The organism is Kitasatospora sp. cg17-2, assembly GCF_054031055.1.
On sequence record NZ_CM132923.1, the window covers coordinates 4001323 to 4453942 of the forward strand.

A 452620-nucleotide genomic window follows, 5' to 3' on the forward strand; every position below is an offset into this window, starting at 1 on the left:
GGCCAGCTGTCGGCCCTGGTCCGGGCCGGCACCCTGCGCGGGACGCGGGGCGGCGAACGGCCGAGGCTCGGTCCGGTGCACGACCGTTCGCCCGCGCCGGGCGCCGTCGAGGCCTGTGTCCGGGTCGACCTCGGCGGCCGGCACCACATGGTGGCGTTCCGGCTGGAGCCGCGAGGGCCGTCCGGCCAGTGGCAGTGCACCGCCGTGGAGGCCCGGTGAGCCGCCCCGGACCGTGCGCGCACCCGTCCCCGCCCGCCCGGTGGGCGGACCCCGCCGCAGCACCCCCGGCGCCCCCAGCACCTCCCGCACCGGCGGCACTCCCGGCACCGCGGGCGACCCCGGGAACGACGCCGGGCGCCGCCCCCGTGAGGGAGCGGCGCCCGGCGCGGCGGCCGACCGGTCAGGTCGGCCCCGTCTCAGCTCTTACGACGGCGGCCCTTGGCCGACTTGGCGGCCTTGCGGCGCTCGGCGCGGGTCAGACCGTCGCCCTCGTCCTCGACACCGAGGTCGTCGAACTCGCCCTCGACCACACCGCCGCCGACCTCCTCCGAGGGGGCCGTGTAGTGCAGCCGCTGCGGCTTCGGGGCCTCCAGGCCCTTGGCCTTGATCTCCGGACGGGGGGCGTCCTTCTCCAGCTTGTCGAGCAGCACCTGGGCGTCCTCGACCGGGACCTCCTCGACCTGCTGCTCGACCTGGACCTCCAGGTTGAACAGGTAGCCGACGGACTCCTCCTTGATGCCCTCCATCATCGCGGTGAACATGTCGAAGCCCTCGCGCTGGTACTCGACCAGCGGGTCGCGCTGCGCCATGGCCCGCAGACCGATGCCCTCCTGGAGGTAGTCCATCTCGTAGAGGTGCTCGCGCCAGCGGCGGTCCAGCACCGAGAGCACGACCCGGCGCTCCAGCTCGCGCATGATCTCCTCGCCGAGCTGGTCCTCACGGGCGCCGTACTGGCCCTGGACGTCCTCCTGGATGGCCTTGGTGAGGAACTCCGGGGTGAGGCCCGCGGCGCCGCCGGCCTCCTCCTCCAGCTCGGCCAGGTCCAGGGTGACCGGGTAGAGCTGCTTGAGCGCGGTCCAGAGCTTCTCCAGGTCCCAGTCGTCCTCGAAGCCCTCGCCGGTGGCGGCGTTGACGTACGCCTCGACGGTGTCGTCCATGAAGTGGCCGACCTGCTCCTGCAGGTCCTCGCCCTCCAGGACCCGGCGGCGCTCGCCGTAGATGACCTCGCGCTGGCGGTTCAGCACCTCGTCGTACTTGAGGACGTTCTTGCGGATCTCGAAGTTCTGCTGCTCGACCTGGGTCTGCGCAGAGGCGATGGCCCGGGTGACCATCTTCGACTCGATCGGCACGTCCTCGGGCACGTTGGCCATCGAGAGCACGCGCTCGACCATGCCGGCCTTGAACAGGCGCATCAGGTCGTCGCCGAGCGACAGGTAGAAGCGGGACTCGCCCGGGTCGCCCTGACGGCCGGAGCGGCCGCGCAGCTGGTTGTCGATCCGGCGGGACTCGTGCCGCTCGGTGCCGAGGACGTAGAGGCCGCCGGCCTCCTTGACCTCGTCCTGCTCCGCCTTCACGGCCGCCTTGGCCTTCTCCAGCGCGGCCGGGAACCCGGCCTCGTACTCCTCCGGGCTGTCCTCCGGGGTGATCCCGCGCTGCGCCAGCTCGGCCGCCGCGAGGTGGTCGGCGTTGCCGCCGAGCATGATGTCGGTGCCTCGGCCGGCCATGTTGGTGGCGACGGTGACGGCGCCCTTGCGGCCCGCCTGGGCGACGATCTGCGCCTCGCGCTCGTGGTGCTTGGCGTTCAGCACCTCGTGCGGGATGCCGCGCTTGCGCAGCTCCTGCGACAGGTACTCGGACTTCTCGACCGACACGGTGCCGACCAGCACCGGCTGGCCCTTCTCGTGCTTCTCGGCGATGTCCTCGACCACGGCCGCGAACTTGGCCGGCTCCGACTTGTAGATGAGGTCGGGCTGGTCGATGCGCAGCGGGTTCTTGTTGGTGGGGATCGGCACCACACCGAGCTTGTAGATCTGGTGGAACTCGGCCGCCTCGGTGGTACCGGTACCGGTCATACCGGCCAGCTTGTCGTACAGGCGGAAGAAGTTCTGGAGGGTGATGGTGGCCAGGGTCTGGTTCTCGTTCTGGACCTCCACCCCTTCCTTGGCCTCGATCGCCTGGTGCATGCCCTCGTTGTAGCGGCGGCCGGCCAGGATACGGCCGGTGTGCTCGTCAACGATCATGACTTCGCCGTTCATGACGACGTAGTCCTTGTCGTTCTTGTACAGCTCCTTGGCCTTGATGGCGTTGTTCAGGAAGCCGACGAGCGGGGTGTTCACCGACTCGTAGAGGTTGTCGATGCCGAGGTAGTCCTCGACCCGGGTGACACCCTCCTCGAGGATGCCCACGGTGCGCTTCTTCTCGTCGACCTCGTAGTCGCGGTCGATCTTGAGGCGCAGCACCAGCTTGGCGAAGTCGGCGTACCACTTGGTCGCCTGGTCGGCCGGGCCGGAGATGATCAGCGGGGTCCGGGCCTCGTCGATGAGGATCGAGTCGACCTCGTCGACCACCGCGAAGTTGTGGCCGCGCTGGACGAGCTCGTCCTTCGACCAGGCCATGTTGTCGCGCAGGTAGTCGAAGCCGAACTCGTTGTTGGTGCCGTACGTGATGTCCATCCCGTACTGGCGCTTGCGCTCGGCGGGCGTCATGTTGCCGAGGATCACGCCGACCTCGAGACCGAGGAAGCGGTGCACCCGGCCCATCCACTCCGAGTCGCGCTCGGCGAGGTAGTCGTTGACCGTGATGAGGTGCACGCCCTTGCCGGAGAGCGCGTTCAGGTACGCGGGCAGGGTGCCGACGAGGGTCTTGCCCTCACCGGTGCGCATCTCGGCGACGTAGCCGTGGTGCAGCGCGGCGCCGCCCATGATCTGGACGTCGTAGTGCCGCTGGCCGAGGACGCGCTTGGCGGCCTCGCGGACGGTGGCGAAGGCCTCGGGGAGGATGTCGTCCAGGGACTCGCCGTCGACGAGTCGCTGCCTGTACTCGTCCGTCAGGGCGCGAAGCTCGGCGTCGGTGAGGTTGACGAAGTCCTCTTCGATGGAGTTGACCTGGGCGGCAATCCGCTGCAGCTTGCGAAGGATCTTGCCTTCGCCGGCGCGCAGGATCTTGTCGAAGACGGACACGTGAGCGGGCTCCTTGCCTGTATTGGCACTGGACGACTGCACGGCGGATCCACCCCACCGCACGGGCCATCGTATGCGAGGAGCCCAATGCCTCGGGAGGTGCGTCAGCACGGTATTCCCGTGTCACCCCTGCGAGCACATGCCCCGATAGCATTCCCCACCGGGGCAAACCGGGCAGCCGTCCGGAGAGTTGGGCGCCCGGGACCGTTAATCGGATGCTCGGATTCATCTCTGGACGAAATAATCCGCCCATGGAAGAAAGCCCCGAACCCCGCGCCGGGGAGCAGTCCGGCCCGCCCGCCGCCGACCCCGCCCGCGAGCCCGTCGTCCTCACCACCGAGCGCCTCGTGCTGCGCGCTCCGCGCGAGTCGGACATCGACGCGATCAACGCCGCCTGCCAGGACCCGGAGATCCAGCGCTGGACGGTCGTCCCGAGTCCGTACCGGCGCAGCGACGCCGAGTACTTCGTGTCCGATCTGGCCCTCAACGGCTGGCGGACCGGCGAGAACCCGGTCTGGTGCGTGTTCGAGCGGGAGTCCGGCGCACTGGTCGGCACCCAGGGGCTGGCGCTCCGCGCCGGGGGGACCGTCGCCGAGATCGGCTGGTGGGCGACCAAGGAGTTCCGCGGCCGCGGCTACACCGTGGAGGCGGCCACCGCGGTGGCCCGTTACGGACTGGCCGAACTCGGCCTGCGCCGACTGGAGTGGCTCGCCTACGTGGGCAACGACGGCTCCCGCGCGGTCGCCGCCAAGGTCGGCTTCCGCTTCGAGGGCACCCTGCGCGCGTACGCCGAGCAGCGCGGGCAGTTCCACGACTCGTGGATCGCCTCCCTGCTGCCCGGCGACCTCGCGGACTGACCCGGCCCCGGCCGAACCGCCGCGCCCGCCCGCCCGGACGTCCGGAGCCCCAGGACCCCAGAACTCCAGGACTCCGGACGGCCGGGCGAATTGTCGGTGCCCACCTCTAGGCTCGCCGGCATGACCGCCTCGACCCCCGGCCCGGTCTCGGGCCCGTCCTCCCTCCCCGCCCCGGTGACCGCGCTCGGTGCCGACGACGCTCGCCGGATCGCCCTGCGCGCCCAGGGCCTGCTCGGCGCGCCCGACCGCCGCGGCGGGGTGCGCGGGATGCTGCGCCGGCTCGGCTCCGTCCAGCTCGACACCATCTCGGTGCTGGCCCGCTCCCACGAACTCGTGCCGTACGCCCGGCTCGGCGCGGTCGGCCGCCCCACGGTCGAGACGGCGTACTGGGGTTCCGGCACGAGCTTCGAGTACTGGTCGCACGCGGCGTGCATCCTGCCGATGGAGGAGTGGCCGCTGTTCGCCTTCCGGCGCCGCCGCTACCGCGCGAAGACGCACGTCTGGGGCAAGCAGGGCGAGGCGGAGACCTACCGCTCGGTGCTGGACAAGCTGCGCGCCGAGGGGCCGCTCACCTCGACCGAGCTGGGCGGCGCCAAGAAGACCGCCGACTGGTGGGACTGGTCGGACACCAAGATCGCGGTGGAGCGCGCACTGGCCTTCGGCGACGTGGTCTGCACCGAGCGCCGGAGCTGGAAGCGCGTCTACGCCCTGGCCGAACAGGCCGTCCCCGCCGAGCTGTTCGCCGCCGAGCCGGACGACGCCGAGTGCCTGCGCACCCTGGTCGCCCAGTCCGGCGCGGCCCTCGGCGTGGCCACCCGGGCCGACATCGTCGACTACTACCGGCTGCGCGCCGAGCAGGTGGACGCGGTGCTGCCCGACTCCGGCCTGGTCCCGGTCGAGGTGGCCGGCTGGGGCCCGAACGGCAGCCCCGGCGCGGCCTGGGCCGACCCCGAGGCACTCGCCACGACGCCGCGCGGCCGCCACCGCACCACGCTGCTGTCGCCCTTCGACTCGCTGGTCTGGGACCGCCCGCGCACCGAGCGGATCTTCGGCATGCTCCACCGGTTGGAGGCCTACACCCCCAAGCACAAGCGGGTGCACGGCTACTTCGCGATGCCGGTCCTGACCGGCGGCCGGCTCGTCGGCCGGGTCGACCCGGCCCGCGAGGGGAAGACCCTGGTGGCGCGTCAGGTCTCGCTGGACTCCCCCCGGCACCTGGAGGCACTGGCCGACGCGCTGCGCGAGGCGGCCGGCTGGGTGGGCTGCGACGCCGTCCGGGTCGAGGCGCTGCACGACGAGTCGCTGCGCCCGGCGCTGGAGCGGCTGCTGGCCTGACCGGGCACCCGCACGGGATGCCCCGACCGCCCCGGCGGTCGGGGCCCGCCGGGCCCACCGGGCCCCGCGGTCACCCTATTTCGAGGATCTTCTCCCGCATCGCGTACACCACGGCCTCCATCCGGGAGTGCAGCTGCAGCTTCTCCAGGATGTTGCGCACATGGTTCTTCACGGTGTTCTCGCTGATGAACAACTCCTTGGCGATCTCCCGGTTGTTCATCCCGGTGGCCACCAGCTTCAGCACCTCCAGCTCCCGGTCCGTCAGTCGCGGCGCGGGCACCAAGTCCCGTTCGTCGGAGCGGCGCTGGATCATCGACTTGAACTCGGTGAGCAGCTTGGACGCCATCGACGGGCTGATCTGGGACTGCCCGTCGGCGACCGCGCGGATCGCGGTGGCGACCTCGTCGGTGGAGATCTCCTTGAGCAGGTAGCCGGTGGCCCCCGCCTTGATCGCCTCGTAGAGGTCGGCCTCCTCGTCGCTTATCGTCAGCATGATGATCTTGGTGCTGGGTGCGACGTCCTTGATCGCGGTGCAGGCCTCGATCCCGCTGCGACGCGGCATCCTGACGTCCATGAGGATGATGTCGGGCAGCAGGTCGGCCGCCTTGAGCACCGCCTCCGCGCCGTCCCCGGCCTCGCCGACGACGGTGATGTCCTCCTCCTCGGCCAGCACGATCTCCAGGCCGCGGCGGAACAACGCGTGGTCGTCCACCACCAGGACGCGGATCGGCTCCCCCCGGCGCGGTGCGTAGTCGGACTCGGCCCCCAGGCCGGGCGACACCCCCACGACCGGCACTGTCGCGGGCCCCAGCCCGAAGTGATCCCCCATCCGCTCCTCCCCCGTCGCCGGTCGTCGTCGGCCAATCATTCCACGGACGGGGGCCCTCGCGGTCACCCTCCGGTGCCGATTGCCCCGCAACGGGTGACCTGTCCGGTGACCGGTGTCCGCATACCGGCCCCGGATCCCGGCCCACCGGCCCCCTGAGCACGACGTACCGTGCCCCGGCCCCCGAACACGACGTACCGCGCCCCGGAACGCCGGTGACCCCGGCGGCAGCGCCACCGGGGTCACCCCTCTCCTGCTGTCCGGACGGTCAGTCCTCGTCGTCGCCCGCGCCGATCGCACCACCGGCGCCACCACCCTCGACGGACGAACCGTCGGCCTTCAGGTGGATCACGCCGTAGTGGTAACCGTGCCGGCGGTACACGACACTCGGCAGGCCACTGTCCTTCTCCACGAACAGGTAGAAGTCGTGGCCGACCAGCTCCATCTCGTAGAGCGCCTGGTCGAGCGCCATCGGGGCGGCCGGGTGGGTCTTCTCCCGGACCACCAGCGGGCCTTCGCCCTCCACTTCCAGGGATCCCATCATGGTCTTGCGGACGGCCCCGTTGGTGCTGCTCTCCGACGGCTTCGACTCGGGCAGCGCGGCGAGGGCCGCGGTCGCCTCGGCGACGCTGATCGGGGTGCGGCTGCCGCTGCCGCCCTTGTGGACCCGACGCCGGTCCGCGGACTTGCGCAGTTGGGCGTCGAGCTTCGCCGAGGCCAGATCGAGCGCCGCGTAGGGGTCAGCGGCGGCGGCCTCGGCCCGGATCACCGGGCCACGGGTACGGAGGGTGATCTCCACGCGGTCGGACCGGTCGGCCTGCCGCGGGTTGTGTTCCTTGGACACCTCGACATCGAGGCTGATCGCCTTGGTGTCGAACTTCTGGACCTTCTCCAGCTTCTCGGCCACGTGATCCCGGAACCTCTTCGGCACCTCGGTCTTGCGGCCCTTGACGACGATGTCCACGCAGAACTCCGATCCCTCGTTCTGTCGCCGGCCCGGGTGCTACCGGACCGGACTGAGACCAGCCGGACCAGCCGATACTTCCGCCGGCCCTCCGCTCCACCGGCAACGGTGGGAACGACTGGCCCTCACTGCACTTCCTCCCCACCAGGGACGGTTGAAACCCCCTGGAGCCTTATCGAACACCTCACACGGGGTTTTCGCCTCTCCGGCGGAGAGTTCGGGTATGACGGAGTGACGGGCCGGCGGTCAAGCTGGTGCACCCCTGTCTACCCTCTCGCGAGTGAAACACAGGTAAATACCTGGACAACACCCCCCGTACGGCGCATTCTTTGCTCACTCTCCGTGTCCCACCCGCGAGGAGCAGCCGTGCAGCGGACCTCCGCACCACCCCACCGGCAGTCCGGCCGGGGGCCCTTCGCCCACGTCCTGACCGGCGTCCTCGACGCGCTGCTCCCGGCCCCCTGCGCGGGCTGCGGCGCGGACCTCGGCCACCTGTGCCCGGGGTGCCGCCGTCTCCTCGCCACCACCCCGCCGACGCCCGCCGCGGCCCTCCCCCGGGCGCACGCCGCCGCGCCGTACGAGGGTCCGGTCCGGCGACTGCTGCTCGCCCACAAGGAGCGCGGCGCGCTGGGGCTGGCCGGCCCGCTCGGCGAGGCGCTGGCCCGGGCGGTGCGCTCCGCACTCGGCCCGGGCCCGGGGCGGGCACCGCTGCTGCTGGTCCCGGTCCCCTCGGCCCGGGCGGCGGTCCGCGCCCGGGGGCACGACCCCACGCTGCGGCTGGCCCGCGCCGCCGCCGGGGCCCTGCGCCGGGAGGGCCTGGACGCCCGCGCGCTGCCGCTGCTGCGCCACGCCCGGCCGGTCGCCGACCAGGCCGGACTCTCCGCGGCCGAGCGCCACCACAATCTGCGGGGCGCGCTCACCGTGCGGCCGCCCGGCCGCCTCCGGCGACCCTCCCCGACAGAGCGTCCCGGCCCCGCCGGGTACCGGCCGGTCCTGGTCGACGACCTGGTGACCACCGGCGCCAGCCTCGTCGAGGCGACCCGGGCACTGTCCGCCGTCGGCCTGCCGCCCGCCGCGGCCGCCACGGTCGCGGCCGCCGTCCCGCACCACCACCGGCGCCGCCCGGACACCCCCGACCCGGACAACCCCCGCTGGTGACGGGCGCCGGGCGTCAGCCCGGGTAGACGAACGCGGAGGCGTTGTAGGGCAGCACCAGCTCCCGCCACTGGTTGTTGACCAGCCGGTACGGCTTGCCCGTTGCCCTCTCCAGCGCCAGCACCGGCGGCACCGGCAGCGCGTTCGTCCCCCGCGACTCCGACGCGGCGACGGCGACCATCTCCCCGCCGCCCAGCAGCCGCGCGTCCCGGTTCTGCGACCCGTCGGTGCTGATGTACTGCAACTGCTGGGCCTTGTCCTTCTCCTTGCCCAGCACCAGCAGTTGGTCGGCCTCCGCCCAGGACACCGCCAGGACTTCCTGGAACGCCGGGTTGGCCAGCCGCAGCCCGGTGATCCTCGCGGTCGGGGCGTCCTTGGTACCGCCGTGGACGAGCAGCCCCAGCCAGAGCCGCTGGTCCTTGCTCTCCTTGCCCTCCTTCAGCAGCAGGGCGACCCGGACACCGTCCGAGGACACCTTGATGCCCTGCACCGAGCGCCCGACCAGGTCGTCCACCGCCACCGGGACGGCCTGCTTGTCCCGCACCATCAGCACCCGCGGCGCCGTCGGGTCGCGGTCCACCACGTACAGGTCGCCGCGCCCGTCCCAGGTCGGCGAGGTCAGCCCGTCGTCACCCTTCGAGCCGGGGCGGCTCGGCGTGGTGAGCACCGGCTGCGGCATGGCCGGCAGCGAGTCCAGGAACGGCACCGTGAAGAGCTGGTGGCCGTCGGCGCTGATCGCCGCGGCGCGCTCGCCGTCACGGGCCACCGCGACCGCGCCCAGCGGCCGCCCGCTCTGCTGCGCCCGTCCCAGCGGTCCATGCACGGGCTCGCCCACGGCGTCCCCGCGCGTCTCGTGCAGCACGCCGTCGTCGGCCCGCTGGTAGAACTGCCGGGTGGACATCTGCCCGGCCAGCGAGCCGGGCCCGGTCGCGGGCTCGTCGGCGCGGCTCGCCTGACAGACCGGACCGCCGTGCTTGGCCTTGAGCTCCAGCCGTTCGACCTGCCCGGTGCCCTGGTCGGCAAGGGTGTAGAGGAGCTGGGTGGCCATCCGCCGGCAGGCGGTGGCACTGCCGAGGTCGACCCCGACGAGCGTCACGTGCCCGGTGCGGTTGTCGTCCAGGGTCACCGAATCGACGGCGTTGGGCCCGAGGCCCGCCGGGAAGGCGGAGCTGGCGACCGGCGCCAGCCAGGTCGACGGCCCCGAGACCAGCGCGCGGACCGCCGAACCCAGCGGGTCTATTCGGCGCCGCAGATAGATCGGGTCGGCGATCAGCACGTCCTGGTTGGTCACCGAGGCCGCCGTCGGCGCGGACGGGTCGGGCGCGGCGTAGAAAAACCGGTCGACCTGGCGGTAGCTGTTGCGGAAGTTGACCTCGTTGAGGATCAGCCCGTCCGGCAGCTTGTCGATCCGCCACTCGCCGGCCTTCTCCCGCACGAAGGAGAAGTTGAACTCGATCATGCGCGGTGAGTCGCCGATGTACGAGTGCCGGTCGTCCACCTGGGAGACCAGCTGCCCGGGGACCGGGATCGACATCTCGGTGTCGTTGTCGGTCACGCTCACCTTGAGGTGCCCCGGGTTGGCGGCGAGCACCTTGATGCCCGCCTCGGGGTTCCAAGTGGTCCGGGCGTCGGGCGTCAGGTACTTGCGCGCCGTCACATAGCTGTCGTCGGCGGTCAGCGCGTCGAGGAAGCCGGCCAGCAGGTCCTGCGGCTTGGCTCCCTTGGCGGGCTCCACCGGGAAGACCCTGACCTGGAGGTTCTTCTCCGCCGAGCTCTTGGACAGCTCGATCTTGGTGACGCCCCCGGAATCCGGCATCGCCGCGCAGCCGCCGGCCAGCAGGGCACCCACCAGCGCGCCCGCCGTCCCGGCCAGCCGCAGCTCAATCCTGGCGCTGGTCCTTCGCACGCTGCGACCCCTCCGTGTCCGTTCCACCCGTGCCGTCCGCCCCTGCGGCCTCGTCCGGTCCCGCGGTCCGCTGTGTCACCGACGGCCGACCGGGCGTCGGGTCCACCACGACCTGGGCCCCGGTCGCACCGTACCCCGCACCGACCGGCAGTACGTCGGACGGATCCGCGCGCGGGCCCTCGACCGGCCGCCGGCCGAGGCCGGGACCGATGCTCAGCACACCGCCGAGCCCGCTGCCGAACCCGCTGCCGGAGGTGTCCGGCGTCTCCGGGACGGCCTGCTCGTCGGTCGCGGTGAGGGCGGTCGCCCCGGCCGGGCGCGCGGCCCGCCGGTACGGCGCCCCGTAGGTACCCAGGCCCCGGTTGTTGCGGGAGTCCTCCGGCTCCAGCCGGAACGGCGCCCGGCTGATCTCGCCGCCGCGGGTGCGCGGCATGGTGAGCCGGAAGTGCGAGCCGCCGCCCGGCTCCCCCCAGGCCTGCAGCCAGCCGCCGTGCAGATGCGCGTCCTCGACCGCGATCGACAGGCCGAGACCGGTGCCGCCGGTGGTCCGCACCCGGGACGGGTCGGCCCGCCAGAACCGGTGGAACACCCGGGACGCCTCGCCCGGCTTGAGGCCGATGCCGTAGTCCCGGACGCCGATGGCGACCGCGCCGTCCCGCGAACCCAGCCGGACCACGACGTCCCGGCCCTCGCCGTGCTCCAGCGCGTTGACCACCAGGTTGCGCAGGATGCGCTCGATCCGCCGGGAGTCGACCTCGGCCAGCACCGGCTCGCCGTCGCCGCGGATCACCACGGCACTGCCCTTGGCCTGCGCCAGCGGATCGGCGGCCTCGACCACCCGGCCGACGATCTCGCGCAGGTCGACCGGCTCGGCGTCCAGGACGGCCGCGCCCGCGTCGAAGCGGCTGATCTCCAGCAGGTCGGCGAGCAGCGACTCGAAGCGGTCCAGCTGCCCCTGGAGCAGTTCGGCGGAGCGGGCCGCCATCGGGTCGAGGTCCTCGCGGCTGTCGTAGATGAGGTCGGCGGCCATCCGGACGGTGGTCAGCGGCGTGCGCAGCTCGTGCGACACGTCCGAGACGAAGCGCCGCTGCACCCGGGAGAGCTCCTCCAGCTGCCGGATCTGCGCCTGCAGCGCGTTGGCCATCCGGTTGAACGACTCGCCCAGCCTGGCGATGTCGTCCGTGCCGGTGACCTTCATCCGCTCTTCCAGGTGCCCGGCGGCCAGCCGCTCGGAGATCCCGGCGGCCATCCGGACCGGTGTCACCACCTGGCGCACCACCAGCCAGGCGATGCCGCCCATCATGATCACCACGAACACCCCGGCGGTCGCCAGCGTGCCGGTGACCAGGCCCAGGGTCTTGGTCTCCTGGCCGAAGGAGAAGACGTAGTACAGCTGGTAGCTGCCGTTGCCGGGCCCGGTGAACTGCTGCCCGAAGACCAGCCCGGGCTCGGTGTCCGCGTGGCTCTCCGGCGAGCGCTGGATCCGGGTGGGCTGGCTGAAGCTCTGGCCGGGCTCCTGCGCGACCCTGGCCTTCAGGCTGTCGGGGATGCTGCTCGGCAGGATGTCCGCGGAGTAGCGCGGGCCGAGGCCGGCCTTCTCCGGCTGGACGGTCTGGCCGGTGCCGGGCAGCATCGCGATCACCGAGTAGACGTTCTGCCCGCTCGCCGCCAGGTCGCCGACCTGCTGGAGCAGCCAGGTGCCCAGCCCCTCGGGGGCCGAATCGGTGGTCGGTGTCCGCAGCCGCAGGTCGTCCGCGTCGTCGATCTTCTTCAGCTCGGTCTGGAACCCCGCGAGCGCCTGGTCCCGGGCCGCCGACCGCTTGGTCTCCAGCAGCCCGGTGCGCACCTGCGCCACCACGACGACGCCCAGCACCATCACCACCACGACCGACAGCAGCAGCGTCGCCGCCACCACCCGCAGCTGGATCGACCGCCGGTACAGCGCCGCCACCCGGTTCAGGGGGCGGCGCAGCTGTCGGTTCACCAGCGCGAGCAGGGCGACCGGCCCCCGCCGGCGGCGGCTGCGCACGGTCGAACTCAGTACGTCCCCGCGCACGGCGCCGCCACCCCCGTCGGTCGCGGTACCCGCCGGGGTCTCGTCGGCCCGGTACATCACGTCAGCTGGGCCCGGCCTTGTAGCCGACGCCGCGGACGGTCACCACGATCTCGGGACGCTCCGGGTCCTTCTCGATCTTGGAGCGCAGACGCTGCACATGGACGTTGACCAGTCGGGTGTCCGCCGCGTGCCGGTAGCCCCAGACCTGCTCCAGCAGCACCTCGCGGGTGAACACCTGCCAGGGCTTGCGGGCCAGCGCCACCAGCAGGTCGAACTCCAGCGGGGTCAGCGGGATGCCCCGGCCGTCCCGCTTCACCGAGTGGCCGGCCACGTCGATCACCAGATCGCCGATGGTGAGCTGCTCCGGAGTCGGCTCCTCGGCCCTGCGGAGCCGGGCCCGCACGCGGGCCACCAGTTCCTTGGGCTTGAACGGCTTGGTCACATAGTCGTCGGCACCCGACTCCAGGCCGACCACGACATCGACCGTGTCGGTCTTGGCGGTCAGCATGACGATCGGAATACCGGACTCGGCCCGGATCTGACGGCAGACGTCGATGCCGTCCCGTCCGGGCAGCATCAGGTCCAGCAGCACCAGATCCGGCTTGGTCTCCCGGAACGCGGCTAGCGCCCTGTCCCCATCCGCGACGAAAAACGGCTCAAAACCCTCACCACGCAGCACAATGCCGAGCATCTCGGCCAGTGCGGAGTCGTCATCAACGACGAGGACGCGTCCCTTCATGCGTCCATCTTCTCATTACCGGATTGTGACCTGCCGCACAGCAGTCCCATTGCTCCAGAACGGCCAACTGGCGATCCGGTCCAATTCAAGCCAAACCGGGCCAATTTCCTGCCCCCTCCCGCCCCCCGGGCCCCCGGCGGAGCCGACGGAACGTCCGCCCCCCGGCCGTTGCCGTTCAGCAACCGGCTCCCCCTGGGGTGCGTCCGGGCACCATGGCACGATGGGCGCTGCGCGCGGGTGAAGATCCACCCGGTGCCGCGCCCCCGAAGCCCTCCGAGGAGCAGTGATGACCGACACTCCGGGCTGGGCCTCGCCCGGCTCGTCCGAGCCGCCCCGCGACGGCGCCCGGCCCACCGCCGACGCGCCCGCCGCCGTGCCCGGCCAGTCGGCACCGCCCAAGGACACCCCGCCCGCCTGGGGGACCGCCCCCGGCGCCCCGCAGCCCCCCTACGCCGGGCAGCAGCCCGCCTGGGGCACGCAGCCCGGCCACGGCGGACCGCCGCCCGGCCACGGCGGACCGCCGCCCGGCTGGGGCCCGCAGCCGCCCGGCGGCGGGTACGGCTGGGGCGTGCCGCAGAGCCCCAAGCCCGGCGTGATCCCGCTGCGCCCGCTCGGCCTCGGCGAGATCCTCGACGGCGCCGTCTCCACCGTCCGCAAGCACTGGCGGGTCACCCTCGGCCTCGCCCTCGGCGTCGCGGTCGTCCAGCAGGGCGCCTCGCTCGGCGCCCAGCTCGCCATCCAGGGGGACACCGGCGACCTCACCCCGGTGCTGACCGCCCTGATCAGCCTGCCGCTCTCGATGCTGCTCGGCGTGGTCGCCTCGGCCCTGCTGACCATGGTGGTCAGCCGCGCCGTCCTCGGGCAGGCCGTGTCGATCGGGGACGCCTGGCGCGACGCCAGGCCGCGGCTGCTCCAGCTCGTCGGCCTCACCCTGCTCACCGGCCTCATCGCCGGCGGCATCCTCCTGCTGGGCTTCGCCCCGCTGATCGGCTACCTGGTCTCCGGGGCCGAGGAACCGGCGATCGTCGGCCTGCTCGTCGTCGTGGGCCTGCTCAGCCTCCCGGTCGCCGTCTGGATCGGCATCCAGCTCAGCCTGGCCGCCCCCGCCCTCATGCTGGAGAAGCAGGGCGTCATCACCGCCCTCTCCCGCTCCCGCCGGCTGGTCCGCCGCTCCTGGTGGCGGATCTGCGGCATCACCGTGCTCAGCCAGATCATCGCCGCGGTCGTCGGCGGTGTGATCAGCACCCCGTTCACGGTCATCGGCATGGCGATCGGCCTCGACGACTTCGTCGCGCAGGTCGACTCCGGGCAGACCGGCAGCATGCCCGCCGCGATGCTGGTCGCCATGGCGATCGGCGGCGTCCTCTCCTCCACCGTCACCCTCCCCTTCACCGCCACCATCGGCGTGCTGCTCTACGTCGACCAGCGGATCCGCCGCGAGGCCCTCGACATCGAGCTCGCCCGCGCCGCCGGCCTGCCCGGGCAGAGCGGCACCGGCTGGGGCGACCAGGCCGGCCCCGCCCCCACAAGGCTCTGAGCCCGATGCCGATCCGGGGGGAGATCGTCGTGCTCGCGGGTGGCGCCCCGGTCACGACACCGCGCGACGCGGCCAAGGACGCGGCCCGCGACGAACTGCTCAACGCCGACTACCACCGCCACGACCCGAGCCTCCAGGAACGGATCCTCAAGTGGATCACGGCCCGGATCGACGAGGCCCTGGGCGCGCTCACCGGCGACGGCACCAGCGGCGCCACCGGCCTGGTCCTGTTCCTGCTGGTCGCCGCGGTGGTCGGCGCCGCCCTCTGGTGGCGCCTCGGCGCCCCCGGGCGGGCCGCCCGCACCGACCCCGGGGTCTTCGGCGACATCGGCCCGCGCAGCGCCGCCGAGCACCGGGCCGACGCCGAACGGCACGCCGCCGCCGGCCGCTGGACCGAGGCCGTCCGCGAGCAGATGCGCGCCCTCGTCCGGGGCCTGGAGGAGCGCACCCTGCTCGACGCCCGCCCCGGCCGCACCGCTGACGAGGCCGCCGCCGAGGCCGGGCGCGCACTGCCCGCCCACGCCGCCGAGCTCGCCTCGGCCGCCCGCGCCTTCGACGACATCGCGTACGGCGAGCGCACCGCCGACCAGGGTGCCTACCAGTCGCTGCGCGACCTCGACCGGGCGCTCGAACGCGCCCGCCCGGTCCTCGCCCCGGCCGCCGGAGGAGCCGCATGACCAGCGCCACCCCCGCTCCCCCGACCGACCCGGCCGCCGCCCCGCGGCCCGCACCGACCGCCACCGGCGCCGTCGCCGTCGCCGTCGCCACCAGCACCGCCCCCACCGGCCGCGGCCTGTGGCGGCGCGCCCGCTGGTACCTGCTCACCGCCGCCCTCCTGCTGCTCGCCGCCGTCCTGCTCGCGGCCGTCAACCAGGAGCGCCGGTACCCGCCGCTCGACCCCCGCTCCTACGAGCCCGCCGGCAGCCACGCCGTGATCGCCCTCCTGGAGCGCGAGGGCCTCCAGGTCGCCCTCACCGCCGACCCGGCCGTCCGGCCCACCGGCACCGACACCCTCGTCCTGCCCGAGCCCGACCTGCTCACCCCCGAACAACTGGCCGCCGTCGCCGCCGCCCGGTACGGCCGGGTGGTCCTGGTCGCCCCCGGCCCCGCCGCCCTCAGCGCCCTCGTGCCCGGCGTCCGCACCTCCGACGAGAACGGCGGCGCCCCCTACGCCGGCGTGCGCACCACCGAACCCGGCTGCTCCCTCCCGGAGGCCGTCCGGGCCGGCAGCGCCCACCTCGGCGGCCTGCTCTACACCGCCGGCAGCCGAGGCGAGGGCTGCTACCCGCGCGGCCACGGCTACCCCGTGGTCGCCGTCACCACCGGCCGGAACACCGATGTCGTGGTCCTCGGCAGCGGCGAGTTCCTCACCAACGAGCTGCTCGGGAAGGACGGCAACGCCGCCCTCGGAGTCGGCCTGCTGGGCTCCCGGCCGCACCTCACCTGGCACCTGCCCGACTACACCGCCCCGGTCGCCGAGGGCGGGCGCAAGAGCTTCCAGGACTACATCCCCGAGGGCTGGACCTGGGCCGGCTACCAGCTCGGCATCGCCGTCCTGCTCGCCGCGCTCTGGCGGGCCCGGCGGCTCGGCCCGGTGGTCGACGAGAAGCTGCCGGTCGTGGTCCGCGCCTCCGAGACCACCGAGGGCCGCGCCCGCCTCTACCGCCGGGCCAAGGCCCGGGGCCGCGCCGCCGACGCCCTGCGCCGCGCCACCGCGCTGCGCATCGCCCCGGCCCTCGGCGTCCCGCCCGTGGCCGGCGCACCCGACCCCACCGCCCTCTGCGCGGCCGTCGCGGACCGCCTCCCCGAGCGGCCCGCCGGGGAAGCCGCGGCCCTGCTGTACGGCCCTCCCCCGACCGACGACGCCGCACTGCTGCGGCTCGCCGACGACCTCGACACCCTCGAAAGGCAGGTACGGAAGCCGTGACCGAGAAGGCCACCACCCAGCTCCGCATCACCCCCGGCCCGGCGCCCGCCACCACCGGCCCCACCGTCCCCGGCAGCACCGTCCCCGGCCCCGCCGTCGACCCGAGGCTCGGCGACCCCCGACTCGGCGACCCGCGCGAGGCGCTCACCGCCCTGCGCGCCGAGATCGCGAAGGCCGTCGTCGGCCAGGACGCCGCCGTCACCGGCCTCGTCGTCGCCCTGCTCTGCGGCGGCCACGTGCTGCTCGAAGGCGTCCCCGGGGTGGCCAAGACCCTGCTGATCCGCACCCTCTCCACCGCGCTCAGCCTGGGGACCAAGCGCATCCAGTTCACCCCCGACCTGATGCCCGGTGACGTCACCGGCTCCCTGGTCTACGACGCCCGCACCGCCGAGTTCTCCTTCCAGCCCGGCCCGGTCTTCACCAACCTGCTGCTCGCCGACGAGATCAACCGCACCCCGCCGAAGACCCAGGCCGCCCTGCTGGAGGCCATGGAGGAACGGCAGGTCACCGTCGACGGCGAGCCGCGCGCCCTGCCGGTGCCGTTCCTGGTCGCCGCGACCCAGAACCCGGTCGAGTACGAGGGCACCTACCCGCTGCCCGAGGCCCAGCTCGACCGCTTCCTGCTCAAGCTGATCCTCCCGCTGCCCGACCGGGACCAGGAGTTCCAGGTCCTCGCCCGGCACGCGGCCGGCTTCGACCCGCGCGACCTCGCCGCTGCCGGCGTGCGCCCGGTCGCCGGCGCCGAGCACATCGCCGCCGCCCGCGAGCAGATCGCCAAGCTGACCGTCGCCCCCGAGGTGCTCGCCTACATCGTCGACCTCTGCCGGGCCACCCGGCAGTCGCCCTCGCTCTCCATCGGCGTCTCCCCGCGCGGCGCCACCGCGCTGCTCGGTGCCTCCCGCGCCTGGGCCTGGCTGGCCGGCCGCGACTACGTCACCCCCGACGACGTCAAGGCGCTCGCCCTGCCCACCCTGCGGCACCGCGTCGCCCTGCGGGCCGAGGCCGAGATGGAGGGCGTCACCGCGGACTCCGTGATCCAGGCCGTCCTCGCCCAGACCCCGGCCCCGCGCTGATCCCCGCCCCGGGTCCCACCGCCCCACGTTTCGCCGCCTCACCGTCGGCCCCGACGAAGGAACGCACCGCATGGCCATCACCGGGCGAACCGCCCTGCTCGCCGCGCTCGGCGCCCTCGTCACGGGCCTGCTGCTGCCCTCCTGGACGGGCATCGGCGCCGTCACCGGCGCGGTCCTGCTCGCCGTCGCCCTCGACCTGGTGCTCGCCGCCCCCGTCCGCAGCCTGCGGATCGACCGGGGCGGCGACACCACGGTCCGGCTCGGCGAGCCCGCCTCGGTCGAACTGACCGTCACCAACCCGGCCGGACGGCCCCTGCGGGCCCGGATCCGCGACGCCTGGGCCCCGTCGGCCTGGCGGCCCGGCACCGCGTTCGCCGCCTCCCGGCACACCCTGCGCGTCCCCGGCCACGAACGCCGCCGCGTCACCACCGTCCTCACCCCGACCCGGCGCGGGGACCACCACTCCCACAAGGTGACCGTCCGTTCGCTCGGCCCGCTCGGCCTGGCCGGACGCCAGGGCTCGCACCTCGTCCCCTGGACGGTCCGCGCCCTGCCCCCGTTCGCCAGCCGCAAGCACCTGCCCTCCCGGCTCGCCCGACTGCGCGAACTCGACGGCCGGACCTCGGTCCTGACCCGCGGCCAGGGCACCGAATTCGACTCCCTCCGCGAGTACCTGCCCGGCGACGACATCCGCTCCATCGACTGGCGGGCCAGCGCCCGCCGCCACACCGTCGCCGTCCGCACCTGGCGCCCCGAGCGCGACCGGCACATCCTGGTCGTCCTCGACACCGGCCGCACCTCCGCCGGCCGGGTCGGCGACGCTCCCCGGCTCGACGCCTCGCTCGACGCCGCACTGCTGCTCACCGCGCTCGCCACCAAGGCGGGCGACCGGGTCGACCTGCTCGCCCACGACCTGCGCAAGCGGACCGCGGTGGCCGGCCGCTCCCCGGGCGAGATCCTCCCGGCCTTCACCAACGCGATGGCCGTCCTGGAACCCGCCCTCTACGAGACCGACATGCGCTCGCTGGTCGCCACCGCCCTGAAGATGGCGCCGCACCGCTCGCTGATCGTGCTGCTCACCGGCCTGGACGCGGCCTCCGTCGAGGACGGCCTGCTCCCGCTCCTGCCGCTCCTCACCAAGCGCCACGAGGTCGTCCTCGCGTCCGTCTCCGACCCCCACCTCGACGAGCTCGCCGCCGGCCGCGGCACGGTCGAGGCCGTCTACGGCGCCGCCGCAGCCGAACAGACCCGTGCCGACCGCCGCCTCACCGCCGACCGCCTCACCCGCGCCGGCATCACCGTCCTCGACGCCCCGCCCACCTCGATCGCCCCGGCCCTGGCCGACACCTACCTCGCCCTCAAGGCCGCCGGCCGCCTCTGACAAAGGCTCCCGGCCCCACCGGGGGAACACGAAAAAGCCCCGCCACCGATCCGGTGGCGGGGCTTCTCAGTGCCTTTCGACGGGTGGCGGAACTCCCCCACCCGGGCTTCCGTCGAATGCCTCCAAGGGGCTTTCCCGGCGCTTCTCGGGGCCATTGGCGCGGGGCTTTAAGGTACTCCGCCACCCAGTCCAACGGTATTCCCACCCGGACAGCAATCCCCTTCCCGTCCGGGGAAATACCTCCACAGCCGTTCGCGCGGTAATTCACGCAGAACGCAAAGAACCCCCGTCGGTTTCCCGACGGGGGTTCTTCACAATGATTGTTCGGCGGCGTCCTACTCTCCCACAGGGTCCCCCCTGCAGTACCATCGGCGCTGTGAGGCTTAGCTTCCGGGTTCGGAATGTAACCGGGCGTTTCCCTCACGCTATGACCACCGAAACACTATGAAACTGTCAACCGCACCCACGACAGGCCATGTCATGGGGGTCGTTGTTTCAGAACAACACAGTGGACGCGAGCAACTGAGGACAAGCCCTCGGCCTATTAGTACCGGTCAACTCCACCCCTCACAGGGCTTCCATATCCGGCCTATCAACCCAGTCGTCTACTGGGAGCCTTACCCTCTCAAGGAGGTGGGAGTGCTCATCTCGAAGCAGGCTTCCCGCTTAGATGCTTTCAGCGGTTATCCCTCCCGAACGTAGCCAACCAGCCATGCCCTTGGCAGGACAACTGGCACACCAGAGGTTCGTCCGTCCCGGTCCTCTCGTACTAGGGACAGCCCTTCTCAACACTCCTACGCGCACAGCGGATAGGGACCGAACTGTCTCACGACGTTCTAAACCCAGCTCGCGTACCGCTTTAATGGGCGAACAGCCCAACCCTTGGGACCTACTCCAGCCCCAGGATGCGACGAGCCGACATCGAGGTGCCAAACCATCCCGTCGATATGGACTCTTGGGGAAGATCAGCCTGTTATCCCCGGGGTACCTTTTATCCGTTGAGCGACGGCGCTTCCACAAGCCACCGCCGGATCACTAGTCCCGACTTTCGTCCCTGCTCGACCCGTCAGTCTCACAGTCAAGCTCCCTTGTGCACTTACACTCAACACCTGATTGCCAACCAGGCTGAGGGAACCTTTGGGCGCCTCCGTTACTCTTTAGGAGGCAACCGCCCCAGTTAAACTACCCACCAGACACTGTCCCTGATCCGGATCACGGACCCAGGTTAGACATCCAGCACGACCAGAGTGGTATTTCAACGACGACTCCACCATGACTGGCGTCACGGCTTCAAAGTCTCCCACCTATCCTACACAAGCCGAACCGAACACCAATATCAAGCTATAGTAAAGGTCCCGGGGTCTTTCCGTCCTGCTGCGCGAAACGAGCATCTTTACTCGTAATGCAATTTCACCGGGCCTATGGTTGAGACAGTCGAGAAGTCGTTACGCCATTCGTGCAGGTCGGAACTTACCCGACAAGGAATTTCGCTACCTTAGGATGGTTATAGTTACCACCGCCGTTTACTGGCGCTTAAGTTCTCAGCTTCGCCCCGACGAATCAGAGCTAACCGGTCCCCTTAACGTTCCAGCACCGGGCAGGCGTCAGTCCGTATACATCGCCTTACGGCTTCGCACGGACCTGTGTTTTTAGTAAACAGTCGCTTCTCGCTGGTCTCTGCGGCCACCCCCAGCTCTGGCAGCAAGTGCCGTCACCAGGAATGGCCCCCCTTCTCCCGAAGTTACGGGGGCATTTTGCCGAGTTCCTTAACCATAGTTCACCCGAACGCCTCGGTATTCTCTACCTGACCACCTGAGTCGGTTTGGGGTACGGGCCGCCATGAAACTCGCTAGAGGCTTTTCTCGACAGCATAGGATCATCCACTTCACCACAATCGGCTCGGCATCAGGTCTCAGGCTATTGTTGTGCGGATTTGCCTACACAACGCCCTACACCCTTACCCCGGGACAACCACCGCCCGGGCTGGACTACCTTCCTGCGTCACCCCATCGCTCACCTAGTACAGACTTGGATCAGCGGCTCCACCACGTCCCTTTGTCCGAAGACTCCGGGCCGGCTTCACGGCTTTAGCATCACCTGGTTCAGCGTTGGCGCTTCAAAGCGGGTACGGGAATATCAACCCGTTGTCCATCGACTACGCCTGTCGGCCTCGCCTTAGGTCCCGACTTACCCTGGGCAGATCAGCTTGACCCAGGAACCCTTGGTCAATCGGCGCAAGAGTTTCCCACTCTTGTATCGCTACTCATGCCTGCATTCTCACTCGTGTACCGTCCACGACTGGTTTCCACCGCCGCTTCACCCGGCACACGACGCTCCCCTACCCATCACAGCAGGCGTTGGCCCTTCATGCTGCAATGACACGACTTCGGTGATGTGCTTGAGCCCCGCTACATTGTCGGCGCGGAATCACTTGACCAGTGAGCTATTACGCACTCTTTCAAGGGTGGCTGCTTCTAAGCCAACCTCCTGGTTGTCTCTGCGACTCCACATCCTTTCCCACTTAGCACACGCTTAGGGACCTTAGTCGGTGTTCTGGGCTGTTTCCCTCTCGACCATGGAGCTTATCCCCCACAGTCTCACTGCCACGCTCTCACTTACCGGCATTCGGAGTTTGGCTAAGGTCAGTAACCCGGTGAGGCCCATCGCCTATCCAGTGCTCTACCTCCGGCAAGAAACACGTGACGCTGCACCTAAATGCATTTCGGGGAGAACCAGCTATCACGGAGTTTGATTGGCCTTTCACCCCTAACCACAGGTCATCCCCCAGGTTTTCAACCCTGGTGGGTTCGGTCCTCCACGAAGTCTTACCTCCGCTTCAACCTGCCCATGGCTAGATCACTCCGCTTCGGGTCTTGGGCATGCAACTGTATCGCCCTGTTCGGACTCGCTTTCGCTACGGCTACCCCACACGGGTTAACCTCGCTACACACCGCAAACTCGCAGGCTCATTCTTCAAAAGGCACGCAGTCACGAGACACACAGCAAGCTGCATGTCCGACGCTCCCACGGCTTGTAGGCACACGGTTTCAGGTACTATTTCACTCCGCTCCCGCGGTACTTTTCACCATTCCCTCACGGTACTATCCGCTATCGGTCACCAGGGAATATTTAGGCTTAGCGGGTGGTCCCGCCAGATTCACACGGGATTTCTCGGGCCCCGTGCTACTTGGGAGTTCTTCAAACGAGCCGTACAGATTTCGCCTACGGGGGTCTTACCCTCTACGCCGGACCTTTCGCATGTCCTTCGACTACCTGTACGGTTTCTGACTCGCCGACCGGCCGGCAGACCGGTCAAGAAAAATCCCACGACCCCGTATCGGCAACCCCTGCCGGGTCTCACACCAATACGGTTTAGCCTCATCCGGTTTCGCTCGCCACTACTCCCGGAATCACGGTTGTTTTCTCTTCCTGCGGGTACTGAGATGTTTCACTTCCCCGCGTTCCCTCCACATACCCTATGTGTTCAGGTATGGGTGACAGCCCATGACGACTGCCGGGTTTCCCCATTCGGAAACCCCCGGATCAAAGCCTGGTTGACGGCTCCCCGGGGACTATCGTGGCCTCCCACGTCCTTCATCGGTTCCTGGTGCCAAGGCATCCACCGTGCGCCCTTAAAAACTTGGCCACAGATGCTCGCGTCCACTGTGCAGTTCTCAAACAACGACCAGACACCCACACTCAGCAGCCCGAAGACCACCTCGCATGAGACCGGCACTGAAGAAACAGACCATACGGCCGTTCCCTCAGGACCCAACAACGTGCCCGACACCCAGAATCGATCAACCGCGTTCCACGCCGAAGCAGTACTTGCAGTAGTTGATCCTGTGTGCCGAATAGTCAACGTTCCACCCATGAGCAACCGTGCAGGACATTCGCCTGCAAGCGGCATATTGCTCCTTAGAAAGGAGGTGATCCAGCCGCACCTTCCGGTACGGCTACCTTGTTACGACTTCGTCCCAATCGCTGGTCCCACCTTCGACGGCTCCTCCCCTTACGGGTTAGGCCACCGGCTTCGGGTGTTACCGACTTTCGTGACGTGACGGGCGGTGTGTACAAGGCCCGGGAACGTATTCACCGCAGCATGCTGATCTGCGATTACTAGCAACTCCAACTTCATGGGGTCGAGTTGCAGACCCCAATCCGAACTGAGGCCGGCTTTTTGGGATTCGCTCCGCCTCGCGGCATCGCAGCCCTTTGTACCGACCATTGTAGCACGTGTGCAGCCCAAGACATAAGGGGCATGATGATTTGACGTCGTCCCCACCTTCCTCCGAGTTGACCCCGGCAGTCTCCTGTGAGTCCCCATCACCCCGAAAGGCATGCTGGCAACACAGAACAAGGGTTGCGCTCGTTGCGGGACTTAACCCAACATCTCACGACACGAGCTGACGACAACCATGCACCACCTGTATACCGACCACAAGGGGGCGACTATCTCTAGCCGTTTCCGGTATATGTCAAGCCTTGGTAAGGTTCTTCGCGTTGCGTCGAATTAAGCCACATGCTCCGCTGCTTGTGCGGGCCCCCGTCAATTCCTTTGAGTTTTAGCCTTGCGGCCGTACTCCCCAGGCGGGGAACTTAATGCGTTAGCTGCGGCACCGACGACGTGGAATGTCGCCAACACCTAGTTCCCAACGTTTACGGCGTGGACTACCAGGGTATCTAATCCTGTTCGCTCCCCACGCTTTCGCTCCTCAGCGTCAGTAATGGCCCAGAGATCCGCCTTCGCCACCGGTGTTCCTCCTGATATCTGCGCATTTCACCGCTACACCAGGAATTCCGATCTCCCCTACCACACTCTAGCCTGCCCGTATCGAATGCAGACCCGGGGTTGAGCCCCGGGCTTTCACATCCGACGCGACAGGCCGCCTACGAGCTCTTTACGCCCAATAATTCCGGACAACGCTCGCACCCTACGTATTACCGCGGCTGCTGGCACGTAGTTAGCCGGTGCTTCTTCTGCAGGTACCGTCACTTGCGCTTCTTCCCTGCTGAAAGAGGTTTACAACCCGAAGGCCGTCATCCCTCACGCGGCGTCGCTGCATCAGGCTTTCGCCCATTGTGCAATATTCCCCACTGCTGCCTCCCGTAGGAGTCTGGGCCGTGTCTCAGTCCCAGTGTGGCCGGTCGCCCTCTCAGGCCGGCTACCCGTCGTCGCCTTGGTAGGCCATTACCCCACCAACAAGCTGATAGGCCGCGGGCTCATCCTGCACCGCCGGAGCTTTACACCCGGGACCATGCGGTCCCAGGTCATATCCGGTATTAGACCCCGTTTCCAGGGCTTGTCCCAGAGTGCAGGGCAGATTGCCCACGTGTTACTCACCCGTTCGCCACTGATCCACCCCGAAGGGCTTCACCGTTCGACTTGCATGTGTTAAGCACGCCGCCAGCGTTCGTCCTGAGCCAGGATCAAACTCTCCGTGAATGATTACCGGTAATCCGGTGAGCACTCGCGTCGAGCGGCACGGCAACCACCGGAATAGGGCGGCCCCGCGCACTGCGTCCTCGCTAGTGTTTTACTTCAAAAGGAATCTCCAACCCCGGAAGAATCCGAGGCCGGGGATGTCAACATATCTGGCGTTGACTTTTGGCACGCTGTTGAGTTCTCAAGGAACGGACACTTCCTTCAGGCGGCTTTCACACCGGCCCTCCGGGCGCTTCGTTCTTTCGTGTTCCCAGCCTATCAGATCCTCGCGGCCGGTTTGACCGGCTTTCGTTTCTCCGAATTCCCGCTGGGGGGATTTCCTTCACTTCGCTCCGAAGCTTATCAAAGCTTTCAGTGTGCTCAGTTCCGGGATTTACCGTGTCGGAGAGGGCGTGCATTCGAGAAGCACACTCACCTCGACTCGGCGGTGTCGTAGACATTAGCGCCCGAGTCCGACTGTTGTCCAGTCCGTCCCAACCGTTCAAACCTACTAGCCCAGTCCTACCACGTCAATGGTTTTTCTGGGATGCGAGAAGAGTACCAGGTCAGAGGGCCTGGTGATGACATCGGCTCAGGCCGCGACCGGCTGGAGGTCCGCCCGGTCGGCCGCGTCGAGATCTCCGGTCTCGCCGGTCGCGGCAGCCTTTCGACCCAGCACCAGGGCATAGAACAGGAATGCGACCTCGGCGAGCGCGCCGATGGTGATCCGGGCCCAGGTCGGCAGGCCGGACGGCGTCACAAAGGCCTCCAGTACGCCGGACACCGCCAGCACCGTCGCCAGGCCGATTCCCATGCCGACGATCGAGCGGCCCTCCTCGGCCAACGCGGTCGCCCGGCTGCGCGGGCCCGGGTCGACGATCGTCCAGCCCAGCCGCAGTCCCAGGCCGCCGGCGACGAAGACGGCGGTCAGCTCCAGCAGACCGTGCGGGATGAGCAGGCCGAGGAAGATGTCGAGGCGGCCCGCGGAGGCCATCAGCCCGACGCCGAGTCCGAGGTTGAGGACGTTGCTCCACAGCACCCACAGCACCGGGAGGCCGAGCACCACACCGTAGAGCAGGCACTGCACGGCGATCCACGCGTTGTTCGTCCAGACCTGGGCGGCGAAGGAACTCGCCGGACGGTCGGAGTAGTAGGCCTCGTAGGCGCCGCCGGGCCTGGTCATCTCCCGCAGCGCGTCCGGCGCGCCGAGGCTGTTGCGGACCTCGGGGTGGCCCGCCACCCACCAGGCGACCAGCGCGGTGGCGACCAGCGAGAGCACCGCGACCGGGATCCACCAGCGACGTGCCCGGTAGAGCGCGGCCGGGAAGCTGACCGTGTAGTAGCGGGCGACGTCGCGCCAGCCGCTCGTCCGACTGCCGGTGACCGAGTCACGGGCCCGCGAGACCAGGCTGGTGAGCCGGCCTTCGAGGGTCGGGTCGGGCGCGGCGGCCTGGACCTTGGCCAGATGGCCGGTGACCCGCTGGTAGAGGGAGACGAGCTCGTCCGCCTCCTCGCCGCTCGGACGCCGCTTCCGGGTGAGGGCGTCCAGCCGGGCCCACTCCCCCTGGTGGGTGGCGACGAAGACGTCCAGGTCCATGCGGCGGCTCCATGGTCGGCGCGGGACGCGCGATCGGGCGGGTGCGGACAGGTGGGCCCAGCATGCCAGGGGGGAACGGCACCGCGGCGGCCGGGACCTCCCTTCCCGACCGGCTCCGCGGCCCCGTATGTTGACGGGCAGCAGATCACGGGACGTGGGGGCGGTCCGCCGGATTCCCCTCCCACGGACCCCGTACCACCGACGGGAACGGACGGGTGTCTTGAGCGACCTGGTGACGGGCGAGGCGGTCGTCCTCGGCCTGCGCGCGGCGAAGCTTCCGAGCCGGGGCCTGGCCGTCACGCTGGACCTCGCCGTACAGGTCGTCGGCCTCGTGGTGACGACCCTGGTGCTGAGCCTGCTCGCACCGGGACTGGACGGCGCCGCGGTCGCCGCCGTGACGATCGGGCTGACCGTCCTCTTCCTGGTCGCGCTGCCGATCATGATCGAGACCCTCAGCCGGGGGCGTTCCCTGGGCAAGGCCGCGCTGGGGCTCCGGGTGGTGCGCAGCGACGGCGGCCCGGTGCGGTTCCGGCACTCGCTGGTGCGCGGTCTGGTCGGCTTCCTGGAGATCATCGTGCTGTTCGGCGTGCCGGCCGTGATCTGCTCGGTGGTGTCGTCCGAGGGGAAGCGGCTGGGTGACGTCTTCGCGGGGACGCTGGTGGTGCGCGAGCGGGTGCCCGGTGGTGGTGGCGCCGCCGCCGCGCTGCCGCCGGTGAACCCGCAGCTGCTGCAGGCGATCGGCGGCGAGCTGGTCGCGCTGGACCTCTCCGCCGTGCCGGAGCCGCTGTGGCTGGCCGTCCGGCAGTTCCTCGGGCGGATCGGCGAGCTGGACCAGGCGGTCGCCCATCGGATGTCCGCCCGGCTCGCGGACGACCTGGCCGCCCGCACCGGCCACCCGGTCCCGTACGGGGTCCACCCGGCGGCGTACCTGGGCGCGGTCCTGACCGAGCGGCAGCGCCGCGAGTGGACCAGGGCGCAGGGGTACGCGTCGCAGCAGCAGGCCCAGGGTCGGCAGTACGCCCCTCAGCCGCACGCCCCGCAGCAGTACGGTGCCCAGCAGTACGCCCCGCAGCCGCCGCAGCAGCCCGCGCCTCCGGTCGCCCCCGTGAGGCCGCCCGCGCCGCCGAGCCCCCCGGCCACCGGCACCGGCTTCGCGCCGCCGGCCTGAGCCGCACCCGCCCGAGCCTGGCCGGCCCGAACCGCACCCGCCCGGCTCACTCCCCGAGGCCGTCCCCGTACCCGAACCCGGCCGGCCAGGCGTTCGGCGGCGACTCCAGCTCCTCCAGCTCGACGCCCCCGGCGGCCAGCACCACGTCCCCGGCCAGGTGCACCACCTGCTGCTCCCCGGTCTCCAGGTCCGCCACCTGGTAGCGCTCGACGAGCAGCGGCCCCGAATCCGTGTCGTGCGTGTCCACCCCCTCCAGCAACCACCCCTGGTCGAAGGTGCGCGGCGCCAGCACCGGATCGGTGAACGCCACCAGCCGCACCCGCGCGCTCGCCCCCTCCCCCAGCCGGAGCAGCCGCGCGGCGGCGACCAGGAACGCGGGCGAGCGACCGGCGAAGCCGTGCGCCCGGTCGTGCCCCTCCACCGCCTGCTCCCCGGCCGGGTCCGCGGCGTCGGCCCGGACCCAGGCGACCCCGTCGACGGCACCGCCCCTGACCTGCCAGCCGCCGGCCCGGAGTTCCATCCGCAGCGGGCGGGAGCGCGAGTCCAGGGTGAGGTCCACGGTGCCGAGCACCTGACCGTCCGGCGCGTAGGTCTTGGACACGTACCGCCAGCCGGCCGGGCCGGGCGCGCAGCTGAAGCGCTCCTCACCGAGCAGCACGTGGTCGTGGACGTCGTGGAGCGAGTACCGGCCGTTGGGCATGCCCGAAAGCCTACGTCCGGCCCGGCCCGGGGCAGCGAACCGGCTCGAACGGACGTGCAACCTCTGCCGGGTGCCCCGCATTAGGGAGGTGTGCGCCGCGACCGCGGCGCCGCGGAAGGGAGCGTTCATCGATGGCGAAGCAGACCCGCGACGCCGAGTTCACGGAGTTCGTCGCGGCTCGGGCGCCGTGGCTCCGCAAGGTGGCCTACCTGCTCTGCGGTGACTGGCACCGGGCGGACGACCTGGTCCAGGAGTCGGTCACCAAGCTGTACGTCCGCTGGTCGCGGCTGTCCCGGCTGGAGAACCTGGACGGGTACGCCCGGACCGTCCTGGTGAACACCTTCCTCGCCGAGCAGCGCTCCCCCTGGGGGCGCTGGGCCGCCCGCCGCCGGACCGGGGCGGTGCCCGAGCCGGCCGCCGCCGGACCCGACCTGGACCTGTCGGTCGACCTCCGGCGCGCACTCGCGGCCCTGCCGCCGAGGCAGCGGGCCACCGTGGTGCTGCGCCACTACTGCGACCTGACGGTGGAGCAGACCGCGGCGGCGCTGGGGTGCTCCACCGGCAATGTGAAGAGCCAGACCTCCCGGGGGCTCGACGCCCTGCGCCGGTCCCTCGACCAGCAGGACCGCCAGGACCGGCAGGACCGGCAGCACCGTCAGGACCGCACGGACCTTCCCAACCTCCGAGACCTCCGGCCGGCCGTGCCGGTGGAAGGGGCAGCGTCATGAACCACCGCACCGACCTCACCGAGGACCGCCTCGCCGCCGAGCTGGCCGCCGGCCTCGTCGCGCTCGCCGACTCCCCAGCCCCGCTCGGCCGGACGGACACCGCCTGGGCGATCCACCAGGGCCGGTCCCGGCTGCGCCGGCGCCGGCTCGGGGTGCTCGGCGCGGTGACGGCGGTCGCGCTGGGGGCCTCGGTCCTCGGCGCCACCCTGCCGGACCGGGCCGCCAACGGCCCGGTGAAAGCCGCCACCGGCCCGGCAGCGCAGGACCTCGTGCTGCCTGCCCTCGGTCCGGACACCGGCCACGACCCGCTCACCATCGCCGCCGCGTTCGGCTGGCTGCCCGAGGGCTTCGACGGAGCCAGCTACATCATCGGCTTCAGCGGGGCGCCCACTCTGTTCAGCGGCAAGGCCTACGGCCCGCCGCAGACCGGCCCGGACGCGCTGGCGATGAACCGCCAGACGGTCTTCCTCTCGGCCTACGCGGCCGACCAGGCTCCGACGGTCGGGACCGACAATCTCGGCCAGCAGCAGTACCGGGTGGACGCCCGGCCGGTGAACGGCAGGCCGGCGTACTGGGTGGGCCGGGCGCCGGACGATCCGACGGGCCCGAGCGGTGACTACACGCTCCGCTGGCAGGCGGCCGACGGGTCCTGGATCGAACTGCACGGCATCTATCTGCGCGCCGCCGACGGCGTCCTCGACCTGCTGCTCGGCATCGCCGACAAGGTCACCACCGGCCCCCAGGCGGTACGGCTGCCGTTCAAGGTCCGGAACATCCCCGCCGGCTTCACCCAGGGCGGGGTCAACCTCTACCTGGGCACCGGGGCCGCCGACGGCTACCCCTGGTCCGCGGGCATCAACTACCAGTCCGGGGACAAGTACATCAGCCTCGACGTCCGGCCCGCCGTCGAACCGGTCCGCTCGCCGACCGCACCCCTCCCCCGGCCCGGGCTCAGGCTCGTGGCCTCGCCCTCGCCCTCGACCTTGGCCTCGACCACGACCTCGGCCACACCGAACACGGGACCGGAGTCCCCCAGGCAGTGCACCGAGACCCTGGGCGTCCAGGTGTGCGCCACCGCCTCCCCGGACGAGGCCCCCCTCGGCACGGCCGAGGGCCTGGCCGGGTGGCTGGACCGGTTCGTCCCGCTCGGCACCGACCGCTCTGCCTGGACCACCGAGGTCACGCCCTGAGGACGCGCGGAGCCACGACGGCCCGGAACGCCGGTGGCCGGCGCCCCCGCGAGGGGACGCCTACCACCGGCACTCGCCTGTCACCGCATCAGTAGCGGTACTGCTCCGCCTTGTACGGGCCCTCGACCGGAACGCCGATGTAGTCGGCCTGGTCCTGGGAGAGCACGGTGAGCTTCACGCCCAGCGCGTCGAGGTGCAGCCGGGCGACCTTCTCGTCCAGGTGCTTCGGCAGCACGTAGACGCCGATCGGGTACTGCTCGGTCTTCGTGAACAGCTCGATCTGGGCGATCGTCTGGTTGGCGAAGGAGTTGGACATCACGAACGACGGGTGGCCGGTCGCGTTGCCCAGGTTCAGCAGACGGCCCTCGGACAGCACGATGATGGTGCGGCCGTCCTCCTTGCGCCACTCGTGGACCTGCGGCTTGACCTCGGTCTTCACGACGCCCGGGAGCTTCGCGAGGCCGGCCATGTCGATCTCGTTGTCGAAGTGGCCGATGTTGCCGACGATGGCCTGGTGCTTCATCCGGGCCATGTGGGAGGCCATGATGATGTCCTTGTTGCCGGTCGTGGTGATGAAGATGTCGGCGGTCTCCACGACCTCGTCCAGGGTCGCGACCTGGTAGCCGTCCATCGCCGCCTGCAGCGCGCAGATCGGGTCGATCTCGGTGACGATGACGCGGGCGCCCTGGCCGCGCAGCGACTCGGCGCAGCCCTTGCCCACGTCGCCGTAGCCCGCGACGACGGCGACCTTGCCGCCGATCAGGACGTCGGTGGCGCGGTTGATGCCGTCGATCAGCGAGTGGCGGCAGCCGTACTTGTTGTCGAACTTCGACTTGGTGACCGAGTCGTTGACGTTGATCGCCGGGAACAGCAGCTTGCCGTCACGGTGCATCTCGTACAGGCGGTGGACACCGGTGGTGGTCTCCTCGGTGACGCCCTTGATGGTGGCGGCGACCTCGGTCCACTTGTTCGGGGTGTCCTTGAGGGTGCGGTTGAGCAGCTCCAGGATGATCCGGAACTCGTCGTTGTCCGCGGTGGACGGGTCCGGCGCGACACCGGCCTTCTCGAACTCGACACCCTTGTGGATCAGCAGGGTGGCGTCACCGCCGTCGTCCAGGATCATGTTCGGGGTCTGGCCGTTCGGCCAGGTCAGCGCCTTCTCCGTGCACCACCAGTACTCGTCCAGGGTCTCGCCCTTCCAGGCGAAGACCGGAACGCCCTGCGGGTTCTCCGGGGTGCCGTTCGGGCCGACGGCGATGGCCGCGGCGGCGTGGTCCTGGGTCGAGAAGATGTTGCAGGAGCACCAGCGGACCTCGGCACCGAGGGCGGTGAGGGTCTCGATGAGGACGGCGGTCTGCACGGTCATGTGCAGCGAGCCGGTGATCCGGGCGCCGGCCAGCGGCTGCGACGCGGCGTACTCGGCGCGGATCGTCATCAGGCCGGGCATCTCGTGCTCGGCGAGCTGGATCTCCTTGCGGCCGAACGGGGCCAGGGAAAGGTCGGCGACCTTGAAGTCACCGGTGATGTCGGTCGACATGCGTCTGCTCCTCGCTGAGGGGGTGGGGCGGGGCCAAGGTCCTGGGGTGCGTCACAACACGGCGGGCCGCGACGGTGTGCGGCGACGCCAGGGCGTCCGGCCCGCGGCCGGGTCGGCGCGGTACGGCTGTCCTGTTGCTCGGCACAAACCGTCGGAGGACCTCTCTCCCTCGACCGGCGCGCCCCCGTGGGGGGCGGGTCACCGATCGACCGCCATCAGCAGCGACGTTCTGGCTCTGGGGACGAATCTACACCGACGGCCCCGCGGAACGGCCCGGTACGGCCGTTTTTCGGCCTCCGGGCCGGAGCCCGCGCGGGCTCAGTGCGCCCCGCCGGGAACGGGCCCGCCGGGCGTGGCGTACGGGTCGTCACCCGCCGCCTCCTTCTCCGCGCTGTAGATGTCCGGCTCCAGGTAGATGACCCGGGCGATCGGCACCGCCCGCCGGATCCGGACCTCGGCGGCGTCGATCGCCGCGGCGACCTCGGGGGCGGTGGAGTCGGCCGGAACGGCGATCTTGGCGGCGACCAGCAGTTCCTCCGGGCCCAGGTGCAGGGTCCGCATGTGGATCACCCGGTCCACCGAGTCGTGGTCGACCAGCGCGTCCCGGATCTGCGCCACCACCTCGGGGTGGGCCGACTCGCCGAGCAGCAGCGACCTGGTCTCGACGGCCAGCACGAAGGCGATGACGATCAGCAGCACGCCGATGCACAGCGTGCCGACGCCGTCCCAGATCCCGTCCCCGGTGATCGCGGTCAGCCCCACGCCGAACAGCGCCAGGACCAGGCCGATCAGCGCGCCGGTGTCCTCCAGCAGCACGACCGGCAGCTCGGGCGCCTTGGCCCGGCGGATGTACGCGGGCCAGCCGTGCGCCCCCTTGTCCTTGACGGCCTCGCGGAACGCGGTGAGGAAGGACCAGCCCTCCAGCGCGATGGCGAGGACCAGCACACCCACCGGCCAGTACCAGTTGTCCAGCTCGTGCGGGTGGGCGATCTTCTCGTAGCCCTCGTAGACGGCGAACATGCCGCCGAGGCTGAACAGCACGATCGACACCAGGAACGCGTAGATGTACCGCTCGCGCCCGTAGCCGAACGGGTGCTGGGGGGTGGCCTCGCGCTGCGCCCGCTTGCCGCCGATCAGCAGCAGCACCTGGTTGCCGGAGTCGGCCACCGAGTGGACGCCCTCGGCGAGCATCGAGGAGGAGCCGGAGAAGGCGAACGCGACGAACTTGCTCACCGCGATGCCCAGGTTCGCGGCCAGCGCCGCGATCAGCGCCTTGGTACCGCCTTCGGTGCTCATTGCTCGGAAGGTCCCTCCGTCGGGGGCCGTCCGCGCGGCCCGTGACCGGTCGTCCGGTGGCCCGGTCGTCGTCGAGCGCATACGGTACCGGGCCGACCCGCCGCAGGCTCAGGACTGGGCGGCGAGCCCGAGGTAGACGGCGGCGAAGTCGGTGAGCGCGACCAGCTCGACCAGTGCGTGCAGCGGCTCGGCGCGGCGGCCGGCGTACTCGGTCAGCCGGACGTCGTGGGCGGCCGCGAGCCGGTGCGCGCGGGTGACGCCGTAGCTGCGCGGGCGCGCGTCGTCGGCCGGGACCTCGACCGGGCCGCCGTCGTCCTCGCCGGGTGCTCCCCCGAACCCGGGACCGGCGGAACCGGCACCGGCACCGGCACCGGAGGGCGCCTCCTCGACGGTCTGCCGCAGCAGCAGGACCTGGAGGTGCAGCGGGTCCGGCTCGTCGACCCGGTCGCGGAAGAAGTCGTCCGGGTCGGCGCCCGCGCCGAGCTGGCCGGTGAACATGCCCCGGTGCGCGGTCAGCGCCTGCGGCAGCAGGCCCGCCAGGGCCGGGCGGCCGGCCCGTTCGGCGAGCTGGGCGGCGAACCGCCCGGCCGCGGCGCCGGCCACCGGTCCCTCCGCCCAGAGCAGCGGGACGGTCCCGGCCAGCCGGGCGGCCAGGCTCTTCGCCGGGTTGGTGTACGCGGCGGCGTCCGGCCGGCAGCGGACGGCGGTGGCGTCCAGCAGGTCGGCGGTCGCCGCGAGCGCGTCGTAGGGCAGCGGGGTGACGCCCAGCTTCTGGGTGAGCGCGAGCAGCGGGGCGAGGTGGGCCCAGAGCGCGGCCGGGTCCTCGGCGGGCAGGTCGGGCTCGGTGCCCCGGCCGCGTTCGCCGTCGTCGTCGGCGGGCGCGTCGGAGGTGTCGGCGGGGGGCACGAACGGCAGCGGCAGCGCCCGGACCTGCAGCGCGGCCTCGGCGAGCGGGCTGCCCCCGGGGGCGGTGACCACGATCGCGCAGCCGCGCGCGTAGGCCTGCTCGGCGAGGGCGACCAGGCCGCGTTCGCCGCCGGCGGCGGAGCTGATCACCAGCAGGTCGAGCGGGCCCGCCCAGCCGGGGAGCTGCCAGGCCAGGCCGGCCGTGAAGACGGCCGGGGCGCTGGCGCGGTCGGTGCGCGGGACGGGCGCGGCGTCGGTGGGCGGCAGCGGGACGACCAGGCTCGCGGTGCCGGCCAGCGCGGCGAGCATCTCGCCGGCGGTCAGCGCGCTGCCGTGCCCGGCGACCAGGACGGCGCGCGGGCGGCCGTCGGGCCGCAGCCGGTCCAGGCCGGCCGCCTCGGCGAGCCGCAGCGCGGTGCGGACCCGGGCGCCGGAGCCGGCCAGGGCGAGCAGGGCGCGGTCGTGGTCGGCGCGCCGGAGGGCGGCCGGGTCGTCGAGCAGGGTGTCGTCGAGCATGCGGCGGGCCTCCGGCTGCTGGCTGGGCGCTGAGGACGGCGGACGAGCGGGGCGGCCGGCCCCGGTCGGGGACCGGGCGGCGCCCCGCCCCAGGATCAGGCCGGGCGGCGGGCCTCGTCCACCAGCAGGACCGGAATGCCGTCGCGCACCGGGTACGCCAGGCCGCAGGTCTCGCCGGCGCAGAGCAGCTCGGGCTGCTCCTCGGTGCCGCCCTCGGTGAGCGCGGACCGGCACTGCGGGCAGACCAGGATCTCCAGCAGGAAGGATTCGAGCTTCATGGGTTCGGTCTCCGGTCTCGGTACGGGTTCTCGGCCGACGGCACAGCGGTGCCCCGGCCGAGAGGAAACCCTACCGGCCGGGGCACCGGGGCCGTACGTCAGGCGCGGACGATCGCGAGCACGCCGTCGCGCAGTTCGGCCATCCTGGCCGGGTCCTTGGCCTCGACGTTGAGGCGCAGCAGCGGCTCGGTGTTGGAGGCGCGGAGGTTGAACCACCAGTCCGGGCCGGCCACGGTGAGGCCGTCCAGCTCGTCGACCTCGGTGCCCTCGACGGCGTAGGCGGCGCGGACGGCGGCGGTCCGGTCGGCCTGGTCGGCGACGGTGCTGTTGATCTCGCCCGAGGCGGCGTAGCGGTCGTACTCGGCGGTGAGCGCGGAGAGGGTGCCCGGCTGCCCGCCGAGGGCGGCCAGCACGTGCAGCGCGGCGAGCATGCCGGTGTCGGCGCGCCAGAAGTCGCGGAAGTAGTAGTGGGCGGAGTGCTCGCCGCCGAAGACGGCGTCGGTGACGGCCATCTCCTGCTTGATGAAGGAGTGGCCGACCCGGGTGCGGACGGGCTTGCCGCCGAGCTCGCGGACCACCTCGGGGACGGTCCAGGAGGTGATCAGGTTGTGGATGATGGTCGGCTCGTCCTCGCCGGCGGCCCGGGCGCGGGCGATCTCGCGGGCGGCGACCAGCGCGGTGATCGCCGACGGGGAGACCGGCTCGCCGCGCTCGTCGACGACGAAGCAGCGGTCGGCGTCGCCGTCGAAGGCGAGGCCGAGGTCGGCGCCGACCTCGCGGACCTTGGCCTGGAGGTCGACCAGGTTCTTCGGGTCGAGCGGGTTGGCCTCGTGGTTGGGGAAGGTGCCGTCCAGCTCGAAGTACATCGGGACGAGCTCGATCGGCAGGCCGTCGAACACGGTCGGCACGGTGTGGCCGCCCATGCCGTTGCCGGCGTCGACGGCGACCTTGAGCGGGCGGATCGCGGTGAGGTCGACCAGGCCGAGCAGGTGGTCGGCGTAGCCGCGCAGGGTGTCCTGCTCGCTGAGGGCGCCGGGCGCCACGTCGCGGGCGGGGACGGTGACGGTGTCGTCGGCGGCGGTCCAGGACTCGACCAGTTCGCGGATCTCGGAGAGCCCGGTGTCCTGGCCGACCGGGGCGGCACCGGCCCGGCAGAGCTTGATGCCGTTGTACTCGGCCGGGTTGTGGCTGGCGGTGAACATCGCGCCGGGCAGGTCGAGCGAACCGCTGGCGTAGTACAGCTGGTCGGTGGAGCAGAGGCCGATCAGCACCACGTCGGCGCCGTAGCCGGCCGCGCCCTCGGCGAAGGCCTGGCTGAGCGACGGGGAGGAGGGGCGCATGTCGTGGCCGACCACGATCGCGGACGCTCCGGTGACCTGCACGAACGCGGCGCCGAAGGCCCGGGAGAGGTTCTCGTCCCACTGGTCCGGGACGACGCCCCGTACGTCGTACGCCTTCACGAGCTGCTTGAGGTCGCGCACTGCGGCTCCACCCTGGTTCTGTGTCTGATCGGCGAACGCGCCGGCGCCCTGGCCGGCGGACCGGTCGCCCCTGGTCACGGTAGGTCCGGGCGCGGCGGTGGCCGGTACCCGGTAGGGGGGCAGCGTACCCGGGCGGGCGGAACGGTTCGTGCCGGGGCGGGGGCGGTCCGGGGCTCAGTTGTCGGGCGAGCGGAGCACCCGGAGGTGGCCGCGGCGGCCGGCCTCGGTGGACTCGCCCTCGGGGGAGCGGCCCTGACGCGGGGTCTGCGGGCGCGCGGCCTCGCGGACGGCGTTGGCGAGCGCCTCCAGGTCGTCACTGCTGCGGCGCAGCGGACCGGCCTCGGCGGCGAGCCTGACCACGTCCCAGCCGCGCGGGGCGGTGAGGCGCTCGGCGTGCCCGGCGCACAGGTCGTAGCAGTGCGGCTCGGCGTAGGTCGCGAGCGGGCCGAGGACGGCGGTGGAGTCCGCGTAGACGTACGTCAGCGTCGCGACGGCCGGACGGCCGCACGCGGTCCGCGAACAACGACGTACAGAGCTCACGAGGGTGGACGGTACCGCACTCCTTGCCGGGGAGCGAAGACCGCCTGTCCGGAAGGTGTGCCGTGTCGCGGTCCGCGCGCCGCCCGGGCGCTCCGCTCGCCCCGGGCGAACAGGTGCGGGGGTGGTCCACTTCCTGGCATCCAAGGACTACTCTCGGCAGTGATATGGACAGCTCCGCACCGCAGTCATCGACGGGTCCCTCACGCCGCCCCCGGCACCGTGACCGGCACGGCAGGGGTCTCCGCGGCCCGCTGGCGCCGCCGCAGGTACCGATCTCGCTCACCCGCTCCGAGTTGTTCGACGACTATGTGCGCGAGTCGGTGGAGCGTCTTGAGCGGCGCTGGCCGCAATTGATCGAGGTGGAGTTCGCCGTCCAGGAGGTGCCGCTGCACGAGCCGGACGGCGCCGACGCGGACGGCGGGGTGCCGCTGGGGCGGGTGTCGCCGGGTCAGCAGGGGCGCAAGAGCCAGATCGTGGTGTACCGCAGACCGGTGGAGATCCGGGCGAAGTCGCGCGAGGACCGCGCGGCGCTGGTGCACGAGATCCTGATCGAGCAGGTGGCGGAGCTGCTGGGGCTCTCCCCCGACGCGATCGACCCGCGGTACGACGAGGACTGAGCCGCCACGGCGCGGGGGCCGCCGCCCGAACCGGGTGGCGGCCCCCCGCGCCGTGCTGTCGGCGGACCGCTCAGCGCAGGACCACGCCCGGGTCCTGGGAGGCCTGCGGGACCTTGACCGTGGAGCGGTCGTCGCGCAGGGCCTGGACGGTGAACATCGGCACGTCCTTGGTGGGGAGCGCGAGCATCCGCGCGGCGACGACCGGGCCGCCCGAGACGGTCTCCACGGTCAGCGCGAAGGCGCCGTTCAGTCCGGTGGGCTCGGGGGCCGGGAGGGCGACGGTGCCGCCGGCCGGGAGCTGGACCTCCTTGGTGGTGGGCGTGCCGCCGCCGGTGCCGGCCGAGGCGGTGACCCGCACGGTGGCGGCCTCGCCGGTGGAGGTCAGGAAGAGCGTGGACGGCCCGCCGCCCCGGTTGTCGGCCACGGTGGCGCGGGCGCCGACCGGCGCGGTACCGGCCAGCCAGGCGGCGTCGGACTTGCCGTTCGCCCCGGCCCGGTCGACCCGCACACCGGCCACCACGGGGGTGGGGTGCTTGTCGTCCGTGGGCGACACCCGCAGCCCGGCGACCTCGTCCCGGGTCACCTTGCCGAGGTCCACCGAGGCGACCATGCCGGCCTTGACGTGGATGGACTCGTTCCCGGCCGGGACGAACCAGCCGTTCTTGCCGGAGAGCTCGATCTTCAGGTCGGCGTCGTCCTCCGGCGGGGCCCAGACCACCAGGTGGGCGGCCGAGGTGTCGGCGGGCAGGCCGGGCATCACCTGGACCGGCGCGGGGTCGGCGGAGGCGGGCACCCAGTCGGCGCCCTTGCTGCCGTCGGCGGCGTGCAGGGCGGCGCCGACCCGGCCGGAGCGGGCGACCACGTGCACGGCGAGGTCGGCGACCTGACCCTTGCTGATGGTGGGCAGCAGGACCGATTGGGAGCTGCCGGGGGCGACGGTGATGCCGTTGGCGGCGTCGTTCTCGATCAGGCCCTTGTCGCCGTAGAGCTTGATGTCGACCACGGCGGCCGTCGACTCGGCGTTGACCAGGCTGACGTAGTCGGTGCGGCCCTCGGCGGTGGAGGCGCCCGCGAACCAGAAGCCGGTGCCGGACGGCGTGCAGGTGATCCCGGACAGGCCGAGGCCGCGCTGCTCGGTGACGGTGGTGGTCTGGGTGACGGTGAAGCCGGGGGCGAGCGCACCGGTGGCGACGGCCCCGGCGCCGGGCGCCAGGTCGCTGTTGGCGGCGGGCGCGGACACCGGGGTGCCGGGCTTGGCCAGGGTGAGCCGGGCGTCGGCGGGCGCGGCGTTCTTGTCGGCGGCGGCCGCGGCGGCCTGGGTGGGCGCACCGCCGGCGGCCGGGGTCGCGGGCGTGGGCGGCGCCGCGGGGGCCGACGGCGCCGGGCCCGGGGCGGCGGCGGCGGCGCGGCCGCGTCGGAGACCCAGCCGGCGCCGCCGGTGCCGTCGCCGCCCGCGCCGGTTCCCGGCGGGGTGTACGCGGTGAGCGTGGTGGAGCCGGTGAGGCCCTGGAGCGGCTGCGGGCAGACCACGGAGGTCCGCTCGACCTGTGCCGAGGTGGCGGTGGCCCGGTCGGTGGCCGCCGGGGCGGCGGGCTTGCGGAGTTCGGCGATGCCGAACACCGCCGCCAGCACCACGGCGGCGGCCAGCAGCGACCGGGTGGTGCGGGCGGCGCCGGAGCCCCGGGGGGCCGCCGGGGCCGCCGGGGCCGTGCCGCCGGCCGGGGCGCCGTCGAAGGTGCCGGTGTCCCCGGCCCCGCGGGCGGTGTCCGGAGTGGCGGACTTCTTCCTGAAGGCGGGCTTCTTCATCGCGGGTCAGCTCCCCGATCCGTGGTGGTGCGGGTACCGGCCCGGGCCGTGCGGGCTGTTCGGGTCGTTCGGGTCGTTCTGGTGGTTCGGGTCCTGCTGTTCGTAGTAGGGCTCGCCCTGCTGCCCCGGCACCCAGGGCTGCTGCTCCGGCTGCTGGTACGGGTCGTAGCCGTACTGCTGCTGCTCGCCCTGGTAGGGCTGCTGGTAGCCCTGCTGCTGGTAACCCTCCTGGCCGCCGTACCCCTGGCCGCCGTACGGCGTGCCGACCGGCTGCTGCGCGTACGGGTCGTAGCTGTACGGGTCGGCCTGCTGGTACGTCTGGTACGGGTCGGCGTAGGGCTCGGCCTCCTGCGCGGCGGCGGCCGCCAGGACCGCTCCGGCCGCCGGCTCGGCCGCCGGACGGTCCGTGCCCTGGCCGGGACGGCCCTCGTACACCCCGGCGTCCGGGTCGGCCGGCTCCGGGCCCTCGTGCTCGGCGCCCTCGCCCCGCTCGGCCATCCGGCGGGCCCGGCGGCTGCCGGGGACCGGGGCCTGCGCCTGGGCGGCGGCGGCCAGCTCGGCGGCGGCGACCACGTCCTCGGGCAGGTCGTCGTCCTTGTGGTTGCGCCGGCCGGGCAGGGCCAGCACCAGCACGGTCAGGCCGAGCAGCAGCTGGGCCCAGGTCCAGCCGGTGTGCAGCAGGCTGCCCTCACGGGTGAGGACCAGCTTGCCGCCGGCGGCGGGGAGCTTGAAGCCCTGCGCCCAGCCGTCGACGGTGACCCGCTCCAGGGCGGTGCCGTCCAGGGTGGCCGTCCACTCGGGGGCGGCGGACTCGGCGAGCCGCAGCACCCGGCCCTCGGGGCCGGCCGGCAGGGTGGTGTCGATGTCGCGCGGGCCGGACGGGACCACCACCGGGACGGTGCCCGGCGCGGTGATCAGGGCCCGGGTCGCGGGGGTGCCGTCGACCTGCCAGAGCGCGGCGCCGCCGTCCTGGTTGGCCTTGACCAGGCCGGGCGTGGTGTCCAGGACGTCCTTGAAGGCGCCGATCAGCGGCTGGTCGACCAGCACGTAGGCGATGCCGTAGCGGGAGAGCGCGCCCGCCTGGTCGGCGCCGGAGCCGGCCAGCAGGCTGCCGACGGTCCGGTCCAGGCCGGCCGTGGTGCCGGTCTCCGGGTCGACGGTGGACTCGGCCTGGCCGAGCGTCAGACCGGAGCCCCGGGCCACGGTGTACGCGACCGATCCGCCCTTCGGGTCGCCGGTCAGGACCAGGGTGCGGGAGCGGTCGGTGGTACCGGCCTGTTCGGCGATGAACGCCGGCACCTGGGCGCCGCGGCCCCGGTGCAGCGGGCCGTCGGCGCCGGTGACGGCCCACCAGAGGCCGGTGCCCAGCGGGGCGAGCAGCGCGGCGGCCACCACCAGCGCGGCGACCGGCTGGCGCCAGCCGAAGGCGATGCCGGCGACCCGGGCGTTGGCGCCGTCGGCGCCGATGGCGGCGGCGGCCAGCAGGGCGACACCGGCCAGCAGGGTGGCCGGGCCGGACCACGCGGGCACGGCCGGACCGCCGGAGGCGGGGGTCACCGAGGTACCGGCCACCGCGACCGCGAAGACCAGTCCGGCCCCGGCGGCGCCCCAGGCGGCCAGCACCGCGCGGCGGCGGTCGGCGCGCAGCAGGGCGGCCAGCGCGGCCAGCACCACACCGGCGGAGAGCCAGACCGGCGGCACCCCGGCACCGCCGGGGTTGACCATCAGCAGCCCGGCCGAGGTCGGGCCGGAGCCGTGCAGACCGGGCAGGCCGGCCTCCAGCAGCAGCCGCTGCGGGTGCGAGAGCACCTGCAGCGACCAGGGCGCGAGCACCCCGACCGGCACCGCGAGGATCACCAGCACCCGCAGGCCGAGCAGCCGCAGCGCGGTGGCGCCGGAGCCGAAGGCCCCGCCGCGGACGACGGCGGCGACCAGCATGGCCAGGCAGAGCGGCACGGCCAGGGCCCAGACCAGCGGGACGAAGGCGGTGGCCAGGGTGAGCAGCAGGACCGCCATCCAGACCGGCCGCCAGCCGGGGCGGGCGCCCTTGGCGGCGCTCTCGGCGCGGATGCCGAGACCGGCGGCGATCGCCGCGGCGCGGGCCAGCGGCGGGAGCAGCACGGCCAGCACGGCGGTGCCGATCCGGCCCTGGGCCAGCGCGCCGGTGGCGGCGGGAAGCAGCGCGTAGGTGGCGCTGGCCCAGGCGCGGACCAGCTTGGAGTCGATCAGCGGCCGGGAGACCAGGTAGGCGCTCACGGCGGAGAGCGGGACGGCGAGCACGACCAGCAGGGTGACCGCGAGGTCGGCGTGGTCGAACAGCATCCAGGAGAGGATCGACAGCACCGCGAGGTAGGGCGGCGCGGCGGCGGTGGAGCCGGTGCCGACCGGGTGCCAGGCGTCGGCGTACATCGACCAGAGCCCGGCCGCGCCGTCGGTGGCCGGCAGCAGGGCGCCGCCGAACAGGGCCCCGCCGCCGAGCAGGTCGCGGCAGGCGACCAGGGCGAACACCAGCAGGGCGGCGAACAGCACCGGCGCCGGGCGCCGGGCGAGCTTCTTGATCAGCGCGAACTGCTCGACGACCAGGTCCTCGGAGTCCTCGTCGCCCGGCCCGGCCTCGACCGAGCCGTGCCGGCCGCCGGTGTCGTCACCGCCCCCGATGCCGAGCGAGCCGACGACGCCCTCGACGGCGAGCCGGGCGGTGGCACCGGGCGCGGGGAAGAGCGTGCGGTCGTCCAGCGCGTCGGCGGAGCGGGTGCGGCCGCGGCGTTTGCGGGCGGCCAGCAGTCGCGGCAGCCGGACGAGTTCGTGGCCGAGGCCGGCCAGCTCGTCGAAGGCCTGCTTGGGGTCCTTGCCGAGCAGGTTGGCGAACACCCGCAGCAGGGTGCCGAGCACCAGTCGGAGCAGGACGTAGGGGAAGAGCACGCCCTTGGAGTTGGCGAGCAGGGTGAAAACGGCGCCGGCCTTGTCCACCCGGTGCGGGTGGGCGGGGCCGCAGTCGATGGCGCGGCGCTCGCGGCTGGCGGCCTCGGCGTGCCGGAGCACGGCGTCCGGGGCGACCACGACGCGGTGGCCGGCGGCGTTGACCCGCCAGCAGAAGTCGGTGTCGTCGCGCATCAGCGGCAGTGCCCGGTCGAAGCCGCCGAGCTCCTCGAAGACATCGCGGCGCACCAGCATGCCGGCGGTGGAGACGGCGAGCACCGGGCGGACCTGGTCGTGCTGGCCCTGGTCCTGCTCGCGCCGGTCGAGCCCGGTCCAGCGGCGGCCGGAGCGGGCGATGCTGACGCCGACCTCCAGCAGCTGTCGGCGGTCGTACCAGCTGCGCAGCTTGGGGCCGACGACGGCGGCGCTGGGGGTGGAGTCGGCGACCTGGAGCAGTCGGCGCAGCGCGTCGGTCTGCGGCTCGCAGTCGTCGTGCAGCAGCCAGAGCCACTCGACCGGCGTGGTCTCCCGGGGGCCGCCCCGGCCGAGGTCGTCCTCCTCGCCGAGCGGGTCGCCGAAGTCGTCCCAGCCGCCGGTGACCGGGTCGTAGCCGGAGGGGTCGAGCCGGTAGGGCAGGTCCTCGGCCCGCAACGGCGGGCTGTTGAACACCGCCTCGGCGACGGCGGTGCCGAAGCCGGCCCGGCGGCCGAGCACGGTCGGGCCGCTGTCGGGGAGCCAGTCGGCGAGGGTCTCGGCGAGCAGGCGCTGGGAGTCGTCGGTGGATCCGGTGTCGACCGCGAGGACGCGCTGGACCTGGCGGTCCTGGCCGAGCAGGCCGGCGAGGGCCTGCGGCAGCCAGCGGGCGCCGTCGTGGGAGACGATCACGGCGGTGACCAGATGGCGCGGATAGGCGGGCGGCCTGCTGGCGGAGGAGCCGCTCTGGTGGCTGTAGACGGTCATCGAGTGCGCGGGCCCCAGTTCTCGGTGGACACAGCCGGTGAACGGCAACCGGATGGCGCACCACACTAACGGCTCCGGGTGTCGGCTCCGTCCACGGTGTCCGCCCGGGAACGCGAAAGCGCCTCACCACAGGGGGTGAGGCGCTCCGTCGCGGGCTGTTCGCGCGGGCCGACCGGTCGGGGTGCCGAGGCCGGCGGATCCGGGGCAGCCTGGGGATCCGGAGGTTCCGGGGGATGCGGCCACCCCGGTCAGACGGCGCTCTTCTTGAGCCGACGGCGCTCGCGCTCGGAGAGGCCGCCCCAGATGCCGAAGCGCTCGTCGTTGGCCAGGGCGTACTCCAGGCACTCGGAGCGGACCTCGCAGGCGAGGCAGACCTTCTTGGCCTCGCGGGTGGAGCCGCCCTTCTCCGGGAAGAAGGACTCGGGGTCGGTCTGCGCGCAGAGTGCGCGCTCCTGCCAGCCGAGTTCTTCCTCCTCCTCGATGCCGTCACCGATCAACAGCTCAAAGAGCTCGCTCATGTGGCGCGCCTCCTCTGCCCCTATTGGCGTCCCCGTGGTTGCCGTTGCCTCGTGCGGCCGACGACACGAGTGAAATTACAGTTGCGTCACTCTGGCCCAGTCAAGCCGAGCTCTGGTATTGGGGCCGGGATTCACTCCCTGGCACCAAGCCGTTACGAATAGTGTACATAACCGGACACATCAGACTTCTAGCCCGATTGCGCGCGAAGGTCGACGAACCATTCGCGACCGGGGGCCGGATGACAAGCAGTCACCGCCACAGGCCGGTCATCGCCCTGCCTTCCCGGCGATCTTCCCATCGAAACATAGAGGGTGATTTATCACTCCATCGGGTAGTTCATGACCGATCTCACCCGAATGTCCGCTCTCCCCGAGTTGACACCGGCCCTGCGGATGCGTTGTCCTTTTCCCTATGTCAGAGTTCCTCGGCCCCCGGAGCGGTTCCGCGCTCCGCCCTGCCGTGAACTCCTGTTGTCGCCTCTGTTCCTGCCGCTGTATCTAGGCGCCCGCCGTCCCGCCGCGCGCCGCCCAGGAAGCACAGAGGCCGCCCGCGATTCCCGCCCCAGGACATCCCGGACCCGGCTGACTCCCCTGACGAACCAGCCCTCCGAGGACGACTCCCGTGCGAATGATCCGCATCCGCAAGCGGAACCGCGACCGCAGCAAGCTCGCTCTCCACGGCCTCCGCGCCGCCACCACCCGACCTTTGGCACCCGCCCCCGCCGCCCGGCCCGGCGGCCACCCGTGGGCCGACGGCCTCAGCGACGTCTCCATCGCCGGCGACCCGCTGGCCTTCCCGCACCTCGCCCGCACCGACCTGCCCGCCCACCCCACCACCGTCGCCGAGTACGCCCGGCTGGTCCGCGAGATCGCCGCCGACCGGGACCGCTGGGAGCCGCTGGTCCAGTACGACGCCCTCACCCGCTGGTACGCCCGGCTGGAGACCGGCCCCGGCTACGAGGTCTGGCTGCTCAGCTGGCTGCCCGGCCAGAGCAGCGGCTTCCACGACCACGGCACCTCCTCCGGCGTGATGACCGTGGTCCGCGGCGAGCTCGTCGAGCGCTCCCTCACCCACACGGGAGAGGACTCGCGCGACCTGCGCCCCGGCGGGCGGAGGGTCTTCTCCCCCGGCTACCTGCACGAGGTGGTCAACGCCTCGCTGGAGCCCGCCGTCTCGATCCACCTCTACACCCCCGGCCTGACCGAGATGAACCAGTACGGCGGTGCCGTCGTCCCCGAGCAGCACCCGCAGACGTCCGCCGAGGCCCACTGAGGCTCCGGGCGCGGTTGTCGAGGGTCGGGCTGACGACCCGTCGGCGCGTGGCAGGATGGGCGCATGCGCATCGTGGCACTGGCAGGCGGGATCGGCGGAGCGCGTTTCCTGCGCGGACTCCGGGAGGCCATCGGACCCGAGGACGAGATCACCGTCATCGGCAACACCGGTGACGACATCCACCTCTTCGGGCTGAAGGTCTGCCCCGACCTCGACACCGTCATGTACACCCTCGGCGGGGGCATCCACGAGGAGCAGGGCTGGGGCCGGACCGACGAGACCTGGTCCATCAAGGCCGAGATGAAGGAGTACGGCGTCGGCCCCGAGTGGTTCGGGCTCGGCGACCGCGACTTCGCCACCCACCTCGTGCGCAGCCAGATGCTCACCGCCGGCTACACCCTCAGCCAGGTCACCGAGGCGCTCTGCGTGCGCTGGCAGCCCGGGGTCCGGCTGCTGCCGATGAGCGACGACCGGGTCGAGACCCACGTCCGGATCACCGACGAGCAGGGCACCCGGGCCATCCACTTCCAGGAGTACTGGGTCAAGCTGCACGCCGCCGTCGACGCCGAGGCGATCGTGCCGGTCGGCGCCGACACCGCCAAGCCGGCGCCCGGCGTGCTGGAGGCCCTCGCCGAGGCCGACGTCATCCTCTTCCCGCCGTCCAACCCGGTCGTCTCGATCGGCACCATCCTCGCCGTGCCGGGCATCCGGGAGGCCGTCGCGGCCGCCCCCGCCCCGGTCGTCGGGCTCTCGCCGATCATCGGCGGCGCGCCCGTGCGGGGCATGGCCGACAAGGTGCTCGCGGCCGTCGGGGTCGAGGCCACCGCCGAGGCGGTCGCGCTGAACTACGGCTCCGCCCTGGTGGACGGGTGGCTGGTGGACACCGTCGACGAGGCCTCGGTGGCCGCCGTCGAGGCGGGCGGGATCGCCTGCCGGGCGGTGCCGCTGCTGATGACCGACGTCGCCGCCACCGCCGAGATGGCCCGGGCCGCGCTGGCGCTCGCCGAGCAGGTGCGGCGGTGAGCCTGCGGATCCTCCCGGTCCCCGGGCTGCCCGAGATCGACGCGGACAGCGACCTCGCCGGGCTGATCGCCAAGGCCGCCGACTACGAGGACGGCGACATCCTGCTGGTCACCTCCAAGGTGGTCAGCAAGGCCGAGGGCCGGCTGCTGCACGCCGCCGACCGGGAGGCCGCGATCGACGCCGAGACCGTCCGGCTGGTCGCCCGGCGCGGCCCGATCCGGATCGTCGAGAACCGCAACGGCCTGGTCATGGCCGCCGCCGGGGTGGACGCCTCGAACACCGCGCCCGGCACCGTCCTGCTGCTGCCCGAGGACCCGGACGCCTCGGCCCGCGCGCTGCGGGCCCGGCTCCGGCAGCTCACCGGACGCCGGCTCGCCGTCGTCGTCACCGACACCTTCGGCCGGCCCTGGCGCAACGGCCTCACCGATGTCGCCATCGGCGCCGCCGGCCTGGCCGTCCTGGACGACCACCGCGGGCGCTCCGACTCCCACGGCAACGAGCTGTTCCAGACCGTCACCGCCACCGCCGACGAGCTGGCCGGCGCCGCCGACCTGGTCAAGGGCAAGGCCACCGGCACCCCGGTCGCGGTGGTCCGCGGCCTCGGCCACCTGGTCACCACCGAGGACGGCGAGGGCGTCCGGCCGCTGCTGAGGCCCGCCGCCGACGACATGTTCCGGCTCGGCACCTCCGAGGCGATCCGGCAGGCCGTCACCCAGCGGCGCACCATCCGCGCCTTCACCGCCGAACCGGTCGACCCGGGCGCCGTCCGGCGCGCGGTCGCCGCCGCGGCCACCGCGCCCGCGCCGCACCACACCACACCGTGGCGGTTCGTGCTGCTGGAGACCCCCGAGGTGCGGACCCGGCTGCTGGACGCGATGCTCGCCGCCTGGCGCCGCGACCTCGCCGAGCTGGACGGCTGGGACGAGGAGAAGATCGCCCGCCGCACCGCCCGCGGCGACGTCCTGCGCGACGCCCCCTACCTGGTCGTCCCGTGCCTGGTGATGGACGGCGCGCACGACTACCCGGACGCGCGCCGGGCCGCGGCCGAGCGCGAGATGTTCACCGTCGCCGTCGGCGCCGCCGTGCAGAACCTGCTGGTCACCCTCGCCGGCGAGGGCTACGGCTCGGCCTGGGTCTCCTCGACGATGTTCTGCCGCGACACGGTGCGCGAGGTCCTCGACCTCCCGGACCACTGGGACCCGATGGGCGCCGTCGCCGTCGGCCGCCCCGCCGAACCGCCCCGCAGCCGCCCGGACCGCACGGCGGACGCCTTCATCGAGGTGCGGTAGGGGTCAGAGGCGGCGGTGGACGTCCCGCCGGTTGCCCACGTTGACCACCAGCTCCCGCACGGTCGCTTCCATGCGCCCAGCCTGCCGCCTTGCTGCAGCACAGGTCGCCGATGGATGCGCAGTTCACCCGAGCGGGTGGTTTCAGCGGCGGCGGTGGTCGTTGGGGGTGAGGCGGGGGCCGAAGCGGGGGGCGTGGGTGCCGGTGGACAGCAGGATCCGGCACAGGCGGTGGCGGTGCGGGCGGTAGGGCTCCAGGAGGGCCAGCATCTGGGCGTCGTCGCTGCGGACCCGGCCGGCCAGCGCCCAGCCGACCGTGTTGGGCAGGTGGAAGTCCCCGACCGAGACGGCGTCCGCGTCCCCGTTGCTGCGCTGCAGGGTCTCGGCGGCCGTCCAGACGCCGATGCCCGGGACGGCGGTCAGGCGGGCGAAGGACTCCTCGTGCCCCATCGTCGAGGCCTCCTCCAGCCGGGGCGCCAGCCGGACGGCCCGCTGCACCGTCGCGGAGCGCTTCGGGTCGACGCCCGCGCGGTGCCACTCCCAGCTCGGCACCAGGGACCACTCCCGGGCCGAGGGCGCCACCCACATTCCCTCGGCCGGGCCGGGCGCCGGGGTGCCGAACGCGCGCAGCAGGGTGTACCAGGCCCGGTAGGCCTCGCCGGTGGTGACCTTCTGTTCCAGGATCGCCGGCACCAGGGACTCCAGGACCAGGCCGGTCCTGGTCAGCCGCACCCCCGCCGCGCCGCGTTGCGCCTCGCGCAGCGGGCCGGCCGGCAGGACCAGGCCCGCCGGGTCGTCCCGGTCGCCGAGCAGGGCGGGCAGCCCGTCCAGCAGCCACTGTGCGCCGGGCCCCCAGGCGGTCGCCTCGACCACGCCCTCGGACGGACGGGCCAGCACTCGCAGGGTGCCGATGCCGCCCGGGGTGCGGGAGGCCCGCCAGAGGGCGCCGTCGGCGGTCCGGCGGTAGGACGGGTCGGCCGGGCCCCGGCGCAGCGGCAGCAGGGTGCGGGCCACGTCCAGCGGGAAGCCGGGCCGCCAGCGGCGGTCGGCTCCGGCGTCGGCGCTCCCGGGGACGGGCACGGGCACGGGCCCGTCCGAGGGTGCGGTCCGGGGCGCGCGCCCGCCCGTCGACGTCCCGCTCACCGCCGTGCACCTCCTGCGCCGTCCGCCGACCATGGGGATATGAACGATACGCGGGTGCCGGAGCTGTCCGCCGGTGACGAGAGTGCCGTGCGGTCCCTCTACCACCGGGTGCTGGAGGGGTGGAACCTGCGGGACGGCGCGGCCTTCGCCGGGCCGTTCGCGGTGGACGGCGAGCTGATCGGCTTCGACGGGACCCGGCACGGCGGCCGGTCGGCGATGGCCGCCGAACTCGGAGGGATCTTCACCGGCAGCCCGACGCCCGAGTACGTCGCCAAGGTCCGGCGGGTGCGGGCGCTGGGGCCCGGGGTGGCGCAGCTGGACGCGGTCGCCGGCCTGGTGCCGGACGACGCGGAGGACCTCGATCCCGCGCTGAACGCGCTGCACACCGTGATCGCGGTCGACGCGGGCGCCGGCTGGCGGATCGCGCTGATGCAGACCACCCCGGCCCGGTACGACCGGCGGCCGGACCTCGCGCGGGCGCTGACGGCCGAGCTGCGGGCGCTGATCGGGCGCGGACCGGGCCCGGAGTAGGGCGGGCCCGGCCGGACGTCGGCGGGTCGGGAGACCGCGGCGGATCGGAGCGGCGGCAGGTCGGAGCGGACGCGGGTCAGGACGTCAGCGGCCCTGGAGCCGCGCCGCCTCGGCGCGCAGCTCGGGGAGCTTCGGGTACAGGGCGTCGCCCGGGCACTCGGTGTTGAAGGCGTCGCGGTGTCCGGAGACGGCCCGGAGGACCGCGCCGGTGCCCGCCGGGTAGAGGCTGCCGTCGGAGCCGGAGACCAGCCGGGTGCTGCCGGCCGCGTCCTGATCGGTCAGGCCGAGCTTCCAGGCCGCGATCCGGGTGACCCCGGTCAGCAGGTCCGCCGGGGGGACGTCCGTGACGAAGGTGCCGATCGCCGCGACGCCCGCCGTGTCGGTGTTGAAGCCCAGCGTGTGCGCGCCGTGCACCGGCAGGTCGGTGCCGCCGGCCCGGCCCTCGTAGACGGTGCCGCAGCGGTCGACCAGGAAGTTGTAGCCGATGTCCCGCCAGCCGTTGCTCTGCACGTGGTACTGGTAGATCGCCCGGATCAGCCGGGGCGCGTCGGAGCACGCGTACTCGGTGGTGGTCGCGGTGTGGTGGACGAAGACCGCCCGGACCGGGCCGGTGTACTGGAAGTCGGGCTCGCGGATCGACTCGTCCGCGCCCCAGCCGGCCCGGGTGACGATCTCGGGGCGCGGGGCCTGGTGGTGGCCGGTCCGGCGGCCGCTGTCCGCCGGTTCGGCGGCAGACGGCTCGGCGGCAGACGGCTCGGCGGCAGACGGCTCGGCGGGCACGGTCCGCGGACCGGCGGGGCGGACGCCCTCCCCCGGGTCGACCAGCTCCACCCGCAGCCCGGGCGGCGGTCCGGCCGGACCGGGCGTCACCTCGACGGCGACACCGTCGCTCGGGCCGGTCCACAGCGGCGCGGTGGCGCCGCGCGGCGCACGGCCGGCGGCGGCGCCGGTGGCGTCGGCCCCGGCGTCCGCACCGTCCGGACCGTCCTCGCTGTCGGTCTCCAGCTCGTGCCAGCCGCTCCAGACGCCGGTGGCCGCGTCCCGGGTGCGGACCCTGACGGTGCCCCCGGCGAGCGCCCGCGCCGGGCCGTCCCAGCCGACTCCCAGCAGGTCGAACCGCTGGGCGGTGCGCCCGGCCGGGAGCCGCCCCCCGGTCAGCGGGAGCGAGGTGACCGAACCGCCGCCGGTCGGTCCCGGCGCCCCCGGCCGGGTCGCCGGGACCCCACCCCCCGCCCGGGCCCCGGCGGGGATCGACGGGAGCGTCAGGGCGGCCGTGAGGACGGCGAGCAGGACGACGGGCGGGCGGCCGCGGAGGGCACGGGGAGAGATGCGCATAACCCGGATGTTCACGGGATTCCGACCGGGGCGCCACGCCACCCCGCGACCCTTCCGCCACCCCTCCCGGAGGTCCACCCGAAGGCCGTAGGCTGGGGCGCACCATGACTTCGCCTTTCGCTGCCGATGCCCGCACCCCCGTCGAGCTGCTGCACGCTTACCTGCGAGGTGGCACTCCCTCGGTCGACCCCGCGGCCCCCCTGGTCACCTTCTACGACGACGCCACCGGCGAACGCGTGGAGCTGTCCGCGAGGACCTTCGACAACTGGGTGGCCAAGACCGCCAACCTGCTCCAGGACGAACTCAACGCCGGTCCGGGCGACCGTGCCGCGCTGCTCCTCCCGGCCCACTGGCAGAGCGCCGTCTGGCTGCTCGCCTGCTGGTCGGTCGGGGTGGCCGCGGTCCCGGCCGGCGACCCGGCCGACGCCGACCTGGTGGTCAGCGGCCCGGACGGCCTGGAGGCCGCCCAGGCCTGCGAGGGCGAGCGGGTGGCGCTCGCCCTGCGGCCGCTCGGCGGGCGGTTCCCCCAGCGCCCGGACGGCTTCCTGGACTACGCGGCCGAGGTGCCCGGGCAGGGCGACCGGTTCGCCCCCTACTCCCCCGTCACCCCGGACGCCCCGGCGCTGGAGACCGTGGTGGACGGCCTGCCGCTGAAGCTGACCGGGGACCAGACCGTCCAGCTGGCCCGCGAGGGCGCCGCCCGGCTCGGTCTCGGACCGGGCGACCGGGTGCTCTCCACCTTCTCCTTCGACGACTGGTCCGGACTGGAGGCCGGGCTGCTGGCGCCGCTGGCGGCCGGTGCGTCGGTGGTGCTCTGCCGCAACGCGGACGGCCTGGACGCCGAGCAGTGGGAGAAGCGGGTCGAATCCGAACGGGTGACACTGCGCCTCGGGTAACCCCCGGCCCCGGCCGGGCGGGTAGGGATCCCTGCCATGGCCGAGGACGACATCGAGCACCCCCCGACCGAACGCCCCCCGACCGGACAGCCGCGGACCGAACAGCCGCGGACCGCACTCCCCCCGACCGGGCGGACACCGAACGGACAGCCGCCGACGGGACAGCCGCCGGACGGGCCGGACGGCGCCGCCGGGGCGGGGGGACCGGAGGACCCGGGGTCCCCCGGTGCGCCCGGTGCGCCCGGCGGAGGCAGACGCCGACGCCGGCGGTGGCTGATCGTCACCGCCGGCGTCCTCGCCTTCCTGCTCGTCGGCTGCGGCACGCTGCTCTGGGTCGCCTACCGCAAGCTCGACGGCAACATCCAGACCGACTCCACCACCGACCAGCTGCTGGCCCGGCTGGAGGCCGAGCGCCCCAGCCGGACCGCCGGGGCCCGGGGCGCCGAGAACCTGCTGCTGATCGGCAGCGACGACCGGACCGGCGCCAACGCCACCTACGGCGCGGCCGGCGGCCAGCGCTCGGACACCACGATCCTGCTCCACCTGGCGGCCGACCGGCGGCACGCGACCGCCGTCTCCATCCCCCGCGACGTGATGGTGAGCGTCCCGGCCTGCGAGAAGCCGGACGGCACCCGCAGCCGGCCGACGCTGATGCAGTTCAACGCCGCCTTCGAGACCGGCGGTCCGGCCTGCTCGATCCGGACCGTGGAGCAGCTCAGCGGCATCCGGATCGACCACTACGTGATCGTCGACTTCGCGGGCTTCAAGCGGATGGTGGACGCCGTCGACGGGGTCGAGGTGTGCGTCCCGCAGCCGATCCACGACAAGGACGCCAAGCTGGACCTTCCGGCCGGGCGGCAGACCCTGCACGGCGAGCAGGCGCTCGGCTACGTCCGGGCCCGGGAGACCCTCGGGGACGGCAGCGACACCCAGCGGATGGGGCGTCAGCAGCAGTTCCTGGCGGCGCTGATCCGCAAGGTGCAGTCGCAGGACGTCCTGCTCAACCCGACCAAGCTGTGGCCGGTGCTGGACGCCGCGACCTCCTCGGTGCGGGCGGACGGCGGGCTGTCCTCGCTGGGCGAGCTCTACGACCTGACCCAGGACCTGCGCGGGATCCCGTCCTCGGACGTCACCTTCCTGACGGCGCCGCGGCGGCCGTACCGGTTCGACTCGGACCGGGACGAGTTCGTGCAGCCGCAGACCACCCAGCTGTTCGCGGCGCTGCGGGACGACCGGCCGGTGGAGGTGCGGCCGCCGGGGTCGAGTCCGTCCGCCGCGCCGGTGGGGACGCGGCCGACGGTGACGCCCTCGGCCGCGGCGGCCCCGTCCTCCGCGGCGGATTCGGCGTCCGCTCCGACGTCCGCTCCGGCGGCGTCCTCGGCCTCGGCGGCGGCTTCGACGGCGGCCTCGGCGTCCGCTTCGGCGCCTGCGGGACCGTCACCGTCACCGGGGGCGAGCGGCCCGGCCGCCTTCGAGGGACGGACCGCCGACGTGGACGCCTGCGCGGTGCATTGAGCCTGCACACGATCACCGTTCCGTACACGGATCATGATCTTGGAAGGGTTCTCCGGGGGAATTCCCGGCCCCGTATTCGGCCGCGGAATTCCCTCCGGAAACCATGGCGGAGATCACATCCGGAACAATTCCCTCATCCGGCTCGTCTAGGGTGTCCGAGTCGGTCGCGCAATTCGCGGGCCGGGCCGAGGACCGGCCGGAGGGAGGGGAGCACCCGTGCAGCAGGACATCCACGACGGAGGAGCGGGCGCCGACCGGCACCCCGCCGACCCCGCCCCGGGCATCCCCGTCCAGCGCCGGCACACCCCGGGCGAGGCCGCGTCCGAGCCCCCGCACCCCGGCGGCCGGGCCGCGCGGCGCCGGGCCCTGAACGCCCGGCGCACCCGCCGCCGACGGGTGCTGAAGTGGACCGGCGGCCTCGCCGCGTTCGCCCTGGTGGCCGGCTGCGGCGGCGCCTACTACGCGTACCAGCACTTCAACAACAACATCACCGCCGTCAAGGTGCAGCTGGGCAACGAGGCGGAGCGGCCCAAGCCGGTCGCCGACGCCCTGAACATCCTGGTGATCGGCACGGACAGCCGGGAGGGCCTGGGCCGCGAGTACGGCGACGAGGGCAGCGCCGGGCACGCGGACACCACGCTGCTGTTCCACATCGCCAAGGACCGCAGCAACGCCACGGCGCTCAGCATCCCGCGCGACCTGATGGTGCCCGTCCCGGAGTGCCAGGCACCGGACGGGAAGACCATCCCCGGGACGGCGCGCACGATGTTCAACAACAGCCTCGGCCAGGAGGGCCGCGATCCGGGCTGCACCTGGAAGACCGTCGAGAAGGTCACCGGGATCCGGGTCGACCACTTCGTGATGGTCAACTTCGACGCCGTCAAGACGCTCTCCACCGCCGTCGGCGGCGTCGAGGTGTGCGCGGCCAAGGACATCAACGACCCGGACTCGCACCTGCGGATGAGCAAGGGCCGGCACGTCGTCCAGGGCGACGAGGCGCTCGCCTTCGTCCGGACCCGGCACGCCGTCGGGCTGGGCGGCGACCTCACCCGAATACCGCTGCAGCAGCAGTTCATCGGTTCGATGATCCGCTCGATCAAGAGCAGCGACACCCTGACCAACCCGGCCAAGCTGTGGAAGCTCGCGGACTCCGCCACCAAGGCGCTCACCGTGGACTCCGGGATCGGCAGCGTGGACAAGCTGAAGGACCTCGCGCTGGACCTGAGCAAGGTCGACAGCGGGAAGATCACCTTCGCCACCGTGCCGGTGCTGGACGATCCGGCGGACGAGAACCGGCTGGTGCTCAAGCAGCCGGACGCCGCCCAGCTGTTCTCGATGGTCGGCGGCGACCGCTCGCTGACCGAGCCGGCGGCGGGGGCGGCGGCACCGGAGGCCGCGGCGGCCGCGTCCGCTCCGGCCGCCACGTCCGCTCCGGCGGCACCGGCGGCTCCCGGGGGTGCGGCGACGACAGCCGCTGCCGCGGTCGACGCGAAGGACCTGCGGGTGACGGTGCGCAACGGCAGCGGGACGCCCGGGCAGGCGCAGCAGACCGTCGACCGGCTGGTGGCGAAGGGCTACGCCAAGGCCGCCACCGCCGCCAACGTGCCCGCCGTGGCGACCACCTCGATCGCCCACCCGGCCGGGAAGTCCGCCGAGGCGGCGGCGCTGGCCGCCGCGCTGGGCCTGCCCGCCGACGCCGTCAGGGCCGACCCGAAGCTGGGCGCCCGGGACGGGCTGGTGCTGGTGCTGGGCAAGGACGCTCCGGCGGCGGCCGCCGCCGAGGCCGCCGCGACGCCCGCGACGGTGCCGAGCGAGGCGCCGAAGGACCTCCAGCGGGTCCAGGGCGACGACACCGACGCCTGCGCGAAGTAGTCCCGCTCAGCGGCCGGTGTCCGGGGATCCGGTCGGGGGCTGGGGTTCAGCCGGGGGCTGGGGCTCGGCCGGGGGCTCAGGTTCGATCGGGGGCTCGGGCTCGGCCGGGGGCTCGGGCTCGACCGGGGGCTCGGGCTCGACCGGGGCGAGCAGGCCGTCGTGCTCCCGGTACTCCTCGCCGGTGCGCGGGCAGACCCAGCGGTCGGCTCCGGCCGGTCGCAGCGGTTCGCCGGCCCGGCCGACCCACTTGATCCGACGGGCCGGTACCCCCGCCACCAGGGCGAAGTCCGGGACGTCCCGGTGCACCACCGCGCCGGCCGCGACCAGCGCCCAACGCCCCACCGTCACTCCCGCGACCAGGACGGCGCGGCCGCCGATCGAGCAGCCCCGGCGGAGCGTCACCCCTCGGGCGTGCCAGTCCTCGCCGCGTTTGAGCCGGCCGTCGACGTCGACCGAGCGCGGATAGAGGTCGTTGGTGAGCACCGCCGCCGGTCCGACGAAGACGCCGTCCTCCAGGACCGCCGGCTCGTAGACCAGGGCGTGGTTCTGCAACTTGACCCGGTCGCCGATCCGCACCCCCGGGCCCACGTAGGCGCCGCGGCCGATGATGCAGTCCGCGCCGATCACCGCGTCCTCGCGGACCTGGGCGAGGTGCCAGACCGTCGTCCCGGCGCCGAGCACCGCGCGCCCGTCGACATCGGCGGTGGCTTCGACCCGGGCTCCCGAACCCTCGGAACCGGAGCCCCCGGAAACGGCGGCGGACCCGCCCTCGACTGTCCCCATGGCGCCCGACGATAGCGTCGGGCGCGGGCACGGGAGGGCGGGTCCGCCGGATTGGCCGGATGGTGACCCGGCCGCGTTCGGCCGCGCGGGCCGGACCGCGTTCAGCCGCGCTCGGCCACCACGTCCGCGCTGGACGGGGCGCGGCTGCCGATGACCTTGCGGGCCAGCGAGCGGGGCGAGGTGAGGAAGCCGAAGCCCCAGCTGAGGTGCATGGTCGCGAAGGCCACCGCGAGCAGCGCCTTGGCCTTGGGCGACAGGTCGCGCCCCTCCTTGACCGCGCCGCCGGCGATGCCGAGCAGGTAGACGCCGGGCAGGGCCAGGAAGGCCGGGTGCACGGCCAGGCCGAGCAGCAGGCCGAGCGTCACCCCGGCGAAGGCGGTGGGGGGCGCGAGGTAGCGCAGGTTGACCGAGCCGCGGTGGTAGCGGGTGACCACCCGGCGCCAGCGGCCGTAGTCCTTGTACTGCTTGGCCAGGGCCTTGATGGTGGGCCGGGGCCGGTAGGTGACGCGCAGCTGCGGGGTGAACCACACCAGGCCGCCGTCCTGGCGGATCCGGTAGTTGAGCTCCCAGTCCTGGGCGCGGACGAACTCCTCGTTGTAGCCGCCGAGGCGCTCCAGCACCTCGCGCCGGAACACACCGAGGTAGACGGTGTCCGCCGGGCCGGCCAGGCCGCCGGTGTGGAAGGCGGCGTTGCCGACACCGATCTTGGAGGTCATCGCCGCGGCGACCGCGTGCTCCCACTCGGTCTCGCCCTCGGCGTGCATGATGCCGCCGACGTTGGCGGCCTCCATCTCGCGGAGCAGCCGGACCGCCGTGCTGATGTAGCCGGGGGTCAGCAGGCCGTGGCCGTCGACGCGCACCACTATCGGATGGCGGGAACCTCGGATGGCGGCGTTCAGCCCCGCCGGAGTGCGTCCTGTGGGGTTCTCCACCGTCCGGACTCTGGGGTCCTCGGCGACGAGTTCGGCGGCGATCTGCGCGGTGCGGTCGGTGGACGGACCGATGGCGATCACCACCTCCATCGACCCGGCGTAGTCCTGTTCCAGGATGTGCCGGACGGCCGTGCGCAGGTGTCGTTCCTCGTTGAGCACCGGCATGATCACGGAGACCGCCGGCAGCTCCTCAGCAGCCTTGGTGTTCATCGGGGCCAACCGTACCGGTGCGGATGGGGTGTCGTCTTGTCCCGGTCTGGGCGTCTCCGCCCGGGCGGGCAGGGGGTGTGCGAAGGACCGTCGTAGGAGCTGTCCGGGGTCGCCCGTGGGACGCACGGAGGAACGTTTCTCCTGTCGGGGCCCACCGTACTCCCCAGCCACGGCGCGCCCTCACCCGGCCCGACCGAGGGCGCCCCTACCATCCGAGAGATGCCCGTCTCCCCCCGCTCCGCCCAGCCCGAAGACCCGGCCGGCGCCTCCTTCGAACGGTCCGGCGACCCGCTCGAACAGTCCGCCGACCCGCTCGACCGGTGCGGTGAACCGCTCGACCGGTCCGGCGGCCCCTCGGAGCGGCGCCGCTGGCCCCGTCGACTGGCCGCCGGCATCGCGTTCAGCGTCCTCGTCACCTCCTGCGGAGGCTGGGCGGTCCTGCACGGAATCGGGTCGATCGACCGGGTGGACGCCTTCAGCAACGACCGGGCGCGGCCGGCCGACGACGGCTCCACCACTTTTCTGGTGGTCGGCACCGACGAACGGGACGGGATCCCGGAGAAGACGCTGAAAACCGTGCTGCACGCCGGGGGGGAATCCTGCCACTGCACCGACACGATGATGATCGTCCAGCTTTCCGGGGACGGCTCCCGGGCCGGGGTGATCAGCATTCCCCGGGACTCCTACGTCGACATCCCCGCCCACCGGGACCCGGCCACCCGGCGGACGGTCCCGGCGGGCAAGGGCAAGATCAACGCCGCGTTCGGGATGGGCGGCCCGCAGCTGACCGTCGCCACCGTCGAACAGAACACCGGGTTGCGCATCGACCACTACCTCCAGGTCGACTTCGCCGGGTTCGTCTCCGCCGTGGACGCCGTCGGCGGGGTCCGGGTCTGCACCGCCAAACCGCTCAAGGACGAGTACTCGGGTCTCGACCTGCCGGCCGGCACCAGCACCCTGGACGGCGCCGGAGCGCTCAAGTACGTACGGGCCCGGCATGTGGACGGCAGCTCCGACCTGGGGCGGATGCACCGGCAGCAGAAGCTGGTCGCACAGCTGCTGCACCAGGTGACCAGCGGCGGCGTCCTGCTCAACCCGGTCCGGCTGGCCCGGGCGACCGACAGTCTGCTCGCCTCGGTCAAGGCCGACAAGGGCCTCTCGGCGGACGACCTGATCACGCTGGCGACCCGGATGAAGGAGCTGACGGCCGGGCGGGCCGACTTCGTGACCGTGCCGCTGGCCTCGGTGGACCACCCGGTCGCGGGTTGGGGCTCCACGGTGCTCTGGGACAAGGAGCGGGCCCGGGCGCTGTTCGACGCGGTGCGGGAGGGGCGGCCGCTGGCGGCGGAGGACGGCGGGGCTGGCGGGGCTGGCGGGGCGCAGTCGGCGGCCGGGGCGGGCGGGGCGGAGCCTTCGGCGGGTCCGGCGGGCTCGGCGGGGTCGGCGGGTTCGGCGGCGGGGGCGGCGACGGGAACCGGGGCGGGAGCCGGGGCCGGCAGCGTCGCGCCGGAGCTGGTGCACGTCCAGGTGTTCAACGCGGCGGGTGTCGCCGGTCTCGGCGCCCGGGTCGACGCCGAGCTGCGGCGGGCCGGGTTCGCCACCACCGGGGCGCCGTCCAACGCCCCGGCCGGCACACCGGCCGGGCGCACGGTGGTCCGGTACGACCCGCGCTGGGCCGAGTCGGCGCGGACGCTGGCCGGCGCGGTGCCGACCGCCGAACTGACGCCCGTCCCGGGCCTGGGGCCGACCCTCCAGGTGTACGCGGGGACGGACCATCCGGCGGCGGGACCGAGCGCCCCCGCGGCCGGTCCGTCCGCGACGGCGGTCGCGGTGCCCGCCCCGCCGCCGCCCTCGGCGCCGCCGTCGCCCGCCCCCGGCGGAGGCGCCGGTGCGGGTGCGGGTGCGGCACAGTCCGGTCCGGTGGCGGAGGCGCGCGCCGAGGGCGCGGCGGGACCGGCCGGGACGGGTGCGGCCGGGACGGGTGCGGCTACAGCCGGGGCCGAGCGGGCCAGCGACATCATCTGCCCCTGAACCGGCCCGCGGACCCGCCCACCACAACAACAGGGGCAGGGTGCGCGTGGCACCCTGCCCCTTCCCCCCTGTCCCCCCTGTCCCCCGGGACCGGGCCCCACCTTCCCCGGTCCCCCGACGCCGCCCCCGGTCCCCCGATCCGGGGGCGGCGTCCGGTCAGTCCGTCGCGATCGCCGCGAGGACGTTCATCCGCCCGGCCCGGAAGGCCGGCACCAGGGCGGCCAGCAGGCCGATGACCACCGAGGCGGCCAGGGTGAGGAGGATGGTCGTGGTCGGGACGGCCAGCGTCTCCAGGCCCTGGGTCCGCAGCACCTGCTGCCCGGTGATGCCCCAGGCCAGGCCGAGCGCGGTGCCGAGGACGGCGCCGAACAGGGCGATCACCACGGACTCCAGCCGGATCATCCGGCGCAGCTGGCGACGGGAGAGCCCGATCGCCCGCAGCAGGCCGATCTCGCGGGTCCGCTCAACCACCGAGAGCGCCAGGGTGTTGACGACACCGAGCACCGCGACCACGATCGCCAGCCCGAGCAGGCCGTAGATCATGTAGAGCAGGGTGTTGACCTGCTCCTGGACGAGGTCCTTGTAGCCGGCCTGGTCGCGGACCGAGGCCTGCGGGTACTGCTTGAGCGCGTCCTCCAGGCCGGTGAGCGTCCTGGCGACGTCCGTCCCGGCGGCCGCCTTGCCGAACAGGACGTCGTCCACCGGCTGCTCCGCGGCCGGCACCACCTTGGTGACGGTGTCGAGCGAGGCGAAGGTGTTGCCGTCGAAGAGCTGGTTGCCCTTGGTCATGACGACGCCGACCGGCACTGACTGGACCCGCCCGTTGCCGTAGTCGACCTTGAGCGTGTCGCCGGGCTTGAGGCCGTGGTCCTTGGCGTAGTCCTCACCGATGGCCACCGCACCCTGCTTGAGGGAGTCCGGAGCGCCCTCCTTGACCGGCAGCCGGAAGTCCTCGGTGAACCGCTCGGTGACGGCGGATATCCGGGTCTTCTCGGTCTTCCCGTCCGGCGCGGTGAGGTACGCCGCGATGGACTTCTGCTCGGTGACGTGGTCGATGCCCTGGACCTGCCGCACGGCGGCGACGACCGCCGGGGAGACCCCGTTCTGACCGGCCGTGATGATGTAGTCGGCGCCCACCGAGCGGTCGATCTGGTTGTTGGTGGACTCGATGACCGAGGAGGTGAAGACCGAGGCGCCGATCACCAGCGCGAGTCCGATCATCAGTGCGGCAGCCGTGGCACCGGTGCGGCGCGGGTTGCGCATCGCGTTGCGCTGGGCGAGCCTGCCGGACGGGCCGAACAGGGCCGGCAGCAGCGCGCCGAGCACCCGGACCACGGTGGTGGCCAGCAGCGGGCCGAGGACGACGAAGCCGACCAGGGTGAGCAGCACACCGAGCCCGATGAACTGGCCCCCGGTGGCCGCCTTCTCCGCCTTGGCGGCCAGCACCAGCAGACCGCCGCCGCCCGCCGTGAGCACCAGGCCGACGATCGCCCGGACGGTGTTGGAGCGGGCCTCGGCCGGGGTCCCGTGGTCGCGCAGGGCGGCGATCGGTGCGATCCGGCTCGCCCGGCGGGCCGGGATCCAGGCCGCGAGCACGGTGATCACGACACCCACCGCGTACCCGGCGACGAACACGTCCGCGCCGATCTTCAGGTCCGAGGCGTCGAGGTGCATCCCGGCCGCGTTCATCAGCTGGATGAGCCCGACCGCCAGGCCGAGGCCGGCCGCGATGCCGATCGTGGACCCGGCCAGGCCCAGCAGCAGCGCCTCCACCAGCACCGAGCGGTTGACCTGCTTGCGGCTGCCGCCGACGGCCCGCAGCAGGCCGATCTCCCGGGTTCGCTGGGCGACCAGCATCGAGAAGGTGTTGATGATCAGGAAGCCGCCGACCAGCAGCGAGATGCCGGCGAAGCCGAGCATCGCGTACTTCATGAAGTCGAGGAAGGAGCCGACGCTCTTCTGGCCGTCCGCCTTCTGCTCGGCCGCCGTCTTCGCCTCGAAGCCGGCGCCCAGCCCGGCCAGCGCGTCGGACTTGAGCTGCTCGTCGGACCGGCTGCCGTCCCCGTACACCTCGACCGAGGTGTACGCGGGCCCACCGAGCAGGACGCTCTGCGCGGTGGCGGTGTCCAGGAAGGCCAGCGCCGCGCCCGGGTTGGTGGTCTTGAACGCGGCGATGCCGACGATCGTGAAGTCGTGGTTGTCGTTGATGATCACCCGCAGCTTGCCGCCCAGGCCGAGCTTGGCCTTCTTCGCGGTGTCCGCGTCGAGCACGACCTGGTCGGGGCCCTGCGGTGCGTGACCGGAGGTGATCTCGACCGGGCTGCGCGGGGTGTCCACCCAGTTGCCGACGATGGTCGGGGCGCCGGTGGTCGGGCCGACCTTCTTGAGGGTCGCGGGGTCCGCCAGGGTGGCGTTCTCCACCGTGACCTGACCGATCGCCGTCTTCACCCCGGGGACCGCGGCGACCTTCCGCACGCTGTCGACGGCGACCGTCAGGGTCTGCGCACGGGAGTCCTTGCCGCCGAGCTCCGGCTCGGCGGGCCCGACCGAGAGATCGGAGGCGGTCGAGGCGAAGAGCGAGTCGAAGGTGCTGGTCGCGGTGTTGGAGAACACCAGCGTCCCGGACACGAACGCGACCGAGAGGACGACCGCGACCAGGGAGAGCGCCATCCGCCCCTTGTGGGCGAAGAAGCTCCGGAGTGAGGTCTTGAGCAACATGGTCCTGTCAGCTCCCGCCCGCTCAGCTGGTGCGCTTGCCGTCGAAACGGCGCATGCGCTCAAGGACGGAGTCCGCCGTCGGGGCGTGCATCTCGTCGACCATCACGCCGTCCGCGAGGAACAGCACGCGGTCCGCGTAGCCGGCCGCGACCGGGTCGTGGGTGACCATGACGATGGTCTGGCCCAGCTCGTCGACGCTGCGGCGCAGGAAGGAGAGCACCTCGGCGCCGGAGCGCGAGTCGAGGTTCCCCGTGGGCTCGTCACCGAAGATGATCTCGGGCCGGGCCGCCAGCGCCCGGGCCACCGCGACGCGCTGCTGCTGGCCGCCGGAGAGCTGGGTCGGCCGGTGCTTGAGCCGGTCGGACAGCCCGACCGTCTCCACCACCCGGTCCAGCCAGGCCCGGTCGGGCTTGCGGCCGGCGATGTCCATCGGGAGGGTGATGTTCTCCAGCGCGTTCAGCGTCGGGAGGAGGTTGAACGCCTGGAAGATGAAGCCGATCTTGTCCCGGCGCAGCTTGGTGAGCTGCTTGTCCTTCAGACCGGTGATCTCGGTCTCGCCGATCCAGATCCGCCCCTCGGTCACCGTGTCCAGACCGGCCAGGCAGTGCATCAGGGTCGACTTGCCGGAGCCCGACGGGCCCATGATCGCGGTGAACCGACCTCGCTGGATGTCCACGTCCACCGCGTCCAGGGCCGTCACCCTGGTCTCACCCGCACCGTAGGACTTGGTCACCTGGCGGGCCGAAGCGGCGACGGCGGGGGCACCGCCGGGAAGCTGGGCGTCGTACACGGCTGCTGCTGCCGTCGTCACTGTCGTCTCCTAAGAAGTGGTCCACCCGTTGCCCCCAGCCTGCTCCGTGCCACCCGCCCGGCGACATCGCGCAGGGGATAGTTTTCGACCGGGAGTCAGCCCCACCCTCCCGGTGAACCGGGGACCCGGACCCGACCGGAGCGGGTCCGCCTCGGACGGGCGGGGATGTGAACAACGTTAGGAGTCGGGGCCCCTCCCCCTCGTCATCCGACGGGAGGAAGCGGTCCAACCGGAGTTGTACGGGGTGGGCCGCCCCTCCCCCTAGGGGTACGCCGGGCCACCCTCAGGGACCCCCCTTACGGACTCCCGGCGCGACGCCGCGGGAAGCCGCCCGCGGGTGCTCCGCCGAGGGCGGCCGGAACGCCCGCCGGCCCCCTCGCCACCCTTCCCCGGACCGCCCGGGAGGGGCGGCGGGAGGGCGTCCGAGGAGGCCGGCGAAGCAGCTTCCGACGGTACTGCCGAAGAGAGTTGACCGGACATCAGGGCGTGCGGACGTCGAGCCGCGGGGACGTCGGACCGTCAGGCCGTCAGGGCCGGGGCGGCGAGGCGCTCCAGGGTGCCCGCGAAGGCGTCCACCACCGGCCGCAGCAGCACGTCCGTCTCGCGCTCCAGCACGGTCGTGCCGTCCTCCCTGGCGGTGATGTGGCGGTCCAGGACGAACCAGCCCCGGGTGATGTGGTCGGCGCCCATCGAGCTGAGCACCGGCCGGAGCGCGTAGTCCACCGCCAGCACGTGCGCGGTGGAGCCGCCGGTGGCGAGCGGCAGCACGGCCTTGTCGCGCAGCGCGTACTGCGGCAGCACGTCCAGCAGCGCCTTCAGCAGCCCCGAGTAGGCGGCCTTGTAGACGGGGGTGCCGATCACCACGCCGTCCGCCTCGGCGAACAGCTCCAGGGCGGCCGCCAGCTGCGGATGCGACAGGTCGGCGGTCAGCAGCGCGTGCGCGGGCAGGCTGCGCACCTCGAAGGGGACGACGCGGTGGCCGCGCTCCTCCAGCTGCGCGTCGATCAGGCGCAACAGGCGGGTGGTGCGGGAGGTCGGGGACGGCGAGCCGGAAACGGACAGGACGGTGGCCATGGATTCACCTCGGGGAGGAAGCGGGGGACTCCGCTTCGGCGGCGCGAGGCACCGACCCGCAGGAGCGTCGGCCGGCCCGGCGGAGGCCGGGCGGAGACGGTCAGCGGTGGGCGCGCCGCACGGGCAGCGGCGGAACGGTGGAAGAGGAGGAGTGGTGGGGGTTCGACGGGCGAGCGTCAGCCACAACAGAGCGAACAGGACACACGCTGAAGGTCGACGTGCCGCCGACGCGTGAGAGTCCATCGCTGATCCATGGCAGTCATGCAAACACGCAGCGTTCGGGACGGTCAAGGATCGTCCCGACAACCGAACACCAGGTGAGACGGACGGTGAGACGGAGGACCGTGAGGGTGACCGGACGGACGGCGGTCGGGCGGCAGCCGGACAGTGGCCGGGGGGCCGTCGGGGGACGGGCGGGTGGCCGGTCGGACACGGGGCGTGCGCCCGCCCGTCACCATGCGGCGGAACGATCCGGCGCGTGCATCAAAACTGCTACAAGGCCCCTGGCAGGCCCCCCGGGGGGAGTCACCGGAGCCCGCGTCGGGCATCCTCTCCCACATGAACACGTGGCAGGAGGGCCGCCCGGGCGGCGGCGGGAACCCGTACGGCGGCAACGGTGGCGGTGGCGCCGCGTACGGGCACGGTAACGGCGGCCCGGCCGCCGAGCCGCCGCTGCCCGCCGGGCTGAACCCGCGCGGGCCGGGCGCTCCGGCGCCCCGGCAGCCGCAGCCGCAGGGACAGCCCCAGGGGCAACCCCAGGGACAGCCGCAGCAGGGCCGACCGGGCCCGCCGCCGCAGGCGCCCGGGTACGGCCCCGCCCAGGGGTACGGGCAGCCGGGGCAGGGCTACGGCCAGCCCGGACAGCCCGGTGCGCGCCCGTCGGTGCCCGCGCAGGGCGGCCCCGGCCGTCCCGGTGGACCCGGCGGCCCCGGTGGGCCGGGCGGCCCCGGCGGGCCGGGCGCCGCGCCCGGTGGCCCGATAGCCCCCGGCGGGCCGCAGCCGCCCGCCACCGCCCGCTCCGGACGCTGGCCGAGGCGCCGGATCATCAAGTGGTCGGTGTTCGGCGTGCTGATCGCCCTGATGGTCACCAGCGTCTCCACCTGGTTCTGGGCGGACTCCAAGCTCAACCACGAGAACGTGCTCGCCGACTACCCGGGCCGCCCGGCCGCGGGCAAGGGCACCAACTGGCTGATCGTCGGCTCGGACAGCCGCAACGGCCTCTCCGACAGCCAGGAGGAGGACCTGCACACCGGCCACGCCGGCGGCAAGCGCAGCGACTCGATGATGATCCTGCACGTCGGGGACAACGGGAACACCCTGATGAGCATCCCCCGCGACTCCTGGGTGCCGATCCCCGAGCACACCGGCGAGAACGGCAAGCCCGTCAAGGCGACCACCTCGAAGATCAACTCCGCCTTCGCCTCCGGCGGCGGCAAGCTGCTGACGCAGACCGTGGAGACGAACACCGGCATCCGCATCGACCACTACGCCGAGATCGGCTTCGCCGGCTTCGTCGGCATCGTCGACTCGGTCGGCGGCGTGGACATGTGCATCGAGCAGGACGTCAAGGACAAGGACTCCGGCCTCGACCTCAAGGCCGGCTGCCAGACCCTCAACGGCACCCAGGCGCTGGCCTTCGTCCGCCAGCGCCACCAGATGGCCGACCAGGACCTCGGCCGGATGCGCAACCAGCAGCAGTTCCTCGGCGCGCTGGCCAAGCAGGCGGCCTCGCCGGCCACCGTGCTCAACCCGTTCACCTTCTACCCGCTGGTGTCCTCGGGCCTCGGCACGCTGATCGTCGACGACGACGCCGGGCTGACCGACCTCGGCTCGCTCTTCCTCGCCATGAAGGACGTCAACGGCGGCAGCGGGAAGAGCATCACCGTGCCGATCGCCAACCCGGACTTCAAGACCAACACCGGCGAGTCGGCGGTCAAGTGGGACACGGCGAAGGCCAAGCAGGTGTTCGACGCCTTCAAGAACGACACCGCCGTGCCGGACGTGAAGTAGCCGGACGTGAAGCAGCCGGACGCGGGGCGGCCGGTCGTCGGGCAACCGCGGGAGGGGCGGCCGCCCCTCCGGCGCGAATGCCCCGCACACCTCCGTGACTCCTCGTAACACCGCCGACACAATGGGTGGATGTCACTCGTCACCGCGCTGATCTACCGCCGTCGCCACCGCCTCCTGGGCCGCCTGGTCCAGGAGGCGCTCGCCGTCTACGGGATGGAGGTGCCGGCCGCCGCCGAGATCGGGCCGGGGCTCGTCGTGTTCCACCGGGGCTTCGGGACCGTGCTGCACCCGTACACCACCCTCGGTGCCGGGGTGACGCTGTACAACGGCGTGACCGTCGGCCGGGCCGACCCCTGGGTGCCGCAGGAGGCGAGCGCGATGCGGCGGGTGGTGGTCGAGGACGGCGCGGTGCTGTGCGCGGGCGCCAAGGTGGTCTGCAAGGCCGGGGTGCTGACGGTCGGCGCCGGCACCGTGGTCGGCGCGAACGCCGTGCTCACCCGCTCCACCGGGCCGGGCGAGATCTGGGCCGGCGCCCCCGCCCGCAAGGTCGGGACGCGGGCGGACTGGCCGGGCGCCTCGGCCCCGGCGGGTGCGAGCGCGGACGCGGCGGGTGCGAGCGCGGACGCGGCGGGTGCGGGCTCGGGCGTCGCCGCGGCCGAGGTACGCGTCCGCGTCTGAGACGCGGCCGGTCGGCGGACGGTCAGCGGACGGCCACCCCCGGCAGGTGCCCCGTCGCACACTCCGCGTACCGGTGGACGGCCGCGCCCCGCCGCCCGTCGCCCGGCCGCCCGCCCGGGCCCTCCAGCTCGCCCGCCAGACCGTGGTGGATCGTCCGCCCGCCGCGGCCGCCCGACCACCAGGCGTCCGACAGATGGACGACCAGGGTGGCGGGGTGCTGCGGCTCGGGGCGCTCCAGGACGAGTTCGCAGCGGGCCTCCCCCGCCGGGAAGGTCACCACGGCCTCGCTGGTCCGCAGCCGCGCCCGGCGCGGCTCCAGCTCCACCGCCCAGTACGCCGACACCTTCACGTCCAGCCGGCCGTCGAGACCGCCCTCGCCGGGCCGGACGTACTCCTCGTCCGGCACCCAGCGGGCGTGGTTGCGGATGTCGTCCGGCCCGAACCACTCCGCCCAGCTGATCCAGTAGCCCGCGACCCGCTTGATCGTCATGGCCTCCCGGAGGATCCGGACCGGGATGCGGGTCAGACTCGCGGGCTCGCTCATCAGCAGGACGCGACCGTCCTCGTCGACCCGGGCCTCGGGCTCGGGCTCGAAGGAGAGGACGGTCACCTGCTCGCAGGTCACCTCGCCGTCGTCCTTGCGCCGACTCGTCTGCCTCATGGGTGAACCACCTTGCCGGGGTGCGGAGTTCGTCGATTCGCGGCCGCTTCCCGGACGCCGGGCCGACCACGCCCGCGCAGCTTACGGCGCGGGTTCGGCCACGGCGAACGATTCCGGCGAATCCTCCCGGAGCGGGCGATGCACGGCTATTCTGCGCGTGCACACGGTGCCGTCCGCGCCCGCGGGCGCCCGTCCGCGCCGCCCCGGGCGCCCGCGCGCCCGCACGGAAGGAGCCCGCCCCGATGGGCGACACGCACTGGCGGGAACTCCGCCGCGAGCCGATCCACAGCGCCTTCGGGCGCGGCACCGACCGGGTGACCTTCGCCATGCCGGACGGCCGCGAGGAGGTCTACCACCTCGGCAACGAGTACTCCTGCGCGGCCGTCGTCGCGCTGACCCCGGACCGGCGCATCGTGCTCACCCGGCAGTTCCGGCCCGGACCGCAGGCCCTGCTGTACGAGCTGCCGGGCGGCGCCGTCGAACCGGGCGAGTCCCCCGAGGACGCCGCCGCGCGCGAACTCGCCGAGGAGACCGGCTACCGGGGCAAGGTGGAGCACGTCACCGCCGTCTGGCACGACGCCTACTCCAACGGCGTGCGTCACGCCTGCGTCGCCACCGACTGCGTCCCGACCGCCCGGATCGCGCACGACCGCAACGAGTTCATCGAGGTGGTGCTGATGGACCTGGCGGAGTTCCGCGACACCGTGCTGCGCCGCGGCCTGCTCTCCGACGTCGGCCCGGCCTACCTGGGCCTCGACCACCTCGGCCTGCTGTAGCGGGGCCGGTCGGGCTGGCCGGGGCGGCCGGGGCGGCCGGGGCGTCGATCAGGACGGGGGGCCGGTCAGGGCGCGGTCGGGAGGCGGTCCAGGACGAGGCCGAAGTGGGTGCGGTAGGCACCCAGGGCCGCGTCGGCGTCGAGGAGTTCCTCGGTGCGGGTGCCGTCGGGGGCGGTGCGCAGGAGACGGGTGCCGCCGGTGGCGCGGGTACTGGTGAGGGTGATCCGCCCGCCGTCGGGGGTGGGGCGGGAGCACGTGGTCGCGCGGGTGAAGTGCGAGTCGGGGGACGTGGTCTGCCACCAGCAGGTCGGGGCGAAGTCGGCCAGCCGGTACGGGCGGGGGTCGAGGCGGTACTGCGGCGCGCCGTCGAGGGCGACGTCCAGGTCGGCGGGGGCGCCGGTGGACGCGGTGTCGGCGCTCGGGGCGACGGTGAGGACTCCCGCCGGGTCCTGCTGGCGGCCCCGCTCGTCGAGGCGCAGCGGCCGGCGGGCGAACCTCCCGAAACCGACGTCCACCAGCCAGGCGACGCCGTCCGCCTCCACCCGCAGCGCCAGGTGGTCGAACGGCGGCCCGGGCTCGGCCCCGTCGAAGACCCGCGCGGCGAGCAGCTCGACGCGGTAGCCGAGGGCCCGCAGCAACGCGGCGAAGGCACCGTTGAGTTCGTAGCAGAACCCGCCGCGCCGACGCTCCACGACCTTGTCCAGCAGCGCCTCCGGTTCGAGCACGACGGGCTCGCCGAGGTGGATGCTGAGGTTCTCGAACGGGACGGCGTCCAGGTGCGCCTCCTGGAGCAGCGCCAGCTCGGCGGCACCGGCGCGGGCGGGCCGCTCGGCCCCGATCCGGGCGAGGTAGGCCGCCACCTGCTCGTCGGTCGGGATCTCTGCGTTCTGCGTGGGTTCGTCCATGACCGCCATCCAAGCGGAACTGATTCCTCCGGACATCGGGCCTCGGACCTACGTCCTACGGGTGACCCACGACAGCCGGGAGTCGGCATGGGGCGCAGGAAGTCGGAGGGTCCGACTTCCTGCGCGAGCGCGGGCGCGCGTCAGGGCACGAGGACGCTGCGGCCGCCGAGCGCCGCGTAGGTCTCGCCGGGGACGACGAACTTCTCGACCGCGCCCTCGCAGCTCGTCCCGCCCCGGACCTGGACCACCGAGTCCGTGTAGTTGGTGACCACCGGCTGGACGAAGTCGCCGAGCGGGAGGCACCCGCGCGGATCCTGGTGGGCGGCGCCGTCGACGATCAGGATCCCGTGGGCCGCGTACGCGGTGTTCGGGACCGCGACGGCGAGGGCGGCGGCCGCCAGCCAGGCCCCGAGAACCGTTGCCGTGCGTCGCTGCTTCATGCGTCCACATTCCTTTCGGCCGGAGCGGGGCGGCCCTGCGCGACCCCGCCGATGCGACTCAAAGTAACCGGACGGTGACGCTGCATCGGGGACCGATCGGGCGCGGCGGCCGGTGCGGAGCGGGAAGTCGGACCGGCCGACTTCCCGCGTGGAGGATCCCTGCCCCACAGCTGTCACAACAGGGCCGCCGCGATCCGTCAGGGAGGCGGAGCGGCACCACCGGGCCGCCGGACGGAGAGGACAGCACCATGCTCACCAAGATCATGTACGTCACGGTCTACGTCACCGACCAGGACCGCGCGCTGCGGTTCTACACCGAACAGCTGGGGCTGGAGAAGCGCATCGACTACCCGGGTCCGGACGGCCGCTTCCTCACCGTGGGCGCCGAGGGTCACCCGTTCGAGATCATCCTCTGGTCGCACGCCCCGGCCGCCGGGCAGCCGCCGCGGGTGGAGGGGGTGTCCGCGCCCGGGCCGATCATCCTGGAGTCGGACGACCTGGGGAAGGACGTCGGGATCTGGCGCGAGCGCGGGGTGGAGTTCGACGCGGACGAGCCCGAGGAGTACCCGTTCGGCTTCCGCATCGAGGCCCGGGACCTGGACGGCAACCGGGTCTCGCTGCGCCAGCAGCGGCCCGTGGTGACCGACCGGGACTGAACGGGCTCAGCCGGTCCGGCGGCCGGCCGCGCGGAGGCGGGCCTCGGCGGCCTCGACCCCGGGCGGGTCGGCGAGGAAGAGGACGCGGAGGCCGTGGTCGGCGACCGCGTCCAGGATGTCGAGGAGCAGGGCGAGTTGGGCGGGCGGCTCGTCCGCGAGGAGGGCATCGGCGTCCGTGACGAGGACGAGGAGGCGGGTGTCGGCCGCCCCGGCCGCCGCCGCTCCGGGCGGGAGGAGCGCGTCGTTGAGGCACTCCTCGAAGGCGTCCCAGTTGTGGCCGAAGTAGCCGGGGAACGAGAGCGCCCGCGCCCACTCGGCGAACAGGGCCACCCTGGTGCGGCAGTTCGCGCCCCGGACGAGGCGGAGCCGGTCCGGGGCGGCGGCGAAGCCCGCCCAGGCCCGGCCCGGCAGGAGGTCCCACCGGGCCGGGCCGAGCGGGGAGTCGGGCGCTACGGGCACGTCAGCAGCCTTCGGAGATCTCGCGGAAGTTGGCGTAGTGGTCGGCGCTGTACCAGGTCTGCGAGGTGTTCTCGTCGCGGACCAGGCGCTCGGCATCGCGGTGGGTGGTGGGCTTCGGGCGGGGGTTGACGTCGTACTCGTGGTACGCGCCGCCCGCCGGGAGGTCCCCGCTGCGGTTGCCGTACGGGTTGCTGCCCCGAATGTACTCCGGACCGGGAATCCGGAAGTCGACCGGGCGGGGGCTGGTGGGCCACTCGAGATCCTCCCAGATCCGGCAGGCCCGTTCGACCTGCTCCGGGAAGTCCTGGACGGGGAGCGGGGGCTGGACGACCGCCCGGACGACCGGAGCGGCGGCCAGCGCGGGGGCGGCCAGCGCTGGGGCGGCGGGAGCGAGCGGACAGGCCAGGGCGAGGACCAGGGCGGCCTGCGCCAGACGGCGGAGAGTCATGGGGGTACCCGATTCCGTGTGCGGGGGCGTGTGCAGCAAAGGCGTACCGCGCACACGCCCCCCACCCCGCCGACCACGCCGCAACCACCCCCACCCCCACCCGACCGGGTGACCCCCGGAGCCCCGACGAACCGGCCGACCTCCGCAGCCGGTGGGCCCGGTTCGGGGCGGGGTGGCGTGGGAGGATCGGGCGGGTTCGGTTGATTCGTTGAAAGGTGTCTTCAGTCCATGGGCTCGCAGTACTACGCCGTCCTCAAGACCAACCACGGCGACATCACCGTCAAGCTGTTCCAGTTCCACACTCCGAAGACCGTGCGCAACTTCGTGGAGTTGGCGGAGGGGCAGCGGGAGTGGACCGACCCGGTGACGGGTGAGGCTTCGACGGCTCCGCTGTACGACGGGACGACCTTCCACCGGGTCATTCCCAACTTCATGATCCAGGGCGGCGATCCGCTCGGGGACGGCACGGGCGGGCCCGGGTACGCGTTCGCCGACGAGTTCCACCCGGAGCCCTACTTCACCAAGCCGTACCTGCTGGCCATGGCCAACGCCGGGCCGAACACCAACGGTTCGCAGTTCTTCATCACCACCCGGGCCACGCCGCACCTGAACCGCAAGCACACCATCTTCGGCGAGGTCGCCGACGCGGCCGGCCAGAAGGTCGTGGACGCCATCGCGGCCGTCCCGACCGGGCCGGGCGACCGTCCGCTCGACGCCGTCGTCATCGAGTCGGTGACCGTCGAGGTCCGCTGAGCCACCGGCCGGAGTAGGAAGTCGACGCGTGCGACTTCCTACTCCGCCCCGCCGAACACCACCCGCAGCACCTCCCGGGCCAGCTCCTCCACGTCCGCCCCGGCCCGGCTCTCCGGCAGGGCGCCGTTGAGCCAGAGGCTCGCGAAGCCGTGCGCCACCGACCAGGCGGCGATCGTGGTCGCCCGCTCCGCCCCCTCCCCCGGGGCCAGCTTCCGACCGCTGGCCGCGAGCACCGCCCCCGCGCGGTCGCGGGCCGCCGCCATCTCCGGGTCGTCCGCCCGGTAGAGCTCCGGCCGGAACATCACCTCGAAGTACGCCCGGTGGTCCACCGCGAACCGCACGTACGCCACGCCCGACCCGTAGGGATCCCCCGCCGCCCCCTCCAGTGCGTCCGCGAACAGCTCGAAGCCCTCCGCCGCCACCGCCGTCAGCACCCCCGCCTTGTCGCCGAAGTGGTGCGCCGGTGCGGCGTGCGAGACCCCTGCCCGGCGCGCCAGCTCCCGCAGGCTCCAGCCCGACGGCCCGGACTCGGCGATCGCCGCGAGCGCGGCGTCCAGTACGGCCCGGCGCAGGTTCCCGTGGTGGTAGCTCTCGGCCTTGCCCATGGTCCATTCCTCTCGTCGGTGACCGCCCGAGCATATCTAGGCATTGACAAGTTTGCCCGCCCGGGCCAATCTTTCCAGTGACAAGATTACTGGTGGCAAGAACTGGAGTGTCCGCACATGGCCCCGCTCATCGCCCTCCTCGGCGGCTTCGCCGTCCTCCGCCTGCTCGGGCTCCTCGCCGTCGACGGCCTCGACGCCTGGCAGCCCGCTGTCCGCGGCGCCCTCGCCCTGATGTTCGTCACCACCGGCGTGCCGCACTTCCTGCCCGCCTTCCGGCGCGACTTCGTGGCGATGGTCCCGCCGGCGCTCCCCCGCCCCGAACTGCTCATCACGCTCACCGGCGTCCTGGAACTGGCCGGCGCCGCCGGCCTCCTCGTCCCGCCGCTGGCCCCGTACGCGGCCGCCGGACTCGCCCTGCTGATGCTCGCGATGTTCCCCGCCAACGTGCACGCCGCCCGCACCAACGGCACTCTCGCCGGGAAGCCCGTCACCCCGCTGCCCGCGCGCACCGCGCTGCAGGTGCTGTTCGTCGCGGCGGCGGTCGCGGCGGCGCTCTGAGCACCGCGCCGGGGCGGGAAACGGGCGGTGAAAACGCGCGGACGCGGCCCGCTCGAGATGCGGGCCGCGTCCGAATGCGGAGAAGGGTGCGAACCCCTACTCCACGATGCCCGACTTGGCGATGGTGACCTTGGCCTTGGTGCGGCCGCTCTGCGAGCCGAGGCCCTCGATCTTCTGCACCAGGTCCAGGCCGTCGACGACCTCGCCGAAGACGACGTGCTTGCCGTCCAGCCAGTCGGTGACGATGGTGGTGATGAAGAACTGCGAGCCGTTGGTGTTGCGGCCCGCGTTGGCCATCGAGAGCTGGCCCGGCTTGGTGTGCTTGAGCTGGAAGTTCTCGTCCGCGAACTTCTCGCCGTAGATGCTCTTGCCGCCGGTGCCGTCACCGCGGGTGAAGTCACCGCCCTGGAGCATGAAGCCCGGGATGACGCGGTGGAACGACGAGCCCTCGTAGCCGAAGCCGTGCTGGCCGGTGGCGAGCTCGCGGAAGTTCTGCGCGGTCTTCGGGACGACGTCGTCGAAGAGCGTGAAGACGATCCGGCCGGCCGGCTCGTCGTTGATGGTGATGTCGAAGAAAACGTTGGAACCCATGCAGGGATCATGGCATGCCGGGCCCCCTGTCGCGCGGCACACCCCCCGACGGCCGGGCCGGAACCGGGCTCCCGGGCCGCAACCGGGCACCCGGGGCCTCCTCGGGGCACACCCGGGCCTCCCGCGGGCCGCCGCGCCGCCCGTTACGCCGCCCGGTGGGCCAGCAGGTACGCCTGCGGGGCCCGCTCGTCGGATTCCGGCTCGCGACCAGGCGGGTGGCGACCTTCGGGCCCGCCGCCCCGGCCGGCGCCTCGATCCGCTCCGGCCGCCCGCGGCGGAAGTCCAGGATGACGGGACGGCCGAAGGGGCGGTCGAGCCGCAGGACGTCGTCGCCCGCCTGGAAGGCCAGCAGGAGCGGGGCACCGGGGGCCGGGACGCGGCGGAACTCCGCGAACACCCCGGGGAGTTCTCCGGCCGGGGTGCGGGTGATCGTGTACCGGGCGACGGCGCCGGCCAACTCGCCGTCGTCACCAGTTCGGCGAACACGCCCAGCAGGGCGCGGTCCCAGGGCATCGCGGCCAGCGCGTCGCGGTAGCGGTCGGCGTGGTCGGCGGCTACGGCGTCGTAGAACGTCCGCGCGGCGCTGAGGAATTCGGGCCCGGCGGTGGCCACGGCGACCGACCCGCCGGGGGTGCTGCGCCGGCTGCGGCAGGGGTGGGGGCGGTGATCGGCCGAGCCGGACCGGAGGAATCGCGCGGAGGCGATTAGACGGCGGGCGGCGGAATGGTCGACTCGAACGGATCACCGGGGTGACGGCCCGCCGTGCGTGCTAGAACCGTCGGCGACAGTGAACGCTCACCCGCGATCGCCGTCACCCCCGCACCGTGCACCCACCGGCAACTCCTCCCACCGAAGGAGAACCATGTCCGTCGCACGAACCGTCCGCACCGTCCGCAACGCCCTGTTGGCGGTCCTCGCCGCACTGGCGCTGATGCTCTCCGGCGCGGTCACCGCCACCAACGCCTCCGCCACCACCACGGGGCTGGACGGCAGCTGGGCCTGCTCCGTCCCGGCCGGCTACGTCTACGACCAGGTGTCCATGAACCGCAGCTGCAGCGGCGGCGGCACCTGGAACTCGCCGCAGTTCCACCTGCGCACCCCGGTCGACGGGCTGACCGCCTGTATGAGCGCGCCCGGATTCGTCTACGACAACATCACCTGGGGCCTGTCCTGCAGCCAGCAGTCCGGCGTGGTCTCCAACATGTACCACCTGCGCACCCCGTACGACGGCCTCACCGCCTGTATGGGCACCCCCGCCTTCACCTACGACTACGTCACCTACACCTCCGGGTGCAGCCTGAACCAGGGCGTCCAGGCCACGACCTTCCACCTCCGCACCCCGCGCAACGGCCTCTGGGCCTGTGACGTCCCCCGCGGTTGGACCTACAGCACCACCACCTCGAACCTGGACTGCGCCACCATCCGCGGTGTGCCGACCACCAAGTTCCTGCTGGTCGGCTGACCCGGTCCCCGGTGAACGGGCGGGCGACCCGGCGGCGGCCGGGTCGCCCGCCCGCGTCCGTTCAGGACAGGTCCAGCTCCGCGACGGCCTGGTCCCCGCTGAACTCGCCGGTCGGACGGAAGCCGAGGCGCTCGTAGAAGCGCTCCGGACCGCCCTCCCCCGGCACATAGGTGACCGTGACCCGGTCGCCGCCGCGGCGGCGGATCTCCGCGGCGACCTGCTCCACGGCGAAGCGGCCGTAGCCCCTGCCCTGGGTCCCGGCGGCGATGTTGAGGCGCCAGAGACCCGAGCGCGGCAGGTCGCCCGGCCGGTCCGGGTAGAAGGTGATGTCGAAGAAGGCCATCACGAAGCCGACCGGCCGGTCGCCGTCGTAGACCAGCCTCGGCCAGGCGGCCTCGCCGTACGCGTACGCCTCGGCCAGCGACTTGACCACCGGGGAGACCAGGTGCTCCTGGTCCGGGCGGACCTTCAGCTCCAGTGCGGCGTCGATGTTGCCCGGGGTGACCGGTTCGAGCCGCAGGGCGGCCGGGGCCGGGGGCGGCGAGGATTCCGTGGACATGCCGGTCAGGGTAGGTGAGCGCCCGCCCGCCGGTCTCCCGGTTTTCCCGCCATCCCTACACCGCCACCCCTACACCGCCACCCCTGCACCGGCGCCCCCGCACCGGCGCCCCCTCACGGCGCGGGCGTGAACACCAGCGAAGCGTTGTGCCCGCCGAAGCCGAAGGCATTGGTGAGCACCGCCCCGACCCGCGTCCGGCGCGCGGCCCCCGCGACCACGTCCAGCCCGACCGCCGGGTCCTGCCGCTCCAGGTTGCGGGTGGGCGGCACGATCCCGTCGCGCAGCGCGAGGACCGAGGCGAGCGCCCCCAACGCGCCCGCCGCGCCGAAGAGGTGGCCGGTCATCGACTTGGTGGCGGTCACCACCGGGTGGGTGCCGATCGCCGCGGTGACCGACGCCGCCTCGGTCAGGTCGCCCAACTGGGTGGAGGTGGCGTGGGCGTGGACCAGCCCGATGTCCAGCGGCGACAGCCCCGACTCCGAGACCGCCCGGCGGATCGCCCGGACCTGCCCCTCGGAAGCGGCCGCGGTGATGTGGTGGGCGTCCGAGGTGACGGCCGCGCCGGCCAGCACGGCGTGGGCGCGGGCCCGGCGCGCGGCGGCGAAGCCGGCCCGCTCCAGCACCACGACGGCCGCGCCCTCGCCGATCACGAAGCCGTCCCGGTCGACGTCGAACGGCCGGGAGGCCCGGCCGGGCTCGTCGTTGCGCAGCGAGTGGGCCCGGGCCTGGGCGAAGCCGGCCAGGGTCAGCGGGCAGACGCACGCCTCGGCGCCGCCCGCCACCACCACGTCGGCCCGGCCGAGCCGGATGAGGTCCAGGCCGAGGGCGATCGCCTCGGCCCCGGACGCGCAGGCGCTCACCGGGGTGTGCGCGCCGGCCCGGGCTCCGAGTTCGATCGAGACCCAGGCCGCCGGACCGTTGGCCATCAGCATCGGCACGGTGTGCGGGGAGACCTTCCGGACGCCGGAGGCCTCCAGGACGTCGTCCTGGCCGAGCATGGTGAGCGCGCCGCCGGTGCCGGTGCCGATCACCACCGCCAGCCGTTCGCCGTCCACCTCGGGACGGCCCGCGTCGGCCCAGGCCTCGCGGGCGGCGATCAGCGCGACCTGTTCGCAGCGGTCGAGCCGCCGGGCCAGGACCCGGTCGAGGACCTCGGTCGGCTCGACCGCGAGCTGCCCGGCGATCCGGACCGGGAGCCCGGCGGCCCAGTCGGCCCCGATCGGCCGGACGCCGGTGTCGCCGGCCAGCATCGCCGCCCAGGTCGAGGGGACGTCGCCGCCGAGCGGGGTGGTCGCCCCGAGGCCGGTGACCAGCACCGGCTCGGGAGCCGGCACCGGCTCGGGGGCCGAGGCTCGGGACGCGTGGTTGTCGGTACCCATCGGAGGGACTCCCTGGCTCGTGCGGGACTGTGGAGTGACGACAACTCCCCGCACCGGTCGATGCGAGGGACTCTCGCCACATCCGCCACAATGCCACGGCCCTGATGCGCATTCAGGTGTGTCAGCCAACCGATTCGAACACCATGGACTTGGAGGAACTCCACATACACCTCCTGGGCGTCGACGGCCTCGGCGAGGGCCGGGCCGGGCCGGGTCGGGCCGAGCCGAGGCCGGAGTCCGCCCCGGTCATCAGGTTCCGGACGAGTGCGCCCGTCGGCCGTTCGCGTCGGACCGTCCTGCCATACTCGGCGCGATCTTCACCAGGGAGGGACCTCACGTGCGCCTGCGTCACGCCTTCGGGCTGACCCTCGCAGCGGCAACCGCCGTACTCGGACTGCCCGGACCGGCCGTGGCCGGACCGACGGCGGAAGCCGGGACCACCATCCACGTCAACAACTCCGGCGACCGGGCCTGTTCGGACCGGGGACCGGGCACCTTCGCCCAGCCCTACTGCACGATCTCGGCCGCCGCCGTCGTCGTGGAGCCCGGCCAGACCGTGCGGATCTGGCCCGGCCGGAACTACCGCGAATCGGTCCGGATCACCCGCTCCGGCACCCCGGACCGGCCGATCACCTTCCTCGGCGTGCCCGACGGCAACCCCGCCGACCGCGACCACCCCACGATCGAGGCGGCCACCAGCGGCTACACCCCGGTCGCGCTGACGGGCGTGCACGACGTGGTGCTCGACGGCCTCCGCTTCAACGGCACGCTCGCACTCACCGACACGACCCGGGTGAGCGTGGACCGAAGCGTGTTCTCGGCCGTGGGCCCCGGCCCGGCCGTCACGGTCGGGGGCAGCGGCGACACCGTCACCGTGAGCCGGAACCTCTTCGACGGCACGACGGGCGGCATCGACGTCCGGCCGGGCTCGCGCAATGTCCTGGTCACGGCCGACGACTTCCACCATGTCTACGGAACGGGCCTGAAAGCCACGGACACGGGCGACCTGGCCGTCACCAACAACACCTTCGCGTCCACCTGCCCGAACAGTGTCGCCGTCAACGGCAATTCACCGGGCGCCGTCGTGAAGAACAACATCACGACAGCGGCCGGGGGCCTCCTGGGCCCGAACTGCCGGACGCCCGCCTTCTCCGTCTCGGCCGAGGCCGCCGCCACCGCGGTCCTCGACTACAACACCGTTCATCCGGCGCCCGGCGGCAGCTCGTACGCGTGGGCCGGCAGCACGTACGGGACACCGGCGGAGTTCGCGGCCGCGACCGGCCAGGGCGGGCACGACCTCGACCTCGCCCTCCGGTTCGGCGGGAACTACCACGACCGGCTGGACGACACGGACCCGGCCAGCGCGGGGGCCGTCGACTCCGGCGACCCGACGGCCCCCGGGGTCGGCACCGACCTGCGCGGCCAGTCCTACATCGACCACCCCGGGGTCGCCGACACCGACGGAAGCACCCGCGACCGCGGCGCCCACGAACTGACCGGCCTGGACCTCTCCACCGTCGACCTGCTCGGCGTCAGCGGCGGTGACGGCGACGGCACCCCGCTCACCGTGCGCGCCGAGGTCCGGTTCGGCAGCAGCCTGTTCTCCAGCTGGCCGAACACGTACACCGTCGACTTCGGCGACGGCAGCGAGCCGGTCAGCTCCGGCAGCGGCTTCCTGGTCCACACCTACCCGGCGGTCGGCAGCTACGACGTACGGGCCGTGGCGGCGGACCAACGGGGCGGCCGGGCCCCGAGCCGGGCCGTGCGCCTCACCCTCGTCGACCCCGGCACCGCGGGGGCCGACCTCACCGCCACCAACACCGGCTGGCCTTACAACTACAAGCTCAGCGCCACCGTCCCGGCGCCCTGGACGACCGGCCTCTACTCGGTCGACTACGGCGACGGCACGACGGACAAGGGATTCGTCGGCGGCGAGGCCCGACACAGCTACCGCAACCCCGGCACGTACACCGTGAGCTGCACCGTCAAGGACAAGGACGGCCGGATGCTGGTCCTCGGCAAGCGCATCCGGGTGGAGGTCGACCCCGCCCTGGCGGTCCTGCAGCCCGGTGAGCGGGTGCAACTGCTGGCCCGGACGCCCACCGCGCTGCTGAACAGCGGCGCGCACTACGGCTGGGGCGCCTGGGCGCCGTTCAGGCCCGCCGGCCACCCCGCCCTCGCCCGGCCGTTCGCGGAGCAGGACATCACCGCCTCCGCCCTCGCGACCACCGTCGACCAGGAGGCGCACAACCTGGTCGCCGCCAACGGCCGCGTCCACATCACCGACCGGCTGGTGCAACCCGGCCACTGGGAGAAGGTCGCCCAGTGGGTGGCGGACGGCCGCTGGTCGGCCTGGGGCGAGGTCACCTCCCCCGGCGCCGCCGGACCGCTGCCCGGCGCCCCCCGGCAGCTCGCCGCCGTCGCGATGGGCCGCAAGCTGCAGGTCCTCGCCCTCGTCGACGGCCGTGTCCAGCAGGCCACCGCCGACTACGAGCGCGGCACCTGGTCGCCGTGGAGCGACGTCACCGCCGCCTCCGGCCTGCCGCCCGCGACCCGGATCACGGCCGCCGCCGTCGGCAACACCCTGCACATCGTCGCCCTCGGCCCGGACGGCCACGTTCGCGACGCCGCCGGTGACTACGACCGGGGCACCTGGGGCAGCGGCGACCCGACCCCGGTGATCGGCCTGCCCGGCGCGGCCGTCACCGACCTGTCCGCCGCCACCACCGGCAGCACCCTGCACATCGTCGCGGTCGCCGGCGGCCGGCTGCACCAGGCCGACGCCGACTACGCCGCCGGACGCTGGTCCGGCTGGGACGACCTCACCGCCGCCACCGACGGCGACAGCACGGCCGACCGCGTCGCCGCCGTCGCCATCGGCAACAGGCTCCACCTCTACACCCTGGGCGGCGGCGTACTGCGCGACGCCACCGGCGACTACGACCGCGGGAGCTGGTCCCGCTGGGGCGACGTCAGCGCGACGGCGGGCGCACCGGCGCTCACCGAGCTGGCCGTCGCCGCCGCCTGACCTGGCGTCGGGGAAATCCGACCGGGCGTCGGGCGAATCCGACCGGGCGTCCGAGGAAAGGCGAGCCCCACCGGAGGCAATTCGGTGGGGCTCGCCCCCCATTGTCCGAATGTGCACGAACTCGCTTTATGAACGCACGGCGACGCCGTGGTCACGAGGACGGGAAAGTCATCACGTCCGATCGCACACGCAGCCCCCACCTGACATACTCTGGCCGATCTTCTCGCGCATCACATCCCAGAGGGGGGACCCACGTGCGCATGCGTCATGCCTTCGGGCTGACCGCGGCGGCGGCGAGCGTCGTACTCGGCCTGCCCGTACCGGCCGCCACGGCCGCCGGCGCGGCGACCACGCTCCACGTCGACAACACCGCCGCGGACTGCACCGACCAGGGCGGCGGCACCTTCGCCCGGCCGTACTGCACCATCTCCGCGGCGGCCGCGGTCGTCCAGCCGGGGCAGACCGTCCGGGTGTGGGCGGGGGACTACAAGGAGGACGTCCGGGTCACCCGCTCCGGGACCCCGGAGCAGCCGATCACCTTCCTCGGCGGCCGCGTCGACACCGCGCCCTTCCTCAGCCAGCCGACCGTGCGCGGGGCCCAGAACGGGACCGCTTTCGCCCTGAACAATGTGCACGACATCGCGGTCCGAGGTTTCCGGATCGCCGCGCCGCACGGGCTGCAGGTCGTCCACTCGTCCTCCGTGGTCGTCGACCAGAACCAGTTCCACTGGAACCTCAACACGGTCCAGGACTCCCTCCGGGTGGTCGGCGGGAGCAGCCACGTCACGGTCAGCCGGAACTCCTTCAACCACTCGTCGGGCGCGTTCGTCGGCGAGGGCGGCGGCAGCGACCTCCTGGTGACCGGCAACGACTTCGACCGGACCACCACCACCGGCCTCGTCGTCAACGGTGTGTCCGACGCCGCGGTCACCAACAACACCTTCGCGCTGTCCTGCAACGGCAGCGTGGACATCCAGGGCCTCTCGCCCCGGTCCGTGGTGAAGAACAACATCGCGGTCGACGGGAACCAGAACAGCGCGACGGCGAACCCCAAGCGGTGCTGGACCGTCGGCGGGTACGCCGCCCAGATCACCGTCTCGCCGGAGTCCGCGGGCACCGCGAGCGTCGACTACAACGTCGTCCACGCCCGCTCCGGCACCCAGCCGTACCGGTGGGCGAGCAGCACCTACGAGTCGCCCGCCGAGTTCGCCGCCGCCACCGGGCGGGGCACCCACGACCTCGACCTCGACCTCGAGTTCTCGGCCTCCAGCGACCAGCGTCCGTTCAACCTGCTGACCGAGGCCTCGGCCGGCGCGATCGACTCGGCCGACCCGACCGCCCCCGGCGTCGGCACCGACCAGTTCGGCCAGCCCGCCATCGACGACCCGAACGTCACCGGCACCGGCACCCGCGACCGGGGCGCCCACGAGCTCAACGGCCTCGACGGCGGCACCGCTCTCGTCGTCCACGGCGCGGCGGGCGGCTCCACCACGGGCCCGGCGCCGTTCACCGTGAACGCCACGGTCCGCGCCCGGAGCGCCTGGGCCGGGCCGGGCTCCCGGACCGTCGACTTCGGCGACGGGACCGAGCCGGTGACCTCCGACCAGGAGACTGTCCCCCACACCTACACCGCCCCCGGCACCTACACCGTGACCGCGACGGCCACGGACGCCCTGGGCGGCCGGGCCGAGGGCGCCCTCTTCCAGCCGGTCCGGGTCAACGCCCCCTCCGGGCTGACCACCGACTTCACGGCCACCAGTGTGGGCTGGCCGTACGTCTACCGGTTCGACCTCCGTTCCTCCTCCGGCTACCTGATCCCGGCCGGGAGCGTGGACTTCGGCGACGGCAGCAGGGCCTACGCGGCCTCGGGCCCGGTCGAGCACACCTTCGCGGGGCCCGGCACCTACCGGGTGACCTTCACCGTCCGGGACGAGTCCGGCGAGTCCTCGACCACCACCAAGGCGGTCGAGGTCGGCCCCTACGCCCCGGTCGCCGTGCTCCAGCCCGGCGAGCGGGTGCAGGTGCTCGCCCGTACCCCCGCCTCGGTGCTCAACGGCGGCGCGCACTACGGCTACGGCCTCTGGGCCCCGCTCACGCCCGCCGGTCCCGGCGGCCCCGGCGCCCGTCCGTTCAACGAGGGCGACATCAACTCCTCGGCCATCGGCACCACCGCCGACGGCGTGGTGCACAACGTGGTCGCCGCCAAGGGCCGGATCTTCATCGCCGACCGGCGGATGTCGGACGGCGGCTGGTCCGGCTGGGGCGAGCTCACCACCCCGGACGCCGCCGGCCCGCTGGCGACCGCGCCGCAGCAGATCGCCGTCGCCGCCATGGGCGACAAGCTGCACGTCCTCGCCCTGCGCGACGGCCGGGTCTTCCAGGCCACCGGCGACTGGAGCACCGGCTCCTGGTCCCGCTGGGCCGACGTCTCCACCACCGTCGGCGCGGGCACCCTGAACCGGATCTCCGCCGCCGTCACCGGCGACACCCTGCACATCGCGGGCATCTCCCCGGACAACCGGGTGTTCGTCGCGGACGGCGACTACGGCCGCGGCACCTGGGGCTACGGCGAGCCCAGCGCGCTGATCGGCAAGTCCTCCGAGCAGTGGCCGACCGCGTTCACGGCGACCGCGATCGGCAGCACGCTGCACATCCTGGTGGCCCACGGCACCACCGTGCACCAGGCCAGTGGCGACTACGCGGCCGGCGAGTGGTCGGGCTGGGGCGACCTCACCGCCGCCATCGGTCCGATCGGTACCGTCGAGCGGCTCTCCGCCACGAGCACCGGCAACAAGCTGCGCCTCTACGCGCTGGCCGACGGCGGTGTGCTGCGTGACGCCACCGGGGACTACGACCGGGGCGCCTGGTCCGGCTGGGGCAATGTGAGCGCCGCCGTCGGCGCCCCCGCGCTCACCGACCTGGCGGTCACCGCCTCCTGACGGCCCGCCGCCGGACACGGAACCGGAGCCCCTGGTCGAGGAGACTCGGCCGGGGGCTCCGGTCCTCCCCGGCCGAAAACGCACAATCCGGACCCAACGGATCACGACAGTACGACGATCGGTTTTCCGGTCGCGCACGCAGCATCCGCCCTGCCATACTCGGCCCGTTCTTCGGGCCCCACCCGAAACGCCCCACCCGAAACGCCCCGCCCGAAGCGCCCCGCACCGAGTGCCCCGGGGGCCACGGGTGACAGGCCGTCGATGAACCCGACGTCACATTCCAGAGGAAGAAGCACCACGTGCGCCTGCGTCACGCCTTCGGGCTGACCGTCGCAGCGGCCGTCGCCGCGCTCGGACTGCCCGCACCCGCCACGGCGGCACCGACCGCCACCGCGACCACGCTCCATGTCAACAACCAGCTGTCCTTCGCCTGCTCTGACCGGGGCTCCGGCACCGTCGCCCAGCCGTTCTGCACCATCTCCGCCGCGGCCGACGCGGCCCAACCGGGGCAGACCGTCCGGGTCTGGCCGGGCGACTACCCCGAGCAGGTCCGGATCGCCCGCTCCGGCACCCCGGAGAAGCCGATCACCTTCCTCGGCGGGCCCGTCGACACCGCGCCGTTCAGCACGATGCCCGTCGTCCGCGGCCCGGCCGGGCTCGCTGCCTTCGTCCTCGACGGCGTGCACGACGTCACCCTCCGGGGCTTCCGCAGCTTCGCCACGCACGGCGTACAGGTGCTGGGCTCCTCGCGCGTGGTCCTGGACCAGAACCGGTACGACCACTCCGGCTACCACGAGTCCCTCCTGGTCAGCGGCGCGAGCGAGCACATCACGGTCAGCCGGAACTCGTTCAACCAGGTGAACGGCCTGGTCGTCGACGGCGGCGCCCACGACATCCTGGTGACCGGCAACGACTTCAGCCGCACCGAGAGCACCGGCCTCACCGCCACCGGTGCGGCCGACCTGGCCGTCACCAACAACACCTTCGCGCTCAGCTGCTTCGGCGGCATCCTGGTGGACGGCGACTCACCGCGGGCGGTGGTGAAGAACAACATCGCCGTCGACGGGACCCCGGCCGGCCTGTTCTGCGGCCCCGTCCCCGCCCAGGCCCAGATCTCCGTGTCGGCCCAGGCCGCGCCGACCGCGAGCGTGGACTACAACGTGGTGCACGCCAGGCCGGGCACGCGGCCCTACACCTGGGCCGGCACCGGCCACGCCTCCCCGGCCGCGTTCGCCGCCGCCACCGCGCAGGGCGGGCACGACCTGGACCTCGCCATCGACTTCTCCGGGTCGACGCTCGACCGCCCGCTCAACCGGCTGACCCCGGCCGCGGCGGGGGCGATCGACTCCGCCGACCCGACCGCCCCCGGCGTCGGCACCGACCTGTCGGGCCAGCCCGCCGTCGACCACCCCCAGGTCGCCAACACCGGCGGCAGCACCCGCGACCGGGGTGCCCACGAGCTCAGCGGCATGTCCGGCCCGACGCACCTGGACGTCAACGGCGCGGACGTCATCACCCCGACCGGGCCGACGCCGTTCACCGTCGCCGTCCGGCTGGGCTTCCTGAACACCTGGGGCACCGCCCCGGGCAGCTACCTCGTCGACTTCGGCGACGGCAGCGAGCCGGTCCGCACGACCGACGACATCGTGGAGCACACCTACACCCTGGCCAACAGCTGGAGCCAGTACTTCACCGTGACCGCAACGGCCGTCGACGCCACGGGCGGCCGGACGGAGCCGGCCACCGGATCGGTCCGGGTGAACCCGGCCTTCCCCATGTTCGCGAACTTCACCGCCACCAACGTGGCCTGGCCGTACACCTACCGGTTCGACATCACCGGCTCGTCCCCGTGGGCGATGGCCAACGGCACGATCGACTTCGGCGACGGCGACGTCGCCGGGGTCTACTCGGGCGGCGACCAGGTCTCCCACAGCTACGCGACACCCGGTACCTACACCGTGACCTACACGGCCCGGGACCAGGCCGGCCAGCAGATCGTCCGCCGGGACATCCAGGTCACCGTCACCCCCTCGATCGCCGTCCTCAAGCCCGGTGAGCGGGTGCAGGTGCTGGCCGCCGCCCAGTCGTCCCTGCTGAACAGCGGCGCGCACTACGGCTACGGCCTGTGGGCACCGTTCACGCCGGTCGCCGCCACCGGGCGCCCGTTCGCCGAGAGCGCCGTCACCTCGACCGCCGTCGGCACCACCACCGACGGCGTGGTGCACAACGTGGTCGCCGCGGGCGGCCAGGTGTACATCGCCGACCGGCGGATGTCGGACGGCAGCTGGAGCAACTGGGGCGAGGTCACCTCGGCCGGCGCGGCCCGAGCCCTTCCCGGACCTCCGTCGCAGATCGCCGTCGTCGCCATGGGCCGCAGGCTGCACGTCCTCGCCCTCGTCGGGGGCCGGGTCCTCCAGGCCACCGCCGACTGGAACACCGGCGCCTGGTCCACCTGGGGCGACCTCACCGCCGCCACCGGCCTGAGGGCCGCCTCCCGGATCACCGCCGCCGCCAACGGCAACTCCCTGCACGTCGTCGCCCTCGGCACCGACGGCCGGATCTACGACGCCGACGGCAACTACGACCGGGGCACCTGGACCGTCGGCGACCCGACCTCGGTCATCGGCCTGCCCGGCGGACCCGTCACCCAGCTGTCCGCCTCCTCCACCGGCAGCACCCTGCACATCGTCGCCGCGGCCGGCGGCCGGCTCTACCAGGCCAGCGGCGACTTCGCCGCCGGACGCTGGTCCGGCTGGGGCGACCTCACCGCCGCTGTCGGCGACATCGGCACCGTCGAGCGCGTCGCCACCGCGGCCATCGGCAACAAGCTGCACGTCTACGCCCTGGCGCCCCACTTCCTGTACGACGCCACCGGGGACTACGACCGTGGCACCTGGTCCGACTGGGGCAACGTGAGCGCCGCCGTCAGCGGGCCTTCGCTCACCGAGCTCGCGGTCACCGCCTCCTGACGGCCCGCCGCCGGACACGGAACCGGAGCCCCCGGGCGAGGAGACTCGGCCGGGGGCTCCGGTCCTCCCGGGCCGAAAACGCACAATCCGGACCCAACGGATCACGACAGTACGACGATCGGTTTTCCGGTCGCGCACGCAGCATCCGCCCTGCCATACTCGGCCCGTTCTTCGGGCCCCGCCCGAAACGCCCCGCCCGAAACGCCCCGCCCGAAGCGCCCCGCGCCGAGTGCCCCGGGGGCCACGGGTGACAGGCCGTCGGTGAACCCGACGTCACATTCCAGAGGAAGAAGCACCACGTGCGCCTGCGTCACGCCTTCGGGCTGACCGTCGCAGCGGCCGTCGCCGCGCTCGGACTGCCCGCACCCGCCACGGCGGCACCGACCGCCACCGCGACCACGCTCCATGTCAACAAGTACAGCCCGCAGTGCTCGGACACCGGCCCCGGCACCTACGCCAAGCCGCTCTGCACCGTCTCCGCCGCGGCCGCCGTCGTCGAACCGGGGCAGACCGTCCGGGTCTGGCAGTCCGGCGACACCGGGGAGATCCGGATCACCCGCTCCGGCACCCCGGAGAAGCCGATCACCTTCCTCGGTGGCTCCGCCGACACCGCGCCCTTCACCAGGCAGCCCGTCGTCGGCGGCCCGACGGCCATGAACTCCTTCACCCTGGCGAACGTCCACGATGTCACGATCCGTGGCTTCCGGACCCTCGCGCAGCACGGGGTGCAGGTCATCGGTTCGTCCCGGGTCGTCGTCGACCAGAACACCTTCGACCGCGCGGGCACCCGTCAGGTGTCCCTCCGCGTCGCGGGGAGCGACCACGTCACGGTCAGCCGGAACGCCTTCGACCACTCCTCCGGCCTGGTCCTCGACGGCGGCAGCGACATCCTGGTGACCGCCAACGACTTCAACCGGACCACCGACGCCGGCCTCACCGCCACGGGCGTCGCCGACCTGGCCGTCACCAACAACACCTTCGCGCTCGACTGCTTCGGCGGCGTCAACCTCCTGGGCGCCTCGCCCCGGGCCGTGCTGAAGAACAACATCTCGGTCGACGGCAACGAGAAGAGCATCCAGGCCGACCGCCCGTACTGCTGGGAGATCGCCCCGAAGGCGCAGATCTCCGTCTCGGCCGAGGCCGCCCCCACCGCGACCGTCGACTACAACGTCGTCCGTCCCAAGTCCGGCACCGGCGCCTACGCCTGGGGCGGCACCGTCTACCCGTCCCCGACCGCTTTCGCCGCGGCCACCGGGCAGGGCGCGCACGACCTCGACCTCGACCTCGAGTACACGACGAGCGGCTACAGCCACCCGTTCAACAAGCTCACCACCGCCGCCGCGGGCGCGATCGACTCGGGCGACCCGACCGCCCCCGGCATCGGCACCGACCTCTTCGGCCAGCCCGCCCTCGACCACCCGGACGTCGCCAACACCGGCGCCGGCACCCGGGACCGCGGTGCCCACGAGCTCAGCGGCATGGACGGCGCCACCCGCCTGGTCGTCACCGGCGAGACCGCCCCCACCGCGACGGGGCCGGCTCCGCTCACCGTGACGGCCGGCGTCGACTTCCGGAACACCTGGGGCACCGCACCGAGCCCCTCGGTCATCGACTTCGGCGACGGCAGCGAGCCGGTGAGCACGACCGGCACCGTGCGGCACACCTACACCGCCCAGGGCGTCTACACCGTGACCGCCTCCGCCGTCGACGCCCTCGGCGGACGGGCGGAGGGCGCCGCCTCGGAGGTCCGGGTCAACCCGAACTTCCCCGCGAGCGCCGGCCTCGCCGTCAGCAACGCCGGCGGGGCGTACACCTACCGGTTCACCGTCTCCGCCAGCTCCCCGTGGAACCCGCTGAACGGCACCGTCGATTTCGGCGACGGCACCCGGGAGGACGTGCCCTCGCGCAGCGGCTCCCTCGTCCACACCTACGCCGCCGCCGGCAGCTACCGCGCGCAGTTCACGGCCCGGGACGAGTCCGGCCGGGACCAGGTCGTCGTCCGGCCGATCGAGGTGGGCGTCGACCCGCTCACCGTGCTGACGCCCGGCGAGCGGGTGCAGGTCCTGGGCAGGGCCCCCATGTCCGTCGACGACCTGCAGAACGGCGGGGCGCACTACGGCGAGGGCGTCTGGGCGCCGTTCACCGCGGTCGGCGCGACCGGCCGCCAGTTCGCGGCGGGCACGGTCGCCTCGGTCGCCCTCGGCACCACGGCCAACGGGGTCGCCCACAACCTGGCCGCCACCTACGACGGCCGGGTCTTCATCGCCGACCGGCGGATGTCCGACGGCAACTGGTCCGGCTGGGCCGAGGTGACGTCGCCGGGCAGCGCCGGACCGCTGCCCGGCGCGCCGACCCAGATCGCCGCCGCCGTCATCGGGAACAAGCTGCACGTCCTCGCACTGGTCGGCTCGCGCGTCCACCAGGCCACCGGTGACTGGTCGACCGGCACCTGGTCCGGCTGGGGCGACATCACCTCCGCGGCCGGCCTCGCCGATGTCGGCCAGATCTCCGCCGCGGCCACGGGCAACAGCCTGCACGTCGTCGGCCTCAGCACCGACGGCAAGGTCTACGTCGCGGACGGCGACTACGACCGCGGCACCTGGTCGTCCGGCGAGGTCACGGCGCTGCTCGGCCAGGCTCCCGACGGGTACCGGATCGCCCAGGTCACCGCGGCCGCCATCGGCAGCAAGCTGCATGTCGTCGTGGGGGCGAACACCAACCTCTACCAGGCGACGGCCGACTACGCGGCCGGCACCTGGGCGGGCTGGGGAAGTCTCAGCTCCGCCACCGGGCCGACCAGCCACGTCGACAAGCTCGCCAGCGCCGCCACCGGCAACAAGCTGCACGTCTTCGTGCTCGCGCTCGGCGTCGTCCGCACTGCCACCGGCGACTACGACCGCGGCGCCTGGTCCGGCTGGGGTCAGGCGAGCCTCGCCTCGAACGCCCCCGACCTCACCGACCTGGCGGTCGCCACGTCCTGACGCCACCACCGGGTGAACGCCGGAGCCCCCGGCCGAGTCTCCTCGGCCGGGGGCTCCGGCGTTCCGCGTCACGGCAGGTTGCGGGCCATCACGATGCGCTGGATCTGGTTGGTGCCCTCGTAGATCTGCGTGATCTTCGCGTCCCGCATCATCCGCTCCAACGGATAGTCCCGGGTGTACCCGTACCCACCCAGCAACTGCACCGCGTCCGTCGTGATCTCCATCGCCGCGTCCGACGCGAAACACTTCGCCGCCGCACCGAAGAACGTCAGATCCCCGTCCCCCCGCTGCGACTTCGCCGCCGCCGCATAGGTGAGCTGGCGCGCCGCCTCCAGCTTCATCGCCATGTCCGCCAGCATGAACTGCACACCCTGGAAGTCACCGATCGGCTTCCCGAACTGCCTGCGCTCCCGCACATAGCCCTTGGCGTAGTCCAGCGCCCCCTGCGCGATGCCCAGCGCCTGGGCCGCGATCGTCACCCGGGTGTGGTCCAGCGTCCTCATCGCCGTCGCGAAGCCCGTGCCCTCCGCGCCGATCATCCGGTCCGCCGGGATCCGCACGTTGTCGAAGTACACCTCACGCGTCGGCGACCCCTTGATCCCCAACTTCCGCTCCGGCGCACCGAACGACACCCCCGCGTCGCCCTTCTCCACCACGAACGCCGAGATCCCCTTCGACCGCTTCTCCGGGTCCGTCACGGCCATCACCGTGTAGAACTCCGACACACCCGCGTTGGTGATCCAGCGCTTCACCCCGTCCAGCACCCAGAAGTCCCCGTCCCGCACCGCACGCGTCCTCATCCCCGCCGCGTCCGAACCCGCCTCCGGCTCCGACAGGCAGTACGAGAACATCCCCTCCCCACGCGCCAGCGCCCCCAGGTACTTCGCCTTCAACTCCTCCGACCCCGACAACTGCACCGGCAACGACCCCAGCTTGTTCACCGCCGGGATCAACGACGACGAGGCGCACACCCGCGCCACCTCCTCGATCACGATCACCGTCGCCAGCGCGTCCGCCCCCGCACCACCGAACTCCTCCGGCACATGCACCGCATGCAGATCGTTCCCCTGCAACGCGTCCAACGCCTCCTGCGGGAACCGACCCACCTCGTCCACCTCCGCCGCGAACGGAGCGATCTTCGCCTCCGCCAGCGACCGCACCGCCTCACGGAGCATCCCGTGCTCCTCGGAGATCCGGAAGAGATCGAAGTCCGCCGCGCCTGCGCCGCCCGCCATGATGCCTGCCTCTTCGAAGAGTCGTGCCCGCCGTGGAACGGCTTGGTTACCGTCGGGTAGAGATCCTAGGGCGCCGACCTGCGGCTGCCTAGGACATGTCTTCGGGTCAGTCGACGTCCGTACCGAGGGTGTCGCCGGTCCGGTGCTCCTGGAAGTACTGGTCCGTCCGGTCGTTGCGGATCGCCTCCCACAGCTGCGCCGCCGGGTGGTCCGCCAGCAGCACCACGCTCTGCTCGCCCCGGGTGGCGAACCCGCCGAACGGCGCGTTCATGAAGCGGACGTCGTCGGCGCGCAGCGAGCGCAGGCCCCAGGCCAGCTGGAACAGGTCGGTGTTGGACAGCCGGTCGTCCACGCTGACCACCTCGCCGACGGTGCCGAGCAGCCCGCCCAGCCGGGACGGGCTGGTGAGCGTGCCGGAGTCCATCACCTTGAGCATCAGCGCGCGCAGGAAGTTCTGCTGGCGCTTGGTCCGGTCGAGGTCGCCGCCGGGCAACCCGTAGCGCTCGCGGACGTAGAGCAGCGCCGTGGCGCCGTCCATGTGGTGGGTGCCGGCCTCCCAGGCGCGGGCCTCGCCGACGCCCTCGATGGTGCGCGGCACGGTGATGTCCACCCCGCCGACGGCGTCGGTGAGGGCGCGGAAGCCGTTCCAGTCGATCACCGCGAGGTGGTCGATCCGGATGCCGGTGAGGTTCTGCACGGTCTCGGTCATCAGGGCCGGACCGCCCCAGGAGTAGGCGGCGTTCAGCTTGGCCTCGCCGTGCCCCGGGATCGGCACCCAGGTGTCCCGGGGCAGCGAGACGAGGGTCGCCGAGCTCCGGTCGTCGGAGAGGTGCAGCAGCATCATGGTGTCGCTGCGGGCCGCCCCGGCCTGCCAGGCCGGGGCCTTGGCCGCGCTGCCGGTGGTGGGGGTGTCGGAGCGGGCGTCCAGGCCGACCAGCAGCAGGTTGAGGCCGCTGCCCGGGACGGGCTTCGGCTGGGCCGTCTCCGGCACGGTCGGGAAGGCGTCCGGGATCCGTCGTACGGAGGAGGCGTAGTGCTCGGCGGTCCACCAGAGGGCGCCGCAGCCGCCGACGGCGAGGGCGAGCAGGGCGGAGAGGGTCCAGAGCAGCACCCGGCGGGTCCGTCGGCGGCGGGCCGGCGGCTCATGGTCCAGCGGCTCGCGGTCGGGCGGCGGCTCGCGGTCGGGCGGCGGCTCGCGGTCGGGCGGCTCCTCGCCGCCGTCGCCCGGGCCCTCCGCCGAACCGGACGCGCCGGGTATCGACTCCCGCACCCCCGCCGCCGGTTCGAAGAGGCTCAGGCCGGACGGCACCGGCCGCTGCACGGGTTCGCCAGACTGCTCGTCCTCCGGCTCCATGTGCGTATTGTGCCGCCGCCCCCGCCCCGTGCGGGGAGCTTTCGGGACAACGGCCGGAACCGGGACGGTCTGGGCGCATTCCCCCCGGCCGGATAGCATCGGTGGGCGCGGCCCGGTGGGACGCGTCCACCCTCACCCGTCGCCCGCCCGAAGGGGAAACCGTGACCCTCCGCATCTCCGTGATCGGTACCGGCTATCTCGGCGCCACCCACGCCGCCGCCATGGCGGAGTTCGGCTTCGAGGTGCTGGGTCTGGACATCGACCCGGAGAAGATCGCCACCCTCACCGCCGGCCAGGTCCCGATGTACGAGCCGGGCCTGTCCGAGCTGCTGCTCAAGCATGTGGCGGGGCACGAGGGTTCGACCGGCCGGCTGCGCTTCACCACCTCCGCGCAGGAGGCCGCCGAGTTCGGCGACGTGCACTTCGTCTGCGTCAACACCCCGCAGCGCAAGGGCGAGTTCGCGGCCGACATGTCGTACGTGGACGCCGCGATCGACGCGCTCGCCCCGCATCTGACCCGCCCGGTGCTGGTGGTCGGCAAGTCCACGGTGCCGGTCGGCTCGGCGGGCCGGCTGGCCGAGCGGCTGGCCGCGCTGGCCCCCGTCGGCGAGGGCGCCGAACTCGCCTGGAACCCGGAGTTCCTGCGCGAGGGCTTCGCCGTCCAGGACACCCTGCGTCCGGACCGGATCGTGATCGGCGCCCGCAGCGGGCGGGCCGAGGAACTGCTGCGCGAGGTGTACGCCGAGCCGATCGCCGCCGGGGTCCCGTTCCTGGTCACCGACTACGCGACCGCCGAGCTGGTGAAGACCGCCGCCAACTCCTTCCTGGCCACCAAGATCTCCTTCATCAACGCGATGGCCGAGGTCTGCGAGGCGGCCGGGGCCGACGTCACCCAGCTGAGCGCGGCGCTCGCGCTGGACGACCGGATCGGCGGCAAGTTCCTCAACTCCGGTCTGGGCTTCGGTGGCGGCTGCCTGCCCAAGGACATCCGGGCGTTCATGGCCCGGGCCGGCGAACTGGGCGCCGACCAGGCGCTGACCTTCCTCCGCGAGGTCGACTCGATCAATATGCGCCGCCGCTCCCGGATGGTCGAGCTGGCGCGCGAGCAGTGCGCCGGCGGCTTCCTCGGCCGCCGGATCGCCGTCCTCGGCGCCGCGTTCAAGCCCAACTCGGACGACATCCGGGACTCGCCCGCGCTCAACGTGGCCGCGCAGATCCAGCTCCAGGGCGCGCAGGTCACCGTCTACGACCCCAAGGCGATGGACAACGCGCGCAAGATGTTCCCCGGGCTGGCCTACGCCGACTCCGCGTTGGAGGCCGCCGAGGGCGCGCACGTCGTCCTGCACCTCACCGAGTGGCAGGAGTTCCGCGCGCTCGACCCGGCCGAGCTGGGCGCGGTCGTGGCCGAGCGCCGCCTGCTCGACGGCCGCAACGTCCTGGACGCCGACGCCTGGCGCGCCGCCGGCTGGACCTACCGCGCGCTCGGCCGCCCGAGCTGACGGGAATCCCCGGCCGCCGGCCTTCGTTGCCCCGGGCATGACGAACTACGGCGACGAAGCGACGGTCCGTTCCATCCTCACCGACCGGGGTGACACCTGGGCGGTGGTCGGCCTGTCCACCAACACCGCCCGGGCCGCGTACGGCGTGGCCCGGTTCCTCCAGGAGCGCGGCAAGCGGATCGTGCCGGTCCACCCGAAGGCCGAGACGGTCCTCGGTGAGCAGGGGTACGCCTCCCTCGCGGACGTCCCGTTCGAGGTCGACGTGGTGGACGTGTTCGTGAACAGCGCGCTGGCCGGGGAGGTCGCGGACCAGGCGGTGGCCGCGGGGGCGAAGGCGGTCTGGTTCCAACTCGGTGTGGTGGACGAGGACGCGTACGCCCGGACCACCGCCGCCGGGCTGGAGATGGTCATGGACAAGTGCCCCGCGATCGAGTTCCCGCGGCTGGGCTGAGCCCTCGCCGGACTCGCCGGGGCCGGGTGGGACGGGTCGGGGCCGGGTGGGACGGTCGGACCGCCCCACCCGGCCCCGCGGCGTCAGCCGTCCAGGCCGGTGAGGGTGGCGATGGACGGGGTCCGTCCCCCGTCGCGCAGGCGGGCCGCGGCGGTCTCGGCGTCGCGCAGGACGCGGACGGCGTTGTGCCAGGTGAGCTTGGAGAGGTCGGCCTCCGACCAGTTTCGGCGCAGCAGTTCGGCGATCAGGTTGGGGTAGCCGGCGACGTCGTCGAGGCCGTCCGGGAGGAAGGCCGTGCCGTCGAAGTCGCCGCCGATGCCGATGTGGTCGACGCCGGCCACCTCGCGCATGTGGTCGAGGTGGTCGGCGACGGTGGTGACGGTGGCGACCGGGCGCGGGTTCGCCTCCTCGTAGGCGCGCTGGCAGGCCATCCCGGCGGGGGTGGTGTCGAGGTGGTCGAAGCCGTGGGCGCGCATGTTCTCGTCGGCCGCGGCGGTCCACTCGATCGCGGCGGGCAGGATGAACTTGGGCACGAAGGTGGCCATCGCGACGCCGCCGTTGTCGGCGAGGCGGGCGAGCACGTCGTCCGGGACGTTGCGCGGGTGGGCGCAGACCGCGCGGGACGAGGAGTGCGAGAACAGCACCGGGGCCTCGCTGACCCGCAGGGCGTCGCGCATGGTGTCGGCGGAGACGTGCGAGAGGTCGACCAGCATGCCGAGCCGGTTCATCTCCCGGACGACCTCCTCGCCGAAGGCGGTGAGGCCGCCGGCGGCGGGCTTGTCGGTGGCGGAGTCGGCCCACGGCGTGTTGTCGTTGTGGGTGAGCGTCATGTACCGGACGCCGAGCGCGTACAGGGCGCGCAGGGTGGCGAGCGAGCAGTCGATCGAGTGGCCGCCCTCGGCGCCGATCAGGGAGGCGATCCGGCCCTCGGCGCGGGCGGCCTCCAGGTCGTCGGCGGTGAGCGCGAGCCGCAGCCGCTCGGGGAAGCGGTCGACCAGGGCGTGGACGAAGTCGATCTGTTCGAGGGTGGCGCTGACGGCGTGGTCCCCGGCGAGCCGGCTGGGCACGTAGACGGACCAGAACTGCGCGCCGACCCCGCCCGCGGTGAGGCGGACGAGGTCGGTGTGCAGCCGGGCGCTCTGGTCGGCGGCCAGGTCGAGCGCGTCGAGGTCGTAGCCGACCTGCTCGCGCATCGCCCACGGGAGGTCGTTGTGGCCGTCCACCACGGGGGCGGTGCGAAGGACGGCCCGGGCGCGCTCCAGCAGGGCGGCGGGCGTGGAATCCAGCAGCTCAGAGGTCATACGAGCTGTTGTATCCGACCAGGCTGCTTTTATGACTACTTTCCGAAGCCGAACGAGGCGGAACCCGCCACCTTGGCCCGGAGCTTCTTGCCCTTCTCGGTGGCCTGGCTGTTCAGCTCGGCCTGGAACTCGGTCATCCGCTCGGTGAGGTCCTGGTCGAAGGCGGCCAGCATCCGCACCGCGAGCAGGCCCGCGTTGCGCGCGCCCGCCACCGAGACGGTCGCCACCGGGACGCCGGCCGGCATCTGCACGATCGACAGCAGGCTGTCCATGCCGTCCAGGTAGCGCAGCGGCACCGGCACGCCGATCACCGGCAGCGGGGTGACCGAGGCGAGCATGCCCGGCAGGTGGGCGGCGCCGCCGGCGCCCGCGATGATCGCCTTCAGACCGCGCTTGTGGGCGCTCTCGCCGTACGCGACCATCTCGCGCGGCATCCGGTGCGCGGAGACGACGTCGACCTCGTAGGGGATCTCGAACTCGTCGAGCGCCTGGGCGGCCGCCTCCATCACGGGCCAGTCGGAGTCCGAGCCCATGACGATGCCGACGAGCGGGGAGGCGGGGGCGGTGGGGGCGGTCATTCGGTGATCGTTCCTCGCAGGTAGGCGGCCGCGTGGCGGGCGCGCTCACGGACGTCGTCGAGGTCGTCCCCGAAGACGTTGACGTGGCCGACCTTGCGGCCGGGCTTCACGTCCTTGCCGTACATGTGGATGCGCAGGCCCGGGTCGCGGGCCATGCAGTGCAGGAAGGCGTGGTACATGTCCGGGTAGTCGCCGCCGAGGACGTTGACCATCACGGTCCACTTGGCGCGCGGCCGGGGGTCGCCGAGCGGCAGGTCGAGCACGGCCCGCAGGTGGTTCTCGAACTGCGAGGTGACGGCGCCGTCCTGGCTCCAGTGCCCGGAGTTGTGCGGGCGCATGGCCAGCTCGTTGACCAGGATCCGGCCGTCCCGGGTCTGGAACAGCTCGACCGCGAGGTGGCCGGTGATGTCCAGCTCGCCGGCGATCCGCAGGGCCAGCTGCTGGGCCTCGTCGGACAGCGCGGGGTCGAGGTCGGGCGCGGGGGCGGTGACCTCGGCGCAGACGCCGTTCTCCTGGACGCTCTCCACCACCGGGTAGGCGACCGCCTGGCCACTGGGCGAGCGGACCACGTTGGCGGCCAGCTCGCGGACGAAGTCGACCTTCTCCTCGGCGAGCACCGGGACGCCGGCCAGGAACGGCGCCGCGGCCGCCTCCTCGTCGCCGACCACCCAGACGCCCTTGCCGTCGTAGCCGCCGCGGACGGTCTTCAGGACCACCGGGTAGCCGGCGCCCTCGTTCGCGAACGCGGTCACGTCGGCCGGGTCGGCGACGATCCGGTGCCGGGGGCAGGGGACGCCGATGGAGTCGAGCTTGGCCCGCATCACACCCTTGTCCTGCGCGTTGACGAGAGCGTCGGGACCGGGCCGGACGGCGATGCCGTCGGCCTGCAGGGCCCGCAGGTGCTCGGTCGGCACGTGCTCGTGGTCGAAGGTGATCACGTCGCAGCCGGCCGCGAAGCGGCGCAGGGTGTCGAGGTCGCGGTAGTCGCCGAGGACGACGTCGGAGACGACCTGCGCGGCCGAGTCCTGGGGAGTGTCGGCGAGGAGCTTGAACCGGACTCCGAGCGGGATGCCCGCCTGGTGTGCCATGCGGGCAAGCTGCCCGCCGCCGATCATGCCCACCACTGGAAAATTCGCGTTGCCCGGGGAAGTCACCCCGCCAGGATATCCGGGCCGGTCGGAGGGTGTGGAACCGCTCCCGCCGCGACCGCGTCCCTACTGCGGGGCGCCGTCCGGTCGGACCCGGGGGGCTGAGCCGATCGGCGGAACCGGGTAGCCTGGTCGGCCAGGTCCTGATACGCGCGATCCGATCATGTGCGTGCACGCAGGGCTCAAGGGGACCGCGGCGTACCTGCCCCGGCGACCTTTCGTCCGCAGGCACATGGAGGCAGCCCGGTATGGCGACGACCACGGCGTCGAACCCCTCGCTGGCGCAGAAGCTGCGCGGTTTGTCGGGCGAGGCGGTGAAGTTCGGCGTCGTCGGCCTCAGTGGTGTCGTGGTCAACTTCGCCGTCTTCTGGATCTGCATCAACGGCCTGCACCTCGCCTCGCTGCGGTCCAACATCGCCGCGACGCTGATCGCGATCTTCACCAACTACCTGGGCTACCGCTACTGGCTGTACCGGGACCGGGACGCCGCCTCGCGCAAGCGCGAGATCACGCTGTTCCTGCTGTTCAGCGGCGCCGGCATGCTGATCGAGACCGGGGTGCTCGGGTTCTCGGTCTACCTGCTCGGGCTCGACTCGCACTTCGAGCAGCTCGCCGCGAAGGTCGGCGGCCTCGCGCTGGGCACGGTGTTCCGCTTCGTCTCGTACCGGACCTGGGTGTTCACGGCCGTCCCGGAGCCGGTGACCGATACCCCGGCCGTCCAGGACGCCACCGCCGCCCCCGCCGGGGCCGCCGCCGTGGTCGCCCAGGCCGAGCTGCTGCTGGCCGCCGAGCGGGTCCGGCTCGCCAAGGCCGAGTAGAAGCGGCCTCCCCTCGGTTGCCGCCCCCGCCGCGGCAGGAGGAGAGTGGTGACCGAGGGCGAGCGCGGCCGGCGAACGATCGAGGCCCCGGGGGGACCCAGGAGGCTCGCCATGACCTTCGTCCAGATCATCGAATGCCGGACCGACCGGATGGAAGAGCTCAACGGCCTGATGGACCGCTGGGCCGAGAAGACCGAGGGCCGGCGGACCGTCGACCACGCGATGGTCGGCACCGACCGCTCGGACCCCCGGCACGTCGTGGAGATCGTCGAGTTCGCCTCGTACGAGGACGCCATGCGCAACTCGAACCTGCCGGAGACCGACCGGATCTACCGCGAGATGGTGGCGCTCTGCGACGCGCCGCCCACCTTCACCGACCTGGACGTGGTCCGCGACGAGCGGTTCTGACCGCGCCGGACCGTCCGACCACCGGGCCGGGCGCTACCCGTCCCGCCGGCTGCGGCCGAGGAAGAGCGCGAACACCGCCGGCCGCAGCGAGAGCAGCTCCAGCCGCCCGCCGTCCGCCTCCGCGAGGTCGCGGGCGACGGCCAGCCCGATGCCGGTCGAGTTGCGGCCGCTGACCGCGCGCTCGAACACCCGGTTGCCCAGCTCGGGCGGCACTCCGGGGCCCTCGTCCTGCACCTCGACCACCACGGACGTCCCGGACGGCCGGACCCGCAGGGTGACCGTCCCGGCGCCGTGCATCAGCGAGTTCTCGATCAGGGTGGCCAGCACCTGGGCGACCGTGCCGGGGGTGCCGACGGCGGCGGCCCCGCGCAGGCCCTCGACCTGGAGCACCCGCCCGGTGCCGCGCAGCGACGGCCCCCACTCCTCGACCTGCTGCTTGACCACGTCGTCGACGTCGAAGGCCACGGCGGTGGGACTGCGCGGGTCGCGCTGGGTGGTCAGCAGCCGCTGGACGACGTCGGTGAGCCGCTCGACCTGCTGGAGGGCGATGGTGGCCTCCTCCTTGACCGTCTCCGGGTCCTCGGCCAGCGCGGTGATCTCCTCCAGCCGCATGGAGAGCGCGGTGAGCGGGGTGCGCAGCTGGTGCGAGGCGTCGGCGGCGAGCCGGCGCTCGGCGGTGAGCATCCGGGCGATCCGTTCGGCGCTGACGTCGAGCACCTCGGCGACCCGGTCGAGCTCGGGCACGCCGTAGCGGCGGTCGCGCGGGCGCGGGTCGCCGGAGCCGAGCCGCTCGGCGGTCTCGGCGAGGTCGGTGAGCGGCTGGGCGAGCCGTTTGGCCTGCCAGACGGCGAGGGCGACGGCGGCCTGCACGGCGAGCAGCGCGACCACGCCGAGCAGCAGCAGCATGTTGGCGATCTCGTGGTCGACCGCCTCGCGGGACTGCTCGACGGTGACGGTCTCGCCGCTGGCGCCGCGTTCGACCGCCTTGAGCACGTGGTCGCCGTCGGGCCGCTGCCCGCTGGAGACGACCGCCCGGCCGGGGATGTCCACCTCGACGTACTGGCCCTCGGAGACCTGGTTGGCGAACTTGTCGCCGGTGACCGGCTCGTTGGCGGCGAGCCGGTTCTCCACCAGGGCGAGCACCCGGACGGCGGCGGCGTCCACCCGGTCCTGGGCGGAGCTGACGATGGTGCGCTTCTCCACCACCGCCAGGGGGACGCAGAACACCACGACCACCACCAGGACCACGCCCAGCAGCGAGTTGATCATTCGGCGTTTCACGCTGCCGCTCCCGACGGTGGTGGGCGCCCCCGGTCGGGGCGTCCGCTCGGGCTAATTCTTCTCGAAGCGGAAGCCCACCCCGCGCACGGTGGCGATGTAGCGGGGGTTGGCGGCATCGTCGCCGAGCTTCTTGCGCAGCCAGGAGATGTGCATGTCCAGGGTCTTGGTGGAGGTCCACCAGGTGGTGTCCCAGACCTGCCGCATGATCTCCTCGCGGGTGACCACCCGGCCGGCGTCCCGGACCAGCACCCGGAGCAGCTCGAACTCCTTGGCGGAGAGGGTCAGCTCCTCCTCGCCCAGCCAGGCGCGGTGCGACTCGATGTCGATCTTGACGCCGTGCGCGCCGGTGGTGAGCTGGTCGACGTTGCCGCGCCGGAGCAGGGCCCGGACCCGGGCGAGCAGTTCGGCGAGCCGGAACGGCTTGGTGACGTAGTCGTCGGCACCGGCGTCCAGGCCGACCACCGTGTCGACCTCGTCGGCGCGGGCGGTGAGCACCAGGACGGGGCAGCTGCGGCCGTCCGCGCGCAGCCGGCGGCACACCTCGAGACCGTCCATCTCGGGCAGGCCCAGGTCGAGGACGACGAGGTCGACCTCCTCGCCGAGCCCGGCGGCCAGTGCGGACGGGCCGTCCTCACGGACGAGCACCTCGTACCCCTCACGGCGCAGCGCCCGGGCGAGCGGTTCGGAGATCGCGGGGTCGTCCTCGGCGAGCAGCACACAGGTCATGGGCTGATGGTAGTCCGCCGGGGTGCGGCCGTTGCCTCCGTGAGGTAGTTCACAGTGCGTGATCGTTATACGAGGGGTGGTCGAGCCCCAACGGACACGCCCGGGCCGCGTGTTCGGCGAAGATCCTGCGCCTCAAGCTTGAAAGCGAAGGAATATTCGCGGCTCTACCATGGATAACGTGGACTGATCTCTCGCGGACTTTGCCATTTCCATACCTGATGCACGGCTTTTGTCAGCTGATGCCGCCAAATATCGCCACGTAGAGTGGTTTCGTCCACGTCCGCCTCCACCCCCCTTGGCGGACGCTGTCAGGCAAGGAACCACTACACATGGCGTCTACGACCCTGGAGTCCGGCGTTCAGTCGGCCTCTCCCAGCGGCAAGACCTTCCTCGGGCACCCCCGGGGCCTCGCCACGCTCTTCATGACCGAGATGTGGGAGCGCTTCAGCTTCTACGGCATGCGGGCCCTGCTGGTGCTCTACCTGGTCGCCGAGACCAAGAACGGCGGCCTCGGCTACACGGCCGCGCTCGGCGCGGCGATCGTGGGCGTGTACAACGCCATGGTCTACCTCTTCGCCCTGCCCGGCGGCTGGGTCGCGGACCGGTTCTGGGGTCCCCGCAAGACCGTCGCCATCGGCGGCTGCATCATCATGATCGGCCACTTCCTGCTGGCCGTGCCGGCCACCGCGTCGTTCTTCGTCGGCATGGCGTTCATCGCCGTCGGTTCCGGCCTGCTGAAGGCCAACATCTCGACGATGGTCGGCCACCTCTACGACGGGCCGAACGACCCGCGTCGCGACGGTGGCTTCACCGTCTTCTACATGGGCATCAACCTCGGCGCCTTCGCGGCTCCGCTGGTGATCGGCACCGTCGGCCAGAAGGTCGACTGGCACCTCGGCTTCGCCCTCGCCGGCGTCGGCATGGCGCTCGGCCTCCTCCAGTACCTGCTCGGCACCCGCCACCTCAGCCCCAAGAGCAACGTGGTGAGCTCGCCGATCTCGGCGGAGGAGCGGAACAGCGTCCTGCGCAAGGCCGCCCTCTGGGCCGCCGTCGCCGTGGTCTTCTACGCCGTGGTCGCCCTGACCGGCCACTTCACCATCCAGTGGGCGATCTGGCCGCTGTCGATCGCCGGCATCGCGATCCCCACGTACTACTTCGCCCGGATGAAGCGGGACAAGGACCTCAGCGCGGACGAGAAGTCCAAGATGACCGGCTACATCTGGTTCTTCGTGGCCGCCGCGGTCTTCTGGATGATCTACGACCAGTCCAGCTCGACCCTGAGCATCTTCGCCGACGAGAAGACCTCCTCCACGCTGTTCGGCTTCGACTTCCCGACCAGCTGGTTCCAGTCGCTGAACCCGCTCTACATCATGGCGCTGGCCCCGGTCTTCGCCTGGCTGTGGGTGTGGCTCTCCAAGCGCGGCAAGAACCCGAGCACCACCATGAAGTTCGCCTTCGGCCTGGTGATGGTCGGCGCCTCCTTCATGGTCATGATGCTGGCGATGGCCGCCGCCTCCGGCGACACCAAGGTCACCCCGCTCTGGCTGGCCGCGGTCTACCTGGTGCAGACCGTCGGCGAGCTGACCGTCTCCCCCGTCGGCCTCTCCGTCACCACCAAGCTGGCCCCGGCCAAGTACGCCAGCCAGATGATGGGCCTGTGGTTCCTCGCCGTCACCGCGGGCGACTGCGTCGCCTCCGTCTTCCAGCTGGTGCTGGGCGACTCCGTGGTCGGCTCCACCTGGTACTTCGCGGTCCAGGGCGTGATGGCGATCTTCGCCGGCTTCGCCCTGGCGATGTACCGCAAGCGGGTCATCGCCCTGATGGGCGACGTGCACTGACCGGTCCGGGTCGCGCCGCCACCGGCGGACACCGACCCGCACCGTCGCGAACGAAGCCCGGAGGCCGGGCGGTGGTCACCCCACCGCCCGGCCTCCGGGCTTTCCGGGTCAGGCCCCGCGGACCTCGGACGAGTACGAGGCGAGGTAGGACTTGAAGCCGCAGCGCACCGACGAGGTCTGGCCCGGGCCGACCCACGGTCCCCAGTAGGTCGACCGGACCACGGTCTCCCGGCTGCCCATCACCACGTCGCAGGTGATCTTCGCCCGGTGCGCCGCCCCCGACGGCAGTCGACCGGAGCAGGTGGACTCGGCGGTCGGCCGGCCGAGGTTGTCCAGATGCGCCTTGGCACTGCAGCCACCGTCGATCGACGCGGCCGAGGCGCTCGGCGCGGCGACCAGACCCAGCGCCGCGGCAGCGAGGCCGGCCACCGCGAAAGCCTTGAGCTTCATGAATATCTCCATCCCCGAAAAGGGCATGCCGAACAGCCGCGGGAGCCTTCCCGCGAGAATCCGACCGAGCCCGAAAATACTGTGACCCGAGGGGTTCGCCCCCCTCGGCGATTGACACCGTACCGACACGAAGCGTTGTCGACCACCCCGCCGAACAGCGGGTTCACAGCGGACGGAATGCGGTCCAGCACCCCGCCGAACAGCGGGTTCGCACCGCACGGGGCGCCGAGGCATCCATCGACCACCACGCGCCGGAGCCATTTCTGACGACTCGGCAATTCCTCTTCGACGCTTGTTAATTCAAGGACAATCGGCCTCGATGAATATCTCGTCGACGAACCGACACGGATCCGGAACGGCACCCGCGGCGTCCCGTCCGGTTCCCCGTTCCCCGGACATCCCGGCCACCGGCGTGCGATGGTTCCCGCATGCCGCTGCCCCCTTCCACCGACTCGCTCCCCCGCCAGCTCGCCCGCACCGGGCGCCTCACCCTCGGCGCGCCCGCCGCGCCCGCCGTCACCGCCGACGGCCGCACCGTGCTCTTCCTGCGCAGCACCGCCGGTGACGACCCGACCGGGCGGCTCTGGGCCCTCGACACCGACACCGGCGAGGAGCGCCTGATCGCCGACCCGGCCGCCCTCGGAGACACCGACGGCGACCTCCCCGAGGCCGAACGGATCCGCCGCGAACGCGCCCGCGTCCTCGGCCGGGGCATCACCGCGTACGCGACCGACGCCGACGGCCGCACCGCCGCCTTCGCCCTGTCCGGCACCCTGCTGCTCGCCGACACCGCCACCGGCGAGGTCCGCCGGGTCCCCACCGCCACCGAGGTCCACGACCCGCGCCCCGACCCCACCGGCCGCCGGATCGCCTACGTCGGCGGCGGCGCCCTGCGGGTCGTCGGGGCCGACGGCCGGGAGGACCGCGCGCTCGCCGAACCCGAGCACGAGGAGGTCCGCTACGGCCTGCCCGAGCACGTCGCCGCCGAGTCCATGCACCGCCACCGCGCCCACTGGTGGTCCCCCGACGGCACCCGGCTGCTGGTCGCCCGGGTCGACGAGCGCCCGCTGCGCCGCCTCCACCACGCCGACCCCGCCGACCCGGCCCGGCCGCCGCGCACCCACCGCTACCCGCTGGCCGGCACCGACAACGCCGAGGTCACCCTCTGGCTGCTCGACCTCGACGGCGGACGCACCGAGGTCCGCTGGGACCGCGCCGGCTTCGAGTACCTGACCGCCGCCGGCTGGGACGCCCACGGCCCGTACGCCGCCGTGCAGAGCCGCGACCAGCGCACCGTGCTCACCCTGGCGGTCGACCCCGTCGACGGCGCCACCCGTGTCCTGGCCGAACGCCGCGACGAGCACTGGGTCGAACTCCTCCCCGGCCTGCCCGCCCGCACCGCCGCCGGCTCCCTCGTCGACGCCGCCGACCTCGGCGACACCCGCCACCTCACCGTCGACGGCGCCCCCGTCACCCCGCCCGGCCTCCAGCTGCGCGCCGTGCTCGGGACCGACGGCGAGCAGGTGCTGTTCACCGCCTCCGACGAACCGACCGAGACCCACCTCTGGTCGTGGGCCCCGGCCTCGGGCGCCGTCCGGCTCAGCCACGAGCCCGGCACGCACACCGGCGTGCGCCGCGCCGGCACGCTCGTCCGCACCGCCCGCACCCCCGGCGCGCCGACCGGCCGCACCACCGTCCACCGCCCGGACCGGCCCGCCGCGACCCTCGTCTCCCACGCGCAGACGCCCGTCCTCACGGCCCGCCCCGAACTGCTCCGGCTCGGCCCGCGCGAGCTCCGCGCCACGCTCTTCCTCCCTACCGGCCACCGCCCCGGCGACGGCCCCCTGCCCGTCCTGCTCGACCCCTACGGCGGCCCCGCCATGGCCAAGGTCTCCGCCGCCCCGCACTGGTGGGACCTCACCTCCCAGTGGTTCGCCGACCAGGGCTTCGCCGTCCTGGTCGTCGACGGCCGGGGCACCCCCGGGCGCGGCCCGCGCTGGGAGAAGACCGTCTTCGCGGACATCGCGGACCCCGCCCTCGCCGACCAGGTCGACGCCCTGCACGCCGCCGCCGCGCTCCGCCCCGGACTGCTCGACCTCGACCGGGTCGGCATCCGCGGCTGGTCCTTCGGCGGCTTCCTCGCCGCGCTCGCCGTCCTGCGCCGCCCCGACGTGTTCCACGCCGCCGTCGCCGGGGCCGCCCCCACCGACCACCGGCTCTACGACACCCACTGGAAGGAACGCTTCCTCGGCCACCCGGACGAGCACCCCGAGCGCTACGACGCCGCCTCGCTGATCCCCGACGCCCCCGGGCTGCGCCGCCCGCTGCTGCTGGTCCACGGCCTCGCCGACGACAACGTGCTGCCCGCGCACAGCCTGCGGCTCTCCGCCGCCCTGCTCGCCGCCGGCCGCCCGCACGAGTTCCTGCCGATCCCCGGCGCGGGCCACGCACCGGCCGAACCCGGCGTGGCCGAGCACCTGCTGCACCACCAGCTCGACTTCCTGCGGCGGTCGCTGGGACTCGGCTGAGCACGACGGCGGGGCCGGGAGGAACACACCCTCCCGGCCCCGCCCTCCGCCCGAAGGCCCGTCAGACCTCGCGCACACCCGCCCGCCAGACCGCCGCCGTCAGCGGCACCCCCGGCCGGTAGGCCAGGTGCACCGGCGAGGGCGCGTCCAGCAGCTGGAGGTCCGCCCGCGCCCCCACCCGCACCGTGCCGACGTCCGTACGCCGCAGCGCCCGGGCGCCGCCCGCCGTCGCGGCCCAGACCGCCTCGTCCGGCGTCATGCCCATCTCCCGCACCGCCACCGCGATGCAGAACGCCATCGAACTCGTGAAGCTGGAGCCCGGGTTGCAGTCGGTGGACAGCGCCACCACCGCCCCCGCGTCCAGCAGCCGGCGAGCGTCCGGGTAGACCGCCCGGGTGGAGAACTCGGCGCCCGGCAGCAGCGTCGCCACCGTCGACGAGCCCGCCAGCGCGGCCACGTCCTCGTCCGTGAGGTGGGTGCAGTGGTCGGCCGAGGCCGCGCCCAGCTCCACCGCCAGCTGCACACCCGGGCCGTAGGTGAGCTGGTTGGCGTGCACCCGGGGGATCAGCCCCCGCTCGATCCCCGCGGTGAGGATCGCCCGGGCCTGGTCGCCGTCGAAGGCGCCCTTCTCGCAGAACACGTCCACCCAGCGGGCGTACGGCGCGCAGGCGTCCAGCATCGGGCCGGTGACCAGCTCGACGTAGCCCGCCGGGTCGTCCGCGAACTCCGGGGCCACCACGTGCGCGCCCAGGTAGGTGGTCTCCGGCGTGTACGAGGAGGCGATCCGCAGCGCCCGCGACTCGTCCTCCACCGTGAGCCCGTACCCGGACTTGCACTCCACCAGCGTGGTGCCCTGGCGCAGCGCCTCCCGGACCAGCCGGGCCAGGTTGGCGTCCAGCTCGGCGTCGGCGGCGGCCCGGGTGGCGGCCACCGTGGTGCGGATGCCGCCGGCCGAGTAGGACTGCCCGGACATCCGGGCGTTGAACTCGGCGGTGCGGTCGCCGGCGAAGACCAGGTGGGCGTGCGAGTCCACCCAGCCGGGCAGCAGGGCGCGGCCCGCCGCGTCGAACACCTCGTCGGCGGCGGGCGCCCCGGCCGCCGGGCCGACCCAGGCGACGGTGCCGCCGTCGATCACCACGGCCGCGTCGGTGAGCGCGCCGAGCGGCCCGGTCCCGTGCGCGGGGTCGTTGGTGACCAGGGTGCCGATCCCGGTGATCAGGGTGCTCGGCATGGTCGGGCTGCTGCTCGGGGTGCTGTTCGAGCTGCTCACGTCGGAACCTTTCGGGGAGCGGGAACGGGGCGGAGAACGGAAGGGGCGGAAAGCGGGAACGGGGAACGGGAGCGGGGGCGGGCGGTCCGATGCCGCCCGCCCCCGGTCACCCACGGGAAAACGGAGAACTCAGCAGCCGAGCGCGGCGATCGAGGACCGCAGCGCTCCCGGCACGTCCGGCACCAGGGTGTGCGCGCCGTCCTTGACCACGTGCCGGCCGCCGACCACCACGTGCCGGACGTCCGCCGCGGCGGCCGCGAACACCGCGATCTCCGCGCCCAGCCGGGGCGCCGGACCGGCCGTGCGCACCGAGTCCAGCGCGATCACGGTGAAGTCGGCCAGCGAACCGGCCTCGATCCGCCCCGCCTCGGGCCAGCCGAGCGAGGCGTGGCCGTCCTCGGTACCGGCCCGGAGCAGCGCGTTCGCCGTCCAGTGCCCCCGGGTGCGGGTGCGCAGCCGCTCGTCCAGCTCCAGCGCCCTGGCCTCCTCGAACGGGTCGATCACGGCGTGGCTGTCGCTGCCGAGGGTGATCGGGCACCCCCCGGAGGCCAGCTGCCGGGCCGGGCCGATGCCGTCCGCGAGGTCCCGCTCGGTGGTGGGGCACATGCAGACGGTGGTGGAGGAGCCGGTCAGCAGCTCGACGTCCTCCTCGGTGAGGTGGGTCGCGTGCACGACCGAGGTGCGCGGGCCGAGCGCGCCCCGGTCGGCGAGCAACCGGGTCGGGGTGACGCCGTGCGCGGCGAGGCAGGCGTCGTTCTCGGCGGTCTGCTCGGACAGGTGGACGTGCAGCGGGGCCCGGCGCGACGACGCCCAGTCGGCGACGGTGCCGAGCTGCTCGGCGGGCACGGCCCGCACCGAGTGGATGGCGGCGCCGATCCGGGCGTGCTCGCGGGCCTTCAGCAGGTCGGCCCGCTCGGCCCAGGCCTCCGCGTCGCCGTCGCTGAACCGCAGCTGCGGCCTGGTCGGCTCGGTGCCGAAGCCGGAGGACAGGTAGCAGGTGTCGAGCAGGGTGATCCGGATGCCGGCCCGGGCGGCGGCCTCGATCAGCGCCTCGCCCATCGCGTTGGGATCGTCGTACCGGGCCCCGCCGGGCGCGTGGTGCAGGTAGTGGAACTCTCCGACGGCGGTGATCCCGGCGAGCGCCATCTCCGCGTAGGCGGCGGTGGCGAGCGCCAGGTAGCGGTCCGGGTCGAGCGCGCCGGCGAACCGGTACATGGTGTCGCGCCAGGTCCAGAAGGTGCCGGAGCCGACCTGGACGTGGCCGCGCAGCGCCCGGTGGAAGGCGTGCGAGTGCGCGTTCGCCTGGCCCGGCAGCAGCAGGCCCTCCAGCCGGACGGCGCCGGGCGGGCAGGGCCCGCTGTCCGGCTGCACCCGGGCGATCTTGCCGCCGGCCCCGGTGGTGATCAGCACGTCCGGCTCGACCACGGGCCCGTTGGCGTGCGGCAGCCAGGCGTACTGCGCCCAGTAGGTCGTCCGCGCGTCCGCGGCACTGGTCACTGACACGCCAGGTCCTCCAGTACGTCGGCGAGGGCGGCGACGCCGGCCAGGCAGTCGGCCGGCTCGGCGTGCTCCGCCGGGGAGTGCGAGACGCCGCTCGGGTTGCGCACGAACAGCATGGCGGTCGGGACCGCCGAGGCGAGGATCCCGGCGTCGTGTCCCGCGCCGGTGGGCAGCACGGGGACGCCGCCCAGCCGGGCGGCGAGGCGGTCGCGCAGCGGACCGTCGAAGTCCACCACCGGGGTGTAGGACTCGCGGGTCAGCCCGACCTCGACGCCGTCGCGCTCGCCGCGCTCGGCGGCGGCCCGGCCGATCTCCTCGACCAGCGCGGTGAGGGTGGCCTCGTCGGCCGCCCGCGAGTCCAGCCAGCCGCGCACCAGCGAGGCGATCGCGTTGGTGCCGTTGGGCTCCACCGCGACCTTGCCGAAGGTGGCCAGCGCGCCCGCGAGCTTCGCCTTCTTCCGCGCGGCGAGCACGGTGTTGGCGTAGGTCAGCATCGGGTCGCGGCGGTCCTCGATCCGGGTGGTGCCGGCGTGGTTGGCCTCGCCGCGGAAGTCGAACCGCCAGCGGCCGTGCGGCCAGATCGCGCTCGCCACGCCGACCGGGTGCTCCTCGGTCAGGTAGCGGCCCTGCTCGACGTGCAGTTCGACGAAGGCGCCGATCCGGGCCAGCCGGTCACCGTCGGCGCCGATCGCGGTCGGGTCCTGCCCGGCCCGCTCCATCGCGTCGGGCAGCCGGACGCCGTCGGCGTCGCGCAGCTCGTACGCCTGCTCCTTGCCGAGCACCCCGGCGGTGAGCCGGGAGCCGATGCAGGCCACCCCGAACCGGGCGCCCTCCTCGTCGCCGAAGTTGACGATCGCCAGCGGCCGGGTGAGCCCGCTCCCCCGGGCGCGCAGCTCGTCGAGCGCCGCGAAGGAGGAGACCACGCCGAGCGGGCCGTCGAAGGCGCCGCCGTCCGGGACGGAGTCCAGGTGCGAGCCGGTGACCACCGCGTTCTCGCCGGCCGGGTCGCCGAGCCAGGCCCACTGGTTGCCGTTGCGGTCCAGCTCGTAGTGCAGGCCGCGGTCGCGGGCCTGCTGCTCGAACCAGGACCGGCACTCGGCGTCGGCGCTGTTCCAGGCGAAGCGGCGGTAGCCGCCGGACGCGGCGGAGCGGCCCACGGGGAGCAGCTCCGCCCACATCCGTTCGAAGCTCGCGGAGCCCTGGTCGCTCACAGCTCGCCCGTCGAGCCGTGCTCGTTCATCGGGACGCGCACACCGCGCTCGGCGGCGACCTCGTCGGCCCGGTCGTAGCCGGCGTCGACGTGGCGGATGACGCCCATGCCCGGGTCGTTGGTGAGCACCCGGCGGATCTTCTCGCCGGCCAGCGCGGTGCCGTCGGCGACGGTGACCTGGCCGGCGTGGATCGAGCGGCCGATGCCGACGCCGCCGCCGTGGTGGATGGAGACCCAGGACGCGCCGGAGGCGACGTTGACCATGGCGTTGAGCAGCGGCCAGTCGGCGATCGCGTCGGAGCCGTCCAGCATCGCCTCGGTCTCCCGGTAGGGGGAGGCGACGGAGCCGCAGTCCAGGTGGTCGCGGCCGATGACGATCGGGGCGGACAGCTCGCCGGAGGCGACCATGTCGTTGAAGCGCTCGCCGGCCTTGTCCCGCTCGCCGTAGCCGAGCCAGCAGATCCGCGCGGGCAGGCCCTGGAAGTGCACCTTCTCCTGGGCCATCTTGATCCAGCGGTGCAGCGACTCGTTCTCCGGGAAGAGGTCGAGCACGGCCTTGTCGGTCTTGGCGATGTCCTGCGGGTCGCCGGACAGGGCGGCCCAGCGGAACGGGCCCTTGCCCTCGCAGAACAGCGGCCGGATGTACGCGGGGACGAAGCCGGGGAAGGCGAAGGCGCGGTCGTAGCCGGCCAGCTGGGCCTCGCCGCGGATCGAGTTGCCGTAGTCGAAGACCTCGGCGCCGGCGTCCTGGAAGCCGACCATCGCCTCGACGTGCTTGGCCATCGACTCGCGCGAGCGGACGGTGAACTCGGCGGGCTTCTCGGCCGCGTAGGTCGCCATGTCGTCGAAGGAGACGCCGACCGGCAGGTAGCTCAGCGGGTCGTGGGCGCTGGTCTGGTCGGTGACGATGTCGATCGGCGCGTCCATCGCCAGCAGCTGCGGGAACAGCTCGGCGGCGTTGCCCAGCAGGCCGATGGAGAGCGGCTGCCGCTTGTCGCGGGCGGCGGTGGCCAGCTCCAGCGCGTGGGAGAGGTTCTTGGCCTCGACGTCCAGGTAGCGGTGCTCGATCCGGCGGGAGATCCGGGACGGGTCGCAGTCGATACAGATCGCCACGCCGCCGTTCATGGTGACGGCCAGCGGCTGGGCGCCGCCCATGCCGCCGAGGCCGGCGGTGAGGGTGATGGTGCCTTCGAGAGTGCCGTTGAAGCGCTTGTTGGCGACGGCGGCGAAGGTCTCGTAGGTGCCCTGGAGGATGCCCTGGGTGCCGATGTAGATCCAGGACCCGGCGGTCATCTGCCCGTACATGGTGAGCCCGAGGCTCTCCAGGCGGCGGAACTCCTCCCAGTTGGCCCAGTCGCCGACCAGGTTGGAGTTGGCGATCAGCACCCGCGGCGCCCACTCGTGGGTCTGCATGACGCCGACCGGCCGGCCGGACTGGACCAGCATGGTCTCGTCCTGCTTGAGGCCCTCCAGCGTGCGCACCATGGCGTCGAAGGAGCGCCAGTCGCGCGCGGCCTTGCCGGTGCCGCCGTAGACGACCAGCTTCGAGGGGTGCTCGGCCACCTCGGGGTCGAGGTTGTTCATGAGCATCCGCAGGGCGGCCTCCTGCTGCCACCCCTGCGTGGTCAGCCCGGTCCCCCGCGCCGCCCGCACCTCACGCGGCCCACTCGCCTGCTGCACCATGTCACGATCTCCTTGCGGATGAATTCATTCAGGCTCGACTTCACTGAATATATCCAAACATTCAGCCTTCGGCCAGACCTGCGCACATCCGATCAGCGCCCGCGGCAAGCTCGTACCCCCGCTACGCTGAACAGCGGCCAACACCAGCCACTCGGCCCAGCCCCGCCCCACGGAGGCCCGATGAAGGCAGCCCCCGGCAGGCTCCGGGACACCGCCGAGGAGATCGCGCGAACCACCGGTCTGCGCGTGCAGATCATCGGCGGGACCCTGATCGCGGCCCCGCCCCCCTGCGGCAAGCACGCGGGGACCGTCCGCCGGCTGCGGCTCCGGCTCGACCGGCGGCTGCCGGACGGGCTCGCCGGCTACCAGGTCTCGTCCGTGGGCACACCGGAGGACGACGAGGACTACGCGACCCCGGACCTCGTCGTCCTCCCCACCGACTGGGAGCGGAGCGACGAGTGGCTCGCCGACCCCCACGACGTGGCACTCGCGGTGGAGGTGGCCTCCAGGACCGAACGGGCGAGCGGCACCACTCCCGGGGCCGACTGGTACGGCGCCGCGGGGCGTCGCCGCTCTGCTGGCCGTCGACCCCCGCAAGGGCATCTGGACGTACTTCACCCACCCGCGCGACGGGGCCTACCGGGGCGTGCTGAGCGGCAGGCACGGGGAGCCGGTGCCGCTCACCGCGCCGTTCACGGGTGAACTGCCGACCGTGGACCTGCCGTTGTACACGCCCCGGCGTTGACCGGTCGTCAGGCCGCCGCGTCGCCGTCCCAGTCGATGCCGATCTCGGCGAGCCAGCGGCGGTCGGCGTCGTCGGGGACGTCGGCGGACCGGGCGCCGGACGGCGTGGGCGGCACCGGGGTACGGGGTGGGCGGGGGATCTCCTGGACGGGGCCGAGGCCGTACTGCTCGGCGGCCGCGGCGGCTCGGGCGTCGGGTTCGATGACGCCGACGTGGACGACGGATTCGTCGCCCGGGTCGAGGACGGTGAGTTCGGGATCGGGCAGACGGCGCAGGGTGACGCGGCGTCCGCAGGTCGGGCAGGACCACTCGTCGGCTCCGGAGGCGAGCCGGCCGACGAACTTCATCTCGTGGATCACACGCATGGGCGGCACCCCCTGACCGGAATGATGCCCGCCCTGGGCGGATCGCCAACCTGCGGGTACGGTCGCCGGGGCGGCGTTCCGGGCCGCGGGGACGAACGGGGAGGGCCGGCATGGACCGCGAGTGGGGCATCGAGGAGAGCATCGGCGTGGCCGCCACGCCGACGGAGGTCTACCGCGCCGTCAGCACCGTCCGGCGGACCGGCGAGTGGAGCCCCGAGTGCCGGGCGGTGTGGGCCCGGCGGGGACCGCTGCGGACCGGCGACCGGTTCGTCGGCTTCAACCGGCGCGGCCTGTTCGTCTGGTTCACCACCTGCCGGGTGACGACGGCCCGCCCCGGCAGCGAGTTCGCGTTCCGGGTGGACGCCCTCGGGCTGCCGATCGCCGAGTGGGGCTACCGCTTCGCGCCGGACGGCGAGGGCGGCACGAACCTCACCGAGTACTGGCGGGACCTGCGGACCGGCCGGAGCGCGCCGGTCGCCGAGCTGCTCGGCAAGGTCTTCAGCGGCGTCGCCCCCGAGCGGCGGGCCGCGCACAACCGGGCCGGCATGCGGGCGACCCTGCGGCGGATCCGGCAGACCCTGGAAGCCTGACGCGCGACGGATCACCCGGGCGGGCTACTCCAGGAACAGCCCCCGGGCCGCCGCCGACTGCTCGATGGCCTCCAGCCGCGCCTCGGCGCCCGGGAGCTCGTCGCACATGGTCTGCAGCAGCACCCGGCCGAGCATCATCGGCGCGCAGGCGGTGTCGAAGACCAGCCCGGTGCCGACGGCGGCCGGCAGCATCAGGTCGGAGAGCTTGGCGACCGGCGCGAAGACGCTGTCGGCCACGGTGACGACGGTCAGCCCACACTCCCGCGCCACCGCCAGCGCGTCCATCAGCTCGCGCGGGTAGCGCGGCAGGGCGAAGCAGAGCAGCACGCTCGCGCCCGCGGCGGCGGCCTGCTCCAGCCGGTCGGCGAGCATGCTGCCGCCCTCGTCCAGCAGCCGGATGTCGGGGTGCACCTTGGCGGCGAAGTACGCGAAGCCGCGCGCCTGCGCGGAGGCGGCCCGCAGGCCGAGCACCGGCAGCGGGCGGGAGGCGGCGAGCAGCCGGGCGGCGCGGGCGATCGGCTCGGGGTCGGCGAGCAGCTCGGCCAGGTGGCGCAGGTGCTCGATCTCGGCGAGCACGGCCTGCTGGTGCTCGTTGCGGACGGCGTCGGCCGGGGTCTCGGGGGCGGCGGCCTCGCCGGCGCCGAGTTCGCGCAGCTGCTTGCGCAGCGCCGGGTAGCCGTCGTAGCCGAGGGCCACCGCGAAGCGGGTCACCGAGGGCTGGCTGACGCCGGCGAGTTCGGCGACCTCGACGCTGGAGAGGAACGGCGCCTCGGTGGCGTGCCGGACCAGCGAGTGCGCGATCCGCCGCTGGGTGGGGGTGAGCCGGTGCCCCTCGAAGAGCTGGAGCAGCCGGGCGGAGGGACCGACCGTGCCGGCGTCGTCGGTGGCGGTCATGGCGGTACCTCCGGATGCGAGCTGTTCGGACGACTGTGCAGCAGCGGACGGCCGCTGGCAAAGACGTCTCGCCCGACGGGACATCGGGCGAGACCTCCCGGAGCGGTCCCCGGGCGGGCACCGAGGGGGTTCGGACCGTCTCGGGGTGACCCTGATATCCCCCTGAGACCGCCCTGAATCCCCGTCGGACCGATGGACCGGCGACCTCCGGAGGGAGGAAGCTGATGCCCATGGACACACGTCAGGACGATCTGCGGCGCGATCTGGACGCCACGCTGCAGGCCCGCAAGGAGCTCGGCCCGGAGTACGAGTCGGAACTCGTCGACTCCTTCCTCGCCCGGATCGACGCCCGTCTCGACGCCCGGGTGGAGCGCCGGGTGGCCGAGCGGCTGGGCCCGGCCGACGGCTACGGCCCGGCCGAGGGGTACGGCCGTCCGGGGTACGGACCGCGCCGCTTCGGCCGCCGTTCGGGCACCAAGCTCCCGATCGTCTCGCTGGTGCTCGGCATCCCGCTGTCGGCGATCGCCGCCGAGAACGGCGGCTTCTGGGGCCTGCTGGTCTGCTGGGGCGGCATCGTCGGCGTCAACGTCTCGTCCGCGCTCGCCGAGCGGATCCAGGAGCAGCGCGGCACGACGGCCCCGAAGAGCGACTGGGACCGGTGACCGGCGGCCTGTCCGGCCACCGGTCACCCGTCCCACCCGTTGGGTGCGGCGCGGAGGTCAGGCCAGCGGGCCGGTGACCCGCTCGACGGCCCGCACCAGCTCGCCCGAGGCGACCAGCGCGGCGGCGGCCTCCAGGTCCGGCGAGAGGAAGCGGTCGCGACCGGCGCCGCCGACCCCGGCGGCCCGGGCGGCGGCCATCGCCGCGGCCGTGGCCGGCGCCGGCTCGGCGCCCGTTCCGGCCTGCTGGCGGATCTCCAGCGCCCGGGCGGCGGCGGTGAGCTCGACGGCCAGGACGCGGCCGAGGTTCTCCACGGACTGGCGCAGCTTGCGCGCGGCGGACCAGCCCATCGAGACGTGGTCCTCCTGCATGGCCGAGGAGGGGATCGAGTCGACCGAGGCGGGCACCGCGAGCCGCTTGTTCTCGCTGACCAGCGCGGCCTGGGTGTACTGGGCGATCATCAGGCCGGAGTCCACGCCCGGGTCGTCGGCCAGGAAGGCCGGCAGGCCGTGCGAGCGGGCCTTGTCGAGCAGCCGGTCGGTGCGGCGCTCGGAGATCGAGCCGAGGTCGGCGGCGGCGATGGCGAGGAAGTCCAGCACGTAGGCGACCGGGGCGCCGTGGAAGTTGCCGTTGGACTCGACCCGGCCGTCGGGCAGCACCACCGGGTTGTCGACCGAGGCGGCCAGCTCCCGGGAGGCGACCAGCTGGGCGTGGGCGAGGGTGTCGCGGCCGGCGCCGGCGACCTGCGGGGCGCAGCGGATCGAGTAGGCGTCCTGGACCCGCGGCGCGTCGTCCTGGTGGTGGCCGGTGAGGCCGGAGCCCTGGAGCACGGCCAGCATGTTGGCGGCGGCGGCGGCCTGGCCGGGGTGCGGGCGGATCGGGGCGTGCAGCTCGGGGGCGAGCACCTTGTCGCTGCCGAGCAGGGCCTCCAGGCTCATGGCGGCGGTGATGTCGGCGGTGGTGAACAGCCGCTGCAGGTCCGCGATGGCCATGACCAGCATGCCGAGCATGCCGTCGGTGCCGTTGATGAGGGCGAGGCCCTCCTTCTCCAGCAGCTCGACCGGCTCGATGCCGGCGGCGGCGAGCAGCTCGCCGGCGGGCTTCTCGACACCGTCGGGGCCGGTGGCCACGCCCTCGCCCATGAGGACGAGCGCGCAGTGCGACAGCGGCGCGAGGTCGCCGGAGCAGCCGAGCGAGCCGAACTCGCGGACCACCGGGGTGATGCCCGCGTTGAGGAGCGCGGCCATGGTCTGCGCGACCAGCGGGCGGACGCCGGTGCGGCCGCTGGCGAGGGTCTTCATGCGCAGGAACATCAGCGCGCGGACGACCTCGCGCTCGACCACGGGGCCCATCCCGGCGGCGTGCGAGCGCACCAGCGAGCGCTGCAGCTGGGCGCGCAGCTCGGGGCTGATGTGCCGGACGGCGAGGGCGCCGAAGCCGGTCGAGACGCCGTAGACGGGGCGCGGTTCGGCGGCGAGGGCGTCGATCCGGGCGCGCGCGGTCGCCATCTCGGCGATCGCGTCGGGGCCGATCTCGACCCGGGCGTTGCCCCGGGCGACGGCCAGCACGTCCTCGGCGCCGACGTCGGCCTTGCCGACCTGGACGAGCGGCGCGTGGGCGGCCGCAGCACTGTGCATATCCATATGCATCATCTCAGCAGGTGAATGGAGATATGACAACCATCTCGGCCCAGTCGAAACGCCCGGGACCGGACCGGCCGGTCACCAGGATTTTCGAATACCCGGGCCGGTGCCGCACGCTGTGGGGAGGCGGACGGCGCAACGCCGGGCGCGGCGGACACGAAGGCGGGCGGGACGATGACGCGGGCGACGGCACGGCGGCGGGTGCTCCGGCTGCGCGGGGACGGGCGCGACTTCCGGCCCGACGCGCTGGCCGCCGAGGAGCCGCTGGAGATCCGGCTCGGCGGCGAACCGCTCACCGTCACCATGCGCACCCCCGGCCAGGACTTCGACCTGGTGGCGGGCTTCCTGGTCGGCGAGGGCCTGGTCGCCTCCGGCGAGGAGCTGGCGGCGCTGCGCTACTGCGCCGGCACCGACGCGGACGGCGCCAACACCTACAACGTGGTGGACGCGACGCTGCGCGACAGCGGCCGCCCGCTGCCGCTCTCCGCCCACCGCAACCTGCTCACCACCAGCGCCTGCGGACTGTGCGGCCGCGACACCGTGGACGCCGTGCGCACCCACGTCCGGCACCCGGTCGGCGAGGACCCGCTGAGCGTCCCGCCCGCGCTGCTCTACGCGCTGCCGGACCGGCTGCGCGCCGTCCAGCGCACCTTCGAGTCCACCGGGGGCCTGCACGCGGCGGGCCTGTTCGACGGCCGGACCGGCGAACTGCTGTGCGCCCGCGAGGACGTCGGCCGGCACAACGCGGTGGACAAGGTGGTCGGCTGGGCGCTGCGGGAGAGCCTGCTGCCGCTGACCGGCCATGTGCTCCTGGTCAGCGGCCGGGCCTCGTTCGAACTGACCCAGAAGGCGGCGCTGGCCGGGGTGCCGCTGCTGGCCGCGGTCTCGGCGCCGTCCTCGCTGGCCGTGGACCTCGCCGAGGAGCTGGGCCTGACCCTGGTCGGCTTCCTCCGCGGCGAGGGCGCCAACGTCTACACCCGCCCCGACCGGATCGCCTGAGCCGCCCCCGCCCGCCCCGTCCCGGCTCACTTCAGCTCGGCCTCGACCAGGTCCGCCGCCCGGGCCGTGCCGCCCTCGGCCCGGGCCGAGGCGCGCTCCGCCGCGAGCCGCCCGGCCACCGCCGGGTCCCCGGTCAGCTCCAGCAGCGCGGAGCGCAGCGCCCCGGCGGTCGCGTCCTCGGTGTCCAGCCGCCGGGCCACCCCCAGCGCCACCAGTGAGTCCGCGTTGGCGAACTGGTCGACGGCCTGCGGCACCGCGATCATCGGCACGCCGTGGAAGAGGCCCTCGCTCGCGCCGCCGGTGCCGGCGTGGGTGACGAAGGCGTCCGCCTGCGCCAGCACGTCGAACTGCGGCACCCAGCGGTGCACCTCGACATTGGCCGGCACCTCGCCCAGCGCGGCCCGGTCGGTGTGGCGGCCGATCTGCAGCACGACGTGCCAGCCGGGCAGGCCGCCGAAGGCCTCCACGCAGGCCCGGTAGAAGGCCGGCCGGTCGGTGAACGCCGAGCCGAGCGAGACCAGCAGCACCTTGTCCGCCCCCGCGGGCCGCTGCCAGCCGCCCTGCCGCGAGCGGTCGCCGAAGCACTGGCCGACGAAGGTGATCCGGTCGGTGTCGACCCGGTCCGCGCAGGGCTGCAGGGCCCGCGGGATCAGCGCCAGCGCGCGGTCCGGCCGGTTCTTGAAGCGCTCGACGTCCCGCTCGACGTCCTGGACGGCGACGCCGTTGTCGGCCAGCCAGTCGCCGAACCGCCGGTAGTGCTCGGGGCCGCCGGGGCCGGTGCGGAGCGCCTCGAACATGGGCGCCATGTCCTCCTCGAAGCCCTCCCAGCCGACCATCGTGGGCGACAGCTGCACCGCCGGCACGCCGTGCCCCTCGGCCACCGCCCGGGCGGCGAAGGCACCGATGTCGTACAGCACGAGGTCGGGCCGGTCCTCGGCGAAGAGCTTCCGCAGCACCGGGGTCATCGCGAGGGCGTCGTCGAGGAAGACGTCCTGGACCGCGACCGGGTCCTCCGGCCACCCCGCGGGGTCGCCGTCGAGCGGCAGCGCGGTGTCGTACGGGACGTGCGTGGCGCCGGTGGACGCGACCGTGTCGGCGAAGGACGGCGCGTTGACGTAGCTCACCCGGTGGCCGCGGGCGACGAGCTCGGCGATCAGGGCGAGGCTGGGGTTGACGTGGCCGTGGGCCGGGATGGAAACCATGGCGACATGGGCGGAGCGGGTCATCTCGGTGGTCCTCTCGAAAGGCTGCGGCTCGGGACTCTCCGTCGAGACGAGACGGTTCGTCTCGCTGACGTGCCACCAGCATGCACCGGCGGACCCGAACTGTCAAGACGATACGGACCGTCTCGTTGTCTCGGTAGAATGGCGCCCATGACCGGACCGCAGACCGCCCCCGACCCGAGCCGCCGCAACGAGCAGAGCCGCGCGGCCATCCTCACCGCCGCCGCCGAGCTCGTCGCCGAACTCGGCCTCGGCAAGCTCACCATCGAGAAGATCGCCGCCCGCGCCGGCGTCGGCAAGCAGACCATCTACCGCTGGTGGCCCTCCAAGGGCGCCGTCGTCTTCGACGCTTTCCTCGCCGCCAGCGAGAACCCCTCCGGCAGCCTCGCCCTGCCCGACACCGGCGACCTCGGCGAGGACCTGCGGACCGTCCTGCGGCTCACCGCCCTCGAACTCGCCGACCCCGCCTTCGACCGGACCGGCCGCGCCCTCACCGCCGAGGTGCTCACCGACCCCGCCCTGCTGCGCGACTACCGCGAACGCCTCCTCGACCCGCTGCTGGCCGTCACCCGCGAACGGCTGCGGACCGCCCGCGAGGCCGGACAGCTGCGCGCGGACGCGGACCTCGACCTCGCGGTCGAACTCCTCTACGGCCCGCTGTACTACCGCTGGCTGCACGGCCTCGGCCCGCTCGACCCCGGCTACGCCGACCAGGTCGTCGCGGCCGTCCTGGGCGCGCTCGGCCCCGCCCGGGACTGAGCGCGTCCGGGACCGGTCCCGGGCTCAGGACCGGTTGCGGCGGCGCAGCATCAGCACCACGACGACGATCACCACGATCACCACCAGCACCACGGCGATGCCGATCACCAGTCCGATGATCTTGCCGAGGCCCTTCTTCTTCTTTTTCTTCGACTTGTCCTTGGACGCGGCCAGCTGCGCGGTGTCGTGGCGCTCCGCCGCCGCCCCGACCCGCACGGCGCCCTGGCCCGCCGCCGCCGTCCCCGCCCCGGCACCCTCCACCGAGACCGCCGGAGCCACCGGGGCAGCCGGGGCGGCCTGGGCGGCCGAAACCGCCGAAACCGCCGGAGCCGCCGAGGCCGCCGGCGCGGCCGCCAGCGCCGTCCCGCCGAAGGCGAGCACCGCGGAGAGCACCAGGCCCGTCACCCGAGCACGCACAGGAATCAACCCCCGTCATCGATCCGGCGCGACCCCGACGGCCCGCCGACCGCCGACACCATCCCACGGCCGCCCGGCCCCGCCCACCCCCACGACCGGACCGCGACCCGCTCGGAACCAACCGGTCACCGAAGCACCACACTCCCCCGGTCCCCCGGGCCCCGCGCCGGTCCCGGCACCGTCCAGGCACCGGTCCAGGCACCCGTCCCCGGGTCAGCCTCCGGGCGGGGAGGCGGGGCCGGCGAGGGCGACCGCGACCAGGGCGCGGAGGGCGGCGGCGACCTGGCCGAGCGGGAGGGTCGCGTCGTCGGCGAAGAGTTCGAGGAGCCAGCCGCCCGCCGGGTTCTGGCCGCCGGCCGCGACCATGCCCCGGTAGCCGGAGACCACCAGCATGGCCTCCTCCGCCGGGTCGTTGCCCGCCGCCCCGGCGCGCAGCGCGAAGGCGCCGCCGCGCACGGCGGTCCGGGTCAGCGGGTAGTGGCGGAGGTCGAACACGGCGTCCGGGGCCTCGATCTGGGCGCGCTGGGTCTCCGCCCGGGTGCTGCTCGGCCCGCTGGTCATCCGGTAGACGGCGTGCCGCGCGGTGTGCATCAGCTGCGACCCGGGCGGCACGTAGGAGATCCACCAGCCGACCGCGTCCAGCAGCCGGGCCGTGGTCTCGGCGACGACGGCGAGCTTGCCCATGGTGTCGGCCGGGTGGACGGCGCGGGAGGTGCCCTGCCGGTCGAGCGCGGCGAGCACCGCGGTGAGCAGCTGCCCGGGGTCGGCGCTGTGCGCGGCGCCGCGGAACCGCCGGCGGTCGCCGGTACCGGCCCGGCCGCCGGCCCGGGGGCGTCCGTCGGTGCGGTACTGCGGGTCGGCGGCGTCCGCGAGCAGCACCGTCGGGTCGGGGGCGAAGCCGGGCCCGTGGCTGCGGCCGGCGACCACCGGGTGCGCGGCGCGGGCGGCCTTGGCCCGGTACTGGGCGGCGTCGGCGAGCCGGAAGAGCCGGTCGGGGGTGGTGACCGGGCCGATGGAGTCCCCGGTGGAGGCGACCCCGCAGGCGACGCCCTCGCCGTCGGCCAGGGCCAGCGCCCGCGCGCACAGCTCCTCGGCGACGGCGACCACCTCGTCGGCCTTGCGGCCCTCGACGAGCAGGCAGAACTCGTCGCCGCCGAGCCGGGCCGCGAGGCTCCCGGGGAGTTTCGCGGCGGCCAGGGACAGCTGGTGGGCGAAGCGCTCCAGCAGCCGGTCGCCCACCTCGTGCCCGAGCTGGTCGTTGACCCGCTTGAGGCCGTTGACGTCGCAGACCACCAGGGACACCACGGTGTTGTCCCGGTTGTGGGCGGCCAACGCGCTCTCCAGCCGGGCGTCCACCGCGCGCCGGTTGGCGAGGCCGGTGAGCGGGTCGGAGAAGGCGAGCTTGCGCAGGTCGGCGAGGCGCTCGGTCTGGGCGAGACCGGCCGAGATCTGGGCGGCGAGCAGGGTCGCGTAGTCGGCGTCGGCCTCGGTGAACTCCGCCGACCCGGCGGTCCGGGCCAGGTAGAGCTCGCCCCAGGCCTGCCCGTGCAGCACGATCGGCGCGACCACGCAGCAGGCCCGGCCGCGCCGGCGCAGCGCGGCGGCGCGTTCCTGGCAGTACGCGCCGGCGGTCGGGTGGGCGTGTCCGGCGTGCGGCTGGGAGTTGTCGGCGGTCTGCACCCAGGCGCGCGGCAGCCGGCCGGTGGTCCAGCGCTCCTCCAGGTACGTGACGATCTCGGGGAAGTCGGCGACCGGGTAGGACTCGTCCTCGGGCAGCTCCTCCTCCCCGGGGGAGAGCTCGCCGTGGTTGACCAGGACCCGCAGCCGGCCGGACTCGCGGTCCCAGACCGAGACGGCGGCCATCGCGGCACCGAGCGCCCCGGTGGCGCGGGCGGCGGCGGCCCGGACGGCCTCCAGCGGGGTGAGCGCCCCCGCCATGTCCTGGGCGAGCTCCACCACGGCCGCCAACCGCGCGTCGGTGCCCGCACCGCCGACGGGGGCGCGCGGCACCCCGGGGGCGGGGGCCGCCGGCGCGGCCGCCGCCGGCTGCCGCGTCCGGTCGCAGTCGCGGTCCGTCATGATCGCCTCACTGCTCACCGGCTCGCCTCGCTCCCTGTGCCCGGTCCTCCTGGTGGTCGGCGGACGACCGCCGTGCCCGCACCGTCCGTACCGGCGCGGCCACCGAAGGCTCCCGAAGGTCCTACCCGTCCGACATCGGTTACCCGCCCGACGGTTCGCTACTCCGGCCGCCCGACCGGAGCGCCTGCACCAAGACTATGGCGGTTTCGTTCGGTTATGCCCCGTTTGGGAGTCGGGATTCACCGGACCGGGCGGCCTTCAACCGTTCGGCGTGGCGCGACGGCCCGCCGGTCGGACGGCGGCGGGGCGGCACGGAGGGGCGGCGCCCGGCGACGGGCGGCAACGGGGGCGGCACCGGAACCGGTGGCGGGCTGTGACGGGGGCCGGGCCCGAAGGGCGACGGGGCGGCGCCGAGCTGCCGCCGAACGGATGCCGGACGGATGCCGGACGACTGCCGCCGGACGGCCTTCGGGCCCGCCACGGCCTCGCGCCGGTCGCCGCGCGCTACTCGCCGTGCGGCCGCCGGGAGAGCAGCCACGGCTCGACCAGCCCGAGCCCCCGCACCGGGCGGCGCCACATCGGCTGCAGGTTGAACCGGTGCCCCGCCTCCGGCAGCGGCCCGTGCTGCCCGGTGGGCGGCAGCCCCGCCGCCACCGACAGGGCGTCGGCCAGCCCGGACCCGTCCTCCCCGGCCGGCGCGACACTGCCGTACTGCTCCAGCGCGGCCGCGAACTCGCCGTCGATCAGGACCGCGTCCTTGGGCGCGATCGAGGTGAGCCGGCTGGCCAGGTTCACCGTGGTGCCGAACACGTCGCCCATCCGCGAGGTGACCGTGCCGAAGGCCATCCCGACCCGCAGGGCGGGGATGGTGTCGTCCTCGGCCAGCGCCTCGATCAGGCTGAGCGCGATCCCGGCCGCGACCACCGGGTCCTCGGAGACGAAGAGGATCTCGTCGCCGAGCGTCTTGATCACCCGGCCGCCGCGGCCGACGATCAGGTCGGAACAGGTGTTCTCGAAGGTCTCGACCAGCTCGCCGAGCTCCTCCTCCTCCAGCCGCCGGGACAGCCGGGTGAAACCGACCAGGTCGGCGAAGCAGACCGCGAGCCGGCCGCTGGTGATCTCGTTGTCCTCGGCGGCCTGCACCACCCGGCCGGTGACGGCGGCCAGCTGCCGCCGCCAGACGTACACCAGGAACTGCTCCAGCTCCGGCAGCAGCAGCTCGACCAGCGGGTAGGCGACATCGGCCCGGGTGAGACCGGGCTCGACGGACTGGGTGAGGTTCTCCAGGAAGGTGTCCATCTGCCAGCCCGCGAGCCGGGCCGTGGTCTGCCCGGTGGACCGGGCCACCTGGATCGCCATCGACTCGCTCAGCAGGCCCGACTCGACCAGGCCCGCCAGCCGGCGCAGCGCGATCACGTCGCCGTCGGTCAGCGCCCGGGACTGGCCGATGTCCGGGAAGCCCATCGCCCGCCAGAAGCGGGTGGCCAGCTCCATCGGGACGTCGGCGGCCCGCGCGGCCTGGTAGGGGGTGTAGCGGCGTGGCGCGTCCAGGATCAGGCGTTCGAGGTCGAGGGCGACGGTCTGGTCGTCGGAGCCCGTCGGGCCTCCGTTGCCGTCGGCGCCGTTGCCACCGCCGTTGCTGCCGTCCTCTGCCACCGGTCCGTCCCCGTGCGGTCGCCGCACTCGCCTCGTGTCGTGCCAGTGCGGGCCGGCCGCCCCCGTTCGGGCAGTGGCGCGCCTCACACTGCTGCCAGGTGGAATGTTCGCACGGAATCGCGCGATCCGGGGCATCCGCCCGAGTCAAGGGGAGGTAAGGAGAGGCACGGTGACCCGCCCGGCGCACGACGCGCGACCCGCCCGGCGCGGGGTCCGGAACGGGGCTCCGGCCCGCGCCGCCGTCGCCGCCCCGCACCGCGCCGCCCGGGCGGCCCGAGCGGCCCCGCTACCGCCCGTCGCGCGGCTCCGGGCGCACATGGACGACGTCCCCCGCGCCGACCGCCCGCCGCCCGCCGTCCGGGGTACGGACCACCAGCTGCCCGGCCCCGTCCACCGCGACCGCCTCGCCGACCAGCTCCCGGTCGCCGGGCAGCAGCACCTTCACCGGCCGGCCCAGCGTGGTGCAGCGCTGCGCGTACGCGCGCAGCAGGCCGCTGGCGTGCGGGTCCCCGCCGGCGGCCGTCCACTCCCCGTACAGCTCGGCGAACTCGCGCAGCAGCGCGCGCAGCAGGGTGGGCCGGTCGGTGACGGCGGCGCCGGCCAGGGCGAGCGAGGCGGCGGTGGGGACGGGCAGCTCGGCGGCCCGCAGCGACACGTTGAGGCCCAGACCGGCGACCACCGCCCCGCCGCCCAGCTCGGTCAGGATGCCGCCGATCTTGCGCTCCGCGCCGTCGACCTCCACCTGCAGGTCGTTGGGCCACTTCAGACCGACCTCGACCTCGGCGACCCGGCTCAGGGTGCTCGCGGCGGCGACGCCGACCAGGATCGGCAACCAGCCGTACCGTTCGACGGGTACCTCGTCCGGGCGAAGCAGGAGGGAGAGGAAGAGGCCGGAACGGGCGGGCGCGGTCCACTGCCGTTCCAGCCGGCCCCGGCCGGAGTTCTGCGACTCGGCGATCAGCACCGCGCCCTGCGGGGCGCCCGCGCGGGCCCGGGCGGCGAGGTCGGTGTTGGTGGAACCGGTCTCCTCGACGACGTCCAGCGAGGTCCAGAGCCCACCGGGGCGCACCAGGTCCCGGCGGAGCGTGGCGGCGTCCAGCGGCGGGCGGTCCAGGTCGGTCCACGGCGACGGTCCGGCGTGGCCGAGGCCGCGCAGTCCACTGCGGCGGGGGGTGTCGGAGGTCATGCGGCTCACCCTAGGCGGACAGCGGGTCCGCCACCGGCCGGGTGGCCGTACGCCGTCCCATCGTCTCCCGGAACGGGCACCGACGACACTGTGGCGCTGGCCATAACGGCCGGACATTACGCCGGGCCCTCCGCGCTGGCTACGCTACCCAACGGTAGTTCGTTGTGCCGCCCTGCACCCCTCGTCCGCGCCGCCCCCACCCGGCCCGCGCCACCGAAAACAGGTAGCGGCCCAGGATCAGGGAGAGCCACCGGAATGACCGAGGCGTCGCACGACCCGCACACCACCGCCGGCAAGCTCGCCGACCTCCGGCGCAGGATCGACGAGGCGGTGCACTCCGGCTCCGCCAAGGCGGTCGAGAAGCAGCACGCCAAGGGCAAACTGACGGCCCGGGAGCGCGTCGCGGAGCTGCTGGACGAGGACTCCTTCGTCGAGTTCGACGAGTTCGCCCGGCACCGTTCGATCAACTTCGGCCAGGAGAAGAACCGGCCGTACGGCGACGGCGTGGTGACCGGCTACGGCACCGTGGACGGCCGTCAGGTCGCGCTGTTCGCGCAGGACTTCACCGTCTTCGGCGGCTCGCTCGGCGAGGTCTTCGGCGAGAAGATCGTCAAGGTCATGGACTTCGCGCTGAAGACCGGCTGCCCGGTCATCGGCATCAACGACTCCGGTGGCGCCCGGATCCAGGAGGGCGTCGTCTCGCTCGGCCTGTACGGCGAGATCTTCCGCCGCAACGTGCACGCCTCCGGGGTGGTCCCGCAGATCTCGCTGATCATGGGCCCCTGCGCGGGCGGCGCGGTCTACTCCCCCGCGATCACCGACTTCGTGGTGATGGCCGACCGGACCTCGCACATGTTCATCACCGGCCCCGACGTGATCAAGACCGTCACCGGCGAGGACGTCGGCATGGAGGAACTGGGCGGCGCGCGCACCCACAACACCAAGTCCGGCAACGCGCACTACCTGGCGGCGGACGAGAAGGAGGCGGTCGAGTACGTCAAGAGCCTGCTCTCGTACCTGCCCTCCAACAACCTCTCCGACCCGCCGGCCTTCCCGGAGGAGGCGGACCTGTCCGTCACCGACGAGGACCTCGAACTCGACACCCTGGTGCCGGACTCGGCGAACCAGCCGTACGACATGCACCACGTGATCGAGCACGTCCTCGACGACGGCGAGTTCCTGGAGACCCAGCCGCTCTACGCCGGCAACATCATCACCGGCTTCGGCCGGGTCGAGGGCCACCCGGTCGGCATCGTCGGCAACCAGCCGATGGACCTGGCGGGCTGCCTGGACATCGCCGCCAGCGAGAAGGCCGCGCGGTTCATCCGCACCTGCGACTCCTTCAACATCCCCGTCATCACCTTCGTCGACGTGCCCGGCTTCCTGCCCGGCACCGAGCAGGAGTGGGACGGCATCATCCGCCGCGGCGCCAAGCTGATCTACGCCTACGCCGAGGCGACCGTCCCGCTGATCACCGTGATCACCCGCAAGGCCTTCGGCGGCGCGTACGACGTCATGGGCTCCAAGCACCTCGGCGCCGACCTCAACCTGGCCTGGCCGACCGCGCAGATCGCCGTGATGGGCGCCCAGGGCGCGGTCAACATCCTGCACCGGCGGGAGATCGCCGAGGCCGACGCGGCCGGCCTGGCCGAGGAGAAGCGGGCCGAGCTGATCGCCTCCTACGAGGACACCCTGCTCAACCCGTACCTGGCGGCCGAGCGCGGCTACGTGGACGCGGTGATCGCGCCCAGTGAGACCCGCCGGCACATCGTCCGCGGCCTGCGCGCGCTGCGCGGCAAGCGCGAGGTGCTGCCCCCGAAGAAGCACGGCAACATTCCGCTGTAGTGGCTCCTCCCAGGAGGAACGCGAGAGGATTGAGCATGGCCCCGATCCATGTGCTGCACGGGCAGCCGACCCCCGAGGAGCTGGCCACCGTCCTGGCGGTGGTCCAGTCCCGGGCCGCCGCCGCGCAGGCCGCCGCCGAGGCGGCCCGCCGCGCGGGCGACGGCCCGGACTCCGCCTGGAACGACCGCGCGCGCCGACTGCGCGCGACCCCGCGCCCCGGCGTCAACGCCTGGCGCACCTCCGGCTGGGCCGGTTAGCGAGGCTCGTCACGGCCGCCCGGCACCGCCCACCGCGGTGCCGGGCGGCCGTTCGCGCTCCCGCTCCGGGCCCGGATTGCCCCGAAAGCTGAGTACGCGTACTCAGGCGCCCCGCCGACCGGGGGCGCACCCTGGAACGATGCTCTGGTCAGACCCCCGCGACGAGCCCTCCCCGGAAGCCCGGCGCATGCAGCGACGACTGCACCGGGCCGGCCATGTGCTCGCCGTCCTCACCCTGGTGATCGCCGTCCTGCTGATGGTCTGACGACCGCGGAACGACCGCCCGGAGCAGCCCTCTACCCTGGTGGCATGACCGACCGCCGCTCCCTCGTGCTCGCCTCCGCCTCCCCCGCCCGGCTCGGGCTGCTGCGTCAGGCGGGCCTCGACCCGCGCGTGGTGGTCAGCGGCGTCGACGAGGACGCCCTCACCGCCGCCACCCCCGCCGAACTCGCCCTCGTGCTCGCCGAGGCCAAGGCCGAGGCCGTCGCCGTCACCCTCACCGGGGGCGAGCTGGTGATCGGCTGCGACTCGGTGCTGGAGCTGGACGGCCAGGCCCTCGGCAAGCCCGCCGACGCGACCGAGGCGCTGGCCCGCTGGCAGGCCATGCGCGGCCGGGCCGGGGTGCTCCGCACCGGCCACTGCGTGATCGACACCGCCACCGGTCGGCAGGCCTCCGCCACCGCCTCCACCACCGTCCGCTTCGGCACCCCGGACGACGCCGAGGTCGCCGCGTACATCGCGACCGGCGAGCCGCTGCACGTGGCCGGGGCGTTCACCCTGGACGGCCGTTCGGCCCCGTTCGTCGAGGGCATCGACGGCGACCCGGGCAATGTCATCGGGCTCTCCCTGCCGCTGCTGCGCGGACTGCTCGCCGAACTCGGCGTGCGGATCACCGACCTCTGGGTCTGACGGGCCGACCGGCCCGGCACCCGGGCCGCGCCCACCCCCCTTGCCCGCACCGGACCCTGCGCGTACGACGGGCCCGCGTACGCCGCGGGCCCGGTCGTGCCGGGGCGTCTCCCGCCCGCCGGGAGTCGGCCACCGGAGCGCCGCCGGGGCGTCGCCCACGCGCCAAAGAGCGGCACAATTGTCGCCATCTGCCCCGCCGACAATCCGATGTGATGCACGCTAGAGGGGCGCCCGGACGGCGCCGACGCTCCAAACCGACGGGGGAGATGGCGAGCGGATGACCGACAGTCTGCTCAACGTCCTGCTGGGCCTGGTGGCCAGCGCGATCAGTGCTGTCCTCGGCTGGCTCGGCCAGAGCCTGCGCCGAAGACGCCGGCTGGAACGGACCAGGGACTTCCTCGGCCTGCCCGCCGGCAGCGAGTGCCTGATCGTGGTCAACCGCAGCATCGGCACCGGCGCGCACCCCCGGACGGTCACCCGGCGCGACGCCTACGCGCTGATGGAACTGGCCGCCCTGGTGAAGGAGTGCGGCGCGCACACGGACCTGGTCGCGCACGACGCCGCCCCGCGCGGCCTCGGCGCCAAGACCGAGTTCTGCTTCGGCGGCCCCGTCTCCAACGAGCGGATGGCCGCCCACCTGGCCTGGGGCCTGCCGGGGGTCGTGATCTCGAACGACCAGGTGGTGCGGGACAACACCATCACCATCGGCGGCCGGTCGTACGCCGCCGACCTCCGGGCCGGGGAGTACGTCCTGCTCGCCCGGCTGGCCACACCCGGGCACGGCCGCCCGGTCTTCCTGATCTCCGGCCAGACCGGCATCGCCAACCACGCCGGCGTCCGCCACCTGGTCACCCACCACCGCCGGCTGGTCCGCCGGTACGGCACGGACGGCACCTTCGCCCTGCTGCTCAAGGTGGTCAACCCGGGCGCCTACGGCCCGGACGTGGTCGAGCAGATCGCCGACGTCACCGCCCTGGCCCTGGAACGCGCACCGACGCCTCCGGGCGGTCCGGACACCACCGCCGGAACCGCACCCGGAACCACGCCCCCGGTCGCAGCCGCGACGACACCCGCGCCGACCCCCGGCCCGGCCCCCGCCTCCGCCCCCATTCCTTGAACGGCACGCGCGCCGCCGGCAGGTGCCACCCGGCCCGCCGGACCCACCGCGCCGCCACGCCGCCCCGTCACCGAGCGCAGTCGCCGCACCACCCGGGCCGCATGCGCCATCACCTGCACATACTCCCGTCGGGCCGCCCACCACCCGTCCGGGCGCATCACCCTCTGTGTGGGATAGTTCACAACCTGGGGCTACTCGCCGGTACTGCCCAGGAATCCATAAACTCAACGAGGTTCAAGAAGGGAGCCACAGTGCGCAAGGTGCTCATCGCCAACCGCGGGGAAATCGCTGTCCGCGTCGCCCGGGCCTGCTCGGACGCCGGTATCGCCAGCGTCGCCGTCTACGCCGAGCCGGACCGGGATGCGCTGCACGTCCGCGCGGCCGACGAGGCTTATGCGCTGGGCGGCGACACCCCCGGCACCAGCTACCTGGACATCGCCAAGGTCCTCCAGGCCGCCGCCGACTCGGGTGCGGACGCCGTCCACCCCGGCTACGGCTTCCTGTCGGAGAATGCCGAGTTCGCCCAGGCAGTGCTCGACGCGGGCCTCACCTGGATCGGCCCGCCGCCGCAGGCCATCCGCGACCTGGGCGACAAGGTCACCGCCCGGCACGTGGCGCAGCGCGCCGGTGCCCCACTGGTCGCCGGTACGCCGGACCCGGTCTCGGGTGCCGACGAGATCGTCGCCTTCGCCCAGGAGCACGGCCTGCCGGTCGCCATCAAGGCGGCCTTCGGCGGCGGCGGTCGCGGCCTCAAGGTCGCCCGCAACCTGGAGGAGATCCCGGAGCTGTACGACTCGGCGGTCCGGGAGGCGGTCGCCGCCTTCGGTCGCGGCGAGTGCTTCGTCGAGCGCTACCTGGACAACCCGCGGCACGTCGAGACCCAGTGCCTCGCGGACAAGCACGGCAACGTGGTGGTCGTGTCCACCCGTGACTGCTCGCTGCAGCGCCGGCACCAGAAGCTGGTCGAGGAGGCGCCCGCGCCGTTCCTGACCCCCGAGCAGAACGCCGAGCTGTACCGGGCGTCGAAGGCCATCCTCAAGGAGGCCGGTTACGAGGGCGCCGGCACCTGCGAGTTCCTGGTGGCGGTGGACGGCACGATCTCCTTCCTGGAGGTCAACACCCGTCTGCAGGTGGAGCACCCGGTCACCGAGGAGGTCACCGGGATCGACCTGGTCCGGGAGATGTTCCGGATCGCGGACGGCGAGGAGCTCGGTTACGGCGACCCGGAGGTGCGGGGTCACTCCTTCGAGTTCCGCATCAACGGCGAGGACCCGGGCCGCAACTTCCTGCCCGCGCCGGGCACGGTGACGCTGTTCGCGCCGCCATCGGGCCCGGGCGTCCGGCTGGACTCGGGCGTGGAGAGCGGTTCGGTCATCGGCCCCGCCTGGGACTCGCTGCTGGCCAAGCTGATCGTCTCCGGCCGGGACCGCAAGCAGGCGCTGGAGCGGGCGCGGCGCGCGCTGGCCGAGTTCAAGGTCGAGGGCATGGCGACGGCCATCCCGTTCCACCAGGCGGTCGTGACCGACCCGGCGTTCGCGCCGGAGGTGCACGGCAGCGAGGGCCCGTTCACGGTCTACACCCGGTGGATCGAGACGGACTTCGACAACACCATCCCCGCGTTCGTCGGTACGGCCGGCGAGGGCGAGGAGGCCGAGGGCCGGGAGACCGTGGTCGTCGAGGTCGGCGGCAAGCGGATCGAGGTCTCGCTGCCGTCCTCGCTGGGCGTCGCCGCCGCTCCGGCGGCCGGTGCCGGGGCCGCGAAGGCCAAGCGCCGGGTCGGTGCCAAGAAGGCCGGTTCGGCGGTCAGCGGTGACACGCTGGCCTCGCCGATGCAGGGCACCATCGTGAAGGTCGCGGTGGAGGAGGGTCAGGTCGTCGCCGAGGGCGAGCTGATCGTCGTCCTGGAGGCGATGAAGATGGAGCAGCCGCTGAACGCGCACAAGGCGGGCACGATCGTCGGCCTCAAGGCCGAGGTGGGTGCGAGCGTCTCCAGTGGCGCGGCGCTCTGCGAGATCAAGGACTGATGCGGGGCCCGATCGGGCGCTGACAGGTCCGCCGCCGGTCCGTACACCTTCGGGTGTGCGGACCGGTCACGTTTTCGGCGGCCGTGCGGTGGTGCATGGTGCGATGCGCTGCGCTGCGGCGCGCTGCGATGCGGTGCGGCGAGCCGGAGCAGCGGCCCCGCCCCGCGGGCCTCAGCGCCCGCGCGGCAGGCCCAGTTCGGCGAGTCTGACCGGCATCGGGCCACCGGGCCCGCCCGGCCCGCCGGGACCGCCGTGGGTGCCGGGCCGCCGCTGGCCGGGCAGCGGGGCCCCGCCGGGCGGCGGCGCGCTGCGGCGGACCAGCGGGCCGGGCTGGGTCTGGTGGACGGGACCGCTGCCGGTGCCGTGGACCGGGGCGTCCCCGGTCGGCGGGGTTCCGAGCGGGGCGAGGTCGATCTGCACCCCGCAGTCGGCGAGCGCGTCCAGTTCGCGGGCGGTGGCGTCGTCCGCGGTGGCGTGCTCGTCGGTGACCAGCCGGGTGATGGTCTCGGTGGGGACGGTCTGGAACATGGTGTCCGCGCCGAGCTTGGTGTGGTCGGCGAGGATGATCACCTCGGCGGCCGACTGCACCAGTGCCCGGTCCACGCTCGCGGAGAGCATGTTCGTGGTCGAGAGCCCGCGTTCGGCGGTGAGCCCGCTGCCCGAGACGAAGGCCTTGGTGACCCGCAGCCCGTGCAGCGACTGTTCGGCCCCGCTGCCGACCAGGGCGTAGTTGGAACCGCGCAGGGTGCCCCCGGTCATCACCACCTCGACCCGGTTGGCGTGCGCCAGGGCCTGGGCGACGAGGAGCGAGTTGGTGACCACCGTCAGCCCGGGCACCCGGGCGAGTCGGCGGGCGAGTTCCTGGGTGGTGGTGCCTGCGCCGACCACCACGGCGTCGCCTTCCTCCACCAGTCCGGCGGCGAGATCGGCGATGGCGCTCTTCTCGGCGGCGGAGAGGTGGGTCTTCTGCGGATAGCCGGGTTCGCGGCTGAAGCCGCCGGGGAGCACCGCGCCGCCGTGCCGGCGGTCGAGGAGCCCTTCTGCCTCCAGGGCCCGTACGTCGCGGCGCACGGTCACTTCGGAGGTCTGGACGACGCGGGCCAACTCCCGGAGCGAGACGGCTCCGTTGGCGCGCACCATTTCGAGGATCAACTGGCGACGTTCTGCTGCAAACACAGAACCGACGGTAACCTGCGTGACCGTCTGCTTTCAGGCGTTTGCTGCTAGTAGCGGGAATTGCTCACGCCCGAGCGGCGCGTGACCGTACAATTCGCGCCGCCGGTACGCCGGGGCTGCGCCCGCCGTCCGGGTGACACCCCCGGACGCGCGAAGGGCGGCCGCCGAACGGCGACCGCCCTCAACTGGGCACCGGAGGCTCAGGATTCGCCGGCGTCGCGCTTGCGGATGTGGAGCTGGCGGGCGGCCTCGGCGGTGGAGCCGGAGACCGACGGATAGACGGTGAAGGCGCTGGCCACCTGTTCGACCGTCAGATTGGCGTCCACCGCGAGCGCGATCGGGTGGATCAGTTCGCTGGCCCGCGGGGCGACGACCACGCCGCCGACCACGATGCCGGTGCCGGGGCGGCAGAAGAGCTTCACGAAGCCGTCCCGGATGCCCTGCATCTTGGCGCGCGGGTTGCCGCGCAGCGGGAGCTTGACCTCGACCGCGTCCATCTTGCCGCACTTCACATCGGCCGCGGTGTAGCCGACGGTGGCGATCTCGGGGTCGGTGAAGACGTTGGAGGCCACGGTCTTGAGGTTCAGCGGCTGCACCGCGTCGCCCAGCGCGTGGTACATCGCGATCCGACCCTGCATGGCGGCGACCGAGGCGAGCATGAAGACGCCGGTGCAGTCGCCGGCCGCGTACACGCCGGGGGCGGAGGTGCGGGACACCCGGTCGACCTGGATCTGGCCCCAGTCGTTGAGCTTGACCCCGGCCTCCTCCAGGCCCATCTCCGCGGTGTTCGGGATCGAGCCGACCGCCATCAGGCAGTGGGTGCCCTCGATCACCGTGCCGTCGGAGAGGGTGACCTCGACCGTGTCGCCGATGCGCTTGACCGTTTCGGCGCGGGAGCGGCTCATCACGTTCATGCCGCGGCGGCGGAAGACCTCCTCCAGCACCTCGGCGGCGTCCGGGTCCTCGCCCGGCAGCACCCGGTCGCGCGAGGAGACCAGGGTGACCCGGGAGCCCAGCGCCTGGTAGGCGCCGGCGAACTCGGCGCCGGTGACGCCGGAGCCGACCACGATCAGCTCGCGCGGCAGCTCCTCCAGGTCGTACACCTGGGTCCAGGTCAGGATCCGCTCGCCGTCCGGCTGGGCGTCCGGGAGCTCGCGCGGGTGGGCGCCGGTGGCGATCAGCACCGCGTCGGCGCGCACGGCCTGCACGCTGCCGTCGGGGGCGTCGACCAGCACCTCGCGGGAGCCGTCCGCGGCCTGCCCGCCGGTGCCCAGTCGGCCCCGGCCGCGCAGCACGGTGACGCCGGCCCGGGTGACGGACTGGGTGATGTCGTGGGACTGCGCGATCGCCAGCCGCTTCACCCGGCGGTTGACCTTGCCGAGGTCGACCCCGACCACCCTGGCCGGGCTGTCGATGTGCGGGGTGTCGTCGGCGACGATGATGCCGAGTTCCTCGTACGAGCTGTCGAAGGTCGTCATCACCTCCGCCGTCGCGATCAGCGTCTTCGACGGCACGCAGTCCGTGAGCACCGCCGATCCGCCCAGGCCGTCGCGGTCGACGACGGTCACCTCCGCGCCGAGCTGGGCCGCGACGAGCGCCGCCTCGTAGCCGCCTGGTCCGCCACCGATGATCACGATCCGAGTCACGTCACCCATTGTCCCGCACGCCGGGAGCACTGCCACGCCGGGGTCGGGGCTTCTGTCGGATCGGCCGGTGAACGTAGGCTTCGCCCCATGCCCCTTTACGCCGCGTATGCCACCAACCTCGATGCCCGGCAGATGACCCGCCGCGCCCCGCACTCGCCACTGCGCGGCACGGGCTGGCTGTCCGGCTGGCGGCTGACCTTCGGCGGCGAGCACCTCGGCTGGGAGGGTTCGCTGGCCACCGTGGTGGAGGACGAGAAGGACCAGGTCTTCGTCTCGCTGTACGACGTGTCGCCGATGGACGAGGAGGGGCTGGACCGCTGGGAGGGCGTCCAGCTCGGGATCTACCGCAAGACCCGGCTCCGGGCGCAGACCCTGGACGGCGACGTGCCGGTCTGGACGTACGTGCTGAACGACTACGAGGGCGGCCTGCCGGCGGCCCGCTACCTGGGCCTGATCGCGGACGCGGCGGAGAGCGCCGGCGCCCCCGACGACTACGTGCTGGACCTGCGCCGCCGCCCCTGCTGAGACCTCTTTGGAGATTGCTCCGGGTCGCGGCGCGTTTCCGCCGCCCCGGAGCTGTACGTTCACGCCATCCGGGTAACGATCCGGCACGTCGTACCAGGATTTTCTACGCGCGTAGCCATTTCCCGTCTATCCTCGGACGTGTGAACGCATCTCCTCAGTCGGTCGTCTCCGCCGACCCCTACGCCGCCGCCCAGGCCGCCGCCGAGCGCCTGCGCGAGCTGACCGGTGCCGAGCGCCACGACGTCGCCCTGGTGATGGGCTCCGGCTGGGTGCCGGCCGCCGACGCCCTCGGCGAGACCGTGGCGGAGTTCCCGGTCACCGACCTCCCGGGCTTCCCCGCCGCCGCCGTGGCCGGTCACGCCGGCACGATCCGCTCGGTGCGGATCGGCGAGAAGCGGGCCCTGATCTTCCTGGGCCGCAACCACTACTACGAGGGCCACGGGGTCGCCACCGTCGTCCACGGCGTGCGCACCGCCGCCGCGGCCGGCTGCGGGACCATCGTGCTGACCAACGGCTGCGGCGGTCTGCGCCCGACCTGGGTCCCCGGCCAGCCGGTCCTGATCAGCGACCACATCAACCTGACGGCGGACTCCCCGATCGTCGGCGCGAACTTCGTCGACCTCACCGACCTCTACTCCAAGCGGCTGCGCGAGCTCTGCCGCGAGGTGGACCCGACCCTCGACGAGGCCGTCTACGTCCAGTTCCGCGGCCCGCACTACGAGACCCCGGCCGAGGTCAACATGGCCCGGGTGATCGGCGGCGAGCTGGTCGGCATGTCGACCACGCTGGAGGCCATCGCGGCCCGCGAGGCCGGCGCCGAGGTGCTCGGCATCTCCCTGGTCACCAACCTGGCGGCCGGCATGACCGGCGAGCCGCTCAACCACGCCGAGGTGCTGGAGGCCGGCAAGGCCTCCGCCGAGCGGATGGGCGCGCTGCTGGCCAAGGTCCTCGAGCGGATCTGACGCCGGGCGACAGCGGCATGAGCGACGGGGCCCGCGGACGGGCGTGATCCGGTGATCACAGCCGCCCGCGGGCCCCTTCCGCGTGCCCGGGCCCGACACGCCGCCGCCCGGGGGCACCGGACACCGCCTCCCGCCGCCGGCACGCCGTACGTTTCGTCCCGCACCTCCCGTCCGGCACCGCCCGCACCTCCCTGCCCCGCCCCGTGCCTCCCGCACCCTCCGCACGACCGGCACCGCCCCGTACGACCGGAACCGCCCGACCCGCCGGGCCCGGTCCGGCCCGGTCCGGGGCCACCTCCCGGCCGACCACCGACGCACTTCCCGATGGAGCTGCAGCCATGACGCAGGCAACCACCACCGACCTCCTCGCCCGGGCCCGTACCTGGCTCGCCGAGGACCCGGACCCGCAGACCCGCGAGGAGCTCGCCGCGCTGCTCGCCGACGCCGAGACCCCGGACGCCGACGCCAACGCCAAGCTCGCCTGGTCCGAGCTGGCCGACCGCTTCGCCGACCGCCTCCAGTTCGGCACCGCCGGCCTGCGCGGCGAACTCGGCGCCGGCCCGATGCGGATGAACCGCGCCGTGGTGATCCGGGCCGCCGCCGGCCTGGTCGCCTACGTCAAGCGGCAGGGCCTCGGCGACCTGGTCGTGATCGGCTACGACGCCCGCCACAAGTCCTACGACTTCGCCCGCGACACCGCCGCCGTGGTGGTCGGCGCCGGCCTGCGCGCGCTGCTGTTCCCGCGCCCGCTGCCCACCCCGGTGCTCGCCTTCGCGGTCCGCCACCTCGGCGCCGCCGCCGGTGTGACCGTCACCGCCAGCCACAACCCGCCGCAGGACAACGGCTACAAGGTCTACCTGGGCGACGGCTCGCAGATCGTGCCCCCGGCCGACGCGGGCATCGCCGCCGAGATCGACGCGATCGGCTCGCTGACCGAGGTCCCGCTCGCCGCGGACGGCTGGGAGACGGTGGACGAGTCCGTCGTCGAGGCCTACCTCGACCGCGCCGCGTCGATCGTCGACCCGCACAGCGCGCGGGAGCTCGACATCGTCTACACCCCGATGCACGGCGTCGGGCGCGACACCTTCCTCGCCGCCATGGACCGGGCCGGCTTCCCGGCCCCCACCGTGGTCGCCGAGCAGGCCGAGCCGGACCCGGACTTCCCGACCGTCGCCTTCCCCAACCCGGAGGAGCCGGGGGCGATGGACCTCGCCTTCCGCACCGCCGCCGCGGCCGGCCCGGACATCGTCATCGCCAACGACCCGGACGCCGACCGCTGCGCGGTGGCCGTCCCGGCCGACGGCGGGGACGGCTGGCGGATGCTGCGCGGCGACGAGGTCGGCGCGCTGCTGGGCGCCGCGCTGGTCTCCAAGCGGGCCGCCGGCACCTTCGCCACCACCATCGTCTCCTCCACCCTGCTCGGCCGGATCGCCGAGGCCGCCGGGCTCGGCTACGCCGAGACCCTCACCGGCTTCAAGTGGATCTCCCGCGCCGGGGGCCTGCGCTACGGCTACGAGGAGGCGCTCGGCTACTGCGTCGACCCGGAGGGCGTGCGCGACAAGGACGGCATCACCGCCGCCCTGCTGGTCGCCGAGCTCGCCGCCACCCTCAAGCGCTCCGGCCGCACCCTGACCGACCTGCTGGACGACCTGGCGCTGGAGCACGGCCTGCACGCCACCGACCAGCTCTCCGTCCGGGTCGAGGACCTCTCGGTCATCGCCGACGCCATGCGCACCCTGCGCGAGCGGCCGCCGACGACCCTGGCCGGGCTCACCGTGGCCCGCGCCGACGACCTCGCCGCCGGCTCCGCCGAGCTGCCGCCGACCGACGGCCTGCGCTACTACCTGGCGGGCGACGCCGTCCGCTCGGCGCGGATCGTGGTCCGCCCCTCGGGCACCGAGCCCAAGCTGAAGTGCTACCTGGAGGTCGTCCTCCCGGTCGCCTCGGCCGCCGACCTCGCGGACACCCGCGCCCGGGCCGCCGAGCTGCTCGCCACCGTCAAGCGGGACCTCGCGGCCGCCGCCGGCATCGACGGCTGACACCCCGGAGAACGACGGAGGGCCCACCGGCGGTGCCGGTGGGCCCTCCTCGTGCGTCAGGGGTCGGTCAGACCGCGATCACGGTGATCAGGGCGATCAGACCGGCCACGGTGGGGGCGATGATCCACCAGCACCAGCGGACCTCGATCGGCCCGGCCGCGTCGGGCCGGGAGGCGTTGCGCTCGGCCATGTCCTGGAGGACGCCGACCACCTGGTCGGACCAGGCCCGGTTCGGGTCCGTGGAGCCCTGGACCCCGGCCCCGGACGGCGTGCCGCCCGCGCCGAAGACCATGCCGAGGCGGGAGCTGTGCGCCTGCCCGCCGCGCTCGCGGGCCCGGGCGGCGCGCTTGCGCTGGCGCAGCGACACCGGCACCGCCCACACCTGGTACTTCTTGCCCTCGGCGAGGAGTTCGACCGAGTACCCGGCGCGCAGCGCGTCCACGGCGGCCCAGGGCGCGGTGATCGTGCGCAGCGGGTTGCGGACGACCAGGCGGCGCTCGTCGGCCCGGACGGCCGGGCGCAGGGTGTAGGCGATCACCGGGAAGGCGAACACCGGGACGGCGGCCAGCGCCACCCAGGGCGTCTTTCCGCTGCCGTTGAGGGCCGCGTCCCCGATCAGCCAGGCCGCGACGGCCAGCAGCAGCACCCCGGAGATCACGCCGGGAACGGAGCGGTACACGCGTTCGGCGTACACGGGCTCCCCATCGGAACCGGCCGGGCCCGGTCGGGGCCCGCCGTGGGATTCGGTCATGTCGACGATTCTGCCCCATGGCCCGGGCGATCCACAGGGGTGACGGTTGGGGTTCCCGGGGCGCGGAGATCTCGGTCCGGCATCGATGCGCAGTGCCTCTGGCGATTGACTACGCGCGTAGATATGCTGGTGTGGTGACTATGTCCACTCTTGCAGCCAATGCCCCCGGCGTCGCGGGCAGCGGTCTCGAGGACGTCGCGGCGTCCGAGGCCTCGCTCCGTCGCTTCCTGCACGGCCTGCCCGGTGTCGACCAGGTCGGCCTGGAGGCGCGTGCCGCCACGCTCGGTACTCGCTCGATCAAGACCACGGCCAAGGCGTACGCCATCGACCTGGCCATCTCGATGATCGACCTGACCACGCTGGAAGGCGCGGACACGGTCGGCAAGGTGCGCGCGCTGTGCACCAAGGGCAGGACCCCCGATCCCACCGACCCGACCACCCCCCGCGTCGCGGCGATCTGTGTCTACCCGGACATGGTCGCCACCGCGAAGGCGGCGCTCCGGGGCACCGACATCCAGGTCGCCTCCGTCGCCACCGCCTTCCCCGCCGGGCGCGCCGCGCTCCCGGTCAAGCTCGCCGACACCGCCGACGCGGTCGCCGCCGGCGCCGACGAGATCGACATGGTGATCGACCGGGGCGCCTTCCTCTCCGGCCGCTACCTGGACGTGTACAACGAGATCGTCGCCGTCAAGGAGGCCTGCCGCCGCCCCGACGGCAGCTACGCCCACCTCAAGGTGATCTTCGAGACCGGCGAGCTGCAGACGTACGACAACGTGCGCCGCGTCTCCTGGCTGGCGATGCTGGCCGGCGCCGACTTCATCAAGACCTCGACCGGCAAGGTCGCCGTCAACGCGACCCCGCCGGTCACCCTGCTGATGCTGGAAGCGGTCCGCGACTTCCGCGCGGCCACCGGCGTCCAGGTCGGCGTGAAGCCCGCCGGCGGGATCAAGACCACCAAGGACGCGATGAAGTACCTGGTGATGGTCAACGAGACCCTCGGCGACGACTGGCTGAGCCCGCACTGGTTCCGCTTCGGCGCCTCCAGCCTGCTCAACGACCTGCTGATGCAGCGCCAGAAGCTGACCACCGGACGGTACTCCGGTCCCGACTACGTGACGGTGGACTGAGAATCATGGCCAAGAACACCAAGAAGACCGAAGCGCCCGCGGCCGCGCCGCAGGCCCCGGCCGAGCCGGCCGGCAAGCCGGCGGGCGGCCTCTTCGGCTACGCCCCGGCCCCCGAGTCGCCCGCCGCGGCCGGCGACATCGCCAGCTCCTACGGCCACTTCATCGGCGGCCAGTTCGTCGACTCCTCCGGCAGCGAGGCGCTGAAGACGGTCAACCCGGCCACCGAGCAGGTGCTCGCCGAGTTCGCCCGGGGCACCGCCGAGGACGTCGACCGCGCGGTCGCCGCCGCCCGGGCCGCCTTCACCGACTGGTCGGCGCTGCCGGGCAGCGAGCGCGCCAAGTACCTGTTCCGGATCGCCCGGATCATCCAGGAGCGCAGCCGCGAGCTGGCCGTGCTGGAGTCGATCGACAACGGCAAGCCGATCCGCGAGACCCGCGACGTCGACCTGCCGCTGGTCGCCGCCCACTTCTTCTACTACGCGGGCTGGGCCGACAAGCTGGACTTCGCCGGCTACGGTCCGAACCCGAAGCCGCTGGGCGTGGCCGGCCAGGTCATCCCGTGGAACTTCCCGCTGCTGATGCTGGCGTGGAAGATCGCCCCGGCGCTGGCCACCGGCAACACGGTCGTGCTGAAGCCGGCCGAGACCACCCCGCTGACCGCGCTGCGCTTCGCCGAGATCTGCCGCCAGGCGGGCCTGCCGAAGGGCGTCGTCAACATCGTCACCGGCGACGGCAGCACGGGTGCGGCGCTCACCGCGCACCCGGACGTCAACAAGGTCGCGTTCACCGGGTCCACCCCGGTCGGCCGGGCGATCGCCAAGCAGGTGGCCGGCACCCGCAAGAAGCTCTCGCTGGAGCTGGGCGGCAAGGCCGCCAACATCGTCTTCGACGACGCGCCGATCGACCAGGCCGTCGAGGGCATCGTCAACGGCATCTTCTTCAACCAGGGCCACGTCTGCTGCGCGGGTTCGCGCCTGCTGGTCCAGGAGTCGGTCCAGGACGAGCTGCTGGACGCGCTGAAGCGCCGGATGGGCACCCTGCGGGTCGGCGACCCGCTGGACAAGAACACCGACATCGGCGCGATCAACTCCGCCGAGCAGCTGGCCCGGATCACCGCGCTGACCGACGCCGGCGAGGCCGAGGGCGCCGAGCGCTGGTCGCCCGCGTGCGAGCTGCCGGGCACCGGCTTCTGGTTCCGGCCGACGCTGTTCACCGGCGTCAGCCAGGCCCACCGGATCGCCCAGGAGGAGATCTTCGGCCCGGTGCTGTCGGTGCTGACCTTCCGCACCCCCGACGAGGCGGTCGCGAAGGCCAACAACACCCCGTACGGCCTCTCCGCCGGCATCTGGACGGAGAAGGGCTCGCGCATCCTCTGGACGGCCAGCAGGCTCCGGGCCGGCGTCGTCTGGGCCAACACCTTCAACAAGTTCGACCCGACCTCGCCGTTCGGCGGCTACAAGGAGTCGGGCTACGGCCGCGAGGGTGGCCGGCACGGTCTGGAGGCCTACCTCGATGTCTGATGTCGTGAGCCGTCTTGATGTCCTCAAGACCTACAAGCTGTACGTCGGCGGGAAGTTCCCGCGCTCCGAGAGCGGGCGGGTGTACGAGGTGACGGACGCCAAGGGCGAGTGGCTGGCCAACGCGCCGCTCGGCACCCGCAAGGACGCCCGCGACGCGGTCGTGGCCGCCCGCGCGGCGGTCAAGGGATGGTCGGGCACCACCGCGTACAACCGCGGCCAGGTGCTGTACCGGGTCGCCGAGATGCTGCAGGGCCGGCGGGAGCAGTTCGCCGCCGAGGTGGCGCTCTCCGAGGGCGTCGGCGCGAAGAAGGCCGCCGCCCTGGTGGACGCCGCGATCGACCGCTGGGTCTGGTACGCGGGCTGGACCGACAAGGTGGCGCAGATCGCGGGCGGCGCCAACCCGGTCGCCGGTCCGTTCTTCAACCTCTCCACCCCGGAGCCGACCGGCGTGGTCGGGATCGTCGCGCCGCAGGCCGGTTACGGTCACTCGCTGCTCGGCCTGGTCTCGGTGATCGCCCCGGCCGTCGCCACGGGCAACACCGTGGTGGTGGCGGCCGCGGCCGACGCGCCGCTGCCCGCGCTGTCCCTGGGCGAGGTGCTGGCCACCTCGGACGTCCCGGGCGGCGTGGTCAACATCCTGTCCGGCCGGACGGCGGACATCGCGCCGACCCTGGCCTCGCACCAGGACGTCAACGCGGTGGACCTGACCGGCGCGATCGCCGCCGACGGTCCCGGCGCGGCGGGCGGGCTGGAGGCCCTGGCCGCGGATACCCTGAAGCGGGTGATCCGGCCGGTACCGGACCCGTTCGCCCAGGACTGGACCAATGCTCCCGGAACGGACCGGCTACTCTCGTTCCTGGAGACGAAGACGGTCTGGCACCCGATGGGTATCTGACCTTCGGCCCCTCGGAGCTGCTACGCTCCGTGACCGCGAGTCGGTGACAACTCCACAGACTGGCCGTCCCCCGTGCCCTCACCCCCCCAGGGCCCGGACGGTCACAGGACGGACCCGCGCCTCTCCCCCCCTGGCGCGGGTCCGTCGTATTTCCCGGGGGCCGTCTTTTCCCGGCCCGTCCTTCCCGGCCCGTCCCTCCCGCGCCGCCGTTCCCGGAGCGGCTTTCCCGGGCCGTCCTTCCCCGGGCCCGTCGACAGGGTTTCGGCATCGGGCCCCGATGCGTCAGACTGGTGTCCCGTGAGTGACTCCCCGCTGAACCCTGTGTCGATAGCCCCTGCCCGGGTGGTCCTGCTCTCCGGGCCCTCCGGCTCCGGGAAGTCCTCGCTCGCCGAGCGCAGCGGCCTGCCCGTGCTCCAGCTCGACGACTTCTACAAGGACGGCGACGACCCCAGCCTGCCCCTGCTGCCCGACGGGGCGGTGGACTGGGACTCCCCGCTGTCCTGGCACCGCGACCAGGCCGTGGCGGCCATCCGCGCCCTGTGCGACACGGGCCGGGCCGAGGTGCCGGTGTACTCGATCCCGGCGAACGGCCGGGTCGACACCAGGGTGCTGGAGCTCGACGGGGCCACCGCGTTCGTCGCCGAGGGCATCTTCGCGGCCGAGATCACGTCCGACTGCGCCGCCGCGGAGCTGCTGGGCGACGCGCTGTGCCTGCGCAACGGCGCCCTCACGACCGCCTGGTGGCGGCTGCGCCGGGACGTCCGCGAGGGCCGCAAGTCGCTGCCCGTGCTGCTGCGGCGCGGCTGGCGGCTGATGCGGGCCGAGCGGGGCATCGTCGGCCGCCAGGTGGCCCTGGGGGCGCGTCCCTGCGCCGGGCCCGAGGCCGAGCGACGGATCCGCGCGGCGGCCCGGGCCGGGGAGCTCTCGGCGGTCTGAACGGCGGCCCGAACGAAGGTCCGGACGGCGGTCGCCCCGCGCGGGCGCGCCGGGCGACGCGGAACGGTCGGAAACGCGGAACGGCGGGCCCGGTGCGTCTCCCCCGCACCGGGCCCGCCGCCTTCCCCGGACGGTCACGGCTCCCCCCTGCGCCGCCGCTCCCCCGAGCCGGCGCCGCCTGGTCCGCATCCGTCCTGCTACCCGTCCCCCGACGGGAGTCCTGTCCCGGTCGCGTTACGCGACCAGCTCGCCGAACGCCCGGATCGTGTCGCCCGAGGTGTTCAGCTGCTCGTCGTCGCGCAGCCGGCGCAGCGCGCGCCAGATGCTGCTCTTGACGGTGCCGACGCTGATGCCGAGCACGTCGGCGATCTCCGGGTCGGTCTTGCCCTCGTAGTACCGGAGCACCAGCATGGTCCGCTGGTTCTCCGGCAGCTTGGCCAGCGCCTGCCAGAGCACGGCGCGCAGCTCGGTGCCGCCCATCGCGTCGGTGTCGCCGACCGTCTCCGGCAGCTCCTCGGTCGGGTACTCGTTGACCTTGCGGCGCCGCCAGGCGGAGATGTGCAGGTTGGTCATGGTGCGGCGGAGGTAGCCCCCCACCGCGGCCTTGTCGGTGATCCGGCCCCAGGCCCGGTAGGTGCTGAAGAGCGCGCTCTGCAGCAGGTCCTCGGCCTCGTAGCGGTCACCGGTGAGGTGGTAGGCGGTGGCGTAGAGGGAGGCGCGGCGCTCACGCACGTACGCGGTGAACTCCGTGATGTGGTCCTCCGCGACCGCCGGGCGCTCCCCCTGCGCCGCGGTGAACGCCGCCCCGCCCGCCGTCTGCCCGGTGGTGCGGGCCGCTGCGGGGTTCAGCCGCAGCAGCGTCGCACCGGCGGCCTCGCGGCCGGCCGACTCCCCCGAGTCGGCCTTCCGCAGGCCCGTTCCCCCGATACCCCGGTTCCCCGCCGGGGTGTCCGTGCCCTCGACGCGGACGGGGAGGATCCCCCGCAGCGTCAAGGTCGCGGCGGAATCGGCCGTGTTCCCCCGGTGGCCGATCCCGTGCAACTCCCCCGTCCTGCCGCCGCCGCTCACCCGGCGGGCGACAGTGCTTCCACCGGTGCTGTGGGCGCATCCCCGTGCGATCACGGCACCGGAGGTCTCCTCCGCCCCGGTCTCGAACCGGCTCCGGTGGGCGGTCGCTGACGAACGCGCGGTCAGGACGGCCGGGTTGGTCCGGGTCTGAAGCGTGGCGTTCATCGTGCGCCCCCTCTGGATCGGTTCGAGCGGTTCCGTTGCCGCCGTCCAGTGGGCCGATTGGCCCGCTGTCCTGCGGCGACATGGAAAATCCTGCCCGCCGGTTGTGATGACGCTGTCCGTCGACTGTCACAGGGCTGTCACAGGGCCGGGGCTTTCGTCCCTGCCACTGTCCCGCCGTTGACGGACGCCGGTAGCGGGCGTTCCGGTTCCCGGCCGCGCGGCGGACGGGGCGGGTGCGGCCGCCGGGCGGACAGTGGGGGGTGATTCGCCGCTCCGGGTGAGCCAGAATGAGGCCGTGCCATTCCTCCTTCTGATCGAGGACGACGACGCCATCCGCACCGGCCTCGAACTCGCCCTCACCCGCCAGGGCCACCGCGTGGCCACCGCCGCGTCCGGCGAGGACGGCCTGAGGCTCTTCAAGGAGCAGCGGCCGGACCTCATCGTGCTGGACGTCATGCTGCCCGGAATCGACGGCTTCGAAGTGTGCCGCCGGATCCGCCGCACCGACCAGTTGCCGATCGTCCTGCTGACGGCCCGGTCCGACGACATCGACGTCGTGGTCGGTCTGGAGTCGGGCGCGGACGACTACGTCGTGAAGCCCGTGCAGCCCCGCGTCCTGGACGCCCGGATCCGGGCCGTGCTGCGGCGCGGCGAACGGGAGAGCTCGGACTCGTCCGTGTACGGGACCGTGGTGATCGACCGGGCGGCCATGACGGTCACCAAGGACGGCGCGGACCTCCAGCTCACCCCGACCGAGCTGCGGCTGCTGCTGGAGCTCAGCCGGCGGCCCGGGCAGGCGCTGTCCCGGCAGCAACTGCTGCGCCTGGTCTGGGAGCACGACTACCTGGGCGACTCCCGACTGGTGGACGCCTGTGTGCAGCGGCTGCGGGCCAAGGTCGAGGACGTGCCCTCGGCGCCGACGCTGATCCGCACGGTGCGCGGGGTCGGCTACCGGCTGGACCCCCCGGCGTGACCGGCCCGGCCCACGTACCCGCCCACCTCCGTCCGGCGCCGGCGATATCCCGCCGCGCGCACTGACGGCCTCCGCAACGACAGGCTCCTGTGACTGACCAACAGACGACGGCCCGGTTCTCCTCCGGCCCGTGGCGCCGGCTGCGCTCGCTGCGCGTGCGGCTGATCGCGGTGTTCGCCGCGGTCGCGCTGACCACCGCCGTCTCGGCGTCCGGCATCGCGTACTGGCTCAACCGCGACGCGGTGCTCAAGCGGGCCCAGGACACCGCGCTCAACGACTTCCGGGTCTCGCTCAGCCGCAACGTGTCGAACCTGCCGCTGAACGCCACCTGCGAGGACCTGAACGCGCTCGCGAGCACCGTCGCCAGCTCCGGCCTCAGTTACGACGTGGTGGTGGCCGATCCGGCGCTGCCGAACTGCGTCGCCTCGTCCAACTCGGCGCAGTACACGATCGCCAGCGTGCCGACCGCGCTGCGGACGGCGGTCGGCAAGCCGCGCGAGCTCACCGAGTCCAACCCGTACACCTACCACCTGTACTGGCAGCGGCAGAACCTCGACGGGCGGCCGTTCGTCATCGGCGGCACCAAGGTGGTGACGACCGGCCCGACCGCGTACATGTTCAAGTCGCTGGAGAACGAGCGGGCGGACCTCAACACGCTCGGCTGGTCGCTGGCGATCGCCACCCTGCTGGCGCTGATCGGCTCGGCGCTGCTGGCGCAGGCCGCGTCGGCGACGGTGCTGCGGCCGGTCAAGCGGCTGGGCGACGCCGCCCGGCGGCTCGGCGAGGGCCACCTGGACACCCGGCTGGAGGTCGAGGGCTCGGACGAACTCGCCGACCTGGCGCGGACCTTCAACCGGACCGCGGAGTCGCTGCACGGACAGGTCGAGGAGCTGAGCGCGCGCGAGGCGCAGAGCCGACGGTTCGTCGCCGACATGTCGCACGAACTGCGCACCCCGCTGACCGCGATGACCGCCGTGACGGACATCCTGGAGGACGAGGCGGAGTCGCTGGACCCGATGATCGAACCGGCCGTGCGGCTGGTGGTCAGCGAGACCCGGCGGCTCTCCGACCTGGTGGAGAACCTCATGGAGGTGACCCGCTTCGACGCGGGCACCGCCAAGCTCGTCGCCGACGAGGTGGACATCGCCGACCTGATCATGTCCTGCATCGACGGCCGGGCCTGGTACGACGCGGTCGAGCTGGACGCCCCGCGCGGCATCCTGGCGGTGGTCGACCCGCGCCGGCTGGACGTCGTCTTCGCCAACCTGATCGGCAACGCGCTCAAGCACGGCGGTTCGCCGGTGCGGGTGCGGGTGCGCGAGGAGGGGGACACGGTGGTCGTCGCGGTGTCGGACAGCGGTCCCGGTATCCCGGAGGACGTGCTGCCGCACGTCTTCGACCGCTTCTACAAGGCCGACAAGGGGCGGGCGCGCTCGGAGGGCAGCGGTCTGGGCCTGTCCATCGCGATGGCCAACGCACAGATCCACGGGGGGTCCATCACGGCCGCGAACGGCGAGGTGGGGGCGGTGTTCACGCTGACCCTGCCGCTGACCCAGCCACCGCCGTCCGACGACACCACCGAGGAGAGTGCCCGGTGACCCGAGGAACGAGCCCGCTGCGGCGCCCGTTCGCCGCCGCCGCGCTGGTGGGGCTGGCCGTGCTGGCCGCCGGCTGCGGCATCCGTCCGACGGCCGTCCCGGTCGACGCGGGCGCGCCGGCCAGCCGGACCGCCTGTCCGACGGTGGCGCGGATACCCACGGCCCCGGCCACGCCGTCCGGGGCGGTCGGCGGGCCGCCGCAGGCCGCCGCGGCGCACGGCACGCCGACGCCCACCGCGCCAACGGCCGCCGCGCCGGTGCCCACCCAGGTGCCCACCACCCCGGTGCGTCCGGCCCCGACGGGCGGCTCGCCGGCCGCGTCGCCCTCGCCCTCGGTGGTGTCGCCCGCCGCTCCGACGGGTCCGGCGGACAACGTGTTCGGCGCGCTGCCGTCGCCCTCCGCCTCGACCACGGCGCCGCCCTGCCGGTAGGCCCTCTCCTTCGGATCACGCCGGGCGGGTTCACCCGGCGGTCACGCCGGGGGCGGGCGCCCGCCCCCGGCGTGCGACGCAAAGTTCGCACCGGGGGTGGAACCGTCGCGCCGCCGGAACACGTCCTTCCTCCCGTGCAGCGAGATGGCACCAGGACACGCGGGGAGCGTGCCGACGTGCGGACCGAGACCGGACGGGCGACGGCCGTCCAGCACCACCGGAGTCGACTACGGGCGGTGGGACGGTTCGGCCTCGCCCTCCACCTGCTGCTGCTGGGCTGGCTGGTGCTGAGACCACTGCCGGTGGCCTGGGTCTACGACGCCAACCTGACGCCACTGGCCTCGCTCCGCTTCTCCTCCGCGGGCCAGCTGCTCGGCGAGCTGCTGCTTCCCGCCCCGCTCGGTGTCCTGCTCCCGCTCGCCGGGGGCCGGCTCGGGACCCCCTGGCTCCCGTCCTTCCTGCGCACCACCGGCGCCTCGGCCCTGCTGGCCACGGCACTGGAGTTCCTCTCCTCGTGGGCGCCCGGGCACGTGCTCAACGTCGACCACATACTGCTCGCCGTCGTCGGCGTCGCGGCCACCCACCTCACCCTGGTCCCCGCCGGCCGGGTGCTGCTCCTGCGGCGCGGCGCGGGCCTGCTCGGCCCGGTCGACCCGGTCGACCGCGCGTCGCAGCCCGGCCAGGACCTGACTCCGGCTCCGGCTCCGGTTCCGGCTCCTGCTCAGGCTCCGATTCCGGCTCCTGCTCAGGCTCCGATTCCGGCTCCGGATCCGGCTCCGGTCCCGGGCAGCGCGCCCACCGTCGCCACGAACCCGCCCAGGCTCGCCGCCGTCCCGTCCGCGCACGCCGGGCGAAAGGCCGAACCGCTGCTCAGCCTCGGCTCGCCGGGCCCCGCCCGGCGGGGCTGATCCCCGCCCGGACCGTGTTCTCGGACGGTGTTCTCGGACCGTCTTGTCAGTCCGCGCGGCGGACCCGGCCGCCGACCTCGACCAGTCCCTCCCCGGGGATCCCGGTGACGAGCTGCGAGCCCAGCCCCTGGGTGATCGTCAGCCCCCGGCCCAGCTCCGCCGTCAGCAGCAGCGCGGCCGCGCCGGTCGCCTCGTCCTCGTCGATGCCGTCGCCCCGGCCGGGGAACGCTCGGGCGCGAACCGTGCCCGCCGCCTCGTCCTGCCAGGCCCAGGCGTAGATCCACTCACCCGGCGGCGGCACCGCCAGCCCGTCGACCTCGGCCGCCGTCGCGTACCGGCGGAGCGTGCGCGGCGGCGCCCAGGCGGCCGGAGCCGCGACCCGGGTGAACTCGCCGTCGTGCCGCACCCCGACCACGCCCGCTGCGGTGACCAGCCGGTCCACGCCCAGCAACCACGCGACGCCGACGCACGGGTGGCCCGCGAACGGGAGGCGCAGGGTCGGGGTCCAGATGTCGATCGCGCCGCTCTCCGGATCGTCGACGAACACCGTCTCGCTGAAGCCGAGCCGCCGGGCGATCGCCTGCCGGTCCGCCTCGGCGGGCACGGCCGCGCCGTCCCGGACGACGCCCAGCGCGTTCCCGTGCGTGCCGTCCGGGCCGCAGAACACGTACAGCACCTCGTGGTCGGCCATGCCTCGGTCACTCCTGTCCGGTCGGGCCCGCGCGGCGCTCGCGCGGGCCATGGGTAGCGCGCCCGTCCGGGCCGTCCGGCTCAGCGCGCGGCAGGGCCGGCGGGACCGGTGGCCGGACCGGCTGCCGGGCCGGTGGCCGGACCCGCCGCGGGCCGGACGGCCGGAGCCGCCCCCGACCTCGGCGCCGGACCGCCCGCCACCGGACGCGGGCCCGCCGCCGGTCCCCCGGCGGGGAGCGGCGTCCGGCCGCCGGCCGGGCGGGTCCGCTGCCGCCGGTGCGCCACCACCAGGGTGCCGAGGCCCATCGCGATCGAGGTGGCGCCGGTGATCGCCATCGGGGTGTTGGTGGACGAGCCGCCGGTCGGGGCGAGGTCCACGGAGGGCACCGGGGGCGCCGCCACGGTCACCGTGACCGCCGGAGCGGGGACGGCCGCCGTGCCCGGCGGCGTCTGGGTGACCTCCGAGACCGGGACGGCCGCCGGTGTGCCGCTCGGGTCCGCGGACGGCGTGACCGCCGCCAGCCCGACCCCGGGCGCGGTGGGGGCGGGCGCCGGCGGTTCGGCGGCCGGGGGCGCGGCCGGGGCGGACGGCGAGCCGCCGGCCTCGGTGGGCGGGGCACTCGGCGCCGCGGACGGGGCGGCCGGAGCCGGGGCGGCCACGGTGATGTCCACCGCCGAGCCGGCGGCGGGAACCCCGGTGCCGGTCCCGGCCGTCGGGAGGCTGTTGCCGGTCGGCAGCAGCGACAGCACCCCGGCCGGGGCGTCCTGGGCGAAGGCCAGCCGCACGTTCAGCGTCCGGGACTCGCCGTCGCGCAGCCGTACCAGCGAGGCTTCCTTGTCGCCCGTGCGCAGCGTCAGGGCCAGCCGCCCGGACCCGCTCTGGCCGCCGTCCACGGCCGGCAGCCACTCGCCGTCGGCCGCCCGGAACTCCAGCCTGACCGCCTCGGCGGAGGGCAGGGCCTTGCCCCGGAAGGTCAGTTCGGGCAGGAAGGCGACGTCCTTGCCGCTGCGGTTGGTGAGCGTCAGCCGGAACGGCTTCGGCTCGCCGCCCGCGGTGAAGGAGCCGGGCACCGCGTCCAGGCCGAGGTAGGGCACGCCGGGCGCGGGGGCGGTCGTCGGCGTCCCGGTGGGGCCGCCCGCGGCGACCGTGAACTCCCGCTGCGGGCTCGCCGCTTCGGTGATCCGGGTCTCCGGCGGCAGGGTCGGGTCGGCGACCGTCGCCGTGAATCCGGCGGTGGCCCGACCGACGGGCGTGTCGACGGCGGCGGCCAGTCGCAGCCGGTACGTCGCGGAGGCACCGGCGGGCAGGCTCAGCCGGGTGGCGAAGGTGTCGAGGTTCCAGGTGGCACCGGTGCCGGCGCCGGGGGCGAGGGCGGCGGGCTTCCACGAAGCCCCGCCGGGGGACTGGTAGCCGAGCGTGAGCTGGTTCTCGCGGATGCCGGCATCGACGTTCGCGACGACGAAGCCGGTGGTGACGTCGACCGCGTGGTCGGCGGAGTTGTGCAGCGTGGCGGTGAACTCGGCCGCCGGACCGCCGGCGGTCAGGGTGCCGGGGAAGCCCGCGACGGTGACCGTCACCGGGCTGCGCCGCTCCTGGGTCCCGACCGGCCCCGGGGTGCCCGCCCCGGCGGGGGCGCCGAGGACCGCGCCGCCGGCACTCCCGGAGCGCGACAGCGCGGCCGCACCGGGGGCGGCGGTCAGGGCCACGCCCGAGACCAGGGTGGCAGCGGCGGCGAGGGCCAGGGATCTGCGGTGCTGAATACGCACGGGGGACCTCTTGGAAGAAAGGCGGGCGAACCCGACGAACCCGGCAGCAGGGCGGTTCCGCCGAGGTGGGAGGCCGCACCGGGACTCTCACCCGGGTCGCTGCTTCGCCCCCCAACCACCAGCGACGGGCGCATCATATCCGAACGCACGGACGCTTCCTGAGCGTTTTTCAAGGGGTGGAAGGGAGGTTCGCCGGGCGGATTCGGCGATGACACCGTGATGAAATCGTGAGGACGAATGTCATCGCACTCCAGTACTGTCCCCACTCGTCCCCCGGCGGCCGCCCGTTCGCGTCCGCCCGATCCCGGCAACAACAGGAACCACTCGTGAACCTCGACTTCGACGTCGACCCGCTCTTCTCCTGGTACGTCGTCCTGCTGGCCTTCAGCGGCATCGCCCTGCTGGTCATCGGTGCCGTCAACGTCGGCGGTCTCAAGGCCGGCTGGCGTGCCCTCAACGTGCTCGTCGGCCTCGGCTTCGCCGGCTACGCGTACTACCTGGCCTTCGTCTTCGAGGGCGGCACCTACGCGATCTTCTTCAAGGCGTTCATCCTGCCGGTGCTGCTGATCATCAACGCGGTGAAGGCCGCGGTCACGCGCTCCCAGGCTCCGGCCGCGCCCGCCGCCCCGGCCGGGGCGCCGTACCAGCCGAACGCGCAGTACCCGCAGCAGGGTGCGCCGTACCCGCCGCAGGGCGGCCAGTACCCGCAGCAGGGTGCGCCGTACCAGCAGCCCTCGCCGTACCAGGCCGCCGCTCCGGCCGCCCCGGCCGCTCCCGCCGCCCCGTACCAGCCGCCGGCCCCGCCGCAGGGCTGATCCCCGCACCGGCCGGCGCCTCTCACCAGGGCGCCGGCCGGTCCGTTTCCTCCTTTCTCGGTCCGCAGCCCTCGCTGCCCGGCGCGCCAGTCACCGGCCCCGCCCCTGCGCTCTCCCCACCGGCCAGCCCCCTTCCTCCGCCCACCCCGCCCATCGCGGCCCACACCCTCGCCACCCCGCGCCAGCCACCGGCCCGCCACGGCGGTCTCACTACCAGCCAGCACCCTCCCTCTCCTCTCGGCCCGCACTACGCTGCGCGGTGCGGGCGGGATCGGGCGGCCGGGCGTCGGTCGCCGACGGCAGAGGGGTGTTCGGACCGTGGAGACGTACGACCTGGTGATCGTGGGCGGCGGGCCCGCGGGCTGTGCGGCGGCGGTGATGGCGGCGAGCGTCGGGCTGCGGTCGGCCCTGGTCGAGCGGCGCGAGCCCGGCGCCACCCTGCGGCGGGTCCCGGCGGTGAGCAATGTGCTCGGCTTCGCGACCGGCACCGCCTTCGCGGACGCCGTCGCGGCGGACGTCCGGCGGGTCGCCGACTCCTGCGACCTCCTGCTCGGCACCCCGGCGACGGAGCTGCACGCCGACGACGAAGGCGTGACCGTCCACCTCGCTGACGCAGAGACCGCCGTACGCGGCCGGTACGCGATCGTCGCCACCGGCGTCCGCGCGGCCCGGCCTGAAGAGGCTGCCTGGCTCACCTCCGCCGTGGACACGCCGCCACCGATCTGGGAGGCGGACGCCGCACTCCTGGCCGGCCGCCGCACCCTCGTCCTCGGCGCCGACCGCCCCCTCGGCACCCTGTTGCGCGCCCACCCCGACGCCCCGCTCGACTTGGTGGTCCCGCACCCGCCCGGCGACGCCTACAAGGCCGAGGAGGTCGAGGGCGATCCGCGGGTCACCCTGCTGCAGACCGAGGCCCTGGAACTCCACCGCTCCCCCGAGGGCCAGGTCGTGGCGGGCGAGTTGGGCACCTTCGCGCCCGGCCTGGTCTTCGTGAATCTGGGCGTCCGCCCCGCCGCTCTCCCCGGCACGATGGTCCGGGGCGAGGACGGCTACTGCCCACCCGACCGCCAGCACCCCAGGATTCTCACCGCCGGAGACCTGCGTTCCGCCCGCGGCCAACGCATCATGACCGCCACCGGCTCCGGCGCCGATGCTGCGCTGAAGGTCTACTACGCGCTGCGTTTGGGCGGTTGAGCGTGCAGTCGCCGTGGAGCAGGAAGTCGACGAGGCCGACTTCCTGCTCCACGCAGCTCTCCGGGCAACTGTCAGCGCTGAGTGAAGTCGTCCGCTTCGTACCTGTCGACAGCGAGGAAGTCCGGCGCTCCGGGCGACGAGGCCGAGTCGGACGCGAACACACCCGCCGTGTAACTGTCGCCCAACGCGACCCAGTCGGGCTGCTTGGGCGCCGGGGCGGACACCGGATCGGGCGTGTGGAGGACCGCCTGGCCGTTCACCCAGGCGAATCGAGCCGCGTACACCCCACCGGAACCGTTCACGACGGGAAGCTCGGACGGGACGTACTTCCCCTCGCCCACGACGATCACGGCCACGCCGTCGCGGTACTCGATCGACAGGGTCGCGGCATCCTCGGGCTTGACCTCGGATGCCGGGACCAGTGCCGCTTCCGTGGGCGCCGTTGCTGCGGGGCTGGGAGTCAGACCGAGGCTTGCCATCTGCTCCGGTGACATCTGCACCTTCGCGGGTCCCTTGGAGTTGGGCGTCTCGGGCATGACTGTCTCCTCACCGGCCGGCTAGCTACCGACGCGCGAAGGACCTTCCCATAACCGAAAGTCACCAAACGGTCACTACTTCGACGGCCTGTCCGGCGGACCGGGCCGCGCACTCCGAAACCTCGTAGGCACGCCGGCCTCTCGAGCTTGGATCAGGCAAAGAACACATGCGAAGCGGGCGGTCGCGGACGATTGTCCGCGACCGCCCGCTTCACAGTGCGACCAGGAAGAACTCCGGGGCCGGACCGATCACGCGAGGTGGTCGAACTCACCTTCCTTGACTGCCAGCAGGAAGGAGCGGAGCTTCTCTGCATCGACGGCCAGAACGACGCCCGGATCGTCGGACTCCCTCAGGTGACGGAGCCCCGGCGCGCCGGTGGCGAGTTCAACGCAGCTGCCGCCCTCGTTGGAGCCGCTGAACGATGACTTCTGCCAACGGATTTCTGCCATCGGGCGCCCTTCACGTCTGGAGCAGGTAGAGGAGATGTCGGATGAGCCCGCACGAGTCACGCGAGGACGAGAGCGCGAGAGGCGAACGGCCAGTGTCGACCGGAGGCAACGCAAGGTCGCTCAGCTGATCGAACGTCCTGCGGTAGGTCGCGATCGAGTACCGGTCGCCAAGATACTCGGCGCGGCTCGGGTGATCCACAACAACGGTGGAGAGATCCTCCGACCCGGGATCCAGCAGCAGGAACTGGCCTGTGTGCGGGGGCTTCTTCAATGCCGCGAACGGCAGGACCTGGATGGTCACATTGGGCAGCTCGGCCACCTCCAGCAGGTGCGTCAGCTGCGCCCTCATCACCGCGTCCCCCGGGAAGCGCAGGCGGAGCGCCGTTTCGTGAATGACGAACCGGAACTGCCTCCGCGGCAGATCGTTCAGGATGCGCTGCCGATTCATGCGGAAGTCGATCTCGGCCTCCGCATCGAACTTCCCGTCCCGATGAGCGCCTTCGTAGATCGCTTCGGCATATGCGGGCAACTGCAGGAGGCCGGGCAGGTAGAACGTCTCGTAGTTGTCGACCAGCGCCGCACTGTCCTCCGCCTCGGCCAGGTCGAGCGCAAGCAATGGAACCCGGTCGGCAAACTCCGACCACCACCCCTTGCCTGTTCGCCGCCCCATGTCGGCGAGCTTGGCCCGGTAAACAGGATCCTCGCAGCCGTAGGCGTCGAGCCAGATCCCCAGCCGCTCCTGATTGAGGCCGGTTCGCCCCGCCTCCGTGTGGCTGACGGCCGGGCTTCTCATGCCCACCAGCGCGCCCGCCTCCGGGGCCGACAAACCCGCCGCCGTCCGGAGACGCTGCAACTCCTCGCCGAAGCGGCGTTGCCGCTGACTGATCTCTCCCCTGAGCCCCACGGCGTTCCTTCCCTCTCCCCACAGTGTTCCGCATCGGCTGGCGTCGCCACTACCGGCCAGGCATCACCCACACGGGTCAACATTGCTCTTTTGGTTGCAACGATATGACCCGGCAACCTAGCCTCAGTGTTGCACCGATCACATGACGGGGCGTCAATGTCACATGTTTTCAGGCATGCAGACGCGCTCCGCTCTTCCCTCCCCATGCTCTGGAGGCCCCCATGTGCGCTCTCGTTCCGCCCGACTGGTCCGTCGTCCGCCACGAGCTGCGCAGGCTCCTCACCTCGGCCGACTGGCCGCCGGACACCGTCCACACCGCCGAACTCGCCCTGCATGAGCTGTTCGTGAATGCCTGGAAGCACGCCGCTACCCCGGCGCCGCACGTCATCGTGTCCCTCTGCCCCAGCACCCTGCGCGTGTCCGTGTGCGACGACAGCCCGGTACTCCCCGAACCCCGCACTCCCGCCGACCCCTACGCCGTCTCCGGCCGGGGCCTCCACCTGGTCGAGGCACTCACCGACCGCTTCGGCGCCACCAGCAACAAGCACGGCAAGGTCGTCTGGTTCGAACTGGAGGCCGCCGCGTGAACATCCCGCTCGAATCGCACGACCCCTACCTCCGCACCTACACCGGGCCCGAGGTCACCGCCCTCCTCGGCGAACTCCACGAACGGGGCAAGCCCTTCGGCATCCAGTGGGGCTCCGCCGCCGTCAACGGCAGCACCATCGACGGCCGCCTCCTCGTCGACTTCGGCGACACCTCCGTCGCCACCCTCCTCAACCTCCTCACGCTCCTCCGCGAAACGGGCCGACCCGCGTGAACTTCCTCATCGGCGCCGCCTTCGCCGTCCTCCTCGCCCTCGCCTTCGCCACCGTCGTCACGGGCGTCATCACCGCCCTGAAGGTGCACGGCGAGGACGAGGAGACCCGCCCCGGCCACTGACTCACTCCGGCCATTGCATCCTTGCTACTGCTCCGCCGCCCCCGCTCGGGGCACCGCCGGGCCGCGGAAGGCCAGGGGGCGGCTCAGGACCAGGTTCGTCGTCGTGCTCCCGAACTGGGCCAGCTCGTCGACGATCTCCTCCAGGTGCCCCATCGAGGTGGTCGCGATCTTCAGCGAGTAGCAGTCGTCCCCGGTCGTGCGCAGGCACTCCAGGATCTCCGAGCGCTCCTCCAGCAACCGCCGCAGCGGCTCGTGCCGGGCCGCCGGCCCGGGGTACTTCAGCCGGACGACCGCCATCACGGGGTAGCCGGTGCGGTCCAGGTCCACCTCCGCCCGGTAGCCGGTTATCACCCCCGCCGTCTCCAGCCGTCGCACCCGCTCCGTCGTGGCCGACGCGCTGAGGTTCACCCTCCGCGCCAGCTCGGCGAACGCGATCCGCCCGTCCTCCTGGAGCTCGGCCAGGATCGCCCAGTCCGTCGCGTCAAGAATCTCGGTCATGAGCCCAGATTGCCGGTGATTCCACGGCGGAACAACCCCTCAACCGGGGGATGCCCCTTCAGTCAATCCACCTCCCGTCCCTAGGCTTTCGGGTGTGAAGATCGGAGTCAACGTCCCCAACTTCGGCCCCGGCACCGACCCGGCGGCCCTGCTCACCTGGGCCAGGACCGTCGAGGGCCTGGGCTTCGACCTGCTGATGGTGTCGGACCACGTCGCCATCACCCCCGACGTCGCCGTGCGCTACCCCGGCCCGTTCTACGAACCGTTCACCGCCCTCGCCTGGCTCGCCGCCCACACCGAGCGGGTACGGCTCGGCACCACCGTCCTCATCGCCCCCTACCGGCACCCGCTCCTCACCGCCCGGATGGCCGCCAACCTCGACGCGCTGAGCGGGCACCGCCTCGTCCTCGGCGTCGGAATCGGCTGGGCGCAGCAGGAGTTCGCCGCCCTCGACGTCCCGTTCGAGCAGCGCGGCCGCCTCACCGACGAGCACCTGCGCCGGCTGCGCGCCGCCTGGGCGGACACCGCCGACTACGGCACCCGCCGCATCCCGCTCTGGGTCGGCGGCAACAGCGACGCGGGCCTGCGCCGCGCCGTCCGCCTCGGTAACGCCTGGCACCCGCTGCGCCCGACCACGCCGTGGCTGTGCGAGGCCGCACCCCGGCTGCGGGCGTACGCGGAGGAACAGGGGCTCCCCGTCCCGGCGTTCGCGCCCCGGATCGCCCTCAGGCTCACGCCCGGGCCGGTCTCCGGACCGCAGCGCCTCGCGGGCGAGGGCAGCATCGAGCAGATCAGCGCCGACCTCGCCCGGCTCCGGCTGCTGGGCGCCGACACCGTCGTCCTCGACCCCTACCACGGCGACCCGGAGCAGACCCGCGACCCGGGACCGGCCTTCGAGGCCCTCGCCGCCGTGGCCGAACTGCCGCACCTGCGGGCCGCCTTCGACCCCGCGCCGACCCGAACGGAACAGCCGTCATGACGCTCACCTCCGCCGACCGCACCCTGCTCCGCCGCGCCATCGCCCTCGCCGCCGAGGCCCGCACCCACGGCGACCCGCCGTTCGGCTCGCTGCTGGCGGCCCCGGACGGCTCCGTGCTGGCCGAGGAGCGCAACACCACCCGCACCGACCGGGACCTCACCGCGCACCCCGAGCTGAAGCTGGCCCGGTGGGCCGGACGGGAGTTGGACCTCGCCACCGCCTCCCGGACCACCCTCTACACCAGCTGCGAGCCCTGCCCGATGTGCGCGGCCGCGCTCCGGCAGGCCGGCCTCGGCCGGGTCGTCTTCGCCCTCTCCGGCGAGCAGTTGCTGGGGATCCGGCCGGGGAACGGCCTCCCGCCCGTGCCGCAGGAGGGACCGGCGCTGTTCGACGAGGTCCGGGCCGCCGTCGAGCCGTACTACCGCTGAGCCGGCGGATCGCGGGGGCCGGGGCCGCTGCCCGGCCGGAGCCCCCGCGGCCCGTCTTCCACCCCCGGGCGGTTGCCCCTGCCCCAGGGGCAGGCCCCAGAGTGGAGCCGTGCACGAGGACTTGATCACCATCGGGGAGCTGTCCGCCCGGACCAGGCTCAGCCCCAAGGCGCTGCGCCTGTACGGGGACCGGGGGCTGCTGGCGCCCGCCCGGGTCGACCCGGACACCGGGATCCGCCGCTACGGCCTCGCCCAGGTCGAACGGGCGCGCCGGATCGCGCTGCTGCGCGCCGTCGGCATGCCGCTGGCGCGGATCGCGGCGGTGCTCGACGCGGACGCCGACACCGCCCCGCAGCTCCTGGACGCCTACTGGCGGGAGCAGGAGTCCTCGCACCTGGCCCGCCGGGAGGCGGTGGGCTACGCCCGGGCAGTGCTGACCGGAAGGGGTTCCACCATGTACCGGATCGCGGAGCGCGAGGTGCCGGAGCAGAAGGTGCTGTGCCTGCGCGGCCGGGTGACGGCCGCCGGTCTCGTCGAATTCATCGGCGGGGCGAGCGAGTCGCTCCTCGCCCACCTCGGGTCGACGGGCGCCTGTCTGTCCGGACCGATCTTCACCGTCTTCCACGGCCATGTGAGCGAGGAGTCCGACGGCCCGGTCGAGGTGTGCGCGCCGACGCTGAACACCGTCGAACCGGCCGGCCGGATCGCGGTGCGGATCCACCCCGCGCACCGCGAGGCCTACACCGAACTGACGGCGCGGACGAGGGACTTCGCGGCGATGGCGACCGTCCACGACGCCGTCGGCGCCTGGGTCGCGGAGCAGGGGTACGAGCGCTGCGGCGGCAACCGTGAGGTGTACTACCCGAACTTCATGACCGCCGAGCCGCACGAGCACACCTCGGACGTCACCGTCCCGTTCCGTCCCCGCGGCTAGCCGCCGCCCCGCGCCGCCGGTTCCCGTTCCCCGCCCCCGTCAATCTCCGGGGCGACCCTGAGCGGAACCCCGAGAGCGACTACTGCCCACCGATGACGCAGGTCAGGGACAGGATCGCCTTGCGGGCGGAGGAATCGGGCGGCGCGAGGACGGAGCATGGAGGTACGCCAGCCGGAGGGACCGGTCACCGGCGCCACCAGAGCAACGGAGTTCACCATGAGCCGCCTCGCCCGCCCCCGCCACAACCGCGTCATCGCCGGCGTCTGCGCCGGGATCGCGGAGCGCTTCGGACTCACCCCGTGGACCGTCCGGATCATCTTCCTGGTCTCCTGCCTGCTGCCCGGCCCGCAGTTCCTGATCTACCTGGCGCTCTGGCTGCTGCTCCCCCAGGAGGCGTGACGCCGGAGCCCGGGCACACCGGGACAGCGCGCCGGGCACACCGGACACCGCACCGAGGCACCCGCAGAACGGCCGGAAGGGGCCGCCCGCTCCCGTCGAGGAGTGGGCGGCCCCTTCCGGCCGTGCGGAGCCGGGGCGGGATCAGCCGCCGAGGCCCGGGAGCGGGAGGGTCTGGGTGAGACCGCCCAGCGGGGTCTTGTCGAGGCCCGGGACGCTGGGCACGCCGGCCCGGTTGCCGGCGGCCGGGGCGGCGGCCTGGCCCGCGCTGGGGGCGAGGGTGCCGAGCGTGCCGCTGACCTTGTCGGCGACCGGCAGCTTGCCCGCGGCGTCGGTGACGGCGTTGGTGGCCGCCGGGTTGGTCAGCAGGGAGGTCGGGAGCCCTAGGCCACCGGTGGCGGCCGCGGGGGCGGCGGAGGCGGCGCCGGCGCCGACCGCGGCGATGGCGATGCCGAGCGCGGCGGTGCCGGCGGCCTTGAGAGTGGCCTGCTTCATCTGGTTAGTCCCCTTGGGTCCTCGTCGGTGGCCGACCCGCGCGACTGGCGCAACGGGGGCCCGTCCACCACAGCCGGTCAGCAATGACTGGCACACCGTAGTGATTGGGTCGCACGAGGATCAACGGCGGTTCACCCACCCGAGGGAGTAGTCGGATGAACGCCAATTTCCTTGGCGGAAAAGGTCGTTCATCCGACCACCGGGAGGCGGTTCAGGCGCCGTTGCTGAACAGCCACTCCGCCTTGAGCTCGGCGTAGCCCGGCTTGATCACGTCGTTGATCATCGCGAGCCGCTCGTCGAACGGCAGGAACGCCGACTTCATCGCGTTCACGGTGAACCACTCCATGTCGCCCAGCGTGTAGCCGAAGGCCTCCACCAGGTGCCCGAACTCGCGGCTCATGCTGGTGCCGCTCATCAGCCGGTTGTCGGTGTTCACGGTGACCCGGAACTTCAGCCGGCTGAGCAGCCCGATCGGGTGCTCGGCGTACGAGGTGGCGGCGGCCGTCTGGAGGTTGGAGGTGGGGCACATCTCCAGCGGGATGCGCTTGTCGCGCACGTACGCGGCGAGGCGGCCCAGCTTGACGGTGCCGTCCTCCTCGACCGTGATGTCGTCGACGATCCGCACGCCGTGGCCGAGGCGGTCGGCGCCGCAGCACTGCAGGGCCTCCCAGATCGACGGCAGACCGAAGGCCTCGCCCGCGTGGATGGTGAAGTGGTTGTTCTCGCCCTTGAGGTAGTCGAAGGCGGCCTGGTGGCGGGTGGGGGGGTAGCCCGCCTCGGCACCGGCGATGTCGAAGCCGACGACGCCGCCCTCGCGGTGGCGGTTGGCCAGCTCGGCGATCTCCTGCGAGCGGGCGGCGTGCCGCATCGCGGTGATCAGGGTGCCGATCCGGATCCGGTGGCCGGCCGCGCGGGCGTTGGCCTCGCCGAGGCGGAAGCCCTCCTGGACGGCCTCGACGACCTCGTCGAGGGTCAGGCCGCGCTCCAGGTGCTGCTCGGGGGCGTAGCGCACCTCGGCGTAGACGACGCCGTCGGCGGCGAGGTCCTCGGCGCAGTCGGCGGCGACCTTGATCAGCGCCTCACGGGTCTGCATCACGGCGCAGGTGTGGGCGAAGGTCTCCAGGTAGCGGACCAGCGAGCCGGAGTCCGCGGCCTCGCGGAACCACTCGCCGAGCTCCTTGGCGTCGGTGGTGGGGAGGCCCTCGTAGCCGACGGCGGCGGCCAGCTCGACCACGGTCTCGGGGCGCAGGCCGCCGTCGAGGTGGTCGTGCAGGAGCACCTTCGGGGCGCGGGCGATCTGGTCGGGGGTGGGAATCCGGGGGCCGGTGCCCGCGGTGGTGACGGGGATCTGCTTCTCCATTGCGGGAGTGTAGCTCCTACGCGCGTAGACAGGCCACCGTTCACAGGGCCGAATCGTCCAATGTCCACCGGGAATTCCCCCGAACGGACGATTCGGGTCATCTGCCCGCAGGACGCCCGTCCCGACCGGCCCGTCCCCTCGACCGAACGCCGTGCCGCCGCCCTCAGTCGTGCGCCAGCAGCCGCCCGCGCCGCGACAGCACGAAGTCCCGGAACGCCGCCACCGGCGGGGTCACCGGCCGGCCCGGTGCCCAGGCCAGCCCGATCGCCCGCCGGGTGCGCGGCGCCGTCACCTCCAGCTCCACCACCCCCGGCCGCGGCACCAGCGCCGGCGGCAGCAGCGCCACGCCCAGCCCGGCCGCGACCAGCCCGCGCAGGGTCTCGGTCTCCTCCCCCTCGAAGGCGAGCCTCGGCACGAACCCGGCCTCCGCGCAGAACCCGTCGGTGATCGCCCGCATCCCGTACCCGCGCTCCAGCCCGACGAACGGCTCCTCCGCCACCTCCGCCAGCCGGATCCGGCGCCGCCCGGCCAGCCGGTGGTCCGCCGGGACGGCGAGGTACAGCCGCTGCTCGTCCAGTCGGCGGGCCGCGAACGCCGGGTCGCCGTCCGGCAGCGGCGAGACCAGGCAGAGGTCCAGCTCCCCTGAGCGCAGCCGGTCCAGCATCGCGCCCACGTAGTCCTGCACCAGCTGGAACCTGACCTGCGGATACGCCCGCCGGAAGTCCCGCAGCAGGGCCGGCACCGTGTCCGTCCCCATGGTGTGCAGGAAGCCGAACGCCACCCGGCCGGTCCGCGGGTCGGCCTCCGCCCGCGCCGCCTCGGCGCCGCGCTCGACCTCGGCCAGCGCCCGCTCCACCGAGGCCAGCAGCAGCCGGCCCGCCCTGGTCAGCCGGACCGTCCGGCCCTGACGGGCCAGCAGGTCGACCCCGAGCTCGGCCTCCAGCCGGGCCACCGCCCGGGACAGCGTGGGCTGCGGCATGCCCAGCAGCTCCGCCGCCTGCGTCACGTGCTCCAGCCGCGCGACGGCCGCGAACTGGGCCAGTCTCGGCGCCAGTTGCACGGCCGGGAGCTCGGGCCCCAGCTCCGCCGGAAGGGTCGACTCGCCACCACCGGTCGTCACAGCACCCCGTCCCTGGTCCGTACGCTCCGCTCATGCGTCCAGGTATGGATTATTGCCGGTTCATGCATTGGACGCATCAGTACGACAGTTCTACCTTCGACGTCATGCAGCCCTCCAGTACCGGGGCGTCCGTGGCCACCTCGGACGCCCTCGCCCGGCCGACCCTCCTCCCGGACAGCACCCGCGCGGACGGGTCCCTGTTCGGGGACGACCGGCACCGCCCCGGCCAGCGCTCCTTCCGCCGGGCCAACCTCGCCCTGTTCGCGGCCGGCATCGCGACCTTCGTCCTCCTCTACTCCACCCAGGGCCTGCTGCCCGTCCTCTCGGACGACCTCGGCCTCACCCCCGGGCAGGCCAGCTGGACGGCCTCCGCCGCCACCCTCGGCCTCGCCCTCGGCCTGCTCCCCGCGAGCGCGCTCTCCGACCGCTACGGCCGTACCGCGGTGATGACGGCCTCCACCCTGGCCGCCGCCGCCCTCGCCCTCGCGCTGCCGTTCGCGCCGGACCTCACCACCCTGGTCGTGCTGCGCGCCCTCCAGGGCGCCGCGCTCGCCGGACTGCCGGCCACCGCGATGGCCTACCTCGCCGAGGAGGTCCACCCCTCCGCGCTGGCCTCGGCGATGGGGCTGTACGTGGCGGGCAACAGCATCGGCGGCATGGGCGGACGGCTGCTCTCCGGCTGGGTCGCGGCCGGATTCGGCTGGCGCTGGGGCCTCGCCGCCTCCGCCGCCCTCGCCCTGCTGGCCGTGCTGGCGTTCCGGCTGCTGATCCCCGCCGCCCGGCACTTCGCCCCGGCCCCGGTGGACGCCCGCGCCCTGGCCCGCACCGTCGGCCGCCACCTGCGCAACCCGCTGCTGCTGCGGCTGTACGCGCTGGGGCTGCTGTTCATGGCCGTCTTCGGCGCCGTCTACAACACCATCGGCTACCGGCTGATCGCCGCGCCCTTCCACCTGCCGGAGTCCGTCGCCGCCTCGATCTTCGTGGTCTACCTGGTCGGCACCGCCACCTCGGCGGCGGCGGGACGCCTGGCCGGCCGGCTCGGCCGCCGCGGCGCGCTGTACGTCGCGATCGGCACCACCGCCCTCGGACTGCTGCTCTCCCTCGCCGACTCGCTGGCCTTCGCACTGCTCGGCCTGGTCCTGATCACGGCCGGCTTCTTCGCCGGCCACGCCACCGCCTCCTCGGCGGTCGGCCGCACCGCGACCGAGGGCCGCGCCCAGGCCTCCGCGCTCTACCTGATCGCCTACTACCTGGGCAACAGCCTCGGCGGCACGATCGGCGCCGACGCGTTCCACTCCACCGGTTGGCCGGGCGCCGCCACCGTCGGCCTCGCCGCGATGGCCCTCGCCGCGGGCGTCACCCTCTACGCCACCCACCGGGCCCACGCGGGCAGCCGCCGCGACAAGGGTCTGCCAGGCAGACTTTCCGCCCAGTAGACTTTCCTCATGGCAGACCTCAAGCGCCGTCGCCGCCCCCACCTGGTGTCCACCCCTGTGCGGAAGAAGGGTGTGGTCACCATCCCCCAGGAGATTAGAGAACAGCTCGACCTCCAAGAGGGCGACCAGCTCGTGGTCGCGGTGGAGGACGGCCGCATCGTCCTGACCCCGGCCTCCGTCATCCCCGACGACCAGGCCTGGTTCTGGACGCCGGCCTGGCAGGACAAGGAGGACGAGGTCGACCGCGCCATCGCCGAGGGGGAACGCGGCGATGTGTTCCAGGACGGCGAGGAGTTCCTGCAGTCGCTCGCCGACGAGGCGGGGCTGGACCTCGGGGAGATCAAGCACCGTGCCGACGTATGAGTCCCTGGCCCACTTCCTCCGCGACTGGAAGAACCTCACCCCGGCACAGAAGGCCGCGTTCCTGGTCGCGGTCGCCCAGTTTGTCGCCGACCTCCGGACCGGCCAGGGCTTCCGGCGCGGACTGCGGGTCAAGAAGATGCAGGGCCACCCGGATATCTGGGAACTGACCTGGGCCCCCGACGGCCGAGCGACGTTCAGCTACGGCACCCCGCTCCAGGAGGGTGAGCCGCACATCGTCTGGCGTCGCATCGGCACTCACGACATCTTCGGCCGTCCCTGAGATTCCCGGCCTCCGTCTCCACGCTACCGGCGGATACCTGACGCTCGTTGTCAGGTATCCGCCGTAGCTTTGTCCACGTCCCACCCGGCACAGCGCGAGCAAAGGAACCACCATGGCCACCTTCGTCCTCATCCCCGGCGCCCTGCACGGTGGTTGGTGGTACCGGCCGCTCACCGACGGGCTGCGGGCCGCCGGGCACGAGGTGTACCCGGTGACGCTGACCGGGGTGAGCGAGCGCGGCCACCTCAACACCGCGGCCGTCGGCCTGGAGACGCACCTCCAGGACGTGCTCGGCCTGCTGGAGGCCGAGCAGGTCACCGACGCCGTGCTCGTCTCGCACAGCTACGGCGGCATGGTCGCCTCCGGCGTCGCCGACCGGGCCCCGGAGCGGATCGCCGGGCTGGTCTACGCGGACGCCTTCGTGCCGCGCGACGGCGAGTCGGCGTACGGCATCGTCAACGACGTCTGGAAGCAGCGGTACCTGACCGGCGCCGCGGCGGGCGGCGGCAACCTGGTCGGCCTGCACCCGGCCCTCGACCCGCGCGCCACCGTGCACCCGCTGGCCACCCTGCTCCAGCCGGTCCGCCTCACCGGCGCCGTGGACACCCTGAACGTCCCCCGGGTCTACCTGCACGCCGAGCGCTTCGAGGACACCCCGTTCCTCGACACCGTCGCCCGCCTGCGCACCGACCCGGCCTGGACCGTCCACACCCTCCCGGTCGGCCACGACCTCGTCCGCGAGGCCCCCGAGGACTTCCTGAAGCTCGCCCTCACGGCCGTCGGCTGAAGCAGCTGTCCCGCTACGCTCCGGACATGAGCATCGATCCCGCCGCGTACGCGCGGCTGCGGGAGAGCGCCGATCGGCTGCCACTGATTCCCGGCATCGGGAAGGTCGAGATCGCCGGCGGCATGATCACGCTGGCACTCCCACCGGTCGAGCAGCACGCGTGGGCGATCGTCGGCATCGCGCGGCAACTGAACGCCCAGCTTCCCCGCACCCACCCCGGCCATGTCGCCCACGCGGGCGCGGAGCTGGAGGACGCCTCCCGGGGGAGGCTCAGGGTTCCGGACCTCATGGTGTTCGCCGAAGCGGCGCCGGAGGGCGGCGGACCCGCGCTCCTGCCGCACGAGGTGCTGCTGGTCGTGGAGATCGTCCCGAAGTCCGCCCCGGGGAACGACTACCAAACCAAGGTCCGCGACTACGCGGCCATGGGCATCCCGCTCCACCTGCTGGTCGACCCCCGCAAGGGCACCGGCATCGTCCACGACGAGCCCGGCTGCACCTCGCGCAAGGAGTTCGCCTTCGGGGACACGATCACCGTGGGCCCGTGGACGCTCGACACCGGCGTCCTGCGCACGTACGCCTGACCGGCGTACGCGCGCAGGAGCGGTGGTCAGGCGATGCGGTCCAGCACGATCGGGTTCGGGGTGAACGCGGTGCCGGCCGGGGAGACCTCGATGCCGCCGGCCAGGGCCTCGATCGCGTACTCGAAGCGCTCCGGGGTGTCGGTGTGCAGGGTCAGCAGCGGCTGGCCGGCCACCACGGTGTCGCCCGGCTTGGCGTGCATCTCGACGCCGGCGCCGGCCTGCACCGGGTCCTCCTTGCGGGCGCGGCCCGCGCCGAGGCGCCAGGCGCTGACGCCCACGGCGTAGGCGTCCAGGGTGGTGAGCACACCGGAGGCCGGGGCGGGGACGACGTGCTGCTCGCGGGCGACCGGCAGCGGGGCGTCCACGTCGCCGCCCTGGGCGGCGATCATGCGGCGCCAGTGGTCCATCGCGGAGCCGTCCCGCAGCGCGTCGGCCGGGTCCTTGCCGTGCACGCCCGCGGCGGCGAGCATCTCGCGGGCCAGCGCGAGGGTCAGCTCGACCACGTCGGCGGGGCCGCCGCCGGCCAGCACCTCGACCGACTCCCGGACCTCCAGCGCGTTGCCCGCGGTGAGGCCGAGCGGGGTCGACATGTCGGTGAGCAGGGCGACCGTGTTGACGCCGGCGGTGGTGCCGAGGCCGACCATGGTGCGGGCCAGCTCGCGGGCGTCGTCGAGGTTCTTCATGAACGCGCCGGAGCCGACCTTGACGTCCAGGACGAGCGCGCCGGTGCCCTCGGCGATCTTCTTGGACATGATCGAGGAGGCGATCAGCGGGATCGCCTCGACGGTGCCGGTGACGTCGCGCAGGGCGTACAGCTTCTTGTCCGCCGGGGCGAGGCCGTCGCCGGCCGCGCAGATGACCGCGCCGGCGTCGTGCAGCACCTGGAGCATCTCCTCGTTGGAGAGCAGGGCGCGCCAGCCGGGGATGGACTCCAGCTTGTCGAGGGTGCCGCCGGTGTGGCCGAGGCCGCGGCCCGACAGCTGCGGCACCGAGGCACCGCAGGCGGCGACCAGCGGGGCGAGCGGCAGGGTGATCTTGTCGCCGACGCCACCGGTGGAGTGCTTGTCACTGGTGGGCTGCGCCAGCGAGGAGAAGTCCATCCGGACGCCGGAGCGGATCATCGCGTCCGTCCAGCGGCTGATCTCGCCCGGGTTCATGCCGTTCAGCAGGATGGCCATGGCCAGCGCGGACATCTGCTCGTCGGCGACCTCCCCGCGGGTGTAGGCGTCGATGACCCAGTCGATCTGAGCATGGCTCAGCTCTCCGCGGTCGCGCTTGGTCCTGATGACGGAGATGGCGTCCATGGATGCTCCATTGCTCCAAGAGAGGTTCAACATGCGAGGTACAAAAGGCGAAGAGTGCCGCGAGTCGACCCGGAAGGGCCCCACTCGCGACACTCTACGCGCGTAACAAACGGCAGTGCCAGAGCCGCGCCTACAGGCGCTCCGGCCCGAACGCGTCGGGCAGGACCTCACTCATCGGGCGCACCCCGGAGGGCAGCTCGACCAGCAGGTCCGGTCCGCCGTGCTCGTACAGCAGCTGACGGCAGCGGCCGCACGGCATCAGCAGCTCGCCCGCCCCGTCCACACAGGTGAACGCGGTCAGCCGGCCGCCGCCGGTCGCGTGCAGCATGGAGACCAGGCCGCACTCGGCGCACAGCGCCAGGCCGTACGAGGCGTTCTCCACATTGCAGCCGGTGACCGTCCGGCCGTCGTCCACCAGGGCGGCGGCGCCGACCGGGAACTTGCTGTACGGCGCGTACGCGTGGCTCATCGCCTCGCGCGCCGCCGCCCGCAGCGCGTCCCAGTCGACCGCTCCGGCCGCCCCGGCCACTCCGGCCGCCTCGGCCGCGGACGTCACTTGCCCTGGCCCTTGCGGTAGATCTGACCGTCCGCCTTCGGCGGGCGCAGCCGCTGCGAGGCCAGCGCGAGCACCACCAGGGTGATCACGTACGGCGTGGCGACGATCAGCGGGCGCTGCACCTCGTCGGTGGTGAAGTACCAGGCGAACAGGCCGCCGGAGACCACCAGCGAGATCAGCGCCGCGGTGTGCTTGCGGCGGTACAGGTGCCAGGCCGCCAGCAGCGCCATCGCGATGGCGACCACCAGGATCAGCGCGTGCACCGACTCGGGGTCGCGCAGCTGGAGGCTGTCGGTGAAGCCGAACAGGCCGGCGCCCATGGCGAGGCCGCCCGGCATCCAGTTGCCGAAGATCATCGCCGCGAGGCCGATGAAGCCGCGGCCGTTGGTCTGGCCGTCCTTGTAGAAGTGCGCCGCGACCAGCGAGAGGTACGCGCCGGCGAGGCCCGCGAAGGCGCCGGACATGATGACCGCGAGGTACTTGTACTTGTAGACGTTGACGCCCAGCGACTCGGCCGCGGTCGGGTTCTCGCCGCAGGAGCGCAGCCGCAGGCCGAACACGGTGCGCCAGAGGGCGAAGTAGCTCGCCACGATCAGCGCGCCGGCCAGCAGCACGACCACCGAGATGTTGGTGACCAGGCCGCCGAGCACACCGGCGACGTCCGAGACCACGAACCAGTGGTGCGCCTCGATGTCCTTCAGCCCCGAGGAGAGGCCGGGGATCGTGATGTACGGCAGCGGATCGGCCGGCGGGGACTGGTTCGCACCGGCGCCGACGGAGATGTAGTCCTTGTAGTAGATCCGGTTGACGTAGGCGCAGATGCCGGGGATCAGCAGGTTGACGCCGACACCGGAGACGATGTGGTCGACGCCGAAGGTCACCGTGATGACGGCGTGCAGCAGACCGCCGAGCGCGCCGCCGAGCATGCCGGCCACCAGGCCGAACCACGGGCTGACCAGGTAGCCGCCCCAGGCGCCGCAGAAGGTGCCAGCGACCATCATGCCTTCGAGGCCGATGTTGACCACGCCGGCCCGCTCGGACCAGAGACCGCCCAGACCGGCCATGCCGATCGGCACGGCGGCGCTGAGCGCGGCGGTGACCTGACCGGAGGAGGTCAGCGAGTGGTTGCCGGTGATGACACCGACGACCGAGAAGAGGACCAGGGCGCCCGCGATCAGCAGCAGCACCACCGGCCAGGACATCTTGCGCTTCTTGGCGGGAGCGCCCGGCGCCTTGGCGCGGGCAGCGGTGGCCGTGCTCATGCGGACACCTCCTTCTTCTCGGCGGCCGCGGCGGCCTGGGCGGCGAGCTCGGCGCCGACCTTCTGCTGCTGGCGCTTGAGGCCGTAGCGCCGCACCAGCTCGTAGGCGACGACGACACAGATGACGATGGTGCCCTGCATGACCGGGACGATCTCGAACGGGAAGCCGCCCTGGAGCGGCAGCTGGGCGCCGGTGGAGTCGAGGAAGGCGAACAGCACTGCGGCGAAGGCCATGCCGATCGGGCTGTTGCGGCCGAGCAGGGCGACCGAGATGCCCAGGAAGCCGAGGCCGCCCTGGAAGCTCTGGCCGAAGTTGTACGAGTTCTGCAGCAGCTCGGGCAGACCGATCAGACCGGCCAGCGCACCGGAGACCACCATCGAGATGACGACCATGCGCTTGACGTTCACACCGGACGCGGTGGCCGCGGTCTCCGAGCGGCCGGTGGCGCGCAGGTCGAAGCCGAAGCGGGTGCGGGTCAGGGTGAACTGGAAGGCGACGCCGACCAGGATCGCGATGAAGAGGAAGCCGTAGAGCGGGCCGCCGTCGGTGTTGATCGCGAAGAAGTGGCTGGACTCCGAGACCGGGGCGGTCTGGATCGCGTTGCCGGTGCCCTTCTTGTCCGGCGCGAAGATGCCGGGGACGAGCAGCAGGCCGACGATGGCGACCGCGATGGCGTTCAGCATGATGGTCGAGATGACCTCGCTGACGCCGCGGAAGACCTTCAGCAGACCGGCGATGCTCGCGTACAGACCGCCGACCAGCATGGCGGTGATCAGCAGCAGCGGGATCTGGATGAACGACGGCAGGTCGAGCTTGCTGCCGACGAAGGCCGCGAACAGCGCGGCGACCTTGTACTGGCCCTCGACACCGATGTTGAAGAGGTTCATCCGGAAGCCGAAGGCGGCGGCCGCGGCGGCCAGGTAGTACGTGGTGGACCGGTTGAGGATGGCCACCTGGCCGTCCGACTTGGTCGCGTACGTGATCATCACGTTCCAGGCGTCGAACGGGTTCTTGCCCGAGGTCGCCAGGAGGACGGAACAGATCACGACGGACAGCAGCACGGCGAGCACCGGCGCCGCGAGGGCGAGGACGATCTTCTCGCCGTCGAACCGCTTCGCCCGCGCGGGCCCGGCGGTGGGGTTGGGACTGGTCATGTGGCTACTCCCCCGCCTGCTGGTCGTCGGCGGTGTCGGTGGGGGCGGTGTCGGTGGGGGCCGCGGACTGCGCCTCGGTGCCCTCGGCCGCCAGGGCCTGCGCCTCGGCGACCGCCTCCGGCTCGGACTCGATGTGGCCCCGGGCGGCACCGGTCATCGCGGTGCCGAGGTCCTCGGCGGTCACGGTGGCCGGGTCGGCGTCGGCGACCAGCCGGCCGCGGTAGATCACCCGGATGGTGTCGGAGAGGCCGATCAGCTCGTCCAGGTCGGCCGAGATCAGCAGCACGGCGAGGCCGGCCCGCTGGGCGACCCGGATGTGCTCCCAGATCTGCGCCTGGGCGCCGACGTCCACACCGCGGGTGGGGTGGGCGGCGATGAGCAGCTTGGGCTGGTGGCTCATCTCGCGGCCGATGATCAGCTTCTGCTGGTTGCCGCCGGAGAGGGAGGCCGCGGTGACCTCGATGCCGGGGGTGCGGACGTCGTACTCCTCGACGATCCGCTGGGTGTCCTTGCGGGCGGCGGCCGGGTCGAGCAGCACGCCCTTGGAGTTGGGCCGCTCGGTGACGTGGCCGAGGATCCGGTTCTCCCAGAGCGGGGCTTCCAGCAGCAGACCGTGCCGGTGGCGGTCCTCGGGGATGTAGCCGATGCCGGCCTCGCGGCGGGCCCGGGTGAGGGTGCCGGAGAGGTCCTGGCCGTCCAGGACGACGGTGCCGCCGTCCAGCGGGAGCATCCCCATCACGGCCTCGACCAGTTCGGCCTGGCCGTTGCCCTCGACACCGGCGATGCCGAGGATCTCGCCCTTGTGGATGCGCAGCGAGATGTCGTCCAGGACGACGCGCTCGATGCCCTCGGCGTCGGTCTTGGCGATCCGCAGGCCGTCGACGCGCAGCATCTCGTCGGCGGTGACGGTGGACTCGCGGCTCTCCGGGGAGGGGAGCTCGGCGCCGACCATCAGCTCGGCGAGCTGGCGGGCGGTGACGCTCTTCGGGTCCGCGTCGCCGACGGTGGTGCCGCGGCGGATGACGCTGATCGCGTCGGCCACCGAGAGCACCTCGTGCAGCTTGTGCGAGATGAAGATGACGGTGACGCCCTCGGACTTCAGCTCCCGCAGGTTGTCGAACAGGGCGTCGACCTCCTGCGGGACGAGCACCGCGGTGGGCTCGTCGAGGATCAGGATCTTGGCGCCGCGGTAGAGCACCTTGAGGATCTCGACCCGCTGGCGGTCGGCCACGCCGAGGTCCTCGACCAGGGCGTCGGGGCGCACGCCCAGGCCGTACTGGTCGGAGATCTCCTTGATCTTCGCCTTGGCCTTGCCGCCGATGCCGTACAGGTGCTCGCCGCCGAGGACGACGTTCTCCCACACGGTGAGGTTGTCGGCGAGCATGAAGTGCTGGTGCACCATGCCGATGCCGCGCGCGATGGCCTCGCCGGGGGTGTTGAACTCGCACAGCTCGCCGTTGATCGCGATGGTGCCCTCGTCCGGCTTCTGCATGCCGTAGAGGATCTTCATCAGCGTCGACTTGCCGGCGCCGTTCTCGCCCATGAGGGCGTGCACGGTGCTGGTGCGGACGGTGAGGTTGATGTCGTGGTTGGCCACGACGCCGGGGAAGCGCTTGGTGATGCCGCGCAGTTCGACGGCCGGTGTCGCCGTCCCCGCGCTGGGGTTGCCGCCCGTGGTCGGGGCGGGGTCGGATGCGGTGATGGCGATCTCCTGGTGGTCTGGAGGCGCGTCGTTGCGCTGGAGGGCCAAAAGCGAAAAGGCTGGGGGGACGGGACGGGGCCCGGGGGTACGCACTGAGCGCACCCTTCCGGGCCCCTCCCTGATGTTGCGTCCATCATCGCGCTGCCGGGCAGGCGGCAGCGGCAGCGACGTCCGGTCGAACCGTGGACCCTTAGATCTTGGACGGGTCGGTCGGGACGGTGATGGCGCCGTTCTTGATGCCGGTGGCGGCCTCGTCGAGCTTGCTCTTGATGTCGTCGATCTTGCCGCCGGTGGTGGCGAGCGAGACACCGTCGGCCTTGAGGTCGAAGTTCTTCACACCGGTGAAGACCTGGCCCTTCTTGGCGGACTCGATGTAGGCGAAAACGGCCTTGTCGACGTTCTTGACCATCGAGGTCATGATGCTGTTCTTGTACTTCGCCAGAGCGGGCTGCGCGGCCTGGTCGGAGTCGACACCGATGGCCAGGGCGCCGGCACCGGCGGCCGCCTCGATCGCACCGTTGCCGGAGGAGCCGGCGGCGGTGTAGATGACGTCGGCCTTCTTGTCGAGCTGGCCCTGCGCGGCTTCCTTGCCCTTGTCGGGGGCGGCGAAGCCGGAGAAGTCCGGCGGGGTGGTCAGGTAGGTGACCTCGACCGGCATGTTCGGGTCGACGGACTTGACGCCCGCGCGGTAACCGGCCTCGAACTTCTTGATCAGCTCGGTCTGCACACCGCCGATGAAGCCCACGTGCTTGGTCTTCGTCTTGAGGGCGGCGGCGACACCGGCGAGGTAGGAGCCCTCCTGCTCGGAGAACGTCAGCGAGGTGACGTTGCTCGGCTGGGTGTCGGACGCCGAGTCGATGATCGCGAACTTGGTGTTCGGGTTCTCCTTGGCGACCTTCTCGACGGCCGCCTGGTAGACGAAGCCGACCGCGATGACCGGGTTGTAACCGGCGGTCACCAGGTTCTTGAGACGGGTCTCCTTGTCGGCCTCGGCCTCGCCGGTCTTGGCGTCGGCCTCGGTGACGGCGACACCGAGCTGGGACTTGGCCTGGTCGAGACCGCGCGCGGCGGAGTCGTTGAAGGACTGGTCGCCACGGCCGCCGATGTCGTAGGCCATACCGACCTTCAGCGCACCGTCGGAGGCGCCGGAGGAGGCGGAAGTGTCATTGCTCTTTGCGCCGCATGCGGCGAGCGAGGCGATGCCCAGGGAACCCGAGAGCACAACCGCAGCGAGCTTGGTAGAACGGCGCAAGGGAATATCTCCTTCTCACACGCACCCGTTTAGCGTGGTCGGACGCCACCGTAACGCGCGTAGAACACGGTTGGGTTACGGGCCGCCGGAGCATTCGGGTTGTTATCAAACCGTGGTCTCACGGTCCACCCGACACTCCTTTCCCCTTCACTGAGGGTGATTGGAACTGGCCCAACCCAGTGTACGTAACCCGAAATAAAGGGGGTATTGCGACAAACCGGACACCCTCGGTGGGTGTCCGGTTCAGGTCGTTACGAGGGAGTGTGTCAGGGCCTCCCGGGCGCCGGTGCGGTCAGGGCGTCCCGGGCTCCAGCGCCAGCGCGGCGAACAGCTCCACCCCGACCGCGATCGCCCGCTCGTCCGCGTCGAAGCGGCCCTGGTGCAGGTCCCGGACGGCGGTGTCGCCGGGAGTGCGGACGCCGAGCCTGGCCAGCGCGCCGGGGGCGTGCTCCAGGTACCAGGAGAAGTCCTCCCCGCCGAGCGACTGCTCGGTGTCCTCCACCACGGTCGCCCCGGACCCGCCGAAGCGCGCGGTCATCGCGGCGTCCAGCAGGCCCACCGAGCCCGCCTCGTTGACCACCGGCGGCACGCCCCGGTGGTAGTCCAGCGTCCACTTGGCGCGGTGGGTCTCGGCGAGCCGGGCGATCAACTCGTGCAGCAGGTCCGGCGCCTGCCGCCAGCCGTCCAGCTCCAGGCAGCGGACGGTGCCCTCCAGTTCGGCGTGCTGCGGGATCACATTGGGCGCGGAGCCGGCGGCGATCCGGCCCCAGACCAGCGAGACGCCCCAGCGCGGGTCCATCCGGCGGGCCAGCGCGGCCGGCAGCTCGGCGGCGGTCCTGGCGATCGCGGTGACCAGATCGGTGGTCAGGTGCGGCCGCGCGGTGTGGCCGCCGGGGCCGTCCAGGTGCAGGACCAGACGGTCGCAGGCCGAGGTGATCGCCCCGACCCGCAGGGCGATCCGGCCCGCCTCCACCTTGGGGTCGCAGTGCACGGCGAAGATCCGGCCGACGCCCTCCATGCCGCCGGCCGCGATCACGTCGAGGGCGCCGCCGGGCATGACCTCCTCGGCGGGCTGGAACACCAGCCGGACCGGGCGGCGGAGTTCCCCGGTCCGGGCCGCCTCGGCGAGCACCAGCGCGGTGCCGAGCACCACCGAGGTGTGCACGTCGTGGCCGCAGGCGTGGGCCCGGCCGGGGACGCTCGACCGGTAGGGCACCTCGGTCTTGGCGTCGTCGATCGGCAGGGCGTCGATGTCGGCGCGGAAGGCGAGGAACTCGGCCCCGCGCGGGGCGGATTCGGGAACGATGTCGACGAGCATTCCGGTGCCGCCCGGGAGGATCCGGGGGGCGAGGCCGGCCGCGACCAGACGGTCGCGCAGCCGGCCGGTGGTACGGAACTCCTGGCGGCCCAGCTCCGGGTGCCGGTGCAGGTCCCGCCGGAAGGCGATCAGCTCGGGCTCCAGCTCGCGTACCCGGTCACGGAGACCGGCGGCGGGGCGTGCAGCGGTGAGGGTGACGGCCGACTGGGCGGACTCACGACGGTTCATCTCAACAAGGGTAGGCCCGTTGGGGGGATTTGGCCTGACTTCCCGAAAATCACTGCCCGGATGGGCGCATACCGGCCGCGCCGGTGGGTATGACATCTTGTTTCAGCCGCCTTCCCCATGGTGCCTGCCCAGTGCAACGACCATCGGCGACGGCGGTAACGCCGCTCCCGGCCCGGCGGTTCGCGGACGCTCCGGACGGCGGCGCCCGGCCCCCGGCCGTTCGAATCATGGCTCAAAGTGTTCGACCTGGCCCCGGGACCCCGCCCCTGCGCCGCCCGTCGGCGGTCTTGAGATGATCGGCCGAACCGACCGGGCTATCCCAGGAGTGGCAATGACCGAGCAGAAGGTGGCCGTCGTCACCGGTGCGAGCAGTGGGATCGGCGCGGCGACCGCCCGCCGGCTCGCCGCCGAGGGCTTCGAGGTGGTGCTGACCGCCCGCCGGACCGACCGGATCGAGGCGCTGGCCAAGGAGATCGGGGGCCGCGCCCACACCCTGGACGTCACCGACCGGGCCGCCGTGGACGCCTTCGCGGCCGGGCTCGGCCGGGTGGACGTCCTGGTGAACAACGCCGGCGGCGCGATCGGCGCGGAGACCGTGGAGCACGGCGACCCGGCCGACTGGCTCGCCATGTACCAGGTCAACGTGCTCGGCGTGCTGCACATGACCCAGGCGCTGCTGCCGGCCCTGCGGGCGAGCGGCGACGGCACCGTCCTGGTCATGTCGTCCACCGCCGCGCTCGCCGCGTACGAGGGCGGCGGCGGCTACGTCGCGGCCAAGCACGCCGCGCACACCATCGCCGCGACGCTCCGGCTGGAGCTGTGCGGGGAGCCGATCCGGGTGATCGAGATCGCCCCGGGCATGGTCAGGTCCGAGGGCTTCGCGGTGACCCGCTTCCGCGGCGACGAGGAGAAGGCCGCCGCCGTGTACGCCGGTGTCGCCGAACCCCTCGACTCCGAGGACATCGCCGACACCGTCGCCTGGGCCGTCACCCGGCCCCCGCACGTCAACATCGACCTGCTGGTGGTCCGCCCCCGGGCCCAGGCCGCCAACCACAAGGTCCACCGGGAGCTCTGACCCGGCACCGGGCGACGGGAGCACCGGCGGGAGCACCGGAGGCGGTGCGTATTAGCAGACGAAGAAGGGGAGGGCGCTGACACGGAGGTGTCAACGTCACAACTTGATAGCTCGTTCGGATGAAATCCGCGTGCGCCCTCCCCAACTGATGACGGCTCAACTACCGTTGAGCCGCTGCCGGGCGGGCGTTGGACGCCGTTCCGCAGCCTGATACTTCACCTGCCGTCACCGCCACTTCACCGGCCCCTTCCCGCCCTCACGAGGAGGACCCGCTGGCCAGCGACATTCCGTCACCGAGGCTCGACCCCAGGGACGAACCGACCCTCCTCGGGTTGCACCGTTTCAACGAGGCCGACGCCGGAGCCGCGGAGGAGGCCCTGCTCGCCTGCTGCGGCAGCCACCGTTGGGCCCTCCGGCTCACCGCCCACCGGCCCTACCCCGACATAGAGTCCCTGCGCGCCGCCGCCAGCGAGGCCTCGTACGACCTGCGTCCGGCCGACCTGGCCGAGGCGCTGGCGGACGAGAGCTGGATGCCGCAGCCGCTCCTCGGCATGCGCGCACCCGGCAGCCAGGCGGCGCACACCGCGCTGCGGGCGGCCCACGCGGCCTACGAGGCACGGTTCGGCCATGTCTTCGTGGTCTGCCTGGAGGGCATCGACCCCGAGGAGATGCTCGACGCCGTACTCAGCTCGATCCGCACCCGTCTCGCCAACGATCCCGACGAGGAGCGCCTGGTCGCCGCCGACGAGCTGCGCCGGATCGCCCTCACCCGGCTGGAGCACCTGGTCGCCACCCATTCGGGGGCCGGGGCCCGCTGATCCCCGCCCCGGGCGCCCTCGGCGCCCGGGGCTCCGGCTTTTCCGGGGCTCAGCCTTTCCGGGCCTCAGCCTTTCCGGGCCTCAGCCCTTCTGGGCCGCGCGCAGCTTGGCCACCTGGTGCCGGACGACCCGCTCGTCCGGCACCGGGGCCGGCTCGGCGCCGACGCCCACCGTGCTGAACACCACCAGGGCCGGTCCGACCCGCGCCATGACGGCACGCTGCGCGAGCACCACCGCACCGGATTCATTCGTGAGGGTGAAACCCGTCGCCGCGTCGGCTCCCTCGGGCGTGGGCGTGTCGTTCCGGCTCAGCCGGTGCCCGGTCCGGGTCGCTCCCCGGCTCCGGTCCGCCGGGGGCGGCGGCGCGGTCGAGGAGAACTCCGCGCACGGAGCGAACAGTCCCTCCAGTTCCGCCTGCAGCCGGGCCGCCCGGTCGCCCCGGTAGCCGAGCAGTCCGCCGTACAGGCTCCCCGAGGGGTCGGCGGCCAGGGCCACGCTCAGATCGGTCTCCGCGTACGGCACCGCCGACACCGGCACCGGGGAGGCGGAGGCCCGGGCGGCCTTCGCCGGGCCCGCCGCCGGCGCCACCGCGTCCAGCAACGGCTGGCAGACCGGCTTGTCGGCGGTCTCCCGGCCGCCGTCGGGGCCGGTCTCGCCGTGGCCGGGGGCGATCACGGTGACGGTGAAGCCGGGCCCCAGCTCCGCGTCGGTGACCGCGGCGGCGCGCAGTTCGGCGGCGGACAGCTCCCGGGCCGGGGCGGCGGCGGCCCGGTCGGCCGAGCCGCCCGCCGGGGCGGCGCAGCCGCCGGCGAGCAGCAGCGCCCCGGCCAGCAGGGGGGTGGCCAGCAGCGGAGCGGGAGGGCGGGACGGACGCGGGGTGCGGGCGGGACGCGGGACGCGGTGCGGCACGGGGGCCTCGGCGGGGTGTCGGCGGCGGACGGGTGGGCCACCGTAGCGCGACCTGGAGCACCCGATCGGTCACCCTGCGTAGCGATCGACGCCCGGGTTCCCGTCCGACTAGGCCAGTCGTGCCTGATTGATCACACCTCGGACCCCCGGAGGCGGTTCCCGACAAGGCGTCGATAGGATGCTCGCGGCCGGTGGACCGTACCCGGCCGGGCTGACCGACACCGAAGCCGGCCGAGCCCCCAATCGCTTCCGGAGGGTTTTTCCGTGCCGGCTGGAACGCTGTACCGCGGCCGGGAAGGCATGTGGAGCTGGGTGGCTCATCGAGTCACCGGCGTCCTCATCTTCTTCTTCCTGTTCGCCCATGTCCTGGACACCGCGCTGGTGCGGGTGTCGCCCGAGGCGTACGACACCGTCATTCAGACGTACAAGACGCCCCTCGTGAACCTGATGGAGTACGGCCTGGTGGCCGCCATCCTGTTCCACGCCCTGAACGGACTGCGCGTCGTCGCCGTCGACTTCTGGTCCAAGGGCCCGAAGTACCAGAAGCAGATGCTCTGGACCGTGGTCGGAGTCTGGGTCGTCCTCATGGCGGGCGCCTTCTACCCGATCCTGCAGCACACGCTGACCTCCTGGTTCGGGAAGTGATCTGAGACATGTCCACGGAAATCTCCGACGCTGTGGTGGTCCCCTCCGCCCAGGCGCACACCGCCAAGGGTCTCGGTACCGGCAACCCGGCCGACGCGTTCGTGATCGAACCGGCCAGGCAGCGGTCGAAGAAGACCCCGCGCCGCACCCGTACCAACTTCGAGATGCTGGCCTGGCTCTTCATGCGCCTGTCCGGCATCGTCCTCGTGGTGCTGATCCTCGGCCACCTGCTGATCATGCTGGTGCTCGACGGCGGCGTCTCCAAGATCGGCTTCGCCTTCGTGGCCGGCCGCTGGGCCTCGCCGTTCTGGCAGGTCTGGGACCTCACCATGCTCTGGCTCGCCATGCTGCACGGCGCCAACGGCATGCGTCAGGTCATCAACGACTACGCCGAGAAGGACTCCACCCGGCTCTGGCTGAAGGGCCTCATGGGTACCGCCACGGTCTTCACCGTGCTGCTCGGCACCCTGGTGATCTTCACCTTCGATCCCAACATCTGAGCCGACAGCATCCACATCGGACATCGGCAGAGGCCAGAGGCGAGTTAACCCCCCATGCAGATTCACCAGTACGACACCGTCATCGTCGGCGCCGGCGGCGCCGGGATGCGCGCCGCCATCGAGTCGACGCAGCGCAGCCGCACCGCGGTCCTGACCAAGCTCTACCCGACCCGGTCCCACACCGGCGCGGCCCAGGGCGGCATGTGCGCCGCCCTCGCCAACGTCGAGGAGGACAACTGGGAGTGGCACACCTTCGACACGGTCAAGGGTGGTGACTACCTGGTCGACCAGGACGCCGCCGAGATCATGTGCAAGGAGGCCATCGACGCGGTCCTCGACCTGGAGAAGATGGGTCTGCCCTTCTCCCGCACCGAGCAGGGCCGGATCGACCAGCGCCGCTTCGGCGGCCACTCCCGCAACCACGGCGAGGCCCCGGTCCGCCGTTCCTGCTACGCGGCCGACCGCACCGGTCACATGATCCTCCAGACGCTGTTCCAGAACTGCGTCAAGCACGGCGTCGAGTTCTTCAACGAGTTCTACGTCCTGGACCTGCTGATCAACGAGGGCCGCACGGCCGGCGTCGTCGCCTACGAGCTGGCCACCGGCGAGATCCACGTCTTCCAGGCCAAGGCCGTCGTGTTCGCCTCCGGCGGCACCGGCAAGATGTTCAAGGTCTCCTCGAACGCCCACACCCTCACCGGTGACGGCCAGGCGGTGGCCTACCGCCGCGGCCTGCCGCTGGAGGACATGGAGTTCTTCCAGTTCCACCCGACGGGCATCTGGCGGATGGGCATCCTGCTCACCGAGGGCGCCCGCGGCGAGGGCGGCATCCTGCGCAACAAGGACGGCGAGCGCTTCATGGAGCGCTACGCCCCCGTCATGAAGGACCTCGCGTCCCGTGACGTCTGCTCCCGCGCGATCTACACCGAGATCCGCGAGGGCCGGGGCTGCGGTCCGGACGGCGACCACGTCTACCTGGACCTGACCCACCTGCCGCCGGAGCAGCTGGACGCCAAGCTCCCGGACATCACCGAGTTCGCCCGTACCTACCTCGGCATCGAGCCCTACACGGACCCGATCCCGATCCAGCCCACCGCGCACTACGCCATGGGCGGCATCCCGACCAACGTCGAGGGTGAGGTGCTGCGCAACAACACCGACGTCGTCCCGGGCCTGTACGCGGCCGGCGAGGTCGCCTGCGTGTCGGTGCACGGCGCCAACCGTCTGGGCACCAACTCGCTGCTGGACATCAACGTCTTCGGCCGTCGCGCCGGCCTCGCCGCCGCGGGCTTCGCCGACGCCAACGAGTTCGTGCCGCTGCCGGAGAACCCGGAGCAGCTCGTCCAGAACCTCGTGGACTCGCTCCGCGAGTCCACCGGCACCGAGTCCGTGGCGCAGATCCGCAAGGAGCTGCAGGAGTCCATGGACGCCAACGCGATGGTGTACCGCACCGGTGCGACCCTGAAGCAGGCGGTCGAGGACATCGCCGGCCTGAAGGAGCGCTACAAGAACGTCTCGATCCAGGACAAGGGCTTCCGTTACAACACGGACCTGCTGGAGGCCATCGAGCTGGGCAACCTGCTCGACCTGGCCGAGGTCCTGGCCGTCTCCGCGCTCGCCCGCGAGGAGTCGCGCGGCGGTCACTACCGCGAGGACTTCCCGACCCGTGACGACGTGAAGTTCATGCAGCACACCATGGCGTACCAGGAGGTCGCCGCCGACGGCAGCACCTCCATCCGCCTCGACTACAAGCCGGTCGTCACGACCCGCTACCAGCCGATGGAGCGTAAGTACTGATGAGCACTCCGACCATGGAGAAGCACTCGGCCGCTCTGGACGCGGCCGAGGCCGGCGGCACCAAGCTGATCACCGTCACCGTCCGGATCCGCCGGTTCAACCCGGAGGAGCACCCGGACCCGGTGTGGGTCGACTACCAGCTGGAGATGGACCCGAAGGAGCGCGTCCTGGACGCGCTCAACAAGATCAAGTGGGAGCAGGACGGCACCCTCACCTACCGCCGTTCCTGTGCCCACGGCATCTGCGGCTCCGACGCCATGCGGATCAACGGCCGCAACCGGCTGGCGTGCAAGACCCTGCTCAAGGACGTCAACCCGGAGAAGCCGATCACGATCGAGGCCATCAAGGGCCTGACGGTCCTCAAGGACCTGATCGTGGACATGGACCCGTTCTTCCAGGCGTACAAGGACGTCATGCCGTTCCTCATCACCAAGGGGAACGAGCCGACCCGCGAGCGCCTGCAGTCCGCCGAGGACCGCGAGCGCTTCGACGACACCACCAAGTGCATCCTGTGCGCCGCGTGCACGTCGTCCTGCCCGGTGTTCTGGAACGACGGCCAGTACTTCGGCCCGGCCGCGATCGTCAACGCCCACCGCTTCATCTTCGACTCGCGCGACGAGGGCGCGGAGCAGCGGCTGGAGATCCTCAACGACCGTGAGGGCGTCTGGCGCTGCCGGACCACCTTCAACTGCTCGGAGGCCTGCCCCCGCGGCATCGAGGTCACCAAGGCGATCCAGGAAGTGAAGCGCGCCCTGGTCACCCGCCGCTTCTGATCCCGGTCCCACGCCGAAGGCCCCCGTCCGCTCCGGACGGGGGCCTTCGCGTTGCTCAGCGCAGGAGGCCGAGGTCCTTCGGGTCCGTGAGGCCCCGGTAGGTCAGCAGGTGCCGGTCGGCGGTGACGGCCCACAGGTCGGGCACCTTGTCGCCGTCGCCGTCGCCGGAGCTGCCGAGCACCGGGTAGGCGTCGGTGGTGAAGCCGGTGGCGACCACGCCCGCCGTCGGGTCGGCGAGCGCGGAGAAGTCGAAGGTGCCGTTCGCGAGCTTCGGGACCGGGTACGCGTGCAGCGCTCCGGTGGCCCGCTCGCGCGCCCACAGGGCGAGCTTGCCCGTGGCGTCGGGGCCGGGGGCGATCAGGTCGAGGCCGGCCCAGGCTCCGCCGGTGGTGAGCCTGCGGGCGGTGGAGAGCCGGTACTGCAGCCCGGGGTTGGGGAACAGCCAGAGGTCCCCGTTCTCGACGGTCAGCAGCGAGGCGAGCGGCTGGGTGTTGAGCGAACCGAGGGCGACCAGCTGGTCGGCCCGGCTCCAGTCGCGCGCGTAGTCGGCCGGGCAGGCGGTCGCGGTGCCCGCGGCGCTCTGGCAGGACGTGGGCCGGGCGACGTTGCTCGGGGCCTGGCGGAACGTGCCGTAGTCGGCGTTGTAGTAGAAGTCCAGCGTGGTCGACCCGGGCTCGTGCATCAGCACATCGTCGATCGGGGCATGACCCCGCCAGCCCCGGTGGGCGAGCTGGACGGTGCTCCACGAGGTCCGGTTCGGTGCGGCCGAGGCGGCCACGACGGAGGTCGGCGTGGTGTCGGCGGCGGAGGCGCCGATGATCTGGAGGTTCCCCGCGGCGTCCGGCAGCAGGATGTCCGGCACGCCGTCCCCGTCGACGTCCCCGGGTGCCTGCGGCGGGTTGGGGTTGGAGCGGGCGTAGAAGGTGTAGGAGAACGGCTGGCTCACGTTGCCGGCGTTGTCCTCGGCCTGGACGGTCAGGATGTTGGTGCCCCACTGCGGGACGCGCAGGGCGACGCCGACGGTGCCGTCCGGACCGGCCGCGACCGTGCCGGGGCCGCAGTGGCGGTCGGAGACCCCCAGGGTCCCGTTCAACACGTAGCTGAAGCAGGCGACACCGGAGGCCGTGTCGCCCTCCGGGGCGAGGTCGGTACCGGTGAGGACGAAGGTGCCGATCTGTCCGGCGTACTTGACCGAGGTCGCGCCGGGGCCGGACGGGAAGTCGGTCGAGGAGACGGCGACCCCGGGAGGGGTCACGTCGGTCCCGGCGGCGACGGCCGGTGCGGCGAACAGGCCCGCCGTCAGTGCGACGGTGACGGCGGCGCCGAGTCGTCGGCGATGCGTGGTCTTCATGGAGTACCCCACCCCTCTTCGTGGAAGCACGAACGACATGTCGATCGTGCTCGAGCGATGGGATCCTGCCAGGGCGTCCGCCCCCCGGGCAACGAGTTTTCGCAGCTCAGCCGGTGGCCGGTTCCCGGCGGGCGGCGCGGAGGCCGCGGACGCCGAGGGCGCCGATGGCGAGGCCGAGGGCGAGCGAGGTGAGGGCCAGCAGGAGGTGGACCCAGAAGAAGGCGGTGGGCTGGGAGTGGTCGCCGCCGGTGAAGGCCTGGCCGCCGGAGTCCTTCCAGAGGTTCTTGACGAAGGTGGTCCAGATGATCAGGGACCAGACGCCGAAGGCGGTCAGGAACCAGGAGGTGCGGCGGCTGAGCTTCATGGGGCGGTCCTCGGTGGGGCGGGGAGGTGAAGGCGGTGTGCTTCCCCAGTATGCGTGGGCGTCCGTTCGGCGTACGGCGGCCCCCTCCTGCGGCGGACCGGGGCGGAGAGGCGGACGGCGGGGGTCCCGAGTGGGTACCGTCAGCTGGTGCCCACTAGCTCGAAGCTCGCACGCCTGATCGCCGCGCCCGCCGCGGCCCTTCCGCTCCTGCTCGCCGCCCCGGTGGCCGTCGCGGCCCCGCCGGGGTCGCCGCCGTCGGCCTCGGTCGGGGGCGACCGGCTGGGGCTCCCGGGGGTCCAGGTGGATCCGCTGGCGGGCGCCCCGGCGCTGCCGGGGGACCTCACCGGACAGTCCTGGATAGTCGCCGACGCCGCGTCAGGAGAGGTGCTGGCGGCCAGCAACCCGCATCTGCGGCTGGCCCCGGCCTCCACCCTGAAGATCCTCTTCGCCGACACCGTGCTGCCGAAGTTCGACCGCAACGCCGTGCACCGGGTCGCGCCCGAGGAGATCCAGGGGATCGGCGCGGGCAGCAGCCTGGTCGGCATCAAGGAGGACCTCGACTACCGGGTCGAGGACCTCTGGCGCGGGGTGTTCCTGAGCTCGGGGAACGACGCGGTGCACGTCCTCGCGCACATGAACGGCGGCGTCCAGCAGACCGTCGCCGAGATGCAGGCGCGGGCGGAGGCGCTGCAGGCCCGGGACACCAGGGTGGTCTCGCCGGACGGCTACGACTCGGACGGCCAGGTGTCCTCGGCCTACGACCTGACGCTGTTCGCCCGGGCGGGGCTGCGCAACCCGGACTTCCGGAGCTACTGCGCGACCCGCGACGCGATGTTCCCGGGCGCGGTGGACCGGAACACCGGGCAGCGCGGGAGCTTCGGGATCGCCAACACCGACCGGCTGCTCGGCAAGTACCCGGGCCTGATCGGGGTGAAGAACGGTTTCACCACCAACGCCGGCTCGACCTTCGTCGGCGCCGCCGAACGGAACGGCCGCACCCTGCTGGTGACGGTGATGCACCCCACCACCTATCAGAAGGTGTACGACGAGACGGCCGCGCTGCTGGACTGGGGCTTCGCCGCGGCCGGCAAGGTGGCCCCGGTCGGGAAGCTGGTGGAGGAGGGCGAGAGCGCCGCGCCGACGCCGACCGGACAGGCGGGCGGTGCCGCCGGGGTGCCCGCCCCGCCGCCGCACCCCTCGCCGACCGCCACCGACCGGTCCGCCCCGGCGACCGCCCGGGCGGCGGACCCCGCCGGGGACGACGGCCTCGGGCCGGTCGGCTGGGTCGTCGTCGGGGTGGTCCTGACGGCGGGCGGCGCGGGTGCCGTGCTGCTGCTGAACCGGCGGCGCGCGGCCGCCCGCTGAGCCCGGTCCGCCGGAGCGCCCCTCCCCCGGCCTCAGCCCTCCCCGTCCTGGGAGCGCCGGGGCCGGGGCCGGTCCTCCCCGTCGGCCGCCGCCTCCTCGGCCTTCTCCCCCTCCGCAGCCGCCCCCTCGGCCTTCTCCCCCTCCGCAGCCGCCCCCTCGGCCGCCGCCTCCGCAGCCGTCTCCTCGGCCGCCGCCTCCGCCCTGTCGGCCGCCTCCTCCTCGTCCGCGGCCGCGACCAGCGCCGCGGCGCGCTCGCGGGCCCGCTGCCGGGCCGCCACCGGGTCGGCGGTCGCCGTCCAGGCCACGCAGTACATCAGCAGCCGGCAGACGAAGTTGATCCACAGCAGCAGCGCCACCGGCACGCCGAAGGCGCCGTAGAGGCTCTTCCCCGCGACCGAGCCGAGGTACGAGGACAGCAGGATCTTCAGCAGCTCGAAGCCGACCGCGCCGATCAGCGCGGCCTTCAGGACGTCCCGCCGGTGCTGGTGCGCGATCCGCGGGAACGGCGCCAGCAGGTAGGCGAAGAGCAGCATGTCGCAGCCGACGGCGATCAGCAGCCCGGCCGCGGTGAGCAGGTACCCGCCCGAGCCCAGGCCGATCCAGTCGGCGATCCGGCCGGCCAGCGTCGTCCCGGCGGCCGAGGCGCCGAGCGAGACCAGCGAGACCAGGCCGAGGCCGCCGAGGACCACGAAGTCCCAGCCCTTGCGCAGCAGCGGGTTGCCCTCCTCGTCGGGCAGCTGCCAGAGGTCCCGGATCGAGGTCCGCATGGTGTCCACCCAGCCGAGGCCGGAGAGCACCAGCAGGACGCCGCTGACGAGTCCGACCGCACCCGCGTTGGCCACCAGCGAGGGCAGGTTGAGGGCGTCGGAGATGCCCGGCAGCTGGTCGGAGACGTGCTTCTGGATGTCGTCGACCCGGCTGTCGCTGAGGGTCGCGACGGCGATCGCCAGCGCGACCGTCAGCAGCGGGAAGAGCGCGAGGAAGCCGAAGAAGGTGACCGCGCCGGCCAGTCGGTTGCCGCGCAGCGCGGTGAAGTGCTCGTAGGCGCGGTAGGGGCGGCTGCGCAGCACCCGCGTCACGATCGGGCCGATCACCGGGAGACGGGTCAGGAAGTCCACCGTCCGGTTATACCGGCCCGTCCCCCGAACGGCCGTCAGGCCCGCCGTCAGACCGGCGGCCAGACCCACCGCGAGACCGGCCGTCGGACCGGCCGTCAGCGCCGGACCATCCGGCGGGCCCGGGCCAGCGCCCGGACCGCCTGGTAGGCGGTGTACCGGCCGTGGCCGAGCAGTTCGGTGCGCAGTCCGGACACCCCGCCGGACATCCGGTGGCCGGCCGGGCGCAGCCGGGCGCAGTGCTCGGCGGCCCGGCGGAAGAACTCCCGGCGGTCGCCGGGCGGGACCCGGCCGGGCCGGGAGACCACGGTGTTGAGGTGGTGCAGCATCCGGCCGTAGACCACCGGGCGCCAGCGGTCCAGCTCGGGGCGGCTGTCGAGGAACGCGAAGACCAGGTCGTACTGGCCGAAGACGTCGAAGTGCTTGCGGCTGGCGGTGGCCAGGATGTTGCCGCCCTCCTGGCGCTGCCGGTAGTGGACGCCGACCCGGTCGAGCAGGGTGATGCCGCGGGCGGCGAGCAGCGCCGGGTACGTCCAGGGGGTGTCCTCGTAGTACCCGGCCGGGAAGGTCAGGCCCTGGGCGGTGACGAAGTCGCGGCGGTAGGCCTTGTTCCACACCACCTGGAGCAGTTCGAGCAGCTCGGGGCGCTCGGCGAGGTCGAAGACCTCCCGGGACGGGGCGCCGAAGACCTTGGCGGAGGCGGCCCGGACGGTCCGGCCGTCCGCGTAGGTGCGGGCGTAGTCGTAGACCAGGACGTCCGGGTCGCCGACGGCCCGCAGCCGGTCGTCGACGGCCTTCAGCAGACCGGGGGTCAGGGTGTCGTCGCTGTCGAGGAAGAGCACGTAGTCGCCGGTGGCGACGGCGAGGCCGGCGTTGCGGGCCGGGCCGAGGCCGACGTTCTCCGGCAGGTGGAGCACCCGCACCCGGGGGTCCTCGGCGGCGGCCGTGTCGAGCAGCGCGCCGCAGCCGTCCGGGGAGCGGTCGTCCACCGCGATCAGCTCGATGTCCGGGCCGTCCTGGCCGAGCACCGAGGCGAGGCACTCGGCGAGGTACTCCTCGACCCGGTAGACCGGGACGATCACACTGAAGCGGGGCATGGCCCCAGGGTAGTGGGCCTGCCCAGGGGGCCCCGGACGGCCCCCGGGGGGTCCATGGGCCGGGGGTAGGATTCGACGCGCACGTACGCACCGAATCAAAGTGCGGTCAGACCCCGAGGGGGCTGCCACGCTCCTTCCCGAGAAAGGCCTGCGTAGCCGATGGCTCCCCGCCTCTCCATCGTCGTCCCGATCTACAACGTCGAGCGCTACCTCGTGGAATGCCTCGACTCGATCGCCGCCCAGACCTTCACGGACTTCGAGTGCGTCATGGTCGACGACGGTTCGAAGGACGACAGCGCCGCCCTCGCCGAGGCGTACGCCGCCAAGGACTCCCGGTTCCGGCTGGTCCGCCAGGTCAACAAGGGCCTCGGCGCGGCCCGCAACACCGGTATCCGGCACATCGACCCGGACGCCGAGTTCCTGTGCTTCGTCGACAGCGACGACTCGATGCCGCCCAGTGCGTACGAGCTGATGATCAACACGCTGGACGAGACCGGCTCGGACTTCGCCACCGGCAACGTGCTGCGCTTCCGCGCGATCGGCTACTACCAGTCCGGCGGCCACAGCCGCCCGTTCGCCAAGACCGTGCTGAAGACGCACATCACCGAGATCCCCTCGCTGGTCACCGACCGCACCGCGTGGAACAAGGTCTACCGCCGCTCCTTCTTCGACGCGGCCGGGATCGTCTACCCCGAGGGCATCCTGTACGAGGACGCCCCGGTCAGCGTGCCGCACCACTACCTCGCCAAGAGCGTGGACGTGCTCTCCGAGCCGATCTACCACTGGCGCGAGCGCGAGGTCGGCGAGATGTCGATCACCCAGATGCGCACCAACCCCAAGGGCCTGGTCGACCGGGTCGCCTCGGTCGAGCTGGTCCGCGCCTGGCTGCGGAAGCAGACCGAGCCGCGCTTCGCCGAGTACCTCAAGACCTACGACGAGAACACCCTCGTCGAAGAGATCCCGATGTTCTTCTGGTCCGTCGTGGACGGCGACAAGGAGTACCGGGACGCGTACATCACCAGCGTCAGCCGGCTGCTGCGGGCGATCGGCCCCGAGCAGGTCAAGAAGCTGCGCGCGCCGCTGCGGCTGAAGTACCACCTGACCCTGCAGGGCCGGATCGACGAGTTCGTCGAGCAGATCAAGTACGAGGGCGAGAGCAACGGCGGGGTCGTCGCCAAGGGCGTGCTGCGCCCGTACGCCGACTACCCGTTCCTGCGCGGCGGCCGCAAGAGCGTGCCGGCCGGCCTGCTCAGCCTGCGCAACTCCACCGTCATCCGCAGCCGGCTCTACGACGCCCGCTGGGAGGCCGGCCGGCTGCGGCTGACCGGCCACGCGTACCCGGAGCAGCTGGGCGCGGCCAACAAGCACGACATGGTGCGCACCCTGGTGCTGCGCGAGGCCAAGGGCCGCCGGGTCATCGCCGTGCCGATGAAGACCCAGTTCAGCCCCGAGGCCACCGCCACCAACCACCACGACCTCTACAACTGCGACTGGGCCGGCTTCACCGTCGCGCTCGACCCGGAGAAGCTCAAGCACCGCGGCCAGTGGAAGGACGGCAACTGGCGCGTCCTGGTCGCCGGCGCGGGCAAGGGCGGCGTCTACAAGGGCCGGGTCTGGGCCGGCTGGGCGGACAGCGCGCTCTACCAGCCCTCGCACTGGGTCGAGCCGGACGTGCGGGTCGTCCCGTTCGTCCGCGACGGCAGCGTCTACCTGCGGGTGGAGAACGTCAAGGTCCGGGTGACCGGGGTGGCCGCGAGCGGCGACACGGTCGAGGTGTCCGGCGCCGCCCGCTCCGGCGTCCGGCTGGCCGGGGCCCGGCTGCGGATGACCCACGTGGAGTCCGAGCGCGAGCTGACCTTCCCGGTGACCGCCGGCTCCTCGGTCGGCAGCCTCCAGCAGTTCCACGCCACCGTGCGGATCTCCGAGCTCACCGCGGTCCGGGAGTCCTGGGCCGAGCTGGACCCGATCGCCGAGGAGCGCGCCCGCGACCGCTGGGACACCACCCTGGAGCTGGCCGACGGCACCACCGCCTCGCTGGTCTGGGACGACCGGAACGCGCCGGAGCAGCTCAACCTGGTGCTGAACCCCGACGCCGAGCCCGTGCAGCGGCGCGCCCTCTTCTCCAAGCCCTCCCCGGGCGGCTACCTGCAGTTCCTGGACCAGCTGCTGCAGCCGGTCGTGCACGAGGTGACCTCGCGCGGCGCGGACGGCTTCCTGCTCAGCGGCACCTTCCCGCTGCCCGGCACCCACCGCTGGGAGCTGGTCGTGCGCCACCACTGGGGCGAGGAGCAGCACGTCTACCCGGTGGAGATCGCGGACGGCCGGTTCCGGACCGCGCTGCCGGCCGTGCCGACCGCGTCCTTCGCGGGCAACGTGCCGCTGGCCCAGGGCGGCTGGAGCGTCTCGTTCCGCCCGGTCGGCGCCGTCTTCCACCCGGACATGACCTCGTACGCGCTGATCGCGCCCGAGTGCTGGAACTCGCTGCCGCTGGAGGTGGAGGCCCGCGGCAAGCGGATCGTGCTGGAGCGTCGCCACCACGACGGCCTGCAGCTGGAGTCCGAGAACATACTGCATCCGGACGAGCGCAGCGGCTGGCGCCAGCGCCGGCTGCGGACGGTCGACTACCCGGCCGCCCGCCGGCTGCCGCTGCGCGACACGGTGCTCTACAACGTCGCGCTCGGCGGCCTCTACTCGGACTCGCCGCGGGCGATCCACGAGGAGCTGGTGCGCCGCGACCTGCCGCTGGAGCACTTCTGGGGCACCGACGACCTGCAGGCGGACCTGCCGCAGTCGGCGGGCGCGGTCCGGCTCTGGAGCCCGGAGTGGTTCGAGACCCTGGCCACCGCGAAGTACATCGTCACCAGCGCGCACCTGCCGGACTTCTTCGTCCGCCGCCCCGGCCAGATCGTGCTGCAGACCTGGCACGGCTCGCCGCTGAAGCAGATCGGCCACGACTTCGAGAAGGTCTGGTTCACCGACGCGCACTACCTGAAGGGCCTCGCCAAGGAGGTCCCGAACTGGAGCCTGCTGCTGGCCGGCAGCACCTGGGCCGCCCCGGTGCTGCGCCGCGCCTTCGACTTCAAGGGCGAGATCCTGGAGAGCGGCCTGCCGCGCAACGACGTGTTCTTCGCCGCCGACAAGGAGAAGACCGCCGAGCGGGTGCGCGAGCGGCTCGGCCTGCCCGAGGGCAAGAAGGTCGTGCTGTACGCGCCGACCTGGCGCGAGGACCGGCGCCGCCACTACGGCGGCTACCAGCTGCACCTCCAGGTGGACCTGGAGGCGGCGCAGGCCGCGCTGGGCGACGACCAGGTGCTGCTGGTCCGCCGGCACGCCAACGTCCGTGAGCAGATCCCGGCGGCCGGCAACGGCTACGTCTGGGACGTCAGCAGCTACCCGGACATGGGCGAACTGCTGCTGGTCGCCGACGTGCTGGTGACCGACTACACGGCGGCGACCTTCGACTTCGCCGTGACCGGCAAGCCGATCCTGTTCTTCACCTACGACCTGGCGCACTACCGCGACAACCTGCGCGGTTTCTCGCTGGACTTCGAGGCGGAGGCGCCCGGCCCGCTGCTGGCCACGTCCGAGGAGCTGGTGGCCGCGCTCGGCCGGGTGGACGAGGTCGCCGCCGAGCACGCCGGGAAGTACGCGGCGTTCCGCGACAAGTACTGCGACCTGGACGACGGCCGCGCCGCCGCCCGGGCGGTGGACGCCATGCTGAGCCGCGAGGCCTGACCGGGAGTTCCCGCCCGGTGGAGGGCGCCCGACGCACATTCCGCGTCGGGCGCCCTCCGCATTTCCCGTCCTCATATTTCCGGGATTTCGAACTGGAGTTTCCCGGACGAACTCGACAGCTAATTCACAGTCAATTCTCAAATTGACCTCGCATACTTTTCCCGCTGAGATGGAAATTCTCGCCGAGAAAGGTCCGTGGAAATGGCTGTCCTCACCAGGTTCGTCCTCCCGCACGCCGCCCCCCGGTTCGGCGACCCCCGCTTCGGCACCCCGCTGCCGGACGAGGAGGAGCACGCCGCCTTCGGACTGCTGCGCGCCCGCTGGTCCTCCCGCGGCCTGGAACTCACCGGCTTCGCCCGCCCCGACGACCGGTCCACCGCCCGACCCGGCTCGGCCTGGACCTGGCTGACCCTGCGCCCCGGCGACGACGGCCCGCCCCTCCACCTCCCCACCAGGCCCCGCAGGCTCCCCGAGATCACCGACGACAGCGCCCAGCCGGAGCACAACCACGACTGGGCCGGCTTCACCGCCCTGGTCGAGCCGCGCCGGCTGCGCACCGCCGACGGCTGGCTGCTCGGCGACTGGACCGTCGAGGCCACCCTGTTCACCCTCGCCCGCCCCACCCGGCTGCGCCGCCAGTACGGCGGCCTCGCCCCGCACTGGTGCGGCTCCGGCGAGTACCCGCCCGCCCGCTGGGTCGACCACGACGTGCGGCTCCAGCCGTACTTCGCCGACGGCCGGCTCGCCGTGCGGCTCGAACGCCCCGCCGCCCGCCTCACCCGGGCCGTCCCCGGCCCCGACGGCATCGACCTGCACCTCACCGCCGCCGATCCGCTCCCGGCCCGGACCGCGTTCCGGCTGCGCCACCGCGAGAGCGGCACCGTGCTGATCCGGCCCGCCGCCGGTACCGGACGGACCCGCGGCGTCCGGCTGCCGTACGCGCCGTTCACCGCCGACGGGCGCGGCACCGCCGAACTGGAGCACTGGGACGCCGCGCTGGTCCACCCCGACGGCACCGCCGAGCCGCTCGTCCTGGACGAGCGCGGCGGGCCGGTCTCCGGCCAGCACCCGCTGCCCGGGGCCGAGGACCGGGCCCTGTACCTCAAGCACCTCGCCGACGGCCGGCTCCAGCTCTGCGTCCGCCCCGCCGCCGGCTGGGTCGAGCGGCTCACCACCCGGGCCGGCGGCTTCGAACTCACCGGCCACTGCCCCGCCGAGGGCCCGCTGGAGCTCGTCCTGCGGCACAACGGCACCGGTGGCGAGGTCCGCCACCCGGTCCGGACCGGCCCGGGCCGGCGGTTCACGATCCGGCTGCCCGCCACCCGCACCGGCTCCGACGGCACCGCGCTGCCCCTGCGCAAGGGCCTGTGGGAAGCCACCCTGGAGCCCGTCGGCCGGCCGGGACCGGCCCGCCCGCTGACCGCCTCGCCCGCCGTCCTGGCCGCGTTGCCCGCCGCCACCCTGGCCGGCGGCAAACGGATCCTGCTGGAGCGCCGCTGGCACGACACCCTGCTGCTCGACTCCACCCCCGTGCTCACCGCCGCCGAGCGCAGCGCCTGGACCCAGGCCCGCCAGCGCACCGCCGGCTACCCGGCCGCCTGCCGCGAACCGCTGCGCGAGGCCGTGCTCTACGACGTGTTCGGCGGCCGGGGCTACGCCGACTCACCGCGCGCCGTGCACACCGAACTCGCCCGCCGGGGCGCGCCGCTGGAGCACATGTGGGTGGTCGACGACGCCCAGGCCGAGCTGCCGCCCGGGGTCCGCGCCGTCCGGGTCTGGAGCCCCGAGTGGTACCGGGCGCTGGCCACCAGCCGCTACCTCGTCGGCAACACCCACTTCCCGGACTTCCTGCGCCGTCGTCCCGGCCAGGTCGTCGTACAGACCTGGCACGGCGCCCTGCTCAAGCGGATCGCCCACGACGTCGACAACCCCTGGCTCGCCGACCACGGCTACCTCGCGGCGCTCGACCGGGAGACCCCGCACTGGAGCCTGCTGCTCTCCCCCAGCCCCTTCGCCACCCCGATCCTGCGCCGGGCCTTCCGCTACCGGGGCGAGATCCTGGAGTCCGGCTACCCGCGCAACGACGTGCTGGCCCGTCCCGACCCGCGCCGGGCGGACGCCGTCCGGCGCCGGCTGGGGATCCCGGCGGGCCGCCGGGTGGTGCTCTACGCGCCGACCTGGCGGGAGGACCGGCCGCGCCCGGACGGTGACGGCTTCCGGCTCGACCTGCGGCTCGACCTCGACCGGGCCCGGCAGGCGCTCGGCGGGGACCACGTGCTGCTGCTGCGGCCGCACGCACACGTCCGCGAGCCGCTGACCGGCACCGGGGACGGCTTCGCGATCGACTGCGCCGACTACCCGGACGTCCAGGAACTGCTGCTGATCGCCGACGTCCTGGTGACGGACTACTCGTCGATCCTGTTCGACTTCGCCGTCACCGGCCGGCCGGTGCTGTTCTTCACCTACGACCTGGCGCACTACCGGGACGGCCTGCGCGGCTTCGCCTTCGACTTCGAGGCCCAGGCCCCGGGACCGCTGCTCGACGACTCGGCCGGCCTGGTCACGGCACTGCGCGCGCTCGCGGACGACGGTGGCCGGGGCGACGGAGGTGACGGACTGCCGGCCGGCTACGCCGAGCGGTACCGGCGCTTCCGGGACACCCACTGCGTGCTGGACGACGGCGCCGCGGCCCGTCGGGTGGTCGACCGGATGCTGGAGCTCGGCCGCTCCGGGGGTCAGGAGAAGGTGTAGGACCGCCAGGGCCGCCAGACCTCGTCGAGGTCGAAGCGGGAGAGGCTGAACCCGGGCACCGGGAAGGCCGCGTGGAAGGACCGGGCCTGCTCCTGGGCCCGGTCGAGCACGTGCTCCTCCAGACCGTGCGCCACCGTCACGTGCGGGTGGTACGGGAAGGCCAGCTCCCTGGCCAGCGGGCCGGAGCGGACGTCCGCCTCCAGCAGCCGGCACTCCCGCTCGCCCTCCTCCACCCGGACGAAGACCACCGGGGAGACCGGGCGGAAGGTCCCGCCGCCGCGCAGCACCATCCGGAACGGCCGGTGCGCGGCGGCCACCGCCGCCAGGTGCTCCTCGATCTTCGGCAGTGCCTCGGCCGGCACCTCGGTGGGCGGCAGCAGGGTGACGTGCGTGGGTATCGACCGGGCCAGCGGATCGCCGTGCCCGGCGCGCGCGTCCTGGATCGCCGTGCCGTACGGATCCGGGACAGTGACGGACACGCCGATGGTCAGGAACTCGGGGAGCTCCTGACCACCGGGCAGGCTCGTCAGCGGAGTCACCGCGCGGAGGCCGGGAGGAAGCCGATCCGGTCGTACACCGTGGCCAGCGTCTCGGACGCCACCGCGCGGGCCTTCTCGGCACCCACCGCGAGGGCCCGGTCCAGCTCGGCCGGGTCGTCCAGGAAGGTCCTGGTGCGCTCCTGGAAGGGCAGCACCCACTCGGTGAAGAGCTCGGCCAGCTCGGTCTTCAGGGCGCCGTACATCTTGCCCTCGAAGTGCGCGACCAGCTGCTCGACCGACTGCCCGCTGAGCGCCGAGTGGATCCGCAGCAGGTTGGAGACGCCGGCCTTCTCCTGCTCGTCGTAGCTGACGACGGTGCCGGTGTCGGTGACGGCGCTCTTGATCTTCTTCGCGCTGGCCTTCGCCTCGTCCAGCAGGCTGACCAGGCCCTTGGGGGAGGACGCGGACTTGCTCATCTTGACGGCCGGGTCCTGGAGGTCCTGGATCTTCGCCGTCTCCTTGAGGATGTACGGCTTCGGGACCGTGAAGGTCGGGCTGTAGCGGGAGTTGAAGCGCTCCGCGAGGTCGCGGGTGATCTCCACGTGCTGGCGCTGGTCCTCGCCGACCGGGACGGCGTCCGCCTGGTAGAGCAGGATGTCCGCGATCTGCAGGATCGGGTAGGTGAACAGGCCGACCGTGGTGCTGTCGGCGCCGTACCGGGAGGACTTGTCCTTGAACTGGGTCATCCGGGAGGCCTCGCCGAAGCCGGTGAGGCAGTTCATCACCCAGGCGAGCTGCGCGTGCTCGGGCACGTGCGACTGGACGAAGAGGGTGCAGTGCTCCGGGTCGAGACCGGCGCCGAGCAGCTGCGCGGCGGAGATCCGGGTGTTCTGGCGCAGCGTCGCCGGATCCTGCGGCACGGTGATCGCGTGCAGGTCGACGACCATGTAGAAGGCGTCGTTCTCCTTCTGCAGATCGACCCACTGGCGCACCGCGCCCAGGTAGTTGCCGAGGTGGAACGAACCGGAGGTGGGCTGGATGCCCGAGAGCACCCGGGGACGGTCCTTGACCGGACCAGTGACCGCTGCGTTGACCATGCGGGCCATTCTTCCAGTTCCACCGACCGGTCAGGAAACCTCCTGCCCCGGCGGTTCCGCCAGTGTGACCGCACTCACCCTCACCCGGGCGATCCGCCGGCCCTCCAGTTTGGCCACCGTCAGCAGCACTTCCTCACCGGGACCGGCCGGGATCCGCACCCGGTCGCCGTCGGCGGGCAGCCGGCCGAGCGCGGCGACCAGGCAGCCGGCCACCGTCTCGTACGGGCCCTCGGGGAGGGTGACGCCGGTCTCCTCGACGAAGTCGGCCAGGTTGAGCAGGCCGTCGAGCTCCACGCCGCCGCCGGCCAGCCGCCGGGTCGGGGAGGACTCCGGGGTGTCGTACTCGTCCCTGATCTCCCCGATCACCTCCTCCACCAGGTCCTCCAGGGTGACGATGCCGGCGGTGCCGCCGTACTCGTCGACCACGATCGCCAGGTGGTGGCCCTCCCGGCGCATCTCCCCCATCGCCGCCAGCACCCGCTTGGTGCCGGGCAGCAGCTTGATCGGGCGGGCCAGGTCGCGGACCTTGGCGGCCCGCTCGCCGCGCGCGCCGTACAGGTCGCGGACGTGCACGAAGCCGGTCACCGCGTCGTAGCTGCCCTCGATCACCGGGTAGCGGGAGTGCGGCGAGGACTCCGCCTGGGCGCGCACCTCGGCGAGCGGGCGCTCGGCGTCCAGGAAGGTCACCTCGGTGCGCGGGACCATCACCTCGCGCAGCTGCCGCTCCCCCGCGGCGAACACATCGGCGATCAGCGTCCGCTCGTCGTTCCCGAGTTCGGTGTTGGCGGCGACCAGGCCGCGGAGCTCCTCCGAGCTCATCGAACCCCGGCCGGCGGCCGGGTCGCCGCCGAACAGCCGGACCATCAGGTCGGTGGAGCGACCGAGCAGCCAGATCGCCGGGCGCAGCACCACCGACATGACGTCGACCACCGGCGCCGCCAGCAGGGCGATGGAGTCGGCCCGCTGGAGACCGATCCGCTTCGGGGTGAGCTCGCCGAGCACCAGCGAGACGTAGCTGATCACCAGGGTCAGTCCGACCAGGGCGGTGGCGTCGGCGACGCCCTCGGACAGCCCGGCCCGGACGAACAGCGGGGCCACCTTGCCGGCCAGGGTGTCGGCGCCGAACGCGGCGGAGAGGAAGCCCATGCAGGTCACGCCGACCTGGACGGCCGCCAGGAAGCGGTTCGGGTCGGCGGCGAGGTGCGCGGCCCGGGCCGCCCGCCGGGTGCCGCGTGCCTCCAGCGTCCGGATCTGTCCCTCGCGCAGCGAGATCAGCGAGATCTCGGCGACGTTGAACAGGCCGCCCAGGACGATGAAGACGAGGACGAGCGCGGCGTCCTCGATGGTTTCGTTCACAGCGGGTCAGTGTAGGACGACGGCCCGCCGCCCCCGCGGAAACGGGGACGACGGGCCGTCGTGGAGGCGTCGGGGCCGGCTCAGATGAGGCCGAGCTCCTGGACCGCGTCGCGCTCCTCGGTCAGCTCCTGGACCGAGGCGTCGATGCGGCCGCGCGAGAAGTCGGAGATCTCCAGGCCCTGGACGATCGAGAACTCGCCGTCCTTGGTGGTGACCGGGAAGGAGGAGATCAGGCCGGCCGGGACGCCGTAGGAGCCGTCGGAGACGACACCCATCGAGGTCCAGTCGCCCTCGGCGGTGCCGTTGACCCAGGTGTACACGTGGTCGATGGCGGCGTTGGCGGCCGAGGCGGCCGAGGAGGCGCCACGGGCCTCGATGATCGCGGCGCCGCGCTTGGCGACGGTCGGGACGAAGTCGTTCTCCAGCCAGGCCTGGTCGCTGCCGATGGCCTCGAAGGCCGGCTTGCCGGCGATCTCGGCCTGGAAGATGTCCGGGTACTGGGTGGCGGAGTGGTTGCCCCAGATGGTGACGCGCTTGATCTCGGAGACCAGGGCGCCGGTCTTCAGCGAGAGCTGGCCGACGGCGCGGTTGTGGTCCAGACGGGTCATCGCGGTGAAGCGCTCGGCCGGGACGTCCGGGGCGTTGCGCTGGGCGATCAGGGCGTTGGTGTTGGCCGGGTTGCCGACCACCAGGACCTTGATGTCGTCCGCGGCGTGGTCGTTGATGGCCTTGCCCTGCGGGCCGAAGATGCCACCGTTGGCCTGCAGCAGGTCGCCGCGCTCCATGCCGGCGGTGCGCGGGCGGGCACCGACCAGCAGCGCGACGTTGGCGCCGTCGAAGGCCTCGGCCGGCTTGTCGGTGATGGTGATGTCGCGCAGCAGCGGGAAGGCGCAGTCCACGAGCTCCATCGCGGTGCCCTCGGCGGCCTTGAGGCCCTGCGGGATCTCCAGGAGGCGCAGGTTCACCGGGACGTCGGCGCCGAGCAGGTGGCCCGAGGCGATGCGGAAGAGCAGCGCGTAGCCGATCTGGCCGGCCGCTCCGGTGATGGTGACATTGACGGGGGTGCGGGTCATTTCTACCTTCTCCAGCAAATCGCCAGGTGCCCCAGGCACGTCGGCGCTCTGGAGCCGAGGACGGTCTCTCGACATCGAGAGAACCGGCGTCAGGGTATCGCAAAGGGAAGCGTACGCCGCGGTCGCGGTCGTGACTGCTCGGTCACAGACGATGACGGCCCCCCGCCCGGGCGTCGGGCGGGGGGCCGGCGGGCGGTCCGGTCAGCGGCGCGGACGGCCGATCAGCTGGCCGATGTTGTCCAGCAGCGGGAACTCCAGCCACGGGTTGGGCTGGGCCATCAGGGTCAGCAGCACGATCGACAGACCGAGGAACGTCAGCACGATCACATCGGTGAAGCGGCTGCGCACCGCCAGCATGCCGACCTCCGGCAGCACCAGCCGGAGCAGCGCGCCGAGCAGCACGCCGCCGCCGACGATCAGCAGCCCGTACTTGAAGCCGTCCTGGAAGTCGGCGAACCAGGTGACCGCGAGACCCGCGGCGACCACCAGCAGGACCACCGTTATCGGCCACTGCCGGACCGGCAGCGCGTGGTCGCGCCCGAGCGCGGCCGCCGAGCCCTCGGGGGGCAGGGTGCCGGTGGTCTTCACCGGCCTGCGCCTGGTCCGGCGCGGTTCGCTCATGGCTTCCCGTCCTTCGGGATCGTCGATCGGATGGGTCGGGCCGGGCCCGGGGGCCCGGCGGCCGGACGCGGTGGTCAGACGCCGGCGCGGCGCTCGGCCGCCACCACGATGTTGTTGAGCAGCATGGCGCGGGTCATCGGGCCGACGCCGCCGGGGTTCGGGGAGATCCAGCCGGCCACCTCGGCCACGTTGGGGTGCACGTCGCCGACGATCTTCCCCTCGCTGCGGCTGACGCCGACGTCCAGCACGGCCGCGCCGGGCTTGACGTCCTCCGGCTTGACCAGGTGCGGCACACCGGCGGCGGCGACGATGATGTCGGCCTGGCGCAGGTGGTGGGCGAGGTCGCGGGTGCCGGTGTGGCAGAGGGTGACGGTGGCGTTCTCGCTGCGGCGGGTGAGCAGCAGGCCGATCGAGCGGCCGACGGTCACGCCCCGGCCGACCACGACCACCTCGGCGCCGTCGATCGGCACGCCGTGGCGGCGCAGCAGCTCGACCATGCCGAGCGGGGTGCAGGGCAGCGGGCCCTCGATGCCCAGGGCGAGGCGGCCGAGCGAGGTCGGGTGCAGGCCGTCCGCGTCCTTGTCCGGGTCCATCAGCTCCAGGACCGGGTTCGGGTCGAGGCCCTTGGGCAGCGGCAGCTGGACGATGTAGCCGGTGCAGGTCGGGTCGGCGTTGAGCTCCCGGACGACGTTCTCGACGTCCTCCTGGGTGGCGGTGGCGGGCAGCTCGCGCTGGATCGAGGCGATGCCGATCTCCGCGCAGTCCTTGTGCTTGCCGTTGACGTACCAGCGGCTGCCCGGGTCGTCGCCGACCAGGACGGTGCCGAGGCCGGGGGTGATGCCCTTGGCCTTGAGGGCCGCCACGCGGGTGGCGAGTTCGGACTTGATCGCGGCCGCGGTCGCCTTGCCATCGAGAATCTGCGCAGTCATGACCCCATTCTCCCGGATCGGGGCGGGCGTCCGTGCCACCGGTCCCGGGCCGCGGACGGGCGCCGCCGGGCGGGCCCGGACGGGGGTCGGGCCGGGGCCGCGGGGGGCGGTCCGGGCGGGGGTCGGGCCGGGGCCGCGGGGGGCGGTCCGGGCGGGGGTCGGACGGGCGTCGGACCCGGGCCCGAGGGGGGCCGCGGGCACGGTCCGGACGGGGGTCGGACGGATGCGGAACGTTCGGCTCTTATTGCGGTTGCGCCACAGTCCGGCCCGAGGTGCGGACGCGGCTGGACACGGTACTGCCGTCCGGTCGACGATGAGCAGGCATTCCCCGCCGATTCCGGCCCGGTGACGGGCCGACGGACAGACCCGGCGGGGCGTACTCGGGGGAAGAACGAAGTGAGCCGACCAGACCGCACCGCGCCGACGACCGACCGCCGACGCGGGTTGCCGCGCGCCACCGAGCCGTCACGGCTCCCGTTCGCACGCTTCCCACGGCCCTGAGCGGGCTCGCCCACCGGTCGGCCCACGCCCCCGGTGTCAGTGTGCTCCGCTAACGTCCCGTCCGACCGGCTACCCGTCCAGCCGGCCCGTTCCGGGGCCTCCGCTGTCCCGTCCCCACTTGTCCCAATGCCCGGAGGCATCGATGAGCTACCCGCCCGACCCCAACAACCCGTACAACCAGCCCCAGCAGCCCCAGCAGCCCGGTTACGGCTACCCGCAGCAGGCTCCGCCGGCCGCCGGCTACGGCTACCCGCAGCAGCCCCCGCAGCAGCCGGGCTACGGCGTGCCGCAGCAGCAGGCCTACGCGTACGCGCCGGCGCCGGGGACCCTCCAGGCGAACAACGGCTACATCAACGTCGCCCAGCTCGGCACCGTCAAGCTGGCGACCATGGGCCAGCGCTTCCTGGCCCGGCTGATCGACGGCCTGGCCGTCGGCGCGATCATCGCCCTGGTCATGGCCCTCGGCCTGGCCGGCACGCTCGGCATCGTCAAGGACACCGACGACTGCACGAGCTACACCTACGGCAGCTCGGCCTACAGCGACTGCCTCCAGCAGCAGACCGACGCCGCCAGCGGCGTCCTCGCCACCATGATGATCATGATCGGCGTGCTGGCCGTGTTCAACCTGCTCTACGAGTGGCTGCTGGTCTCCTTCGCCGGCGCCACCCTGGGCAAGATGGCCATGGGCCTGCGCGTGGTCAAGGAGAGCACCGGTCAGAACCCGGGTCTGGGCGGCGGCTTCATCCGCTTCATCATCCCGATCGTCGGCGCGTTCCTCTGCTACATCGGCGCGCTGCTGGTCTACCTGTCGCCGTTCTTCGACAACTCCGGGAAGCTGCAGGGCTGGCACGACCGTGCCGCCGGCACCCTGGTGATCAAGAAGTAACGCGGTACCCCGTACGACGGAACGGCCCGGCCCCCTCGGTGGAGGGAGCCGGGCCGTTCCGTCGTTCCGTGCTGTTCGGCGAGGTGCCGTTCAGCGGCGTACCGTGCGGCGCCGGGCCGCCGGCGGACGCGTCAGTGGAAGAAGTGGCGGGTGCCGGTGAAGTACATGGTCACCCCGGCCTCGGTGGCGGCCGCGACCACCTCTTCGTCCCGGATCGAGCCGCCGGGCTGGACGATCGCCCGCACGCCGGCCGCGATCAGGATCGCCGCGCCGTCCGCGAACGGGAAGAAGGCGTCCGAGGCCGCGTACGAGCCCTTGGCCCGCTCGCCGGCCCGCTCGACCGCGAGCTTGCAGGAGTCGACGCGGTTGACCTGGCCCATGCCGACGCCCACCGAGGCGCCGTCCTTGGCCAGCAGGATCGCGTTGGACTTGACGGCCCGGCAGGCCCGCCAGGCGAACGCCAGCTCGGCCAGCTCGGCCGGGGACAGCGCCTCGCCGGAGGCCAGGGTCCAGGTCGCCGGGTCGTCGCCCTCGGCGTGCACCCGGTCGGCGTCCTGGAGCAGCACGCCGCCGGAGATCGGGCGCACCTCCTGGCGGTTCGCCGGGGCCTCGGGGGCGAGCAGCACGCGCAGGTTCTTCTTGCGGGCCAGCACCTCGACGGCGCCGTCCTCGTAACCGGGGGCCACCACGACCTCGGTGAAGATCGGGGCGATCTGCTCGGCCAGCGCCACCGTGACCGGGCGGTTGACCGCGATCACGCCGCCGTACGCGGAGACCGGGTCGCACTCGTGCGCCTTGCGGTGCGCCTCGGCGACGTCGGCGCCGGTCCCGATGCCGCACGGGTTGGCGTGCTTGATGATCGCGACGGCCGGCTCGGCGTGGTCGTAGGCGGCGCGGCGGGCGGCGTCGGTGTCGACGTAGTTGTTGTACGACATCTCCTTGCCGTGCAGCTGCCGCGCGCCGGCCAGGCCACCGCTGCCGTCGGTGTAGAGCGCGGCGCCCTGGTGCGGGTTCTCGCCGTAGCGCAGCACGTTCTGGCGCTCGAAGGCCGAGCCCAGGAAGGCCGGGAACGCGTCCTCGGTCTCCGTGTAGCCGGACTCCTCGAACCAGTTGGCCACCGCGACGTCGTAGGCGGCGGTGTGGGAGAAGGCCTGGGCGGCCAGCCGCTTGCGGGTCAGCAGGTCGAAGCCGCCGCCCCGGACGGCCGTCAGCACGTCCTGGTAGCGGGCCGGGTCGACCACGACGGCCACCGAGGGGTGGTTCTTGGCGGCGGCGCGGACCATGCTCGGGCCGCCGATGTCGATCTGCTCGACGCACTCGTCCGGGGTGGCGCCGGAGGCGACGGTCGCCTTGAACGGGTAGAGGTTCACCACGACCAGGTCGAAGGGCTCGACGCCCAGCTCGGCCAGCTGCGCGCGGTGCGACTCCAGCCGCAGGTCGGCGAGGACACCGGCGTGCACGCGGGGGTGCAGGGTCTTCACGCGCCCGTCCAGGCACTCCGGGAAGCCGGTCAGCTCGGAGACCTCGGTCACCGGGACGCCCGCGGCGGCGATCCGGCCGGCGGTCGAGCCGGTGGAGACGATGGCGACCCCGGCGGCGTGCAGGCCCTGGGCCAGCTCCTCCAGACCGGTCTTGTCGTACACGCTGATCAGCGCGCGGCGGATCGGCCGGACGTTCTCGGAGACAGGGGGCGTGGTGGGAGCGGCGCTCATGCCGGAATCCATACCTTTCGGTCCTCGATGCGGTGACCCTCGCGGGCCAGCCGGCCCACGACGTCGACGAGCAGCTTGCGCTCGACAGTCTTGATGCGTTCGTGCAGCGCCTCGCCGCCATCGGCGTGGTCGGCGTCGTGGACCTCCACGACGCCCTGCGCGATGATCGGCCCGGTGTCGACACCGGCGTCGACCAGGTGGACGGTGCAACCGGTGACCCTCACCCCGTACGCCAGCGCGTCGGTGACGCCGTGGGCGCCGGGGAAGGAGGGCAGCAGCGCGGGGTGGGTGTTGACGATCCGGCCCGCGAAGGCCTCGACGAACCCGGGGCCGAGGATCTTCATGAACCCGGCCGTGACGACCAGGTCGGGCTCGTACCCGGCGACGGAGGCGGTCAGCGCGCGGTCCCAGTCCGCCCGGTCCCCGTGGTCCTTCACCCGGTGCACGAAGACCGGCAGACCGGCCCGCTCGGCGCGCTCCAGCCCGGCGATGCCGTCCCGGTCCGCGCCCACGGCGAGGATCTCCGCCCCGTACGCGGGGTCGGCGACGGCCTCGATCAGCGCCTGGAGGTTGGTGCCGGAGCCGGAGACCAGCACCACCAGACGGGCCGGTCCGGGCGTGCGGGGCGGGAAGAGCTGAGCGGGGGCGGCGGCCACTGCGCGATTCTCCGTAGGTCGGGCGCCGCCCGCTGGTACATCCACCGGCGGTGGGGCCACTACGAACGGCAGGTCGAGCGGGGAGGAACTCCAGGAGAACCCGCCGCGACGCGGGCCCCGGGGAACCCGTGGGAGCTGCTGACCGTCACCACCATAACGGCTGGTCGGACGGCCTCCGAAACACCGCCCGGGGCTACGCGCGTAGCTGAGACCGGGATCTCGCCGGCCGTCCGGAGCCGGGACCGGGCCCCGGCGGACCGCCGACTCCCGGGCCCCCGGACGTGCCCGGACCCCCCACTGGGGCCCGCGGGAACATAGGGTGGCGCGGGCACCCGCCCCACCGACCGAGAAGGAATGGCCGAACCATGAGCAGCGGTGACGACACCGGCGAGCGCAACCCCTTCGCGCCGCCGCCGGCGGATGCCCCCGAGCAGCCGTGGCGCCCGCGCGCTCCCCAGCCCACCGGCGACCCCGACCGGCCCGAGGGCCAGGAGGGCGACCCGGACGACCGTCCGCTCGTCCCGCCGCCCCACCCGTGGAGCCCCGGCTACCAGGGCGGCGGCTGGAACCCCCGCCCGCCCGCGCCGCAGCCGCCCCGGCTCGACCCGAACGACCCCGCCCAGCGCAAGGCCCGCAACGCCGCGCTGGCCGGCATGGCCGCGCTGGTCTGCGCGTTCGCCGCGCTGCACTACGTCGCCCTGTTCGTCGGCGCGCTCGCCATCGTCTGGGGCGTCTCCGCGATGCGCGCCCCGCGGCCCTCCGCCACCGACGGCGGCACCCCGGCGTCCGCCGTCAACGGCGTCGGCACCGGCACCGGCGCGCAGAACCCGCTCACCCCGGCCGCGCTGGCCGGCATCCTGACCGGCGCGATGACGGTGGTCTTCGTCTCCTCCGTCCTCGGCCTCGCGCTCTACTACAACGACTACGTGACCTGCGTGCAGGACTCGCTGACCTCCAGCGGCGCCGACGGCTGCGACCGGCTCGCGCCGCAGTGGTACGTGGACATCACCACGAAGAGCGACTGAGCCCGGTCAGCGCGCCGGGCCGCCGGGGGCGCCGGGGGCCTTCAGGGCGTCCGGGGTCTTCGGGGCCTCCTCGGCCTTCGGGACACCGGGGGCTCCGGCCAGGCGGGTGACCAGGCCGTAGGCGCGGGCGCGCAGCAGGAGCGCGCCCCGGCGGGCGGTCACGGCGAGCGCCCCCGGGGCGAGTCGGACGCCGGACCGCCACGACCTGTCCGGGCCGCCCGCCGCCGCCCGCAGCGCCCGGGACCGCGTCAGCACCGCGACCGGGGCGGACACCACCGCGACCCAGCCCGCCGCCGCCGGCGCCGTCCACCACGGCACCGGCCCCAGCTCCGCCATCCGGCCCGCCCCCAGCGCCCCGCCGGCGAGCCACCCCAGCCCCGCCGCCGCACCGCCGACCAGCAGCCCCGACGCCAGCGCCGCCACCACCGTCGCCGCCACCGGCCACGGGGCACCCGGCCGCACCGGCCCGGACGCCCGCCCGCCGACCCGCAGACCGCCGTCCGCCGAGGCCGCCCGGCCCAGCAGCAGCCCCGGCACCACACCCGCCAGCGCGGGCAGCGCGCACACCGCCAGCCGCCAGCCGCCCGCCCCGGGCTCCGGGAGCAGCGCGAACAGCGGGAACTCCGGCACCGGGCCCAGCGCCGTCCGCACCGGCGACACCACCGTCCCGGCCCCCACCGCGAACCCGGGCCCGAGCGCGTACGCCGCGCCCCACAGCACCGTGTTCGGCAGCAGTACCAGGGCCAGCAGCAGCACCCCGGCCACCGCCGCCGGCCCGCCCGAGAACACCGCCGACCCGGCGCCCCCGCCCACCGCGGTCAGCACCGCCGCCACCGCGACCACCAGTCCGCCGACCGCCAGCAACCCCGCCCCGGCCGCGAGCGCGGCCACCCGGACCACCGGCGCGCCGCCGGTCGGCCGAACCCGTTCCGGCAATCCGGCCAGCGCCCGTTCCAGGGCCTCCACCCCGACCGGGGCCGCCCCCGGCCGCCGCGCCCCGGCCGCCACCGCCGCGCCGGCCACCAGCGCGACCACGGCGAGGTCGGCCACCACCCGGGCCCGGAACTCCCCCGCCCCCGCGCACTGCGCCACCACCGCGCACGCCACCGCGCAGTAGCCGGCCCAGACCGCCGGGACCCCGCCCCGGCCCACCGGCCGTCCCACGCCGCGCGCCGCCACCCGGCCCGCCGCCCGGTACAACTGGCCCACCGCCAGCAGCCCCAGCCCCAGCGGAGCGACCGAGAGCGGCACCCCGGCCGGCCCGCGCAGCACCGGCGCACCGTGCCCCAGCAGCCACAACGCGGACGCCAGCCGCAGCGCCCCGGTCGCGCCGTCGTCCGCGAAGGGGGTCACCACCCAGAGCCCGAGCACCGGAACGGTGACCACCGACAGCCCGAGCAGGGCCGTCCGGACCCCGGCGAGCAGGGCGGAGAGGACGGGCCTGGCCCCCAGTTCGCCCGGCGCTCCCAGAATCGGACGACCCGTCAGCTGCGTCATGGGCCTCATCGTGCCAAGGCGACTCGCCATGCTCCGTGAAGAGGCAAACTGCCGGGGTGTCCCAGATTATTGGCTTATGCGCATTTTCAGACCATGCCCTCTCACCGCCGCGACCGATCCGGCCCGGAGCGTCTGATGACCAAGCCCCCGACCGCCGCCCGCACCGGCACCCAGCCCGCACCTCCCGCCGCACCCGCCGCCGCGCCCCCCGCGCCGAACCGCGGCGGGAAGGGTCGCCCCGGCAAGCGCAAGGGCGGCCGGGGCCGGACCGGCTCCACCACCGGGACGGACGGGGCCGCGCAGAACGGCGGGGGGACGCCGGACGCGGACGCGGCGGCCCTGCTGCGCCGACTGACGGCCCGTGAGGCCGAGGCCTTCGCCCACCTCGCGGCCGGCCGGGACCTCGCCGAGACCGCCACCGCCCTGGGCGTCACCCCGACCACGGCCCGCAGCTACCAGCACCGCGCCCTGCGCAAGCTGGGCACCCGTACACAGGCCGAGATCGCCGCCCTGGCGGCGCTGCTGCCGGCGCCGGGGGCGGCTGCCTCGTCGGCCCCTGCCTCGGCCGGGGTCGGGGCCGGGGCCGCAGATCCGGCGTCAGCTGCCGCTGCGGCGAAGGCCGGTGCGGGTGGCGACGGCCACCGACCGGCCGCGCCCGGGGACGCCCCGGCCCGGAAGGCCGTCCGGTCCCGGCCGGCACCCGCCGCGCCGACGGCCGGGACCGCGCGCACCGGCCGACCGTCGCCGTCGGCGGCCCGGAACGCCACGGCGGACACGCCCGTGACGCCCGTGACGGATCCGAAGCCCGCACGGACCCGGCCGGGCATGGTCGGCGCGGACGGGGCCACCGCCGCACAGCCGTCCGGCACCGCGCCCGCGCCCGCGCCCACGCCCACGCGGCCGACGCGCACGGGCAAGGGCCCCGAGCCCCGGGCGACGGGCGTGACGGCCGGGGCCGGAACCCGGTCCGCGCCCGCGCCGACCGCCCCCGAGGCCGCCACCGGCCCCACCCCCGCCGCCGGTGGACGCCCCGGCCCCACGGGCCGGCGGGGCACCGAGTCCCGCCCGACGGGCGTGACGGCCAGGACCGGAGCTCCGGCCGCGCCCGCGCCGACCGCGGACAGGAGCACGACCGGCCCCGGCCCCACGGACCGCCGAGGCACCGAGGCCCGCCCGACCGCCGACAAGGCCGCGACCGGCCCGTCCCCCGCCGCCGGACGCGCGGGCCGGACGGACCGGGGCGGCGAGACCCGCCCGACGGGTACGGCGGCCGGGCCCGGAACCCGGTCCGGACCGACACCGTCCCCCGCCGGCACCGAACGCCCGCCCGCGGGGTTCGAGGAGGTGTACGAGGAGGCGCACACCCGGCTGGTGCAGCAGGTGTTCCTGCTCACCGCGTGCAAGCACCGGGCGGTGCACTGCGTCGGACGGGCGTTCGGCGAGGCGCGGCGGCACTGGCCGGAGCCGGCCGCCGGGGCCGGGCCCGAGCAGTGGGTGCGGATCCGGGCGTTCGAACTGGCGCTGTCCCCCTGGCACCGGGGCGGACCCCGGCGGGCGCACGCGTGGCGGTTGCCGCACCGGCGGATCAAGGTGCGGCCGGCGGACGAGGCCCAGGCGGTGCTGCCGGACCACGACCGCCTCACCGACCGGGACCGGGCCCTGCTCAAGGCGCTGCGCCGGCTCTCCCGCCCCCAGCGCCGGGCGCTGGTGCTGCACGACGGCCTGGGGCTGCCGGCCGCCGCCGTGGCGGTGGAGGTGGAGTCCACGGTCGCCGCCGCCGAGGGGCGGGTGTGGGCGGCGCGGACGGCGCTGGCGCAGTGGGTCCCGGACCTGGTGGGGCCGGATCCGGCGGCGGACGGGTTCGCGGACCGGCTGTCCGGGCTGCTGCACCGGGCCGCGGTGCGCGGGGTGCCGGAGCCGCACCGGCCGCCGGTGCCGCTGCTGCGGGCCCGGCAGGGGCTGGTGCACGTGAGCCGGACGGGAGCGGCGGCGCTGCTGACGGTGGCCGTCGGCGGCGCGGTGGCGGCGACGCTGGCGGGCGGCGGGCCGGGCGAGCTGTTCCGGCCGTCGGACCCGCCGCCGCCGGTGCTCTGCGCGCCGGTCCCGACGCTCGCGACCGAGCCGGACGCCCTGCTGCCGCTGCTCCAGGCCGGGGCGCCGTCCGGGATCCACAGCCTCTGGTGCTCGCCGACACCGGGGCTGGAGCCGGTCGTGGTGGATCCGCCGCCGCCCCGCGAGGACGGTCCGTACCGGCCGCCGGCGGGCGGCCGGGCCGGGGTGGCGCTGCCGCCGCCGGCCGCGGTGGTCCCGGAGTCGCCGGGCTGCGCGTCCTGGGTGCTGCGTCCCTGCCCGACGGAGCACCGGCAACCGCGCTGACCCCGCACAGCACCGAGCACCGAGCACCGAGCACCACAGGAGCGGTACGGGAGCGGCACGGGAGCGGCTCCGGGAACGACAGCGCCCCCGTACCGGCGAGGCCGGTACGGGGGCGCTGTGCGCGAGCGGGGGGCGTCAGCCCTTGTACAGCTCACGGGCCAGGCGGGCGGTCTCGGACGGCGTCTTGCCGACCTTGACACCGGCGGCCTCGAGGGCCTCCTTCTTGGCCTGGGCGGTGCCCGAGGAGCCGGAGACGATGGCGCCGGCGTGGCCCATGGTCTTGCCCTCCGGGGCGGTGAAGCCCGCGACGTAGCCGACGACCGGCTTGGTGACGTGCTCGGCGATGTAGGCCGCGGCACGCTCCTCGGCGTCGCCGCCGATCTCACCGATCATGACGATGAGCTCGGTCTCCGGGTCCTCCTGGAACGCCTTGAGGGCGTCGATGTGGGTGGTGCCGATGACCGGGTCACCGCCGATGCCCACGGCCGAGGAGAAGCCGATGTCCCGCAGCTCGTACATGAGCTGGTAGGTCAGGGTGCCGGACTTCGAGACCAGGCCGATCTTGCCGGCCTTGGTGATGTCGGCCGGGATGATGCCGGCGTTCGACTGTCCGGGGCTGATCAGACCGGGGCAGTTCGGGCCGATGATCCGGGTCTTGTTGCCCTTGGAACCGGCGTAGGCCCAGAACGCGGCGGTGTCGTGCACCGGGACGCCCTCGGTGATGACGACGGCCAGGCCGATCTCGGCGTCGATGGCCTCGACGACGGCGTCCTTGGTGAACTTCGGCGGCACGAAGATGACGGTGACATCGGCACCGGTCTTCTCGATGGCCTCGGCGACGGTGCCGAAGACGGGCACCTCGGTGCCGTCGACGTCAACGGTGGTGCCGGCCTTGCGCGGGTTGACACCGCCGACGATCTGGGTGCCGGAGGCGAGCATGCGGCGGGTGTGCTTCATGCCCTCGGAGCCGGTCATGCCCTGGACGATGACCTTGCTGTCCTTGGTAAGGAAGATAGCCATGGTGTGAAAGTCCCCTTCCTTACTTGTTGGCCAGCTCGGCGGCGCGGTCGGCCGCACCGTCCATGGTGTCCACCTGCTCGACGAGCGGGTGGTTGGCGTCGGTCAGGATCTGCCGGCCGAGCTCGGCGTTGTTGCCGTCGAGACGGACGACCAGCGGCTTGGTGACCGCCTCGCCCTTCTCCTCGAGCAGCGCGAGGGCCTGCACGATGCCGTTGGCGACCGCGTCACAGGCGGTGATGCCACCGAAGACGTTGACGAAGACCGACTTGACGTCGGCGTCGCCGAGGATGATCTCCAGGCCGTTCGCCATGACCTCGGCGGAGGCGCCGCCACCGATGTCGAGGAAGTTGGCGGGCTTGACGCCGCCGTGGTTCTCACCGGCGTACGCGACCACGTCGAGGGTGCTCATGACGAGACCCGCGCCGTTGCCGATGATGCCGACGGCACCGTCGAGCTTGACGTAGTTGAGACCCTTGGCCTTGGCGGCGGCCTCCAGCGGGTTGGCCGCGGCCTTGTCCTCGAGCGCCTCGTGCTCCGGCTGGCGGAACTCGGCGTTCTCGTCCAGGGAGACCTTGCCGTCGAGCGCGATGATCTTGCCCTCGCCGGACTTGATCAGCGGGTTGACCTCGACGAGGAGGGCGTCCTCCTTGATGAAGACGGTCCACAGCTTCTGCAGGACGTCGGCGACCTGGTCGGCGACCTCGGCCGGGAACTTCGCCGCGGCGACGATCTCGGCGGCCTTCTCCGGGGTGCAGCCCTCGTTGGCGTCGACCGGGATCTTGGCGAGCGCGTCGGGGTTCTCCTCGGCGACGACCTCGATCTCCACGCCGCCCTCGACGCTGGCCATGGCCAGGAAGGTGCGGTTGGTGCGGTCCAGCAGGAACGAGACGTAGTACTCGTCCTTGATGTCCGCGGTCTGGGCCAGCATCACCTTGTGCACGGTGTGGCCCTTGATGTCCATGCCGAGGATCTGCTCGGCCTTGGCGACAGCGTCGGCCGGGTCGGCGGCCAGCTTCACGCCGCCGGCCTTGCCTCGGCCTCCCACCTTCACCTGAGCCTTGACGACGGCGCGGCCGCCGAAGCGCTCGGCGATGGCGCGAGCCGCTTCGGGGGTCTCGATGACATCGCCGTCAAGCACGGGAACACCGTGCTTGGCGAAGATGTCCCTCGCCTGGTACTCGAACAGGTCCACGTGTTTGTCCTTGTTCGTGGTCGCGGATTGTGTCTCTACGAGCGTGCCACGGCAGGATCTTCGCTGCGGGTCGTCGAGGCGGTGCGGGTACGCAGAGGTACGGCCTTGCGGCCCACACAGCCACGGGCGCACACGTCAATTCACACGCGCGTCACGTCCGTCTGGCAGGTTATCCCCGCCGGACGGGCCTGTTTCGCCCGGGGCCTGCCAGTCTTTGGTGAGAACCGTCACAGAAAGCCCGGAGGGCGTGCGCCCGGCGCTCGGACCGGCGGGTTTGCTCGTCCACGCCCCATGTTCCCCCGTACGAGTGAGAGCGGCGCGCGCCGGGCCGACATCCCGGGTCGCGGCCGCCGGACACGGACCCTTCCCCCCACCCGCGGCCGGCCCCTTTTCACACCCCTTGGTCCGGGACCGGGATCGGGCGCTTCCCGATCGCCGCCGCCATGATCTCCGGGAAGGCGTCGGGGGTGCAGGCGAAGGCCGGGGCGCCGAGGGCGGCCAGCGCGGCGGCGTGCGCGTGGTCGTAGGCCGGCGCGCCCTCGTCGGAGAGCGCCAGCAGGGCGATGAACTGGACGCCCGCCGCCTTCATCGCGGCCACCCGCTTGAGCATCCCGTCCCGGATGCCGCCCTCGTAGAGGTCGCTGATCAGGACGACGACCGTCTCGGCCGGCCGGGTGATCCGGGACTGGCAGTAGGCGAGCGCCCGGTTGATGTCGGTGCCGCCGCCGAGCTGGGTCGCGAAGAGCACGTCGACCGGGTCGGCGAGCTGCTCGGTGAGGTCGACCACCGAGGTGTCGAAGACCACCAGCCGGGTGTCCAGGCTCTTCATCGAGGCGAGCACGGCGCCGAACACCGCCGCGTGCACCACGGACGCGGCCATCGAGCCGGACTGGTCGATGCAGAGGACGACGTCCTTCTTCACCGCGCGCCGGGCCCGGGCGTAGCCGACCAGCCGCTCGGGGACGACGGTGCCGTGCTCGGGCAGGTAGTTCGCCAGATTGGCCCGGACGGTGCGGTCCCAGTCGATGTCGCGGTGGCGCGGGCGGCCGACCCGGGCGCCGCGGTCCAGCGCGCCGCCGACGGTGGCCCTGGTCCGGTCGGCCAGCCTGCGCTCCAGCTCGGCGACCACCGTGCCGACGACCGCGCGGGCGGTCTCCCGGGTGGTCTCGGGCAGCGCGTGCTTGAGCGAGAGCAGGGTGGCGACCAGGTGGACGTCCGGCTCGACGGCCTCCAGCATCTCCCGTTCCAGCAGCAGCTGCTCCAGCCCGAGCCGGGTGATCGCGTCCTGCTGCATCAACTGGACGACGGTGGCCGGGAAGTACTCGCGGATGTCGCCCAGCCAGCGGGCCACCTGCGGGGCCGAGCCGCCCAGGCCGGCGGAGCGGCGCCCGGAGCGCGGCTGCCCGGCCCGGCCCTCCTCGGGGGCGCCCCGGTAGAGCGCGGCGAGCGCGCCGTCCATCGCGGCGTCCCGGCCGTGCAGGGCGCGGCCGGTGCCGTCGGCCTCGCCGCCGAGGACCAGCCGCCAGCGGCGCAGCCGCTCGTCGGCGGGGGTGGTGGGGGGCAGGGGGGTGCCGGCGGCCATCGGGGGCTCCTCTGGTTGCGGTCTGCGGGACGGGCGGGGGTGGCCGGTGGCCGTCAGGTGTCGCGGCCCCCGGCCTGCCGGGGGATCCTCGGGCGGTCGGCCCCGGGGGCGGCCGCGGGGACGGCCTCGGCCCCGACCGCGGCGCCGGCCGGCAGGCCGAGCAGCAGGGCGACCACCGGCAGCGCGGCGCCGGCCCGGGCGAGGTCCACCTCGGCGGCCTCCACCGCCGGTTCGGCGCCGCCGGAGTCGAGCGGACCGGCCGCCACCCGGCTGCCGACGGCGTGTCGGACCCCGGCCTCCAGGGTGGCGAAGGTGCGGCGCAGCAGCGGCAGCAGATCGGTGAAGACCGCCGCCGGGACGCCGGTCAGCCAGGCGTCCAGCAGTCCCAGCAGCCGGGGGTCGTGCAGCAGCAGCGCGCCGCCGCCGGACAGGAAGCCCTCGATCCACCCGGCCGCGTCCGCCGGGCCGTTGGCGGTGGAGAGCACCAGGCCGAGCCGCCGCCCGGCCTCCGCCGGGTCCAGCCGGCCGTCGTCCAGCAGCAGCCGGACGGCCCGCCCGCGCAGCAGCCCGGGCACCCCGGTGGCCGGTCCGCCGGACGGCTCGCGCCGGGCGAGCGACCGCAGCGTGCCGGCCCAGCGGTCGGCGAGGCCGTCGCCGTCGCCCAGCAGGCCGATCGCGCCGTGCACCTCGTCGAGGTGGGCGCGCATCGCGGCGGCGCCGGCGGCGTCCAGTCCGGTGCAGGCGGGCGGCAGGCCGACCCGGATCCGGTCGGCGAGCCCGGCGGCGACCTCGCCGAGGGCGCCGTGGTCGGTGCCCCGGACGTCGCCGTAGCGCAGCGCGCGGACCAGCGCGGGCAGGGCGCGGGCCAGGTGGGCGACATCGGTGTCCAGGGCGGCGAGGTCGGCGAGCACCCGCATCACGGCGGGCAGCGCCTCGGCCAGGTCGGCCACCAGGCAGGTCTCCACCAGCCCGGTGAGCTCGGCGAGTTCGGCCGCCGCCCGGGCGGTGCCGACGGCCTTGCCGACCGCCGCCCGCTCGACCGTGGTGCCCCACTGGGCGGCCTCGGCGATCCGGACGGCGAACTCGGGCTGCCAGCACAGCCGCCAGCTCTCCCGGAAGGTGCCGGTGGAGGCGACCTGGGAGCGGACCGGCACACCCCAGTCGACGCCCAGCAGCCGCAGCCGGTGCAGCAGCCGGGAACGGGCCGCGTCGGTCTCCTTGCGCAGGTCGAGGTCGAGGTCGCGCGGTTCGGGCGCGGGCTTGAGCCGCAGGGTGCGCTGGAGCCGGGCCAGGTCGCGCTGGAGCGGGACGGCGGGAGCGTCCTCGGGCACCGAGCCGAGCGCGTCGCCGATCACCAGCCGGTCCCGGACCAGCGCGAGGGCGACGTCCGAGCCCTCGCACATCACCGCGCGGACGGCGTCCAGCGTCTCGGTCAGCCCGGCCAGCGGGCGGCCGCGCAGCCCGGCGAGGGCGCGGGCCAGCCGGACCGCCTCGATGACGTGCGCGGAGGAGACCGGGTGGTCCTCGGCGCGGAGCAGTCCGGCGGCCCGGGTGAGCCAGCCGGGCAGCGGGTCGCCGTCCGTCCGGTGCAGGTGGTGGTACCAGCCCGGGGAGACGATCCCGGCGCCGTACCCGGCCAGTTGGGAGAGCCGGCGGTGCGTCCAGGGCACCCAGGTGACCTCGGTCCGCACCTTCTTCGGCAGCCCGGCGAGCAGCGCCCGGTCCTGGGCGACGGTCGGCGACTCGGCCAGCGCGGGGACGTGGAAGGCCCCGCAGACCACCGCGATCCGGCGGTGGCCGGCCCGGCGGGCGGCGCGGATCCGGCCGCGCATGTACGCCTCGCGCTGCCGGTCGCGCAGGCTCGCTCCGCCGTCCTCGCGCAGCACCGCCATCGCCTCGGCGACGGCCGCGAACGGCGCGAGCGCGTCCTCGCCGTCGGCGGGGCGGCGGTGCTCGACGACGTCCTCCCACCAGCGTTCGGGGTCGTCGTGGCCGGCCGCCTCGGCGAGCCGGGCGATCGGGTCGCGCGGCAGGGCGGCGTCCTCCTCCTCGGCGCCGCCGTCCCCGCCCTCGGCGAAGGAGTGCCCGGCCGGCAGGTCGATGAACTGGAGCGGCACGCCCCGGTCGACGGCGTGGCGGATCGCCACCCACTCCGGCGAGAACTCGGCGTAGGGCCAGAACGCGGCCCGGGCCGGGTCGTCGGCCGCGTGGGCCAGCAGGGCGACCGGCGGCACCATGTCCTTCTCCGCGGCCAGCCCGAGGATCGGCTCCGCCTCCGGCGGCCCCTCCACCAGGACCGCGTCCGGCCGCAGCCGCTCCAGCGCGGCCGCCACCGCGCGGGCCGAGCCCGGCCCGTGGTGCCGTACGCCCAGCAGCGTCACCTCTGCGCTCATCGCGCCCCCTCCCGTCGTCGGCGATTCCTGCGTTCCCGCGTTCCTGCGTCCGTACGTTGTCGCGGTCGTACGTTCCCGCGTCCGTACGTTGCCGCGGTCGTGCTGCTCAGCGGGCGTTCTCACGGGCGGCGCGGTAGAAGTCCTGCCAGCCGTCCCGCTCGCGGACCACGCCCTCGACGTACTCGCGCCAGATCTGCTGGTCGGCGGCCGGGTCCCGGACCACGGCGCCGATCACCCCGGCCGCGACGTCGCCGGCCCGCAGCACCCCGTCGCCGAAGTGCGCGGCGAGCGCCAGGCCGTTGGTGACCACCGAGATGGCCTCGGCGGTGGACAGGGTGCCGCTCGGGATCTTCACCTTCGTCCGGCCGTCGGCGGTGAGGCCGGCCCGCAGCTCCCGGAAGACGGTCACCACCCGCCTGATCTCCTGCGCGCCGCCCGGCAGTTCGGGCAGCTGGAGCGAGCGGCCGAGCTGCTCGACCCGGCGGGTGACGATCTCGACCTCCTCCTCCAGCGAGCCGGGCAGCGGCAGCACCACGGTGTTGAAGCGGCGGCGCAGCGCGCTGGACAGCTCGTTGACCCCCCGGTCGCGGTCGTTGGCGGTGGCGATGACGTTGAATCCGCGCACGGCCTGGGTCTCGGTGCCCAGCTCCGGGATCGGCAGGGTCTTCTCGGACAGGATGGTGATCAGACTGTCCTGGACGTCCGCCGGGATCCGGGTGAGCTCCTCGACCCGGGCGATCCGGCCGTCCGCCATCGCCCGCATCAGCGGCGAGGGGACGAGCGCCTCCCGGCTGGGCCCGTCGGTGAGCAGCCGGGCGTAGTTCCAGCCGTAGCGGACCGCCTCCTCCGGGGTGCCCGCGGTGCCCTGCACCAGCAGGGTGGAGTCGCCGCTGATGGCCGCCGCCAGGTGCTCGGACACCCAGGTCTTGGCGGTGCCCGGCACCCCGAGCAGCAGCAGCGCCCGGTCGGTGGCGAGCGTGGTGACGGCGACCTCCACCACCCGGCGCGGGCCGATGTACTTGGGCGTGATCACGGTGCCGTCGTCCAGCTCGCCGCCCAGCAGGTAGGTGGCGACGGCCCACGGGGAGAGCCGCCAGCGCTCCGGGCGCGGACGGTCGTCCCGGGCCGCGAGCGCGGCCAGCTCGTCGGCGAACGCGTCCTCCGCGTGCTGCCGCAGGACATCGGTCACGAGGTCAGTCATCGGGGCCCCTTCGGGTCGGCCCTCCGGGCACACGGATGCCCGGGCGGCGGGGTGGTCGGGGGGAGCCGGATCGGCGTCCCGGCCTGCGACAACCAGCCTGCACCGGACCACTGACAATCCTGACCGGACCTCAGTTCGGGCCGCTCCGGGGCCGGGTCGACTGTCAGTGCCGGCGCCTAACGTCGTCGGCATGGAGGAACGCTGGAGCACCGAACACGTCCTGTCCCTGGCGCCCGACGCCGCCTCGCGGAAGGCCGCGGGCAAGCTCTCCACGTCCGCGTCCTGGTCGGCCGCGGGCACCGACGGCGACGCGGTCTGGGGCGAGTGCCGGGGCAGCGGCAGCTCGCCGTACCGCACGGTCGTCGAACTCGCCGCGCCCGCCTACCGGTGCAGCTGCCCGAGCCGGAAGTTCCCGTGCAAGCACGCGCTCGGACTGCTGCTGCTCTGGAGCGGCTCCCCCGACGCCGTGCCCGGCGGCGCCGAGCCCGCCGACTGGGCGGCCGAGTGGCTGAAGGAGCGCCAGGAGCGGTCCGGGCAGCGGGCCGCACGGACCTCGGCCCCGGCCGACCCGGCCGCCGCCCTGCGGCGCGCCGGGAAGCGCTCCGCCCGGGTCGCGGCAGGCGCCGCCGAGCTGCGGCTGCGGCTCGCCGACCGGGTCCGGCACGGCCTCGCCGACAGCTCCACCGCCGGCCCCTGGGAGGAGGTCGCGGCCCGCATGGTCGACGCCCAGGCACCCGGCCTGGCCACCAGGGTCCGGGAGCTGGACACGCTGCCGCAGCACCGACTCCTGGAGGAATACGCGATGCTCCACCTGCTCGCCACCGCCGCGACCCGGCTCGGCGAACTGCCCGCGCCGCTCGCCGCGACCGTGCGCGCCCGGGTCGGCTACACCACCGAGACCGCCGAACTGCTGGCCGGCCCGACGGTCCGGGACCGCTGGCAGGTGCTCGGCAGCCGCACCTCGCCGATGGAGGGCGGCGCCGACGAGCGGCTGACCACCCGTCGGCTCTGGCTCCGCGGCGCCAAGACCGGCCGTCAGGCCCTGCTGATCGCCTTCGGCCGCCCCGGGCAGGCGCCCGAACTCGCCCTGCCCACCGGCCAGGTGGTCGAGGCCGAGCTGGCCTTCCACCCCGGCGCCCGACCGCTGCGGGCCGCCCTCGGCACCCGCTACGGCGCTCCCGGGGCCGCGCCCGACGGCCCGCCGCCCGGTCTGACCGTCGCCGAGGCGGTGGCCTGCTACGGCACCGCGGTGGCCGACGATCCGTGGCTGGACGCCTGGCCGACCGTGCTCACCGGGGTCGTGCCGGTGCTCTCCCCCGAGGGCTGGCAGCTCACCGACGGCCGGCACACCGCCCCGGTGCACCGCGCGGCCGTCACCGAGGCCGCGCTCTGGCGGCTCGCCGCCGTCTCCACCGGCCGGCCGCTCACCGTCTTCGGCGAGTACGGCCACCAGGGCTTCACCCCGGTCACCGCCTGGGGCGCGGACGGCCGTCCGATCGGCCTCACCGCGCCCTGAGCCGACCGGCCCGCCCGCTCCCGGTCCGACCCACTCGGTCCGAACCGCCCGAACCGCCCGCCCCGACCGACCCGACGTCCGGCCCGACCGACCCGGCCCGACGTCCGGGCCGACGTCCGACCCGACCCGTTCCACCGGAGGAGGCCCCGTGCCCGACCCCTGGGAGTCCCTGCAGACCGCCGCCCTGCTGGGCACCGACCGCCGGCCGCTCCCCGCGCCCGGCCCGGCCGCCCCGTACGACGGCGCCGTCGACCGCGCCGACCCGGCCACCGCCCTGCTCGAACTCGCCGCCCTGGAGACGGTCCGCCGCCGGGCCGGCGCGCTGCCCGCCCCGGCGGCCGGCCCGCCCGCCGCCCCGGCCGCCGAGGACCACCGGGCGGAGCTGCCCGCCGCGGCCGCCCGTCGGCTCTCGCTGCTGCTCTCCACCCGCGGCACCGGCGGGGGCGTGCTCGCCAACCACGGCGAGCTGCTCCCGCAGTGGCTCGCCACCGCCCGCGACCGCGGCTACCGCGCACCCGCCGCGAGCGTCCCCGCCCTGCTGGACGCCGCCCGCGCCCGCAGCGAACTGCGCCCGGACGCGGTCGCGCTGGCCGGCCCGCTCGGCCGCTGGCTCGCCGAGCGCAACCCGGACTGGCGGTTCGTGCAGCGCGCCGCCCCGACGCCGGCACCGGCGGCGGAGACCGCCCCCGCCGAGGGCGACCGGCTCTGGCACGAGGGCCTGTTCGCCGAGCGGGTCACCCACCTCACCCTGCTCCGCCGCCGCGACCCGGCGGCCGGCCTCGCGCTGCTGCGCGGCACCTGGCCCACCGAGCGGGCCGAGGACCGGCTGCTGTTCCTGGACGCCCTCCAGGAGGGCCTCTCGCCCGCCGACGAGCCGTTCCTGGAGGCCGCGCTCGGCGACCGCAGCAAGAACGTCCGGGCCACCGCCGCCGAGTTGCTCTCCACCCTGCCCGGCTCCGCCCTGGCCGCCCGGATGGGAGAGCGGGCCCGCGCCGCCGTCCGGCTCTCCGAGCACGGCACCCATCTGCTGGTCACCCCGCCGACCGCCTGCGACCCGGCCATGCAGCGCGACGGCATACCGCCCAAGTCGCCGACCGGGCGCGGCGAACGGGCCTGGTGGTTCGGCGAGGTGATCGCCGCCGCGCCGCTGGCCCTCTGGTCCGCGCACACCGGTCTGACTCCCGAGCGACTGCTCGGCCTGCGGGTCGGCGACGCCATCGACGAGACCAGCAGCACCTGGGCCGACGACCTGCGCGAGGCCTGGGCCCGGGCCGCCGTCCGCCAGCAGGACCCCGACTGGGCGCGCGCCCTGCTCGGCCCCCCGCCGGTCGCCGGTCCCGGGCGGACGGCCCGCGCCACCGGTGCCCCGGCCAAGCTGCTCGCGGTGCTGCCGCCCGCCGAACGGGCCGTCTGGACGGCCGCCTTCGTCGAGGCGCACGGCCTGGGGGACGCCTTCCAGCTGCTCGGGGCCTGCGCCACCCCCTGGACGCCGCCGCTCTCCACCGCCGTGGTCGGGGCCCTGGCCCGGGCCGCCGGTTCCGGGGCCTACCCGTGGAGCCACAGCGGGGTGCTCGGCATGACCGAGCGGGCGCTCTCGCCGACGGCCGCCGGAGCGGTCGAGGAACTGGCCGCCGGGGCCGCGCCCGCCACCGCCTGGGGCGAGACCTTCGCCCGGCTGGCCGGGACGCTGCGCTTCCGCGAGGCGATGCTCGCCGAACTGGCGGCCTGACCCGGACCGGCCCCGGACCGGGCGAAGCGGCGAGGGCGGAACGGATCGGGGCCGGACGTCGCGCCCGGCCCCGGCCCGGCTGTCAGCCGGCGGCGCGCAGGTTGGCCGTGACCCAGGCGACCACCTCGGTGGTCGGCGTGCCCGGCGTGAAGATGTCGGCGACACCCATCGCCTTCAGCTCGACGATGTCCTCGGGCGGGATGATCCCGCCGCAGAACACCTTGATGTCCGCCGCGTCCCGCTCCTTCAGCAGCTCCAGCACCCGCGTGCACAGGCTCATGTGCGCGCCGGACAGGATCGACAGGCCGATGCCGTCCGCGTCCTCCTGGATCGCGGTGTCGACCACCTGCTCCGGCGTCTGGTGCAGGCCGGTGTAGATGACCTCCATGCCGGCGTCGCGCAGGGCGCGCGCGATGACCTTGGCGCCTCGGTCGTGCCCGTCCAGCCCCGGCTTGGCGACCACCACGCGGATCGGTCCTGACACACCCATCACTGCCTCCTGGACCTCGTCGTCCATCCCCCGCCGGGCCTTGTGGGCATGGAGCGGAGTTAACGAGCAATAACCAATCTGAGGGGAGGTTAGCGCCACCCGTCCCGGTTGGGCCCGCCGCCCCTCAAGAGGAGGGGAAAATCACAGGCGCCCGCCGCCCTTCCCCGGCTTCTACCCCGCAACCGCACGCCCACAGCCCCTTGACAACCGGACTTTTGTCCGGATGTCGGGCTTGCGGCTACAGTCTCGGTCGTTTACCCCCTCGTCCGACGACGCGCCCGAGGAGGCAGCCGCGATGGCTCCCGAAGCCGCACCTCGCCCGACCCGTGCGGAACTGCGCGTCGCCGCCCGCGAGCAGTCCCGGGCCCAGCGCCGCGACGCCGCCAAGGCTGCCACCCGGACGGCGCTGCTGCGCGTCGCGCTGCCCTCGGTGGCCGCGCTCGGTGTCGCGGCCGCGGCCGCCGTCACCGTCCAGGGCGAGGCCGACCAGCAGCGCGCCCAGGCGACCGGCCGGATCCCCGAGCAGACCGCCGCCGCCGCGGACACCGCCCAGGCCGCCCAGGCCGCCCAGCAGGCGCTCGCCTCCGGCGGCGGCGCCCAGGCCTCCCGGGGCGACGCCCGCCAGCCGCTCACCGGCACCCAGGGCGCGGCCGACCCCGCCGGGCAGCCGGCCGCCCAGGTCACCACGACCGACCAGGCCCCGCCTGAGCGCCCCAGGATCGCGATGCCGGTGGCCCAGCACGGCCTGGGCGAGGTCTTCGGCGCGGCCGGCACCCACTGGTCGAAGCGGCACACCGGTATCGACTTCCCGGTGGACGGCGGCACCGCCGTCATGGCCGTCACGGACGGCACCGTCCGGACCCAGTGGAACCCTTCGTACGGCTACATGACGATACTCAAGATGGCCGACGGCACCGAGGCCTGGTACTGCCACCTGCGGTCGTACAAGATCCGCAAGGGCACGGTGAAGGCGGGCGACGTCATCGCCTTCGTCGGCAGCAGCGGCAACAGCACCGGCCCGCACCTGCACTTCGAGATCCGCCCGGCCGACGGCGGCGCCCCCGTCGACCCGCTGCCCTGGTTCCTCGCCCAGGGCCTCGACCCGCGCTGAGGCAGCGCGGGCCGAGCGACCCCGATCAGGCCGCGGGCCGGACCACCGACCGGGCCACAGGTCAGGTCAGGTCAGGTCAGGCCGGGTCACCGACCGGACCGCGGGCCGGGTCACCGACCGGACGACCGGCTCAGAGCTTCTCCACCGGCGCGTAGCGCAGCAGCAGCTGCTTGCGGCCCTCCGTACCGAAGTCCACCGTGGCCTGCGCCTTGTCGCCGACCCCGCTGGTGGCCACCACCGTGCCCAGGCCGAAGGTGTCGTGGGTGACCCGGTCGCCGACCGCCAGCGCGACCACTTCCCGCTCCACCGCCGCGCCCGCACGGCGCGCCGACTGCCCCCAGCCCGCCTTCGGCGAGGCCGCCGCAGCACCGCGCGCGGAGCCCCCGCGCGACGAACCGCCCGAACCGCCCGAGCCGCCCGAGGACCTCCCGCCCCAGGACGACCCCGAGGAGAAGCCGCGCGCGGCCGGCGCCGGTACGCCCCCCGTGCGCTTCCACTCCACCAGCGTCTCCGGGATCTCCTCCAGGAAGCGCGAGGCCGGGTTGTACGCCGGCTGCCCCCAGGCGCTGCGCAGCACCGACCTGGTCAGGTAGAGCCGCTGCCGCGCCCGGGTGAGCCCGACGTAGGCGAGCCGCCGCTCCTCCTCCAGCTCCTTGACCTGGTTGAGCGCCCGCATGTGCGGGAAGATGCCGTCCTCCATGCCGGTCAGGAAGACCACCGGGAACTCCAGGCCCTTGGCGGTGTGCAGGGTCATCATCGTGATGACGCCCCGGCCCTCGTCGTCCCCGTCGGGGATCTGGTCCGAGTCGGCGACCAGCGCGACCCGCTCCAGGAAGTCGGGCAGCGAGCCGACCGGCGGCGCGCCGTCCTCCCCCGCGTCCGGACGCTCGCCCGGGTCCTGCTCGTACTCCAGGGCGACCGAGGCCAGCTCCTGGAGGTTCTCCACCCTGGTCTCGTCCTGCGGGTCCGTGGAGGCCTGCAGCTCGGCCAGGTAGCCGGTCTCCTCCAGCACCGCCTCCAGCACCGCGGCCGGGCCCGCCCCGGACTCGACGACCTGGCGCAGCCCGGCCATCAGCTCGTTGAACTTCTTCACCGCGTTGGCCGAGCGCGCGGCCATGCCGTACGCCTCGTCGACCCGGCGCAGCGCCTGCGCGAAGGAGATCCGCTCGCGCGCGGCCAGCGCGTCGATCATCGCCTCGGCGCGCTCGCCGATGCCCCGCTTGGGCACGTTGAGGATCCGGCGCAGCGGCACGGTGTCCTCGGGGTTGGACAGCACCCGCAGGTAGGCGAGGACGTCCTTCACCTCCTTGCGCTCGTAGAAGCGCACCCCGCCGACGACCTTGTACGGCAGGCCGACCCGGATGAACACCTCCTCGAACACGCGGGACTGCGCGTTGGTGCGGTAGAAGATCGCGACGTCCCCGGGCTTGGCCGCGTCCGCGTCGGTGAGCCGGTCGATCTCGTCGGCGATGAACTGGGCCTCGCCGTGCTCGTCGTCCGCGACGTAGCCGACGACCTTCTCGCCGTCGTCGCCGGCCGTCCAGAGCTTCTTCGCGCGCCGGTTGGCGTTGCGCTCGATGACGGCGTTGGCCGCGCTCAGGATGGTCTGGGTGGAGCGGTAGTTCTGCTCCAGCAGGATCGTGGTGGCGTTCGGGTAGTCCTCCTCGAACTGGAGGATGTTGCGGATCGTCGCGCCGCGGAAGGCGTAGATCGACTGGTCCGCGTCACCGACCACGCACAGCTCGGCGGGCGGCACCTCGGCGAGCCGGCCGGCCGCCGGGTCGACGAGGTCACCGTCGACGGTGCGCTTCGGCGCGGCGGCGACCGCGCCGCCGCTCAGCTCCCGGACCAGCATGTACTGGGCGTGGTTGGTGTCCTGGTACTCGTCGACCAGGATGTGCCGGAACCGCCGCCGGTAGTGCTCCGCGACGTCGGGGAAGGCCTGGAGCAGGTTCACCGTCGTCATGATGATGTCGTCGAAGTCGAGCGCGTTGGCCTCGCGCAGCCGCCGCTGGTAGAGGAAGTACGCCTCGGCGAGCTTCTTCTCCATCGGGTTGGCGGCCTGGTCGGCGTAGGTCTCCTCGTCGATCAGCTCGTTCTTGAGGTTGCTGACCTTCGAGGTGAAGGACTTCGGCGGGTACTGCTTCGGATCGAGGTCGAGATCCCGGCAGACCAGGGCCATCAGACGCTGCGAGTCGGCCGAGTCGTAGATCGAGAACGACGAGGTGAAGCCGAGCAGCTTGGACTCGCGGCGCAGGATCCGCACACAGGCGCTGTGGAAGGTGGACACCCACATCGCCCGGGCGCGCGGGCCGACCAGCTGCTCGACGCGCTCGCGCATCTCGCCGGCCGCCTTGTTGGTGAAGGTGATCGCCAGGACCTCGCCGGGCTGCACGCCGCGGGCGCCGAGCAGGTGGGCGATCCGGTGGGTGAGCACCCTGGTCTTGCCGGAGCCGGCCCCGGCCACGATCAGCAGCGGCGAACCGGCGTGCAGCACGGCCTCGCGCTGCGGGTCGTTCATGCCCTCCAGCAGCGCCGCCGGGTCGATCACCGGACGGGCGGCGCCGTTGCGGTAGAAGGCGTCCCGCTCGGCCTGCGCGGCGTGGTCGGTGTGGAACAGCCCCTCGGGGATCGCCTCCTCGAAGGCGTCGTACGGGACGTCGTCCTCGTACGGCGGCGGCTCCTCGTCGATCGGCGGCGCGGGCTGCTTCGACCCGGCGGCAGGGGCCTCGAAACCGGGGAGCGGGAGGTCGTCAAAGAGGCTATTCATGGCAATGACGAGTCTATGGCCACCCACCGACAACCCCGCCCGGCCCCGGGCGGACCGCCTAGCCCGCCCGCTCCGCGGCCGCCCGACGGCCACCGGACGGCCCGGAACTGTCACGCATCGCCTCGATCGACCGCGAGAGCCGGCGCTTCAGCAGATCGCCGAGGGGGCGTTCCACCAGCCGGTGCAGCAGCCAGGCCGCGACCAGGGCCGAGACGAGGGACACCCCGAGCGCCACCGGCGTCCGCGCCCCCAGGGAACGGAGCCAGTGGATCATGGTCCAGCCCGCTTCCTGGTGGATCAGGTAGAGCGGATACGTCAGGGCACCGGCGACGGTGAGCCACTTCCACCGCGCCCAACCGAAGTATCCGAGGGCCACCGCGACGATCAGCCCGTACGAGAGGGTGATCACCAGGACCACGACGTTCCAGGAGAGCGGGTGGCCGGCCGCGACCTCGAAACCCTTCTTCAGCTCGTCGACGCGGGCCACCGAGACCAGCCAGGTGAAACCGACGATCCCCCAGAGCATCAGGTTCGGGCCGAAGCGGTACATCAGGTAGATCGCCACGCCCGCGATGAAGTACGGGGCCTCCAACGGCATCACGAAGCCGGTCAGCAGCGGATTCCCGGCCTGGGGCAGCAGCAGCGACGCCACCAGCCAGATTCCGCAGAAGGCCGTCACCCGGCGGTAGCTCAGGCCCATACGGACGACCACCGCGAACAGCAGGTAGAACTGGAGCTCCATCCAGAGCGTCCAGTAGACGCCGTCCACGTACTTGGTGCCCAGCGGCCCCTGGAACATCGTGAAGTTGGCCAGGAAGGTCCGCAGATCGATGCCGTCCCTGGCCGCGGCCCGGCCGAGCGTGGGCACGAGGACCAGTACGGCGGTGGTGAGAAGGACCGCCGCCCAGTAGGCCGGCATCAGCCGCACCACCCGCGAGACGAAGAAGTCCCCGGGCTTCCTGCCCCAGCAGCTCATGCAGATGACGAAGCCGCTGACGATGAAGAACAACTGCACGCCGAGCCAGCCGTAGGAGGTGAACCGGGATATCTCCGGCATGAACTCGCCGGGTGTACGGCCCCCCCAGATCTCCGGGACCTCGCTCTCCGCCGTCCAGTGGAAGGACAGGACACTGAGCGCGGCGATCAGCCGCAGGCCGTCCAGGGCGAACAGTCGGGGCCGGCGCACCGGCGACGGGTCCTTCGGCGGCAGAACCGGAGAATCTCCGGACAACAGGTGGGCGGATTCCGTCAGAAATGCGGACATCGGACTCATTCGGGAGGCGGTCGGGTTCCACCTCCGAAGAAGTTCCGGCACGATGGACGCAGGACCCGGCGAGAATATCGACCGTTCCAACATTTCGAAAGGTGTTCTTCCGGCCCCGCCCTCGCGAAAATCCCCCCGCTCCGGCCGCGAACGCCGGAACGGGGGGGCGGGCCGGAAGCCGCCGCGGTCAGACCAGCCGGCGGGCGGTCGCCCAGCGGGTCAGCTCGTGCCGGTTGCTCAGCTGGAGCTTGCGCAGCACCGCCGAGACATGGCTCTCCACCGTCTTCACCGAGATGAACAGCTGCTTGGCGATCTCCTTGTACGCGTACCCTCGGGCGATCAGCCGCAGCACCTCGCGCTCGCGCTGGGTGAGCCGGTCCAGGTCCTCGTCCACCGGCGGGGTGTCGGTCGCCGCGAAGGCGTCCAGCACGAAGCCGGCCAGCCGCGGCGAGAACACCGCGTCGCCGTCACCGATCCGGAAGATCGCGTCGACCAGGTCGGTCCCGGTGATGGTCTTGGTGACGTAGCCGCGGGCGCCGCCGCGGATCACGCCGATCACGTCCTCCGCCGCGTCCGAGACGGACAGCGCCAGGAAGCGCACCCCGCCCGGGTCGCCCATCAGCCCGGCCGAGCGCCGCAGCACCTCGACCCCGCCGCCGCCGGGCAGGTGGACGTCCAGCAGCACCACGTCGGGCCGCGTCTCCGCCACCACCCGGACCGCGGACTCCACGTCGTCGGCCTCGCCCACCACATCGATGCCGGTCGTCTCGGTGCGCCCGATCTCGGCCCGCACCCCCGTCCGGAACATCCGGTGGTCGTCCACCAGGACGACCCTCGCTCGGCGCTCCGGCGCTGCCTCAGTCATTGGCCCTCTCCATCTCCAGCTCGACCTCGGTCCCGCCGTCCGGCGCGGGCCGCACCCGAGCGGTGCCGCCGTTGCGCTTCATCCGGCCGAGGATCGACTCGCGTACGCCCATCCGGTCCTCCGGCACCGTGTCCGGGTCGAAACCGGGTCCGTGGTCGCGGACGAACACCATCACGGTCCTCCCCTCGACCTCGGCGTAGACCTGGACCGGTCCCCCGCCACCGTACTTGGCCGCGTTGACGGTCGCCTCCCTCGCGGCCTGCATCTGGGCCGCGATCCGGTCGTCCATCGGGCAGTCGCCGACGACCACCACCTCGACCGGGACGCCGTGCCGGTCCTCGACCTCGGCGACCACCGCCCGCAGGCTCTCCGCCATGGTGTCCGGCGCCGCCTCGGCGACCGCCTCGGGGCGGTAGAGCCACAGCCGCAGTTCGCGCTCCTGGGCGCGGGCGAGCCGCAGCACCTCCTTGGGGTCCTCGGCCCGGCGCTGGATCAGGGTCAGCGTGTGCAGCACCGAGTCGTGCACATGGGCGGCGATCTCGGCGCGCTCCTGGGCCCGGATGCGGGCGGTGCGCTCGGCGCCGAGGTCCTGCCACATCCGCAGCGCGTACGGGCCGACCAGCACCAGCACACCCGCGAGCACCGCCAGCGAGGCCTCGACCACCGAGCCGATGGTGGAGCCGCTGCCCTGGGTGGCGAGGAAGGCGATGATGCCGGCCACCACCAGCAGCACGCCCGCGCCGACCCGGGTGTAGGCGCCGCGCCGCTTCTCGCCCTCCTCCAGGCCGAACCAGCGCTGCCAGCGCGAGTCGTCGGCCTGCCGCCAGACCAGCGCCACACCGACGCCGATCGCCAGCAGCGGCCAGGTGTACGGCTTGGCGGTCTGCACGTTGAGCGCGTTGAGCAGCGCGATCACGCCGATCACCAGCATCACCAGGGCGGCCAGCTGGCCGAGGCCGCCCTGCCGCTGGCCGGTCCCGCTGCCCGTGCCCGTGCCTGTGCCCGTCGGGCCGGGCGCGGTGCCGGCCGTCGGCGCCTCGCCCAGTTCGACGGGCTCGCCGCGGAGCGTGTGCTGCAGCACCTCGCGCATCCGGCCGATCCACCCGCCGCGCCGGCCGCCGTCCTTGTCCAGCTCCCCGCCGCGCCGGCCGCCGCCCTTGCTCAGCTCCCCGCCGCCCACCGTCCCGGCACCGACCGGGACGAAGGTGCCGTTGACGTACAGCCAGTGCGGGCCGCCGCCGCGCGGGGCCGGCTCGCCGATGCCGATCGGCACCACGAACCAGAACGCCGCGTAGAGCAGTCCGCCGAGCCCCTGGGCGAAGAACAGCACCACGAAGGCGATCCGCACCCAGCTGACGGGCAGTCCGAGGTGCACGGCCAGTCCGTGCGCGACGCCGCCGAGCATCCGCCCCTGCGGGCTGCGGTACAGCCGGCGGTACGGCGGCTTCCCGTCGCCGGGAACGGACGGGTCGGCACCCCCGGCCGACGCGGGCTCGGGGGCGAGGGAACGGGGATCGGAACCGGGTGCTGCCACGGCACCGATCGTTCCACGCGGGCGGACCCGCACGCATCAGGGTGAAGCCCTGACCCTTCTCAGGGACAAGTCAGGGTCCGAGCAGGGGCGGGACCGGTTGGGCCCGGCTCCGGCACCCACCAGGATGGTGCCATGACCGAAGACCACCGCACCGAGGAGCTCCACGAGGCCGGGCCGGGCACCCGGACCGCCCCCGACCGGCCGCCGCTGACCCGGGCCGAGCGCCACCGCGTGGTCGCCGGCGTCTGCGGCGGTCTCGGTCGGCACCTGGACATCGACCCGGTGGTGTTCCGCGTCGTCACGGTCGTGCTCTGCCTCTCCGGCGGCCTCGGCCTCTTCCTGTACGGACTCGCCTGGCTGATCGTGCCGACCGAGCCCGGCGCGGACGGCAAGGGCGGCGGGCGCTCGGGCCGCACCGAGCTCCAGCGGGTGCTCACCGGCCGGGTGGACGGCCAGTCGGTCGGCGCGGTGCTGCTGACCGTGATCGGCACCGGTGTCTTCTTCTCCTCGATGGGCGACGGCGACCAGCTGTTCCCGCTGCTGCTGCTCGGCGGGATGGTGTTCCTCGCCGTCCGCTACGACCCGGAGCGCCGGCGCGGCCGGATCCGGGGCCGGCGCAACCGCCGCCGCGGCCACGAGTTCGGGCACCCGGACGCCCGCGGCGGGGGCGACCGGACCGGCGGCCCGTACGACCGCTGGTTCCCCGACGCCGGGGCCGGCGCGAGCGGCTACCGCTGGCCGCCGGAGGAGGACGACGAGGACGCCCGCGCCCGGCACGCCCGGGAACGGGCCGCCGGCACCGTCCCCTCCGACACCCCGCACGCCGGTCCGACCGGCTACCTGTGGGACCCGCGCCACCCCGAGCGCAACCCGTACGGCGGGGAGACCCCGGCGCCGCCCGCACCGCCCGCGCCACCGGCGCCGCCGTACGGCACCCCGACCCCGCCGTACGGCACCCCGGCCCGGCCCTGGTGGCAGCGGAGCGACCTGCCGCAGGGCGACCCGCTGCGCAAGGGGACCGGCCCGACCCCGCCGCCCGCGCCGCACCCGCCCGTGGTGGTGCACCGGCGCGAGCGCTCCCCGCTCGGCCTGATCGGCCTGCTGCTGGCGGTGGGCGCGGCCAGCGCGGTCTGGTCCGCCTCGGCCGACGGCGGGACGGCCGTGGCGGCCGACACCGTGCTGGCGACCGCGCTGCTGGTGATCGGTCTGACCCTGCTGCTCGGCGCCAAGTTCGGCCGGGCCCGTCGGCTGGTGGTCCCGGGCGTGCTGCTGACGGTGGCGCTGACCGCGATCGGCCAGTCCTCGGTCTCGGCGCAGAACCTGCTCGGCGAGCGCTCCTGGACGGCCGTCACGGCGGTCCAGCTGGAGCCGAAGTACACGCTGGGCATCGGCACGGCACGGCTGGACCTCGGCGGGCTCGACCCGGCCGGCGCGACCCTGGCCACCGAGGTGGAACTCGGCGCCGGGGACCTGACCGTGACGGTGCCGTCGGACGTGACGGTGAACGTGAGGGCCGAGGTCGGCCTGGGCCAGGTCCGGGTGCCGGGCCTGGACGGCCCCGACGACGGCCCGGGCAAGCGCAGCTACCAGGTGCTGCCGGCGAACGGACAGACATCCAAGGGAACGCTCGACCTCGCGCTGCGGATCGGGCTCGGCAACATCAAGGTGGTCCAGAAGTGAGGAAGCACCAGCTCGATCTCTTCTCGCTGATCGCGGGGGGCCTGTTCACCGTGATCGCGGTGCTCTACCTGGTGGCGGCGGTGAACGACGTCTCGGTGAACGGCCGGATCGTCATCCCGGTGACCTTCATCGTGCTGGGCCTGGGCGGCCTGGCCGGGGCGGTGGCGGCGGCGGTCCGCCGGTCCCGGCCGGAGGAGTCCCCGCAGGACTGACCCCTTGCCCGACCGTCTCCCGCCGGACCGGCCCCCGGCGGGCCGTCAGCTCTCCGGCGGCCCCAGCCGCAGCTTGTCGCCCTCCTTGGTGACCCGGTACTTCGGCAGCGGCTTGGTGGCCGGCCCGTTCAGCACCGCCCCGGTCGCCGCGTCGAACCGGGAGCCGTGGCACGGGCAGTACAGCTGACCGTTCTTCGGCGCGTCGACGGCGCAGCCGGAGTGGGTGCAGACCGAGGAGAACGCGCAGTACTGGCCCGCCTTGGGCTGCACCACGTAGACCGCGTCACCGCTGGCCGGGTCCTTGACCTGGGCCGAGCCGCCGACCGGGACGCTCGCGGCATCCACCGTGACGGGCGGGCCGGCCGGCGCCGGGGCGGCGGGCTGCTTGGCCTTCGCGGCGGGCTCGTCCCGGCCGAAGGTGGCGGTCAGCGAGCCGGTGAGCAGCCCGGCCCCGCCCATCGCGACGGCCGCGATGCCGCCGTCCATCAGGGCCCGCCGCCGGACGTGGTCCTCGTGCAGACCGCGGAGCCGGTCCCGGCCGGACCGCCGGGCGAGGTAGCCGTCCACCGACAGGTAGGGGGTGCCGGCCAGCAGCAGCGGCGTCCAGGCCATCAGGTAGACGAGGTCGTTGCCGAGGTAGTAGGGCGAGACGTTCCAGCTGACGGCGAGCCAGAGGCTGAGGCCGATCGCGGCCCCGCCGGCGGCGGCGAGCCGGCCCCAGAGGCCGAGCAGGGTGCCCAGGCCCACCGCCAGCTCGCCGAAGGCCACCAGCAGGGCGAACGGCGTGGGGTGGTCGAGGGCCGGGCCGAGCAGGAAGGAGATCGGGCTGGAGCCCTTGGCGGCGCGGGTCTGCGAGACGAAGGAGGCCGGGTCGCCGCCGCCGGCCAGGTAGTGGCTGTCGGAGAGCTTGTCGAGCGCCGCGTAGACGAAGGTGACCCCGAGGAAGAGCCGCAGCGGCAGCAGCGCGAGCCGCGAGCCGGCCGCCTTCCAGGCGGCGACCCGCCCGGTTCTGCCCGCCGGTCCCGAACCCTCGCCGGCGCCCGGCGGCGGTCCGGCCGTACCGTCGCCGATGCCGGCGGCCGGACCCGCCCCGGCCGTCACGGAGCTGCTGGCCTCCGACATTCCCCACACCTTCCTCGCCGGCCCGTCACCGCCTGACAGGTCCGGACGCATTCTGCCCGGTCGTGACCTCTTTCGGTGGGAGGGCCCACCCGCCGGGTGCCCGTGGACACGGAACGACCGTGCCGCCGCTCCCCGGTACGGGAGCGGCGGCACGGTCGTTCAGAACCGGTTCAGGACCGGCCGGGGCGGGGAGTGCTCACTCCCACTCGATGGTGCCCGGCGGCTTGCTGGTGCAGTCCAGCACGACGCGGTTGACGTCGCGGACCTCGTTGGTGATCCGGGTGGAGATGCGGGCCAGCACGTCGTACGGCAGGCGCGACCAGTCGGCGGTCATGGCGTCCTCGGAGGACACCGGACGCAGCACGATCGGGTGACCGTAGGTACGGCCGTCGCCCTGGACGCCGACGCTGCGGACGTCCGCGAGCAGGACCACCGGGCACTGCCAGATCTCGCGGTCCAGGCCGGCCGCGGTCAGCTCCTCGCGGGCGATCGCGTCGGCCTCGCGGAGCAGGTCCAGCCGCTCCTCGGTGACCTCGCCGACGATCCGGATGCCCAGGCCCGGGCCCGGGAACGGCTGGCGCTGGACGATCTCCTCCGGCAGGCCGAGCTCCTGGCCGACCATCCGGACCTCGTCCTTGAACAGCTTGCGCAGCGGCTCGACCAGCGAGAACTGGAGGTCCTCGGGCAGGCCGCCGACGTTGTGGTGGGACTTGATGTTGGCGGTGCCGGTGCCGCCGCCGGACTCCACCACGTCCGGGTACAGGGTGCCCTGGACCAGGAAGTCGACCGACTCGCCGTGCTCGCCGGCCTCGGCGACGATCTCGGCCTGCGCCTGCTCGAAGACCCGGATGAACTCCCGGCCGATGATCTTGCGCTTCTCCTCCGGGTCGCTGACGCCCTTCAGCGCGGTGAGGAAGCGCTCCTTGGCGTCGACGACCTTCAGCTGCACGCCGGTGGCGGCGACGAAGTCCTTCTCGACCTGCTCGGTCTCGCCCTTGCGCATCAGACCGTGGTCGACGTAGACGCAGGTGAGCTTGGAGCCGATGGCCTTGTTGACCAGGGCGGCCGCGACCGCCGAGTCGACGCCGCCGGACAGACCGCAGATGGCGCGCTTGTCGCCGACCTGGGCGCGGATCAGCGCGACCTGCTCCTCGACCACGTTGCCGGTGGTCCAGGTGGGGGCGAGACCGGCGCCGCGGTACAGGAAGTGCTCCAGGACCTGCTGGCCGTGGTCCGAGTGCAGCACCTCGGGGTGGTACTGGACGCCGTAGAGCCGGGCCTCGTCGTTCTCGAAGGCCGCGACCGGCACCACGTCGGTGGAGGCGGTGACGGTGAAGCCCGCCGGGGCCGCCGAGCAGGCGTCGCCGTGCGACATCCACACCGAGTGCTCGGCCGGGACGCCCTCGAACAGGGTCGAACCGGTGCGCGAGACGACCAGCGGGGTGCGGCCGTACTCCCGGGCGCCGGAGTTGTCGACGGTGCCGCCGAGCGTCTTGGCCATCAGCTGGAAGCCGTAGCACATGCCGAAGACCGGCACGCCGGCCTCGAAGATCGCGCGGTCCAGCTGCGGGGCGCCGTCCTCGTAGACCGAGGAGGGGCCGCCGGAGAGGATGATCGCCTTCGGGTTCTTGGCGAGCATCTCGGCGACCGGCATGCTGCTCGGCACGATCTCGCTGTAGACCCTGGCCTCACGCACCCGTCGGGCGATGAGCTGGGCGTACTGGGCACCGAAGTCGACGACCAGGACGGTGTCGGTCTCAGGTACGGACTGGACGGGAGTAGCAGAGGACACAGACGGCCTTCCGGCAGCGGTACGAAAGGTGTCGCACCCGGCGCGCCCCTCGGAGGGTGTGCGCCCGGGCGACAGGCGGGGGTCTGCCGTCGAGTCTACCGGGCTGGCCGGTTTCACTCGTCTGCCCGCCCCCGCGGCCGTGACCGTCGCGGCGGCCGGTTCGTTGCTCCGGGCGGACCGTACGACCGCGCCGCGTCCGCCAGACGCGTCACCCCGCCCCGGCCAGGGCGCCCGTACGGCAGTGCAGGACCACGCGTGGAGCTCAACCCAGTCCACCGGCGCGCGTGGCGCTGTCGCGGAACCGGTCAGACCGGGGAGCGGCGCGCCGTGGGACCGTGCGCGGGTGCTGCGGCCGGCCAGCAGGGGACAGCGAACCCGGCCGCGACTGGACCAAGGAGGTGGGGCGGTCGGCCGCCGGGGACGCCCGGTGCCGGCCGCCGCACCCGGTGCGATCCCGGCGCACCCCGGTCCCCGTCCCCGCGCCGCTACGCGCGTCTCCGTGCGCCCCGACCGGTGTCACTACACACCGTGATCATCGATGCCACCCCGCCGTCACCCCGTCCGGCCGCCCGACGGGACCGCCCCGCCCCGGCCCGTCAACCGGCCCGGCCGGAATCGGCCTGTACCGAATCATGCCGAATCGGTTGCAGAGCAAGCCCTTCGTCCAGCACGATGCTGCATGGAAGAGGTTCTCCCGATGGCCCGAGCGCCATCTGCGGAGTGCCGGTCGGTGCCGCCGAGACCCACGGTGGCAACGATTATCACCTCACGCTCCGTGAGCGAAGGCTCGACGCAGGCCTGCGTCCGGGACCACCGCCACGGCCCTGTGCGCCCGCGCGCGCCGGCCCACCCCGCCGGTACCGCGGCGACGCGCGACCCATCGACCGACTGACCGGACGGCGCTCCTCCCCCGGCGCCGTCACCCCAGCACCGGCGCGGCCCTGACGCCGGGTGCTGAGCGACAAAGGGCCCCGTTCCCCCGCGGGGCCCTTTGCCCTGTCCGGGGTCCTTCTCCGGTCGGACGTCCCGGGCACGCCTACGACCGCCGGCTCCACACGCTCGGGTCCACCGGGCCGTCCTCCTCCGCCGCCGGACCGGCCGGGTGCCGACGGTCCTCCGAGTCGACCACCTCCAGCACCATCGGCGTGCCCCCGGGCTCCTCCGGGTCCCGGTCCGCCGGCGGCGCCGGCCGCCGGTCGAGGGCCGCCAGCAGCGCGGGCACCGCCAGCGCGCCGACGGCCGCCCAGACCGCGTTGGCCACCAGCAGCGTCCACGGCACCAGGGCGAGCGAGTCCTCGGAGCCGAAGTCCCGGGAGCGCACGAGCGGGCCGACCACGGACTCGGTGGAGACCAGCGTCCCCGGGACGAGCATCAGCAGGCTGAGCCCGACCGCGTACACGGCCGCCAGCCGCAGCCGGTCCGCCGGGTCCAGCCGTCGCCGGAACGCCGTCCGGCCCAGCACCACCGCCGAGACCAGCGCGAGCAGGACGGACCAGCGCCAGTCCGTCCCCGCGGTGCCCGGGTCGAAGAAGGAGTACTCGTTCGCGTCGTGCGGCTCCGTCTGCCAGTCCGGCGCCCCGTCGGACGCGATGGAGCTGCTGGCCCGGAACACCGCCCCGGAGCCCACCCCGAGCAGCAGCAGACCGAGGTTGGGCAGGAAGGCGACCGCGGCACCGGTCAGATCGCCGTCGACCTGGACGGCGACCACCAGGAAGCCGGCCACCGCCGCCAGCCCCACCGAGACGGCCAGCGCGCGCCCGGCCGCCAGCCCCGCGACCGCCCAGCCGCGCACCGCCCGGTTGCGCCAGGCCGCCCAGCGCAGCGCGTCCGTGCCGTGCACGGCGAAGGCGAGCAGGCCCGCGAGCAGAGCCGTCCAGGCGACCGCCTCCCACCAGCCGGCCGAGGCGCTGTAGGTCGTCCGGCCGAGCTCCTGGGCCGCGGCCGCGGAGTCCATGCCGAGGCCGCTGCCGCCGGGGTGCCACCGCGCGCCGCCGACCAGACCGAGCAGCAGGGTCACGGCGGCCGCCGCGACGGCGGTGCGGACGGCCTCGGCGGCCGCCTGCCGACGGGTCTGCTGCTCGCCGGTGCGCTGCTGCCGGCGGCGGGCGCCGACCCGCAGGCCGAGCCAGAGCGCGAGCAGCCAGAGCACGGTGACGGTCATCGGCAGGGCGCGGAACACCGACGAGCTCTCGCCCCAGGAGGTCGCGAGGCTCAACCGGTACGGCGCGCCGAGCGCGCCCAGCGCCATGGCCAGCGAGCTGCCGAGGCGCTTGCCGAAGGGCGGCGCGTGGAAGGGGGCGGAGTAGTAGTCGCTCTCCGGGACGGCGGCGATCAGCGCGGCCAGCAGCAGGACGGCGGTCGGCGCGACGACCGCCCGCAGGGCCGGGCGCCAGTCCGCGCCGGTGAGCCACGCCAGGGCGGCGGGCCGGGCTCCGGCCGGGTCGTAGGGCCGCCCGGCGCCCCAGCTCCCCGCGGCGGGCGGCGGGTCCGGCAGCGGCGGGGGCAGCACCGGCGGCGGCAGGTCCGGCTTCGCCGGGGCCGACGGCGCGAACGGGGCGGTCGGCGGCTCGGCGGGCGGCGCGGCGGCCGGGACGGGCGGCGGCGCGGACGGTGGCGCGGACGGCGCGGACGGCGGCTGGGGCGGCTCGGGCGGCAGCACCGGGGGCGGCGAAACCGGCGGCGGCAGGAGCGGCGGCGGCAGCGGAGCGGGCGGGAGCAGTGGCGGCGGCGCCGCCGGCCGCCCGCAGGACGCGCAGACCGGCGCCCCTTCCGCCGAAGCCGCGCCGCAGGATGCGCAGATGGCCATGGGCCGCGTCCCCCCGTCCGAACGAACGATCGCCTGGTCCCCCCAGGGCGCCCCTTTCTTTCATCGGGCACGGACAGCTGTCAACCGGTCACCGTCCACGGACCGGACCCGGGAACCGCCGGGGGCCGCGGCCGCGCTCCGGCGGCGCGGCCCCCGGCCGGGCTCAGTCCCGCTTCTTCGGCACCTCCGGCACCGCCAGCAGCGGCAGCCGCAGGGCGCCGAACGCGTCCTCGGGCACCGCCGGTGCGACGGGCGCGACCGCGGCGACCCGGCGGTAGGCCTCCCCGGCGGCCGGCCGGGTGTCCTCCTCGCCCTTGTTGGGCCACATCGACATCGCCCGCTCGGCCTGCGCCGTGATGGTCAGCGACGGGTTGACGCCGAGGTTGGCGGAGACCGCCGCACCGTCCACCACGCTGATCCCGGGGTGGCCGTAGAGCCGGTGGTAGGGGTCGACCACGCCGGTCTCCGGGGAGTCGCCGATCGCGCAGCCGCCGAGGAAGTGGGCGGTCAGCGGGATGTCGAAGATCTCGCCGACGCTGCTGCCCGCGAAGCCGTTGATCTCCTCGGCGAGCGCCTGCGCGCCCTGCTCGGCGGCCGGGATCCAGGTGGGGTTGGGCGCGCCGTGGCCCTGGCGGGAGGTCAGCGTGCCCTTGCCGAGGCCCTTCTCCTTCAGCGAGACGGTGATGGAGTTGTCCAGGGACTGCATCACCAGGCCGATGATCGTCTTCTCCGACCACCGGTGCTGGTTCATCGAGCGGCCGAAGGTCACCGGGTGCTTGACCGAGTTGCCGAGGTAGCGCAGCCAGCGCGGCAGCCGCCCGCCGCCCCGCACCTGGGCGATCGAGAGCGCGCCCATCGCGTTGGAGCCCTTGCCGTAGCGGACCGGCTCGATGTGGGTGTTCTCGTCGGGGTGGATCGAGGAGGTGATCGCCACGCCCTTGGTGAAGTCCGCGCGGGCGCCGTACCGCCGGTCGGTGGTCTGCGCGCCCACCAGCGCCTCGGAGTTGGTCCGGGTCAGCTCGCCGAGCCGGGCGGAGATCCGGGGCAGGTGGCCGCCCGCCCGCATCCGGTGCAGCAGGTTCTGGGTGCCGTAGGTGCCGGCCGCGACCACCACCCGGGCGGCCGTGATCGTCCGCGCCCCGGCCTTGACCCGGTCGGTGGTGGAGCGGGCGTCGGTGCGCCGGACGTCCACCGCGAAGCCCTCGCCCCACTCCCGGATCCGGGCCACCGTGGTGAGCGGGTGGATCTCGGCGCCGCCCCGCTCGGCCAGGTGCAGGTAGTTCTCGGTGAGCATGTTCTTGGCGCCGTGGCGGCAGCCGGTCATGCACTCGCCGCACTCGACGCAGGACCGCCGGGCCGGGCCGGCGCCGCCGAAGTACGGGTCCGGCACCTCCTCGCCGGGCGCCGCCTTCGCCGCGCCGTCGGCGTCCTTGCCGTCGCCGAAGAACACCCCGACCGGCGCCATGTGGAAGGTGTCGCCGACGCCCATCCGCTCGGCGGCCGCCCGGAGGTGGACGTCCGAGGGGGTGACGGTCGGGTTGAGCCGCACCCCGAGCATCCGCCGCGCCTGGTCGTAGAACGGCGCCAGCTCCTCCTGCCAGTCCGTGATGTGCTGCCACTGGCGGTCCTCGAAGAACGCCTTCGGCGGCACGTACAGGGTGTTGGCGTAGTTCAGCGAGCCGCCGCCGACCCCGGCGCCGGCCAGGATCAGCACATTGGCCAGCAGGTGGATGCGCTGGATGCCGTACAGGCCGAGCTTCGGCGCCCACAGGTAGTTGGCGACGTCCCAGGAGTTCCGGGGCAGCTCGTCGCGGTCGAAGCGGCGCCCGGCCTCCAGGACGGCGACCCGGTACCCCTTCTCGGTCAGCCGCAGCGCCGAGACCGAACCGCCGAAGCCGGAGCCGACCACGACCACGTCGTAGTCGAACTCCCGGCCGTCAGCCGAACCCACCATCTGCCTCTGCTCCTTCGGAAGTGGTTCACGAAACGGGGGCCGGCCCGCGGGCCCGGCCGGCTACTTGACGCGCAGCGCCTTCAGGATCCGCAGCCCGGCGGTCATCATCGCCGCGTACTGCTTGTCGTCCTGGCCGAACGCCGGCGCGAGCGGCAGCAGCCGCTGGCTCGCGATCGTCTGCGCCTCGGTGAACCGCAGGATGCCCTCGGCGCCGTGCCGCCGGCCGAGCCCGGAGTCGCCCATGCCGCCCATCGGCGAGGCGGCCGAACCGTAGGCCGCGCCGTACGCCTCGTTGACGTTCACGGTGCCGGTGCGCAGCCGGGCCGCGATCGCCCGCCCGCGCCGCACGTCGGTGGTCCAGACGCTGGAGTTGAGTCCGTACGGGGTGGAGTTGGCGGCGGCCACCGCCTCCTCCTCGGTGTCGAAGCGGTAGACGGACACCACCGGGCCGAAGGTCTCCTCGCCGCAGACCGCCATGTCCGGGGTGACGCCCTCCAGGATGGTCGGCTCGTGGAAGAACGGGCCGAGGTCCGGCCGGGCCTTCCCGCCGGCCAGCACGGTGGCGCCGGCCTTGACCGCCTCCTCGACGTGCCGGGTGGTGGCCTCCAGCTGGCGTCCCGAGACCAGCGAGCCCATGTCCGCCCCGTACGCGAGGCCGCCGCCGAGCCGCAGCGCGCGGGTGCGGGCGGCGAACTTCGCGAGGAACTCGTCGGCCACCGAGCGGTGGACGAGCAGCCGCTCGATCGAGATGCACAGCTGGCCGGCCGAGGAGAAGCAGGCCCGGACGGCGCCCTCGGCGGCCTTGTCGAGGTCCGCGTCGGCCAGCACCAGCAGGGCGTTCTTGCCGCCGAGTTCGAGCGAGGCGCCGACCAGCCGCTCGGCGGCCCGCCGGGCGACCTCGCGGCCGGTGCGGGTGGAGCCGGTGAACGAGACGTAGTCGGCGTGCTCGACCACGGCCGGGCCGATCACCGGGCCGTCGCCGATCACGATCTGCCACAGGTCGGCCGGCAGTCCGGCCTCGATCAGCAGCTCGCGGGCCCAGAGCGCGGTCAGCGCGGTCTGGGTGTCCGGCTTGTTGACCACCGCGTTGCCCGCGACGAAGGCCGGCAGCGCGTCGCCGACCGACAGCTCGAACGGGTAGTTCCACGGCGAGATGTGGCCGACCACGCCCTTGGGGCGGCGGGCCTCGACCGCCTGGGTGAACAGCGGCACCGCGCCGAGGTGCCGCTTGTCGCGCAGGTAGCCGTGCGCGGACCGGCCGTAGTGGCGGGCCGCGATCGCGACCGCGAGCACCTCCTCGAAGGCGTGCAGCCGGGCCTTGCCGGTCTCCGCCTGGATGAGGTCGAGCACCTCGTCCTGCCGCTTGATCAGCAGATCGTGGAAGCGCAGCAGGACGGCGGCGCGCCGGCGGACCGGCAGCGCGGCCCAGGACGGCTGGGCGCGGCGGGCGAGCTCGAAGGCCACCTCGACGTCCGCGGGGGTGGACCGGGGCAGGCCGGCCAGCCGTTCACCGGTGAGCGGGGCGACGGTCTCCACCACGCTGGGCTCGCCGGTGGCGGTGACCCCGGCGGCGAGGCGGTCGACCAGTGACGATGGCACGGCCGAGGCGACGGTGCGCCCGCCGCCCGGGGCGGCGGGGTTGCGGCCCGGCGCGCCGGGGCCTGCGGGATCGGTGGCCGCGGCAGCTGCTGTGAGGTCCGACATAGGGCGCAGCCTAGGCGCTCGGCGGCCGGTGCGGTACCCGTCGGTAACAAGAAACCCCCGCGCGGGTGCGCCCCCGCGGATCAGCGGCGGTCAGTGGCGGTCGTCGGCGCTCAGCGGGTCGGGGTGAAGTAGTGGAGCACCGCGTTGAACCGCTGCTCGGCCTCGTTCCACTCGTTGCCCCGGTCGAAGCTGGACGAGTAGATCGCGTAGCTGGTGCCGTCCTCGTCGATGAACTCGGCCTCGATCGCCCGGCGGCGGCCGCCCTCCTTGGCCAGGTAGCTGAACTCCCAGACCGCGGCCTCGTGGCCGTTCACGGCGACGCCGGTGAGCCGGTGCTGCTTGTACTCCTTCAGCGACTTGGAGACGGTGACCTCCATCTGCCGCATGTGCTCCAGCGGCCGGACCGACTGGCCCACGGTGACGGCGAACTGCAGGTAGTGCGCCTTGTTGTCGGGGCTGTAGTAGATCTGGTTGTCCGGCGTGCTGGAGCGCTGCCAGGCCGGGACGGTCACCGGCAGCGGGAACCGGAAGCCCGCCGGGTCGTCCACCCACTGGTAGCCGCTGGGCGCGGGGGTGCCGTCCACCGGGGCGGTCGGCTGCGGCCCGACCGGGCCCGGGCCGGGGGACAGGGTCGGGGCGGACCGGCCGGGGTCCTCCGCGCGCTGGCGCTGGACCAGGTAGAGCGCCCCGGCGGCCAGCACCGCCAGGCCCACCACGAGCGCGAGCACCCGCAGCACCGTCCGGCGCCTGGCCGGCCCGCGCGCGGGCGCGTCGGTGTACGGCACCGGCGTGACCGGCCCGGTGGGCGCCCCCTCGGCACTCTCCCGCGCCGGGTCGGTCCCGGGGGAAGGCTCCGCCGAGGGCTCCTCCGCCCGCTCCGACGCCGCCCGGTCCGACGCCGCCCGCTCCGAGGCCGTCGGGTCGGACGCCGCCCGGGCGCGCGGCACCGTGACGGCCTCCGCGCCCTCCGCCGACGCCGCCCCGGCCTCGTCCTCGCTCTCCGACCGGTCCCGGGCGCGGTCCTCCGACGCCTCCTCCGGCCGCTCCTCCTGCTGGCCCGCCCGGTCCACCACCGGCACCGACTGGGTCGGCGTCCGCACCGGCGCGACCGGCTTGAGCCCGACGGTGTGCCCGGCCTGCACCTCGGCCAGCATCCGGGCCGCCTCGTCCGCGCTCGGCCGCTCGTCCGGGTCCTTCGCCATCAGCGCGGCCAGCACCGGCCCCAGCGGCCCGGCCCGGCGCGGCTCCGGCAGGGGGTCGCCGACCACCGCGGCCAGCGTGGTCAGCGGCGAGGTGCGGCGGAACGGCGAGTCGCCCTCCACCGCCGCGTACAGCGTCGCCCCCAGGCCCCACAGGTCGGAGGCCGGGCCCGGCCGCTCGCCCTGGGCACGCTCCGGCGCCAGGTAGTCCGGCGAACCGACCAGGTCGCCCGGCCGGGTCAGCTCGGCCGAGCCCTCGTACGTCGCGATGCCGAAGTCGAGCAGCACCGCCCGCCCCGTCCCGTGCTCCAGCAGCACGTTGGCCGGCTTCACGTCCCGGTGCAGCACCCCCAGCTGGTGGCCCCGGTGCAGCGCGGCCAGCACCTGGCCGCCCACCTCGGCGGCGGCGCGCGGCGGCAGGGTGCCGTCCTGGCTGATCACATCGGCCAGCGAACGGCCGTCGACCAGCTCCATGACGATCCACGGCCGGCCGTCCTGCTCCAGCACGTCGTGCACGGTGATCACGCCGGGGTGCTTGATCCGGGCGGCCGCGGCGGCCTCCCGCTTCATCCGGGCGTGCAGGATCTCCACCTCCTCCTCGGGGAGGTGGCTGACGGTCAGCTCCTTGACCGCGACCTCACGGTCCAGCATCCGGTCCCGGGCCCGCCAGACCGTGCCCATCCCGCCGCGGCCGAGCCGCTCGCCCAGCTCGTAGCGACCGACCAGCAGCCGCTCCCCCTCGGCCGACTCCGGCCGGTCCTGCGCGCCCATCCGCGACCGCTCCCCCTCATTCACCTGCCGTCACGCGACGGAGGGCCCGGTGCAGACCACTCGGTGCAGACCACTGAATCGAACAGATTCCACGGACACCCTAGGCGTCCGGGGTGCCCCCGGGTAATCTCCCCCGCCCACCGTTCCGGCGACCATGTTCCCACCGGCCCCGTCAGCCTGCGAACAGCACCACGGCCGCCACGCCGAGGACCAGCAGCAGGAACACTCCGCCGACCAGGAGCGGCCCCAGCAGGGCCGGCGGGATCCGCGGCGGCCGGGCACCTCCGGCCTCCTCCGCCGGGACCTTTTCCGCCTTCGCCCCGTCCCTGTCCCGGGACCTGCCGCCCCACGACCCGCCCGCGGCAGCGGCGCCCTTCGCCCGGCGCCGCCGGACCGGTCCCGCCGCGCGGGGCCCCGGAAGCCCCGGCGCACCGGCCGTCCCCGGCCCCTCCACCGGCTCCGGCGCGCGCGCCAGCAGCTCCGCCAGCTCCAGCGTGATCTCCGCCGCCGTCGGCCGCAGCGCCGGATCGGACTGCACCAGCCGCTCCACCAGCGGCCCCAGCGGCCCGCACGCCCCGGCGGGGACCCGCCGGCCCTCCCGCACCGCCGTCACCAGCTCCGGCACCCCGCTCTCCGGGTACGGCGCCCGTCCGGTCGCCATCCGGTGCAGCAGCACCCCGAGCGCCCAGCAGTCGCCGGCCGGGCCGCCGTCCAGCGGCCACCGCTCGGCCACCGGCCCGACCAGCGCGGCCCGCACCTCGTAGCGCCGCCGCCCGCCCGGACCGCCCAGCTCCTCGGCCAGCGCCTCCTCGGCCACCCCGGGGAGCAGGCCGCCCAGCAGGGCCGCGCCGTCCTCGCCGACCAGCACCGAGGCGGCCGTCACGTTCCCGTGCGCCAGACCCGCCCCGTGCAGCGCCCGCAGCGCCCCGGCGAGGTCCGCCGCCACCTCCGCCGCCCGGTACGGCGGCAGCGGGCCGGCCCCGAGCAGCGCGTCCAGCGGCTGCCCGGCGGGCCGCTCCTCGACCGTCCACAGCAGGTCGCCCTCGACGAACGCCCCCGCGCCCTGCAGCAGTCGGGCGTGCCGGGGCGCCGCGGCGCCGACCTCGGCCACCCGGCGCACCAGCCGCTCCCCCGGCTCCGCGCCGGGGCCGTCCGGCTCCTGATCCCCGGTCAGCACCGCGGGCAGCTCCAGCGCGCGCAGCCGCACGACGTCACCGGTCCGCTCGTCCGCGGCGAACGCGCCCAGCGCCTCCAGGTGGTCCGTCAGCCGATAACGCCCCGCCAGCACCTGCCCCGGGCCCGCTCGCATGCGTGTTCCTCTCCGCTCGCCGCCAAGCCTAGTTCCCCGCGGAAGGCACCGCCCGAGTCCCCCGGATTACCCTCGGTCCATGGACTGGAGCGATCTCATCGACACGGCCTTCGACGTGGCCGGCAACAGCAGCAGTGACCATCGGGCCGCGGCCCTGCGCACGATCGAGGCGAACGTCGGTGCCGACGAGAAACCGATCGCCTCCACGGCCGGACGCCACCCCGACCACTTCCGCAAGGGCGTCCTGGTCCTGACCACCCACCGACTGCTCTTCCTCAAGGACGGTAAGCCCCCGGTCCCGGTTCCGCTCCCGGCGGTCACCGACGCGACCGTCACCAGGACCCGGATCAACGGCGAGGTGCTGCTCGTGGTCGCGCTGACCGGCTCGCACCGCTTCGAGGACGTGGTGAAGGCCGAGGTGTTCGCCGAGCAGCTCCGGGCCGCCGCCCGACTGGCCCGCGAGGGCTCCCGGAAGGAGCAGCTCGCCGCCGCCCCGGCGGCCCCCGCCCCCGCCTCCACCGGCGCCGAGCTGCTCGACCAGCTGGAGCGGCTGGCCGCCCTGCACACCGCCGGCGCCCTCACCGCCGAGGAGTTCACCCGCGCCAAACAGCGCCTCATCGGCTGACCGAACGGGCACCTGCGAAGACCCGCCCCGAGCCCCCACCCACGAGCGGACGACCCCCGCCCCGGAACCTCACTCGACCCGCCCCGAGCCCCACGAAGGAGGCGAGCGGGCGAGTTACGGCGCCGGCTGGAAGGTGTCGAACGCCGTCTGCCGCGCCTGCGCGTTCGGCGCCGCCGACCAGTCCGCGTCCGGCGTGGTCCAGTAGATCGCGTAGCCGTACTTGGCCGGGGAGCCGGTGACGAAGCCCCGGTTCAGCGAGTGCGTCCTCGGCGTGCCGTTGGTCCACTCCCAGTCGGCCGCGTTGGTCCACTCCCGGTAGGCGACGGACTGCAGCTGCACCCGCTGGTAGTTGCTCACCTGCCCGCGCAGCCCGGGCTCGGAGGCCTGCCAGTCGGCGAGCGCGCTCGCCCCCGGCGTGGTCGTCCACTCGACCCGCAGGGTGCTGCCGTTGCCCTTGAAGGTGCGGCGGTTCGCGTCCGAGCCCGTCGGCTGCAGCCAGTCGGGCAGCACGATCGAGAAGCCGGACGGGTCCTTGTACTCGTGGTACCCGGCCGGCACGACGGCCCCGGTCGGCGTCGGCGTGGGGGTCGGCGTCGGCGTGGCGCTGGGAGTCGGCGTGGGCGTGGGCGTCGGCACGGCGGCCGGGGCTTCGGTCGGCGCGGGCGCCGCTGCCTCCCCCGGTCCGGTGCTCTCCGGGGCCGTCGCCGGCGCGGCGCTGTCCGTGCCGCCGCCCGTGACCGCCGCCACCGGCGCGGTGCCGCGCGCGCCCTCGGGCGAGCCGTCGTCGGAACCGCCGAACGCCTGCAGCAGCACGATCAGACCCGCGATCAGCAGCAGCACCACCACCGCCGTCGCGACGGCCAGCCGCCGCCGGCCGGTGCGCGGGTCGGCCCCGGCGGCCTGGGTCGCGCCCAGCGTCCACTCACTGGTGACCGGCCTGGCCGCCTCGGCCGAGGTCTCCGCGGTCCCCTCCGGTACCGGCCCGTCCCCCGGCACCTCCGGGGTGCCCGGTGCCACCGGCGTCTCCCCGCTCCCGGCGTCCCCGGCCCGGCTGCCCACCCGGACCGTTCCGAACAGCCCGCCGACCGGCGGCTTCCCGCTCTTGCCGGCGCCCTTGCCCTTGCCGCTGCCCGCGCCGCTGTCGGAGTCACCGACCTCGCCCGCGCCCGCCACCGGCACCGCGTGCTCGGTGGTCGACTCGGCCCGCGCGGTCGCCTCCGCGACCACCCGCTTGAGCATCGACCGGGTCTGCGGGGCGGTCAGCCGCTCCGCCGGGTCCTTGGCCAGCAGCCCCTCGACCACCGGTCGCAGCGGCCCGGCGTTCACCGGCGCGGTGAGTTCCTCCGTCATCACGGCCGTCAGGGTGGCCAGCGCCGAGCCCCGGTCGTACGGCGGCCTGCCCTCGACCATCGCGTACAGCGTGCCGCCCAGCGACCACAGGTCGGCCGGCGGTCCGGGCTTCTGCCCCTGGGCGCGTTCCGGGGATATGTACGAGGGCGCGCCGACCAGCATCCCGGTCGACGTCACCGAGGAGTCCCCCTCGACGCTGGCGATGCCGAAGTCCGTGAGCACGACCCGGCCGTCCTCGCCGATCAGCACGTTGGACGGCTTGACGTCCCGGTGCAGGATGCCGTGCGCGTGCGCGGCGCTCAGCACGCCGAGCACGTCCAGCGCGATCTCCGCCGCCCGGGCCGGCGCCAGCGGGCCGTCCTCCCGGATGACGTCCGCGAGCGAGCGGGACTCGACCAGCTCCATGACGATCCAGGGCCGGTCGTCCTCCTCGACCACGTCGAAGACGGTGACCGCCGAGGAGTGCCGGATCCGCGCCGTCGCCTTGGCCTCGCGCAGGGTGCGGACGATCAGCCGGTGCTTCTCGTCCTCGTCCACGCTGGCGTTCATCCGCAGTTCCTTGACCGCGACCGTCCGGCCCAGCATTTCGTCCTCGGCGCGCCACACTGTGCCCATGCCACCACGACCGAGCACCGCGTCCAGCCGGTAGCGTCCGGCCAGGAGGCGGCCGGTGGAACCCTGCGCCTGGGTCATTCGGAACGTTCCCCCATGTGCTGCTGGCGGTCGTGATGACGGCACGTCGGACCGGCGTCGGGCCCGAACGCCCAAGCCTCCATCATCCCCTGTCCCGCGCGTGCCCGGCCACCCGGCCCCCGGCCACCCTGGTCCGCACCCCGGACAGGGGGGGCGCTCCGTGCCCGATCTGTGATCGAAAACTCTGTCCGGCCGGCTCCGGCCACTGCTACCGTTCGGCAGCTCACCGTCTTTCCGGGGGGAAAAGGACGTCCATGACCGCATCCGCACCGGGCGCTGACGGGCAGTCGAACCGGCCGCCCACCGCCCGGCATTTCTCGGTCGCACCGGAACCGGAGACCCCGGAGGGGTACGTCGCCCCCGGTATGCCCGGTGCCCCGGTGGCCGGTTACCACCCCGTCGACCCGACCGAACCCGCGCCGGCGGCCGACCCGACGCCCGGCCCGAACGCCCCCGGACGCAGGCGCGGACGCGGACGCGGACGGACCGGTCCCGCGGTGGCGATCGCCGTCCTCGCGATGCTGGCCGGCGCGGCGGCCCTCGGCGCCGCGCCGATCCGCGCGCACGCCACCGTCGGCTGGCTGGCCATCGCCCCGGCGGCCGCGGTGGCCTGGCCGCTCGGCCGGCTCGGCGGCACCGGCCGGCTGCTGCCGCCGCTGGGCGCCGTGCTGGCGTCCGGCGCGCTGTTCCTCGGCCAGCTGCTCGGGCAGACCCGGCGGCTGCATCACCTGGCCGGCACCGGGTACGGCGAACTGCTCCGCGAGGCCCTCCCGCTCTGGCGCGCCGACCGCCGCACCCTGGACCTGGTCTTCTACGGCATCGCCGTGATCGGCGGCTTCCTGCTGACCCGCCGCGCCGCCACCCGCCAGTAGCCGGCCCGCCCGACCCGCGGAACAGCCCGGAACCGCCCGGAACAGCCCGGAACGGCGCGAGGCCCCGGTCGCGAGCTGCGACGGGGCCTCGGACGGGAGCGGTCGGCTCAGCGGTGGTGCAGCGCCGGGTTGACGGTCACCTCGACCCGCTGGAACTCCTTGAGCTCGGTGTACCCGGTGGTCGCCATCGCCCGGCGCAGGGCGCCGAACAGGTTCATGGTGCCGTCCGGGGTGTGCGACGGACCGGTGAGGATCTCCTCGGTGTTGCCGACGGTGCCGAGGTCGACCCGCTTGCCGCGCGGCAGCTCCTCGTGCACGGCCTCCATGCCCCAGTGGTAGCCCTTGCCGGGCGCGTCGGTGGCCCGGGCCAGCGCGGCACCGATCATCACCGCGTCGGCGCCGCAGGCGACCGCCTTCGGGATGTCGCCGCTGTAGCCGACGCCGCCGTCCGCGATGACGTGCACGTAGCGGCCGCCGGACTCGTCCATGTAGTCGCGGCGGGCGGCGGCCACGTCGGCGACGGCGGTGGCCATCGGGACCTGGATGCCCAGCACGTTGCGGGTGGTGTGCGCGGCGCCGCCGCCGAAGCCCACCAGCACGCCGGCCGCGCCGGTGCGCATCAGGTGCAGGGCGGCGGTGTAGGTGGCGCAGCCGCCGACGATGACCGGGACGTCCAGCTCGTAGATGAACTGCTTCAGGTTGAGCGGCTCGGCGGCACCGGAGACGTGCTCGGCCGAGACGGTGGTGCCGCGGATGACGAAGACGTCGACCCCGGCGTCCACGACGGCCTTGGAGAACTCGGCGGTGCGCTGCGGCGAGAGCGCGGCGGCGGTGACCACACCCGAGTCGCGGACCTCCTGGATCCGGTGCTTGATCAGCTCGGCCTTGATCGGCTCGGAGTAGATCTCCTGCAGACGGCGGGTGGCGGCGGCCTCGTCGGTGATCGCGGCGATCTCGTCGAGCAGCGGCTGCGGGTCCTCGTAGCGGGTCCACAGGCCCTCGAGGTTCAGCACGCCCAGACCGCCGAGGCGGCCGATGTTGATGGCCTGCTGCGGGGAGACCACGCTGTCCATGGGCGCGGCCAGGAACGGCAGCTCGAAACGGTAGGCGTCGATCTGCCAGGCGATCGAGACCTCCTTCGGGTCGCGCGTACGGCGACTGGGGACGACGGCGATGTCGTCGAAGGCGTACGCCCGGCGGCCGCGCTTGCCACGCCCGATCTCGATCTCAGTCACTTCGAGCCCTTCTGCTGGTATTGCTCATGCCGGCCGGGTCACCCCGGCCGCCCCCCAGTATCCCGTACCCCCCGGCGGCCGCACGGCGCCGCCCCGTCCACCGGACCGGCCGCGCACCGGCGCCCGGACAGCCCGGAGGGCCCGCCACCGGTCGGTGGCGGGCCCTCCGAAAGTCGCGCGCGAGCGTCCGATCAGCCGCGGCTGGTGTAGTTCGGCGCCTCGACGGTCATCTGGATGTCGTGCGGGTGGCTCTCCTTGAGACCCGCCGAGGTGATCCGGACGAACCGGCCCTTGCTCTCCATCTCGGCGACGGTGGCGGCGCCCACGTAGCCCATGGTCTGGCGCAGGCCGCCGATCAGCTGGTACAGCACCGCGGACAGCGGGCCGCGGTAGGGGACCTGGCCCTCGATGCCCTCGGCGATCAGCTTCTCGTCGGAGGTGACCTCGCCCTGGAAGTAGCGGTCCTTGGAGAAGGACCGCGCCTGGCCGCGGGTCTGCATGGCGCCCAGCGAGCCCATGCCGCGGTAGGACTTGAACTGCTTGCCGTTGATGAACAGCAGCTCGCCCGGGGACTCCTCGCAGCCGGCCAGCAGCGAGCCGAGCATCACGGTGTCGGCACCGGCGGCGAGCGCCTTGCCGATGTCGCCGGAGTACTGCAGGCCGCCGTCGCCGATGACCGGCACGCCGGCCGCCTGACAGGCCAGGGCCGCCTCGTAGATCGCGGTGACCTGCGGGACGCCGATGCCGGCGACCACGCGGGTGGTGCAGATGGAGCCCGGGCCGACGCCGACCTTGACGCCGTCCACACCGGCGTCGATCAGCGCCTGGGCGCCGTCGCGGGTGGCGACGTTGCCGCCGACCACGTCGACCCCGACGGCCGACTTGATCTTCGCGATCCAGGACAGCGCGTTGTGGCTGTGGCCGTGCGAGGTGTCGACGACCAGGAAGTCCACGCCCGCCGCGACCAGCGCCTGGGCGCGGTCGAAGGCCTCGGCGCTGGCACCGACGGCGGCACCGACCAGCAGGCGGCCCTCGGCGTCCTTGGCGGCGTTCGGGTACTGCTCGGCCTTGACGAAGTCCTTGACGGTGATGAGGCCCTTGATCCGGCCCTCGTCGTCGACCAGCGGCAGCTTCTCGATCTTGTGCCGGCGGAGCAGCGCCATCGCGTCGACGCCGGAGATCCCGACCTTGCCGGTGATCAGCGGCATCGGGGTCATGATCTCGCGGACGCGGCGGCTGCGGTCCGACTCGAAGGCCATGTCGCGGTTGGTGACGATGCCGAGCAGCTTGCCGCCCTCGTCGGCGATCGGCACACCGGAGATGCGGAACTTCGCGCACAGCGCGTCGGCCTCGGCCAGCGTGGTGTCCGGGCCGACCGTGATCGGGTCGGTGACCATGCCGGACTCGGAGCGCTTCACCAGGTCGACCTGGTTGGCCTGGTCCTCGACCGACAGGTTGCGGTGCAGGACGCCGACGCCGCCCTGACGGGCCATCGCGATCGCCATCCGCGACTCGGTGACCTTGTCCATCGCGGCCGAGAGCAGCGGGATGTTCACCCGCACGTTGCGGGAGACCCGCGAGGAGGTGTCGACCTGGTTCGGCAGCACCTCGGACGCCCCCGGCAGCAGCAGGACGTCGTCGTACGTGAGCCCGAGCATCGCGAACTTCTCGGGGACGCCTGCGGCGTTGTAAGACATTTCGGGGGTACCTTCCGTGGCCGGCCTAATCCGCTCACGCCCTGAGGGTGGGGGCGCAGTCATCAGCTCACTCGGACCGCCCAAGCCCGGTGTCCATTGGAGGATCCTCCAGGGGAACTCCATGCGCACCGTCGGAACTTTGGCGACCCGCCCAGACGCCGATACCCCATCGTACTGGCACCGCGAACGCGAGCTCGTGCTGCCCTTGACAACACCGCCCCACCATGGGCCATTCCGTGATTCGCCCGCTCGCCTCCGGGGCGCTCCCGTCCGGCGCCGACGGTCGTTGCTCCCTCGCTCTCCCCCGGCCGGGGGTGCCCCCACCGCCGCTCCCTCGCTCCCCCAGCCTTCGGCCGGGAGGTGCCCCCACCCTTTCGGCACCGGCGCGCCCCTTCGGCTCGGGGCGGGAAAGGGTTCGGCCGCTAGGAGGACTCCTCCGCCAGCGCGCGCAGGCGGCTCAGGGCGCGGTGCTGGGCGACCCGGACGGCCCCCGGCGACATGCCGAGCACCTCGCCGGTCTCCTCCGCGGAAAGTCCGGCGGCCACCCGGAGCAGCACCAGCTCGCGCTGCCGGGCCGGCAGGTTGGAGAGCAGTTCCTTGGCCCACGCGGCGTCGCTGCTGAGCAGCGCCCGCTCCTCCGGGCCGAGCGCGTCGTCCGGCACCTCCGGCAGGTCGTCCTGCGGGACCACGGTGGATCCGGGCCCGCGCATCGCGGCCCGCTGCAGGTCGGCGATCTTGTGCGCGGCGATCCCGTAGACGAAGGCCTCGAACGGACGGCCCAGGTCCCGGTAGCGGGGCAGTGCGCAGAGCACCGCGACGCAGACCTCCTGGGCGATGTCGTCGACGTGGTGCCGGGCACCGCCGGGCAGCCGGACCAGCCGGCCGCGGCAGTAGCGCAGCGCCAGCGGGTGGACGTGGGCGAGCAGGGCGTCGATCGCCGGCCCCTCGCCGCGGACGGCGGCCGCGACCAGCGCGGCGAGCGCGCCCGGCCCGTCGGCCGGATCCGCGTACGCCGGGCCGGGCCCGGGCGCGGAGGGCTCGGCCTCCACCGGGTCCGCCTCACCGGGAGACCCCGTCACGTCGTCACGCATCGGTCCATGGTGCCTGGTCGCGCGGGAAAACGCGGCACCGCGTCCGGAGTTGTGCACCGGAACGTTATGCGGTGCCGCTCCGGGACGCACCACCGGCCCCTCCTGCACCGCACCGCCTCCCGCCCCACCGCCGCGGACGGCACCGTCCGCGGCGCCGTCCGCCGAGTCTCCTGCGGCTGCGTGGTTCGCCGCAGTTCCTGTCCGCTGGTCCCCGAGGTGCTCCACTCCTCCATGGTGCAACCTCGGGGCCGTAACGTCACACGCCTCCGCACGGACGATCGCGAGCAGCGGGCCGGAACCGGCGGCGGCGCCGGCGGTCAGCGGACCAGGCCCCACCGGAAGCCCAGGGCCACCGCGTGGGCGCGGTCCGAGGCGCCGAGCTTCTTGAACAGTCGCCGGGCGTGGGTCTTGACGGTGTCCTCGGAGAGGAACAGCTCACGGCCGATCTCGGCGTTGCTGCGGCCGTGGCTCATGCCCTCCAGCACCTGGATCTCACGTGCCGTCAGGGTCGGCGCGGCCCCCATGTCGGGGCTGCGCAGCCGGCGGGGGGCGAGCCGCCAGGTCGGGTCGGCGAGGGCCTGGGTCACGGTGGCCCGCAGTTCGGCGCGCGAGGCGTCCTTGTGCAGGTAACCGCGTGCGCCCGCGGCGACCGCGAGCGCGACACCGTCGAGGTCCTCGGCGACGGTGAGCATGATGATCCGGGCACCGGGGTCGGCGGACAGCAGCCGCCGGACCGTCTCCACCCCGCCGAGGCCGGGCATCCGGACGTCCATCAGGACGAGATCGGAGCGGTCGGCCACCCAGCGGCGGAGGACCTCCTCCCCGTTCGTCGCGGTGGTGACCCGATCGACACCGGGTACGGTCGCGACCGCGCGGCGAAGCGCCTCGCGGGCGAGCGGGGAATCGTCGCAAACGAGAACGGAAGTCATGACTGTCGTCCTCCGCAGCTGATCCGCGTCACGTTGAGCCTCCTGGCTGGTACGAACCTCTCCGACACGGCCCATCGGCGTCAGACTCCGTGCTGATCGCCCAGGTTCCCCGCGATCGTTCCCGACGTCCGGCGTCCGCTAACCGCCTCCGCACTTCCAACGACCGTCACTCGAATGAGTTACGGCCTTCAGGGCCATCTCCACCACTGTACGTGGCCAACCCGTTACCGATCAGCCGCATCGCGGTGCACACGCCGCTCTTTTGCGCAGCTCGGGCGCGGTCGGCGTACAACCCGCACACCCGCGCGACGCTCCGCGCGCCGGTCGGCCACCCGATTGCCACGCTTGCGCCGGGCGACTGTCGGCTCGACAGTCATGCCCACTTTGCCCGCTTTTAGAGCTTTTGTATGGTCATTGACTGTTGTGCCACTCTGTGGGTGACTTGTCCATGTAGTTGCCGTAAGTCATATTTCCAGGTGTCCACACCGCGCCGGACGCCCCGCCGAGCCGAATCCACCGCGACCCGCTGGTGACCGGCCCGCGGTCGACGACCTCTGAAGGGAATGAGCCATGGCAGATTTCTCCCGCCTCCCGGGCCCCAACGCGGATCTCTGGGACTGGCAGCTCTCCGCAGCCTGCCGCGGCGTGGACAGCTCCCTCTTCTTCCACCCCGAGGGAGAGCGCGGCGCCGCCCGCAGTTCACGCGAGGCCAGCGCCAAGGAGGTCTGCACCCGCTGCCCGGTCCGCACCGAGTGCGCCGCGCACGCGCTGGCGGTCCGCGAGCCGTACGGCGTGTGGGGAGGTCTCACCGAGGACGAGCGCGAGGAGCTGATGGGCCGCTCGCGCCACCGTCTGGTGGAGGTGCCGCTGGTCGCTCCGGGCGTGTCCCAGCAGTAGACGGCCGGCTCCGCGCCGGTGTGAAGAAACGTTTCTTCACCGGCTTCCACCGGCCTCCGCCGACCCCCACCGGCCGCCGGAGGCCCTCACGGGCCCCAGTGGCCCTCCCCGCCCCCTGCGCCCCCGGCCCCGTCGGCCGGGTCCCGCCCGGCGGCCCGCCCCTCCGGCGGCCGGCCGGGCGGGCGGGACGGCGGCGTCAGCGACCGGCGGCCGCCCCGGCCAGCCGCTCCAGCATCAGCGCCACCGCCGGCACCTCGGCGAGGTCCGGCAGGGTCAGCGCGACCACCTGCCGTACCGCCGGCGCCCCCGAGGCGGCGTGCACCGCCACCGTCGCCACCCCGTCCGGGCGCACCGACCGCAGCGCCAGACCGGGCAGCACCGCCACCCCGAGCCCGGCCGCCACCAGCCCGACCACCGCCGGGTAGTCGTCGGTGGCGAAGTCGATCCGCGGCTCGAAGCCGGCCCCCGCGCACAGCTCCACCAGGTGGCCCCGGCACTGCGGGCAGCCGGCGATCCACTGCTCCTCCGCCAGCTCGGCCAGCTCCACCGGTCCGCCGCGCCCGGCCAGCCGGTGTCCGGCGGGCAGCAGGCCGACCAGCGGGTCGTCCAGCAGCGGGGTGGCCACCAGGTCGGACCAGTCGGCGCCGGCGCTGAGCTGCTGGGCCTCCAGATTGGCCTCGGCCCGCGCCTCCCGGGGCGTGCCGTGGGCGGGCGCGGGCGCGGCGACGGAACCGGGGGCCTGCGGATAGCGGAAGGCGAGCGCGACCTCGCACTCGCCGCCGCGCAGCATCGCCAGCGACTCCGGCGGCTCCGCCTCCACCAGCGACACGCGGACCCCCGGATGGGTGCCCCGCAGCCGGGCGACGGCGGGCGGCACCAGGGTGGAACTGGCGGTCGGGAAGGACACCAGCCGGACCCGGCCGGCCCGCAGCCCGGCGATCGCGGCGACCTCCTCCTCCGCGGCGGAGAGGCCGGCGAGGATTCCGGTGGCATGCTTGAGCAGCACCCGGCCGGCCTCGCTGAGCTGCATCCCGCGGCCCGAACGGACCACCAGCGGGGTGTCCACGGACTTCTCCAGGGCCTTCATCTGCTGGCTGATCGCGGGCTGGGTGCAGCCCAGCTCACGAGCGGCGGCGGAGAAGGAGCCGGTGCGGGCGACGGCACGCAGGACGCGCAGATGGCGGGCCTCGATCATGCCTCCAAGATATAAGGCATTCTTTGCAACAAGCAAAATTCAACTGATAGTTGAAGGATGGAACACACCGGCGCGGCCGCACCCGGACCCGGCCCGCGCCGCAACGCCGGAGGCCCGGCCCGCCACCCCCAGCGGGGCGCGGACCGGGCCTCCGGTCAGTGCTTCGGGCCTCAGTGCGAGTGGCCGTGACCGCCGTGGCCGTGACCGGCGTCGGCCTCCTCCTCCTTCTTCTCCACCACGAGGGTCTCGGTGGTGAGAAGCAGGGAGGCGATCGAGGCGGCGTTCTCCAGGGCGGAGCGGGTGACCTTGACCGGGTCGATGACGCCGGCCTTCACCAGGTCGCCGTACTCGCCGGTGGCGGCGTTGAAGCCCTGGCCCAGCTCCAGCTCGGCGACCTTGGAGGTGATGACGTAGCCCTCCAGGCCGGCGTTCTGGGCGATCCAGCGCAGCGGCTCGTGCAGCGCCTTGCGGACGACCGCGACACCGGTGGCCTCGTCGCCCGACAGGCCCAGGCCGCCGTCCAGCACCTTGGCGGCGTGGACCAGGGAGGCGCCACCACCGGCGACGATGCCCTCCTCGACCGCGGCACGGGTCGCCGAGATGGCGTCCTCGAGGCGGTGCTTGCGCTCCTTCAGCTCCACCTCGGTGGCGGCACCGACGCGGATGACGCAGACGCCACCGGCCAGCTTGGCCAGGCGCTCCTGCAGCTTCTCGCGGTCCCAGTCCGAGTCGGTGTTGGCGATCTCGCCCTTGATCTGGGCGACGCGGCCGGTCACGGCCTCGGAGTCACCGGCACCGTCGACGACGATCGTCTCGTCCTTGGTGACGGTCACGCGGCGGGCCGAGCCCAGCACGTCCAGACCGGCCTGGTCGAGCTTGAGGCCGACCTCCTCGGAGATCACGGTGCCGCCGGTGAGGACGGCCAGGTCGCCGAGGATCGCCTTGCGGCGGTCGCCGAAGCCCGGGGCCTTGACGGCCACCGCGTTGAAGGTGCCGCGGATCTTGTTCACCACGAGGGTGGACAGCGCCTCGCCGTCGACGTCCTCGGCGATGATCAGCAGCGGGCGGGAGGTGCCGCCCTGCAGGATCTTCTCCAGCAGCGGCAGCAGCTCCTGGATGGAGGAGATCTTGCCCTGGTTGATCAGGATGTACGGGTCCTCGAGGACCGCCTCCTGACGCTCCGCGTCGGTGACGAAGTACGGCGACAGGTAGCCCTTGTCGAACTGCATGCCCTCGGTGAAGTCCAGCTCCACGCCGAAGGTGTTCGACTCCTCGACGGTGATGACACCGTCCTTGCCGACCTTGTCGATCGCCTCGGCGATCAGCTCGCCGACCTGGGTGTCCTGGGCGGAGAGGCTCGCGACGGCGGCGACGTCGTCCTTGCCCTCGATCTCGCGGGCCACCGACAGCAGGTGCTCGGAGACGGCGGCGACGGCCTTGTCGATGCCCTTCTTCAGGGCGGCCGGGCCGGCGCCCGCGGCGACGTTGCGCAGACCCTCGTTGACCAGGGCCTGGGCCAGCACGGTGGCGGTGGTGGTGCCGTCGCCCGCGACGTCGTTGGTCTTGGTGGCGACCTCCTTGACGAGCTGCGCGCCAAGGTTCTCGTACGGGTCGTCGAGCTCGACCTCACGGGCGATGGTGACACCGTCGTTGGTGATGGTCGGGGCGCCGAACTTCTTGTCGATGACGACGTTGCGGCCCTTGGGGCCGATGGTCACCTTGACGGTGTCGGCCAGCTTGTTGACACCGCGCTCGAGCGAGCGGCGGGCGTCCTCGTCGAACTGCAGGATCTTCGGCATGTTCCCTATTCCTTCGGGGTGCGGCCGTCCCCGGCCGCTCGACTACGTGAACCAACAGCCACGCCCCGGCCCCTGTCACTAGGGACACGGATCCGGGGCGTGGCTGTTAACGCTTTACTTCTCGATGATCGCGAGAACGTCGCGCGCGGAGAGCACCAGGTACTCCTCGCCCTGGTACTTCACCTCGGTGCCGCCGTACTTCGAGTACAGGACGATGTCGCCGACGGCGACGTCGAGCGGCAGACGCTGGCCGTCCTCGAAGCGGCCCGGGCCGACAGCCAGGACGACGCCCTCCTGGGGCTTCTCCTTGGCGGTGTCCGGGATAACCAGGCCGGAGGCCGTGGTGGTCTCGGCGTCGAGCGGCTGGACCACAATGCGGTCCTCGAGCGGCTTGATGGCAACCTTGCTGCTGGTGGTCACGTCCGAGCTCCCCTTCGGAGATTACGGGGTTTTCTAACGGGTAGGGGCGAGCTCACGAGTCTGCCGTCGCGGGGGTCAGAAACGCACTGTCGCGTTAGCACTCCCCCGGTGGTGAGTGCTAGTGACGACCATAGGCCGCCGTTAGCACTCAGTCAACCAGAGTGCCAACGCCACGCGGGCCGGTCCCGTCGGACGCACCCGTGGCGGCGCGTTCCCGCCCGCCGGGCCGGCGCCCCGCGCCCTCCCGTGACCGGGGAGAATGAGCGGGTGGAGAACGACGACCTGCGGGCCCTGCTGACCGAGCGGGGCCAGTCCCTGCTCGCCGAACTGCGCGAGTTCGCGCCCGAGGAGGAGCTGGCACTCGCCACCCGGCTGCGCAAGGAGCACCCCGCCGACCTGGTGTCGGCCGCCTTCGGGCAGGCCCGGCTGCGGCAGCGGGCCAGGGCCAAGTTCGGCGCCGACGCCGATCTCATGTACTTCACGCCCAACGGCGTCGAGCAGTCCACCCGGCGCGAGGTCGCCGAGTGGCGGGCCGAACGGTTCGCCGGACTCGGGGTGAAGCGGCTGGCCGACCTCTGCTGCGGCATCGGCGGCGACGTCCTGGCCCTGGCCCGGGCCGGGATCGAGGTGCTCGCGGTCGACCGGGACCCGGCGGCCTGTGCCGCCCTCGCCGCCAACGCGGCCGCCCTGGGCCTGGCCGACCTGGTCGAGGTGCGCTGCGCGGACGTCGCCGAGGTCGACGTCACCGGCTACGACGCGGTCTTCACCGACCCCGCCCGGCGCACCGCGCGCGGCCGGGTCTTCGCCCCCGAGGCGTACGCCCCGCCGCTGTCCTGGGCGATCGAGGCCGGTCGGCGGGCCCCCGTCGGCGCGCTCAAGGTGGCGCCCGGCATCCCGCACGAGGCCGTGCCGGCCGACGCCGAGGCCGAGTGGGTCTCGGACCACGGCGACGTCAAGGAGGCGGTGCTCTGGTTCGGCACCCGGGCCGGGCACCCGCACCGCGCCACCCTGCTGCCGCAGCGGGCCGGCCTCACCGGCGGCGACCTGCCCGACCCCCCGGCCGGACCGGTCGGCCGCTACCTGTACGAGCCGGACGGCGCCGTGATCCGCGCCCATCTGGTCGCCGAGGTGGCCGGGCTGGTGAACGGGCGGCTGATCGATCCGAAGATCGCCTACCTGACCTCCGACGAGCTGGTCGACACCCCGTACGCGCACGCCTTCGAGCTGACCGACGTCCTGCCGTTCCACATCAAGAAGCTCAAGGCGCTGCTGCGCGAGCGGAAGGTCGGCACGGTGGTGATCAAGAAGCGCGGGATGGCGATCACCCCGGAGGAACTGCGCCGGCAGCTGCGGCCCTCCGGCCCGAACGCCGTCACGGTGGTCCTCAGCCGCACCGACAACGGCCCGCTGATGATGCTCGGCCACCCCGTCACCGGACCGGCCGCGGCCGTTCAGGCGGCCGGCGCCTCGATGTAGTCCTCCAGCCGGGCCACCGCGAAGCCCTGCTCCTGGATCCGGGCCAGCAGCTCGCCGAACATCTGCGTCATCGTCTCGCCCTTGAGGTCCTTCGGGCCCCGGAAGTGGGCGAGCACGATGTCGCCGGCCCGCAGCTTCTTGTCCGCGGCCTGGTACTGCATGTCGTGGATCTGCATCGACTCGCGCCACAGCACGACCGCCCTCGGCCCGCACTGCTGCACCGCGGTGTTCAGCGCCGGCGTGTTGGCGCCGTCCCCGTACGGCGGGCGGAACAGCAGCGGCGGGGTGCCGTACTGCTGGGTGAGCGCGGCCTGGGCGTCGCAGATCTCGGACTTCTGCTTCTCCGGCGGCACCTTGCTCATCTGGGCGTGGTCCACGGTGTGGTTGTGGATGTGGTTGCCGAGCGCCTGGAGGGGCTTGAAGTAGCCGTAGTTGTCCTTGACGATGTCGCGGGTCAGGAACATCGACACCGGCACCTTGAGGTCGGTCAGCATCTCGACGAACTTCGGGTCCTTCTCGGCGCCGTCGTCGATGGTGACGAAGACGACCTTGTCGGAGGTCTTCACCTCGCTGAACACCGGGACCGGACCGGTCCGCGCGAGCTTCACCGGCTTGTCGGCGGGCGCGGGCGGCGCCGGCGGCAGCGGCGTGAGGTGCCACTTCGCCCACGCGGCGGCGTCCCCGGCGGCCGGGCCACCGGTCGGGGACGCGCTCGGCGACGGGCCCGCGGACCGCGACGGGGCGGCCGTCGCCGGGGAACCGCTCGCCGGGGAGCCGCTCGCCGGGGAGCCGCTCGCCGGGACCAGCGCGGCCGAGGCCGCGCCGCTGTCACCGCCGCTCGTGCATCCGGTGGCGGCGGCCAGCAGGGCCAGCGCCCCCGCCACGTACACCGTCGTCCTGCTCCGTGCGTGCCTGTTCACCGCGCCGTGCTCCCCGCTCCCGTTCAGCGACCTCGATCGCTAGCACGGTAACGGCCCGGCGTTCGGTTCCCGATCGGACGTGCGAACGGCTACTCCACGTGCTCGCTGGTGAAGGACCAGCGGTGCGCCGGACGGCCCAGCAGGGCGGCGGGCGGCTCCGGCACCGGGACCGGCTCGCCGGACCACCAGGTGATCAGCAGCACCCGGTCCCCGGGGGCGGCGAGCAGCTCGGTGCGGAGCAGCCCGGCCGAACCGCGCAGCGCGGGCAGCGCCGTCCCCCGGACCCAGCCGGAGAGCTCGGCGCCCCGGCCGTCGGCGGCCCTGGCCTCCCACATCGCGGCGGTGGTGACGCTCACTGCTGCTGCCCGGTCAGGGCCTGGTAGGCCTGCCCGTGGAAGTCGGTGTGCGGCACGTGGACCTCGGTGACCGGCAGCGAGGAGTCCGCCGACAGGTCGAGCGAGGACGGCGCGCGGTCCCGCCAGACCATCTCGCTGCCGAGCGCGGCGACCATCGCGCCGTTGTCGGTGCACAGGCCCGGACGCGGCACCCGCAGCCGGATGCCGGCCCGGTCGCAGCGCTGCTGGGCCATCTCGCGGAGCCGGGAGTTGGCCGCGACACCGCCGCCGATCATCAGGTGGTCGACGCCGTTGGCCTTGCAGGCCTTGACGGCCTTGCGGGTGAGCACGTCGGTGACCGCCTCCTGGAAGGACGCCGCGACGTCCGCGACCGGCACCTCCTCGCCGGCCCGGCGCTTCGCCTCCACCCAGCGGGCGACGGCGGTCTTCAGGCCGGAGAAGGAGAAGTCGTACTCCGGGTCCTTGGGACCGCTCAGGCCGCGCGGGAAGGCGATCGCCTTCGGGTCGCCCTCGCGGGCGCGGCGGTCCACCACCGGGCCGCCGGGGAAGCCCAGGCCGAGCACCCGGGCCACCTTGTCGAAGGCCTCGCCGGCCGCGTCGTCGATGGTCGCGCCGAGCGGGCGGACGTCGGTGGTGATGTCCTCGCTCAGCAGCAGCGAGGAGTGCCCGCCGGAGACCAGCAGGGCCATCGTCGGCGAGGGCAGCCGGCCGTGCTCCAGCTGGTCCACGCAGATGTGCGAGGCGAGGTGGTTGACCCCGTACAGCGGCTTGTCGAGGGCCCACGCGTAGGCCTTGGCGGCGCTCACGCCGACCAGCAGCGCGCCGGCCAGGCCCGGTCCGGCGGTGACGGCGATGCCGTCCAGGTCGCTCGCCTTGACGCCCGCGGTGTCCAGGGCGCGCTGGATGGTCGGGACCATCGCCTCCAGGTGCGCACGGCTGGCGATCTCGGGCACGACGCCGCCGAAGCGGGCGTGGTCGTTGACGCTGGAGGCCACCGCGTCGGCCAGCAGGGTGGTGCCGCGCACGATGCCGACGCCGGTCTCGTCGCAGGAGGTCTCGATGCCGAGGACGAGCGGTTCGTCAGCCATGGGGGGTGTCCTTCTTCACATCCGGTCGCGGGTGGTCCGCGGGTTCGTCGAGGTCTTCGGGGGCCGCGGCGGGGGCGGCCGGGGCGGCGGGGGCGGCCGCGAGGTCGAGCCGCATCACCAGCGCGTCGATGCCGGCCGGCTGGTAGTAGCCGCGCCGGATGCCGACCGGCTCGAAGCCGAAGCGCTCGTAGAGCCGCTGCGCGCGGGTGTTGTCCACCCGCACCTCCAGCAGCAGGTCCGCGCAGCCGCGCCGGGCGGCCTCCCGGACCAGGTCGGTGAGCAGCGCCGCGCCCAGCCCGGTGCCCTGGTGGCGGCCGTCGACCGCGATGGTCTGCACATCGCCGTCGCCGCCCACCGCCATCAGTCCGGCGTAGCCGACGACCGCGCCGTCCGGGGTGACGGCGACGGTGTAGTGCCGGGTGCCGCCGGGGTGGGCCTCGGCCAGCTCGGACCAGAACATGCCGGCGGACCAGGCGTCCTCCGGGAACAGCTCCAGCTCCAGCGCCAGCACCGGGGCTATGTGCCACCAGCGCATCGGGCGCAGCCGGGCGGCGGAGGCACGGTCGGCCGGAGCCGGACCGGCGCTACCGGGGCCGGTGGTGCTCGGGCCGGTCACGCCGGGAGCACCGCCTTGTAGCCGGCCGGCACCTGGGCGTCCGGGCGGCGCAGGTAGAGCGGGGCGTTGGGCAGCAGGTCCCGGCCGGCCGCCAGCTCGGCGGCGGCGAACGCGGCGAGCGCGCCGGCCGAGACGTGCTCGGGGCCGTGCCCGCCCGGGAAGGCGTCCGGGTAGAGCAGCGCACCGGCGCCGACCGACCGCGCCAGCGGGGTCAGCTCGCCCGGACGGTCCACCGAGGGACCCTCGGTCCGCCGGCCCTCGGCGTCGTACGAGGCCCAGTAGACCTCCTTGCGGCGGGCGTCGGTGGCCACCGTGAACGCCTCGCCGGCCAGCCCCTCGGCGCGGGCCGCGTGGGCGATCGCGTCCAGCGTGCAGACGCCGTGCACCGGCAGGCCGAGCGCGTGGCCCAGCGCGGCGGCGGTCACCAGGCCGACCCGCAGGCCGGTGTACGGGCCGGGGCCCACGCCCACCGCGATGTCGGTCAGCCGGTGTCGGTCGACACCGGCCTCACGGAGCACCCGGTCGATCGCGGGAATCAGGAGTTCGCCGTGGCGCCTGGCGTCGACCTGGTCGGTCTCGGCGAGGACGGCCGATCCGTCGTGGACGGCGGCGGTGACGGCGGGGGTAGCGGTGTCGAACGCGAGCAGCAGCACGGGTCAAGGTTAGACCGGTCCGCCGGTCCCCGGTCCGGCGCCGGTTCCCGGCCGGTCCCGCCGGGGCGCGTGCTCCGCCCGACCGAAAATCAGACCGGTGCCGGAACACACGTCCGACACGATGCGGACCGGACGGGCGAACCTGGCACGATGGGGCCGACGGTTTTGGGACGGCGGTGGGAGCGGCACGTGGCGAAGATGGGTCCTGGAGTGGTGGTCACCGGGCTGACCCTGGGGGCCCTGGCGGTGGTGAGCCTGCTGGCCTTCCAGGCCAACGGCGCGCAGGACCGCGCGGTCGCCGCGAACCCGACCACGAGCACGGCCGCCACGACCGGCGGACCGGCCGCCTCGGCCACCCCGACCGCCACACCCACGCCGACCGCCCCGACCCTGCCCACCGCGGGCACCGGTACCGGGCTGCGGGTCGTCTACTCGGTCAGCACCCACTACGTCTGGCTGATCGACCCGAAGAAGACCCCGCAGGTGGTGGCCACCTTCCCGGTGACCCCGGGCACGGTCGAGCCGGCCCCCGGCAGCTACCCCGTCTACAGCCGGACCCAGTCCGGGACCGGCACCGACGGCAAGCAGATCGAGCACGTGGTGCGCTTCGCGCAGCAGAACGGCGTGGTGTTCGGCTTCGGCGCGGCCGTGGACGGCGGCACCGGCGCTCCGCCCGCCGCCCCGGCGCCCACCTCGGCCGCGTCCTCCCCCGCCGCCTCGGCGGGCAAGACCGGCGGCATCCGCAGCAGCCGCGCGGACGGCCAGCTGCTCTGGGACTTCGCGCCGAAGGACACCAAGGTCGTCGTGGTCCCCTGACCGGGGAGGACAGCTCTCAGGCGGCGCGGCGGGTCTCGTGCGCGCCGCCGCTCGACGGCGACGGTCCGGGCGCCCCGGGGCCCTCTCCCAGCACGGGGACGGCCGGGCGGCGTTCGGGCGGAGTGGAGACCGCCTCCGCCGCCGCACAGGCGGCCAGCAGGGCCCGCATCGGCTCCCCCGCGGCACGGCGGGCGGGCTCCTCGGCCCCGGTCCCGCGCGGTGCGCGCTCCGGGGCGGGCGTGGTGCTCGGCATGGCGCCTCCTAGTTAGGCAGACCTAACCTCAAGAACCATCCCACCACGCCCGGGTCCTCGATCGCAACATCTTCCCGACACCCTGTCGGTAAACCGTGACACGGCGGGACCGCCCCGGCAACGCCGTCCGGGGCGCTCCGCCGCGGTCCGGGCCTGCTCAGGCCAGCGTGGTCAGGTCCGTGCCGTCCCAGCGGGGGCCGATTCCGGTCAGCTCGACCTGGCGCGGGTCGAGGTCGTCCGCGGCCGCCTCGGCGCCGATCGCGCGTCCGATCCGGACCTCCAGACGGTTCTCCGAGAGCCGCTCGACCTTGCCCTCGCCCCACTCGACCACCACCACCGACTCGGGCAGCGAGACGTCGAGGTCGAGGTCCTCCATCTCGTCGAGGTCGCCGCCCAGCCGGTACGCGTCGACGTGCACCAGCGCCGGGCCGCCCACCAGCGAGGGGTGCACCCGGGCGATCACGAAGGTCGGGGAGGTGACCGCCCCGCGCACCTGGAGTCCCTCGCCGAGGCCCCGGGTCAGCGTGGTCTTGCCCGCCCCCAGCTCGCCGGAGAGCAGCACGAGGTCCCCCGGCCGCAGGAGCGCGGCCAGCTCCCGGCCGAGCCGGCCCATCCGGTCGGGGGTGGCGACGGTGAGAGAGGCGTGGGAGCCCATGCGCGAATCAAGCCCTTCGGTCCGTACGGCGGCGCACCCGTCCTCGGGCGCCCCCGCTACCGTGCCACATCCCCGGCGCCGTCCGCGCCGGGCCCGGGCCGGTGCCCGGTCGGCGGGCCTACGCCGGTTCGCCGACCTGGGGCCGGGGCGGCAACGGGGCCGCGCCGCGGAAGCGGGCGGCCCGGTCGAGCAGCTCGGCCAGGTGGTGGTCGACCAGGTCCGGACGCTCGAGCATCACCAGGTGCCCGGCGTCCTGGACCAGGACCAGTTCGGCCCCCGGCAGCTGCTCGGCCATCGCCTCGCCGTGGCCGGGCGGGGTGAGCAGGTCCTTGGTGCCGGTCAGCACCAGGGTGGGGATGCCGCGCAGGGCGGCCAGCGCCTCGGTCTTCTCGTGCGCCGAGAACACCGGGTAGAACTCGGCCACCACGTCGATCGGAGTGGCGTCCAGCATCTGCTCGGCGAACCGGACCACGCCCGGGTCGACGTCCTTCGCCCCGAAGGAGTACCGCCGGTAGAAGACGGCGCTGACGTCCGCGCCGAGCCGGCGGGTCGCCTCCACCAGGTCCACCTGGCGTCCGAGCAGCTTCATCATGCCCGGCGCGACCCGGCGGAACAGCTTGGCCCCGGCGACGGGCAGGCCGAAGGTGACGGCGTCCCAGTTCCCGGCCAGGGTGCCGATCAGCGCGACCCCGGCGACCCGCTCCCGGAACAGCTCCGGGTGCTGGTCGGCCAGCGCCATCATCGTCATGCCGCCCATCGAGTGGCCGACCAGGACCAGCGGGCCGGTCGGCGCGACGGCGTCGATCACGGCCTTGAGGTCCCCGCCGAGCTGGTCGATGCCGGCGGGTTCGCCGGCCAGGAAGGAGCGGGAGCGCTCGGAGCGGCCGTGGCTGCGCTGGTCCCACAGGACCAACCGGACCCCGGACCGGAAGGCGGCGCGCTGGAAGTGCCAGCTGTCCTGGTTGAGGCAGTAGCCGTGGCAGAACACCACGGTCAGCGGCTCGGCCGCACCGTCCCGCTCCTCCTCCGGGAGGTCGAGGCCGTCCAGCTCGACGTACAGCTCGGTGCCGTCGGCGGCGGCCACCGTGCGGGGGCGGCCGCGCAGCGAGCCGTACGGGGCCTCGGCGTCCAGCTCGGCGCGGGCCCGGCGGCGGGTGCTGCGGCCGACCGTCAGCCGGTCGATCGCCACCCCGGCCGCGGCGCCGGCCGCGAGCACGCCGACCGAGATGCCGATCAGTCCGGCCCGGCTCACCCCGGTGGCCGCCTCGGCCGCCCTGACGGCCCGGGCCGCCCGGCCGAGGGTCGCGACCGGGTCGGTGTCGCTCGGCCCGCTCATCCGAGCAGGCCCTCGTCCAGGCCGCCGACGTAGCGGCGCGGCACCCGGGAGCCGATCCGGGTCACGATCTCGTAGGAGATGGTGCCGCAGGCGCGGCCCCAGTCCTCGGCGGTCGGCTCGCCCCGGTCGCCGCTGCCGAAGAGCAGCACCTCGTCACCGATCGGCGGGGTGTCGCCGCCGAGGTCCACCACGAACTGGTCCATCGCCACCCGGCCGGCCACCGTGCGCCACTTGCCGTCGACCTGCACCGGGCCGATGCCGCTGGCGTGCCGCGGGATGCCGTCGCCGTAGCCGACCGGGACCAGGCCCAGCGTGGTCGGCCCCGGGGTGGTGTAGTGGTGGCCGTAGCTGACGCCGTGGCCGCCGGGCACGTGCTTGACCAGGGCCAGCCGGGCGGTCAGCGACATCACCGGGCGCAGGCCGAAGTCGGACGGCGAGCCCACCTCGGGGACCGGCGACAGCCCGTACATGGCGAGGCCGGTGCGGACCATGTCGAAGTGCGACTGCGGCAGCAGCAGGGTGGCCGGCGAGTTGGCCAGGTGGCGCACCTCGGGGCGCAGCCCGGCCGCCTCGGCGGAGGCCAGGGCCAGCCGGAAGGCGTCCAGCTGCAACTGGATCGAGGGGTGGCCCGGCTCGTCGGCGGCGGCGAAGTGCGACCAGACGCCGACCACGGTCAGCAGGCCGTCCAGCTCGGCGCGGCGGGCGGCGGCGACCAGCTCGGGCCAGTCGTGCGGCTGGCAGCCGTTGCGGCCGAGGCCGGTGTCGGCCTTGAGGTGGACCCGGGCCGGGATGCCGGTGGCGCGGACGGCGGCGAGCAGCTCCGTGAGCGCCCAGTCGCCGCTGATCGAGATGTCGAGGTCCGCGAAGAGCGCCTCCCGCCAGGGCCCGCCGGGGGTCCACAGCCAGCAGAGGATGCGCGCCTGCTCGGGGCCCACGCCGCCGGCGCGCAGGGCGAGCGCCTCCTCCGGCGTCGCGGTGCCCAGCCAGCCGACTCCCGCGGCGACCGCCTCCCGGGCACAGCGCAGCGCGCCGTGGCCGTAGGCGTCCGCCTTGACCGCGGCCATCACCGTGGCCCCGCCGATGCGCTCGCGCAGCGCGTCGAGGTTGCCGCGCAGGGCGGCGAGATCGATGGTCGCCTCGGCCCGTACGCCTTCGGTGAGGCCGGCCATCACGGGCGTCTTCGCAGTTGTCATCAGGGTCAGTCTCCCAGACGTCCCGGGGTCCTTGCCGAACGGCCCTTCGGCTCGCCGCCCCGGGCCGCCCGCGCCCGGGACCCCCCGCGACCCGCCACCCCCTTCCGGACGCCCACGAATCAGGCGCCGGTTCCACCCGGCCTCCCGGAACGCGGTTCCGGGGCCGCCCCGGCCCGGACGTCGTTCCAGACCGCCGGGAGCGCGGCCGCCACCTCCGAGGCGGTGACGGGGGCGCCGGGGACACCGGCGGTGTGCCGGGCGGCGAGCCCGTGCAGATAGGCCGCCACCGCGGCGGCGTCCGGTGCGGACAGGCCCGCGGCGAGCAGTGAGCCGGCCAGCCCGGCCAGGACGTCCCCGCTGCCGGCCGTGGCCAGCCACGCCGTCCCGGTCGGGTTCACCCGCACCGAGCCGGAAGGATCGGCGACCACGGTGGTCGAGCCCTTCAGCAGCACCGTCGCCCGGTACGCCGCCGCGAGCCGGCGCGCGGTGGCCAGCCGGGCGGCGGCCAGCTCCTCGGCGGCGGGCGGGCGGGGCTGCTCCGAACGGGTGCCGCCGTCGCCCCCGGGTCCGGTTCCGGTTCCGACTCCGGCTCCGGCTCCGGCTCCGGCGAGCAGCCGGGCGGCCTCCCCCGTGTGCGGGGTGAGCAGCGTCGGCGCCGTCCGCCCGGCGAGCGCGCCGGGGCCGAGCCGGGCCAGCTCGGTCAGCCCGTCCGCGTCGACCAGGACCGGCACGTCGGCCGCCAGCGCCTCGGCCAGCGCCCGTCCGGCGCCCTCGCCGCCGCCCGGTCCGACCACCCAGGCCTGCACCCGGCCGGCCCCGGCCGGACCGCCCTCGGTGACCAGCGTCTCCGGGAAGCGCCGGACCACCTCCTCGGCCGCCGTCCCCACGTAGCGCACCGCGCCCGCGCCGCCGCGCAGCGCGCCGGCGACCGCGAGCAGCGCCGCCCCCGGGTACCGCGCCGAACCGGCGGCGACCCCGACCACGCCGCGCCGGTACTTGTCGCTCTCCCCGCCCGGCACCGGCAGCAGGTCGGCCACATCGGCGTGCTGGAGGGCCACCACCCCGGCCGGCGGCAGTTCGAGTCCGATCCCCACCAGTTGCACCGCACCGGCGTACGAGGCACCCGGGTCGATCAGCAGCCCGGGCTTGTAGGTGCCGAAGCAGACCGTGACGTCCGCCCGCAGCGCCGCCCCCGCGACCTCCCCGGTGTCGGCGTCCACCCCGCTGGGCACGTCGACGGCGACGACCACCCCGGTCCGCGCGGCCCGCGCGTACGGCTCGGCCTCCGGCCGCAGTCCGCCCCGGCCGCCGATGCCGACGATGCCGTCCAGTACCAGGTCCGCGCGCGAGAAGTCGGCCAGGCCGACCTCCTGCTCCACGACCACCCGCCCGCGCGCCGCCCGCAGCGCCGCCAGCCCGCCGCCGTGCGCCCGCCCGGGAGCGAGCAGCACCGCCGTCACCCGCGCCCCGCGCCGGGCCAGCTCCGCCCCGGCGTAGAGGGCGTCACCCCCGTTGTCGCCGCTGCCGGCCAGCACCACCACCCGACTGCCGTACACCCGGCCGCGCCGGCGGGTCAGCAGCCGGGCGCAGGTCACGGCGAGCCCGGTGGCGGCCCGCTGCATCAGCGTGCCCTCCGGGAGCCGAGCCATCAGCTCCGCCTCGGCGGCACGGACGACTTCGACGCGATGGGCGTGACGCATGAGGAGCTCCTTCAGCGGTCGGCTGCCACCGACGCTAGCCCGCGCCACCGCCCCACGGGGGCCGGGGCTGCGGCACACTTTCGGGTGACACCCACTTCGATCCCCCACCGGCCCAGGTCCGTGTGCCTACCGTGTCGCTCGGTACGGACCAGCAGGAGGGAGAAGGGCCATGGTCGCCATGCCAGCAGTCGAGCACCCGCTGGGTCGGGACGACGTCCTCCAGGCATTCCTGGCGCTGGACACGCCACCCGGCTTCAAGGCCGAGCTCATCGAAGGGGAAATCATTGTGACGCCACCGCCGGACGGTGACCACGAGGATGCGATCGCCCGGTTCGCGCGGGCCGTCGCGCGGGAGGCGGCCGAGGAGCTCTATGTCAGTGGCGGCAAGGGGCTGATCACGCCGAAGGGCCGGTTCGTCCCCGATGCCACGGTCGCTCCCGTCGGCCACTTCCGCGCCCAGGAGTCGTGGTCGTCCGCCGTGGGAGTGGAGCTCGTCCTCGAAGTCACCTCGACCAATCCCGCGAAGGACCGGGAGTCCAAGCGTCTTGGCTATGCGGCCGCAGGAGTGCCGTGCTATCTCCTCATCGACCGCGGCGAGGGGAAGGTGACGCTGTTCACGGACCCCAAGGACGGCGACTACACCAGCCTCCACGAAACCGACTTCGGCCGCCGGATCAAGCTGCCCGCCCCGTTCTCCTTCACGCTCGACACAGGGCCCCTGCGGTAGGACGCAGCCACCGCAGGGGCCCCGGGACGGAGCGGGGTCGGACTACTCGACGGTGACCGACTTCGCCAGGTTGCGGGGCTGGTCGACCTCGTGGCCCTTGGCCGTGGCCAGCTCGCAGGCGAAGACCTGCAGCGGCACGGTGGCGACCAGCGGCTGGAGCAGCACCGGCGTGACGGGGATGCGGATCAGGTGGTCCGCGTACGGGACGACCGCCTCGTCGCCCTCCTCGGCGATCACGATGGTCCGCGCACCGCGGGCCCGGATCTCCTGGATGTTGGAGACGATCTTGTCGTGCAGGATCGACCGGCCGCGCGGCGACGGCACGACGACCACCACCGGCAGACCCTCCTCGATCAGCGCGATCGGGCCGTGCTTCAGCTCACCGGCGGCGAAGCCCTCGGCGTGCATGTAGGCGAGCTCCTTGAGCTTGAGCGCGCCCTCCAGGGCGACCGGGAAGCCCACGTGCCGGCCGAGGAACAGCACCGACTTGGCGTCGGCGAGCGAGCGGGCCAGCTCGCGCACCGGCTCCATGGTCTCCAGGACCTGCTCGACCTGCTTCGGCGCGTCGCCGAGCTCCTTGATGACGGCGAGGATCTCGTCGCCCCACTTGGTGCCGCGCACCTGGCCCAGGTACAGCGCGACCAGGTAGCAGGCGACCAGCTGGGTCAGGAACGCCTTGGTCGAGGCGACCGCCACCTCGGGGCCGGCGTGGGTGTACAGCACCGCGTCCGACTCGCGCGGGATGGTCGAGCCGTTGGTGTTGCAGATCGCCAGCACCTTGGCGCCCTGCTCGCGCGCGTGGCGCAGCGCCATCAGGGTGTCCATGGTCTCGCCGGACTGCGAGATGGCGATGACCAGCGTGCCCGGGCCCATGATCGGGTCGCGGTAGCGGAACTCCGAGGCGACCTCGACCTCGCACGGGATCCGGGTCCAGTGCTCGATCGCGTACTTGGCGATCATGCCCGCGTGGAAGGCGGTGCCGCAGGCGACGATGACGACCTTGTCGACCGAGCGCAGGTCGGCGTCCGACATCCGCAGCTCGTCGAGGGTGAGCCGGCCGTCGGTGCCGATCCGGCCGAGGAGGGTGTCGGCGACGGCCTTCGGCTGCTCGGCGATCTCCTTGAGCATGAAGTAGTCGTAGCCGCCCTTCTCGGCGGCCGAGGCGTCCCAGTCGACGTGGTACTCGGTCACGTCGGCCGGGGTGCCGTCGAAGTTGGTCACCGTGACGCCCTCGCGGCGCAGCTCGACGACCTGGTCCTGGCCCAGCTCGATCGCCTCGCGGGTGTGCGCGATGAACGCGGACACGTCGGAGGCGAGGAAGTTCTCGCCCTCGCCGCGCCCGACCACCAGCGGCGAGTTGCGGCGGGCGCCGACCACCACGTCCGGGGCGTCGGCGTGCACGGCGACGAGGGTGAAGGCGCCCTCCAGCCGGCGGCAGACGGCGCGCATGGCCTCCGCGAGGTCGCCCTCGTACAGCTCGCCGAGCAGGTGCGCGACGACCTCGGTGTCCGTCTCCGAACGCAGCGTGTGGCCGCGCTCGGCCAGCTCGGCCCGGAGCTGGGCGAAGTTCTCGATGATGCCGTTGTGGACCACGGCGACCTTGGCCGCGTCGTCCAGGTGGGGGTGGGCGTTGGCGTCCGTCGGGCCGCCGTGGGTGGCCCAACGGGTGTGACCGATGCCGGTGGTGCCGCCGGGAAGAGGGGTCTCGGCGAGCGACTTCTCCAGGTTCGCGAGCTTGCCGGCCCGCTTGTCGGTGGCGAGGCTCCACTGCCCGTCGGAGCCCTGCACCTGCACCGCGACACCGGCGGAGTCGTAACCCCGGTACTCCAGTCGCTGCAGGCCTGCGATTACAACGTCAAGGGCGGGCTGGGAGCCCACGTATCCAACAATTCCGCACATGCGTGCCAGCATAAGGGCGCTCCGGACGCCCCATTCGCACGGTTCGCCCACCGGCCGTGACCGACACCACAGCCACCACGAACGGCGCTACGGCCCACAATGGAGCATGTGCTGACCGAACTCTGTACGCGGGGCGACATCACGCCCGGCCCCTCGCCGTCCCCCTACGTGGACCTCAGCCGGGCCGAGTGGAGCGCGCTGCGCGAGCGTACGCCGTTGCCACTGACCGCGGAGGAGGTGGAACGGCTGCGCGGTCTCGGCACCGCACTCGACCTGGACGAGGTCCGGGACGTCTATCTGCCGCTGTCCCGGCTGCTGAACCTCTACATCCACGCCACGCACGACCTGCGCGGCGCGCTGGGCACCTTCCTGGACACCCCGGACACCGAGCGCACCCGCACCCCGTTCATCATCGGGGTGGCCGGTTCGGTCGCGGTGGGCAAGTCCACCACCGCCCGACTGCTGCAGGCGCTGCTGGCCCGCTGGCCGGAGCACCCCCGGGTCGAGCTGGTCACCACCGACGGCTTCCTGCTGCCGAACGCCGAGCTGCGCCGGCGCGGCCTGATGGCCCGCAAGGGCTTCCCCGAGTCGTACGACCGCCGGGCGCTGACCCGCTTCGTCGCGGACGTGAAGGCCGGCAAGGAGCGCGTCACCGCGCCGGTCTACTCGCACCTCGTGTACGACATCGTGCCGGACGAGCGGCTCACCGTGGAGCGCCCGGACATCCTCATCGTCGAGGGCCTGAACGTGCTCCAGCCGGCCCTGCCCGGCAGCGACGGCCGCACCCGGCTCGCGGTGGCCGACTACTTCGACTTCTCGATCTACGTCGACGCCCGCACCGACGACATCGAGAGCTGGTACCTGGACCGGTTCCGCAAGCTGCGGCAGACCGCCTTCCAGGACCCGAGCTCCTACTTCCGCCGCTTCACCGAGGTGCCGGAGGAGGAGGCGATGGAGTACGGCCGCCAGGTCTGGCGCACCATCAACCGTCCGAACCTGCTGGAGAACGTGCGGCCCACCCGCGGCCGGGCCACCCTGGTCCTGCAGAAGGGCTCGGACCACAAGGTCCGCCGGGCGCTGCTGCGCAAGCTCTGAGGGAACGCCGGAAGGCCCCCGCCGCGGAGGATCGCGGCGGGGGCCTTCCGGCGTTCGGGCGCGTCAGCCCAGCGAGCTGCGCACCGCCTCGGCGAGCGTCTCGGCGACGGACTGCGCCTGCGCCTCGTCGGCGGCCTCGACCATCACCCGGACCAGCGGCTCGGTGCCCGACGGACGCAGCAGCACCCGGCCGGTGGCACCCAGCTCGGCCTCGGCCGCGGCCACCGCGGCGGCCAGCTCCTCGCTGGTGCCGACCCGGCTCTTGTCGACGCCCTTGACGTTGATCAGCACCTGCGGCAGGCGGGTCATCACGGCGGCCAGGTCGGCCAGCGGCTGCTTGGTGGCGGCCAGCCGGGCGCCCAGCATCAGGCCGGTCAGGGTCCCGTCGCCGGTGGTCGCGTGGTCCAGCAGGATGACGTGGCCGGACTGCTCGCCGCCCAGCGCGAAGCCGTGCTCCTTCATCGCCTCCAGCACGTACCGGTCGCCGACCGAGGTCTCGACCAGGTCGATGCCCTCGCGCTCCATCGCCAGCTTGAAGCCCAGGTTGGACATCACGGTGGCGACGGCGGTGTTGCGGCGCAGCGTGCCGGCCTCCTTCATGGCGACAGCCAGGATCGCGATGATCTGGTCGCCGTCCACCTCGTCGCCGGCCGCGTCGGCGGCCAGGCAGCGGTCCGCGTCGCCGTCCAGGGCGATGCCGAGGTCCGCCGAGTGCTCGCGCATGACGGTGCGCAGCCGGTCCAGGTGGGTGGAGCCGACACCGTCGTTGATGTTGAGGCCGGTGGGCTCGGCGCCCAGGGTGTGCACGACCTCGGCGCCGGCCCGGGCGAAGGCCTCGGGGGCGACGTACGCGGCCGCGCCGTGCGCGCCGTCGATGACCACCCGGATGCCGTCCAGGCGGTTGGGCAGCACACCGATGAGGTGGGCGACGTACTTGTCGAAGCCCTCGGTGTACTCGCGGACCCGGCCGACGGCGGCGCCGGTCGGACGGTTCCAGTCCTCACCGCCCGCCGCGTGCTTGTGGAAGTGCGCCTCGATGGCGTCCTCGATGCGGTCGTCCAGCTTGTGGCCGCCGCGGGCGAGGAACTTGATGCCGTTGTCCGGCATCGCGTTGTGGCTGGCGGACAGCATCACGCCGAAGTCGGCGCCGAGCGCGCCGGTGAGATAGGCCACCGCCGGGGTGGGGAGCACTCCGACCCGCAGTACGTCGACGCCGGCGCTCGCCAGGCCCGCGATGACCGCGGCCTCCAGGAACTCGCCCGAGGCGCGCGGATCACGGCCGACGACCGCGACCGGCCGGTGGCCGTCGAAGGCCCCCGCCTCGCCGAGCACGTGCGCCGCCGCGACCGACAGGCCGAGCGCGAGCTCCGCCGTCAGCCCCTGGTTGGCCACACCGCGCACACCGTCCGTACCGAAGAGTCGTCCCATTGTCCCGTCCTCACATCGCCGCAATGCCTTGCAGTGAATCCGATCGAATCCCCGGCCTCCGCACAATGGCCGGGGAACACGACACCCCGGAGTACACGAGGTACTCCGGGGCGTGTGGAGCGCATCCGGGGGCGTGCACCACCAGGGCGGTGCACCCCCGGAGGGCGCAATTAGCGCTTGCTGTACTGCGGCGCCTTGCGGGCCTTCTTGAGACCGGCCTTCTTGCGCTCGACGGCACGCGCGTCACGCATCAGGAAGCCGGCCTTCTTCAGGGCAGCGCGGTTGTTGTCCACGTCGGCCTCGTTCAGGGCACGGGCGACACCGAGGCGCAGCGCGTAGGCCTGACCGGAGACGCCGCCGCCGGAGATGCGGGCGACAACGTCGTAACGGCCGTCCAGCTCAAGGAGCTTGAAGGGCTCGTTCACGGTCTGCTGGTGCACCTTGTTGGGGAAGTAGTTCTCCAGGGTGCGACCGTTGATCTTCCACTGCCCGGTGCCCGGGACGATGCGCACGCGGGCGATCGCCTCCTTGCGACGGCCCAGGCCGGCGCCGGGGACGGCCTCGCCGAAGCGGCCGGCCAGGGACTCGGAGGTGTACTCCTCGGAGGTGTACTCGCCCTCGACGACGGTCTCGTCGAACTCGACCTCAAGGGTTTCGGTGGTCTCGGCCACGGTGTTCCTCAGCTCTTTTCAGTGATGGGGGGCTTGGTGGCCGGAATTACTGCGCGACCTGGGTGATCTCGAACGGCACCGGCTGCTGCGCAGCGTGCGGGTGCTGGTCGCCCGAGTAGACCTTCAGCTTGGACAGCATCTGACGACCCAGGGTGTTCTTGGGGATCATGCCCTTGATGGCCTTCTCGACGGCCTTCTCCGGGTTGTTCGCCAGGAGGTCGTCGTAGCGGACCGAGCGCAGACCGCCCGGGAAGCCCGAGTGGCGGTAGGCCAGCTTCTGGGTCTTCTTGTTACCGGACAGGTGCACCTTGTCCGCGTTGATGATGATGACGAAGTCACCAGTGTCAACGTGCGGCGCGTAGATCGCCTTGTGCTTACCCCGGAGGAGGTTGGCGGCCTGGGAGGCCAGGCGGCCGAGCACGACGTCGGACGCGTCGATGACGTGCCACTGACGCTGGACGTCGCCGGGCTTGGGGCTGTACGTACGCACGGTCGTAGCCTTCGCTTTTCAGTGAGTGAGTCCTGACAGGAGCACCTGGAGGAGGGATCAGCCTGGCCGCCTTGGACGCAATTCAAGGGGGAGCCGCTGGTCGTCGACCTGATGTCTCCGGCGTACCGACCTCTCACGTGAGATAGAGCGAGCCAATACGCACATCAAGCGCCCAGGCTACCGGGCCGGACGGGGACGGTCAAAATCCTCCCCGCCGGAACGGTCCGCCGGGCCCCTGATCAGCGGTCCCGCTCGACCCGGCTGACGTCCCAGACCGGCTCCGGGGACTCGTAGACCCGGCCGTCCGCGCCGAAGACCAGGAAGCGGTCGAAGGTCCGGGCGAACCACCGGTCGTGGGTGACGCACAGCACAGTGCCGTCGAAGGCCTCCAGCCCGGTCTGCAGCGCCTCGGCGCTCTCCAGGTCCAGGTTGTCCGTCGGCTCGTCGAGCAGCAGCGCGGTGACGCCGGACAGCTCCAGTTTGAGGATCATCAGCCGGGCCTGCTGCCCACCGGAGAGCGACTCGAACTTCTGCTCCTCCTGCCGGTCCAGCTCGTACCGGCGCAGCACGCCCATCGCGGCGCCGCGGCCGAGCGCGTGCTCCTCCTCGATGATCGAGCGGACGGTGCGGCCGAGCAGCTCGGGGTGCGCGTGGGTCTGCCGGAAGTGGCCGGGCACCACCCGGGCGCCGAGCTTCCAGGCCCCGCTGTGGGCCACCGTGTCGTCGCCCGCCAGCAGCCGCAGGAAGTGCGACTTGCCGGAGCCGTTGGACCCCAGCACCCCGACCCGCTCGCCGTAGAAGACCTCCAGGTCGAAGGGCTTCATCAGGCCGGTGAGCTCCAGCTGCTCCATGGTGAAGGCGCGCACACCGGTGCGCCCGCCCTTGAGCCGCATGGTGATGCTCTGCTCGCGCGGCGGGGCCTCGGGCGGGCCGGCGTCCTCGAACCGCTTGAGCCTGGTCTGCGCGGCCGCGTAGCGGGAGGCCATGTCGTGGCTGATCGAGGCGGCCTGGCGCAGGTTGACGACGAGCTTCTTGAGCTTGGCGTGCTCCTCGTCCCAGCGGCGGCGCAGCTCCTCGAAGCGCTCGAAGCGGGCCTTGCGGGCCTCGTGGAAGGAGTCGAACCCGCCGCCGTGCACCCAGACGCTGGAGCCGGCCGCGCCGGACTCCACGCTGATGATCTTCTCGGCGGTACGGGACAGCAGCTCGCGGTCGTGGGAGATGAACAGCACGGTCTTCGGGGTGGCCCTGATGGCCTCCTCCAGCCAGCGCTTGCCCGGGACGTCCAGGTAGTTGTCCGGCTCGTCGAGCAGCAGGACCTCCTCGGGGCCGCGCAGCAGCGCCTCCAGGACGAGCCGCTTCTGCTCACCGCCGGAGAGCGTGTTCAGGCCCCGCCACTGGGCCTTGTCGAAGGGCATCCCGAGGGCCGCCGTGGTGCAGACGTCCCAGTCGGTCTCGTAGTCGTAGCCGCCGACGTCGGCCCAGTCGGAGAGCGCCTGGGCGTAGGCCATCTGCGTCTTCTCGTCGTCCTGGGCGATCATCGCCAGCTCGGCGGCGTCGACCGCGCGCGCGGCCTTCGCGATCCGCAGGGGGGCGACGGAGACCAGCAGGTCCCGGACCGAGGCGTCGGCGGGCAGCGCGCCCGGGCCCTCCTGCTCGTCGCCGGCCTTCTTCTGCTCCTCGCGGCCGGTGGTGCCGACGAACTGGCGCATCACGCCGAGCCCGCCGCTGATCGTCACCGAGCCGCCGTGCGGCTGGAGGTCGCCCGCGATCATGCGCAGCAGCGTGGTCTTGCCCGCGCCGTTGGCGCCGACCAGCGCGACGGCCGCGCCCTCCCCCACCCGGAAGGACGCGTCGTCGAACAGCACCCGCCCGTCCGGCAGGTAGTACTCCAGGTGCGAAATCTCGACGTGTCCCATGGGGGAGATTGTCCCAAGCCGCCGCCCCGGACCCAAATGGATTAGGGGAGCTCGGGGCCTGACGGGAGGGTGGGGGCGCCGGGGAGGGTGCGCATCCGCCGGGCGGCGCGGTTGCGCTCGGCGAGCAGGTCGTCGGCCGGGTAGCCGACCTCCTCCAGGGTCAGTCCGTACGGCCGGATCACGTTGACGGCGGAGTTGCGCACACCGCCGGCCAGCACCTCGCCCGGGAACTCCACCGGCCGGTGGCCGTCGCCGACCAGCAGCATCGCGCCGACCAGGGCGCGCACCATGTTGTGGCAGAAGGCGTCGGCCCGCACGGTGGCGACCGCGAGCGAGCCCTCCTGGGACGCGTAGCCGTCCACCGGGACCCGGTCCCAGCGCAGCTCCAGCAGGGTGCGGATGGTGGTCGCGCCCTCGCGCTTCTTGCAGTACGCGGCGAAGTCGTGCTCGCCCAGCAGCAGCCGGGCGGCGGCGTTCATCCGGTCCAGGTCGAGCGGCCGGTCGTGCCAGAGCACATGGCCGCGCAGCAGCGGGTCGACCCCGCCGGGGTGGTCGGCGACCCGGTAGGCGTAGCGGCGCCAGATCGCCGAGAAGCGGGCGTCGAAGCCGGCCGGGGCCTCGCCGACCCGGTAGATCCGGACGTCACCGGGCAGCCGCCCGGCCAGCCGGCGCATCAGCTTCTCCCGGTGCGCCTCCCACAGCTCGGCCGGCAGGTCGACGTGGGCGACCTGCCCCCGGGCGTGCACACCCGCGTCGGTCCGGCCGGCCACCGTGAGCGGGTGGAGCTCCTGGCTGCGGGTGACGATCTGCAGCGCGGTCTCGATCTCCTCCTGGACCGTCCGCCGGCCGCCCTTCTGCCGGGCCCAGCCGGAGAACTCGGCACCGTGGTAGGCGAGGTCCAGCCGGACCCGGACGTACCCGTCGGCCGGGCCGTCCTTCACCGGCGGCCGCTCGGCGCAATCGTTGACCACTGCTCTCCACTCCCTGGAGCCGGACCTGGACAAAGAGGAACGGGCCCGCTCCCCCACGGATGGGGAAGCGGGCCCGCAACACACCTGGTGGGTGTCAGGCCTGCTCGGCGGCCTCGGCCTCGTCGGCCTTGGGGGCCTCGACCTTGGCCTCGTCGGCCTCCTTGACGGCGCGCTTGGTGGCGGCCTCGGCCTCGCCGACGGCGTTCTGCGCGACGGTCAGCGCCTCGACCAGCTCGATCACGGCCATCGGGGCGTTGTCGCCACGACGGGGACCGATCTTGGTGATACGGGTGTAGCCACCCGGGCGGTTCTCGTAGCGCGGCGCGATCTCGGTGAAGAGGGTGTGCAGCACCGAGATGTCGGTGATGGTCTTGCGCACCAGGCGACGGTTGTGGATGTCGCCCTTCTTCGCCTTGGTGATCAGCTTCTCCGCCAGCGGGCGCATCCGACGGGCCTTGGCCTCGGTCGTGGTGATGCGGCCGTACTGGAACAGCTCACGGCACAGACCGGCGAGCAGCAGCGGCTCGTGGTGCGGGCCGCCGCCGAGGCGGGCACCCTTGGTGGGACGCGGCATGGAATTACTCCTCGAATCTCCGACTGCGGCCGTACCAGGTACCGCAGCGGGCGTACGGGCACTGTGCCCGCACGACTTTCACGACGACGGGGGCGGTTCCGGGGAACCGCCCCCGCGGTCAAGTCTCTCAGTACTGCTCGGTCTCCGCGTAACCCGCGTCGTCCAGGTCGTCGGCGCCGAAGGCGTCGGCGGCGGCGGTCGGGTCGAACCCGGGCGGGCTGTCCTTGAGCGCCAGGCCCATGCCGGCCAGCTTCGCCTTGACCTCGTCGATCGACTTCGCACCGAAGTTGCGGATGTCGAGCAGGTCGGCCTCGGAGCGGGCCACGAGCTCACCCACGGTGTGGATGCCCTCGCGCTTGAGGCAGTTGTAGGAGCGGACCGTGAGCTCCAGCTCCTCGATCGGCAGCGCCAGGTCGGCGGCCAGGGCGGCGTCCGTCGGGGACGGGCCCATGTCGATGCCCTCGGCGTCGATGTTCAGCTCGCGGGCGAGGCCGAACAGCTCCACCAGGGTCTTGCCGGCCGAGGCCATGGCGTCGCGCGGACGCATGGCGGGCTTGGTCTCGACGTCGACGATCAGCTTGTCGAAGTCGGTCCGCTGCTCGACACGGGTCGCCTCGACCTTGTAGGTGACCTTCAGCACGGGGCTGTAGATCGAGTCGACCGGGATGCGGCCGATCTCCTGGCCGGAGGCCTTGTTCTGGACGGCGGAGACGTAGCCGCGACCGCGCTCGACGGTCAGCTCCATCTCCAGCTTGCCCTTGCCGTTCAGCGTGGCGAGGATCAGCTCGGGGTTGTGCACCTCGACACCGGCCGGCGGGGCGATGTCGGCGGCGGTGACGACACCCGGGCCCTGCTTGCGCAGGTACATCACGACCGGCTCGTCGTGCTCCGAGGAGACGACCAGCTGCTTGATGTTGAGGATGAGGTCGGTGACGTCCTCCTTGACACCCGGCACGGTGGTGAACTCGTGCAGGACGCCGTCGACGCGGATGCTGGTGACAGCGGCACCCGGGATCGAGGAGAGGAGCGTGCGGCGCAGGGAGTTGCCGAGGGTGTAGCCGAAGCCCGGCTCGAGCGGCTCGATCACGAACCGCGAGCGGAACTCGTCGACGACCTCTTCGGTCAGCGAGGGGCGCTGAGCGATCAGCATGGGTCAGATCCTCCATTGGTCTTCGGCACCCACTATTTGATGCCGAACAGAACCAGCGTACGGGGTCCCGTCGGAAACAGGACCCCGTACGAGGTTTAGAACGTGGACTGCGAGCCCGAAGGCGCTGCGTCAGACGCGGCGGCGCTTCGGCGGACGGCAGCCGTTGTGCGGGGTGGGGGTGACGTCCTGGATCGAGCCGACCTCCAGGCCGGTGGCCTGGAGCGAACGGATCGCGGTCTCGCGGCCGGAGCCCGGACCCTTCACGAAGACGTCAACCTTGCGCATGCCGTGCTCCTGCGCGCGACGGGCAGCGGCCTCGGCGGCCATCTGCGCGGCGAACGGGGTGGACTTGCGCGAGCCCTTGAAGCCGACGTGGCCGGCGGAGGCCCAGGAGATCACGTTGCCCGACGGGTCGGTGATCGAAACGATGGTGTTGTTGAACGTGCTCTTGATGTGAGCGTGGCCGTGAGCGACGTTCTTCTTTTCCTTGCGGCGGATCTTCTTCGCGCCGGCAGCCTGACGACCCTTGGGGGGCATAAGTCTGTTCTCCTACTGAGGTGGTCGGTCCGCTGACCCGCGGGCCGGAGGGATGTCCGGTTACGGGACGGACTACTTCTTGCCCGGCTTCTTCTTGCCGGCGATCGCGCGACGCGGGCCCTTGCGGGTACGCGCGTTGGTGTGGGTGCGCTGACCGCGGACCGGCAGGCCGCGGCGGTGACGCAGACCCTCGTAGCAGCCGATCTCGACCTTGCGGCGGATGTCGGCGGCCACCTCGCGGCGGAGGTCACCCTCGACCGTGAAGTTGGCGTCGATGTACTGGCCCAGCTTCACCAGGTCTTCCTCGGCGATGTCGCGAACGCGGACATCGGGGCTGACACCGGTCTCGGCGAGGGTCTGCTGGGCGCGGGTACGGCCGATGCCGTACACGTACGTAAGGGCGATCTCGATCCGCTTCTCACGGGGGAGATCAACGCCGGCGAGGCGTGCCATTCAAGGCTCCTGTGTTTTTTCAGAGGTCTGGCGAGCCACCTACTCCGACACCTCACGGTGAGGGAGCCCCGGCCTCTGACCGGGGGCGGCAGTCCGTCCTGGACGGATCGGGTGGCCCGCTTATGACGTTTTTCGCGTCGCGCGAAGTACTACGAGAAATGCGGGAGAGATCAGCCCTGGCGCTGCTTGTGGCGCAGGTTGTCGCAGATCACCATGACCCGGCCGTGACGGCGGATCACCTTGCACTTGTCGCAGATCTTCTTGACGCTCGGCTTGACCTTCATGCTTCAGGTTCTCCGGGTCTAGATCTGGCGTTCTTACTTGTAGCGGTAGACGATCCGGCCACGCGTCAGGTCGTAGGGGCTGAGCTCCACCACGACCCGGTCGTCCGGCAGGATGCGGATGTAGTGCATGCGCATCTTGCCACTGATGTGCGCGAGGACCTTGTGACCGTTCTGCAGCTCGACCTTGAACATCGCGTTCGGAAGAGACTCGATCACGGTGCCCTCGATCTCAATGGCGCCTTGCTTCTTAGCCATGAACTGCGAGATCCACCTTCCGGGACCGGCTACCGTATGCGGCACGCTCGTGCGAACCTGGGTCCACCCCGACCCCGACGAGGGGGAAGAGGGCGTGCTGGAGCACGCTACGAGTGAGCCGACGGTCCATCCTACGCCAGCGCGAGGGATGCACCAAAACGGGGGTTCCCGTCAGCGGCCGGTCGCGGCGGCCGGCACGACCGGGACGGCCAGCGGATCGACGTGGGCGGTGCAGGCGGAGCAGCGGCGGGCGGCCTCGGGGATCTCGGTCAGGCACTCCGGGCACGGGCGCTTCGGGGTCTTCGGCTTCTTCGGCATGTACCGGGCGGTCGCCTTGGTCACCGGCAGGACCACGCAGAAGTAGAGCACCGCGGCGGTCATGAAGAACGCGATCAGCACGTTGAGGAACTGCCCGTACGGGAAGGTCACGCCGGCGATGGTCGCCTTGTACGAGCCGAAGTCGCCGGCGGCGCCGACCACCACGCCCACCAGCGGGGTGAGGAAGGCGGACACGAAGCCGGTCACCACACCGGTGAACGCGGCACCGATGACGACACCGACCGCCATGTCGACCACGTTGCCGCGCATCATGAAGTCGCGGAATCCCTTGAACACTGCACTCTCCTCGCTCGAAGCCACTGCCAGCGCATAAAAATAGGACAAAAGCCCTGGAGGTCCAAACCTCCAGGGCTTCAGGTCCTTCGCCGGGCCGGCGGCCGGCGCGGTCGACTACGAACCGAGCGGGTCCGGCGCGGCCGTGACACCCAGCCTGGCCAGCATCTCCTTGCCGCCGTCGAAGGCGGTGAGCACCAGCGGGCCCTCCTCGGTGACCGCCACCGAGTGCTCCCAGTGCGAGGCCCAGGTGCCGTCGTTGGTGACCACGGTCCAGTCGTCCTCCAGCACCGAGGTGTGCGGGGTGCCCAGCGAGACCATCGGCTCGATCGCCAGCACGGTGCCGGGAACGAGCTTCATGCCCTTGCCCCGGCCGCGCTCGACGTAGTTCAGCACGTGCGGCTCCATGTGCATCGCGGTGCCGATGCCGTGGCCGCCGTAGCCCTCGGTGATGCCCCACTTGCCCTTGGGCGGCAGCGGCTGGCGGCGGATGAAGCCCTCGATCGCCTTGGAGACGTCGACCAGGCGGTTGCCCTTGCGCATCTGGGCGATGCCCGCCCACATCGAACCCTCGGTGACCCGGCTCAGCATCTCGACCTCGGGGCTCACCTCGCCGACCGCGACCGAGATCGCCGCGTCGCCGTGCCAGCCGTCCAGGATCGCGCCGCAGTCGATCGAGATGAGGTCGCCCTCCTGGAGCACCCGCTCGCCGGGGATGCCGTGGACGACCTCGTTGTTCACCGAGGCGCAGATCACGCCCGGGAACCACAGGCCGCCGTGGTCCGCCCGGAAGTTCGAGGTCGCACCGTGGCCGGTGATGACCTTGTCCGCGATGTCGTTGAGCTCCTGGGTGGTGATTCCCGGGGCGACCGCCTCGCGGCACGCCTTGAGCGCCTCGGCGACGACCAGCCCGGCCGCTCGCATCTTCGCGATCTGGTCGGGGGTCTTGATCTCCACCATCTGGGTCACGCCTTCCTTGGGTTCCCGCGCGGTCCTTGCCGGCGGCCGTGCACTCGTTCCACCGTACGACGCCGTACGGCCGCGCTGCCCATGGGCGGGCAGCGCGGCCGTACGTACGTCGCTGAAAAACTCAGCTGTTCTGCTTCAGCGCCTCGATCGCGCGCGTGGTGACCTCGTCCACCTTGCCGAGCGCGGGGATCGTGGCGATCAGACCCTGCTGGCGGTAGTAGTCGATGATCGGCTCGGTCTCCGTGTGGTAGACCTCCAGCCGGGTCCGCACCTTGTCCTCGGTGTCGTCCGAGCGCTGGTACAGCTCGCCGCCGCACTCGTCGCAGACGCCCTCGGTCTTCGGCGGGTTGTAGACCGCGTGGAACACGTGGCCGCCGTCGTTGCGGCACAGCCGGCGGCCGGCGATCCGGCGGACGACCTCGTCCTCGGGGACCTCCAGGTCCAGCACGCCGTCCAGCGCGATGCCCTGCTCGGCGAGGAACTCGTCCAGCGCCTTCGCCTGGCCCAGGTTCCGCGGGAAACCGTCCAGCAGGAAGCCGTTGGCGGCGTCCTCCTGGAGCATGCGGTCCTTGGCCATCGCGATGGTGACCTCGTCGGGCACCAGGCGGCCCGCGTCCATGTAGCTCTTGGCCTCGACACCCAGCGGGGTGCCCTGGCCGATGTTGGCGCGGAACAGGTCGCCGGTCGAGATGTGGGGGATGGACAGGGTCTTGGCGAGCAGGTGCGCCTGAGTACCCTTCCCGGCCCCGGGGGGTCCGACGAGGACGATACGCATCAGCGGAGGAACCCTTCGTAATTGCGCTGCTGGAGCTGGCTCTCGATCTGCTTCACAGTTTCGAGTCCGACGCCGACGACGATGAGCACGCTGGTGCCGCCGAACGGGAAGTTGGTCTGCTGTCCGAAGGCGACCAGGGCGATCATCGGGATCAACGCGATCAGGCCCAGGTAGAGCGAACCCGGCCACGTGATGCGGGTGAGCACGTAGTTCAGGTACTCGGCCGTCGGGCGGCCGGCCCGGATACCCGGGATGAACCCACCATACTTCTTCATGTTGTCGGCAACTTCTTCGGGGTTGAAGGAGATCGCGACGTAGAAGAAGGCGAAGAAGACGATCAGCAGGAAGTACGTGGCCATGTAGACCGGGTGGTCACCGCGGACGAAGTGCTTGGTGATCCAGACCGCCCAGCTCGACTGACTGTTGGTCAGCTGAACCACCAGGGCGGGGATGTACAGCAGCGACGAGGCGAAGATGACCGGGATGACACCGGCCTGGTTCACCTTGAGCGGGATGTAGGTCGACGTACCGCCGAAGGCCCGACGGCCGATCATCCGCTTCGCGTACTGCACCGGGATCCGGCGCTGTGCCTGCTCGACGAAGATGACGAGCATCACAACGATGACGCCGATCGCGATGACCGAGAGGAACTCGACCCAGCCGCCGCCGATGGTGCCGGACTGCTTGATCGCCCACATCGAGGTGGGGAACTGCGCGGCGATCGAGGTGAAGATCAGCAGCGACATGCCGTTGCCGATGCCCCGGTCGGTGATGAGCTCACCGAGCCACATGATCACCGTGGTGCCGGCGGTCATGGTCAGGACCATCACGGCGATCCGGAAGACCCCGGTGTCCGGGACGATCTGGTTGGCGTAGACGCACCCGGAGAAGAGGGCGCCGCTGGACGCGGTCGCCACGATTCCGGTGCCCTGGAGAACCGCCAGCGCGATGGTCAGGTAGCGGGTGTACTGGGTGATCTTCGCCTGGCCGGCCTGCCCCTCCTTCTTCAGCGCCTCGAGTCGTGGGATCACGACCGTGAGGAGCTGGAGGATGATGCTCGCCGTGATGTACGGCATGATGCCGAGGGCGAAGATCGTCAACTGGAGCAGAGCGCCGCCGGAGAACAGGTTCACCAGGCCGAAGAGCCCGTTGTTCTTGGTCTCCTTGATGCAGGCGTGAACCGCCTCGAAGTCGACCCCGGGTACGGGAACGTGCGAGCCCAGCCGGAACAGCACCATGATGCCCAGCGTGAACAGCAGCTTCTTGCGCAGGTCGGGCGTCTGGAACGCCCGCGCGAACGCACTGAGCACGGTGCCTCCTGCGCCTCCCGCACGTCGTCGGCGGGAGGGTCGGTCCTGGAATGGGGAGTTTGCGGTTCGGGCCCCGTACAGACGGCACAGGCGAGCCTGCGCGCAGCCTACAAGGGAACTCCACGGACTCTAACAGTGCACGGCCACTCGAAAGAAGCGCGTACGCCCTCTCCCCCACTCATGGGGTACGGGATGCCCGGTTTTGCCACACAAAAGAACGAGGGACCGTTCGCATCAATCCGGACCGCCGCGGCGCGGGAAAAGTCCGGAAAAGGCGTGAGCCCCGCGCTTCCCTGAACGGGAAACGCGGGGCTCACGAAGTCAGCGGGCTCAGACGAGCTCGGTGACGGTGCCGCCGGCGGCGACGATCTTCTCGGTGGCGGTGCCGGAGACGGCGTCGACCGTCACCTGCAGGGCAACCGAGATCTCGCCGGTGCCGAGCACCTTGACGAGGGAGTTCTTGCGAACCGCGCCCTTGGCGACCAGGTCCTCGACCGTGACCGCGCCACCCTGCGGGTAGAGCTCGGCCAGCTTGTCGAGGTTGACGACCTGGAACGTGATCTTGAACGGGTTCTTGAAGCCCTTCAGCTTCGGCAGGCGCATGTGGAGCGGCATCTGGCCACCCTCGAAGCGCTGCGGAACCTGGTAGCGGGCCTTGGTGCCCTTGGTACCACGACCAGCGGTCTTACCCTTGGACGCCTCGCCACGACCCACGCGGATCTTGTCGGTCTTGGCACCCGGGGCGGGACGCAGGTTGTGGATCTTGATCGGGTTCTCGCCCATGATCAGTCCACCTCCTCAACCGTCACGAGGTGACGAACGGTCTGGGCCATCCCGCGGATCTCGGGACGGTCCTCCTTCACCACGACGTCGTGCATGCGCTTGAGACCAAGCGAACGCAGGGTGTCACGGTGATTCTGCTTGCTGCCGATGTACGACTTGGTCTGCGTGATCTTGAGGCGAGCCATCAGGCGCTCACCCCAGCAGCACGCGCCCGCAGCAGAGCGGCGGGGGCCACGTCCTCCAGCGGCAGACCACGACGGGCCGCGATCTCCTCGGGGCGCACGAGGCCCTTCAGAGCGGCCACGGTGGCGTGCACGATGTTGATCGCGTTGTCCGAGCCGAGCGACTTCGACAGGATGTCGTGGATGCCGGCGCACTCCAGGACGGCGCGCACCGGACCACCGGCGATAACACCGGTACCGGGGGCGGCGGGCTTCAGGAGCACGACGCCGGCGGCCTTCTCACCCTGGATCGGGTGGGGGATGGTGCCCTGGATACGGGGGACCTTGAAGAAGTTCTTCTTGGCCTCCTCAACACCCTTGGCGATGGCGGCCGGAACCTCCTTCGCCTTCCCGTAACCGACACCCACGGTGCCATCGCCATCGCCCACCACGACCAGCGCGGTGAAGGAGAAACGACGACCACCCTTGACAACCTTGGCGACACGGTTGATCGCGACGACGCGCTCGACGTAAGCGGTCTTCTCGACGGCGGGGGCGTTGCCCCGGTCGTCACGCTTACGGTCGCGCCGCTCGCCACCGGTGCCGCCGCCGGCGCCGCTACCGCGGCGCTGGGGTCCAGCCATTGGAATTACCTCTCTCGATTACGTCCGCCGACAGAGTCGACGAGCGGCTTAGAAGTCGAGCCCGGCCTCGCGGGCCGCGTCCGCCAGGGCGGCGATGCGGCCGGCGTACCGGTTGCCCGCGCGGTCGAAGACGACCGACTCGATGCCGGCAGCCTTGGCGCGCTCGGCGACCAGGCTCCCGACCTTCTTGGCCAGCTCGGTCTTGTCGCCCTCGGCGCCCTTGATGGACACGTCGAGGGTGGACGCCGACGCCAGGGTGTGACCCTTGGCGTCGTCGATGACCTGGGCGACCATGTGACGGTTCGAGCGCGTCACGACGAGGCGCGGACGCACCTCGTTGCCGACGACGCGCTTGCGAACGCGGATCGCGCGGCGCTTGCGAGCGGCGCTCTTGTAGGCGTTGCCCTTGCCGATCTTGACAGAGACACTCATCGCTTACTTACCACTCTTTCCGACCTTGCGGCGGATAACCTCGCCCGCGTACTTGACACCCTTGGCCTTGTACGGGTCGGGCTTGCGCAGCTTGCGGATCTTCGCGGCGACCTCGCCGACCTTCTGCTTGTCGATGCCGTCCACGTGGAACTTGGTGGCCGACTCGACGACGAAGGAGATGCCCTCGGGGGCCTCAACGAGGATCGGGTGGCTGTAGCCCAGCTGGAACTCCATGTCGGAGCCCTTCGCCAGAACTCGGTAGCCGACACCGCTGATCTCCAGCGACTTGCGGTAGCCCGCGGTCACACCGGTGATCATGTTCGCCACCAGCGTGCGGGTCAGGCCGTGCAGGGCCTTCGACTGACGCTCGTCGTTGGGGCGGGTGACAGCCAGAATGCCGTCCTCGCCCTTGCCGATCTCGATCGGCGCGGCGACGACGTGGGTGAGGGAGCCCTTCGGACCCTTCACCGAGACCGTCTGGCCATCGATGGTGACGTCCACGCCAGCGGGGACCTGGATGGGCAGCCGTCCAATGCGCGACATTGCTGTACCTCCGTTTCCCGAATTACCAGACGTAGGCGAGAACTTCTCCGCCTACGCCCTTCTTGGCGGCCTGCTTGTCGGTCAGGAGGCCGGAGGACGTGGAGATGATCGCCACGCCCAGGCCGCCGAGAACCTTCGGCAGGTTGGTGGACTTTGCGTAAACGCGCAGACCCGGCTTGCTGATGCGCTTGATGCCGGCAATGGAGCGCTCACGGTTGGGGCCGAACTTGAGCTCGATGGTCAGCTTCTTGCCGACCTCGCCCTCAACCGGCTCCTCAACCTTGTAGGAGGAGATGTACCCCTCCTGCTGCAGGATCTCGGCGACGTGCGCCTTGATCTTGCTGGCCGGCATCGCCACGGAGTCGTGGTACGCCGAGTTCGCGTTACGCAGACGCGTGAGCATGTCTGCGATGGGGTCGGTCATGGTCATGATGGCCTCAGGCCTCTCTCGCCGCGGTTTCTCCGCGCCAGGTCCCCCTGCCGGACTCTTCCGAGTTCGTCAGGGGCACAAGCGCAGGGGACCTGCGACGTCGTAAGACTGGGTGCGAGCCCTCTCCCAAGAGGGCCACGGACATCCATGGGGAAGCCGTGGCAGGGGGCCCGACCCCACTACCTTACGGGACTCCGTACGGCAGGCCCAAAACGGGCCGGTGTGGGATCGGGCACCTCTGCTTCGCTGGGTGCCTAGGGCACCTGGCTCTCCTCGGTGAAGAGGACTACCAGGAGCTCTTGGTCACGCCCGGCAGCTCGCCGCGGTGCGCCATCTCACGGAGGCAGACACGGCAGAGGCCGAACTTGCGGTACACCGAGTGCGGGCGACCGCAGCGCTGGCACCGGGTGTAGGCCCGGACGCCGAACTTCGGCTTCCGCTCGGCCTTTGCGATGAGGGACTTCTTCGCCATTGGCTCACGCCTCCTTGAACGGGAAGCCCAGAGCACGCAGGAGCGCCCGGCCCTCGTCGTCGGTCTGAGCGGTGGTCACGACGGTGATGTCCATACCGCGCTGACGGTCGACCTTGTCCTGGTCGATCTCGTGGAACATAACCTGCTCGGTCAGACCGAAGGTGTAGTTGCCACGGCCGTCGAACTGCTTCGGCGAGAGGCCGCGGAAGTCACGGATTCGCGGCAGGGCCAGCGAAACCAGACGGTCCAGGAACTCCCACATGCGGTCACCGCGGAGGGTGACGTGGGTGCCGATCGGCTGGCCCTCACGCAGCTTGAACTGCGCGATGGACTTGCGAGCCTTGGTCACGGCCGGCTTCTGGCCGGTGATCGCGGTGAGGTCGCGGATCGCGCCCTCGATCAGCTTGCTGTCACGAGCGGCCTCGCCGACACCCATGTTGACGACGACCTTGACCAGGCCGGGCGTCAGCATGACGTTCTCGTACGAGAACTGCTCCTGCAGCTGACCCTTGATCTCGGAGTTGTAACGCTCCTTGAGACGGGGGGTCACCTTCTCAACAGTCGTCTCAGACATCAGATGTCCTCACCGGTTCGCTTGGCAACGCGGATCTTGTTGCCCTCGTCGTCGAAGCGGTAGCCAACGCGGGTGACGACCTTCTTGCCGTCCTTCTCCACGACCAGCTGGACGTTGGAGACGTGCACCGGGGCCTCGACGGTGACAATGCCACCCTGAGTGCCCGGGCCCGGCTTGGTGTGCTTCTTGACCCGGTTGACACCCTCGACCAGGACCTTGTTCTCGGCGGGCATGGCCTGAATGACCTTGCCCTGCTTGCCGCGGTCCTTGCCGGTGATGACCTGGACCAGGTCACCCTTCTTGATCTTCATGCTGTTCGCCATGAGTTAGAGCACCTCCGGCGCAAGCGAGATGATCTTCATGAACTTCTTGTCGCGCAGCTCGCGGCCCACCGGGCCGAAGATGCGGGTACCGCGGGGGTCGCCATCGGTGTTCTTGAGGACGACAGCGGCGTTCTCGTCGAACCGGATGTACGAACCGTCGGGACGACGGCGCGACTTCACGGTGCGGACGACGACGCACTTGACGACGTCACCCTTCTTGACCGAACCGCCGGGGATCGCGTCCTTGACGGTCGCGACGATGACGTCCCCGATGCCGGCGTAGCGGCGACCGGAACCACCGAGAACGCGGATGCAAAGGATTTCCTTCGCGCCCGTGTTGTCGGCGACTCGCAGTCGCGACTCCTGCTGGATCACAGCTTTCTCCTGATCGTCAACGAGAGCTGACGGGCCGGCCGCTGCTCACACCAGCGCCCGCGAGGGACCTGGTGCACATACGGCCGTACCGCATCAACTTCGTTACTTGGCCTTCTCGAGGATCTCGACGACGCGCCAGCGCTTCGTCGCGGACAGCGGGCGGGTCTCCGCGAGGAGGACCCGGTCGCCGATGCCGCAGGCGTTCGCCTCGTCGTGCGCCTTCAGCTTGTTCGTACGGCGGATGACCTTGCCGTACAGAGCGTGCTTGACGCGGTCCTCGACGGCGACGACGACGGTCTTGTCCATCTTGTCGCTGACGACGAGACCCTCACGGGTCTTGCGGAAACCGCGCGTCTCGTTGGTGTTCTCAGTCATCAGGCGCTCTCCACCGTCTCGATGCCCAGCTCGCGCTCGCGCATCAGGGTGTAGATCCGCGCGATGTCCTTACGGACGAGCTTGAGCCGTCCGTGGTTGTCGAGCTGCCCGGTCGCCGCCTGGAAGCGGAGGTTGAACAGCTCCTCCTTGGCCTCACGGAGCTTGGCAACGAGACCCTCGTTGTCCAGCTCGCGAAGCTCAGCAGCCTTGGTGCCGGCCGACATCAGCTCTCACCTGCCTCGCGCCGGATGATCCGGCACTTCATCGGGAGCTTGTGAGCTGCGCGGGTCAGCGCCTCACGAGCCACCTTCTCGTTGGGGTACGACAGCTCGAACATGACCCGACCCGGGTGCACGTTCGCGATCCACCACTCGGGCGAACCCTTACCGGAACCCATGCGGGTCTCGGCCGGCTTCTTGGTGAGCGGACGGTCCGGGTAGATGTTGATCCAGACCTTGCCGCCACGCTTGATGTGACGGGTGACGGCGATACGAGCGGACTCGATCTGCCGGTTCGTCACGTAGGCCGGGGTGACGGCCTGGATGCCGTACTCGCCGAACGCGAGTTCGGTGCCACCCTTGGCAGCGCCGCGGCGCTTCGGGTGGTGCTGCTTACGGTGCTTGACCCGACGGGGGATCAGCATGACGGTCAGGCCTCCGTTCCGGTGTTCTCGGCAGCCGGAGCCTCGCTGACCGAAGCCGCGGGGGCCTCGGAAGCGGCGGGGCGACGGCCACGGCCACCGCGCTCGCCACCACGGCGCTCGCCACCGCGGGCGGGACGACCACCCTCGGGACGGGCCGGGCGGTTGCCCGAGCGGGCAGCGGCGTTCTCAGCGCGGACCTCGGCGATGTTCTTGACGTCGCCCTTGTAGATCCAGACCTTCACGCCGATGCGGCCGAAGGTGGTCTTGGCCTCGAAGAAGCCGTAGTCGACGTTCGCACGAAGGGTGTGCAGCGGCACACGACCCTCGCGGTAGAACTCCGAACGGCTCATCTCGGCGCCGCCGAGACGACCGGAGCACTGGACCTTGATGCCCTTGGCGCCGGACTTCATGGTGCCCTGCATCGACTTGCGCATGGCACGACGGAAGGAGACGCGGGAGGACAGCTGCTCCGCGACGCCCTGAGCCACGAGCTGGGCGTCCAGCTCGGGGTTCTTGACCTCGAGGATGTTCAGCTGGACCTGCTTGCCGGTCAGCTTCTCGAGGTCGCCGCGGATGCGGTCGGCCTCGGTGCCACGGCGACCGATGACGATGCCGGGGCGAGCGGTGTGGATGTCGACGCGGACGCGGTCGCGGGTGCGCTCGATCTCGACCTTGGAGATGCCGGCGCGCTCCATGCCCTTCGTCATCATGCGACGAATGGCAACGTCTTCCTTGACGTAGTCCTTGTACAGCTTGTCGGCGTACCAGCGGGACTTGAAGTCCGTGCTGATGCCGAGGCGGAACCCGTGCGGGTTAACCTTCTGGCCCATTACCGGGTCCCTTCCTTGCTGCTGACGACCACGGTGATGTGGCTGGTCCGCTTGCGGATCCGGTAGGCGCGGCCCTGGGCACGCGGGCGGAACCGCTTCAGGGTCGGACCCTCGTCAACGTACGCCTCGCTGATGACGAGGTCGTCCACGTTGGAGTGGTTGTAGTTGTGCGCGGCGTTGGCAATGGCGCTGTCGAGCACCTTGCCGACCGGCACGGTGGCGGCCTGCGGAGCGAAACGCAGGACGGCCTGGGCCTCCGTGGCCGGCAGGCCACGGATGAGGTCCACCACGCGGCGGGCCTTCATGGGCGTGACGCGGATGTACCGCGCCTGGGCCCTGGCTTCCATGGTTGTCCCCTTAATGGAGTAAGTCATTGAGTCGGTCTGGCGGTGAAGCTCAGGCGACTAGCGACGCTTCGACTTGCGGTCGTCCTTGACGTGGCCGCGGAAGGTGCGGGTCGGAGCGAACTCGCCCAGCTTGTGGCCGACCATCGACTCGGTGACGAACACCGGGACGTGCTTGCGACCATCGTGAACCGCGATCGTGTGGCCGAGCATGGCCGGGAAGATCACGGAGCGACGGGACCAGGTCTTGATGACGTTCTGGGTACCCGCCTCGTTCTGCGCGTCCACCTTCTTGAGAAGGTGGCCGTCGATGAAGGGGCCCTTCTTGAGACTGCGCGGCATCTGACCTGCTCCTAGCGCTTCTTGTTGGTCTTGCGGCGGCGCACGATGAGAGCGTCCGACGCCTTCTTCGGGCGACGGGTACGACCCTCCTTCTGGCCCCACGGCGAGACCGGGTGGCGACCACCGGAGGTCTTACCCTCACCACCACCGTGCGGGTGGTCGATCGGGTTCATGGCCACACCACGCACGGTCGGGCGAACGCCCTTCCAGCGCATACGGCCGGCCTTGCCCCAGTTGATGTTCGACTGCTCGGCGTTGCCGACCTCGCCGACGGTCGCGCGGCAGCGCGCGTCCACCAGGCGGATCTCACCGGAGGGCATGCGCAGGTGCGCCATCTTGCCCTCACGCGCCAGCAGCTGGATGCCGGAGCCGGCGGAGCGGGCCAGCTTGGCACCGCCACCGGGACGCAGCTCCACCGCGTGGATGGTGGTACCGACCGGGATGTTGCGCAGCGGCAGGTTGTTGCCCGGCTTGATGTCGGCGCCAGCGCCGTTCTCGATCCGGTCGCCCTGCGTGATGCCGCGCGGCGCGATGATGTAGCGCTTCTCGCCGTCCGCGTAGTGCAGCAGCGCGATGCGCGCGGTGCGGTTCGGGTCGTACTCGATGTGCGCGACCTTGGCCGGCACGCCGTCCTTGTCGTGACGACGGAAGTCGATCACACGGTAGGCGCGCTTGTGCCCGCCACCCTGGTGGCGAACGGTGATCCGACCGGCGTTGTTACGGCCGCCCTTGCTGTGCAGGGGGCGAACCAGCGACTTCTCCGGCGTGGACCGCGTGATTTCGACGAAGTCGGCCACGCTGGAGCCACGGCGGCCCGGCGTAGTCGGCTTGTACTTGCGGATACCCATTTTCGTCCTCGTCTTGATCGACGATCACGGCCTCCGTCAGGAGGTCGGACCACCGAAGATGTCGATGCGGTTGCCCTCAGCCAGCGTCACGATGGCGCGCTTGGTGTCCTTGCGCTTGCCAAAACCCGTCTTGGAGCGCTTGCGCTTGCCCTGACGGTTGAGCGTGTTGACGGACTCGACCTTGACCGAGAAGACCGCCTCGACGGCCTGCTTGATCTGGGTCTTGTTGGCACCGGGCGACACGACGAACGTGTACTTGTTCTCGTCGAGGAGCGAGTAGCTCTTCTCCGAGATAACCGGCTTCACCAGGACATCACGGGGGTCCGTGAACGTCTTGCTCGTGATCTCTGCAGCCATCAGGCGGCGCTCCCTTCGAGCTCGCCCTCAGCAGCAACGGCCTTGGCGGACGCGGCGGGACCCGCCACGAAACGCTCGAAGGCGGCCTGGGTGAAGACCACATCGTCGGAGACGAGCACGTCGTAGGTGTTCAGCTGACCGGCGTCCAGGATGTGCACGTTCGGCAGGTTGCGGGCGCTCTTCAGACCCAGCTCGTCGGCGCGCTCGACGACGAGGAGGATGTTCTTGCGCTCGGTGATCTTGCCGAACAGACCCTTGGCGGCCTTGGTCGACGGCGCCTCGGCCGCGATCACGTCGGTGACGACGTGGATGCGGTTGTGGCGGGCCCGGTCGGTGAGCGCGCCACGCAGAGCGGCGGCGATCATCTTCTTCGGGGTCCGCTGCGAGTAGTCACGCGGCACGGGACCGTGCACGACGCCACCGCCGGCGAACTGCGGCGCACGGGTCGAGCCCTGACGGGCGCGGCCGGTGCCCTTCTGGCGGTACGGCTTGCGGCCGCCACCGCGGACCTCGCCACGAGTCTTGGTCTTGTGGGTGCCCTGACGGGCCGCAGCGAGCTGCGCCACGACGACCTGGTGCATCAGCGGAACGCTGACCTTCGCGTCGAAGATCTCGGCCGGCAGCTCGAGGCTGCCGGTCTTGTCACCCGAGGGCGACAGGATGTCAATGGTGCTCATATCCTTCACAGCCCCTTCGCCGCGGTGCGGACGAGGATGAGGCCGCCGTTCGGGCCCGGGATCGCACCCTTGATAAGGAGCAGACCCTTCTCCGCGTCAACCGCGTGCACGGTCAGGTTCTGGGTGGTCACGCGCTCGTGACCCATCCGGCCGGCCATCTTCAGGCCCTTGAACACGCGGCCCGGGGTGGCGCAGCCACCGATGGAACCGGGCGAACGGTGCTTGCGCTGCACACCGTGACCGGCGCCGAGGCCCCGGAAGTTGTGGCGCTTCATGACACCGGCGAAGCCCTTGCCCTTGGAGGTGCCGGTCACGTCGACCTTGACACCCGCCTCGAACAGCTCGGCGGTGATCTCCTGGCCCAGGGTGTACTCGGACGCGTCCGAGGTACGGAGCTCGACCAGGTGGCGGCGCGGGGTGACACCGGCCTTGGCGAAGTGACCCGCGAGGGGCTTGTTCACCTTGCGGGGGTCGATCTCGCCGAAGCCGATCTGGACGGCGTCGTAGCCGGCCGGGCTGTCGGCGGTGTGGACCTGGGTCACGACATTGGGCCCAGCCTTGACGACGGTCACCGGGACGACCCGGTTGTTCTCGTCCCAGACCTGGGTCATGCCGAGCTTCTCGCCCAGGATGCCCTTAATCTGCTTAGCCATCTTCGGTGCGCCTCTCAGAGCTTGATCTCGATGTCGACGCCGGCCGGCAGGTCGAGACGCATCAGCGAGTCAACCGTCTTCGGCGTGGGGTCGAGGATGTCGATCAGACGCTTGTGAGTGCGCATCTCGAAGTGCTCGCGCGAGTCCTTGTACTTGTGCGGCGAGCGGATGACGCAGTACACGTTCTTCTCAGTGGGCAGCGGCACCGGGCCTGCGACCTGCGCACCAGTACGGATCACCGTCTCGACGATCTTCTTCGCCGAGGAGTCGATGACCTCGTGGTCGTAGGCCTTGAGCCGGATGCGGATCTTCTGTCCCGCCATGGCTACCTTGTAGTCCTTCTGTCAAGTCGCTGCACGACTCCTCCTCCGACCCCCGCGCTCGGGCGTGTCGCACTCGCGCTTGCAAAAAACCGGCGATTGACTCGTCGGTTTCAAACTTTCGGTACAGGGGGAGAAGCCGGGCTGAGACCCCGCACACGCTTCCCGGAAGATTCCCGTACTTTCGCCCCGCAGCTGCCGTGGCGTAACACACACGCTTGACGGCCATCACGGGAACGACGAGTAGATGGGACTCGCTTCCGGTCCTCCCGGCGGGAGGCGCGCAGCATCGGCACTCAACCGAGCAACTTGGACATACTGCCACAGGTGGGAGCCGGAAAGCCAATCGGGGCCGGTGAGGCAGGCCTCACCGGCCCCGGTCGGGGGCGCACCCTCGGGGGCGGACTACTTCTGGGTCACCCAGGGAGCGATCCTGCCGCAGACCACGGGCCAGTCCTCGGTCGACACCCCGGCGCAGTGGAGCGACTTCTTGTCCTGCTCCGGCTCCCAGTCCTTGACGATCGGGTCGGCGCAGGGCCGCTGCGGCGTCTCCGACTTCACCGGCGCGAACTTCGGGCAGCTGCCGTCCTGCTTCTTGATGTTGTGCGCCCGCCAGGCGTCGATGCCCATCGTGTTGGTCTTCTCGTCCTGGGGCATGTAGCGGTCCACCGACCAGGAGGCGCCCATGGTGGCGAACAGCGCCAGGGCGCAGACCAGGCCGGCCGCGAGCTGCCGGGTGCCGCGGAGCGGGACGACCGGGCCCGCCGCCTCGGTGCGGCCGACCGAGCGGAACGACCGCTCGGCCCAGCCCCGCCCCCGGTCGGTGGCGGCCATCAGACCGGTCACCGCCAGGACGATCAGGCAGTACATGATGATCCAGGTCGTCCGCGGGTAGAGCTGGACCATCTGGTCGTGCGCCATGTGCGAGGCGTAGTAGAAGCGCATCAGCCAGGCGCCGACGAGCACGGCCGCCGCCACCCGGACCACCAGGCTGCGCAGCCCGACCCCGATGCCGATGCCGACCGCGGCGACCAGCAGCAGCGCGAAGCCGGTCTGGCCGGCCATCTCGCCCGCCTGCGGCCAGGTGTGGTACGTCTCCTGGCCGGAGCGGTCCGACAGCCAGCCGAGCACGTAGGCCGGGTCGACGTAGTTGACGATGTAGGCGTACCGGTCCGGGGTCGTCGCCCCTTCCTTGGCGATCTGGTACAGCAGCGGCGAACCGATGGCCCCCGCGAGGCCCACCGTGGTGCCCACGAACAGCAGCGTCCGCCGGACGGCGCGGCCGCCGCCGCGCCACGGGAACAGGAACAGGGTCAGCACGAAGATGCCCGGCGCCGACCAGAGGTACCAGCCCGAGTAGTAGAGGAACAGCACCCCGAAGATCGCGCCGAAGCCCGCGCCGCGCAGCAGCACCGAGCGGACGGACAGCTCGCCGGCCCGGCGCAGCTCGCGCAGGCAGGCCGCCAGCAGCGGCACCAGGACGATCATGGTGACGTGGCTGTAGGGCCGGATCGGGTCCAGGAAGACCAGCACCGAGGGCACCGCGACGGCCAGCGCCCAGAACGGCCGCAGCATGAGCCGCCAGGCCAGGTAGCTCATCGGCCCGGCCACCGCGGTGAAGAAGATCTGCAGATCGTGCAGGGCGTAGCCCTCGCCGCCGATCCCGCCGTAGTTGAGCTTCGCCCAAAGGGCGATCAGCCCGGGGAACAGCGGCGGGTAGACGCCGGGCAGCCCCTTGTCGTCGAGGATCGACGTGGCCATGTGGATCAGCTGGCTGGGGTCGCCCTCCTGGCCGCCGAGCGGCCACGGGGTGCCGCGCAGCGCGACCACCACTCCCCCGGCGACCACGCCGGTCGCCAGGCCCGCGATCGCCCCGCAGACCAGCCGCTGGACCAGCCGGTGCCGGAGCGCCGCACCGCGGTAGGCGGTATAGACCAGTGCCGCGAGCACCGGCAGACCGAGCAGCGCCGCGAACAGCTGGATCTTCGCCAGTCCGCTGACCTGGCCGATCCGGTTCAGCGGGTTCACGGAGATGCGGGTGCACAGCAGGGTGAGGAGGAGCGCGGCCGCGACGCTGACGACGACCTCGGCGGTGATCTGGACCGAGCGCCGCTGCAGCAGGGCGGTTCCGCCCGCCCTCGCGCCCGCCTCCGGTGGCGGCGCGCTGTCGCGATCGGTGCTCGCGGCGCTGTCGACCGCTTCGGGGGCCAGGTTCGTCATCTCAGTCCATTCCGTCGGGCGGCCGCGCGGGGCCGCCGGAACTCGGAGGAGCACCTCGTGGCTCCCGTGCGGTGGACGGGGCCGTCGGCCTCGGATCCGGGAGGCTCCCCGCCGGCACGCCGCTCTCGGGTCGTCCGGTCCGACCGGGGCGCGTGGCGCGTCGGTCCACCGGACCCCGCGGATCGCACCGGGAAGTCTGCCACGCGGCCCAAGGCCAGGCCAATGTGTCCGACCGGGTGACACGACCGGCACGCGGCCACGTTGTCGGCCTCGACCGGTTCGGCCCTTTCGGGCAGGACTCCGCCCGACCCCGGGTCAGCCCTCCTCGACGGCGGGCGGCGCGGGCGGGGGCGGCGACGTGCACTTCCCCTCGGGGGCGAACCGCGGGCAGACGCCGTTGGGCTGCACCGTGGTGTGCGAGTTCCAGGCCAACTGGCCCCAGGAGCCGTTGAACGGCATGAACCGGTCGACGGTGGCCGAGCCCGCCATGGAGAAGAAGAAGGCGAGCGCGCACAGCACCGCTCCGCTGGCCCGCAGCGCGGGTGCCGGGCCCTTGCGCCCGCCGATGATGGCGTACGCCGGGCGCCCGGTCAGCTTCTGCGTCAGCAGATAGCCGGCCATGCCGCACAACACGATGGAGCAGTAGAGGAGTTCGGCCGAGGTGCGGGGGTAGAGCTGGACCAGCTTGTCGTGCTCCATGTGCGAGGCGAACCAGTAGCGCAGGCCGAACGCGCCGAGCATGCAGAGTCCGGCGACCTGGACCACCGGCAGCCGCGGGCCGAGCCAGAGCGCGACGGCCACACCCACCACCAGCAGGAGCGCGAAGACGCCGACGCCGCCGAGCTCTCCCGGCAGCGGCCAGACCACCTTGGCCAGGTTGTTCGGCTGATCGCCCTGCCACATGATGAAGTAGGCCGGGTCGATGTCGGTGTCGAAGTAGAAGTAGCCGTCGGGGGTGTTCGCCCCGGCCAGCATCCGGCCGAGGTAGGCACCGGTCAGCGCCAGGAAGACCGCGGCGGTGACGCCCAGCAGCAGCGCGCCGCGGCGCAGGGCCGCCGCGCCGCCCTCCTTGCCGAGATTGATCAGCATCAGCACGAAGGCGGCCAGCGCGCCCGGGGCCGACCAGACGAACCAGCCCGAGTACCAGAGGAACAGCAGGGCGAGCCCCAGGCCGTAGGAGACGCCCAGCAGCACGGCCGGGCGGGTCTCCAGATCGGCGGCCCGGCGCAGGGTCGACATCAGCTTGGCGAGCACCGGGATCAGGACGATCAGCACGATGTCGACGTACGGCTTGGCCGCGTGGACGATCGGGAACACCGACACCACGCCGATGCCGAGGGACCACAGCGGCGGCAGGACCAGTCGCCAGGCCAGGTAGGCGGCCGGACCGGTCAGCGCGAGCAGGACCAGACCGAAGGTCTTGAGCGCGGCATGCGGCTGACCCGGGTTGAACAGCTCGGTCCAGTAGGTCAGCGCGTGCGGGAACAGCGGCGGGTAGACCCCGGAGATCGGCCGCCCGGCCTGGATCTCGCCCACCCAGTTCTGGAGTTGGCCCGAGTCGCCGTTGGGGCCGTTGAGCGGCCAGGAGGTGCCGGTCAGGGCGACCGCGATGCCGCCGGCGTACAGGCCGGTGGCGAGGCCCGCCAGCGAGCAGCAGGCGAGCCGCAGCGCGAGCGGGCGGGAGAGCCTCTTGCTGATGCCCCACCAGACCAGCGCGAGCGCGACGAACACCAGCAGGAACCGGAACTGCAGGCCCGCGAGACCGCTGACCTGACCGGTGCGGGTCAGCGGGTTGACCTCGATCCGCATGCAGAGCCAGGTGAACCCGAGGGCGATCAGCATTCCTGCTGCCGCCTCCACCCCCACGAGTCCGGCCCGGCGCACAGCAAAGGTTATTCGAGGCCTCGCGGCCCGAGTGGACATGGTTGTTTGCCTCCGAACAGTTATCGGCTCGGTGGGCCCCGTCACATGCCCCCCCGGTATTGGCCCTGACCGACCCGCCTGCTAGTTCGGGGAGACCTTCTCGCCCTCGGGCCGAACGGCCCCGAGCTCGTCCCCGAAGCGGTCGTTGTTGACCCGCTGGCCGTCGTTGACGGCCACCGACCGCGCGAGGTCGGTGAGCTTCTTCTCCAGCGAACGGAAGCGCATGAAGGTGTTGAGGGTCATGAACGCCATGCCGACGACCAGCATGTAGAGCACCAGGTCGGTGCCGCGGCCGACGCCGAGCTGGTTCGCCACCCAGGTCACGTCCTGCGGCCGGAAGACGGCGTAGACGTTGGCGAGCACGAAGGCGAAGAACGCCATGCGCTTCCAGGCGCGGGTGTGCGCACGGTCCCAGTTGCGGACGAACGCCAGGACCAGCGTGCCGGTACCGATCAGCAGGACCAGCTGAATCCAGATGTACTTCACTTGCCGCCACGCTCCCGGAGCGAGATGTCGAAGAGGATGTTGACGCCGTTGATCAGCGACTGGCCCTTGGACCGCGAGTACTCGGTGTAGAGAATGTCCACCGGCACCTCGGTGACCCGCAGGTCGGAGGCGGCCAGGAAGGCGACGATCTCCGAGGCGTGGGCCATGCCGTTCATGGTGATGCGAAGCTTCTCGGCAGCCGCGCGGTTGATCACGCGGAGGCCGTTGTGCGAGTCCGTCAGGTTGAGCTTGCGCGCGGTCGGGCTGACCGTCGCCGCGGTCCGCAGGACGACCCGCTTGATCCACGGCACCTGGCCGGTCTGCTCGATGAACCGGGAGCCCAGGACGACGTCGACGTCACCGGTGCGCAGCAGCGAGACCATGTGCTCGACGTCGTGCGTCTGGTGCTGGCCGTCGGCGTCGAAGGTCGCGAAGTACTTGGACCCGGGCTGCTTGAGCGCGTAGTTCATCCCGGTCTGCAGCGCGGCGCCCTGACCGAGGTTGACCGGGTGCTGCACCAGGTGCGCACCGGTCTCCATGATCGACGCGACCGAGTTGTCGGTGCTCCCGTCGTCCACGACGACGATGTTGGGGAACGTCTTGCGAGCGGCTTCGATCACGTCGGCGATGACGGGCCCCTCGTTGTAGGCCGGGACGACCAGCCACACATCGTCATAGTCGGACATCATGACTCCATGCCGCAGCGCTGGGCCGCGAGTTTCGGGTTGCGAGAAACGGCGAACGCGGACGTCGGCTTTGTCGGCGGCGTCATACCGTGTCCACGAGTGAGGGGCGCGCGGACGGGTCGGCACCGGCCTGGGCGGCCGGGGGCTCGCGCAGGAAGGTCAGCCGGACCGCGGCGAACATGCATACGACAGCAGTCAGCGAACCCAAAGTGTACGCGAGGCACACCCGGGTCGCGATGGGCCCAGGTACCAGCGTGGTTACGATCAGTACAACAGTTCCCAACGCCCAGCCGAGCAGCTGGAGCCGGTGCCGGTGCAGCACCAGGAGTGCCTGCCCGAGGACCATCGCCAGCATGTAGCAGAGAGTGCCGGCGGACATCCACAGGAAGTCCAGCGAGCCGAGCACGTCGTCCGCCTTGAACAGCACCTGGATCAGCCAGGGACCGAGGACGGTGGCGGGGATGCCGCCGGCCACGCCGAGCACGGTCACCACGACGCAGGTCCTGCCGAGCAGCTTGGAGAAGCCGCTCCGGTCGCCCGCGGCGGCGGTGCTCGACAGGCCGGCCAGCAGCGAGGCCTGCAGGGAGCCGAAGACGAACAGCGGCACCCGGGCCAGCACCACGGCGTTCAGCAGACCGGCCACCAGGGCGGCGTTGTCGGGTGCGATCAGCTGGGTGCTGACCACCGCCGCGTTGACCACGACCTGCGAGAGCAGGGTCGAGGCGACCAGCGGGGCCAGTCCCGACGTGAGCGCCGACCACGGGGCCTGCGGGCCCTGGCGGACGCCGGTCAGCAGCGGGCGCAGGGTGACCAGGACCGCCAGGATCGGCGCGACGACCAGGATCAGCGCGAACACCAGCGGCGAACGCACGTGGCCGGCCGCGCAGCCGACCGCGATCAGGATCCGCAGCGCGCCGTCCACGGCCAGCTGGGTGCCGTACGCGCCGAAGCGGCCGAGACCGGCCAGCACGCCGCGGGTGACGTTCCCGGCCGCCATGGCGACGAAGGCGGCGGCCAGCGCCACCACCATGTCCTTGCGGCCGTCGAAGAAGGTGTCCGCCAGCGGACCGACGGCGGCGGCCATCCCGGCGGTCAGCAGCGCCAGCATCCCGACGGTGATCGCCAGCGTGCGGCGGAGCACCGGGGCGACGCCCTGCCCGGCGACGACGCGCGCCGCCACGATCCGGGTGAGCTCCTGCTCGACCGGGAAGAACAGGCCGAGGCCGACCGACATCAGGATGGTCCAGAGCAGCGAGACCGACGCCATGGCCGGCTTGCTCAGGGTGTAGCCCGCGGCCATCAGATGGACGTAGGAGGCCGCACCGAGCAGCACGGTCCCCCCGATCACCAGCTGGGTGCCCGGGGGGAGCGCGCTGAGCAGCTTCGCCAGCGGTGAACGGCGACCGGTCGCCGTGCTGCCCTCGTTGTTCACGACTGCTGCGCGGCCCTCACCTTGAGCGGCTCCCACCAGGCGCGGTTCTCGCGGTACCAGGCGATGGTCTCGGCGAGGCCGTCCTCGAAGCGGACCTGCGGCTCGTAGCCGAGCTCCTCGCGGATCTTGCTGATGTCGATCGAGTAGCGGAGGTCGTGGCCCTTGCGGTCCTCGACGTACTCGACCATCTCCCAGCCCACCCCGGCGGCCTCCAGCAGCAGCCCGGTGAGCTCCTTGTTGGTGGCCTCGGTGCCGCCGCCGATGTTGTAGACCTCACCGGCGCGGCCCTTGCGCAGCGCGAGGTCGATGCCGCGGCAGTGGTCGGAGACGTGCAGCCAGTCGCGGACGTTGCCGCCGTCGCCGTACAGCGGGACCTTCTTGCCATCGATCAGGTTGGTGGTGAAGAGCGGGATGACCTTCTCGGGGAACTGGTACGGCCCGTAGTTGTTGGAGCAGCGGGTGACCACGACGTCCATGCCGTGGGTCCGGTGGTAGGCCAGCGCCAGCAGGTCCGAGGCCGCCTTGGAGGAGGAGTACGGGGAGTTCGGCTGGAGCGGCCACTCCTCGGTCCAGGAACCCTCGGTGATGGAGCCGTAGACCTCGTCGGTGGAGACGTGGACGAAGCGGCCGACGCCGTGCTTGCGGGCCGCGTCGAGCAGCACCTGGGTGCCAACCACGTTGGTCATGACGAAGGGGCCGGCGCCCGCGATCGAGCGGTCCACGTGCGACTCGGCGGCGAAGTGCACCACCGCGTCGTGGCCCGGCATCGCCGCGTCGACGGCGTCGACGTCGCAGATGTCGCCGCGGACGAAGGAGTAGCCGGGGTGGTCGGCGACCGGCGCGAGGTTCTCCTCGACGCCCGAGTAGGTCAGCTTGTCGAAAACGGTGACACGAGCCGCGGGGTCCCCCGCCAGCAGCGCGCGCACGAACTGGGAACCGATGAATCCGGCGCCGCCGGTGACGAGGATGCGCATAATGCGGCTGAGTATAGTGCGCGCGCGCAGCGCCCATCGCACCAGGTGCCCCGGGCCCGAACGGCCCGGCACCGCCTGGTTGCCGCCCGGTTACCCGGGCCACGTAAGGTGTGCGCCATGCGCGGCATTCTTCTTGCGGGCGGCACCGGTTCCCGCCTCTGGCCCCTGACCCGGGCCGTTTCCAAGCAGCTTCTCCCGGTCTTCGACAAGCCGATGATCTACTACCCGCTTTCCACGCTCATCATGGCGGGGATCCGCGAGATTCTGATCATCACCACTCCGCAGGACCGCGAGCAGTTCGAGCGGCTCCTCGGCGACGGCTCGCAGCTCGGCCTCGACCTGCAGTACGCCGTGCAGGAGCGGCCGGAGGGCATCGCCCAGGCCTTCGTCCTCGGCGCCGACTTCATCGGCGACGAGCCCGTCGCGCTGATCCTCGGCGACAACATCTTCCACGGCAGTGGCCTCGGCACCCGGCTCGCCCAGCGCACCGACCCCAAGGGCGGCATGGTGTTCGCCTACCCGGTGGCCGACCCGACCGCCTACGGCGTGGTCGAGTTCGACGAGGCCGGCCAGGTCATCTCGATCGAGGAGAAGCCGGAGACCCCCAAGTCCCGCTACGCGGTGCCGGGTCTCTACTTCTACGACAACCGCGTGGTGGAGATCGCCCGCACCATCACCCCGAGCGCCCGTGGCGAGCTGGAGATCACCGCCGTCAACGAGGCGTACCTGAAGGAGGGTGAGCTGCAGGTCACCGTCCTGGACCGCGGCACCGCCTGGCTGGACACCGGCACCTTCGTCTCGATGGTCCAGGCCTCGGAGTTCGTCCGGGTCATCGAGGAGCGCCAGGGCTTCAAGATCGGTTGTGTCGAGGAGGCCGCCTGGCGGGCCGGGTTCCTCACCTCCGAGCAGCTGCGCGAGCTCGCCGAGCCGCTGCTGAAGAGCGGCTACGGCCAGTACCTGGTGAACCTGCTCGACGAGGAGGCCGCGCGATGAAGTTCCGCGAGCTGTCGATCGAGGGCGCCTGGGAGGTCACGCCGCAGCAGCACGGCGACCCCCGCGGCCTGTTCATGGAGTGGTACCGCTTCGACCGCCTCTCCGAGGTGGTCGGCCACCCGCTGCGGATGGCCCAGGGCAACCTCTCGGTGTCCGCCAAGGACGTGGTGCGCGGCATCCACTTCGCCGACGTCCCGCCGGGGCAGGCCAAGTACGTCAGCTGCGTGCGCGGTGCGGTGCTCGACGTCATCGTCGACCTGCGGGTGGGCTCCCCCACCTTCGGCCGCTCGGAGTTCGTCCGGCTCGACGACGTGGACCGCCGCTCGGTGTACATCTCCGAGGGCCTCGGCCACGGCTTCTGCGCGCTGACCGACGACGCCACGCTCTCCTACGTCTGCTCGGAGACCTACAACCCGACCGGCGAGCACGCGGTGCACCCGCTGGACCCGGACCTGGCGATCGACTGGCCGACCGACGCGCCCCAGCTGTCGGCCCGTGACGACGCCGCACCGACGCTGGCCCAGGCCCTGGAGACCGGCCTGCTGCCGGACTACGAGGAGTGCCTGCGGTTCCGCCGGTCGCTCAGCGGTCAGTAGCCTTCCCGCCGTCCCCACTATCCCAGAACCTGGTGTGTCGTCCATGACAACTCTTGACATCATGCTGCCCTACTACGGCAACGTCGCGCTGATGCAGGCCGCCGTGCGCAGCATCCTGGCCCAGAGCGACCCCAACTGGCGGCTCACCGTGGTGGACGACGGCAAGGAGCCGGACGTCCCCGGCTGGTTCGCCCAGCTCGGGGACGACCGGGTCTCCTACCAGCGCAACGAGCAGAACCTCGGCGTGACGGGCAACTACCGGAAGTGCCTCGGCCTGGTGCGCGAGGAGAACTTCGTCATGATGGGCACCGACGACATCATGCTGCCCGACTACGTCGCCACCGTCCGGGGCGTGCTCAAGGACAACCCGGACATCGGCATGGTGCAGCCGGGCGTCCAGGTCATCGACGGCAACGACAAGCCCGCCGAGGGCCTCGTCGACCAGGCCAAGAAGCGCATCTACGCGCCGAAGGTCAACGGCCGCAAGCTGATGGGCGGCGAGGAGCTCGCGATCAGCCTGCTGCGCGGCAACTGGCTGTTCTTCCCGTCGATCTGCTGGCGCACCGAGGCCGTCCGCGCGGCCGGCTTCCGGGACAACCTGGAGGTCACCCAGGACCTCGCGCTGGTCATCGACCTGCTGCAGGCCGGGGAGCAGATGATGATCAGCGACACCACCTGCTTCCAGTACCGGCGGCACGCGGTCAGCATCTCCTCGGCGCAGGCTTCCTCCGGCATCCGCTTCGAGGAGGCCAACCGCTTCTTCCGCGACGTCGCCGACCGCCTGGACGCGCACGGCTGGGCGAACGCCGCCAAGGCCTCCCGCCTGCACCTGTCGTCCCGGATCCACGCGCTGACCATGGTCCCCGGCGCGGTCAAGGGCCGGAACGGCTCCGGCGCCAAGACCCTGCTGCGGCACGTGGCCGGCAACGACCGCTACTGAGCGGCCGCTCCACCCCCTGCCGCTCCACTCCCCCGCCGGGCCGACGCCCCCGAGGCCCCGGCGCCCCATCCGACCGAGACCGGAACCAGAGGCCATGGCCGTGAGCAGCTCAGACCTTCCCCGCATCGCCGTCCTCGGCGGCACGGGCTTCATCGGGCGCACCATCCTGGGCGCCCTGGACGAGCGGGGTCACCACCTGCTCACCATCGCCCGCAAGGCTCCGGCCGAGCCGCTGCCCGGCGAGTTCGCCCGGCTGGACCTCACCGAGGACTCCCCGGCCGAGCTGGCCGGACTGCTCGCCGAGCACCGGATCGACGTGGTGATCAACGCGGCCGGCGGGATGTGGGGCCTGACCGACGAACAGATGGTCGGCGCCAATGTCGGCATGGTCGGCCGGCTGCTGGAGGCGCTGCGCGGCATGCCCGCCGCCCCCCGCCTGGTCCACCTCGGCACGGTGCACGAGTACGGCCTCTGCCCGATCGGCGTGAGCCTGAGCGAGGACTCCGAGCCGAAGCCGTCCATGGTCTACGGGCAGCTGAAGCTGCAGGCGACCCGGCTGATCGAGGACGCCGTGCGCACCGAGGGCCTGGACGCCGTGGTGCTCCGCCTGGGCAACGTGGTCGGCGCCCACCAGCCCGGACACAGCCTGCTCGGTGTGATGGCCGGGAAGCTGGTCGCCGCCCGGACCGCCGGCACCACCGCGGAACTCGCGCTGCAGCCGCTCACCGCCCAGCGCGACTTCGTCGACCTGCAGGACACGGTGGACGCGATCATCGCCGCCGTCCCGAGCAACCCGGACTCCCCCGCCGTGCTCAACATCGGCCTCGGCAAGGCGAGTTCGGCGCGCGAGCTGGTCGAGCTGCTGATCGCGGCCAGTGGTGTCCCGGTCGAGGTCACCGAGGTCCCGGCGCCCGAGGGCACCGGCCCGGAGACCGAGTGGCAGCAGCTCGACGTCACCGCGGCGGGCAAGGCCCTCGGCTGGCAGCCCAGCCGCAGCCTGAGCTCGGCGGTCACCGAGCTGTGGCGGGCCGCCTCGGCCGACGCCGCTTCCGCACGCTAACGATTCGATCAGCACACATGATGACCATCGGCGGCCATCGGTAGGATCCGAGAAGGACCCGACCGGGCCTGTGCACCAGGCCGTCGCCTGGGCACCACTTCCAGGAAAGCATGATCGCTTCGATGTCTCGCAGGCTCTCCTCGTCGGGTACCCCCCAGTCCCGCGGCAACCGACCCGGCGGGTGGCTGTCCGTGCTGCCCGGCCGGCGCGGGACCCTCGCCGAGCTGTACTCGGGCCGGGCCAACAGCTTCGGTCTGCTGCGGCTGCTGCTCGCCTCCGCGGTGGTCGTCTCGCACATGTACCCCATCGCGTGGGGGCACCTCGACCCGCTCTGGATCAAGAGCGGTGAGCAGACCGACCTCGGCAAGATGGCGGTCGTCGGGTTCTTCGTGCTGTCCGGCTTCATGATCAGCGCCAGTGGTGCCAGGACGCCCATCGGGCGCTACTCCTGGCACCGCGCGCTGCGCATCCTGCCCGGTCTGTGGGGCTCGCTGCTGGTCTCCTCCCTGGTGATCGTCCCGCTGCTGTGGCACTGGCAGCACGGGACCTTCGACGGGTACTGGGACCACCCGCAGGGTCCGGTGAACTACCTGAAGGGCACCTGGAACACCGCGATCAGCACCGGCTGGGACATCTCCGGGGTGATCGAGGGCGGCATCAAGCGGGGCACCAACTACGACATCGGCGTCAACGGCGCCCTGTGGTCGCTGAAGTACGAGATCCTCTGCTACATCGTCATCGGGATGATGGGCGCGGCGGGCGTGCTCCAGCGGGCCCGCAAGTTCGTGCCGCTGCTGGCGCTGGGCCTCTGGGTGCTCATCCTGCGCGACTGGGTGAACATGCCCACCCTGCGCGGCATCCCGGGCGAGATGAACTCCGTCGTCTACGTGCCGTTCCTCGGCGCGATGTCGATGCACTTCATCATTCACCTGATCTTCATCTTCATGATCGGCGCGACCTTCCAGCTCTACCGCGAGCGGCTGGTCATCCACGACGGCCTGGCGGTGCTCAGCGCGGCCGTGCTCGGCCTCAGCCTGTGGGTCGGCGGCCTCTTCGTCTTCGGCTACCCCGCCTTCGCCTACCTGCTGATCTGGCTGGCCATCCGGCTGCCGCGCCCGTTCCAGAAGATCGGCCGCAGGCGCGACTACTCGTACGGCATCTACATCTACGGCTTCACCGTCGAGCAGGCGCTGGCCATGCTGGGCTACGCCAAGCACGGCAAGCCGGTGTACCTGGCCCTCGCCATGGCCGGCACCGTGGTGCTGTCCGCGCTCTCCTGGCACCTGCTGGAGTCGCCGCTGATGAAGGCCAAGAACTGGACGCCGTGGCCGGTGCGCAGGCTCAAGGAGCGCGCCGCCGCCCGGGCCGCCGCCGACGACCCGCTCGTCGCACCGGCGCCGGGATCGGCGTCGGAGCCGACGGCCGAGAAGCCGCCCAAGGTCTCCGCCTGACCCCCGTACCGAAACGCGCGGCGCCCGTCCGGACCCTCCGGACGGGCGCCGCGCGTTTCGGCTCCGGCCGGCTCAGCGGCCGCGGAACACCCAGATCTTCATCAGCACGAACCGGGCCACCGTGGCCAGGCCGTTGGCGACGACCAGCCCGGCCACCTCGACCGCGCGCGAGGCGTCCGGCACGGCGAGGTCCAGCAGCTCCAGGACGCCCGCGCTGAGCCCCAGCCCGATCAGGAACGCCACGGCGCCCTGCAGCTGGTGGCGCACCGCGCCCTCGGAGCCGGTGATCCCGAAGGTGAACCGCCGGTTCGCCGCGGTGTTGGCGACGGCGCTGACCGCCAGCGCGAGCAGATTGGCCGCCTGCGGATCGGTGAAGCGCCGGGCCAGCACGAACAGCCCCAGGTAGAAGAGGGTGCTGAGGACACCGATCACCAGGAACGAGGGCAGCTGCCGACGCACGGGCCGCCCGTCCGCCCGCGGCGGCCCGTTCCTGTCGTCCGTCGAAAGCATCGCGGGGTACCCGTCCGTTCCGTCCACTCAGGGGAGCCGGTACGCGGCGACCCGTCCGTTGTCGAAGACCGGTTCGGCGAACTCCCGCAGCCGGGACGACTCGGCGCCCGCCTTCCGGTCGACCACCAGGAACCGCACCCGGTGCTCCTGCCGCAACCGCTCGATCGACTCTGCGGTAGGACGGTACACCGCGTCCTCGTTGAGCCCGAACAGGCGCTGGTCCCAGAAGGGCTCCCGGGCGACCACCCCGCCGCCGGAGCGGGCCACCAGCCGCGGCGCGTACGCCCAGCCCTCCACCAGCACGGACCGCTCGGAGTACGCGCTGAGCCACTGCGACCGGTAGTTGTCGCACTCCGGGCCGTACGCGTAGTCGTCGAACTGCCAGCAGTGGGCGTTGGTGGCGAGCACGTCCGTGGGCCGGCTGTTCGCCCGGACCCAGCGGGCCGCCTCGATCTGCCGCCCGGACAGCGCCCAGGCGAAGTCCCAGCCGTACTCCCGGCCCTGGAGCACGTCCAGCGGCAGCGCCGGCAGCCCCAGCGCGCACAGGCCGGTGACCAGCACGACCCCGCCGTAGCCGCGCAGCGCGGGCCGCACCCGGCCGGCCCCCCGCCACAGCAGCAGACCGAGGACGGCCGCGGCCGCGACCGCCAGCGCGGCGGCCAGCATCGGCAGCAGCGGCCAGTGGACGCGGCTCCCGGTGCCCCGGCCCAGCAGGCGTACCGAGAACTCGGCCCAGCGGCCCGAGAACCGGTGGATCAGCCAGGTGAGGACGGCACCCGCCAGCACGGCCGCGGCCACCAGCGCCACCGCCGCCCGGCGCGGCAGCGCGGCCCGCTCGGCCAGCTCGCACCAGCCCCAGGCGGAGAGCAGCGCGGCGAAGGGCGCCGAGGCGATGGTGAAGTAGCTCGCGTTGAAGCCGCCGATCAGCAGGTAGGCCGCCGGTCCGGCGAGCGCCGACCCGAGCAGGAACCACTGCACCGGCTCCAGCCGCATCCGCCGCCGCCACAGCAGCGGCACCGCGCCCAGCAGCCGCAGCTGGTGGTTGAGCACGAACGCCGCCAGCGTCGACAGCGCGACCGCCGCCCGGACCGGGGCCGGGCCCAGCTGGGGATCGGCCCAGTACTTCCGGACGTTCCCGAACTGGCCGAGCTGCAGCCCGTAGCTCTGGAAGTCGAAGACCAGCGCGGTGGCGAACAGCTGCGCCCCGACCAGGATCGCGCCGAGCACCAGCACCGACCGGGGGATCCGCCGGGAGGTGACGGCGAGCGCGAGGCCGGCCACCGCCAGCCCGCCCAGGGTGACCGGCAGGGTGCTGGCCTTGGCCGCGCTGGAGGCCAGCGCGAACAGGGCCACCAGGACGAAGGCCCCGCGCCCCAGCGGAGGCACCTCCCGCCGGTCGGAGCCGGCGCCGGACCCGCGCAGCACCTCGCCGACCGTGACGGCCAGCGCGACCAGCAGCGGCTGGCTGTAGGCGAGCGAGAGGCTCGCCCAGGACAGCAGCCCCACCGCGGGCGCGCCGAACAGCCAGGAATCGATGGAGTTGGGGTAGGCCGCCGTGAACTCGCCCACCCCCATGAACAGCGCCACCGCCACCGGCCCGGCCCAGAGCCGGCCGCTCAGCCGGTGCGCGGCCACCGCGACGGCGAGCACGGTGAGCACGCTCAGCACCGGCACCATCAGCCGCATCGCGACCACCGGCAGGTCGATGCCGCCGACCACGGAGGACATCGCCATGTGGCTGAAGGTGAACCAGTGGTAGTGCAGGGGTTCTCCCGCCGCCTGCGGGAAGGTCGGCGGCATGTGGTACTTCGCGTTCCCGGCGAGCGAGATCAGGTACGGGAGGTCCCCGTAGACCCGGCTCGGCTCCCCCGTCGGCAGGATCGGGAAGCGGGCCAGGAAGACCTCGCCGAAGTAGACCGCCGTCAGCGCGACCAGGCCCGCGACCGTCCAGGACCAGCTCAGCGGGGGCCGCACGTACCCGCGCGGACGCCAGTGCCGGCGCAGCCCGGGCACCAGGGCGAACGGGAGGACCACGGCGAGCGGCCAGAGCACGGCCACCGACTGCAGGCCGAGCCGGACCGTCACGGCCCAGGCGGCGAGCTCCAGCACCAGGCCGGTGACGGCCCCCAGCGCGAGGTCCTCGACCAGGGTGTGCGGGCGGCGGCGCAGGGCGCGGAACACCAGCGTGCCGGGGAGCAGCACCGCCCACAGCGCGTAGCCGGCGTAGCGGGCGACGTCCGCGACCGGTGTGCCGCAGCCGATCAGGACCGCCAGCACCACCGCCAGGGCGGCGGAGGCCGGCAGCAGCCGGACCGCGCGGAACCGCCCGGTCGCCGGTGCCGAGGACCCGGCCCGCCGCTCGTCCGCCGTCTCCGGGCCGCGGTCCGACGCGGTCGTCCGGTAGCCGTCCACGTACTGCCTCCTCGCACGTTCCGGGCCGCCCCCGGCGCGCTAGCGGACACAGTCGGAGAGCTTCTCCGCCCCCGCTCCGCTGCTCTCCTCGGCCGAGTCGTAGCCGACGAAGTAGGCGGGCCTGGCCTGGACCGCCGAGTAGATCCGGCCGACGTACTCGCCGAGCAGGCCCACGCAGATCAGTTGGACGGCGCCGATGAACAGCATTCCGATGAACAACGACGACCACCCCGGGACGGTGTTGCCGACCGCGTGTTCGATCGCGGTGTAGGCGCCGAGCACCAGGCAGACCAGGAAGCTGAACAGGCCGAGCCAGGTGGCCAGCCGCAGCGGGGCCGCGGAGAAGTTCGTCACGCTGTCCAGCGCCAGCCGGACCATCTTGCCCAGCGGATAGTGGGTCGCCCCGGCGACCCGCTCCTCGCGGACGTAGACCACCTCGCCGCTGGGGAAGCCGAGCCACGGCACCAGCAGCCGGTAGACCGGCTGGTGCTCGGGCAGGGCCTTGAGCGCGTCCACCGCCGCGCGACTGAGGAGCCGGTAGTCACCGGCCTGGTTCGGCATCCGCTTGCCGACGAGTTTGCGCATCAGCCAGTAGTAGGCGCCGGCCGTGCGCCGCTTGAAGAAGCTGTCCGTGCCCCGGTCGCCGCGTACGCCGTAGACGATGTCGAGGCTCCGCTCGCGGGCGAGCTCCAGCATCTCGGGGATCTTCTCCGGCGGGTCCTGGAGGTCCGCGTCGATGCTCACCACGAAGTCGCCGAACGCCCGGTGCAGCCCGGCCTTGAGCGCGGCCTGGTGACCGGAGTTGCGGGAGAAGCGGACGATCCGGAACTCGGGCCAGTCCTGGCGGATCTTCTGCATCAGCAGCGGGGTGGCGTCGGTGCTGCCGTCGTCGACACCGACCACCTCGTAGCCGACACCCAGCCCGTCGAGGATCGGCCGCAGTCGCTCGACCGTCAGCGGCAGCGCGTCCTGCTCGTTGTAGATCGGCATGACCACCGACAACTCGGGCGCCGTCGTCATGAATTGCTCCCGCTTTCCGCCGGTGGGGTCGATCGCCGCCGACAATAGCAGCCGGTGATGATGCCCAGATGAGACGCGCTGGACACCCCGGCGGGCCCGGCGAACCGGTCCCGGCCCGCCGGTTTCCGGGCCGCGACGGGACACCGACGGGACACCGGCCGGGCCGCCGGTTGCAAACCGCCGGTTCCGGTACGCCGACGGGGCGCCGCCCCCGGAAGGACGGCGCCCCGCGCCGGACAGTGGGCGGCCCGTCCCCGGGCGGCCCGATCAGGTACCGGGGAAGCTGCGCTCCCACGGGTGGCCCCAGGCGTTGCCGGGCTTGACCACCACGCTGATCCTCGGCTCGAAGCCCTGGAGGTCCTTGCCCATCCGCTCGCCGGTGGCCGGGTCGGCGACGACCACCGTCATCGGCTCGCCCAGCTGCCGGGCGCCCTTGCGGACGTGCTCCATCGACGCCTGGTACTCGGCCTCGTTCTGCTCGAAGGCACCGATGTTGACCCAGTGCGTCTCGTACAGCGGCAGGATGTCGCCGCCCCGGTTGCGCAGCAGCGAGGCCAGCCAGGTGGACTTCAGGTTCTTGTAGGCGTCGTTGGAGTAGAGCACCATCACCGCGCCGGGGATGTCCGCGAGGTCCTCCGCGACGGTGGCACCGTGCCGGGGACCTATGTCGCTCCAGGACTCCCCCCGGCTCCAGGCCATCAGCCGGTTGCCGTCCCAGGCCGAGGGCCCGGACTTGAAGGACTCCATGCCCCACTGGACGCCGGCGAACAGGCTGAGCGCCGTCACCACGGAGACCGCCGACAGCACCGCGTCGCCCGCCCGGCGCCGCAGCACCGGGGTCCGGGCCGGGGTGCCGGCCCGCAGCAGCGGACCGACCGCGCCCAGCGAGACCAGCGCGATCACCACACCGGTGCCGGCCAGCTTCTCGAAGTAGTAGGAGACGTGGCCGATGCTGTGGACCTGGTACCAGGCGAAGGCCCAGATCACCGCACCCGTGCCGAGCAGCACGGCGAGCTGCGCCCGGCCGGTCGCGGTCCTGCGGTTGGCCGGCGCCGCGGCCGCCAGCACGCCCAGCAGCAGACCGCCGATGAGCAGCACCCGGTCCGCCGCGACACTCGGCCCGCCGAGGTTGGAGGCGCCGGCCACGTCGAGCTGGGAGAGCACGGAGATCACGCTGGGCAGACCGGCCACGCCGAGGGTGACCACGGCGAGCACGAGGTACAGCGGCCAGCGCCTGAGCCGGAAGCGGCGGCGGTGGACCACCAGGGCGGCCACCAGCACGACCCCGGCGATCGCCCCGAAGAGGTTGTAGACGTAGGTGACGATGATCAGGCCGAGCGCGGCGACCAGGAGGAACTCCGGTGTCCGCATCGCGGGGCGGATCATGAAGGCGGTGAGCAGGGCGACCATCAGCAGACCGATGACGGTCGAGTCGAACCCGTGCGGCACCAGATCGGCGTAGTTGCTCGCGAGCACCAGCGAGGCGACCGTCCCGCAGACCGCCGCGGTGCGCCAGCCGCGCAGTCGCGGTCCGCCGATCCAGCGGGCTCCCCAGACCAGCGCGGTCCCGAGCAGCGCGTAGGCGGCGAGGATCAGGAGCAGGTAGCGGTTCATCGCGCCGACCGGCGTGCCCAGGTCGGTGCTGGAGCGGAGCAGGGAGTCGATCCAGGCCAGCAGGAAGTGCGAGCCCTGCGGGTAGGTGACCTCGCCGGGGCCCATCAGGTAGGCCCGCGCGGCCTCCTGGTGCAGGAAGTTGTAACCGCCGACGTGCTCGATGCCCACGAAGTAGGAGAAGTGGTTCAGCCGGTCCTCGGCGGTGGCCAGGAACTCCATCCGCCACTCGGGGCCCTTGCCGACCAGGGGCAGGTGCAGGTAGTGCCACAGCACCGCGCCGGTGCCGAGCACCATCAGGTCGGACGGGCGGAACCGCAGCGGAAGCCTCGGTGCGCGACGGCCGGTCCAGCCGGCCAGGACCACGACGGAGAACAGCACCCCGGAGGTCGGGATCGGGTCGATCCCCCACGGCCAGACCGAGAACAGCAGTCCGAGCACGACCACACCGCCGGCCACCACCAGCGCGGCGGCGACCAGTCGGTCGAGCAGCACCCCGCCGACCCGCATCACCGAGGCGACGGCCAGGACGAGCAGCGGCAGCAGCACGATGCCGAGACCGGTGGAGATCAGCGCGGCCGGCAGCAGCCAGGACGCGAGCAGGGCGCCGCCGAGGGCGGGCAGGCTGCGGGCCGGCCGTCCGCCGGAAGGAGCTGCCGGGACGGGCAGGTCGTCGGGTGCCGCCGTCTCCTCGGCCGAGGACCTAGCGGCCACGATGGTGCGGAGTCTTTCCACGAGCCCCAGAAACCCCATCCCTGATACGGGCACCCTGGCGCCCGGGTTCACTCCGGCGTTATGCCGCGATCCTAGTTGACGGTTTTGAGCACAAAGACAGAGGGCTTGGTGAGGATCCTGGGATCCTCACCAAGCCCATCCTGACCAGGGGTCAAGAGTCAGAGCATCAATTACTTGATGATCTTGGTGACCTGGCCGGCGCCGACGGTCCGACCACCCTCACGGATGGCGAACTTCAGGCCCTCCTCCATGGCGATCGGCTGGATCAGCGCGACCGTCATGCCGGTGTTGTCGCCCGGCATGACCATCTCGGTGCCCTCGGGGAGGGTCACGACGCCGGTCACGTCCGTGGTACGGAAGTAGAACTGCGGGCGGTAGTTGTTGAAGAACGGGGTGTGACGGCCACCCTCGTCCTTCGACAGGATGTAGGACTGGGCCTCGAAGTCGGTGTGCGGCGTGACCGAACCCGGCTTGATGATGACCTGGCCGCGCTCGACGTCCTCGCGCTTGATGCCGCGGAGCAGCAGACCGACGTTCTCACCGGCCTGGCCCTCGTCGAGCAGCTTGCGGAACATCTCGATGCCGGTGACCGTGGTGGTGGTCTTCTCGGTCTTGATGCCGATGATGTCGACGGTCTCGTTGACCTTGAGGATGCCACGCTCGATACGACCGGTGACGACGGTGCCACGACCGGTGATCGTGAAGACGTCCTCGATCGGCATCAGGAACGGCTGGTCCACGGCGCGGGCCGGGGTGGGGATGCTCTCGTCGACGGCGTGCATCAGGCCGAGGAGCTTCTGGCCCCACTCGGCGTCGCCCTCGAGGGCCTTCAGCGCGGAGACGCGGACGACCGGCAGGTCGTCGCCCGGGAACTCGTACTCGGAGAGCAGCTCACGGACCTCGAGCTCGACGAGCTCCAGGATCTCCTCGTCGTCCACCATGTCGGACTTGTTCAGCGCGACGACGATGTAGGGGACGCCGACCTGGCGGGCCAGGAGGACGTGCTCCTTGGTCTGCGGCATCGGGCCGTCGGTGGCGGCGACCACCAGGATGGCGCCGTCCATCTGGGCGGCACCGGTGATCATGTTCTTGATGTAGTCCGCGTGACCCGGGCAGTCGACGTGGGCGTAGTGACGCGCCTCGGTCTGGTACTCGACGTGCGCGATCGAGATGGTGATACCGCGCTGCCGCTCCTCCGGCGCCTTGTCGATCTGGTCGAACGGCGTGAAGGGGTTGATGTCCGGGTACGCGTCGTGCAGCACCTTGGTGATCGCCGCGGTCAGCGTCGTCTTACCGTGGTCGATGTGACCGATGGTGCCGATGTTGACGTGGGGCTTCGTCCGCTCGAACTTCGCCTTCGCCACTGAGTCCTCCTGAGGACAGTTCTGTACGCCGTGGTGACGTCAGTTGGTCTTTGATCGGTTTTGTGTGGGCTGTCCGGAGGACACCCCGTGCCGTCCCACTGGGTGGGGGGCCGGAGGCCCCGGGAGGATCCGACCGGATCCTCCCGAGTTGCCTCCCAATAGCCTAAGGGGTGGCTGTCGTCCCGAAAGTCGGGACGTTACTCGCCCTTGGCCTTCGCGATGATGTCGTCCGCGACGTTCCTCGGAACCTCGGCGTACGAGTCGAACTGCATCGAGTAGCTCGCGCGACCAGAGGTCTTGCTGCGCAGGTCACCGACGTAGCCGAACATCTCGGAGAGGGGCACCAGCGCCGTGACGACGCGGGCACCGTGACGCTCATCCATGGACCGGATCTGGCCACGGCGAGAGTTGATGTCGCCGATCACGTCGCCCATGTAGTCCTCGGGCGTGGTGACCTCGACGGCCATCATCGGCTCCAGGAGGACCGGCTTGGCCTTCCGGGCGCCTTCCTTGAAGGCCATCGAGCCGGCGATCTTGAACGCGAGCTCGGACGAGTCGACGTCGTGCGCCGCACCGTCGAGGAGCTTCACGCGAACGCCCTGGAGCGGGTAGCCGGCGAGGATACCGAACTCCATGGCCTCCTGGCAGCCGGCGTCGACCGACGGGATGTACTCCCGCGGCACGCGGCCACCGGTGACCTGGTTGACGAACTCGTAGCCCTCGGCCTGCTCGAGCGGCTCGATCGCGATCTGCACCTTGGCGAACTGACCGGAACCACCGGTCTGCTTCTTGTGGGTGTAGTCGATGCGCTCGACGGCCTGACGGATCGTCTCGCGGTACGCGACCTGCGGCTTGCCGACGTTGGCCTCGACCTTGAACTCACGGCGCATACGGTCGACGAGCACCTCGAGGTGCAGCTCGCCCATACCCGCGATGATGGTCTGGCCGGTCTCCTCGTCCGTGTTGACCTGGAAGGACGGGTCCTCCTCGGCGAGACGCTGGATGGCAACGCCCAGCTTCTCCTGGTCACCCTTGGACTTGGGCTCGATCGCGACGCGGATGACCGGGGCCGGGAAGTCCATGGACTCCAGGATGACCGGGTGCTTCTCGTCGGACAGCGTCTCACCGGTGGTGGTCTGCTTCAGGCCCATGACGGCGATGATGTCGCCGGCGCCCACCGAGTCGATCTCCTCACGCTTGTTCGCGTGCATGCGGTAGATCTTGCCGATGCGCTCCTTCTTGCCCTTGACGGCGTTCAGCACCGAGGTGCCGGACTCCAGGCGGCCCGAGTAGACCCGGACGAAGGTGAGCTTGCCGAGGTGCGGGTCCGACATGATCTTGAACGCGAGCGCGGCGAGCGGCTCGTCGTCCGAGGCCTTGCGGGAGATCTTGACCGTGTCGTCGCCCGGCTTGGTGCCCTCGATGGACTCGATGTCCAGCGGGGACGGCAGGTACTTGACGACGGCGTCGAGCAGGGGCTGGACGCCCTTGTTCTTGAACGCGGTACCACAGAAGATCGGGGTGAAGTCCGAGTTCAGGGTGCCCTTGCGGATCGCGGTCTGCAGCAGCTCGACCGGGATGTCCTCGCCCTCGAGGGCGAGCTCCATGATCTCGTCGCTGACGTTCGACACGGTGTCGATCAGCTGCTCGCGGTACTCGTCCGCCTGCTCCTGCAGCTCGGCCGGGATGTCGACGATGTCGTACATCTCGCCCTTGGCCGCCTCGGCGGACCAGACCAGCGCCTTCATGCGGACCAGGTCGACAACGCCCTGGAAGTCCGACTCGGCACCGATCGGCAGCTGCATGACCAGCGGGGTCGCGCCGAGGCGGTCCACGATGGTCTTGACGCAGAAGAAGAAGTTGGCGCCCGTGCGGTCCAGCTTGTTGATGAAGCAGATGCGCGGGACGCCGTAGCGGTCAGCCTGCCGCCACACGGTCTCGGACTGGGGCTCGACACCGGCGACACCGTCGAACACCGTCACGGCACCGTCGAGGACGCGCAGCGAACGCTCCACCTCGACGGTGAAGTCGACGTGGCCCGGGGTGTCGATGATGTTGATGGTGTGGTCGGCATCGTCGACGGTCCAGTGACAGGTCGTCGCGGCCGACGTGATCGTGATGCCGCGCTCCTGCTCCTGCTCCATCCAGTCCATGGTGGCAGCGCCATCGTGGACCTCACCGATCTTGTACGACACACCGGTGTAGAACAGGATCCGCTCGGTGGTGGTGGTCTTGCCCGCGTCGATGTGCGCCATGATCCCGATGTTGCGGACCTTGGCGAGGTCAAGGGAGGTTGCAGCCATGGTGGCTCGTTCTCTCTCTGTCTAGTGACGGGGTACGGACTACCAGCGGTAGTGCGCGAACGCCTTGTTGGACTCGGCCATCTTGTGGGTGTCCTCGCGACGCTTCACGGAAGCGCCCAGGCCGTTGCTGGCGTCGAGGATCTCGTTCATCAGGCGCTCGGTCATGGTCTTCTCGCGACGGGCGCGCGAGTAGCCGACCATCCAGCGCAGCGCCAGGGTGCTGGCGCGGCCCGGGCGGACCTCGACCGGCACCTGGTAGGTCGCGCCACCGACACGGCGGGACTTGACCTCGAGGGCGGGCTTGACGTTCTCCAGCGCGCGCTTCAGGGTGACGACCGGGTCGGCGCCGCTCTTCTCGCGGACGCCCTCGAGGGCGCCGTAGACGATCCGCTCGGCGGTGGAGCGCTTGCCGTGCAGCAGGATCTTGTTGACCAGCTGGGTGACGACAGGGGAGCCGTAGACCGGGTCGATGATGACCGGGCGCTTCGGGGCGGGGCCCTTACGAGGCATTCTTACTTCTCCTTCTTGGCGCCGTAGCGGCTGCGAGCCTGCTTGCGGTTCTTGACACCCTGGGTGTCGAGCGAACCGCGGATGATCTTGTAGCGGACACCAGGAAGGTCCTTCACACGACCACCGCGCACCAGCACGATGGAGTGCTCCTGCAGGTTGTGGCCCTCGCCCGGAATGTAAGCGGTGACCTCGATCCCGCTGGTGAGGCGCACACGGGCGACCTTACGAAGGGCCGAGTTCGGCTTCTTCGGGGTGGTCGTGTACACACGCGTGCAGACCCCACGGCGCTGCGGGGAACCCTTCAGCGCGGGAGTCTTGTTCTTCTCGACCTTGTCCTGCCGGCCCTTTCGGACCAGCTGCTGGATCGTAGGCACCGTTTCTCCGTTTTCTGTGTGCCAAGGCTTGGTGGAACTAACCTGCGGTGTTCCCTCGCACACGGCCCCGTGGTTCGACCCACGCGGTCGGGTGTGTTGGGTTTTTTCCGGCACGGAATCCCGTGGGCTGATGTACAGCGACGGCGCTTCACGCGCGGCGCGCCGTAAAAGACGCTCCGGCTCGGCGCGGCGACCGGTGTGCATGCACGCACAAGGACCCGGGGACACCCCAGGCACAAGGTCAGAGCGTACCTAGCGCATCGGGCTCGGTCAAAACAAATGGAACATCGCAGGTCGTGGCCCTGGCGCCGAGGTCCCCGCCGCCGCGGCCGATGCTTATAGCACACTCCCTCACGGCGCGCCGCGCAACTCGTCCCGCGCTCGGCCGACCGGAGTCCTCGGACAGTGACGGAGCGGACACACCGGCCGCGCCCCGTCCGCCGGGGGCCCCGGGCGGGGTCGGGCCGGGTCGGCGGGGCCCGCCGCGTCAGCCGAAGACGGCCACCGTCAGCATGATCGTCGCCCAGAAGGCGATCGACAGCCAGCCGAAGACGAGCCCGGTGACGGCCATCCCGTCGCCCTCCTCGTTCCGCTCGATCACCTGCCGGCGTCCGATGTGGCCGGTGATCACGGCCGGCAGCCCCAGCAGGCCGCCGGTCGGCACGCAGAGCAGGCCGAGGACCAGCGAGGTCACCGCCACGGCGTTGGTCCGCCGCTGCGGCGGCGGGGCCAGGAAGGTCGGCGGCACCGGGACCAGGACCGGTCCGGCCTGCGCGACCGTCATCTGCGGGGCGACCATCGGCCCGGCCGGCAGGTCGGCGACGAGCCGGGCGAGCTGGCCGTAGGTCTGCGCGGTGCTGGCCGCCTCGAAGCGCTCGCCGTACTCGGCGGCGCTGAGCCGGCCCTCGGCGAACGCGGCCTTCAGCACGTCCACCGTGCGCTCGCGGTCCGCGGTCGCCGCCCGCATCGCCGACTGCGGCATCGCGACCTGGGGCATCGCGGCCTGCGGCACGGCGGCCGGCGGCATCGCGGGGTACGGCATCGCGGGCGGGCCCGGAACCGGCGGCCGCGCCGCCCCGAACTCCTGCTCACCCCACGGCTGAACGGCCATCCGCCACCTCCCGGTACCCCCGCGCGACCACGGAGCCCCCCGTTCGTCGGACTCTCATAGTGCAGGACGAACGGGGGCTCCGAGTAGTTGCCGATTCTCCCGATCCGGTACACCTCCGGTTCCGCGGGCCGTCCCCCGCCGCACCGTTCACCCGTTTGGTCCCGACACACCAGGGGCATCGCCACAGGAGACAGGCCCGGCCGGGCGGTGGCAGGCTGTCGTCGGGCCCGTTTCGATCATGGAACGACCATCGGCCCCGACCGGTCCGACCACCACCAGAGAGAGCCGCCATGCAGGCATCGGCGCCGCCGCCGTCCCCCGACCCGACCTCCCCCGCGCCCTCCCCCGTGCCCTCGGCCGTGTCCATCCAGGGCCTGTGGAAGCACTTCGGGAGCCAGGCCGCCGTCGCCGGGCTCGGCCTGGAGCTGCCGACCGGGGCGTTCATCGGACTGGTCGGCCCGAACGGCGCCGGAAAGACCACCACGCTCTCGATGGTCACCGGCCTGCTCCGGCCCGACCAGGGGACGGTGCTCGTCCACGGCGCCGACGTCTGGGCCGACCCGGTCACCGCCAAGGCCCGGATCGGCATCCTGCCCGAGGGCCTGCGCATGTTCGAGCGGCTCAGCGGCCGCGAACTGCTCCAGTACAACGGCCGGCTGCGCGGACTGCCGGGCGCCGAGGTCGACCGCCGGGCCGAGGAACTGCTCGCCGTCCTCGACCTCGCCGACCACGCCGACAAGCTGGTCGCCGACTACTCGACCGGCATGCGCAAGAAGATCGGCCTCGCCGCCGCCCTGCTGCACAACCCGGACGTGCTCTTCCTCGACGAGCCGTTCGAGGGCGTCGACCCGGTCTCCGCCCAGACCATCCGCGGCGTGCTCAAGCGGTACGCGGCGGCCGGCTCCACCGTCGTCTTCTCCAGCCATGTGATGGAGCTCGTCGAACAGCTCTGCGACTGGGTCGCCGTCATCAGCGCCGGCCGGGTCATCGCCCAGGGCCCGCTCGACACCGTCCGCGGCGGGCGCAGCCTGCACGAGGCGTTCCTGGACCTGATCGGCGTCCGCGAGGACGACGGCCGGTCGCTCGACTGGCTCGGCGGGGGCGAGCGGTGAGCTCCTCCCCCGCCCCGACCCCGGCACCGGCCCCGGCACCGCTCCCGGCGTCCGCCCCGCTCCCGACGGCCGGGATCCCCGACGACCGGACGGTCGTCCGCACCCTGGTCTCGCTCAAGCTCCGGCTGCTGCGCAACGGGCTGCGCCGCAGCCGCGGCCGCGCCGCCCTCTACGTGCTCGGCGCCACCGTCGGCCTGCTGTTCGCGACCGGCATCGCCCTGCTGCTGACGATCCTGCACGACCACGTCGAGCACGGCGCCGCCGGTGACGCGGGCGTCGTCCTGGCCGCCGCGCTCACCCTCTCCTGGGCCGCGATCCCGCTGTTCCTCTTCACCAGTGACGAGAGCTCCGACCCCACCCGGCTCACCATGCTGCCGCTGCGGCCAGGACCGCTGCTGCGCGGCTCGGCGCTGGCCGCGCTGCTCGGCCCCGGACCGCTGATCAGCCTGGTGCTGCTCACCGGCGCCGCGCTGTCCGGCGCGCACGGCGCCGCCTCGGCGGTGGCCGGCGCGGTCGGGGTGCCGCTCGCGGTGCTCACCGTGGTGACGCTCTCCCGCGCGGTCGCCGCCGGGAACGCCCGGCTGCTCTCCAGCCGTCGCGGCAAGGACTTCGCCGTCTTCGGCGGCCTTCTCTTCGCGCTGCTGGCGCAGATCGCCAACCTCGGCTCGCAGAGCGTCTTCGGCAAGGCCGGCGAGAACGGCGCCGACCTCGGCCCGCTGGCCCCCTTCGCCGCCGTGCTGCGCTGGATCCCGCCGGTCGGCGCCGTCGACGCGGCGCGCACCGCGGGCGAGGGGCAGTGGCCGCTCGCGCTGCTCCAGCTCGCCGCGACCGCCGCGCTGCTCGCCCTGCTGCTGCGGTGGTGGCGCGCCAGCCTGCAGCAGCTGATGGTCACCGCGGACGCCTCGACGGTGGAGGTCGTCCGCGGCGTCCAGCGGGCGCGGCGCGGCCCGCGCTTCCTGCCGGAGGGCCGGACCGGTGCGGTGATGCAGCGCCACCTGCGCTACGCCTGGCGCGAGCCCCGGGCCAAGGCCGCCGTCTTCACCAGCATCGGGATGACGCTGGTGATCTGCGTGCTGTCGATCGTCCAGGGCTGGTCGACGGTCTACCTGGTGGCGATGACCGGGATGTTCCTCGGGCTGCAGATGCTCAACCTGTTCGGCATGGACGGCTCGGCGTTCTGGATGGTCGCGGCCACCCTGCTCACCCCGGCGGACGCCCGGGACGAGCTGCGCGGGCGCGCGTACGCCGTCCTCTCCTACGCCGTCCCGGTCACCCTGGTGCTCGCCCTGGTGCTGGCCGCCGCCACCGGCGACTGGTCCGGGCTGCCGGCCGCCGTGGGCGTCGCGTTCGCCCTGCTCGGCAGCGGCCTCGCGATCGGGGCCGTGCTCAGCGTGCTCGCGCCGTACACCATGCCCGCCGACAACAACCCGATGCGCAACGCCGCCCCGGGCCAGGGCGGGCTGGTGATGCTGAACAGCTTCGGCTCGATGTTCGGCAGCGCCCTGGTCGCCGCCCCGGCCGTCGGCTACCTGGTGTGGGCGCTGGCCACCGGCGCCGCCACCTGGCCGCTGCTGTTCGCCGGTCCCCTCTACGGCGCCGCCGTCGCCGCCCTCGGGCTGCGCCTCGCCGCCGGGCGGCTGCTGGAGCGCCTCCCGGAGATCCTGGCCAAGGCCGTCGAACGCTGACACCCGCGGGTGCCCGGGGTGCCTGGGTGCCGGGGTGCCGGGGTGCCGGGCGGATTTTCGGTGGCGGGCGCCCGGCGCGGACCGTAGCGTCCCGGGCATGAACGCCAAGCGCCCGCTGATCGCCGTCCTCACCGGCGCCGGGATCTCCACCGACTCCGGCATCCCCGACTACCGGGGCCCGAACGGCCTGTGGCAGCGCGACCCGGGCGCGCAGCGGCTGGTCACCGTCGGCCCCTACCTGTCCGATCCGGAGGTCCGCCGCGAGGCGTGGCGGATGCGGGCCGCGACCGGCGCGCTCGCCGCCGAGCCGAACGCCGGGCACCGGGCGCTGGTGGAGCTGGAGCGGTCCGGCCTGCCGCTGCGGGTCCTCACCCAGAACGTCGACGGACTGCACCAGCGGGCCGGGCAGACGCCGCGCAAGGTGCTCGAACTCCACGGCACCGCGCGGGAGGTGCAGTGCGTGGACTGCCGCGCGACCGGACCGACCGAGCAGGCCCTGGAGCGGGTCGCGGCGGGCGAGCCGGATCCGGCCTGCCTGGTCTGCGGCGGGATCCTGCGCCCGCGCACCGTGATGTTCGGCGAGCAGCTGGACACCGAGGTGCTCCGGCAGGCGGAGGCGATCAGTACGGCCTGCGAGCTGTTCGTCGCCGTCGGCACCAGCCTGCAGGTCTACCCGGTGGCCGCGCTGCCGTACGACGCGGTGCGGGCCGGAGCCCGGCTGATCGTGGTGAACGGCGAGCCGACGCCGCTCGACGAGGTCGCCGAGGAGGTCGTCCGGGAGCCGATCTCGACCGCCCTGCCGGCCCTGGTGGAACGGCTGGTCGCCCGCTTCGGCTGACCGCCCGCGCACGCCGGGCGCGGGCGGCGGAAAGGCTCGCGATCTTCCGAACTGCCCAGTCCCGGCGGCCTGTTCTGCGCTACGCTGCCGCGCGGAGCGGCGTGGTCGGTTTCCGGCCACGGGGGGAGGCCGCGCGGGCGGGGCACGCCCGCGCGCCGCACCGGGGCACGGGCGTGCCCGCTCCGCGGCGGCGCGTACGAAGGAGCCCTCATGACCCCAGGCCTGCTGGACCGCACCGCGCTCGGGGGCGAACTGCGGGCGCTGGCCGACCGCCCCGGACTGGCGCACCGTCAGGAGGAGCTGCGCGAACTGGGCCTGGCGCTCTCCGGGACGGGCGACCTGGACCACTGGGCCGAACTCGACCTGGTGCACAGCTTCGTCCGGCCGGAGAGCGTTCGGGCCGCGGTCCGGCCCCGGCCCGCGCCGAGGTTCTGGGCCTGGGCCGAAGCGGCGCTCGGCGGACTGGTGTTCGTCCCCCTGCTGATCACCTGGGGCGGGCTGATGCAGGCCAGCACCGCCTACCGGGCGCTGATCGGCGCGGACCCCCGGCAGGCCGCGCGACCCTTCCTCCAGCTCTGGCAGACCGGCTTCGAGGGCCGGCTGCCCGGCTGGGCCGGCTTCGGCGACATCGCGCGGTCCGCGACCCTGTTCATCGCGCTGCTGCTGGCGCTGTCCGTCGCGCACGGCCTGCGCCGGGCGGGCGCCGAGCGCCGCGAGGCGGCGGCCGAGGCCGAGGCGGAGGACCTGCTGGCGGCGCTGGCGCCGCTGCTCACCCGGGCCCAGCTGGTCCTGAACGAACGCCGCCGTTCGTCGCCGCAGCGCTTCGCGGCCGAGCTCACCGGCGCGGCGGAGACCCTGGAACGGCTCGTCCGGCAGGCCGCCGACGCCCAGCGCGACCTGGGCACGGCGGCCCTGGCCGTCGAGCGCTCGGTCGCCGGGGCCGAACAGCGGCTGGCCGAGGCGGGCGAGGCGGTGGACCCGCTGCGCCGGGCCGTCGACGGTGTGGAGAAGGCGGTCGACGGCATCGGCCGGGCCGTGGACGGCGTCGGCCGGGCGGTGAAGGACAGCGGGGACCTGCTCGCCGAGACCGTCCGGGACGGCGCGGCGGCCACCGACAGCCTGGTCCACCGGAGCGGGAAGCAGGCCGCCGACGCGGTCGACCTGGTCCGGCAGGCCACCGACCGGGTCGGCACCGGACTCGCGGACGCCGGGGAGCGGGTGGAGGACGCGGTACGGGACCTCGCGGTCGCCCAGCGCGGCTTCACCACCGGCGCGGAGACCGTCGCGGACGTCGGCGGGCAGGTGCTGGAGCGGCTGGACGGCCTGGCGCGCGAGGTCGTGGCGATGGCGGACCGGGTGGCCGCCGCGGCCTCGGCGGCCACCGCCGCGGCGGCCCGGCTGGACGCGGCGGCCGACCGACGGGGCGACGGGTCCCCGGGGATCGTGATGGTGAAGACCTCCGCCGGCCCCGGCCCCGACGAGGACGCCGCCCGGTCCCGGGGCACCGCCGCCACCACCACCGCCCGGGCCGGCGGTTCGACCGGCGACCTGGACGACCGGACGCTGCTGGACCTGGACGAGGTGCCGGTGCACGGGCAGGGCCGATGAGGGGCCGGTTCCGGACCGCGCGGCCGGGCCCGCGCGGCACCCACCTGGTCGGCTGGCTGTTCGCCGACATGCTGCTGGTGCTCGCCCTGGTCGCGATGGGCGACCAGGGCGACCCGGTGGCCGCCGAACGGGCCGCCGCGACGCCCGCCGCCACCCCGGGCGCGAGCCCCACCGCGAGCGCCTCGCCGGTCCCCACCCCCGCCCCGACCGGGCCGCGCGGGGTCGAGCACGACCCGGTCACCGTGGACGTGGCCGGGGACTCCTCGGACACGGCGGGCCTGGCCGCGCAGATCCGCGCCGCCACCGAGCCGTACGCCGGACGGCAGGCCGCCGTGGTCCTCACCTTCGGCAGCAACCGAGACCCGGGCGCCGGCCAGGCCTACGCCCACACCGTCAACGGCCTGCTCGCGCAGGCCCGTCCGGAGATGTTCCGGGGCACCACCGCGCGGGACTTCATCTCGCTCGCGGACAACCCCCGGCACGCCTCGCTGGAGATCTACTTCTACACCGGTTGACCGCTCCGCCGGCCGACCGCCGACGCTCTGCCGTTCGAAGGAGAAGTGCAGTGCAGATCCTCCCGTTCTACGCCGTCTGCGACGAGTCCTCGTCCATGACCTTGTACATCGACACCCTCAACAAGGCGCTGTTCGAGCTCCACCAGGAGATCAGCACCAACCCGACCGTCGCCGACAAGACCCGGTTCGGGCTGATCGGCTTCTCCACCGACGCCCACGAACTCCAGCCGCTGGTGGACCTGAGCGACCTGGAGGAGCTGCCGGCCCTGGAGGCCTCCGGCCTGACGTCCTTCGGCAGAGTCTTCGACCTGCTCGGCCGGGCGATCGAGCGGGACGTGCGGGAGCTGAAGGCGGAGGGCCACGACGTCTACCGTCCGGTGGTCTTCTTCCTCTCCGACGGCGAGCCGACCGACACCGACTGGGAGCAGCCCTACCAGGACCTGCTCGCCGCCGCGTTCCGGCCGCACATCATCGCCTTCGGCATCGGCCAGGCCGACCGGACGGTGATCGCGCAGGTGGCGACCTTCAAGGCCTTCATGCAGGAGGACGGGGACGCCGACGTGGCGCCCGCGCTGCGGGAGTTCGCGGCCAGCCTGACCCGGTCGATCGTGCGCTCGGTGAGCGGGGCGACCGCCGCCGGCACCGGTATGAGCCTCCAGGTCGACGACCAGGTGTCCGGCTTCACCGCCGTCTCGCTCGACAAGCTCTGAGCCGGGCCGCCGGATGAATCCGCACGAGAGCCCGACGCCGGCCGGCCAGGTGCCCGAGCCCGGGCCGGAGCACGCGCCGACCCGCAAGGTCGACCCGATCGAGCTCGCCGCCTCGGTCTACGAGGACTGGGACCCCAAGCCGCCGGACCCCGCGCCCGCCGACCCCGGTCCCGCGCCCGCCGACGCCGTCGTGGGGCCCGTCGTCACCCCCGGGCGGGTGACGCCCGAGGACTTCCTGCCCCGGCCGATCGGCCGGGGCCCGGCCGCCGTCCGCGAGCCCTGGGCGGACCCGGTGTCGCCGCTCGGCGGCCCGGTCGAACCGGCCGCGGCCGCACCCACGGCCGTACCCACCGCCGCACCCGCGGCCGTACCCACCGCCGCGCCCACGGCCGTACTCCCGGCCGAAACGCCCGCGCCCGCGGGAGGCACGCCCGTCGGAGGCGCGCCCGTCGGAGGCGCGCCCGCCGCCGACCCGGTCGTCCGGCCGCCCTCCTTCCGCACCCCGGGACCGCTCGCCCACGTCGGCCGCAAGGCCCCCGCCTATCCCGCCGAACCGACCGACATCCCCGCCGTCCGCGGCGGCGACCTCTACGGCGGCCTGCTGCCCGACACCGTCGTGGACGGCGGCCGGTTCGGCCCGGTCACCGTCCGGGCCGCCTCCGTCCGCGGCGACTCGCACCGCTACGCGGCCGAGTGCCGGCAGGACGCCGCGCTGGTGGTCCGGGCCGGCGGGCTGCTGCTGGTCGCGGTCGCCGACGGCGTCGGCTCCCAGCCGCACTCCCACCACGGCTCCAACGGCATCGTCCGGCTGCTGGCCAAGCACGTCCTGCCGAACGCGGACACCCTGCTGGACCTCCTGCGGACCGGCTCCGCCGCGGACTTCACCGGCCTGACCGACCGGCTCGTCGCCGCCGCGGCCGAGGAGCTCGCGCAGGAGGCCGAGCGGTTCGGACATCCGCCGAAGACCTGGTCGACCACCCTCCGGGCGCTGCTGGTGCCGGCCGACCCGGAGGTCCCGGCCCGGGGCTTCCTCGCGGTCGGCGACGGCGGACTGCTGCGCCTGCGCGCGGACGGCTGGGAGAACCTGGACGCCGACGGGGACGGCGGCGACGGCACGGGCACCCTGATCAGCACCCGGACGGACTGCCTGCCGGAGGCGTACCGGCTGGTCCGGAGCGCGCTGATCACCGACACCCGTCCCGGCGACGTGCTGGTGCTCTGCACCGACGGCCTCGCCCTCCCCCTGGTCAAGGAGCCCGAGCTGCGGGAGTTCCTCGGCGGGCGCTGGGGCCGCGAGGTGCCCGGCCTGGCCGAGTTCCTCTGGCAGGCCCAGGTCCGGGTGCGCAGCTACGACGACGACCGCTCGGTCGTCTGCCTCTGGGAGGCACCGGCATGACCGCCCCGGACCTCGCCGGCGCGCTGGCCGGCGGCGCGGACGTCGGCCTCGCCCTGCTGCCCTCCGGTCCCGAGGCCGGCCGCGGCGGCCAGGGCCTGGTGCGCCGGCTGGACGGCGTCCCGGGGGTGCTGTTCAAGCGCTACCTGGAGCCCCGGCGGGTGCACGGCCCGGCCCTGGCCGAGCTGGTCGCGCTGCGGCTCGCCCTGCCGCCGGACGACCGGGAACGGCTGGACGCGCAGGCCGCCTGGCCGCTCTGCCGGGTGGTCGACGGCCCGGACTGCGTCGGCTTCCTGATGCGCGAGGCACCGGCCTCGATGACCTGGCGGACGGCCTCCGGCGGCTCCAGGCTCACCGAGGCGCAGTACCTGCTCTACCCGGAGAAGCCCGCCACCCAGGGCGTCGTCCGCCCGGACCCGGAGCAGCGGCTGGCCCTGGTGCTGGAGCTGCTGGGGCTGATCGGCCGGCTGCACCGCCTGGGGCTGGTGATCGGCGACCTCTCGCACGCCAATGTGCTCTGGTCGGTGCGGCCCGGACCGGCGGTGCACCTGCTGGACTGCGACGGCATCCGCCGGATCGGGGCGGCGCCGGTGCTGGAGCAGGCCGACACCCCCAACTGGTCCGACCCGCTCTCCCCGCACGGCAGCGCCGCCTCGGCGGACAGCGACCGCTACAAGGCGGCGCTGCTGGTCGGCCGGATCCTGGCGCAGGACCCGTACCTGGTCCCGGGAGCGCCGTTCGAGCCGCTGCCCGGGATGCTGACGGAACGGCGGCTGGTCCTGGCCCGCCGGGTCTGGGCGCAGGCCGGCGGACCGTACGGGAGCCGGCCGGACCCGACCGCCTGGCTGCTGGCGCTCGGCGGCCGGGGCAGCATCCCGCTCGCCCCGGCCGGTGCCGCGGTGCCGCGTCCGTCCCGGCCGGTCGACGAGCGGCTGTTCGACCGCCGGGCACCCCGGGGCAGCATCCGGCTGCAGCGGCCGGACTGACCGGCGCCGGGCGGGGCAGGACACGGCGGGGCGGGACAGGGCGGGGACCTGCGGGTCCTCCGCCCCTGGGGCCGGACGGAGCGCGTGCGTACGATGATCCTTCCGGCTCCCCCTCACGGCCTGGAGTGATCGACCGATGACGACGACGGTGAAGTTCGACCCCTGGTCCGCGGCGTTCGTGGCCCACCCCTACGACGCGTACACCGAACTGCGCGCCCAGGGTCCGGCCACGTACTTCGAACCCACCGACCAGTGGCTGGTCCCGCGCTACGCCGACGTCGGCGCGCTGCTGCGGGACCGCCGCCTCGGCCGCACCTACACCCACCGGTTCAGCCACCAGGAGTTCGGCCGCCCCGAACCCGACCCGGCGCACGAGCCGTTCCACACCCTCAACGACAACGGCCTGCTCGACCTGGAGGCCCCGGACCACACCCGGATCCGCCGCCTGGTCTCCAAGGCCTTCACCCCGCGGATGGTCGAGGGCCTGCGCCCGACCGTGCGGCGGCTGGCCGACGAACTCGTCGACGACCTGCTCGCGGCCGGCGGCGGCGACCTGATCGCCGCCGTCGCCGAGCCGCTGCCGGTCGCGGTGATCGCGGAGATGCTCGGCGTCCCGGAGTCCGACCGGCACCTGCTGCGCCCCTGGTCGGCCGACATCACCGGGATGTTCGAGCTCAACCCGTCCGAGGAGACCGCCCGCCGGGCCGTCACCGCGAGCACCGAGTTCTCCGACTACCTCCGCGCCCTGATCCGCGACCGCCGCACCGCCCCCGGCACCGACCTGATCAGCGCGCTGATCCAGGCCCAGGAGGGCTCCGACGCGCTCAGCGAGCAGGAGATGGTCTCCACCTGCGTCCTGCTGCTCAACGCCGGCCACGAGGCCACCGTCAACACCACCGGCAACGGCTGGTGGGCGCTGTTCCGCAACCCCGCCGAACTCGCCCGGCTGCGCGCCGACGTGGACGGGCTGCTGCCCACCGCCGTCGAGGAGCTGATGCGCTGGGACACCCCGCTGCAGATGTTCGAGCGCTGGGTGCTGGAGGACATCGAGATCGGCGGCGTGACCGTCCCGCGCGGTGCCGAGATCGCCCTGCTCTTCGGCTCCGCCAACCGCGACCCCGAGCGCTTCACCGACCCCGACCGGCTCGACCTCGGCCGCGCCGACAACCCGCACATCACCTTCGGCGCCGGAATCCACTTCTGCCTCGGCGCTCCCCTTGCCAGACTGGAGCTCACCGAGTCCTACGGCACCCTGCTCCGCCGCGCCCCGGGCCTGCGGCTGGTCCGCGAACCCGAGTGGCGCCCGGGCTACGTGATCCGCGGACTGGAGGAACTGCTGGTCGAGGTGTGACGCACGAGGGGGAGCGGGCCGTGGGCGACAAGGCGACGGGGGCCCTGCTGGGGCTGGCGATCGGGGACGCGCTGGGCAAGGTCACCGAGTTCTCGGAGGTCGAGCTGATCGCGTGGCAGTGGCCGGACTGGCGACGGCTGCCGCTGCCGGAGGACGGGCTGGTCACCGACGACACCCAGATGACGCTGGCCCTGGCCCGCGCCCTGCGCACCGCCCTGGCGGACGGGCCGCTCACCCCGCAGGGCCTGGAGCCGCCGCTGCGCGCCGAGTTCCTCGCCTGGGCGAGCTCGCCGGAGAACAACCGCGCCCCCGGCATGACCTGTCTGCGTTCCTGCGACCGGCTCGCCTCGCCCGGGGTGCGCTGGCAGCTCGCCAGCGACCTCGGCTCCAAGGGCTGCGGCGCCAATATGCGGGTCGCCCCGCTCGGCCTGGTCCGCGAGCTGACGACGGCGCAGCTGGCCGGCGCGGCCCAGCTCCAGTCCGGCCTCACCCACGGCCACCCCACCGCGCTCGCCGCCAGCGAGCTCACCGCCTACGCCGTCCGCAAGCTCGCGGAGGGCCTGCCGCCGGCCGGGCTGCCCGCCGTGTTGCGCGCGTACGCGCTCTCCCGCCGCGGCCACTACGACGCGCCCTGGCTCGACGACCTCGCGGCGCACGCCCAGGACCGCAGCACCGAGGGCTTCGCCACCCGCGGCTGGGACGAGTGCCTGGCGGTGCTCGACCGGCTCGACGCCGCGCTCGCCGCGCCGGACGTCGAGGCCGACCCCTGCCTGGCCACCGGCGAGGGCTGGATCGCCGAGGAGGCGCTCGCCTCCGGGCTGCTCTGCTTCCTGCTGCTCCCGGACGACCCGGTGGCCGCCGTCCGCCGGGCCGCGTACTCCTCCGGGGACTCCGACTCGATCGCCTGCCTGGCCGGCGCCTTCGCCGGGGCCCACGCCGGCGCCGACGCCTGGCCGGCGGACTGGGTGGAGCGGATCGAGCACCGGGACGAGCTGCTGGAGTTCGGCGCGCTCTGGGACTGACCGCCACCGGCCGCCGCCCGGCACGGCGGCCCTCCCGGCGGAACCGGGTCCGGGCGGGGCGCGTCGAAACGGCACCGAGGCGCGGGCACCGGTCCGTGCCGGGACCCACGGGCGAGGTCAGCCATGTCCGCCACGACCGTCCGCACCCGCCGCCCGGCGGTGCTCCTGCTCTGCTGCGCGGCCCTGCTCACCGCCTGCGGCTCCACCGGAACCGGTGCCGGGACCGGGGCCGAGGTGGTCCGGGTCGAATCCGCCTCGCTGCCCCCCGCGGACCCGGCGGCGGTCGCCGCCACCGCGACGGCGACCGCCGCGTTCGGGCTCGACCTGCTGCACACCCTCACCGCCGGTCCCGGCGCGGCCGGCGGCAATCTGGTGCTGTCGCCGTCCGGCCTGGCGACCGTGCTCGCGATGGTGCTGCCCGGGGCCCGGGGCACCACCGCCGAACAGCTGGCCCAAGCCCTGCACACCGGTCTCTCCCCCCAGCAGTACGCGCTCGCCACCGGCGCCCTGAACCGCGCCGGCACGCCGGACGGCAAGGCCGGGACCGTGCTCCGGCGCTCGGACGACCTCTGGGCCCAGCGCGACTTCCCGCTCGACCCGCACTACCTCGGGGTGCTGGCCGCCGGCTTCGGCACCGGGGTGCGCACCACCGACTTCCGCAAGGACCCGGAGGGAGCCAGGAAGGCCGTCAACGGCGTCGTCGAGAAGGCCACCGAGGGCCGGATCAAGGACCTCTTCGCCAAGGGGCAGATCAATCCGGACACCCGGCTCGCGCTCACCGACGCGCTGTACCTCAAGGCCGACTGGGCCCACCCGTTCAAGGCCGGACGGACCACCGGCCTGCCGTTCCACCGCCTCGACGGCTCCGCGGCGCCCGTGCCGACCATGGCCGGCACCGAGTCGCTGCGCTACGCCGAGGGCTCCGGCGGCATCCTCGGCGAGCCCTGGCAGGCGGTCGAACTCCCCTACGCCGGAAGCACCCTGGCGATGGACCTGATCGTGCCCGCGCAGGGCGGCTTCACGGCGTTCCGGCAGGGGCTGGACCAGGCGCAGCTGGACCTCGTGCTGGGCGCGCTCGCCGAGCGGACGGTCGACCTCACCCTGCCGAAGTTCCGCTTCGACAGCGGGAACGAGCTCACGCCCGTACTGAAGGCCCTCGGCGTCACCGCCGCGTTCCAGGAGGACGCCGACCTCTCCGGCATCCCGGGGCCGGGCGCCGCCGAGCGGCTGCGGATCGGCCCGGTGGTGCAGAAGGCCACCGTCCAGGTCGACGAGCAGGGCACGGTCGCGGCCGCCGGCAGCGGCGTCGGGGTGGAGGCGATGGCCGCGCCGGTACCGCGGGACCCGGCCCGACTGCACATCGACCGGCCGTTCCTGTTCCTGGTCCGGGACACCGCGACCGGGCTGCCGCTCTTCCTCGGCCAGGTCACCGACCCGGCGGCGTAGCTGGAGGTCACCGACCCGGCGAAACAGCCGGGGGTCACCGGCCCCGCGGCACGGCCGACGGCCCGGCGGTCAGACCGGGTAACGGTCCCCCAGCGCCGGATGGCCCGGCTCCCGGCTGCCGAACAGCACCAGCAGGTCGTCCGCCGTCCGCAGCAGCGTCTCCCGGCCCTCCACCGCCTCGATCCAGTCGGCCGGAAGCCCCGAGGCGCCGTACGTGGCGCCGACCAGGTTGCCGCAGACCGCACCGGTCGAGTCGCTGTCCCCGGAATGGTTCACCGACAGCAGCAGCGCCGTCCGGGCCGGCTCGGCGCCCTCCGCCCCCGCCAGCAGGCAGTACACCGCGATCGCCAGGCACTCCTCGGCGATCCAGCCGAGGCCGACCCGCTCCACCGCCTCCGCCGACGGCCCGGACTCCTGGGCCACCCGCACCGCCCGGGCCAGCGCCTGCACCGTCTCCTTGGAGGCCGGCCACTCCCTGGTCTGCTCCACCGTCTCGCCGACCGCCGCCCAGGGCTCCGTCCCGGCCGCCAGCCGCTCCACCAGCGCCGCGAAGGCGCCCGCCGCGAGGTAGCCGGTCGGGTGCCCGTGGGTCAGCTGCGCGCACTGCGCGGCCAGTCCGAACGCCTGCTCCGCCCCCAGCCGGCCGAGGCCGAACGGGGCCGAGCGCATCACCGTGCCGCAGCCCTTGGAGTGCGCGTTGATCGGGCCCGGCTGCCCCAGCGCCACCGGCGCCTCGAACACCGGGTGGTACTGCACCCCGGTCAGACAGGCGTTGCCGGGCGCCCGCCGCGCGTACAGGAACGGCTCGCGCAGCAGCCAGCCGTCGTACGGGTGGGGCAGCGGCTCGCGGTCGGGCGCGCCCTGCTGCTGGGTGAGCAGCCAGCGCCGGTACGCGCCGTGCACCGCCTCCGGCACCGAACCGCCGCCGCCGGACCAGCCCCGGACGAAGCCGCGGATCAGGCCCTCGGCGGTGAAGAGCGTCATCTGGGTGTCGTCGGTGACCTCGGCGACCAGCCCGCCGCCCGGCAGTCCGGTCACCCCGTCCGGCCCGAAGCGCTCGCGGATCTGGTCCAGCCGCTGGAACTCCACCGGCCAGCCCAGCGCGTCGCCGACCGCCCCGCCGAGCAGGGCGCCGCGCACCCGGTCCCGGTAGCCCGGGTCCGTCGTCGTACTCACACTGCCCGTCGTGTTCAACTGCCCACCCCTCGTCGGTCCCCGTGCCCTGTTGTACCAGGCGCTCCGGTCCCGGCCGAGGCTCCCCGCCGGACGGGCGGCCCCCGGGTCGGCCCCGGGGGCCGCCCCGGGTCGGCCCCGGGTCGGCCCCGGCTCGGCCCCGGGTCAGCCCCGGATCTCCCCCGAACGGCCACGCAGGGACGCCCGGTCCGCCGCCGCCCGGCCCGCCGCCCAGCCCTCGCCGTCGCTCACCCGCACCCGCTGCGACACCAGCTTGGGGAACATCCGGCCGACCTCGTGGTCCACCGCCTCGGTGCGCGCCTTCAGGGCGGGCAGCAGCCGCTCGTCCGGGACCAGCTGCTCCGCCGTGCCGTCCTCGCGCAGGTGCCGGCCGGCCGCCGCCTCACTGGTCGTCCGTTCGGTCGCCTCGGTCAGCCGCTCCCGGATCCGCGCCGCGTACGCGACCAGGAAGGACTGCCGGAACGCCTTGGTCCGGGAGGCCCCGTCCAGGTGCTGCCGGGCCCCGGCCTGCTGCATCGCGTGGGTGGCCTGCACCAGCAGCGAGGTGTACAGCAGTTCGACGCCGTCGAGGTCGGCGTCGAAGCCGATCACGGTGCAGAAGCCGAACTCCTTCGCCCACACCACCCGGCAGCGGTTGGCCGCGGCCACGGCGTCCAGCAGCATCGTCTTGGGTCCCTCGTACGGGTTGTCCACCCCGATCCGCAGCGCGCCCGGGGCGTGCGGGTCGGCCCCCTCGACGGCGAGCAGCGCCTCGTCGATGCTGTGCTGGGCCATCAGCTGCTGGGCCTTGGCGGTCAGCGCCTCGGCCTCCTCGGGGAAGTCGGTGGACTCGGCCTTCGCCAGCAGGGCGCGGATCCGCGACAGCATCCGGGGCTCGCCCGCCACCGGGCCGCGCTGCCGCTGCTCCGGACGCGACGAGCGCGACGCGTGCGCCGAGTGCCCGGGGGCGGGGCCGACCGGGGCGATCGGCGGCAGCCGGCCCCAGCTGCGCAGCAGCTCCAGCAGCACGGTGGCCAGCGCGAACCGGTCCAGCCGGTGCCGCTGGGCGAAGCCGGACAGGTACGCCTCGTCGGAGGGCCACCAGACCTCGGCCTCCAGCTCCCGCAGCTGCTCCTGCCAGCGGCGGTCGAGCGCGGCGGCCGGGTGGCGGCGCCCCTCGGCGGCGATGAGGTCCACGGCGAGCGCCAGGTGCACCGGCTTCAGGTCGCGCCGCACCACCCGCGCCAGGTCCGCCGGGCGCCAGCCGGCCGACCAGCACCGGCCGACCGCCGTGTCGGCGTGGCCCAGCGCCGCCCGGCTCACCGCCGGCCACAACCCGGCGGAGGCCGCCAGCAGGGAGGCGCCGGTGTCCAGCGCGAGGTCCAGCCCCTCCTCGGGAGCCGTCACCACCTCGCGCACCGCCGTGTCCAGCAGCACCCCGACGTCCCCGCCCCCGCCGTTGCCACCCTGTCCACGCCTGCCCACGCCTACCTCGTCCCACGAACGGTCCCGTGCATCTCCCGCCCATGATGCCGGACCGCCCCTCCGGACGTCGGGTCCCCGGTGTCCCGGGGCTCCGCCGCTCGGACAGCTCGGGCCGATCAGGCCGCTCGCGCCGCTCGGGCCGCGACCGGCCGGCGGGCCCCCGGGCCGAACCCGGCCAGCGGCGCCAGCGCCACCAGCTGGCAGACCGCGACCAGCGGCAGGAACGCCAGGTCCGCCGCCGTCAGCACGGTCCCGACGGCCACCAGCGCCGGACTCCACCACCGCAGCACCCGCCCGGCCCCGACCGAGGCGCCCACCAGCAGCGCCAGCAGCCCCAGGTGGAACAGCAGCGGGAGCACCGAGTAGAAGACCGGTTCGACGCCCGGCCGGCTCTGGACCGCCTCGAACAGTCGGTGCTGGTCCGCCTTGTCCACCGCCACCGCGCCGACGTACAGGTCGATCCCGATCTGCCCCAGCGAGGCGACGAGCCCGGTGAACGCCGCACCCAGCGTCACCCGACCGGCCACCCTGGCCGCGGGCGTCCGACGCGGGCCGGCGGCCCGCTCCAGCGCCACCAGCAACGGGGCGAACAGCAGCAGGGCCAGCAGCAGCAGGCTGTGGCCGACCATCCAGCCGGGGCCGGGGGCGCGCGATCCGTCCAGCAGCCGGATGCCGCCGTACAGCCCCGCCAGCACGGGGGCGGCGAAGACGGCGAAGGTGGTGAGACGGGCGGGCGGCACGGTGTTCACGGGGCGCTCCTGACGAGGTGGGGTCCACCGGCCCGGCCGGCGGCTCCGGCGACGGCCGGCACCACGGATCCTGTCGGCCGGGGCCCTCGTCGCGGATCGCCCGCACCGGCGAACCCGGGGGCTCCCCCGCGCGGGGGAGGACACCCCCGCACCGGGTCCCGCGCACGGAAGGCGTCGGGGAAGGCGTCGAGGAGCCCGTCGAGGACGGCGCCCCCGCGCTCAGCCCTCGCCCGCCACCACCGCGCCCGCCTCGTAGGCGAACACCACCGCGTGCACCCGGTCCCGCAGCCCCAGCTTGGCCAGCACATTGCTGACATGGGTCTTCACCGTGTGCTCGCTCACCACCAGCTCGGCGGCGATCTCGGCGTTGGACAGCCCCCGGGCCAGCAGCACCAGCGTCTCCCGCTCGCGCGCGGTCAGCTGCTCCAGCAGCCGGGACGGCGGCCGCGCCGGGCGCTCGCCGGAGCCGGGGCGGCGGGCCGCGAACTCGCCGATCAGCCGGCGGGTCACCGAGGGCGCCAGCAGCGCGTCCCCGGAGGCCACCATCCGGACGCCGTGCGCCAGGTCGTCGCGGCGGACGTCCTTGAGCAGGAAGCCGCTGGCCCCCGCGTACAGCGCGTCGAAGACGTAGTCGTCGATGTCGAAGGTGGTCAGCATGATCACCTTGGTGCCCGGGTACTCGGCGCACACCCGCCGGGCCGCCTCCAGGCCGTCCATGACCGGCATCCGGACGTCCAGCAGCAGCACGTCCGGGCCGTGCACGCGGACCGCCTCGACCGCCTCGGCCCCGTCCGCCGCCTCGGCGACCACCTCGATGTCCGGCTGCGCGTCCAGGATCATCCCGAACCCGGCCCGCACCAGCTCCTGGTCGTCCGCGACGACCACCCTGATCGGCTTCACGCCCCCACCCTCTCCTCGGCGCCCAGCGGCAGCCGGGCACTCACCAGGAACCCCCGGCCCTCCGGCCCGGGACCGGCCTCCGCCCGGCCGCCGCAGGCCGCCGCCCGCTCCCGGATGCCGACCAGCCCCCGGCCGCCGGAGAGGCCGCCCGCCGCGCGGTCCGGCCGCGGCCGCACCCCGCCCCCGTCGTCCGACACCAGCACCACCAGTTCCGTCCCCTCCCGGAGCACCCGGACCACGACCCGGCCGGCCTCCGCGTGCTTGACCGTGTTGGTCAGCGCCTCCTGCACGATCCGGTAGCCGGCCGCCTCGATGTCGGCGGGCAGCGGCCCGGCCGGATCGTCGACCTCCAGCTCGACCCGCAGCCCGGTGCGGCGCACCCGCTCGGCCAGCGCGGGCAGTTCGGCCAGCCGGGGCTGCGGGGCCAGCTCCGGCACCGCGCCGTCCTCCTTCAGCACCCCCAGGACCCGCCGCAGCTGGACCATGGCGTCCCGCCCGGAGTCGGCGATGGTGTCGAAGACCTTGATCGCCCGCTCCGGGTCGCCGCGGACCACCAGCGGCCCCGCCTCCGCCTGGATCACCATCAGCGAGACGGCGTGCGCCAGGATGTCGTGCATCTCCCGCGCGATCCGGGCGCGTTCCTCGGCCACCGCGCGGGCGGCGTCACTGGCCGCCCGCCGGCCGGCCTCCCGGGCCCGCTCCGCCTCCACCGCCGCCAGCCGCCGCAGCTCCCGCACCAGGCAGCCGAAGACGAACGCGCCGACCGAGGTGAGCAGCGAGAACAGCGCGCCGTTCGGCGAGTGCGTGCCCACCACGTTGGCGACCACCGTCACCGCCAGCACCGTCCAGCGCTGCCGCTCCCCGGCCCGGTCGGCCACCGTGTAGAGGGCGACCACCGCGTACAGCGGCAGCTGCGGCATCGCCGAGTGGGCGAGCACCGAGAGCGCCGCCGACAGCCCGCCGCTGATCACCAGTACGGTGACCGGCGCCCGGCGTCGCCAGGGCAGCGGAAGGGCCGTGCCGAGCGCCAGCAGGTAGACCCACCGGTCCCAGGCGGTGTCGTCGTGGTACACCGACCAGAGCGAGACCGCCGCCGAGCCCACCGCCAACAGGCCGTCGACCACGTACGGGTCGACCCCGGTCAGCCGGGCGCGCCACCGCGCCGCTCGTCCCGTCACCGCGTCTCCCCCGTACTCGGGGACCCCCTCCCCGCCCAGAAGATCATGCCCGACCGGCAGCTCGGTGGGCAGTCCCGGCCCGGCCCCCGGTTCACCCACCGACGACCGCCACGCCCCCGGTCCCGGCCCGCGCCGTGATCCTGCGCGCCGCGCCGTCCTGCCGGGGCACCGTCACCTCGACCCCGCCGACCCCGGCCCCGGCGTCCACCGCGTACGGCTCGCCCCCGGGCACCGCGACCCGGACCCCGCCGATCCCGGCCCGGACCTCCACCGAGGTCGGGCTCGCGGCGAAGGAGAGCTCGACCCCGCCGGTGTCCGCGACCACCCGGACCTTCGCCGAGGTCAGACCGCTCGCCTCCACCCCGCCGACACCGGCCGTGGCCTGCACCTCCCCGGCCAGGCCGCGCAGCCGGATCCCGCCGGTCCCGCTGTTCAGCCGCACCGCCGTGCCGGCCGGGACGGTCACCTCGTAGCCGACCCCGCAGTGCGAGCAGTCGTACGCCAGCCGGAGCGTGCCGTCCACCAGCGAGTGCCTGGTCCGCGGCGGCTCGCCGCGGAAGTCCTGCTTCTCGACCACCCGCAGGGTGTCCCCGGCCCGGACCTCGATGCCGCCGGTCCGGCCGTCCACCACCAGCTCGTCCACCGGCCCGGCCACCCCGTAGGAGACCGTCAGCCGCTCGCGGCCCTCCTCCCGGTCCCAGAAGCAGCCGACCGAGCCCAGCGCCACCGCCCCGGTGATCGCCGCCGCCCCCAGCACCCGTCGCACGTCCATGCCCACGTCCTCCACCCGTCCTCGTTCCGACGGGTCAGAGCCTGCCGCGCCCGGCCCCCGCGACGCCTCCCCCGCGGGACCGGTCTCCGGCCCTCCCCCGTGCGACGGAGCCCGGGAACGCCGCAGGGCGGCCACCCCGTTCGGGGTGACCGCCCTGCGATCAGGAACCTTCGACTCAGCCGGTGTACGGGCCGTAGTCGTAGTCGTCCAGCGGGACCGCCTGGCCGGAGCCGGCGCCGAAGGGCGACAGGTCGTAGTCGTCGTAGCCGACGGCCGAGTACATCGCGGCCTTGGCCTCCTCGGTCGGCTCGACCCGGATGTTGCGGTAGCGGGGCAGACCCGTACCGGCCGGGATGAGCTTACCGAGGATGACGTTCTCCTTGAGGCCCAGCAGCGGGTCCGACTTGGCGTGGATCGCCGCGTCGGTGAGGACCCGGGTCGTCTCCTGGAAGGAGGCGGCCGACAGCCAGGACTCGGTGGCCAGCGAGGCCTTGGTGATACCCATCAGCTGCGGACGGCCGGAGGCGGGGTGACCGCCCTCGGAGACCACGCGACGGTTCTCGGTCTCGAAGCGGCCGCGCTCGACGAGCTCGCCCGGGAGCAGCTCGGCGTCGCCCGACTCGATGATCGTCACGCGGCGGAGCATCTGCCGGATGATGATCTCGATGTGCTTGTCGTGGATCGACACACCCTGCGAGTTGTAGACCTTCTGGACCTCGGCGACCAGGTGGATCTGGACGGCACGCTGGCCCATGATCCGCAGCACGTCGTGCGGGTTGGTGGCACCCATGGTCAGCTTCTGGCCGACCTCGACCGCCTCGCCCTCGCTGACGAGCAGCTTCACACGCTTCGAGACCGGGTAGGCGATCTCGTCGGTGCCGTCGTCCGGCGTGACGACCAGCTTGCGGGTCTTCTCGGTGTCCTCGATGCGGACCCGGCCCTGGGCCTCCGAGATCGGGGCCACACCCTTGGGGGTACGGGCCTCGAAGAGCTCGACGACACGGGGCAGACCCTGCGTGATGTCGTCACCGGCCACACCACCGGTGTGGAAGGTACGCATGGTCAGCTGGGTACCGGGCTCACCGATGGACTGGGCGGCGATGATGCCGACCGCCTCACCGATGTCGACCAGCTTGCCGGTGGCCAGCGAGCGGCCGTAGCAGAAGGCACAGGTGCCGACGGCCGACTCACAGGTCAGGATCGAGCGGGTCTTGACCTCGCTGATGCCGTGGCGGATCAGCTCGTCGATCAGCACGTCACCGAGGTCGGTGTTGGCGGTGGCGAGGAGCTTGCCGTCCACCGTGATGTCCTCGGCGAGCATGCGGGCGTAGACGCTGGTCTCGACGTCGTCCGTCTTGCGCAGGACGCCGTTCTCGACCGTGCCGATCGCCAGCTTGAGGCCGCGCTCGGTGCCGCAGTCCTCCTCGCGAATGATGACGTCCTGGGAGACGTCGACCAGACGACGGGTGAGGTAGCCGGAGTCGGCGGTACGGAGGGCGGTGTCCGCGAGACCCTTACGGGCACCGTGGGTGGAGATGAAGTACTCCAGCACGGAGAGGCCCTCACGGAACGACGCCTTGATGGGTCGCGCGATGGTCTCGTTCTTCGCGTTGGACACCAGACCACGCATACCGGCGATCTGACGCATCTGCATCATGTTTCCACGAGCACCCGAGTCGACCATCATGAAGATGGGGTTCGTCTTCGGGAAGTTCTCGTTCATGGCCTCGGCGACCTCGTTGGTCGCCCGGGTCCAGATGCCGATGAGCTCCTGCTTGCGCTCGTCGTTGGTGATCAGACCGCGCTCGTACTGCTTCTGGATCTTCTCCGCCTGGGCCTCGTAGCCCTCGAGGATCTGGCCCTTGTTCGGCGGGACCACGACGTCGGAGATCGAGACGGTGACACCCGAACGGGTCGACCAGTGGAAGCCGGCCGCCTTCAGGTTGTCCAGGGTCGCCGCGACGGTGACCTTGGGGTAGCGCTCGGCCAGGTCGTTGACGATCGCGGAGAGCTGCTTCTTGCCCACCTCGTAGTCGACGAACGGGTAGTCCTCGGGCAGCAGCTCGTTGAAGAGCGCGCGGCCCAGGGTGGTCTTCAGACGGAAGGACTCGCCCTCGAACCAGGACGACTGACCGTCCTCGTCCAGCGGCGGGGTCCAGCCGCGCGGCGGCACGGTGCCGATCGGCAGGCGCAGCTCGATCGGAGCCTGGACGCCCAGCTCGCGGGCGTCGAAGGCCATGATCGCCTCGGCGGTCGACGAGAAGGTGCGGCCGGCGCCCTTCACGTTGTCGCGGTCCGAGGTCAGGAAGAACAGACCGAGCACCATGTCCTGGGTCGGCATGGTGACGGGGCGACCGTCGGCCGGCTTCAGGATGTTGTTCGAGGACAGCATCAGGATGCGGGCCTCGGCCTGCGCCTCCGCGGAGAGCGGCAGGTGGACGGCCATCTGGTCACCGTCGAAGTCCGCGTTGAACGCGGTGCAGACGAGCGGGTGGATCTGGATGGCCTTGCCCTCGACCAGCTGCGGCTCGAAGGCCTGGATGCCGAGGCGGTGCAGGGTGGGCGCACGGTTCAGCAGGACCGGGTGCTCGGCGATGACCTCTTCGAGGACGTCCCACACGACCGGACGGGCGCGCTCGACCATGCGCTTGGCCGACTTGATGTTCTGCGCGTGGTTCAGGTCGACCAGGCGCTTCATCACGAACGGCTTGAAGAGCTCCAGCGCCATGGCCTTCGGCAGACCGCACTGGTGCAGCTTGAGCTGCGGGCCGACGACGATGACCGAACGGGCCGAGTAGTCGACTCGCTTGCCGAGCAGGTTCTGGCGGAAACGACCCTGCTTGCCCTTCAGCATGTCGCTGAGGGACTTCAGCGGGCGGTTGCCCGGACCGGTGACCGGACGGCCGCGACGGCCGTTGTCGAACAGCGCGTCGACGGCCTCCTGGAGCATGCGCTTCTCGTTGTTCACGATGATCTCGGGCGCGCCGAGGTCGAGAAGCCGCTTCAGGCGGTTGTTGCGGTTGATCACACGGCGGTACAGGTCGTTCAGGTCGGAGGTCGCGAAGCGGCCACCGTCCAGCTGCACCATCGGACGCAGGTCCGGCGGGATGACCGGGACGCAGTCCAGCACCATGCCGTTGGGCTTGTTGGTGGTCTGCAGGAACGCGGAGACGACCTTGAGGCGCTTGAGCGCACGGGTCTTCTTCTGGCCCTTGCCGGTGCGGATGATCTCGCGCAGGCGCTCGGACTCCTCCGCCAGGTCGAAGGTCTCGAGGCGGTCCTTGAGGGCCGCCGCGCCCATCGAGCCGGAGAAGTAGGTGCCGAAGCGGTCGCGCAGCTCGCGGTAGAGCAGCTCGTCGCCCTCGAGGTCCTGGACCTTGAGGTTCTTGAAGCGGGCCCACACCTCGTCGAGGCGGTCGAGCTCGCGCTGCGCGCGGTCGCGCAGCTGCTTCATCTCGCGCTCGGCGCCCTCGCGCACCTTGCGGCGCACGTCGGCCTTGGCGCCCTCGGCCTCCAGCTCGGCGAGGTCGGTCTCGGCCTTCTTGGCGCGGGTCTCCAGGTCGGAGTCGCGACGGTTCTCGATCTGCTGGCGCTCGACCGAGACGTGCGCCTCCAGGGACGGCAGGTCGCGCTGACGGCGCTCGTCGTCCACCCAGGTGATCATGTAGGCGGCGAAGTAGATGACCTTCTCGAGGTCCTTCGGCGCCAGGTCCAGCAGGTAGCCGAGGCGGGACGGCACACCCTTGAAGTACCAGATGTGGGTGACCGGGGCGGCCAGCTCGATGTGGCCCATCCGCTCACGACGCACCTTGGCGCGGGTCACCTCGACGCCGCAGCGCTCACAGATGATGCCCTTGAAGCGGACGCGCTTGTACTTGCCGCAGTAGCACTCCCAGTCCCGGGTCGGACCGAAGATCTTCTCGCAGAAGAGTCCGTCCTTTTCGGGCTTCAGGGTGCGGTAGTTGATGGTCTCCGGCTTCTTGACCTCGCCGTGCGACCACTGGCGGATGTCGTCGGCGGTGGCCAGGCCGATGCGGAGCTCGTCGAAGAAGTTGACGTCAAGCACTGGTCGTCAAGCCCTCTTTCGTAAGTCGAGAGTCGTTCATGTGGTCTGAGGGGGGCCTGGGGGCGGGCCGGCTGCTCGGTGAGCAGCCGGCCCGGCCTCCGTCAGACCTCTTCGACGCTGCTCGGCTCGCGCCGGGACAGGTCGATGCCGAGCTCCTCGGCGGCGCGGAACACGTCCTCGTCGGAGTCCCGCATCTCGATGGACTGGCCGTCCGAGGACAGCACCTCCACGTTGAGGCAGAGCGACTGCATTTCCTTGATGAGCACCTTGAAGGACTCGGGAATGCCGGGCTCGGGGATGTTCTCGCCCTTGACGATGGCCTCGTAGACCTTCACACGGCCGAGGACGTCGTCGGACTTGATGGTGAGGAGCTCCTGCAGCGCGTAGGCCGCGCCGTACGCCTCGAGGGCCCACACCTCCATCTCACCGAATCGCTGACCACCGAACTGCGCCTTACCACCGAGCGGCTGCTGGGTGATCATCGAGTACGGACCGGTCGAACGGGCGTGCAGCTTGTCGTCGACCAGGTGGTGCAGCTTGAGGATGTACATGTAGCCGACCGAGACCGGCATCGGGAACGGCTCGCCGGAGCGGCCGTCGAACAGCCGGGCCTTACCGGTGGAGTTCACCAGGCGCTCACCGTCACGGGTGAGGGTGGTGTGGTCCAGCAGGCCGGTGATCTCGTCCTCGCGGGCGCCGTCGAAGACCGGGGTGGCGAGGTTGGTGCCACCGTCGACCTGGTCGGCGCCGATCGCCTGCAGGCGCTGGGCCCACTCGTCGGCGAGGCCGGAGACGTCCCAGCCCTGCTTGGCGAGCCACCCGAGGTGGATCTCCAGGACCTGTCCCGGGTTCATTCGGGACGGGACACCCAGCGGGTTGAGGATGATGTCGACCGGGGTGCCGTCCTCCAGGAACGGCATGTCCTCGACCGGCAGGATCTTCGAGATGACGCCCTTGTTGCCGTGACGGCCGGCGAGCTTGTCACCGTTGGTGATCTTGCGCTTCTGGGCCACGTAGACGCGGACCAGCTGGTTGACGCCCGGGGGCAGCTCGTCGCCCTCTTCGCGGTCGAAGACGCGGACGCCGATGACCTTGCCGGACTCACCGTGCGGCACCTTCAGCGAGGTGTCGCGGACCTCACGGGCCTTCTCGCCGAAGATCGCGCGGAGCAGGCGCTCCTCCGGGGTCAGCTCGGTCTCGCCCTTGGGCGTGACCTTGCCGACCAGGATGTCGCCGGTGACGACATCGGCGCCGATGCGGATGATGCCGCGCTCGTCGAGGTCGGCGAGGACCTCCTCGGAGACGTTCGGGATGTCCCGGGTGATCTCCTCGGGGCCCAGCTTGGTGTCACGGGCGTCGACCTCGTGCTCCTCGATGTGGATCGAGGAGAGGACGTCGTCCTGCACGAGGCGCTGCGACAGGATGATCGCGTCCTCGTAGTTGTGACCCTCCCAGGACATGAACGCCACCAGCAGGTTCTTGCCGAGGGCCATCTCGCCCTCGTCGGTGCAAGGACCGTCGGCGAGCACCTGGCCGGACTCGACCCGGGCGCCCTCGTCCACGAGCACCTTCTGGTTGAAGGCGGTGCCCTGGTTGGAGCGGGTGAACTTGGCGGCGCGGTACGTGGTGTACGTGCCGTCGTCGTTCGCCACGGTGACGTAGTCGGCCGAGACCTCCTGGACGACACCGGCCTTCTCGGCGGTGATGACGTCCGCGGCGTCGACGGCGCAGCGGTACTCCATGCCGGTACCGACCAGCGGAGCCTCGCTCTTCAGCAGCGGCACCGCCTGGCGCATCATGTTCGAGCCCATGAGCGCGCGGTTGGCGTCGTCGTGCTCGAGGAACGGGATCATGGCGGTCGCGACCGACACCATCTGGCGCGGCGAGACGTCCATGTAGTCGATCTCGGTGCCGGGGATGTAGTCGATCTCGCCGCCGCGGCGGCGGACCAGGACACGCGGCTCCGCGAAGGTCAGCTCCGCCGTCAGCGGGGCGTTGGCCTGCGCGATGACGAAGCGGTCCTCCTCGTCGGCGGTGAGGTAGTCGACCTGCTCGGTGACGACACCCTCGATGACCTTGCGGTACGGGGTCTCGATGAAGCCGAACGCGTTGACCCGGCCGTAGGAGGCGAGCGAGCCGATCAGACCGATGTTCGGGCCTTCGGGGGTCTCGATCGGACACATGCGGCCGTAGTGCGAGGGGTGCACGTCTCGGACCTCGAAGCCGGCCCGCTCACGGGACAGACCACCGGGGCCGAGGGCGGACAGACGGCGCTTGTGGGTCAGGCCCGACAGCGGGTTCGTCTGGTCCATGAACTGCGACAGCTGGCTGGTGCCGAAGAACTCCTTGATGGAGGCGACGACCGGCCGGATGTTGATCAGGGTCTGCGGCGTGATCGCCTCGACGTCCTGGGTGGTCATGCGCTCGCGCACGACGCGCTCCATACGGGCGAGACCCGTACGGACCTGGTTCTGGATGAGCTCGCCCACGTTGCGCAGACGGCGGTTGCCGAAGTGGTCGATGTCGTCGACCTCGACGACGATGTCGCGGCCGGACTCGTCCTGCCACTCCACCTCGCCGGCGTGCAGCTTCACCAGGTACTTGATCGCACCGATGATGTCGGGCTCGGTGAGCACACCGGAGTCCAGCGACTCGGCGTTGCCGAGCTTGCGGTTGACCTTGTAACGGCCGACCTTGGCGAGGTCGTAGCGCTTCGGGTTGAAGTAGAGGTTCTCCAACAGCGTCTGCGCGGCCTCGCGGGTCGGCGGCTCCCCGGGACGCAGCTTGCGGTAGATGTCGAGCAGCGCGTCGTCCTGGCCCTGGGTGTGGTCCTTCTCCAGGGTGGCGCGCATCGACTCGTACTCGCCGAACTCCTCGAGAATCATCTCGTTGGTCCAGCCGAGGGCCTTGAGCAGCACGGTGACCGACTGCTTGCGCTTGCGGTCGATGCGAACGCCGACCATGTCGCGCTTGTCGATCTCCATCTCCAGCCAGGCACCGCGCGAGGGGATGACCTTGCAGGAGTAGATGTCCTTGTCGGACACCTTGTCCAGGGTGGAGTCGAAGTACACGCCCGGCGAGCGGACGAGCTGCGACACGACGACACGCTCGGTGCCGTTGATCACGAACGTGCCCTTGTGGGTCATGAGCGGGAAATCGCCCATGAAGACCGTCTGAGACTTGATCTCACCGGTCTCGTTGTTGGTGAACTCGGCCGTGACGAAGAGCGGGGCCGCGAACGTGAAGTCGCGGTCCTTGCACTCGTCAATGGAGTTCTTCGGCGGCTCGAAACGGTGGTCGCGGAAGGTCAGCGACATCGACCCGCTGAAGTCCTCGATCGGCGAGATCTCCTCGAAGATCTCCTCCAGACCGGACTTCGTGGGGACGTCCTGACCGTTGTCCAGCGCCCGCTCGACCCGGGTCTTCCAGGCCGCGTTACCGAGCAGCCAGTCAAAGCTCTCGGTCTGCAGGGCCAGGAGGTTAGGGACCTCGAGGGGCTCCTTGATCTTCGCGAACGAGACGCGGAGCGGGGCGGTGGATGCGGCGGAATTGTTCGAGGCGTTGCGCGGCGCGGCCAAGAGGGGGGTCCTTCCGAGGGCTCGGAGCTCACTACGCGCGTACCGGCCGGGCCTTCAGTGGCTCGGTCCCACCTCCCTCGCCGCTGGCCTCCGCCGAGGTCGAAACCTCAGGTCAGAGCCGCTTTGCGGAGGCGGTGCCAGACCCCTTCAGGGCAACGCAAACTCCGGGCGACGAGTCACGGAGCAGCTAACAGGCAGCGCAAAGGGACAGTGTAGCCAAAGGCGACACTGCTGTCCAGCTCTGATTCGGAGACCGAATCGGAGACTCCTCCCGGTAGCCGTCGGGCGCGAACGCCCTCCGGGTACTGCAGCGGCCCGGACTCGTCCGGGCCCACGACTCACGTGGAGTCACTTCCCTCCGGAGCCGCCGGTTATGCATCCGGCGGTCGACCAACCGGGGCGGACTCGCGCCTCGAGAATCGCGCGCGCCCGCCGGGTTCGTCAAGGGCCCGCCTCCGGTGCGGGCCTCGTCCCTTTCATCGCTCCGGGCCACCCCGGCGTTACAGAAGCCGTGGTCGGGGCCGTAGCCGATGACAGCGATCACCATACCCGTCCGCACCGACAGTGCCGAGTGCCCGATCGGCCGCGCCGCCGCGACCCGCCGGCGACCCGCCGGGGACCGGCCCGGGACGCGCCGGGGAGCGGCCACCGACCGGCCGCCCACCGGCCGTCCGGGGCCCGGCGGCCACCGGCGCGTCGGCCCGGAACGGCGGCCCGGCGCCGGCCCGGCAGCAGCCGGACGGCGCCGGAAACGCAAAAAGCCGGGCCGACCACCCGCAAGGGTGATCGGCCCGGCCCACTGCCCCCTCAGAGGGGGCGGCGAGTCACTTGACGGTGACCTTGGCGCCGGCGCCCTCGAGAGCGGCCTTGGCCTTCTCGGCAACGTCCTTGGCAACCTTCTCCAGGACCTTGGCACCAGCGGTGTCAACGAGGTCCTTGGCCTCCTTCAGGCCGAGGGAGGTCAGGGTGCGCACCTCCTTGATGACCTGGATCTTCTTGTCGCCAGCGCCCTCGAGGATGACGTCGAACTCGTCCTGCTCCTCGACGGCCTCGGCCACGGCGCCCGGGCCGGCGATGCCGGCAACGGCGACCGGAGCGGCAGCGGTGACGTCGAACTTCTCCTCGAAGGCCTTCACGAAGGCGGCCAGCTCGATGAGGGTCAGGTCCTCGAACTGCGCGAGCAGCTCGTCCTGGGTCAGCTTCGCCATGATTGGCGTCCTTCCACTAAATCGGCAGGTGGTGCCGGATGTACGGGTTGGCGGGCGTACGGGCCCGCAGCGAGGCAGGGCCTCGGCCGATTACTCGGCCGCGGTCTCCTCGGCGGCGGGAGCCGGCGTACCGGCACCGCCCTGCTCGACCTTTTCCCGAAGGGCCTCGACCGTGCGGACGAGCTTCGAGGGCAGGGCCTGGAAGAGCGCGGCAGCCTGCGACTGCTTGCCCTTCATGGCACCCGCCAGCTTGGCGAGCAGCACCTCGCGGGACTCGAGGTCCGCGAGCTTCTTGATCTCGTCGGCGGACAGCGCCTTACCGTCAAGGACACCGCCCTTGATGACGAGAGCAGGGTTCTCCTTGGCGAAGTCACGCAGAGCCTTCGCCGACTCCACCGGGTCACCGGTGACGAAGGCGACAGCCGTCGGACCGGCGAACAGGTCGTCCAGCTCCGTGATCCCGACCTCGTTGGCCGCGATCTTGGTCAGCGTGTTCTTCACCACGGCGTACTGGGCGTTCTCGCCCAGCGAGCGACGCAGGGTCTTGACCTGCTTCACCGTCAGACCGCGGTACTCGGTCAGCACCGCAGCGTTCGAGCCACGGAAAAGCTCCGTGATCTCGGCGACGGCAGCAGCCTTGTCGGGCCTAGCCATAGGCTTACGCCTCCTTCCGTGATGTCGAAATCAGGCCGACCGCGAGAGTCGACCATTCGCGCCTCGAACCGCTGGACGGAGGAGAACCTCTGCGGAAAAGCAGATGAGCCCCGGTGCGCAGGCGCACGGGGCTCTTGGTGAACTCGACGGGCCCACGTGCGAGGCACGCGACCCGGAGATCGAAGCTCCAAACAATCCTGCGCGGGCTGCCCGCGCACGAGGCGCGGATCCTTCGGTCACGCACTCCCTGACGGGGGCAGCGCGACAACCAGCGGTCTTTGGCTTCCGCCACAGTAGCCGGACGCCGCCGTCCGGGGCAAATCGCCCCTGGCGACAGCGGTGGGACGGCTCAGCGGGCCGTCGGCGGGATGCTGCGGGTGCCGGTGTCCACGGTGTCCGCCTCGGCCGGGGCCTGCGCCGAGAGCGGGCCGCCGGGCTCGGTGTAGAGCACCGAGTCGTCCAGCCGGCCGCTGTCGCCCGCCCCGGTCCGCTGCAGCCGGACCAGCTGGTCCTTGTCGTTCAGCCAGAGGTCCAGGGTGAGCGAGGCGGAGCCGCCGGGCGCCAGCGCCGTCCGCAGCCCCTCCCGGCGGGCCGGGCCCAGCTGGGTCTGCGCCGCCGCGTAGCGGGCCGCGTCGGTGCTCACCCGGTAGTGCTCCACCGTGGAGTCCTCGAACTTCTCCTCGCCGACGTACTGGGCGGTGGTCCCGTCGGCGGTCGCGGCGGCCAGCGCCACCACCGGGTTGAGCAGATCGATCAGCCCGGCGTACGGGATCTCCCGGTGCCCGTCCGGCCCCGGCGCCCCGGCGAACCGCTCCCAGTGCCGTCCGCCCAGCCGGGCCGCGGTGGCCGCGTCGCCGCCCTCGTAGGCGACGGTGTCCACGACGATCAGCTGCTCGGCCGCCGCCGGGGTGGAACGTTTGACCTGGAGCGCGGTCTTCGGCTGCCAGAACAGCGGGCCGGAGCCGGCGTCCGAGCCCAGCCGGTAGCTCACCTTCGCCCGGCGCGCGGTCTGCATGGCCAGCTGGGCCGAGAGCAGCACGCCGTGCGGCGAGCGGTCGGTCGGCTTGGCCGGCCAGGTCGGGGACGCGCTGCTGGGCGTCGGCGTCGGGGCGCCGGACTCGCTCGGCGAGCCGCCCGGGGCCGGGCCGTCCGCCCCGCCGCACCCGCTCAGGCCGCCCGCCAGCACCGCGGCGGCGACCACCGCCGCCAGCCGCTGCCGCACCGCCATCCAGGCCTCCCCGTCGGATCCGTCCTCGGCGGACGGCCACCCAGGCCGGCCCGTCCGCTCCCGCCCACCTTGCCACCCGGTCCCGCGCGGCTCCGTGGCACCCCCCGCCACTCGGCCGCACCGGCCGTCCCGGTCCGGCCGGTTCAGCCCGCGGGGGCCGACGGCGCGGCGGGAGCCTCGGCGGGCGCGTCGGTGGCGGCGCCCTCGGCCGGCTCGGCGCCCTCGGCGATGTCCGTGGTGGTCACCACGGCGCCGGACGCGCCCCGGACCGTGGACCGCACCCGCAGCAGCCGGTCCCCCGGCGCCACCCAGAAGTCGTACTCGACGGCGGCCACCCCGCGCCGCTCGTAGTAGTCGAGCTTCTCGTTCAGCCGGGCCGGGCTCAGCCCCTCCTCGGCGCCGAAGTAGTCCGCCACCGGCGCGGCGCCCCGGTAGTGCGCGACCGTCCCGCCGTTCAGCTCCTCGCCGCCCAGCGGGGTGAGCTTGCCGGCCAGCGCCATCAGCCGCGCCGACCCGCCCGGGTTGGCGAGCAGGCCGGTGATCCAGCCGCCGGACCAGCCGCCCTGTCCGCCGGCGACGGCCCGCGGGTCCAGCGACTCCGCCCGGTCCCGGTCCGCGGTCCGGGGCGCCGCGCCGGCGTAGCCGAGGTCCAGGGCGCCGTCCCGGCCCCGCAGCCGCCCGGTCCCCAGCTCGTCGGTCACGGTCAGCTCGGCCGAGTCGTGGGCGCCCCAGGACACCGTGCCGCTCGCGCTCCGCCGCCCCGCCGGGCCCTCCTCGACCGCCTGGATCCGCGCCCCGCCGGCGTCGTCCAGCCGTTGCGAGGCGGACAGCAGCACCTGCCGGGGCGGCCGGACGGTGGGCCGGTCGCTGATCGGGGTGCGGTCGCCGGAGACGGCCAGCACACTGCACGCGGTGAGGCCTGCGGCGAGCAGCAGCAGGGCCGCCCCCTTGGCGGCGGGGCGAAGAGCGGGCACGGCACACTCCGGCGGTCGGACGGCGGCGGGCTCCCTCGGCCGGGAACGCGCGGGCGGACCGGCCGAGCGTACGACGGACCGTCCGCCCGTTCCCCCGGCAGGGGGTATCGATCGGGGAACGACAGCGGGCCCGCACCCCCGGTGAAGGGGGTACGGGCCCGCCGTACGAAGGTCGGCTGCGATCAGACCGCGGCCGGGTCCTCCTCGACGAGGAGGTTGCGGGTGCGGTTCGGGTCCACCAGGATGCCGGGGCCGATGGTGGTCGAGAACGCGGTCTTCTTGATGTAGCGGCCCTTGGCGGCGGACGGCTTGGCGCGGAGCACCTCGTCCAGCGCGGCGGCGTAGTTCTCGACCAGCTGCTCGTCGGTGAAGGAGGCCTTCCCGATGATGAAGTGCAGGTTCGAGTGCTTGTCGACGCGGAACTCGATCTTGCCGCCCTTGATGTCGTTGACAGCCTTGGCGACATCCGGGGTGACGGTGCCGGTCTTCGGGTTCGGCATCAGACCACGGGGACCGAGCACGCGGCCGAGGCGGCCGACCTTGCCCATGAGGTCCGGGGTGGCGACGACGGCGTCGAAGTCCAGCTTGCCCTTCGCGACCTCGTCGATGAGCTCGTCGGCACCGACGATGTCGGCGCCCGCAGCACGCGCGGCCTCGGCACGCTCGCCGGTCGCGAAGACCAGGACCCGAGCGGTCTTACCGGTGCCGTGCGGGAGGATCACGGTGCTGCGGACCATCTGGTCGGCCTTGCGCGGGTCGACGCCCAGACGCATGGCGACCTCGACGGTGCCGTCGAACTTGCTGGTGCTGGTCGCCTTGGCGAGGCGGATGGCCTCGAGGGGGGCGTAAAGGCGCTCGCGGTCGACCTGGGCGTCCGCGGCCTTCAGGGCCTTGCTGCGCTTCATAGCTGCTCCTGAATGGTGAATGGAGTTGTGGTGTCACGGGCCTGCGCGGGCCCTACCACGGGGACGAGAAGGGTGATCAGCCCTCGACCGTGATGCCCATCGACCGGGCGGTGCCGGCGATGATCTTGGACGCGGCGTCCAGGTCGTTGGCGTTCAGGTCGGGCATCTTGGTCGTGGCGATCTCACGGACCTGGGCGGCGGTGAGCTTCGCGACCTTGGTCTTGTGCGGCTCGCTCGAGCCCTTCTCGATACCGGCGGCCTTCAGGATGAGGCGCGCGGCCGGCGGCGTCTTCGTGATGAAGGTGAAGGAACGGTCCTCGTAGACCGTGATCTCCACCGGCACGATCATGCCGCGCTGCGACTCGGTCGCAGCGTTGTAGGCCTTGCAGAACTCCATGATGTTGACGCCGTGCTGACCCAGCGCGGGGCCGACCGGCGGGGCCGGGTTCGCCGCACCGGCGTTGATCTGGAGCTTGATAAGCCCCGTGACCTTCTTCTTCTTGGGAGGCATGTCTCTCCGGGTCCTTCCGAGAGGTGATTGCTGGTGTGTGCGGACGCGGGGCGACACCCGGTCGCCAGCACACACATCGGACCAGGCTAACGCCTAGGCGTCGCTGGAACAAAACGGATTCGGGGCGGGCCCGCGGGCCCGCCCCGAATCCGAAGACTGTGGGACTAGTTCTTCTGGATCTGGTCGAAGGAGAGCTCGACCGGGGTCTCCCGGCCGAAGATCTCGACCAGGCCCTTGACCTTCTTCGAGTCGGGGTTGATCTCGTTGATGGTCGCCTGCAGGGTCGCGAACGGACCGTCGGTGACGGTGACCGAGTCGCCGACCTCGAAGTCGAGGACCTGGATCTCGCTGGGCTTGACCGGCGAGGGCTTGCCGGCCTCCTTGGCCGCCTGGCGCTCGACGTCGGGGGCGAGCATCTTGACGACCTCGTCCAGGGTCAGCGGGTACGGGTCGTAGGCGTTGCCGACGAAGCCGGTGACACCGGGGGTGTTGCGCACGACGCCCCAGGACTCCGGGGTGAGGTCCATGCGCACCAGGACGTAGCCGGGGAGCTTGTTCTGGCGGATGGTCTTGCGGTCGCCGTTCTTGATCTGGACGACCTCCTCCTGCGGCACCTCGGCCTGGAAGATGTACTCCTCGACGTTGAGGGAGACCGCGCGCTGCTCCAGGTTCTGCTTCACCCGGTTCTCGTAGCCGGCGTAGGTGTGGATCACGTACCACTCGCCCGGCATGAACCGGAGGTCCTCGCGGAACTTGGCGACCGGGTCGACCTCGACGGCCTCCTCCTCGGCGGCCTCGTCCTCGTCGTCCTCGGCACTCTCGTCGGCGGCGTCCTCGGCGCTCTCGTCGGCGGCGTCCTCGACGAGCTCCTCCTCGGTCTCCACGTGCAGCGCGACCTCCTCGGCCGGCTCGCCGGCCTCGGCCTCGTCGTCCGCCTCGACCTCGTCCTCGTCGGCGTCGACCGCGTCCACGATCTGCTGCTCGTCGGACTCGACGGCGTCAGCCAGCTCGGCCGCGTCCTCGGCGGCGACATCCGCCTCGAGGACGGTCTCGTCGGCGTCGTACAGGGGGGACTCAGACACGGTGGCTGCTTCTTTCCTGGAGATGGTGAAGGTGGCGCGCTCCGCGACGGTCCGGCTCCGCTCCGCTCACGCGGTCGCCGGAAGTTCGCCTCGAAGACTTCAACAGTACCGAGTCAACGGTAGCGGCCCCGTACCTCCGACGCAGACAGCTCGACCCGGGCCGAGGACCGGCCCGGGTCGGGAGGTTGTACGCACAGGTGGAACGGCTGGGTCAGCCGAAGATCCAGAGGGCGGCCTTGGAGAAGCCGTAGTCGAGGCCGGAGACGAACGCCATCACGACCACCACGAACACGACCACGACCGTGGTGTAGCTCACCAGCTGGTTGCGGCTGGGCCAGACGACCTTGCGCAGCTCGGCGATGATCTGCCGGTAGAAGAGGGCGAGACGGGCGAAGACGCCCTTCTTGGCCCGCTTGCCGGACTTCTTCTCGCCAGAGCGCTTGCGGCGCGAATCACCCTCCGCAGGGGTGGTCTCGGCAGCGCCGTCGGCCCCCTCGGGGTTGCCGCTCTCAGGCGTTGCGGTGGAGCCCGTGGTCTCCGTCACTCGTCCTCACCTGAATCCGGGTCCTGCCGAGCGTCGACTGCGTACCCGAAGAGGCACGAGCGGCCGGCTAGCGGTGCTGATCGGCGCCCTCTCCGCATCAAGCCCGCTCGCTCTGTGGAGCGAACGGGCTGAGTACGGATCAAGCAGCAGGGCAAGAGGGACTTGAACCCCCAACCGCCGGTTTTGGAGACCGGTGCTCTACCAATTGAGCTATTGCCCTACGGAACCTCGCGGCCCCAGTAGTGACGACCAACCTACCGTATCTTCCGCCGATGTCCGCACCGTTTCCGGTGCGGCGGTGGAGGCTCCGGTTCGTTCGGTGGCCGTCGATCAGTGAGTGTACGGGGTGGAGGGGCGTTTGGTCGAACCTCTTCTTTTCGGGCCGTCACAGAGGCCCCACCCGGCCGCCATCCGGACGGTCCCGTACATATCGTGAAACCGCCATGCCCGGGCGGTGTGCGGTCTGCGACGATGCAGGCATGAGCGCTTCCACCCCGCAGCCCGACCGTTCCGTCCGTCCCGCCGACCGCCGGGTCTCCGCCCGGATCGGCGCGATCGCCGAGTCCGCCACCCTCGCCGTGGACGCCAAGGCCAAGGCCCTCAAGGCGGCCGGCCGGCCCGTCATCGGTTTCGGCGCCGGCGAGCCGGACTTCCCCACCCCGGACTACATCGTCGAGGCGGCCGTCGAGGCCTGCCGCGACCCGAGGAACCACCGCTACACCCCGGCCGGCGGCCTGCCGGAGCTCAAGGAGGCGATCGCGGCCAAGACGCTGCGCGACTCCGGCTACGCGGTGGACGCCTCCCAGGTGCTGGTGACCAACGGCGGCAAGCAGGCGATCTACGAGGCGTTCGCGGCGATCCTCGACCCGGGTGACGAGGTCATCGTCCCGGCGCCGTACTGGACCACCTACCCGGAGTCGATCCAGCTGGCCGGCGGTGTGCCGGTGGAGGTCGTGACCGACGAGACCACCGGCTACAAGGTCTCGGTCGAGCAGCTGGAGGCCGCCCGCACCGAGAACACCAAGGTGGTGCTCTTCGTCTCGCCGTCCAACCCGACCGGCGCGGTGTACACCCGGGCCGAGGCCGAGGCGATCGGCCGCTGGGCCCTGGAGCACGGGCTGTGGGTGCTCACCGACGAGATCTACGAGCACCTGGTCTACGGCGACGCGGAGTTCGTCTCGCTGCCGGCCCTGCTGCCGGAGCTCGCGGACAAGACCGTCGTGGTCAACGGTGTCGCCAAGACCTACGCGATGACCGGCTGGCGGGTGGGCTGGGTGATCGGCCCCAAGGACGTGATCAAGGCCGCGACCAACCTGCAGTCGCACGCCACCTCGAACGTCTCCAACGTGGCCCAGCGCGCCGCCCTGGCCGCCGTCGCCGGCGACCTCTCCGCCGTCCACGAGATGCGCACCGCCTTCGACCGGCGCCGCCGCACCATCGTCCGGATGCTCAACGAGATCGACGGCGTGCTCTGCCCCGAGCCCGAGGGCGCCTTCTACGTGTACCCGTCGGTCAAGGCCCTGCTGGGCAAGGAGATCCGCGGGCAGCGTCCGCAGACCTCCGCCGAGCTGGCCTCGCTGATCCTGGACGAGGTCGAGGTCGCGGTCGTTCCCGGCGAGGCCTTCGGCACCCCCGGCTACCTGCGGCTCTCCTACGCCCTGGGCGACGCCGACCTCGCCGAGGGTGTCGGCCGGATCCAGAAGCTGCTGGCCGAGGCCCGCTGAACCCTCGGGTCCGACGCCGCGCCCCGGGCGTGACGTCAACACCGATTGACCGGACCGCCCTCTTTTCACCCCTTCGGGGGCCGGAAAGAGGGCGGTTCCCGTAGGGGGTCCCGATACGGCAGGATTCGTGAATGGAACGCCTGCTGAACCCGCGAGACGTCAGGGACCTCCCGAAGGCCCACCTGCACCTGCACTTCACCGGCTCGATGCGCCCGGCCACCCTGCTGGAACTGGCCGAGAAGCACCGGGTCCGGCTGCCGGAGGCGCTCAGCTCCGGCGAGACGCCCCGGCTGCGGGCCACCGACGAACGCGGCTGGTTCCGGTTCCAGCGCCTCTACGACACCGCCCGCTCGGTGCTCCGCGACGAGGAGGACATCCGTCGGCTGGTCCTGGAGACCGCCGAGGACGAGCGGCGGGACGGCTCCCGCTGGCTGGAGATCCAGGTCGACCCGACCTCCTACGCGCCCCGGCTCGGCGGACTGATCCCGGCCCTGGAACTCATCCTGGACGCGGTGGAGCAGGCCGCCGCCGCCACCGGGGTCGGCATCAGGGTCCTGGTCGCGGCCAACCGGATGAAGTCCCCGATGGACGCCAGGACGCTGGCCCGGCTCGCCGTCCGCTACACCGACCGGGGCGTGGTCGGCTTCGGCCTGTCCAACGACGAGCGGCGCGGCCTGGCCCGCGACTTCGACCGGGCCTTCGACATCGCCCGCCGGGGCGGGCTGCTGGCCGCCCCGCACGGCGGCGAGCTGGCCGGCCCGGAGTCCGTCCGGGACTGCCTGGACGACCTCGGCGCCGGCCGGATCGGCCACGGGGTACGGGCCTCCGAGGACGAGCGGCTGATGCAGCGGCTGGCCGACCGCCAGGTGACCTGCGAGGTCTGCCCGTCCTCGAACGTGTCGCTGGGCGTCTACGAGCGCCCGGAGGACGTCCCGCTGCGCCGGCTGTTCGACGCCGGGGTGCCGCTGGCGCTCGGCGCCGACGACCCGCTGCTGTTCGGGGCCAGGCTCGCCGACCAGTACCGGCTGGCCCGCGACGTGCTGGGCTTCTCCGACCCCGAGCTGGCCGAGCTGGCCCGGCAGTCGGTGCGCGGCTCGGTCGCTCCGGACAGCGTGCGGAAGGAACTGCTGGCGGACATCGACGCCTGGCTGACGGCCTGAGGGCCGGAGAGCCCGGGGGCCGGGCCGCTCAGAGGCTGACGCCGACCATCACCGGCTCGTTCACCAGCTCCACCCCGAAGGCCGCCCGCACCCCGTCCCGGATCTCCCGGGCCAGCGCGAGGAGGTCCTCGGTGGTGGCCGCGCCGCGGTTGGTGAGCGCCAGGGTGTGCTTGGTGGAGAGGGTCGCCGGGCCGCTCCCGTAGCCCTTGCCGAAACCGGCCCGGTCGATCAGCCAGGCGGCCGAGGTCTTGGTGTGCCCGTCCGGCGCCGGGTAGGCGGGGGCGGTCAGCTCGCGCTCGGCGGCCAGCGCCAGGAAGGCCGCGTACTGCTCGGGGCCCAGCACCGGGTTGGTGAAGAAGGAGCCCGCCGACCAGGTGTCGTGGTCCGCCGGGTCCAGCACCATGCCCTTGCCGGCCCGCAGCCCGAGCACGGCCGCGTACGCCTCCCGCAGGTCGACCCGCTCGTCCTGGGCCACCCCGAAGTGCTTGGCGACCTCGGCGTAGCGGACCGGGGTGGAGCGCCCGGCGGCGTCCTCCAGCCCGAAGCGGACCCGCAGCACCACGTAGCGCTCGGGGTCCGCCTTGAAGCGGCTGTGCCGGTAGGAGAACGCGCACTCGGCGTTGGCGAGGGTGACCACCTCGTCGGCCCGGCGGTCGTAGGCGACCACCTCGGTGATCGTCTGCGCGACCTCCTGGCCGTAGGCGCCGACGTTCTGCACCGGGGTGGCACCGGCCGAGCCGGGGATGCCGGCCAGGAACTCGATCCCGGCCAGTCCGGCCCCGACCGCGCGGTCCACCGCGTCGGCCCAGACCTCGCCGGCCGCCAGCTCCAGGACGGTGCCGTCCAGGGCGAAGCCGGTGGTGGCGATCCGCAGCACCGTGCCGGGGAAGCCGGCGTCGCCGATCACCAGGTTGGAGCCGCCGCCGAGCACCAGCAGCGGCTGTCCCGCCGCGTCCGCGGCGCGGACGGCGGCGACCACCTCGTCGTCGGTGTGCGCGGTCACCAGGCGGCGGGCCGGGCCGCCGAGCCGCAGTGTGGTCAGCGGGGCGAGGGGGGCGTCGAGTTCTTCCAGCACGCCCCCAGGGTACGGGGAGCCCGCCCCCGCCCGGCCCGGGGCGTGGCCGGGCCGGAGCGGGCGGGGTGCCCCGGGGCACCGGGCGGGGCGAAGGGGGCGAAGGGGGCGCGGGCTCAGCCGAGCCGGACGACCGCCTTGGCCATGCCGAGCACCTTCTGGCCCTGGTAGGTCGCCAGCAGGTCGACCTGGACCCTGCGGTCGTCGAGCAGCTTGGCCACCTTGCCGGTGACCTCGACCACCGAGCCGGTGCCGTCGTTGGGCACCGGCACCGGACGGACGAACCGGACGCCGTACTCGACCACCGCGGCCGGGTCGCCGACCCAGTCGGTCACCACCCGGACCGCCTCGGCCATGGTGAACATGCCGTGCGCGATGACGTCGGGCAGGCCGACCTCCAGCGCGAACTTCTCGTTCCAGTGGATCGGGTTGAAGTCGCCGGAGGCGCCCGCGTACTGCACCAGCGCGGCCCGGGTCACCGGGAAGGACTGCGCCGGCAGCTCGGTGCCGACCTCGACCTCGTCGTATCCGATCGCCATCGGGATCACTCCCCCGCCTTCTCGTCGGCGGCCCGGGCCACCAGGGTCATGACCGACGTCACCACGTGCTCGCCGGACTCGTCCGCCACCTCGCCGCGCACGGTGAGCACGTCGTTGCCCGCCAGCGACTTGATGTTGTCGACGGTGACCGAGACGGTCAGCCGGTCACCGGCCCGCACCGGGCGGGTGTAGCTGAACTTCTGGTCGCCGTGCACGACCCGGCTGTAGTCGAGGCCCAGCTCCGGGTCCTGGACCACCTGGCCGGAGGCCCGCATGGTGAGCACGATCGGGAAGGTCGGCGGCGCGATCACGTCCGGGTGGCCGAGCGCCTTGGCCGCCTCCGGGTCGCGGTACACGGGGTTGGCGTCACCCACGGCGACGGCGAACTCGCGGATCTTCTCCCGGCCGACCTCGTAGGGCTCGGTGGGCGGATAGGTCCGCCCGATGAAGGAAGGGTCGAGTGCCATCGGCAGCTCCTAGGAAACGCGGCGGACAGACGGTTCGAACACAAAAGACTCCGGGCCGCACCCCCCAATGAGGGATGCGGCCCGGAGTCGTAGACCTGGTCACACAGGCCCGTCGCCCTGCAACAGGGTCAGCGGGTCTCGCGGTGCGCGGTGTGCGAGTTGCAGCGGGGGCAGTGCTTCTTCATCTCAAGACGGTCCGGGTCGTTACGCCGGTTCTTCTTGGTGATGTAGTTCCGCTCCTTGCACTCCACGCAGGCCAGCGTGATCTTCGGGCGGACATCGGTGGCAGCCACGGGAGTGCCTTCCTTGGACAATGAATGAGAACACAGACAACAGTAGCCGACCGGGAGATGATCCCCCGACCGACTACGCGGGGTAGCGGTGACCGGACTTGAACCGGTGACACAGCGATTATGAGCCGCTTGCTCTACCAACTGAGCTACACCGCCACAGTGATCCGGAGCACGGCCGAAGCCGACTCCTTCTCACCAGAGCCCCCATGCGGAATCGAACCGCAGACCTTCTCCTTACCATGGAGACGCTCTACCGACTGAGCTATAGGGGCGAACGAGGAAGAGATTACACGTTCCGCGCCCAGAGGTGAAATCCGTATCCCGCGGCGAAGTCCGCAGGTCGGCGGGGCGCACGGGCGAGCGATCGAAGGTCCGGCGTTCGACCCGCCCCCCGGGAGCGCGCCCCGAGCCGATACGACTATTGCCCGCCTCCCGGCGCCCCGGGCCCGCCCGCCGTAGGCTCGTCGCTCATTGACCCGAGCAGGAACCGGACGCCAGAAGGAGCCGGGCGATGGACAGCGCAGCCGCCGACGGACCGCACCCCGGACCCGGACCGGCCGCCAACCCGCTCGGGCACGGGCCCGTCCTGCTGCTCACCGGGGCCAGGCTGGCGGACGGCCGGGTGGTGGACGTACGGATCAGCGGCGACCGGATCCAGGCCGTCGGCACCGCGGGCGGCCTGGGCCCCCTGCCGGCCGTGCCCGGCGGTCCCACCGTCACCACCGGGGCCAGGATCGACCTGCGCGGCTATCTGCTGCTGCCGGCACCGGCCGAGGCGCACGCGCACTACGACGTCGCCTTCTCCGCCGCCCTGCCCACCCCGCCGCCGGAGACCCCGGCCGAGCTCACCCGGCGGGTCACCGAGGCCGCCCTGACCTCGCTCGGCTACGGCGCCACCGCCCAGCGCACCCACGTCCGGATCGGCGACGTGCACGGGCTGCGCCGGCTGGAGGCGGTCCTCACCTCCCAGCAGGCGCTGCGCGGCCTCGCCGACCTCCAGGCCGTCGCGATGCCCCGGCTGCTCACCGGCCGGGCCGGGGCGGACGGCCGGGCCCAGCTGCGGGAGGCGCTCAAGCTGGGCGCCACCGCCGCCGGCGGCTGCCCCGAGCTGGACCCGGACCCGGCCGGCTACGTCCACCTGCTGCTGGAGGCCGCCCGGGAGGCGGACTGCCCGGTGGACCTGCACACCACGGCCGCCGATCCGGTGCAGCTGGCCCGGCTGGCCGGGGCCCTCGCCCCGCTGCGGCCCCGGGTGGTGGTCGGCCCCTGCGGGTCGCTCGCGCCGGGCGCCGCGACGGTGCTGGCCAACAGCGGGGTCCGGGTGGTCTGCCTGCCGCAGAACGGAAGCTGTTCGGGGCTGGAGGGCCCGCCGGGCGGGCTGCGGCCCGCACCGCTGCGGGACCTGCTGAAGGCCCGGGTGCCGCTGGCGGCCGGCAGCGGCTCGCTGCGCGACGGCGCCAACCCGGTCGGGCGGGCCGACCCGCTGGAGGCCGCGTACCTGCTGGCGGCCGCCGGGGTGCTGGACCCCGACGCGGCGTACGACGCGGTCTCCAACCAGGCGCGGCTGGCGCTCGGGCTGGCGCCGGTGCGGGTGGACGCCGGCTTCCCGGCGGAGCTGCTGGCGGTGCGCGGGGACAGTCTGTCCGGGGCGCTGGCGGGCGGGCACAGCCGGCTCGTGGTGCACAGCGGGCGGGTCGTCAGCCGCACCAGCGCGGTACGGGAGTTCGCCGACACGGTGGCGCTGGCGCTGCCCCGGCAGTCGGACGGCACGGACGGGGGCTGAACCCGGCCGGACGGGTGATCGGGGCGCGCGATGCAGGCATCGCGCGCCCCTCCCCCACCCGGGTGGCCGCCGGAGCGGCGGAGCGGCCCCAGGCCTCCCCCACGGAGCGGGGCCGCTTCCTCACCACCGACGCTATGCGACCGGACCGGCGCCCCGGCCGCTCTTGACGCCCTGTTGGCGCCGGGGCCGCCGCTCCTGACGCGCCGTTGACACCCCTCGGCGGCCGGGGGAACGCGCGGGGCTCGGCCAGGGCTCGTCAGGGCTCGTCAGGGCTCGTAGCGGTAGCCGATCCCCGGCTCGGTGATCAGATGGCGCGGCCGGGCCGGATCGCGCTCCAGCTTCCGCCGCAGGCCGGCCAGGTAGACCCGCAGGTAGTTGCCCCGCTCCTCGTGGGCGGGGCCCCAGACCTCGCGCAGGATCCGCCGGCCGGGCACCAGCCGGCCGGGGTGGGCCAGCAGCAGGGACAGGATCCGCCACTCGGTCGGGGTGAGCCGCACCGGGCCGTCCGGCCCGGTCACGGTGGTGGCGGCGAGGTCCACGGTGTGGTCGCCGATCACCGGCGCGGGCGCCGCGGGGCCGACGGTGACCGGCGGGCGGCGCAGCACGGCCCGCAGCCGGGCCAGCAGTTCGTCCATCAGGAACGGCTTGGTGAGGTAGTCGTCGGCGCCGGCGTCCAGCGCGCCGATCCGGTCGGCGGCGTCGGCCCGGCCGGAGAGCACGATGATCGGCACCGCGCTGCGGCTGCGCAGGCCGCGGATGACGTCCATGCCGTCGAGGTCGGGCAGGCCGAGGTCGAGCAGGACGGCGTCGGGGGCGGTCCTGGCGGCGCGGGCCAGGGCCTCGCCGCCGGTGGCGGCGGTGCGGACGGCGTACTGCCGGGCGCCGAGGTTGATCCGCAGGGTGCGCAGCAGCGCCGGCTCGTCGTCGACGACGAGGATCTCGCTCATGCGGGGGCCTCCCCGGGGTGCTGGACGAACACGGGACCGGCGGGTACCGGATCCGCCGGCACGGGCACGGGGCCGTCGGGCAGCGGCCGGGCCGGGGCGGCGGGCAGGGTGAGCAGCATGGTGGTGCCGCCGCCGGGGGTGTCCTCGACCTCCAGGCTGCCGTCCATGGCTTCGGCGAGACCCCGGGAGAGGGCGAGGCCGAGGCCGACGCCGGTGGTGTTGTCGGTGTCGCCGAGGCGCTGGAAGGGCAGGAAGACCCGGTCGCGGTCCTCGGGGGCGATGCCGGGGCCGCGGTCGATCACCCGGACCTCGACCCGTCCGGCGTGGTGGCTGGCGGCGACCAGGACCGGTGCGCCGGGGGCGTTGTACCGCAGGGCGTTGGTGATGACGTTGGCGAGGACGCGTTCCAGCAGCGGCGGGTCGGCGAGCACCGGCGGGACGGTCTCCAGGTCGAGCGGCTGGACGGGCGCGTACGGGTCGGCGAGCGAGTCGAGGGCGCGGGGCAGGATCTCGTCGAGGTGGGTCTCGGCGAGGTGGAGGGTGAGCGCGCCGGCCTGGAGGCGGCTCATGTCGAGCAGGTTGTCCACCAGACGGGTGAGTTTGACGAGGGACTCGTCGGCGGTGGCGAGGAGTTCGGCCTGGTCCTCGGGGGAGAACTCGACGTCGGGGCTGCGCAGCGAGCCGACCGAGGCGAGGGCGGCGGCGAGCGGGGTGCGCAGGTCGTGGCTGACGGCGGCGAGCAGGGCGGTGCGCATCCGGTCGGCGGCCTTGATGGGTTCGACCTCGGCGGCGACGACGGCGAGGCGGTCGCGTTCCAGGGCGGCGGCGACGTGGGCGGCGAAGGCGGTGAGGACGCGCTGGTCGGCGGCGGGCAGCCGGCGGCCGGTGAGGACGAGCACGGCGTCGGGGCCGACGGGGACCTCGGTGGTGACGAGGGTGCGGTCCGGGGCGGCGCCGCCGTCGGCCCGGTCACCGTCGGCGGCGTCCTTCGGCTCGGCGGCGGTGTCGCAGGAGGCGAGCACCTCGCCGCCGGTGCGGCCGAGCAGGGCCACCGAGCTCATGCCGAAGGCGGTGCGGGACTTCTCCAGCAGGGCGGGCAGGGCGTCGGCGCCGCGCAGCACGCTGCCGGCGAGGGTGGAGAGGGTCTCGGCCTCGGCGGTGGCGCGGGCGGCGCGGGCGGTGAGGCGGGTCGCGTGGTCGACCACGGTGGAGACGGTCAGCGCGACGGCCGCGAAGACCACCAGGGCGATGATGTTGTTGGTCTCGCCGATGGTGAAGGCGTGCACGGGCGGGATGAAGAAGTAGTTGAGCAGCACCGAGGCGACCAGCGAGGCCAGCAGGGCCGAGGTGGCGCCGCCGAGCAGGGCGACCACGACGACGCCGAGCTGGAAGATCAGGGCGTCGGTGGTGAGGTTGACGGTGTCGTGGAACTGGGACAGGACCAGGGTCAGCAGCGAGGGCACCACCGGGCCGGCCAGGAAGCCGGCGACGGTGCGGCGCCGGGAGTGGCGCCGGCCGAGGGCGGGCAGCCGGCCCCGACCGGTGAACTCGTGGGTGACCATGTGGACGTCGATGTCCTCGGAGGCGTCCACCGTGGTCTCGCCGATGCCCGGTCCGGTGAGGAAGCGGGCGGTCCGGCCGCGGCGGCTGGTGCCGAGGACGAGCTGGGTGGCGTCGTGGGCGCGGGCGAAGGCGAGCAGCGAGGTGGGGATGTCGTCGCCGACCACCACGTGGTAGCTGCCGCCGAGGCTCTCGACGAGCTGCCGCTGCTGGGCGAGGGCGCCGGAGGAGGCGCCGGCCAGGCCGTCGCTGCGGGTGACGTGGACGGCGAGCAGGTCGCCGCCCGCCGTCCGGTCCGCGATCCGGGCGGCGCGTCTGACCAGGGTCTCGCCCTCGGGGCCGCCGGTGAGGGCGACCACGACGCGTTCGCGGGTCTCCCAGACCCGGTCGATGTTGTGGCTGGCCCGGTAGTCGCGCAGGCCCTCGTCGACCCGCCCGGCCACCCAGAGCAGGGCGAGTTCGCGCAGGGCGGTGAGGTTGCCGACCCGGAAGTAGTTCGAGAGCGCCGCGTCCACCTTCTCCGCCTTGTAGACGTTGCCGTGGGCCATCCGGCGGCGCAGCGCCTGGGGGGCCATGTCGACGAGTTCGATCTGGTCGGCCCGGCGCACCACCTCGTCCGGGACGGTCTCGCGCTGCGGGATGCCGGTGATCTTCTGGACGACGTCGTTCAACGACTCCAGGTGCTGGATGTTGACCGTGGTGATGACGTCGATCCCGGCGTCCAGCAGCTCCTCGACGTCCTGCCAGCGCTTGCCGTGGCGTCCGCCGGGGATGTTGGTGTGGGCGAGTTCGTCCACGAGGACGACCGTGGGCCTGCGCCGCAGCACCCCGTCGAGGTCCATCTCCTCGAAGTCGGTGTCCCGGTAGGCGCGGTGGACGCCCGGCACGACCTCCAGGCCGTCGAGCATCGCCTCGGTGTGGCGGCGCCCGTGGCACTCGATCCAGCCGACGACGACGTCCGCGCCCCGGTCCTGTCTGCGCCGGGCCTCGTCCAGCATCCGGTAGGTCTTGCCGACACCGGGAGCGGAACCGAGGTACACCCTCAGCCGGCCGCGTCGGTGGCCGGTGCCGGGGGTGAGGTCGCGGGCCATGGGCGCTGCTCTTTCGTCTTCTGCGTCGTACGGGGGGACGGGTCGTACGGGGGACGGACGGCGGGCCGGTCCGGTCCGGGGCGCTCGCCCCGGACCGGACCGGCCCGTCTCAGCCGATCGGCCGATCTGTCGTCACTTCTGTTCCACCAGCGCCTTGTTGAGCAGGACGACGTTGACGCCCGGCTGCCCGAGGAAGCCGAGCGGGCGGCCGTCGGTGTTCTTGTCGACCAGCTTGCGGACGGTGTCCACCGGCAGGTTGCGGGCCTTGGCGACCCGCTCGACCTGCTCCTGGGCGTAGGCGGTGGAGATGTGCGGGTCCAGGCCGGAGCCGGAGGCGGTGAGGGCGTCCACCGGGACGCTCGCCGGGTCGACGCCGTCGAACGCGGCGACGGCCTGGCGGCGGTCCTCGATGTTCTTGGCGAGGTCCTCGCTGTTGGGGCCCAGGTTGGAGGCGCCGGAGGCCTTGGGGTCGTAGGCGCCCGGGCGGGGCTGGAACCACTGCGGGTCGGGGCGGGGCGCCTCGTCCGGGTCGTCCGGGTTCTGCTTGGGGAGGTTGAAGTTCTGGCCCAGCAGGCTGGAGCCGGCCGCCTTGCCGTCGACCTCGACGATCGAGCCGTTCGCCTTGTCGGCGAAGGCCAGTTGGGAGATGCCGGTGACCAGCAGCGGGTAGGCGATGCCGAGGAGCACCGTCAGGACCAGCAGGGCGCGCAGCGCGGTGAGGTGGGTGCGCACGGCGGTGGGCAGGGGCTTGGACATGATGCGTTCTCCTCTCTTGCTAGTTGAGGCCGGGGACGAACTGGACGACCAGGTCGATCAGCTTGATGCCGACGAACGGGACGACCAGGCCGCCGAGGCCGTAGAGGCCGATGTTGCGACGCAGCAGGGAACTGGCGTCGGAGGGGCGGTACTTCACCCCGCGCAGGGCCAGCGGTATCAGGCCGACGATGACCAGGGCGTTGAAGACGATGGCCGAGGTGATCGCGGACTGGGGGCTGTGCAGCTGCATGATGTTGAGCTTGTCCAGGCCCGGGTAGACCGCCGCGAACATCGCCGGGATGATCGCGAAGTACTTGGCGACGTCGTTGGCGATGGAGAAGGTGGTCAGCGCGCCGCGGGTGATCAGGAGCTGCTTGCCGATCTCGACGATCTCGATCAGCTTGGTCGGGTTGGAGTCCAGGTCGACCATGTTGCCGGCCTCCTTGGCCGCCATGGTCCCGGTGTTCATCGCGACCCCGACGTCGGCCTGGGCGAGGGCGGGGGCGTCGTTGGTGCCGTCGCCCGTCATCGCGACCAGCTTGCCGCCGGCCTGCTCCTTCTTGATCAGGGCCATCTTGTCCTCGGGGGTGGCCTCGGCGAGGAAGTCGTCCACGCCCGCCTCCTCCGCGATCGCCCGGGCGGTCAGCGGGTTGTCGCCGGTGATCATGACGGTCCTGATGCCCATCCGGCGCAGCTCGTCGAACCGCTCCCGCATGCCCTCCTTGACCACGTCCTTGAGGTGGACGACACCCAGGATCCGGGCGGGCGCGTCACCGAACCTGGTGGCGACGACCAGCGGGGTGCCACCGGCCGCGGAGATGCCGTCGACCAGGGCGGAGACCTCGTCGGAGACGGCTCCGCCATTGGCGGTGACCCAGTTGGCGACAGCCGCGGCCGCGCCCTTGCGGACCTGGTGCAGCCCCTCGTCCTCGTCGAGGTCGACGCCGGACATCCGGGTCTGGGCGGTGAACGGCACCCAGGTGGCGTGCGTCACCTCGCCCTGGGCGCGGGCCCGCAGGCCGTACCCGGTCTTGGCGAGGACGACGATCGAGCGGCCCTCCGGCGTCTCGTCCGCCAGGGACGAAAGCTGTGCCGCGTCCGCGAGCTCCTCGACGGGGACCCCGGTGGCCGGCTGGAACTCGGCGGCCTGGCGGTTGCCGAGGGTGATGGTGCCGGTCTTGTCGAGCAGCAGGGTGTTGACGTCGCCCGCCGCCTCGACGGCGCGGCCCGACATCGCCAGCACGTTGCGCTGGACCAGCCGGTCCATGCCGGCGATGCCGATCGCCGAGAGCAGCGCGCCGATGGTGGTCGGGATCAGCGCCACGATCAGCGCGACCAGCACGATCATCGACTGCGGCGCACCGGCGTAGGTGGCCATCGGCTGCAGGGTGACGACCGCCACCAGGAAGACGATGGTCAGCGAGGCCAGCAGGATGTTGAGCGCGATCTCGTTCGGCGTCTTCTGCCGGGCGGCGCCCTCGACCAGGGCGATCATCCGGTCGATGAAGGACTTGCCGGGCTCCGAGGCGATCTTCACCACGATCCGGTCCGACAGCACCTTGGTGCCGCCGGTCACGGCCGAGCGGTCGCCGCCCGACTCCCGGATCACCGGCGCGGACTCGCCCGTGATCGCCGACTCGTCGACGGAGGCCACGCCCTCGACGACGTCACCGTCACCGGGGATGATCTGGCCGGCCTCGACCACCACGTGGTCACCGAGCGCGAGCGCGGTACCGGCGACCTCCTCCTCGGCCCGCGAGCGCGGCCAGTCGGTGAGGCGGCGGGCCATGGTGTCGGTCTTGGTCCGGCGCAGGGTGTCCGCCTGCGCCTTGCCCCGGCCCTCGGCGACGGCCTCGGCCAGGTTGGCGAAGACCGTGGTCAGCCAGAGCCACACCGTGATCGACCAGGCGAACACGCTGGGGTCGGCGATCGCGGCGACCGTGGTGACGACCGAGCCGACCTCGACCACGAACATCACCGGGTTCTTGACCATCACCCGGGGGTCGAGCTTCTTCACCGCGTCCGGCAGGGACGCCAGGATCAGCTTCGGGTCCAGCAGGCCGCCGGACACTCTGTGCGGCGCCTCGGCGGACGACGGCTCCGGCTGCGGGACCGGCTTCCCGGCCCGCTCGGATTCTTCGGTCATGGTGGACGACATCAGGAGAGACCTTCCGCGATCGGCCCGAGAGCCAGGGCCGGGAAGTAGGTGAGGCCGACGACGATCAGGACGACGCCCGACAGCAGGCCCACGAACAGCGGCTTGTGGGTGGGCAGGGTGCCCGGGGTGGCGGGGACCGGCTGCTGCTGGGCGAGCGCACCGGCCAGGGCCAGGACGAAGACCATCGGCAGGAACCGGCCGAACACCATCGCCAGACCGATCGCGGTGTCGTACCAGTCCGTGTTCACCGTGATGCCCGCGAACGCCGAACCGTTGTTGTTGGCGCCCGAGGTGAACGCGTACAGCACCTCGGAGAAGCCGTGGGCGCCCGAGTTCAGCATCCCGGCCCGCTCGCCCGGCAGCGCCATCGCGACTCCGGTGCCGACCAGCACCAGGGTCGGGGTGGTCAGGATGTAGAGGGAGGCGAACTTCATCTCCCGGCCGCCGAGCTTCTTGCCCAGGTACTCCGGGGTGCGTCCGACCATCAGACCGGCCACGAAGACCGCGACGATCGCCAGCACCAGCATCCCGTACAGGCCCGAGCCCACACCGCCGGGCGCGATCTCGCCCAGCATCATGTTGAACATCGTCAGCCCGCCGCCGAACGCGGTGTACGAGTCGTGGAAGGAGTTCACCGCACCGGTCGAGGTCAGCGTCGTCGAGGCCGCGAACAGGCTGGACGCCGCGATGCCGAACCGCTGCTCCTTGCCCTCCATCGCCCCGCCCGCCGCCTGCAGCGCGGAACCCGCGTGCTGCGACTCGGCCAGGGTCAGCAGCGCCACCGAGGCGACCCAGAACAGGCCCATCACCGAGACGATCGCGTAGCCCTGACGGTTGTCGCCGACCATCCGGCCGAACGCCCGCGGCAGCGCGAACGGGATCACCAGGATGAGGAAGATCTCCAGGAAGTTGCTCAGCCCGGTCGGGTTCTCGAACGGGTGCGCCGAGTTGGCGTTGTAGAAGCCGCCGCCGTTGGTGCCCAGCAGCTTGATGACCTCCTGCGAGGCCACCGCCCCGCCCGGGACCGACTGCGGGTCGCCCGCCAGCGTCGCCACCTCGTGGAAGCCGTGGAAGTTCTGCACCACGCCGGTGGCCACCAGGGCCAGCGCGAACACGATCGCGACCGGCAGCAGCAGTCGCAGACAGACCCGGGTGAGGTCCACCCAGAAGTTGCCCAGCCGGTCGGTGCGGTTGCGGGTGAAGCCCCGGATCAGGGTGGCGACCACCGCGATGCCGACGGCCGCGGAGACGAAGTTCTGCACCGCCAGACCGGCCATCTGGGCCAGGTGCCCCATCGCGGCCTCGCCGCTGTAGGACTGCCAGTTGGTGTTGGCCACGAAGGAGATCGCGGTGTTCCACGCCTGGTGGCCGGACATCTGGTCGACACCCAGGCCCAGCGGCAGCCACTGCTGCACCCGGATCAGGGTGTAGAGGAAGAGGACGGACACCGCCGAGAACGCCAGCACCGAACGCAGGTAGACCGGCCAGCGCTGGTCGGCGTCGGCGTCCACGCCGATCACCTTGTACAGGGCCTTCTCGGCTCTGAGGTGCTTCTTGGAAGTGAGGGTGTGGGCGATGTAGTCGCCCAGGGGGCGGTAGCACAGGGCCAGCGCGCCCACCAGGGCGAGGACCTGCAGCCAGCCCGCGAGAGTCGAACTCATGTCAGAACTTCTCCGGGTAGATCAGCGCGAGAACGAGGTAGCCGACGAGGGCCACGGCCACGATGAGACCTGCGATGTTCTCGGCGCTCACAGCTTCTCCACCCCCCGCGCGATCAGGGCGATGACGCCGAACACGGCGACCGTGACGACGACGTAGATGAGATCGGACATGGACTCCACCACGGTGGTTCGGAGGTGGCCGCGGCCCGCGTTCAGCTGCCGGCACGGCGCGCCGGCGGAGAGGCCGGCAAGGCCCAGCCAACCGCGCTCACGGAGCGTCAACGGCGTTCTTGACGCCCTCCATACGGCGCCCGTTCGATTGTTGACGGGCTCCATACGGGGGCTTGTCCGGGCTGTGACCGGGCCCGCCCCGGACATGGCGGGGCCCCGGTCAGCGGGGTGCTGTCCGGGGCCTCGTACCTCGTCCTTCGGTGCCTACGCGTGCTCGGGGGCCTGCAGCTTCTCCCGCTCCCGCGGCACCGCCGGCTCACCGCGCCGGACCGCGCCCGGGGCCCGCCCCGAGGGCCGGTCCACCCGGTTGGAGGAGGTCAGCTGCCACGGCACGCTGATCACCATCACACCCGGGGTGAACAGCAGCCGGCTCTTCAGCCAGAGCGCCGACTGGTTGTGCAGCAGGTGCTCCCACCAGTGCCCGACCACGTACTCCGGGATGAACACCGCCACCGCGTCCCGCGGGCTGGTCCGCCGGTAGTCCCGCACGTACTGGACCACCGGTTTGGTGATCTCCCGGTACGGCGAGTCCAGCACCTTGAGCGGCACCGGCAGGGCCAGTTCCTCCCAGCGGCGCTCCAGCTCCCCGGTGGCGTCCGGCTCGACCGCGACGGTGAGCGCCTCCAGCGAGTCCGGCGCGAACGCCTGCGCGTAGCCGACGGCCCGCAGGGTGGGCTTGTGCACCTTGGAGACCAGCACGATCCCGTGCACCCGGGACGGCCGCACCGACTCCGCCTCCGGGTCGTCCACCGCCAGTTCCTCGGCGACGCCGTCGTAGTGCCGCCGGATGCCGCGCATCATCACCCACAGCACCGCCGCCGCGACCACGGCCAGCCAGGCGCCCTGGGTGAACTTGGTCAGCAGCACGATCACCAGCACCAGCGCGGTGGTGACCGCGCCGAAGAAGTTGATCACCCGGGAGCGCTGGGCGGCGCCCCGCACCGCCGGGTCGGTCTCGGTGGCCAGGGCCCGGTTCCAGTGCTTCACCATGCCGATCTGCGACAGCGTGAAGGAGGTGAAGACGCCCAGGATGTAGAGGTGGATCAGGCTGGTGACGTCGGCGTCGTACAGCCAGAGGAGGCCGCCGGCCACCACCGCGAGCGCGATGATGCCGTTGGAGAAGGCCAGCCGGTCGCCGCGGGTGTGCATCTGCCGGGGCAGGTAGCGGTGCTCGGCCAGGATCGAGGCCAGCAGCGGGAAGCCGTTGAACGCCGTGTTGGCCGCCAGGATCAGCACCAGCGCGGTGACCGCCTGGATGAAGTAGAAGAGGACACTGCCGTCCCCGCCGAGGATCGCCGCCGCCAGCTGGGCGATCACGGTCTGCTGCGGCGCGGTCGCGCAGTCCCCGGGGAAGCCGGTGAGGTGGCAGGCGTTGTCGGCGATGTGGACCTTGGAGACCAGCGCCAGCGCGGTGATGCCGATGAACATCACCACGGCCGTGGTGCCCATCACGGCCATCGTCGCGGCGGCGTTCCTCGACTTCGGCGCCCGGAACGCCGGCACGCCGTTGGAGATCGCCTCCACCCCGGTCAGCGCTGTGCAGCCGGAGGCGAAGGCGCGCAGGCCCAGCATCAGCAGCCCCAGCCCGGCCAGGGTGTCCTTGCCGTCCTCCGGCACGATCCCGTACGCGGCGCTGGCCGCCACCGGGGCGTCGCCGAGCGCCACCCGGACCAGCCCGGTGACCACCATCAGCAGGATGCCGCCGATGAACAGGTAGGTCGGCGCGGCGAAGGCCTTGCCGGACTCCCGGACACCGCGCAGGTTCACCGCCATCAGCAGGACGACGAAGCCGACCGCCAGCTCCACCCGGTGGTCCGCCAGCGAGGGCAGCGCGGAGATGATGTTGTCCACGCCGGAGGCCACCGAGACGGCGACCGTCATCACGTAGTCGACCAGCAGCGAGGCGGCCACCACCAGGCCCGAGTTGGCACCCAGGTTGCGCGACACCACCTCGTAGGAGCCGCCCCCGCTGGGGTAGGCGTGCACCACCTGGCGGTAGGACATCACCACGACCGCCATCAGCGCGACCACGCCGGCCGCGACCCACGGGGTCAGGTTGAGGAAGGCGGCGCCACCGACGGTGAGCACCAGCAGGATCTCCTGGGTCGCGTAGGCGACCGAGGAGAGCGGGTCGGAGGCGAAGATCGGCAGGGCCAGGCGCTTGGGGAGCAGCGTCTCGCCGAGCTCCTCGCTGCGCATGGCCCGGCCGATCACTAGGCGCTTGAGCGCCTGGGGCAGGTTGAACACATGGGCGAGCGTAAGGGCGCACACCGGGCGCGCAATGGGCCGTCCTGGCGTGCGCGGGACGCCCGGCACGCCCGAGCGGCGGGGTGTTTCCGCAGGTCGAAGCCGCTATGGGCGGGGCGTTCCGGGCGGGACGGCGGCATTTCGGGGGCTGCCGGAGGGGCCGTTAAGACATCGTCAAGATATGACGATCGGCTCGCTTACATCCGGGCATAAGGCACTAATTCACCCGACGCCAATCCCCCCCTCCCCCGCATGCTTCGCCCCCTGTCACATCCGCATCCGGAGCCGGCAGACCACCGCGTCGGTGTGCCGACGCAGGGCCCGGTCGATGACGGCGCCCCGGCGGTTCTGCAGCGCGCGCTGCCAGGGCCGGGCCGGCTCGACCTCGGGGATGAGGACGGTGAGGCGGTCGTAGGCGTGCTCGGCGGCGAGCTCGTTGACGAAGTCCGCGATCGGCTGCCCCAGCCGGCGGTGGCCGTCCGGGATCTCCACCAGTGGGACACCCGGGGCCCACAGCTCCCAGTCCCGGCGCAGCGTCTCGGTCTCGGCGGGGTCGTGGACGACGGTGACGGCCATGACCTCGTCGCCGAGGGAGAGCGCGGCGGAGAGGCCGTCCCGGGTGAGACGGGTGATCGCGGTGACCGGGACGACGACCAGGCTGCGCTGCGGGGTGAGCGGGCCGGGGACGCGGCCGAGTTCCAGCCGCTCGCCGATCCGGGCGTAGCTGCGGTGGACCGCCTCGAAGAGCAGGACCAGCAGGGGCAGGGCCAGGCAGATGCCCCAGGCGCCCTCGGTGAACTTGGTGCCGGTGACGACCAGGGCCGCGGTGCCGGTGAGCAGCGCGCCGAAGCCGTTGAGCGCGGCCTTGGCCCGCCAGTGGGCCGGCTTCTCCAGCGCCCAGTGCCGGACCATGCCGACCTGGCAGATCGTGAAGCCGACGAAGACGCCGATCGCGAAGAGCGGGACCAGGCTGTTGACGTCGCCGCCGGATGCGACCAGCAGCACGGCCGAGACGGCGGCCAGGAACAGTACGCCGTGGCGGTGCACCTGACGGTCGGCGCGCAGGGCGAAGACGTGCGGCAGGTGGTTGTCGCGGGCCAGCAGGTGGAGCAGGACGGGCAGGCCGCCGAAGGAGGTGTTGGCGGCCAGACCGAGCAGGACGACGGTGGCGAACTGGACGACGTAGAAGCCGGCGCCGTGGCCGAGCGAGGCGTCGGCGAGCTGGGCGAGCACGGTGACGCCCTCGACCGGCTGGAGGTGGAAGCGGCCGATCAGCACGGCCAGTCCGATGAGCATCACGCCGAGCAGCGCGCCGAGTGCGACCTCGGTGCGCTGGGCGCGCTTCACGCCCGGCGCGCGGAAGGACGGGACGGCGTTCGCCACCGCCTCCACGCCGGTGAGCGCCGAGCAGCCGGCCGCGAAGGCCTTGAGCAGCAGCAGCGCGCCGACCGTCGTGGCGTTCTCCGTCAGCACCGAGGCGTGCCCGGCGGCGGCCTCGGTACTCGCGGGCGCGTCCCGGAACAGGCCGACCACGACGATCGCCAGGATCGACAGCACGAAGACGGCCGTGGGCGCCATGAACCAGCGGGCGGACTCGGCGATCCCGCGCAGGTTCACCGCCGTCACCAGCGCCAGCACGCCCAGGCACAGCCACACCCGGTCCTCGTACAGGCCGGGCACCGCGGAGGTCAGCGCCGCCACACCCGCCGTCACCGAGACCGCGACGTTCAGCACGTAGTCGATCACCAGGGAGGCCGCGGCCGTCAGCGCCGTCCGCCGGCCCAGGTGCGCCTTCGCCACCGCGTAGGAGCCGCCGCCGTCCGGGAAGGCCGCGATCACCTGGCGGTAGGAGGCCACCAGCACCGCCAGCAGCACCGCGATCGCCGCCGTCACGGGCAGGGTGAACCCGAGCCCGTACGCCCCGGCCGCCGCGAGCACCAGCACGATCGACTCCGGCCCGTAGGCCACCGAGGCCATCGCGTCCAGGGAGAGCGCCGCCAGTCCGCCGGCCACCGTCAGCCGGTGGCGGTCGTCGCCGCTCCCGTCGGACACTGCGGCGCCGGTGTCCGGCGGCTCGGGCTCGACGGCGAGGGCCGGGGGGAGGGGGCTGGACATCGGACGGGACCTCCGCAGTCGATCGGTTGCTCCGATCCTGCGGGCCGCGGGCGGTGTCACCGCTGGTCCGTACGGGTTCCTGACGCTCCCCGTACCGCTCCTGACGGTTTCTTGACGAATTCGTGCGCCGGCTTGGGCGGGGTGGGCGGACCGCTGTCCCGGCGGGCGCCGGTTGGGAAGACGATCAGCTGCGAAGGAGGACTCCCGGCGCGCTTCCGCGCGGCCGGGACTGCTCGACAGACAAGCCGAAACGGTCCGACCCCACCCTGCCCCACCACTGTGCTGCCTGTTTGAGGTAATTGCAAGTAGTTCGCAATAAGTCGACCCCCGAGTGATCCGCTACTCTCCGCGCATGGCCACCCACTCCCCGCCACCGTCTCTCCTCCTGATCGACCTGGACCACACCCTGGTCGAACGCGAGGGCGGTCCCGACGCCTGGACCCCGGCCTTCTGCGCCACCCACGGCCTGCCGCCCGAGGCCGCCCCCACCGTCTTCGCCCTCTTCCGCGCCGACCGCTCCCCCACCGGCTTCGCCCGGATCGCCGCCCGCTACGGCCTCCCGCGCACCGGCGCCGACCTCTGGGAGGAACACGTCGCCCACGAGGCCGCCCGCACCCACCTGCTCCCCGGCGCCCCCGAGGCCCTCGCCGCCCTGCGCGCCGCCGGCTGGCCCATCGCCGTCGTCACCAACGGCTGCACCGACATCCAGCGCGCCAAACTCACCCGCACCGGCCTGCTCCCCGCCGTCGACACCGTCGTCGTCTCCGAAGAGGCCGCCGCCCGCAAACCCGACCCCGCGATCTTCCACCTCGCCGCCGCCCGCCTCGGCCGCACCCTCACCCCCACCGACTGGATGGTCGGCAACAACCCTGCCACCGACCTCCGCGGCGCCCACGCCACCGGCCTCCGCTCCATCTGGATCACCCCGACCCCACCCCCACCCCTCCCCCCGACCCACCCCACCCCCACCCACACCGCCCCCGACACCCCCACCGCCGCCGCCCTGCTGCTCACGTCCCCGTGATGCGCGGACCGTCGAAGACCTCCGGCCGCCCCCGGGCGGCACCCTCGAACCCCGACCGCCTCCAGCGACCCCCCGGCAGCACCCAAACCCCGACCAACACAGCCGCCCTGCTCCGGGACAGAACGAGAGAGGCCCCCGATCCGCGTCTCCGCGGATCGGGGGCCTCTCTTTATCCTGTGGCTGGTGCAGGGTTCGAACCTGCGTAGCTTGCGCGGCAGATTTACAGTCTGCTCCCTTTGGCCGCTCGGGCAACCAGCCAGGATGTTTGCCTCCCGGGGGCTTGCCCCGTTCGACTGGGTAAACCTTACCCGATGCTGGGGGGTGGTTCGCCACCCGGTTCCGCGGAGCCGGACGGGCGGGTGCGGTGCGGGCGTGCCGGGCGGGGGTGGGGGTCGGCTGGATAGGCTGGGACGGCGGACGTCCGGTGGGCGGGCCGTGTCAGTGCAGCCAGAACATCAAGGAGACCAACACCCATGGCCGACTCCAGTTTCGACATCGTCTCGAAGGTCGAGTGGCAGGAGGTCGACAACGCGATCAACCAGACCTCCCGCGAGATCTCCACGCGCTTCGACTTCAAGAACGTCGGCGCCGAGATCAAGCGCTCGGGCGAGACGATCGAGATGAAGGCCAACGGCGAGGAGCGCGTCAAGGCGATCCTGGACGTGCTGCAGAGCAAGTTCATCAAGCGCGGCCTGTCGCTCAAGGCGCTGGACGCCAAGGAGCCGCAGCTGTCCGGCAAGGAGTACAAGATCTTCGCGGACGTGAAGGAGGGCATCTCCCAGGACGATGCCAAGAAGGTCGCGAAGATCATCCGGGACGAGGGCCCGAAGGGCGTCAAGGCCCAGGTCCAGGGCGACGAGCTCCGGGTGACCTCGAAGAGCCGTGACGACCTGCAGACCGTGCAGGCCCTGCTCAAGGGCAAGGACCTGGACTTCGCGCTCCAGTACGTGAACTACCGCTAGCAAACCCCGCTGACCTGCGGAAACGCTAGCTTTCCGGCCCGGGAGGGCACATCGAGGGCACAATGCGGAAGACAGCCTCGATCGCAGCCCTCGTTGTGTCCTCCTCGTCCGGCCACAGGTGCGTGTAGGTGTTGAGCGTGATCGACGGCTTGGCGTGGCCGAGGCGCTTCTGCACCGTCCTGACGCTCTCGCGGTGCTTGATCAGCACCGAGGCGTAGAAGTGCCGGAGGTCGTGCATCGTCACGTCGTCCGGCATGTGCCACAGAACGCGTGCCGCGCCTTACGGCCGCCCCGTCCTCCCACGTCTTGAGGGCATCCTCGCACCGCTTCGCGGGGGCCTTCAGAGGCGACAAGAGCCTCCTCGTTCAGCAGCGAGGCCAGGAAGGTAACCGGCAGGTCGGCTAGGACTTGTCCGGTCGATCATGTGACTATCGCCTGCCTTGCTCGTTGGTCCGGGCATGGGGCGGGGAGATCTCACAGATGCCGAGTGGGAACGGCTGCGGCCGTTCCTGCCGGTCAGCAACAGGCGTTGCGGTCGGTGGCGGGACCATCGGCAGGTGATCGACGGGATTCTGCACCGGGTACGGACCGGTGTGCACTGGCGTGACCTGCCCGAGCGGTTCGGGCCGTGGAAGACGGTCTACGAGCGCCATCGGCTGTGGTCGGCAGACGGGACCTGGGAGCGTCTGCTCCAGCGGGTCCAGGCGGAAGCGGACGAGGCCGGCGACATCGACTGGGACATCTCGGTCGACTCCACCATCGTCCGGGCCCACCAGCACGCGGCCGGTGCCCGTACCGATCTGCCACCAGCCCTTGATTCAAAGGGGGCTGGGCCGGGGGAACACCAGGTCGAGACGCCGTGGCAGAGCCTCGTCGCCCGCCTGGCGGAGGTGGTGGCGGAGGCGAGGGCCTGGGCCGCTCGCGGGGCGGGTTCACCACCAAGGTCCACCTGAGCGCGGACGGCCGCTGCCGCCCGCTGTCCCTGGTCATCACCGCGGGACAGCGGGCGGACTGCACGCAGTTCGAACCCGTGCTGGAGAAGATCCGTGTCCCGCGGAGCGGTCCGGGCAGGCCTCGCAAGAGGCCCGACAGCCTTGCCGCCGACAAGGGCTACAGCAACGGGCCATGCCGCGACTACCTGCGCAGGCGCGGCATCCGGCACACCATCCCGGAGAAGACCGACAGCTGGGCCGTCCGCCTGCGCAAAGGCTCACGCGGCGGGCGACCGCCGGGCTTCGACGAGGAGCGGTACAGGAAACGCAACACCGTCGAACGGGCCATCAACAAGCTCAAGCACGCCAGAGCCGTCGCCACCCGATACGACAAACGCGGATACGTCTACCTCGGCACCGTCACCGCAGCAGCCCTCGTCATCTGGCTCCGCACATGATCGCCCGGACGGAACCTAGGCGGTCGTCGGCTCGACTGGAGCTGCAGCCCGCAATGACGGCGATCGCCCTGCCGACCAGCATCTCCGCTCAGCGGTGCAAGTTGGCACGGCGACTGTAACGGCGACCAGGCAAAACGCGGACTCGGAGAGCACACCAGTCTCCAGTGCCAGACGGATGACGATCACCAGCCCAGTTTCGTTGACACCCACCTCGGGCACCGCCAAGCATCTGCGCTATTGGAGAACTGGTCCGGCTGGGCCGAATTCGCCCGTCAAGGTGGCTAGGCTGACGGGCATCCACGGGAGGGGCGGGCAGTGACCGAGGTCGTATTCATACACGGCATCAGTAAGCAATACCTCAGCGAGGACTCGTTGGCCCGGGATGTGGTGCCGGAGTTGCTGGGAGGCGTGCGGCTGGCCGGCGGCCCGGTGCCTGCCAGTAATGACGTAGGCGTCGCCTTCTACGGCGACGTGTTCCGCCTCAGCGGTACCCGCAGCGGCCACTACCCCCGTTACGATGCCGCCGACGTCGAGAGCGAGGAGGAGTTCGCGCTCCTCATGACATGGTGGGCGGAAGCAGCCCGCACCGACTCCGGAGTACCCGGCCCCGACGAGGCAGGTGGGCGCGGTGCCGCCGGGTGGGCGGCCACACGGGCGTTGCGGCTGCGAGCAGTGCGGGCGGCACTTGACGCCCTCACAGGAGCGCGGTATCTGCGGGGTGTCCTCGATCAGGCACTCATCGCCGATCTGAAGCAGCTGACCGGCTACTTCACCGATCCGTCTGTGCGGAGCACGGCGCGGGAGCGGCTGGCCGCTCGGATCACACCGCAGACCCGCGTGGTCGTCGCGCACTCGCTCGGCTCGGTCGTCGCCTACGAGACCCTCTGCGACGAGCGGTTCAACGCTGGATGGGACATCCACGCCCTGGTCACACTCGGCTCACCGCTCGGCATGGGCGCGCTCGTCCTCGATCGGCTGCAGCCCGCGCCAAAGGATCGTCAGGCACGGTGGCCCGTACCGCTCCGCTCCTGGACCAACATCGCGGACGCCACTGACATCGTCGCCGCCGTCCGCGACCTCCGCCCGCACTTCGGCCCCCGCGTCACCGATTTGACCGTCCACAACGGCGTCCACATGCACGACGCCACGCGGTACCTCACGGCCGTAGAGACCGGTCGGGCCATCGCCGCAGGACTCGTCCGGGCAGACGGGGACGGCCCATGCGCTACCTAATCGCCGCTGGCACCCGCCACTACCCTCGGCACCCGGGCCTCGCGGAGCTGCCCCAGGCGCACGAGGACGTCGACCGCATTGTGCAGTTCCTCACCTCGGCAGAGATGGGGTATAGCCGGGTGCTGGAGGCACACTCCGAGGACCCCACCGCAGCGGACTTCGAGGACGCGCTCTCCTCATGGTGCCTTGAGGCAGAGCTCACTGCCGATGACGTGATCACCGTTTACTACGCCGGGCACGGCGACGAACCGACGCCGGGTGGTCGCTACCGCCTGGCCTGTACCGACAGCCGGGAGGGACATGCCCGCTCATGGCTGTCGTTGGACAACCTCACCGAGGCCCTCGCGGCATCGCCGGTGCGCCACGTCCTCTTCATCATCGACGCGTGCCATGCCGAGGTGGGCGCCGCCGAGATCGGGACCGTGGCAAACGGCATCGTCGCGGCTCGGCCGCGCTCCGACGCCTACGGCTCCGGCACGTGGGTGCTGGCCTCCGCCCGGCACCGCGACGTCGCGATGGACGGCGCGTTCGTCACCCGTCTGGTGGCCGCCTGCGAGCGGGGCGACGGTCCGTCCCAGCGCTTCCTCTCCCCTGCAACGGTGACCGACCGCGTCAACCGCGTCTTCATGGCAGATGGGTACCGGCAGCGCGCCGCTTGCTCCTCGACGGACCAGGCAGAACAACCGCCCTTCTTCGCCAACCCCGGGTTCGACCCGAGCGCGGAAATAGTGCCGGACGGACCACCCTCCCGCGAGGCGTCGGACCTCAGCTCGCACTTCGAGCCCCGGGGACGCGGCGTGGAGCAGGTCTACGACTCCGGTTCCTACTTCACGGGGCGGGGCCGCGCCCTCACCACCCTGCGCGACCACCTCGCCAGCACCGGCGATCACGGCGTCATGGCCGTCACAGCGGCACCAGGCTCCGGGAAGTCGGCAGTGCTGGGACGGGTGGTCCTGGATGGGCACTCGGACGTTTCAATCAACGCCCGCCACCAGGTGCTGGGAGACCTGGTCGGCCGCTTGGCTGCAGCCTCCGACCTGCGTGTCTCCGACCCGACGGCACTGCTTAAGGCGCTGGCCGGCCGCAGCAGGCCGCTCCGGATCGTGATCGACTCCCTCGATGAAGCTGGCTCGGCCGACGACAAGATGGAAGCCCGACACATCGCATGGGAGCTGCTACGCCCCCTCGCCGCGGTTCCCTGCGTGCGGCTGGTCGTCGGCACCCGGCGGGAACTTGTCCCGTACATCGGCGACCAAGTGCCGGTGATTGACCTGGACAGCCCAGAGTACGCAGCCGACACCAGCACGGTGGAGTACGTGGAGCGCATCCTGACCGACCAGGGATCCCCTTACCAGGGAAATTCGGGCAGCGCCCGGGCGATCGCCGAAGAGGTCGCCCGCCGGGCTGGCCACTGCTTCCTGGTCGCCCGCATGGTGGCGAGCGCGCTGCTCCGCGCCGAGCCGATGGACACCAGCGTGCCAGGCTGGGCGGAATCCCTCCCCTCAGACGTAGGCGGTGCGTTTGAGGAGTACCTACGGCGATTGCCGAACGATCGGCGCGAGGCATCCACCTGGCTGCTGACCGCCCTGGCATTCGGTGAAGGGCACGGGCTGCCTCGCAAGGTCTGGCTCCCGGTGGCCCGGCGACTGTCCGGACTGCCGTTGCGGGAGGCGGACATCGACAGGCTGCTGGAGGAAAACGGCTCTTATCTCTTGATCGTCGAGATCGCCGGTGCCAAGCATTTCCGTCTATACCACCAGGAGTTGACGGACCACCTGCGGCAGCGCGTGCTGCGGCACTGGGACCTGCGGGACGTCGCCGAGCGCTTCGTAAACGCCTTGCTCGATCTGACGCCAAATCGCGCTTGGTCCCGCGCCTACCCTTACGTTCGCAGCCAACTGGCCACGCACGCGGCAGCAGCAGGCATGATCGAACGCTTCGTCGCGGACCCATCGTTCATCCTGGCAGCCGAGCCAGCAGGGTTGCTGCGGGCAGTGCGCCATGTGAAGAGCAGTCCGAAGCTGGCCATGGTCGTGGAGCGCTTCGTGGATGTGAAGGACGACGCAGCGCTCCAACAGATCGACCAAGCCGCACGATTGGCGTTCGTCGCCGAGTCACATGGGACTCCCGAGCTTGCTCGGCGAGCGGAGGAACTGTCAAGCTCCATACGACGCGTGCGGATCGAGTCCCGCCCGGTGACACCGCACCGCATCGTCGGCCGGCACGAGGATTTGTCGTACTCCACCACGTCGTTCGACGGTGGTTGGCTGGTCCAGGATGCCAAGCTGCCGAGCGGCGACAGGTTGGCACTGGCGTTCCGTCGGACCGAACGCGTGGGCAAGTCGGCCCGTTCCTCGAACGTCCATCTGTGGGCCCTCGACGACCCGGCTAACTCAACCGTCCTTCCCCATTCAGCCACTGTGGTCGATATGGCCGTTCTGCGGGCCAACCAGGGGAATCCCCTTGCTGTGACGCTTGACGATGCGGGGGATCTTCGCGTCTGGGACTTGGCGGACCACACACTCGTCCGGCATCTTCCACGTACGAGATACCAGGCGATTCTCAACACAGGAAAGCTGACAGATGGCACCCCAGTAGTGGTATGCAGGGACGAACGGCGAGTCGTTGTCCACGATCCTCTGGCGGAACCTATGTTCGAGGTGGACTATGTCGCGCCGACAAATCTTACCGTCGAACGCGGGGTAACCGCCCGGCTGGTCCACCTCGGTTTCGACGAGCCAGCTTTGATTGTGTGCGATGGAGTCCGGGGAACAGTCACCCGCTGGATGCTGGATGGCACGTACTCCGTGCTCCTGAAGGGGTTGGATAAGCCAACACTGCTCGGCGAAACGCTTCAGGGGGAAGACGCCGCAACTGCCGTGGTCTGGGAGGGCGACTACTCGCGCGAGCAACCTCGGCGGCTATTCCTGCTCGACTGCGACTCCGGGAAGGCTACCGTCTCACAACATGATCCCCACGACTGGCCCCGGGGTGGGTTCGTATCACTAGGCGGGTCGGACAACCTCTACGTCACGGCCGCACATTGGGGGAAAATCCAGATCCAGTCGACAATCACGGGATACTCAGACACCGTCAAGCCAAAGGTTCGTACAGACTTCTTCATTCCATTCTCGACTTCGCTGCACGGACGTATCTTGGCTGTCGTCGGCGAGCTCGTCGGAGGGATTCAGATTCTGGACTGCGGCACTGGCTCCCCCGCCAGCACCCCGATGGTCGGGCATGAGGGGGCGATACAGGCCATCCACCTTCTGGGCTCCGCCGAGTCGGGGAGCGCGGATGTCCTCACCGTAGGAAATGACGGGACGGCTCGGCTATGGCACTGGACATATACCGAGGAAACCTGGCATCCGAATCAGAAATCGTCGGAGAGCGAGGAGCACTCCAGCTTCGCCAGAGCCCATACGCAGTCGATCCACGGATGGAGGGCACGCCCGGATGTCGTCGTCGCCAGTTCCTGGGGTGACCTCCGCCTTCTGGATGCCACCGTGCTGGACTGCGCTGGAACCGAACGCCAGAAGATATCCGCACGTACACTTCTGAGCGTCCACAATGCACTGGAGACGTGGGTAGAGGATCCCGATGGCGCGGTGCACTATCTGGTCAAGTCCGAGGAGATCGTCGACACAGCCTCAGAGTCACTAACAAAAGCAAGTTTCATTTGGCATCGGATCACAACCGCCGCGACCGTGGACCGTGCAGAACTGAGCGACCTCACCATGGTTCCTTGGGATGTGGACTGCCACCTACTGCCTGCTTCGGCCCTCCATTCACATGCTCGCGTCGTCGGCTACTGCCCGCTAAACGGCAGGCTTCACGCGGTCGCGTCGTACGGTGCCAAGACCGAGACCACACCAAGCTGGTGGCCGGTCGACCCGGAAGGCGAAATGGTCTACTCCACCGCCTTCACTGCGCACACGGGGCATGCCATCTTGATGGTCGCGGTGCGCCAGGCAGCCATCCGTGGGGACCACACGATCTCCAATCACTTCATCACTAATGACCAGCCAGGCAAGGACAGCCCTAGCCGGGGTTTCCTGTGGGACGCCACCACGCGACAGCCCCTGCGACACGCCCCCCTCGAGCTCCCTGCGCAGCTCACGGCGCTGGCACCCCATCACGCCACAAAGGGGACCCGTTATGTCGCCATGGCGTGCCGCAACGGGCAGGCCGCTGTGCTCGACCTGGACACAGAACGAACCCGCGCGATCCATCTGCCACACTCGGATCGCAGCGAGCGAAGGCTCAGCACGCATCGCGAGCTGGCCGACGGCCACAGCCATTTCCTGCGCTGGGTCGATACCTCCGGTGACAGCCCCGTCCTCCTCTACATGGACGCTGCCGAGACCGATGACTCCACAATCCTCCCCGTGACCATCTGGGACTCCGCAGCCCCCGATGCCCATCACCGCACCCTTGCGGTCCGAGCCCGCCGCCTCCTCTGGACCGGGCCATCGCCCAATGGGCAAGCCTTGGTTGCCGTCAGCGATGAGCACGGGGTCGCCCTCTGCCATCTCCCTAGCGGGGAGCGGGTGTGGGCCACGCCGACGCCCGCGTTCGTGACCTCGCTGACCGCGCTGCCTGGTAGCCAGACCCTGGATCTCGCGGTGGGAACGCAGCAGGGTGTAGTCCTGCTGCGGCCACGATTGTCCGCCGCCTGGGAGCAACGACTGGGGGTGCGCTCAGTCGGCACAGCTGGGTGATCTACGCCGTCCAGCACCTCCTCAGCCGGAGCTGCCGGGTCGCTAGTCCCAGTTTCTCGGTCGTCGGACCTACACGGGCACCGTCCGCCACTGGTGAATCCGAGCCAGTAGTGGGACCACACCAGAGATCTTGGTTGCGCCCTGGAGGCTGTCCGCCAAAGGCGGCATCAAATACGACTGATCAACTAATCGACCTTCAGAGGGCCTCGTCTCAGCTGACTTGACCCGAGGTCTTCGCGGCCTGCAAGCACATCGAAGGCACAGCGCCGAAGACGTTTTCGATCGCAGCCCTCGTTGTGTCCTCCTCGTCCGGCCACAGGTGCGTGTAGGTGTTGAGCGTGATCGACGGCTTGGCGTGGCCGAGACGCTTCTGCACCGTCTTGACACTCTCGCGGTGCTTGATCAGCACCGAGGCGTAGAAGTGCCGAAGGTCGTGCATCGAGGCGTCATCGGGCACCTGGCGGAGTGTCGGCTCCTCGCCGTCCGGCCGGCCACGGCGCTCCCAGCTCTTGAGCGCGCCCTCGTGCCGCTTCTGGAGGGCCTTGTCGGCAACCCGCCCGAGGTTTTCCCAGACCGACGCCCAGGCGGCGCGGCGGAGCGGCGGATCGCCTCGCCACGCTCGTTGGTGAACACGAGCAGCGCCTTCCGACGCTTCCACTTGGACGGGCGCGGGTCGGTGCGGTCCTCGATGTCGACCCGGCGGGCCGGGTACTTCTCCAAGTGCGCCGCCAGCGCGTCCATCACCGACTTGGCCACCGGAACCGTCCGGTAGCTCTCGTGAGTCTTGGGCGGTGCAAGGTAGGGCTCGCCCCGGTCCGGGCTGGTCACCTGCTGCGCGACCTTGATCGTGCCGCGTTTGAAGTCGATCTGCCCAAGCTCAAGCCCGAAGAGCTCGCCCTGCCGCAGCCCAGAAGCCGCCGCCAGGAGCAGTAGCGCCCGATACCAGCCGGGGGCAGCGTCGACCAGGGCCGCCACGACCTCGATGGCGAGCGGGACGATCTCCTTGCGCGGTGGAGGCGGCAGCTTCACCCCCTTCGTCGGGTTGAACGGGATCTGGCGGTCGAGTTCCGCGACGCGGAAGATCGCGGTCACGTAGCTGTAGTGCACCCGCAAGGTCGAGGGCGCCAGGATCGCGGAGCGGTTCTTGACCCACGCCTGGATATCCGAGGTCTTGAAGCCGGCGATGGCCCGGCTGCCGAGGATCGGGTAGATGTGCAGGCGAAGCGCCCGGTCGACGCGCTCGGAGGTGCTCGATCCGTGGACCGCCCCCTCGCGCCACCTCTCGCCGACCTCGCGAAACGTCTCCTTACCGAGAGCGGGGTCGATGTAGGCACCTCCGGGTGATCCGCCCCGAACCGCGCCTGCGGCTCGGCCAGGCCGAAGCCGAGGAACTCGCACCCCTCGTCGCGCAGTGGCTGGAGCACGGCGCGACCCAAACGGACCTCGCCCAGGCCCTGCTGCCAGGCCTGCCCACCCCGGTGCACTCGGCGGTCGCGGTGCTCCGCTACCGCCTGGAACGGAAGATGCCGCCCGTCCAGCCCGCTGTGCGGCCCGCACCGGCCCGCTACGCGGAGTGTGCCAAGTGCCACGACCCGGTGCCCCAGCCGGGCATCTGCGGCCCCTGCGCGGGCCTGGCGCCCCGGTCGGTCGGGGTTGGCGGGAGCGAGGCTTCCGCCCGCACCGGTGCGGCCCGCGCCAGGGCGGCCCTGCGCTCGGCGAAGGCGGTCGGCTTGGGCTTGGGAGGCCTGGCCACCGCAGGGTAGGTGCCTTCGGGTGCCCGTCGCACCCTCGGGGCGCTACGACATGTCGGGCGGGACGGGGAGGTCCGTCGCGCAGCAGCGGAAGCCTGTGTCGTCGTCCAGCATGGTGGACGCTGCGTCGTTGAAGGCGGACGGTACGGCGCGGGCGAATGGGCTGGTGAAGGCGCCGGCCTTGAGTTCGTGGCGTCCTGGGGAGGGCTGGTCCTGGCACCACTCCCAGGTGTTCCCGCACAGGTCGTAGACCCCGTACGGGCTGACACCGCTGTGGTAGCAGCTGACGGGGGTGGTGGAGGCGAGGCCGCTCTCGCGGCTGTTGCACTTCGCCGGCGTCGGCTGGTCGCCCCACGGGTAGACGTGGCCGCGCGGTCCGCGAGCGGCCTTCTCCCATTGGTGGCTCGTTGGCAGGGCCTTGCTGGCCCACTGCGCATACGCTGCCGCGTCGTCCCAGGTGACGAAGACCACCGGGTGGTCGAGCAGTTCCTCCGGAGAGCTCCCGCCCGGCCAGTGCTGGGGCGCGCGGTGCGAGGTGGCCGCGACGAAGCGCGAGTAGTCCCCGTTCGTCACCGGGAAGACGTCGATGTAGTAGTCGGGCAGCCAGACCGGTTCCTTGCCGGGGCCGGCAAGGAACACCCCTGCCTCGACGAGCGCCATCCGCCGGCCGTCGCCCGGGTGCCGAAGCTGGTGCTGGCGAGGAAAGGGCAGGCTGTCGTCGCCACCCGGGTTGGGTAGCACCGAGGCCGATCCGGCGGTGAGCCGGGCGAAGCGCTCGTGGACCTCGGTGTCCGATGAGGCCAAAGACGTGTCCAGGGCTGCCTGGTTCACCGGCCGCGGCGTGATGCCCGCACCCCGGGCTTCCCACTTGGACACCATCCTGGCGCTGATGCCCAGGTGAGCGGCGAACGATTCGATGCTCATCCGCTTCGCTTGACGCAGCGCCCTGACCTCGGCACCGGTCCATGTTTCTACGGTTGCCACCGCAGTTCTCCCGCCCCCACCGTCGTCGCGCCCCCACGCGTGCGTGCTCGGAGGGACAACTAGAGCAGATCACCCGGCAGTTCGTCGTACTCCTTGCGAAGCTGCTCGACGACCGGATGGCGGCTGGGCAGGGCGTGCTCGTCGATGGCGCCGATGGCGCGAACCCCGATGCCGATGTTGGTGGCGAACGCGGCATCGAGGCTGGCAACGTCGGCCAGGCGCACGGTGCGGGTGGTGGACGGGTGGGCTTCGCGCAGGAGCTCCATGGTGGTGCCGACCAGGCAGTCGGCATCGGGCCAGATGACCTCGCCGTCCTTCACGAAGCCGACGTTCCAGGTTCCCCCCTCGGAGATGATCGCCCCGGCGTCGACGAACAGGGCGTCGTCGAAGCCGGCGCGCTGGGCGGTGCGGCGGTGGCGGAGCGAGCCGAACAGGCCGACGCTCTTCACCGACGGCATGTCGCGCGTGTAGACGACGGACTGAACTCGCATGGGGGGAAGGGGAAGTGGCCCGGCGGGCCGAGTCGTCACGAGGACCTGAGGCTGTGCGTCCGATCCGACGTGCCCGAGATCCAGTGCGGGATCGAAGATCGTCACACGCACCACGCCGGCACCGTCGGTCGGTGCCAGGCGTCGGGCGAGCTCGCGGACGCGGTCCAGGTCGAGTTCCGTGTCGAACACGGCCTGGCAGTCACGGGCCAGCCGGGCCATGTGCAGGGCGAGGCCGCGAACGCGACCGTGCTCGACGCGCATCGAGGTGAAGTGGCCGTAGTTGGTCAGGGCAAGCGCTTGGAGAGAGTCCAGGGCGATCGGGGTGCCGTTCAGTTCCGCCATGCGCTCAGCATGGCAGCAGGGCGAGCCGTCGAACCTGTCTTCTCTCATGCGCGGTGGTCGAAGTTCAGTGGAAGTTCGGTGCCGAGGCAGAGTCAGGACATACCAGGCCGATCACCTAAAGCGTCAACCTGGTCACTCAAAGTTGGCGCTCCTGGCAAGACTGTCCGCTTTCCCTGCTGTCATCGGGGAAGCGTGGGGCTTGCAGGCGGCCGGCAGCCCTTACCCGGCTCCCGACCTGGGAGGAACCGTGTCACAAGCACGCCATGGCTTCAGTCAGTTGGAACTGGCGGACAGACCGCGCCCGGTTGCCTGGGCTCGCCGCCACACGGTCGACGTCCTGGGCCGCTGGCAGGTCCCGCCCGACGTCATCGAGACCGCTCGTCTGCTGGTCTCCGAGCTCGCCACCAACGCCGTCCGGCACTCGAAGAGCGATACGGTCGGTTCGCTGTTCTCGGAGGCATGCCCGGTGCAGACGATCACCTTGGCACTGATGGTCGGCCGTGGTCGGCTCGTCCTCTCGGTGCGGGACAGCGACCGTCGGCTGCCGGTGGTCAAGTCGGTGGGCGAGGACGCGGAGAGCGGCCGAGGGATCTTCCTCGTGGAAGCCCTGAGCGAGCGTTGGGGCTACTACCACCTCCCGGCGGCGGCAGGGAAGATCGTCTGGTCGGAGCTGGCGTTGGTCGCGCCGGACCCCAGGGTCGGAGCTGAGCGTCCCCCGAATCCTTCCGATCCGCCCGCGTCCTGCCACCTGGTCGAGGATCCGAAGCGCGGGCAAGCCCCGCCGCTTCTGATGGCCCGCACTCTCGTCGGCCTTCGGGAGCTCTGAGGCGGACCACCCTGGTGGGCTTAAGGGCGAGTTGCCGGCACTGGAATTTCCAGCAGCGACGGCTTCTCAGAGCGTCCCCGCAGCCTGCGCCAACTCGACGGTCAGCGAGTTCCTTGTGGGGTTTCTGCCGGAGGCGCTCACCAGCAGAGGCAGCCCGATCCCGGCCGCTTCCGGCCCCGCACCTATACCGATGCAACCGCGATGGGAGAGAACGTGCACAAGTCCGTCCCCACACCCCGCCAGCCCGGGACACCGCCTCCCGGTCAGCGCTACCTGGACTTCCTCGGCGGCCCCAGCCACCTCGTCGACGAGGGCACCTGCCGGGGCTGCTTCATGAACGAGGCGGAATCCCGTCTGCCGGACATCCTCGCCCCGGTCTACGACGACGGCACCGTCACCGTTCGGCAGGACGCCGAATGGGCCGTACCGGGATTCATGGTCGTTGGCATCCGACCGCACATCGGCGCCCTCGACGAGATGGACCTCGCCCTCGCCGAGAGGATCGCCCGCATCACGCACCTCGTCCGCCGGGCCATGCGGGAACGCCTGGGCCTGGCCGCAGTGCAGACGTACCAGGAGGAGAAGCTCGACCGCCCGCACTTCCACGTGTGGATGCTGCCCCTGTGGCCGGACACGATGGCCGCCCACAGCATCAACCCGCGGATCTACGAATCGAACATCGCCCGGTACCTCACCCTCTTCACCCTCGAATCCCACGAGGCAGCCATCCGCAGGTGCACGGACGAGGTGCGCGACTTCCTCACGAGGACTCCCCAACTGCAGACCGGCACATCAGCCTGACGCGGTCCGCCGACACGACGACCCACCTCGTTCCCGAGGAGACGAACATGCGCATCGCACACGTGGCGCCGCTATGGGAAAGCGTCCCGCCCAAGGGCTATGGCGCCGTCGAGACGCTGGTCGCGGAGCTCACCGCCGCCCAGGTCCTCGACGGTCACGAAATCACGGTCTTCGCCTCCGGCGACTCCAAGGTGGCCGGCAGTCTCCACGGCATCGGGACAACGGCACTGCTTGCGGACCCGCGGATCCACGAGCCGGAGGTCTACCGCATGCTGCAACTGGCAGAGGTCCGCGACCGCGCCGACGAGTTCGACGTCATCCACTCCCACGTGCACTCCAACACCGGCTGCCTGGCGATTCCTGCGCTCCACGGCCTACGGACGCCGGTGGTCCACACCGTGCACTGCTTCTTCAACGACGACAACGCACCGCTCTTCCGCCGGTTCGCCGCTGAGCGGTACGTGGCGATCAGCCATGACCAGCGCTCCCGCCTGCCCGAGCTCAACTACCTCGGCACGATCCACCACGGCGTCGACCTGCGGGCGTTCCCCTTCGGCGCAGGGGCCGACCCGTGCCCGTACGTGGTGTTCCTGGGGAGGATCAGGCCCGAGAAGGGCGTCCACCTCGCCATCACCGCAGCGAGGCTCGCGGGAGTGCCACTCAAGATCGCGGGACGGATCAAGCCTCGCGACCAGGTGTACTTCGAGCAGCAGGTACGACCGCACGTGGACGGCGAACAGGTCTTCTTCCTCGGCGAACTCGACTTCCCGACCAAGACCGCCCTTCTCGCCGGAGCCACCGCCACCCTGATGACCTCGCTCATCCCCGAGCCGTTCGGACTCGTCCCCATCGAGTCCATGGCCTGCGGGACGCCCGTAGTGTCCCTGCGCACAGGGGCAGCCCCTGAACTCGTCCGACACGGCATCACCGGCTACCTGGCCGACACCGCCCAGGAACTGGCCAACGCCATCCACCAACTCGAAGCGATCGACCGCGCCGCCTGCCGCGCGCACGTGGCCTCCGAGTTCTCGATCCGCCGGATGGCCGACGGCTACGACACCGCCTACCGGACAGCCCTCTACACCTGATCCACCAGACACCGCACTGCCCAGCACCCGTCTCCACCAACCCAGTGAGGCACCATGCGCAGTGTCATCCTCAGCGCGGGCAAGAGCTGCTTCGTAGCCTGTCCCGGCTGCTACAACTACTTCGGCCGAACCATCAGCGACACCTCCCACGTCCTGCTCTTCGCGGCCGGCCTGCGCGATCGGTTCGGCATCGAGAAGATCACCGTCGGAGGTGGTGATCCACTCACCCGACCGGACATCCTCCCCCTGCTCAAGGGCCTGCACAGCCTGGGCTACGGCATCCGGCTGGACACCGTGGGCACCAACTTCCTCGGCCCTGCCCGCATCCGCTTCATGGGCACCGGAACGGCCGACCACGTGTCAGCGGCAGAGGTGGCCGCCGTGACCGATCTGATCGGCATCCCCCTCGACGGCAGTACCGACGCCATTCAGCAACAGTTCCGCCGACACGCCACCGTCTCCTCCCAGTTGGCGATCCTTGCCCAGTTGGAGGAAATCGGCGCAGCCACCTGTATCAACACGGTCGTTCACGCCGGCAACACCGACGACCTCGCGGCCATGGCCGAGCTGCTCCGTGGATACACCTGCGTCCGGGAGTGGCAGCTCTTCCAGTTCATGCCCATCGGACCGCTCGGCCATCACAACCGCAGCCGCTACCTCGTCAGCGGCACCGACTTCGAGCAGGCTGCCACGATCGCCAGGGAGAATGCCCCCGGCGGACTGGCGGTCGTGGCCAAGAGGGCACACGGCCGCAAGCACCGATACCTGCTGATCGACTCCGCCGGACTGGTATGGACTCCCGAGCAGTCGCCTGCCGCCTCGTGGCAGAGCGAGGACACCAATGATCGACGGCACATGATCGGCAACATCAGCGATGCCGATGTCCTCGACCGGCTGGCCGCCCTGGATGACGTCGACACAGAGGTCGGGGGATGACCAGAGCCGACCTGCTCGTCGTTCTCGCGCATCCCGACGACGAGACGCTGCACTGCGGGGGCCTCATCCACAACGCCGCGCGGAACGGCGGCACCGTGGTCACTGTCACCCTCACACGTGGCGGCGCTGGCAGAACCCTCGGCATGTGCACCGAAGCCGAGCTGTCGGCCGTTCGCGAGCGGGAACTGCGTCGGGCGGCCGAGGTCCTGGGCGTTTCCCGGGCCGAGGTTCACGACCTGCCCGACGGCCGTCTCGTGGACCACGAGCCGGAGGCGGCCGGCCTGGTGCTGGACTCGCTCCGGCGCTGGACACCGCACCGGGTGGTGGCCTTCCCTCCCAACGGGATGAACGGCCACCCGGACCACCGTTCCGCCCACCGGATCGCCCTCGCCGCGCTCGACCGCTACGACCCGACCCCGGACGTACTGCTGGTGACCAGCACGACTCCGTACACCGAACCGGCCAGACCAGGCTTCCTCGACCCCGCGCAGGTCGAGGCGATGCGCCTACCAGCCACCCTCCGTACCCGGGTGGGCGACAGCCTCGAAGCGAAGCTGCGCGCCATGGGTCACTACGAGACCCAGGCGCGCAGCACCGCGAAGATCCTCCGCTGCTACCCGGAAACGCTTCTCACCGAGGTGTTCCACCAGGTGGCCGGCTGACAAGCCGACCTCTTACGCAGCGGACGTCAGCAACTTGCGGACGTGTTCCACCGCCTCGGCCACCGGCACCGACTGGGTCTCGCCGGTGGCCCGGGTGGTGACCTCGACCGTGCCATCGGCCAGGCCGCGGGCACCGACCGTGATCCGGTAGGGGATGCCGATCAGCTCGACGTCGCGGAACTTCACGCCGGGCCGCTCGTCGCGGTCGTCCAGAAGCACGTCGACCCGCTCGCCCTTCAGCTGCCGGTACAGGCCCTCGGCGGCCTCGACCACCTTCTCGTCCTTGGCTCCGAGGACGACGACGGCCACCTCGAACGGGGCGACCGCGACGGGCCAGACGATGCCCTTGTCGTCGTGGTGCGTCTCCACGATGGAGGCGAGCGCACGTTCCACGCCGATCCCGTAGCTGCCCATGATCGGGACGACGCGCTCGCCGTCCCGCCCGAGGACGGTCACGCCGAGGGTCTCGGTGTACTTGCGGCCGAGCTTGAAGATGTGGCCCACCTCGATCGTGACCACGACCTCCAGCGGCGCACCGCACTGCGGGCAGGGCTCTCCGGCGGTCACCTCGCGCAGGTCGGCCCACCGCTGTACGGCGATGTCCCGCTCGACCGAAACACCGCGCAGGTGGACGCCGTTGCTGTTGGCCCCGGTGGTCATGTCGGTCCGCCCGCGCAGGGCCTCGTCCGCGAGGATGAGCAGTTCGGCAACGCCGACCGCGCCCAAGCTGCCGGGGGACGCTCCGAGCGCGGCCTGGATCTCCTCGGCGGTCGCGGGCCGCACCGCCTTGGCGGCGAGGGTGTCGATGAGCTTCTGCTCGACCAGGGCATGGTCACCGCGGACCAGGACGAGGGTCAGCCGGTCGTCGACCACGTACACCAGCGTCTTGATCTGCCGCTCGGCCGGCACGCCGTGCTGGACGGACAGTTCTTCGATGGTGCGCGCGTTCGGGGTGTCGAACCGCTCCGGAGAGTCCAGGCCGGGACCGTCCACCACGGCGGGCAGAGCGGAAGTCGCCTTCTCGGTGTTCGCCGCGTAGTCGCAGCCCGGGCAGCGAACCACCAGGTCCTCACCGGCGTTCGAGGGGCTCATGAACTCCACCGACGCGCTGCCGCCCATGCTGCCGCTGGACGCCTGCACCGGGATCGCGGGCAGGCCCAGGCGGGCGAAGATCCGCTCGTAGGCGGCCTTGTGCAGGTCGAAGGAGCGGTCGAGTCCGGCCGACTCGATGTCGAAGCTGTACGAGTCCTTCATCGTGAACTCGCGCACCCGCAGCAAACCGCTCTTCGGGCGGGCCTCGTCACGGAACTTGGTCTGGAACTGGTACCACATCTGCGGCAGGTCCCGGTACGACTTCAGCTCCTGCGACAGGACGGTGAAGATCTCCTCGTGCGTCATGCCGAGCGCAAGGTCTGCGCCCTTGCGGTCCTTGAGCCGGAACATCTCCTCGCCCATCACCTCCCAGCGACCGCTGCGCTGCCAGATCTCGGCCGGGTGCATCGCGGGCAGGATGAACTCCTGGGTGCCGATCGCGGCCATCTCCTCGCGGATGACGTCCACGATCTTGGCGCGGACGCGCACGGCCAGCGGCAGCAGGGAGTAGTGGCCGGCCATGAGCTGCCGGACGAACCCTCCTCTCACCAGCAGGCGGTGACTCACCGCATCCGCGTCCGCCGGGTCTTCCCGGAGTGTGGGCACGTACAGCTGGGACCAACGCATGGGACCGGAGACCGTCCTCTCGGTGGAACTGCGGAGTGTCGCGGCGGCGCTCACGCCGACATCACGACGGGAGACGCATTCTAGTGGCGGAGCCCTGCCCGAATCGCTCCGTTTTGAGAAGCCCAGGCCAGAGCACGTGGACAGGTCGCATCCGCGTTCGGCGAACGGACGGAGGCATGTTGGCAGACACCACGAACGGCACGCCCAGCAGTGACCGCTCCGCCAACGCCATCCGCCGCTACTACGACGACTTCGCCGAGCAGGAGCAGGACCGGCTCGCCAAGGATGTAGCGGGCCGAGTGTCCTTCGAGATCCACCGTCGTTTCATGGAGCGCTACCTGAAAGAAGGTCAGAGAGTTCTCGAGGTCGGCGCCGGCCCCGGCCGCTTCACCACCGTGCTGGCCGAACACGGTGCCCGCATCGTCGTCACCGACATCTCCCCCGTTCAACTCCGACTGAACGAGGCCAACGTCATCGCCACGGGGGCCGAGCCCGCCGTCGAGGCGCGACACCCCCTCGACGTCCGGGACGCCAGCCGCTTCCCCGATGCTTCGTTCGATCTCGTCCTCGCCTACGGCGGCCCGCTCTCGTACGCCTTCGAAAAGGAACGCCAAGCCCTCGCCGGCCTCCTCCGCATCCTGAAGCCCGGTGGTGTCCTGGTCGCCTCGGTCATGTCCCTCTGGGGCAGTTGGCGGGCTCGCCTCCCCGGAGCCACCCAGCTCGCCGTCCGATACGGCACCGACGTCACCGACACCGTCATCCGGACCGGCGACCTGCGCCACGTACCCGGCATGGTCCACGTCTGTCGCATGTTCACCTGGGAACAGCTCACCATCCTCGTCCCCGAATGCGGCGGCGAGATTCTGGCGGGATCCGCCAGCAACTGGGCAAGCCTCGAAGAACCCACTGTCCTTGAAAGAATCGAACACGACCCGGAGCTCTGGGCGCGGTTCCTCGCCTACGAGACTGCGGCCTGCTCAAGTCTGGGCGGCCGAGACGGTGGCACCCACATCCTCTTTGCCGCACGACGCGGCAGGGGCTGAGGTTGCCATCCCGCACGGTGCTCACGGCATAGCCGCGAACGCCTCCTACACGTCATGCAAGGGCCACTGCTAGGGGAGCGAGCTGCGCTGGTCTCGCACAGCGATGCGGTCCTGCTGCCGCGCCAACCAGAGCAAGACCAAGCGGACCGTCAGAGCAGCGAAGCCAACGATTGCGGTCCACCCCAGGCCCTCGATGGCAGCGCCAACTGCCGCCGCGCTTGCACGTCCACGACTGAGGCCGAACAGGACACCGCACCACATTGCCGTGCCGACCGTGAACACGACAGCCATCACACCCATGAATCGGGCTGTACTGCGGTGAGTAGCAGCAGCCTCAAGCGCTCCGTAGGTGCAGCTGCCCTGCAGCGGATCTCCCTCGGGGGGCGACTCGGGTTCGGCCAGCTCCGGGGCAGCCCCGCCACCGACTCCGCCCCTGCCAGGCACATCGTGACTGACAGGGGCGTTACGCTCCTGGCCAGTTCGCTCCCCGGCCCTGCTATCGCGGGCGGGTCCCCTGCCGTGACGGCGCTCGAATGCGGCCCGCCGCCGCAGTTGCTCCCAGTCCTGCGCACTCCTGCGCTGGCGGGTTGGAGTGCGCTTCGACGCGGTGCTCTCCAGCACCTCGACAAGGACACGAAAAACAGCTGGGTCGGACGGCACAGACCTGCCGCTGAACCATTCGCTCAGCGAGGACTTTGAGAACGTCACAGACCCGACGCGCTTACTGAGCCGGATGGTCTCGTTCAGGGAGCACCCCGAAGCCTCCCTCAGAGCCTTCAGCTCGCTCGAGAGCTCCTCCGCAGCGCCATCCGGCGCGCTCCCCCCGTCTGCTCCGAACACCTACCGAACTCTAGCCGAACCCCTCGCTACCAGGGCCTTCACGCGCTCCGACAGCGGACCCTCTCGCCGGACCCCACTGCGACCCAGTGCACTACTCCCCGGCTAGCCGACATCCCTGTCGAACCAGCTTGAGGAGAACACTTATGAATGACCGCCACCTCGACCGCCCTGCCCTGCGCACCCTGCGGGCCATCACCCGTCACCCGACCACCACCACGGTGGTGCGCCTGCTGCTCACCGCCGCCCTCCGAATCATCACGGATACCCTGACGCACTCCTGACTCTTCCCGCGCTGCCTCCGCGGCGGGCATAGAAGCATGCCTTCATGGGTGTCGTAGCTCCGGTTGGTAGCCTGGCGCGACAAGACTCATCAGGGCACATCCAGGGCACATACGGGCAGAAAACGGCGCTGACCAGTGAAAACTCGTGACATGAGTTTTCCCAGGTCAGCGCCATGAGCGCCGAAAACCCGCAGGTCAGCGAGGCGCTGGTGCAGTACGTGAACTACCGCTAGTCGCGGGTCGCCGCCGGGGCGGCGACAGCGCCGAGGGCGCGGTGACGAGGCTGTCCTCGTCACCGCGCCCTCGTCGTGCTGCCGGGGCGGCCGCCGTCAGTGGGCGGGAGCGGCGGCGGCCGCCGCGTCGCCGAGGGCCCTGGCCCGGTCCTTGAGGGTGGCCAGCCGGTCCGTCAGCGAGGCCGGCGGGGCCGGGGTGCCCGCCGCCGGGGGCGTGAGGCCCGGGGCGGTGACGGTCGGCGGCGGGGTGGGGAGGGTGGGCGGCGTCGGGAGCTGGCCGAGCAGGCCCTGGAGGATGCCCTCCAGCGAGCCGAGGAGCTGCTGGACGGGACCGAGGTCGACTCCGCCGAGCAGGGCGGGGACCGCCGAGAGCAGGCCGCCGACGAGATCGAGGACGCCGCCGAGGGCGGAGGTCGGGTCGGGGGCGTCGGCGGGGAGCGCGGGGGCGGACGGCACTCCCGGGGCGACGGGAGCCGCAGGAACCGCGGGAGCGCCGGGAGCGGCAGGAGCCGCCGGGATCCCCGGAGCCGTGGGCAGGGCGGGCAGTCCGGGGATGCCCGCCAGCGACACCGGGGCGGTGGGGGGCGCCGGGACGGCGGGGAGGCCGGGGACGGTCACGGGAGTCACGGAGAAGGTCGTGCGGTGGGGGGCGTCGGCTCCGTTGCCGACGGCGGCGGAGGCTGTCGCGACCGGGGTCAGCGCGAGGGCTGCGGTCAGCGCGGCGGCCATCCAGGTGGTGCGCATGGGGGATGCTTTCCTCTCGGTACAGATCGGGCGGCAGGCCTGATCCGGAGATCGGGCGTCGTGCCTGATTCACACCGTGGGGCAGCCCCATTGGCCCAGCCACCGCGTGTACGCCGAACGGTGCACGACACGCTGCGACACGCGACGACACGCGGTGGGCGGGACGACACGCGGAAGGGCCCGCCGTGGACCGGAGGGCGTCCGGCCGACCGGGCGTCAGCCGCCGGAGACCCAGGAGGCCGTGGCCCGGTGGACCCCGAGCCCGACCGCGTCGAACTCGTCCCGGTCGCCGCCGCCCTCCCCCACCCGGGCGCCGAGCCGCCGCAGGACCTGGGAGATCGGGCTGCCCTCGGCCGGAAAGGGTTCGAACTCGCCGCTGGCGACCGGGCCGAGGTCGAGCCGGCCGTCGGCCCAGACGGCGGCGCGCTGGGTGCCGGTGCCGCCGAAGTAGTCGGCCTCGACGCAGGCGATCGGCGCGGCCTTGGACCAGGCGGCGAGCCGGCGTTCGAGACCGTCCGGGAACCAGTCGAACGGGGCCGTGCCCACCGCGCGCGAGGCCGTCGGGGCGGACGCGGCCCCCGGGCCGGACGGAGTTCCGTCACCGCCGCGGAAGGCGGCCAGGAACTCGGGGGTCGCCGGTATCAGCGCCAGCCCCTGCGCGAGTGGCCGCGGGCGGGCGGCCGGAACCTCGGCGGCCGCCACCGCGACCAGCTCCGCCGGGCCGATCAGCGCCTGAAGTTCGTATGACATTCAGTCATCCTGAACCATGGCACCGACAGTCCGCCCGGCGTTTACGATTCCGTGCCCGGCCCGCCGTCGTTCCGGGAGCCGACGACCGGAGGCAGGGTCGAGGTGGGCACCGAAGCCGGAGCCGGAGCCGGAGCGGAACCGTCCACCGGGACCGGGCCGACGCCGTACAGCAGGGTGAACAGGGTCACGTCCACCGCGTCCTCGGCGGTGCTGTTCCCCTCGGCGTGCAATTCGTCGAACACCGACGCGAGTTGGCCCCGCAGCCGGAGCAGCCGCTCGGGGGCGACCCGGTAGCTGAAGTGCGAGAAGAGGCCCGACAGCGCACCCGAGTCGTCCCGGGAGAAGTCGACCCGGCCGGCCATCGCCGCGGCGCGGAAGTCACCTCGGACCCGGTCCATCGCGGCAAGCATCGCGTCGTAGGCGTCGACCCGGGTCGGGGAACCGGGCGAGAAGATCTCCGGGGCGAGCCGGAGCGACTCCTGGGCCGGGCTGTACCGGCTCTCGACGATGCCGGAGACCAGCCGGGTGCCCGCGACCCGGATCAGCCCGGCCTTCTCCAACTGCTTGATGTGGCGGTAGAGCTTGGTCTGCGGCTCGTCGAGCGCGGCCGCGATCTCCTTCGCGGTCAGCGGGCCGGTCCCGGCGGCGGCCATCAGGACGTCGAGGATCGCCAGCCGCAGCGGGTCGGCCAGGGCCTTGAGCGTGGCGGCGTCCTCCACCCGGCGCTCCTTGAGCACGGCGGGACCGGCCTCGTCCCCGCTCGCAGCGTTCAAGGCCTTCTCAAGGCTCTCGGCGTTCTCAAGGCTCTCGGCGTTCTCGGCGTTCTCGACCACGGCCTCACCCTCGCAGATGGCCGATGCTCCGGGCAATCGAACCTTCACCCTTGCGCAACCACTCACCATCACGCCATCATTCACGATGTTGTGAATGGTTACGCCGCAGTGATCGGCGGCCGACGGAGGGGCGGGCGAATGAGCACGGGCACCACAACCACGAGCACGGCGACAGCCACGACGAACGGGGCGACGCAAGCACCCCCGTCGCCCCCGCCCGTCCCCCTGCGGCGCAACTGGCGCTTCCAGGCCCTCTGGGCCGGTCAGGCCGGCTCCACCCTCGGCCTGCAGATCATCGACACTGCCTACCCGCTGCTGCTGCTGGCGCTCACCGGCTCCTCGACGCTCGCCGCCGCGTTCGGGGCGCTGCAGATCGGCGCCTCCGTGGTCTTCGGCATCCACGGCGGCTCGGTCGCCGACCGGTACGACCGTCGCCGGATCCTGATCATCGGTGACAGCACCCGGCTGATCGCCTGCGCCAGCGTCCCGCTCGCCATGGCACTGGACCGGCTCACGGTCGCGCACAGCCTGCTGGTCGCCGTGGTGGTCGGCGCGACCATCGCCTACACCGGGCCGGTCCGGCTGCTCGCGGTGCGCTCGGTGGTCCCGCCGGAGCAACTGCGGCAGGCGCTGGCGCAGGACGAGGCGCGGATGAGCGGCGCGGGCCTGATCGGGCCGCCGCTGGCGGGCGCGCTGTTCGGACTGGGCCGGGCGGCGCCGTTCGTCGGCACGACCCTCACCTCGCTGCTCGCGCTGGTCGTGGCGGTACTGGTCCGCTTCCCGGGCCGCCCGGAGTCCCCGGCCGAAGCGACCGACGCCAAGGGCACCAAGGACACCAAGGACACCGACGACACCGGGTCCGCCAAGGGCGCCGCCCTGGCCGGCTACCGCTACCTGGCGCGCAGCGCCCTGCTCCGCCCGATCCTCGCCGTCGTCCTGCTGATCAACCTCGCGGGCACCGCGATGCTGCTGCCGGTGATGGTCGTCCTGCGCGGCCAGGGCACCTCGGACGCCGGGATCGGCCTGGCGCTGGCCGGCGAGGCGGTCGGAGCGCTGGCCGGAGCCGTCCTGGTGCGCCGGCTGCACCGGCTGGCCGGCCCCGGGGTGCTGCTGCTCGCGGTGTCCTGGCTGACCGTCCCGGTGATCCTCGCCCCGCTGCTGCCCGGCGGACCGGCCACCGTCTTCGCCGGGCTGTTCCTGGTGGGCCTGGGCGTCCCGACGCTGCGGGTGATGATCGACCTCCTGGTGTTCCAGCAGGTCGAGGACGCCCTCCGGGGCCGGGTGATCGCCGCGACGATGACGATGTTCACGGTGGGGATGCCGGCCGGGATGGTCGGCAGCGGACTGCTGCTCGACCACCTGTCCCCCGCCGCCGCGCTCGGCACGGTGGCCGCGCTGCTCGCCGCGGGCCTGGTCCCGGCGACGGCCGGCCGGACGCTGCGCCGCGCCACCTGGCCGGACCGGACGGCGGCGTGACCCCGACGCGAGACACCGGCGCGAGACCCCGGCGCGGGACGCCGGCGCCCCCACCGCCCTGACCGCCCCCTCCTGACCACCACCCCCTCCTGACCACCGCTCACCCGGGCGGACGCACGCCGCATGCGGCCGCATCGCCAACCGGGTGAACTGGCCGGGTACGGCCCGCCCCGGGGCCACCCCCGGACCAGTGCTGTCGGGCCACCCCAGGAGGACCCATGAGTTCCATGGACATACCGTCGTCCGGCCGGGGCAGTCCCGGCGGCCCGTCCGGCGGCGCACCGGACGGCCCCGCGTCGCGGACGACCCGCGAGCGCGGCGGTTCGGTGGCCACCCGGATCGCGAACGCGCCCCGGATGTCCTGGCTGACGCTCGCCCTGATGACCACCAGTTCGGTGGCCAGCCTGCGCGCCGCGCCCACCATGGCGGTCTACGGCCTCGCCTGCGTCTTCCTCTACCTGCTCCCGGCCGTCGTCTTCCTGCTGCCGACCGCGCTGGTCTCGGCCGAGCTGGCGTCCGGCTGGGAGGGCGGCGTCTACCGCTGGGTGTCGGAGGGTCTGTCGAAGCCGCTCGGCTTCCTGGCCGTCTGGTGCCAGTTCGCGATGACGATCTTCTACTACCCGTCCCTGCTCGCGTACGTGGCCTCGACCATCGCCTACGTCGTCAACCCCGCGCTGGCGAGCAACGGCCTGTACACCGCGATCGTGATCATGGTGCTCTACTGGGCCGGCGTCTGGGTGTCCTCCCGGGGCACCAAGGCGGTGGCCGGACTCTCCTCGATGGGCCTGGTCATCGGGACGCTGATCCCCGGCACACTGCTGGTCGTGCTCGGCATGGTCTTCCTCGGCCAGGGCAACCAGTCCGCCGCGCCGATGAACGCCTCGCACCTGTTCCCGCAGTGGACCGGCCTGGCCAGCCTGGTGCTGATCGTCAACAACTTCCTCAGCTACTCCGGCATGGAGATGAACGCGGTGCACGTCTCCTCGCTGCGCGACCCCGCCAAGGAGTTCCCGCGCGCGATGTTCACCGCCTCGGGGATGGTGCTGGCGATCTTCATCCTCCCCGCGCTGGCGATCAGCTGGGTGGTGCCGTCCGCCGAGCTGAGCCTGACGGCCGGTGTGATGCAGGCCTTCGACTCGTTCTTCCAGTACTTCCACATCGGCTGGCTGACCCCGGTGATCGCGGTGGCGCTGGTCTCCGCCTCGCTCGGCGGCATGCTCACCTGGCTCGCCGGGCCGTCCAAGGGCCTGCTGCTGATCTCCCGCCAGGAGGGCTACCTCCCGCCGTTCCTGCAGCGGCTCAACAAAGAGGGCGTCCAGCAGAACCTGCTGGTCACCCAGGGTGTGGTCACCACCGTCATCGCCCTCGCCTACGCGCTGATCCCGAACGTCTCCAGTGCCTACTGGATCTTCTCGGTGATCACCACCCAGGTGTACCTGATCGTCTACCTGCTGATGTTCGCCGCGGCGATCCGGCTGCGCCGCACCCAGCCCGACCACCCGCGCGGCTACCACGCGCCGGCGCTGGTGCCGATCGCCGTCACCGGCCTGGTGGCCTCGGCGGCGGCGATGGCGATCGGCTTCGTGCCGTCCTCGCAGTTCGGCAGCGGCTCGGTCTGGTCGTACGTGCTGATCGTCGGCGGCGGCCTGGTGGTACTGGGTCTGCTGATCCCGTACCTGTTCCTGCGGCTGCGCAAGCCGGAGTGGCGCTCGCCCGACGCACAGGCCGAACTCGCCGCCCAGGAGGCCGCCGAACTCGGCGGAGCCGGAGCGGACGGCCCCCGGAACGACGGAGGTGCGGCATGACCGGCCCGACGGCCTCCCGGCACGACGGAGGTGCGGCATGACCAGCCTGATGGCCTCCCGGCACCGCTGGATCTACCTCGGCGCGATCGTCCTGCTGGTCGGCATGCTGATCACCGGCCTGCTCACCTACACCCAGCTGCACCAGACCAACGAGGCCAACCGCAAGGCCGAGCAGCTGAGTTCGGCGCTGGGCGCGGCCGGCTACCCGGTGCCGACGCAGAACCAGATCGTGCACACCCTGGGCGAGGACGGCGGCGCCGTCTGCGAGGACCCGGCCAACGCGCTGAAGCAGGCGCAGTGGACGTACGGCATGTCCAACGGCGCGGGCGGCCCCGGCCAGCGCCCGGTGCTCTCCGACCGCGAGGTGGTCTTCGCCGAGTCGATCGTGCTCTCGGTGTACTGCCCGGACAAGCTCGCCGCCATCAAGGACAAGATCGACGACCTCAAGCTCCACGACACCGTGCGCAACTGACGGCACCGTCCGCACCCGACGCCCGGCCCCCAGCGCCCAGCTCCCAGCTCCCAGCTCCCAGCTCCCGGAGGAGCCCCCCATGACCGACGAACTCGCCCGCCGGATCGCCGACCTGATGCCGCGGGCCAAGGCCGACCTCGCCGAGCTGGTCGCCCTCCCCTCCGTCGCCGACCCCCGCCAGTACCCGCCCGAGAACTGCCGCCGGGCCGCGGAGTGGGTCGCCGCGGCCTTCACCGAGGCCGGACTGCGCGACGTCCACCTGGAGGAGACCCCGGACGGCAGCCACGCCGTGGTGGGCCACCGCCCGCCGCCGCCCGGCGCGCCGACCGTCCTGCTCTACGCCCACTACGACGTCCAGCCCCCGCTCGACGACGCCGCCTGGACCTCCCCGCCGTTCGAGCTCACCGAGCGCGACGGCCGCTGGTACGGGCGCGGCACCGCCGACTGCAAGGGCAACATCGTCATGCACCTCACCGCGCTGCGGGCCCTCGGCGACGACCTGCCGGTCGGCCTCAAGCTGGTCGTCGAGGGCTCGGAGGAGCAGGGCACCGGCGGCCTGGAAGCCTATGTGCCGCCGCACGCCGGCGAGTTGCACGCCGACGCGCTGCTGGTCTGCGACACCGGGAACGCCGCCGTCGGCGTCCCCACCGCCACCACCTCGCTGCGCGGCCTGGCGAACGTGGTCGTCACCGTCTCCGCGCTCGGCGGCGACATGCACTCCGGCATGTTCGGCGGCCCGGCCCCGGACGCGCTGGCCGCGCTGATCCGGGTGCTCGACTCGCTGCGCGACGCCGACGGCGGCACCCGGATCGACGGGCTGGACTGCACCGGCACCTGGGTCGGGGTCGGCTACGACGAGCAGCAGTTCCGCACCGACGCCGGCGTGCTGGACGGGGTCCGGCTGACCGGCTCCGGCACCGTCGCCGACCGGCTGTGGGCCCGGCCCGCCGTCACCGTGCTCGGCATCGACTGCCCGCCGGTGGTGGGGTCCGCCGCCGCGATCCCGGCCACCGCCCGGGCCCGGGTCAGCCTGCGCGTCCCGCCCGGGACCGACCCGGGCACGGCCCGGGACGCGCTCACCGCCCACCTGGAGGCCGCCGCGCCGTGGGGCGTGCGGATCGAGGTGGCCCCGGAGAGCACCGGTGCGCCGTTCCGCGCCGCCACCGGCGGGCCGGCGTACACGGCGCTCGACAAGGCGATGCAGGAGGTCTACGGACGGCCGATGTCCTTCCTCGGACAGGGCGGTTCGATCCCGCTCTGCAATGTGTTCGCCCGGACCTTCCCGGAGGCGGAGATCATCCTGATGGGTGTCGAGGAACCGCGCTGCCTCATCCACGCGCCCAACGAGAGCGTCGACCCCTCCGAGATCGAGCACATGGCCAACGTCGAGGCGCTCTTCCTCCGGCACTACGCCGACTCGCACCGGCCGTGACCGAACGTCATCCGTACCCGTACCCGAACCCGTACTCGCACCCGTACTCGTGACGAACACGCACCACCCGTGCTGGAGTCGACCCGCAACCCGGCCCGCCCGTCGACCGCCCCGCACAGTCAGGAGACCCGCATGCCCGCGCCTGGAGAGTCCCGCATGCCCCGCCCCTTCACCGCCGAGGACTACCGCACCCGCCTCGACCGGGCCACCGCCGCGGCCACCGCCGCCGGACTCGCCGGACTGGTCGTCGGCCCCGGCCCCGACCTCGTCCACCTGACCGGCTACCGCCCGACCGCGATCACCGAACGCCTCACCGCCCTCGTCCTCACCGCCGGACGCGAGCCCGTGCTGATCGTCCCCGCCCTGGAGCGCCCCGACGCCGAACGGGCCGAGGGCGCCCCCGCCGTCCGGCTGCTCGACTGGACCGACGGCCAGGACCCGTACGCCGCCGCCGTCCCGCTGCTCGACCCGGCCGGGCGCTACGGCGTCTCCGACAACACCTGGGCGATGCACCTGCTCGGCCTCCAGTCCGCCCTGCCGGGCACCGGCTGGACCTCGCTCACCGAGACCCTGCCGATGCTGCGCGCGGTCAAGGGCCCCGACGAGCTGGAGCGCCTCGCCGCGGCCGGCGGCGCCGCCGACGCCGCCTACCGCGGCATCCTGGAGGTGGAGTTCGCCGGCCGCCGGGAGACCGACGTGGCCGCCGACCTCAGCGCGCTGCTGATCCAGTACGGGCACAGCCAGGTCGACTTCACCGTGGTCGGCTCCGGCCCCAACGGCGCCAACCCGCACCACGAGGCCGGCGAGCGGGTGATCGGGACCGGCGACACCGTCGTCCTGGACTTCGGCGGCCTCAAGGACGGCTACGGCTCCGACACCACCCGCACCGTGCACGTCGGCACCGACGTCCCGGACGAGGTGCGGAAGGTCCACGACGTCGTCCGGCAGGCGCAGCAGACCGCGTTCGAGGCCGTCCGGCCCGGGATCGCCTGCCAGGAGATCGACCGGATCGCCCGCCGGGTCATCACCGAGGCCGGGTACGGCGAGTACTTCATCCACCGCACCGGCCACGGCATCGGCATCACCACCCACGAGCCGCCGTACCTGGTCGAGGGCGAGCAGCAGCCGCTCGTGCCCGGCATGTGCTTCTCGATCGAGCCGGGGGTCTACCTGCCGGGCCGGTTCGGGGTGCGGATCGAGGACATCGTCACGGTCACCGAGCAGGGCGGCCGACGGTTCAACAACACCCCGCACGAGCTGGGCATCGTGTCCTGAGGCCGACCCGGGGCCACCCGGTCGGCCGTCCCGGCACTGCACCAACCGGGGCAATTCTGAACCCTTCCTGAACGGACCGGACGTTCGCACCGAGAGTTCTCCAAGAATGCCTTGCTAGCTTCGACCGGCATGACCAGAATGCTCCGCCCGGCGCCGCCCACCCCGTCCGCGAGCGCCGGGCGGCTGCGTCCGGCCACCGGTTCCCGGAGCGGGCCGCGCACCGGCGCCGCCGCCCGTCTCCGGCTGCTGGCGTGGCCGCTCTACCTCGCCGCCCTGCTGTGGTACCTGCGTACCTACGGCCTGCCGTACACCAATGACCTGGTCTTCCTGTGGCTGATCGGCGCACTGCTGGCCGCCGGTGTGCACAGCGGGCACGGTCCGCGCGGCTTCCTGCTGGTGCTGCGCGACTGGGTCCCGGTGATGGCCGTCGTCTGGGCGTACTCGCTGCTGCGGGGCTACGGCGCGCACACCCCCTGGGGCCCGTACCTGTGGCCGCAGCAGCGCGCCGACGAACTCCTCGGCCTCGGGGAGACCCTGACGGTCCGGCTCCAGCACGGGCTGTACACGCCCGGCTCGCCGCACTGGTACGACTACGCCTCGGTCACCGTCTACATGTCGCACTTCTTCACGGTCTTCGTGGTGCTCGCGGTGCTCTGGCGCCGCCGCCACGACCGGTTCCGGCACCTGCTCACCTGCTACCTGGTGCTGACCTTCGCCGGCTTCGCGACCTACATCCTCTACCCGGCGGTGCCGCCGTGGCTGGCCTCCCAGGAGGGGCACCTGCCGGCCCTGACCCGGGTGGTCTCGGACGTGCTCGGCGGGATCGGACTGCCCCGGGCCGCCTCGGTGTTCGAGAACGGCAGCCAGTTCGCCAACGACGTCGCGGCGATGCCCTCGCTGCACTCGGCGTACCCGGCGATGCTGCTGTTCTTCTTCTGGCCGACCGCCGCCCGGTGGCTGCGGGTGCTGCTGGTCGCCTACCCGCTCGCGATGACCTTCGCCCTGGTGTACGGGGCGGAGCACTTCCTGGTGGACGTCTTCGTCGGCTGGGCGTACGCGGCGGCGGCGGTGTACGGCGTGCGGTGGCTGCGGGAGCGGCGGCGGACCAGGTCGCTGGCGGCGAGCGGGCCGGCTCCGGCCCCGGCCGCCGCGGGGGCGGGCGTCCGGACGACGGTCCGCACCGGCAGACTGGACCCGTGACCGAGAAGCCGACCAGGGCCCCCGCGCCCGGCGCGGGGGCCAAGCCGACCGCCGAGCAACTGCTCGCCGCCCGTGACAGCACGATCGAGGACATCACCGCCCCCGGTCTGCGCGTCCTGTTCTGCGGCATCAACCCCGGGCTGTGGTCCGGCGCCACCGGCCGGCACTTCGCCCGGCCCGGCAACCGCTTCTGGCCCGCGCTGCACCGCTCCGGGTTCACGCCCCGGCAGTTCCGTCCGGACGAGCAGCGGCAGTTGCTCGACCTCGGCCTCGGCATCACCAACGTCGCCCCGCGCGCCACCGCCAAGGCCGACGAGCTGACCGCCGAGGAACTGCGCGCGGGCGGCGCGGCACTCGCCGAGCGGGTGCTGCGACTGCGGCCGCGCGCCCTGGCGGTCCTCGGCATCGGCGCCTACCGCACCGCCTTCGGCCGGCGGACGGCGTCGATCGGACGGCAGGAGCAGGGCATCGGCGACACCGCCGTCTGGGTGCTCCCCAATCCCAGCGGCCTCAACGCCCACTACACCCTGGACGCGCTGGCGGCGGAGTTCGCCGGGCTGCGCGCGGCGGTGGACCGCGCGGAGCCGGAGCGCGTCGAGCGCCCCGGGGACTGAGTCCGCCTCAGGCCGCCGCCAGCCCCTCGGGCAGCGCCCCGCCGCGCAGTTCCCGCAGCTCCCGGACCAGCGCCCGCACCGCCGCCGTGCCCGCGAGCTCCGGCGTCGTCACGTACCCGACGTACCGGCTCGGCGGGTTCGGGCCGAGGTCGGTGACCGCCAGCCCGGGCGGGGCGCCGAGCAGGGCGGTCCGGGGCATGATCGCCATCCCCAGGCCCTGGGAGACCAGGGAGACGGCCACCGTGTCGTCCTCGACGTCGATGGTCGAGGGCGGGATCCAGTCCTGCCGGCGCCACCAGTCCCGGGTGTAGGAGCCGCAGTTCTCGTCCCAGTCGACCAGCGGCAGCCCGCGCGGCGCCGGGTGCCCGGCCGGGTGCGCGAGCGCGTAGGTCTCCTCGAACAGCCGGGCCGCGACCAGACCGGGGACGGGCGGCGGCGCGGCGGGGTCGAGGGTGGCGAGGCCGAGGTCGGCCCGGCCGTCCGCGACCTCCCCGGCGGTGCCCCGGCCGATCTCGCGGACGATCCGCACCCGCGGCGTCAGCCCCGGGTGACGGGCGGTCAGCCGGGCCAGGACCGGCGGCAGCAGATGGGCGGCGACACTGCGGAACGCGGCGATCCGCAGCGTCCCGGCGACCTCCCCGGACCGGTCGCCCGCGCCGGCCGCCCGCACCTCCGGGCCCATCACCGCCAGCAGCCGCAGGATCCGCCGGGCGTACGCGACCGCCCGCTCCCCGGCCTCGGTGGGGCGCGCGCCGTGGCGCCCGCGCTCGAACAGCACCGCGCCGAGCTTCCGTTCGCAGGCGCGCACGGCGTGCGAGACGGCGGACTGGCTGCTGTCCAGGCGCGCGGCGGCGGCCGTGAAGCCCTGTTCCTCGGCCACGGCGACCAGGACGCGCAGTTCGTGCGGGGCGAGATCGGTCATAGCGGCGACGCTACCGGATCCATCGATTCCGTTCATGGAACCGGCCCATCCATCGACGGCGGCCCCTGCCCGGCCGCCCGCCGGCTCCCTACGGTGATCTTCACCGCCCCGTTGATCGTCACCAGCCGGCTGATCGCCGGCGGCGCGGTGATCGTCACCGCCCCGTTCGCACCCCCTGGAGCCCCCGTGTCCCGCCCCACCGCCCGCGTCGTCCACCTCGTCTCCCGCCCGACCGGCGAGCCCACCGCCGACAACTTCGCCTTCCTCGACGAGACCGTCCCGCCGCTCGCCACCGGCGAGGCCCTGGTCGAGAACATCCACCAGTCCGTCGACCCGTACATGCGCGAGGAGATGGACGGGACCGGCGGCTGGCGGCTGCACGCCCCGCTGGAGGGCCGCACCCTGGGCCGGGTCGTCGAGTCCCGGACGCCCGCGCTGCCCGTCGGCACCCTCGTCCACCACCGCCGGGCCTGGCGCACCCTCTCCACGGTCACCCCGGACGAGGCGACGGTCCTGCCGGACTTCGCGGGCGTCCCGCTCAGCGCCCACCTCGGCCTCCTCGGCGGCACCGGGCTGTCCGCCTGGGTCGGCCTGACCCGGATCGCCCGGCTGCGGCCCGAGGAGACGCTCTTCGTCTCGGCGGCCGCGGGCGGCGTCGGCACCGCCGCCGGCCGGATCGCCCGGCTGCTCGGCGCCGGCCGGATCGTCGGCAGCGCCGGCTCCGCCGCCAAGGTCCGCCACCTCACCGAGCAGCTCGGCTTCGACGCCGCCTTCGACTACCACGAGGCGCCGATCGCCGACCGGCTGCGCGAGGCCGCCCCGGACGGCCTGCACGTCTACTTCGACAACGTCGGCGGCGACCACCTGGAGGCCGCCATCGACACCCTGCGCGACGGCGGCCGGATCGCCTGGTGCGGGGCGGTCGCCCAGTACAACAGCCTCCAGGCGCCGCCGCCCGCGCCGCGCAACCTCTTCGACGTGGTCGGCAAGAGCCTGCGCCTGGAGGGCTTCCTGGTCCGGGACCACCTCGACGCCCGCCCCGAGCTGTACGACTTCCTCGTCCCGCACCTGCGCTCCGGTGCCGTCCGCTCGGACGAGACGGTGGTCCGGGGCTTCGAGCACGTCGTCGAGGCCTTCCTCGGCATGCTCAAGGGCGCCAACACCGGCAAGATGATCGTCCAGCTCGCCGACGAGCCCCGCTAGGACACCTCTTGGTGGGGCAGCGAGAGCTCCAGCGCCGCCAGCCGCGCCGGGTCCGCGACCACCTCGAACCCGGCCACCCGGCCGTCCGCGACCTCGAACCGCAGCAGCAGCCGCAGCCGCCCGTCCGGCGCGATCGCCGCGCAGAGCTCGCCGTCCACCAGCACCGGCACCGCGAACCGCGCCCGCCGCCCGATCACCCGGGTCTCCCGGGCCACCGCCCCGGCGCCGCGCAGCAGCACCGGCCGCCCGGCGGGCAGGGCGGCCGGATCGGCCCGGCGCACCACGTCCGGGGCGAGCACGGCGAGCAGCGCGTCCAGGTCGCCCCCGCGGGCGGCGGCCAGGAACGCCTCCACCACCTCCCGCCGCGCCGAGCCCGTCGCCGCCCCCGCCCCCGCCGACTCCCCCGTGCCCCGGACCCGCTGCCGGGCCCGGCTCGCCAGCTTCTTCGCGGCCGCCGTGTTCCGCCCGACGATCGGCCCGATCTGCTCGAACGGCACCGCGAAGCCGTCGTGCAGCACGAAGGCGACCCGCTCCGCCGGGCCCAGCCGGTCCAGCACCACCAGCATCGCCCGGCCCACCTCCTCGACCAGCTCCGCCTCCGCTTCCGGGCCGTCCACCGCCTCCTCGACCACCACCGGCTCCGTCCGCCGCCCCCGCAGCACGTCCAGGCAGATCCGCGACACCACCGTGGTCAGCCACCCCGGCAGGTTCTCCAGCTCCGCCGCGTCCACCCGTTCCAGCCGCAGCCAGGCCTCCTGCACGGCGTCCTCGGCCTCCGCCGTCGACCCGAGCATCCGCCGCGCCACCGCCCCCAGCCGCCCCCGCTCGGCCTCGAACCGCACCGCCAGCTCCTCGCGCCCGTCCATCGGTCACCTTTCCGTCCGCACCCTCGTCACGGGGTTGACGATGCCCACTCCCCGAAGGTGACCAGGAGCCCTCCCATGCCCGCCTTGCTCCACCTCGACTCCAGCGCGAGCCCGCTCGACCGGTCCGTCAGCCGGCGTCTGACCGCCCGCTTCGCCCGCGCCTGGCGGGCCCGCCACCCCGACGCCGGCTACCGCCACCGCGACCTCGCCGCCGACCCGGTCCCGTTCGTCGGCCCCGGCTACGCCTCGCTCGGCATCCGCGTCGAACGCCGGTCCGCCCCCGTCCCGCTGCCCGACGTCCACACCCTCGCGACCACCCCCGAGGAACAGCACGAGTGGTCCCTCACCCACCCCCTGATCACCGAGTTGCACGCCGCCGACACCCTGCTGCTGGGCGTCCCGATGTACAACTTCACCGTCCCCGCCGCCCTCAAGGCCTGGATCGACCGGATCACCTTCCCCGGCGCCCACACCGGCCGCCTCACCGCCACCCGCGTCGTCGTGGTCACCGCCCGCGGCGGCGGCTACGGCCCCGGCACCCCGCGCGAGCCCTTCGACTTCCAGACCCCGTACCTGCGCGCCTGGTTCACCGAACACCTCGGCGTCCCGGACGCCAACCTCCGCTTCGTCCACGCCGAACTCACCCGCGCCACCGACATCCCCGCCCTCACCCCCTACCGCGACCTCGCCACCACCTCCCTCGGCACCGCCCGCACCACCCTGACCACCCTCGCCGACGCCTGAACCCGGCGCCCGAGCCCCGCGCCCGAACCCGGCGCCCTGACCCCGCGCCCGAACCCGGCGCCCGGAACGCGAAAGGGCCGGCGGGAACACCCGCCGGCCCTTCCACGACCCTTCCTACCGCCCGCCCCAGGGCTCGTCCGTCGACACGATCTCCCGCCCCAGCGGCGTCAGCGACACCGGGATGAGCTTGAGGTTGGCCCACCCGAACGGGATCCCGATGATCGAGAGGAACAGCGGAATGCTGGTGATCAGATGCATCAGCGCCAGCCACCACCCCGCGCACACCAGCCAGATCACGTTCCCGACGCACGACGGCGCCCCGGCGTCCGGCCGCTCCACGGCCGTCCGCCCGAACGGCCAGATCACGAAGCCGGCCAGCCGGAACGACGCGATGCCGAAGGGGATGGTGATGATCAGGATGCAGCAGATGACGCCGGCGATCACATAGCCGATCGCCATCCAGATGCCGCAGAAGATCAGCCAGATCACGTTGAGAACGAAGTCGATCACCTTCATGTCCGGCACCCTCTCACGCACGACGACTGCCCCCTACGACCCCGATGCCCGCCGAGCTGCGTGTCTACGCGCCGCGGGGCCGCACCTCAGGGACAACTCGGGGTGCGGGTTCGGGGCGGTCAGCGCTTCCGGGCGCGGTGCTCCCTGAGCAGGGCGGTGAGGCGGGCCGGGTCGGCGGCGCCGTTGAGCTCGGCGAGCAGTGCGTCGGGGCAGAGCTCGTAGTGGTCGCCCCACCAGCGGTCGGCCTTGTTGTCCCGGATCCGGTAGCCGCCGGGGACACCCCGGGCCACGTAGCGACGCTTGGCCATGGCAGGACGGTAGACCGGGGGCCGCTCCGGGCGCCACCGGGTTCAGAGCGGGGTGACGGCCTTGAGGACGAGGAGGAGGGCGACGGCCGCGTTGAGGGCGCAGAGGGCGGAGGCCGCGGTGCCGAGCGCGGCGACCAGGGCGGCGAGGCCGGCGGGGGTGCGGGCGGGGGGCCAGTTGCGGGCACTGGGGACGGGGCCGAGGAGGGCGGCGACCCGGCGGGGAACGGGGCCGGGGGCCGCGAAGGCGGGGAACACCGTGTACGCGGCGGGCGCCGTGCGCGAGGCGAGGGCGGCCCGGGCGACGGCGCGCGCGGTGATCCGGCGGTCGCCGACGGCCTGCGCGGACTCCTCGTCGGCCCAGCGCTCCGCGCTGTAGGCGACGGCCCGCTGGAGCGGCCGCAGGAACGGGTTGACGCAGCCGGCCAGCTGGGTGGCCAGCAGGTGGCGGTGGTGCCGGTGGGTGAGGTGGGCGCGTTCGTGCGCGAGCAGCGCGGCCCGCTCGTCCTCGGCCAGGCCTTCGAGCATGCCGGTGGAGACGACCACCCGCCCGGGCGAGCGCGGCGAGCCGGGCAGCGCGTAGGCGTACGGCGCCGGGTCGGGCAGCAGGGCGACGTCGGAGGCGGCGGGCAGGGCGCGGCCGAGCGCGCGCCGGGCGCGGGCCCGGATCCGCAGGTGCCGGACCAGCGTGCGGCCCACGGCGAGCAGGACGACGGCGAGGACGATCAGCGCCGCCGTGCCGACAGTCTCGTGGTAGGGCAGGGCGTCCCTGACCTCGGGGTCGGACCAGCTGTCGGGCAGCGGGTTGCCGGGGAGCTGCGCGGTGCCGACGACGCCGATCAGGCCGAGGCTGACCGCGCTGCACAGCGCCATCACGATGCTGAACCCGGTGAGCAGCCGGGCGGCGCCGCGCGGGTGGAGGTGCTGCTCGGTGAGGCGGGCGATGGGCAGCGCCGTCAGCGGCAGGACGAGCGGGAGGAAGACGAAGAAACCCACGGTGAGGAGGTCAGCCTTCGCGGTCGGGGGCCGGGGCGACGGCACTGTCGAGCAGGGTGCGCAGCAGTTCCTCGTCGTGCGGGAGCAGGGCGGTGACGAAGCTGGCGAGCACGGCGTCCCGGTCGGGTTCGCCGTCCAGGACGCGGCGCATCCGCAGGGCGGCGAGGCCGGCCGCGTCCGAGGAGGCCTGCCAGAGGTAGGAGCGGCCGGAGCGGGACCGGCTGACGGCGCCCTTGGCGTGCAGCCGGGAGAGGATCGTCATCACGGTGGTGTAGGCGAGGTCGCCGTCGAGGCGTTCCTGGACCCAGCCGGCGGTGGCGGGGCCGGGGGCGTGCTGGAGCACCGCCAGTACCTGGGCCTCCAGTTCGCCCTGGCCGCGCCGCCGGGCCCGCGGGTCGCCGGCCACCGGGGCGTTGGTGTCCTCTGCGGTGTCCGCGGTGTCCTCTGCCATGCCGGTCATCCTAACGAGAGGGCGGGGAGCCGGGAATCAGCGCTGTGGTTCGCGGACGTTCCGCTGCCGGTCGAGTGCGGCGATCCCGGGGTGGTGGAGGTCGAAGGCCGGGGATTCGGAGCGGATCCGGGGCAGGGTGGTGAAGTTGTGCCGGGGCGGCGGGCAGGAGGTGGCCCATTCCAGCGAGCGGCCGTAGCCCCACGGGTCGTCGGCGGTGACCCGCCGCCCGTTCCGGGCGGTGTGCCAGACGTTGTACAGGAACGGCAGGGTGGAGATGCCGAGCAGGAAGGAGCCGATGCTGGAGACGGTGTTGAGGGTGGTGAAGCCGTCGGTGGCGAGGTAGTCGGCGTAGCGGCGGGGCATGCCTTCGGCGCCGAGCCAGTGCTGGACCAGGAAGGTGCTGTGGAAGCCGACGAAGAGGGTCCAGAAGTGGACCCGCCCGAGCCGCTCGTCGAGCATCCGGCCGGTGAACTTGGGCCACCAGAAGTGGAAGCCGGCGAACATCGCGAAGACCACCGTCCCGAACACCACGTAGTGGAAGTGCGCGACGACGAAGTACGAGTCGGAGACGTGGAAGTCGATCGGCGGCGCGGCCAGCAGCACCCCGGTGAGGCCGCCGAAGAGGAAGGTGACCAGGAAGCCGACCGTCCACAGCATCGGGGCCTCGAAGCTGAGCGAGCCCCGCCACATGGTGCCGATCCAGTTGAAGAACTTCACCCCGGTGGGCACCGCGATCAGCATCGTCATGACGGCGAAGAACGGCAGCAGGACCTGTCCGGTGACGAACATGTGGTGCGCCCAGACGGTGATCGACAGGCCGGTGATGGCGATGGTCGCGGCGATCAGGCCGGTGTAGCCGAAGACCGGTTTGCGGCTGAACACCGGGATGATCTCGGTGACGATGCCGAAGAACGGCAGCGCGATGACGTAGACCTCCGGGTGTCCGAAGAACCAGAACAGGTGCTGCCAGAGCAGCGCCCCGCCGTTGGCCGCGTCGAAGGCGTGCGAGCCGAACCGCCGGTCGGACTCCAGGCAGAGCAGCGCGGCCGCCAGGACCGGGAAGGCGAAGAGCACCAGGACGGCGGTGAGCAGGGTGTTCCAGACGAAGATCGGCATCCGGAACATCGTCATCCCGGGGGCGCGGAAGCAGATGATCGTGGTGACGAAGTTGACCGAGCCGAGGATGGTGCCGAAGCCGGAGAAGGCCAGGCCCATGATCCACAGGTCCGCGCCGATGCCGGGGCTGTGCTCGGCGCTGTTGAGCGGCGCGTAGGCGAACCAGCCGAAGTCGGCCGCGCCGTCCGGGGTGAGGAAGCCGAAGACGGCGATCAGCGAGCCGAACAGGTAGAGCCAGTAGGCGAGCGCGTTCAGCCGGGGGAAGGCGACGTCGGGGGCGCCGAGCTGCAGCGGCATGATCCAGTTGGCGAACCCGGCGAACAGCGGGGTCGCGAACATCAGCAGCATGATCGTGCCGTGCATGGTGAAGAGCTGGTTGAACTGCTCGTTGGAGAGCAGTTGCAGCCCGGGGCGGGCCAGCTCGATCCGCATCAGCATCGCCATCAGCCCGCCGACCAGGAAGAACACGAAGGCGGTGGTGAGGTAGAGGGTGCCGATCCGTTTGTGGTCGGTGGTGGTCAGCCAGCCGACCAGGGCCCGGCCGCGCCGGCGACGGGCGGCGGCGCGGCGCCGTTCGAGGTGCGGGGCGCGCGAACGGCGTGGGGGCCGCTCCACGGGGTCCTTCGGCAGAAGAGTCACGTGCCGCGCCTTCCAGGTCCGGGCAGGGGTCGGACCAGCAGTACCGGTCGGCCCGCCGGGGCGGCCGGGGGCGCGCGGGGCGGGTCACCCGAACAGGTGCGGTCCGGTTGCCGGGCGGCGGCGACGGGCGGACGGTCGAACCCCGGACATCCGTTCGAGTGAGTTCCGGGTCGGCGGCCCCGCATCCGGGCGCTCCGGCCCGGGCCCGAGGACCCGGATTCGAGGAGGTCCCATGAGCAGCACCACGCCGCCGACCCCGCCGACGCCCCCGCCGCCGGGCGCGACGCCACCCCCCGGAGCGGGGGCCCGACCGGCCGGCCCGGCCACGCCGCCGCCACGGCACGGCGCCAGCGGCTGGGTGACCGGCGGGGTGCTCTTCGCCGGTGTGCTGATGATGATGAACGGCGTGCTCGACGTGACCCGGGGCATCATGGCGATCGCCGAGGACGACGTCTTCGTCACCACCAGGAACTACGTGTTCCAGTTCAGCCTCACCGGCTGGGGCTGGATCCATCTGATCATCGGCGCGCTGATCGCGGTCACCGGTTTCTTCGTGGTCAGAGGCGCCGTCTGGGCGCAGTACGTCGGTATCGGCCTGGTGGTGCTGGGCGGGATCGAGAGCTTCCTCTCGCTGCCGTACTACCCCATCTGGTCGGTGATCGTGCTGGCCCTGGACGTGTTCATCATCTGGGCGCTGTGCACCAACGCCCAGGACCACGCCTGACCCGGACCCCGTCCGGCCGAGGACCGGCTGTCGCCGACGTGCCCCGCCCGGGCACGCGGACGACGGCCGGTCCTCGGCCGCGGGGCACCGCCCGGACGGGGCACGCCTCAGACCCGTGCCCGCTGGGTGAGCGCGATGCAGAGCAGCACCACCACCGCCGTCACCGGCGCGGCGGCCGGCAGCACCTCGCCGAGCAGCAGCACCGACCAGATCAGCGTCAGCAGTGGCTGCGCCAGCTGGAGCTGACTCGCCCTCGGCACGCCGATCGCCGCCATCCCCCGGTACCAGACCACGAACCCGCCGAACTGCGACACCACCGCCGTGTACGCCAGCCCGGCCAGCGCCTTCCCGCCCAACTCCACCGGCTCGGCGGGCAGCGCCAGCGCCGTGGTCAGCACGGTGACCGGCAGCGCCGCGACCACCGCCCAGCCGATCACCTGCCAGCCGGGCAGCTCCCGGGAGATCCGCCCGCCCTCCGCGTACCCGGCCGCGCAGACCAGCAGCGCCGCGAACAGGTACAGGTCGGCGAGGCCGGGCCGCCCGTGGCTCTGCAGCAGGGTGAAGCCGAGCACGGCCACCGCCCCGGCCAGGGCCGCGCCCCAGAACAGCCGGGACGGCCGGGCGCCGGAGCGGCCCGCCCGGAGCGCGGCGACGGCCGCGGTGGCCAGCGGCAGCACCCCGATGACGACCGCCGAGTGCGCGGTCGAGGAGGTGCGCAGGGCCAGCGTGGTGAGCAGCGGGAAGCCGAGGACGCAGCCCGCCGAGACCACCAGCAGGCCGGGCCAGTGCCGCCGCTCGGGCAGTGGGACGCGGGCCGCCGCCAGGCAGAGCGCGGCGAGCACTCCGGCGAGCAGGCCGCGCAGGCCGGTCGCGGTCCAGGGGCCGAAGCCGGTCAGCGCCCAGGCGGTGGCGGGGAAGCTGAAGGAGAAGCAGAGGACGCCCAGGGCGGCCTGCGCGGTACCGGCGGAGCCCCCGGCCCCGGGTGCGGCCTTCGGCGGCGCGGTCGCCCCTGCGGCGGCCGGGGCCGTAGCGGGCCGGTCCGCTATCGCCGAACGAAGGGTAGCGCTATCTTGTACTCTCATGAGTGAGCGTAGCAGTGTGACCGAACTCGCCGACAGTCTGCGACGGGAAGTCGAGCGCTACCCGGAAGGACGGAAGCTGCCGTCGAGCCGGGCCCTGATGGAACGCCACCAGGTCAGCCCGGGCACGGTCTCCCGCGCCATCGCCGTGCTCTCCGCCGAGGGGCTCGTCGTCTCCCGCCCGGGCGCCGGGGTGTTCCGCTCGGCGGCCTTCACGACCGGCCCCGCTACCGGCCCCGCTACCGGCTCCGCGACCGGCGCCCGCCGGGCCCCGTCCGGTACCGCCCGGCCCGGCGACCTCTCCTGGCAGGAGATCGCCCTCAGCAGCGAGACCGGACCGCGCGACCTGCTGGCCGCCCCGGTGTTCGCCACCCTGCGGGTACCGCCGCCCGACGTCATCGACCTCAACAGCGGCTACCCGCACTCCTCCCTGCTGCCCGAACGGCTGCTCGCCGCCGCCCTGGCCCGGGCCGGACGCCGCCCCGGCGCCTGGGAGCGCCCGCCCACCGACGGCCTCACCGAGCTGCGCGGCTGGTTCGCCCGCGACATCGGCGGCCACGACGGGCCGATCGCCACCGGGGACGTCCTGCTCACCTCCGGCGGGCAGAGCGGCCTCACCGTGGCGATGCGCTCCCTCGCGGCGCCCGGCGCGCCGGTCCTGGTGGAGTCGCCGACCTACCCGGGCATCCTGGCGGTGGTCCGGGCGGCCGGACTGCGGCCCGTCCCGGTGCCGGTCGACGCCGACGGCGTCCGCACCGACCTGCTGGCGGAGGCCTTCGAGGCCACCCGCGCGCGGGTCTTCGTCTGCCAGCCGCTGTTCCAGAACCCGACCGGCGCGGTGCTCTCCCCCGAGCGCCGGGCCGAGGTGCTCCGGATCGCCCGGGCGGCCGGGGCCTTCGTGGTCGAGGACGACTTCTCCCGGCTGCTGGTGCACGCGGACGCCCCCGCTCTGCCCCGGCCGCTCGCCGCCGACGACCGCGACGGGGTGGTGGTGCACCTGCGTTCGCTCACCAAGGCCGCCTCGCCCAACCTGCGGGTCGGCGCCCTCACCGCGCGCGGCCCGGCCCTGGCCCGACTGCGGGCCACCCAGGTGGTGGACAGCTTCTTCGTGCCCCGGCCGCTCCAGGAGGCGACCCTGGAACTCGTCGCCGACCCGGGCTGGGCCCGTCACCTGCGCACCCTGGGCACCGAGCTGCGCAACCGCCGCACCGCCGCCGTCGCCGCCCTGCACCGCGAGCTGCCGGGCGTGCTCGGCAGCTACCGCCCCGGCGGCTACCACCTGTGGCTGCGGCTCCCCGAGGGCGTCGACGACGGTGTGCTCGCCGCCGCCGCCATGCGGGCCGGCGTCCAGGTGACCCCCGGCCGCCCGTACCACCCGGCCGAACCGCCGGCCGCCAATCTGCGGCTCAGCTACGCCGCCGCCGAGAACTCCGCCCAGGTGGTGGAGGGGATCCACCGGCTCCGGGCGGTCCTGGACGAGGTCGCGACCGGCTGACGGCCGCCGCGGCCCCGTCCGGTGCCGCTACCGGTGGCCGGCCATCCGCTCCAACCGGGCGATCCGCTCGGCCATCGGCGGATGGGTGGAGAACAGCTTCGTCCCGGCCTCGCCCGGCCGGAACGGGCTGGCGATCATCATGTGGCTGGCGGTCTTGATCTGCGGCTCCGGCGGCAGCGGCAGCTGCCGGGTGCCCGCGTCCAGCTTGCGCAGCGCGCTCGCCAGGGCCAGCGGGTCCCCGGTGATCCGGGCCCCGTCGGCGTCGGCCTGGTACTCCCGGGAACGGCTGACCGCCAGCTGGATCAGCGAGGCGGCGACCGGGCCGAGGATCATGATCGCGAGCAGCCCGAACAGGCCCGGGCCGTCGTCGTCGTCACCCCGGCCGAACGGGATCAGCCAGGCGAAGTTCACCAGGAACATCACCACCGAGGCGAGCGCGCCGGCCACCGAGGAGATCAGGATGTCCCGGTTGTAGACGTGGCTCAGCTCGTGGCCGAGGACTCCGCGCAGCTCGCGCTCGTCGAGCAGCTGCAGGATGCCGTCGGTGCAGCAGACCGCCGCGTTGCGCGGGTTGCGGCCGGTGGCGAAGGCGTTCGGGGCCGGGGTCGGCGAGATGTAGAGCCGGGGCATCGGCTGGCGCGCCGAGGTGGAGAGCTCCCGGACGATCCGGTACAGCCGGGGCGCCTCGATCTCGCTCACCGGGCGGGCCCGCATGGCGCGCAGGGCGAGCTTGTCGCTGTTCCAGTAGGCGTAGGCGTTGGTGCCGAGGGCGACCAGCAGGGCGATCACGAAGCCCGTACGGCCGAAGAAGGAGCCGATCACCAGGATCAGCGCCGAGAGGCCCCCGAGCAGGGCGGCGGTCCTCAGTCCGTTGTGCCGGCGATGCACGGGTGGCCCTCCAATGGTGCGTGGGGAAGCCCTTTCTGCCTCGTCCCTCCTGCCCGGTCAACGGGTGGGGGCCGGGGCCTTGTTCCCTTGTGACCGGCATGACACCCGACCGGGGGACGGCGCCCCGCCCCGGCGCGTCCGCCGGGCGGGGTTCAGAACAGCGAACCGCCGACCACCTGGAGCACCAGCTGCGGGGCCACCGAGAGCACCACCGCGACCGAGGCGGTGAGGCCCAGGGTGGCGGTCAGCGACACCGGCAGGCGCCGCTCGGCGGCCGCGGCCGAACGCTCCGCCGCCCCCTCCGCGGGGGCCGCGTCCGGGGCCGGGGCGAACAGCACGGCGGTCCAGCGCAGGTAGTAGTACAGCGCGACGACCACATTGACGGCCATCACCACGGCCAGCCAGCCCAGCCCGGCGTCGACGGCGGCGCGGAACACCACGACCTTGCCGAACAGGCCGATCACGCCCGGCGGCAGCCCGGCCAGGCAGAGCAGGAAGAAGGCCAGCGCCAGCGCCGTCCAGCGACGCCGGGCGAACAGCCCGCGGAAGTCGTCCACCCCGGCCTCGGAACGGCGGCCGACCGCCGCCACCACACCGAAGGCGCCCAGGTTGACCACGCCGTAGATCAGCGCGTAGGCGGCGGTGGCGCCCAGCGGGTCGGCCGTGGTCGGCGCGTAGCCGGCCGCGGCCAGCGGCACCAGCAGGTAGCCGGCCTGGCCCACCGAGGACCAGGCGAGCAGCCGGACCGCGCTGTACCGGGTGTCGAAGCGCTGGCGCAGCGCACCCGCGTTGCCGACCGTCATGGTGACGGCGGCCAGCACCGCGAGCACCAGGCCCCAGGTGTGCGCGTACGGGCGGAAGGCGATGGTGGTGACCAGCGCCAGTCCGGCCAGACCGGCCGCCTTGCCGACCACCGAGAGGTAGCCGGCCACCGGCAGCGGGGCGCCGGTGTAGGTGTCCGGCACCCAGAAGTGGAACGGCACGGCGGCGACCTTGAAGGCGAAGCCGACCAGCGTGAGCACGGCTCCCGCCTCGGCCAGCGGCTTCAGCTGCGCGGGGGCGTGCTCCAGTCCGGTGGCGACGGCACCCAGGTGCAGGCTGCCGCTCGCCGCGTAGACGAAGCCGACGCCGAGCAGCATCACGGCCGTCGCGGTGACGGAGGACAGGAAGAACTTGAGCGCGGCCTCGGCGCCCCGGCCGTCCCGGCGCAGCGCGACCAGGGCGAAGGCGGGCAGCGAGGCCACCTCCAGGGCGATCACCAGGGTGGCGAGATCGCGGGAGGCGGGCAGCAGCGCGGCGCCGGTGGCGCTGGAGAGCAGCAGGAACCAGTACTCACCGCCGGGCAGCTTCTCGCGCTCCACCGTGTGGGCGGACAGCAGGGCGGCGATCAGCGCGCCGCCGAGCGCGAGCAGCTGGAAGACCAGCGCGAAGTGGTCGGCGACGTAGGAGCAGCCGCCCGCGGCAGCGCCGCTGATCGATGGAGTGTCAGTGGCCCCTGTTACGTTCTGCGCACAGAAGGTGGCTCGGGGTGATCCACCGGTGAGCGGGAGGAGCGAGACGAGGGCGAGGGCGAGTCCGGCGGCGGTGAGCCGGCCCAGCCAGCGCTTGTGCCGCGCGGGCAGGAAGAGGTCGGTGACCAGCACGGCGAGGGCGGCCAGCGCGGCGATCAGCGGGGGCGCGATCGCCAGCCAGTCCACGGACTGGATCAGGCTGCCCGGGTTGGCGACGGCGAGGGAGGTCACAGTGGTCTGCCCCGTGGAGTGAGATCCGAGTGCGGTGCCGAGCATGGTCAGCCACCGCCGAGCAGGTGCTTGACGGCGGGGTCGGAGAGGCCGAGCAGGAGCGCGGGCCAGAGACCGGCGAGCAGGGTGAGGGCGGCCAGCGGCGTCCAGCTGACGGCCTCGTAGGGGCGGAGGTCGGCGAGCTCGGCCACCGGCGCGGGCTGCTTCGGGTCGCCCATGCAGACGCGCCTGACCACGATCAGCAGATAGGCGGCGGTGAGGAGGGTGCCGAGACCGGCCAGGACCATGTAGGTGACGAACGCGGGGCGCGAGAGGCCCTCGGCCGGGTCGAACGCGCCGAACATCGCGAGCAGCTCGCCCCAGAAGCCGGCCAGGCCCGGCAGGCCGAGGCTGGCGACGGCGGCGAAGGCGAGCAGCGCGCCGAGCCGGGGCGCCCGCCCGTAGAGCGCGCCGCCGGTGGCGCCGGCCAGGGTGTCGAGGTCCGCCGTGCCGTAGCGGTCCTTGAGCGCCCCGACCACGAAGAACAGCAGGCCGGTGATCAGACCGTGCGCGATGTTGGCGAACAGCGCGCCGTTGACCCCCACCGGGGTGAGGGAGGCGATGCCCAGCAGGACGAAGCCCATGTGGCCGACGGAGGAGTAGGCGATCAGGCGCTTGAGGTCGCCCTTGGCACCGGTCCGGGCCAGGGCGAGGCAGGCCAGCGAGCCGTAGACGATGCCGACGGCGGCGAACGCGCCCAGGTAGGGGGCGAGCGTCGTGGTGCCGTCGGGGACGACCGGGAGGAGGACGCGGACCAGGCCGTAGGTGCCCATCTTCAGCAGCACGCCGGCGAGCAGGACGGAGCCCACCGTCGGGGCGGCCGTGTGCGCGTCCGGGAGCCAGCTGTGCAGCGGCCAGGCGGGGGCCTTGACCGCGAGCCCGACCATGATCGCCAGCGCGGCGATCACCTGGGTGGAGTGGCTCAGGCCGGAGCCGTGGGCGGCGGCGAGGGCCTGCATGTCGAAGGTGCCCGCCTTGAGGCCGACCAGCAGGAAGCCGAGCAGCATCACGGCCGAGCCGAGCAGCGTGTACAGGATGAACCGGTTCGCGGCCGGCACCTTCGCGCCGCTCCCCCAGCGGGCGATCAGGAAGTACATCGGGATCAGCACGATCTCGAAGGCCAGGAAGAAGAGCACCAGGTCCAGCACCGCGAAGGTGGCCAGCATGCCCACTTCGAGGAGGAGGAACAGCCCGACGAAGGACCGGGCCGAGGGCACGCCCTCACCGGACGGCAGCCGCCGCTCCGAGTACAGCGCGCAGAGGAAGGTGAGCAGCGAGGTCAGCACCAGCAGCGGCAGCGAGACGCCGTCCACCCCGAGGTGGAGGCGGACCCCGATGGCCGGGATCCAGGCCACGTCGGTGGTGGCCTGCATCCGGGCGGGCTCGTCGTGGTCGAAGCCGGCCGCCAGGGCGACGGTGAGCACCAGCACGGCGCCGGTCAGCACCGTGCCGAAGCGCAGCGCCCGCCGGTCGGCGGCGGCCGGGTCGGGCCCGAACACCGGGGCCAGGGTGAGCGCGGCGCCGAGCAGCGGCAGCACCAGGAGGGCGATGAGGACCGCGTTCATCGGGCGCTCCTAGTAACGGCCACGGGCGAGGACGGGAGGTACGGCATCGGCTACACCGCCACCAGGACGGCCAGCAGGACGACACCGGCGAGCAGCGCGCTGAGGTAGGTCTGCGCGTTGCCGGTCTGCGCGAGCCGGACGACCCGGCCGAGCAGGTCGGCCCCGGCACCGCTGCCGCGCACGTACGTCTCCACGACCTCGCGGTCGAGGAAGCGGACGAGCCGGGCCGCGGCCTCCACCGGGCGGACGAACAGCGCGCTGTAGAGCCGGTCGACGCCGAAGCCGTGCCGGGCCGGGCCGAACAGCGGGCCGAGCAGGGCGCGCCCGGGATCGGCGACGATCACCTCGGCGGCCGGGGCTCCGGCCTGCTCGGGCACCCGGCCGTGCTCCGCCGGGGCGGGCAGGCCGTCGGTGACCCGGGCGGTGGCCGAGCGCCAGGCGCCGTAGGCGAGCAGCACCCCGACCACGGCCAGGCCGGTACCGGTGACGGCGGTGACCGCGGAGGGCTTCAGCGAGCCGCCGTCCAGCAGCGCGGGCAGCCAGTCCGAGCGCAGGCCGGCGATGCCGAAGCCCATGGTCGGGACGGCCAGCACCCACAGCGGCCAGCGCATCGCGGGCGGTTCGGCGACGGCCGGGTCGGCCTCGTCCGGCTCGGGCGAGTACGGCGCGTCGGGCTCGTGGTCGGCGACGCCCGACACCCCGCCCGACACCCCGGCCGACACCCCGGGCGCCGCCGCCGCGGCGGGCACCGCCGCGGACGCCGGGCTGTGGAAGGCCACCAGGAAGAGCCTGGCCGCGTACGCCGCCGTGAGCAGCGCGGTCAGCCCGGCCGAGATCAGCACGATCCAGCCGGCCGCCTGCGGCACCGACGAGGCCGGGCCGAGGCCGTTGGTCAGCGCCTCACCGTTGGCGGCGTGCTCGGCGGCGGTCAGCACCGCCTCCTTGCTGAAGAAGCCGGAGAACGGCGGCAGACCGATCAGGGCGACCAGCGCGATGGCCATCGTCCAGTAGGCGTCCGGGACGCGCTTGCGCAGCCCGGGGATCCTGGACATCGCGGAGATCGAGTTGGTGTGCGCGGCGTGGATCACCACACCGGCGGCGAGGAACAGCAGGGCCTTGAACGCGCCGTGGCTGACCAGGTGGAAGACCGAGGCCTCGCGGTCGCCGCTGGCGAGCGCGCCCGCCATGTAGCCGAGCTGGCCGACGGTCGAGTAGGCGAGCACCCGCTTGAGGTCGTCCTGGGCCAGCGCGCAGAGCGCCGAACCGATCATCGTCACGGCGGCCATCACCGCCAGGACCACCAGCGCCGCCCCGGACAGCAGGAAGACCGGCAGCAGCCGGGCCACCAGGTAGATGCCGGCCGCGACCATGGTCGCGGCGTGGATCAGGGCGGAGACCGGCGTCGGACCGGCCATCGCGTCCGGGAGCCAGGTGTGCAGCGGGAACTGCGCGCTCTTGCCCGCCACCCCGGCCAGCAGGAGCAGCGCGATCAGCGTCGGGTGGCCGAGCCGCCCGTCGCCGGCGGCCCGCAGCACGTCCTCGATCCGGAAGCTGCCGGCGTCGGCGCCGAGCAGGAAGATGCCGAACAGGAACGGCACATCGCCCAGCTTGGTGACCAGGAAGGCCTTCAGCGAGGCGGAGCGGGCGTCCTCGGTCTCCCAGTGGTGGCCGATCAGGAAGTACGAGCAGATGCCCATGACCTCCCAGCCGACCAGCAGCACGATCAGGTCCCCGGAGTACACGACCAGGAACATCGCCGCCGTGAACAGCGAGACCAGCGCCGCGTACGAGGGGTAGCGCGGATCGTCCTTGAGGTAGGCCGTCGAGTAGACCTGGACGCAGGTGGCGACCAGGCCGACCAGCACCGAGATCAGCGAGCTGTAGCCGTCCAGGTGGATCGCGAGCGAGATCTCCGGTCCGCCGGTCGGGGTGAGCCGGGTGGCGGCGTCCAGCACCTGGCCGGTGCCGAGCTGGATCGCGACCACCAGGGCGAGCACGGCCGAGACCGCGACCGGAACGATCGCCAGCGGCCGGGCCAGGCCCGGGGAGCGGCGGCCGACGGCCAGGGTGGCGGCCGCGCCGAGCGCGGGCAGGGCGGGGACGAGGGCGGGCAGGGCGAGGTTCATGCGGCGGCCCGGCCCTTCGGCGCCTCGGCCGCGACCGGTGTCCCGGTCCCGACCGGCACCTCGTCGACGTCGGCGGTGGATTCGGCCGGGTCGCCGAGCGCGGTGGCCCGGTCGAGGTCCGCCGTGCCCCGGGCCCGGAAGAGCAGCAGGACGATGGCGAGCCCGAGCCCGATCTCGGCGGCGGCGATCGTGATGGTGAACAGGGTGAGCGCCTGGCCGGCGTGCAGCGAGTCGCGCAGCCAGGCGTCGAAGGCGACCAGGTTGAGGTTGACGGCGTTGAGCATCAGCTCGACGGACATCAGCACCAGGATCACGTTGCGCCGGGCGAGGACGCCGTAGACGCCGACGCTGAACAGCAGCGCGGCGAGGACGACGGGGTAGGCGAGGTGCATCAGCTCTCCTCCGCCGGAGCGGTCTCGGGGGCCTCGGCCGGAGGCGCGGCGGCCGCCCGCTGGGCGACCGTCCCGTTGGAGCCCACCGGACGGCCGGCCCGGATCCGACCGGCCCGGGGCGTCGGCACCCGTCGGCCCGCGCCGCGCGACAGCACGATGGCGCCGACCAGCGCGGCCAGCAGCAGCACCGAGAGCGCCTCGAAGGGCAGCACCCAGGTGCGGAAGAGGCTGGCCCCGGTCACCGCGGCCGAGCCGCCGCCCGCGCCGAGGTCGATCCAGGACGTCCGGAAGGCGTCCACGACCAGCGTCACCAGGGTCCCGGCCGAGGCCAGCGCGACCACCAGGGCGACCCAGCGGTTCTTCGAGTCGGCGTCCGGCGAGCGCCCGATCGGCGCCTTGGTGAGCATCAGTCCGAACAGCACCAGCACGACCACCGAGCCGAGGTAGATCAGCACCTGCACCCAGGCGACGAACTCGGCGGTGAGCAGCAGGAACTCCACCGCCAGCCCGCCGAGCGCGGCGACCAGCCACAGCGCGGCGTGCACCAGCTGCTTGGTGGTCACGGCGACCACGGCCGAGCCGAGCACGGCGATGCCGACCAGCAGGAAGACGATCTCCACCCCGGTCGGGGAGAGGAAGGAGCGCGCGGCCGGGTCCAGCGGCCCGGTCGCGGCGAGCAGGGCGGCGGCGCTCACTGCGCGTCACCCCCCTGTTCGAGAGCCGCGGCGGCGGCCGCCGCGAGCTTGTCGGCGGCCTTCCGCGCGGTGGCGATCTCCTTGGGCTCCTCGGCCGCCGGGTCCAGCGCCGGCGGCACCGGCACCGTCCACATCCACTCCCGGAGCCGGTCCCGCTCGTGGGTCAGTTCCAGGATGTCGGTCTCCGCGTACTCGAACTCGGGCGACCAGAACAGCGCGTCGAACGGGCACACCTCGATGCAGATCCCGCAGTACATGCAGAGCGAGAAGTCGATGGCGAACCGGTCCAGCACATTGCGGGTGCGGGCGCGCGCGTTCGGGTCGGCGGCCGGCAGCGTCTCCTTGTGGGAGTCGATGTAGATGCACCAGTCCGGGCACTCACGGGCGCAGAGCATGCAGACCGTGCAGTTCTCCTCCAGCAGCGCGATCACCCCGCGCGAGCGGGGCGGGAGCGCGGGCTGCGTGTCGGGGTACTGCGCGGTGACGGTCTTCCTCGTCATCGTCCGCAGGGTGACGGCCAGGCCCTTGGCCAGGCCCGCACCGGGGAAACTCATGAGATCGCCACCTTGATGATGCCGGTGAGGGCCAGCTGGACGAGGGCGAGCGGGATCAGCACCGTCCACGCGAAGCGCATCAGCTGGTCCTCGCGCAGCCGGGGGTAGGTGACCCGCAGCCAGATCACCACGAAGGCCAGCGCGAAGGTCTTCAGCAGGGTCCACAGCCATCCGAGCTGGTCCGGCAGCGGGCCGTGCCAGCCGCCGAGGAACAGCACCGCGGTCAGTGCCGAGACCACCAGGATGCCCACGTACTCGGAGAGCAGGAACAGCGCGAAGCGCAGACCGGTGTACTCGGTGTAAGCGCCGAAGATGATCTCCGAATCGGCGACCGGCATGTCGAACGGCGGGCGCTGCAGCTCGGCCAGACCGGCCGTGAAGAACACGAAGGCGCCGATGATCTGCCACGGGATCCAGTACCACTGCCAGGCGTCCACGATCCCGGGCAGCGAGAGCGTCCCGGCGGCCATCGCCACCGAGGCCGCGGCGAGCACCATCGGCAGCTCGTAGGACATCAGCTGCGCGGCCGTGCGCAGACCGCCGAGCAGCGAGAACTTGTTGGCCGAGGCCCAGCCCGCCATCAGCTTGCCGATCACGCCGACGCCCATGACGGCCAGCACGAAGAACAGGCCGGCGTCGATCGCCTGCCCGACGAAGCCGTCCGGGCCGACCGGGATCGCCAGCAGCACGAAGAGGTACGGCAGCAGCGAGACGGCGGGGGCCAGCTGGAAGATCCGGCGATCGGCCCCGACCGGGACGATGTCCTCCTTCTGCGCGAACTTCACCCCGTCCGCGATCAGCTGGGCCCAGCCGTGGAAGCCACCGGCGTACATCGGGCCGAGCCGGCCCTGCATGTGCGCCATCACCTTGTGCTCGGTCTGGCCGATGACCAGGGGGAGGGTGAGGAAGACGACCAGCGTGGCGACGCAGCGCAGCACCGTGTCGAGCAGGTTCACGCGCCGTCTCCGTCCTGGCCGGCCGACTCGGCCGGCGGCTCACTCGTCTTCCGCTCCCCGGCGGCGGGCCCGTCCGAAGGCTCGGTCGGCCCGTCCGAAGGCGCAGCGGGCTCGGCGGCGCGCTCGTCCGGAGCCGCCTTCGCCTCGTCCGCGGGCCCGTCGTGGGCCGGCACCGGGTTGTGCCAGGGCGCGTCGGAGGACCGGGTCCGGGACGGCGCGGGCCGCGCGGGCCCGGCCTCCGGAGCGGCGGCGGCCGCGCCGGCCTCCGTCTGGCTCACCGAGCCGTCGGACACCGACCTGGTCCGCCGGGGCCGGTCCGCCCGCACCGCCGGCGCCGAAGCGCCCTCCACGGCGGCGCCCGCCACGGCAGTGCCCTCGGCAGCAACACCCTCGGTAGCAACACCCTCGGCAGCGGCCTCCGGTGCCGGAGCGGCGGCCGCCTGGCTCGCCGACCCGTCGGAGACCGACCTGACCCGGCGCGGACGGTCCGCCCGCACCGCGGCGGCGCCCTCGGCACCCGCGGCCCCGGCAGCGCCCTCGGCACCCGCCGCACCCGCGGCGGCCCGCGGCGTCCGGGCCGCGCCCGCGGCCCTGGCACCCCGGGCGGGACGCTCGGCCACCGGCGGCAGGGTGCCCTTGAGCGGCCCCCACTCGTTCGGGTCCGGCACACCGGCCGGCTGCATCTTGCGCCGCGCCGGCCCGTCGCCCTCGGACTCGCCCGGCTCCTTGGCGCCCGGCCAGGCCTTGGCGACCCGCGCCGCGAGCACGAACTCCTTGCGCAGCGGGTGCCCCTCGAAGCCGTCCGGCAGCAGCAGGGTGACCAGGTGGGGGTGCCCGGGGAAGTCGATGCCGAACATCTCGTGCGTCTCGCGCTCGTGCCAGGCGGCCCCGGCGTACACGGCGACGGCGGTCGGCAGCGCGGCCCCGGCGCGCGGCACCCGGGTGCGCACCGCCAGGTGGCGCACGCCGGGGGCGTCGACGGCGGCGAGGTGGGCGACCACCGAGAAGCCGTCGGCGAGCTCGTCGACGGCGCTGAGCCAGTCGAAGAAGGTCAGGCCGAGGGTGTCCCGGGCCGCGGTGAGCGCCTCGATCCAGTGCTCGGCGGGCACGTCGACGGTGATCAGCCCGTATGCCTCGGCGCCGGTCGCCCACTCCCCGACCGACGCCGCGTACTGCTCGGCCGTGGTCACGAGACCCCTCCCTCGACGGTGCCGGGGCCCCCGGCCGTACCGCTGTCGGCACCGCTGCCACGCGTGCTCGCGACGGCCTCCGGCCCGGGCACCGGCGGACGCCGCAGCGCCGACACGGGCGCGGCGTAGCGGTCGGGCAGCGACTCGGCGGCGATCTTCTCCTGGAGCTTGAGGATGCCCTGGAGCAGCGCCTCGGGCCGGGGCGGGCAGCCGGGCACGTAGACGTCGACCGGGATGATCTGGTCGACGCCCTTGGTGACGGAGTAGGAGTCCCAGTAGGGGCCGCCGGAGTTGGAGCAGGCGCCGAAGGAGATGACGTACTTCGGCTCGGGCATCTGCTCGTACAGGCGCTTCACGGCGGGCGCCATCTTGTCGGTCACCGTCCCCGAGACGATCATCAGATCGGCCTGCCGGGGGCCCGGCGCGAAGGGAATGACACCCATCCGGATGAAGTCGTGCTTGGCCATCGACGCCGCGATGAACTCGATCGCGCAGCAGGCGAGGCCGAAGTTGAAGCACCAGAGGCTGTAGCGCCGCCCCCAGTTGAGCACCACCTTGACCGGGTCCGGCGCGAGCCGGGCCAGCGGGCCGATGCCGCGCCGCTCCACGGCGGCACCGGGGCTCGACGGGTCCGGCAGGCCCAGCGGCACCGGACCGCCGGCGGCGCCGTGCCCGTGCGAGTGCCCCTGCGCGTGGCTGTGCGTCACGTCCATTCGAGAACGCCCTTCTTCCAGGCGTAGAGCAGGCCGACCGCGAGGAAGCCGATGAAGACGAACATCTCGACCAGCGTCCCGGCGCCGTACCCGGCGGAGGCGAAGACGGTCGCCCACGGGAACAGGTAGATCGCGTCGACCGCGAAGATCACGTACAGGAAGGCGTAGACGTAGTAGCGGACCTGGGTGTGCGCCCAGTCCTCCCCCACCGGGTCCACGCCGCACTCGTAGGCGAGGAGCTTCTCCGGCGAGTACACCACCGGCCGGAGCAGTCGGTTGGCGGTGAACGCCACCGTCACGAAGAGCACGCCGACGACGGCGAGCAGGCCCATCGCGGCGTACGCGTCGAAGTAGCCGCTGCCGGCCGCCGGGTCGGCCGCGACCGCAGCCGCCTGCTGCCCCACCATGCCTCGCCTCCACATCGGCCGCGGAACCCGCCCTCGGGGCGGTTCTACGACGTTCCTTTACACGCTCATAACCATCGCCAGTGCGTGAGTCTAAGTGCACCGCCCCCGTGCCCGGCATCCTGCCCGGTCCGCAAGACATCCGATGGACGGCCGGTGGACATCCGGCGGAACTCGGCGGTCACCCCGCCGTCACCCGGGCGGCCGGGACCGGGGTGGGGATAACCCCCGGCCGGGGAGACGGATCACCCCCATGGCCCCGCCCGCCCCCGACCGGCGAAGCTAGGGGCGCAGGGCACAGCTCGACCGAGAGGGACGGAAGACCGAGATGAAGCCAAAGGACCGCGACACCGGGGACACCGGCGCGCAGACGCCGGCGCCCGCCGGAGGCACCCCGCTGTACGGCGCGCGGATGTGGCGGCAGGTCGGGCGGCTGCTGCTGAACCTGCCGCTCGGCATCGCGGGCTTCGTCTTCACGATCGTGACCCTGTCGGTCGGCCTCGCCCTGTCCGTCACCGTGATCGGGCTGCCGCTGCTCGCCGCCGGCCTGGCCGGCTGCCGGAGGATGGGCGGCTTCGCCCGCGGCCGGGCCCGGTCCCTGTACGGCTCCGGGGTGCACGAGCCGGAGCCGGTGCCGCGCCGGCCTGGTGTCACCGGCTACGCCATCGCCCACCTGACCGACGCGCTCTCCTGGCGCTCGGCGCTCTACCACGTGCTGATGCTGCCGTGGGGGATCCTGAGCTTCGCCGTGACCGTCGTCTTCGTGCTGGTCGGCTGGCCGGCCCTGCCCTGGGTGGTCCGGGCCGAGTCGGCGGTGGACCGGATGCTGGTCGAGGTCCTGCTCACCCCGGGCGCGCTCTCCGAGCGGGTGCGCGAGCTGGAGGACGACCGCGGCACCGTGGTCGACACCGCCGCCGCCGACCTGCGCCGGATCGAGCGCGACCTGCACGACGGCGCCCAGGCCCGGCTGGTGGCGCTGGCGATGGACCTCGGCATGGCCAAGGAGCGGCTGCGGGAGACCGAGACCCCGCAGGACGTGGCCGCCGCCGCGAAGATGGTGGACAACGCCCACGGCGAGGTGAAGCTGGCCCTCCAGGAGCTGCGGGACCTCGCCCGGGGCATCCACCCGGCGGTGCTGACCGACCGCGGCCTGGACGCGGCGCTCTCCTCGGTGGCCGCGCGCTGCACGGTGCCGGAGGGGGTCAGGGTGCACGTCGACCTGAAGGCCCCGGACGGCGGCACCGACCGGCCGGACTCCGCGGTGGAGGGCATCGCCTACTTCACCGTGAGCGAGCTGCTGACCAACATCTCGAAGCACTCCGGCGCCCGCTCCGCCACCGTGGACGTCTGGCGGGCCGGCGACCACCTGATGCTGCTGGTCCAGGACAACGGCAAGGGCGGCGCGGCCCCCTACCCGGGCAGCGGCCTGGCCGGACTGGCCGACCGGGTCCGGGCGGTGGACGGGGTGTTCCTGGTGGAGAGCCCGGAGGGCGGCCCGACCTCGGTGACCGTCGAACTCCCCTGGCACACCCGCGCCACCCGCCGCTGACGGTTTCCTCAGCCCGGACGGCGGATGCCCCGCGAACCCTTGCGCGGTGTGCGGGGCGCCCGCCGTCCGGGGGCCGGTGGGCGCCCTAGGGGGTCGCCAGGGTGCCGAGGGTGACCTCGGCGGTGGTGCTCCTGCCGTCCCGGCTGTAGGTCACGGTGACCTTGCTGCCCGGTGCGAGCGAGGCCAGGGCGGTGGTGAGCGAGTTCAGCGAGTCGACCGGGGTGTCCCCGATCCTGGTGATCACGTCCCCGGGCTGCAGACCGGCCGAGGCGGCCGGGCCGCCGTCCACGACGGCGACCACGACGGCGCCGGCCGGGCGGAAGTTCTGGTCGAAGTACGTCCGGGCGGTGATGCCGAGCGCGGCCCGGCCGGAGTTGGTGACCTTGCCGTCCTTGATCAGCTGACCGGCGATGCTGGTCACGGTGGACGCCGGGATGGCGAAGCCGATGCCGGGGGCGGCGGCACCACTGGAGTCCGGTTCGGTGGCGGCGAGCGTGTTGATCCCGATCACCTGGCTGTCCAGGTTGACCAGGGCGCCGCCGCTGTTGCCGGGGTTGATGGCGGCCGAGGTCTGCACCATGTTGCCGATCACGGCGCCCGGCGAGCCCTCGGTGCGCGGCTCGGAGACGGTCCGGCCGGTGGCCGAGACGATGCCCTGGGTGACGCTGCTGGAGAGCCCGAGCGGGCTGCCCATGGCGAGGGTGATCTGACCCAGCTCGACCTTGTTGGAGTCCCCGAAGGCGGCCGGCCTGAGTCCGCCCGGCGGGCTGCTCAGCCGGATCACCGCCAGGTCGGAGTCCGGGTAGCTGCCGACGAGGGTCGCGTCCAACGGCTTGGTGCTGCCGGCCAGGGTGACCGTGAAGGCCGTGGCGGTGCCGACCACGTGGGCGTTGGTGACGATGTCGCCCTTGTCGTCGTAGACGATCCCGGAGCCGAGGCCGGTCGCGGTGGTGATCTGCACCACCGAGGGCAGGACGTCCTTGATCACCTTCTGGTAGTCGGACTGGAGCTGGTTGCCGCCGCCCGGCTGGGCGGCGGCGCTGCCGGAGGCCCCGGCGGAGGCGGTCGCCCCCGGGGAGGACGCGGACGACGAGGAGGACGACGAGGACGAGCCGCTGCTGCACCCGGCCACCGCGAGCGCGGTCAGCACCGCGACGGCAGTGGGCGCGAGCAGCCTCCGGTCCACCGCCTTCGGCCCGGTCGGGCGCGGTCCGGCCGGGATCGGACGGGTGGGCTCCTTCTTGCGGTTCACCGGTGACGCCTCCGGATTCCTCGGCACGCGGCCGCACGGGGCCGCTCGGACAGGACGCAGAGATCTTTGTCAGCATTTCACCGAAATGTCCGATTGCCCGGCTCCGACTCGCCCGCGGCACCGGCACGAAACCCGCACACCCTAGGATTCGGCCATGACTTGGTTGATCACCGGCGGTGCCGGATACATCGGCGGGCACGTCGTGCAGCAGCTCCTCGACGCGGGCGAGCGCGTGGCCGTACTGGACGACCTGAGCACCGGTGACCGGGCCCGGCTGCCGAAGGAGGTCGTCCTGGTCGAGGGGTCGACCCTGGACCGGACCGCGCTGGACGCGGCCATCCGCGACCACGGGGTGGAGGGCGTCCTCCACTTCGCCGCCAAGAAGCAGGTCGGCGAGTCCGTCGAGCAGCCCTTCCTGTACTACCGCGAGAACATGATCGGCCTCCAGACCGTGCTGGAGGCCGCGGCCGAGGGCGGCGTCAAGCGCTTCCTGTTCTCCTCCTCCGCCGCCGTCTACGGCATGCCGGACGTCGACCTGGTCACCGAGTCGACCCCGTGCGCGCCGATGAGCCCCTACGGCGAGACCAAGCTGGCCGGCGAGTGGCTGGTCGCCGCGGCCGGCAAGGCCCACGGCATGTCCACCGTCGCGCTGCGCTACTTCAACGTGGCCGGCGCCGCCTCGCCGGAGCTCTCCGACGCCGGCGTCTTCAACCTGATCCCGATGGTCTTCGAGCGGCTCACCGCCGGCCGGGCCCCGCTGGTCTTCGGCGACGACTACCCGACGCCGGACGGCACCTGCGTCCGCGACTTCATCCACGTCTCCGACATCGCCTCGGCGCACGTGGCCGCGGCGAAGCGACTGGCCGCCGACCCGGCCGGGGAGACCTCCCTGGTGCTCAACATCGGCCGCGGCGAGGGCGTCAGCGTGCGGGAGATGCTGGACGTGATCGGCAAGGTCACCGGCTACGACACCACGCCGGAGATCACCCCCCGCCGCGCCGGCGACCCGGCCCGGGTGGTGGCCTCGGCCGACCTGATCCGCCGCGAGCTGGACTGGACCGCCCGGCACGAGGTCGAGGACATGGTCGCCTCGGCCTGGGAGGGCTGGTGCAGCCGCCACCCGGAGGCCCGCAAGTAGGGTCCGCCCGGCACCGCGCACGGCGGGGGCTCCGGCCCCCGCCGTGCCCGGGTCAGTGCGAGGGCACCGCCGTGCCGTAGAAGGCGTCCAGCGCGTACACGCAGCGGTCCTTGCTGCCGACGAACACCTTCCCGCCGACCGCGACCGGCGATCCGGTCAGCTCGCCCTTGGTGCCGAGCTCCCAGCGCAGCTGACCGCTGGCCAGGTCCAGGGTGTGCAGCGAGTGGTCCCGGCTGCCGAGGTGGACCAGCCCGTCGGCGACCGCCGGGGAGCCGACGATCTCGCCGCGCGCGGTGTAGCGCCAGCGCTCCCGGCCGCCGGCCGTCTCCAGGGCGTACAGCACCTCGCCGCTGCCGACCAGCACCGTGCCGTCGCCCACCACCACCGGCTCGGCGCCCTGCCGGGTGCCGGTGGCCGCGCGCCAGCGGTCCCGGCCGGTGGCCGCGTCCAGCGCGTACACGGTGCCCAGGTAGTCGGCCACGTAGACCGCGTCCGCGTCCAGCGCCGGCGGGGTGAACAGCACCACCGGGGCCTCGAACCGCCAGCGCTCGGCGCCGCTCGCCGCGTCCAGCGCGTACACCCTGGTCCCGGCCGTCACGTAGAGCACCCCGGCCCGCTCGACCGGGCGGGACGGCACGTCCTCGCCGACCGGCACCGACCAGCGCAGGCCGGAGCCGCGCGGGTCCACGCAGCGCAGCCGACCGGCGCCGTAGTAGTACGCCGAACCGGCCACCAGGGCGGGGCCGGACTGCGGGTTCTCGTAGTCCTGCTGGGCGTCGTCGGCCCGCCACAGCTCGGCACCGGTGACCGCGGAGCGCAGCTGGACGCCGCCGCCCCGGACCCCGCAGCAGAGCACGCCGTCGGCCGCGTCCAGGGTGTACACCCAGCCGTCCAGCGAGTGCCGCCAGCGCTCGGTGCCGTCCGCGACGTCGACCGTGTAGAGGTGCGGGCCGTCGGCCGCGTGCACCCGCCCGGCGTCCACGGCCAGGGCCCAGGCGACGTCCCGGGTCTTGTAGCGGCGCTGCCCGGACGCGATGTCCAGGGCGTGCACCTCGAAGCTGGAGACGAACAGGGTGCCGTCGGCGACCACGGGGGTGCCCCAGACGTCGTTGGACATCCGGAACCGCCAGGGGCGCCAACGGGCGGCGCGGGCCGGGGGCGGGGTGATCCGGCGGACCCAGTCCGTCTCGGCGGGCGGCGCGCCCGGGCCGGTCTGCTCGGCGCGCGGGCCGGGTCCTATCCGGACCGAGGCCCCGGGCAGCCGGACCTCCGCCTCGTCCTCGCCGGCCGGGCGGCGGTGGCGGCTGGGGGCGGAGATCTTCTCGGTGGCGGCCTCGGTGTCCGGGCCGGGCGGCGCGCTGTGCACCGGACCGGCGGACGGCGGCGCGTGCCCGGCCACCTGCCGGGTGCGCGGGTCGTCCTGGCCGGGCCGCGGCAGCACCGGCGGGGCGGAGTGCGGCACCGGCCCGTGCGGGGCCCCGTGCTGCTGGTGCGGCGGCACCGGCTGCGGCGGGACGGCCGGCGGCCGCACGACCGGGGCCTGCGCCGCCGCGGGCGCCGGGCGGCGGCGCTTCTGCTCGATCAGGGCGAGCGCGTCGGGCGGCAGCCAGTCCCCGGCCTCGCCGGAGGCGTCGTCCCGGGAGAACAGGTGCGGGGCCAGCTCGACCTGGATCTGCTCCGGGGTCGGCCGGTGCTCGGGGGCCGGCCGCATGCAGGCCCGCACCAGGTCGACCAGCTCGGCCGGCAGGCCGGAGAGGTCGGGCTGCTCGCGCAACAGCTGGAACACCGTCTCCACCGGGTTGGCCCCCCGGTAGGGCGGGTGGCCGGTGGCGCAGAAGACCAGCAGCGAGCCGAGCGAGAAGACGTCGCTGGCGCCGGTGACGCCGCGACTGTCCCTGGCCTGCTCCGGCGACATGTACGCCGGGGTGCCGACCGCGACATTGGTCATGGTGAGCCGGGTGCTGGAGACCCCGGCGGCGATACCGAAGTCGATCACCCGGGGGCCGTCCTCGACCACCAGGACGTTGGACGGCTTGAGGTCGCGGTGGACCAGTCCGGCGGCGTGGATGGACTGCAGCGCCTCGGCGATGCCGGCGACCAGCCAGCGCACCGCCCCGACCGGCAGCGGCCCGCAGTCGTTGACCAGGTCCTCCAGGGAGGGCGCCGGCACGTACGCGGTGGCCAGCCAGGGCACCCGGGCGTCCGCGTCGGCGTCGACCACGGCCGCGGTGTAGAAACCGCCGACCGTCTTGGCGGCCGCAATCTCCCGTGCGAACCGGACCCTGAACAGCTCGTCCTCGGCCAGCTCCCCCCGCACGGTCTTGATCGCCACCCGGCGGCCGGACGCGGACCGCGCCAGGTAGACCAGGCCCATTCCCCCCGCCCCGAGCCGCCCCAGCACCTCGAAGGGCCCGATCCGCCTCGGATCGTGCGCCGTCAGCTGGTCCACCCGCTGCCACCTCCCCGTATTGAGCACCGCCCGCGTGGTGCCGAGCACCCACCGCGTGGTGCCGGACCCGATTCTCCAATGCCGCCCGGCCCATCTCCAACCTCCCCCGCCAGAGCGCCGTCCGGCCCCCGGGCGGGGCCACGGCCCGGTCAGCGGCTCCGGAACGGCCGGATCCTGACGTCCGCTCCGGCCCGGGCTTGCGCCCGACACGCCCGGAGCCACCGTGAGGGGCGACTCACACCCCCGACAAGTTCGTCACGCTCCGTTACTCGATAACCCCTCAGCGAAGGGGTCGTCACCCTGTGGCGTCATCGGTGCACGGGGGGGCGTCATGACGCCCTCCGGAGGCCGATGAATATCCGTCCGAAGGCCCCCGAGCCCCTATACCAACCCCCGGGCGGAGTAATTGTCACATCACCGAATCGCGCCAAGATCGGGCCACGGTAAGCTGACGGCATGACAGGACAAGTTCGCACCGTCGACGGTCGCGTCGCCGGGCGACGCGGACAGGAGACGCGGCAGAAGCTGCTCGACTGCCTCCGCGAGATGCTCAGCACGTCGCCCTATCGGGACGTCAAGGTCATCGACGTCGCCCGTATGGCGGGTACCTCCCCCGCGACCTTCTACCAGTACTTCCCGGATGTCGAGGGCGCTGTCCTCGAAATCGCCGAGGAAATGGCCAAGGACGCCGACACGCTCAAAGAGCTGGTGGCCGGAAAGTCCTGGGCAGGGAAGTCCGGCACGGCCACTTCGGAAGAACTGGTCGACGGATTCCTCGCCTTCTGGCGCAAGAACGACGCCATTCTCCGAGTGGTCACGCTCGGTGCCGCGGAAGGGGACAAGCGGTTCTTCAAGATCCGCATGACCGTCCTCAACGCGGTCGCCAAGCCACTCGCGGAGGCCGTCAAGGAACTCCAGGCGAAGGGACAGGCCGACAAGTCACTGGATCCGGCCGCCGTGGCCGGGTCACTGGTCTCGCTGCTCGCCTCCGCGGCCGAGCACCAGAAGGCCTTCACCTCCTGGGGCGTCAAGGTCAAGGACCTCAAGCCCAACCTCGCTCCCCTGGTGTACCTGGGCGTCACCGGCAAGAAGGCGCCCAAGTAGACCGATCCGCATCGACCCACCCTTCCGCTTCGCGCGCGCCCCGGCCTCCTGTCCGGGGTACGACGGACGGCGGCCGTGTCCTCGGGGGAGGTCCGCCGGCGGTCCGCTGCGCGCCACGACATGCCTGTGGGCGGTCACCCCGTGCAAGGGGGTGACCGCCCACAGGCATGTCGGGCCGTCCTGGGCCCCCGCGGGGGCCTACAGCGGCCTCGGAACGCCCCGGGGGCCCGGAAGGCCCGGGCGGGGCGGACGGGGACGTCACGGGCAGCGGACGACCTGGCCCGCGTAGGCGAGGCCGCCGCCGAAGCCGAACAGCAGCACCGGGTCGCCGGGCGACAGCTCGCCCCGCTCGACCAGCTTGGAGAAGGCCAGCGGCACCGAGGCCGCCGAGGTGTTGCCGGAGTCCACCACGTCCCGGGCGACCACCGCGTCGGTGACCCCCAGCCGGGAGGCGATCGCGTCGATGATCCGCAGATTGGCCTGGTGCGGCACGAAGCCCTTGAGCTCGGACGGGTCGATCCCGGCCCGCTCGCAGGCCTGCCGGGCCAGCGGGGCGATCTGCGTGGTCGCCCAGCGGAACACCGACTGGCCCTGCTGGCTGATCACCGGGTCCCAGCCGGTGATCACCACGGCGTCGCCCCGCTCGGGCTCCGAACCCCAGACCACCGGGCCGATGCCGGGCTCGGCGCCGTCCTCCTGGGCCTCGACCAGCGCCGCGCCGGCGCCGTCGCCGAAGATCACGCAGGTGGTCCGGTCGGTCCAGTCGAGGGTGTCCGACATCCGCTCCGCGCCGATCACCAGGGCCTTGGTGGCCGCCCCGGCCCGGATCGCGTGGTCCGCGGTGGCCAGCGCGTACGAGAAGCCCGAGCAGACCGTGTTGATGTCGTAGGCGGCCGGGGAGCGGATCCCGAGCCGGGCGGCGACGGCGGCGGCGGTGTTGGGGCTGCGCTCCACCGCGGTGCAGGTGGCCACCACGACCAGGTCGACCTCGGCGGCCGAGCGGCCGCTGTTCGCCAGGGCCTTCTGGGCCGCCTCGGTGGCGAGGTCGACGACGGTCTCGTCCTCCGCGATGTGCCGCGTCCGGATGCCGACGCGGCTGCGGATCCACTCGTCGTCGGTGTCGACCAGCTTCGACAGGTCGTCGTTGGTGAGGACCTTGGGGGGCTGGTAGTGGCCGAGTGCCACGATGCGCGAACCGGTCATACTGCCCACTCAACCCGGTTACCCGCTGGTCAGTCGGGCGCGACCGGCTACAGGATCCGCGCCGGGATGCTGTAGGAGGCCGACAAGGACCGTTGCGGCAGGCGGGTCCCGACCGGACGCGCAAAGACAGTCGTGGACGGACGACCGCCCGGTCCGGGCCGCTCAGGCCGCGAGCGAGCCGGCGTCCCCCATCACGATCACCGGCTTGGCGGCCGGGTCGAGAGTGCGGATCAACTCCGCCATTTTGTCCTCCGGCACCGAGACGCAGCCGTGCGTCGGACCGCCGTGGTCGACGTGGATCCAGATCCCGCCGCCCTTGGTCGAGCCGTTGGGGCGGCGCGGGTCCAGCGGCGAGTTGCCGGGCACCCGGTTGTAGTCGATCGCGACCACGTAGTCGAAGGAGCCGGCCAGCTGCTCGCCCGCGAACCCCCTGCCGGAGACCACGAAGTTCGAGTCCCGGTCGTACGGGAGCTTGCTGCCCGGGTCGGCCTTGCGCCCGCCCGCGTCGGAGAGCGAGAAGACGCCGATCGGGCTGCGCAGGTCGCCCTCGTTGTGGTCGGTGGTCCAGCCCTTGAAGGCGTTGTGGCCCTGCCAGGTCTCGCCGGCCAGCCAGCGGCCCTCACCGGTGCGGGTCCACAGCGTGACGGCGGCCCGGTTGGTGTCCTTGCCCTCGCCGGAGGCCAGCACCACCTGGGTGGTGCCGGCGGGTATCCGGCCGGCGAAGGAGGCGCCGAGGCCCGGGATGGCGGCCACCGAGCCGTCGCTGCGCTCGCTGCGGTCGGCGGCGGGGGTCTCGGTCTGCCGGGCGTCGGCGGCCCGGGCGGCCGGGGCGGCGGTCGGCGAGGGCTGGTCGGCCGTCGGCTGCGCGGCCACGCCCTCGGCGCCGGGGCCGTCGGCGCTGGTCACACCGGGCTTGGCGGCGTCCTCGCCGACGGTGTACCAGCCGGCGGCGGCCGCCAGCAGCAGGGCGGTGCCGGCGGTGACGGCGCGGCCGGTGCGCTTCTTCCTGGGCTTGCGGCGGTGACCCCGGGCGGCCGCCCGGGGGCCGGGAGCGGCGGCGCCGCGCTGCTGCGGCAGCGGCACCGCCGACGGCGCCGGGTCCTGCGGCTCGGGCCGGTACCCGTCCCCGGGGGCGTCCTGGTGGACGTTCGGGTCGGCGTCCCGGTGGGCGCCGTGCTGGACGTCCTGGTACCCGTAGCCGTAGCCGTACCCGTCCTGCGGGGCGGTCCGGTAGACCGGCTGCTGGTCCGCCGGGAGGTCGGGCCCGTCGGCGTACGCCTGGAAGGGCCGGTCGTAGACATCGTGGTCGGCGAGGCTCCGGTAGCCGTACCCGGGGTCCTGGCCCTCGTAGAGGGTGCCGTATTCCTGCTGGTGCTCGCCGTACGACGGCTGCGGCACCTCGTGCACCGGCTCGTACGACGGGTACGGGGAGGTGCGACGGTGACCGGACATGTGGCCGATCCTGCCAAACGGAGGCCGCGTTGGGAAACCCGGGGGCTGTGCGGGCCCGGTGAAGAAGGCCCGCCGCCCGGGCCGCGGGGGCCGGGGCGGCGGAGCGTGCGTCAGAGGCGCATCGCCTGCGGGGTCTCCCGGCGGGCCGGGTCGGGGCCGTCGTACTCGCGGATGACCTCGTAGCGGGTGTTGCGCTCGACCGGGCGGAAGCCGGCGTCCCGGATCAGGTCGAGCAGGTCCTCGCGGCCCAGCTTGTTCGGGGTGCCGAAGTTGTCCGCGTCGTGGGTGATCTTGTACTCGACCACCGAGCCGTCCATGTCGTCCGCGCCGTGGCTGAGCGCCAGCTGGGCGGTGGTGACGCCGTGCATCACCCAGAAGACCTTGACGTGCGGCACGTTGTCGAAGAGCAGCCGGGAGACCGCGAAGGTCTTCAGCGCCTCGGCGCCGGTGGCCATCTCGGTGCGCGCCATCAGCTTGTTGCGCACGACGCCGTCCTTGGAGTCGTGGAAGTCGTGCTGGAAGCGCAGCGGGATGAAGACCTGGAAGCCGCCGGTCTCGTCCTGGAGCTCGCGCAGCCGCAGCACGTGGTCCACCCGGTGGCGGTGCTCCTCGATGTGGCCGTACAGCATGGTGGCCGGGGTCTTGAGGCCCTTGCTGTGGGCGAGCCGGTGGATCCGCGACCAGTCCTCCCAGTGGGTGTCGTGGTCGACGATGTGCTGGCGGACCTCCCAGTCGAAGATCTCCGCGCCGCCGCCGGTCAGCGACTCCAGGCCGGCGTCGATCAGCTCGTCCAGGATCTCGTCGGCGGACAGGCCGCTGATCCGCTCGAACCAGTGGATCTCGGTGGCGGTGAAGGCCTTGAGCGAGACGTTCGGCAGCGCGGCCTTGAGCTCCCGCAGCGAGCGCGGGTAGTAGCGCCACGGCAGGGTGGGGTGGAGGCCGTTGACGATGTGCAGCTCGGTGAGGGAGTCGACCTCCATCGCCTTGGCGAGGCGGACGGCCTCCTCGATGCGCATCGTGTACGCGTCCTTCTCGCCCGGCTTGCGCTGGAACGAGCAGTACGAGCAGGAGGCGCTGCACACGTTGGTCATGTTGAGGTGGCGGTTGACGTTGAAGTGGACGACATCGCCGTTCTTCACCGTCCGCACGTGGTGGGCGAGCCCGCCCAGCCAGGCCAGGTCGTCGCTCTCGTAGAGCGCGATCCCGTCCTCCCGGGTCAGCCGCTCCCCCGCGTAGACCTTCGCCTCCAGCTCGCGCTTGAGTCCTGCGTCCATGCGGTGCCCCGCCTCCTCCGACTTCGAATCGTTGCCGGAACGAGCGTACGCCCCCACCGGCGACGACTCGCGGGCAGCCGCCCCGAGCGGGTCAGCCGGCCAGGAGTTCCGCGAGCAGCGCGGGCTCGATGTTGCCGCCGCTCACGACGGCCGCGACGGCCCGCCCGCCGGTCCCGGCGGCCCGGTGGAAGTACGCGGCCGGGGCGACCGCGCCGGACGGCTCGGCGACGATCCGCCCGCGCCGGGCCAGCAGCGCCACCGTGGCGCGGATCTCGTCCTCGGTGACGGTGACGATGTCGTCCACGTAGGCGGTGATGTGCTCGTACGGCAGCACGCCCACCGAGGGGGTGCGCAGACCATCGGCGATGGTCCGGTAGGTGTCGGCGACCGGCCAGGTGATCCGCTCGCCGGCCCGCAGGCTCGCCTGCGCGTCGGCGGCCAGCTCGGGCTCGACGCCGATCACCCGTACCCCGGGGCGGGTCAGCTTGAGCGCGGCGGCCGTGCCGCCGATCAGCCCGCCGCCGCTGACGGGCACGAGCACCGTGTCCAGCTCCGCCGGGGCGTCGTCGGCGATCTCCAGGCCGACCGTGCCCTGGCCCGCGATGATGAACGGATCGTCGTACGGCGGCACCCAGACGTAGCCGTGCTGCTCGGCCAGTTCGCCGGGCACCACGTCCCGCTGCTCCGGCGACACCAGCAGCACCTCGGCGCCGAACGACCGGGTGGCCTCGACCTTGACCGCCGGCGAGGTGTCCGGCATCACGATCACGGCCTTGATGCCGAGCAGCTGCGCGGCGTACGCCACCGCCTGCGCGTGGTTGCCGCTGGACTGGGCGACCACGCCGCGGGCGCGCTCGTCCTCGCTCAGCGCGGCGAGGCGGTTGTACGCGCCCCGGGTCTTGAACGCCCCGGTCGGCTGGAGGTTCTCCGGCTTCAGCCAGAGCCGGCGCTCGCCGTCCGCCGCCCAGGGGGCGGGGACCAGCGGGGTGCGCACCGCGACCCCCTCGATCCGCCGCCGGGCCGCGCGCAGCTCCTCCAGACCGACCAGTGCCATGTCCACCACTCCCCCGTGTGCTCTCGTTCGTCCGGTCCGCCCAGCGGCGGTCGCTCGCCGCAGCCGTCACCCGCCGCGGCGGTCGCTCGCCGCGGCTACTCGCCGTCGGCGAAGGGCAGCTCGCTGACCCGGCTCTCCCACTTGGTGGAGAGTACGACGGTGGTCCGGGTCCGGGCCACACCCTTCGTGCCCGAAATCCGCTTCACCACCGACTCCAGGCCCTCGACGTCCGGCACCCGGACCTTGAGCATGTACGAGTCGTCGCCGGCGATGAACCAGCAGTCCTCGACCTCGCCCAGGTCCTTCAGCCGGAACGCGACGTCCTCGTGGTCCGCCGCGTCGGTCAGCTGGAGGCCGATCAGGGCCGTCACGCCGAAGCCGAGCGAGGCCGGGTTGACCGTCGCGCGGTAGCCGGTGATCACACCGGCCTGCTCCAGCCGGTTGATCCGGTCCGTGACGCTCGGGCCGGAGAGGCCGACCAGCCGGCCCAGCTCGGCGTAGGACGCGCGGCCGTTCTCCCGGAGCGCCTGGATGAGCTGTCTGTCCACCGTGTCCATATACCGTCCGCGTCCTTCCGAACCTCACCAGACCCACAGATCATTATCCGGATTCAAAGGCGCCGTGCTCGCACCAACCCGGATATCGCAGAGAACATACTCTCCCGTCCTGCGGCTCCTCACTCCCCCTCAGGCCGGTCGCTCCGCCGCGCGCGCCGCCCCGCCCAACTCACCCTCCCAGCGCCGGTACAGCGTGTGGGGCACGCCGACGGCGTCCAGGACCCGTCCGGCGACGAAGTCCACCAGCTCGCGGACGGTGGAGCCGCCGGCGTAGAACCCGGGCGAGGCGGGCAGCACCACCGCGCCCTGCGCGTCCAGCTCCACCAAGTGCTTCAACGTCACCCCGTTGAGTGGCGCCTCCCGGACGCAGACGACCAGCGGACGCCGCTCCTTGAGCGTGACGCTGGCCACACGCTGCAGCAGGTCCTTGCTGAGGCCCAGCGCGATCCCGGCCACCGCGCCGGTGGTCGCGGGCACCACCAGCATCCCCTTCGCCGGGTACGAGCCGCTGGACGGCCCGGCCGCGAAGTCCCCGGCCGGCCAGTACCGGACGTCCTCCAGGTCCTCCGCCGCCGCGCCCAGCCACAAGGCCAGGTCCGCGCGCCAGTGCGCGTCCCGGAAGGCGATACCGGTCTCGTCGAGGATCGTCAGCCGGGCCGCGCGGCTGACCACCAGGTCGACGGACTCGCCGGCGGCGAGGAGGGCGCGGATCACGGACGCGGCGTACGGGGTGCCGGACGCGCCGGAGACCCCGACGATCCAGGGGCGGCGCACGGGCTGCTCAGGCTTTTCCATAGTGCTTCCTTTCTATCCCCACCCCGCCCCGGCCCGCCCTGGGAGGATGGCCGCATGGCCCCGACCCTCGTCGACCTGACCCACCAGGTGACCACCGCGATGCCGGTCTACCCCGGCGATCCGACCGTCCTCCTGGAGCCCGCCCTCACCACCGCCACCGCCGGGGTGAACGTGCTCGCCGTGCACCTCGGCTCGCAGTCCGGCACCCATGTGGACGCGCCGTACCACGTGGACGTCACCTGGCCGACGCTGGACGGCCTGCCGCTGGAGCGGTTCACCGGCCCGGCCGTGGTGGCCGACCTGCGCGGTCTGGAGCCGCGCGCCGAGGTGACCGCCGAGCAGCTCGCGCCCGCCCTGGAGCTGGTCGGCGAGGGCACCGTCCTGCTGCTCGCCACCGGATGGGCCCGGCACTGGGGCACCGACACCTACCTGGCCCACCCCTCGCTGACCGCCGGGGCCGCCGAGGCGATCGTGGCGGCGGGGGTCCGCACGGTCGGGGTGGACGCGCTGAGCGTCGACCCCACCCCCGATCCCGGCCCGGGCGACCCGGCGGTGGCGGCGCTGCTCGCCGACCTCACCGACGAGCACGACCAACCCGCCGCCGAGGAGCCCACGCTGGCGGCCCACCGGGTGCTGCTCGGGGCGCCGGGCGGCGGGGTGATCGCGGAGAACCTGACCGATCTGCGGCCGCTGCTGGCGGCGCAGGAGGCCGGGCGGGCGGTCGAGGTGTCGCTCTTCCCGCTCCGGCTGGTCGCGGCGGACGGGGCTCCGGTCCGGGCGGTGGCCCGTCTGGGGTGAACCCCTCGCCGGACTCCGGCACTTGGTCTAGACCATCATCGGCGGGCGGCGGTACGCTGTCCGGCCATGGCAGAGATCATCGGAGTCGTCGAGCAGCTCTGGCGCTACCCCGTGAAATCCACCGGCGGCGAGCGGCTCGACGCCGTCGAGGTGGACGACCGCGGGTTCGCGGGCGACCGCCTCTACGCCGTGCGCGACGGCCAGGGCAAGCTCGGCTCCGGCAAGAACACCCGCCGCTTCCGGCGGATGGACGGCCTGCTGCGCCTCTCCTCCCGGCTCGGCCACCGGCTCGACGGCCCCGAGCTGTTCGACCCGCTCGGGCAGCCGGTCCTCGACCCCACCGCCTTCCTGCGCGCCTACCTCCAGCGCGAGGACGTCGAACTCGCCCGCGAGGACGCCGTCTCCCACTTCGACCAGCTCCCGGTCAGCGTGCTCACCACCGCCACCCTGGACTGGGTCGCCCGGGCCGTGCCGACCGCCGCCGTCGACGTCCGCCGCTTCCGCCCGAACATCCTGCTGCGCACCCCGCCCGGCACCCCGCCGTTCAGCGAGGACACCTGGTTCGGCCGGGAGGCCCGGGGAAGCGCCCGCTCGGGCGCCCGGCTCGCCTTCGTCCGCGCCAGCGAACGGTGCGCGATGGTGACCGTCGCGCAGCCCGGCCTGCCGCACGCCCCCGAGATCCTCAAGGCGATCGCCCAGGCCCACGACACCCGGCTCGACGCCCTCGCCGAGGTCGCCGCCCCGGGACGCCTCGCCGTCGGGGACACCCTGACGATCGGCTGACCGTCACCCCACCGTCCGTCAATTCACTCTCCCGCTTCGCCACTTGACTGACGTACGCCTATCCTGTCTTACTGTCGTAGGACAGGAGAACAACTGGTGATCGAGTTCGTGCTCGACGGCCGCTCGCGGGTGGCCACGTACATGCAGCTGGTCCTGCAGGTGAAGCAGGCGCTGCGGGTCGGACTCGCGCGACCGGGGGACCGGCTCCCCAAGGTGCGCGACGTGGCCCAGGCGCTGGCGATCAATCCCAACACCGTGCTCAAGGCCTATCGGGAGCTGGAGCTGGAAGGGCTCGCCGAGGGCCGGCCCGGGGTCGGGACGTTCCTCGTCCGCACCCTGGCCGGACCGGCCCTGGCCCAGCAGGCCGAACTGCGGGCGGAGTTGGTGGCCTGGCTGCACCGGGCGCAGACCGCCGGACTCACCCGCGAGGACATCACCGCACTCGTCGACACCACCCTGCGAGCCACCCCGGACCGGCCGCCCACCGACGGCGCCGCACCGGCCTGACAGTCATTCCTGGGGGAGAACACCATGACGGAAGTCGCTCTGCACACCGAGGCGTTGGGCAAGCGCTACGGGCAGACCCGGGCACTCCGGGACTGCTCGCTGGAGCTCCCGGCCGGGCGGATCGCCGCCCTGGTCGGGCCCAACGGCGCCGGCAAGTCCACCCTGCTCCACCTGGCCGTCGGCCTGCTCCGGCCCGACACCGGCCAGGTCCGCGTCTTCGGACGGGACCCGCGCAAGGACCCCGACGCCCGGGCCGACCTCGGCTTCGTCGCCCAGGACACCCCGCTCTACCCCGACTTCACCGCCGCCGAGCTGATCACCATGGGCCGGCGGCTCAACCCCCGCGGCTGGGACGACTCGATCGCCCGCGACCGGCTCACCCGGCTCGGCCTCCCGCTGGACAAGCGCGTCGGCCGGCTCTCCGGCGGCCAGCGGGCCCAGGTCGCGCTGGCGCTGGCGCTGGCCAAGCGGCCCCGGCTGCTCCTGCTCGACGAGCCGGTGGCGGCGCTGGACCCGCTCGCCCGGCACGAGTTCATGCAGGCCCTGATGGGCGCCGTGGGCGAGTACGGCACCACCGTGCTGCTCTCCTCCCATCTGCTGAACGACCTCGAACGGGTCTGCGACCACCTGGTGCTGCTGCACACCTCGCAGGTCCGGCTCTCCGCCCCGGTGGACGATCTGCTCGCCTCGCACTGCCGGCTGATCGGCCCCAGGACCCCGGACGGCGCCGCCGTCCCCGGGGTGGCCGAGGTGATCCGGGCCAGCCACACCGAACGGCAGTCCACCCTGCTCGTCCGCACCGACGGCCCGGTCGACGAGAGCCGCTGGACCGTGCACGAGGTCACCCTGGAGGACCTCGTCCTCGCCCACCTCGGCGCCTCGGCGAGTCCGAGCACCGGCCCGTCCGCCGCGGAGGTGGCCGCATGATCTGGCTGACCTGGCGCCAGCACCGCAAGCAGGCCCTGTGGACGGCCGCGGCGCTCCTCGCGCTCGCCGCCGTCCTGGTCCCCACCGGCCTGGCCATGCGCTCCACCTTCCAGGACTCCGGCCTCGGCGCCTGCCTGCGCGCGCTGGGCCACGCCGAACTCGTCGACAACGGCGGCTGCGAGGCGCTGAGCCAGCGCTTCGGGAACAAGTACGACTCGACCGCCTTCCTGGCCGTGCTCCTGGTCCTGCTGCCGGTCCTGGCCGGCGTCTTCCTCGGCGCCCCGCTGGTCGCCCGGGAGGTCGAGAACGGCACCCACCGGCTGGTCTGGACCCAGGGCATCAGCCGCCGGCGGTGGATCCTCACCAAGTTCGGCCTGGTCGGCGCGGTCGCCCTGGTCCTGTCCGTCGGCTACGCGCTCGGTGCCGCCTGGTGGCTGCGGCCGCTCGCCGACAACGGCCTCGGCCGCCTCCGCTACCTGGTCTTCGACGTCCAGGGCACCGCGCCGGTCGGGTACACGCTGTTCGCGGTCGCGCTCGGCATCCTCGCCGGCACGCTCGCCCGCCGGGTGCTGCCCGCGATGGGCATCTCGCTGACCGCGTTCATCGCCGTCCGGGCCGCGGTCGAGCTGTTCGCCCGCCCGTACTTCCTGCCGGCCAGGACGCTCACCTACGCGATCGACAGCCCGCTGATGGCCAACCGCTTCGCCGGCTCCTGGATCTACCAGGAGGGTGTCCGCAACGGCACCGGCGCGCTCGTCCTCCCGGACGGCCGGATCGGCTGCGGCCCCGAGGCCGGCGGCGGCCCCGACGGCGGCAGCGCCGGGTGCCTGGCCCGCATCGCCCAGGAGTACGGCCCCGGCCCGCACACCAACTGGCAGGAGTACCAGCCGGCCGACCGCTTCTGGACCTTCCAGGCGATCGAGACCGGGATCTTCCTCGCCCTGACCGTCCTGCTGGTCACCGTCGCCGTCCGCCGGGTCCGCCGGATCTCCTGAGGCCGGGGCGGGCCGGGCACGGGGCCGGCCCGCCCCTCCGGATGCCCCTCCCCGGCCCGCCGCACCAGGGGGATCAGCGGCGCGCCGGGAGCAGGCACACCGGATGGCCGGCCGGGTCCGCGTAGACCAGCCAGCCGCCGGCGTCCTGGAGCAGGGTCGCCCCGAGGGCCCGGACGGCGGGGTCGGCGGTGGCGAGGTCGGGCACGTCGACGTCCAGATGGACCTGCTGCGGGTGCTCCGGGTCCGGCCAGCGCGGCGGGCGGTACCCGGCGACCCGCTGGAAGCAGAGCACCCGGCCGTCGGGGGTGTGCAGGGTCGACCAGTCCTCGCCCAGCGACCAGCGCGGGTCCGGGCGGTCCACCTCGCCGCCGAGCAGCCCGGCGTAGAACCGGGCCAGCGCGGCCGGGTCCGGACAGTCGAGCACGACGCACTGCAACCGGCCGATCATCGGGGCTCCTTCGGGAGGGTCCGGGTCGGCGGCCGCGGGCTCCGGTGGCCGTGCTGGACAAGCCGACCGAAGATCGTAAACATGCTCGGATGACCACTCCGGACGAATCCGTGCACGCGCGCCTCGACCGACTGCGCCGCGACCGCGGGCTGCTGACCCCCGCCGAACTGCTCGACCTCGCCGAGCACGGCGTCGCGGTGCTCGACCCGTTCTCGGTGATCGTCTCCCGGCGGGTGGAGATCGGGCCGGACAACGTGCTCCACCCGGGCGTGGTGATCGAGTGCGACGAGCGGAGCCGCTGCGTGCTCGGCCCCGGCAACGTCCTGTACGGCGGCACCCGGATCGCCGCCGCCGACGGGGGCAGCATCACCGTCGGCGCCCGCTCGCTGATCGGCGACGGCGGCACCCGGATCCTCGCCGGGGCCCACGAGAGCATCACCGTCGGCGACGGGGTCCGGCTGATGGACGGCGCCGAGGTGCTCGGCGACAGCCTGCTCGGCCACGGCTCCCAGATCCTCGGCCGGATCTCGGCCCGCTCGGTCGAACTCGGCGCCGGCCTGCCGTACACCCACCCGGACCCGGACGGCCGCGGCGGCGTCCTCAAGGGACTCGGCCGGGCCTCGGGCGTCCTGGTCGGCACCGGCGAGGTGCTGGGCGAGAGCGACGACCTGAGCCACTACGAACCCGGGCGCCAGCGGCTGTACCACCCGGAGGCCCCGCGGCTCGGCCCCGGCCCCACCCTGGAGCGGCTGACGGCCGAACACGCGGGCCGCGTCCTCGCGTTCGAGCAGGACAACCGGGGCTTCTTCGCCGACTCGGTGCCCGACCGGGGGGACGATTACTTCACCCCCGACGGCTTCGCCGACCGGCACCGCGCGCTGCTCGCCGAACAGGCCGAGGGCCGCTGCCACTTCCACGTCGTCCTGAACAGCTACGGCCAGATCGTCGGCCGGGTCAACCTGGTGGACGTGGCCGACGGCAGTGCCGAACTCGGTTACCGGGTGGCGGAGGCCGACACCGGCCAGGGCGTGGGCCGGGCCGCGGTCGAGCAGGTCCTCCGACTGGCCGCCGGGGACTACGGGTTGAGCTCGGTCACCGCCGTGAGCTCGCCGGACAACCAGGCCTCCCGCGCCCTGCTCGCCCGGACCGGGTTCACCGAGGCGGGCGAGCGAAGCGTCGACGGCAAGAAGGTCATCGCCTACCACCGGGCCCTCTGAACGGCGGTTCGGCCGCCCGGCCGGTGGGCAGCAGTCCCGGTATGACGATCCCTCACCGCCTGGTCGGCTCCGGCGCCCACAAGGTCCTGGTCCTGCACGACTGGTTCGGTACCAGCGCCGGCTGGGGCCCGTTCCCGGACTACCTGGACGGCGCCGCGTTCAGCTACGCCTTCCTCGACTACCGGGGCTACGGCGACCGCAAGGACGTGGCCGGCGCCTACACCCTGGCCGAGATCGCGGACGACGCGCTCGCACTGGCCGACCAGCTCGGCTGGCCGGAGTTCTCGCTGGTCGGGCACTCGATGGGCGGCAAGGCCGTCCAGCAGGTGCTCGCCCAGGCGCCCGGGCGGGTGCGGAAGTTGGCCGGGCTGGCGCCCGTTCCGGCCGGCCCGTACCCGATGGACGCGGACGGCGAGGCGCTGTTCTACGGCGCGGCCGAGGACCGGGCGAAGCGCTACGAGATCCTGGACCTGGTGACCGGGCGGCGGGCCGGCCGGGTCTGGCTCGACCTGATGGTGGACCGCTCGCTGGAGCTGTCCACCCGGGAGGCCTTCGGCGGCTACGTCCGGGACTGGACCACCGCCGACCTGGTGGAGCGGGTCGCCGGGCACCCGGCGCCGGTCCGGGTGTTCGTGGGCGAGCACGACCTGCTGCTGACCGCCGAGGCGATGCGCGCCACCTTCCTCGCCCACTACCCCAACGCGGAGGTGGCGGAGCTGCCCGGCAGCGGCCACTACCCGATGCACGAGACCCCGGTCGCCCTGGCGGCCGCCCTGGAGGCCTTCCTCCGCGAGTAGGGCCGGGAGGGTCCGGCGGCTAGCCGAGCTGCCGGATCCGCTCCCGGACGGCGGGCGAGGCCTTGGCCCAGGAGCCGCTGTCGAAGGGCGGCATCGGGTCGTACTCGGCGTGCAACTGGATCGCCCGGGCGGTGGTCTCGTCGCTGAGCAGGGCGGCGAGGTGCAGCGCCATGTCGATACCGGCGGAGATCCCGGCGGCGGTGACGATCCGCCCCTGCCGCACCACCCGCTCGGGGAGGTAGGCGGCGCCGTGGGCGGCGAGTTCGCCGGCGGCCGCCCAGTGGGTGGTGGCGTCCAGACCGTCGAGCAGCCCGGCGGCCCCGAGCAGCAGCGCGCCGGTGCACACCGAGGCGGTGTACCGGGTGGTCGCGTGCGTCCGGCGCAGCCAGTCGAGGAGCGCGGCGTCCGCCATCAGCGGCCGGGTGCCGTGCCCGCCCGGGACGATCAGGACGTCACAGGACCCGACCTCCGCCCGGCCGGTGGCCACGTCCAGCCGCATCCCGCCGATGCTGTCGGCCACGACCCCCTTCTCCCCCGCCGAGACGAACCGCACCGTGGCGCCCGGCAGATGGCCGAGCACCTGGTACGGGCCGATCGCGTCCAGCGGCTCGAAGTCGTCGAAGAGCAGGATGACGATGTCCATGTCCCGCAGCGTAGAGGCGAGTCGGCTCCGCGTACCGTCCCTGGGCAGCGGATTCACGAGAACGAGTGGTCTGCACCACTGGCCTTTACCGGAGCGCATCCAACTCCGCGCCGAGGGCCGCGCGGATCGGGTCGTGGGCGGGGGCGAGCGCGTGCGCCGGGTCGGTCCAGCGGTCGCGCGGGTAGAGCCAGACCGGCAGCCGGACGAGGTCGGCGGGCTCCCAGTCGTAGCGGGGCCAGACATGGGCGTGCAGCATCGGGTCGGTGTTGCCGAGGATCTCCAGGTTGACCCGCCGGAACGCGGGATCGGCCGCGCGGCAGGCCCGTTCGACGGCCTCGCCGAGGCGGTCGAGGTCCTCCAGGTAGGCCAGCCGACGCGGCCGGGGCAGGTCGGAGAGCCGCTGCACGCCGGGCTGGTCGGTCAGCAGGATCGCGTAGCCGGGCAGGAACTGCACGTCCCCGATCACCGCGAACCCGGACTCCAGCCGCCGGAGGACGGTGGGGTTCTCCCCGCGCAGCGCGCTGCCGACGCGGTCGGACTTCCAGTCGTTGTCGTTGTCGATCACGGGCCGATGCTAACGGCCCCCCGTCGGCGGGCGATCGGGCCCGTGCGGACGCGGGAACGCCCGGCCGGGAGGTCCCGGCCGGGCGCGTGGTTCCGAGGCGGTGTCGGACCGCGGGTGTCAGAACTGGGTGGTGACGGTGACGCCGCTGAAGTCGGTGACGGCGTACAGGCTGAGGTAGCGGTAGCCGGCCGTCGGGTTGGTGACGGTGACGGACTGGGTGGTGCCGGTCGCCGTCGAGGAGGCGGTGAAGGCGGTCGGCGAGGCCCAGGTGTCGGCGTTGTAGTACAGGTGCGCGGTGCCGGTGCCACCGGTGGTGGTGACCTTCAGCGTGGTGGTGCCGGCCGGCAGGTAGATGTACAGGTAGTCGGAGTTGCCGGCAATCGCGGCCCGGCCGGCCCGGGAGCAGTTCTGGCCCATCGCGTCGTTCCGCGCGTCGGTGCAGGTCGGCAGGGCGACCGGCGGCGCGCTCACGGTGACGGTGGTCGGCGTGGTGCCGCTCCGGCCGTTGCTGTCGGTGGTGGTGAGGGCGACGGTGTAGGAGCCGGCCGCCGCGTAGGTGTGGCTCGGGTTGCGCTCGTCCGAGGAGCTGCCGTCACCGAAGTTCCAGTGCCAGGCGGTGATCCGGCCGGGGCCGGTCTGCACGGACCGCTCGCTCACGCTGACGGTGGCGCCGTTCACCGCGGTGTCGAACAGCGCGGTCGGGCCGGTCGCGTAGCAGGCGCCGCCGGCGCAGGCGTCGAGCCAGGCGTCGAAGTCGGCGTCGTACGAGGTGCCGACACCGTTGTAGACCGCGTAGCCGCCCGGGTAGTCACCGACCCGGAAACGCTCCAGCATGGCCTGGACGTCGGCCGGGTGCTTCTCCACCATGTACCGGACGGCCAGGTAGCCCCACGGGTAGGTGCGGGTCGAGTCCGAGTTGCCGTAGGTGCTCTGGAAGAGGGTGCTGAGCGGGTAGGTGTGCTTGGCCGCCTGCGCCATCGCGTCGGTGTCGGTGGCACCGCGGTAGGTGTACGAGACGTACTCGGCGAGGCCCTCGATCCACCAGAGGTCCGGGACCGAGGTCTGGGTCGCGAACTTGCCCTTCATGTCGTAGATGCCGTCGAGGTAGTGGGTGTACTCGTGGTTGAGGTTCCACACCCGGGCGGGGTCGCTGACGTTCCAGGCCTTCTGGTACATCACGGTCACGGCCTGCTTGTTCGGGTCGGTCGCGTCCATGAGGGTCTGGCCGCCGTTGTCGGTGCTGTTGCCGAAGATCGCCCACGAGTAGGTGGTGTAGTCGGTCTTGTTGGCGAAGATCCCGAAGGTGACGGTCTTGGCGTACTGGTTCGGGATCGGCCCGTTGTCCTTGACCAGGCCGTGGAAGAACGCGTCCTGCTTGCGCAGGCTCTCGCAGGCGGTGGCCAGTTCGGCGGCCGACAGGGCCTGGGCCCGCAGGGTGCGGTTGTCGCAGACCAGCTGGTTCGGCAGGACCACCGAGGTGAGCTTGGCCGGCAGGTTGCAGATGCCGTAGTAGGAGCACTGGCCGCCGTTGTAGTACGCGGCCTGGACGGCCGTGTAGACGTACAGCGCCCCGTACGGGGTGAGCAGCGGCGCGGAGTCCAGCACCTTCTTGACCAGCGGCTTGGCCACGGTCTCGGCGGCGGGGCTGGTTCCGGCGAACCGGGCCAGGTCGTTGCCCGCGTTGGTGTCGAGGACGGCGTTGGGCCCACCGAGCAGGTCCCGGTGCTTGAGCGCGAAATCGGCGAGCGAGTTCACGAGGCCGGGATCGGCCGCGAGCGTCCGGACGAAGTCGGCGTTCCGGTAGCCGGACCAGAGCGGGTAGAACAGCACGGAGTTGACGGCGCTGATCATCTGCGGGGACGCGCTGTAGCTGTTGTCGAACTCGTCCAGGATCCGCTTGTAGGCGCCCGCGTAGCGCGACTGGACGTTGGCGCTGTCGGTCAGCCACACCACCTCCTTGAGGACGCTGCCGTTGGCGTCGGTGACGTCGCGCCACCGGGTGCCGGCGAAGAGCGGGTCCAGGGCGGAGGTGACGGCGGTGGTGAGCTCTGCGGTGTACGGACCGGCCTGGGCCGGGTTGTAGAACTGGATGTAGTAGCCCACCTGCAGGTACTTGACCAGCTGGGTGATGCCGGTCGAGTTGTCGCCGCCGTAGCCGGCCGCGAGGTCCTTGAGGGCGGCCGCGACGGACAGCATCCGGGACTGCTGGAAGATGCTGGGGTCGGCGCTGCCGCTGGTGTACAGCGACTTGACGCAGTCCACGGTCGAGCTCTTGACGAACGCGACCAGGTCGGCCCCGGTGCGGGCCGCGAAGTCGGCGGGGGTGCAGCTCTGCACGGCGAGGGACTTGAACGCGGCGGGGGCGCCCGCCTCGGCCGGATCGTTCAGGCGGGTCGCGCCGATCAGTGCCGGGGGCTGTGCGGCGGTGGGCTCGGCGAGGTCCTCGGACCCCGTCGTCGCGGTCGGGGCGGTGAGCCCCACCGGGCCGGCGGAGGCCGGGGCCGGGGCCGGGGCCGGGGCCGAGCCGGCGGTGGTGGCGGCGCTGGTGGCGGCGGCGGGGGGCGCCGCGAAGGCCTGGGTCGGCAGCACGGCGGTGGCCGTGGCGCAACAGGCGACGACGCCGGCTGCGAGCATGGAGAGTCTGGTGCGCAGGAGCACGCCGAATCCTTCGTGAGTGGGGGCAGCCCGAGTTGGGGTCGGGCTGAAGGAAGGAGATCGGCGTGGATCCTGTCATCGTCTGGAGATCAGAACAATGTCACAGGTTATATTGCATGAGATTTTCAGCCACCCCACCGCACCCGGCACCCGCCGCACGGCCGACCTGCGACGGTTCCGGCCGGAACGAATCGGCAGGCGGGCGGCAATGGGGGCGTCGGACCACGAGCCGGGCGGCCGCACCGACCGGCGGACCGTCCGGTCTGGCCGATCTGCGCCCCCGGACGCGCGGCGGACCCGACCCGCCACCCAGTGACGCGGGTCACATCCGGTCCTCCGATGAGTTTCCGCACCGGCCCCGGTCCTACGGGCATGACGAACACGACGACCGCGCGGACCGCCACCGCTTCCAGCGCCCTCGCCTCCCCCTCCGCCCGCCCGCTGCTGACCGCCGGCGCGGTCGCCGGTCCCCTCTTCCTGGCCGTCGGCGTGGTCGGCGGGCTGACCAGGGAGGGCTTCGACTTCACCCGCAACGCGCTCAGCCAGTTGAGCCTCGGCGGGCTCGGGTGGATCCAGCAGACCGCGTTCCTGCTCACCGGCGCGCTGCTGCTCGCGGGCGCCGTCGGGCTGCGCCGGGCCCTGCCCGGGAGCGCCTGGGCACCCCGGCTGGTCGGGGTGTTCGGGGCGAGCTTCGTGCTCGACGGGTTCTTCGCCGCCGACCCCGGGGCCGGGTTCCCGGTCGGGGCGCCCGAGGGCCGGGTGACGGAGCTGAGCGGGCACGGTCTGGTGCACCTGGTCGGCGGGACGGTCGGCTTCCTCGCCCTGTCCGCGGCCTTCCTCGTCCTCGCCCGGCACCTGGGCGGGCACCGGGCCCTCGCCTCGCGCGTGGTCGCGGCCGCCGTCCTGCTCGGCTTCGCCGCCTCGGGCGCCACCGTGCTGGCGTTCACCCTCGCCGCCGCGCTCGGACTGGCCTGGCTGACCGCTGTCGCGATCGGGCTCCGTGCGTCATGATCATCGACCAGTGGACGACCGAACGGACTTCGAGGAGCACCGCATGACCACCCCCGCCCCCAACGGCCCCGTCAGCTACTTCCCCGCCATCGAGAAGAAGTACGGGCAGCCGGTAGCCCACTGGCAGGAGCTGATCCGCTCCTCCCCGCTGACCAAGCACATGGAGCTGGTCGCCTGGCTCAAGGCCGAGCACGGCCTCGGTCACGGGCACGCGAACGCCCTCGTCAAGCACACGCTCGACGAGGGCGGGAAGTAGACCGCGGCTCCGGACCGCCGCTCCGGACCGCGCCGCAGGGGGCGCGGCCTCAGATGCCGAGGCCGCGCACCACCAGGTCCACCAGCGCGAAGAAGAACAGCGAGATGCCGACGAAGCCGTTGGTCTGGAAGAACGCCCGGTTCAGCCGGGACAGGTCGTTCGGCTTCACGATGGTGTGCTCGTAGACGAAGGCCCCGGCCACCACCAGCAGGCCGATCCAGAACGCGGGCCCCGCGTCGGTGAGCACCGCGTACCAGCCCAGCAGCAGCGTGGTGAGCACATGGCAGCCGCGCGCGCCGCGGATCGCGGCCGGGACGCCGAACCGGGCCGGCACCGAGCGCACCCCGCCCGCCCGGTCGGAGGCGACGTCCTGGCAGGCGTAGATCAGGTCGAAGCCGCCGATCCAGATGCCGACGGCCGCGCCGAGCACGACCGCGTCCCAGGACCAGGTGCCGGTGACGGCCAGCCAGGCGCCCACCGGGCCCATCGCCTGGGCCAGGCCCAGGATCGCCTGCGGGAAGTCGGTGAACCGCTTGCCGTACGGGTAGACCACCATCGGCACCACGGCGACCGGCGCCAGCGCGAGGCAGAGCGGGTTCAGCAGCGCGGCCGCGCCCAGGAAGACCACCAGGGCGACGGCCGAGCCGACGTACGCGGTCTTCAGGGACACCGCGCCGGTGACGAGCTCGCGCCCGGCCGTGCGCGGGTTGCGGGCGTCGATCTCCCGGTCGATGATCCGGTTCGCCGCCATGGCGAAGGTCCGGAGCCCGACCATGCAGACCGTGACGACGAACAGCTCGCCCCAGTGCACCCGCTCGTCGGCCCGGAACATCGCCGTCAGCGCCGCGATGTAGGCGAACGGCAGGGCGAAGACCGAGTGCTCGATCATCACCAGCCGCAGGAAGGACTTGACCTTGCCGGGCGGGACCTCGGGGAGTGCGGCGGCGGTGCTCACAGGCCGTACTCCTTCCAGCGACGGCTCACCAGGGCGGCGGTCTCCGGGTCGGAGGAGACCATCTCGGGCCAGCCGCCGTCCCGGGTGTAGCCCTCCTCCGGCAGCTTGCGGGTCGCGTCGATCCCCGCCTTGCCGCCCCAGAACTGCTGGTAGGAGGCGTGGTCGAGGTGGTCGACCGGGCCCTCGACCACGGTGAGGTCGCGGCTGTAGTCGACGTTGCCGAAGGCCCGCCAGGCGACCTCCTGGTAGTCGTGGACGTCGCAGTCGGAGTCCACCACGATGATCAGCTTGGTCAGCGACATCATGTGCGCGCCCCAGATGGCGTGCATGGTCTTCTGGGCGTGCTTCGGGTACTTCTTGTCGATCGAGACGATCACGCAGTTGTGGAAGCCGCCGGCCTCGGGCAGGTCGTAGTCGACGATGTCCGGGATGATGATCTTCAGCAGCGGCAGGAAGAAGCGCTCGGTGAACTTGCCCAGCGGGCCGTCCTCCGTCGGCGGCCGGCCGACCACGATCGACTGCAGGATCGGGCGGCGGCGCATCGTCACACAGTCGATGGTCAGCGCCGGGAACGGCTCCTGCGGCGTGTAGAAGCCGGTGTGGTCGCCGAACGGCCCCTCGGGCAGCATCTCGCCCGGCTCCAGCCAGCCCTCCAGGACCACCTCGGCGTCGGCCGGGACCTGCAGCGGGACCGTCTTGCAGTCCACCATCCGCACCCGCTCGCCCGCGACGAAGCCGGCGAACAGGTACTCGTCGATGTCGCCCGGCAGCGGCGCGGTGGCCGCGTAGGTGACGGCCGGCGGGCAGCCGAAGGCGATCGCGACCGGCAGCCGCTCACCGCGCTTGGCGGCCACCGCGGCGTGGTTGCGGCTGTCCTTGTGGATCTGCCAGTGCATGCCGATGGTGCGGCGGTCGTGCCGCTGGAGCCGGTACAGGCCGAGGTTGCGGATGCCGCTGTCCGGGTCCTTGGTGTGGGTCAGGCCCAGGTTGAAGAAGGAACCGCCGTCCAGCGGCCAGGTGAACAGGGCGGGCAGCGCGTCCAGGTCGACGTCCTCGCCGGTGAGCACCACCTCGTGCACGGGCGCGTCGCCGGACTTCACGCTCTTCGGCGGCACGTGGGCCATCGAGGCCAGCTTGCCGAAGGCGTCCCGGAAGCCGGTGAAGCCCTGCGGCAGCTCCGGCTTCAGCAGGCCGGAGATCCGGTCGGCGATCTCCTCCGGGCCCTTGAGGCCGAGCGCCTTGGAGAGCCGGCGCTCGGTGCCGAAGACGTTCATCGCCAGCGGCATCGACGAGCCCTTGACGTTCTCGAAGAGCAGGGCCGGGCCCTTGGCCTTCTGCACCCGGTCGACGATCTCGCCGATCTCCAGATAGGGGTCCACCTCCGCCTTGATCCGCTTGAGGTCGCCTTCGCGGTCGAGCGCCCGCAGGAACGAGCGGAGATCGTCGTATGCCATGCCTGCCAGTATCCGCCACCCGCTAGCCTGGCCTGTGTCAAGGGCCCCCTCGGAGCGGCACCGGTCGACGGGCCGGCCCGCCGCCACGAGAACGCGCCCGCCACCGACGTCACCCGGGGGAGACCGCCGCCGTGCTGAGGATCCTGACCTTCGTACTCCCGCTCGCCCTGTGGGTGTGGGCCTTCATCGACTGCCTGACCACCCCCGAGGACGAGGTGAAGCACCTGCCCAAGGTGGTCTGGGTGATCATCGTGCTGCTCTTCCCGCTGGTCGGCTCGATCGCCTGGCTGGTGGCCGGCAAGCAGCGCGGGGCGCTGCGGGCCGCTCCGGCCGGCGGCGCCGACGGCCCGGGGTACGCCCCCCGGCGCGACGGCCGGCCGGTGGCGCCGGACGACAACCCGGAGTTCCTCGCCTCGTTGAAGAAGGACAACAACGAGCACGAGGACATGCTCAAGCAGTGGGAGGCGGATTTGCGCCGCCGCGAGAACGAGCTGCGCGGCAAGGACGACCCGGACGAAGGGCGTCGCGCCTGAGGCGGTGTCGCTCGGACAGCCCACCCGGCATCCACCGGGTGGGCTGCGGTCTTTTTGGTGCATCCCTACGACTGGTCGGACACCACCGGCCCGTCGGCACGGCCTTCACCGCCGCACCAGGCGTCCCGCGGACACCCCCTCGGGAAGCCCGGCCGCCCTTCAGAGGGACAGCTGTGACCTGCACGTTTCCTCAGGTTACGCTCACCCGACCGCCATCTGGACGACAGCTCGGGGTAATCGAACAGCTACCGGCAGGACGGGCTGAAACGCTTCGCTTTCTGTGCAGCCCTGACATCTAAACGGACGCGACCTTGTACGGAATCGACGCCGAAACCAGCGCGCGGCCCCTCGTACAGTCATAAGTGAAGAAGTGATTCGCAGCCGGGGGCATCGCAGACGTTGGCTGTCGGACAGTTCCCTCACCTTTGGAGTGGTTCGAGATGACGGTTGTGCACCAGGCGCCGGTCGACGACGACGTCCCGGAGATCCCCACGGACGTCCGGGGAAGAGTCGCGGAACTGCACGAACTCCGCGAGCAGGTCCGCCGGGGTCCCAGCGAGAAGGCCACCGAGGCCCAGCACGCCAAGGGCAAGCTGACCGCCCGCGAGCGGATCGAGCTCCTGCTCGACGAGGGCTCGTTCCGCGAGGTCGAGCCGCTGCGCCGGCACCGCGCCACCGGCTTCGGGCTGGAGGCGAAGAAGCCGCACACCGACGGCGTGATCGTCGGCTGGGGCACCGTGCACGGCCGGACGGTCTTCACCTACGCCCACGACTTCCGGATCTTCGGCGGCGCGCTCGGCGAGGCCCACGCGCAGAAGATCCACAAGATCATGGACATGGCCATCGCGGCCGGTGCCCCGCTGGTCTCGCTCAACGACGGCGCCGGCGCCCGCATCCAGGAGGGCGTCACCGCGCTCGCCGGCTACGGCGGCATCTTCCAGCGCAACACCAGGGCCTCCGGCGTCATCCCGCAGATCTCGGTGATGCTCGGCCCGTGCGCCGGCGGCGCGGCCTACTCCCCGGCCCTGACCGACTTCGTCTTCATGGTCCGCGAGACCTCCCAGATGTTCATCACCGGCCCGGACGTCGTCCAGGCCGTCACCGGCGAGAAGATCAGCCAGAACGGGCTCGGCGGCGCCGACGTCCACGCGGGCGTCTCCGGCGTCTCGCACTTCGTCTACGACGACGAGCAGTCCTGCATCGAGGAGGTCCGCTACCTCCTCTCGCTGCTGCCGCAGAACAACCGCGAGATGCCCCCGCCCGTCGTCAACGACGACCCGGTGGACCGCCGCAACGAGACCCTGCTCGACCTGGTGCCGGCCGACGGCAACCGCCCGTACGACATGCGCAAGGTCATCGAGGAGATCGTCGACCACGGCGAGTACCTGGAGGTCCACGAGCGCTGGGCCACCAACGTGCTCTGCGTGCTCGCCCGGATCGACGGCCACGTCACCGGCATCATCGCCAACCAGCCGCAGTCGCTGGCCGGCGTCCTGGACATCAACGCCAGCGAGAAGGCCGCGCGCTTCGTCCAGATGTGCGACGCCTTCAACATCCCCCTGGTCACCATGCTCGACGTCCCCGGCTTCCTGCCCGGCGTCGACCAGGAGCACGACGGCATCATCCGGCACGGCGCGAAGCTCCTCTACGCCTACTGCAACGCGACCGTGCCGCGGATCCAGCTGATCCTGCGCAAGGCCTACGGCGGTGCCTACATCGTCATGGACTCCCGCTCGATCGGCGCCGACCTCTCCTTCGCGTGGCCGACCAACGAGATCGCCGTCATGGGCGCCGAGGGCGCCGCCAACGTCATCTTCCGCCGGGACATCAACGCCGCCGACGACCCGGACGCGATGCGCAACCAGAAGATCAAGGAATACAAGAGCGAGCTGATGCACCCGTACTACGCGGCCGAGCGCGGCCTCGTGGACGACGTCATCGACCCCGCCGAGACCCGCCAGGTCCTGGCGTCCTCGCTGGCGATGCTGCGCACCAAGCACGCGGACCTGCCGAGCCGCAAGCACGGCAACCCTCCGATGTAGCAACGCCCGCCCGGCCCGAGCAGTACGGCCGGCCACGACGACGCCCACTCACCACCGACGCCGGGAGAAATCCGGACCATGACCGCTTCCGCCGAACCACTCGTCCGAATCGTCCGCGGCTCGCTCTCCGACGAGGAGCTCGCCGCCCTGACCGCCGTGCTGATGGCCCGCGCCGCGGCCGCCCAGCAGGCGGCCGCCTCCTCGCCGGTCGAGCCGATCGCCAACTGGCAGCGCCTGGAGCGCCGTCCGGCGTACTTCTCGCCGGTCAGCTGGCAGTGGGCCGCCTGACGCCTCGCCCGAGGGCCCGCACGGAGACCGCTCGGCCGTCGGCCTACCACCCGCAGTACCGGGGTGGTAGGCCGACGGCGTTCCCGGGGCGGGCGGCGGGGGCGGGCGGGGGCCGGAACTCCGCACCGCCGCCCGAAACGGCTCGAAAGGGTCCCTACCGGACGGTACACGGGCAGCCGCCCGGCCCGCCCCCGTAGGATCCAGCAGCTGACGAACGGAACCCCCAGGGAGGCTGCGATGGCCAGGCAGGCCCGCGCGCTGGCGACCCGCCAGACGGTGCTGCGCGCCGCGGCCGAGGTGTTCGACGAGCGCGGCTACGCGGGCGCCACCATGGCCGAGATCCTGGACCGGGCCGGAGTCACCAAGGGCGCGCTCTACTTCCACTTCCCGTCCAAGGAGGAGCTGGCGCTCGCCGTGATCGAGGGCCAGGGCGCCTGGCTGGCCACCCGGCAGCCCACCTCCGACAGCCCGATGCAGACCGTGATCGACCTCGGGCACGCCTTCGCCCACTCACTGCTGGACGACCCGCTGCTGCGCGCCTCGATCCGGCTGACCATCGAGCACGGCACCTTCACCCAGCCGCAGATCGGCGCCTACCAGGGCTGGACGGACGCGGCGCGGGAGCTGCTGGAGCGGGCCCGGGACGCCGGCGAGCTGCGGCCGGGGGTGCGGCCGGCGGCGGCCGCGGGGGTGATCACCGGCGCGGTGACCGGCATCCAGCTCAGCTCGCAGGTCCTGACCGACCGCAAGGACCTGCTGCGGCGGATGGCCGACCTCTGGACGCTGCTGCTGCCCGGGCTGGTCGAGCCGCGGACCCTCGCCCGGCTGAACACCTTCGACCTCGACCAGGACCAGGATCGGGACCGGGTCACGCCTCAGATCCGGTAGTCCGCCACCCGGTCGGCCGGGACGAGGGACGGCAGCGCCGTCGTCCAGAGGCCACCGACCGCCTCGGCGGCCAGCCGGCCGGTGGACTCGGCGGCGAACAGCACCAGCCCGGCCGCCAGGGTGGTCAGCAGCCCGGCCGCCTGCTCCCGGTCCAGCCCGGGCCGCAGCTCGCCGGCCGCGGCGGCGCGGTCGAGCAGGGTGCGGAAGACGGCGGTCAGGCTCCACCAGGCGTCCGCCGAGGGTTCCGGCGGCGACCCGGCCGGCGCCACCACCGCCCCCACCCCGCAGCCGGCCGGGCGGCCGCCGAGGCCGAGCAGCACGCCGGCCCGGACCACCACGTCCTCGCGCAGCAGCCGGGCCAGTTCGTGGGTGAGGTCGAGGAGCTCCTGGACGGCCCGCCCCCGGCCGCGCAGCGCGCGCAGCACGGCCAGGCCGATGGTGTCGGCGGCCTCGGCGCGGACCCCGTCCGCGAGCGCCTGCTTGGAGACGAAGTGGAAGTAGAGCGCGCCCTTGCTGACACCCGCCCGGCGGCTGATGTCGACCAGGCTCGCCGACTCGAAGCCCGCGTCGGCGAAGGTGTCCGCCGCCGCGAGCAGCACGGCCTGCCTGGTCCGCCCCGCCCGTTCCTGCTTGGCCACTCGGTCCCTCCGGCCCCCGGCCGTGGCGAGCTCCGGCTCGCCCGGTTGCTGTCACGGCGCCGTCGTCGATGGTGCGGCGCCTCTGCGGACCGTCGGTGGCGCGCCGCGCCCGCCCGAAACCGCATGGTTGGTATCTAATCTAGCCCCTGCCCGGCCCCCGCCGTCCAGAGGGGACCGACCCCCGCCCAAGGTCCTGGGCGGGCCGCCCGGGCGTTACCGCAGGCCGGAACACGGGTACGGTGAACCCGCCGGGTGCGCGCCGGCGACTACCCCGCAGGGGGAGCAGAAACCGGGTGGCCTGTATGTTTTGCGCAGGCCGCCCGCACGGCCGGCCGACCGACACCCGGGAGTGGGGCCAGTCATGCCAGTGTTCACCGCGATGGACGGCGACGCTCCGTATCCCCACCCCGGCCCCGGCCAACCGGGCCCGCGCCGCTACGACTTCCACGAACGGACCGTCTCCCGTCAGCTGGTCCACCGCTCCTCGGTCGCCGAAGTGCTCATCACCGGCTGGCAGTCCACCGGTCCGTACGACTTCCTGCTGGGCGCCCAGTGGCCCCGGCTGCACGGCTTCTACCGACTCCCCGGCGACCGGCACCACGACCCGGTGCTGATGGCCGAAACCGTCAGGCAGGCCGCCCTGTTGGTCGGGCACGCCGGTTTCGGCGTCCCCCACGACCACCACGCCGTGCTCGACGAACTCGGCTACACCCTCGGCCCGGCCGGCCTCGACGGCCTCGCGGTCGGCGCCGCCCCCACCGAACTGATGCTCAGGGTCAGCTGCCACGACGTCCGGATGCGGCACGGCCGGCTGGTCGCGCTGCGGGTGCACGCGGAGATCGAACGGGACGGCCGTCCGGTCGGCCGGGGTGTCGGGGGCCTGCGGATCCTCTCCCCCGCCGCCTACGACCGGCTGCGCGGTCCCCGCCGCCCGGCCGCCCCGCCGCGGATCCCGGAGCAGGTCGTCGCGCCGGAACTGGTGGGCCGCCAGCAGGCCGCCGACGTGGTGCTCGGGCCCGCGCTGCTGCCCGGCAGCTGGCTGCTGCGCGCCGACGCCGCCCACCCGGTGCTGTTCGACCCGATGGACCCGGCGCCGGGGCACCTGCCCGGGATGCTCGTCCTGGAGGCCGCCCGGCAGGCCGCCCAGCGTCTGCACCACCCGGACCGGGTGGTGCCGGTGGACCTGGTGACGGCCTTCCACGACCCGATCGCGCCGGACCGCCCCTGTGTGGTGCGGGCCGTCCGGGAGGCCGGGCCGGAGGCCGGTCAGGACGGCTCCGGCGGGCGGCGGACGCCCGTCCGGGTCGTCCTGGTCCAGGACGGCCGCACGGTGGCCGAGGTCCGGCTGACCGGCGCCCCGGCCGACGGTGCTCCGGTCGGCGGGGGCAGGTCCGCGGCCGCCCCGGCCCCCGCCCGCCGCGGTCTGCCGCTCGCCAGCTGAACCCGGACCGGCCCGACCGGCGCCCCCGCTCCCCCGTTCTCCCCCCCCCCGCCCCGCTACCCCCGCCGGATCAGGCCGCCACCAGCGCCGAGGACGGCCGCCCCGCGTGCATCACGCTGAGGTTCTCCGCCAGCCGCCCCGGGTCCTGCGCCAGCCACAGCCGCAGCGCGGCGCCCAGCATCGCGCT

Annotated in this window: 403 protein-coding genes, 4 tRNA genes, 3 rRNA genes and 5 pseudogenes (2 of these 415 running past the window's edge); 158 read left to right on the forward strand and 257 right to left on the reverse strand. The window is 72.8% G+C overall.

Annotation, left to right across the window (positions count from 1 at the left end; genetic code table 11):
* Positions 1 to 219, forward strand: the final stretch of a protein-coding gene (locus ACW14Y_RS16560; protein WP_456987387.1) for an Rv3235 family protein. 270 nt of this gene lie to the left of the window's left edge; the window shows 219 of its 489 coding nt (coding positions 271–489); its start codon lies off the left edge, out of view; it ends in the stop codon at positions 217 to 219.
* Positions 220 to 416: 197 nt separating this feature from the next.
* Here the strand turns inward: ACW14Y_RS16560 and secA are convergent, their stop codons facing one another.
* Positions 417 to 3179 carry a preprotein translocase subunit SecA gene (gene secA / locus ACW14Y_RS16565; protein WP_380305091.1) on the reverse strand — a complete coding sequence of 921 codons (2763 nt, stop codon included), beginning with the start codon at positions 3177 to 3179 and terminating at the stop codon, positions 417 to 419.
* 251 nt (positions 3180 to 3430) lie between these two features.
* On the opposite strand from secA, the gene ACW14Y_RS16570 reads away from it, so the two are divergent.
* Both ACW14Y_RS16570 and ACW14Y_RS16575 read left to right on the forward strand, forming a co-directional pair.
* The gene (locus ACW14Y_RS16570; RefSeq protein WP_456987390.1) at positions 3431 to 4036 is read left to right on the forward strand and encodes a GNAT family N-acetyltransferase; all 606 of its coding nucleotides are present in this window, start codon (positions 3431 to 3433) and stop codon (positions 4034 to 4036) included.
* Positions 4037 to 4156: 120 nt separating this feature from the next.
* Positions 4157 to 5371, forward strand: a complete 1215-nt coding sequence (locus ACW14Y_RS16575) for a winged helix-turn-helix domain-containing protein (RefSeq protein ID WP_380305087.1) — start codon at positions 4157 to 4159, stop codon at positions 5369 to 5371.
* Positions 5372 to 5441: 70 nt separating this feature from the next.
* Here the strand turns inward: ACW14Y_RS16575 and ACW14Y_RS16580 are convergent, their stop codons facing one another.
* Both ACW14Y_RS16580 and hpf read right to left on the reverse strand, forming a co-directional pair.
* On the reverse strand, positions 5442 to 6200 hold the full coding sequence (locus ACW14Y_RS16580; RefSeq protein ID WP_380305085.1) for a response regulator: 759 nt from the start codon (positions 6198 to 6200) through the stop codon (positions 5442 to 5444).
* A 265-nt stretch (positions 6201 to 6465) separates the two neighbouring features.
* Positions 6466 to 7161 (reverse strand): ribosome hibernation-promoting factor, HPF/YfiA family, encoded by a 696-nt coding sequence (gene hpf, locus ACW14Y_RS16585; protein WP_380305083.1) that lies wholly within the window; start codon positions 7159 to 7161, stop codon positions 6466 to 6468.
* Between the two features lie 366 nt (positions 7162 to 7527).
* Here hpf and ACW14Y_RS16590 point away from each other — a divergent pair, with 366 nt between their 5' ends.
* Complete coding sequence (locus tag ACW14Y_RS16590) at positions 7528 to 8319, forward strand: ComF family protein (protein WP_456987393.1); 792 nt, start codon at positions 7528 to 7530, stop codon at positions 8317 to 8319.
* A 13-nt stretch (positions 8320 to 8332) separates the two neighbouring features.
* Here ACW14Y_RS16590 and ACW14Y_RS16595 read toward each other — a convergent pair whose 3' ends face one another.
* Genes ACW14Y_RS16595 through mtrA form a run of 3 tightly spaced genes read right to left on the reverse strand, consistent with a single transcriptional unit; the run spans position 8333 to position 13017 of the window.
* Positions 8333 to 10222, reverse strand: coding sequence for an LpqB family beta-propeller domain-containing protein (locus tag ACW14Y_RS16595; RefSeq protein WP_456987395.1), 1890 nt, complete (start codon positions 10220 to 10222; stop codon positions 8333 to 8335).
* Positions 10197 to 12335, reverse strand: a complete 2139-nt coding sequence (gene mtrB, locus ACW14Y_RS16600; protein ID WP_419932153.1) for an MtrAB system histidine kinase MtrB — start codon at positions 12333 to 12335, stop codon at positions 10197 to 10199. The genes ACW14Y_RS16595 and mtrB overlap by 26 nt, the downstream gene beginning before the upstream one ends.
* Before the next feature lie 4 nt (positions 12336 to 12339).
* Positions 12340 to 13017 (reverse strand): MtrAB system response regulator MtrA, encoded by a 678-nt coding sequence (gene mtrA / locus ACW14Y_RS16605; protein ID WP_030247322.1) that lies wholly within the window; start codon positions 13015 to 13017, stop codon positions 12340 to 12342.
* 286 nt (positions 13018 to 13303) lie between these two features.
* Here mtrA and ACW14Y_RS16610 point away from each other — a divergent pair, with 286 nt between their 5' ends.
* The 5 genes from ACW14Y_RS16610 to ACW14Y_RS16630 all read left to right on the forward strand — a co-directional run bounded on the left by ACW14Y_RS16610 (position 13304) and on the right by ACW14Y_RS16630 (position 18935).
* Positions 13304 to 14554, forward strand: coding sequence for a DUF7544 domain-containing protein (locus ACW14Y_RS16610; RefSeq protein ID WP_456987398.1), 1251 nt, complete (start codon positions 13304 to 13306; stop codon positions 14552 to 14554).
* Between the two features lie 5 nt (positions 14555 to 14559).
* Positions 14560 to 15231: a DUF4129 domain-containing protein gene (locus tag ACW14Y_RS16615; RefSeq protein WP_380305073.1), complete on the forward strand. Its 672-nt coding sequence runs from the start codon at positions 14560 to 14562 to the stop codon at positions 15229 to 15231.
* Positions 15228 to 16481, forward strand: a complete 1254-nt coding sequence (locus ACW14Y_RS16620; protein WP_380305071.1) for a DUF4350 domain-containing protein — start codon at positions 15228 to 15230, stop codon at positions 16479 to 16481. Before ACW14Y_RS16615 ends, ACW14Y_RS16620 begins: the two co-directional genes overlap by 4 nt.
* Before the next feature lie 152 nt (positions 16482 to 16633).
* Positions 16634 to 17554 (forward strand): AAA family ATPase, encoded by a 921-nt coding sequence (locus ACW14Y_RS16625; RefSeq protein ID WP_380305115.1) that lies wholly within the window; start codon positions 16634 to 16636, stop codon positions 17552 to 17554.
* A gap of 70 nt (positions 17555 to 17624) precedes the next feature.
* Complete coding sequence (locus ACW14Y_RS16630; protein WP_380390785.1) at positions 17625 to 18935, forward strand: DUF58 domain-containing protein; 1311 nt, start codon at positions 17625 to 17627, stop codon at positions 18933 to 18935.
* 322 nt (positions 18936 to 19257) lie between these two features.
* Here ACW14Y_RS16630 and rrf read toward each other — a convergent pair.
* From rrf to ACW14Y_RS16650, 4 genes are all read right to left on the reverse strand, one after another.
* A 5S ribosomal RNA gene (gene rrf / locus ACW14Y_RS16635) occupies positions 19258 to 19374 on the reverse strand.
* 85 nt (positions 19375 to 19459) lie between these two features.
* A 23S ribosomal RNA gene (locus ACW14Y_RS16640) occupies positions 19460 to 22581 on the reverse strand.
* 276 nt (positions 22582 to 22857) lie between these two features.
* Positions 22858 to 24381 (reverse strand): 16S ribosomal RNA (locus ACW14Y_RS16645).
* The 16S, 23S and 5S rRNA genes sit together here, the layout of an rRNA operon.
* Positions 24382 to 24952: 571 nt before the next feature.
* Entirely contained in the window at positions 24953 to 25957 is a 1005-nt protein-coding gene (locus ACW14Y_RS16650) for a stage II sporulation protein M (RefSeq protein WP_380310759.1), read from the reverse strand.
* A 220-nt stretch (positions 25958 to 26177) separates the two neighbouring features.
* Here ACW14Y_RS16650 and ACW14Y_RS16655 point away from each other — a divergent pair, with 220 nt between their 5' ends.
* On the forward strand, positions 26178 to 27125 hold the full coding sequence (locus tag ACW14Y_RS16655; protein WP_456987402.1) for an RDD family protein: 948 nt from the start codon (positions 26178 to 26180) through the stop codon (positions 27123 to 27125).
* 46 nt (positions 27126 to 27171) lie between these two features.
* Here ACW14Y_RS16655 and ACW14Y_RS16660 read toward each other — a convergent pair whose 3' ends face one another.
* Complete coding sequence (locus ACW14Y_RS16660; protein WP_456987404.1) at positions 27172 to 27825, reverse strand: hypothetical protein; 654 nt, start codon at positions 27823 to 27825, stop codon at positions 27172 to 27174.
* A gap of 131 nt (positions 27826 to 27956) precedes the next feature.
* Between ACW14Y_RS16660 and ACW14Y_RS16665 the strand changes: the two genes are divergently transcribed.
* Positions 27957 to 28553: a SigE family RNA polymerase sigma factor gene (locus ACW14Y_RS16665; protein WP_380394357.1), complete on the forward strand. Its 597-nt coding sequence runs from the start codon at positions 27957 to 27959 to the stop codon at positions 28551 to 28553.
* Positions 28550 to 29743, forward strand: a complete 1194-nt coding sequence (locus ACW14Y_RS16670) for a hypothetical protein (RefSeq protein WP_456987406.1) — start codon at positions 28550 to 28552, stop codon at positions 29741 to 29743. Before ACW14Y_RS16665 ends, ACW14Y_RS16670 begins: the two co-directional genes overlap by 4 nt.
* Positions 29744 to 29831: 88 nt before the next feature.
* Here ACW14Y_RS16670 and ahcY read toward each other — a convergent pair whose 3' ends face one another.
* The 6 genes from ahcY to ACW14Y_RS16700 form a co-directional block, all read right to left on the reverse strand.
* Complete coding sequence (ahcY, locus tag ACW14Y_RS16675; RefSeq protein ID WP_380310749.1) at positions 29832 to 31280, reverse strand: adenosylhomocysteinase; 1449 nt, start codon at positions 31278 to 31280, stop codon at positions 29832 to 29834.
* Positions 31281 to 31598: 318 nt separating this feature from the next.
* Positions 31599 to 32576: a cation diffusion facilitator family transporter gene (locus ACW14Y_RS16680; protein ID WP_340636125.1), complete on the reverse strand. Its 978-nt coding sequence runs from the start codon at positions 32574 to 32576 to the stop codon at positions 31599 to 31601.
* Positions 32577 to 32684: 108 nt separating this feature from the next.
* Positions 32685 to 33998: an SIS domain-containing protein gene (locus ACW14Y_RS16685; RefSeq protein ID WP_456987409.1), complete on the reverse strand. Its 1314-nt coding sequence runs from the start codon at positions 33996 to 33998 to the stop codon at positions 32685 to 32687.
* A 95-nt stretch (positions 33999 to 34093) separates the two neighbouring features.
* Positions 34094 to 34276 carry a Trm112 family protein gene (locus ACW14Y_RS16690; protein ID WP_030398084.1) on the reverse strand — a complete coding sequence of 61 codons (183 nt, stop codon included), beginning with the start codon at positions 34274 to 34276 and terminating at the stop codon, positions 34094 to 34096.
* Between the two features lie 98 nt (positions 34277 to 34374).
* Entirely contained in the window at positions 34375 to 35757 is a 1383-nt protein-coding gene (locus tag ACW14Y_RS16695; RefSeq protein ID WP_380394354.1) for a phosphomannomutase/phosphoglucomutase, read from the reverse strand.
* 174 nt (positions 35758 to 35931) lie between these two features.
* The gene (locus ACW14Y_RS16700; RefSeq protein ID WP_266311404.1) at positions 35932 to 36297 is read right to left on the reverse strand and encodes a DUF3499 domain-containing protein; all 366 of its coding nucleotides are present in this window, start codon (positions 36295 to 36297) and stop codon (positions 35932 to 35934) included.
* Positions 36298 to 36461: 164 nt separating this feature from the next.
* Here ACW14Y_RS16700 and ACW14Y_RS16705 point away from each other — a divergent pair, with 164 nt between their 5' ends.
* On the forward strand, positions 36462 to 36914 hold the full coding sequence (locus tag ACW14Y_RS16705) for a metallopeptidase family protein (protein ID WP_093861873.1): 453 nt from the start codon (positions 36462 to 36464) through the stop codon (positions 36912 to 36914).
* Between the two features lie 70 nt (positions 36915 to 36984).
* Here the strand turns inward: ACW14Y_RS16705 and ACW14Y_RS16710 are convergent, their stop codons facing one another.
* The 3 genes from ACW14Y_RS16710 to ACW14Y_RS16720 all read right to left on the reverse strand — a co-directional run bounded on the left by ACW14Y_RS16710 (position 36985) and on the right by ACW14Y_RS16720 (position 43117).
* The gene (locus tag ACW14Y_RS16710; protein ID WP_380444474.1) at positions 36985 to 38154 is read right to left on the reverse strand and encodes a DUF5719 family protein; all 1170 of its coding nucleotides are present in this window, start codon (positions 38152 to 38154) and stop codon (positions 36985 to 36987) included.
* A gap of 572 nt (positions 38155 to 38726) precedes the next feature.
* The gene (locus ACW14Y_RS16715; protein ID WP_380393102.1) at positions 38727 to 42599 is read right to left on the reverse strand and encodes a glycosyltransferase family 2 protein; all 3873 of its coding nucleotides are present in this window, start codon (positions 42597 to 42599) and stop codon (positions 38727 to 38729) included.
* A 248-nt stretch (positions 42600 to 42847) separates the two neighbouring features.
* Positions 42848 to 43117, reverse strand: a complete 270-nt coding sequence (locus tag ACW14Y_RS16720; RefSeq protein ID WP_030310813.1) for a WhiB family transcriptional regulator — start codon at positions 43115 to 43117, stop codon at positions 42848 to 42850.
* Positions 43118 to 43739: 622 nt separating this feature from the next.
* On the opposite strand from ACW14Y_RS16720, the gene ACW14Y_RS16725 reads away from it, so the two are divergent.
* The 3 genes from ACW14Y_RS16725 (at position 43740) to ACW14Y_RS16735 (ending at position 46702) form a co-directional block, all read left to right on the forward strand.
* A complete protein-coding gene (locus ACW14Y_RS16725) occupies positions 43740 to 44390 on the forward strand; it encodes a cysteine dioxygenase (RefSeq protein WP_456987414.1) in 651 nt (216 codons plus the stop codon).
* A gap of 63 nt (positions 44391 to 44453) precedes the next feature.
* Positions 44454 to 45413, forward strand: a complete 960-nt coding sequence (cofD, locus tag ACW14Y_RS16730) for a 2-phospho-L-lactate transferase (protein ID WP_380309208.1) — start codon at positions 44454 to 44456, stop codon at positions 45411 to 45413.
* On the forward strand, positions 45410 to 46702 hold the full coding sequence (locus ACW14Y_RS16735; protein ID WP_380309210.1) for a coenzyme F420-0:L-glutamate ligase: 1293 nt from the start codon (positions 45410 to 45412) through the stop codon (positions 46700 to 46702). Before cofD ends, ACW14Y_RS16735 begins: the two co-directional genes overlap by 4 nt.
* Before the next feature lie 141 nt (positions 46703 to 46843).
* Here ACW14Y_RS16735 and ACW14Y_RS16740 read toward each other — a convergent pair whose 3' ends face one another.
* Positions 46844 to 47875, reverse strand: coding sequence for a DNA-3-methyladenine glycosylase 2 family protein (locus ACW14Y_RS16740; protein ID WP_456987417.1), 1032 nt, complete (start codon positions 47873 to 47875; stop codon positions 46844 to 46846).
* A 6-nt stretch (positions 47876 to 47881) separates the two neighbouring features.
* Between ACW14Y_RS16740 and ACW14Y_RS16745 the strand changes: the two genes are divergently transcribed.
* Positions 47882 to 48373, forward strand: coding sequence for an SgcJ/EcaC family oxidoreductase (locus ACW14Y_RS16745; protein ID WP_380309214.1), 492 nt, complete (start codon positions 47882 to 47884; stop codon positions 48371 to 48373).
* 84 nt (positions 48374 to 48457) lie between these two features.
* Here the strand turns inward: ACW14Y_RS16745 and ACW14Y_RS16750 are convergent, their stop codons facing one another.
* Positions 48458 to 49708, reverse strand: coding sequence for a peptidoglycan recognition protein family protein (locus ACW14Y_RS16750; RefSeq protein ID WP_456987419.1), 1251 nt, complete (start codon positions 49706 to 49708; stop codon positions 48458 to 48460).
* Positions 49709 to 49812: 104 nt separating this feature from the next.
* Between ACW14Y_RS16750 and ACW14Y_RS16755 the strand changes: the two genes are divergently transcribed.
* From ACW14Y_RS16755 to ACW14Y_RS16765, 3 genes are all read left to right on the forward strand, one after another.
* Positions 49813 to 50604: a TIGR03089 family protein gene (locus ACW14Y_RS16755; protein ID WP_266269726.1), complete on the forward strand. Its 792-nt coding sequence runs from the start codon at positions 49813 to 49815 to the stop codon at positions 50602 to 50604.
* Between the two features lie 36 nt (positions 50605 to 50640).
* Positions 50641 to 52119 (forward strand): LCP family protein, encoded by a 1479-nt coding sequence (locus ACW14Y_RS16760; protein ID WP_380393091.1) that lies wholly within the window; start codon positions 50641 to 50643, stop codon positions 52117 to 52119.
* Positions 52120 to 52335: 216 nt separating this feature from the next.
* Positions 52336 to 53991 carry an LCP family protein gene (locus tag ACW14Y_RS16765; protein WP_456987422.1) on the forward strand — a complete coding sequence of 552 codons (1656 nt, stop codon included), beginning with the start codon at positions 52336 to 52338 and terminating at the stop codon, positions 53989 to 53991.
* A 147-nt stretch (positions 53992 to 54138) separates the two neighbouring features.
* Here ACW14Y_RS16765 and ACW14Y_RS16770 read toward each other — a convergent pair.
* A pseudogene (locus tag ACW14Y_RS16770) lies at positions 54139 to 54774 on the reverse strand (acyltransferase); the annotation flags it as partial.
* A 101-nt stretch (positions 54775 to 54875) separates the two neighbouring features.
* On the reverse strand, positions 54876 to 55916 hold the full coding sequence (locus ACW14Y_RS16775; RefSeq protein WP_380309222.1) for a glycosyltransferase family 2 protein: 1041 nt from the start codon (positions 55914 to 55916) through the stop codon (positions 54876 to 54878).
* Positions 55917 to 56135: 219 nt separating this feature from the next.
* Here ACW14Y_RS16775 and ACW14Y_RS16780 point away from each other — a divergent pair, with 219 nt between their 5' ends.
* Complete coding sequence (locus tag ACW14Y_RS16780; RefSeq protein ID WP_456987425.1) at positions 56136 to 57947, forward strand: LCP family protein; 1812 nt, start codon at positions 56136 to 56138, stop codon at positions 57945 to 57947.
* 156 nt (positions 57948 to 58103) lie between these two features.
* Here the strand turns inward: ACW14Y_RS16780 and ACW14Y_RS16785 are convergent, their stop codons facing one another.
* The 4 genes from ACW14Y_RS16785 to ACW14Y_RS16800 form a co-directional block, all read right to left on the reverse strand.
* Complete coding sequence (locus ACW14Y_RS16785) at positions 58104 to 60665, reverse strand: ABC transporter permease (RefSeq protein WP_380307689.1); 2562 nt, start codon at positions 60663 to 60665, stop codon at positions 58104 to 58106.
* A gap of 22 nt (positions 60666 to 60687) precedes the next feature.
* The gene (locus ACW14Y_RS16790; protein WP_380307692.1) at positions 60688 to 61476 is read right to left on the reverse strand and encodes an ABC transporter ATP-binding protein; all 789 of its coding nucleotides are present in this window, start codon (positions 61474 to 61476) and stop codon (positions 60688 to 60690) included.
* Between the two features lie 519 nt (positions 61477 to 61995).
* Entirely contained in the window at positions 61996 to 62550 is a 555-nt protein-coding gene (gene ssuE, locus ACW14Y_RS16795; RefSeq protein WP_266269732.1) for an NADPH-dependent FMN reductase, read from the reverse strand.
* 176 nt (positions 62551 to 62726) lie between these two features.
* Positions 62727 to 62813: a putative leader peptide gene (locus tag ACW14Y_RS16800; RefSeq protein ID WP_353612751.1), complete on the reverse strand. Its 87-nt coding sequence runs from the start codon at positions 62811 to 62813 to the stop codon at positions 62727 to 62729.
* 295 nt (positions 62814 to 63108) lie between these two features.
* Here ACW14Y_RS16800 and ACW14Y_RS16805 point away from each other — a divergent pair, with 295 nt between their 5' ends.
* Positions 63109 to 64560 carry an LCP family protein gene (locus ACW14Y_RS16805; RefSeq protein ID WP_456987428.1) on the forward strand — a complete coding sequence of 484 codons (1452 nt, stop codon included), beginning with the start codon at positions 63109 to 63111 and terminating at the stop codon, positions 64558 to 64560.
* A gap of 129 nt (positions 64561 to 64689) precedes the next feature.
* The gene (locus tag ACW14Y_RS16810) at positions 64690 to 65238 is read left to right on the forward strand and encodes a hypothetical protein (RefSeq protein ID WP_456987430.1); all 549 of its coding nucleotides are present in this window, start codon (positions 64690 to 64692) and stop codon (positions 65236 to 65238) included.
* A gap of 22 nt (positions 65239 to 65260) precedes the next feature.
* Here ACW14Y_RS16810 and ACW14Y_RS16815 read toward each other — a convergent pair whose 3' ends face one another.
* Positions 65261 to 65899 carry a hypothetical protein gene (locus ACW14Y_RS16815; RefSeq protein ID WP_402722329.1) on the reverse strand — a complete coding sequence of 213 codons (639 nt, stop codon included), beginning with the start codon at positions 65897 to 65899 and terminating at the stop codon, positions 65261 to 65263.
* Between the two features lie 242 nt (positions 65900 to 66141).
* Here ACW14Y_RS16815 and ACW14Y_RS16820 point away from each other — a divergent pair, with 242 nt between their 5' ends.
* On the forward strand, positions 66142 to 66675 hold the full coding sequence (locus ACW14Y_RS16820; RefSeq protein WP_456987432.1) for an NUDIX hydrolase: 534 nt from the start codon (positions 66142 to 66144) through the stop codon (positions 66673 to 66675).
* Between the two features lie 65 nt (positions 66676 to 66740).
* Here ACW14Y_RS16820 and ACW14Y_RS16825 read toward each other — a convergent pair whose 3' ends face one another.
* Positions 66741 to 67580, reverse strand: coding sequence for an arylamine N-acetyltransferase family protein (locus ACW14Y_RS16825; RefSeq protein WP_456987434.1), 840 nt, complete (start codon positions 67578 to 67580; stop codon positions 66741 to 66743).
* 140 nt (positions 67581 to 67720) lie between these two features.
* A complete protein-coding gene (locus tag ACW14Y_RS16830) occupies positions 67721 to 68020 on the reverse strand; it encodes a hypothetical protein (protein WP_380307703.1) in 300 nt (99 codons plus the stop codon).
* Positions 68021 to 68268: 248 nt separating this feature from the next.
* Between ACW14Y_RS16830 and ACW14Y_RS16835 the strand changes: the two genes are divergently transcribed.
* Entirely contained in the window at positions 68269 to 68676 is a 408-nt protein-coding gene (locus tag ACW14Y_RS16835) for a VOC family protein (protein ID WP_456987436.1), read from the forward strand.
* A gap of 6 nt (positions 68677 to 68682) precedes the next feature.
* On the opposite strand, the gene ACW14Y_RS16840 is transcribed toward ACW14Y_RS16835, so the two are convergent.
* Together ACW14Y_RS16840 and ACW14Y_RS16845 are read right to left on the reverse strand one after the other, a co-directional pair.
* Positions 68683 to 69135 (reverse strand): barstar family protein, encoded by a 453-nt coding sequence (locus ACW14Y_RS16840; RefSeq protein ID WP_456987438.1) that lies wholly within the window; start codon positions 69133 to 69135, stop codon positions 68683 to 68685.
* 1 nt (position 69136) lies between these two features.
* Positions 69137 to 69583 (reverse strand): ribonuclease domain-containing protein, encoded by a 447-nt coding sequence (locus tag ACW14Y_RS16845; protein WP_380442268.1) that lies wholly within the window; start codon positions 69581 to 69583, stop codon positions 69137 to 69139.
* A 228-nt stretch (positions 69584 to 69811) separates the two neighbouring features.
* Here ACW14Y_RS16845 and ACW14Y_RS16850 point away from each other — a divergent pair, with 228 nt between their 5' ends.
* Positions 69812 to 70336, forward strand: coding sequence for a peptidylprolyl isomerase (locus tag ACW14Y_RS16850; RefSeq protein ID WP_456987441.1), 525 nt, complete (start codon positions 69812 to 69814; stop codon positions 70334 to 70336).
* Positions 70337 to 70374: 38 nt separating this feature from the next.
* Here the strand turns inward: ACW14Y_RS16850 and ACW14Y_RS16855 are convergent, their stop codons facing one another.
* Positions 70375 to 70941: a TetR/AcrR family transcriptional regulator gene (locus ACW14Y_RS16855; protein ID WP_380392067.1), complete on the reverse strand. Its 567-nt coding sequence runs from the start codon at positions 70939 to 70941 to the stop codon at positions 70375 to 70377.
* A 117-nt stretch (positions 70942 to 71058) separates the two neighbouring features.
* Between ACW14Y_RS16855 and ACW14Y_RS16860 the strand changes: the two genes are divergently transcribed.
* Entirely contained in the window at positions 71059 to 71499 is a 441-nt protein-coding gene (locus ACW14Y_RS16860; RefSeq protein ID WP_380307715.1) for a DoxX family protein, read from the forward strand.
* Between the two features lie 96 nt (positions 71500 to 71595).
* On the opposite strand, the gene ACW14Y_RS16865 is transcribed toward ACW14Y_RS16860, so the two are convergent.
* Entirely contained in the window at positions 71596 to 72090 is a 495-nt protein-coding gene (locus ACW14Y_RS16865; protein ID WP_266269746.1) for a peptidylprolyl isomerase, read from the reverse strand.
* A gap of 7 nt (positions 72091 to 72097) precedes the next feature.
* Positions 72098 to 72547, reverse strand: coding sequence for a hypothetical protein (locus ACW14Y_RS16870; protein ID WP_380392062.1), 450 nt, complete (start codon positions 72545 to 72547; stop codon positions 72098 to 72100).
* Between the two features lie 405 nt (positions 72548 to 72952).
* On the opposite strand from ACW14Y_RS16870, the gene ACW14Y_RS16875 reads away from it, so the two are divergent.
* Complete coding sequence (locus ACW14Y_RS16875; protein WP_380307720.1) at positions 72953 to 73552, forward strand: hypothetical protein; 600 nt, start codon at positions 72953 to 72955, stop codon at positions 73550 to 73552.
* Between the two features lie 61 nt (positions 73553 to 73613).
* Here ACW14Y_RS16875 and ACW14Y_RS16880 read toward each other — a convergent pair whose 3' ends face one another.
* Entirely contained in the window at positions 73614 to 74111 is a 498-nt protein-coding gene (locus ACW14Y_RS16880) for a GNAT family N-acetyltransferase (protein WP_380307722.1), read from the reverse strand.
* Positions 74112 to 74224: 113 nt separating this feature from the next.
* Complete coding sequence (locus ACW14Y_RS16885; RefSeq protein ID WP_380392056.1) at positions 74225 to 75490, reverse strand: beta-ketoacyl-[acyl-carrier-protein] synthase family protein; 1266 nt, start codon at positions 75488 to 75490, stop codon at positions 74225 to 74227.
* A 337-nt stretch (positions 75491 to 75827) separates the two neighbouring features.
* Here ACW14Y_RS16885 and ACW14Y_RS16890 point away from each other — a divergent pair, with 337 nt between their 5' ends.
* The 4 genes from ACW14Y_RS16890 (at position 75828) to ACW14Y_RS16905 (ending at position 87407) form a co-directional block, all read left to right on the forward strand.
* Positions 75828 to 78518 carry a PKD domain-containing protein gene (locus ACW14Y_RS16890; protein ID WP_456987445.1) on the forward strand — a complete coding sequence of 897 codons (2691 nt, stop codon included), beginning with the start codon at positions 75828 to 75830 and terminating at the stop codon, positions 78516 to 78518.
* 260 nt (positions 78519 to 78778) lie between these two features.
* Positions 78779 to 81457 carry a PKD domain-containing protein gene (locus tag ACW14Y_RS16895; RefSeq protein WP_456988188.1) on the forward strand — a complete coding sequence of 893 codons (2679 nt, stop codon included), beginning with the start codon at positions 78779 to 78781 and terminating at the stop codon, positions 81455 to 81457.
* A gap of 299 nt (positions 81458 to 81756) precedes the next feature.
* Complete coding sequence (locus ACW14Y_RS16900; protein WP_456987447.1) at positions 81757 to 84426, forward strand: right-handed parallel beta-helix repeat-containing protein; 2670 nt, start codon at positions 81757 to 81759, stop codon at positions 84424 to 84426.
* A 299-nt stretch (positions 84427 to 84725) separates the two neighbouring features.
* Positions 84726 to 87407: a PKD domain-containing protein gene (locus ACW14Y_RS16905; protein WP_456987449.1), complete on the forward strand. Its 2682-nt coding sequence runs from the start codon at positions 84726 to 84728 to the stop codon at positions 87405 to 87407.
* A gap of 68 nt (positions 87408 to 87475) precedes the next feature.
* Here the strand turns inward: ACW14Y_RS16905 and ACW14Y_RS16910 are convergent, their stop codons facing one another.
* Both ACW14Y_RS16910 and ACW14Y_RS16915 read right to left on the reverse strand, forming a co-directional pair.
* Positions 87476 to 88642 (reverse strand): acyl-CoA dehydrogenase family protein, encoded by a 1167-nt coding sequence (locus ACW14Y_RS16910; RefSeq protein WP_380308398.1) that lies wholly within the window; start codon positions 88640 to 88642, stop codon positions 87476 to 87478.
* A 106-nt stretch (positions 88643 to 88748) separates the two neighbouring features.
* Positions 88749 to 89996 (reverse strand): LCP family protein, encoded by a 1248-nt coding sequence (locus ACW14Y_RS16915; RefSeq protein WP_456987452.1) that lies wholly within the window; start codon positions 89994 to 89996, stop codon positions 88749 to 88751.
* A 161-nt stretch (positions 89997 to 90157) separates the two neighbouring features.
* Here ACW14Y_RS16915 and ACW14Y_RS16920 point away from each other — a divergent pair, with 161 nt between their 5' ends.
* Positions 90158 to 91495, forward strand: a complete 1338-nt coding sequence (locus ACW14Y_RS16920) for a UDP-glucose dehydrogenase family protein (protein WP_266311439.1) — start codon at positions 90158 to 90160, stop codon at positions 91493 to 91495.
* Positions 91496 to 91532: 37 nt separating this feature from the next.
* Complete coding sequence (locus tag ACW14Y_RS16925; protein ID WP_456987454.1) at positions 91533 to 91946, forward strand: CoA-binding protein; 414 nt, start codon at positions 91533 to 91535, stop codon at positions 91944 to 91946.
* 83 nt (positions 91947 to 92029) lie between these two features.
* Here ACW14Y_RS16925 and ACW14Y_RS16930 read toward each other — a convergent pair whose 3' ends face one another.
* Genes ACW14Y_RS16930 through ACW14Y_RS16940 form a run of 3 tightly spaced genes read right to left on the reverse strand, consistent with a single transcriptional unit; the run spans position 92030 to position 94979 of the window.
* On the reverse strand, positions 92030 to 93247 hold the full coding sequence (locus ACW14Y_RS16930; protein ID WP_380383986.1) for a dipeptidase: 1218 nt from the start codon (positions 93245 to 93247) through the stop codon (positions 92030 to 92032).
* A 35-nt stretch (positions 93248 to 93282) separates the two neighbouring features.
* Positions 93283 to 93825 (reverse strand): 5-(carboxyamino)imidazole ribonucleotide mutase, encoded by a 543-nt coding sequence (purE, locus tag ACW14Y_RS16935; RefSeq protein WP_340636162.1) that lies wholly within the window; start codon positions 93823 to 93825, stop codon positions 93283 to 93285.
* Positions 93822 to 94979 carry a 5-(carboxyamino)imidazole ribonucleotide synthase gene (locus ACW14Y_RS16940; RefSeq protein WP_082558475.1) on the reverse strand — a complete coding sequence of 386 codons (1158 nt, stop codon included), beginning with the start codon at positions 94977 to 94979 and terminating at the stop codon, positions 93822 to 93824. Before ACW14Y_RS16940 ends, purE begins: the two co-directional genes overlap by 4 nt.
* A gap of 242 nt (positions 94980 to 95221) precedes the next feature.
* Here ACW14Y_RS16940 and ACW14Y_RS16945 point away from each other — a divergent pair, with 242 nt between their 5' ends.
* Positions 95222 to 95791 (forward strand): GtrA family protein, encoded by a 570-nt coding sequence (locus tag ACW14Y_RS16945; protein ID WP_456987457.1) that lies wholly within the window; start codon positions 95222 to 95224, stop codon positions 95789 to 95791.
* Between the two features lie 111 nt (positions 95792 to 95902).
* A pseudogene (locus tag ACW14Y_RS16950) lies at positions 95903 to 96193 on the forward strand (ester cyclase); the annotation flags it as partial.
* A gap of 39 nt (positions 96194 to 96232) precedes the next feature.
* Here ACW14Y_RS16950 and ACW14Y_RS16955 read toward each other — a convergent pair.
* Together ACW14Y_RS16955 and ACW14Y_RS16960 are read right to left on the reverse strand one after the other, a co-directional pair.
* Complete coding sequence (locus ACW14Y_RS16955) at positions 96233 to 97480, reverse strand: ATP-binding protein (RefSeq protein WP_380308409.1); 1248 nt, start codon at positions 97478 to 97480, stop codon at positions 96233 to 96235.
* Positions 97481 to 97531: 51 nt separating this feature from the next.
* Entirely contained in the window at positions 97532 to 98206 is a 675-nt protein-coding gene (locus ACW14Y_RS16960; protein WP_030300686.1) for a response regulator transcription factor, read from the reverse strand.
* 329 nt (positions 98207 to 98535) lie between these two features.
* Here ACW14Y_RS16960 and ACW14Y_RS16965 point away from each other — a divergent pair, with 329 nt between their 5' ends.
* Positions 98536 to 100044, forward strand: coding sequence for a peptide MFS transporter (locus tag ACW14Y_RS16965; RefSeq protein WP_380308411.1), 1509 nt, complete (start codon positions 98536 to 98538; stop codon positions 100042 to 100044).
* 108 nt (positions 100045 to 100152) lie between these two features.
* On the opposite strand, the gene ACW14Y_RS16970 is transcribed toward ACW14Y_RS16965, so the two are convergent.
* Positions 100153 to 100494 carry a hypothetical protein gene (locus ACW14Y_RS16970; RefSeq protein ID WP_360011212.1) on the reverse strand — a complete coding sequence of 114 codons (342 nt, stop codon included), beginning with the start codon at positions 100492 to 100494 and terminating at the stop codon, positions 100153 to 100155.
* Between the two features lie 428 nt (positions 100495 to 100922).
* Between ACW14Y_RS16970 and ACW14Y_RS16975 the strand changes: the two genes are divergently transcribed.
* Positions 100923 to 103022, forward strand: a complete 2100-nt coding sequence (locus ACW14Y_RS16975; protein ID WP_456987461.1) for a prolyl oligopeptidase family serine peptidase — start codon at positions 100923 to 100925, stop codon at positions 103020 to 103022.
* Positions 103023 to 103083: 61 nt separating this feature from the next.
* Here the strand turns inward: ACW14Y_RS16975 and hutI are convergent, their stop codons facing one another.
* From hutI to hutU, 4 genes are all read right to left on the reverse strand, one after another.
* Complete coding sequence (gene hutI, locus ACW14Y_RS16980) at positions 103084 to 104253, reverse strand: imidazolonepropionase (protein ID WP_045938116.1); 1170 nt, start codon at positions 104251 to 104253, stop codon at positions 103084 to 103086.
* A gap of 168 nt (positions 104254 to 104421) precedes the next feature.
* Positions 104422 to 105795, reverse strand: coding sequence for a formimidoylglutamate deiminase (locus ACW14Y_RS16985; protein WP_380309147.1), 1374 nt, complete (start codon positions 105793 to 105795; stop codon positions 104422 to 104424).
* Entirely contained in the window at positions 105786 to 106970 is a 1185-nt protein-coding gene (locus ACW14Y_RS16990) for an allantoate amidohydrolase (protein ID WP_340636199.1), read from the reverse strand. The genes ACW14Y_RS16985 and ACW14Y_RS16990 overlap by 10 nt, the downstream gene beginning before the upstream one ends.
* 29 nt (positions 106971 to 106999) lie before the next feature.
* A complete protein-coding gene (hutU, locus tag ACW14Y_RS16995; RefSeq protein WP_266311448.1) occupies positions 107000 to 108685 on the reverse strand; it encodes a urocanate hydratase in 1686 nt (561 codons plus the stop codon).
* Positions 108686 to 108865: 180 nt separating this feature from the next.
* On the opposite strand from hutU, the gene ACW14Y_RS17000 reads away from it, so the two are divergent.
* On the forward strand, positions 108866 to 109387 hold the full coding sequence (locus ACW14Y_RS17000; protein WP_456987464.1) for a Uma2 family endonuclease: 522 nt from the start codon (positions 108866 to 108868) through the stop codon (positions 109385 to 109387).
* 50 nt (positions 109388 to 109437) lie between these two features.
* On the opposite strand, the gene ACW14Y_RS17005 is transcribed toward ACW14Y_RS17000, so the two are convergent.
* Positions 109438 to 109794, reverse strand: a complete 357-nt coding sequence (locus tag ACW14Y_RS17005) for a hypothetical protein (RefSeq protein WP_380383989.1) — start codon at positions 109792 to 109794, stop codon at positions 109438 to 109440.
* Positions 109795 to 109904: 110 nt separating this feature from the next.
* Between ACW14Y_RS17005 and ACW14Y_RS17010 the strand changes: the two genes are divergently transcribed.
* Positions 109905 to 110384 (forward strand): SRPBCC family protein, encoded by a 480-nt coding sequence (locus ACW14Y_RS17010; protein ID WP_340636171.1) that lies wholly within the window; start codon positions 109905 to 109907, stop codon positions 110382 to 110384.
* A gap of 24 nt (positions 110385 to 110408) precedes the next feature.
* Here ACW14Y_RS17010 and ACW14Y_RS17015 read toward each other — a convergent pair whose 3' ends face one another.
* The gene (locus ACW14Y_RS17015; protein ID WP_030393442.1) at positions 110409 to 111278 is read right to left on the reverse strand and encodes a MurR/RpiR family transcriptional regulator; all 870 of its coding nucleotides are present in this window, start codon (positions 111276 to 111278) and stop codon (positions 110409 to 110411) included.
* A 230-nt stretch (positions 111279 to 111508) separates the two neighbouring features.
* Between ACW14Y_RS17015 and ACW14Y_RS17020 the strand changes: the two genes are divergently transcribed.
* The gene (locus ACW14Y_RS17020; protein ID WP_456987467.1) at positions 111509 to 111940 is read left to right on the forward strand and encodes a hypothetical protein; all 432 of its coding nucleotides are present in this window, start codon (positions 111509 to 111511) and stop codon (positions 111938 to 111940) included.
* A gap of 57 nt (positions 111941 to 111997) precedes the next feature.
* Here the strand turns inward: ACW14Y_RS17020 and hutH are convergent, their stop codons facing one another.
* Positions 111998 to 113581: a histidine ammonia-lyase gene (gene hutH / locus ACW14Y_RS17025; RefSeq protein ID WP_380309157.1), complete on the reverse strand. Its 1584-nt coding sequence runs from the start codon at positions 113579 to 113581 to the stop codon at positions 111998 to 112000.
* 174 nt (positions 113582 to 113755) lie between these two features.
* On the opposite strand from hutH, the gene fdhD reads away from it, so the two are divergent.
* Positions 113756 to 114580: a formate dehydrogenase accessory sulfurtransferase FdhD gene (gene fdhD / locus ACW14Y_RS17030; RefSeq protein WP_456987469.1), complete on the forward strand. Its 825-nt coding sequence runs from the start codon at positions 113756 to 113758 to the stop codon at positions 114578 to 114580.
* Positions 114581 to 114606: 26 nt separating this feature from the next.
* Here fdhD and ACW14Y_RS17035 read toward each other — a convergent pair whose 3' ends face one another.
* Complete coding sequence (locus tag ACW14Y_RS17035) at positions 114607 to 115806, reverse strand: macrolide family glycosyltransferase (RefSeq protein ID WP_456987471.1); 1200 nt, start codon at positions 115804 to 115806, stop codon at positions 114607 to 114609.
* A 147-nt stretch (positions 115807 to 115953) separates the two neighbouring features.
* Here ACW14Y_RS17035 and ACW14Y_RS17040 point away from each other — a divergent pair, with 147 nt between their 5' ends.
* On the forward strand, positions 115954 to 116562 hold the full coding sequence (locus ACW14Y_RS17040) for a TetR/AcrR family transcriptional regulator (RefSeq protein ID WP_380309162.1): 609 nt from the start codon (positions 115954 to 115956) through the stop codon (positions 116560 to 116562).
* Between the two features lie 24 nt (positions 116563 to 116586).
* Here ACW14Y_RS17040 and ACW14Y_RS17045 read toward each other — a convergent pair whose 3' ends face one another.
* From ACW14Y_RS17045 to ACW14Y_RS17060, 4 genes and pseudogenes are all read right to left on the reverse strand, one after another.
* The gene (locus tag ACW14Y_RS17045; protein WP_456987474.1) at positions 116587 to 116979 is read right to left on the reverse strand and encodes a hypothetical protein; all 393 of its coding nucleotides are present in this window, start codon (positions 116977 to 116979) and stop codon (positions 116587 to 116589) included.
* Between the two features lie 801 nt (positions 116980 to 117780).
* Positions 117781 to 118917 (reverse strand): annotated as a pseudogene (locus ACW14Y_RS17050) (diguanylate cyclase domain-containing protein); the annotation flags it as partial.
* 645 nt (positions 118918 to 119562) lie between these two features.
* On the reverse strand, positions 119563 to 120849 hold the full coding sequence (locus ACW14Y_RS17055; protein WP_380309165.1) for an adenylate/guanylate cyclase domain-containing protein: 1287 nt from the start codon (positions 120847 to 120849) through the stop codon (positions 119563 to 119565).
* A 151-nt stretch (positions 120850 to 121000) separates the two neighbouring features.
* The gene (locus ACW14Y_RS17060) at positions 121001 to 121900 is read right to left on the reverse strand and encodes a biotin--[acetyl-CoA-carboxylase] ligase (protein WP_456987476.1); all 900 of its coding nucleotides are present in this window, start codon (positions 121898 to 121900) and stop codon (positions 121001 to 121003) included.
* Positions 121901 to 122155: 255 nt separating this feature from the next.
* Here ACW14Y_RS17060 and ACW14Y_RS17065 point away from each other — a divergent pair, with 255 nt between their 5' ends.
* From ACW14Y_RS17065 to ACW14Y_RS17090, 6 genes are all read left to right on the forward strand, one after another.
* Entirely contained in the window at positions 122156 to 123745 is a 1590-nt protein-coding gene (locus ACW14Y_RS17065; protein ID WP_456987478.1) for an acyl-CoA carboxylase subunit beta, read from the forward strand.
* Between the two features lie 35 nt (positions 123746 to 123780).
* On the forward strand, positions 123781 to 124002 hold the full coding sequence (locus ACW14Y_RS17070; protein WP_030393431.1) for an acyl-CoA carboxylase subunit epsilon: 222 nt from the start codon (positions 123781 to 123783) through the stop codon (positions 124000 to 124002).
* 139 nt (positions 124003 to 124141) lie between these two features.
* Positions 124142 to 124267 (forward strand): morphogenic membrane protein MmpB, encoded by a 126-nt coding sequence (mmpB, locus tag ACW14Y_RS17075; RefSeq protein WP_380312857.1) that lies wholly within the window; start codon positions 124142 to 124144, stop codon positions 124265 to 124267.
* 44 nt (positions 124268 to 124311) lie between these two features.
* Positions 124312 to 124911, forward strand: a complete 600-nt coding sequence (locus ACW14Y_RS17080) for a nucleoside triphosphate pyrophosphatase (protein ID WP_380384008.1) — start codon at positions 124312 to 124314, stop codon at positions 124909 to 124911.
* Positions 124912 to 125188: 277 nt separating this feature from the next.
* The gene (locus ACW14Y_RS17085; RefSeq protein WP_380384011.1) at positions 125189 to 126028 is read left to right on the forward strand and encodes a hypothetical protein; all 840 of its coding nucleotides are present in this window, start codon (positions 125189 to 125191) and stop codon (positions 126026 to 126028) included.
* 251 nt (positions 126029 to 126279) lie between these two features.
* Positions 126280 to 128052 (forward strand): acetyl/propionyl/methylcrotonyl-CoA carboxylase subunit alpha, encoded by a 1773-nt coding sequence (locus ACW14Y_RS17090; protein WP_380312863.1) that lies wholly within the window; start codon positions 126280 to 126282, stop codon positions 128050 to 128052.
* Between the two features lie 171 nt (positions 128053 to 128223).
* On the opposite strand, the gene ACW14Y_RS17095 is transcribed toward ACW14Y_RS17090, so the two are convergent.
* Positions 128224 to 129192 (reverse strand): DeoR/GlpR family DNA-binding transcription regulator, encoded by a 969-nt coding sequence (locus ACW14Y_RS17095; RefSeq protein ID WP_456988190.1) that lies wholly within the window; start codon positions 129190 to 129192, stop codon positions 128224 to 128226.
* Positions 129193 to 129428: 236 nt separating this feature from the next.
* Complete coding sequence (locus ACW14Y_RS17100) at positions 129429 to 130883, reverse strand: NAD(P)H-quinone dehydrogenase (RefSeq protein ID WP_380309661.1); 1455 nt, start codon at positions 130881 to 130883, stop codon at positions 129429 to 129431.
* Between the two features lie 78 nt (positions 130884 to 130961).
* On the opposite strand from ACW14Y_RS17100, the gene ACW14Y_RS17105 reads away from it, so the two are divergent.
* From ACW14Y_RS17105 to ACW14Y_RS17115, 3 genes are all read left to right on the forward strand, one after another.
* Positions 130962 to 131399, forward strand: coding sequence for a gamma-glutamylcyclotransferase (locus ACW14Y_RS17105; RefSeq protein WP_030393425.1), 438 nt, complete (start codon positions 130962 to 130964; stop codon positions 131397 to 131399).
* Positions 131400 to 131539: 140 nt separating this feature from the next.
* On the forward strand, positions 131540 to 132361 hold the full coding sequence (locus ACW14Y_RS17110) for a purine-nucleoside phosphorylase (RefSeq protein WP_266269790.1): 822 nt from the start codon (positions 131540 to 131542) through the stop codon (positions 132359 to 132361).
* Between the two features lie 338 nt (positions 132362 to 132699).
* Positions 132700 to 134400: a phospho-sugar mutase gene (locus ACW14Y_RS17115; protein ID WP_380309658.1), complete on the forward strand. Its 1701-nt coding sequence runs from the start codon at positions 132700 to 132702 to the stop codon at positions 134398 to 134400.
* 67 nt (positions 134401 to 134467) lie between these two features.
* Here the strand turns inward: ACW14Y_RS17115 and ACW14Y_RS17120 are convergent, their stop codons facing one another.
* The gene (locus tag ACW14Y_RS17120; protein ID WP_380309656.1) at positions 134468 to 135151 is read right to left on the reverse strand and encodes a PH domain-containing protein; all 684 of its coding nucleotides are present in this window, start codon (positions 135149 to 135151) and stop codon (positions 134468 to 134470) included.
* Positions 135152 to 135291: 140 nt separating this feature from the next.
* Here ACW14Y_RS17120 and deoC point away from each other — a divergent pair, with 140 nt between their 5' ends.
* The 4 genes from deoC to ACW14Y_RS17140 all read left to right on the forward strand — a co-directional run bounded on the left by deoC (position 135292) and on the right by ACW14Y_RS17140 (position 139629).
* Positions 135292 to 136278, forward strand: a complete 987-nt coding sequence (deoC, locus tag ACW14Y_RS17125; RefSeq protein ID WP_030393421.1) for a deoxyribose-phosphate aldolase — start codon at positions 135292 to 135294, stop codon at positions 136276 to 136278.
* Between the two features lie 5 nt (positions 136279 to 136283).
* On the forward strand, positions 136284 to 137798 hold the full coding sequence (locus ACW14Y_RS17130; protein WP_030393420.1) for an aldehyde dehydrogenase family protein: 1515 nt from the start codon (positions 136284 to 136286) through the stop codon (positions 137796 to 137798).
* A complete protein-coding gene (locus ACW14Y_RS17135) occupies positions 137791 to 138693 on the forward strand; it encodes an aldehyde dehydrogenase family protein (RefSeq protein WP_380309654.1) in 903 nt (300 codons plus the stop codon). The genes ACW14Y_RS17130 and ACW14Y_RS17135 overlap by 8 nt, the downstream gene beginning before the upstream one ends.
* 297 nt (positions 138694 to 138990) lie before the next feature.
* The gene (locus tag ACW14Y_RS17140) at positions 138991 to 139629 is read left to right on the forward strand and encodes an ATP-binding protein (protein ID WP_380309652.1); all 639 of its coding nucleotides are present in this window, start codon (positions 138991 to 138993) and stop codon (positions 139627 to 139629) included.
* Between the two features lie 234 nt (positions 139630 to 139863).
* Here ACW14Y_RS17140 and ACW14Y_RS17145 read toward each other — a convergent pair whose 3' ends face one another.
* Positions 139864 to 140556, reverse strand: coding sequence for a SigE family RNA polymerase sigma factor (locus ACW14Y_RS17145; protein WP_380309663.1), 693 nt, complete (start codon positions 140554 to 140556; stop codon positions 139864 to 139866).
* Between the two features lie 601 nt (positions 140557 to 141157).
* On the opposite strand from ACW14Y_RS17145, the gene ACW14Y_RS17150 reads away from it, so the two are divergent.
* From ACW14Y_RS17150 to ACW14Y_RS17165, 4 genes are all read left to right on the forward strand, one after another.
* A complete protein-coding gene (locus ACW14Y_RS17150) occupies positions 141158 to 141835 on the forward strand; it encodes a response regulator transcription factor (protein ID WP_045938110.1) in 678 nt (225 codons plus the stop codon).
* 89 nt (positions 141836 to 141924) lie between these two features.
* The gene (locus tag ACW14Y_RS17155; protein ID WP_380309650.1) at positions 141925 to 143433 is read left to right on the forward strand and encodes an ATP-binding protein; all 1509 of its coding nucleotides are present in this window, start codon (positions 141925 to 141927) and stop codon (positions 143431 to 143433) included.
* Positions 143430 to 143864: a hypothetical protein gene (locus ACW14Y_RS17160; RefSeq protein WP_456987486.1), complete on the forward strand. Its 435-nt coding sequence runs from the start codon at positions 143430 to 143432 to the stop codon at positions 143862 to 143864. The genes ACW14Y_RS17155 and ACW14Y_RS17160 overlap by 4 nt, the downstream gene beginning before the upstream one ends.
* Positions 143865 to 144100: 236 nt before the next feature.
* Entirely contained in the window at positions 144101 to 144772 is a 672-nt protein-coding gene (locus ACW14Y_RS17165; protein WP_456987488.1) for a VanZ family protein, read from the forward strand.
* A 46-nt stretch (positions 144773 to 144818) separates the two neighbouring features.
* Here ACW14Y_RS17165 and ACW14Y_RS17170 read toward each other — a convergent pair whose 3' ends face one another.
* Entirely contained in the window at positions 144819 to 145463 is a 645-nt protein-coding gene (locus ACW14Y_RS17170) for a PhzF family phenazine biosynthesis protein (protein WP_456987490.1), read from the reverse strand.
* 80 nt (positions 145464 to 145543) lie between these two features.
* Positions 145544 to 147229: a hypothetical protein gene (locus tag ACW14Y_RS17175; RefSeq protein ID WP_456987492.1), complete on the reverse strand. Its 1686-nt coding sequence runs from the start codon at positions 147227 to 147229 to the stop codon at positions 145544 to 145546.
* 326 nt (positions 147230 to 147555) lie between these two features.
* Here ACW14Y_RS17175 and ACW14Y_RS17180 point away from each other — a divergent pair, with 326 nt between their 5' ends.
* Together ACW14Y_RS17180 and ACW14Y_RS17185 are read left to right on the forward strand one after the other, a co-directional pair.
* Positions 147556 to 148044 (forward strand): hypothetical protein, encoded by a 489-nt coding sequence (locus ACW14Y_RS17180; protein WP_456987494.1) that lies wholly within the window; start codon positions 147556 to 147558, stop codon positions 148042 to 148044.
* Between the two features lie 318 nt (positions 148045 to 148362).
* The gene (locus tag ACW14Y_RS17185) at positions 148363 to 149238 is read left to right on the forward strand and encodes an FAD-dependent oxidoreductase (protein WP_380311725.1); all 876 of its coding nucleotides are present in this window, start codon (positions 148363 to 148365) and stop codon (positions 149236 to 149238) included.
* 71 nt (positions 149239 to 149309) lie between these two features.
* Here the strand turns inward: ACW14Y_RS17185 and ACW14Y_RS17190 are convergent, their stop codons facing one another.
* The 3 genes from ACW14Y_RS17190 to ACW14Y_RS17200 all read right to left on the reverse strand — a co-directional run bounded on the left by ACW14Y_RS17190 (position 149310) and on the right by ACW14Y_RS17200 (position 151128).
* Entirely contained in the window at positions 149310 to 149774 is a 465-nt protein-coding gene (locus tag ACW14Y_RS17190; protein ID WP_380311727.1) for a hypothetical protein, read from the reverse strand.
* A 249-nt stretch (positions 149775 to 150023) separates the two neighbouring features.
* Complete coding sequence (locus ACW14Y_RS17195) at positions 150024 to 150224, reverse strand: DUF397 domain-containing protein (RefSeq protein WP_375981504.1); 201 nt, start codon at positions 150222 to 150224, stop codon at positions 150024 to 150026.
* A 10-nt stretch (positions 150225 to 150234) separates the two neighbouring features.
* On the reverse strand, positions 150235 to 151128 hold the full coding sequence (locus tag ACW14Y_RS17200; RefSeq protein WP_380311730.1) for a helix-turn-helix domain-containing protein: 894 nt from the start codon (positions 151126 to 151128) through the stop codon (positions 150235 to 150237).
* A 221-nt stretch (positions 151129 to 151349) separates the two neighbouring features.
* Between ACW14Y_RS17200 and ACW14Y_RS17205 the strand changes: the two genes are divergently transcribed.
* Genes ACW14Y_RS17205 through ACW14Y_RS17215 form a run of 3 tightly spaced genes read left to right on the forward strand, consistent with a single transcriptional unit; the run spans position 151350 to position 152070 of the window.
* Positions 151350 to 151715 carry an ATP-binding protein gene (locus ACW14Y_RS17205; RefSeq protein WP_380311732.1) on the forward strand — a complete coding sequence of 122 codons (366 nt, stop codon included), beginning with the start codon at positions 151350 to 151352 and terminating at the stop codon, positions 151713 to 151715.
* Positions 151712 to 151948, forward strand: a complete 237-nt coding sequence (locus ACW14Y_RS17210; protein WP_380311734.1) for a hypothetical protein — start codon at positions 151712 to 151714, stop codon at positions 151946 to 151948. The genes ACW14Y_RS17205 and ACW14Y_RS17210 overlap by 4 nt, the downstream gene beginning before the upstream one ends.
* The gene (locus tag ACW14Y_RS17215) at positions 151945 to 152070 is read left to right on the forward strand and encodes a hypothetical protein (RefSeq protein WP_380437789.1); all 126 of its coding nucleotides are present in this window, start codon (positions 151945 to 151947) and stop codon (positions 152068 to 152070) included. Before ACW14Y_RS17210 ends, ACW14Y_RS17215 begins: the two co-directional genes overlap by 4 nt.
* Before the next feature lie 24 nt (positions 152071 to 152094).
* On the opposite strand, the gene ACW14Y_RS17220 is transcribed toward ACW14Y_RS17215, so the two are convergent.
* Positions 152095 to 152568, reverse strand: coding sequence for an Lrp/AsnC family transcriptional regulator (locus ACW14Y_RS17220; RefSeq protein ID WP_380311736.1), 474 nt, complete (start codon positions 152566 to 152568; stop codon positions 152095 to 152097).
* A gap of 94 nt (positions 152569 to 152662) precedes the next feature.
* Here ACW14Y_RS17220 and ACW14Y_RS17225 point away from each other — a divergent pair, with 94 nt between their 5' ends.
* From ACW14Y_RS17225 to ACW14Y_RS17240, 4 genes are all read left to right on the forward strand, one after another.
* Positions 152663 to 153547 carry an LLM class flavin-dependent oxidoreductase gene (locus ACW14Y_RS17225; protein ID WP_456987499.1) on the forward strand — a complete coding sequence of 295 codons (885 nt, stop codon included), beginning with the start codon at positions 152663 to 152665 and terminating at the stop codon, positions 153545 to 153547.
* Positions 153544 to 153975: a nucleoside deaminase gene (locus ACW14Y_RS17230; RefSeq protein ID WP_456987501.1), complete on the forward strand. Its 432-nt coding sequence runs from the start codon at positions 153544 to 153546 to the stop codon at positions 153973 to 153975. Before ACW14Y_RS17225 ends, ACW14Y_RS17230 begins: the two co-directional genes overlap by 4 nt.
* 109 nt (positions 153976 to 154084) lie before the next feature.
* Positions 154085 to 154909, forward strand: a complete 825-nt coding sequence (locus ACW14Y_RS17235) for a MerR family transcriptional regulator (protein WP_456987503.1) — start codon at positions 154085 to 154087, stop codon at positions 154907 to 154909.
* Positions 154910 to 155125: 216 nt separating this feature from the next.
* Complete coding sequence (locus ACW14Y_RS17240) at positions 155126 to 155308, forward strand: PspC domain-containing protein (RefSeq protein ID WP_030393399.1); 183 nt, start codon at positions 155126 to 155128, stop codon at positions 155306 to 155308.
* A gap of 141 nt (positions 155309 to 155449) precedes the next feature.
* Here ACW14Y_RS17240 and ACW14Y_RS17245 read toward each other — a convergent pair whose 3' ends face one another.
* The 3 genes from ACW14Y_RS17245 to ACW14Y_RS17255 form a co-directional block, all read right to left on the reverse strand.
* Positions 155450 to 155800 (reverse strand): ATP-binding protein, encoded by a 351-nt coding sequence (locus tag ACW14Y_RS17245; RefSeq protein ID WP_266269818.1) that lies wholly within the window; start codon positions 155798 to 155800, stop codon positions 155450 to 155452.
* Positions 155801 to 156011: 211 nt separating this feature from the next.
* Positions 156012 to 157160, reverse strand: a complete 1149-nt coding sequence (locus tag ACW14Y_RS17250) for an adenosine deaminase (RefSeq protein ID WP_051755241.1) — start codon at positions 157158 to 157160, stop codon at positions 156012 to 156014.
* Positions 157161 to 157323: 163 nt separating this feature from the next.
* Entirely contained in the window at positions 157324 to 158241 is a 918-nt protein-coding gene (locus ACW14Y_RS17255) for a LysR family transcriptional regulator (protein ID WP_380437833.1), read from the reverse strand.
* A 143-nt stretch (positions 158242 to 158384) separates the two neighbouring features.
* Between ACW14Y_RS17255 and ACW14Y_RS17260 the strand changes: the two genes are divergently transcribed.
* From ACW14Y_RS17260 to ACW14Y_RS17280, 5 genes are all read left to right on the forward strand, one after another.
* Positions 158385 to 159716 carry an MFS transporter gene (locus ACW14Y_RS17260; protein ID WP_380308911.1) on the forward strand — a complete coding sequence of 444 codons (1332 nt, stop codon included), beginning with the start codon at positions 158385 to 158387 and terminating at the stop codon, positions 159714 to 159716.
* A 9-nt stretch (positions 159717 to 159725) separates the two neighbouring features.
* Positions 159726 to 160079, forward strand: a complete 354-nt coding sequence (locus ACW14Y_RS17265) for an AbrB/MazE/SpoVT family DNA-binding domain-containing protein (RefSeq protein ID WP_456987507.1) — start codon at positions 159726 to 159728, stop codon at positions 160077 to 160079.
* Positions 160066 to 160359, forward strand: coding sequence for a hypothetical protein (locus ACW14Y_RS17270; RefSeq protein ID WP_380308903.1), 294 nt, complete (start codon positions 160066 to 160068; stop codon positions 160357 to 160359). The genes ACW14Y_RS17265 and ACW14Y_RS17270 overlap by 14 nt, the downstream gene beginning before the upstream one ends.
* 112 nt (positions 160360 to 160471) lie before the next feature.
* Positions 160472 to 161146, forward strand: coding sequence for an alpha/beta fold hydrolase (locus ACW14Y_RS17275; RefSeq protein ID WP_456987509.1), 675 nt, complete (start codon positions 160472 to 160474; stop codon positions 161144 to 161146).
* 26 nt (positions 161147 to 161172) lie between these two features.
* Positions 161173 to 161727 (forward strand): Uma2 family endonuclease, encoded by a 555-nt coding sequence (locus ACW14Y_RS17280; protein WP_380308899.1) that lies wholly within the window; start codon positions 161173 to 161175, stop codon positions 161725 to 161727.
* Between the two features lie 26 nt (positions 161728 to 161753).
* On the opposite strand, the gene ACW14Y_RS17285 is transcribed toward ACW14Y_RS17280, so the two are convergent.
* The 7 genes from ACW14Y_RS17285 to ACW14Y_RS17315 form a co-directional block, all read right to left on the reverse strand.
* The gene (locus tag ACW14Y_RS17285; RefSeq protein WP_380308897.1) at positions 161754 to 163031 is read right to left on the reverse strand and encodes a thymidine phosphorylase; all 1278 of its coding nucleotides are present in this window, start codon (positions 163029 to 163031) and stop codon (positions 161754 to 161756) included.
* A gap of 130 nt (positions 163032 to 163161) precedes the next feature.
* Positions 163162 to 163587 (reverse strand): cytidine deaminase, encoded by a 426-nt coding sequence (locus ACW14Y_RS17290; RefSeq protein WP_380308895.1) that lies wholly within the window; start codon positions 163585 to 163587, stop codon positions 163162 to 163164.
* Positions 163584 to 164849: an ABC transporter permease gene (locus tag ACW14Y_RS17295; protein WP_380308894.1), complete on the reverse strand. Its 1266-nt coding sequence runs from the start codon at positions 164847 to 164849 to the stop codon at positions 163584 to 163586. Before ACW14Y_RS17295 ends, ACW14Y_RS17290 begins: the two co-directional genes overlap by 4 nt.
* The gene (locus ACW14Y_RS17300) at positions 164846 to 166003 is read right to left on the reverse strand and encodes an ABC transporter permease (RefSeq protein WP_380384042.1); all 1158 of its coding nucleotides are present in this window, start codon (positions 166001 to 166003) and stop codon (positions 164846 to 164848) included. The genes ACW14Y_RS17295 and ACW14Y_RS17300 overlap by 4 nt, the downstream gene beginning before the upstream one ends.
* Positions 166004 to 166007: 4 nt before the next feature.
* The gene (locus ACW14Y_RS17305; RefSeq protein WP_456987513.1) at positions 166008 to 167798 is read right to left on the reverse strand and encodes an ABC transporter ATP-binding protein; all 1791 of its coding nucleotides are present in this window, start codon (positions 167796 to 167798) and stop codon (positions 166008 to 166010) included.
* A 97-nt stretch (positions 167799 to 167895) separates the two neighbouring features.
* Entirely contained in the window at positions 167896 to 168957 is a 1062-nt protein-coding gene (locus ACW14Y_RS17310; RefSeq protein ID WP_380308890.1) for a BMP family lipoprotein, read from the reverse strand.
* A gap of 292 nt (positions 168958 to 169249) precedes the next feature.
* Positions 169250 to 170503, reverse strand: a complete 1254-nt coding sequence (locus ACW14Y_RS17315; protein WP_380308888.1) for an amidohydrolase — start codon at positions 170501 to 170503, stop codon at positions 169250 to 169252.
* Positions 170504 to 170834: 331 nt separating this feature from the next.
* Between ACW14Y_RS17315 and ACW14Y_RS17320 the strand changes: the two genes are divergently transcribed.
* Together ACW14Y_RS17320 and ACW14Y_RS17325 are read left to right on the forward strand one after the other, a co-directional pair.
* Positions 170835 to 171578, forward strand: coding sequence for an SDR family oxidoreductase (locus ACW14Y_RS17320; RefSeq protein ID WP_380308887.1), 744 nt, complete (start codon positions 170835 to 170837; stop codon positions 171576 to 171578).
* Between the two features lie 272 nt (positions 171579 to 171850).
* Positions 171851 to 172396, forward strand: coding sequence for a 2-oxo-4-hydroxy-4-carboxy-5-ureidoimidazoline decarboxylase (locus tag ACW14Y_RS17325; protein WP_045937742.1), 546 nt, complete (start codon positions 171851 to 171853; stop codon positions 172394 to 172396).
* Positions 172397 to 172477: 81 nt separating this feature from the next.
* Here the strand turns inward: ACW14Y_RS17325 and ACW14Y_RS17330 are convergent, their stop codons facing one another.
* Complete coding sequence (locus ACW14Y_RS17330; protein ID WP_456987516.1) at positions 172478 to 173305, reverse strand: hypothetical protein; 828 nt, start codon at positions 173303 to 173305, stop codon at positions 172478 to 172480.
* A 264-nt stretch (positions 173306 to 173569) separates the two neighbouring features.
* On the opposite strand from ACW14Y_RS17330, the gene sdhC reads away from it, so the two are divergent.
* Genes sdhC through ACW14Y_RS17350 form a run of 4 tightly spaced genes read left to right on the forward strand, consistent with a single transcriptional unit; the run spans position 173570 to position 177020 of the window.
* Positions 173570 to 173950, forward strand: a complete 381-nt coding sequence (gene sdhC / locus ACW14Y_RS17335) for a succinate dehydrogenase, cytochrome b556 subunit (RefSeq protein WP_037779669.1) — start codon at positions 173570 to 173572, stop codon at positions 173948 to 173950.
* Positions 173951 to 173958: 8 nt separating this feature from the next.
* Complete coding sequence (locus tag ACW14Y_RS17340; protein ID WP_266269834.1) at positions 173959 to 174450, forward strand: succinate dehydrogenase hydrophobic membrane anchor subunit; 492 nt, start codon at positions 173959 to 173961, stop codon at positions 174448 to 174450.
* 54 nt (positions 174451 to 174504) lie between these two features.
* A complete protein-coding gene (gene sdhA, locus ACW14Y_RS17345) occupies positions 174505 to 176247 on the forward strand; it encodes a succinate dehydrogenase flavoprotein subunit (protein WP_380437807.1) in 1743 nt (580 codons plus the stop codon).
* Complete coding sequence (locus tag ACW14Y_RS17350) at positions 176247 to 177020, forward strand: succinate dehydrogenase iron-sulfur subunit (RefSeq protein ID WP_030300553.1); 774 nt, start codon at positions 176247 to 176249, stop codon at positions 177018 to 177020. The genes sdhA and ACW14Y_RS17350 overlap by 1 nt, the downstream gene beginning before the upstream one ends.
* 55 nt (positions 177021 to 177075) lie before the next feature.
* On the opposite strand, the gene ACW14Y_RS17355 is transcribed toward ACW14Y_RS17350, so the two are convergent.
* A complete protein-coding gene (locus ACW14Y_RS17355; RefSeq protein ID WP_380311612.1) occupies positions 177076 to 178371 on the reverse strand; it encodes a hypothetical protein in 1296 nt (431 codons plus the stop codon).
* A 106-nt stretch (positions 178372 to 178477) separates the two neighbouring features.
* Positions 178478 to 178735, reverse strand: coding sequence for an SCO4848 family membrane protein (locus ACW14Y_RS17360; protein WP_380311614.1), 258 nt, complete (start codon positions 178733 to 178735; stop codon positions 178478 to 178480).
* A 147-nt stretch (positions 178736 to 178882) separates the two neighbouring features.
* Here ACW14Y_RS17360 and ACW14Y_RS17365 point away from each other — a divergent pair, with 147 nt between their 5' ends.
* Positions 178883 to 180100: a D-alanyl-D-alanine carboxypeptidase family protein gene (locus ACW14Y_RS17365; RefSeq protein WP_380311616.1), complete on the forward strand. Its 1218-nt coding sequence runs from the start codon at positions 178883 to 178885 to the stop codon at positions 180098 to 180100.
* A gap of 32 nt (positions 180101 to 180132) precedes the next feature.
* Here the strand turns inward: ACW14Y_RS17365 and ACW14Y_RS17370 are convergent, their stop codons facing one another.
* Positions 180133 to 181218: a YihY/virulence factor BrkB family protein gene (locus ACW14Y_RS17370; protein ID WP_456987521.1), complete on the reverse strand. Its 1086-nt coding sequence runs from the start codon at positions 181216 to 181218 to the stop codon at positions 180133 to 180135.
* Between the two features lie 95 nt (positions 181219 to 181313).
* Complete coding sequence (locus ACW14Y_RS17375; RefSeq protein WP_380311620.1) at positions 181314 to 182312, reverse strand: glycosyltransferase family 2 protein; 999 nt, start codon at positions 182310 to 182312, stop codon at positions 181314 to 181316.
* 159 nt (positions 182313 to 182471) lie between these two features.
* Here ACW14Y_RS17375 and ACW14Y_RS17380 point away from each other — a divergent pair, with 159 nt between their 5' ends.
* Together ACW14Y_RS17380 and ACW14Y_RS17385 are read left to right on the forward strand one after the other, a co-directional pair.
* Positions 182472 to 186047, forward strand: coding sequence for a bifunctional glycosyltransferase/CDP-glycerol:glycerophosphate glycerophosphotransferase (locus ACW14Y_RS17380; RefSeq protein WP_456987523.1), 3576 nt, complete (start codon positions 182472 to 182474; stop codon positions 186045 to 186047).
* Positions 186048 to 186248: 201 nt separating this feature from the next.
* Entirely contained in the window at positions 186249 to 188798 is a 2550-nt protein-coding gene (locus ACW14Y_RS17385; RefSeq protein WP_456987525.1) for a CDP-glycerol glycerophosphotransferase family protein, read from the forward strand.
* Here the strand turns inward: ACW14Y_RS17385 and ACW14Y_RS17390 are convergent.
* The 6 genes from ACW14Y_RS17390 to ACW14Y_RS17415 all read right to left on the reverse strand — a co-directional run bounded on the left by ACW14Y_RS17390 (position 188783) and on the right by ACW14Y_RS17415 (position 194353).
* A complete protein-coding gene (locus ACW14Y_RS17390) occupies positions 188783 to 189337 on the reverse strand; it encodes a 2'-5' RNA ligase family protein (RefSeq protein ID WP_380384061.1) in 555 nt (184 codons plus the stop codon). The two genes, ACW14Y_RS17385 and ACW14Y_RS17390, sit on opposite strands and share 16 nt — an antisense overlap.
* Positions 189334 to 190374: a tryptophan--tRNA ligase gene (gene trpS, locus ACW14Y_RS17395; protein WP_380309701.1), complete on the reverse strand. Its 1041-nt coding sequence runs from the start codon at positions 190372 to 190374 to the stop codon at positions 189334 to 189336. The genes ACW14Y_RS17390 and trpS overlap by 4 nt, the downstream gene beginning before the upstream one ends.
* A 30-nt stretch (positions 190375 to 190404) precedes the next feature.
* Complete coding sequence (locus ACW14Y_RS17400; RefSeq protein WP_380309699.1) at positions 190405 to 191730, reverse strand: hemolysin family protein; 1326 nt, start codon at positions 191728 to 191730, stop codon at positions 190405 to 190407.
* Positions 191731 to 191810: 80 nt separating this feature from the next.
* Positions 191811 to 192803 (reverse strand): malate dehydrogenase, encoded by a 993-nt coding sequence (locus ACW14Y_RS17405; RefSeq protein ID WP_380309697.1) that lies wholly within the window; start codon positions 192801 to 192803, stop codon positions 191811 to 191813.
* A 201-nt stretch (positions 192804 to 193004) separates the two neighbouring features.
* A complete protein-coding gene (locus tag ACW14Y_RS17410; protein ID WP_053643287.1) occupies positions 193005 to 193424 on the reverse strand; it encodes a DUF3017 domain-containing protein in 420 nt (139 codons plus the stop codon).
* Positions 193425 to 193498: 74 nt separating this feature from the next.
* Positions 193499 to 194353, reverse strand: coding sequence for a bifunctional methylenetetrahydrofolate dehydrogenase/methenyltetrahydrofolate cyclohydrolase (locus ACW14Y_RS17415; RefSeq protein ID WP_380305324.1), 855 nt, complete (start codon positions 194351 to 194353; stop codon positions 193499 to 193501).
* 643 nt (positions 194354 to 194996) lie between these two features.
* Here ACW14Y_RS17415 and ACW14Y_RS17420 point away from each other — a divergent pair.
* Positions 194997 to 195740 carry an RDD family protein gene (locus ACW14Y_RS17420; RefSeq protein WP_380305326.1) on the forward strand — a complete coding sequence of 248 codons (744 nt, stop codon included), beginning with the start codon at positions 194997 to 194999 and terminating at the stop codon, positions 195738 to 195740.
* Positions 195741 to 195871: 131 nt separating this feature from the next.
* Here ACW14Y_RS17420 and purH read toward each other — a convergent pair whose 3' ends face one another.
* Complete coding sequence (gene purH / locus ACW14Y_RS17425) at positions 195872 to 197452, reverse strand: bifunctional phosphoribosylaminoimidazolecarboxamide formyltransferase/IMP cyclohydrolase (RefSeq protein ID WP_340632284.1); 1581 nt, start codon at positions 197450 to 197452, stop codon at positions 195872 to 195874.
* Positions 197449 to 198108: a phosphoribosylglycinamide formyltransferase gene (purN, locus tag ACW14Y_RS17430; RefSeq protein ID WP_380305328.1), complete on the reverse strand. Its 660-nt coding sequence runs from the start codon at positions 198106 to 198108 to the stop codon at positions 197449 to 197451. The genes purH and purN overlap by 4 nt, the downstream gene beginning before the upstream one ends.
* Positions 198109 to 198473: 365 nt before the next feature.
* Between purN and ACW14Y_RS17435 the strand changes: the two genes are divergently transcribed.
* A complete protein-coding gene (locus ACW14Y_RS17435; protein ID WP_380384065.1) occupies positions 198474 to 199133 on the forward strand; it encodes a hypothetical protein in 660 nt (219 codons plus the stop codon).
* A gap of 6 nt (positions 199134 to 199139) precedes the next feature.
* Here the strand turns inward: ACW14Y_RS17435 and ACW14Y_RS17440 are convergent, their stop codons facing one another.
* Positions 199140 to 200630 (reverse strand): cell division protein PerM, encoded by a 1491-nt coding sequence (locus tag ACW14Y_RS17440; protein WP_456987531.1) that lies wholly within the window; start codon positions 200628 to 200630, stop codon positions 199140 to 199142.
* A 135-nt stretch (positions 200631 to 200765) separates the two neighbouring features.
* Here ACW14Y_RS17440 and ACW14Y_RS17445 point away from each other — a divergent pair, with 135 nt between their 5' ends.
* Entirely contained in the window at positions 200766 to 203006 is a 2241-nt protein-coding gene (locus tag ACW14Y_RS17445) for a LuxR C-terminal-related transcriptional regulator (RefSeq protein WP_456987533.1), read from the forward strand.
* A 135-nt stretch (positions 203007 to 203141) separates the two neighbouring features.
* Here the strand turns inward: ACW14Y_RS17445 and sucD are convergent, their stop codons facing one another.
* The 5 genes from sucD to ACW14Y_RS17470 all read right to left on the reverse strand — a co-directional run bounded on the left by sucD (position 203142) and on the right by ACW14Y_RS17470 (position 210394).
* The gene (sucD, locus tag ACW14Y_RS17450; RefSeq protein ID WP_266269855.1) at positions 203142 to 204026 is read right to left on the reverse strand and encodes a succinate--CoA ligase subunit alpha; all 885 of its coding nucleotides are present in this window, start codon (positions 204024 to 204026) and stop codon (positions 203142 to 203144) included.
* A 19-nt stretch (positions 204027 to 204045) separates the two neighbouring features.
* Positions 204046 to 205218 carry an ADP-forming succinate--CoA ligase subunit beta gene (gene sucC / locus ACW14Y_RS17455; protein ID WP_380384074.1) on the reverse strand — a complete coding sequence of 391 codons (1173 nt, stop codon included), beginning with the start codon at positions 205216 to 205218 and terminating at the stop codon, positions 204046 to 204048.
* A gap of 391 nt (positions 205219 to 205609) precedes the next feature.
* Entirely contained in the window at positions 205610 to 206800 is a 1191-nt protein-coding gene (locus ACW14Y_RS17460; protein ID WP_380384077.1) for a VWA domain-containing protein, read from the reverse strand.
* 53 nt (positions 206801 to 206853) lie between these two features.
* Complete coding sequence (locus ACW14Y_RS17465; RefSeq protein WP_402722368.1) at positions 206854 to 209193, reverse strand: DUF5682 family protein; 2340 nt, start codon at positions 209191 to 209193, stop codon at positions 206854 to 206856.
* Positions 209194 to 209299: 106 nt separating this feature from the next.
* Entirely contained in the window at positions 209300 to 210394 is a 1095-nt protein-coding gene (locus ACW14Y_RS17470; protein ID WP_380437825.1) for an ATP-binding protein, read from the reverse strand.
* Positions 210395 to 210584: 190 nt separating this feature from the next.
* Between ACW14Y_RS17470 and ACW14Y_RS17475 the strand changes: the two genes are divergently transcribed.
* Positions 210585 to 211910 (forward strand): SWIM zinc finger family protein, encoded by a 1326-nt coding sequence (locus ACW14Y_RS17475; RefSeq protein ID WP_456987537.1) that lies wholly within the window; start codon positions 210585 to 210587, stop codon positions 211908 to 211910.
* A 148-nt stretch (positions 211911 to 212058) separates the two neighbouring features.
* Positions 212059 to 213639, forward strand: coding sequence for a DUF5691 domain-containing protein (locus ACW14Y_RS17480; RefSeq protein ID WP_456987539.1), 1581 nt, complete (start codon positions 212059 to 212061; stop codon positions 213637 to 213639).
* An 82-nt stretch (positions 213640 to 213721) separates the two neighbouring features.
* Here ACW14Y_RS17480 and ACW14Y_RS17485 read toward each other — a convergent pair whose 3' ends face one another.
* Positions 213722 to 214129, reverse strand: coding sequence for a cobalamin B12-binding domain-containing protein (locus ACW14Y_RS17485; protein ID WP_030393356.1), 408 nt, complete (start codon positions 214127 to 214129; stop codon positions 213722 to 213724).
* 295 nt (positions 214130 to 214424) lie between these two features.
* Between ACW14Y_RS17485 and ACW14Y_RS17490 the strand changes: the two genes are divergently transcribed.
* Entirely contained in the window at positions 214425 to 215240 is an 816-nt protein-coding gene (locus tag ACW14Y_RS17490; RefSeq protein ID WP_380384092.1) for a M23 family metallopeptidase, read from the forward strand.
* Positions 215241 to 215370: 130 nt separating this feature from the next.
* Here the strand turns inward: ACW14Y_RS17490 and pcrA are convergent, their stop codons facing one another.
* The 4 genes from pcrA to ACW14Y_RS17510 all read right to left on the reverse strand — a co-directional run bounded on the left by pcrA (position 215371) and on the right by ACW14Y_RS17510 (position 221673).
* Positions 215371 to 218010: a DNA helicase PcrA gene (pcrA, locus tag ACW14Y_RS17495; RefSeq protein ID WP_380305350.1), complete on the reverse strand. Its 2640-nt coding sequence runs from the start codon at positions 218008 to 218010 to the stop codon at positions 215371 to 215373.
* Between the two features lie 58 nt (positions 218011 to 218068).
* Entirely contained in the window at positions 218069 to 219196 is a 1128-nt protein-coding gene (locus ACW14Y_RS17500) for an acyltransferase family protein (protein ID WP_380305352.1), read from the reverse strand.
* 265 nt (positions 219197 to 219461) lie between these two features.
* The gene (locus ACW14Y_RS17505; protein ID WP_093861754.1) at positions 219462 to 220139 is read right to left on the reverse strand and encodes a LuxR C-terminal-related transcriptional regulator; all 678 of its coding nucleotides are present in this window, start codon (positions 220137 to 220139) and stop codon (positions 219462 to 219464) included.
* A complete protein-coding gene (locus tag ACW14Y_RS17510; protein ID WP_456987543.1) occupies positions 220132 to 221673 on the reverse strand; it encodes a PspC domain-containing protein in 1542 nt (513 codons plus the stop codon). Before ACW14Y_RS17510 ends, ACW14Y_RS17505 begins: the two co-directional genes overlap by 8 nt.
* Before the next feature lie 132 nt (positions 221674 to 221805).
* On the opposite strand from ACW14Y_RS17510, the gene ACW14Y_RS17515 reads away from it, so the two are divergent.
* On the forward strand, positions 221806 to 223353 hold the full coding sequence (locus ACW14Y_RS17515) for a PspC domain-containing protein (RefSeq protein ID WP_380305354.1): 1548 nt from the start codon (positions 221806 to 221808) through the stop codon (positions 223351 to 223353).
* Positions 223350 to 223565 carry a hypothetical protein gene (locus tag ACW14Y_RS17520; RefSeq protein WP_380305356.1) on the forward strand — a complete coding sequence of 72 codons (216 nt, stop codon included), beginning with the start codon at positions 223350 to 223352 and terminating at the stop codon, positions 223563 to 223565. Before ACW14Y_RS17515 ends, ACW14Y_RS17520 begins: the two co-directional genes overlap by 4 nt.
* A gap of 45 nt (positions 223566 to 223610) precedes the next feature.
* Here the strand turns inward: ACW14Y_RS17520 and ACW14Y_RS17525 are convergent, their stop codons facing one another.
* The 8 genes and pseudogenes from ACW14Y_RS17525 to ACW14Y_RS17560 form a co-directional block, all read right to left on the reverse strand.
* Positions 223611 to 224051 carry a QcrA and Rieske domain-containing protein gene (locus tag ACW14Y_RS17525; protein WP_375971172.1) on the reverse strand — a complete coding sequence of 147 codons (441 nt, stop codon included), beginning with the start codon at positions 224049 to 224051 and terminating at the stop codon, positions 223611 to 223613.
* 42 nt (positions 224052 to 224093) lie between these two features.
* Positions 224094 to 224687: pseudogene (locus ACW14Y_RS17530) on the reverse strand (DoxX family membrane protein); the annotation flags it as partial.
* A 196-nt stretch (positions 224688 to 224883) separates the two neighbouring features.
* On the reverse strand, positions 224884 to 226479 hold the full coding sequence (guaA, locus tag ACW14Y_RS17535) for a glutamine-hydrolyzing GMP synthase (RefSeq protein WP_266269866.1): 1596 nt from the start codon (positions 226477 to 226479) through the stop codon (positions 224884 to 224886).
* A 1036-nt stretch (positions 226480 to 227515) separates the two neighbouring features.
* On the reverse strand, positions 227516 to 229285 hold the full coding sequence (locus tag ACW14Y_RS17540; RefSeq protein WP_380304682.1) for a hypothetical protein: 1770 nt from the start codon (positions 229283 to 229285) through the stop codon (positions 227516 to 227518).
* Between the two features lie 163 nt (positions 229286 to 229448).
* Positions 229449 to 231239, reverse strand: coding sequence for a GMC oxidoreductase (locus ACW14Y_RS17545; RefSeq protein ID WP_380304684.1), 1791 nt, complete (start codon positions 231237 to 231239; stop codon positions 229449 to 229451).
* A gap of 60 nt (positions 231240 to 231299) precedes the next feature.
* Positions 231300 to 232943: a succinic semialdehyde dehydrogenase gene (locus ACW14Y_RS17550; protein ID WP_380439290.1), complete on the reverse strand. Its 1644-nt coding sequence runs from the start codon at positions 232941 to 232943 to the stop codon at positions 231300 to 231302.
* 110 nt (positions 232944 to 233053) lie between these two features.
* Positions 233054 to 234913 (reverse strand): protein kinase domain-containing protein, encoded by a 1860-nt coding sequence (locus tag ACW14Y_RS17555; protein WP_456987548.1) that lies wholly within the window; start codon positions 234911 to 234913, stop codon positions 233054 to 233056.
* Positions 234914 to 235085: 172 nt separating this feature from the next.
* Positions 235086 to 236222: a hypothetical protein gene (locus tag ACW14Y_RS17560; protein ID WP_456987550.1), complete on the reverse strand. Its 1137-nt coding sequence runs from the start codon at positions 236220 to 236222 to the stop codon at positions 235086 to 235088.
* Positions 236223 to 236301: 79 nt separating this feature from the next.
* Here ACW14Y_RS17560 and ACW14Y_RS17565 point away from each other — a divergent pair, with 79 nt between their 5' ends.
* On the forward strand, positions 236302 to 236847 hold the full coding sequence (locus tag ACW14Y_RS17565) for an SHOCT domain-containing protein (RefSeq protein ID WP_380304692.1): 546 nt from the start codon (positions 236302 to 236304) through the stop codon (positions 236845 to 236847).
* Positions 236848 to 236961: 114 nt separating this feature from the next.
* Here the strand turns inward: ACW14Y_RS17565 and ACW14Y_RS17570 are convergent, their stop codons facing one another.
* Positions 236962 to 238890: a serine/threonine-protein kinase gene (locus ACW14Y_RS17570; protein WP_456987552.1), complete on the reverse strand. Its 1929-nt coding sequence runs from the start codon at positions 238888 to 238890 to the stop codon at positions 236962 to 236964.
* 254 nt (positions 238891 to 239144) lie between these two features.
* On the opposite strand from ACW14Y_RS17570, the gene ACW14Y_RS17575 reads away from it, so the two are divergent.
* Complete coding sequence (locus tag ACW14Y_RS17575; RefSeq protein WP_380439279.1) at positions 239145 to 239762, forward strand: hypothetical protein; 618 nt, start codon at positions 239145 to 239147, stop codon at positions 239760 to 239762.
* A 107-nt stretch (positions 239763 to 239869) separates the two neighbouring features.
* Here the strand turns inward: ACW14Y_RS17575 and ACW14Y_RS17580 are convergent, their stop codons facing one another.
* The 4 genes from ACW14Y_RS17580 to ACW14Y_RS17595 all read right to left on the reverse strand — a co-directional run bounded on the left by ACW14Y_RS17580 (position 239870) and on the right by ACW14Y_RS17595 (position 244714).
* Positions 239870 to 240997, reverse strand: coding sequence for a GuaB3 family IMP dehydrogenase-related protein (locus tag ACW14Y_RS17580; protein ID WP_030393340.1), 1128 nt, complete (start codon positions 240995 to 240997; stop codon positions 239870 to 239872).
* A 191-nt stretch (positions 240998 to 241188) separates the two neighbouring features.
* Complete coding sequence (guaB, locus tag ACW14Y_RS17585) at positions 241189 to 242694, reverse strand: IMP dehydrogenase (RefSeq protein ID WP_328956465.1); 1506 nt, start codon at positions 242692 to 242694, stop codon at positions 241189 to 241191.
* A 422-nt stretch (positions 242695 to 243116) separates the two neighbouring features.
* Entirely contained in the window at positions 243117 to 243785 is a 669-nt protein-coding gene (gene shbA, locus ACW14Y_RS17590) for an RNA polymerase sigma factor ShbA (RefSeq protein WP_078896129.1), read from the reverse strand.
* A 317-nt stretch (positions 243786 to 244102) separates the two neighbouring features.
* Positions 244103 to 244714: a response regulator transcription factor gene (locus tag ACW14Y_RS17595; RefSeq protein WP_014136228.1), complete on the reverse strand. Its 612-nt coding sequence runs from the start codon at positions 244712 to 244714 to the stop codon at positions 244103 to 244105.
* A gap of 570 nt (positions 244715 to 245284) precedes the next feature.
* Between ACW14Y_RS17595 and ACW14Y_RS17600 the strand changes: the two genes are divergently transcribed.
* Positions 245285 to 245611 (forward strand): WhiB family transcriptional regulator, encoded by a 327-nt coding sequence (locus tag ACW14Y_RS17600; protein WP_030393337.1) that lies wholly within the window; start codon positions 245285 to 245287, stop codon positions 245609 to 245611.
* Positions 245612 to 245807: 196 nt separating this feature from the next.
* Here ACW14Y_RS17600 and ACW14Y_RS17605 read toward each other — a convergent pair whose 3' ends face one another.
* The 3 genes from ACW14Y_RS17605 to groES form a co-directional block, all read right to left on the reverse strand.
* Positions 245808 to 246806: a LysR family transcriptional regulator gene (locus ACW14Y_RS17605; protein ID WP_380304700.1), complete on the reverse strand. Its 999-nt coding sequence runs from the start codon at positions 246804 to 246806 to the stop codon at positions 245808 to 245810.
* A gap of 170 nt (positions 246807 to 246976) precedes the next feature.
* Positions 246977 to 248605: a chaperonin GroEL gene (gene groL / locus ACW14Y_RS17610; protein WP_340632262.1), complete on the reverse strand. Its 1629-nt coding sequence runs from the start codon at positions 248603 to 248605 to the stop codon at positions 246977 to 246979.
* Between the two features lie 114 nt (positions 248606 to 248719).
* A complete protein-coding gene (groES, locus tag ACW14Y_RS17615) occupies positions 248720 to 249025 on the reverse strand; it encodes a co-chaperone GroES (RefSeq protein WP_014136232.1) in 306 nt (101 codons plus the stop codon).
* A gap of 267 nt (positions 249026 to 249292) precedes the next feature.
* Between groES and ACW14Y_RS17620 the strand changes: the two genes are divergently transcribed.
* A complete protein-coding gene (locus ACW14Y_RS17620; RefSeq protein WP_456987558.1) occupies positions 249293 to 250501 on the forward strand; it encodes a THUMP-like domain-containing protein in 1209 nt (402 codons plus the stop codon).
* On the opposite strand, the gene ACW14Y_RS17625 is transcribed toward ACW14Y_RS17620, so the two are convergent.
* The 5 genes from ACW14Y_RS17625 to tsaB form a co-directional block, all read right to left on the reverse strand.
* Positions 250477 to 251421 (reverse strand): polysaccharide deacetylase family protein, encoded by a 945-nt coding sequence (locus tag ACW14Y_RS17625; protein ID WP_456987560.1) that lies wholly within the window; start codon positions 251419 to 251421, stop codon positions 250477 to 250479. The genes ACW14Y_RS17620 and ACW14Y_RS17625 overlap by 25 nt on opposite strands.
* Before the next feature lie 89 nt (positions 251422 to 251510).
* On the reverse strand, positions 251511 to 251777 hold the full coding sequence (locus ACW14Y_RS17630) for a hypothetical protein (protein ID WP_380304708.1): 267 nt from the start codon (positions 251775 to 251777) through the stop codon (positions 251511 to 251513).
* Positions 251774 to 252865 carry a tRNA (adenosine(37)-N6)-threonylcarbamoyltransferase complex transferase subunit TsaD gene (tsaD, locus tag ACW14Y_RS17635; protein WP_380304710.1) on the reverse strand — a complete coding sequence of 364 codons (1092 nt, stop codon included), beginning with the start codon at positions 252863 to 252865 and terminating at the stop codon, positions 251774 to 251776. Before tsaD ends, ACW14Y_RS17630 begins: the two co-directional genes overlap by 4 nt.
* On the reverse strand, positions 252858 to 253400 hold the full coding sequence (gene rimI, locus ACW14Y_RS17640; RefSeq protein ID WP_456988194.1) for a ribosomal protein S18-alanine N-acetyltransferase: 543 nt from the start codon (positions 253398 to 253400) through the stop codon (positions 252858 to 252860). The genes tsaD and rimI overlap by 8 nt, the downstream gene beginning before the upstream one ends.
* Before the next feature lie 77 nt (positions 253401 to 253477).
* A complete protein-coding gene (tsaB, locus tag ACW14Y_RS17645; RefSeq protein WP_456987563.1) occupies positions 253478 to 254134 on the reverse strand; it encodes a tRNA (adenosine(37)-N6)-threonylcarbamoyltransferase complex dimerization subunit type 1 TsaB in 657 nt (218 codons plus the stop codon).
* 198 nt (positions 254135 to 254332) lie between these two features.
* Between tsaB and ACW14Y_RS17650 the strand changes: the two genes are divergently transcribed.
* A complete protein-coding gene (locus ACW14Y_RS17650; RefSeq protein WP_380304728.1) occupies positions 254333 to 254950 on the forward strand; it encodes a hypothetical protein in 618 nt (205 codons plus the stop codon).
* Positions 254951 to 254966: 16 nt separating this feature from the next.
* Here ACW14Y_RS17650 and ACW14Y_RS17655 read toward each other — a convergent pair whose 3' ends face one another.
* The 5 genes from ACW14Y_RS17655 to ACW14Y_RS17675 form a co-directional block, all read right to left on the reverse strand.
* Complete coding sequence (locus ACW14Y_RS17655) at positions 254967 to 255203, reverse strand: hypothetical protein (protein WP_456987565.1); 237 nt, start codon at positions 255201 to 255203, stop codon at positions 254967 to 254969.
* A 157-nt stretch (positions 255204 to 255360) separates the two neighbouring features.
* The gene (gene tsaE, locus ACW14Y_RS17660; protein WP_266269889.1) at positions 255361 to 255858 is read right to left on the reverse strand and encodes a tRNA (adenosine(37)-N6)-threonylcarbamoyltransferase complex ATPase subunit type 1 TsaE; all 498 of its coding nucleotides are present in this window, start codon (positions 255856 to 255858) and stop codon (positions 255361 to 255363) included.
* A 118-nt stretch (positions 255859 to 255976) separates the two neighbouring features.
* Positions 255977 to 257194 carry an alpha/beta fold hydrolase gene (locus tag ACW14Y_RS17665; protein WP_456987567.1) on the reverse strand — a complete coding sequence of 406 codons (1218 nt, stop codon included), beginning with the start codon at positions 257192 to 257194 and terminating at the stop codon, positions 255977 to 255979.
* The gene (gene alr / locus ACW14Y_RS17670) at positions 257191 to 258387 is read right to left on the reverse strand and encodes an alanine racemase (RefSeq protein ID WP_380304718.1); all 1197 of its coding nucleotides are present in this window, start codon (positions 258385 to 258387) and stop codon (positions 257191 to 257193) included. Before alr ends, ACW14Y_RS17665 begins: the two co-directional genes overlap by 4 nt.
* A gap of 119 nt (positions 258388 to 258506) precedes the next feature.
* The gene (locus tag ACW14Y_RS17675; RefSeq protein ID WP_456987569.1) at positions 258507 to 260087 is read right to left on the reverse strand and encodes a bifunctional ADP-dependent NAD(P)H-hydrate dehydratase/NAD(P)H-hydrate epimerase; all 1581 of its coding nucleotides are present in this window, start codon (positions 260085 to 260087) and stop codon (positions 258507 to 258509) included.
* A 169-nt stretch (positions 260088 to 260256) separates the two neighbouring features.
* Between ACW14Y_RS17675 and ACW14Y_RS17680 the strand changes: the two genes are divergently transcribed.
* Positions 260257 to 260814, forward strand: a complete 558-nt coding sequence (locus tag ACW14Y_RS17680; protein ID WP_380384126.1) for a Uma2 family endonuclease — start codon at positions 260257 to 260259, stop codon at positions 260812 to 260814.
* 42 nt (positions 260815 to 260856) lie between these two features.
* On the opposite strand, the gene glmS is transcribed toward ACW14Y_RS17680, so the two are convergent.
* Positions 260857 to 262713: a glutamine--fructose-6-phosphate transaminase (isomerizing) gene (gene glmS, locus ACW14Y_RS17685; RefSeq protein WP_380304724.1), complete on the reverse strand. Its 1857-nt coding sequence runs from the start codon at positions 262711 to 262713 to the stop codon at positions 260857 to 260859.
* A gap of 99 nt (positions 262714 to 262812) precedes the next feature.
* Here glmS and coaA point away from each other — a divergent pair, with 99 nt between their 5' ends.
* Positions 262813 to 263808, forward strand: coding sequence for a type I pantothenate kinase (gene coaA, locus ACW14Y_RS17690; protein ID WP_045937803.1), 996 nt, complete (start codon positions 262813 to 262815; stop codon positions 263806 to 263808).
* A gap of 63 nt (positions 263809 to 263871) precedes the next feature.
* Here coaA and glmM read toward each other — a convergent pair whose 3' ends face one another.
* The 42 genes from glmM to rfbB all read right to left on the reverse strand — a co-directional run bounded on the left by glmM (position 263872) and on the right by rfbB (position 294050).
* The gene (gene glmM, locus ACW14Y_RS17695) at positions 263872 to 265236 is read right to left on the reverse strand and encodes a phosphoglucosamine mutase (protein WP_380301289.1); all 1365 of its coding nucleotides are present in this window, start codon (positions 265234 to 265236) and stop codon (positions 263872 to 263874) included.
* Between the two features lie 170 nt (positions 265237 to 265406).
* Positions 265407 to 265907: a 30S ribosomal protein S9 gene (rpsI, locus tag ACW14Y_RS17700; RefSeq protein WP_266269895.1), complete on the reverse strand. Its 501-nt coding sequence runs from the start codon at positions 265905 to 265907 to the stop codon at positions 265407 to 265409.
* Between the two features lie 46 nt (positions 265908 to 265953).
* The gene (rplM, locus tag ACW14Y_RS17705) at positions 265954 to 266397 is read right to left on the reverse strand and encodes a 50S ribosomal protein L13 (protein WP_266269896.1); all 444 of its coding nucleotides are present in this window, start codon (positions 266395 to 266397) and stop codon (positions 265954 to 265956) included.
* A 239-nt stretch (positions 266398 to 266636) separates the two neighbouring features.
* Positions 266637 to 268313: an ABC-F family ATP-binding cassette domain-containing protein gene (locus ACW14Y_RS17710; protein WP_380301292.1), complete on the reverse strand. Its 1677-nt coding sequence runs from the start codon at positions 268311 to 268313 to the stop codon at positions 266637 to 266639.
* Positions 268314 to 268354: 41 nt separating this feature from the next.
* The gene (gene truA / locus ACW14Y_RS17715; protein ID WP_380301294.1) at positions 268355 to 269284 is read right to left on the reverse strand and encodes a tRNA pseudouridine(38-40) synthase TruA; all 930 of its coding nucleotides are present in this window, start codon (positions 269282 to 269284) and stop codon (positions 268355 to 268357) included.
* A gap of 94 nt (positions 269285 to 269378) precedes the next feature.
* The gene (gene rplQ / locus ACW14Y_RS17720; RefSeq protein WP_045937807.1) at positions 269379 to 269858 is read right to left on the reverse strand and encodes a 50S ribosomal protein L17; all 480 of its coding nucleotides are present in this window, start codon (positions 269856 to 269858) and stop codon (positions 269379 to 269381) included.
* Positions 269859 to 269985: 127 nt separating this feature from the next.
* On the reverse strand, positions 269986 to 271008 hold the full coding sequence (locus tag ACW14Y_RS17725) for a DNA-directed RNA polymerase subunit alpha (protein WP_030393313.1): 1023 nt from the start codon (positions 271006 to 271008) through the stop codon (positions 269986 to 269988).
* 129 nt (positions 271009 to 271137) lie between these two features.
* Positions 271138 to 271545: a 30S ribosomal protein S11 gene (gene rpsK, locus ACW14Y_RS17730; RefSeq protein WP_014136257.1), complete on the reverse strand. Its 408-nt coding sequence runs from the start codon at positions 271543 to 271545 to the stop codon at positions 271138 to 271140.
* 72 nt (positions 271546 to 271617) lie between these two features.
* Entirely contained in the window at positions 271618 to 271998 is a 381-nt protein-coding gene (gene rpsM / locus ACW14Y_RS17735; RefSeq protein ID WP_380301296.1) for a 30S ribosomal protein S13, read from the reverse strand.
* Positions 271999 to 272168: 170 nt separating this feature from the next.
* Positions 272169 to 272282 carry a 50S ribosomal protein L36 gene (gene rpmJ / locus ACW14Y_RS17740; RefSeq protein ID WP_003956441.1) on the reverse strand — a complete coding sequence of 38 codons (114 nt, stop codon included), beginning with the start codon at positions 272280 to 272282 and terminating at the stop codon, positions 272169 to 272171.
* Between the two features lie 33 nt (positions 272283 to 272315).
* Positions 272316 to 272537 (reverse strand): translation initiation factor IF-1, encoded by a 222-nt coding sequence (infA, locus tag ACW14Y_RS17745; RefSeq protein WP_003956442.1) that lies wholly within the window; start codon positions 272535 to 272537, stop codon positions 272316 to 272318.
* Between the two features lie 171 nt (positions 272538 to 272708).
* Entirely contained in the window at positions 272709 to 273152 is a 444-nt protein-coding gene (gene mscL / locus ACW14Y_RS17750) for a large conductance mechanosensitive channel protein MscL (RefSeq protein ID WP_266269901.1), read from the reverse strand.
* 114 nt (positions 273153 to 273266) lie between these two features.
* A complete protein-coding gene (gene map, locus ACW14Y_RS17755) occupies positions 273267 to 274109 on the reverse strand; it encodes a type I methionyl aminopeptidase (protein ID WP_380301335.1) in 843 nt (280 codons plus the stop codon).
* Positions 274110 to 274239: 130 nt separating this feature from the next.
* Complete coding sequence (locus tag ACW14Y_RS17760; protein WP_380301298.1) at positions 274240 to 274893, reverse strand: adenylate kinase; 654 nt, start codon at positions 274891 to 274893, stop codon at positions 274240 to 274242.
* A complete protein-coding gene (gene secY / locus ACW14Y_RS17765; RefSeq protein WP_093861721.1) occupies positions 274893 to 276203 on the reverse strand; it encodes a preprotein translocase subunit SecY in 1311 nt (436 codons plus the stop codon). The genes ACW14Y_RS17760 and secY overlap by 1 nt, the downstream gene beginning before the upstream one ends.
* 330 nt (positions 276204 to 276533) lie before the next feature.
* Entirely contained in the window at positions 276534 to 276986 is a 453-nt protein-coding gene (rplO, locus tag ACW14Y_RS17770) for a 50S ribosomal protein L15 (protein WP_266269904.1), read from the reverse strand.
* Positions 276987 to 276988: 2 nt separating this feature from the next.
* Positions 276989 to 277171 (reverse strand): 50S ribosomal protein L30, encoded by a 183-nt coding sequence (gene rpmD / locus ACW14Y_RS17775; protein WP_030251557.1) that lies wholly within the window; start codon positions 277169 to 277171, stop codon positions 276989 to 276991.
* Complete coding sequence (gene rpsE, locus ACW14Y_RS17780; protein ID WP_030393306.1) at positions 277171 to 277791, reverse strand: 30S ribosomal protein S5; 621 nt, start codon at positions 277789 to 277791, stop codon at positions 277171 to 277173. The genes rpmD and rpsE overlap by 1 nt, the downstream gene beginning before the upstream one ends.
* A gap of 48 nt (positions 277792 to 277839) precedes the next feature.
* Positions 277840 to 278223 (reverse strand): 50S ribosomal protein L18, encoded by a 384-nt coding sequence (rplR, locus tag ACW14Y_RS17785; RefSeq protein WP_030393305.1) that lies wholly within the window; start codon positions 278221 to 278223, stop codon positions 277840 to 277842.
* A gap of 3 nt (positions 278224 to 278226) precedes the next feature.
* Positions 278227 to 278766, reverse strand: a complete 540-nt coding sequence (gene rplF, locus ACW14Y_RS17790) for a 50S ribosomal protein L6 (RefSeq protein WP_030393304.1) — start codon at positions 278764 to 278766, stop codon at positions 278227 to 278229.
* A gap of 22 nt (positions 278767 to 278788) precedes the next feature.
* Positions 278789 to 279196 (reverse strand): 30S ribosomal protein S8, encoded by a 408-nt coding sequence (gene rpsH / locus ACW14Y_RS17795; protein ID WP_030055831.1) that lies wholly within the window; start codon positions 279194 to 279196, stop codon positions 278789 to 278791.
* 286 nt (positions 279197 to 279482) lie between these two features.
* Positions 279483 to 279668, reverse strand: a complete 186-nt coding sequence (locus ACW14Y_RS17800) for a type Z 30S ribosomal protein S14 (protein ID WP_030393303.1) — start codon at positions 279666 to 279668, stop codon at positions 279483 to 279485.
* 4 nt (positions 279669 to 279672) lie between these two features.
* Positions 279673 to 280242, reverse strand: coding sequence for a 50S ribosomal protein L5 (rplE, locus tag ACW14Y_RS17805; RefSeq protein ID WP_030393302.1), 570 nt, complete (start codon positions 280240 to 280242; stop codon positions 279673 to 279675).
* Complete coding sequence (gene rplX, locus ACW14Y_RS17810) at positions 280242 to 280553, reverse strand: 50S ribosomal protein L24 (protein WP_030055828.1); 312 nt, start codon at positions 280551 to 280553, stop codon at positions 280242 to 280244. Before rplX ends, rplE begins: the two co-directional genes overlap by 1 nt.
* Positions 280554 to 280568: 15 nt before the next feature.
* The gene (rplN, locus tag ACW14Y_RS17815; protein ID WP_030393301.1) at positions 280569 to 280940 is read right to left on the reverse strand and encodes a 50S ribosomal protein L14; all 372 of its coding nucleotides are present in this window, start codon (positions 280938 to 280940) and stop codon (positions 280569 to 280571) included.
* 102 nt (positions 280941 to 281042) lie between these two features.
* Positions 281043 to 281315, reverse strand: coding sequence for a 30S ribosomal protein S17 (rpsQ, locus tag ACW14Y_RS17820; protein WP_030055826.1), 273 nt, complete (start codon positions 281313 to 281315; stop codon positions 281043 to 281045).
* The gene (gene rpmC, locus ACW14Y_RS17825) at positions 281315 to 281539 is read right to left on the reverse strand and encodes a 50S ribosomal protein L29 (protein WP_030393300.1); all 225 of its coding nucleotides are present in this window, start codon (positions 281537 to 281539) and stop codon (positions 281315 to 281317) included. The genes rpsQ and rpmC overlap by 1 nt, the downstream gene beginning before the upstream one ends.
* Entirely contained in the window at positions 281539 to 281958 is a 420-nt protein-coding gene (gene rplP / locus ACW14Y_RS17830) for a 50S ribosomal protein L16 (RefSeq protein ID WP_030055824.1), read from the reverse strand. The genes rpmC and rplP overlap by 1 nt, the downstream gene beginning before the upstream one ends.
* A 5-nt stretch (positions 281959 to 281963) precedes the next feature.
* On the reverse strand, positions 281964 to 282788 hold the full coding sequence (gene rpsC, locus ACW14Y_RS17835) for a 30S ribosomal protein S3 (RefSeq protein ID WP_380301303.1): 825 nt from the start codon (positions 282786 to 282788) through the stop codon (positions 281964 to 281966).
* The gene (gene rplV / locus ACW14Y_RS17840) at positions 282788 to 283135 is read right to left on the reverse strand and encodes a 50S ribosomal protein L22 (protein ID WP_030055822.1); all 348 of its coding nucleotides are present in this window, start codon (positions 283133 to 283135) and stop codon (positions 282788 to 282790) included. The genes rpsC and rplV overlap by 1 nt, the downstream gene beginning before the upstream one ends.
* A gap of 57 nt (positions 283136 to 283192) precedes the next feature.
* The gene (rpsS, locus tag ACW14Y_RS17845; RefSeq protein WP_030055821.1) at positions 283193 to 283474 is read right to left on the reverse strand and encodes a 30S ribosomal protein S19; all 282 of its coding nucleotides are present in this window, start codon (positions 283472 to 283474) and stop codon (positions 283193 to 283195) included.
* Between the two features lie 11 nt (positions 283475 to 283485).
* Complete coding sequence (gene rplB / locus ACW14Y_RS17850; protein WP_030393297.1) at positions 283486 to 284322, reverse strand: 50S ribosomal protein L2; 837 nt, start codon at positions 284320 to 284322, stop codon at positions 283486 to 283488.
* Positions 284323 to 284358: 36 nt separating this feature from the next.
* The gene (gene rplW, locus ACW14Y_RS17855; RefSeq protein ID WP_030393296.1) at positions 284359 to 284679 is read right to left on the reverse strand and encodes a 50S ribosomal protein L23; all 321 of its coding nucleotides are present in this window, start codon (positions 284677 to 284679) and stop codon (positions 284359 to 284361) included.
* Positions 284679 to 285356, reverse strand: a complete 678-nt coding sequence (gene rplD, locus ACW14Y_RS17860) for a 50S ribosomal protein L4 (protein WP_380301305.1) — start codon at positions 285354 to 285356, stop codon at positions 284679 to 284681. The genes rplW and rplD overlap by 1 nt, the downstream gene beginning before the upstream one ends.
* A gap of 5 nt (positions 285357 to 285361) precedes the next feature.
* Entirely contained in the window at positions 285362 to 286009 is a 648-nt protein-coding gene (gene rplC / locus ACW14Y_RS17865) for a 50S ribosomal protein L3 (RefSeq protein ID WP_266269907.1), read from the reverse strand.
* 14 nt (positions 286010 to 286023) lie between these two features.
* Complete coding sequence (rpsJ, locus tag ACW14Y_RS17870) at positions 286024 to 286332, reverse strand: 30S ribosomal protein S10 (protein ID WP_012785157.1); 309 nt, start codon at positions 286330 to 286332, stop codon at positions 286024 to 286026.
* Positions 286333 to 286734: 402 nt separating this feature from the next.
* Complete coding sequence (locus ACW14Y_RS17875; RefSeq protein ID WP_380384131.1) at positions 286735 to 288549, reverse strand: hypothetical protein; 1815 nt, start codon at positions 288547 to 288549, stop codon at positions 286735 to 286737.
* A gap of 315 nt (positions 288550 to 288864) precedes the next feature.
* Positions 288865 to 290391 (reverse strand): hypothetical protein, encoded by a 1527-nt coding sequence (locus tag ACW14Y_RS17880; protein ID WP_456987587.1) that lies wholly within the window; start codon positions 290389 to 290391, stop codon positions 288865 to 288867.
* A gap of 162 nt (positions 290392 to 290553) precedes the next feature.
* Positions 290554 to 290958 carry a DUF2304 domain-containing protein gene (locus tag ACW14Y_RS17885; RefSeq protein ID WP_380301313.1) on the reverse strand — a complete coding sequence of 135 codons (405 nt, stop codon included), beginning with the start codon at positions 290956 to 290958 and terminating at the stop codon, positions 290554 to 290556.
* Entirely contained in the window at positions 290955 to 291647 is a 693-nt protein-coding gene (locus ACW14Y_RS17890; RefSeq protein ID WP_456987590.1) for a glycosyltransferase family 2 protein, read from the reverse strand. Before ACW14Y_RS17890 ends, ACW14Y_RS17885 begins: the two co-directional genes overlap by 4 nt.
* Positions 291648 to 291726: 79 nt before the next feature.
* Complete coding sequence (locus tag ACW14Y_RS17895) at positions 291727 to 293076, reverse strand: lipopolysaccharide biosynthesis protein (RefSeq protein WP_380301317.1); 1350 nt, start codon at positions 293074 to 293076, stop codon at positions 291727 to 291729.
* Entirely contained in the window at positions 293073 to 294050 is a 978-nt protein-coding gene (rfbB, locus tag ACW14Y_RS17900; protein WP_456987592.1) for a dTDP-glucose 4,6-dehydratase, read from the reverse strand. The genes ACW14Y_RS17895 and rfbB overlap by 4 nt, the downstream gene beginning before the upstream one ends.
* A gap of 117 nt (positions 294051 to 294167) precedes the next feature.
* Between rfbB and rfbA the strand changes: the two genes are divergently transcribed.
* The 5 genes from rfbA to ACW14Y_RS17925 all read left to right on the forward strand — a co-directional run bounded on the left by rfbA (position 294168) and on the right by ACW14Y_RS17925 (position 299090).
* On the forward strand, positions 294168 to 295043 hold the full coding sequence (rfbA, locus tag ACW14Y_RS17905; RefSeq protein WP_380301321.1) for a glucose-1-phosphate thymidylyltransferase RfbA: 876 nt from the start codon (positions 294168 to 294170) through the stop codon (positions 295041 to 295043).
* A complete protein-coding gene (locus ACW14Y_RS17910) occupies positions 295040 to 295639 on the forward strand; it encodes a dTDP-4-dehydrorhamnose 3,5-epimerase family protein (protein ID WP_380301323.1) in 600 nt (199 codons plus the stop codon). Before rfbA ends, ACW14Y_RS17910 begins: the two co-directional genes overlap by 4 nt.
* A 43-nt stretch (positions 295640 to 295682) precedes the next feature.
* The gene (locus tag ACW14Y_RS17915) at positions 295683 to 296579 is read left to right on the forward strand and encodes a glycosyltransferase family 2 protein (RefSeq protein WP_380301325.1); all 897 of its coding nucleotides are present in this window, start codon (positions 295683 to 295685) and stop codon (positions 296577 to 296579) included.
* Positions 296580 to 296679: 100 nt separating this feature from the next.
* Entirely contained in the window at positions 296680 to 297639 is a 960-nt protein-coding gene (locus tag ACW14Y_RS17920) for an NAD-dependent epimerase/dehydratase family protein (protein ID WP_380384138.1), read from the forward strand.
* Positions 297640 to 297761: 122 nt separating this feature from the next.
* A complete protein-coding gene (locus ACW14Y_RS17925; protein ID WP_456987595.1) occupies positions 297762 to 299090 on the forward strand; it encodes an acyltransferase family protein in 1329 nt (442 codons plus the stop codon).
* Positions 299091 to 299162: 72 nt separating this feature from the next.
* On the opposite strand, the gene ACW14Y_RS17930 is transcribed toward ACW14Y_RS17925, so the two are convergent.
* The 9 genes from ACW14Y_RS17930 to ACW14Y_RS17970 all read right to left on the reverse strand — a co-directional run bounded on the left by ACW14Y_RS17930 (position 299163) and on the right by ACW14Y_RS17970 (position 311040).
* A complete protein-coding gene (locus tag ACW14Y_RS17930; RefSeq protein WP_380304518.1) occupies positions 299163 to 299549 on the reverse strand; it encodes a GtrA family protein in 387 nt (128 codons plus the stop codon).
* Between the two features lie 78 nt (positions 299550 to 299627).
* The gene (locus tag ACW14Y_RS17935; protein ID WP_456987598.1) at positions 299628 to 302012 is read right to left on the reverse strand and encodes a hypothetical protein; all 2385 of its coding nucleotides are present in this window, start codon (positions 302010 to 302012) and stop codon (positions 299628 to 299630) included.
* A 39-nt stretch (positions 302013 to 302051) separates the two neighbouring features.
* Entirely contained in the window at positions 302052 to 303032 is a 981-nt protein-coding gene (locus ACW14Y_RS17940) for a glycosyltransferase family 2 protein (protein WP_266311565.1), read from the reverse strand.
* 267 nt (positions 303033 to 303299) lie between these two features.
* Positions 303300 to 305357, reverse strand: a complete 2058-nt coding sequence (locus ACW14Y_RS17945; protein WP_380304523.1) for a hypothetical protein — start codon at positions 305355 to 305357, stop codon at positions 303300 to 303302.
* A 191-nt stretch (positions 305358 to 305548) separates the two neighbouring features.
* Positions 305549 to 306742, reverse strand: a complete 1194-nt coding sequence (gene tuf, locus ACW14Y_RS17950) for an elongation factor Tu (RefSeq protein ID WP_266269924.1) — start codon at positions 306740 to 306742, stop codon at positions 305549 to 305551.
* Positions 306743 to 306939: 197 nt separating this feature from the next.
* Positions 306940 to 309045, reverse strand: coding sequence for an elongation factor G (fusA, locus tag ACW14Y_RS17955; protein WP_380304525.1), 2106 nt, complete (start codon positions 309043 to 309045; stop codon positions 306940 to 306942).
* A 39-nt stretch (positions 309046 to 309084) separates the two neighbouring features.
* A complete protein-coding gene (gene rpsG, locus ACW14Y_RS17960; RefSeq protein ID WP_030393278.1) occupies positions 309085 to 309555 on the reverse strand; it encodes a 30S ribosomal protein S7 in 471 nt (156 codons plus the stop codon).
* Between the two features lie 2 nt (positions 309556 to 309557).
* Complete coding sequence (gene rpsL / locus ACW14Y_RS17965) at positions 309558 to 309929, reverse strand: 30S ribosomal protein S12 (RefSeq protein ID WP_014144289.1); 372 nt, start codon at positions 309927 to 309929, stop codon at positions 309558 to 309560.
* Between the two features lie 487 nt (positions 309930 to 310416).
* Entirely contained in the window at positions 310417 to 311040 is a 624-nt protein-coding gene (locus ACW14Y_RS17970) for a DUF1707 and DUF4190 domain-containing protein (protein WP_380304528.1), read from the reverse strand.
* Between the two features lie 290 nt (positions 311041 to 311330).
* Here ACW14Y_RS17970 and ACW14Y_RS17975 point away from each other — a divergent pair, with 290 nt between their 5' ends.
* From ACW14Y_RS17975 to ACW14Y_RS18025, 11 genes are all read left to right on the forward strand, one after another.
* Complete coding sequence (locus ACW14Y_RS17975; RefSeq protein ID WP_380388471.1) at positions 311331 to 312152, forward strand: ABC transporter ATP-binding protein; 822 nt, start codon at positions 311331 to 311333, stop codon at positions 312150 to 312152.
* The gene (locus tag ACW14Y_RS17980; protein WP_380388469.1) at positions 312149 to 313837 is read left to right on the forward strand and encodes a transporter; all 1689 of its coding nucleotides are present in this window, start codon (positions 312149 to 312151) and stop codon (positions 313835 to 313837) included. Before ACW14Y_RS17975 ends, ACW14Y_RS17980 begins: the two co-directional genes overlap by 4 nt.
* 97 nt (positions 313838 to 313934) lie before the next feature.
* Positions 313935 to 314675, forward strand: a complete 741-nt coding sequence (locus tag ACW14Y_RS17985) for an SIR2 family NAD-dependent protein deacylase (protein ID WP_380304534.1) — start codon at positions 313935 to 313937, stop codon at positions 314673 to 314675.
* Positions 314676 to 314885: 210 nt separating this feature from the next.
* Positions 314886 to 316283 carry a methyl-accepting chemotaxis protein gene (locus ACW14Y_RS17990; protein WP_456987604.1) on the forward strand — a complete coding sequence of 466 codons (1398 nt, stop codon included), beginning with the start codon at positions 314886 to 314888 and terminating at the stop codon, positions 316281 to 316283.
* The gene (locus tag ACW14Y_RS17995) at positions 316280 to 316798 is read left to right on the forward strand and encodes a hypothetical protein (protein WP_456987606.1); all 519 of its coding nucleotides are present in this window, start codon (positions 316280 to 316282) and stop codon (positions 316796 to 316798) included. Before ACW14Y_RS17990 ends, ACW14Y_RS17995 begins: the two co-directional genes overlap by 4 nt.
* 50 nt (positions 316799 to 316848) lie before the next feature.
* Positions 316849 to 317508, forward strand: a complete 660-nt coding sequence (locus tag ACW14Y_RS18000) for a vWA domain-containing protein (protein WP_380304540.1) — start codon at positions 316849 to 316851, stop codon at positions 317506 to 317508.
* Between the two features lie 13 nt (positions 317509 to 317521).
* Positions 317522 to 318904, forward strand: a complete 1383-nt coding sequence (locus tag ACW14Y_RS18005) for a protein phosphatase 2C domain-containing protein (protein ID WP_456987609.1) — start codon at positions 317522 to 317524, stop codon at positions 318902 to 318904.
* Positions 318901 to 319887: a hypothetical protein gene (locus tag ACW14Y_RS18010; protein ID WP_456987611.1), complete on the forward strand. Its 987-nt coding sequence runs from the start codon at positions 318901 to 318903 to the stop codon at positions 319885 to 319887. Before ACW14Y_RS18005 ends, ACW14Y_RS18010 begins: the two co-directional genes overlap by 4 nt.
* Before the next feature lie 136 nt (positions 319888 to 320023).
* Entirely contained in the window at positions 320024 to 321238 is a 1215-nt protein-coding gene (locus ACW14Y_RS18015; RefSeq protein ID WP_380304546.1) for a cytochrome P450, read from the forward strand.
* The gene (locus ACW14Y_RS18020) at positions 321235 to 322260 is read left to right on the forward strand and encodes an ADP-ribosylglycohydrolase family protein (protein ID WP_456987613.1); all 1026 of its coding nucleotides are present in this window, start codon (positions 321235 to 321237) and stop codon (positions 322258 to 322260) included. Before ACW14Y_RS18015 ends, ACW14Y_RS18020 begins: the two co-directional genes overlap by 4 nt.
* A 123-nt stretch (positions 322261 to 322383) precedes the next feature.
* Positions 322384 to 323706, forward strand: coding sequence for a serpin family protein (locus ACW14Y_RS18025; RefSeq protein ID WP_456987615.1), 1323 nt, complete (start codon positions 322384 to 322386; stop codon positions 323704 to 323706).
* 69 nt (positions 323707 to 323775) lie between these two features.
* Here ACW14Y_RS18025 and ACW14Y_RS18030 read toward each other — a convergent pair whose 3' ends face one another.
* From ACW14Y_RS18030 to ACW14Y_RS18110, 17 genes are all read right to left on the reverse strand, one after another.
* On the reverse strand, positions 323776 to 324882 hold the full coding sequence (locus tag ACW14Y_RS18030) for an ADP-ribosylglycohydrolase family protein (protein ID WP_380304552.1): 1107 nt from the start codon (positions 324880 to 324882) through the stop codon (positions 323776 to 323778).
* 162 nt (positions 324883 to 325044) lie between these two features.
* A complete protein-coding gene (locus ACW14Y_RS18035; RefSeq protein WP_380441612.1) occupies positions 325045 to 326364 on the reverse strand; it encodes a DUF2786 domain-containing protein in 1320 nt (439 codons plus the stop codon).
* 116 nt (positions 326365 to 326480) lie between these two features.
* Positions 326481 to 327113 (reverse strand): hypothetical protein, encoded by a 633-nt coding sequence (locus tag ACW14Y_RS18040; protein WP_456987618.1) that lies wholly within the window; start codon positions 327111 to 327113, stop codon positions 326481 to 326483.
* 219 nt (positions 327114 to 327332) lie between these two features.
* Positions 327333 to 327953 carry a response regulator gene (locus tag ACW14Y_RS18045; RefSeq protein ID WP_051741712.1) on the reverse strand — a complete coding sequence of 207 codons (621 nt, stop codon included), beginning with the start codon at positions 327951 to 327953 and terminating at the stop codon, positions 327333 to 327335.
* Positions 327954 to 328009: 56 nt separating this feature from the next.
* A complete protein-coding gene (locus tag ACW14Y_RS18050) occupies positions 328010 to 329191 on the reverse strand; it encodes a sensor histidine kinase (protein WP_456987620.1) in 1182 nt (393 codons plus the stop codon).
* Between the two features lie 91 nt (positions 329192 to 329282).
* Positions 329283 to 329963, reverse strand: coding sequence for a DUF4097 family beta strand repeat-containing protein (locus tag ACW14Y_RS18055; protein WP_380388449.1), 681 nt, complete (start codon positions 329961 to 329963; stop codon positions 329283 to 329285).
* Between the two features lie 175 nt (positions 329964 to 330138).
* A complete protein-coding gene (locus tag ACW14Y_RS18060; RefSeq protein WP_030393257.1) occupies positions 330139 to 334029 on the reverse strand; it encodes a DNA-directed RNA polymerase subunit beta' in 3891 nt (1296 codons plus the stop codon).
* A 101-nt stretch (positions 334030 to 334130) separates the two neighbouring features.
* Positions 334131 to 337607 (reverse strand): DNA-directed RNA polymerase subunit beta, encoded by a 3477-nt coding sequence (rpoB, locus tag ACW14Y_RS18065; RefSeq protein ID WP_380304562.1) that lies wholly within the window; start codon positions 337605 to 337607, stop codon positions 334131 to 334133.
* Between the two features lie 824 nt (positions 337608 to 338431).
* On the reverse strand, positions 338432 to 338815 hold the full coding sequence (gene rplL / locus ACW14Y_RS18070) for a 50S ribosomal protein L7/L12 (RefSeq protein ID WP_328956411.1): 384 nt from the start codon (positions 338813 to 338815) through the stop codon (positions 338432 to 338434).
* Positions 338816 to 338905: 90 nt separating this feature from the next.
* Positions 338906 to 339469, reverse strand: coding sequence for a 50S ribosomal protein L10 (gene rplJ, locus ACW14Y_RS18075; RefSeq protein ID WP_030393254.1), 564 nt, complete (start codon positions 339467 to 339469; stop codon positions 338906 to 338908).
* Positions 339470 to 339818: 349 nt separating this feature from the next.
* Positions 339819 to 340697, reverse strand: a complete 879-nt coding sequence (locus ACW14Y_RS18080; RefSeq protein WP_380303015.1) for a hypothetical protein — start codon at positions 340695 to 340697, stop codon at positions 339819 to 339821.
* 143 nt (positions 340698 to 340840) lie between these two features.
* Entirely contained in the window at positions 340841 to 341671 is an 831-nt protein-coding gene (locus ACW14Y_RS18085) for a hypothetical protein (RefSeq protein ID WP_380303017.1), read from the reverse strand.
* A 182-nt stretch (positions 341672 to 341853) separates the two neighbouring features.
* Positions 341854 to 342576 (reverse strand): 50S ribosomal protein L1, encoded by a 723-nt coding sequence (gene rplA, locus ACW14Y_RS18090; RefSeq protein ID WP_045939618.1) that lies wholly within the window; start codon positions 342574 to 342576, stop codon positions 341854 to 341856.
* 76 nt (positions 342577 to 342652) lie between these two features.
* Entirely contained in the window at positions 342653 to 343087 is a 435-nt protein-coding gene (gene rplK, locus ACW14Y_RS18095; RefSeq protein WP_093861689.1) for a 50S ribosomal protein L11, read from the reverse strand.
* Positions 343088 to 343251: 164 nt separating this feature from the next.
* Positions 343252 to 344169 (reverse strand): transcription termination/antitermination protein NusG, encoded by a 918-nt coding sequence (nusG, locus tag ACW14Y_RS18100; protein WP_380388445.1) that lies wholly within the window; start codon positions 344167 to 344169, stop codon positions 343252 to 343254.
* A 211-nt stretch (positions 344170 to 344380) separates the two neighbouring features.
* A complete protein-coding gene (gene secE / locus ACW14Y_RS18105; RefSeq protein ID WP_380303022.1) occupies positions 344381 to 344713 on the reverse strand; it encodes a preprotein translocase subunit SecE in 333 nt (110 codons plus the stop codon).
* A gap of 147 nt (positions 344714 to 344860) precedes the next feature.
* Positions 344861 to 344933 (reverse strand) — tRNA-Trp (locus tag ACW14Y_RS18110).
* Between the two features lie 259 nt (positions 344934 to 345192).
* Between ACW14Y_RS18110 and ACW14Y_RS18115 the strand changes: the two genes are divergently transcribed.
* Together ACW14Y_RS18115 and ACW14Y_RS18120 are read left to right on the forward strand one after the other, a co-directional pair.
* A complete protein-coding gene (locus ACW14Y_RS18115) occupies positions 345193 to 346437 on the forward strand; it encodes a pyridoxal phosphate-dependent aminotransferase (RefSeq protein ID WP_266311589.1) in 1245 nt (414 codons plus the stop codon).
* Positions 346438 to 346568: 131 nt separating this feature from the next.
* Complete coding sequence (locus ACW14Y_RS18120) at positions 346569 to 347597, forward strand: adenosine deaminase (RefSeq protein WP_456987626.1); 1029 nt, start codon at positions 346569 to 346571, stop codon at positions 347595 to 347597.
* A gap of 28 nt (positions 347598 to 347625) precedes the next feature.
* On the opposite strand, the gene ACW14Y_RS18125 is transcribed toward ACW14Y_RS18120, so the two are convergent.
* The 6 genes from ACW14Y_RS18125 to ACW14Y_RS18150 all read right to left on the reverse strand — a co-directional run bounded on the left by ACW14Y_RS18125 (position 347626) and on the right by ACW14Y_RS18150 (position 350240).
* Positions 347626 to 348669: a UDP-N-acetylmuramate dehydrogenase gene (locus tag ACW14Y_RS18125; protein ID WP_380303074.1), complete on the reverse strand. Its 1044-nt coding sequence runs from the start codon at positions 348667 to 348669 to the stop codon at positions 347626 to 347628.
* Between the two features lie 116 nt (positions 348670 to 348785).
* Positions 348786 to 349208, reverse strand: coding sequence for a MaoC family dehydratase (locus ACW14Y_RS18130; protein ID WP_030393244.1), 423 nt, complete (start codon positions 349206 to 349208; stop codon positions 348786 to 348788).
* Positions 349209 to 349213: 5 nt separating this feature from the next.
* On the reverse strand, positions 349214 to 349675 hold the full coding sequence (locus ACW14Y_RS18135) for a MaoC family dehydratase N-terminal domain-containing protein (protein ID WP_093861683.1): 462 nt from the start codon (positions 349673 to 349675) through the stop codon (positions 349214 to 349216).
* A 128-nt stretch (positions 349676 to 349803) separates the two neighbouring features.
* Positions 349804 to 349968: a 50S ribosomal protein L33 gene (gene rpmG, locus ACW14Y_RS18140; RefSeq protein ID WP_006604855.1), complete on the reverse strand. Its 165-nt coding sequence runs from the start codon at positions 349966 to 349968 to the stop codon at positions 349804 to 349806.
* Between the two features lie 83 nt (positions 349969 to 350051).
* Positions 350052 to 350124: transfer RNA gene (locus ACW14Y_RS18145), tRNA-Met, on the reverse strand.
* A 43-nt stretch (positions 350125 to 350167) separates the two neighbouring features.
* Positions 350168 to 350240 (reverse strand) — tRNA-Thr (locus tag ACW14Y_RS18150).
* A gap of 239 nt (positions 350241 to 350479) precedes the next feature.
* On the opposite strand from ACW14Y_RS18150, the gene ACW14Y_RS18155 reads away from it, so the two are divergent.
* Positions 350480 to 351751, forward strand: a complete 1272-nt coding sequence (locus ACW14Y_RS18155) for an amidohydrolase family protein (RefSeq protein WP_380303028.1) — start codon at positions 350480 to 350482, stop codon at positions 351749 to 351751.
* A 266-nt stretch (positions 351752 to 352017) separates the two neighbouring features.
* On the opposite strand, the gene ACW14Y_RS18160 is transcribed toward ACW14Y_RS18155, so the two are convergent.
* The 9 genes from ACW14Y_RS18160 to ACW14Y_RS18200 all read right to left on the reverse strand — a co-directional run bounded on the left by ACW14Y_RS18160 (position 352018) and on the right by ACW14Y_RS18200 (position 364517).
* Entirely contained in the window at positions 352018 to 352698 is a 681-nt protein-coding gene (locus ACW14Y_RS18160; protein ID WP_380303030.1) for a response regulator, read from the reverse strand.
* Entirely contained in the window at positions 352695 to 355349 is a 2655-nt protein-coding gene (locus ACW14Y_RS18165; RefSeq protein WP_456987631.1) for an ATP-binding protein, read from the reverse strand. The genes ACW14Y_RS18160 and ACW14Y_RS18165 overlap by 4 nt, the downstream gene beginning before the upstream one ends.
* Positions 355350 to 355481: 132 nt before the next feature.
* A complete protein-coding gene (kdpC, locus tag ACW14Y_RS18170; RefSeq protein ID WP_380303034.1) occupies positions 355482 to 356105 on the reverse strand; it encodes a potassium-transporting ATPase subunit KdpC in 624 nt (207 codons plus the stop codon).
* A 19-nt stretch (positions 356106 to 356124) separates the two neighbouring features.
* Complete coding sequence (gene kdpB / locus ACW14Y_RS18175) at positions 356125 to 358251, reverse strand: potassium-transporting ATPase subunit KdpB (protein ID WP_456987634.1); 2127 nt, start codon at positions 358249 to 358251, stop codon at positions 356125 to 356127.
* An 11-nt stretch (positions 358252 to 358262) separates the two neighbouring features.
* The gene (gene kdpA, locus ACW14Y_RS18180) at positions 358263 to 359924 is read right to left on the reverse strand and encodes a potassium-transporting ATPase subunit KdpA (RefSeq protein ID WP_380303038.1); all 1662 of its coding nucleotides are present in this window, start codon (positions 359922 to 359924) and stop codon (positions 358263 to 358265) included.
* Between the two features lies 1 nt (position 359925).
* A complete protein-coding gene (kdpF, locus tag ACW14Y_RS18185; RefSeq protein ID WP_043470777.1) occupies positions 359926 to 360015 on the reverse strand; it encodes a K(+)-transporting ATPase subunit F in 90 nt (29 codons plus the stop codon).
* Positions 360012 to 360206 (reverse strand): hypothetical protein, encoded by a 195-nt coding sequence (locus tag ACW14Y_RS18190; RefSeq protein WP_380514528.1) that lies wholly within the window; start codon positions 360204 to 360206, stop codon positions 360012 to 360014. Before ACW14Y_RS18190 ends, kdpF begins: the two co-directional genes overlap by 4 nt.
* A 153-nt stretch (positions 360207 to 360359) precedes the next feature.
* Positions 360360 to 362354: an APC family permease gene (locus ACW14Y_RS18195; RefSeq protein ID WP_380303076.1), complete on the reverse strand. Its 1995-nt coding sequence runs from the start codon at positions 362352 to 362354 to the stop codon at positions 360360 to 360362.
* 315 nt (positions 362355 to 362669) lie between these two features.
* Positions 362670 to 364517: an APC family permease gene (locus ACW14Y_RS18200; protein WP_456987637.1), complete on the reverse strand. Its 1848-nt coding sequence runs from the start codon at positions 364515 to 364517 to the stop codon at positions 362670 to 362672.
* A 352-nt stretch (positions 364518 to 364869) separates the two neighbouring features.
* Here ACW14Y_RS18200 and ACW14Y_RS18205 point away from each other — a divergent pair, with 352 nt between their 5' ends.
* On the forward strand, positions 364870 to 365541 hold the full coding sequence (locus tag ACW14Y_RS18205; protein ID WP_456987639.1) for an HAD family hydrolase: 672 nt from the start codon (positions 364870 to 364872) through the stop codon (positions 365539 to 365541).
* Between the two features lie 177 nt (positions 365542 to 365718).
* Here the strand turns inward: ACW14Y_RS18205 and ACW14Y_RS18210 are convergent.
* Positions 365719 to 365799 (reverse strand) — tRNA-Tyr (locus ACW14Y_RS18210).
* A gap of 215 nt (positions 365800 to 366014) precedes the next feature.
* Between ACW14Y_RS18210 and ACW14Y_RS18215 the strand changes: the two genes are divergently transcribed.
* Positions 366015 to 366503 (forward strand): YajQ family cyclic di-GMP-binding protein, encoded by a 489-nt coding sequence (locus tag ACW14Y_RS18215; protein ID WP_030393881.1) that lies wholly within the window; start codon positions 366015 to 366017, stop codon positions 366501 to 366503.
* Positions 366504 to 366528: 25 nt separating this feature from the next.
* On the opposite strand, the gene ACW14Y_RS18220 is transcribed toward ACW14Y_RS18215, so the two are convergent.
* Positions 366529 to 366759 (reverse strand): tyrosine-type recombinase/integrase, encoded by a 231-nt coding sequence (locus ACW14Y_RS18220; protein WP_456987642.1) that lies wholly within the window; start codon positions 366757 to 366759, stop codon positions 366529 to 366531.
* A gap of 202 nt (positions 366760 to 366961) precedes the next feature.
* Here ACW14Y_RS18220 and ACW14Y_RS18225 point away from each other — a divergent pair.
* From ACW14Y_RS18225 to ACW14Y_RS18235, 3 genes are all read left to right on the forward strand, one after another.
* Positions 366962 to 367893, forward strand: a protein-coding gene (locus tag ACW14Y_RS18225) for an IS5 family transposase (RefSeq protein WP_456985092.1) whose coding sequence is annotated in 2 segments (ribosomal slippage) — positions 366962 to 367402 and positions 367405 to 367893 — 930 coding nt in all. Because the reading frame shifts where the segments join, the coding sequence is not laid out codon by codon here.
* Between the two features lie 315 nt (positions 367894 to 368208).
* A complete protein-coding gene (locus ACW14Y_RS18230; RefSeq protein WP_380623980.1) occupies positions 368209 to 369126 on the forward strand; it encodes a hypothetical protein in 918 nt (305 codons plus the stop codon).
* Complete coding sequence (locus ACW14Y_RS18235) at positions 369114 to 373847, forward strand: caspase family protein (protein WP_456987644.1); 4734 nt, start codon at positions 369114 to 369116, stop codon at positions 373845 to 373847. Before ACW14Y_RS18230 ends, ACW14Y_RS18235 begins: the two co-directional genes overlap by 13 nt.
* A gap of 211 nt (positions 373848 to 374058) precedes the next feature.
* Here the strand turns inward: ACW14Y_RS18235 and ACW14Y_RS18240 are convergent, their stop codons facing one another.
* Both ACW14Y_RS18240 and ACW14Y_RS18245 read right to left on the reverse strand, forming a co-directional pair.
* A complete protein-coding gene (locus ACW14Y_RS18240; protein WP_456987646.1) occupies positions 374059 to 374505 on the reverse strand; it encodes a tyrosine-type recombinase/integrase in 447 nt (148 codons plus the stop codon).
* Between the two features lie 110 nt (positions 374506 to 374615).
* Positions 374616 to 375245, reverse strand: a pseudogene (locus ACW14Y_RS18245) (tyrosine-type recombinase/integrase); the annotation flags it as partial.
* Between ACW14Y_RS18245 and ACW14Y_RS18250 the strand changes: the two are divergent.
* Positions 375188 to 375610, forward strand: a complete 423-nt coding sequence (locus ACW14Y_RS18250; RefSeq protein ID WP_456987648.1) for a hypothetical protein — start codon at positions 375188 to 375190, stop codon at positions 375608 to 375610. The pseudogene ACW14Y_RS18245 and the gene ACW14Y_RS18250 sit on opposite strands and share 58 nt — an antisense overlap.
* A gap of 33 nt (positions 375611 to 375643) precedes the next feature.
* On the opposite strand, the gene ACW14Y_RS18255 is transcribed toward ACW14Y_RS18250, so the two are convergent.
* Together ACW14Y_RS18255 and ACW14Y_RS18260 are read right to left on the reverse strand one after the other, a co-directional pair.
* On the reverse strand, positions 375644 to 376522 hold the full coding sequence (locus tag ACW14Y_RS18255) for an SUMF1/EgtB/PvdO family nonheme iron enzyme (RefSeq protein ID WP_456987650.1): 879 nt from the start codon (positions 376520 to 376522) through the stop codon (positions 375644 to 375646).
* A gap of 119 nt (positions 376523 to 376641) precedes the next feature.
* On the reverse strand, positions 376642 to 377415 hold the full coding sequence (locus ACW14Y_RS18260) for an aminotransferase class IV family protein (RefSeq protein ID WP_456987652.1): 774 nt from the start codon (positions 377413 to 377415) through the stop codon (positions 376642 to 376644).
* A gap of 247 nt (positions 377416 to 377662) precedes the next feature.
* On the opposite strand from ACW14Y_RS18260, the gene ACW14Y_RS18265 reads away from it, so the two are divergent.
* From ACW14Y_RS18265 to ACW14Y_RS18285, 5 genes are all read left to right on the forward strand, one after another.
* Positions 377663 to 378241 (forward strand): ATP-binding protein, encoded by a 579-nt coding sequence (locus tag ACW14Y_RS18265; RefSeq protein WP_456987654.1) that lies wholly within the window; start codon positions 377663 to 377665, stop codon positions 378239 to 378241.
* 201 nt (positions 378242 to 378442) lie between these two features.
* Entirely contained in the window at positions 378443 to 379042 is a 600-nt protein-coding gene (locus ACW14Y_RS18270) for a hypothetical protein (protein WP_456987656.1), read from the forward strand.
* Positions 379043 to 379089: 47 nt separating this feature from the next.
* Positions 379090 to 380130 carry a glycosyltransferase family 4 protein gene (locus ACW14Y_RS18275; protein WP_456987658.1) on the forward strand — a complete coding sequence of 347 codons (1041 nt, stop codon included), beginning with the start codon at positions 379090 to 379092 and terminating at the stop codon, positions 380128 to 380130.
* Positions 380131 to 380184: 54 nt separating this feature from the next.
* Positions 380185 to 381066, forward strand: coding sequence for a radical SAM protein (locus tag ACW14Y_RS18280; protein WP_456987660.1), 882 nt, complete (start codon positions 380185 to 380187; stop codon positions 381064 to 381066).
* On the forward strand, positions 381063 to 381728 hold the full coding sequence (locus ACW14Y_RS18285) for a PIG-L deacetylase family protein (protein ID WP_456987662.1): 666 nt from the start codon (positions 381063 to 381065) through the stop codon (positions 381726 to 381728). The genes ACW14Y_RS18280 and ACW14Y_RS18285 overlap by 4 nt, the downstream gene beginning before the upstream one ends.
* A gap of 12 nt (positions 381729 to 381740) precedes the next feature.
* On the opposite strand, the gene ACW14Y_RS18290 is transcribed toward ACW14Y_RS18285, so the two are convergent.
* Complete coding sequence (locus ACW14Y_RS18290; RefSeq protein WP_456987664.1) at positions 381741 to 383447, reverse strand: proline--tRNA ligase; 1707 nt, start codon at positions 383445 to 383447, stop codon at positions 381741 to 381743.
* Positions 383448 to 383623: 176 nt separating this feature from the next.
* On the opposite strand from ACW14Y_RS18290, the gene ACW14Y_RS18295 reads away from it, so the two are divergent.
* Complete coding sequence (locus tag ACW14Y_RS18295) at positions 383624 to 384490, forward strand: class I SAM-dependent methyltransferase (RefSeq protein ID WP_456987666.1); 867 nt, start codon at positions 383624 to 383626, stop codon at positions 384488 to 384490.
* 983 nt (positions 384491 to 385473) lie between these two features.
* Positions 385474 to 385611 carry a hypothetical protein gene (locus ACW14Y_RS18300; protein ID WP_456987668.1) on the forward strand — a complete coding sequence of 46 codons (138 nt, stop codon included), beginning with the start codon at positions 385474 to 385476 and terminating at the stop codon, positions 385609 to 385611.
* Positions 385612 to 385940: 329 nt separating this feature from the next.
* Here ACW14Y_RS18300 and ACW14Y_RS18305 read toward each other — a convergent pair whose 3' ends face one another.
* The 3 genes from ACW14Y_RS18305 to ACW14Y_RS18315 form a co-directional block, all read right to left on the reverse strand.
* Entirely contained in the window at positions 385941 to 386588 is a 648-nt protein-coding gene (locus ACW14Y_RS18305; RefSeq protein WP_456987670.1) for a hypothetical protein, read from the reverse strand.
* A 216-nt stretch (positions 386589 to 386804) separates the two neighbouring features.
* Positions 386805 to 387338: a hypothetical protein gene (locus ACW14Y_RS18310; protein WP_456987672.1), complete on the reverse strand. Its 534-nt coding sequence runs from the start codon at positions 387336 to 387338 to the stop codon at positions 386805 to 386807.
* Positions 387339 to 387379: 41 nt separating this feature from the next.
* Positions 387380 to 388171, reverse strand: a complete 792-nt coding sequence (locus ACW14Y_RS18315; protein WP_456987674.1) for an ArsR/SmtB family transcription factor — start codon at positions 388169 to 388171, stop codon at positions 387380 to 387382.
* 138 nt (positions 388172 to 388309) lie between these two features.
* Between ACW14Y_RS18315 and ACW14Y_RS18320 the strand changes: the two genes are divergently transcribed.
* The 7 genes from ACW14Y_RS18320 to mug all read left to right on the forward strand — a co-directional run bounded on the left by ACW14Y_RS18320 (position 388310) and on the right by mug (position 396445).
* Positions 388310 to 389647 carry an MFS transporter gene (locus ACW14Y_RS18320; protein WP_456987676.1) on the forward strand — a complete coding sequence of 446 codons (1338 nt, stop codon included), beginning with the start codon at positions 388310 to 388312 and terminating at the stop codon, positions 389645 to 389647.
* Positions 389648 to 390003: 356 nt separating this feature from the next.
* Positions 390004 to 391452, forward strand: a complete 1449-nt coding sequence (locus ACW14Y_RS18325) for an APC family permease (protein WP_380384659.1) — start codon at positions 390004 to 390006, stop codon at positions 391450 to 391452.
* Positions 391453 to 391489: 37 nt separating this feature from the next.
* Complete coding sequence (locus tag ACW14Y_RS18330; RefSeq protein ID WP_380303053.1) at positions 391490 to 391924, forward strand: hypothetical protein; 435 nt, start codon at positions 391490 to 391492, stop codon at positions 391922 to 391924.
* A gap of 79 nt (positions 391925 to 392003) precedes the next feature.
* Complete coding sequence (locus ACW14Y_RS18335) at positions 392004 to 393356, forward strand: dipeptidase (RefSeq protein ID WP_402722397.1); 1353 nt, start codon at positions 392004 to 392006, stop codon at positions 393354 to 393356.
* 132 nt (positions 393357 to 393488) lie between these two features.
* Positions 393489 to 394631 carry a M24 family metallopeptidase gene (locus ACW14Y_RS18340; protein WP_380384421.1) on the forward strand — a complete coding sequence of 381 codons (1143 nt, stop codon included), beginning with the start codon at positions 393489 to 393491 and terminating at the stop codon, positions 394629 to 394631.
* Between the two features lie 129 nt (positions 394632 to 394760).
* A complete protein-coding gene (locus ACW14Y_RS18345; RefSeq protein WP_456987679.1) occupies positions 394761 to 395831 on the forward strand; it encodes a phosphatase PAP2 family protein in 1071 nt (356 codons plus the stop codon).
* Entirely contained in the window at positions 395828 to 396445 is a 618-nt protein-coding gene (gene mug / locus ACW14Y_RS18350; RefSeq protein WP_380303059.1) for a G/U mismatch-specific DNA glycosylase, read from the forward strand. The genes ACW14Y_RS18345 and mug overlap by 4 nt, the downstream gene beginning before the upstream one ends.
* Positions 396446 to 396452: 7 nt before the next feature.
* Here mug and ACW14Y_RS18355 read toward each other — a convergent pair whose 3' ends face one another.
* The gene (locus tag ACW14Y_RS18355) at positions 396453 to 397367 is read right to left on the reverse strand and encodes a LysR family transcriptional regulator (protein ID WP_380303060.1); all 915 of its coding nucleotides are present in this window, start codon (positions 397365 to 397367) and stop codon (positions 396453 to 396455) included.
* A gap of 186 nt (positions 397368 to 397553) precedes the next feature.
* On the opposite strand from ACW14Y_RS18355, the gene ACW14Y_RS18360 reads away from it, so the two are divergent.
* Positions 397554 to 398570, forward strand: coding sequence for an NADP-dependent oxidoreductase (locus ACW14Y_RS18360; RefSeq protein ID WP_380303080.1), 1017 nt, complete (start codon positions 397554 to 397556; stop codon positions 398568 to 398570).
* Here ACW14Y_RS18360 and ACW14Y_RS18365 read toward each other — a convergent pair.
* The gene (locus ACW14Y_RS18365) at positions 398567 to 399436 is read right to left on the reverse strand and encodes a sigma-70 family RNA polymerase sigma factor (protein ID WP_456987682.1); all 870 of its coding nucleotides are present in this window, start codon (positions 399434 to 399436) and stop codon (positions 398567 to 398569) included. The two genes, ACW14Y_RS18360 and ACW14Y_RS18365, sit on opposite strands and share 4 nt — an antisense overlap.
* A 75-nt stretch (positions 399437 to 399511) precedes the next feature.
* Here ACW14Y_RS18365 and ACW14Y_RS18370 point away from each other — a divergent pair, with 75 nt between their 5' ends.
* Entirely contained in the window at positions 399512 to 400180 is a 669-nt protein-coding gene (locus tag ACW14Y_RS18370; protein WP_456987684.1) for an FMN-dependent NADH-azoreductase, read from the forward strand.
* Positions 400181 to 400294: 114 nt separating this feature from the next.
* On the opposite strand, the gene ACW14Y_RS18375 is transcribed toward ACW14Y_RS18370, so the two are convergent.
* The 5 genes from ACW14Y_RS18375 to ctaD all read right to left on the reverse strand — a co-directional run bounded on the left by ACW14Y_RS18375 (position 400295) and on the right by ctaD (position 404179).
* On the reverse strand, positions 400295 to 400696 hold the full coding sequence (locus ACW14Y_RS18375; RefSeq protein WP_360018633.1) for a YccF domain-containing protein: 402 nt from the start codon (positions 400694 to 400696) through the stop codon (positions 400295 to 400297).
* A gap of 119 nt (positions 400697 to 400815) precedes the next feature.
* Positions 400816 to 401004 carry a hypothetical protein gene (locus ACW14Y_RS18380; protein ID WP_380384430.1) on the reverse strand — a complete coding sequence of 63 codons (189 nt, stop codon included), beginning with the start codon at positions 401002 to 401004 and terminating at the stop codon, positions 400816 to 400818.
* A 42-nt stretch (positions 401005 to 401046) separates the two neighbouring features.
* On the reverse strand, positions 401047 to 401997 hold the full coding sequence (locus ACW14Y_RS18385; RefSeq protein ID WP_380303068.1) for a M48 family metalloprotease: 951 nt from the start codon (positions 401995 to 401997) through the stop codon (positions 401047 to 401049).
* 10 nt (positions 401998 to 402007) lie between these two features.
* Complete coding sequence (locus ACW14Y_RS18390) at positions 402008 to 402448, reverse strand: BlaI/MecI/CopY family transcriptional regulator (protein WP_380303070.1); 441 nt, start codon at positions 402446 to 402448, stop codon at positions 402008 to 402010.
* 36 nt (positions 402449 to 402484) lie between these two features.
* Entirely contained in the window at positions 402485 to 404179 is a 1695-nt protein-coding gene (gene ctaD / locus ACW14Y_RS18395) for an aa3-type cytochrome oxidase subunit I (protein WP_380439434.1), read from the reverse strand.
* 256 nt (positions 404180 to 404435) lie between these two features.
* Between ctaD and ACW14Y_RS18400 the strand changes: the two genes are divergently transcribed.
* On the forward strand, positions 404436 to 404927 hold the full coding sequence (locus ACW14Y_RS18400; RefSeq protein WP_380303072.1) for a DUF7144 family membrane protein: 492 nt from the start codon (positions 404436 to 404438) through the stop codon (positions 404925 to 404927).
* Positions 404928 to 405034: 107 nt separating this feature from the next.
* Here ACW14Y_RS18400 and ACW14Y_RS18405 read toward each other — a convergent pair whose 3' ends face one another.
* On the reverse strand, positions 405035 to 406009 hold the full coding sequence (locus ACW14Y_RS18405; protein ID WP_456987688.1) for a DMT family transporter: 975 nt from the start codon (positions 406007 to 406009) through the stop codon (positions 405035 to 405037).
* Between ACW14Y_RS18405 and ACW14Y_RS18410 the strand changes: the two genes are divergently transcribed.
* Complete coding sequence (locus ACW14Y_RS18410) at positions 406008 to 407501, forward strand: aminotransferase-like domain-containing protein (RefSeq protein ID WP_456987690.1); 1494 nt, start codon at positions 406008 to 406010, stop codon at positions 407499 to 407501. The genes ACW14Y_RS18405 and ACW14Y_RS18410 overlap by 2 nt on opposite strands.
* A 27-nt stretch (positions 407502 to 407528) precedes the next feature.
* Here ACW14Y_RS18410 and htpX read toward each other — a convergent pair whose 3' ends face one another.
* The 11 genes from htpX to ACW14Y_RS18465 form a co-directional block, all read right to left on the reverse strand.
* A complete protein-coding gene (gene htpX / locus ACW14Y_RS18415) occupies positions 407529 to 408389 on the reverse strand; it encodes a zinc metalloprotease HtpX (RefSeq protein ID WP_030393858.1) in 861 nt (286 codons plus the stop codon).
* Positions 408390 to 408541: 152 nt separating this feature from the next.
* On the reverse strand, positions 408542 to 410176 hold the full coding sequence (locus ACW14Y_RS18420; RefSeq protein ID WP_380383360.1) for an NADH-quinone oxidoreductase subunit N: 1635 nt from the start codon (positions 410174 to 410176) through the stop codon (positions 408542 to 408544).
* Between the two features lie 2 nt (positions 410177 to 410178).
* Entirely contained in the window at positions 410179 to 411735 is a 1557-nt protein-coding gene (locus tag ACW14Y_RS18425; RefSeq protein WP_380383363.1) for a complex I subunit 4 family protein, read from the reverse strand.
* A 50-nt stretch (positions 411736 to 411785) separates the two neighbouring features.
* Entirely contained in the window at positions 411786 to 413861 is a 2076-nt protein-coding gene (locus ACW14Y_RS18430; protein WP_456987693.1) for an NADH-quinone oxidoreductase subunit 5 family protein, read from the reverse strand.
* Positions 413858 to 414253: an NADH-quinone oxidoreductase subunit NuoK gene (gene nuoK, locus ACW14Y_RS18435; RefSeq protein ID WP_456987695.1), complete on the reverse strand. Its 396-nt coding sequence runs from the start codon at positions 414251 to 414253 to the stop codon at positions 413858 to 413860. The genes ACW14Y_RS18430 and nuoK overlap by 4 nt, the downstream gene beginning before the upstream one ends.
* Entirely contained in the window at positions 414253 to 414948 is a 696-nt protein-coding gene (locus ACW14Y_RS18440) for an NADH-quinone oxidoreductase subunit J family protein (RefSeq protein ID WP_380303780.1), read from the reverse strand. The genes nuoK and ACW14Y_RS18440 overlap by 1 nt, the downstream gene beginning before the upstream one ends.
* Complete coding sequence (locus ACW14Y_RS18445) at positions 414945 to 415502, reverse strand: NuoI/complex I 23 kDa subunit family protein (protein WP_266270009.1); 558 nt, start codon at positions 415500 to 415502, stop codon at positions 414945 to 414947. Before ACW14Y_RS18445 ends, ACW14Y_RS18440 begins: the two co-directional genes overlap by 4 nt.
* Complete coding sequence (gene nuoH, locus ACW14Y_RS18450; RefSeq protein ID WP_456987698.1) at positions 415499 to 416458, reverse strand: NADH-quinone oxidoreductase subunit NuoH; 960 nt, start codon at positions 416456 to 416458, stop codon at positions 415499 to 415501. Before nuoH ends, ACW14Y_RS18445 begins: the two co-directional genes overlap by 4 nt.
* Positions 416455 to 417648 (reverse strand): NADH-quinone oxidoreductase subunit C, encoded by a 1194-nt coding sequence (locus ACW14Y_RS18455; protein WP_456987700.1) that lies wholly within the window; start codon positions 417646 to 417648, stop codon positions 416455 to 416457. The genes nuoH and ACW14Y_RS18455 overlap by 4 nt, the downstream gene beginning before the upstream one ends.
* The gene (locus ACW14Y_RS18460) at positions 417645 to 418361 is read right to left on the reverse strand and encodes an NADH-quinone oxidoreductase subunit B (protein ID WP_380303786.1); all 717 of its coding nucleotides are present in this window, start codon (positions 418359 to 418361) and stop codon (positions 417645 to 417647) included. The genes ACW14Y_RS18455 and ACW14Y_RS18460 overlap by 4 nt, the downstream gene beginning before the upstream one ends.
* Entirely contained in the window at positions 418352 to 418768 is a 417-nt protein-coding gene (locus tag ACW14Y_RS18465; RefSeq protein ID WP_045937876.1) for an NADH-quinone oxidoreductase subunit A, read from the reverse strand. The genes ACW14Y_RS18460 and ACW14Y_RS18465 overlap by 10 nt, the downstream gene beginning before the upstream one ends.
* Positions 418769 to 419093: 325 nt before the next feature.
* Here ACW14Y_RS18465 and ACW14Y_RS18470 point away from each other — a divergent pair, with 325 nt between their 5' ends.
* On the forward strand, positions 419094 to 420314 hold the full coding sequence (locus tag ACW14Y_RS18470; RefSeq protein ID WP_380303789.1) for a sensor histidine kinase: 1221 nt from the start codon (positions 419094 to 419096) through the stop codon (positions 420312 to 420314).
* Positions 420315 to 420399: 85 nt separating this feature from the next.
* Here the strand turns inward: ACW14Y_RS18470 and ACW14Y_RS18475 are convergent, their stop codons facing one another.
* Entirely contained in the window at positions 420400 to 421500 is a 1101-nt protein-coding gene (locus tag ACW14Y_RS18475; protein WP_380383664.1) for a S1C family serine protease, read from the reverse strand.
* 220 nt (positions 421501 to 421720) lie between these two features.
* Between ACW14Y_RS18475 and galE the strand changes: the two genes are divergently transcribed.
* The gene (gene galE, locus ACW14Y_RS18480) at positions 421721 to 422704 is read left to right on the forward strand and encodes a UDP-glucose 4-epimerase GalE (protein ID WP_380439398.1); all 984 of its coding nucleotides are present in this window, start codon (positions 421721 to 421723) and stop codon (positions 422702 to 422704) included.
* Between the two features lie 52 nt (positions 422705 to 422756).
* Here the strand turns inward: galE and ACW14Y_RS18485 are convergent, their stop codons facing one another.
* Positions 422757 to 425153: an outer membrane protein assembly factor BamB family protein gene (locus ACW14Y_RS18485; RefSeq protein ID WP_380303829.1), complete on the reverse strand. Its 2397-nt coding sequence runs from the start codon at positions 425151 to 425153 to the stop codon at positions 422757 to 422759.
* Positions 425154 to 425609: 456 nt separating this feature from the next.
* Between ACW14Y_RS18485 and ACW14Y_RS18490 the strand changes: the two genes are divergently transcribed.
* Positions 425610 to 426257, forward strand: a complete 648-nt coding sequence (locus ACW14Y_RS18490; protein WP_266270014.1) for a TetR family transcriptional regulator — start codon at positions 425610 to 425612, stop codon at positions 426255 to 426257.
* A gap of 258 nt (positions 426258 to 426515) precedes the next feature.
* On the opposite strand, the gene ACW14Y_RS18495 is transcribed toward ACW14Y_RS18490, so the two are convergent.
* The 6 genes from ACW14Y_RS18495 to ACW14Y_RS18520 all read right to left on the reverse strand — a co-directional run bounded on the left by ACW14Y_RS18495 (position 426516) and on the right by ACW14Y_RS18520 (position 432592).
* Positions 426516 to 427460, reverse strand: a complete 945-nt coding sequence (locus ACW14Y_RS18495) for a beta-ketoacyl-ACP synthase III (protein ID WP_380303792.1) — start codon at positions 427458 to 427460, stop codon at positions 426516 to 426518.
* A 162-nt stretch (positions 427461 to 427622) separates the two neighbouring features.
* Positions 427623 to 428912, reverse strand: coding sequence for a L,D-transpeptidase family protein (locus ACW14Y_RS18500; RefSeq protein ID WP_380303794.1), 1290 nt, complete (start codon positions 428910 to 428912; stop codon positions 427623 to 427625).
* A gap of 110 nt (positions 428913 to 429022) precedes the next feature.
* Positions 429023 to 430186: an aminofutalosine synthase MqnE gene (mqnE, locus tag ACW14Y_RS18505; RefSeq protein ID WP_380303796.1), complete on the reverse strand. Its 1164-nt coding sequence runs from the start codon at positions 430184 to 430186 to the stop codon at positions 429023 to 429025.
* 91 nt (positions 430187 to 430277) lie between these two features.
* The gene (locus ACW14Y_RS18510) at positions 430278 to 431240 is read right to left on the reverse strand and encodes a threonine ammonia-lyase (protein WP_380439394.1); all 963 of its coding nucleotides are present in this window, start codon (positions 431238 to 431240) and stop codon (positions 430278 to 430280) included.
* A 95-nt stretch (positions 431241 to 431335) separates the two neighbouring features.
* Entirely contained in the window at positions 431336 to 431797 is a 462-nt protein-coding gene (locus ACW14Y_RS18515) for an Lrp/AsnC family transcriptional regulator (protein ID WP_030393837.1), read from the reverse strand.
* Positions 431798 to 431926: 129 nt separating this feature from the next.
* Positions 431927 to 432592: a UbiX family flavin prenyltransferase gene (locus tag ACW14Y_RS18520; protein ID WP_266270019.1), complete on the reverse strand. Its 666-nt coding sequence runs from the start codon at positions 432590 to 432592 to the stop codon at positions 431927 to 431929.
* Positions 432593 to 432646: 54 nt separating this feature from the next.
* Here ACW14Y_RS18520 and ACW14Y_RS18525 point away from each other — a divergent pair, with 54 nt between their 5' ends.
* The 5 genes from ACW14Y_RS18525 (at position 432647) to ACW14Y_RS18545 (ending at position 436602) form a co-directional block, all read left to right on the forward strand.
* Positions 432647 to 433390: a cyclase family protein gene (locus ACW14Y_RS18525; protein WP_456987706.1), complete on the forward strand. Its 744-nt coding sequence runs from the start codon at positions 432647 to 432649 to the stop codon at positions 433388 to 433390.
* 66 nt (positions 433391 to 433456) lie between these two features.
* Positions 433457 to 434173: an MOSC domain-containing protein gene (locus ACW14Y_RS18530; RefSeq protein WP_380383389.1), complete on the forward strand. Its 717-nt coding sequence runs from the start codon at positions 433457 to 433459 to the stop codon at positions 434171 to 434173.
* A gap of 141 nt (positions 434174 to 434314) precedes the next feature.
* On the forward strand, positions 434315 to 434680 hold the full coding sequence (locus tag ACW14Y_RS18535) for a GntR family transcriptional regulator (protein WP_380303831.1): 366 nt from the start codon (positions 434315 to 434317) through the stop codon (positions 434678 to 434680).
* A 24-nt stretch (positions 434681 to 434704) separates the two neighbouring features.
* Complete coding sequence (locus tag ACW14Y_RS18540) at positions 434705 to 435607, forward strand: ABC transporter ATP-binding protein (protein ID WP_456987709.1); 903 nt, start codon at positions 434705 to 434707, stop codon at positions 435605 to 435607.
* The gene (locus ACW14Y_RS18545) at positions 435604 to 436602 is read left to right on the forward strand and encodes an ABC transporter permease (RefSeq protein WP_380303807.1); all 999 of its coding nucleotides are present in this window, start codon (positions 435604 to 435606) and stop codon (positions 436600 to 436602) included. The genes ACW14Y_RS18540 and ACW14Y_RS18545 overlap by 4 nt, the downstream gene beginning before the upstream one ends.
* A 73-nt stretch (positions 436603 to 436675) precedes the next feature.
* Here ACW14Y_RS18545 and ACW14Y_RS18550 read toward each other — a convergent pair whose 3' ends face one another.
* Positions 436676 to 437050 carry a VOC family protein gene (locus tag ACW14Y_RS18550; RefSeq protein ID WP_030393830.1) on the reverse strand — a complete coding sequence of 125 codons (375 nt, stop codon included), beginning with the start codon at positions 437048 to 437050 and terminating at the stop codon, positions 436676 to 436678.
* A gap of 89 nt (positions 437051 to 437139) precedes the next feature.
* On the opposite strand from ACW14Y_RS18550, the gene ACW14Y_RS18555 reads away from it, so the two are divergent.
* On the forward strand, positions 437140 to 438267 hold the full coding sequence (locus tag ACW14Y_RS18555) for a GNAT family N-acetyltransferase (protein WP_456987712.1): 1128 nt from the start codon (positions 437140 to 437142) through the stop codon (positions 438265 to 438267).
* 41 nt (positions 438268 to 438308) lie between these two features.
* Positions 438309 to 439064, forward strand: a complete 756-nt coding sequence (locus tag ACW14Y_RS18560; RefSeq protein ID WP_456987714.1) for an alpha/beta fold hydrolase — start codon at positions 438309 to 438311, stop codon at positions 439062 to 439064.
* Positions 439065 to 439083: 19 nt separating this feature from the next.
* Here ACW14Y_RS18560 and ACW14Y_RS18565 read toward each other — a convergent pair whose 3' ends face one another.
* The 3 genes from ACW14Y_RS18565 to ACW14Y_RS18575 form a co-directional block, all read right to left on the reverse strand.
* A complete protein-coding gene (locus ACW14Y_RS18565) occupies positions 439084 to 439707 on the reverse strand; it encodes a DJ-1/PfpI family protein (protein ID WP_380303814.1) in 624 nt (207 codons plus the stop codon).
* 85 nt (positions 439708 to 439792) lie between these two features.
* On the reverse strand, positions 439793 to 440272 hold the full coding sequence (locus tag ACW14Y_RS18570; protein ID WP_380383404.1) for an HIT family protein: 480 nt from the start codon (positions 440270 to 440272) through the stop codon (positions 439793 to 439795).
* Between the two features lie 117 nt (positions 440273 to 440389).
* Positions 440390 to 442930, reverse strand: coding sequence for a collagenase (locus ACW14Y_RS18575; protein ID WP_456987717.1), 2541 nt, complete (start codon positions 442928 to 442930; stop codon positions 440390 to 440392).
* Between the two features lie 369 nt (positions 442931 to 443299).
* Here ACW14Y_RS18575 and ACW14Y_RS18580 point away from each other — a divergent pair, with 369 nt between their 5' ends.
* Together ACW14Y_RS18580 and ACW14Y_RS18585 are read left to right on the forward strand one after the other, a co-directional pair.
* Entirely contained in the window at positions 443300 to 443938 is a 639-nt protein-coding gene (locus ACW14Y_RS18580; RefSeq protein ID WP_456987719.1) for a DUF998 domain-containing protein, read from the forward strand.
* Between the two features lie 43 nt (positions 443939 to 443981).
* On the forward strand, positions 443982 to 444194 hold the full coding sequence (locus ACW14Y_RS18585) for a DUF4287 domain-containing protein (protein ID WP_380303833.1): 213 nt from the start codon (positions 443982 to 443984) through the stop codon (positions 444192 to 444194).
* 49 nt (positions 444195 to 444243) lie between these two features.
* Here the strand turns inward: ACW14Y_RS18585 and mqnP are convergent, their stop codons facing one another.
* Both mqnP and ACW14Y_RS18595 read right to left on the reverse strand, forming a co-directional pair.
* Positions 444244 to 445149: a menaquinone biosynthesis prenyltransferase MqnP gene (gene mqnP / locus ACW14Y_RS18590; RefSeq protein WP_380383413.1), complete on the reverse strand. Its 906-nt coding sequence runs from the start codon at positions 445147 to 445149 to the stop codon at positions 444244 to 444246.
* Positions 445146 to 446603 carry a menaquinone biosynthesis decarboxylase gene (locus tag ACW14Y_RS18595; RefSeq protein ID WP_380303822.1) on the reverse strand — a complete coding sequence of 486 codons (1458 nt, stop codon included), beginning with the start codon at positions 446601 to 446603 and terminating at the stop codon, positions 445146 to 445148. Before ACW14Y_RS18595 ends, mqnP begins: the two co-directional genes overlap by 4 nt.
* Before the next feature lie 131 nt (positions 446604 to 446734).
* Between ACW14Y_RS18595 and ACW14Y_RS18600 the strand changes: the two genes are divergently transcribed.
* From ACW14Y_RS18600 to ACW14Y_RS18615, 4 genes are all read left to right on the forward strand, one after another.
* Complete coding sequence (locus ACW14Y_RS18600; RefSeq protein ID WP_380303824.1) at positions 446735 to 447136, forward strand: PLD nuclease N-terminal domain-containing protein; 402 nt, start codon at positions 446735 to 446737, stop codon at positions 447134 to 447136.
* 440 nt (positions 447137 to 447576) lie between these two features.
* A complete protein-coding gene (locus ACW14Y_RS18605; RefSeq protein WP_266270037.1) occupies positions 447577 to 449178 on the forward strand; it encodes an acyl-CoA carboxylase subunit beta in 1602 nt (533 codons plus the stop codon).
* 78 nt (positions 449179 to 449256) lie between these two features.
* On the forward strand, positions 449257 to 449466 hold the full coding sequence (locus ACW14Y_RS18610; protein WP_030393819.1) for an acyl-CoA carboxylase subunit epsilon: 210 nt from the start codon (positions 449257 to 449259) through the stop codon (positions 449464 to 449466).
* 237 nt (positions 449467 to 449703) lie between these two features.
* Positions 449704 to 450354 carry a ScbR family autoregulator-binding transcription factor gene (locus tag ACW14Y_RS18615; protein WP_456987722.1) on the forward strand — a complete coding sequence of 217 codons (651 nt, stop codon included), beginning with the start codon at positions 449704 to 449706 and terminating at the stop codon, positions 450352 to 450354.
* Here the strand turns inward: ACW14Y_RS18615 and ACW14Y_RS18620 are convergent.
* The gene (locus ACW14Y_RS18620) at positions 450342 to 450992 is read right to left on the reverse strand and encodes a ScbR family autoregulator-binding transcription factor (protein ID WP_380299897.1); all 651 of its coding nucleotides are present in this window, start codon (positions 450990 to 450992) and stop codon (positions 450342 to 450344) included. The two genes, ACW14Y_RS18615 and ACW14Y_RS18620, sit on opposite strands and share 13 nt — an antisense overlap.
* 361 nt (positions 450993 to 451353) lie before the next feature.
* On the opposite strand from ACW14Y_RS18620, the gene ACW14Y_RS18625 reads away from it, so the two are divergent.
* On the forward strand, positions 451354 to 452433 hold the full coding sequence (locus ACW14Y_RS18625; RefSeq protein ID WP_456987724.1) for a ScbA/BarX family gamma-butyrolactone biosynthesis protein: 1080 nt from the start codon (positions 451354 to 451356) through the stop codon (positions 452431 to 452433).
* A 70-nt stretch (positions 452434 to 452503) separates the two neighbouring features.
* On the opposite strand, the gene ACW14Y_RS18630 is transcribed toward ACW14Y_RS18625, so the two are convergent.
* Positions 452504 to 452620: the 3' portion of a hypothetical protein gene (locus ACW14Y_RS18630; RefSeq protein ID WP_159394092.1), read on the reverse strand. The gene runs 273 nt beyond the window's last position; 117 of the gene's 390 nt are visible here — the last part of the coding sequence; the start codon falls outside the window, past its right edge — the gene reads right to left on this strand; it ends in the stop codon at positions 452504 to 452506.

Excerpts from the sequence above, each read along its gene's own strand:
- ACW14Y_RS17605 (WP_380304700.1), bottom strand. The coding sequence starts at position 246,806 with ATGATCGAGGCCCGCCATCTGCGCGTCCTGCGTGCCGTCGCCCGCACC.
- ACW14Y_RS18515 (WP_030393837.1), bottom strand. The coding sequence starts at position 431,797 with ATGGACACGGTGGACAGACAGCTCATCCAGGCGCTCCGGGAGAACGGC.
- ACW14Y_RS16615 (WP_380305073.1), top strand. The coding sequence starts at position 14,560 with ATGCCGATCCGGGGGGAGATCGTCGTGCTCGCGGGTGGCGCCCCGGTC.
- ACW14Y_RS17010 (WP_340636171.1), top strand. The coding sequence starts at position 109,905 with ATGGACCGCGAGTGGGGCATCGAGGAGAGCATCGGCGTGGCCGCCACG.
- nuoK (WP_456987695.1), bottom strand. The coding sequence starts at position 414,253 with ATGCACCTCGCCTACCCCGTCGTCCTCGCCGCGCTGCTGTTCAGCGTC.
- ACW14Y_RS17240 (WP_030393399.1), top strand. The coding sequence starts at position 155,126 with ATGAGCCGCCTCGCCCGCCCCCGCCACAACCGCGTCATCGCCGGCGTC.
- guaB (WP_328956465.1), bottom strand. The coding sequence starts at position 242,694 with ATGTCTTACAACGCCGCAGGCGTCCCCGAGAAGTTCGCGATGCTCGGG.
- ACW14Y_RS17575 (WP_380439279.1), top strand. The coding sequence starts at position 239,145 with ATGACCGCATCCGCACCGGGCGCTGACGGGCAGTCGAACCGGCCGCCC.
- ACW14Y_RS17460 (WP_380384077.1), bottom strand. The coding sequence starts at position 206,800 with ATGGCCGCCGGCACCCCCCTGCCCCCCACCACCCCCGCCGACGAGCGG.
- ACW14Y_RS18120 (WP_456987626.1), top strand. The coding sequence starts at position 346,569 with ATGGAACGCCTGCTGAACCCGCGAGACGTCAGGGACCTCCCGAAGGCC.
- ACW14Y_RS18205 (WP_456987639.1), top strand. The coding sequence starts at position 364,870 with ATGGCCACCCACTCCCCGCCACCGTCTCTCCTCCTGATCGACCTGGAC.
- ACW14Y_RS18595 (WP_380303822.1), bottom strand. The coding sequence starts at position 446,603 with ATGGCATACGACGATCTCCGCTCGTTCCTGCGGGCGCTCGACCGCGAA.
- ACW14Y_RS17320 (WP_380308887.1), top strand. The coding sequence starts at position 170,835 with ATGACCGAGCAGAAGGTGGCCGTCGTCACCGGTGCGAGCAGTGGGATC.
- ACW14Y_RS18285 (WP_456987662.1), top strand. The coding sequence starts at position 381,063 with ATGACCAGAGCCGACCTGCTCGTCGTTCTCGCGCATCCCGACGACGAG.
- ACW14Y_RS18580 (WP_456987719.1), top strand. The coding sequence starts at position 443,300 with ATGACGAACACGACGACCGCGCGGACCGCCACCGCTTCCAGCGCCCTC.
- ACW14Y_RS16975 (WP_456987461.1), top strand. The coding sequence starts at position 100,923 with ATGCCGCTGCCCCCTTCCACCGACTCGCTCCCCCGCCAGCTCGCCCGC.
- ACW14Y_RS17000 (WP_456987464.1), top strand. The coding sequence starts at position 108,866 with ATGAAGGCAGCCCCCGGCAGGCTCCGGGACACCGCCGAGGAGATCGCG.
- ACW14Y_RS17995 (WP_456987606.1), top strand. The coding sequence starts at position 316,280 with ATGAGGGGCCGGTTCCGGACCGCGCGGCCGGGCCCGCGCGGCACCCAC.
- ACW14Y_RS18610 (WP_030393819.1), top strand. The coding sequence starts at position 449,257 with ATGACCGCTTCCGCCGAACCACTCGTCCGAATCGTCCGCGGCTCGCTC.
- ACW14Y_RS17545 (WP_380304684.1), bottom strand. The coding sequence starts at position 231,239 with ATGGTGGGTTCGGCTGACGGCCGGGAGTTCGACTACGACGTGGTCGTG.
- ACW14Y_RS17465 (WP_402722368.1), bottom strand. The coding sequence starts at position 209,193 with ATGAGCGCAGAGGTGACGCTGCTGGGCGTACGGCACCACGGGCCGGGC.
- ACW14Y_RS16885 (WP_380392056.1), bottom strand. The coding sequence starts at position 75,490 with ATGGGTACCGACAACCACGCGTCCCGAGCCTCGGCCCCCGAGCCGGTG.
- ACW14Y_RS18500 (WP_380303794.1), bottom strand. The coding sequence starts at position 428,912 with ATGTCCGGTCACCGTCGCACCTCCCCGTACCCGTCGTACGAGCCGGTG.
- ACW14Y_RS17760 (WP_380301298.1), bottom strand. The coding sequence starts at position 274,893 with ATGCGTATCGTCCTCGTCGGACCCCCCGGGGCCGGGAAGGGTACTCAG.
- ACW14Y_RS17220 (WP_380311736.1), bottom strand. The coding sequence starts at position 152,568 with ATGACCGAGATTCTTGACGCGACGGACTGGGCGATCCTGGCCGAGCTC.
- galE (WP_380439398.1), top strand. The coding sequence starts at position 421,721 with ATGACTTGGTTGATCACCGGCGGTGCCGGATACATCGGCGGGCACGTC.
- ACW14Y_RS17385 (WP_456987525.1), top strand. The coding sequence starts at position 186,249 with ATGGCTGTCCTCACCAGGTTCGTCCTCCCGCACGCCGCCCCCCGGTTC.
- ACW14Y_RS18530 (WP_380383389.1), top strand. The coding sequence starts at position 433,457 with ATGGCAGAGATCATCGGAGTCGTCGAGCAGCTCTGGCGCTACCCCGTG.
- ACW14Y_RS18055 (WP_380388449.1), bottom strand. The coding sequence starts at position 329,963 with ATGGACGTGCGACGGGTGCTGGGGGCGGCGGCGATCACCGGGGCGGTG.
- ACW14Y_RS18300 (WP_456987668.1), top strand. The coding sequence starts at position 385,474 with ATGAATGACCGCCACCTCGACCGCCCTGCCCTGCGCACCCTGCGGGCC.
- ACW14Y_RS18260 (WP_456987652.1), bottom strand. The coding sequence starts at position 377,415 with ATGGCGGAACTGAACGGCACCCCGATCGCCCTGGACTCTCTCCAAGCG.
- ACW14Y_RS16815 (WP_402722329.1), bottom strand. The coding sequence starts at position 65,899 with ATGAGGCAGACGAGTCGGCGCAAGGACGACGGCGAGGTGACCTGCGAG.
- ACW14Y_RS18390 (WP_380303070.1), bottom strand. The coding sequence starts at position 402,448 with ATGGCAGAGGACACCGCGGACACCGCAGAGGACACCAACGCCCCGGTG.
- ACW14Y_RS17505 (WP_093861754.1), bottom strand. The coding sequence starts at position 220,139 with ATGACTGAGGCAGCGCCGGAGCGCCGAGCGAGGGTCGTCCTGGTGGAC.
- ACW14Y_RS18015 (WP_380304546.1), top strand. The coding sequence starts at position 320,024 with ATGACGACGACGGTGAAGTTCGACCCCTGGTCCGCGGCGTTCGTGGCC.
- ACW14Y_RS18520 (WP_266270019.1), bottom strand. The coding sequence starts at position 432,592 with ATGGAAAAGCCTGAGCAGCCCGTGCGCCGCCCCTGGATCGTCGGGGTC.
- purE (WP_340636162.1), bottom strand. The coding sequence starts at position 93,825 with ATGACCGCCCCCACCGCCCCCGCCTCCCCGCTCGTCGGCATCGTCATG.
- ACW14Y_RS17925 (WP_456987595.1), top strand. The coding sequence starts at position 297,762 with ATGTCTCGCAGGCTCTCCTCGTCGGGTACCCCCCAGTCCCGCGGCAAC.
- ACW14Y_RS17285 (WP_380308897.1), bottom strand. The coding sequence starts at position 163,031 with ATGGACGCCATCTCCGTCATCAGGACCAAGCGCGACCGCGGAGAGCTG.
- ACW14Y_RS18375 (WP_360018633.1), bottom strand. The coding sequence starts at position 400,696 with ATGAAGGTGATCGACTTCGTTCTCAACGTGATCTGGCTGATCTTCTGC.
- ACW14Y_RS16855 (WP_380392067.1), bottom strand. The coding sequence starts at position 70,941 with ATGGGCAAGGCCGAGAGCTACCACCACGGGAACCTGCGCCGGGCCGTA.
- rplC (WP_266269907.1), bottom strand. The coding sequence starts at position 286,009 with ATGGCTAAGCAGATTAAGGGCATCCTGGGCGAGAAGCTCGGCATGACC.
- ACW14Y_RS17910 (WP_380301323.1), top strand. The coding sequence starts at position 295,040 with ATGAAGTTCCGCGAGCTGTCGATCGAGGGCGCCTGGGAGGTCACGCCG.
- ACW14Y_RS18355 (WP_380303060.1), bottom strand. The coding sequence starts at position 397,367 with ATGACCGATCTCGCCCCGCACGAACTGCGCGTCCTGGTCGCCGTGGCC.
- pcrA (WP_380305350.1), bottom strand. The coding sequence starts at position 218,010 with ATGAATAGCCTCTTTGACGACCTCCCGCTCCCCGGTTTCGAGGCCCCT.
- purH (WP_340632284.1), bottom strand. The coding sequence starts at position 197,452 with ATGAGCGCCGCTCCCACCACGCCCCCTGTCTCCGAGAACGTCCGGCCG.
- ACW14Y_RS16775 (WP_380309222.1), bottom strand. The coding sequence starts at position 55,916 with ATGAACACCAAGGCTGCTGAGGAGCTGCCGGCGGTCTCCGTGATCATG.
- ACW14Y_RS18430 (WP_456987693.1), bottom strand. The coding sequence starts at position 413,861 with ATGAACCTCGCCCTGCCCGCCCTCGTCCCCGCCCTGCCCGCGCTCGGC.
- ACW14Y_RS18560 (WP_456987714.1), top strand. The coding sequence starts at position 438,309 with ATGACGATCCCTCACCGCCTGGTCGGCTCCGGCGCCCACAAGGTCCTG.
- ACW14Y_RS16865 (WP_266269746.1), bottom strand. The coding sequence starts at position 72,090 with ATGGGTTCCAACGTTTTCTTCGACATCACCATCAACGACGAGCCGGCC.
- ACW14Y_RS16895 (WP_456988188.1), top strand. The coding sequence starts at position 78,779 with ATGCGTCATGCCTTCGGGCTGACCGCGGCGGCGGCGAGCGTCGTACTC.
- ACW14Y_RS17680 (WP_380384126.1), top strand. The coding sequence starts at position 260,257 with ATGGTCGCCATGCCAGCAGTCGAGCACCCGCTGGGTCGGGACGACGTC.
- ACW14Y_RS17435 (WP_380384065.1), top strand. The coding sequence starts at position 198,474 with ATGAGCAGCGGTGACGACACCGGCGAGCGCAACCCCTTCGCGCCGCCG.
- ACW14Y_RS17195 (WP_375981504.1), bottom strand. The coding sequence starts at position 150,224 with ATGGCAGAAATCCGTTGGCAGAAGTCATCGTTCAGCGGCTCCAACGAG.
- ACW14Y_RS18255 (WP_456987650.1), bottom strand. The coding sequence starts at position 376,522 with ATGAGCATCGAATCGTTCGCCGCTCACCTGGGCATCAGCGCCAGGATG.
- rpsQ (WP_030055826.1), bottom strand. The coding sequence starts at position 281,315 with ATGACTGAGAACACCAACGAGACGCGCGGTTTCCGCAAGACCCGTGAG.
- ACW14Y_RS16915 (WP_456987452.1), bottom strand. The coding sequence starts at position 89,996 with ATGGAGCCGGAGGACGAGCAGTCTGGCGAACCCGTGCAGCGGCCGGTG.
- rplK (WP_093861689.1), bottom strand. The coding sequence starts at position 343,087 with ATGCCTCCCAAGAAGAAGAAGGTCACGGGGCTTATCAAGCTCCAGATC.
- ACW14Y_RS18370 (WP_456987684.1), top strand. The coding sequence starts at position 399,512 with ATGCCCGCCTTGCTCCACCTCGACTCCAGCGCGAGCCCGCTCGACCGG.
- ACW14Y_RS16830 (WP_380307703.1), bottom strand. The coding sequence starts at position 68,020 with ATGAAGCAGCGACGCACGGCAACGGTTCTCGGGGCCTGGCTGGCGGCC.
- ACW14Y_RS17600 (WP_030393337.1), top strand. The coding sequence starts at position 245,285 with ATGGCAGATTTCTCCCGCCTCCCGGGCCCCAACGCGGATCTCTGGGAC.
- ACW14Y_RS17120 (WP_380309656.1), bottom strand. The coding sequence starts at position 135,151 with ATGACCGAATCCCACGGCGGGCCCCGACCGGGCCCGGCCGGTTCCGAT.
- ACW14Y_RS18005 (WP_456987609.1), top strand. The coding sequence starts at position 317,522 with ATGAATCCGCACGAGAGCCCGACGCCGGCCGGCCAGGTGCCCGAGCCC.
- ACW14Y_RS18235 (WP_456987644.1), top strand. The coding sequence starts at position 369,114 with ATGCGCTACCTAATCGCCGCTGGCACCCGCCACTACCCTCGGCACCCG.
- sucD (WP_266269855.1), bottom strand. The coding sequence starts at position 204,026 with ATGGCTATCTTCCTTACCAAGGACAGCAAGGTCATCGTCCAGGGCATG.
- ACW14Y_RS17020 (WP_456987467.1), top strand. The coding sequence starts at position 111,509 with ATGGACACACGTCAGGACGATCTGCGGCGCGATCTGGACGCCACGCTG.
- ACW14Y_RS18280 (WP_456987660.1), top strand. The coding sequence starts at position 380,185 with ATGCGCAGTGTCATCCTCAGCGCGGGCAAGAGCTGCTTCGTAGCCTGT.
- ACW14Y_RS18555 (WP_456987712.1), top strand. The coding sequence starts at position 437,140 with ATGACCACTCCGGACGAATCCGTGCACGCGCGCCTCGACCGACTGCGC.
- ACW14Y_RS17040 (WP_380309162.1), top strand. The coding sequence starts at position 115,954 with ATGACCGGACCGCAGACCGCCCCCGACCCGAGCCGCCGCAACGAGCAG.
- ACW14Y_RS17445 (WP_456987533.1), top strand. The coding sequence starts at position 200,766 with ATGACCAAGCCCCCGACCGCCGCCCGCACCGGCACCCAGCCCGCACCT.
- rplE (WP_030393302.1), bottom strand. The coding sequence starts at position 280,242 with ATGTCTGAGACGACTGTTGAGAAGGTGACCCCCCGTCTCAAGGAGCGT.
- ACW14Y_RS16670 (WP_456987406.1), top strand. The coding sequence starts at position 28,550 with ATGAACCACCGCACCGACCTCACCGAGGACCGCCTCGCCGCCGAGCTG.
- ACW14Y_RS16850 (WP_456987441.1), top strand. The coding sequence starts at position 69,812 with ATGGGCTCGCAGTACTACGCCGTCCTCAAGACCAACCACGGCGACATC.
- ACW14Y_RS16745 (WP_380309214.1), top strand. The coding sequence starts at position 47,882 with ATGAACGATACGCGGGTGCCGGAGCTGTCCGCCGGTGACGAGAGTGCC.
- ACW14Y_RS17375 (WP_380311620.1), bottom strand. The coding sequence starts at position 182,312 with ATGCCCCGCTTCAGTGTGATCGTCCCGGTCTACCGGGTCGAGGAGTAC.
- tsaD (WP_380304710.1), bottom strand. The coding sequence starts at position 252,865 with ATGGCTGACGAACCGCTCGTCCTCGGCATCGAGACCTCCTGCGACGAG.
- ACW14Y_RS18200 (WP_456987637.1), bottom strand. The coding sequence starts at position 364,517 with ATGTCCAGCCCCCTCCCCCCGGCCCTCGCCGTCGAGCCCGAGCCGCCG.
- ACW14Y_RS17975 (WP_380388471.1), top strand. The coding sequence starts at position 311,331 with ATGCAGGCATCGGCGCCGCCGCCGTCCCCCGACCCGACCTCCCCCGCG.
- ACW14Y_RS18135 (WP_093861683.1), bottom strand. The coding sequence starts at position 349,675 with ATGGCACTCGACCCTTCCTTCATCGGGCGGACCTATCCGCCCACCGAG.
- ACW14Y_RS18535 (WP_380303831.1), top strand. The coding sequence starts at position 434,315 with ATGCAGCTGGTCCTGCAGGTGAAGCAGGCGCTGCGGGTCGGACTCGCG.
- ACW14Y_RS17065 (WP_456987478.1), top strand. The coding sequence starts at position 122,156 with ATGACCGAGGCGTCGCACGACCCGCACACCACCGCCGGCAAGCTCGCC.
- ACW14Y_RS18010 (WP_456987611.1), top strand. The coding sequence starts at position 318,901 with ATGACCGCCCCGGACCTCGCCGGCGCGCTGGCCGGCGGCGCGGACGTC.
- ACW14Y_RS16610 (WP_456987398.1), top strand. The coding sequence starts at position 13,304 with ATGACCGACACTCCGGGCTGGGCCTCGCCCGGCTCGTCCGAGCCGCCC.
- ACW14Y_RS18380 (WP_380384430.1), bottom strand. The coding sequence starts at position 401,004 with ATGGCCAAGCGTCGCTACGTGGCCCGGGGTGTCCCCGGCGGCTACCGG.
- ACW14Y_RS18045 (WP_051741712.1), bottom strand. The coding sequence starts at position 327,953 with ATGATCCTGGACGCGCAGCCGGACATCGAGGTGGTCGCCGAGGCGGCG.
- ACW14Y_RS17350 (WP_030300553.1), top strand. The coding sequence starts at position 176,247 with ATGAGCACTCCGACCATGGAGAAGCACTCGGCCGCTCTGGACGCGGCC.
- ACW14Y_RS16825 (WP_456987434.1), bottom strand. The coding sequence starts at position 67,580 with ATGGACGAACCCACGCAGAACGCAGAGATCCCGACCGACGAGCAGGTG.
- ACW14Y_RS16720 (WP_030310813.1), bottom strand. The coding sequence starts at position 43,117 with ATGAGCGAGCTCTTTGAGCTGTTGATCGGTGACGGCATCGAGGAGGAG.
- ACW14Y_RS17470 (WP_380437825.1), bottom strand. The coding sequence starts at position 210,394 with ATGACTGACCTCGTGACCGATGTCCTGCGGCAGCACGCGGAGGACGCG.
- ACW14Y_RS18160 (WP_380303030.1), bottom strand. The coding sequence starts at position 352,698 with ATGAGCGAGATCCTCGTCGTCGACGACGAGCCGGCGCTGCTGCGCACC.
- rplR (WP_030393305.1), bottom strand. The coding sequence starts at position 278,223 with ATGAGTGTCTCTGTCAAGATCGGCAAGGGCAACGCCTACAAGAGCGCC.
- ACW14Y_RS17970 (WP_380304528.1), bottom strand. The coding sequence starts at position 311,040 with ATGGCCGTTCAGCCGTGGGGTGAGCAGGAGTTCGGGGCGGCGCGGCCG.
- rplV (WP_030055822.1), bottom strand. The coding sequence starts at position 283,135 with ATGGAAGCCAGGGCCCAGGCGCGGTACATCCGCGTCACGCCCATGAAG.
- rfbB (WP_456987592.1), bottom strand. The coding sequence starts at position 294,050 with ATGCGCATCCTCGTCACCGGCGGCGCCGGATTCATCGGTTCCCAGTTC.
- ACW14Y_RS18545 (WP_380303807.1), top strand. The coding sequence starts at position 435,604 with ATGATCTGGCTGACCTGGCGCCAGCACCGCAAGCAGGCCCTGTGGACG.
- ACW14Y_RS18410 (WP_456987690.1), top strand. The coding sequence starts at position 406,008 with ATGAGTGAGCGTAGCAGTGTGACCGAACTCGCCGACAGTCTGCGACGG.
- ACW14Y_RS18025 (WP_456987615.1), top strand. The coding sequence starts at position 322,384 with ATGTCCGCCACGACCGTCCGCACCCGCCGCCCGGCGGTGCTCCTGCTC.
- ACW14Y_RS17265 (WP_456987507.1), top strand. The coding sequence starts at position 159,726 with ATGGCAGACCTCAAGCGCCGTCGCCGCCCCCACCTGGTGTCCACCCCT.
- ACW14Y_RS17595 (WP_014136228.1), bottom strand. The coding sequence starts at position 244,714 with ATGACTTCCGTTCTCGTTTGCGACGATTCCCCGCTCGCCCGCGAGGCG.
- ACW14Y_RS16820 (WP_456987432.1), top strand. The coding sequence starts at position 66,142 with ATGGGCGACACGCACTGGCGGGAACTCCGCCGCGAGCCGATCCACAGC.
- ACW14Y_RS16875 (WP_380307720.1), top strand. The coding sequence starts at position 72,953 with ATGTCCGTCGCACGAACCGTCCGCACCGTCCGCAACGCCCTGTTGGCG.
- rpsE (WP_030393306.1), bottom strand. The coding sequence starts at position 277,791 with ATGGCTGGACCCCAGCGCCGCGGTAGCGGCGCCGGCGGCGGCACCGGT.
- ACW14Y_RS18275 (WP_456987658.1), top strand. The coding sequence starts at position 379,090 with ATGCGCATCGCACACGTGGCGCCGCTATGGGAAAGCGTCCCGCCCAAG.
- ACW14Y_RS17410 (WP_053643287.1), bottom strand. The coding sequence starts at position 193,424 with ATGAGCGAACCGCGCCGGACCAGGCGCAGGCCGGTGAAGACCACCGGC.
- ACW14Y_RS18215 (WP_030393881.1), top strand. The coding sequence starts at position 366,015 with ATGGCCGACTCCAGTTTCGACATCGTCTCGAAGGTCGAGTGGCAGGAG.
- ACW14Y_RS16805 (WP_456987428.1), top strand. The coding sequence starts at position 63,109 with ATGAACACGTGGCAGGAGGGCCGCCCGGGCGGCGGCGGGAACCCGTAC.
- ACW14Y_RS16785 (WP_380307689.1), bottom strand. The coding sequence starts at position 60,665 with ATGTTGCTCAAGACCTCACTCCGGAGCTTCTTCGCCCACAAGGGGCGG.
- ACW14Y_RS17360 (WP_380311614.1), bottom strand. The coding sequence starts at position 178,735 with ATGAAGCTCAGCCGCCGCACCTCCTGGTTCCTGACCGCCTTCGGCGTC.
- ACW14Y_RS16845 (WP_380442268.1), bottom strand. The coding sequence starts at position 69,583 with ATGACTCTCCGCCGTCTGGCGCAGGCCGCCCTGGTCCTCGCCCTGGCC.
- rplX (WP_030055828.1), bottom strand. The coding sequence starts at position 280,553 with ATGAAGATCAAGAAGGGTGACCTGGTCCAGGTCATCACCGGCAAGGAC.
- ACW14Y_RS17245 (WP_266269818.1), bottom strand. The coding sequence starts at position 155,800 with ATGAAGCAGGCCACTCTCAAGGCCGCCGGCACCGCCGCGCTCGGCATC.
- deoC (WP_030393421.1), top strand. The coding sequence starts at position 135,292 with ATGTCCACTCTTGCAGCCAATGCCCCCGGCGTCGCGGGCAGCGGTCTC.
- ACW14Y_RS17130 (WP_030393420.1), top strand. The coding sequence starts at position 136,284 with ATGGCCAAGAACACCAAGAAGACCGAAGCGCCCGCGGCCGCGCCGCAG.
- ACW14Y_RS17565 (WP_380304692.1), top strand. The coding sequence starts at position 236,302 with ATGGACTGGAGCGATCTCATCGACACGGCCTTCGACGTGGCCGGCAAC.
- ACW14Y_RS16970 (WP_360011212.1), bottom strand. The coding sequence starts at position 100,494 with ATGAAGCTCAAGGCTTTCGCGGTGGCCGGCCTCGCTGCCGCGGCGCTG.
- ACW14Y_RS18305 (WP_456987670.1), bottom strand. The coding sequence starts at position 386,588 with ATGCGCACCACCTGGATGGCCGCCGCGCTGACCGCAGCCCTCGCGCTG.
- ACW14Y_RS18565 (WP_380303814.1), bottom strand. The coding sequence starts at position 439,707 with ATGGACATCGTCATCCTGCTCTTCGACGACTTCGAGCCGCTGGACGCG.
- ACW14Y_RS17560 (WP_456987550.1), bottom strand. The coding sequence starts at position 236,222 with ATGCGAGCGGGCCCGGGGCAGGTGCTGGCGGGGCGTTATCGGCTGACG.
- rpsM (WP_380301296.1), bottom strand. The coding sequence starts at position 271,998 with ATGGCACGCCTCGCCGGCGTTGATCTCCCCCGTGAGAAGCGGATCGAG.
- hutU (WP_266311448.1), bottom strand. The coding sequence starts at position 108,685 with ATGGTGCAGCAGGCGAGTGGGCCGCGTGAGGTGCGGGCGGCGCGGGGG.
- ACW14Y_RS16880 (WP_380307722.1), bottom strand. The coding sequence starts at position 74,111 with ATGTCCACGGAATCCTCGCCGCCCCCGGCCCCGGCCGCCCTGCGGCTC.
- ACW14Y_RS18460 (WP_380303786.1), bottom strand. The coding sequence starts at position 418,361 with ATGGACGTGACGCACAGCCACGCGCAGGGGCACTCGCACGGGCACGGC.
- glmM (WP_380301289.1), bottom strand. The coding sequence starts at position 265,236 with ATGGGACGACTCTTCGGTACGGACGGTGTGCGCGGTGTGGCCAACCAG.
- ACW14Y_RS16690 (WP_030398084.1), bottom strand. The coding sequence starts at position 34,276 with ATGAAGCTCGAATCCTTCCTGCTGGAGATCCTGGTCTGCCCGCAGTGC.
- ACW14Y_RS16925 (WP_456987454.1), top strand. The coding sequence starts at position 91,533 with ATGACGAACTACGGCGACGAAGCGACGGTCCGTTCCATCCTCACCGAC.
- ACW14Y_RS17015 (WP_030393442.1), bottom strand. The coding sequence starts at position 111,278 with ATGACCGCCACCGACGACGCCGGCACGGTCGGTCCCTCCGCCCGGCTG.
- ACW14Y_RS17880 (WP_456987587.1), bottom strand. The coding sequence starts at position 290,391 with ATGCTGATCGCCCTCGGGTTCACCTGGCTCTGCATGCGGATCGAGGTC.
- ACW14Y_RS18605 (WP_266270037.1), top strand. The coding sequence starts at position 447,577 with ATGACGGTTGTGCACCAGGCGCCGGTCGACGACGACGTCCCGGAGATC.
- ACW14Y_RS17380 (WP_456987523.1), top strand. The coding sequence starts at position 182,472 with ATGGCTCCCCGCCTCTCCATCGTCGTCCCGATCTACAACGTCGAGCGC.
- kdpA (WP_380303038.1), bottom strand. The coding sequence starts at position 359,924 with ATGAGTTCGACTCTCGCGGGCTGGCTGCAGGTCCTCGCCCTGGTGGGC.
- groL (WP_340632262.1), bottom strand. The coding sequence starts at position 248,605 with ATGCCGAAGATCCTGCAGTTCGACGAGGACGCCCGCCGCTCGCTCGAG.
- rpsC (WP_380301303.1), bottom strand. The coding sequence starts at position 282,788 with ATGGGCCAGAAGGTTAACCCGCACGGGTTCCGCCTCGGCATCAGCACG.
- rpsG (WP_030393278.1), bottom strand. The coding sequence starts at position 309,555 with ATGCCTCGTAAGGGCCCCGCCCCGAAGCGCCCGGTCATCATCGACCCG.
- mmpB (WP_380312857.1), top strand. The coding sequence starts at position 124,142 with ATGCTCTGGTCAGACCCCCGCGACGAGCCCTCCCCGGAAGCCCGGCGC.
- ACW14Y_RS17055 (WP_380309165.1), bottom strand. The coding sequence starts at position 120,849 with ATGCCCCGGATCGCGCGATTCCGTGCGAACATTCCACCTGGCAGCAGT.
- ACW14Y_RS17190 (WP_380311727.1), bottom strand. The coding sequence starts at position 149,774 with ATGCCCGAGACGCCCAACTCCAAGGGACCCGCGAAGGTGCAGATGTCA.
- ACW14Y_RS17205 (WP_380311732.1), top strand. The coding sequence starts at position 151,350 with ATGTGCGCTCTCGTTCCGCCCGACTGGTCCGTCGTCCGCCACGAGCTG.
- ACW14Y_RS18550 (WP_030393830.1), bottom strand. The coding sequence starts at position 437,050 with ATGATCGGCCGGTTGCAGTGCGTCGTGCTCGACTGTCCGGACCCGGCC.
- ACW14Y_RS17650 (WP_380304728.1), top strand. The coding sequence starts at position 254,333 with ATGGGTCCTGGAGTGGTGGTCACCGGGCTGACCCTGGGGGCCCTGGCG.
- ACW14Y_RS17060 (WP_456987476.1), bottom strand. The coding sequence starts at position 121,900 with ATGACCTCCGACACCCCCCGCCGCAGTGGACTGCGCGGCCTCGGCCAC.
- ACW14Y_RS18405 (WP_456987688.1), bottom strand. The coding sequence starts at position 406,009 with ATGAGAGTACAAGATAGCGCTACCCTTCGTTCGGCGATAGCGGACCGG.
- ACW14Y_RS17260 (WP_380308911.1), top strand. The coding sequence starts at position 158,385 with ATGCAGCCCTCCAGTACCGGGGCGTCCGTGGCCACCTCGGACGCCCTC.
- ACW14Y_RS18335 (WP_402722397.1), top strand. The coding sequence starts at position 392,004 with ATGACCGACGAACTCGCCCGCCGGATCGCCGACCTGATGCCGCGGGCC.
- fusA (WP_380304525.1), bottom strand. The coding sequence starts at position 309,045 with ATGGCTGCAACCTCCCTTGACCTCGCCAAGGTCCGCAACATCGGGATC.
- hutI (WP_045938116.1), bottom strand. The coding sequence starts at position 104,253 with ATGCCGAGCACCCTGATCACCGGGATCGGCACCCTGGTCACCAACGAC.
- ACW14Y_RS18345 (WP_456987679.1), top strand. The coding sequence starts at position 394,761 with ATGACCAGAATGCTCCGCCCGGCGCCGCCCACCCCGTCCGCGAGCGCC.
- ACW14Y_RS17315 (WP_380308888.1), bottom strand. The coding sequence starts at position 170,503 with ATGAACCGTCGTGAGTCCGCCCAGTCGGCCGTCACCCTCACCGCTGCA.
- ACW14Y_RS17665 (WP_456987567.1), bottom strand. The coding sequence starts at position 257,194 with ATGAGCGGGCCGAGCGACACCGACCCGGTCGCGACCCTCGGCCGGGCG.
- rplA (WP_045939618.1), bottom strand. The coding sequence starts at position 342,576 with ATGAAGCGCAGCAAGGCCCTGAAGGCCGCGGACGCCCAGGTCGACCGC.
- ACW14Y_RS17115 (WP_380309658.1), top strand. The coding sequence starts at position 132,700 with ATGACGCAGGCAACCACCACCGACCTCCTCGCCCGGGCCCGTACCTGG.
- ACW14Y_RS18320 (WP_456987676.1), top strand. The coding sequence starts at position 388,310 with ATGAGCACGGGCACCACAACCACGAGCACGGCGACAGCCACGACGAAC.
- ACW14Y_RS17540 (WP_380304682.1), bottom strand. The coding sequence starts at position 229,285 with ATGGCCATCTGCGCATCCTGCGGCGCGGCTTCGGCGGAAGGGGCGCCG.
- ACW14Y_RS17990 (WP_456987604.1), top strand. The coding sequence starts at position 314,886 with ATGACCCCAGGCCTGCTGGACCGCACCGCGCTCGGGGGCGAACTGCGG.
- ACW14Y_RS18115 (WP_266311589.1), top strand. The coding sequence starts at position 345,193 with ATGAGCGCTTCCACCCCGCAGCCCGACCGTTCCGTCCGTCCCGCCGAC.
- ssuE (WP_266269732.1), bottom strand. The coding sequence starts at position 62,550 with ATGGCCACCGTCCTGTCCGTTTCCGGCTCGCCGTCCCCGACCTCCCGC.
- rplD (WP_380301305.1), bottom strand. The coding sequence starts at position 285,356 with ATGAGCACCATTGACATCCTGTCGCCCTCGGGTGACAAGACCGGCAGC.
- rpsJ (WP_012785157.1), bottom strand. The coding sequence starts at position 286,332 with ATGGCGGGACAGAAGATCCGCATCCGGCTCAAGGCCTACGACCACGAG.
- ACW14Y_RS17340 (WP_266269834.1), top strand. The coding sequence starts at position 173,959 with ATGTCCACGGAAATCTCCGACGCTGTGGTGGTCCCCTCCGCCCAGGCG.
- ACW14Y_RS18425 (WP_380383363.1), bottom strand. The coding sequence starts at position 411,735 with ATGAACGCGGTCCTCATCGCCCTCCTGGTGCTGCCGCTGCTCGGCGCC.
- ACW14Y_RS17035 (WP_456987471.1), bottom strand. The coding sequence starts at position 115,806 with ATGACCCGCTCCGCCCATGTCGCCATGGTTTCCATCCCGGCCCACGGC.
- ACW14Y_RS16705 (WP_093861873.1), top strand. The coding sequence starts at position 36,462 with ATGGACAGCTCCGCACCGCAGTCATCGACGGGTCCCTCACGCCGCCCC.
- ACW14Y_RS16945 (WP_456987457.1), top strand. The coding sequence starts at position 95,222 with ATGGCGACGACCACGGCGTCGAACCCCTCGCTGGCGCAGAAGCTGCGC.
- ACW14Y_RS17100 (WP_380309661.1), bottom strand. The coding sequence starts at position 130,883 with ATGGGTGACGTGACTCGGATCGTGATCATCGGTGGCGGACCAGGCGGC.
- mqnE (WP_380303796.1), bottom strand. The coding sequence starts at position 430,186 with ATGGACGCAGGACTCAAGCGCGAGCTGGAGGCGAAGGTCTACGCGGGG.
- mtrB (WP_419932153.1), bottom strand. The coding sequence starts at position 12,335 with ATGTACCGGGCCGACGAGACCCCGGCGGGTACCGCGACCGACGGGGGT.
- ACW14Y_RS18470 (WP_380303789.1), top strand. The coding sequence starts at position 419,094 with ATGAAGCCAAAGGACCGCGACACCGGGGACACCGGCGCGCAGACGCCG.
- ACW14Y_RS17875 (WP_380384131.1), bottom strand. The coding sequence starts at position 288,549 with ATGACGAACCTGGCCCCCGAAGCGGTCGACAGCGCCGCGAGCACCGAT.
- ACW14Y_RS17525 (WP_375971172.1), bottom strand. The coding sequence starts at position 224,051 with ATGGACGGCGGCATCGCGGCCGTCGCGATGGGCGGGGCCGGGCTGCTC.
- map (WP_380301335.1), bottom strand. The coding sequence starts at position 274,109 with ATGGTGGAGATCAAGACCCCCGACCAGATCGCGAAGATGCGAGCGGCC.
- ACW14Y_RS17570 (WP_456987552.1), bottom strand. The coding sequence starts at position 238,890 with ATGACCCAGGCGCAGGGTTCCACCGGCCGCCTCCTGGCCGGACGCTAC.
- rplL (WP_328956411.1), bottom strand. The coding sequence starts at position 338,815 with ATGGCGAAGCTGACCCAGGACGAGCTGCTCGCGCAGTTCGAGGACCTG.
- ACW14Y_RS17550 (WP_380439290.1), bottom strand. The coding sequence starts at position 232,943 with ATGTCGGACCTCACAGCAGCTGCCGCGGCCACCGATCCCGCAGGCCCC.
- ACW14Y_RS16750 (WP_456987419.1), bottom strand. The coding sequence starts at position 49,708 with ATGCGCATCTCTCCCCGTGCCCTCCGCGGCCGCCCGCCCGTCGTCCTG.
- ACW14Y_RS17280 (WP_380308899.1), top strand. The coding sequence starts at position 161,173 with ATGAGCATCGATCCCGCCGCGTACGCGCGGCTGCGGGAGAGCGCCGAT.
- ACW14Y_RS17985 (WP_380304534.1), top strand. The coding sequence starts at position 313,935 with ATGAACGCCAAGCGCCCGCTGATCGCCGTCCTCACCGGCGCCGGGATC.
- ACW14Y_RS17135 (WP_380309654.1), top strand. The coding sequence starts at position 137,791 with ATGTCTGATGTCGTGAGCCGTCTTGATGTCCTCAAGACCTACAAGCTG.
- ACW14Y_RS16575 (WP_380305087.1), top strand. The coding sequence starts at position 4,157 with ATGACCGCCTCGACCCCCGGCCCGGTCTCGGGCCCGTCCTCCCTCCCC.
- ACW14Y_RS16930 (WP_380383986.1), bottom strand. The coding sequence starts at position 93,247 with ATGACCTCTGAGCTGCTGGATTCCACGCCCGCCGCCCTGCTGGAGCGC.
- ACW14Y_RS16620 (WP_380305071.1), top strand. The coding sequence starts at position 15,228 with ATGACCAGCGCCACCCCCGCTCCCCCGACCGACCCGGCCGCCGCCCCG.
- ACW14Y_RS16835 (WP_456987436.1), top strand. The coding sequence starts at position 68,269 with ATGCTCACCAAGATCATGTACGTCACGGTCTACGTCACCGACCAGGAC.
- rplO (WP_266269904.1), bottom strand. The coding sequence starts at position 276,986 with ATGGGCGAGAACCCGATCAAGATCCACAACCTGCGTCCCGCCCCGGGT.
- glmS (WP_380304724.1), bottom strand. The coding sequence starts at position 262,713 with ATGTGCGGAATTGTTGGATACGTGGGCTCCCAGCCCGCCCTTGACGTT.
- ACW14Y_RS18270 (WP_456987656.1), top strand. The coding sequence starts at position 378,443 with ATGGGAGAGAACGTGCACAAGTCCGTCCCCACACCCCGCCAGCCCGGG.
- ACW14Y_RS16570 (WP_456987390.1), top strand. The coding sequence starts at position 3,431 with ATGGAAGAAAGCCCCGAACCCCGCGCCGGGGAGCAGTCCGGCCCGCCC.
- ahcY (WP_380310749.1), bottom strand. The coding sequence starts at position 31,280 with ATGTCGACCGACATCACCGGTGACTTCAAGGTCGCCGACCTTTCCCTG.
- ACW14Y_RS18340 (WP_380384421.1), top strand. The coding sequence starts at position 393,489 with ATGCCCGCGCCTGGAGAGTCCCGCATGCCCCGCCCCTTCACCGCCGAG.
- rpsK (WP_014136257.1), bottom strand. The coding sequence starts at position 271,545 with ATGCCCCCCAAGGGTCGTCAGGCTGCCGGCGCGAAGAAGATCCGCCGC.
- ACW14Y_RS16780 (WP_456987425.1), top strand. The coding sequence starts at position 56,136 with ATGCCCGTCTCCCCCCGCTCCGCCCAGCCCGAAGACCCGGCCGGCGCC.
- ACW14Y_RS18195 (WP_380303076.1), bottom strand. The coding sequence starts at position 362,354 with ATGCGCAGCGAGGAGCTCGGCGAGACGCTGCTCCCCAAGCGCCTGGCC.
- rpmC (WP_030393300.1), bottom strand. The coding sequence starts at position 281,539 with ATGTCGGCCGGCACCAAGGCTGCTGAGCTTCGCGAGCTGGACAACGAG.
- ACW14Y_RS18465 (WP_045937876.1), bottom strand. The coding sequence starts at position 418,768 with ATGGTGGGGCAGCAGGCGGCTGCGGTCGCGGCCGACCCGGCGGCCGGC.
- ACW14Y_RS18490 (WP_266270014.1), top strand. The coding sequence starts at position 425,610 with ATGACAGGACAAGTTCGCACCGTCGACGGTCGCGTCGCCGGGCGACGC.
- ACW14Y_RS17355 (WP_380311612.1), bottom strand. The coding sequence starts at position 178,371 with ATGAAGACCACGCATCGCCGACGACTCGGCGCCGCCGTCACCGTCGCA.
- rplB (WP_030393297.1), bottom strand. The coding sequence starts at position 284,322 with ATGGGTATCCGCAAGTACAAGCCGACTACGCCGGGCCGCCGTGGCTCC.
- ACW14Y_RS17485 (WP_030393356.1), bottom strand. The coding sequence starts at position 214,129 with ATGGGTGTGTCAGGACCGATCCGCGTGGTGGTCGCCAAGCCGGGGCTG.
- alr (WP_380304718.1), bottom strand. The coding sequence starts at position 258,387 with ATGACAACTGCGAAGACGCCCGTGATGGCCGGCCTCACCGAAGGCGTA.
- ACW14Y_RS16800 (WP_353612751.1), bottom strand. The coding sequence starts at position 62,813 with ATGACTGCCATGGATCAGCGATGGACTCTCACGCGTCGGCGGCACGTC.
- coaA (WP_045937803.1), top strand. The coding sequence starts at position 262,813 with ATGGAGCATGTGCTGACCGAACTCTGTACGCGGGGCGACATCACGCCC.
- ACW14Y_RS17675 (WP_456987569.1), bottom strand. The coding sequence starts at position 260,087 with ATGCGTCACGCCCATCGCGTCGAAGTCGTCCGTGCCGCCGAGGCGGAG.
- rplJ (WP_030393254.1), bottom strand. The coding sequence starts at position 339,469 with ATGGCTAGGCCCGACAAGGCTGCTGCCGTCGCCGAGATCACGGAGCTT.
- ACW14Y_RS18525 (WP_456987706.1), top strand. The coding sequence starts at position 432,647 with ATGGCCCCGACCCTCGTCGACCTGACCCACCAGGTGACCACCGCGATG.
- ACW14Y_RS18510 (WP_380439394.1), bottom strand. The coding sequence starts at position 431,240 with ATGGCACTGGTCGGTCTGGAGGAGCTGCGCGCGGCCCGGCGGCGGATC.
- ACW14Y_RS18325 (WP_380384659.1), top strand. The coding sequence starts at position 390,004 with ATGTCCTGGCTGACGCTCGCCCTGATGACCACCAGTTCGGTGGCCAGC.
- kdpB (WP_456987634.1), bottom strand. The coding sequence starts at position 358,251 with ATGACCGAAGAATCCGAGCGGGCCGGGAAGCCGGTCCCGCAGCCGGAG.
- ACW14Y_RS17415 (WP_380305324.1), bottom strand. The coding sequence starts at position 194,353 with ATGACTGCGCAGATTCTCGATGGCAAGGCGACCGCGGCCGCGATCAAG.
- ACW14Y_RS18615 (WP_456987722.1), top strand. The coding sequence starts at position 449,704 with ATGGCCAGGCAGGCCCGCGCGCTGGCGACCCGCCAGACGGTGCTGCGC.
- ACW14Y_RS17250 (WP_051755241.1), bottom strand. The coding sequence starts at position 157,160 with ATGGAGAAGCAGATCCCCGTCACCACCGCGGGCACCGGCCCCCGGATT.
- ACW14Y_RS18365 (WP_456987682.1), bottom strand. The coding sequence starts at position 399,436 with ATGGACGGGCGCGAGGAGCTGGCGGTGCGGTTCGAGGCCGAGCGGGGG.
- ACW14Y_RS17105 (WP_030393425.1), top strand. The coding sequence starts at position 130,962 with ATGCCCCTTTACGCCGCGTATGCCACCAACCTCGATGCCCGGCAGATG.
- rfbA (WP_380301321.1), top strand. The coding sequence starts at position 294,168 with ATGCGCGGCATTCTTCTTGCGGGCGGCACCGGTTCCCGCCTCTGGCCC.
- ACW14Y_RS16860 (WP_380307715.1), top strand. The coding sequence starts at position 71,059 with ATGGCCCCGCTCATCGCCCTCCTCGGCGGCTTCGCCGTCCTCCGCCTG.
- ACW14Y_RS17655 (WP_456987565.1), bottom strand. The coding sequence starts at position 255,203 with ATGCCGAGCACCACGCCCGCCCCGGAGCGCGCACCGCGCGGGACCGGG.
- rplQ (WP_045937807.1), bottom strand. The coding sequence starts at position 269,858 with ATGCCGCGTCCCACCAAGGGTGCCCGCCTCGGCGGCGGCCCGCACCAC.
- ACW14Y_RS18330 (WP_380303053.1), top strand. The coding sequence starts at position 391,490 with ATGACCAGCCTGATGGCCTCCCGGCACCGCTGGATCTACCTCGGCGCG.
- ACW14Y_RS17490 (WP_380384092.1), top strand. The coding sequence starts at position 214,425 with ATGGCTCCCGAAGCCGCACCTCGCCCGACCCGTGCGGAACTGCGCGTC.
- shbA (WP_078896129.1), bottom strand. The coding sequence starts at position 243,785 with ATGCGTGACGACGTGACGGGGTCTCCCGGTGAGGCGGACCCGGTGGAG.
- ACW14Y_RS17080 (WP_380384008.1), top strand. The coding sequence starts at position 124,312 with ATGACCGACCGCCGCTCCCTCGTGCTCGCCTCCGCCTCCCCCGCCCGG.
- rpsS (WP_030055821.1), bottom strand. The coding sequence starts at position 283,474 with ATGCCGCGCAGTCTCAAGAAGGGCCCCTTCATCGACGGCCACCTTCTC.
- ACW14Y_RS18585 (WP_380303833.1), top strand. The coding sequence starts at position 443,982 with ATGACCACCCCCGCCCCCAACGGCCCCGTCAGCTACTTCCCCGCCATC.
- ACW14Y_RS17095 (WP_456988190.1), bottom strand. The coding sequence starts at position 129,192 with ATGGTGCGCGCCAACGGAGCCGTCTCGCTCCGGGAGTTGGCCCGCGTC.
- rpsH (WP_030055831.1), bottom strand. The coding sequence starts at position 279,196 with ATGACCATGACCGACCCCATCGCAGACATGCTCACGCGTCTGCGTAAC.
- rpmJ (WP_003956441.1), bottom strand. The coding sequence starts at position 272,282 with ATGAAGGTCAAGCCGAGCGTCAAGAAGATCTGCGACAAGTGCAAGGTG.
- rplF (WP_030393304.1), bottom strand. The coding sequence starts at position 278,766 with ATGTCGCGCATTGGACGGCTGCCCATCCAGGTCCCCGCTGGCGTGGAC.
- ACW14Y_RS17515 (WP_380305354.1), top strand. The coding sequence starts at position 221,806 with ATGACCGAAGACCACCGCACCGAGGAGCTCCACGAGGCCGGGCCGGGC.
- ACW14Y_RS16715 (WP_380393102.1), bottom strand. The coding sequence starts at position 42,599 with ATGACCGTCTACAGCCACCAGAGCGGCTCCTCCGCCAGCAGGCCGCCC.
- ACW14Y_RS18495 (WP_380303792.1), bottom strand. The coding sequence starts at position 427,460 with ATGACCGGTTCGCGCATCGTGGCACTCGGCCACTACCAGCCCCCCAAG.
- ACW14Y_RS17230 (WP_456987501.1), top strand. The coding sequence starts at position 153,544 with ATGACGCTCACCTCCGCCGACCGCACCCTGCTCCGCCGCGCCATCGCC.
- rpmD (WP_030251557.1), bottom strand. The coding sequence starts at position 277,171 with ATGGCTCGCCTCAAGATCACGCAGACCAAGTCGTACATCGGCAGCAAG.
- ACW14Y_RS16660 (WP_456987404.1), bottom strand. The coding sequence starts at position 27,825 with ATGCCCAACGGCCGGTACTCGCTCCACGACGTCCACGACCACGTGCTG.
- ACW14Y_RS16665 (WP_380394357.1), top strand. The coding sequence starts at position 27,957 with ATGGCGAAGCAGACCCGCGACGCCGAGTTCACGGAGTTCGTCGCGGCT.
- ACW14Y_RS16910 (WP_380308398.1), bottom strand. The coding sequence starts at position 88,642 with ATGGCGGGCGGCGCAGGCGCGGCGGACTTCGATCTCTTCCGGATCTCC.
- ACW14Y_RS16960 (WP_030300686.1), bottom strand. The coding sequence starts at position 98,206 with ATGACCTGTGTGCTGCTCGCCGAGGACGACCCCGCGATCTCCGAACCG.
- kdpC (WP_380303034.1), bottom strand. The coding sequence starts at position 356,105 with ATGTCCAAGCCCCTGCCCACCGCCGTGCGCACCCACCTCACCGCGCTG.
- ACW14Y_RS17005 (WP_380383989.1), bottom strand. The coding sequence starts at position 109,794 with ATGCGTGTGATCCACGAGATGAAGTTCGTCGGCCGGCTCGCCTCCGGA.
- ACW14Y_RS16650 (WP_380310759.1), bottom strand. The coding sequence starts at position 25,957 with ATGGACCTGGACGTCTTCGTCGCCACCCACCAGGGGGAGTGGGCCCGG.
- ACW14Y_RS18625 (WP_456987724.1), top strand. The coding sequence starts at position 451,354 with ATGCCAGTGTTCACCGCGATGGACGGCGACGCTCCGTATCCCCACCCC.
- ACW14Y_RS17420 (WP_380305326.1), top strand. The coding sequence starts at position 194,997 with ATGAGCTACCCGCCCGACCCCAACAACCCGTACAACCAGCCCCAGCAG.
- trpS (WP_380309701.1), bottom strand. The coding sequence starts at position 190,374 with ATGGTCAACGCAGCGGTCACTGGTCCGGTCAAGGACCGTCCCCGGGTG.
- ACW14Y_RS16760 (WP_380393091.1), top strand. The coding sequence starts at position 50,641 with ATGGCCGAGGACGACATCGAGCACCCCCCGACCGAACGCCCCCCGACC.
- ACW14Y_RS17940 (WP_266311565.1), bottom strand. The coding sequence starts at position 303,032 with ATGACGACGGCGCCCGAGTTGTCGGTGGTCATGCCGATCTACAACGAG.
- ACW14Y_RS16580 (WP_380305085.1), bottom strand. The coding sequence starts at position 6,200 with ATGGGGGATCACTTCGGGCTGGGGCCCGCGACAGTGCCGGTCGTGGGG.
- ACW14Y_RS17085 (WP_380384011.1), top strand. The coding sequence starts at position 125,189 with ATGACCGACAGTCTGCTCAACGTCCTGCTGGGCCTGGTGGCCAGCGCG.
- ACW14Y_RS18295 (WP_456987666.1), top strand. The coding sequence starts at position 383,624 with ATGTTGGCAGACACCACGAACGGCACGCCCAGCAGTGACCGCTCCGCC.
- ACW14Y_RS17275 (WP_456987509.1), top strand. The coding sequence starts at position 160,472 with ATGGCCACCTTCGTCCTCATCCCCGGCGCCCTGCACGGTGGTTGGTGG.
- ACW14Y_RS17725 (WP_030393313.1), bottom strand. The coding sequence starts at position 271,008 with ATGCTGATCGCTCAGCGCCCCTCGCTGACCGAAGAGGTCGTCGACGAG.
- sdhA (WP_380437807.1), top strand. The coding sequence starts at position 174,505 with ATGCAGATTCACCAGTACGACACCGTCATCGTCGGCGCCGGCGGCGCC.
- ACW14Y_RS18420 (WP_380383360.1), bottom strand. The coding sequence starts at position 410,176 with ATGCTCGGCACCGCACTCGGATCTCACTCCACGGGGCAGACCACTGTG.
- ACW14Y_RS17915 (WP_380301325.1), top strand. The coding sequence starts at position 295,683 with ATGACAACTCTTGACATCATGCTGCCCTACTACGGCAACGTCGCGCTG.
- ACW14Y_RS17295 (WP_380308894.1), bottom strand. The coding sequence starts at position 164,849 with ATGAGCACGGCCACCGCTGCCCGCGCCAAGGCGCCGGGCGCTCCCGCC.
- ACW14Y_RS18080 (WP_380303015.1), bottom strand. The coding sequence starts at position 340,697 with ATGGCGGTGCGGCAGCGGCTGGCGGCGGTGGTCGCCGCCGCGGTGCTG.
- ACW14Y_RS18310 (WP_456987672.1), bottom strand. The coding sequence starts at position 387,338 with ATGTCATACGAACTTCAGGCGCTGATCGGCCCGGCGGAGCTGGTCGCG.
- ACW14Y_RS17170 (WP_456987490.1), bottom strand. The coding sequence starts at position 145,463 with ATGGCCGACCACGAGGTGCTGTACGTGTTCTGCGGCCCGGACGGCACG.
- ACW14Y_RS16755 (WP_266269726.1), top strand. The coding sequence starts at position 49,813 with ATGACTTCGCCTTTCGCTGCCGATGCCCGCACCCCCGTCGAGCTGCTG.
- ACW14Y_RS17555 (WP_456987548.1), bottom strand. The coding sequence starts at position 234,913 with ATGGGCGCGCAGGACCGGCCGGAGTCGGCCGAGGGGGAGCGGCTGCTG.
- rplW (WP_030393296.1), bottom strand. The coding sequence starts at position 284,679 with ATGGCTGCAGAGATCACGAGCAAGACGTTCACGGACCCCCGTGATGTC.
- ACW14Y_RS17300 (WP_380384042.1), bottom strand. The coding sequence starts at position 166,003 with ATGACCAGTCCCAACCCCACCGCCGGGCCCGCGCGGGCGAAGCGGTTC.
- ACW14Y_RS18155 (WP_380303028.1), top strand. The coding sequence starts at position 350,480 with ATGGACAGCGCAGCCGCCGACGGACCGCACCCCGGACCCGGACCGGCC.
- fdhD (WP_456987469.1), top strand. The coding sequence starts at position 113,756 with ATGACGCGGGCGACGGCACGGCGGCGGGTGCTCCGGCTGCGCGGGGAC.
- cofD (WP_380309208.1), top strand. The coding sequence starts at position 44,454 with ATGCGCATCGTGGCACTGGCAGGCGGGATCGGCGGAGCGCGTTTCCTG.
- ACW14Y_RS18400 (WP_380303072.1), top strand. The coding sequence starts at position 404,436 with ATGAGCAGCACCACGCCGCCGACCCCGCCGACGCCCCCGCCGCCGGGC.
- ACW14Y_RS17710 (WP_380301292.1), bottom strand. The coding sequence starts at position 268,313 with ATGGGACACGTCGAGATTTCGCACCTGGAGTACTACCTGCCGGACGGG.
- ACW14Y_RS17890 (WP_456987590.1), bottom strand. The coding sequence starts at position 291,647 with ATGATGTCCGACTATGACGATGTGTGGCTGGTCGTCCCGGCCTACAAC.
- ACW14Y_RS18290 (WP_456987664.1), bottom strand. The coding sequence starts at position 383,447 with ATGCGTTGGTCCCAGCTGTACGTGCCCACACTCCGGGAAGACCCGGCG.
- ACW14Y_RS18220 (WP_456987642.1), bottom strand. The coding sequence starts at position 366,759 with ATGCCGGACGACGTGACGATGCACGACCTCCGGCACTTCTACGCCTCG.
- ACW14Y_RS18130 (WP_030393244.1), bottom strand. The coding sequence starts at position 349,208 with ATGGCGATCGGATACGACGAGGTCGAGGTCGGCACCGAGCTGCCGGCG.
- ACW14Y_RS17475 (WP_456987537.1), top strand. The coding sequence starts at position 210,585 with ATGGAGGAACGCTGGAGCACCGAACACGTCCTGTCCCTGGCGCCCGAC.
- ACW14Y_RS16740 (WP_456987417.1), bottom strand. The coding sequence starts at position 47,875 with ATGGTCGGCGGACGGCGCAGGAGGTGCACGGCGGTGAGCGGGACGTCG.
- ACW14Y_RS18540 (WP_456987709.1), top strand. The coding sequence starts at position 434,705 with ATGACGGAAGTCGCTCTGCACACCGAGGCGTTGGGCAAGCGCTACGGG.
- ACW14Y_RS16685 (WP_456987409.1), bottom strand. The coding sequence starts at position 33,998 with ATGCTCGACGACACCCTGCTCGACGACCCGGCCGCCCTCCGGCGCGCC.
- ACW14Y_RS17405 (WP_380309697.1), bottom strand. The coding sequence starts at position 192,803 with ATGACCCGCACCCCCGTCAATGTCACCATCACCGGAGCGGCCGGCCAG.
- mtrA (WP_030247322.1), bottom strand. The coding sequence starts at position 13,017 with ATGAAGGGACGCGTCCTCGTCGTTGATGACGACTCCGCACTGGCCGAG.
- ACW14Y_RS16810 (WP_456987430.1), top strand. The coding sequence starts at position 64,690 with ATGTCACTCGTCACCGCGCTGATCTACCGCCGTCGCCACCGCCTCCTG.
- hutH (WP_380309157.1), bottom strand. The coding sequence starts at position 113,581 with ATGGATATGCACAGTGCTGCGGCCGCCCACGCGCCGCTCGTCCAGGTC.
- ACW14Y_RS18445 (WP_266270009.1), bottom strand. The coding sequence starts at position 415,502 with ATGAGTTTCCCCGGTGCGGGCCTGGCCAAGGGCCTGGCCGTCACCCTG.
- ACW14Y_RS16630 (WP_380390785.1), top strand. The coding sequence starts at position 17,625 with ATGGCCATCACCGGGCGAACCGCCCTGCTCGCCGCGCTCGGCGCCCTC.
- ACW14Y_RS17440 (WP_456987531.1), bottom strand. The coding sequence starts at position 200,630 with ATGACGCAGCTGACGGGTCGTCCGATTCTGGGAGCGCCGGGCGAACTG.
- infA (WP_003956442.1), bottom strand. The coding sequence starts at position 272,537 with ATGGCTAAGAAGCAAGGCGCCATTGAGATCGAGGGCACCGTGATCGAG.
- ACW14Y_RS17070 (WP_030393431.1), top strand. The coding sequence starts at position 123,781 with ATGGCCCCGATCCATGTGCTGCACGGGCAGCCGACCCCCGAGGAGCTG.
- rimI (WP_456988194.1), bottom strand. The coding sequence starts at position 253,400 with ATGCGCTGGTGGCACATAGCCCCGGTGCTGGCGCTGGAGCTGGAGCTG.
- ACW14Y_RS17800 (WP_030393303.1), bottom strand. The coding sequence starts at position 279,668 with ATGGCGAAGAAGTCCCTCATCGCAAAGGCCGAGCGGAAGCCGAAGTTC.
- ACW14Y_RS16990 (WP_340636199.1), bottom strand. The coding sequence starts at position 106,970 with ATGTGGGCGGAGCTGCTCCCCGTGGGCCGCTCCGCCGCGTCCGGCGGC.
- rplP (WP_030055824.1), bottom strand. The coding sequence starts at position 281,958 with ATGCTGATCCCCCGTCGGGTCAAGCACCGTAAGCAGCACCACCCGAAG.
- ACW14Y_RS16680 (WP_340636125.1), bottom strand. The coding sequence starts at position 32,576 with ATGAGCACCGAAGGCGGTACCAAGGCGCTGATCGCGGCGCTGGCCGCG.
- ACW14Y_RS18165 (WP_456987631.1), bottom strand. The coding sequence starts at position 355,349 with ATGGCCCGCGACCTCACCCCCGGCACCGGCCACCGACGCGGCCGGCTG.
- ACW14Y_RS16965 (WP_380308411.1), top strand. The coding sequence starts at position 98,536 with ATGGCGTCTACGACCCTGGAGTCCGGCGTTCAGTCGGCCTCTCCCAGC.
- tsaE (WP_266269889.1), bottom strand. The coding sequence starts at position 255,858 with ATGGGCTCCCACGCCTCTCTCACCGTCGCCACCCCCGACCGGATGGGC.